Below are 451,796 nucleotides of genomic sequence, written 5' to 3'. Positions count from 1 at the left end.
GTCGCGGATCAGCGCCTTGAGGCCGCCCGGATATTCGCCGAGATAGTCGCCAAGCGCGCCGAGGCCGAGGCCCGCGCTCTTCGCATGTTCCAGCGCGGTCGCATATTCGGTGATGCGCGTCTTGTCATAGGTGGAGCCGAAGACCAGCTTCACCACGGCGGTTAGGGGGCTGCGCGCCTGGGGCTTGATGCCGGCGTCGGCCAGCATCTCGGCATAATCTTCCGGTGACGCCTCGCTCATCAGGGCGAAGTCGTAGGCTAGGCCGATGGCGCGGTAGAGGGCGCCGTGGGTGCGGGCTTCGCTGGTGCGGGCCTGCTCCGCGCCGTCGCGGGCGAGGGCGAGCCAGTCGGCGAGCGGCGCGTCCTCGGCCGGGCTTTCCATGCCGGACAGGTCGAGCGTGTCGTCATCTTCGCCCGCCGCCGGACCATCGGCCCAGATCGGTGCTACGGCGCCGGGGGCGGCGCTGCTGCGCAGGGCGGCATCGACTTCGCGGCCTAGCTCGTCAGCGACGGCCTGGCTCGCCAGTTCCTTCCAACTGATGACGCCGAACACGAAATCGATCGTCTCGCCATCGGAAGAGAAGGGCATGAGGATGCCGCGATAGAGGATTTCCGACCCGCGCTGGTTGAGGAAGCCTGCTTCGAAACCGATCGGCGCGGCATTGGCGATGATCTGGAGATAATGGTCCGTCAGGCGCGACAGCAGCGAGCGGGAGGGCACGTCGTTGATGAACTGGATGGCGCCGGTGACGTCGCACTCACGGCGCAGCGCGGTGCCGAGATACACGACCGCCGGGTTATCGAGTCCGGTGCTGAAATCCAGAAGGACGCTGTTGGGGCCGAAATCCTCCAGATGATCGGGCGACAGATCCTCGATCGACGGAAGCGTGCGGTCGCCCAGCAGGGACGCCCAATAATTATAGGCGCGCACCTGCATGCGCCGCTCGTCGGCGCCTACGCTGGACGGCGGCTCCATCGCCTCGTGATCGGCATAGTCGAAATCATCCTGTTCATTGGAGATTTCCTGCCCCCGCAGAGTATCCATCCGGTCGGTCCTAATCCAGAAGAAAAGCTTTCCTGAGACTCGACACTGCCATGGGATGGTAAACATGCCGTGAAGAAGCGGCGGGCCTGACGCAACGCGCGCGCCCCTTGCCCCGGAAGAGATGGTGCACGAAGATGCATTGCCCGCTTGTCCTGCGCACCAACCGCTGTTATCTGGCCCACCCAGCGCCGCTTTAGCTCAGTTGGTAGAGCACATCATTCGTAATGATGGGGTCACGTGTTCGAGTCACGTAAGCGGCACCATTCCCGGTCAAAGATGGGCACCGTGCCCATCAGACGCGGGACGCCGTTGCAGACACCATTCTCCAGCACGGCCTTCGGGCCAGATATGGTGATCTGTGCATTGGAAACGGTGACCTCTGAGACCAGCATCCGCAGATAATTCTTACGCAGCGTTGGGTCTTCGTCGCGCAGTCTGGCTGACAGCAGATCTCCAAAGCGGCTGATCGTTGCCGGGGTGATTTTGCGCGATCCCTTTGCAAGCTGCGTCTCCAGGGCATCGATGCGGGTGGTCGCCGCAGCAAGCGCAGATCGATTCTCTTCCATACGCTTGGCGAAAATGGGATCGCGCGGTCCCATCTGTCCGGTCTCCACCAAAATGAGCAGGCGTTCGATGCCTGTCCTCAGGCGGGTCTGCTCGGCTCTGGCGTGAGAAAGTTCTTGCTCGCGCTGGAGGCGCTTCTGGTCGGAAAGGTTGAGCACATCGGCAAGAAGCGATTGCAGCCGCTCAGGTTCGAGCAACTGCTTCTCCACGGTGTCAAGCACGAGGTCGTCGAGAACCTCCCGTCGCATGCTCGGGGTAGCGCAAGTCTGTCCTTTGTTCACGCGGTTGGCGCAGACATAATAGCTGTATCGCCCACCTTTTCCGGTGCGGATCGTCATCGCGCAGGCACATCCTGCCGTTCCGCATTTCGCAATCCCGGTCAGCATCGTAGTGCCTGCAACAATATGTGGAGGGTTGCGGCGCGGATTGCGAGACGCACGTAGCGCGTTCACACGGTCGAACCGGGCCTGATCGATAATGGCTGGGCATGGTACGGCGATCCAGTCTTCCGGATCGGGCACATTGCCGTCATCATCCATGGTCTTGTCGTAATAGACCCCGGTATAGGTGATGCGGCTCAGGATTCCTGCGAGATTCCCGTTAGAGAACTTGGCCCCGCGCAGCGTTGTACCGCGCGCATTAAGCGTCTTGACGATCCAACGGCCGCCGCGGCCCATGTCCGCCCAGTCAAAGATTTGGTCGACCACAGATGCTTCTGCGGACACCGCGCGCAGCTTCATCCTCTCTTTGTCGCCGTCCTTTTTCGCGACATATGTCTCGTAGCCATAGGGCACCGGACCACCATTGTAGAAACCCTGGCGCGCATTCTCCCGCCGGCTCTTGGCGGTGAAGATGGATGCCTCGACAGCGCCCTGTTCGGCGACGAAAGCCGTGAAGGTCTGTCCGAGACGCTTGGCACGTCCCTCGCCAAAATTCTCGGTGATAGAGACGACTTCGACACCCTCGTCGGCAAGACCATCCAGTGCATTGAAGAAGATGCGCATATTACGCGCCATGCGGGAAAGACGGTAGAGCAGCACGATGCCCACGGGATTGGTGCCGTCGGTCGCCTGCGCGATCATGCGGTTGAAGCCCGGCCGCTTGTCGGATTGGCCACTCATGCCGCTGTCGACAAATTCCTCGACGATCTCGATGCCGTTTTTTAGGGCATAGGCCATGATGGCATGGCGCTGTGCCTCGATGCTCTGTGCCTTCCCATCCTCTTTGTCGACGCTGAGCCGCAGATAGACATACGCCCGCAATTTGGTGCTGCCCTTGGATCCGCGGCCACGTTTCATCATCCATCCTCCGAAAATAGGCCAGCAAGGTCAGAGCCGAGCGCTGTCAGAACGATTTGAATCTCTTCGCGGGCAATAGGCAAGTCAGAAGGGAACTGGCTGTAAACCGGAATGGGACGCATTCCGCCACGCATGGCTTTTCCACGCCCGCCGACCTTGCGACCCGCTCCGGAGCCACCATCCTCAGGATGTCGGGACACGCCCGCGCCTTCCGCCTGCGCTCCTTCTTCAGACCAGGCCGAAGTGGTGGCGGATCTCAGCGATGAAGGCTTCGGCCGCCGCCTCTCGCTCCATCAGGTTCATTCCGGTCACGTCGGGCAGGCGGAGGCGCTCGAAATTGTCCGCAAGACGCTCGCGGGCGCCGACCGGCTGGTCGTCATGGCCGAGGATCTCGTCGCTCTCGACTGGGACGATCGGCTTGGCTGCCGGGCTGCCCGCGGGCGTTCCGCCCGTCGGCAGAAGGCCGATAAAATTGAGGGCTTCATTCGGCTTGAGGCGGATGCCGGCTTCGATAGCCTCCCGCGCGATGTCGAGAGCCGCTTGGACTTCGCGGGCCGCCATCTTCTTGAATGCGCTCCTGAACGTGACACCATAGCTGATCGGCGCTTTGTGCGGCGCTTCGAGGATGTCGAAGACAAGCGGGCAATCCTCCTGAAGACGCGCCGCGATCAGCATACGGCTAACCTTGTCCTCGTTGAGGCCGGCGTAGCGTTCCGCCAGCGCAATCTGGCTGATCCCGCAGGCACGCTGGAGGCTGAGCAGGCCGTGTGCCATCTCCATCCTGGTGGCGACAGCCGAACCCAGCACATCGTCGCACATGGCGGCGACGGCTTCCTCTTCCGTGCCAGGGAACAGCACGGCCCGAACCGTGATCGTAAGGTCGCCCGGGTGCGCGGCCTTGATTGCCTCAAGGATGAAACGCCCGTTCTTAAGATAGTAGTGTCCTTCCTTCTCCAGGACCTCGATGGGCCGAAAGAGCTTTGGATCGGCCGCCGTCAGCGCTAGCGCGGAGGCATGTTCCGCGCGGGTCGGGGAATGGCGGCGCAGATGATGTTCCCACTCCTTGATGTCCCCGATCGCCAGGGTGATCTCTCCGGGCACCACATGGGCGCACTTAAATTCCTCCGTATAATTATCACGGTCGTCGGCGTTGTAGCTTTCGTCGGTGTCGTCCCCGTCATCGGCCTCCTCGGCTGAGTGACGAGCGAGGTCGAGGGCAAAGGCCTCGTCCTCCGGGGACAGGGCGTCTCCATCCTCATCGCCGCCTAACGCAGCAGGGAGCGCATCGTCCTGATGCGCGATAGTATCGTCATTGCCTTGGTCGAACAGGGAGATTTCATCACTGGTATTCGCGGCCATTTGCTTGGTTCCCGCGAGCCGAAGCATCATTGCATCAGGCTCGTGGGAAACCAATTGTCACTGATTCGCCGGAAATGACTCCCTGACTAATCAGCGTCATGCCGGGACATCAGCAGTTCCAGGCACCCTCCGCGGCGAGGGCCTGTGCCTGCAACACCTTTCGATGCTCATGCGGCTTCTTCTTATCCAGTTCTTTGAGATCCTGCTCCCGCCAGAGCATTTCATAGCGATAGGGATCGTCCGTGATCGGGCTAAGCGCAGGCAGCAGCCCGGCAATCTCACGGATGAGGGCCTCGCGATATAGCGACGACGGGATGGAGGCGACGTCACGGACAAGTTCGGGAACCTGCAGCAAATCGAAATTGGTTCGGAAGAGATCCTGCACGCGCTCGACGGGATGCTGTGTCGGAAGGCCGGTATAGCAGTCCGCTGGCGTCATTGGCCTTCCGCTCCTGTGGTGTATGTGTCTCATGGCGCGGCTCCACCGCTGCGCCTTTCGGGCGAGCTCGGGATCATAGCTGATGAAGCGGCAGCATTGGCGCAGGAAACTGATCTCCGCATCGGGCTGCCACCAGGCATCGAAATAGAAACCTTGGGTCCAGCCTAGCCTGCCCGGACCGGGCGTGCAATTCCGCGCGCGCTTGCGCGCCTCGCCATAGACGTTCTTGAAGCGATCGCCAAAATCCTCGTCGGTCTCTTCCACCGCCTTCATCGCACTGGCGCCCGTTTCCAGGCGCCAGCTGATATCGTCGGGGTCGCTGTCGTCGTCATGATCCGTTTCTTGTCCGGGGAGCAACTGCCGCACCATGACGCGCGTCCACTCGGTATCGCTCAGCGATCCATCGCCGGCGCGATGGCGCATGATGGCGCGCGCGCTGGGCACACAGATGGCTCCCGTCATGATCGTCGCCAGGCTCATCACATCGCGGGACCGGCTGTCAGGATCGCGATATTCCCGATCGATGTTCTTCAGGACCCCGCGCGTCCAGAAGCGGCCTTCATGAGCGACCATGGTCTTCACCATCTGGATCAGCATGACCGTGAGGAGCATCGCGGGCTCGACACCGCAGTAGAGGCGAGCGGGCCGATCGGGGGTCATGGAACGTACACGGCGATAGCGGCCGACATGGAGCGCGCTATGGTCGAAACCATTCTTTACCTGCGCATAGACGGGGTCCGCCTTGGCCGCAGGCTGCCTCTCGTTCATCGTCGGATGGACGACGCGGATGTGACCGACTGATCCGGCCATATATGCGCTCGCGGCCGACGCCACGCCACGAAGCTGGGTCATGGACGACCTGGCCTTCAGGGTAGCGCGAACAGACTGCCGGGAGACGCCGAGTGCGTCGCGCAAAGCGAACAGGAGGTCGAAGCCGCGCTCATACTCGTTCATCACCGCGCAGGTGATGCGCAGGCATGTTGCCCTGTTTCCGATCCGGCTGCGTCGATAGGAGGGCGGCAAATCGGTATGGGCCATGCGGCCGATCAGCCGGTCGGCCCTGTCCATTTGCCGGAGCCAGAGGGCCACGAACAGATCGACATTCGCCGTCAGCAGCGCATTGAGATTGTCGCGGTGGACGCGTGTGCTGACGAGGATGATCCGCTCCTGCAGCGCGTCGGACGTATTGGCTGCGTCATAGGCTTCGTCGCCGCGATAGATGCGGGCAGGATCGGCGAATGGACTAAACAGCGGCCTGTAACGCAGCGCTATGAAATAGCCGGTCTGTTCTTTGCTGGCGGGCACCGGGACGCCGTGAAGGGATATGACATTGCCATCCCTCGCAAAGCCCTTCATCAGCCACAGCCGCGACACGGTCGCCGCGTCGGGAGCGGGCACCGCATTGGGCGCGGCGCAGAGGGAATCGCGCAGATCCAGCGCGACCCTGTGCTGGCCGTGGACCTCATCGCGCATGCCGGGCCATGCAACCTGGCCCATGCGGGTCTTGCGCGCACGCAAGCGCCGTTCCCGTTCCTGCGGGGTCACGGCTTCATGCAAGCCCAGCGCTTTGAGATAACTCGCGCGGCCGCTGGCCTCGAACGGGCGGACCACGGCGTCGCCTACCACCAACAGGCCGTCAAACGCATGAAGAAGTCCCGTCGCCTCGGCAGGAGATAGGCGTGCGCCGTAATTGGGGCTGGTTTGTGCCGTCATTCCGTCTTCCTCCTTGACCGCCAGTCAGCGGCATAGGCCTTACACTGAGCCAGATCGCGGGCGTCCGCCTCGCGCTCGAACCTTTCCAGATCGTGTTTTAGGACGTTAACCTTGTTCATCAAAGCGACCCCGCGCTCGACTGTGATGAAGAGGGCCTCGGGGGCATCCTTTACCTCTAGGTCGCCCTTCATGGCATCCAATTGCCGGAGGCAGGTAATCGCCGTGCGTTCAATCGCCAGCGGATCGACAAGGCGATGGGCATGGCCGTCGGGATCGATCCAAGTGAACCAGCCGCCATCGTTGATCAGACTGCGCCGAAATCTCGGCTGACTGTTCAGCCATTCCCAAGCCTCGGCGCGGGTCGCTATGTCCGGCTTAGGGCCCGCGCCCGTGAGGGCGAGGGCCAGCATCTGGCGCGGCGTGGCCGGACCTGTGAGCGCTACCTCGCGCTGCTCGGGCGTATGGCGGCTGTCGTGCAGGAGGCCCGCATGCTCGTCATGCAGCCCCACGAGCAAGCGGACGTCCTGGAGTTCAGCGCCCAGTTGGTCAATCTGCCCAAGCAGCTCCGACGCCGCGGACCGTGTCTCGGCTTCTGCGTGCTCGTTCCAGCGCAAGATGTCCGCCTCAAGCTGGACGAGGCGGCGATGGCAGTTCTCGATGATCTGGCGAGCGCAATCCCGCACCGAGCGCTCTGGGTTCTCCAGCCCGGATAACTGCTCGTCCACCTCGCTCTCGATAGCACGGATCTCTTCAGTCATGGGCTGATAGTCATCGAGCAGGTGGCAGGTGCCAGAGCGGTCGACCCACTTGAACCGGCTCATGCCACGAACTCAAGGTAATTGAGGTTGGCGCCATGCGTATCGAGCCAGTCCGCAGCTTCCCCCCGCAGCAAATCGCCCGGCAGGTCGAGATGCCGAACGCGGCAGGTGGCGCGCACCAGCCAGCGCTGGCCGGACGTCATCGGTTCTTCTCGCCAGGCGCCCTCAAGGCGGAATTCCTCGTCGCGCGCGAGCCATTCCGCTCGGTCCTCGCCATAGGCATCAAGGCGGCGGCGCCATGTCGCGAACAGGCCGCGCGCGGCCAACTCGCGCTCATGCGCATCAAGGAGACGCGTCAGGATGGTGCCGAAGCTGGTGCCGGGATCGTCATCGACCAGTTCTTTGCCAAGAGACAGCATGTGGTGGCCGTTGCTCGCAAGCAGTCCCGCCAACGCATCGGCGTCATAGGCGCGCAAGCCTGCATTCAACAGGACGGCGCCCAATGCGATCTTGTGATGCATATCGGTGGGATTGGCGACCACTGTCTTATAGGCCGGTTCGACAAGCTGCCGTCGGCGCTCGGCGATAGCGGCGCGCTGCTTGCCCAGCGCGGCGATGCGGTCGTCGGCATCGCTCAACGTGCGGTCAATGTCCGGCTGGCCATCGGTCTTGTCGTAAATTTGCGATTTCATGGACTCTTGCTCCTGTCGTGTTTGACAGGCGCCAGGATCGCCGATGCGCGAGACTAAACATTCCCTGACTAAGAGTAAGTCAGGGAATCATACGTCTTTGCGGAAGAGTAAGATTGGGGGGCTGAAGATTTGGCGCAAGAAATGTTTCACCGATGGCGAAGACATCCCCCTCCCGCACGGCGGTTCAGGCCGCCCCCCAACCAGCCAAGAAGAAGCCGCACATCTATGTGCCTGCGCTGATCAGCGACAATTTCGGACGCTTGTCGATCCTTACGGCGGACACCGCAAATCCCTTCGTTGCTAAAAAACTGGATTCTGCGTCCCGCCGGTTGCAAATCCGAGCGGAGGAAAAGCTGGGGCGCGATCAGCATCGCGATTATGTCCTCGCGGAGAGGGGCCTGACGATCGAGTTCCGGGAGGCCGAGCAGGCGCGCCGCATGGGGCGACGGCTGATTGGAACGAAGGTCCGGCCGGAGAAGATCCGGCATCGACCGCCCAAGGAGCGCCAACGTGGATGGCCCCATGCATCGCGCGCTCTGCCGAAATATAGTGGCCTTGTCCTGGACCGTAAGGGCGAACGTGGCGTGTTCGTGCGTATCCGCTATTATTCGCGCAAGACCGCAGAGGCCGGCGTGTCATCCCGCGTCGTCAAATATGTATTCAATGGCGCGGAGCTGGATGCCGCAGGTCAGCCGTATTTCGTTTCAAACGTCGGGCGCGACGTGGACGAGGCACACTGCGCCTTCGACCATCTGGAGCAGGTCAACTGGGCGGCGCAGAAGAACGCCAAGCTGCTGATGCATGCCATCATGGCGGTCGATTATCGCCAGACGCCGGACGATATGATGCGGACCGGCGTAGTCTGGGCGGAGGAAGCACTGGGGCGCTTCGGCCTGCCTTATGTCGTGACCCTTCATGCGCCGCCTGAGGACGGGGACGAGCGCAACTGGCATCTCCACATCCTTTTCAGCTTCCGCCCGCTGGCACGAGTTGGCGATCATCAGTGGGAGGTAGGCGAGATGCTGCGCACAGATCTGGACAATCCCCAGGCGATGCGGCTCATGCGCGAGATGTACGCGTCGGTGATGACGATCACCTCGTTCGAGAGCGGTATCAACCAGCCCTATACCGCCAAGAGCAATGCCGCGCGGGGACTGGTGCACGAACCGCAGGAGCATCTTGGCGGTGCGCGAACCAACATGGTGCGAAACGGCCATCACATCGCGAAGAACGAGGAAAATTTCGAGCGGGTGATGCGCTCCGAAGCAGCTGCGCTCGACGAGGATTTGCGCCATGTCGACGAGGCGCTGGCGAGGGAGCAGGAGGTTGCTCGCGGCATCAGGCAGCGCTGGTCGAGGATAGCAGCGATGCTCCCTCAGGTCCCGCAGCGGATCATGGCGTCTCTCATCAATATCGACATACCGGTCGTTGCGCCGGTGCCGCCTGCATCCGTGCCGTTCGTCGCTCCGGCTCTTGAACTCCCTGTACGGAGCGAGGTGTCCCGCTTCGCTGGTCTTGTCGACGCCGTGGTGGAACCGGTGAAGGCGGCGCCAACGAATGTCGAGCGTGACGATTTGCCGATCATGCCGGTGCGCTCAGTCATCCTGCCAGGCATGCCGCCGCTCGAAATCGCAAATTTGCGATTGCCCATGCGACAGGCTGACGCTGCGTCACCGTTGCCCGCAATAGCCAATCCGGTCGTGCGGCCGCTGGTGCCAGCGATCAGTGTCCAGATGCCGATCTCTCCTTTGCCCGCAATCGACAGCGCGCCGGATCTGCGGATGGTTTCGCCGCCCCGTGCACATGTTCCTGCGCCTGTTCCGTACATTTTCTCATCGGGCCTGCCCGCTGTGCAGAGAGTGCCGCATATGCCGCAGCGTCTGTCGGAATTGCCGGTCGCGATCAGAGGGGCGCATATGCCGCCCGCTGTTCCTATCCAGCGCCCATCGTCCGTTGCCGACACCGCTACGCTCGGCCTCTCCATTGCGCGTATCAACGACGCGCTGGAGGATCACGGCAGGCGCGACGAGGATCGGGCTGCGGTCGACAAGGCCCGGCAGATGGCGGTTGCCAGGGCTGCCGATGAAGAGCGTCGGCGGCAGGCGCTTGAGAGCCTTCTGGCGCAGATCATCGCTGAGCGGCGTGCCATCGACAGACGTGACGGCAAGCGCCGGGTCGAAGCCAAACTGCTGGCGCGCCATGGCCTTGTTCAGGATGATGTCGTGACAGAGGAGGTTCAGGCCCAACTGGACAATATTGCCAGGGAGCGGGCCTTAGAGGTGGCGCAACTGGCCGAGGTTGGACGAGAGGCCGTGGTAGCCCAGGGTGCGGCACCGCCGCAGGGCGGGCATGAGGCGGATGCGCCTCGCCGACAATCGCTGGCAGGTTGGCTCAGAGCGGCGACACATGCGGATCGGATCGCGGCACTCGATGATGACGAGCACTGGCCCCGGCGCAGGCGAGAGAACGAAGGCCGCCCGGCCGGATCGCAGATCGATACCGGCCGTAAAAAGCAGCTGCCGATCACGCTTCAGGGGCCAGATCTTTAACCCGGCCGCTGGCGATTGCATAGGCGTCGCACATCGTAACGCCTGACCCTTTGCTGGGATATACAAGGTCACGGAACTCCTTGCAGAAAGCGTGCGGCACATCGTCGCGCACATACCAACGGGCGAAAGGACAGAAGCCGCACAGGGGCAAATCATCAAGTGCGATGCCCACTGTGATCGTCACCGGTCCTCGCGCATCGGGATCGGGCCTCCACAGTTCCTCGATATCGGCGGCAGTCAAATCGCTTGGGTCGAAAGTCATCATCTTCTCCTTGTGATGAGCGTGCACCGGCACGCGGCGAAACAGCGTCAGCGCTGAATTCATGAGATTAGGGTCGGCCCTGCCCGCAGACCGTATTGCCATGCGGCCGCTGTGGAAAAGGCGCCTTCGCCAGGCTTGGCGCCAGATTGCGGTCCATGACGGACTGTCAGTGATCGGAAGATCGTTGGGGAAAATGGCATGACGCCGCCCAGCGGCTCCGGTCCGCGACCGCCGTCCGGCGGCGCGTTCTTCATGGAGAAAACTTTATGCGCCAATGGCAACGCCCACCGCTTCAATATCCGTATGAACATATCGTCTGCTATGATCTGGAAACCATCGTCGACCAGGAGATGGAGGATGGCAGCTTCCCGCCATGGCCCAGGCATCGCCCGGTGGCCGGGGCATTTCTGACGGCCAGATGGTCGCAGGACCGCTACAGCTTCCGGTTTGATACGTTGCTGTGCCGGGAAGGGAGGGAGGCGGAGTTCTATCGCAAGGTCGACAGCCTGCTCCCGCAAGACTGCCTCGGCGTGTCGTTGAATGGCCGGAACTTCGACAATATCGTCCTTCGCCTGCAGGCCGAGCGCCATGGTCTCTTCAACCTGCGCAACATCGCCCGTCAGGCGGATGCCGGGCGCTTCGATGTCGCCCATCTCGACCTGATGGATGCGTTCGGTGGTGGTCGGGGCACGTCGCTGGCGGAACTGTGCGGGGCGCTGGATATCCCGGTGAAGACCAGCGTGTCCGGGGCCGATGTCGGCGAGCTTTGGCGGGCCGGCGATGTCGCGGCGGTCAAAGCCTATGTGCAGGAGGACGTCATCGCGACCTATGTCCTCCATCTGCATGCCGCCGCATGGCGCGGAGGTGATGAGAGACTGCTGGCCTTGCCCCTGGCTGACCTCAGCCTCTGGATCGAGAGCGAGCCAAGGCTGCATCACCTGCTGCCGTTCGCGACGTGTCGCCCGGCGCTGTGGGCGCGATCGCGCGCGCCAGCGCTGCGGGCAGAGGCCGCCTTTGCCGATGCCGAGCTTCGCCTGAGGCGCGAGCAGGACGAAGCCGCGTTCGCCGCCCACTAGTTCGGCTTCACCACTTCCATCCAAAACCCATTCGCGCGCGCTCATCGCTCCGGCTGCTTTCCGAGGCGATGGCGTGCGCCTGCATATCAGGACATATTCATGATCAACGAACCCGTTACCTTCGTATCCCTCGCCTTGGCGAGCATCGCCATACCGCCTGCCGCCGACGCCGATTCGCCGCCCGGAACGCATCTGGTCGGGGCCGGGCTGCTGATCGCCACGCGCGATGGCTCTCGCTGGCGGTTCAGCAGCGAGGCGGCCACCGTTTCGGCCGGAGAGAAGGAGCAGAACCTTCTGATCTGGATGGCCGACCGCCTGCCCATGGCCGACACGATGATCGGCTGGCACATCGATCAGCATGTGGTCCCGGCCCTGATCGATGCCGCCGCTCATGCGGATCCGGCCATCGCCCATCATTTCACGCTGCGGCTTGCGCGGGCGCTTCGCAACAATGTCGTCGACCTGTCGATCGACGGCGGAGTCGCTACCGCCAGGATGGCCGAAAACGCAGCCACAGCGCCCAGCATGGCCCCGGACGCACTGCTCGCAGCTTGGGGCATTGGTCGTCTCGATGCCGTGCGCGCAGACCTGGCGACCGAGGCGCTCGGCGCCTGGCTGGCGTTCGTCCGGCAGGCGAAGGCGCTGGGCATGGAAGCCGAACAGGCGACACGCGACTGGATGCACCGCAGCAGCATTCGTCCGGTGGATGACAGGCAGAACATGGACTGAGCAGGAAACAGTGAAATCGGGAACCGTGAAAGAACGGAAAAATGGAATTCCCCGGCCGACAGGCCGTCACCTGAACACATGGAGTATCTGAATGACACATCCCTATCTCGCACGCGGTCAGGCATGGGCTTTGGCACTGCGGACCCTGATGGGTTATCCGCCCTATGAGCCGACACGCCACACCATGTCCTTCTGCACCAGCGGCCCGCGCGACTTCGACGATATACTGCATCTGACCAAGCTCGCCACGGAGATGCAGAAAGATATGCTGCATTTGACCTTTGCCGAACTCGATGACCCGGAGCCGTGTCTGGTATCGCTGGTCGTGCATCAGCCGCTCTGTGTCGAATGGATGCCAGGTTGCCGGCTTTATGCGGCAAGCGAGCGGGCGCCGGTCGAATTGCTGCAGGGGGACAGGCGCTGGCGCATCGATGAGCGCAACCAGCTGGTGAGCGGCAAGCTGCCGGCACGGCATCTCCTGCCGCGTGGTGAGCAGACCGCCTGGGCTCGCTGGCGCACGGTGGCAGCGGAGAAGGATGGCGTGGCGCTGACCGGCAACAAGTTCGTGCCCCAAGGGAAGCCGCTCGCTGATGCCCTGCCGACAGAGGCGATCAAGGTCGTCAGCTGAACCATCACCGCAATCCCGTCCGCGTCATCATGACGCCCTCCAACGCCGCCCCCTGTGGGCGGCGTTGGCGTTTCCAGGAGACCCATATGTTTATCACCCAGGATCAACTTCGCCAAGCCCGCCGCGAACTGGTGGCCCGTCCCCGCAGCATATCCCGGATCGAATGGCCGGATTTCAAGGTCCGGCCGATCAGCGAGGAGTGGCAATATTTCGGGCGTGTCCCAGCCTATAAGTCGGCTGTCGCCAATGTCGCGTATATCTGGCGCGATAGTGAGCCCAGCGACCGCTTCGGCCCCATGCCTGCCCGTTTCGCCGAACGGCGGTTCGAGCTGAAAGGGTCGGGCCTGTTGTTGCCGGCCAGCGCGCCGCTCTGGGCTGCTGCGGATCCGTACACAATCTGGGCAGAGGCGGATGCCGTTGCGGTCGCGACGGGCGATGCTACCGCTGTCGCAGCGTGGCACGTCATGATGGAAATCCCGCTCGACGTCCGGCCACAGAACTGGCGCTGGCTGTGCGAAGGCTTTCTGCGCAGCCAGCTGGTGCAGCAGGGCGCCGCAGTGGCTTGGGCGATCCATTCCGTCGAAGGCGACGATGGGGAATGGATCATCAAGCCTCACATGCACGCCATCGTGACCGCCCGCTACTGGCGCCATGAAAAGCGCCACGGCCGACGTCACCCCAACTGGATCGGCAGCTGGGTCCAGCAGAAGCGCATGGAGTTTGCCTGGCGTCGCCCTTGTTCGTCCATGCGTGATCTCACGCGCGCGGGCTTCTTTGTAAAAGGGTGCTGGCCGTCGCTGACGCGATAACCAGAACTTAAAGTCCCCTCGGCATAGCTTAGCGCCATGTCGGGGGGCTGCCATCTGAATGGATGGTTGGAAACCCTTCGTCCGGACAGATGCAGGGGGTCTTACATGGTCATGCGCCGATATAAAAAAATGCGGACAGCTGTCTGCAAAAAATATTTTCGGCGCATGAGCAGGTAGGACCGGAATGTCTGCCGACACTGTGCCGCCCCCGGCGGAGAGCAGCCGCCCGCTTTCCAGGCAGGAGATACGCCAGCTTCTGGAGTCGGCCAATTTCTCCTACGCCGAACTCAGTCGGCTTGCTCGCAGCTTTCCGGCTTATGTCCATGGCGAGCCGCATGACCTACTGCACGATGCGCTGGGCGCGGCGCTCGGCCCCCGTACGTGCCCGTCCGACGTCACGATCGAGAAGACGATCATCGGCATCATGCGCAGCAAATGGTCGACGGCAGCGCGTGCGCGGGAACGGCGCAAGGTCCAGATCGACTATATGCCGCTGGAGGAGATCGCGCTGGCCGGCAATCGCTATACCGTCGCCTCCGCCGATGAAATCCAGGAGATCGAACGGGTACGAATGCTTTGCGCGGACGTGCTTGAACGCCTGTCCGTCGAACCCGGCTTCGAAGCGTTGATCGAAGCCATCGATGCCGATCTGCGTGGCCAGAAGCTGGCCGACCATCTTGGCCTATCGCGGCGCGATTTGGCTTCATTACGTCGGGCGCTCAAGCGCAAGATCCAGAAACTGTGGCCGAGCGTGGAGAAGATGCTGGGAGGCGGCGCCATTGCAGATAAAAGCTGAATCGGGCGCGCCCACCAGAAATCCTGCTTCATGACCTTGATACCCTCAACCGGCTGGCCGGGGATAATACTAACCCAAGCCGCAGGTCGGAATCGTAAATGTCACGCGGCCGATGGCCCATGTTCCGGTTGACCAGATCGTGCGGATCCGGCGGCATGGTGCTACGCTTGGTTTCTCCGCGCGCGCGACCTAATACCTTGTTCACCCCTATATGATGTTTAATCAGAATTTACGCGCGCTCCGAATCCCGTGGGTGCACACAGTTGAATCCATTTACGTTTCGCAAGGCTAGCACATGAAAAGTCTTCCCAAAGTTGGTGAATTTGTAGAGCTGCGCGGGCGTCGATGGCTGATTGAGGATCAATTAGGCGACTCCCAGCGATCGCCATCATTCAAACTCAATTGTGTTGATGATGATGCGCAGGGCGAAACCGCCACTGTTCTTTGGGATGCAGAGATCGGCGCCCGATCGTTGGACGAAGAGCTGTGGCAGATGATCGGCGCGGAGGGTGCCGATGACGCACAGCTGTTCGCGGCCTATCTGCGCACCGTGCGATGGAACAGTTCCACCGCCGCAGACAGGGATCTTTTCCAGGCACCGTTTCGCGCAGGTATTCGGCTTGATGCCTATCAGCTTGCACCCTTGCGCAAGGCCCTGAGATTGCCACGCGTAAACCTCCTCATTGCGGATGACGTCGGTCTTGGCAAAACGGTTGAAGCAGGGTTGATCGTCCGAGAGATGCTGCTGCGTAAGCGGATTGATTTCATTGTCGTTCTGGCGCCGCCCTCGATGACGCTTCAATGGCAGGATGAACTGGCCAGCAAATTCGGCCTGTCGTTCGAGATCATCGACCGTGAATATCTGGCCGGCATGCGTCGATCTCGCGGGTTCGGGGTGAACCCCTGGTCCACCGGATCGCGATTTATCCTGTCGCACAAGCTACTCGGCGAAGAGACATACGCCTCTGGTCTGCGAGACCTACTGGGCAGTTTTCGTGCGCGTACCCTGCTGATTCTTGATGAAGCGCATCATTGCGCACCTGCTGGCGGCGGTCGCTATGCGATTGAAAGCCAGTTCACCAAGGCCGTGCGCGACATCGCGGATCGCTTTGAACACCGGCTGTTCCTCTCGGCCACACCCCATAACGGGCATCGCAACAGCTTCGCGACCTTGTTGGAAATTCTCGATCCGCAGCGCTTCACGCGCGGCATGGACGTGAAACCTGATGAGCTGGATCCCGTCATGGTGCGCAGGCTGAAGGCAGACCTACGTCAGTTGGGCGAGGCCTTTCCTCAGCGCGTGGTTGACCGCATTGCGATCCAGGGCCTGGCAAACGATGATCCCGAATTGCGGCTTGCTGAACTGCTGGCCGCATATGGCGATCTGCGGGAGCGGCGGATCGGGGCGCTGCGAAACGCCAAAGCCGCGCAGGCTCGGCTTGCATTCGTCGGATTGCAGCAACGGCTGCTTTCGTCGATCGCAGCATTTGCGAAGACACTGAAGGTTCACCGCAAATCGCTGGCACGGGTCGCGGCAGAGGGATTCCAAAGCGTTCCGCTTGCCGCCGCCAACGCCTTCGCCACGCTTGATGCCCCCGATCTTGAATTGCCAGAACGGGATGAAGAGGCCGCACTGACCTTCCTTGAGACGGACGAGAATGAAAGCGCGCAGGCGGCGACGGCGCTTGGCGCAACCGATGCGTCGCAAGGGCAGCTTCAGGCTGAAATCGAGGCGGTTGATGCGATGATCCAGATCGCCGACGCTGCGGCATCGCGGCCGGATGCCCGCATCCGCTGGATCGAAGACTGGTTGGAGCAACACGTCTTGACGGAAACAGGCTGGACAGATCGCCGCCTGATCATTTTCACCGAATACGAGGCTACTCGCCACTATGTCCAGCGCCAGCTGGAACGCGTCCTGATGGACCAGCCAAATTATCGCGAGCGCATTGCAACGTTTACCGGCGTTACCACGACAGACCGGCGGGAAGCGATCAAGCGCGCGTTCAACGATGCGAAATCACCGTTGCGGATCCTGATCTGCACTGATGCCGCCCGCGAGGGCATCAACCTCCAGCAGCAATGCCATGATCTGATCCACTTTGACCTGCCATGGAACCCATCGCGCCTCGAGCAACGCAATGGCCGCATTGACCGGAAACTGCAGCCGTCAAAAACCGTGAATTGCCGATACTTTGTCTATGAGCAGCGACCCGAGGACGTAGTGCTCGATGCCTTGGTGCGCAAGACGGAGATCATTCAAAAGCAGCTTGGTTCTGCCGGTCAGGTCATTGAAAACCGTCTGAGCCAGCGCATGGTCGATCGAGGCATTCTCCGCTCGGAGGCTAAAGCGCTGGCCAATGCCATCGCCAACGAAGAAGCGGATGAACGCGTTGAAGCGGCCGTGCGCGATCTGGGTGATGTTCCTGACGCACGGATGCAGCGGATCCGCGCCGAGCTTGCCGAACTCGAAGCCTCGCTGCAGCAAGCGCGAGAACGCGTCGGTGTCGAAGCGGATGAACTGGAAGCGGTGGTCGGTCTGGCGCTCGCCCGCGCCGGGGGCAACCTCTCTGGCACCTATGCGGATGAGATCGACGGCACGAAGACGTTCAATCTGTCACCTGAGGACGACGCGTTCGCCAAAGACCAGACGTGGCAGCCGGTGTTTGACGAATTGCGCGAGCGTCGCATCAAACAAGGCGAACGGGAAAGCCACTGGCGTACATCGCAGGATGCGCGTGTCCGCCGGATCAGCTTCAAGCCCGCCATCGATCCACAAGGCCGCGACGCGCCCGGCGTTGTCCAGGTCCACGTCGAGCATCGGTTGGTAAAGCGGCTTCTGTCGCGCTTTCTGACCGTTGGTTTTCAGTCAGACTTGAACCGCGCCTGTGTGATCCGCGCTTCCGGGCGGGGCACAAGGGCGGTGCTTTTGGGCCGACTAGCGCTATACGGGCCGAATGCCACCCGCCTGCATGAAGAGGTCGTGCCGATCGCAGCGATCTGGACGCGTGATGCCACAGCCGCACCGCTTCATCCCCTTTCGGCCAGTGAAGGCGCCGGACAACTGGTGTTGTCTGAATTGGAGGCCGCGTTGCACGGCATAGTTCAGGTGCCTGAAAAGGTTGTCGCTCATTTCAGCCAATGGATCGCCCAGGACGTTGGCGATTTGCGTCCTTCGCTCGAAAACACTGCCGCCGAGAGGCACGCCGTCGTCGCCAAGGAGTTGGCCCAGCGCGGCAAGGAAGAAGCAGCCGCGTTACGATCACTGCTCAAAAGCCAGATCGACCGAATCCAGAAAGAACAGAAAAAAGGCGATGCCGCGCAGTTTGAACTCGATCTCGACGAAACGCGCCAACGCGAAGCCGATCGCAAAAGCTGGGAACGGAAGCTGGAACGTTTGAATGCAGATTTGGAAACCGAACCGCGTCGTATTGCAGAAGGTTTTGAAGTGCGTGCCGCCCGCATCGAGCCGCTCGGCATCGTTTACCTTTGGTCGGGCGAGGTGAATTGACCGTGGCACAGATCAAGCCCGAACACGAATGGCTGGGGCATTTGCAGCCGACCGGCCTTGTCGTCTCAACGCTGGTCCTTGACGAACTGAACCTGGTTCCGCCTCCACAGGATGCGATCACCACCGCCGGCTATGCAGAATTGCTGCGCAGTGAAAAGGAGTTGGAGTCGCTTGGCGGGCCGCTGCTCCCGGACCCGTGGCGCCTGCTTGGCGACGTGCTTGAATGGCCTGCAACCATGGTCGCGGGCTTGCCGGACGGGGAAACTGTTCCCACCGATCTTTGTCATAGTCTCGATCCCGATACCTTCCTTCAGCCTACTTACGCCCTGAAAGGGCCGAAAGGTGAAGGCTGGCAAGCGATGGTGCGCGTCGAGGGTTACGGCATTGATCTCGATAAGCGCGGCGCCCTATCAGGCTGGGAAGCCTCCCCACACCAACGTTTTGAGCGTCTGCTACGCGAGACCGGTGTCGGCACCGGTGTTCTCATCGGCAATTGGCAGAAAGGCGAGCGCGAATATGCCGAGTTGCGCCTGATAACGGCACCCCGCGGTGAAACCTCTGGGTGGATCAGTTGGCCGCTGGGCGAAATGACATCGGTCGCCGGCCGCTCGATGCTCGGCGCACTCAAGCTGCTGCTTGGCCGCTTTACGTTGTTCAATGCAGCAGAGGCCGCCCGGCTGCCAGCACTGCTTCGCGCCAGTCGCGAGAAGCAGAATGCTGTATCGGAAGAGCTGGCCAAGCAGGTTCTGAAGGCGCTTTACGAACTGCTGCGTGGATTCGACGCGGCTGAGCCCGAATTGACGCGCAGAATCGCGACCAACGACCCACATCATCTGTATGAGGGCCTTCTGACGGTCCTGCTACGTCTGGTCTTCGTGCTCTATGCCGAAGATCGCGATCTCATGCCCTCGCGTCGCGACAACGGCGGCCTTGAGCTTTACGAGAACGGCTATGCCGTGCGCGGCCTGTTTGCCCGCCTCGAAAATGATGTCGCGCTCAATCCAGATACGATGGATGAGCGGCGCGGTGCATGGGGCCAATTGCTTGCCCTCTTCCGCCTGATACATCGCGGTCATGTATCCGGCTTCATGCAGGCGCGTGGCGGCAAGCTGTTCGACGATGCGGTCTTCCCGTTCCTGATGGGCAAGCAGGCCGCCTCGGACCCGGACCGGGTGCCCCCACTATCCGATGGCTGCATCCATCGCATGCTGGAATCGCTGATGATCGTGAACGGCGAGCGGCTGTCCTATCGTACGCTCGACGTGGAACAGATCGGCTCGGTCTATGAAACGGTGATGGGTTTTACTGCGCAACTGGCGCAGGGTCGCAGTATTGCGATCAAGGCGGGCAAAAACAACAAGACCCCGGTTTATGTGGATTGTGACACCCTGCTGGGCAAGCCCGTCAAGGATCGCGAGAAGACCATCAAGGAAACGACCGGGCGTGGCCAATTCCCGGCCAGTGTGTCGCGCGGACTGAAAGAGGCTTCCACCGTTGAGGCCATCGAAGCTGCTTTGGCCAATATTGCCGACGAACGGGGATCGCCCCATGGACGAGCGGTGGCCGTTGGCACGCCGATCCTGCAACCGACCGACGAGCGCCGCCGGACGGGTAGCCACTACACCCCGCGCAGCCTGACCGAGCCGATTGTCAGCAAAACGCTGGAGCCTGCTTTTGCCCGGCTTGGCAACGAGGCCACGCCGGACGAGGTGCTGAGCCTGAAGGTTTGCGATCCGGCTTGCGGATCGGGGGCGTTTCTCGTGGAAGCCACGCGGCAGATCGGCACGCGTCTGGTGAAGGCGTGGGAAGCGTATCCCAAGCTCAAGCCCGATATTCCACAAGACGAGGATGATGATCTGCATGCGCGCCGTCTGGTGGCGCAGCGCTGTATCTATGGCGTTGACCGCAATCCGATGGCGACCGACTTAGCCAAATTGTCGCTGTGGCTGGCGACGTTGGCGCGCGATCACGAGTTCAGCTTCCTCGATCACGCCTTGAAGAGCGGCGACACTCTTGTGGGCCTGAACAAGCAGCAGTTGAGCGGCGGCAGTTGGGACAATGCGCCGGTGCGCAGCTCGCTGATCGGGCAGGCCATTGGCGACCGCGTCGAGCGCCTGATCGCCCACCGTGAAGCGATCCGCAACGCGCCCGATGATGTGGCGCTAGCGATGCAGGAATCGCGCCACGCCATTGCCGAAAAGGATGCAGAGATCGTGCGCCTGATCGGCAACGCTATCGTTGCGGCCTTCTTCAAGCACGCCAAGCCCAAACAGCGCATGGACGAGGTGCGCTATGTTACCGCGATGGCGGGTACATCGAACTGGTGGGAGGGTCTCCGGAACATTGCCGCTTCGCTGGAAGGGGGCGACCACCCTGTCCGTCCGTTTCATTGGGAGATCGAATTCCCTGAAGTATTCTCGCGCGACAATCCTGGGTTTGACGCGATTGTCGGTAATCCGCCCTTCGCGGGCAAGAACACGACGATTGCTGGCAACCGCAAAAACTACCTGCCTTGGCTTCAAACCTTGCACGCGGGCGCACATGGCAATGCCGATCTTGTCGCACATTTCTTCCGCCGTGCTTTTGGACTGATCCGCGAGGGCGGAATGTTTGGCCTTATTGCGACCAACACGATCGGCCAGGGTGACACCCGCGATACCGGCCTCACCACACTCATCGGTCAGGGCGGGACAATCGCACAGGCAACGCGACGGCTGAAATGGCCCGGCGAGGCTGCGGTGGTGGTGAGTATGGTGCATATGGCGAAGGGCGTCGCGGCCTCGCCAGTGCTGGATGGCAGGCCGGTGCGGCGAATTTCGGCCTATCTGGTCGAGGGAGATCTCGACATCGCGCCAGAACGCTTGACGGCGAATGCCCGCAAGGCGTTTATTGGGTCTTATGCGCTCGGCATGGGTTTCACGTTCGACGACGCGGCTGCAGCCAAGGGCGAGGCTGAGAGTCTTGAAACGATGCGCGAGTTAATCACGAAAGACCCCCAAAACTCCCAGCGAATCTTTCCCTATATCGGCGGCGAGGAGGTCAATACCTCACCCACACATGCCTTTCACCGTTATGTGATTGATTTTACTAACTTTCCGCTGAAGCGGGATTCATCATTTAAATCTTGGTTTTTCAACGATGGCACGGACGCTTGCGAAGAACGCAGGAAGTTGTGGTTGCGTGACGGGAGTGTGCCAGAAGATTATCCGGAACCCGTTGCTGCGGACTGGCCGGATTTGCTGGACGTTGTTGAACGGTTAGTGAAGCCAGAACGGCTAAAAATTAAGGATGCCATCGGGAAGAAGATCTGGTGGCGCCTTCTTCGACGGCGGGATCGGCTTTATCGCACCATCGAGCCATTGGATCGGGCGTTGGCGCTATCTCGCGTCTCTCCGCAACTTGGCCTGACCCAGCTGCCGACCGGACAAGTTTTCGCGGAAACGGTCGTGGTCTTTGCTTTCGCAAACCTCGCTCCGCTTGCCGTGCTTCAATCTCGCGCGCACGAATTATGGGCACGCTTCTTCTCATCCACGCTCGAAGAGCGTCTCCGCTACGGGCCATCTGACTGTTTCGAGAATTTTCCATTTCCGAAGTGCTTTGAGGCTTCGGCAACGCTTGAAGTCGCCGGGCAAGCCTATCACACTCATCGGGCCGCGCTGATGGTCGCCCGCAACGAAGGTATGACCAAAACCTACAACCGCTTCCATAATCGGGCGGAAAAATCCGCAGACATCCTCCGCCTACGCGAACTTCACGCTGAAATGGATCACGCTGTGCTGAGCGCCTACGGATGGAACGATCTCGCCATCCACGCCCAAGCCGAATTCATCGAGCAAGAGGCTGATGACGGCAAAAAGCCAAAGACACGCCTCGACTGGCCCTCAAACTTCAAGGACGAAGTCTTCGCTCGCCTCCTCGCCCTCAATGCCGATCGCCACGCAGAGGAGGTCCAACTCGGTATTGCGCCGGGTATAAATGGACATTTCGAGGTCGAAGAGGACGAGAATGCTCCCGACGAGGAACTCGCCGAATAGCCGTGCGTCAAAAGCCAGGTATGAGGGGCAGCGCCACTTATATGGGTGACCTTGAACTGTGTTGCGGGCGCCAGTCACGGGGAGGCGCCTGCTTGCGTCAGTTCCTCGCATCGACTGATTCGCAATATAATCTTGCAATCTTATATTTGCAAGATTATGGCTCTTGACCGGAGGGAGAATCGTCATGTCCACCGCATTGATCGGCAGGCGCCTGAAGGCGCTGCGTGATGCTCGCGACCTCAATCAGGATAAGGTTGCCGAAATTCTGGGGGTCAAAGACCGCCAGACCGTCTCCGCCATCGAGAATGGCGAGCGTAAGGTTAAGGCCGAAGAGCTGCTAGCGCTGGTCGAAGGGCTTGGCGTGGAGCTCGATTATTTCACCGATCCCTTCCGGCTTGAGGGCGAAGGCAGTTTTTCGTGGCGTCGCGGCAAGGATGTGGCTGCTCAGCGGCTCGATCAATATGAGCGCGATGCTGGCCGCTGGATTGCCGCGTTTCGGGAACTCGCGCCACGGGTAGGCCGAGACGTGCCCTTGATCCGCCCGCAGCTGCCGCTCGACAAGTCATCAACCTTTGGTGCCGCAGCCAACGCCGGTGAACGCTTTGTGGTGGAGTACGAACTCGGCTTAGCGCCAGCCGTTCGCCTCGCCTCCGTGATGGAGGAGAAGCTGGGCATTCTTGTTCTGATGGTCGACGCAAAGGACGGCATCTCCGGTGCTGCGTGTTCTCTGCCCGAAGTCGGGTCAGTCTTGATCAATCGGCGTGAAGGCAAAGGCCGCCGCAATTTTGATCTTGGCCACGAGCTTTTCCATCTGATGACGTGGGATAAAATGCCGCCGGAGCGCAGTGAAAACACCAGCGGGAAAAAGAACCATGTCGAAAAGCTGGCCGACGCGTTCGCTTCGGCCGTTCTAATGCCTCGCGCCTCTCTGGACGGCACGGATTGGCGAAAATTGGATCGGGATGATCTGATCAGAACGATCAATCGGCGTGCTACAGAATTGGGGGTCAGCGCCGACGCTTTGCGCTGGAGGCTCGCCTCGACCGGAAACCTGACACAGGCTGGTGCCAGAGACATTCCAACGGATGCACTTCGCCACAACGGATACGTCGGCCTTGATGAGCCGGAAGTCCCGTTGTTCTCGCATCGGTTCATGCAGGTGATCGGTGACGCGATTGAGCAAGGCCTGGTGTCCAAGCGCCGAGCGGCGAAATTGCTGGATCAGGATATCGATGACCTGGGCGAGTTGTTCCGCATACACGAACTTCCCGTGCCTGAGGGTCTATGAACGATGGCACGAACCAAAGGGCCGATCCTGCTGGATAACAACGCGATCGGCGACGCCGTTGATCTTGGCGTGTGGAATGGCCTTCTGGGCGCATATGCCGGACAGATCGAGACAGTGGAAGAAGTCAGCGAGGAAGCGGGAACCTATTTCCGCAAGAAGGCCGGACAAGCCCAATTGATGGCCAGCATGGCTAAGGTGGCAGTCAACGAGGTTTCTACCACCGAACGAGTTCGTCTGAGCATCAGGCTTGAAGACATTGCACTCGATGATGGCGAGCGTGATCTTTGGGCACATGCCTGTGGCCGCGATGATGGCTGGATCCTGTGCGGCCCGGACAAAGCCAGTTTGCGCGCGGCGGTCCGTTTGGGTCTGCGCGACCGGTTGATTTCTCTGGAACAGTTGCTGGAGGATGCCGGGTTGAAGACCAAAGGCTTGCGGCAGCACCAAACGAAAAAGTGGCTCGATCAGACGCTGAGTCAGATTGTGGTCGAGGAGGCATTGAAGTGAGCAGCATTGAAGTCCGCACCGAGCTGTTTCACCGCCTTCGGCGCGATCTGATTGGTCCGTCTGCCCATGCGCCGGACGCACACGACGATAGTGATTTGGCGGAAGAAAGGCTCAAGGACCATCCGTCGCGCTGGTATCTCAGCGGCTTCATAGCGCCATTTGACAACAGTGATGAATCCGAGGTCGAGGTTGATCCGGTCGAGGGCGACGATCATTTGGCATTAAACCCCGCAGGCAGCGGCGCAGGCGGCGCTGCGGGCGACGATGAAGCGCCCGAGCCTTCCAGCACGCATCGACGGTTCTTGCCGTCGTCAATCGGTCTGACGGCGATCTTGCCGGTCGGTGCTCGGACGATTGAGGTCGAACTGAACTGGGGCGACTATGTCGCCGAGCCGCCATTGCCGCAAGCCGTGCTGGAAGGGCAGAGCACCGCACAACCTCAAGTCGAATGGCTGCGTCGGCCACGTCGCGCCCGATTTGAAGTGCCTGTGCCTGCTTCTGGTGAGCTAAAAAACCATCTGGTGCCCGATAGCAGCGCGCCAGCTGTGCCCGGCGGCGGAGCACTCGAGATTTCCATCCAGTGCCGCAGCATGACCATTACTCCGCCCGGTGGAGTGCCCACCGAGCAGAACGTCATCAGCGTATTCGTGACTAACAAGCGGCGGTGGGTTGCGCGCCGATATGCCGATTTGACGTTTGCGTTTCAGATCGAACTGGCCCTGCATTCCCTTGAGGGCTTTTGTGCCCAACATGACCTGTCGCGCTATCATGCCGGCGATCCCGACGATCGCCTTGCTGACCTGCACTACCGCGATGTTGCCGCATATTCCGTAGGTCGCAATGCCGCTGCCGAGTTTACTCCGGATTCGGATGGTGCTGTTCACTGTGTTCGCACGACGGCCTTACCGCGTGCCGCGGTCGAACGGGTCGAGCCTGCCAAGGTTGCGGACGTTACCTTCGGCATGCGCGATTTGGCCGAACTGGCTGCAACTGGCGGCGATGCGCTGATCGCAGGCCTACAGCCGCTTATTGCTAGCTATGCCAAGTGGTCCGGCGGACAGAATCAGTTGATAGCCGCTGACCCCAAAATTGCTCAAGCACCGCTAAGGGGCGAAGTAGCGCAAGCGCTGGTTGATGCCCAATCGGCAGCATGTGCTCGGATCGAGGCTGGCATCGCGATGCTGGGTAACGACGGCCGGCTTCGCCGGTCGTTCGAGATTATGAACCGCGCCATGGAAATGGCGGCTCGGCAGCGGAATTCGTCAAGCAGCGGTCGCCCGCCCGAGAATATGGACGCACCAACCTGGCGCCCATTCCAGTTGGCCTTCATCCTGCTGAACCTGTCCGGTCTGTCGGAGAAACAGCACGATGATCGAAAGATCGTCGACCTGCTCTTCTTTCCGACAGGCGGTGGCAAGACGGAGGCCTATTTGGGCCTAGCCGCCTTCACGATTGCGCTTCGGCGCATGACTGGTCCGGGGCTATTGGGAGCCGGGGTCAGCGTCATCATGCGCTATACCCTGCGCCTTCTGACGTTGGATCAGTTGGGCCGTGCTGCGGGTCTCATCTGCGCTCTGGAATTGATGCGCACGGCTCCGGAATTTCAGAAAGATGGTCGCGCCCTTTTGGGAGATTGGCCAATCGAGATTGGCCTTTGGGTAGGGTCTGATGCATCGCCGAACGTATTGGGCGGCAAAGGCAACAGTGGCGACGGCACCGCCGTCAAAAGGGTGCGCAATTACAAAACCGGGCGCGACAAACGTGCACCGGCACCGATCAAGCAATGCCCATGGTGCGCGACGCCGTTTTCGCCAGACACCTTTCACTGCGTTCCCAACAGCGATCTGCCTCAAAACCTTGAACTTCGCTGTACCAATGTGACCTGCGCGTTCACCGGCAACCGCGCCTTGCCAATTGTGATCGTGGATGAAGCGATCTATCGTCGGCTGCCCGCATTCATTATCGCCACGGTCGATAAATTCGCGGCGTTGCCGTGGAAGGGAGAAGCGGGCTCATTCTTTGGGCACGTTGACCGCTATGATGCCATTGGATTTTATGGGGCAGCTGAACCAAATAAGGGGCGCCCGCTGCCGAACAGCTTCGCACTCGACCCGCCAGATTTAATCATTCAGGACGAATTGCACCTGATTTCGGGTCCGCTCGGCACCGTCGCAGGACTTTACGAGGCGGCGATCGATCGACTGGCGTCTCGGGGATCCGTCGGTCCCAAGATTGTGGCTTCAACTGCCACGGTACGTCGCGCAAGCGATCAGATCAAGGCGCTGTTCAACCGGCAGCGCACCGAAATTTTCCCGCCCCCGGGAATCTCGCGCACTGACAGCTTTTTTGCGGTAACGGTGCCGGAAACCCGCAGTCCTGCGCGCTGGTATGCTGGAATTGCCGCAGGAGGACGCGGGCCGAAACTTGTGTTCCTTCGGACGCTGACATCAATGCTTGCCGCATCCGCCTCCATGGCGAAAGATGATCCCAACGGGGCTGATCCTTACATGTCTGCGCTATGCTATTTCAATGCCTTGCGTGAATTGGGTGGCGCTCGGCGCATCGTGGAAGACGAAGTTAGGGCGGGTCTCTCGAACTATGGGGACGAGCGCGTCCGGTGTGATTCGATCGCCAAACCGTTTGCGAACCGCTCCATTGGCGAGCCGCTCGAGCTGACCTCGCGCGTGTCGACCGATGAGGTCGCCGAAGCTAAGAAGCGACTCGAACAAATGTTCGCGGGATCGCCCGACCATGTCGACGTGGCGCTTGCCACGAACATGATTTCGGTCGGACTCGATATTACGAGATTGGGTTTTATGCTGGTCCAGGGGCAGCCCAAAACTGCGGCCGAATATATCCAGGCGACCAGTCGCGTTGGCCGCGACCACAATCGCCCTGGCCTTGTGCTGGCTGTGCTCAATCTGCACAAGCCACGTGATCGGATGCATTTTGAGCAATTTGCCCATTTCCATGCCAGCTTTTACAGGGCGGTTGAAGCCACAAGCGTTACCCCTTGGTCCGCACGCGCGCTTGATCGCGCTCTCGCGGCAGTTGTGGTGGCCCTTGCGCGGCATCTGCGCCCGCATCTCACGCCCGCCGGCGCAGCAAGAGAAATCGCCGGAGATCCTGCACTTCAGCTCGAAGTGGCCGATTACCTTTGCGCACGAAGTGGATCGGCTGTGGTCGGGGGGGCTGAGGCATTGCGGCAACAGATCGCAGCTCTGTTTGCGACGTGGGAAGAACTAATTGACGAGCAAACGGTGGCAGGCGGTAGCTTCACCTACGACAAGCGTGACGGCGGTGGTCTGCTCCATGCTCCGCTGGCCAAGGAACTAGCTGAACTTGATGGGCGGTATCACAGTTTCATCGCCGGGTGGAGCATGCGCGATGTCGAGCCCGGCGTTCGGCTCAAAACACGTGGGCCTAGGGGGCAACTAATTGGCAATGCAAAGGACCTGATCTGATGAGCGATACATCCGCCAAAGCGGAGCTGCGGCTGTCTCAGGTGATCACCACTTATGGTCCGGGCGCTATGGTCGATTTGCCTTCGCGTTCAGTGATCGTTGGCGGCCTTGATCGCTGGAACATGGACACCAAGGGTAGTTGGTACACTATCAACGAGCCTCGGGCTGTTCAGCTTTTAGAAGAGCGCCTTAGCCAAGAAAACGGTCCGCTGAAGCCGGGTGTGCGTCTTACGCTCAGGTCGCCCCCTGTTGACCCTAAGCTGCCGGGGCGAGAACCTCCGGGTATTGAAGCGACAGTATTTCCCTGCTGGTTCATCGTCAACGAGGACGAGCAGATTCAAGGTGGCCGCCGTCGTCGCCTTGTCCACTGGGATCATCTCGATCCTGTAGGCGGGCGGACCAAATTTGTTAACGACAGCGGTAAAAAGGTGGACGTAACGCCTATCCGTTTTGTCGCAGCCTGCCGCAAGGGGCACATTCAGGATATCGATTGGCCATGGCACATCCATGGTGGGGCCAAATGCGCCGAACCGCTGTGGCTTGAGGAGCGCGGAACCACTGGCGACCCTCGCAATATCCGCATAGCATGCGGTTGCGGGCGCGATCTGTCGTTGCAAGATGCCCAGATTCCTAATCGTTTCGGCAAATGCCGAGGCAGGCAGCCGTGGCTAGAGCACGACGCAGAAGGCGGGTGCACGGAGAGCTTGCGCTTTTTGACGCGCAGCGCAACTAACGCCTACTTCCCTCAGGTCTTGACGGTGATTTCGCTCCCGGCCGCAGAGGATGAACTGTCCCGCCTGGTTCAAGAGCACTGGGATCAGCTGCGAAAAGCAACCAACATCACGATTCTGCCTATGATTCGGATGATTGATGAAGTGGTTGGGGCTGCATTCAGGGATTTCAGTGACGAAGATCTTTTCGCGGCCATTGAGCGCCAAGAAAAATCACTCGTTCAGAGCTTGGATAAGAAGCCTAAATATGCAGAGTTCGAAATGCTCGCCTCGGGAAGGTCCTTGATTGGAGAAAATCGCACGGATTCAAAGCTCCACGCCGAAACGTTGAACCGTGCAGCTTGGGGCGGCGATAATGAGAGGCTCCAGGGCATCGCTTCTGTTGTCAAAGTCCATAGGCTGCGTGAAGTTTCATGTCTTTACAGCTTTACCAGGTTCGAAGCTGCGCCATCAGCTATTGACGGCGACATAGAAGAAATCACGATCTCCGTTGATGGCGCCGCGATTACATCCGAACTCACATGGCTGCCTGCAATCGAACAGTTTGGCGAAGGAATTTTCCTGAATTTCAACAGTGACTCGATCGGCGAATGGATCGCAACCGCTGGCGTTCAAAGCCGGACTGACACCCTTCGCCAAGGTTTTGGACGGTGGGTGGATCAGCGGTTCCCAGATCGAGCAATGCGTCCGGAATTTCCGGGCGCAACCCGATATCTGTTGCACAGTTTCAGTCACGCCGTGATGACCGAAATGGCACTGGAATGCGGTTATCCCACAACGTCACTCAAGGAGCGTATCTACGACATGCCCGGTGAAGGTGGCCAGAATCATTGTGGCCTTCTTCTGTATACTGCGACCGCTGGTTCCCAAGGCACGCTGGGGGGGCTGTTGGCAATAGTTCCCAGACTTTCAGAAATTATCCTCCGTGCCCTAGCAAAGCTGGAAATCTGTTCGAGTGATCCAATTTGCTCAGAAAATGCACCAGAGAATTATCGCGATGACCGAGCCGTGCATGGCGCGGCATGCCATAGCTGCTTATTTGTTCCAGAAACCAGCTGCGAATATCGAAATCTGTTTCTCGATAGATCCCTCGTTGTTCCTACAATTTCGAGTTCCATCAGCAGTTTTTTCGAAGTGAGATGATGAAAATGTCACCTTCTGCAGGCTCGTGTGCTGACCAGCATGGGCTACCCATTCCCGTGATTAGCCTAAAGCGACGCAGGAATGCCTGCGCGCTGTACACATTACTTTCCGAACGCGACGTTGCTGAAATTCTGACATTCGCGGGACTTCTTGCGAAGGCGAATTAGAGCGCGGATGATGGAGGCAGAGCTATGACTGATCGCATGGCAAAACTGGACCGGCTTCTCGCGCTGGTCCACGCCCTCTCCGAAACGACCGAGGGCCTGACGCTAGATGATATGGCGGTTCGTCTGGATGTGAACAGGCGTACGGCGGAGCGCATGCGCGATGTCATCGCCAGGCATTTCGACCTTGAGGAGATTACCGACGATCGCCGAAAACGCTTCCTGATCCGCGATAGTCTTCGCCGGGTCTACACCCGACCCACCCCCGCAGAAGTTGCCGCATTGCAAGCCGAGGTAGATGGGCAGAAGGCCGCCGGTCGTGTTGCTCGGGCCGGGCAGCTAGCGAGCCTTCTTGCCAAAGTAAAAGGCGCCTTGGACGATCGCGAGAAGCGGCGGATCGATCCAGACCTGGATGCGCTCGCGCGACTGCAGCGGACCTTAGTCACCGCTGGCCCGGTCGCGTCGGTTAATCCGGAGACCATCACTCTTGTACAAAGCGCGATCCTTGCGGGGTGCTGCGTGGAATTTCATTACGCGACCGAAGAACGGCCGGAACCACGCTGGCGGCGTGTGATCCCTTATGGCCTTGTCCATGGATCATTGACCTATCTACTCGGCAAATTGCCGGGAAGGGATGACGATCCTGTCTATTTTCGACTGGATCGTATGACCGAGCCTAAGCTGAGCGATACGCTTGGCTGTGCGCCGGACGACTGGGACATTGATAGCTGGTTGGCGGAGAGCTTCGCTGTTTGGCGGGATGAGAAACAAGATGTGGTGCTGCGGGTGAAGGCGTCAGCCGCGACGCGTGCGCGTAGCTGGCGCTTCCATCGCCATCAGCAGATCGAGGTTCTCGCAGATGGCCAACTGCGCATCCGCTTCACCTCGGGAGGCATGCGGGAGCTAGCGGAACACCTGTTCGGATGGGGCGGCGAATTGGTGATCGAAGCGCCGGAGCAGTTGGTAGTGACGATGCGCGAACGTCTGCATTTGGTTCGAACGATGCTGCCAGATGAAGTTGCGGCATCGACACGACCAAATTTGTCGTAAATGGGTGCGAAAAAATCACCATGATGATTCGCTGCACCTTATTCCTGCCCGACCCGCCAATCGCGCGCTTTCACCCTGAAACGTCGGGAGGTCCAAAATGACACTGCCAACCTCATCGTCGCAGTCGCGGCATTTCGGCCTATCAAAATCGAAAATTACCATGTTTGAGCAATGTCCCAAGCGCCTGTGGCTTTCGGTGCATCGCCCAGAACTGGCAGAACAAGACGAAGGCGCGGATGCGCGCTTCGCCACCGGTCACGAAGTCGGCGCTATCGCATGCGCGCTTCTGCCGAACGGCGTTATGGTCGAAGCTGAACCCGATCTGGCGGCGGCACTCGTGACCACGCAGGCTCTGCTCGACGGCGGCCAGGATCGGCCAATATTCGAGGCGACGTTGCAGCATGATGGCGTCCTCGTGCGGATCGACGTGCTGGAACCTGACGGATCGGGTAGCTGGCACATGGCCGAGGTGAAGAGCTCGACCAAGGCCAAGGATTATCACGTCGGCGATATCGCCACACAGCTGTGGGTCGCTCGCAACGCCGGTGTATCGATAAGCAGCGCGGCAATCCGTCATATCGACAGCAGCTTCGTCCTAGAACGCGAGGGCGAACTTGATGGCCTGTTCGCCGATACAGACCTGATGGCCGTTGCTGAGCCGATTATCACCGGCAGGGGAGAAACCATCGCCGCCGCGCGTGCAACGCTGGCAGGCGGCGAGCCCGCGACGCCGCCGGGCGAGCATTGCGATACCCCGTTCCCTTGCGAGTTCGCAGGTTACTGCCACGCGGCGCTTCCAGCTGGTCCGGAATGGCCGGTGACGGTGCTGCCGCATGGGGGCGGTAAACGCTGGATAGAGCGTGGCATTTACGACCTGCTGGCCATCGATCCTGGCGCTCTGACCAACGCCATGCAGGCTCGTGTCCACCGTGCCACTGTGTCGGGGGAAGTCTATCACGATGTCGAAGGCGCCCGTGCGGCGATGGCTGATTGGGCGTTCCCGCGCACCTGGCTCGACTTTGAGACAATCGGCTTCGCCGTGCCGCGCTGGATCGGGACACGGCCGTATCAACAGCTGCCGTTCCAGTTCTCAGCCCATGTCGAGGAGGCGGACGGCACGATCGTCCATCGCGAGTTCCTGAACCTCAATGGCACCGATCCGCGCCGTCCGTGCGCCGAAGCACTGATCGAAATGGTGCCGCCGACGGGCGCCGTAATCGCGTACAACGCCAGCTTCGAGAAAGGTCGCATCATCGAACTAGCGGCTGCTTTCCCGAACCTGGCCGTCGCGCTCCACGGCATCGCGGCGCGGATCGTCGATCTGCTGCCGATCACCCGCGCCAACTGGTATCACCGCGATCAGCGCGGCAGCTGGTCGATCAAGGCCGTGCTGCCCACCATTGCGGCCGAAATGGATTATGCCAGCCTCGAGGTGAAGGACGGCGGCAGTGCGCAGGAAGCCTATGTCGAGGCGATCGCGGTCGGCACCACTTCCGTTCGACGTATTGCACTGGATGCGGCCCTTCGCGCCTATTGTGGACGCGATACTGAGGCAATGATCGTTCTCGCACGCCGGTTGCTGGACCGATAGACCACCTTCTGGGGAAAGGGGAATTCATGGAAAACGAATTGAACATGCTCACGCTCGAGCCGGCGCCATCGAAGCGAGTGCTGCGTGATCAGATCGAACGATTGTCGATTTCGGCGGATGCCAAGGCACTCCTCAACGATCTCCTTGATGTCGTCATTGAGGTCGGTGGCCGCGTGATCGCGGCGGGCCGTCAGATACTGGCGTTCATCTTCGGCCTCGTGCGGCGTTTTCCAAATACGACGTTCGGTGTGATCGTGGCAATGGTTGTGTCGTCCCTGATCACCTCGATCCCCCTCCTTGGGCTGATCCTCGGGCCATTGCTATCGCCGTTGCTGCTCGCCTTCGGGTTGGTCGCTGGCGCAATCGCCGATCTCAAGGATGCCCCGCTTCGTGCGCGTGTCGCGGATCTCGAGCGGCACTTCGCGTCGGCAACACGTAATGGTTGAAACGGGCGCGGACGACGTCTCTCTCAAGGCGGGCTTTTCGCATGTCGAGCGGGTGGTTGCGGATCCTGTCCGCTTCAAGCTGCGGCTCGGCATCGGCGAGGATGCATACACCTCGCTGCGGCTGAAAAAAAATCTGCTGAAGCTGTGGGATGTCGGAAGCTGGGGCGGCACCGGAGCCGCCGTCGCCTCCTCGCGCATCGTGGCGACGACGTTCTTCGCGCCCAAGGGCCTGACTGCCTTGCTGGGGTTCGGGACGGCGGTGACGCCCATCGGCTGGGTCATCGCAGCGGCATTGGGCTCTGCCGGCGCCTATTATGGCGTCACGCATCTTTTCGGACGCTTCGAAGGATCGCGCGTCGAAACGATTCCGAAGTTCATCAACACGCCGATCGACGTCCTCGGAGCGACGCTGCTGGATCTGATGGGGTCGCTCGCCATTCGGATCGCGAACATCGATGGCCAGATCGATGCCAGCGAGATCGAGGCGATCATCGATCACTTCGTGTCGGATTGGGGGCTTGAGCGCGCTTATGTGGAGCAGGCGTTGACCGTGCTTCGCGCCAATCTCGCCAAGGCGTCGATCAAAGATCTGGCGCGCCAGCTCGCCAAGTTCCAGCATGACAATCCGGATTGCAACGCACCCGCCATGGCGGCGAGCCTGGTCGAGTTCCTTCGCGAAATCGCCTTGGCCGACGGCGTTCTTGACGAGCGCGAGGATTTGGCGATCGACGCCGTGGCTGCCGCGATGGCGCAAGCGTTTCCCGGGGTGTTCGAGCAGATGCAAGGTGGAGCGGCGCGGACTTGGTCGTCCGCGACGAAAACGCTCGGCGGGCTGGCGCGAAAGGTTGGTATGATCGACGTGAAAAGCATCAACCCGCTCGCCAAGAGCGCGAAGGTGCAAGAGGAGAGCGAAGGGTGAGGGAAGCCGAGTTCAAGGCGTGGCTGGAAGCCGAGGGATATTCGAAGACGACGATCAGCACGTTGATGACGGACGTGCGCCGGATAGAAAAAGCCTATGGCTATCTCGACAATCTGCCGGACGGATTGACGCTGGCAACGCTGCGCATGGCGCTGCAATATTCGAAGGCCGATGAAAGAGCGAAACGGGAGAATCCGTCGCGGTTCGAGGTCGATGGCAATCTCTATGACAGCCTCGCCCATTTCCGCGCGACACTGAATTTCTATCAGCGTTTCGTTGATTCCGCAGCACTCCAACAGAATGGTGCCGCGCTTGGCCTTACTGCGCAGGACATCCTCGCCACCATCGAACGGTGTGACGCCGCCGGTTCGGTCGAGGCGTTCATCGCCAGTCACGAGGGGCTGGGCAACCCGGCGAAATTCTGGCTGCTCCATCGCGGAAAGCGCTACCCCAGCAAGGTGATCGTTCGTGATGCGTTGGGCCATATCGGGAGCGAAGCGCTTCCCGGTGGCGGCCAGTGCAAGACCGCGCTCGACGCTCTCGGGTTTGTCGTCATCGACTGGCCGGCGTTCAAAGTGCTCCGCGACACCTTCCTGTCGCGGATGGTGGGGTTCGTGGATTTCCGTCGGCAGGACGGCGACTATTGGGCGACCGAACGCCAATACAAGGACAAGGTGATCGAGAAGGTTCGGTCGATCGCGACGTCTTCCGCCGATGATCGCGTGGCCGGCGAGCAGATATACCGGGCGCTCAGCGTCGAGGGTCAGGGCGCCCCGCTCAGCTGGCGGACGTTGGACGAGGTTCAGAAAGCCGATGCCGGCCTGCGGGATCGGTTCTACGAAACGGTCGGCCGCATGGCGCGGAGCGAGGACGATCCGCTCGCCACAATCGCCGATGGTGCCAAGGCGCTTGAGCAGCTGAAGGCCGATGGCATTGCCGGGCTTCGCCGCGGCGAGGTTCTGGCGATCACGATCAGCGTCGTCGGCACTGTTCATCCCGAAGCCGCGAGCTGGTTCAAGATCAGCCGGATCGAGGCGATGGGCCAGCGGCTGTTCGGTCGCAAGCTGTTCGCCCATGCAGATTTCACGCCCACGGACCTCGACGAGTTCCTACAGATCATGCGCGCCCTGTTCGCACTGTTCGGCACTGAGATCGGCTGGAATCCGACCGATCTGTTTGACGTCCAAGGCTTCGTGTGGGTCGCACTCGAGGACAAATGGGAAGGCGAAGAAGAGGCTCCGCTGATGGAAGTGCAAGCGACCGACGTCCCGGCCGAAATCCTGCAGGAAGGCCCATACTGGTTCGTCGGCGCCTCCTTCGGTCGCACGAGCGACCAGTTCGATCGCTTCATCGCCGAGGGCATTTGGGAAATCGACAGCCCCAGCGACCGGCATCGCGAGCAGGTGCTGCGCATGCAGCCCGGCGAGCGTATCGCGATCAAGGCGACCTATGTCCGCAAGAACGGCCTGCCGTTCGACAATCGTGGTCGCCCCGCCTCGGTGATGTCGATCAAGGCCACAGGCACGATCACGTCGAACGATGGCGATGGCGAACGCATTTCGGTCGCTTGGGAGCCGACCTCGGCGCCGCGGGAATGGTATCACTACACCTACCAGCCGACGATCTGGGAAGTGTATCCGACCAACGAGATGGCCGAGCGCTTGATCCGCTTCGCTTTCCACGGCGAAGCCCAGGATTATGATTGGTTCCTTCAGAAGTGGGGGCGCCTCACCGCCGATGAGGATACGCCGGTGGATCCGGTCAAGCGCTCGCCGCTCAACCTGATCCTCTATGGCCCGCCGGGCACCGGCAAGACCTACCGCACGATCGCCGAGGCGGTGCGGCTGTGCCGGGGGCTCGCCGAGGACGATCCGCTGCTGAATGACGCCGAGCGGCGGCAGGAACTGCGCCAGGCTTACGAGGAATTGAAGGGTCAGGGGCAGATCGGCTTCGTCACCTTCCACCAGAACTATGCCTATGAGGATTTCGTTGAAGGCCTGCGCCCACAACCGCTCGCCGACGGAGTCGGCTTCACCTTGAAGGCGCAGTCCGGCATCCTGCGGCAAATGGCGGAGGCGGCCGAGCTCAGTGCGGAGGAGCATGTCATCGTCATCGACGAGATCAACCGCGCGAACATCTCGAAGGTGTTCGGCGAGCTCATCACGCTGATCGAGCCGGACAAGCGGCTCGGCATGGACGAAGGCATGCGGCTTACCCTGCCGTACAGCAATGCGCGGTTCGGTGTGCCGGCCAACCTGCACATCATCGGCACCATGAACACCGCCGACCGTTCGATCGCGCTGCTCGACACTGCGCTACGGCGGCGGTTCGAGTTCCGCGAGTTGATGCCGAATGCGTCGTTGCTGGGGACGATCGATAGCATCGACGTTGCCGCGCTGCTCGCGACCATCAACGAGCGGATCGAATATCTCTTCGATCGCGAACATCAGATCGGCCACGCTTATTTCATCCGCTGCGCGACGCGGGCCGACGTGGACGAGGTCATGCGGCACAAAGTGATCCCGCTACTCGCCGAATATTTCTACGAGGATTGGGCGAAGGTCGCCGCCGTGCTGGGGGACGGCGATGACGGCGAAGGGGACCGCGAGGGCGGCTTCATCGACCGTCGCCGATTGAAAGCGCCCAAGGGCCTGGGCGACGATGAGGATGCCGCACCACGCTATCGCTGGAGCGTGCGCGACGCCTTCTCCTACGCTGGCTTCGCGTCGGCGTGATCCGCCGTACGATCCTTGAATGGGAGAGCATCCGCTACGGTGATGCGGCGGACGAAATCCCGCCTCACGCCGCCGACCGGATCGCGGCGGTCGCGGCGGCATCGCCCCTGGCCGGTCGTGGCGGCGGCGGTATCCTCGAACATGGTCGCAACGCTCTTCGCGCCCGTGGTGTCGTCGGCGTCATCGCCGCCGGAGGCGCGGCGCTCGAAATCCTGCCCAAGATTGACATTCCCGGCGAGGATAGAGATCGCGCTACGGGCAGCATTCGTCGCCGCCTAGTCCACATGCTTGCCGTCGCGCTCGACTTGAAGATCGATGCGGGGCAGGTCACCGCGCTCGACTGGCAGCGCGAGACGCTGCTGGAAATCCTGATCCGCCTCTTCTCGGAGAAGCTGGTCGATGCCGTGCGACAGGGGATGCCGCGCCGTTATGTTGAGCATGCCGACGATCTTCCGGCGTTGCGCGGGCGGCTGGACGTCACGCGCCAGTTCACGACGCTGGCGGTGGAGCCGTCGCGCCTGGCGTGCCGCTATGATGCGCTGACACCGGATATCGCGCTCAACCGCATCATGAAGGCCGCGGTCATGCGGCTCTCCCGCATAGCGCGCACCACCGACAATCAGCGCCGCCTGCGCGAACTAGCCTTCGCCTATGCCGATATCGCCGAAGTGCCGGTGTCGGCGCTACGTTGGGACGATGTCGTGCTCGATCGCACCAATGGGCGCTGGCGCGAATTGCTAAACTTGGCGCGCCTGCTGCTAGGCGAACGCTTCCAGACCACGTCCGCCGGAGGCGGCGACGGCTTCTCCCTGCTGTTCGAGATGAACACGCTGTTCGAGGAATATGTCGCCCGCATGCTCAAGCGGGCGCTGGCCGATACCGATGTTCGCGTCGTCAGCCAGGGCGGTCGGCTCTATTGCCTCGAAACCGAAGACCAGCGGCAGGTCTTTCAGACCCGGCCGGATATCCTCATCAAGCGCGGCGATGTCGTGTTGCAGGTGATCGATACCAAGTGGAAACGGATCGTGGCGCGAATCGACGACTCTAAGCGGGGCGTGTCACAAGCCGATGTCTATCAGATGATGGCGTATGGACGCCTCTATCAATGTGGCAAGCTAACCTTGATCTATCCGCACCACCGCGAAGCCGAATGCGATGAGGGTCTGATCGGCAAGTATGCCGTCAATTCCAGCCAGGATCAGCTTGAACTCTTCTCGGTCGATGTCGCTCGCGCTGGTGATATCCGGGGAAGATTAGCTCGTGCCTGCCTGTCGGATCCCGAACTGCGGGGCGCTTGATCGTGGACCTTATTAACCCGACTTTGTTGCGTCTGGCGCGCCGTCCATGTGCTGCAGCAACCATCCAGCCTCAACCGATGAGTAAAGCATATCTCAAGGTGCCTTTCGCCCGTTGTGGTGATGGCATAGCGCGACACGTATCGGCGGTTGTCGGCGTTGAGCATGGGCCGTTTCGGTGCCTTGACTGCGAAGAAGCGCTAACGCTCCGGAAACCGCGAAACAAACGGCAACATTTCGCGCATCGACCTGATTCTCAATGCACAGGGGAAACCACCCTTCATCGCTACGCGAAAGAAATTCTCGCTGCGAGTAAGACGCTAACCTTACCGAGCCTGATCTTGCGAGAGGAAGGGATCGAGGAATTGGTCTTCTCAGCCGGCACCTATAGCTTCGACGAAGTGTTCCCCGAATATAGCCTTGATACGTTTCAGCCTGATGCGCTTGTTCGTATCAACGAGCATGAGCTAGCAGTCGAGTTTCTCGTCCATCATGAGGTCGGTGCAGAAAAGCGCGGGAAGGTGAGGGATCGCGATATCTCGATGGTCGAGATCGACCTGTCAGGACTAAAAACCGGGCAAATGGACGGTTCCGAACTGGATGCAGCGATCTTGCACCGCGCTCCGCGAAGCTGGATCCATCACCGAAAGGAAGCGGCGGCAAAACGGAGACTCGATACGGCCGTTGCCGCGAAGAAAACCGAGCGCGGCGCGAGACTCAAGGGCCATATCTTGCGCGCACGACGTGGCAAACCGCCCGAGGATTGGACAGACGAAGCGATGGCGGCGATTCGCCGGGCTGGCCTTGAGGCGCTGATCGCCATCGAAGCCGATGGCGGACACTGGTTTACCGTGTCCGACCGGATCTGGCAGGCGCAGGCATTGTTTTTTCATGTGATTAGGCCAAGCGAGACTTACTCGCCAGGCGGGAAAAGTCTCGAGATAAAAGGCGATTAGCCAAATTATCACGATCTGTCTTCGCGGTTGCCGGAATGGATGATCCGCACCGATCTTGCAAATTATCCGCTCAAGCGCCTGAACGAGGCCGGATTCAGTCAGGAGAACTATAGCAGCCCCCACAACGCGGTGTGGAGTTATTTTGCGACGCTTTCAACTATGGGCCTAGCGGTATTCTGGAACCGCCAAGAGCAGCAGTTTTTCGTCGATCTCGGTCTTCAACGCCTGCTTCACCGACGTTGTGAATTGCGCGGAACGGTGACGCGGCTTCTGCGTGCCGCCAAAGTTGAAGACGACGAGGCCGACTATCGGTCATGGGCTGAAAGCTACCGCATCCGCGGAATGAATGCCACGCAACTCGCCGAGGTTGGCGGCGATGATTATCGGGAATTAATGTCGCGGCTTGCCGGGCTGCAAATGATGGTATCGGGTTATATGCCAACGGTGGTCGATGATCTATGTGATTTGCCGTTGGAGACTATCCGCCAACGCAACGTTGATCTGATTGCCGCAGAAGATGCCAAGAAAGCTGCCGCGTTGGAGCAGGCGAAGCTCGAGCGAATGAGTTGGGTACGCACGCGGGCGCGAGAAGTTCTACAAGAGGAGGCGACTGGCTGGCTGGCGCAAAGCATCACAGGTTGCGAAACCAGCAATCTCGACTTTGCTGGCCAAAGTGATGAGAATTTGCAGCGCGTGCAGTATCCGTTGAATCGGGAGGGCGAGGCGCGCCGCCGCAGAATTGCGGCGGAACGCGAATTGGCTGAATTCCATGATCGGCTGGAATCCGCCGCAAAAGCTGTGTTCCCCAACCAAGAATTCTCCGACTTATTTCTGAAAGCCGCTCATCCTCGACTTGGCGGTTCTCGGCCGCTGGAATACTGCCGGAGCGAGAAAGATTTCTCGTTGATCGTGAGTTTGATGCCAAAGAAGCGATAGTTTGAGTCCAATCGGCGTTTACTTCGTGGGTCGGTGACGTCCGATATGTAGTACACAGGGATCGTAGGTGGGGTAATGCAAGAGGTTATCGAGATGTCGGACGAAATTCTCTCTTACTGGGACAGTTTGAGAGATCCGTTCATATTCCCCAATTCGTGCGAAGGGGACATGGGATCTCCTGAAAGTCCATCGGTCTGGCTCCTAGGTATAGAACCCGGCAATCCCCAATCTGATCAGGCTTATAAAACAAATGGTATAACCTTCCCGGGGGAAGAGCGATATTCAGTCGAATTTCAACTTGGCCGGAAATGGGTTTATAACAGGAATGCCTTCAAGTTCCTGGCAGTTTTAAATCACGAACCCGTTGAAAATTGGGAGGGTTTTGCAAGGCGTGAGCACATTTTTGAAAGTGATTGTTCAGGTTACCTGAAAGGAAACGTATACCCAGAGCAGTTTCGTGACGTTGAAACATGGGATTCCTATGTAGCCGCCCGCACAGGTTGTATCAGCAAAGCTGAATATTATTCCCGCGTTAGGGAGGCTTCCTTTGGCGCTGTGCGGCAATGGGTGCAAAAATGCCGGCCGAGGCTGATCATCGGTGCTGGCATTGGTTTTGCTTCGGACTTTTTGGCGATAGTTGGGGGAACGGAATTGGGGGAGCGACACTGGTGGAACGGTGGCAGCGGCACCAGGAAAGGGCTGTATTTCACGACCAGCGGCATCGTGCCTCTCGCGATAATTCCGCATTTGAGTGGGAAGGGGGCATCTGTGTTGAAGTACGACGATACCGGCATCGCCTATGCCGCCAATTACATTCGGGAAGCGATGAACTGGTGAGGGATGGTATTGCAAGGTCGGCGTGTCGCAAACTGATGTGCATCAGATGATAGCCTATGGCAGCCTCTACCGGTGCGGCAAGCTAACTGTGCTCTATCCGAAACACTGCGAAGTTGGATGCGCGGAGCGGATGAACGCTTCTCCCACATTATTTCGCCGGGTTTGACTATATGTGCGTAGGCCAACGTTGGCGCCCACCGGGAATTCTTCCGAGACTATTTTCCTATGCAAGACAGAACCATGAGCCGAACAGCTAATCATTTGAGTGTAATTCACGACCGAATTTGTCGTATTTTCCCGGTACAGCACGCCTCATGACTACACGCCCCATTCGAATCATCCATAGTTCCGACTGGCATATCGGTCACGAACTCCACGGCCATGACCGCGCGGAGGAGCATGACGCCTTCTTCACTTGGCTGATCGGTGAACTTGACCGGCGCGAAGCTGACGCTTTGGTTGTCACCGGTGACGTATTTGACGTTGCCAATCCATCGGTGCCAGCGATGGAGCGCTTCTATCGCTTTTTGCGCGAAGCAACGTCGGCCTGCGCGGGCCTCCAGATCGTTGTGATCGGGGGCAATCATGATTCAGCAGCGCGGATTAACCTGCCAGGTGCCTTGCTCGGGCGTGGCCGTGTGCACCTCGTCGGCTGTCTTCCGCGGATTGAGCGCGTACTCGATTTTGACCGATTACTGGTGCCGCTGTTTGGGAATGACGGCACCACCGCAGCGTGGGTAGCGGCGGTGCCCTATTGCCGTCCGGGCGATTTGGGGCAGGGCGACCTTACCTCCCTATACGGCGAGGTGCTGGCGGCCGCTGGAGTACGCTGCGCTGGTCTGCCGCTGGTGTTGACCGGTCATCTTCACGTCGCGGGAGGTGACGTCTCCTCTGATTCCGAGCGGCGGATCGTGATCGGCGGCGAGGAGGCGCAAGCCGCGAACCTTTTCGATGCCCGTGCCGCCTATGTCGCGCTCGGTCATCTCCACCGCCCGCAAAACGTCAAGGGTTCGACAATGATCCGCTATGCCGGCTCGCCTTTCCCGATGTCGGCGAGTGAGCGCGGCTACAAGCATTCGCTCGCAGTGGTCGATCTTGCGCCCGAAGGCGCGCACGTCGAGGAAGTGCCGATCCCGAGATTCGCGCCTTTTCTGACGCTGCCCGAGAGCGGCGCAGAGTCGATCGACGAGGTCGAGGCGCTGCTCGCTGGTTTCGACTTCGGTGTGCCTATTACTCACGGCGCGCAGCCGTTCGTCGAGGTGTCGGTGCTGCTGAACCGTCCTGAGCATGGAATTGCCGCCCGCGTGGCTGCTGCCCTCGCCGACAAGCCGGTGCGCCTCACCCGCGTTCAGCCCGTCTACCCCGATGGCGGAGGTGCGGGAGGAGGTATTGAGGCGCGGACAGAGGCTCTCGCTGAGCTCGATCACGGGCAGGTGTTCACCGAACTCCACCGCCTGCGGCATGGCGGGGAACCCGAACCCGATCTCGCCAAGGCGTTCGAACAGCTGCTGATTGAAGTTCAGTCTGAGGACGTAGCATGAGAATATTGGCGATACGCGGTCGTAATCTCGCCAGCCTCGAAGGCGATTTCGCAGTCGATTTTACCGCTGAGCCGCTGGAGTCGGCAGGCATCTTTGCGATCACCGGCCCGACGGGCGCCGGCAAGTCCACTCTGCTTGATGCGATGTGCCTAGCGCTGTTTAACCGGCTTCCACGGCTGGCATATGCTACCGGCGGTCAAGTCGGTGCTGAAGGAGGCGAAGCAATCTCCGCGAGCGATCAGCGAGCCGTATTGCGACACCGTGCCGGCGAGGGCTATGCCGAAGTTGATTTCATCGGGCGCGATCAGGTCCGCTACCGAGCACGCTGGACGGTGCGGAGGGCTCGCGGGAAAGCAGATGGCGCGCTCCAGAACATCGGTCAGGAGTTCAGCAATCTCGATGCGGGTGACCGGATCGGTGGCACCCGTACCGAGACACTGGAGGCAATCCGCGATCGTGTCGGGCTCACGGCAGAACAGTTCACGCGCGCAGTGATGCTCGCGCAGGGTGAGTTCGATGCTTTCGTCCGCGCCGATGCCAATGATCGCGCCGCCTTGCTTGAGAAGCTCACTGGCACCGGCATTTATGCCCAGCTCGGAGTCGCGGCGAAGCGTAAGGCCGACGGGCTCCGCGTCGGGCTTGCCCAGATCGAGCAGCGCATCGCCGATCAGCGCGGGCTTGATGATGTTGCGCGCGCCGATGCCGAGAGGAAACTCACCGAGGCGCGAGCGGCGCTTGCGTCAGCGGGAGAAGCGCGCGCCCGCTTCGAGCGCGAGCGCCAGTGGCACGCTACCGCGGCAGGACTCGCTGAACGTGTCGCGGCGGCGCAAGCAGCGCTCGAGACGGCACGGGCCACGCAGGCCGAAGCCGACCCGCGGCGTGAAGCGCTGCTGCGTCGGCGGATGGCAACAGCTTTCGTCGCCGAATGGAAGGCGGCTGAGGACGCCAAGGCTAAGGCCGCCCGCGGCGCCGAGCACGTGACGAAACTTGAAGCGGAACTGCATCACGCGCAAGCTGAAGCGGAACGACTTGCCGCCGCTGAGCAGGAGGCAAGCGATGCTCTTCGCCGCGCAGAGGCCGCACTCGATTTCACACGTCCTGTGCTTGAGCAAGCACGCGCACTCGATGGCGAGATCGATAGCCTCGTGGCGGAGCTGGCGCCGCTTCAGGTGGCGAGGGACGCGCTAACCGCGGACCTCGACCGGGCCGAGAGTGATTGGGAGGCAGCCGAACAGCAGCGTCGCGATGGTGAGGCGGAGCTTGCCGCACTCGGAGAATGGATCGCGGCGAACGAGGTGCGCCGCGTGCTTGCGCTTCGAGACGAGGCGCTGATATCCGACTTGGCCGAGCATGCGGCACTGACCGAACAAGCTCTGCGTGCGTCGATGGGCGCGAAGGTCGTCGCTACAGAGGTCGTCGACTGCAGCAAGGCTCGCGCCGAAGCCGAGCGCACCTCTGCCGCAGCGGCCGGGGCCCATGCCGCAGCCCAGGCACAGCTCGAGCAGGCTCAAACGACCATGCCGCCCCCACAGGCGCTTGAGGCGGCGACGCGCCGTCGAGATGCGTTAGCGGCAGTCGAGCCTAAGCTGGACGCAGTTGAGAATCACGGCGCGCGCGTGACACAGCTTGAAAGCGAAGCAGCTCAGATCGCCTTGGATCGCGAACGGGAAACGGAGGCACTGGGGCGCGACCGTTCGGAAGCGGGTAAGATAGACGCCGATCTGCCGCAGTTCCGCGCCCGTCTTGATGAAGCGCAGCGCAGCAGCGCGCTCTCCGAAGCGGCCGCCGATGAGGCTGCCGCGCGGTTGCGCGCGACGCTGCTGCCTGGTGAGCCGTGCCCGGTCTGCGGGTCGCACGAACATGAGGTTGATGCCGTTACCGCCTTGATCGAAGGGCGCGTCGCTGACGATCTCGCGCGGGTTGAGGCGCTTGACGAGGAAGTGCGGAAGCGAGAGCAACGCATGGCGGTTCTCGCCGATCGGGAAGCCGCGACCGGGCAGCGGATCGCTGTGCTTGAGGCGCAGGCGCAGCGAATCGGCATGGCGCTGACTGGGACACAGACCGAGCGAACGACGGCTCAAGCTGCGCTGGAAGCTGCCGCGGCGGCAGCGGATCTTGGCCTTTGCGTTGATTTGGCTGAAATCCGCGCGACGCTGGCGCAGCGCCTGACGGAAGCCGATGCGCATCGGACGACGCTCGAGGGTGCTCGGCAGGCCTTCGAGGATGCCCGTGCCGAAGCCGAGCGGCATCGCACCGCTCGCGATCACGAAGACGCAGTGCGCCTCGCCGCACTTGAGGCCGAGCGCGATGCCATGTCCCGCGAGGCGGATCTCGCCCGCCGCCTCGCCGAACTGTCGGAGCGCCGCGACCGGCTCGGAGCTGCGCTCGATGCTGAGCTTTCCCTGCATTTCGATTGGGCGGGCGCGCGCGATCCGCAGGAGAACCTCGCAAAGTTGGTGCGGGAGTGGCGGACGCATGAGGCGGAGCACAAGGTGGCCGCTGCGGCAATGCCGGAGCTCATTCAAGCTGTTCACGCCGCCGATCTCGCGCGAACCCAGATCCGTGCGGCGCGCGACCAGGCGGAAGGGAGCGTCGCCAAGTTCGGTGAGCGGCACCAGTACCTCACTGATCAAAGGGCGTCCCTGCTCGGCGGTGAGGCAACCGCTGTGGTTTCTAGACGGCTGGACGAAGCACTCCGGATCGCAGCGACCACGAGCGAAGCGGCGCGCACGACCGCGAGCAGCGCACACGCGGCGTACGCCGCAGCGGAGGCCTCGCTCCAGTCTCGGCGCGAAACACAGAGCGCCGACGAGATAGAGGCGGGCCGCCGATTGTCCGAACTTTCGGCGAGACTCGACGGGATGGGCCTCACTTCGGAAGCCGTCGCGGCTGAGGCGCACTCCGAGAAGGGCTCGCTTGCCGCCGAGCAGAAGGCTCTTGAACTTCTCGACGAAGCCGTCACCCGTGCCGAAGCCGAGCAAGCTGCCCGAGCGCAGGATCGCGCTTCGCATATTGCGACCGATGTGCCAGATCTGCTCCCGGATGCGCTTGCCGTTGCGTTGGCGAACGCCGAAGCCGAGCAGGCGCAGGCTCGTGAGATTGATGGTGAAGCGGCGCTGGTGATCCGCCAAGACGACGCCGCTCGCGCCGCCACTGCCGCCTTGCGGGCCGAGCATGCGGATCGACAAGCCGAAGCGCAGGTCTGGCTTCGGCTCGACGCGCTAATCGGCGACGCCACTGGCAATAAGTTTCGTCGGTTCGCACAAGGACTCACACTCGATCGCCTGCTCAGCCATGCGAATGCCCGCCTGGCAGAATTGAAACCCCGCTATGAACTCCAGCGGGGCACTGGTGGCGATATGCTCGTCCAAGTGATAGACCATGACTTGGCCGGTGAAGTTCGCGGCCTTCACAACCTATCAGGTGGAGAGCGCTTCCTGGTCAGCCTTGCACTCGCCCTTGGCCTTTCCGAGATGTCCACTGGTCAAGGCCTCCAGATTGAGAGCCTGTTCATTGACGAAGGGTTCGGCGCGCTCGACAGCGCGAGTTTGGGGGCTGCGATCGCGATGCTGGAGAAGTTGCACGCCACTGGAAGGCGGGTTGGCGTCATCAGCCATATAGAGGAAGTGAAGGAGCGCATCCCGGTGAAGATTGCCGTGACTCCCATTGCGCGCGGCCGTAGCGTTGTCGAAGTATTGGCGGAGTAGCATGCTTCCTTCGCCGCGATCCACCCTGATAAGGGCAATCTTAACGCCTGCTATCCATGACGAACTCACAGCAAAGGGAGCACAGTTAATGGAAGGATCAAACGGGATCATCGGCGCAGAAGCGGCAGCGCTGCTTCCTTATTATGTCTACGAACTGCGCGATCCTCGGAATGGAGCGGCATTCTACGTCGGCAAGGGTAAAGGCCAGCGGGTCTGGCAACACACAGAGGCTGAGGAGAGCGCTAAAGGAAGGACGATCGACGCAATCAAAAGCGCTGGTCACCAAGACGCCATCCGTGTTGTCATCGGTCGCTTCGAAACTGAAGAAGAAGCCTTTGCTGTCGAGTCGACTCTCATCAAGTGGGTGTACGGTTTTAGTAAGCTCGCAAACAGGGTTCACGGCCATCGGCATGCCTTCATCCGTGCAGGTGAGGAGAAGTATGCTCCTGCCTTTTCTTTACTACCTAGCGTGGACGTTCCGCGCGTACTGCATCTTCACGATGGCTCATACACCAAAAATCAAAAAGAACAGATTGCGCGGCACGGTATCGTAGAGAAACTTGAGGCGATCCGTATGGAGTTACTGGAGCGGCCCGAGTTAGGAGGGCTGAACATTGGAGAGCCCGATATCAGCCGCCCCCAGGATCCGATACTCACGATATCTGGCTTTTCTAGCTGTATGGATATGACGCTGAAGTTACAGCTTACCGGGAAGACGGTTGTTATCGGCATTAATCCTAAGGGACGTCAACATGTGGCCGCCTTCGATAGGGCGATCCGGGAGATAGCAGTGCCTTTTGACAAGAAGAACGGCGCAGCAAACGGGTACGCCCGCATCCATGATTATAAGACCCGAATGGGTGGATTTCCGAAAGGGATTCCGATCGACCGTACGGACATCATGGCAGATCATATCGGAAAGGCATTGGCGCGCCTTGCCGATCGTGGGTTGACTAACGAGGCGAAGGCGGCGGCTTAAATTCTCTCGATCTTGTCTAGGTCTGCCCATCCCACAGCCGGTCTGGTTCCAAACGCAGATAGGTTGCGGGATGGGAGCACGAGCAACTTCGAAAACGCGAAGCTAAGCTCGACAAACGGAAATTTCCCAATGATTTGAGTGCCCATCTTTGTCGTCTGTGGGGCACCATAGCTTTGGCCTTATGGGTCGAGTTTTCCCTACCAGAAGCGCTTTGAGATGGGTCCGTCGTGGGTTCCCTGTCGGAGGCAATTTGGGCTTATGATTCGACGGGACTGATGGAGAATGCTCCTCAATCGCCGTGCCCACCACTTTCTCATGGCGATAACTCCATCGATGGCTATCTTAGCCTTTGGGCGGATTTAGTTTGGGGAAGATAGATGCAATTGCAGGCTGCGAAGAAGGCGGCGGTGGGCCTTGCGACGTGGGTGGCGATCAGCATAACCTTCATCCTATCTGCATATTCATTGTGGCTTGATAGAAGTACCACGGCAGCCGTTGCCGGGGCATTTATGTTGGCGATGATCATCTTTAAGCATCTGCCTATTATCGAAAGCCTGAAGGTGTTCACCTTGGAGGCCAAATTTGTTCAGAGAATAGATCAGGCGGACCAGTTGTTGAACCAAGTCCGAGCAAGCGCTCGCGTATCGTCAAAGCTTCTTTATCGCCAAATAGCGCTTGCAGGGCGACTTGCCCATATGGGTTGGTCTGAAAAGCGGGATATGGTTTCTTCTTTCGACAAACATCTTGCCTCGCTGGATATATCAGAGTCCGTCATTACCGATCTGAAGAAGCCGTTCTTTCACATTATCTCATTGGATTTGTTTAGGATTTACGAGCACTCTGTTTCGGAGCGGCTGCGTGAGCATCGAGAGCAGGCACGAGCAGCTGTGCAGAAGCACGTCAGTAATAAACCCATTGAGGCCGGAGATAAAATCTACGCTGAACTTTTGGCCGCAGAGCATGCTCTTGAAATGCCATTTACGACGACGCGCGACGTCATGAATGACGGCCGGTTGGACGATATGGCGGCGATCACCGCTAAACTAATTAATGAAACGCCTCTTCCCGATGAGGATAAGAACAAGCTGGAAATTATCAGGAGTGAAGTTGTACTTCATGCAAATTCATGCCGTGAGGAAGGAAACGTTACCGCAGAGGCGGAAGCGTACTTAGATAAATATTCTCCAAGAGTTGACTCTCGCGTTAAAGAAATAATTTTCTGAATATTTGATAGTTTCGTAACTGTGGTAGATGAGTGAAATTTTCGGCATTTTCTCCCTAAAATCTGGCGGTGTTGGTTCAAACCTTGATCAGAGATTAAGCCACTTGTGCAAGCGGTCGATCATCTCTTGCTGCTCTCGCGCAAAGCGAAGGCCTGGGCTGTTCTCGATTTCACGAGCGAGGCGCATCGCAGGGTTGTTTTCTGCTGCGCGAATAGCCTTCATAACCGGACTATCCACCAGTTCATGAATGGCTTTCATCGTCGGACTATTTTGATAATCTGCGAGCGCTTTTAATGTCGGGCTAAGTTCCGCTGCCCGTGCCAGCCTTTCAGTGAGAGGGTTTGGGTGCATTCCGGATATCACAGACCGAACGGCACCCAACCCTTGGCGGTGTGCTGTGTGGCGCGCTTGATCTTGCCGGTGCCGCTCCTCCACACGCGCGGTAGCCTCGTTCAACATGGCAACCTTGCGGGCTTTCCATTTTGCCTGCCAACGCCTGATGTCGGCCTCGCTTGCGTCGCGATGAAGCTGGCGCATCGCGGTTGTTGCCTTCATGTCAGGCGAAGCGTGAAGCAGATCAGCGATTTTGGCCAGTATTTGGCTATCGTCCTTCTCACTTCCTTGCGGGCGACCACGCGTCTTTCTCTGTTCAGTCATTGGCGACCTCCTTGGTTCTGAAAGCAGATTGTCGCCTTCCGAGGATGATTCCAAGCGAGAAGAAAATACTGGCAGAGAAAATTTGCGAGAAAAAATCGCGGCGCAAACACGAATGGCGAGAATAAATAACGCGCGAGTGAGGGTAACTTATCTGAACAGGCGGATTCAATCGCCTATTGCGAAGCTGCTTGTCTTATGACTTTGCCGTCCGTTTGGGTCATGATGCGATGCCCGTTCCGGGGTGGCCACCCCGGAACGGGCGGAAGGGGACGGATCGCGAAACTGCCGATCGTTGAGGGATCGGGTTAGAGTGGGATCGCCCCTTTCTTTTCCATCAGGCCCGAACGGATACCGGGGCTGCAAGGCCCGGATGACAAGCATGGGACAGCGGAAAAGATGAGCGACAATCTACCACAGACGATCGGCATCGACATCTCCAAAGCGAGCCTCGATTGCCATGCCTATCCCGCCGGCGCAGAGCGCCAATTCGCCAACACGGCCAAAGGCCACAAAACCCTGATCGCCTGGCTGCGACAATGGCAGGTCGAACGGATCGCGTACGAGGCCACTGGAACATACCACCGCGCGCTTGAGGTGGCGCTGGCCGATTGGCCGTGCGTGAAGCTCAATCCCGAACGCGCGCGGCGCTTTGCCCAGGCCACCGGTACGCTGGCGAAGACTGATCGCATTGACGCCATGCTGCTTGCCCGCATGGCCGCTACCCTGCGCCCTCCGGTGCGACCGGCAAGAAGCGCCCAGCAGGCTCAGTTGGCTGAGCTCATCAATGCCCGTGATGGCTTGGTGCGCGATCGCACCGCGCTCAAGAACCGGAAGAAGAATCTCACTATCACATTGCTCAAGCGCCAGTGCGAGCAGCGGCTCAAACAAATTGACCTACATATCGAGGCGCTCGACGCCCAGATCGCCAGCATCATCGCCGCCGATGCCGCATTAACCCGCCGCCATCAAATCTTGACCAGTATCGCGGGCCTGGGAACGCTGACTGCCAACCAACTCATCGTCACCATGCCCGAACTGGGCACCCTTGACGGCAAAGAAGCCGCGTCGCTCGCTGGGCTTGCTCCTGTCGCGCGCCAATCCGGTCAATGGAAAGGGAAAAGCTTCATTCGTGGCGGCCGCTCCAATGTGCGGCAGGCCCTCTTCATGCCAGCGCTGATCGCCGCCCGCTTCAATCCCGACCTCAAATCCAAATATCAGCAGATGGTCGCCGCTGGCAAACCAGCCAAGGTCGCCATCACTGCTGTCATGCGAAAGCTCGTCGTCACGGCCAATGCCCTGCTCAAAGCAGATCGCCTCTGGCAGCAATCACGCGCTTGATCATCACGGATACTCTAATCCCGCCAGAAAAGCTCTGCCTTCCGTGAAAGCTGGAGGGTGGGGCGTAGGAACCCCGGCTACTAGAACTCGGTCGCCAGATTTGGAGGCCGAGTAGCATGCGCGCATGTCCAGTCGGTTCGCCGATAAAGGCGCATGCGCCTGCTCCTAGTGGCTATGTTTCGCGATCTGACATTGTTTGACGGCCTCTTTTGAAATGCGCATATATGTGCGCATAAATATGAGGAGGCTCTAATGGGCAGGCGCGAGTATGATTTGGCGACGCAGGCTCGCAAGCCGACCAATGTGTCGCTCGATATAGCGCTTGTGGCTGAAGCAAAGCGGCTGGGCATCAATATTTCCCGCGCCTGTGAGGTTGGATTGGCTGAGCAGATTGCGATGGAGCGGGGTCGCCTCTGGAAGGAGGAGAATGCCGCCGCGTTAGAAAGCTCGAACAGCTATGTCGAACAGCATGGTCTGCCCTTGAGTCAGCATCGTCGGTTCTAATGGCTAAGTTTGATGTGTATCGATTGAAGCAGGGCGGTTCGTATGTGCTCGATTGTCAGGCAGACCTTCTGAGCGATCTCAACACCCGTTTTGTGGTCCCACTGTTGCCGATCAGCGAGGCTCCGAAACCCGCTATGCGATTGAACCCGATTTTGGCTGTGGAAAGCGAAAGGCTGGTAATGGTGACGCAGTTTGCAGCGAGCGTCCCGACCCGTGAACTGGGGGATGCCGTCCAATCCCTCGCTTCTGAACAAGACGTTATTAGTGCTGCGCTGGACATGCTGACTACCGGATTTTGAAAGGGCAATCGGGTCGATTATTGGGGTGGTCCGCAGGTATAGCGCAGGTCGCATTCGGACTTCGCGTCCTATCAAAATGCTTTCAATAGGAAGCGGCCCAAACGGGATTTCCGCTGCGTTTGGGTAGGGCGTGGGAGAAGGTGAAGTTGCCGCCCGCTTTGATCGCAAAATTGGCAGAAAAGCTGGCCTCTCGCCCGATCACTGAGTCGCCTTCGTAATGATGCCCCAAGGCTGTCATTCTGAAGAAGGCTGTGATCGTTGCTCAGCAGCCATTCCACAATCGTAAGTTTCGACCAGAGAAACGAACGAGTGAATGGCAATAGCTTCCAGCGTCGACATGATCGGCTCGAATGGTTTCTCGTAGCCGCCAAAAGGCGTCAGTCCTTCCATCGACGCAGAGATGAATAGAGCGATTGCCTTGCGGTCCTCAAAAGACAGATCTGGCCGCATCTCGCCTATTATTTCGGCCAGCGGCGCGCGGGCGCGTTCGTACAATTCCTGCACACGGCCCAGCACGAAACTATCGTGATTGGACAGCGCCCAAAGTTCTGGAAAAAGGTGCGTCGTTTTCTTGCTGCGAATATCCTCCAGGATTAACCGGCAGATGCGCTGCAGCCGTTCGGCGGGCGGCCCCGGCAAATGGATGATTTGGTCAAACTCCACCTCATAGCCACGGATCACCGCTTCCAGCAGTTCGCGGACCAGATCATCGCGGCTGCGATAATGATAGGTCAGGTTGCCGAACTTGATGCCGCAGTCGGTCGCGACTCGGCGCATGCTCATCGCGCGATAGCCCTCCTCAATCAGGATATTGAGGGCGGTATGGAGGATAAGCTCGCGCGTCTCGTGCCCCTTAGAATAGCCGCCATCCCGTTCCGCCATGATCAGGGCCGCGGTCCGGCCTTCCGCTTCATCCATCTGAATATCCGTTATTTTCCGTTCAATCAGGTGAACTATAGAGGTTCGTATAAATATGTCGAACGACAAATTTAGGTCACTTGACAGAATTGTTGCTGCTTATTCATAATCATCCTCAAGCGGACGAGATCCGCAGCGGGAGATTACGAACATGCGGTCCATTGGTCTGAGCTTGCTGCTTGGCGCGGCAATGCCCTTGTCAGCATCTGCCGACACCACAAAATTTCCTGCGCCCTTGCCCGAAGAAACACTGCCCAGTGTCACGCAACTGCCTGTTAATTGGCCGAAAAGTTGGGTCTTGATCCATGATCTCAACTTCGCCTCTATCCTCGATGGCAAGCTGGCGCTGGTCGATACTCGCTCGGCGGACCGGCCACTTAAGGGGCTGGTACGCGCGGCCCAGTTCGCCAATGAACTGGTAGCGCCGGATCGCGGCGAGATTTACACCGCAGAAACATTCTACAGCCGTCTCACGCGCGGGGAACGAACCGACGCCATAACCATATGGGATATGAAAACGCTTCAACCCAAGGGTGAGATCGTCCTGCCCGGTGGCAAGCGCCAGTTGTCCGTTACCTATCCCAACGTTTTCCAGTTCACCAATGGCGGCAAATGGGCGCTGGTCGCCAATTTCACCCCGGCCCAGTCGATCACCGTCGTCGATCTGGAAGGGCGCAAGGTGCTGGGGGAGATTGATCTGCCCGGCTGTACTCAAATCTATCCCAGCGGCCAGCGCGGCTTCAGCAGCCTGTGCGCCGATGGATCGATCTTCAGCGTGACGCTGGACGAAAAGGGGCAGGCGGCCTCCTCCAGCAGCGTCGCCAGGGTGCAGGATATTGACCGGCAGCCGCTGTTCGGCACACCCGCCATGGTCGGCCGCACCGCCTGGTTCGTCAGCTATTATGGCATGGTCCAGGGCATCGACCTGTCCGGACCCGTTGCCAGGCCGCTTCCGGGCACCTTCAGCGTCGGCAAGGCGGACGGCGGCGCCCCGCAATGGCGGCCGGGCGGCTGGCAGGTCATCGCTTCGGACGCCAAGGGGCTGCTCTATGTACTGATGAGCCCCAACGGCAAGGAAGGCAGCCACAAGGATGGCGGCACCGAAGTCTGGGTCATCGATCCGGTCAGGAAGATGCGCCTCTCCCGTATCGCGCTCAAGGGGCAGGGGCTGGCCATTGCCGTAACGCGTGAGGATGCGCCGCAACTGATCGTGGCGCGGGCGGACGGCGTGATCGATGTGCATGACGCTGCCACCGGTGCTTTCGTGCGGACCCTGGGCGCAACGGTCGCGGCCAACCCCATCGTCATCACGGTGCCATGATGGCTGCGCTTTCCCTTTTCCTCGCCATGCTGCTGGGCGTGTCGGCGCTGCACAAGGCGATTGATCGCAAGCGCCTCGGGACGGCGGCGGCGCGGCTTGTGGGGGCCACAGCACCGGCTGGACCGCTGCTGCTGATCGCGGGGGGCGTTGCGGAAACGACCGCTTCCCTGTGTCTGCTGATTGGGCCATTGCGGTCGGTCGGCGCCATCATCGCACTGCTGCTCTGGGCGCTCTATGCCCTGCTGCTGCTGCGCCGCCGGGGCCAGTCGCTTGATTGCGGTTGCGACCTCGTGGCCCGGGAGCAGCTGGTCGGCTGGGTCCAGATCGCCCGCCCGGCGTTGCTCGCTGGTCTCGCAGCATTTGTGATCCTGTTGCCCCAGGCCCCCTTCACGCTCGATGCGCCCTTCGCCTCCGCCGGCTTCCTGGCGCTCTGGTTCGGTGCGGCCGAGCTCCTTGCCATTCCCCAGCCTGTTTGGAGGAAGAACTGATGCTAACATCCCAGATATTGCTTTGGGCCGCGGTGATTGCCCAAGCGCTGCTGATTGCGGCACTCGCCCGACAGGTTGGCATCCTGCACGAACGGATCGCTCCCGCAGGCGCGCTCACCCTGCATCAGGGCGTGAAGATCGGCGAGACGGCGACGCCGATGGACCTCATCACCATCGACGACGCAAAATTGCGCGTCGGCGGCAAACGCGATGGGCGCAGCCAGTTGCTCTTTTTCGCCTCACCCGACTGCCCGGTCTGCAAGTCGCTGCTGCCGGTGCTGCGCTCCGCCGCGCGCGCCGAGGCGGACTGGATCGATGTGGTGATCGCGGGGGATGGCGCTAAACCCGCCTATCGCGCCATGGCGTCCGACCATGGGCTGGTCGGCCTGCCGATCATTCTTTCCGAAGCTCTGGGCCGCGCCTTCGGCGTCGCGAAGCTGCCTTATGCCGTGCTGCTGGATGAAAATGGCAAGGTCGCCTCGCTCGGCCTCATCAACAGCCGTGAGCATCTGGAAAGCCTGTTCGAGGCAAAGGAACGCGGCGTCGCGTCGATCCAGGACTTCCTCGCCCGCCGGAAGGAGGCCTGAACATGGACGGTTTCGACAAGCTCACCGAACGAATGGCCCGGTCCGTTGCGCGCGGCACGTCCCGCCGCTCCTTGCTGGCCTGGCTTGGAGCGGGGATGACCGGCACGGCCATGTTGCCCGCCTTGCCGGTGGCGCGCGCCGCCACCCACCCCGATGCCGCCCGGCCTGAAATGACTTCCGGCACGCCGCAGGATCCCGGCAATCCGGCGAGTTGCGATTATTGGCGCTATTGCGCGATCGACGGCTTCCTTTGTTCCTGTTGCGGCGGCACGGTCAACACCTGCCCGCCGGGTACGGAAATGTCGCCTATCACCTGGATCGGCACCTGCACCAACCCTGCGGACGGCCGCGCCTATATCATCAGCTATAATGATTGTTGCGGCGTCTCCTCCTGTGGCCAGTGCCTGTGCAATCGCAATGAAGGCGACCGGCCGCAGGTCCGGCCCCAGTCGAACAACGACTATAATTGGTGTCTGGGAACCGAAAGCAGCATCTACAATTGCTCGGTTGCAGCGATCGTAGGCACAGCCCTGGAGCAGCCGAAATGAAGATCGCCCTGGGACTGGCCTTGCTAATGACAGCAGGGATAGCGCAGGCGGCGCAGGATGGCGCGACCATCTATAATCGCTGCGCTGCCTGCCACACCCGGACCGGCGCTGGCGTACCGGGCGCCTATCCGCCGTTGGGGCGCGATTTCCGTACCCTGGCCGCCAAGCCGGGTGGCCGCCGCTATCTGGCGCTGGCCGTAATCAAGGGACTGAACGGCCCGATCAGCGTCGAGGGCAAGGCCTATCGCGGCATGATGCCGGCGCAGGGCGGGCTGGACGATGCTGGAGTGGCGGCAGTGCTCAACCATGTCGGCGGGTCGATCGCCAGCATCGGTCCCGTTTTCAAGCCCTTCACCGATCAGGAAGTGGCCGGATATCGGGTCGGCGGCAAGGCGCTGAACGCCGCCGATGTCGCGAAGCTCCATGAAGGGGCGGGCGGCAAGTGAAGCTCGTCCTGCTCGCTTTGGCAGGCCTTGTCGCATTATCCGCGACCTTGGCGGCTGGAGCGAGCGAGCGAGCGATGCCGGGCGTCGTCAATCCGCGTCAGGCCCATCAAGACTATATTTTGAAATGCCAGGGTTGCCATAGACCGGACGGAGGCGGCGACGATCGGTCCAATCCGCCGATGCGCGGCATAGTCGCCCGTTTTCTGATGGTGCCGGGCGGGCGGGCGTTCCTCGGCCAGGTGCCGGGCGTCGCCACGGTCGATCTGGACGACCGGCGATTGGCGGACCTCGTCAACTGGACACTTTACACTTTCGACGCAGAGCATCTGCCAATCGATTTCAGGCCTTATTCCGCCACGGAAATCGCTGCCTTGCGCCGCAACCCCCTGCGACTGGATCGCGTCGCTATAAGAGAGCGACTGGTGGCAGGGTTCGAACATGCAGGAATGGAACAGGGAAAACCATGATTGGAGTATAATCGATGGGGGAAGTATATACAGGGTTGGTAGCATGCGGCTGTGCGGCTTTCGCAGGTCTTGGCATGATGAATCCGGCGTTCGCGCAGGATGACGCGCAAGGTGAAATCGTCGTTACGGCGGCCAAGCGGTCGGAAAATGTACAGTCTGTCCCGATTTCTGTAACCGCCATAGGTGGTGATATGTTGGCAAAGTCGCGCGTCAGCAGCGTCGACAGCCTGGTGACGAAGGTCGCCAATCTCCAGCTCACCTCCATTGTGGGCGACAATACGCCGATCTTCGCGCTGCGTGGCGTGTCCATGTCCGACTATAGCCTCAACCAGTCGAGCCCGGTCGCCACCTATTATGATGAAGTTTATAAAGGCAATTTCGCCTTTCTTGGCGTTGCCATGTACGATCTCGAACGGGTCGAGGTGCTGCGCGGGCCGCAGGGCACGCTCTATGGCAAGAACACCACGGGCGGCGCGGTCAACATCATCAGCCGGGAAGCGAAGCTGGGTGAAACCAGCGGTTATGTGAACGCCGGTTATGGCAATTATAACCGGTTCGAGGCGAACGGCGCGGTCAATGTGCCGCTGGGCGAAAAAGCCGCCCTGCGCGTGGCGGGCACCTTCGCCAGGGCGGACGGCTGGTTCAGGAATGTCGAGCCCGGCATGCCGGACCTTGCCAGCACCCGCGAATATGCGTTTCGCGGAACGCTGAAGGCCCAGCCGGTCGAGGGGCTGACTTTCGTCCTGCGCGCCTCCACCAGTTTCCAGAACCCGCAAAATTACGGCATCTATGCCCAGCCCGAAGCCAACCATCGGCCCGGTCTGTCGCGATGGGAGATTGCGTCCGACGTCCCCACCCGCCGCCGCGCCCGCACGACATCGGTGGCGCTGACCACCAATGTCGATTTGTCCGATGCGATCGCGCTGACCAGCATCACGTCCTATGACAAGGGCACGCTCTTCTTCCGCGAGGATACGGACGGCACGGCAACCAAGCTGCTGGAAATCCCCTATTATGACAAGGCCAGCCAGTTCGCACAGGATTTGCGCCTGACCAGCGACACGGGCGGTCCATTCGACTTCATCCTGGGCGTCTATTTCAACCGGGAAAAGGTGTTCAACCGCACCGCCTTCGAGATTGCCACCGATGTCGACGTGAACGCGGACGGCGCCATCGACGCACAGGATTGTGCCGACGGCCTGCCGCTGGCCTGCAAGGTCCAGAACCAGTTCACCCAGGTGAAGAAGAGCGTCGCTGTCTATTCCGACCTCAAATACAAGATCGGCGAGGCGGTGACGCTACGTGGCGGCCTGCGCTATACCCATGATACGGGCCGACAGAACGGCTTCATTTCGCAGGCGCTGGGTGTCGACGACAGCATCGTCGCGACCCTGATCCCGCTGTCCGACCTGCGCTTCAGGAAAAACAATTTCTCAGGCAAGATCGGCCTCGACTACAAGCTGGCCGACGGCAACCTTCTCTATGCCAGCGTCAGCCGTGGCTATCGCGCGCCCAGCTTCAATGCTCAGGCCTTTTTCGATCCGTCCGAACTGTCGGTGGCCAACGCGGAACAGGTGACATCCTATGAAGTCGGCGCGAAGACCCAGTTCTGGGATCGCCGCATCACGCTAAACGTTGCCGGTTTCTATTATGATTACAAGAATCAGCAGTTCATCAACGTAGATCCGTCCAGCGCGGCGCAGACATTGCTCAACATCCCCAAGTCGCGAATCTATGGTGGCGAGGCAGAACTGACCGTGCGGGCCGCCGACATGCTGACCATGCGCGCGGGCTTGGGCGTGTTGTCTGCGAAGATCAAGCAGGGCACGGTCAGCGGCGTCGATGTGGGTGGCAATCGCCTGTCCAACGCGCCGAGCCTGACGCTCAACGGCGGGATCGACTGGACGGTTGCGCAAGGCGGCTTCGGCAGCCTCTCCTTCCACCCGGAAGTCGCCTATCAGTCGAGTCAATATTTCGAGGTGGTGAACATCCCCCGTCTGAAGCAGAAGGGCTATGCCCTGCTCAGCGGCCATATCGACTGGGAGAGCGCGAACGGGCGCTTCAATGCCTCGCTCTGGGCGAAGAACCTCACGAAGAAATTCTATTTCACCTCGCGCGTGGACCTGCTCGCGGGCTTTGGTTTCGATTATAATCACATTGGCAATCCGCGGACATATGGTGTGACGGTTGGCGCGAAATTCTAAAGACAGCGCAAGGAGAGGATAATGGCGGACTATAAGCTGCTGATCGGCGGCGAACTGATCGATGGCGACCTCCAGATGGAGGTCGTCAACCCGGCGACGGGCGAGGCGTTCGCCACGGTCGCGCGCGCTTCGGCTGCCCAAGCGGATCAGGCGATCGCGGCGGCCAAGGCAGCGCAGCCCGGCTGGGCGGCGGTGCCCTATGCCGAGCGGCAGGCGAAGCTGGTCGCGCTGGCCGATGCGGTCGCGGCCAACGGCGCGGAACTGGCGCGACTATTGACGCAGGAACAGGGCAAGCCGCTGCCCGAAGCGCAGGGCGAGGTCGCCTGGACCGAAGGTTTTCTGCGCCATTATGCGACCCTGGAATTGCCGGATCGCGTTATTCAGGATGACGCAGCGGGCTATATCGCCGTCAAGCACAAGCCGCTGGGTGTGGTGGTCGGGATCATCGCCTGGAACTTCCCGCTGCTTGTCGCCTGCTGGAAGATCGGGCCGGCGGTGCTGGCGGGCAATGCCATCGTGCTGAAGCCCGCACCGACCACGCCCGCCACGGCGCTGGCGCTGGGAGCTTTGTGCAAGGAGATTTTCCCGGCAGGGGTCGTCAATATCATCACCGACGCCAATGATCTGGGGCCGCATCTGACTACCCATCCCGATGTGGCCAAGATCGGCTTCACCGGCTCCACCGCGACCGGCAAGCGCATCGCCGCCAGCAGTGCCGATGGGCTCAAGCGCGTGACGCTGGAACTGGGCGGCAATGATCCGGCAATCGTACTGGAAGATGTCGATGTCCGCGAAACGGCGAAAGCGATTTTCGGCAATGCCTTCCTGAATTGCGGACAGGTGTGCCTGGCGGTGAAGCGCGCCTATATCCACGCCGATATTTACGACGCCATGTGCGAGGAACTGGCGGCGCTGGCGCAGGCGGCGATCGTGGGCGACGGGCTGGAACAGGGCACGCAAATAGGGCCGATCCAGAACGCGATGCAGTTCGAGAAAGTGAAGGGGTTCCTCGACGCCGCCAGATCCGACGGCAAGATCGTGGCAGGGGGACAGGCGATGGAGCGGGCCGGTTATTTCATCGCGCCGACCATCGTGCGCGACGTGACCGACGGCATGACGATCGTGGACGAGGAACAGTTCGGCCCGATCCTGCCGCTGATCAAGTTCGACGATGTGGAGGATGTGATCGCCCGCGCCAACGCGTCCGACTATGGGCTGGGCGGATCGGTCTGGTCCGCCGATGTGGCGCGCGCCGCCGACATCGCGGCGCGGATCGAAAGCGGGCAGGTCTGGGTCAACCAGCATATCGCCATCGGCCCCCACATCCCCATGGCGGGTTTCAAGAATAGCGGGCTGGGCGTTGAACAGGCCGAGGAAGGGCTGGCGGAATACACCCAATTGCAAGTCATCAACATCAAGCGATGAGCGGCCTGTCGATAGCGCGGGGCGCCACCGACGTCCCGCTGCTGGAAACCACCATCGGTCAGGCGCTGCTGAAGGTCGCAGCGGAGCATGGTGACGGCCTCGCGCTGGTGTCGCGACACCAGTCGATCCGCTGGACTTGGGCGCAATTGATTGCACAGGTCGATTCTGTAGCCACTGGGCTGCTGGACCTTGGCATCGGCAAGGGCGACCGCGTCGGCATATGGGCGCCCAATTGCGCTGAATGGACAGTGATCCAGTTCGCGACGGCGCGGATCGGCGCCATCCTCGTCAACATCAATCCGGCCTATCGCACCAGCGAAGTCGAATATGCACTGAACAAGGTCGGGTGCAGCCTGCTGGTCACCGCGCCCCGATTCAGGAGCAGCGACTATGTGGCGATGCTGCGGGACATCGGGCCGGACCGGCTCCCGGCGCTGCGCCAAGTGGTCGTGCTGGGTGACGAAAGGCAGCAGGACTTGTTGAACTGGTCCGATCTGCATGCGGAGGCCGACCCCGATCGTCTGACCCTGATCGAGGCGACGCTCGACCGCAATGATGCGATTAACATCCAGTTCACCAGCGGCACCACCGGCCAGCCCAAGGGCGCGACGCTGACCCATCGCAACGTGCTCAACAATGGCTATTTCTCGGCCCGCACGATGCGTCTCACCGCCGCCGACCGGCTGTGTATCCCGGTGCCGCTCTATCATTGTTTCGGCATGGTGCTGGGCAATATGGCGGCGCTGACCAGCGGCGCGGCGATGATCTATCCCGGTGAAGCCTATGATCCTCGGCTGGTGCTGGAGACGGTGCAGGCGGAAGGTTGCACCATGCTGCATGGCGTACCGACCATGTTCATCACCATCTTGAACCAGCCGGATCTGGACGCATTCGACGTATCGACATTGCGCACCGGCATCATGGCGGGATCGCCCTGCCCGGAAACGGTGATGCGGCAGGTGATGGACCGGCTGAACCTGACCCAGATCACCATCGGCTACGGTATGACCGAAACCAGCCCGCTCACTACCCAGACTGCGACGGATGATCCGTTGGAGGAACGGGTGACCACGGTCGGCCGCGTTCACCCCCATGCGGAGGCGAAGGTCGTCGGCCCCGATGGCGCGATCCTCCCCATCGGCCAGCAGGGCGAATATTGTTCGCGCGGCTATGCCGTGATGCTGGGCTATTGGAACGATCCTGACCGCACTGCGGAGGCGATCGACCCCGACGGTTGGATGCATTCGGGCGACCTGGCGACGATGGACGCGCGGGGCTACGTCCGCATCACCGGCCGCATCAAGGACATGATTATTCGCGGTGGTGAAAATATCTATCCGCGCGAGATAGAAGAATATCTACTTCGTCACCCCGCCGTCGCCGACGCGCAGGTGTTCGGCGTCGCCGACGCGAAATTCGGTGAAGCGGTCTGCGCCTGGATCATCGCCAAGGCTGACGCCACCCTGTCGGAACAGGATATTCAGGACCATTGTCGCGGGCACATCGCCCACTACAAGGTTCCCCGCTACGTGCGCATCGTCGAGCGGTTCGAGATGACCGTGACGGGAAAGGCGCAGAAGTTCGAGATGCGGGCGATCATGGAACGGGAACTGGGTCTTGGAGTCTGAACACAGCGGCCCACAGGCCTATTTCCTGCGGATGGACGATGGCAGGTTCATGCCCACGGGCCATGTCGGCGGCGCATGGAATGTCGCGGAACAGCATGTTGCGCCAGCGATCGGCCTGCTGCTCCATGCGGTGGAAGCGGACCATGCCGCGCGACGGGACGATCGATTGCAGGTCGCGCGTCTCTCCTACGACATATGGGGCGTCATCCCGATGGAAGCGGTGGAGATAGAGGTGATCGTGCTGCGACCAGGCCGCACCATCGAATTGGTCGAGGCCCGGCTCAGCCATGGCGGCCGCCCCGCCATCGTCCTGCGGGCCTGGCTGACGCAGGCCAGCGACAGCAGCGCCTTTGCTGCGACCAATTTCCCTACCCTACCGCCGCCCGACACCATAGCCGGCTGGAACCCGTCCAGCCTCTGGGCCGGAGGTTTCATCGCTAGTGTGGAGGTGCGGCGGCAACAGCATGGGCGGGGCCGCGCCCGCTGCTGGGTTCGTTCGCCCTTGGCGCTGCTTGACGGCGAGGATGTGTCGGCGACGGCGCGGGCCATGGGACTGGTCGATATCGCCAACGGCCTTGCGCCGCTGATCTCGCCCCAGGACGCCGCTTTTCCCAATCTCGATCTTACCGCACATCTTCTGCGACCGCCAACGGGAGAATGGATCGGCCTCGACACCTCAGTCTCCGCGAGTCCGCAAGGCCTCGGACTTACACATAGCATTCTTCATGATGAAAGCGGGGCATTTGGTACAGTCTGCCAATGCTTGACGGTGCGCCCTAAAAATTGATTTGGGATATCGCATGGGCTTGGCTGCTCCTGACTTTTAAACCAAATGGCTTACTCTTCAATCGGCGACGCCCGAGTTAAAGGCAGCTGTGATGCTGTTTCTTTATGATCGCTGTCGACCTGCTAAGCGGCCAGCGTTATGTTCGTGGGGCTAGGTTTCCAGCAGCTCCGAGTCCGGTTTTTGTAGAACCTGCCCCTCGCTAATGCACCTTCGAAAGGCTGCATTGTCCCACTTCTTGTCATTTGCGATACGGATCACCCCCCCCTGCAAGCCCAGATGGCGTATCAGCCTTTCGACTGTACATCGTGCGACAGACGCGCTCGTGGTAGGTGGATGGGGCAATCGGCAGCACCTTGCAGATCGGCTCGACCCCATATTCGGTGCGATGCTCCTCTATGAAAGCTGTCATCGTTTGAACGGGCGGTCGAGTTCCGCCTGCGCAAAATATGTTGACGTCTTGCGCAATAACTCGCGGTTCTCGCGCTCCAGAGCCTTGAGGCGGTCAGCCATCTTGGTAGGCCGCCAGCACGCTTGCCGCTGTCCACCTCGGCCTTCTTTACCCACTCGTTCAGAGTATGCGCCGAGCATCCGGTCTTCTTGGCAATAGAAACCATCGCTGCCCAGCGAGATGGATGATCCGCCTTGTGATCCAGCACCATACGTACCACCCGCTGGCACCTTAGGTGCAAACTTGTGCGTCGTCCCGCTCATATCGGCTCCACTTACCCAGAAGTTGGAGCCGCCGACAGACCCGCGGCGGTTCAGGAAGGGCAAAACGCCACCAGCGATTCGAGACCGGCTTGATGGAGCGCATTGCTCCTGTCATTCATCGCTTATGAAACAAACTTCCAAGGCTCCCACAAATGGCGCGAAGACGCGGGGGGTTGGGCGCCCGCGCCGACTGAGCATCGATCAGGTGCTCGACGCAGGGCTTGCGCTGGGCCTGGATGGGTTGACGATGGGCGCTGTTGCAGAACGGCTGGGTGTGACCATTACCGTCCTCTATGGCTATGTCGCAAATAAGGACGAACTGGTCCGCCTTGCCGCTGCCCGCGCGTCGCAGGAGCATGGTTTTCCAGTCGATAGCGGACAGCATTGGACGCTCTATGCCGCCAGCCATGCGGTGGCGCTGTTCGAATTGCTCACCGGCCCTGGGCACTTGGTTTCACAGTATTTGACAGGCGGAATGGGACCGGAGGTGGAGCTTGATCGTGCCGAAGCATGGCTAGAGGGGCTGGCCAGGCGGGGCTTTCACCCTCGGGAGGCGCTCCTTCTTCAACGTCAGATGGGTGAGATCGTGATTGGGGGCGCGGTAAGTATATGGCACATCCGTTCGCTCGAGGCCGCCGGTATGGGCTTCGAGAAGGCCGCGTCGCGCGCCTTTGCTGCACGAGAGGAAGCGGCCCTCCCCTTGCTGCGGTCGGAACAGGCAAGCTTTAGCGATAGGCGGCCAGTATGGGCGCACACCTTCGCCCAGCTGCTAGAGTCCATGGCGCTGGACAGGGGCGAGAAATTCGACCGGCAGGCGGTAATGCACGCGCTGGCACAGCATCTGCCCAGCTGACTGTGGCGTTACTGCTATGCGAAGGCCGACACGCGCTGACCTTCGCCTTGTTTCAGGCAGCGAGCTGCTGTTGATGCGGACCGGGCGCCTCGGCCGGATAGATATGCGGCGAACCGCTATCATAAACCTTCGTGAGCAGCTGGATGAAGCCCTGATCGTGGATGGGATCTGACGGAACCTCGAAGCTGTGGCCGCGTGCTCGCAAATCCTTGATGAACGTATCGAACACCTGATCGTGGGTCAGGTCGTCGGTATGTTCCATCACCATCTTCAGTTCAGCATAGTCCGTGAAGATTTCCGCCGCCCAATGCAGCATCAGGCGCATCTCCTGCGCGGGCACTTTTTGGATCACCTTGCCGCCGGTGGTGATCTGCCACCCATCCGCGACGTCGGGATCGGCGCCGAACAGCGATTCGAGCGCCAATCCCTTTGGCATGCGCTGGTCGATCGGACCATTGGCTTCGGCGCGATGGAACATCATCTCATTTTCGACGACGACGCCGCGATTCCACATCGGGGCCGCGACGCGCGCCGGTTCGGCGAACTGCCCGTTGGGCCAATAGGTGAAGCCGCCGCCGATCGTGCCCTTGTAGAACCAGGTGACGATTTGTGCCCGCTTGGACTGCCACTTCTTGAAAAGGCCTGACTTGCCCATCGTATTGAGCATGTAGAGGGGCGTGTTGCGCAGATTGATGCCCCTGAAGGTCGTGCCATCGACGTGGGCGGGATCATGACTGTGGCAGGCGCCGTTGATGTTGAAGAGCATGTTGTCGGGGATGGCATAGTCCGCCTTCCAGTAACCACGCACCATGTCCAGGAACTTTTGATTGAGGAAACAGTCCTCGATCTCCGGATACAGGCATGCGCCATATTTGGCGAGAGTGCCGCGGAAGTTGGGAGTCAGGAACATGTCAAAGGTGGGCGTGACGCCTTCGGGGAGGGCGCCCGCCAATGTCGCCACCACTTCCTCGGCGGAGGAAAAATGCTGCGCCAGGATCATTTCCCATGGACCCTTCTCGCGGACGAGACGCACGATGCGATCGTGCTGGTCGTGGCTATAAACTGCATCGACAATGCGAGGTTCTGCAACCGGGCGGATCACGGTCGGCGTCTGGTCAGGCATGGCATTCTCCGTAAAACTTTCCCGGCGATCATATCAGCCATGCCGGTCAAGGCCAATGATTTTCGTAATAACTTCGATAATTGGCTTGAGGCGCATCTAACCCCTTGATACGGTCCCGCCAAACGCTCTCAGAAGCCGCGGCTCGACGGGAGCGATAATGTCGTGCGTGGTGGGAGCTGGACGATGCGGATTTATCTCGATCATCTTTCCCGGGTGGACCTGGCGGCTGTCGAGTTCGTGCGAGTCGCCGCAGAATTGGGCTGCGCTGGCGTCGGACTTTATGTCAGCCCACCGGCAGATAATGCACGACATCATGAAGGCCGACGGAATGTACCTCGCCGCCGCTTCCCAAGTCTTCTCGACGCCTGAGATTGGGCTTGCTGTAAGAAGCAGCACAGCCACCATTCATTCTTGGAGTGAGTATGTCAGAAAACGCCATCTGCCGACGTCTAAAGGACAAGGTGGCCATCGTCGCGGGCGCCAGCCGAGGGATTGGCGCAGTCACCGCGTTGCGGCTGGCGTCTGAAGGGGCGTCTGTGGTTGTTGCTGCTCCTCCCGGCGAAGCGGAAGGCATCGCGGCGGTGGTCGAACAGGCTCTGGCGGCGCGCGGCACCGCGATTGGCGCAACCTTCGACGCTGCCGACGATGCGTCCTTCGCCGCGCTTGTGGCGCAGGCGGAACAGGCATTTGGCGGCATCGACATTTTCCACGCCAACTTTGCCGACCAAAGCATCATCTTCGATGACACGAACGCCATCGAGGCAAGCGAGGCAGTGTTGGACAGGACGATCGACGTTAATTTGAAAGGCGTGGCACGCGCAACCCGGCATGCCTTGCCACGGCTGCTTGCGCGTGGGGGTGGAGCGATGATCTACAGTTCGTCTGCCGCTGCGACCATGGGCGATGTGGAGCGGCCCTGTTATGCCATGGCGAAGGCGGGGATCGGCGCCCTGGTCCGCCATGTCGCCAATCGCTGGGGACCAGAGGGAATACGTGCCAACGCAATCCTTCCCGGCTACATCATGACGCCTGCGGTGCTGAAAACCCTGCCCGAAGCCATGGCCGAGGACATGCGGCGCAAGACGCCCGCACCGCGGCTGGGCAAAAGCGAGGATATCGCGGCGATGGTCGCCATGCTGTCGTCAGCCGACGGCGAATGGATCAACGGGCAGATGATTTCCGTGGATGGTGGACTGACCATGCGTTGAACATGGTCACTATCCCAAATTCAAGATAACCGATTCTTCAGGAGAGTAACAATGCGGCCGCTGTGTCTTGATCATTTGTCGCTTTACGACGTCACCGCGCTCGAACTGATTAGAGTGGCCGCAGAGCTGGGCTGCGATGCGGTCAGCCTGTTCGTGACGCCTACGCCTCTTGGCCCATACCGGGATCTTACGACCGACAGGGCGGCAAAAGCCGAAGTGCTGGCTGCGCTACGCGACACCGGCCTTTCGGTCGGCATTGTCGAACCTTTCCTGCTGGAGCCGAATACCGACTGGGACTTGTTGAAACGATCGGCTGCGCTGGCGGCGGAACTGAACGGCACGGTAAATGCTCTGTGCTTCGATGAGGAACCGGTGCGGCTACAGGCATCCTTTGGCCGCCTGGCGGAGATCGCGCGGGCCGCAGGTGCCAGGATGGCGATCGAAGGTTTTACCCTGTCGACCGTGCGCACACCCGCGGATGCGCTGGCCATGGCTGATACGGTGGGACAGGAGATCGGCCTGACGATCGACACGCTGCACATTATCCGAACTGGCGGAAGCTGGGCGGACCTCGCCATTTTGCCGCAAGACCGCATTTTTCACGTCCAGATCAACGATGGCCCTCGCAAAGCGCCCTCTGATCTGCGCACAGAGGCGACGGTTGCGAGGCTGCCTCCGGGTCAGGGCGAGTTCGACATCGCCAGCTTCATTCCGCTTGTGCCTTTAACTGCGCTTCTGGCAGTCGAAGCGCCGTTTCGTGCCCCCACCGGCATGCCGCTGGAGCGGGCGCGGACCATGGTCAAGGCGACACGCGCACTGATGGCGTGATGAATTTGCCCGGGAGAATTGCCGCCGGGAGCGACAGGAGCAGGCGCCATGACGATCAAGACCGAAACACTTCATTACCGTGGCGATGGCATAGACATGGAGGCGACACTCTATATCGATGATGCCACCGACGGCCAGCGGGCGGGCATATTGCTATTTCCAGAGGCGCTTGGTCCTGGACCCAACGTCCACAATCGCGCGCGCAGGTTGGCGGAGGCTGGATGTGCAGCTTTAGTCTGCGACCTCCATGGCGCAGCGCGCCTGTGCGAGGACATGTCCGAAATCATGGCTTTGATAAAGGCGCTCAGCGAGCAGCCGGAGCGGACGCGCGATCGCGCGCGCGGTGCGCTGGATGCGCTATCGGCGCATGAGCGGGTGGATGCGGCGCGCATCGCCGCGACAGGCTATTGCTTCGGCGGCACGATGGCGCTCGAACTCAGTCGTTCCGGCGCGCCGCTCCGCGCGATCATCGGCTTCCACAGCGGCCTTTCCACCGCCGCGCCCCGGGACGCTGCGAACATCAAGGCGAAGGTGCTTGTGTGCATCGGCGCCGACGATCCGGCGATCCCGCCGGAGCAGAGAGCCGCATTCGAGACGGAGATGCGCAGCGGCGGCGTCGATTGGTCGATGCACCTTTACGGCGGTGTCGTGCACAGCTTCACCAACCCGGCGGCCGCAGATATGAGCATGCCAGATTTCGCACGCTACGATGCAACTGCAGACCGGAAATCGTGGGCCGCGATGATGGCGCTGTTCGCTGAAACCATCGGCTGACGCTGTCTAATATGGCGCCGCAGCGTGATAATCCTTCCCGTCGAGGAGTTCGTAAATCCTCAACACTGCCTCGTCCGGTTTCTCACCACGAAAATCTGCAGGACTCAAAGTATCAGGAAAATCGACTTTGTGTTTCGACATGTCGAGTTTTCTTGATGCATCCAGCGCAGACAAACCTTGCCTCTTGAAAGAGGTCACCTGTTCATAAAGATCGAGCAAATACATTTGGTAAGCAGTTATCTTGGCCTTGGCTTCATCACCAGATATGGTAGGGCCATGACCTGCAACCACCGTCTTGAAGTCAAGATTCTTGAGCAGCTGAAGTGATTGGACATAATCCACTGGGTAGGCATCACCCCAAAACCCGCAGCAGGTTTTCAGATTCTCGAAAAAATCTCCTGTGACGACGACACCTTCTTTAGGCAAGAAAATGAGCAGGTCGCCAGCTGTATGGCCCCGTCCTGGAAAGATTATCTGGATTTCCCGTCCTCCGCGATAAAGGGTCAGCTTGTCCTTGACCGCTATCGTCGGAGGTGTCTCGACCTCGTTCGCCACGCTTAGGTTGGACGCGGTGATTTCTGCTAGCGATTGCTGCAATTTTGCTTTTTTAATGGGGTCGAATTCCGTCTCTGTCGATTTTTTCAGATCGTCAGCCCACTTTTGCATCATGCCGTTTGGACCATAGAATATCTGAGCAGTCCGGCCCTTAAACGAATTGTTGCTTAGCTGATGATGGGTAAATACGCTTCCAATAATCTCCGCATTGCTGAACACTTCGTTGCCGCCGACATGGTCAAAGTGGAAATGCGTGTTGATGACATAGCGGATCGGCTTGGAGGTGACCGTCTTGATATCCGCGACAAGTTGCCTGGCGCTCCGAGGGTCATTGTGACTGTCGACAATCAACACATCATCTCGATTAACAATCACCAACGTATTGCTGTTGATGTGCGCCTCAGTCGGCTCAAATAGATAAATGTCTTCAGCTATCTTTTGCACATGATGGGATTTTGTTTCAGCGGCATACACTCCTGCGCTCATGGCCGTGAGCGCGGCAAAGCCAATGGCTAACATACGCATTATTAGACCATCTCCTTCATAGATTATTATACGGCGTGCCCCGCCTCGTACGCAGCCGCGACGAAATGATCCGGATGAGTATTGCTCTGTTGAGCAAAACATTACTGATGATAAATCGATCGTGAGAGATCGAATAATTCATCGAAACGAGCTTTATGTTCGACCTGCAGCTTATAACCGCCTGTCTTTCCATTGTAACAAGGCAGGCAACGGGAAGTTGACCTTGCCGGCCTTTTACCGGCTCCTCATGTCTGTGCAAGCGGTGAACGCAGGGTTGCAGTTTTTGTTATGTTGGTATTCATAAATTGTACCTTCTCTCATGGCAGCGATTAGCACATCTTCCTGTGGACCAATGTGGCGTTGAGAGCATGGCGCTGGATAGGGGCCGACCGTTTGCGCGGACCACGGCCGCATGAAGTTAAAAGAGGCCAATTGGTAAAAAAACATGCCCCGTCAGAAGGGACAATCATCATAGGGAGAGGGTTTTCATGACTAAACGATATCGTATCGCTTTGCTTGTTGGCATCGCGTCATCGGCGTTTATTACGCCAGCCATAGCGCAGGATACGGCGGCAGCCGCCACTGAGCAGGCATCGCTTCCGAATAACGTGCTCGGGGACATCGTGGTCACGGCGCAACGCCGCTCTGAACGAGCGCAGGACGTGCCTATCGTGATCAGTGCCTTTTCGGCCGAAACACTGCAGAAACTGAATATCAACGAGCCGCAGGATCTCTACGGCAATGTTCCTTCGCTCGTTGTCGGCACCCAGGGACAGGGAAGCCGCGACGTGCAGAGCTACTCTATTCGCGGGCAGTCGACCGGCTTTCTGGCTCTGCCGTCCGTGGCAAGCTACTTGAGCGAAGTTCCGCTCATCGCCTCAATCAGCCTCAGTCTGCAGGGCGGCCCAGGCCTGTTCGTCGACCTCGCCAATGTGCAGGTCCTGTCCGGTCCTCAAGGCACGCTTTTCGGCCGCAATACCACGGGTGGCGCGGTGCTCTTCACACCGCAGCGCCCGACGGAGCGCTTCGAAGGCTATGTGCAGGGCAGCGTCGGCAACTATAATCTGCGCAGCATCGAAGGCGCGCTCAACGTGCCGATCATCGAGGACAAGCTCGCGATCCGCGTCGCTGGCGCTTATTATGACCGCCGTGGCTTCACGCATGACTTGGTCTGGGACAAATGGCGCGACGATCAGCATTGGTATACCGGCCGACTAGGCATCCTGATGAAGCCCACGGAGTCGATCAGCAACTATCTGATGGTCTATGGGTCGCGTTCCGATAACAACGGCGCTGGTTATATCAATCGCGGCTTCCGCCTGCCATCCGTCGTAGCGCCCTGCAACGATGCGGTTCGCGCGCCCAATCCCGCATCGTGCGACGTCTATCGCCGTCAGACCGAAATCGCCAATCAGATTGGTCCGCGCGCCAATCGGCAGGATGTGGATGGCTATGCCAAGATCGATACCTGGGGCGTGATCAATACGACCGATCTGGAACTGAATGACGAACTGACGCTGCGCAATATCGCCAGTTATCAGAAGTTGAAGTCGGATTATGCGGCAGATCAGGACGGGACGCCCCTGCAGGGTTATCAGAACAGTCAGAGCGCGAATTTTCCGGACTTCCCGGTTCCGGGTCTGTCGGATGAATTCGGTATTGCGCCCAACGGTTACACCAATGCGGTGAACGCTGGCGGCCCCCGCGACTACCTGGAGCAGCTCACCGAAGAGCTGCAACTTCAGGGCAAGATGCTGGACGGGCACCTCAACTTCACTGTCGGCGGCTTCTACATCAACACAAAGCCAGCCGGTTTGTGGCGTGCCGCGGCGGTTCAGTTCTGCGCCCCGCAGAACACCGGGGATCCTGTCGCTTGCCCAGGTAGCCGCGTCCGCATCGGCGTGACCAACCGATCCAAGGCGGTATATTCGCAAGCCACCCTCGATTTCGGCGCTTTTTCAGAGGCGCTTGAAAGCCTCCGCTTGACCGCAGGCTATCGCTACACCTGGGATACGGTACAGGGGTTCAGCGGGTCCGGCACTCCGTTGGCTAATGGCACTTTCCGGTGCGGGATAGGTGGAACCCAGCCGACGTTGGAGGATTGCGAATATGACGCAAAGCTCAAGACAAGCGCGCCGACTTGGACCGCTGGTTTGGACTACCGGCCTGTTCGCAACCTTATGCTCTACGGCAAGGTTACGCGTGGGTATAAAGCCGGCGGCTTCAACACCACCGCCGTCAACGAGCAGTTCCAGACCTTCCAGCCGGAAAAGCTGACCAGCTACGAGGTGGGCTTCAAGTCGGACTGGCGGCTGGGTTCCGTGCCGGGACGGTTGAACGTCACCTATTATTATTCGGATTACTCCAACATTCAGCGGCCAGGTACGGACTTCAACCCGGTCACCTTTGCCGGGGGCGCCAAGATCCTGGCGGCGAAGGCCACCATTCAGGGCTTAGAAGCTGAGGCTTCGTTCCGGCCATTCCCTGGCCTGGAGATCGGTGGCACTGTCAGTCACACCGACGCCGATTATAGGGAGTTTAACTACACCTCCTTGTTCGGCGACTTCTCCTGCGCGCCCGGCGGGGGTTTCGAACGAGTGAATCCTGGCGCGCCGGTGGATGCGCGTTGCATGCCTTTCCAGTTTGTGACGCCCTGGATCTACAACATCCGCGCCAACGCCGAAATTCCGATTGCGCCACATATGGGCGACCTGAATTTCCTGGTAAGCTATTCGCATTTCGCGCCGCAGGCGACCGCACCCGCCGGTGATCCGTCGTTCGAACCCGGCTCCGTTCTGGAGGCTTATGGTTTGCTCAACGCCTCGCTCGACTGGCGGAACGTGGCTGAAAGCGGATTTGATGTCGGGGTGTTCGTAAACAACGCCGCGAACAAGCTGTATAGGGTCGGCAACTCCAACAGCTATAACGGCCTGGGCATTTTCTCCAGCCTCTATGGCGAGCCGCGCATGTATGGGGTGAAGCTCCGCTATCGCTTTGGAGAGAAGTAAAATTGCGAATCCGGCAGAGCGATTGTCTCCGCCGGGTTTTGCCATTCCTGCGTCGCCATCGGTAGGCAGTGCGAGACGGGGACAGCTCTGAGCGTATATCCGAACTTATATTCGGAAATATTGCCGATGGGCCTGGGATAGGTTAAATAAGCTGCGCGTCTGAAGCCTTGGGCCGGTGTGTCAAAATGTTAGAGAGGATTAACTATGCCAAGGGATATCGCTTCAACATTCCTGCCGGTCGCGCCGCCGATCATCATCGATAATCTCTACACGGAAGATCAGCACCGGCGTATGCTTGATATCGCGCGTCGCGAGGGGCCTTGGGAACTAATCTTGGCGCAATATTTCTCTTCGCCAGAAGAAGTTATCGCGACCACAACAGGAGCAAATGTCGAAGGGTTGAAACCAACCTGGGAAATGTTCATGAATCCGGTGTTTCGCGGGTATTTCGCCAGAGATGGTGTAAACTATTATCCTGAGCTGGATGACTGCTTCTTCAATCCGAAGTTTCTCAACCTTGTCCGCGAATATTGGAAAACACCCTATGTCGAGTGCGACCAGCTGATGTGCAACATGCAGGGACCGGCGGGTGCTGGCGGGTCCCCGCATGTGGATGGAACACAGTTTCGTGGCCTTTATGCTCATAACGCGCCCACTTGGCTGTTGAACACGATGGCGAAATCGGGGCTTTTCCGCCGTTGGCAGGCCAAGAAGGCGCAGGTCATTGCCTGGTATTATCAGGGCGAGATCGGCGGCGGTTTCCACTATTGGCCCAATGGCCCACGCGAAGATCCGGTCTGCCTAGAGGCTCCCATGCAGGGCCGGGGCGTCGTCGTCGAAAACGAGATGATGTTTCACACGGCGCAGGGCTGCGGTCCTGTGGATCAGCGTCGGCCAGCAGGGCTCGCAATCAACTCGAAAATTTCGGCCGATCCCGAGACGTCCGATGGCTGGCGGATCATGACCGGTGAAAAGGTCTTGGCAAAGATTCCGGCAAATGAATTCCGCCTGCTTTTGCACTGGGGAGCGACGGTCTACAGCGATCTTGCGGAATTGAAGCTGGCACGCGACCACAGCGACGACATCACAGTAAATATGGCATTCGACATCTTCGTGAGCGATCTCCGCTCCCGGGGAGAGGTTTTCGAAATGCCCACGGATCCGGTGCATGACACGAACTTTATTAATTTGCTCACACGGGTCTATGACATCGGCAAACCGAAAAACGTGCCCGAAGATCCAGTCGCACCAAGACTGGTCGCCTAAGGGGCTGCATCGTATACAAGAGAACCGGCCTTCGATTGGCGCGTCAAGTGCCGCAAAGTCCCGGCGGCCCCCCCCAAAAAAAAGGACAAGGTCTCTTTATGACAGCTCAAAGCTTTGCCTTCACCAAGCTTGTCGTTTCCAATCTCGACGCGGCCGAGCAATTTTACATCCAGACGCTGGGGCTTTCGCGACTGACCTATATTGAGTGGGGCGAGGGGCCGGGACAACTGCAGGAAGTAGTCCTCGTGGTTCCGAATGGAGGCCCAGGCAGCCCACAGCTCAACTTGATCCGCTATCCCAACAAGCCCATGCCAGCGCCTGGTGAGACGGTGATTGGCTTCATGGTAGGCGACGTTGAGGCGACTGTTGTTGCGTTCAGCAACGCTGGCGGGCGTATCACCGTACCCGTCGTCGAAATGCCAGAGCATCGATTGAAGCTGGCTTATGCGACCGATCTCGACGGACACATCATCGAGGTTATCCAGGCGCTTTGAATGTTCATAGCCGCGCCATAGTCGGCAGAGAAGGATCTGTAGGTTGAACAGCGCCTACTGTTGGCGTTTGGACGAAAAAGCTGCCGTCGTCGCAGGTGCAAGCAGGGGGATCGGCGCAGTGACGGTTGGAGGGGCGCGCCTGCCGGTGTCGCCAAAGGCAACCAGACGGCAGCGGCGAAGATACTCCTGTCGCTGTCCTTACATATTGAGTCGGAAAGGTTTTAAAGATGGCTGAACATGTCGATGGCGCGGTAATGGCACGGGACTGGCACGATCGCAGCCTGCCGCTGGCCGATAGCGAAGAACTGCGCGTCGCGCTGGAGGAAGCAAATATCCAGACGCTGCTGATGGTCTATGTGCATCTGACCCATGACGCGGCGATGCTGGACATTTTCGGCAACTATATCAAACCGCCTTTCTCCGTTCCCAACACCGAAATCCCCGCCGAATATAGCCAGGAACTGCGTACCAAGCTGCTCCACGTGCTGACGACCCCCGGCGCCGCGCGCGAGGACGATCCGTCCGACGCGCTGATGAAGCGGATGATGAGCGTCGGCGTGGGTGAGGAAGTGGCTGACGAATTCCTGCCGCTGCTGTTCGACCAGATCGGTTTTAAACTGCCCAAGCCGCGCAAGGAAATCGAAGGGCGCACGCCGCCGCCGACAGATTTCAAGGTGCTGGTCATCGGCGCCGGCATGACCGGCCTTGCCGCCTCGCTGAAGCTGGAAGAAGGCGGTTACGAGCATATCGTGATCGAAAAGAACCCCGAAGTCGGCGGCACCTGGTACGAAAACCGCTATCCCGGCGTCGGCGTCGATACGCCCAGCCACTTCTATTCCTATTCCTTCGAAATAACGCCCGAATGGTCGCATTACCATCCCAAGGGCGTGGATATGCAGAAATATCTGCTGCACGTGGCCGACAAGTACGACCTGCGCCGCAATATCCGCTTCAATACCGAAGTCGTCGCCCTGCGCTATGACGATGCAGAAGCGGTGTGGAACGTCACCGTCCGCGGCAAGGACGGCACGGAAGAAATCATCCGCGCCAATGCCGTCATCAACGCCCATGGACCGGTCAATCGCTGGAAGTGGCCCGACATTCCTGGCCGCGAGGAATTTCAGGGCAAGATGATGCACACCGCGACCTGGGATCCGTCCGTCCGGATCGAGGGCAAGCGCGTCGGCATCATCGGCACCGGCGCCAGCGCCGCGCAGCTGATCGGCGCGATCGCGGATCAGGTCAGCGATCTCACGGTCTTGATGCGCACGCGCTACTGGTCGATCTACAATCCGGAGATCAATCACGAAGTGTCGCCGGGCATGAAGTTCGCCCTGCGCTACATCCCGCATTTCCGCGAATGGTTCCGCTTCCGCGTCTACTGGTTCGCGGCCGACGGCCTGTACGCCAATGTCGTGAAGGACCCCGAATGGCCGGTCGACAGCCCGTCCGTCTCGGCGGCCAATGAGGGCGCGCGGCAATGGGCGCTGGCCCATCTGGAAGCGAAGTTCCACGACCGTCCCGACCTCAAAGAAAAGCTGACGCCGGACTTCCCGATCTTTTCCAAGCGCATCATCCTGGACGCTGGCTGGTTCGACGCGCTCAAGCAGCCCAACGTCACGCTGGAAGATGGCGGGATCGAATGCTTCACGCCCAAGGGCATCCGCACCAAGGACGGCAAGGAGTATGAATTCGACATCATCGTCTGCGCCACGGGCTTTGACGTCGCCAACATGATGGGCAAGCTGGAAATCCACGGCAAGGGCGGCCGGTCACTGCGCGACGAATGGGGCAAGGACGATCCGCGCTCCTATCTGGGCGTCACGGTGCCCGGCTATCCCAATTACTTCATGACGGTTGGCCCCAACAGCGCGCCCAACCATGCGGCGGGCCAGAACCTGATTTCCGAAGCGCAGGTGAACTACATCATCGAATGCCTGGACTGGATCAACGAAAGCGGCGCTCGTGCTGTCGAACCGACCCAACAGGCGTTCGAACAGTGGAACCGGGAGGTCGAGGAACAGATGAAGAATATGATCTGGACCCACCCGAGGGCGAACAGCTACTATAACAACTCGACAGGCCGAGTATTCCTGTCATGGCCGTGGCGACTGGTGGACCTTTGGAACCAGACACGTGGTCCCGCCAAGGATAATTTCGAGCTACACTGAGCGCGGGTCGAAAGGAATGACATAGGATAAGAGCCGGTCTGTAAGGACCGGCTCCTTTCATGTCGGACGCGATAATCAGCTAGCGGAAGTAAATCTACCATCGCCCCCAATGTTCCGCCAGTCGCGCGCGCGCGAATTGACCAGCAGTGTCATGAGGTGCGGTTGATGTCAGCGGCTTACCTGACGCCTTATCTGAAACGCGGTGGAACCGGTTGCACGTCAGAGGATGCGGTCTGTGCCGGTAAAGTTTTGCGAGCAGCAGGCGACTTTGTCGTTGCGCCGTCTAACTCTGACCGCACCATGCGCTCTGGCCTAACTCGCGGCCGACCTCTTTGCTACCAGCTGTACGAAGGAAGGTAATAGGCGGCGAGCGCGATGCAGTACTGCCCTGACCAGGGTGGCATGGTCGTCGTCGGAATCTGTCCAATCTACCGGTCCAGGATGCGTCAGCGTGGCCACCGCGCGTCCATCTGGCCGATGCGAGCCTCACCCCACATGATCTCCGAAATTTTTCGGCTCTGACGTCCTTCGCTGGTGGGCGCGTGTTCGCAGGTGCGGCAAATATGTTTTGGCGACGACGTGTGTTGGCCTTTTCGGCCCATTTTCCTATCCCTCCGACGAGGAGAAATTGTCTGGCGGGTGTCGGTCATTTTGCCATCCGGCCGCTGTGACGACGTCCTCTGAGATGAAATATGTGACCAACGTATTGCGCATGAGAATCCTCTATATGACGCGCGGATGTCGGATAAATAAAAGAAATCAATTGCTAAAAAGTTGGTAGGTGGGCCGAAATCTACAAAAATATGACGGCGAGGGTTGCAGGGTTCCTGCGCGATCGTTAGCAGTTGTCAACATTATGGGGCTGGCTTCTGCCAAGAAAAGGAACGCTGTCATGAAACAGGGAAAGAGTCTTTCTGCATTGTTGTGCGGTGCAGCGATGATCGTGCCGACCGCTGCCTGGGCGCAGGAGGCGGCCGATGGTGGAGGCGAGATCATCGTCACGGCGACGCGCGAAGCCCGCTCGCTTCAATCAGTGCCTATGAGCGTCAATGTGGCGACCGGCGAGCAGTTGCAGAAGCTGAACATTTTCGACGCCAAGGACGTCCAGCAGCTCGCTCCGGGCCTTGAGATGACCAACACTACGGGCCGTAACAATTCGACGACGCTGCGCGGTATCTCGTTCGATCCCGACCAGGGCACGGACCCGGCGGTCCAGGTGTATTTCAACGAAATTCCGACCGATGCGCAGACGGTCTACACGGCCCTTTACGATATCAAGCAGATCGAAGTGCTGCGCGGTCCCCAAGGCTTGCTGCGCGGTATCTCCGCCCCCGCAGGTGCGATCACCATCTCCACGGCGCGCCCCAGCTTCGATGAGATCGAAGGCTATGCGCAGACTACCGCTACCACGCGTGGGGGCTATAATGTGCAGGGCGGGGTTTCCCTGCCTTTCTCTGACAAGATCACCCTGCGCGTTGCCGCACTGGTTGACGGCAATCGACTGAACAACGTCCGCAATGTCAACACCGGCGAACGGTCGCGCAGCCGCACTGAAAGCGCCCGTTTGACCCTGGGCCTTCGTCCAACGGACAATCTCACTGCCTATATTACCTATCAGTATCTGTATGCGGACAATAGGCAGATGCAGCAGGTCATCGGATCAGGCAACACGTCGACTTTCGAAGCTGGGCCATTCCTGGGCGGCGCACTGGTTCCGAATTCATCAACGCGTTCCGGCCCGGCCCTGGGTGTCGATGATTATGCCGCCGTCGCAGAGGGTACGAGCCGCAATATCAATGAAAGCCACATCGTTAACCTGGCGATTGACTGGGATTTGGGTCCGGCAACATTGTCGTTTGTAGGTGCGCATCAGGATTCACGTCTGAAAGGCCAGCGTGATCTGGATGTCGGCAATGCAGTGCCCAACTACATCTCCAACTCCTTTGGTCCAACTCCCTTCGTATACGACACGGTCGAAATGCGCTTGGCTACGAATAACAAGGATGGCCTGGGCGGAGGCATTGGCGTCTTCTACAGTAAGATTGGGGGAACGACGCGCATCTTTCAGCCCGGCGACAGCTTCATTTTCCCGTTTGAACAGAATGATAGCCTGAACACCCTGGGCGCACTGCCTTATCTGCCCATCGCCACCGAAATTATCGTTCCGGTAGATCGGAGCATTTGGTCGTTCAACGCCAATCTTAACTTTCGGAGGGGCGGCCTGGCAATCGAAGGCGGCCTGCGTTACTCGATCATCAAGTCGGTGAATGTCAGCCGACTGGGTTTGAGCACGCCGGGCAACAGCTTGCTGTGCACCGGCGATCCAATTGTTGATGCTGTGTCGTTTGGCTGCTTACCGGCGTCCTACCCGGCAACGGACATCATTCCGGCCAACCTGCGCAATACGTCTGACAAGCCGATCACGGGCGGTCTGACGATCAGTTACCAGTTGATGCCGTCCATCAATATCTTCGCTTCCTACGGTCACTCCTTCCGCGCCGGGAGCGTCAGCCCCGGCCTGCCCGATGGACTGAGCGACGACCTGATCCTGACCCAGCCGGAAAAGACGGATTCGATCGAAGCAGGCGTTAAAGGCAGCTTCGCCGGACGGCGCCTGCATTATGCGGTGTCGGTCTATTATCAGAAGCTCGACAACTTCCTGAACCGTTTCAGCGGCATCTATTATCAGTCCACCGTAGCCGCGCCGCCCACCGGCTTTTTCGATTTCAACTATAATGGCGACGCACGGATCAAGGGGATCGAAGGATCGCTGGACGGCCGGATCACGAGAGACTGGGACTTCGGCGTCAGCGCTGCCTATACGCGCGCCCGTTATCGCAACGCCCTGCTGCCGTGCAACGACTTCGCAGGAACTGGCCGCCCGAACCGGGATGGAGCGGCGACCGTTACGGGGCCGGGCAATGTCAGCTTCTGCGCCAGCAATGGCCGCATCGGCGAGACGCCTGATTTCAGCCTGACCGCCAACACGGAAATCCGTTTCCCGATGGACAGCGTTACGCCGTTCCTGCGTGGGTTGTTCACGTACCGGCCTGGGTTCTATTCCGACCGGATCGATTATGATTATCGTAGCCGTGAGATGCTCAACCTGTTCGTTGGCCTTCGTGCCGAGGATAGCAAATGGGAATTCACCTTGTTTGCGAAGAATGTGCTGAACCAGAAGCGGATCGCCAACATCAGCCAGGGTAACGCCGTAGTCGGCACGTCCAGCGGCGTGGACTATGACTCGGGCTACCGCACGGTCAACGTGACCAACCCACGCGAGTTTGGATTGACGGGCAACTTCAAGTTCTAAGATCAAGGCAGGGCCGGTCGGATCACCAACATATGAAGCAGCTTCATAATGATCCGCACCGGCCCCAGCGGCTGGAGTCACGTGTTCGAGTGACGTAGGCGCACTATTTCTTTCCCTCTGGAACCGTTGATGGCCGCGAAATCGGGCTGAAGCCGCTCAGCATCGCTGTCCTGGATGCCGGTTGGCATCTTCTCGCCTTCCAGCGGCAGGATGGGGCATCCACGCTGCGGCCGCAGATTGCCTGCGCCAAGGCTGCGGGTGCGCTCGGCCTTGGTGTTTCGTCGCGCAAGATCGGCGACATGGCAGCCGAACGGCCGACCTTCATCGCGTCGCTCGGGCCGATCGCGCCCCATGGCGTGGTTCCAGCGGCGGGCGGCGTCATCGTCGTCGATGGCACGGGTGTGCCGATCGGCGCGGTGGGGGTGACCGGCGACACGTCGGACAATGACGAAGCCTGCGCGTTGGCGGGGATCAGTGAAGCGGGGCGTCGCGCCCAGGGGTAGGGCGCTTTGCTGGCGCGTCGCTGAGATGGTGGGTGGCCAACATCTGCCTTCCTCAGCGGAAGATGGCCTGGCCAACCGCGCCGCGCCAACCGGCGATAAGCTGATCTCTCTGAACAGCGGGTAGTGTTGGGCTAAACCGCCGGTCGGGCGTTACGCACGACACGGCTTCGGGGAGTGTCGGCCAGACCCCCGTCGCAGCGCCAGCGAGAAAGGCGGCGCCCAGTGCCGTGGTTTCGATGTTGGCGGGCCTGATGATGGTGAGATCCAGTATGTCGGCGAGGAATTGGCACAACCAGTCGTTGGCCACCATTCCACCATCCACCTTGAGCTCGTCAGGCTGCACGGCGCTGTCGAACGCCATGGCGTCCAGCAAGTCCGCGCTCTGGTAAGCGACGCATTCCAGCGCCGCGCGCACGATATGTTCAGGACCCGTGGCGAAGGTCATTCCCGTCAGCATGGCCCTTACATGCGGGTTCCAGTGCGGAGCGCCCAAGCCGACAAAGGCGGGCACCAGATAGACGCCGCCATTATCCGGCAAAGACCGCGCCATGGATTCGGTCTCGGCGGCCGTGGCGACCAGGCCTAGCTTGTCTCGTGTCCATCTGACGGCGGCGCCCGCGACGAAGAAAGCGCCTTCGATCGCGTAGCTGATGCTTCCATTGGAATAGCAGGCGACGGTGGACAGCATCCGGTGCCCCGATCGGCAAATCTGCCCGCCTGTGTTCAGCATCGCGAACCCGCCAGTTCCCAGCGTGACCTTTGCGCCGCCCCGGTCCAGGCACCCCTGGCCAATCAACGCGGCCTGTTGATCCCCAACCATTCCCGCAATGGGGAGCGATACGCCCAGGATATTCTTGTCCGATGTCCCGAAGAGGCAATCATTCTCACGCACTTCAGGCAATATCTGCATCGGGATGCCGAACATTCGGCACAGGTCCGGACACCATGCCATCTTGGCAATGTCGAACAGCAAGGTCCGGCTGGCGTTGGTTGCGTCGGTCGCATGCACCTTTCCCGCTGTCAGGCGCCACAGCAGGAAACAGTCGATGGTGCCGAAGGCCAGTTGCCCCTTTTCCGCGCGGTCGCGCGCACCGGGGATTGTTTCGAGCAGCCAGGCAAGCTTGCTGGCGGTGAAGTAGGAATCGAGCAGAAGGCCGGTGCGGCTGGTGACTTCAGGTTCGAGGCCATCCGCGATGAACCGGCTGCAAAGGTCCGCGCCGCGCCTGTCCTGCCAGACGATGGCCGGATGGATGGGCTGTCCGCTTTCACGGTCCCACAGCAGGCAGGTTTCGCGCTGATTGGCGATCCCGATGGCGGTAACGTCCAGCCCCGTGCGATGCGCCTCGTCCAACGCCTCGCGCGCGGTCGCCACGACGTCGCGCCATATCGCTTCGGGATCATGTTCGACCCATCCGTCGGCGGGATAATATTGTTTCAGGTCGATTTGCGCGGCGCTCCGCACGGTGGCTGTTTCATCGATCAACAGCGATCGGGTGGATGTGGTCCCCTGATCGATCGCGAGCACCGCCTTCATCCTACCCTCCGCCTTGCGGTTCATCCCCATGCCGACCATGATCTCACAGAATCTGGATTATTCTACGCTACATTCGCGACTGGGCGTCAGTCGGCGGGCAGGCACGGTCGATCCATCCTGGCGTCTCAGGGCAGATCGGGCACCCAGTTGACGCCGTTGATGTGACCTCCGCCGTCCACGAACAGCGTGTTGCCGGTGACATAGCGCGCGTCCTCGCTGGCCAGGAACAAGGCTGCGCCGCCAATGTCCTTTTCCGGGTCGCCCATGCGTCCCATCGGATTGGCGCGCTCGGCATCGGCGGCGAGTTCGGGCTGAAGTGCTTTGAAATGGTTGAACGAGGCGGATGCGGCGCCCGGGCAAATGATGTTGGCGCAGATGCCAAAACCGGCCCATTCCCGCGCCACGGTGCGGGTAAGCGTGCGAAGCGCTTCCTTGCCCACATTATAATCGGCAGTCCCCATATGCGCGTTAACGCCGTTCAGGGAACAGAGGCTGATGATCCGCCCCCAGCCATTCGCTTTCATATGAGGAAAGGCGCGCATCATCGCCCATTTGGGACCGAACAGGTTGATGTCAAAGGATTCATGGAAATATTCGTCGCCCATCGCTTCGGCGCGGGCAAAGCCCCGGCCGCGATAGGCGTTGTTGACCAATATATCGATGCTGCCGAACTGATCGACAGCCGCATCCACGGCCGCCTCCATCTGCGCGCGATCCGTAACGTCGGTGCGCACGAAGCGCGCCCGGCCGCCCTCTGCGACAATCGCATCTGCCGCAGCCGTTCCCTTGCCTGCATCGAATTCGGCGATGATCACCGCCGCGCCCGCGCGCGCAAAACGTCGAGCGACGCCGAGGCCAATGCCATCGCCCCCGCCGGTTATCACTGCGACCTTTCCGTTCAGCCGATCGTCGGACATTCTCACTCTCCTGGAACTTGTTGGAAATGTTGGGCGGGGCAGACCTGACGAACAGGCGTCAGCGATTATATTGACGCTCCTGTGGAAGTACAGCAGCGCCATTTATCCCTTACGCTTCACTTGCGTCGTCGGATAGCTATAGACGCTGCATGCCGGGAAGCGTCGCTATGCAGCGGAATCCTGGGCGAATACACAAACAGGGGCAAAGCGTTGCGCGATTATCAGGCTGATTTCATTATCGTGGGAAGTGGGGCAGGTGGCCTGGTCGGTGCGATTGCCGCCAAGTTGAACGGCCTCAATCCGCTGGTAATCGAGAAAACCGACCGTTGGGGCGGGACGAGCGCCCTGTCTGGCGGCGGGGTCTGGATACCCAACAATCCGCTGATGGAGCGGGACGGGGTGGAAGACAGTTTCGAGGCAGCGCTTGCCTATATGGAAGCGACCATCGGAGATGTCGGCCCGGCGAGCAGCAAAGAGCGCAAGACCGCCTATCTGAATGTTGGTCCGCAGATGGTGCTGGCCCTGGAACAGCAGGGCCTTGGCTGGGTCCGGGCACCAAGATATCCCGACTATCATCAGGATCAGCCGGGCGCGCGCGTGGGCCGGACGCTGGAGGGCGTGAACTTCGACGGCAAAAAGCTGGGCGACTGGCTCAAGACGATGCGCAAATCGGACATGCCATCGATGGTAATGGGCACTGACGACGCGCCCGTGATACCGGTGATGCTACGGTCGTTAAAGGCGTTCTCCAGGTTCATGGGCATTATCGCGCGCACGGCCGCCTGGCGTGTACGCGGGCGCGAACCGTTGTGCCTGGGCGGGACATTGATGGGGCAGCTGATGGTCATCGTTCAGCGCCTGGGCATACCCGTCCTTCTCGACAGCCCGCTCAAGTCGTTGATCCAGGACGGCGATAAAGTGGTGGGCGTCGTGATCGGCGAGGGGGACGCCGAACGGCGGATCATGGCGCCGCGCGGCGTGCTGCTGACCACCGGCGGATTCGCGAAGAACAGCGAGTATCGCAGGCAGTTTCAGGATGTCAGCGGCGAGTGGAGCCCGGCTAGCCCCGGCGATACCGGCGATGCGCACCAGATCGGCGCGGAGGTGGGTGCCGAACTCGCCCTGATGGATGCTGCCACATGGTATCCCGTGTCGATCCTGCCGAACGGCACCATCAATGTCGGCATCTGGGAACGCACCTTGCCCGGATCGATCATCGTCGATTCTTCGGGGCAGCGCTACACGAATGAGGCAGCGTCCTATGTCAACGCGGGGCGGGCCATGCTGGACCGTGACAAGACCGTGGCGGCGGTGCCGAGCTGGCTGATCTTCGATGCGCGCTATCGCAGTCGTTATTTCTTCGGGGGCACACCGCCGGGGATGAACGGGGAACTGGTGAAAAACGGCTTTTTCGTCAAGGCGCCGACGCTTGACCAGCTTGCCGCGAAAATCGGGATCGATGCGGCGGGCCTCAACCGGACGGTCGAGCGCGTAAACGCGATGGCGAAGACCGGGGTCGATGAGGATTTCGGTCGTGGCGACAATGTGTACGACCAATATTATGGCGATCCCAGCAATCAGCCGAACCCGTCGTTCGGTCCTATCGACAAGGCGCCATTTTACGCAACGCGCTTTTATCCCGGTGACCTCAGCACCAAGGGGGGACTGATGGCCGACGAGCATGCGCGGGTGCTGCGCGCGGACGGCAGTGTCATCGAAGGGCTTTACGCCGCAGGCAATTGCGCGGCCCCGGTCATGGGCAGAACCTATCCCGGTGCAGGCGCGACGTTAGGTCCAGCCATGGTATTCGCCTGGATTGCCGGTCAACACAGCGCCGCTGCTGCTGCGTAAAGCTTCGGCCAGGCTTTAGGGCAATGGGCGCCGTCGTCGCGTAGATGTGCGAGACGACGGCGCCATGTCGTATGCGCCGCGCGAGCGTCAGCGATATCGCGCTATGGAAAGATCGGCCGTTTCGATCGCCGGTCTCCGGTTGGAAATAATGTCCGCGATCACATGTCCGGACCCGCAGGCCATGGTCCAGCCAAGCGTGCCATGGCCGGTGTTCAGATAGAGGTTCGGGATATGCGTAGCGCCGATGACGGGCGTGCCGTCCGGCGTCATGGGACGCAGGCCCGACCAGAAGCTGGCATGGCCAAGATTGCCGGACGCCGGAAATAAGGACTCAACCGAATATTCCAGCGTGTCGCGCCGCTTGTCCGGGAGGTTTGTCGAGAAGCCGGAAAGCTCGGCCATTCCCCCAACCCGGATGCGGTCGCCCAGCCGCGTGATGGCAACCTTGAAGCTTTCATCCAGCAGCGTGGAAACAGGGGCGCGTTCTGCATCGGTGATGGGAACGGTTATCGAATAGCCCTTCACCGGATAGACTGGCAGCTTGATCCCCAACGGCGCCACCAGCAGCGGCGAGTAACTGCCCAGCGCGACAATGAATGCGTCTGCCTTGATCGGCCCCTTGTCGGTTTCGACATGATCGATCACGCCATTATCCGTGACGAGGCGCTCGATCTTGTGATCGTGCAGGAAGGTGACGCCCGCCTCCTTCGCCATGATGGCGAGCGCGTTGGTGAACTTGAAGCAGTCGCCGGTTTCGTCATTGGGCAGGCGCAGGCCGCCCACGATCGGCGACTGGCTGTTCGCAAGGCCCGGTTCGGCCGCGATGCAGCCTGCCCGGTCGAGCACTTCGAAGGGAACGCCGTCGGCCTTCAGCACGGCTACGTCCTTGCCGATACCGTCCATTTGCTTCTGTTCGCGGAACAGCTGGAGCGTGCCCTGGGTCCGTTCATCATAGGCTATGCCGGTTTCGTGGCGGAGCGTGATGAGTTGGTCGCGGCTGAACTCGGCCAGGCGCACCATGCGGCTCTTGTTCACCGCGTAGGCTTTTTCCGTGCAGTTGCCGAGCATGGCCACCATCCAGCGCCACATGGCGGCATCGAAGGTCGGGCGAAGGATGAGCGGCGCGTGCTGCATGAACAGCCAGCGCAGCGCCTTCATCGGTATGCCCGGCGCAGCCCAGGGTGACGCATAGCCCGGCGAAATCTCTCCGGCGTTGCCGAAGCTGGTTTCCAGCGCCGGGCCGGACTGCCGATCGATCACGACGACTTCATGGCCCGCTTTGGCGAGATACCAGGCCGAAGTCACGCCGATGACCCCGCTTCCCAGAATGGCGACCTTCATGCTGTCATACTCCGCTTTTGCTCGATGGCCTGCGCGGCGTGATATTCACGGGCGTATCGGTGGCCGAGTTGGGTGAGGATTTCGTAGGAAATGGTGCCCGCATCGGCAGCGACATCGTCTATCGACTGGTGTGGGCCGAGCAGTTCGACTGGCGCGCCGGGATAGAGCAGCATGTCGGGAACGCCCGTCACGTCGAGCGTGATGCTGTCCATCGACACCCTGCCGACGATCGGCACCCTGATATTGCCGATGAAGGCCGCGCCACGGTTGCTGAGATGGCGTGGCCAGCCGTCCGCGTAGCCGACAGGAATGGTCGCGATGTGCGATATGCGCTCTGCCCTGTGGGAGAGGCCATACCCAACGCCCGTTCCAGAAGTGACAGTGCGTAGCTGCGCGATCCGCGCCTCTAGCGAAACGACCGGGCGCATGGGATTGAGCCCGTTCTGCGGCGCCCCGCCGTAAAGCGCGATTCCGGCGCGCACGACCTCATAATGAGGGTGATCGAGAAAACTGCCGCCGCTATTGTCCAGTGAACGCGGCACATCGGGGAAGTGGCGGGCAAAGTCGTTGAAGGCCACGACCTGCCTGTCATTGAAGGCGGAAGAGGGATCGTCGGCGCAGGCAAGGTGGCTCATGATGAGCACGAGGTCGATGCCGTTCAGGAGCGATCGGTCAGCGAGGATCGCCTTCGCTTCGTCCGAAGAAAGGCCGAGCCGCGACATGCCACTGTCGACCTGAAGCGCTGCGGGAAGGGGGCGGCCCGTTGCCTGCGCTAGGCCGGACCAGCGCCTGATCTGATCGAGGGAATTGAGGACGGGCGTCGCGCCCGCGTCCCGGCACTGCCGTTCGGCTCCGGGCTGGAGGCCATTCAGCACGAAAAGCTGGACCGGGTCGGGGAGGTCAGGTTTGAGCGCCAGGGCCTCGTTCAGTTGCGCCACGAAGAAATGGCGGCAACCCGCTTCCAGCAAGGCGGACGCTACCGCCGAAGCGCCAGTGCCATAGGCATCAGCCTTCAGCACGCCAGCCACCTCCGCAGGTGCCGCGCGGCGCGCGATGATGCGGTAGTTTTCCACAAGGGCGTTCAAATCGATGCGTAACACCGCGCCCGCGCAATCCAGCGATCCCATTTAGCGATCCCCCTCATGCATTTTGTAGAGGGGGAATTGTGCCTTTTTCTCCCAAAGTGACGCAGTATGTTCTATAATGTCGATATTATTGAGAGAATGTGCGAAGGAATTGGGCGAAATGGCCGTAGGACTGGATCAGACGGATCGCGCGATCCTGCGCTTGCTAAGGCTCAATGCGAGACGTCCCAATTCCGAGATTGCCGAGGAAGTCGGGCTGTCGCCGTCAAGCTGTCACCGACGGATCAAGCTGCTGGAAGATGCGGGGGTCATTCGCGGCTATACGGTGCTGACCAGCCCTCTGCGGGTCGGTGAGAATAGCGTGAACATATTGGTGCAGGTGACGCTCGACAGGCAGACCGAAGATTATCTGGCGCGTTTTGAACATGCCGTCAGACAATGTCCGGAGATCCGCGAATGTTTCCTGATGACGGGCGGGACCGACTATTGGCTGCGCGTCGAAACGGAAAGCGTTGCCGCCTATGAGATCATCCATAGCGAAATCCTGTCCCGGATGCCGGGCGTAGCGCGCATCAACTCAAGCGTCGCGATGCGCGATGCGCTGAACCCGCGATCGGCGGGGCCGAGAGGCCGTTAGGGCAGGGCGTTCCCCGGGTGCCAATCGGTCAGCCTGGCTCCGCGACGGCGTCCGTTTGTACCATCCAGGGGATTTCGACGGGGAATCGGCCAATTTCCGCTCAGGCGGAACAATGGCGCGATCATTACATGTTTCTAATTTTTGACACAGTTGACGATCGTCAACTTATGGTCCAACATCTGGTTAGCGCATCCCCTCGAATCGCGGCGGGCCAACGGCATTTCCGGGCGATTGGAGTGAGACGACGTCCAGTTTATCAATGGAGTGCCTGATGACTACCGATTTTGCCGACCAGTTCCGTCCGGTAGCGCCGCCTTACGTGATCGAAAACGCCTATACGGAAGATCAGCGTCAGCGGATATTCAAGGTTGTACGGGAGAATGGGCCGTGGCCGCTCATTCTCGCCGAAAACTTCAAGTCTCCTGAAGAAGTCATAGCCACGACCGGCGGCACCATTCCTGAAGGGTTCACGCTGACCTGGGACATGATCCTGCAAGGCAGCGGGACGTTCCGGGGGTATATCGCCCGTCAGGGTGTCTGCTTCTATCCTGAACTGAACGACTGCTATTATAACTCCAAGTTCCTTGAAATGTCGCGCAACTATTGGGGCGCCAAATATGCCGAGCCAGAGACGTTTCTGATCAACATTCAGGGGCCGACCCTCATCGGTGGGCCGCCGCATCTTGATGGTACGGTCTTCCGCGGAATGACCATGGAAAACGCGCCGCTCTGGCTTCTGTTGACGATGGCCAAGTCTCGCATGTTCGAACAATGGCGCAGCAAGAAGATGCAGGTCACCGGCTGGTATTATACGGGCAATATCGGCGGCGGATTCAACTATTGGCCGGACGGTCCGCGTGGCGAACCCAAGCAGATCACTGCGCCTATGTGGGGTCGCGCGGTCGTTGCCGAGAACGAGATGATGTTCCACCACGCTCAGGCGACCGGCCCGCTCGCGATGCGTCGTTCCGAAGGTCTGGATATCAGCAGCGTGATGGCGCCCGATCCGACGGTCGAAGGCGGTTGGCGGATTGAGACCAATGGAGTGGTTAATCAGCAGTTGCCGGCAGACGAAGTGCGCCTGCTGGTTCACTGGGGCGCACGGGTGTTCACGGATATGGCCGACCTTAAGCGGACGTTCGACCACACGGACGACATCACGCACGACCAGGCGTTGAACATGCTGATGGACGAAGCCCGCAATCGTGGCGCTCAGTTCGAAACGCCCACTGATCCGCTGACCGATCGCGCGTTCATCGGCATGCTCAGCCAGGTGTTCGCTGTGAACGGCCCGGCGAACATTCCGGCTGACATGGACGAGGCGCCGCTCGCCGCCTGATAGCTGAATTCGGTACAATGTAAGATGAAGTGAATGGCGGGCCTCTGCGGCCCGCCTTTTGCGTTTTAGGGAATGCGAAAGAGGACTAGGCGCAGATTATAATATCGCCGTTTTTCCGAATAGGCGGTAACTTATAGAACAACGGCATGTGCAAATAAATTCATCTTGACAATGGTTGAAATACGTCAACTATCATAGATGGCGAACGTATGAGGGGCACAGTCAGCGAAGTTGCTGACGGAACGAATATCAAAACCCAATCGCCGATCGGAACCGGTAACTTTTGCCGGGGGCCGCGATGTCCCATGTGGAGGGGCATTGCTACATATGGGGAGTAGCAATGATGCGATCAGTAGAAAATAGCTTGAAGCTGCTATGCGGAGCCGGGATGACGGCATTGTGCATTGCGGGAGCCGCGCAAGCCCAGGCTCAACCGGGTGCTGGTTCGAGCGTGAACTCGGCTCCGGATGAAATTGTCGTTACCGCGCAGCGCCGTGACGAGCGCGCGCAGGACGTTCCCATCGCGATTACGGCATTTTCGCCAGAGCGTCTCCAGCAGCAAGGTATTACGCAGCCGCAAAATTTGCAGGCAACGGTGCCGTCTCTGGTGGTCGGCAACAATGGCAATCCGTCACGTGAAGCGCAAAGCTTTACGATCCGAGGACAGGGTGCGACCTTTCAGGCGTCGCCTGGCGTGGTCGTTTATCTGAACGAAGTGCCGCTGCCCGCGCCGATCTCCATTCCTCAACAAGGTGGTGCCGGTAATTTCGTAGATCTGGAGAATGTCCAGGTACTAAACGGCCCACAAGGGACGCTGTTCGGACGCAACACGACTGGCGGCGCGGTGCTGCTCGTTCCCAAAAAGCCAACGAACGACTTTGAAGGCTATGTTCAGGGCAAGTTCGGTAATTACGACAACAAGGAACTTGAAGGCGCGATCAACGTCCCGATCGTGGATGACAAGGTCCTGCTGCGGGTGGCCGGAGCCTATCAGGATCGGGATGGCTACACGCGGGATGTCGTCTGGAACACCGATCGCGATAATTTGCACTGGTATTCCGGGCGCGTTGGACTGACGCTGCGGCCGACCGAGACTTTCGAAAATTATACCATGGCCTATGGGGCGAATTCCCGGACCCATGGGACCGGTACGGTCAACACGCATCTCAACGTTGCGGGACTGGCGGCCACGAGTTTTGTCGGCCTTCCTTTCTGCGTTGAAGGACCGACAATCCCTGGCTTTAGCGCATCGTGCGACGTCTACAGGGCGGCTAGCGCGGAAGCGGCCGCCCGGGGACCCAGACAAACAGCGCATGGCACCAATTCGTTTCAAAGGACGAAGACCTGGGGCGTCACCAATACTTCGACGCTTAATCTGAACGAAGAACTGACGCTGCGTAACATCGTCAGCTATCAACGCTTCAAGACGACATATAGCGTCGACAGTGATGGCACCATCTTCCAGTTCGATGATGGCGATCCAAGAAGCTATCCGGCTCCCGGCATTGTTACTTTGCCCGGTGACGGCACCCCGGTCATCTACGATAATGCTTCGCCGACGCGCCTGCCGCGAGATGATATCAAGGTTTTCACCGAGGAATTGCAGCTTCAGGGCGATTTGTTTGACAAACTGCTCACCTTTACCGCAGGCGCATTCTACTATGATCAGCGTCCGGCCGGGACCCAGGGGGCGGGTGCAACTGGTTTCTGTCCAGCTTTGTTCACGGGCAACTCATTGGTTTGCGGCGTGTATGACATAAGATATGCGATCACCAATACGTCGAAAGCGCTATATGCACAGTCGACGCTGGATTTGGGACTGGTTTCGCCTGCGTTGCAGAACCTCAAGGTCACTGGCGGCATTCGGTACACTTGGGATAGGGTCAGCGGCTCGGCGGGTCTGTATCAGGTAATCGCTCCAGGGGCATTCTTCTGCTTCGCTGACAATAGGATTGCACCAGACGCGGCCGGCTGCTCATTTGAGGCCAATCTGAAGACCAATGAGCCGACCTGGAACATTGGTGTAGATTACAGATTTTCGCCCGAGCTTCTTGTCTACGGCAAGATTAGCCGTGGCTATAAGGCCGGTGGCATAAACGCCAATGCGGTGTTTACCACCACTCGTACTTTCCCGCCGGAGTTCGTCACATCCTATGAAGCGGGCTTCAAGTCGGATGTGCGACTGGGGGGCATGCCGCTTCGGCTCAACGCTACCTATTATTATCTGACCTATAAGGGTATTCAGCGCGCGACCGGCGACTTCAATCCCACCACCGGTGCAGCTGGCGCAAGGGTTCTTTCCGCGGATGCGCGCATCCAGGGCATTGAGGCGGAAGCGTCGCTGCGACCGATTCCGGGTGTCGAGATCGGTGGTACGTTCAGCTATACAGATGCCAAATATAAGAAATATGAGTTCGCACCGAGCAGCCCCACTCAGGACTGTACCGGCAATGTCATAAGTGCTCCCGCGACTGTAGATTTGACCTGCATCCCGTTCCAATATGTGTCGCCGTACATCTACAGCTTCCACGTGTCCGCAGAGCAGCCGCTTGGCGGGGATCTCGGCACACTTGCGATGTTCGTCAACTATTCACACACGTCGGCGCAGCATACGGCGGGGACCAGCCTTCCTGGGGATCAGCCGGGCGAGCGGCTTGAACCATTCGGGACGCTGAACCTGTCGCTCGATTGGCGGAATGTTGCAGGTAGCCGCGTGGACGTAGGCTTTTACGCGACCAACCTGACGAACAAGCTGTATCGTGTCAGCAACAGCAACACCTATAACAGTCAGTTCTTTACTGCGACGTTATACGGCGAACCCAGAATGTACGGGGTCCGTCTGCGCTACTCATTCGGAAAATGACTTGAAGTTCCGAAGGGTTGAATATGCTTAAAAATGAAGAGCGATGAATATGTCAGATGTGAATAAAGTGGTTCCTTTAGGCTTCACCAAGCTGATCGTGCAGGATCTTGACAAGGTTGCGGCCTTCTATGGCGCCGTATGCGGCCTGGTCGAGGAAGCGCAGGCCGATGCGGAGATCGCAGGCCGTCCCATTCGGGAACTGTACTTCAAGTCAAATCCGCCGGGCACGGGGAATTTCACGCTGACGAAATTCCTAGACGTGGAAAAATCGGCCACGGAGTCGGTTATCCTGGGGTTCATCGCGGATGATATCCACCGGTTCGTGGAAAGTGCCGCCGCCGCAGGTGGTGTTATGGTCGTGGCTGCTCATCCGGAGCCCCAACATGGCGTACATGTGGCCTTCGTCAAAGACGTCGAAGGCAATTTGATCGAGGTGGTCCAACTCATGTGAGGCGCGTGGTCATCACGCGTGCAAATGTGAGCGATCATCTCGTGACATCCAGTGCCTGAAGGCTTCTGGATCAGGTGGAAGGGGGAGGTACATGGTGCCTCCCCCAACTTTCATAACGGCGCCTTGTCGATCAATGACCGGCGCCGCAGTTTCAAGTCAGCTGCGGAAGTTGCCGGAATAGGCAATCTCTTCAAGAGGCTTGCGGTTGCTGGGCTCTTCGCGCGCCTGCAGCTTTTCCGGAAGGGACGCGGGGTCGCCCATCCGGCCAATCGCTACGGCGGCCTCTATCCGGAATCCGTCCGGAACGCCCAGCTCCGCCCTGGTTTTGTCCATATCGATCCCGACCATGCCATGGGCGTGATAGCCAATCAGGGTCGATTGCAGCGCTATGCCCGACCAGGCGGCGCCCGCGTCAAAGCTGTGCGAATGGCTGGGTTTGTCCGGCGATCCCATGGTTGTTTCGCTCAGGATGAACAAAAGCACCGAGGCTTCCTTGGCCCAGATCGCGTTGAACGGAATCAGCAGATCGAGGAAGCGCCCCCAATTGGCGGCATCGTCACGCGTCGCATAGAGAAAGCGCCAGGGCTGATAATTGAAGGAAGAGGGCGCCCAGCGTCCGGCATCCAATATGGTGCGCAGATCGTCAGCGGGCATGACGGAGCCATCAAACGCGCGCGGCGACCAGCGATTTAGAAACAAAGGGTCGAGTGCCGTGTCGGTTACCCGGTTGAGCGTCATGTCTTTAAGGGTCCTTTGCAAACAAGATGGATTTTACACAGGCTTATCGCTGCAGATCACCAGAAATGCTTGACTAAAAGTTGTCGTATGTCAACGTCCTGATGGCGGCGGTGATCGCAGGGTCGCGCTTCGGACCATTACGTTCTGCGGTGACTATTGATCATGGTTGCTTAAGGGCCTTCCGCGCGTACAACCTTTGTTGCAGGACGGCGAAAAGTTGGAGCGGGGAGCCCTTTGATCACCATGTCGCGAACGGTGAATAACGCTATCGACTTTTCGTAAGCTGAATGGTCAGATGACATACGAGCAGAACTTTTCATCAATTCAAATCAGCGCTACGGGGGAGTATGACTGATCTTAAGGTGAAAAAGGCCAAGCTTGTCGCTCCTCCTCGCCCTGGAGTATATTCCCGGGGTTCCGACACGGTCGATGCAATCCTCAAGGCCGCGTTGCACGTTCTCGTCGATGAGGGCGCATCGGCCTTCACCCTTCGCCGGATTGCTGCTGAATGTGGGATGAAGGTCGGAAATGTGAGCCGTCATTTCCCGCGTAAGGAAATGCTGGTTCAGGTGCTGCTGGACGAACTGCTGAGCCCCACCGTGGGCGAAGCGAGAGTCAGCCTCACCAACAAGGGCTTACCTGCCGAAGAAGCGCTCGCGCTGGTCATCGGGGGCACCTTCGACGAAACGAAGACGAAGAAGATGACCCATCTGTTTACCGAATTGTGGGCGATGGCGAACCACAATCAGTTCGTCGCGGAACGGGTCGAGATGGTCAATCAGTATATGCACAATCTGATGGCGTCCTATGTCGCCGAACTCAACCCGGCGCTTTCCCCGGAGGAAGTCGACATCGTGACCCTGTTCATCAACACGTCGATCGAAGGGTCAACGATATTGGCGGGATATGGCAAACCGTGGGAGGCCAAGATGCCGCAGCTCAAGGCTTTTGCCGTCAAATCTCTGATCAATCTTGCCAAGACCATCACTCCCGAGGAAGTGAGAGGGCTTCGCCCGGCTGCGTGACGGTAATTGGGGTCGGGAGCAAGATACTCGCCGCCGCTCCCACACAAATCAGGCGATTAAAGCGGATGTAAGTCTGCCCACGCTGAGCAGGAGGCGGCGACAGCGCCGATGATCGCCGACAGCGCGAGTGATCCAGCGATCAACCGTTCCTGCCAAGCGAAGCGGCGTGCTGTATATAGGCGTTGCCCATTCAGATAGGCATTGCCTTGATCATCGAGTCCGATGAGTGCCAGGCCATCCAGTGAGATGACGCGGAGGTTTTCCGGCCAGTGACGTGGCCGGATGTTGGTGCGCCAATGTCTCAGGTTCGCGTAGAAGTCAGCTTCTGATATTTCGTGAACAGGAAGAGTGGCTTGCTCGCTTGATTGTGATGCCACTGAGGATGCCTCCTTTAATCCAGATGGAGGGATTGCGCCAGGGGCCTCTCGATCGCTTGCTTTGACCACAATCAGTCATCAAGCCCAATGCCTCCGCCAAACACCAGCGATCGGCCAGAGAAGGCGATGGCCAAGTTCATACATGGTTTAAATTTTCTAGATTGCCGAATGTTTGGATGCCCGACAAGGATTCGAACCTTGATTGACGGAGTCAGAGTCCGCTCTCTTACCATTAGAGGATCGGGCACCAAGGCGGGTGTAGCCCGCATCGGAAGCGCGCAAATAAGCTGGTTGGATCGGCTGGTCAAGGGGCTTGCGCCGGAAAATGCCGCATACTTCGGTTGGGAAAAAGCCCGCCGGTCGCATATTCGTCCGGCGGGCTCATTCATCATCCCTTGCGGGGTAGACAGGCTTGGGAGCCGCTTCTGATATAGGAAGCAGCTCCCTTCATTTCAAAGCTTCAGTCGAGATCCTGGGTGGTGAAGTCCTCACCCTGAACCGCGCCGAGCGGATCGTCGCCAATGGCGGCTTCCGGACCCTGTGCGAGTTCGGCAGCATGCTCTTCAGCAGCCGTCTTGGGCGCGATCAGGTCGACCTGGCTCGATGCCCGCAGGGCGGCGCGCATCGCCGCGTCACGCGACGAGGCGGCAACCCGCATGCGGTTCATGCCCGCGCCAGTGCCCGCCGGGATGAGGCGGCCGACGATGACGTTTTCCTTCAGACCAACCAGCGTGTCCTTCTTGCCCTGAACCGCCGCTTCCGTGAGGACGCGGGTGGTTTCCTGGAAGGAGGCCGCCGAGATGAACGAACGCGTCTGGAGCGAGGCCTTGGTGATGCCGAGCAGCACCGGCTTGCCAGCGGCAGGCGCGAAGCCCGGCTGGAGCTTGGCGTTGATCTCGTCCATTTCCTCGCGGTCGATCTGCTCGCCCACCAGCAGCGTGGTGTCGCCGGACTCGATGATCTCGACCTTTTGCAGCATCTGACGAACGATCGTTTCGATGTGCTTGTCGTTGATCTTCACGCCCTGCAAGCGATAGACTTCCTGGATTTCCGCGACCAGATATTCGGCCAGGGGCTCGATGCCGAGCACTTCCAGAATGTCGTGCGGATCGGGCGAACCGCCGATCAGGTTATCGCCGCGCTTCACGAAGTCGCCTTCCTGAACGTCGATCACCTTGCTCTTGGGGATCAGATATTCGACCGGCTCGCCGCCATCCTCGGGATTGATGGCGATCTTGCGCTTCGCCTTGTAATCCTTGAGGAACTGGACGCGGCCCGAGACCTTGGCAATGATCGCATTGTCCTTGGGCTTGCGGGCTTCGAACAGTTCGGCGACGCGCGGCAGACCGCCGGTGATGTCGCGGGTCTTCGCGGCTTCGCGAGAGACACGCGCCAGCACGTCACCGGCCTGCACCTGCGCGCCGTCATCGACCGACAGGGTCGCACCCACCGCCAGCATGTAGCGGGCGGCTTCGCCCGACTGATCGTCGAGCAGGGTGAGACGCGGACGCAGATCTTCCTTGGTCCGGGCGGAACCGCGATGCTCGATGACGACGCGCTGGGCGATGCCGGTCGCTTCGTCGGTCTGCTCAGTCAGCGTTTTGTTGTCGATCAGGTCGACATATTTCACGATGCCCGGCTTTTCCGTGATCACCGGCATGGTGAACGGATCCCACTCGGCAAAGCGCTCACCCTTCTTCACGGTGTCGCCATCTGCAAACAGGATGGTGGCGCCGTAGGGCAGGCGGTGCGTTTCGCGTTCGCGGCCTTCGGAGTCGATGATGGCGATCTCGCCATTGCGGGCGAGCGACAGGCGACGGCCATTCTTGTCGGTGATGGTCGGCATGTCGCGCAGCTCGATAGTGCCGTCCGACAGGGCTTCCAGGTTCGACGTTTCGTTGAAGTTCGCCGCGCCGCCGATGTGGAAAGTACGCATGGTAAGCTGCGTACCCGGTTCACCGATGGACTGCGCCGCGATGACGCCGACCGCTTCACCGATATTGACCGGCGTACCACGGGCGAGGTCACGACCGTAGCATTTGCCACACACGCCCATCCGGCTTTCGCAGATCAGCGGGCTGCGGATTTTCACCGCCTGGGTACCGATCGCCTCGATCTGCGCGATCATCGGTTCGTCGAGCAGGGTGCCGATCGGGATGACGATGCTGCCATCCTTGCTGTCGACGATGTCCTGCGCCGTGGTGCGGCCCAGAATGCGCTCGCCGAGCGAAGCGATGACGGAACCGCCCTGGACGATGGCCTTCATCTCCAGCGCCTTTTCGGTGCCGCAATCTTCCTCGACGATGGTGCAATCCTGCGACACGTCGACCAGACGGCGGGTCAGGTAACCCGAGTTCGCCGTCTTGAGCGCGGTATCGGCCAGACCCTTACGGGCGCCGTGGGTCGAGTTGAAGTATTCAAGGACGGTCAGACCTTCCTTGAAGTTCGAGATGATCGGCGTTTCGATGATCTCGCCCGAAGGCTTGGCCATCAGGCCGCGCATACCGGCCAGCTGCTTCATCTGAGCCTGCGAACCACGGGCACCGGAGTGCGCCATCATGTAGATCGAGTTGATCTGGGCCATGCGGCCGGTCTGCGGGTCCTTGGGCTGGGCGCGGATTTCGTCCATCATGGCGTTCGCTACCACGTCGCCGCAACGGCTCCAGGCGTCGATAACCTTGTTGTACTTTTCCTGCTGCGTGATCAGGCCGTCCTGATATTGCTGCTCATAGTCAGCCACCAGCGCCTTGGTTTCGGCAACGGTGCCTTCCTTCGAGTCCGGGATCACCATGTCGTCCTTGCCGAACGAGATGCCGGCCTGGAACGCGTGGCGGAAGCCCAGCGCCATGATGGCGTCGGCGAACAGCACCGTGTCCTTCTGGCCAGTGTGGCGATAGACCTGATCGATGACGTCGCCGATTTCCTTCTTGGTGAGAAGGCGGTTGACGACGTCGAAGGGCACCTTGTGCGACTTGGGCAGACATTCGCCCAGCAGCATGCGGCCCGGCGTCGTTTCGAAGCGCTTCATATACTGATTGCCGGCTTCGTCGGTCTGCGGCACGCGGCTGGTGATCTTCGAGTGCAGCGTCACGGCCTTTGCGAAGAGAGCCTGATGGACCTCCTGCATGTCGGCCAGCAGCATGCCTTCGCCCGGCTCGCCTTCGCGTTCCATGGACAGGTAATAGATGCCCAGCACCATGTCCTGCGACGGAACGATGATCGGCTTGCCGTTCGCGGGCGATAGGATGTTGTTGGTGGACATCATCAGCACGCGGGCTTCCAGCTGGGCCTCAAGGCTCAGCGGAACGTGAACGGCCATCTGGTCACCGTCGAAGTCGGCGTTGAAGGCCGAGCAGACCAGCGGATGAAGCTGGATCGCCTTGCCTTCGATCAGCACGGGTTCGAACGCCTGGATGCCCAGACGGTGAAGCGTCGGCGCGCGGTTCAGCATGACAGGATGCTCGCGGATCACCTCGTCCAGGATGTCCCAGACTTCCTTGCGCTCCTTCTCGACCCACTTCTTCGCCTGCTTCAGGGTCATGGACAGACCCTTGGCGTCGAGGCGGGCGTAGATGAAGGGCTTGAACAGTTCGAGCGCCATCTTCTTGGGCAGGCCGCACTGATGCAGCTTGAGTTCCGGGCCGGTCACGATGACCGAACGGCCCGAATAGTCGACGCGCTTGCCGAGCAGGTTCTGACGGAAGCGGCCCTGCTTGCCCTTGAGCATGTCGGACAGCGATTTCAGCGGACGCTTGTTCGCGCCGGTGATGACGCGGCCGCGGCGGCCGTTATCGAACAGGGCGTCGACAGCTTCCTGCAACATGCGCTTTTCGTTGCGGACGATGATGTCCGGCGCGCGCAGTTCCATGAGGCGCTTCAGGCGGTTGTTACGGTTGATGACGCGACGATAGAGGTCGTTCAAGTCCGAAGTCGCGAAGCGGCCGCCGTCCAGCGGCACCAGCGGGCGCAGTTCTGGCGGAATGACCGGGACGACGTCCAGGATCATCCATTCCGGACGGTTGCCCGATTCCAGGAAGCTCTCGACGACCTTCAGGCGCTTGATGATCTTCTTGGGCTTCAGTTCGGACTTGGTGACGGCCAGCTCATCGAGCAGCGCCTGCTTCTCGCCTTCAAGGTCGAGGTCCATCAGCATCTGCTTGACCGCTTCCGCGCCGATCCCGGCGGAGAAGGCGTCCTCGCCATATTCGTCCTGCGCGTCGAGCAGCTCGTCTTCGTTTAGAAGCTGGAACTTCTCAAGCGGGGTCAGGCCCGGTTCGGTGACGATGTAGCTCTCGAAATACAGCACGCGCTCAAGCTGCTTGAGCTGCATGTCGAGCAGCAGGCCGATGCGCGAAGGCAGCGACTTCAGGAACCAGATGTGCGCGACGGGCGCTGCCAGTTCGATATGGCCCATCCGCTCGCGGCGGACCTTCGACACCGTGACTTCGACACCGCACTTTTCGCAGACGATGCCCTTATATTTCATGCGCTTATACTTGCCGCACAGGCACTCGTAATCCTTGATCGGACCGAAGATGCGGGCGCAGAACAGGCCATCACGCTCAGGCTTGAACGTGCGATAGTTGATGGTTTCCGGCTTCTTGATCTCGCCGAAGGACCACGACCGGATGCGCTCAGGCGAGGCGAGGCCGATCTGGATTTGGTCGAAGGTTTCGGCCTTCTGGACCGGGTTGGCGAAATTGGTCAGTTCGTTCATCTTTTTCATTCCCTCATGAGGGCAAATCTCTGGAGCGAAGGGGAGGGCGCCGCCGTCAGGCCGCGCCCCGCAAACCCTTTATTCCGCCGCCTGCGCGAAGCCGTCGTCGTCCTCGACCTCGTCCATAGCGGCGAGTTCGACGTTGAGGCCCAGCGAGCGCATTTCCTTGACCAGCACGTTGAAGCTTTCGGGGATACCGGCCTCGAAGGTGTCGTCGCCCTTGACGATTGCTTCGTAGACCTTGGTACGGCCGACCACGTCGTCCGACTTCACCGTCAGCATTTCCTGCAAGGTGTAGGCGGCGCCATAGGCTTGGAGCGCCCACACCTCCATTTCACCGAAGCGCTGACCACCGAACTGCGCCTTACCGCCCAGCGGCTGCTGGGTGACGAGGCTGTACGGCCCAATGGAACGCGCGTGGATCTTGTCATCGACCAAGTGGTGCAGCTTCAGCATGTAGATGATGCCGACAGTCACCTTACGGTCAAAGCGGTCACCCGTGCGGCCGTCGAACAGGTCCGACTGCCCCGAGGTGTGCAGACCCGCCAGCTCCAGCATCGCCGACACGTCGGCTTCACGGGCGCCGTCGAACACCGGGGTTGCCATCGGTATGCCGCGCTGCAGATGCTCGGCTAGATCGATGATCTGCTCCGCCGTGCGGCCTTCGATCTGATCGGCATATTGCGGGCCGTAGGATGCAAGCAGCCGTTCCTTGACCGCGTCGGGCATTGTGCCCGGCTGCGGGTTCGGATTGGCCTCACGCCAGTCTTCCAGCGCATGCTTGAGCTGCTGGCCGAGGCCACGGGCAGCCCAGCCCAGATGCGTTTCGAAGATCTGCCCGACGTTCATACGCGATGGCACGCCCAGCGGGTTCAGCACGATGTCGACATGGGTGCCGTCCTCAAGGAACGGCATGTCCTCGATCGGCAGGATGCGTGAGATGACACCCTTGTTACCGTGACGGCCGGCCATCTTGTCGCCCGGTTGCAGCTTGCGCTTCACCGCGACGAAGACCTTGACCATCTTCAGCACGCCCGGGGGCAGCTCGTCGCCGCGCTGCAGCTTGTCGACGCGGTCCTCGAACTTCTCGACGATCAGCTTTACCGCTTCGTCATACTGCGCCTTGACGGCTTCGATGCCGGCCTGACGAGTGTCGTCCGCGACGGCGAACTTCCACCATTCATGACGCTCAACTTCGGAGAGCAGAGCCTCGTCGATCTCGACACCCTTCTTGATGCCCTTCGGAGCGGCGGCAGCGGTCTGGCCGAGCAGCATTTCCTGGAGGCGGTTGAAGGTCGCGCGGTTGAGGATGGCGCGTTCGTCTTCGCGGTCCTTGGCGAGACGGTCGATTTCCTCCCGCTCGATCGCCATGGCGCGCTCGTCCTTGTCGATGCCGTGGCGGTTGAAGACGCGGACTTCCACGACCGTACCGGCAACGCCCGGCGGCAGACGCAGCGAGGTGTCGCGCACGTCGCTCGCCTTTTCACCGAAGATCGCGCGGAGCAGCTTTTCTTCCGGGGTCATCGGCGATTCACCCTTGGGAGTGATCTTGCCGACCAGGATATCGCCCGGCTCCACTTCGGCGCCGATATACACGATGCCCGCTTCGTCGAGGTTGCGCAGGGCTTCCTCGCCGACGTTGGGGATGTCGCGGGTGATGTCTTCCGGCCCGAGCTTGGTGTCGCGGGCCATGACCTCGAACTCCTCGATATGGATCGAGGTGAAGACGTCATCCTTCACGATCCGTTCGGAGATCAGGATGGAGTCTTCGTAGTTGTAGCCGTTCCAGGGCATGAACGCGACGAGCGTGTTGCGGCCCAGCGCCAGCTCACCGAACTCGGTCGACGGGCCGTCGGCGATCACGTCGCCGCCTTCGATCAGGTCGCCCACCTTCACCAGCGGACGCTGGTTGATGCAGGTGTCCTGGTTCGAACGCTGGAACTTCTGGAGCGTGTAGATGTCGACGCCCGACTGGCCGGGTTCGATGTCCCCGGTCGCACGGATGACGATACGGGTCGCATCGACCTGATCGACGATGCCCGGACGCTTGGCGGCGATGGCCGCGCCGGAATCGCGCGCAACCGTGCCTTCCATGCCGGTGCCGACGAACGGCGCTTCGGCATTGACGAGCGGCACGGCCTGACGCTGCATGTTCGATCCCATGAGCGCGCGGTTGGCGTCATCGTTTTCCAGGAACGGAATGAGCGAGGCCGCGACCGACACCAGCTGCTTGGGGCTGACGTCCATCAGGGTGATGTGGTCCTTGGGCGCCATCAGGAATTCGCCCGCCTCGCGCGCGGAGATCAGGTCCTCGGCCAGCGTGCCGTCGGCGTTCAGCTCAGCGTTCGCCTGCGCGATCGTGTGCTTGGCTTCTTCCATCGCCGACAGATAGACGACCTCATTGGTCACCTTGGTGTCGATCACCTTGCGATACGGCGTCTCGATGAAGCCATATTTGTTCACGCGGCTGAACGTGGCGAGCGAGTTGATCAGACCGATGTTCGGGCCTTCCGGCGTTTCGATCGGGCAGATACGGCCATAATGGGTTGGGTGAACGTCGCGGACTTCAAAGCCTGCGCGCTCGCGGGTCAGACCGCCCGGCCCAAGCGCCGACACGCGGCGCTTGTGGGTGACTTCCGACAGCGGGTTGGTCTGGTCCATGAACTGCGACAGCTGCGAGGAGCCGAAGAATTCACGCACGGCGGCCACGGCGGGCTTTGCGTTGATGAGGTCATTGGGCATGACCGTCGACACGTCGACCGACGACATGCGCTCCTTGACGGCACGCTCCATGCGCAGCAGGCCGACGCGATACTGGTTTTCCAGCAGCTCGCCCACCGAACGGACGCGGCGGTTGCCGAGATTGTCGATGTCGTCGATCTCGCCCTTGCCGTCCTTCAGGTTCACTAGTTCCTTGACCACGGCGAGGATGTCCTCGACGCGCAGGGTGGTGACCGTGTCTTCGGCATCGAGGTCGAGACGCATGTTTAGCTTCACGCGGCCGACGGCCGAGAGGTCATAGCGCTCGGGGTCGAAGAAGAGACCGGCGAACAGGGATTCAGCGGTTTCCTTCGTCGGCGGTTCGCCGGGGCGCATGACACGATAGATGTCCGACAGGGCCTGGTCGCGCTCTTCGGCCTTGTCGGCCTTCAGCGTGTTGCGGATCCAGGGGCCGGTGGTGACATGGTCGATGTCGAGCAGTTCGAGGCGGTCGATGCCCGCCTTGTCCAGCTTTTCGAGGTTTTCAGGGCTGACTTCGTCGCCTGCCTCGATGTAGATTTCGCCGGTCTTCTCGTTGATGAGGTCATAGGCGCTGTAGCGGCCATAGACTTCCTCGGTCGGGATCAGCAGCGTCTCAAGACCGTCCTTCTCCGCCTTGTTCGCGGCGCGAGGGCTGATCTTGTGGCCAGCGGCGAACACGACTTCGCCCGACTTGGCATCGACGATGTCGAAAGCGGGCTTCTGGCCACGCCATGCTTCGGCGAGATAGGGGATCTGCCAGCCGCCTTCGCCACGGACGAACACGACCTTGTTGTAGAAGAAGCCGAGCATGTCTTCGGCGGTCAGGCCGAGCGCATAGAGCAGCGCGGTAACCGGCAGCTTGCGCTTGCGGTCGATGCGGACGTTGACGATGTCCTTGGCGTCGAATTCGAAGTCGAGCCACGAACCACGATAGGGAATGACGCGCGCGGCGAAGAGATATTTGCCCGACGAGTGGGTCTTGCCACGGTCATGGTCGAACAGAACGCCCGGCGAACGGTGCATCTGCGACACGATAACGCGCTCGGTGCCGTTGACGATGAAGGTGCCGTTGCCCGTCATGAGCGGCATGTCGCCCATGTAGACGTCCTGCTCCTTGATATCGAGCACGGAGCGGGTTTCGGTGTCCTGGTCGACCTCGAACACGATCAGGCGCAGCGTGACGCGCATCGGCGCCGCGTAGGTGATGCCGCGCTGACGGCATTCCTCGACGTCGTATTTGGGCTCTTCCAGCTCGTAATGGACGAAGTCCATTTCGGCGGTGCCGGCGAAATCGCGGATCGGGAATACCGAGCGCAGGGTCTTTTCGAGGCCCGATACATAGCCGATCGACGGGTCCGAACGCAGGAATTGCTCATAGCTCTCCCGCTGGACTTCGATCAGGTTCGGCATCTGCACCACTTCGTGGATGTCGCCGAATACCTTTCTGATGCGCTTCTTCGCGCCGGTATTGCTGATCGTGGGGAGAGCTTTGGTCGCCATTGCGTTTCCTGCCTGTAATTCGTCGCATTTTTTCGCATCGCAGCGAAATTCAGCCTGACGAGACGGGTGAAAGGGCTGATTCGCCCTTCTGCCGCCACGCAAAAAAGTGCGGGCCGGGACTGTCCGATCCGCACTGTCAGCACCTTGTGACCCACCAAATGTCGCCCAATCCCGCCGGTTTCGCGCGCTATTCGAAACCGGTCCCCGGGCGATCCAGGGGACGGTTCATGCTTGCCGGAAGGCTTGCAGGAACCGGATTTTCAAAACGCCATATAGAGACCATGCGCGCCTTTGTGAAGGGCGGATTGTCTCAATAACGATCGTGATCCGATCGCTGCGGCGGATCAGAACAGTCGTGTCAGGCCGTAGAAGCCAGCGCCGATCAGGGCTGCGGCGGGCAGCGTCACCACCCAGGCGATCACGATGCTGGACGCCACGTTCCACCGGACGGCCGACAAGCGGCGGGAAGCGCCGACGCCAACGATCGCGCCGGTGATGGTGTGCGTGGTGGAAACCGGCACGCCCAGATGCGTCGCCAGGAATAGCGTCATTGCTCCGCCGGTTTCGGCGCAGAAGCCTTGAGCCGGAGTAAGCCGCGTAATCTTCGACCCCATTGTGTGGACGATCTTCCAGCCGCCGAGCAGCGTACCGAGGCCCATCGCCGCCTGACAGGAAATGACCACCCAGAAAGGAACGTGGAAGCCGCCCGTCAACATGCCCTGCGAATAGAGCAGGACCGCGATGATCCCCATCGTCTTCTGCGCATCATTGCCGCCATGGCCAAGCGAGTAGAGGGACGCAGATACGAGCTGAAGCTTGCGGAACACGCGATCCGCGCCCTGGGGCGTGAAGCGACGGAATATCCAGCTGATGATCAGGACGAGCAGTAGCGCCAGGATGAGGCCGATCGCAGGGGACATGACGATGGCGGCGCTTGTTTTGAATACGCCGCTCCATACGACAGCGCCGAGGCCTGCCTTGGCCGTGCCCGCGCCCAGCAGTCCGCCGATCAGCGCATGGCTGCTGGACGAGGGGATGCCGAGGCCCCACGTAATCAGGTTCCAGGCAATGGCGCCCATCAACGCGCCGAAGATAACCTGCGGGTCGATGATGCTGGCATCGACAATGCCTTTGCCTACCGTTTCGGCGACATGCAGGCCGAAGAAGAGGAAGGCGATGAAGTTGAAGAAAGCCGCCCAGGCCACCGCATATTGCGGCTTCAACACGCGCGTCGATACGATCGTTGCGATCGAGTTGGCGGCATCGTGCAGGCCGTTCAGGAAGTCGAAGGCGAGCGCGATGCCGACCAGCGCGACGAGCAGCGGAAAGGCGAGATGGGCTTCCATCAGATTGAGACTCGAATGGAGCTAAGGATCAGGCGTGGTCGATGACCAGCCCGGAGATTTCGTTGGCGACGTCCTCGAACCGGTCCGTCACCTTCTCCAGATGGGCGTAGATTTCGTTCCCCACGACGAAGTCCATGGGGTTGCCTTGCCGGGCCTGATTATACAGCGCTTTAAGGCCCGCCTCATGCAATATGTCGGCATGCCCCTCCAGCTTCACCAGCCGCTCGGTCAGCTCATGCAGCCGCACCGAATTGAGGTTCAGCGAACGCAGCAGCGGCATCGCTTCGGCTGTGATGCGGGCGCACTCCACGATAAGGGCGCTCATATCCTGCATCTGGGCCGCGAATTCCTTGACCTCGAACAGGGCGATTGCCTTGGCGGTCTGGTTCATCTGGTCGATCGCGTCGTCCATCACGCCGATCAGGCCGGTGATGGCGCTACGGTCGAAGGGCGTTACGAAAATGCGGCGCACATCCTGCAGCACTTCACGGATGATGTCGTCCGCTTCATGCTCACGCGCGGAGATCTCTTCGATATGCGCGTCCATGTCCGGGCCGCCCTTCAGCAGCTTGGCGAGCGCATCGGCCCCGGCGACGAGCGTCACCGCATGATCCTCAAACTGTTCGAAGAAGCGCCCCTGTTTGGGCATCAGCGCGTGAAACCACCGCAGCATTCCAGTCCTTTCGCTTTGCCATTCCTTGATCCGCAGCAGCGTTCGGATGAACCAGCCCGGATCGCGCGGCGGTTCGCGAAAGGCCGCGATGATCGTTTGAAGATCGGGTTCCTCGACCGCTTTCGCGGCCTCTGCGACCGGAAACCAGCGCAGTTCCCTCTGCCCCTGCTCGGGCCATTGCGACAACTGGCCGGTCACTGCAAGGGGGAAAACTTCAACCGTGGCTTCGCGCGTGTCGCCCTTGCGGCGACGCTTGTCATAGCGGTAGCGGCCCAAAGGAGCGGGGCAGGCGATGCCATGAATGCCCGCTTCCTCATAGGCTTCGAGTTCGGCGGCGCGGTGGCCGGCCATCCCCTTGATGCGATTTCCCTTGGGGATGACCCAACGGCGGGTTTCGCGCGAGGTGATGAGCAGGATGCGCATCGAGCCATCGGGGTCGGCGGCATAGGGCAGAGCGGCGATCTGACGCATTACCAATCCGCCCCCGCAACCTTAGCCATAAAATACCCCTCATCCATATTCGCCTTGTAACCAAACCGTCACATTGCGCAATGAACTAGGTTGGTCAGATGGATAGTCGAGCCGTCAGGCGGATATCCCGTCCGGCCAGTGGCGCATAATCCTTGAGGAAGCTGGCATGCCGCCGCGCCTCGACATCGAATATATTGTTCGCCGACAGGCTGATGGTGGTCCGGTCATTCCCTTTCAGCGGCTTGAAGGACAAGGATGCGTTGACGAGCGTGAAGCCGTCGGTGCGGGTTTCGGTCGAGGCGATCCTGTTCTGCGCAAAACTATGTTCGACCTCGCCACGGAAGCTCAGGCGCTCACCCTGAAGTTCGATCCCTCCGAGCAAACGCAGCGGCGGGATGCGTGGCGCAGGGCCTGAGCCGGTGATGGTTGCGCGGACATAGTCGGCAAGGCCATCCAGATTGACCTTGTATCCGCCGACTTCCCCCAGCTTGACCGATGCCTCTGCTTCAAAGCCGAGATAGCGCGCGTCCGCCTGATTATATTGGAAGCAGGGGAAATCCAGCGGCTTTCCGCCATTCACTGCCATGCAGGCGCTGTCATCGACCAGCGCATCATAGATGTAGCCGTTGAACCAATTGTGATAGGCCGACAGGGACATGGTGTAGCCGGGGCCTTCACCGCGCAGCGTGGCTTCAACGCCCCAGCTTTTTTCCAGGTCGAAGTTTGGATTGCCAAGCTCGAATGCTTGCGTCCCGGCGTGATTGCCGCGCGCGAACAGTTCTTCGGCCGAGGGCGCGCGTTCGGTTCGAGCGAGGTTCAGGCCGACGCGCCAGCCGGGACGTATTTCCTGGCTGGCGCCGATCGACCCGGAAAACGCGTCGAAGCTGCGCTGATAGGCGGGATTGAACAAGGTCGCGTCCGCGTCCGCCCCTACCTTGTTATGTTCATAGCGGCCGCCCAGTTCGATCCGGCTGCTGCCAAGGTCGAAGGATTGAAGCGTGAAGAAGCCGAGTTGCTCCGTCCGGTTGCGGGGCAGGAACTTCTCTTCACCTTCGACATGGAAATTGCGGGCGAAGAATTGGGCGCCGACGGCGCCATCCCATCCGCCGCGCTTGGCCTGTACCAGTTCCAGCCGCGATTCGATCGACTGATTATAGAATGTGGTGCCGACGTCCCCGGACGGTTCGATCTCCTGATGCTGGTAATCGGCGAAGCCCGCGCGGAGGCGGATGGAATCCAGGATGCCGCCATTGACCGGCAACTCGGCGCGCATGTCGGCGCGGTCCTGCTTCATGTGGAGGTGAACCTGTTCGCCCTCCGACCCCGGTTCGACTGAATAGCGGACGGGGACGCCGTAGAGATTGTCCGTGTGGGCGATCGAGAAACCAAGGTTGCCGCCATCGGTCACCAGCGCCGCTCCGCCAGCTACTTCCCAAGTGCGCGCGGCGCTGTTGGGCAGCTTGCCCCTCAGATCGGCTAGGGGCGTGATGGCGGGGTCTCCGCTCGCGGCGGCTTGGGCGCGCAGGGCGGGCGTGAGGATGTAATTGCCGGTGTCGAGATCGCCGCTCTTCGAATAGCTGCCGTCGAAGTGGACGACGATCTTGTCCGTTATCGGTGCTTCGATTTCGCCAGAACCGCTGCGTTCGTTGGCGGCGCCGCCGTAATTGGCGATGCCTTCGATGTGGATGGGCTCGTCAGGTACGCGTCGGGGGATGCGGCTGTCGATCACATTGACGACCCCGCCGATCGCCGAGGAGCCGTAAAGCAGCGCTGCGGGACCGCGCAGCACTTCGATGCGGTCGGCGGTCAGGGGATTGATCGCGACGGCGTGGTCGACCGAGGTGTTCGATACGTCGAAACTGCCGACGCCATCGGTGAGGATGCGTACCCGTTCGCCCTGAAGGCCGCGCAAGATCGGGCGAGAGGCGTTGGGGCCGAACGAGGTGGCGGAGACGCCGGGCTGATGGGCGAGGGTTTCGCCGATGGTGGTCCGCAGGTCACGTGTCAGCTCGGCACCGGAGAGGACCGAGGTGCCGGACAATATGTCGCCTTGGCGGCGGGGGATGATGGCGGTGACGACGATGTTGGGCTGGTCATCATGATAGGTGCCGGGCTGGATTGATGGCGATTGGGCGAGGGTGGGGGAGGCGAGGCAGATTGCGGTGAGGGCGCAGCTGGCGCGGAGGAGCGGCAGGGGGGAATTCATGAAGGAAACCCTTAATTGAAACGGTTTGTGAGGCGCCTCTATCTTAAATGTTATAACGTATCAATGGGGTTGGGGGGATTATCGGGGGAGGGGAAAGGGTTAGCGGCCAAGCGGGCGAGATCGTAGATAAGTGGCCTGGATCAGCGGGCAATTACCGGCGATTGGAGCGTAATCGTGTTACACGGAAGCATCGGAATTGAGGCTGAATTTCCGTCACTCCGGGGCTCGGCCGGGGCTTCACTGCGTCGACAGCGTAAGAAACGAAGCGGGACCCCGGATCAAGTCCGGGGTGACGATTAGTGTGGCATCATCGGGCTCTAGGGATCAGTGATCAGGGGATATGGGACTGGAGGCAGGGACAGGAGCCAGACCCGGCTGCTGGGGATCGACGATCGACGACTGGCCTAGCGACCAACTACCAAGATCGATCGTGGACCCGGAAACAAAGATCAGAGGAACAGGAATTCCGCGAGCGCACTCACAGGCGAGTCTGCGTCGGCGCGGGTGCGCAGGGCTTGTCGGACCTCGATGGAAGGGAGGGGGCGTTCGAGGGGGAGGCGGCGGATGCCGTTCATGCGGCCGAGGTCTCGCGCGAGGGGGCCGAAGGCGGCGAAGCAGCCCGCGCCTTCGCGCAATATGGTCATGATATCGAACATATTGTCGGTTTCGAGCACCGGCGCGCCCATGCTGATGCCTTCTCGGTCGAGCGCTTCATCGATGATGCGACGCAGACCGTTATTCGGCTCCATGGCGAGCGTGGGGCTGATCCGGAGATCGTCGGACGTGACGATGTCGCGCCGGGCGAGCGGATGATCCGCCCCGGCGTAAAGGTTGATCTGTTCCGACCAGCCATAGCGGGAGGCGAAGCCCGTCTGTTCCCCCAACGCGTAGAAATAGGCGATATCGACGCGGCCCTGCTCCAGTGCCGCATGCGCCTCATCGGCGAGGTGGATGGAGAGGTCGAGCGTGATCGCGATATCCTCATTCGCGGCCTCAAACGCGGCGAGCGCTTCCTGAAAATGACCGAAAACAGGCGCGGGAGCGGCAAGGGTGATCGACTGCCGCGCTGGTGCGGGGGAAGGCTCCGCAGGCGCCGCTTCAGCCACGACCGACGAAGGGGAAGGAGGGGCCATTTCGTCCGGCGCCCAGCTGTCGGACTGATCCTGCGACAACAGGGTCATCGCCTCGGCGGTCTTGCGCCCGGCGGCGGTCAGCCGCTGATGATCAGGCGGACCTTCGAACAGATGATAGCCAAGGCGCATTTCCAAAGAGGCGATTGCGCGCGCGATGTCTTCGACCGGGACGCCCAGATCGCGGGCGCAGCGCGTCATGCTGCCCGCCGCCACCATCTGCGCAAAAATGTCGAGTTGACGCAGGGAAGGCGTGGCCATGCGGCGGTGATAGTGCAATTGGGACGCGGGGTTAAGCGGGATATTTGGCGGTGGTCAGGCGATGTCAAACTGGGGGTGACGCGAGGCCCATCGCCGTTTCGATGAAAATCCTCAATCGGCAAGATCATGCTTGGCATTCCGGCAAGAAGGGGGAATAGCGACGATATGCCCCGCCGCAAGGATATCTGGAGATGTGGATTGGTGACGGAGCCAATCGATATTGTCCTGTCAAAAGGGTGTATCGAGGGTCCTGTCACCTGGTTGGCGGAAGAGCCCGACTTTCAATTTATCGCAGACCCCTTTGGATGGCGGGATGAAGCCGGTCATCTTCACGTCTTTGTGGAGCATTACGACTATCGAACGCGACATGGCACGATCGAAGCGAGGGTCTTCGACGACAAGATGCGACTGGTTTCCCGCCATCCGTGTCTGAAGGAGCCCTGGCACCTTTCCTATCCGCAGATATTCAGCGCGGAGGGTGCCGTCTGGATGCTTCCGGAAGCGCACCGATCAGGGCGGCTGATCCTGTACCGGGACAAAGGCGGGCTGACCGACTGGCGCGCGGAATGCGACATCGAACTCGACTGCGTGGCTGTCGACGCCAGCATTTTCCACGACGGTCAGCGTTGGTGGCTTTTCTATTCGCCTGCAACGAGCCGATCGACAAAGCAGTCGCACCTTCATGTGGCCTGGGCGGACAGTCTATGTGGCCCCTGGACCCCCCATCCGGGCAATCCGGTTCGGATCGATCGCGCGTCGGCGCGTCCTGGCGGTACGCCCGTGATGATCGGAGCCAGGATAATGCTGCCCGTTCAGGATTGCACCACAACCTATGGTGGGGGCATCCGGCCTCTTTGGATCACGCGTCTGAACGAGAAAGAGTTTGAGGCGGAGGCAGGCGATGCGCTGGGTCTTCCCGGATCAGCGAGCGCGTATCAGGATGGCATGCACACGCTGAGCGCCTGTGGTGACATCACATTGTTCGACGTCAAACGCGTCGATACTTCGCTGCGCGGCCTTGCCCTTGATCTTCGTCGGATGCTTGGCGGATATGGTCGAGGATGAGGGCTCCCGTGGCCGCGAACTTCTCCCAGGAATAACGATCCAGCATGACGCCGCGCGCCCGCGCGCCCATCGCGCTTAGCTTCGCTGGGTCGCCGAGCATGTCGCGCAAGGAGGCGGCCAGCGCGTCCGGGTTTGCTGGCGGCACGGTAAAGCCGGTTTGCCCCTGTTCGATTGACCAGGGCAATTCCCCTACCGCCGAAGCGATCACGGGCAGCCCGGCGGTCATCGCTTCATGCGCGGCGATGCAGAAACCTTCGGAACGGGACGGCTGAACATACAGATGAAGGTGCGAGAGGAAGGTTTGCGGACTGGCCGTGTAGCCGGAAAAGGACAGGTTCGATATTCCGGCCTGTCGCGCAAGGCTTTCCAGCCTGTCCCGCTCCGCGCCATCGCCCACGATGGAAATTTCGAAGGGGCAGGGCGCTGAAAAACCTTCGGACTTCAGCTTGGCCAAGGCGGCAATCAGGACATCATAGCCCTTTACGGGATGGAGCCGTCCCAGCGAGCCAATGCGGAGCGTCTTGCCGGGGGACCAGGCCGTTGCATGGGGCAGCGCGGGATCGGCCGCGAAAATCGGCCAGCACATCAGGCGATTTTCAGGCACGTTCAGGCGCTCTGCGGTCAGGGCGGTGACGGATCGCGAATCTCCGATCCAAAGGAGCGCCCGGCTTTGCAGCCGCCGCATGAGCCGCCTGTTCCATGGCTTCAGGAAAGCGGCGTGCTGCCAGCTGATCACGGGCAGGCCGAGCATTGGCCCAAGCAGGAGGCCGAGGATCGTGGCGCGAGAAAGGGAGGTCCAGATGTGGGTCGCGCCCCAATCCTGCAACTGCCGCTTCAACCACAAGGCCGCGGCAAGATGGTCGCCCGTTCCGCCCTCCCGGATGAGCGGGTCGAGGCCCGCTTCGACCATCGCGGGCGCCCCGCGCCGGTCGCGGGGCGTGAGTGCAAACACCCGCACAGTGGCTCCCTGATCACGCAGGACGCGCGTGATGGCCGGAACCGGCCGAGAGGCGCCGCCGCCCTCGACCGAGTTGATCACATAGGCGATCCGCATCGCGCTCAATGCGCGAGGCTCCTGCGCCATGTCAGGCCAGCGAGAAGGCCGCTGGCCAACAATGCTTGCCCGAGGGCCTGAATGCCCGCGCCCATCAGTCCCCATTGATGGAGTAACCAGGGAAGGACGGGCAGAAAAAGGAGCCCGGCAAGGAGATTGGCGCTCATGGAGAGCGCGGGATAGCCCATTGCGGAGAGGGCGGAGCTGCATGGGGGGCCGACGATCGCTATGGCGCGCGCGGCGACGAGCACGATCATGACACTGCCCGCTGCGGCAAAGGCGGGACCGGCGAGCAGCGTGATGATCGAGGTGGGGAACAGGGCCACGATGAACACGACCGGGGCCGCTGCCGCGAGAGCAATGAGGATTACGCGTGTCAGTGTCCTGCGGAGCGAATGGCCGCCTTCGCCAGCCGCTATCATCCTGGCGAGTTCGGCATAGGCCGTGTTGCCCAGGATTTGCGCGGGTTGCGCGATAATGACGGTTGCGCGTTGAGCGATTGCGAACAGGCCCGCCATGGCGGGGCCGAGGACCCAGCCGATGATGAGAGGCGCGATCCGTCCGGTCAGTTCGTTGAGGGTGATGTCGGCATTGCTGGCGATCATGAACCGCCATATGCCGGGATTTTCCAGGCGGGCGCTCCCCGGTCCCGGTTGAAACAAGGCCCGGCCAAGCTGCCGATAGGCCTGCCAGATGCCCATCGCCCAAAGGACCGCGAATTCCGCCAGCGCGGCGATGAGCCATGCGGCGAGGAAACCTTTGAGGCCCCAGCCGAACAACAAGACGAGGCTGGCGCCCATCAGGCGAACCGCAGGCTGCACCAGATTGTGAAAGGCGATCAGGTCAAATCGGTTGATCAGTTGGAGATAGCCAGCCGGGGCGGAGCGAACGGAGCCCAACACGGCAAAGCTGTAGGGAATGGCAAAGGCGACGGTTTCTGGCGGCCAGCCCAGGCGCGGCCCGACAAAGGGCGCGAGCACCATTGCCGCAACGATCGCGGCGACGCCGCCTATCAACTCTGTCGCGGTCCCGAAGCGCAGCAGTCGCGCTAGACGGGGCATTGCGCTTTCCTCGCCGGCTTCCGCACCATAGCGGACGATGGCTTGCCAAGCTGGAAATTCTATGATGCCGCAGACCGCCGTGACATAGCCATGGACCAGGACGAGCAGCCCATAGTCGCGCGGCCCCAGTGCCCGAGCCGCGATGATCAGGTAAACAAGGCTGATGATCCCGGCACCGGCCTTGCCGCCCAGGACCAGGCCCATGCCTTTGAAGATGCGTTTGGTAATGCCCGCAGGTGCCATCATTTGGCCGCTGAACACCATTGTTTTTCCCGCAAGGCAATGCCTAAGCTGTTGCGAGCGGCAAGCCTGCGTCCAAGGAAGCTGTAGAAATACCAGTTCATACCCCATTGGGGCATGTATCGATATATGAGCCGCTCCAGGCCATTCCAGCTCACATTTTTGCGGGAAATGCGTCGTTCGGACGGGAAGCAGATATGTAGGGGGTGATGGAGGATATGGCCGTGATGGATTACACGATGGATGATTTCATGGTCTTCCAGCACATACGGCCAGATTTTGGTGTCGAAGCCGCCAGCGGTCCTGAGCGCGGCAGTTCGGAATGCCTGAGCATAGCCACCAGCATGGCATTTGCGCGGAAAGCGGCGGCTCTTTCGCATGATGAAGGCTATGCGCTGCTGTGAGCACGGATCGGCTTGGGGCTTGTAAAGATCAATGGCCATAACGGCCGCTGCCTGATCGTCACTCTCGAACAACGTGATAATCCGGTTGACGTAATCAGGCGGATAGAGGGTGTCGGCATCGCAGATTGTAACCAGCGGCGTTTCCACAAGCGCAAGTCCGGCCTGCATCGCATTGATTTTGCCCGGTGTCGGACAGGATAGGATTTCGAAGCGACCTTCCAGAGCAGCGGCGTGTGAAGCCCCTTCGTCCGCGCCGCCATCGGTCGAACCATTGTCGACCAGCAGGACGCGGAAACGGTCATCGCTTTGAGCCGCGAGGCTTGCCACAGTCGGGCCAATCCACCCTTTTTCGTTGAAAAAGGGCAGAATAATGGTGAGCATCATAGTCACGCCGTCTGGCTCGCCTTTAAATTGCCCGTGGTCGCGCCGCGCCGATCTGCCAGCATCGCGATGACCTCCGCCGCGCGCTGCGATGACGGGCGGTCGTCGAGATCGAAGCTGTCCTTGAACATCTGCTCCTGAACCTCACGATATTGGCTGGTGTGCAACTGGTCCGCGCGGGATAGGGCATCATGCAGTTGGGATGGATGGGTTATGACCTCACCGGCCCGCCAATGCGCGAAATTGGGATCGCCCTCCCAGTCGATGCCGTGGCTGTTCAGGAAGATGCAGGGCCGGGGGCGCAGCAGGAATTCATAGACCTGACTGCTGGCATCGCCCAGGTAAATGTCCGCCGCCATCGTATAGCTCATGTCGGTCGAGGCTTTGCTGCCCAGATCCACATGGATGTTGTCCCCATGGAGATAGCGGTTCCCGATCGTCCCGGCCCGGTTCACGCTCAGGCGGTCGATCGTCACTACGAATGGCCGTTCAAAGAGCATGACGTGCGGGGCGAACAGGAGTGCGCGGTCGTCCCTCTCGCGAAAATAGTCGAGTATGTCCCGGCCATGCCGATACCAGGATGACAGATGCGGGGAGGGGTGGGGATTATAGAGGACCACCGGCCTGCCTCGGTTGAGGGGGTGGCTTATGCCCTGTCGAGGCACCATGTCGAACTTGGGATAGCCTACGATGCTGATCCTGGCGGGGTCGACTTGCGCCTCGGTTATCAGGCGGCGGCGAATTTTCTCGCCTGAGCAAAGGACGTGATCGAAACCGGCGCTGGCCTTGTCAAACCCGATGGCGCGGTCCCCGGCGCCATGTCGGGTGTGCACCATGAAAAGGTCTTTGAGCCCGTACCGCGACTTCAGCAGAAGGGATGTCTTTTCCGCCACGATCAGCATGTCGAGGCTGCGGAAGAAGGGGAGATTGTCGCGATAGACGAGGAGTTTGGAGGCGGGAACCAACCGGCCGAACATTCGGGACAGGCGCATGGAGCGCGGCGCCAGCTTCAATTCGACATGCTGGATGCGCGTCCCCAGCCATTCCCCGGCGATCCGCCGAACTTCCGCTGACAAACGGGGGTTGGTCGTAGCTACGATGATCTCGCCAGGGAAACCGCCTTTGGCCATCGCTATGGCGACAGGAAGGCTGTGGGCAATCTGGTGTATCTGATCGTGATTGAACAGGAAACCTACGCGCAAACCACTGCTCCCAAGCAGATGCGAGATAGCAGTTCCCTTATTGCCGATCCGAGCGGCCTGCCTCGCATTTGAGCCCTTAGATGGTTTCTGCATGTTTACAAGATGCCATGGCCGGGTTCCGAAGGAGCCGTCGGGGCGTTGTCTTGGCAAGTCGGCAGTTGCTGGCCTAGTCTTGGGGTTTAGATCAAAAGGCACGAACATATAGGGTTTTGAGCAGCTATGGGTGACATCATCAATCTGCGGCAGGCGCGCAAGGCCAAGGTGCGGAAGGATAAGGAGCAGGTGGCGGCTGCAAATCGGGCGAAGTTCGGCCAGACTAAGGCTGAGCGTGAGGTGCGGCGGATCGAGGAGGCGCGGCAGGATCGGCTGTTGGACGGTAGCCGACGGGATGGTGACGTCGACCCGGTTGAATAGCGGTTGGGACGGCAAGCAGTCTTTCAAGGTTTTTTAGCTCTAACGAGATGAATGGATGTTCATCTCGCGCCCCCCTGCAACAATTCGTCTCTTTGGAAAATCAACTCATCGTGAATCCGTGACCATGTCTGCGGTCAATTGAAAAGTTCGTTGGTTCAGCTTGGGCTATGAGAGGATATATTCAATCTGCTCGCCCGGCTGGTGCCGCGATTGCCGCTGTTCTAGCCCTTGGTTCAACCTGTTCTTTCGCGCAGGAAACTGTTCCTGATGCGGTTTCGCCGCCTGTTGTCGTGCCGCCGCCGGTTGCAGCTCCTGCTGCGTCGGTCCCGCAGCCGATGGTCCAGCCGACCGCTTCGGTTGAGGAACGGCTGGATGCTGCGGTGGCTGCTTCGGAAGCCGAGGCGGCGGTGAAACCTGCTGCTAGTCGGCCAAACGCGCGGACGGCTTCCACGCCGGTTCGAACTGCGCCGCGGGCGCAAGTTGAGCGGCCTGCTGCTGCGCCGGCGGTTGAACGGGCGGAGGCCCGGCCTATGGCGACAGCGCCCGAGCGTGAGGCCGCCGTTGGTCCGGCGCCTGCGGTGAACGAAGCTGTGCCCGCCACACCGCCTGCCGCTGAGGCGCGCGATGTCGGCGCTGCCGATGCTGGCACAAAGGAATCGCTCCTGTGGGCCTTGGGCGGTGGCGTGCTGCTGCTTGCGGGGCTCGGCGGGGCTGCCGCCGTTCGTCGTCGCCGTAACGTTGCAGAAGTCGAGGAAGAGGAGGTTTTGGCTGCCTCGGCGGAGCCGCTTGTCGAAAAGCCTGTCGCGGTTGCGCCCACCTTCATGGAGCGGGGGCCGGTGGTCGAGCCTGCCGTCGTGCGTGCGCCGATGCGCGCGCCCCTTGCGGCCGGGGCTGCTTACGGCTCCAGTCTGGAGGCGATGGTCGCCGCCGCCCCGAGCGCGGAGAATCCTTTCCGCACGCACCGCAAGCGGTTGGCCCGGGCGCGATTCCTGCTCGCGCAGCAGGAGAAGGGCGAGCGAGCATCCTTTGCCGATGCGCCCGCCCATGTGCCGCCACAGACCATCCATGCCGAACCGCAGGTGCAGACTGTCTATCGGATGGGCGCGGATCGGAATCGCCGGATGACATTCAAGCCGCAAACGCGCTAGGGCCGATCGACATTCAGGAGATGGCGTGTCGAAAATGGTGGTTTTCCGTGACCCGGAGCGCAGCGTACTCAAAGTACGTGAGCACCGGAAGCGCGGACAACCGCCATTTGCAGACCGCCAGAACTGAATGTCGATTGGTCCTAAGTCACCGGACAATCAGCCAGACTGGGGCGGCATCGCACGGTGCCGCCCCGTTTGCATGACCTGCGCACGTCGATTCGGTTGCACTTGGGGCCGACCCCTGATACCGGCGCGCCGGTAATTTCGCGCCAGTTTTGCAGGCCAAGTTTGAAGGAAGGTCGCTCCACCCATGTCCGATAAGATCAACCGCATTGTCCTTGCCTTCTCGGGAGGGCTCGACACCAGCGTGATCCTGAAATGGTTGCAGCAGACCTACCAGTGTGAGGTCGTGACCTTTACCGCCGATCTGGGGCAGGGCGAGGAGCTGGAGCCTGCGCGGCAGAAGGCCAAGCTGATGGGCGTCAAGGATGAACATATCTTCATCGACGACCTGCGCGAAGAGTTTGTGAAGGACTATGTCTTCCCCATGATGCGCGGGAACGCGATGTATGAGGGGCTGTATCTGCTGGGCACGTCGATCGCCCGCCCGCTGATCGCCAAGCGGCAGATCGAGATTGCGAAGATGGTCGGCGCGGATGCCGTCAGCCATGGCGCGACCGGCAAGGGCAATGATCAGGTGCGGTTCGAGCTGGGCTATTATGCGCTGTCGCCCGACATCAAGGTCATCGCACCCTGGCGGGAATGGGATCTGGCCAGCCGCACCAAGCTCATTGAGTTCGCCGAGCAGCATCAGATTCCGATCCCGCGCGACAAGCGTGGCGAAAGCCCGTTTTCGACTGACGCGAACATGCTGCACACCTCTTCCGAAGGCAAAGTGCTGGAAGATCCGTGGGAAGAAGTGCCGGACTATGTCTTCTCGCGTACGGTGAACCCGGAGGACGCGCCGGACGCGCCGGAATATATCACGGTCGATTTCGAACGTGGCGACGGCGTGGCGATCAATGGCGTGGGCATGAGCCCGGCGACGCTGCTCGAAACGCTGAACGAATATGGCCGCAAGCATGGCATCGGCCGGCTCGATCTGGTGGAGAACCGCTTCGTCGGCATGAAGTCGCGCGGCATGTATGAAACGCCGGGCGGCACCATCTATCACCTTGCCCATCGCGGTATCGAGCAGCTGACGCTGGATCGCGGCGCGGCGCATCTGAAGGATGAGCTGGCGCCCAAATATGCCGAGCTGATCTATAACGGTTTCTGGTTCTCGCCCGAGCGTGAGATGTTGCAGGCGGCGATCGACCATAGCCAGGAGAAGGTGACGGGCACTGTTCGGCTGAAGCTGTACAAGGGCGGCGTTCAGGTCGTTGGGCGGAAATCGCCTTATTCGCTCTACAGCGAGAAGGTTGTCACGTTCGAGGATGATGCGGGCGCCTATGATCAGCGCGATGCGGCGGGCTTTATCAAGCTGAATGCGCTGCGTCTGCGGTTGCTGGGGCGGCGGGACGGCTGACGAACTCGTCATCCCAGCGCAAGCTGGGATCTTATGCGGCCTGGCGCCTCGCCTCCTGAGATCCCAGCTTGCGCTGGGATGACGGGGGTGGGGGGAGGCTCGCCCTCGTTACATATTGCGACAATTTAGCCCGTGACATGACAAGTTTGCGGGACAAGTCTTCCTCATAAGGGGTTTCAGGAGCGGCGATGGCCGTTCGTGACCCCTTGGAAGGAAGAGACGAGATGATTCGCAAATTTTTGGGCACCGCTGCTGTCGGCGCGCTGTTCGTCGGTGGGCTGGCCGCTTCGCATCTGGCGCTGGCGCAGCCGGGCGATGGTGGCCCCGGCGGCCGTCATGGCGGCATGATGGCTATGGCCGACGCGAACAAGGACGGGAAGATCAGCAAGGCTGAACTGACCGCAGCGCTTGATGCGCGGTTCGCGAAGATGGACGCCAATCACGACGGCAAGCTGACGAAGGAAGATCGGGAGATCAGCCGTCAGGCGCGGCTTGACCAGCGCTTTGCCGCGTTGGACACCGACCGCAACGGCCAGATCAGCAAGGCCGAGTTCGCGGCCGGGCATCAGGGCCGCTGGGGTCGCGGGGATGGCGATCGCGAGGGGCGTGACGGGCGTGAAGGCCACCGCTTTGGCGGGCGCGGTCATCACGGCTTTGACGGCGGCAGAATGTTTCATGGACGTGGCGGCCGAGGTGGCGAGGCGATGAAGGACGGCGTCCTCACCCGCGCCGAGTTCATGGCCCGGCCGATCGCGATGTTCGACAAGGCCGATAGCAACAAGGACGGCTTTGTGACGGCGGATGAGATGAAGGCGGCCCGTCAGGCGATGCGTGAAGCATGGCAGGCCCGTCGCGGGGCGGACGCCGCGCCGAAGAACTGATCATAGGGGAAGGGTGGAGGCGGCGTCCTTCACCCTTCCAAGCTGCTGATAGTCGTGACAGATATTCCTTATGAGTGAAAAACCCCATCTGCTGCTCGTTGATGACGAGCGTTCGATCCGCGAGCCGTTGGCGCAATATTTGTCGCGCAACGGATTCCGTGTGACTGCCGTCGAAAGCGCGGCGGAGGCGCGGGTGCGGCTCAATGCCAATGCGATCGACCTTGTGATCCTGGACATCATGATGCCGGGCGAGGATGGGCTGTCGCTGTGCCGCCATATTCGCGAGACGAGCGAGATTCCCGTCATCCTGCTGACCGCCAAGTCGGAAGAGACCGACCGGATCGTCGGGCTGGAGATGGGGGCGGACGATTATGTGCTGAAGCCCTTTTCCCCGCGCGAACTGGTGGCGCGGATCAAGGTGATCTTTAGGCGCGTGGCGACGGGTGGCCAGCGGGTGACGGCGCCTGATGGGGCGACCTATGCCTTTGCGGGTTGGCTGCTCAAGACGCAGGAGCGGGTGCTGGTGGATCAGGAAGGCGTGGCGCTGCCGCTGTCGACCGCCGAATATAATCTGATGATGGCCTTTGCGACGCGGCCCAATCAGGTGCTGAGCCGTGACCAGTTGCTCGACATCACGCAGGGACGCGAGGCCAACGCGTTCGACCGGGCGATCGACAATCAGATCAGTCGGCTCCGCAAGAAGATCGAGCCTGATCCCAAGAATCCGACGCTGATCAAGACGGTGTGGGGCGGCGGCTATACGTTGTCCGCCGATGTGAGGAAGCTGTGAGGCGCTTTCGCCTTTGGCCGCAGAGCCTGGTCGGGCAGATCATCGTCCTGGTGGCGATCGCGCTGTTCGTGGCGCAGGCGATCAATTTCGGGCTGCTGCTGCGGGAGCGTAATAGGTTGACGCTGACCGCGCAGACGGCGCCGGGCGTCTATCGTATCGTCGATGCGCTGGACAGCCGGGGTGAGACGCCTGCGCGCAACCGGCCGCCGAGGGCGCGCTTCTTTGATGCTGCGCCGACGTTGACGGGCGAGCGGCGGCCCGAGGTCGAGCGGCGTGCGCTGGCGATGTTCGCGGATGTGGGGCTGCCCGTGCGATCGGTGCGGGTGATCGAGCAGGACCGGCCGCCGCCGATGCGCCGGATCGACAGCGTCAGGATGCGCGCCATGGACGACATGCGTGGCGCGGCGCGCGGCGGGCGGCTGACGATGGCGGCCGAATATGCCCCCGGACAATGGGTCGTGACCCAGACGCGGGCGGGCAACCGGGCGCCGCGCTTTGGCGGCTGGCTCGCCTGGCAGACGCTGACCCTTTATGTGATCGTGCTGCTGCCGCTGCTGTGGGTCGGGCGACGGCTGGCGCGGCCTTTGGGGCAGTTGACGCGGTCGGCGCAGCAGTTCGCGCGCACGGGATCGGCCGATGCGGTGGAGGAGCGTGGGCCGGGCGATGTGCGGGAGCTGACCACTGCCTTTAATGCGATGCGCGGCCGGATCTTTGCGATGCTTGATGAAAAGGACCGGATGCTCGGCGCGATCGGCCATGATTTGCGCACGCCGCTGGCGTCGCTGCGGGTGCGGGCGGAGTCGGTGGAGGATGAGGGCGAGCGGGCGCGCATGTCGCAGACCATCGACGAGATGAACCGGATGCTCGAGGATATCCTGTCGCTGGCGCGGGCGGGGCGGAGCACAGAGGCGGCGCAGAAGGTTGATCTTTCCGCGCTGGCCGATGCGGTGGTGGAGGATTTCATAGAGCTGGGTTCGCCTGCGGAGATGGCGGATAGTGCGCGGGCGGTGGCTTCGGTGAGGCCGCAGCAGATCAGGCGGGCGCTGCGTAATTTGATCGAAAATGCGATCGTTTATGGCGAGCGGGCGCATGTGTCCGTGGTGCGCGAGGATGGCGCGATCCGGATCGTCGTGGCGGATGATGGGCCGGGTATCAGCGAGGATCGGATGGAGGAGATGATGGAGCCGTTTACGCGGCTGGAGGGGTCGCGGAACCGGGAGACCGGCGGGGCTGGACTAGGGCTAGCGCTGGTGCGGGCGATCATGGCGGAGCATGGCGGCGCGCTGAGGCTGGTGAACCGGGCTGGTGGCGGGTTGGAGGCGAGTTTGGTGTTGCCGGTTTGAGCGGGGATGGTGGCAGATACGAATTTCCCTCTCCCCTTTAGGGGAGAGGGTGCCGAGCGTAGCGAAGGCGGGAGAGGGGACCGATATTGATCTCCCGTTGCTCCCCTCTCCCCGGCCCTCTCCCCTGAAGGAGAGAGGGAGAAGGAGAAGTTCTGCTTCGATCAGTGCTTACCCGGTTTGCTCGAGGTGCCGGGGGCGGTTGGGTTAAGCAACTGGACCCCGCTAGGCAATCCCGTGCCGCCCATGTCGATCCTGGTCACCTCTTCGCGAGCTATCCGTGCCGGGTTGTCGCGTTCCTTGATAGCGGCCTTGGTCGCCTCGTCCGGCGCCTCGTCGTCGCTGCTGTCGCTGCCACGGGTCCAGCCGAGAATGATCGACATGCGGCGGTTGCGCGGGTCGTAGACATTGCCCTTGGCGAAGGGTTCGCGGTCGGCGACGCCTTCGATGCGGGCGAAGCGGTCGTTGCCGATGCCGCTGGCCGCCAGCGTCTTGCGCGTGGCTTCGGCGCGGGCGGAGGATAGCATCCAGTTATTCATGCTCTGGCCCGAGCTATAGGGCAGGCCGTCGGTATGGCCGCGCACGATCAGCGGATTGGGCATGCCGCGCACGACCCCGGCGACTTCGCTGACCAGATCGCGCGCTTGAGGCAGCAGATTGTCGGTGCCCATGGCGAACATCGCGAAATTGGATTCATCGATCAGGTCGATGCGCAGCCCTTCGCGCGTTTCGGTGAAGCGGACGTTGCGGCGCAGCTTGTCCATGCCCTTCTTGCGGGCCATGCGCGCTTCCAGTTCCTTCTTCACCGCCTCGAACTTGGCGCGATCGGCGGCGCGGGTGGCCTTGCCGCCCTGATCCTTGGTGCCGGTCGCGTCGCGCGGGATGGTGATGGCGAGGTTGCCCTGACCGCCGGTCGTGGGATAATTTTCCTTGCTGACCATGGAGTCGCCGCCGAACAGGCCGCTTGAACCAGCCGAGGACATTTTCAGTTCGACCAGCGTCGGCGTGAAATAGTCGGCGAGACCCTTGCGCTGCTTTTCGGTGGTTGCGCCGAGCAGCCACATCAGCAGGAAGAAGGCCATCATTGCCGTCACGAAGTCGGCATAGGCGACCTTCCACGCGCCGCCATGATGGCCGCCATGACCATCGACGATGATCTTCTTGACGATGATCGGCCGGGGTTCGGGCTCGTTCCCGCCGCGCTTCTTTTCGGCCATGGCTTATTTGCCCCGCATGCCGTCGAACACTTCGGCGAAGGCCGGCTGGTTCGCATGGGTCAGGCTGGAGCGCGCCGCTTCGATGACGAGCGGCTGGGGGTGGCCATGGAGCGAGGCGATGATGATCTGCTTGACGACATGGTACATGGAGCCATCCGCCTCGATCACCGCGCGGCAGCGATTGGCGAAGGGACCGACCATGCCATAGGCGAGCAACACGCCGAGGAAGGTGCCGACGAGCGCCGAACCGATCATGCCGCCCAGGATTGCCGGGGGCTGGTCGATCGAGCCCATGGTCTTCACAACGCCCAGAACCGCCGCGACGATGCCGAGGGCGGGGAGGGCGTCAGCCAGACCCTGAAGATTGTCGGCGGGCTTCAACGCTTCGTGGTGGTGCGTTTTGAGCGCGTTATCCATGACCTCTTCGACCGCATGCGGATCGAGCGTACCCGAGGACACGACCACCAGACGCAGCGTGTCGCTCATCAGGTGGATCAGCGTCTTGTCAGCCATCAGGCGGGGATATTCGGAAAAGATCGTCGAGCTGGCAGGGTCCTCGATATGCGGCTCCAGCGCCACAGGGCCTTCGACGCGCAGCGTCTTCATCAGGCGGGAGACGAGGAAGATGCAGTCGAGAAAATCCTGCTTCTTATATTTGGGGCCTTTGAACACCTTGCCAACGCCGCCGCCCAGCGCCTTCAGGTCCGCGCCCGAATTGCCGATGATCAGCGCGCCGACAGCGGCGCCGCCGATGATGAGCATTTCATGGGGCAGGGCGTGGAGAACGGGACCGATGTCGCCACCCGTGAAGATGAAGCCGCCAAATACCATGACGAGCAGCACGACCAGGCCAATGAGTGCGAACATGAGTACCCCTGAAAAATTCTGCCCGCTGGGCTTTCACCTGACAGCGCACGATGCGCTTTCGTCAGATGGTTAACGCCCAATGGTTAGCGGGAGGTTTAGGATGGGAGGTTTTTTGCACCAAATCCGCCTCTTCTTCGTCATCCCAGCGTAAGCTGGGATCTTGGGCCGGGTTGCGCGCACTATCCTGAGATCCCAGCTTCCGCTGGGATGACGGAGTGGTGGGGCTGCGCGTAAAAGCGGGCGCCGCAGCCTGAATTAGCGGATCAGGTCGAACAGCGTCTGCTGGTTGATGCGTGCGAAGGCGGACTGAGCGGCTTCGAGCTGGAGTAGCTTGCTCTTAACCGACGATATGACTTCGGACAGGTCGGTCGATTCGAGGCCCTGACGGCGTTCCTTCAGGTCCAGATCGACGCTGGTCAGCCGGTTGCCGGTCACGTCCAGCCGGTCGCTACGGACGCCTTGCTTCGCCTGTTCGATGGTGACGTGGCTCTGCCCCGCCTTGATCGCGGACAGCGCCGATTGGAGGTCAGCGTCGGTGCCGCCCTGCAAGGCGGTGAGTGCCTGGCTCAATATGCCGTCCAGCGTCATGGGCGTTCCGCCGACGTCGATCCCTTCCGAAACCTCCTGCCGGGTGCCGACCACTGCCAGATTGAGCCCGCGGCTCACCGGAACCAGCACGCTCTGCGTGTCGTCGAATACCGGCACGCCCTGATAGTCGGTCTGATTAAGCAGCGAGCCGATGGCCTCGCGAATGCCCTTCACATCTTCAAAGATCGCGGTGCGCTGCGCGTCGTTGAGCGATCCGTTGCGGGCAGAGGTCACCAGTTCCTGCGCGCTGATGAGCAGGGTGTTGATTTCGTCCAGATTAGATTCGGCGTTGGCCGCGCGGCCGGTGCCATAGCTGACATTGGCCTGCCAGGCCGATTGCTGTGCCTGCTCCTTGCCGATTTCGGACACCTGCACCCAAGCCAGGGAATTGTCCGATGGCTTGTTCAGTGTGATGCCGGTCGAAATGGCGGTCTGCCCTTCGATGATGCCCTGAGACAATGTCTGCTGACGACGGATTTCGGCGATCAGCGTCTTGTTGGTGATGCCTACCATGGGTCAGCCCTTTCAAATGATCTGCAGAATGGCGTCGACGGTTTCCTTCGCGATCTGAAGGATTTTCGCCGAGCCGGAATAGGCCTGCTGCAACCGGAGCAGTTCGGCCGCTTCCATGTCGAGATCGACGCCGCTGACCGCTTCGCGCGCGGCGATCGCCTGATCACTGCGGCCCTGGGCCGTCGTCTGTTCGGCCTTGATGGAGGAGAGCAAATTCGCCTGCGTCGCGATGATCGACGTCCACCCCTGTTCGACGCTGCCATTGCCGCGCAGGACGGTGCCCGCGTCCAGCAAGTTGCCGTTGAGCCTTCCGTCCGTGGATTTGGTCGCCAGCGCGGCGGGATCGGTTATGAGCGCGGTGACGCTCGCCGCTGTCGTGCCGGAGAGGAGCGCTGCGCCCGCCACGTTCGCGTCAGTACGGCCCTGCGCGTGCCAGTTGTTCACGTCCGTCACGAACTGCTGCGCCAGCGTGTCCAGGCTGGTGCGGCGCTGCGCCGTTATGTCGGCCGAGGAAAAGAGGCCGCCGAGCGTCCCATTGGACGGTGCGGGCAGTGCCGTGCCGCCGGCGGTGGCGAGCGCCAGCGTGCCATTGGCATTGACGGTCAGCGTCAGCGCGGTCGCATTGTCGCCCTGCACGATCGTCGTGCCATTATAGTTGATCGTCGCCACGTCATGCGCGCCGAAGCTGATGTCGACATTGAGATTGGCCGACAATGTGTTCAGCGCCGCGTCGCGGCCGTCGAGCAGCTGCGCATAGGCCGACGTGCCGGGCTGCGCGCGAAGCAGGCTGTTGTTGATGCCCGCCAGTTGCGACAGCGACCGGTTGATGGTTTCGACAGACGCGGTCGCTTCGGTGGCGATGCCACTGGACACCTGCGAGAGGTCGGCCGAGGTGCGCTGGAATGCCTCGGCAACCCGGTTGATGCTGTCGAGTGTGGTAACGCGCAGCGATCGGTCGCTGGGGCTGGCGGCGAGCTTGTCGATATTCTGGTACATGCCCGTCATCAGCTTGCCGATGCCGGTATCCGTGTCGTTGAGCGCGCCTTCCAGATCGGTCATCCAGCGCAGCCGCGCCGTAGAACTGCTAAGCGCCATCCCGCTGGAGCGGACGGCGGCATCCAGATAGGGATCGGCGGCGCGGGCGACGCCCGACACTTCGGTGCCGCCGAAATTGGCGCGGGCGATGTAGGTCGCCATCGTCGCCGTGGACGAACCGGACTCAACGGTCGTCAGCGACCGGCGCGAATAGCCTTCCGTGCTGGCGTTCGCGATATTTTCCGAGATCGCGGCCATCGCCTGGCGGTAGGCTTTCGTGCCTGAGGCGCCGATGATGAAGAGATCGCTCATGCGCCCTTATCCGGTGTTACCGGAGCGGTGGGGGCTTTCGGCATGCGGCTTTCATATTGGCGCAGCAGCATGTCGGCGATGCCGAGTGCGCCCTTTTCCGCCATCGTGTCGGCGGTGCGCGCGTCGGACATGTCGCGAAACTGTTCGGTCGTGCTGGAATCGAAGATGCCTTCGCCGCCGCCCGACTGGCGCATGGTGCCGATCATCTGGCGCAGGAAGATTGCCTCGAACTGCTTGGCGGTCTTCTCCAGCTGCGCCTTTTCGGGCGACGCGGCGGGCTGAACCCCTGTGGAAATCGCGTTTATCTGCATCACAACACCACCAGTTCAGCCTTCATCGCGCCTGCCTGCTTCAAGGCTTCGAGGATCGCGACCATGTCGGCGGGAGAGGCTCCAATGGCATTCACCGCCTTCACTATATCGGCCAGCGATGCTCCACCTTTAAAATTAATCATTGGTTTCTTTTCCTGATCGATCGAAATCGAGCTGGAAGGCTCCATCGCGGTGCGCCCTTGCGAGAAGGGTGCGGGCTGGACGATGCGCGGGCTTTCGTTGACGCTGACGGTCAATTTGCCATGCGCGACGGCGGCCGGATGGATCCTGACCGCGCCGTTGATGACGACGGTGCCAGTGCGGGCGTTGACGATGACCTTGGCGGGTGCGTCGGCGGGCTTGACCTCGATATTCTCGATCATGCCCATCATCATGATGCGGTCGGTCGCGCCGGGGGCTGCGTCGATGTTCACCGAGACGGCGTCGGTCGCACGGGCGCGGTTGTCGCCAAAGGTGCGGTTGATGCCGTCCGCCACGCGCAGGGCGGTGGTAAGGTCGGCTTCGGCGAGGTTGAAGGTGAGGGTGGGCGCCGTGTCGAAGCCCGTCGCGACTGCGCGCTCGACCGTTGCACCGCCGGGAATGCGGCCAGCCGAGGGGATGTTGACGGATACCTGGCTGCCATCCGCGCCGGATACGCCAAGGCCGCCGACGGCAAGGTTGCCCTGCGACATGGCGTAGATTTCGTTATCCGCGCCGCGCAGGGGCGTCATGATGAGCGTGCCGCCGCGTAGCGACTTGGCCTTGCCCAGCGCGGAGACGGTGACGTCGAGGCGCTGGCCGGGCTTGGCGAAGGCGGGAAGGTCTGCGGTCACCAGCACGGCGGCTGCGTTTTTGAGCGAGGGGTTGATGCCCTGCGGCAGCGTCAGGCCGAAGCGCGAGACCATGCCCTTCACGCCCTGCGTCGCATAATCGAGGCTGTCGTCGCCCGTGCCCGCGAGGCCGACGACGATGCCGTAGCCGGTCAGCTGGTTGGGGCGGACGCCCTGGAACGTGCCGAGATCCTTGATGCGTTCGGCATGAGCCGGAACGGTCACCAGACTGGCGAGGGCCAAGCCGGTCGCGATCAGAAGATATTGGAACAGGCGGGTCATGGCTCTGCCGGTCTCCATCAGAAGGGGCTGATCATCGAGAAGAAGCGTTGCAGCCAGCCCTGACGGCTCGCGCGGGCGATTTCGCCCTTGCCGGTGTAGATGATCTTGGCGTCGGCCACGCGCGTGGACGCGATGCGGTTGTCGGGCGTGATGTCCGCCTGACGGACGAGGCCGCTGATCTGGATATACTCGTCGCCGCGATTGAGCGTCAGCGCCTTTTCACCCTTCACCAGCATCGTGCCGTTGGGATAGACCGCCGCGATCGTCACGGTGATTTCGCCGTTCAACGCATTGGACTGGGTCGCATTGCCCTTGCCCGTGAAGCCCTGATCGCCGCTTGCCGCGATGTCGCTGGCGGAGAAGAGCTTGGAGAGGGGGCCGGTGCTGGGCGGCGTCAGGCCGATGCTGCCGCTGCGGCTGGTGTCGGCCGAATTTGTCTTGGTCGCCTGCGTGCGTTCGACCAGCACGATGGTGATAATGTCGCCGACGCTCTGCGCCCGCGCGCCGCTGGTGAGCGGGGTGTAGCCCATCGATGCCTGAAAGATCGAGCCGTTGGCCACCGGGGCGGCAGGGGCGGCAACGATGGTGGGGGCAAAAAATTGCCGCTCGGCATCGCGCTTTTTGCCGGCCATTGCCGGGGTGGCGGCAAGGGCGGTTGCCGTGAGGAATAAAACAGCCGTTCGGGCTGTTCGAACGAGCCGCTTGTCTCGTTCGAATGTCGAAGCCCTTCCCTTTCTTTTTGAAGAAGTGAAGCCCTTCGACAAGCTCAGGGCGAACGGTGTGTGGGGGGAAGTCATAAGTCCGCTCACAGCTGCTGATTGACGTACTGGAGCATTTCGTCCGTCGCCTTGATCATCTTGCTGTTCACCTCATAGGCGCGCTGCGTTTCGATCATGTCGACCAATTCCTCGACGACATTGACGTTCGAGGTTTCAAGGTTGCCCGAGCGGATCATGCCGCGACCATCGAGGCCAGCGACGCCGACTTGCGGGGTGCCGCTGGCGGCGCTTTCAGTCAGCAGGTTGCCGCCGATCGGCTGGAGGCCCGCCGGGTTCATGAAGCTGGCAAGTTCGACCTGACCAAGCTGGGTCGGTTCGGTCTGGCCCTGAAGCGTCGCGGTGACGGTGCCGTCATTGCCGATGGTGATGCCGGTCGCGCCCTGGGGCACGGTGATTTGCGGGATGAGGGGCAGGCCGTCGCTGGTGACGATCGCGCCTTCCGCCGTGGTGCTGAAATTGCCCGCGCGGGTGTAGGCGGTGGTGCCGTCCGGGCGCTGGACCTGGAAGAAGCCGGAGCCTTCGATCGCCATGTCGAGCGCGTTGCCGGTCTGCTGCAACGTGCCCTGCGTGTTGATCTTGCTGGTGCCCTGCATCGCGACACCGGAGCCGAGGTTGAGGCCGGTCGCGAATTTGTTTTCGCTGTCCGAATTGGCGCCTGCGGCCACCATCTGCTGGTAGGCGAGCGTTTCGAAATCGGCGCGGTCGCGCTTGAAGGCGGTCGTGTTGACGTTCGCCAGGTTGTTGGCGATCACGCGCATCTTCGTGTTCTGCGCGTCGAGGCCGGTGCGGGCGACGTGAAGGGCTGCGTTGGTCATGGTCTAACTCCGTGATGCCGTCAGGCTTGCCCAATGGCTATGCTCAACGAAAAGCAAGGTTCGTGCCAAATTAACCATCAAGCCGCATGAGAGACGCGCCGCCGTCGTCGAGCTGCTTGGCGGTGTCGATCAGTTTCACCTGCGTTTCCCACGCCCGGCTGGCTTCGATCATGTCGACCAGTGCTGAGGTCGCGTTGACGTTGGAGCCTTCGATCGAACCGCCGGTAACGGTCGCCAGCGGATCAGTCGGCAGGACGCCGCCATTGGTTTCGCGGAAAAGGCCGTCGGTGCCCTTGGCGATGCTGGAGCCGACGGGGCGGACGAGCTTCAATCCATCGACGCGCTGCGGGTTTGCCGGGTCGCCGCCCTGCGGCACGCCCCAGATGCTGCCATCCTGCGAGATGGAGACGCTGTCCATCTGCGGCAGGGTGATGGGGCCGCCTTCGCCCAGCACGGGAAGCCCGTCGCCGGTCGTGAGGAGGCCGCTGTCCGACAGTTTGAGGTCGCCGCGGCGCGTATAGGCTTCGCTGCCGTCCGCGGCCTGAACGGCGAGCAGTGCATCGCCGTTCATGGCCACGTCCAGCGGATTGCCGGTTTCGACGACCGCGCCCTGCGCCATGTCGGCGGCGATCACCTGTTCGGACGCTTGCGCCCGCGTGTCGAAACCATCGCCCTTGATCCAGCGCGTCTCTGCATTGGCGATCTCCGCCCGGAAGCCAACCGTGTTGACGTTCGCGAGGTTGTTGGAGATCGACGCCTGCCGCGCCATCGCGCCGCGCATTGCGGTGAGTGCCGTGTTGACGAGCCGGTCCATGGGTCTGTCCTGATTCTAACGCGGCGGGCTGACCGGGTTCTGTGGAACCCGGTAAAGCCCGCGCGGGGCCTGAGCTTAGCCAAGGCGCGGATGCGTGAGCATCCCTGCGCCTTGCTATTAAGTGCGCATGTTCACGATGGTGGTCGACAGCGTGTTGGCCGCTTCGATCGCCTTCGAGTTCGCCTGGAAGTTGCGCTGGGCCGAGATCAGGGCGACCAGTTCTTCCGTGATGTCCACGTTGGCGCGTTCGAGGGCGCCCGAGCGAACCGACCCATAAAGGCCGCTGTTGCCGGTGCCGAAGCGCGGCGCGCCGCTGGCCGAAGTTGATGTCCAGTGCGCGTCGCCCTGCTGGCGCAGGCCGTCCTGGCTGTTGAAAGCCGCCATCGCGGTGGTGCCGAGATAGACGGTCGAACCATCGGCATAGACGCCGGTGATCTGCCCATCCTTGCCCACGCCGACGCTGTTCAGCTGGTTGCCGGTGCCGCCTGCGGGCCAGTTCGTGGGGACCTGAAGGTCGGCGAGGTCGCCGGAAGTCAGGGTGCCAGCGGCGAGGCCCGCAGCGGTCGCTGCGGAAGGCAAGCCGGTGGTGGGATCGACCGGGATGACCTGAACGCGGGCGCCGGTGGTATCGACCACGAAGCGGTCCTCGGTCAGCGACAATGCGCCGTTACGCGTGAAGCTGACCTGGCTGTCGCCGGTGCGCTTGACGGTGAAGAAGCCTTCGCCGGTGATGGCGAGGTCCAGCGTCTTGTCGGTGCCTTCGATCGTGCCCTGCGTGAACTGCTGGGTGATGCCCTGCACGCGCGCACCCTGGCCAGCGACCTGCGTCGTGGTCTGCATCGGCGCGGCGGCGAAGATGTCGCCGAACACGGCCTTGCTCTTCTTGAAGGCGGTGGAGTTCACGTTCGACACATTGTTGGCGATGGTGGCCAGATCGGTCTGTGCGGCCTTCAGGCCGGAAAGCGAGATGTAGAAGGACATGGCGTTGCTCCTTGGGTGAAAAGGATTTGGTGGGTGATAAGGTTAGGAGAGTGAAATGGCGTCTGACGGGCTGTAGCTGCCCAATGCGGTGATGAGTTTGGAGGCGCTGCCGTCAGCGGGTGACTGGACGGCGGCGATGGTGGCCCAGCTGGCGACACGCGACGGGCTTGCGCCGTTGACGCGAATCTTGAGGGCGTCGGTGGCGACCCTGTTTCCGGCTTCGTCCTTGCCGTCCCAGTAGAAGTTGACGTCGCCTGCAGATCGGTTGCCAAGGTCGATGGTCTTCAGCACATTGCCGTTGCCGTCCATCAGGTCGACGCTCGCGCCGCTGGTTGCGTCGGCAAACGTCACCTGGCCAGTATATTGGCCATAGGCGTCAGGCGCGACGATGTTGCTTTGCACCAGCATTGACTTGCCGATCCAGCTGGCCGCATCGCCCAGGCGCGAACCTGTCAGCTGCGAGGCGAGGCCCTTTAGCGTCTGGTTCATTTCCGCGATGCCGCTGGAGTTGGTGATGGTCGCCATCTGGGCCACCATCTGCGCGTTATCCATCGGCGCGAACGGGTCCTGCGTCTGCATCTGCGCGGTGAGCAGGCGCAGGAAATCCGCCTGGCCCATCTCCGCCTTGCCGGTGCCGACATTCTTGTAGGGGTTATAGGCCGACAGCCCTGCGCTGTCGGTGACGGTCGAGGTCGTGCTCATTTGCCGATCCTTATGGTTTCGAGCATCAGCGATTTGGCGGTGTTCAGCACCTGCACGTTGTTTTGATACATGCGGGCGGTCTCGATCATGTCGACCAGCTCCGCGCTGCTATCCACGGCCGATTCCCAGACATCGCCATTCTTGTCGGCGAGCGGGTGATTGGGGTCGTGGCGCTTGGTCGGCTTGGCGTCGGTGGTGAGGACGCTGGCGACCTTCACCGTGGACACGCCGGGCTTGTCGGTGACCGATTCAAAAACGGGCTTGATGGCGCGATAGGCGGATGCCTCGCTGCCGGTGACATTGCCCGCGTTCGCCATGTTGGAGGCGGTGGCGTTCAGGCGGACCAGCTGCGCGCTCATGGCGCGGCCGGCGATGTCGAAGACGTTCATGGGGCCAGAGCCGCTCATGCTCATTCTCCCTTCAAGGCGCGAGTGACGGTGTTGATGCGGCCCTCAAGGAAGGAGAGGGTCGTGCGATATTTGACGGCGTTTTCGGCGAACAGCGTCTGTTCGGTGCTGAGTTCGACGGTGTTGCCGTCGAGGCTAGGCTGGAGCGGGACGCGATAGCCCATGCTGTCATCGATCGCTTTGCCGACATCCACGATTCCGCTGCCCTGCTGGCGCGTCGTCGCTTCCTTCAGCGCTGACTCAAAATCGATGTCGCGCGCCTTGTACCCGGGGGTCGAGGCGTTCGCGATGTTGGACGCGAGCAGGGACAGGCGTTGCGAGCGAAGCGCGAGCGCCTTTCCATGTATCCCGAACAGTCCGTCTTCCAGCGACATTTCCGTCTTTCCGTCTTTTTGCCCCGAGGGCCTAAAAGTTGTGGGTCATCCGCCGTTCTGAAGCCTGAAGGCGTGAACCGCGGGTGATCCGAACGGGTATTCGCAAGAGCCGTGCCAATTTGCGTGGGTGACGCATCGGCATGCGCTTAAATGGCGGAAATCCTTGGGTTCGGGTGAAGGCGGCGGCAGGGGCGGCAAGATTTTGCCGGTCTCTGGCAAGGCTTTGCCGCAGGTGATCCGGGTGAATGGGGGATTGGTTGATGTTCGGGATTTTGGCGCAACTCTTCGATCCCCTGACGCTGATCATCATGATTGCGGGCGTGGGCGCGGTGGCGCTGTTTCAGAATGGCGGCCCGGCGATTGGGCGAGGGTTCGCGGCATTGGTGCCGCTGCTGCGCGCCGATCCGGACAAGGATCAGGCGACGGCGCGAGCGGCATTGCTGAAGATCGATCAGGTTGCGCAGCTGCGCGGCCTTGCCTGCACCGACCGGGTGAAAACGGCCAATCCTTTCCTTGCCGAAGCGGCGCGCCGCTTGGCCAACAGTGAAAAGACCGAGCAGTTCGAGATTTGGGCGGCGCAGGCGCTGGCCGACCGGGCGCGCCGTCATGGCGGTGCGCGCAACGTCTGGCTGTCGATCGCCGATGCCGCGCCCGCATTGGGCATGGCGGGCACGATATTGGGCTTGATCGGCATGTTCGCGGCGATGGATGACCCGGCCGCGCTGGGGCCGTCCATGGCGCTGGCGCTGCTGACGACTTTGTATGGCGTGGTGATCGCCAATGTCATCGCCGCTCCGATCGCAAGCCGCCTGGCCGACCTGTCGGAGCGCGAGTTGGCATGGCAGAAAGAAGCGGTCACCCGCATGGTCGCCATCGCCCGGCGCGAAAATGTGACGACGCTGCGGGCGTCCATCCGCGAGGTTGCGTGATGACCGCCGCTGCGTCGCAAGCCCGGCGTAATCGGTGGGCGGTGAGTTTCGCCGATCTGTTGTTGTTGCTGCTCGGCTTCTTCATCTTGCTTCAGGCGAGTGGGCAGAAGCGCGACGCCATGCTGGCGCAGGTGCGTCAGCAATTTGGCGGGCGCGCGGTTGCCAAGGATATGGAATTGCGCGCGGCGGAGCTGTTCCTGCCGGACGAGGCTTTGTTGTCCGATCGGGGCGGGGCGGCGCTCGCCAGGGTTGGCGCTGGCTTGCGGCGAGGAACGGGCAGGATCGACATCAGCAGTTTGGGCACCGATCCAGCGCGGCGGCGGTTCGATCCGTGGGATCTGGCTGCGGCACGACTGGGCGCGGTGGCGCGCGAGTTGAAGGCGCAAGGGCTGGGCGATGACCGGCTGCGCATCCGGGGCCTTGATCAGATGGATGGCGGCACGGGCAAGGGGCAGGTGATCCGCATCGGTGAAGCCGCCGGGCGGCGTTAACGACTTGTTAGCCATGTCGGATGCTTAATGCGTGGCATGAATCTGCCTGCATCCGGAGATATGCTGTGAACAAGCTGCCCTTCATTGCCGCCATGGTGCTGGCCGCAGCGGCTGCTCCGCCTGCGCTGGCCCAGCAGAAATTCGAGAATCTCGATCGCCTGGACGGGCTGGTCGCGATGACCGTCGGCGCCAATATCGGTGAGCCAGGCGGCCCTGTCGCGCCGGTCGATCGGCGGCTGCGGCTGGCGGCTTGTCCGGTGACGCCTAGCGTTGAAGGGCCGACTTTCGGCGCGGCGATCGTGAAGTGCGACGCCCTTGGCTGGCGCATACGTGTGCCGCTGAGCGGTGGTGGGGCTGGTGCTGTGACGCCGGTCGCCCGCTATGGTGCACCTGCTCGCCCGGCGCAGCGCGACATGGTGGTCAAGCGCGGCGACCCCGTCCAGCTGATCGCTGGCAATGCGAGTTTCAGCGTCTCGCGCGTGATGATCGCGGATGAAGATGGCGCCGTGGGCGACACCATCCGCGTGCGCGAGGACAAGAAAGCAGCGCCCGTTCTGGCGCAAGTCGTGGAAATGGGCACGGTGCGCATTCCGGGATTTAATGATTTTTGAACGCTGCCGTTATAGGATGAGCGGGACGAGTGAAGGATAGTTAGCCATGATCAAATCTGTCGGCCAGAATATGAGCGCCGCCATAGAGGCTTCCCGCTTGCGGGAAGGGGGCAAGGCGCGGACCTTTTCAGACAAGGGATCGGTAGGCGTGTCGTCATTTTCAGCATCGGCTAGCCCGGCTGCCCGCATGGCTTCAGAAGGCGCGCCGGTCGATATGGACCGCGTCGCGGCGATCAAGGCGGCTATCGCGTCGGGCAACTATCCGGTCGATCCGGCTGCGATTGCCGACAAGATGCTCGCGCTCGACCTGTCGGTTAACGGGTAAGATAGTCTATGCCGCTCGGGCTTGCAGCGCTGGATGATCTTTTCTCGGCGTTCGAGGAGCTGCGCGCGGCGCTTGATGGCACCGACGTGGCGGCAATCGATGCCGCCGCATCTCATGTGAGCAGGAGCGCCGCCGCAGTGCGCGCGATCGGCGCATGGCGCGCGGATGACGCGATTCGTGAGAGGGTGACGGCACTGCTGCCGATGATCGAAGCGGCGCGGGTGCGAATCAATGTGCTGACCGATCATGCGGGGCAGCGGCTGTCTTTGCTGGCGGCGCATGGGTCGACGCAGGCTCCGCTGGTTTACGGGCGGTAACGAGCTACACTTATTTCCGTTCGCCCTGAGCCTGTCGAAGGGCTCTACTTCTTGAAGAAGGAAAGGGCTTCGACAAGCTCAGCCCGAACGGTTGTACAGTTTTGATGTTGGAAACGAGGCGCCCCACGGCGCCTTTTTTCATGCATGCTGAACGCGCCATCAATATTTATGGAGCGCGCGTTAACCAAATCTTGGCATAAGGCTTGCTCTAATGGTCCCCGGTACCAACGGGGATTTTTCATTTGTCGGCTTTTGCAGACATATCAGTGACAGGCGCTTCGACCGGCAATCGCGTGACGAACGCGATTGCTATGGCGAGCCGCAGGACGGGCGTGGACTTCGCCTATCTGCTGGGGCAGGCCAAGATCGAGAGCAGCCTCAATCCCACGGCGCGTGCGAGCACTTCGTCGGCGCGGGGTCTATACCAATTTGTCGACCAGAGCTGGCTTGCCGTCATCGACAAGCATGGCAGCGAATATGGGCTGGGCTGGGCGGCCGACATGATCAGCCGGGGCCAGAATGGCCGCTATTATGTCGCCGATCCGGACATGCGGCAGCAGATATTGGACCTGCGCAACCATCCCGAAACCGCCTCCGTCATGGCGGCGCAGCATGCCGCCGACAACAAGGCCTATCTGGAACAGCGGCTTGGCCGTGAGGCTGAGCCGGTCGATCTTTACCTCGCTCATTTCCTGGGCGTCGGTGGCGCGAGCAAGTTCCTGTCCGTGCATGATCGCGCGCCTGACGCGACCGCCGCGTCGATGTTCCCGGCGGCTGCTCGGGCGAACCGCTCCATCTTCTACGATCGCTCGGGCAGTCCCCGCAGCTTTGCCGAGATTCGCGACCGTTTCGCGTCGAAGCTTCAGCGCGGCGTCGATTCGATCAACACCGGCCCCATCCAATATGCCGATGGTGCTGGGTCTTCTGGGCTGCCCGAAGGCGCGAAGACGGTGCAGCCCGCCGACTATGTGCGGATCGAAACCCAGCGCCTCGCCACTGCGGCCGATGTCAGCATCAAGCCGCAGCCGGAAACCGCGCGTCTCGCCTATCTCATGCTCGCCACCCTCGGAAGGTAACGGCCCGATATGACTCCCGCCCAAGTCAAAGCGAAGATCTGGATGAGCGCCGCCAAGGGGGCCGTGCTGCCCATCGCGACGCTGATGGTCGTGCTGTTCATGATGGTGCCGGTGCCCGCGTTCATGCTGGACGTTGGTTTCATCACCAACATCATGATTTCGCTGGCGGTGCTGATGGTGGCGTTGAATGCCGCCAAGCCGCTGGATTTTTCGAGCTTTCCCACGGTGCTGCTGTTCGCGACCTTGCTGCGGCTGGCGCTGAACGTCGCATCGACGCGTGTCGTGCTGGTGCAGGGCCATGAGGGATCGGACGCGGCGGGGCATGTCATCGAGGCCTTCGGTCATTTCCTGATCGGCGGCGATTATGTCGTCGGCATCTTCGTGTTCGCGATCCTGATGATCATCAACCTGGTCGTCATCACCAAGGGCGCGGGCCGCGTGTCGGAAGTCAGCGCGCGCTTCACGCTGGACGCCTTGCCCGGCAAGCAGATGGCGATCGACGCTGACTTGAACGCCGGTCTGCTGACCCCCGAAGAAGCCAAGGTCCGCCGCCGTGAAGTAGCGACCGAAGCCGACTTCTACGGTTCGATGGACGGTGCGTCGAAGTTCGTGAAGGGCGACGCGGTCGCGGGCATCCTGATCCTCGCCATCAACATCGTCGGCGGCATCATATTGGGCGTGGTCAGCCACGGCCTGTCGATGGGTGAGGCGGCGCAGACCTATATCGTCCTCGCCATCGGCGACGCGCTGGTGGCGCAGGTTCCCGCGCTGCTGCTCTCCATCGCCGCCGCCGCCATCGTGACGCGCGTCGGTAGCGAGCAGGAGCTGTCGGATCAGATCACCGGCCAGTTCGGATCGAGCAAGGCCTGGGCGCCGGTCGCCGCGATCCTGACCTTCCTCGGCATCCTGCCCGGCATGCCGCACATGATCATCCTGCCCGCCGCAGCACTTGCGGGCTATATCGCCTGGCACCTGCGCAAGACCGCGAAGGCCAAGGCCGCCGAGCCTGCGCCGATGCCGGAACCGGCTAACCCTGCGCTCATCGAATGGAACGACGTGTCGGACGGCGCGATCCTGGGCCTAGAGATCGGCTATGGCCTCATTTCGCTGGTCGATGAGCGCAAGGGCGCGCCGCTGATGGCCCGCATCACCGGCATCCGCCGCCAGTTGTCCAAGGAGCTGGGCTTCGTCGTGCCGATGGTCCGTGTGAAGGACAATCTGGCGCTGGAACCCAACCAGTATCGCATCACCATCGCTGGCGTGGTCGTGGGCGAGGACGAGATTTTCCCCGACGATCTGCTGGCGCTCGACAGTGGCGCGCTGGAAGGCGTGGTGTCCGGGCGTGAGGCAAAGGACCCGACCTTCGGGCTGGACGCCGTGTGGATTTCTGCCGCCAAGCGCAGCGAAGCGGTGGTCTGCGGCTATACGGTCGTTGATCCGCCGACGGTCGTCGCGACCCACCTCAATCAACTGATCGCCATGAACGCCAGCGAGATGTTCGGTCTGGACGAAGCGCGCAAGCTGCTCGACAATCTGAAGGACGCCGCGCCGCAGCTGGTCGATGGCCTGACCCCCGGCACGCTTAGCCTGACGCAGATTTCGGCGCTCTGCCGGGCGCTGCTCTCCGAAGGTATTGCGCTCAAGGACTTCCGCCGGATCTGCGAGGCGATGGTCGATGCCGCGCGGCCCGACATGAGCCATGAGCAGCTCGTCGAAGCCGTCCGCCAGCGCATCGGCGCGCTCATCATTCAGGGCCTCGTACCGGTGAAGATGCCGCTGCCCGTGATCACGCTGGATGGCGATCTGGAAGCACTGCTTGCCCAGGCGATGCGTGTTGCGGGCGATGCCAAGCACCCGATCGAACCGGCGCTGGCAAACCGCATTATCGAAGCGGTGGTGCAGGCTGCGCGGCCGATCATGGGTCAGGCGCGGAACTTTGCCATTGTGACGTCGCCGGTGGCGCGCCGCGCGCTTGCCCGCCTGTTCAAGCCGCATCTGCCCGAAACGCCGGTGCTGTCCTTCCTGGAAATTCCCGACGGCAAGGGTGTGGAGGTCGTCGCTGTCGTCGGCGGCGAACAGCGGCCTGCGCCGCGCCACGATCCGCTGCCAACGCGCGAACGCGTGGCCTAAAGGAGCCTGACCCATGTTCATGAAAAAGGTCGTCGCCGGTTCCGATGCCAATACCTACGGCCGGTCGAACAATAGCCCCGAACAACTCGCCCGGCGCTATATGCCGTTGGTGCGCAAGATCGCCTGGCATGTGCATGGCCGGGTTTCGAGCGCGGTCGAGGTCGAGGATTTGCTGCAGATCGGCATGGTCGCGCTGGTCGAGGCGGCAAACGGTTTTGAAGATCGCGGCTTTGGCTTCGCCTCCTATGCGCAGATGCGCGTGCGGGGGGCGATGATCGATCATCTGCGGCGCGGCGCGACGATCGCCCGGTCGGCGATGGCCAACCGCAAGCGGCTGGCTGCGGTCCGCAACCGGCTGGAACAGCAATTGCGCCGCACGCCCCTCGAAGCCGAAATGGCGAGCGAGATGGGCATGGAGGCGGCCGCCTATCGCGAACTCGCCGACAGCTGCGAGATGGTGCAGCACACAAGCATGGATGAGGTTTATTCCGACCAGTCCATGTGGTTTGCCGACGTGGAAGATCGCGCCGATGACGTCATGGAGCGGGAGTCGCTCAAGGCTGCGCTAGCCGGGTGCATCGGCGAACTGCCGCAGCGTGAGGCGCTGGTGTTGCAGCTGTATTTTGTCGAGGAATTGAACCTGGAGGAAATCGGCCAGGCGCTGGACATTGGCGCGGCGCGGGTCTGCCAGATCAAGAAAGCTGCATTGGATAAGCTGCGCGAGAAATTACGCGAGTGGGACTGACCGAGGCGTCATCCCAGCGAAAGCTGGGATCTCGTGAGGCTATGTCGCTTGCTCTCGCCTGAGATGCCAGCTTTCGCTGGCATGACGGTGTTCATCACCTATCGTTCGCGACTGCCTGCTGAAGCGGAGCCGCCCCTCGGACCTGTTCGGGATAGTGCGGTGGACGATAGCTTTGTGCCCGCCACCATGGCTCTGCCACCTGGAACAGCCCGCTGCGTTCGGCCTTTTGCCCCAGATCCTTGCGGGCGGTGACAGCGGCAAGGACGGGGGCAAGCACCAGCCCGGCGACGACCGGCATGATCCATCCAACCGATGTGCCGCCCCTGATCGCCAGCACGGTCAGCAAGCCGCCGAGCATGATATGATATTTGAAAAGCCAGATGGCGCTGGTCATGGACATGCCGTCGCGATCGCGGATTTGCCCGCTCCAGCTGCTTTTCCGGCCCATCAATATGCCGAACAGGTTGATCGTCTGGGTCAACATGCTGACGGGCGCCATCAGGATCGAAAGCGCGATGTCGGCGATCACCCCGCGGCTCATGCGCGCCGCTCCGCCAAAGCCGATGCGCCGGGCGGGGTCAGCCATCGCCCACCCCATCGCCAGCAGCTTCGGCCCGAACAGCAGCACCGCCGTCAGCGCCAGAAGGCCGCCCGATGGCAGGATGGCGCTCGGCGGCCACACGCCAGCCAGCGCGCCGCCCAGCACCACCAGCATGAGCGCGAGCCAGAGCGGCGACGTGCAATAGGCAGAAGCGCCGACCAGCAACTGGAAGCGGCTGACCAGATGCAGTCCCCTGATCTTGGGGATGAGCGGCACATGTTGGATATTGCCTTGGCACCAGCGCCGGTCGCGGGTGGCTAGGTCGGGTAGGGAAGGCGGAAACTCCTCGAAACTGTCGTCCGCCATGACCATGTGAACGTCCCAGCCACGCCTCCGCAGCAGCGCGGCCTCGATCATGTCATGGCTCATGATATGGCCGCCGAAAGGCGCGCGTCCCGGTAGTTCGGGAAGGCCGCAGCTTTGCGCGAACGCCTTGGTCCGCAGGATAGCATTATGCCCCCAGAACATGCCTTCGGACCCTGCCCACCAGATCATGCCCGCAGCAGAGATGGGGCCGAACAAGCGGCTGGCGAACTGCTGCCAGCGTGCGAAGAAGGTCGTCGCGCCTACGAGCGTCGGGACGGTCTGGATGAGGCCGACATGCGGGTGCCGTTCCATGTCGAGCGCGAGCCGGGCCATGGTCTGGCCGCTCATCACGCTGTCCGCGTCCAGCACGATCATATAGTCATAGCCGCCGCCGAAACGCTGCACCCATTCGGCGATATTGCCCGGCTTGCGACCGATATTGAGCGCGCGTCGGCGATAATGGACGGGGCGCGAGAAGCCCTTGCGCATTTCCATATAGGCTTGGCGCTCAATCTCCCCATTGGCGGGATTGGAATCGCTCAGGATGAAGAATTCGAAGCGTTCATGGCCCATGACCTGCGCCAGCGAGCGCTCCATGAACGACAGGCGGCCCATGACGCCCAGGAAATCCTCGTTACAGACGGGTAGAAGCACGGCCGTGCGGCCCCGGATCGGACTAGCGAACAGCGCGCGATGGGGTTGGGCGCCTGGCCCCTTGCCCAAGGTAAGCGTGAGGAAGCCGATCAGGCTGGTCGCAAAGCCGAAGGCGATCCACGCGAACAGGGGAATGAAGAGCGCGAGATAGACGCCTTCCCATAGCGAAATGCCGTCCAGACCAATCGACCGCCGCATCTCATGAGCCGCAATGGAGGCGGGAAGCAAAGCCAGCAGCACGACCAGAATGCGCCGCGCCCATTGGTCGATATTCAGCGGCCGATGGGGGAAGTCGCGCGGATGCTCCCGGAAATCCTGTTCCGGCATGGCGAGGGGCATCTCGGCGGGCACATGCTCGAACCCGCGCGCAACGGCTTGCGCCGCTTCGCCGCTCGTCTGTCCGCCAATGATCGCCATCTTGTGTTTCCGTTCTGTCATCGTAACGGACGCAACGCGCCCGGTCTCCGCCGGTTTCTTCAAGCGCCTAGCGGATAATGCACATATTCGCTGATCGCGGTATTGCCGGAGCGAAGCTGGACCCGGATATCGGCCGCTTTGCCGCCATCCCGCCGCAGATCGAGGGCGACGCGGAAGAGGCCGGGCTGATGCAGGACGGGGTAGCCGCCTTTCCTGACTAATGCAGCGCCTGCCGTATCGACCCAGATATCCGGACGCGCATCTTGCGCAACGCCGGAAAAGTCGAGGATCAGGCGGTCGACGCCCGCTTCATTAGCCTGTCCGGTCCAGATAGTGGCGAGCACCGCGCCGCTCTTTGCCGGCCCACCCGCGGACGACCAGTCCAGCCGGTAACTGGCGTCGATCCTGCCGCCCCCGCGCACGGCCGCCGCAGGGGTCCAATAGGAGCAGACATTATCGACATATTCGCTGGTGGTGGGAAATTCGTAGAGCCGTACCTGCCCGGCACCCAATGGTTTGCGCGAAGCTGCCCATAGCGAGGGACGGCGCTCGTAAAACACGCCGTCATCCTGATAATGGTCGAAGTTCCGGTCCCGCTGCATCAGGCCGAAGCCCTGAGGATTGCGTTCGGCAAAGGCATCGACGCGCGGGGCGGACGGATTGATGAGTGGACGCGCATGGGTCGTTCCATCAGCGCTGCCGATCGCGAGCAGGTCGGAATCATGGATTTCCGGGCGCCAATCGGTGCGCGACGCGCGGCTTGCCTGATCATACCAGAACATGCTCGTCATCGGCATCAGCCCCAGTTCGGCAATTGCGCGACGGGGGAACAGGGCGGTGTCCACATCCTGCCGCACGCCCTGCGCGGTCAGCTCGCTTACGAAGCGATAGGCCCCCGTGATGGAAGCGCCATCGAGCAGGGCATAGATGGTGATGCTGCTGCGGCCCGTGCGCTCCAGCCAGAAATGGATGAAGCGGGGAAATTCCTCCTTGCCCTGAATGCTGGTGTTGATCGCGATCGCGCGGGCGGACAGGCCGAACTGCTTGGTGGCGCCGGGGGAGCGGAAATAGCTGGCCCCGAGGAAGGACAGCCAGTCGCCATTGCGCGCCGCATTCATGACGCGGAACCCGGCATAACCAGCGTCCGGCCCCAGCTGTTGCACCGCATTGTCGGCGGGGGCGTCGAACATCGTCGGATCATAACGCAGCGGGACGGCGCGGCCATTTTCCACCAGCTCGATTTCCACTGGCTGTTCAGCCGAAGCGCTCAACGGGAAAAGTTGCACTCCGGTGTCGCCGGGTAGGTTGCCCCAGATGGTCCGGTCTTCGCGGAAGCGCGCCTTGTAGAGGGCATCATAGTCGACCTTGCGGGCGCCGGGATGATGAGGCGTTTCCCTATAAGGCTGCCGCGAGAGCCGCTGGGCGCGGGCGATCACCATTTCCCATGAAAAGCGCCCGCGACCCTGCTGGGCCAGGGCCGATCCGGGCAGGAGAAGGGTGGCGCCTGAGGCGGCGATCATTGCGCGCCGGTCAATCTTCATCATGGCCGTAATGATGGGCGCATGGCCGCACATTGCAAGCCTTGGCAGGCCAAAATGCGGTGAAGCCTCCGCCCGGGGGGACGGAGGCTTCGATATGCTGGCCGTTCGATCGAAGGTTGGTTGCCCGGCGCGGTGGGGACTGTTGATGTGCCGGGTTCCCGTGACTGACTGTAAGGTGACCAATACCCCAGCCGGTCAATTCAGTTCAGCTATTCCAGATTACTGGATCAGCTTCAGGACGTTCTGCTGGCTCTGGTTCGCCTGGGCGAGCATCGCGGTCGAAGCCTGGTTCAGGATCTGCGCCTTGGCGAGGGCGGTCGTTTCGGCCGAGAAGTCGGCGTCTTCGATGCGGCTCTTGGCGTCAGACAGGTTGGTGATGTTGTTGGTCAGGCCATTGACCGTCGATTCCAGCTGGTTCTGAGCAGCACCGAGCGAAGCGCGGGTCGTCGCCACATCCTTCAGCATGGTGTCGACGTCGGTCAGGGCCGTGGCGGCGCCGGTCGTCGTGCTGACGTCCGAAGAAGCAAGGTTGGTCAGCGCCGAGAAGGCGATGTTCACGACGTCGCCGGAATTGGCGCCGGCCTGGATGTCCACGTCGCCGGCCTTGGCGGTGTAGGTTGCGCCGGCCGCGCTGTTGAAGATGCGGACGCCGTTGAATTCCGTCGTGGCGAGGACGCTGGTGATCTGCGTCTTCAGCGCGGTGGCTTCAGCGTTCAGGTTGGTGCGGTCGGTTGCCGAGTAGGTTTCCGACTTCGACTGGACGGCCAGTTCGCGGATACGCTGCAGCATGTTGGCGACTTCGCCGAGAGCGCCTTCCGCCGTCTGAGCCAGCGAGATGCCGTCATTGGCGTTGCGGATGCCCTGGGTCATGCCCTTGATCTGCGAGGTCATCTGCGAAGCGATCGCGAGGCCCGCTGCGTCGTCCTTGGCGCTGTTGATGCGCTTGCCGCTCGACAGACGCTCCATGGCGGTGCTCAGCGACTTGCCTGCGAGAGCCGAAGCGTTGGCGGCGCGCAGAGCAGAAGAGTTGGTTCCGATAACAGTCATGATATTCCCTTTCTATGTCCTATCAGGTCGCTGCCATCAGGCTGCTTGCGGCCTCGAAAGGGGATAACGGCGGCGCGGAAAAAGCTTTTAGGCCTGAGCGCGATTTTTTTGAGAAAAGTTCAAAAAGCCCGGAAATCAAGGCTTTCACGCGCGCGCGTCCTATAGAAGCCGACTTCGTGCGGCGGGAAAGCGGAAGAAAATTGCCGCCGACCGGCAAGGTTATTGCCGCATTAACCAGATGATAACCATGCGAAGGGCATTTGTCAGAGCATCGAAGGGGGGTTGGAACGTGCGGGGGCACAGTCCGGCCAAAATGATTGGGGACTTTCATGGCATCGTTAGACGTCAGCCGAGGTGTCTGTGCGCTCGTTCCGGGCCTGCAACATTGGCTGGAAAATGCCTACTACATGGTACGCATCGTCGATGCGCAGAGCCCGCGTGAGCGGGAGGACCGCCGCGTCCTTCTGGCGACCGAGATCGGCCATGCCACCCATCGCGACATCCTGATCAACATGATCGACGGCGCGCCTTCGCTGGTGCCTGCCGCCAACGGCCTTCCGGCCCGCGTGGCGTTCGGCCTTGAAGACATGGCCTTCGCCTTTGCCCTGATCGCCGAGCTGGCCCGCCCCGCGAGCGTCCCGGCAGTAGGCGACGCCGCCAGCACCCGCCTGATGACGCTGGCTGGCCGGGTTGCCCGCAGCGACGCCACCGTCCTGATCCAGGGCGACACCGGCACGGGCAAAGAAGGCATGGCGCGCTTTCTTCATGCGCAGTCGGGTCGCATTTCCCACGACTTCATCGCAGTCAACTGCGCCGCGCTTCCTGAAACCATGATGGAAGCGATGCTGTTCGGTCATAAGAAGGGCAGTTTCACCGGCGCGGCAAACGCTTCGGACGGCCTGTTCCTGGCGGCTGACGGCGGCACGCTGTTCCTTGACGAAATCGCCGAACTGCCGCTGCCGCTTCAGGCAAAGCTCCTCCGCGCGCTGCAGGAAGGCGAAGTCCTTCCCGTCGGTGCAACCCATCCGGTGCCGGTCAACGTCCGCATCATCGCCGCCTGCAACCGCGACCTCGCCGCCGAAGTCGCCGCCGGGCGTTTCCGCGAAGATCTTTACTGGCGCCTCCACGTCATGCCGCTGGAACTGCGCCCGCTGGCCGAGCGCGCTGGCGACGTGACCGCCATCGCCGCCGCCATGCTGCTGCGCCATCAGGATTTCGTCTGGCCGACCGCCGCCGCGCTGGAAAAGCTCGCCGCCCATGTCTGGCCGGGCAACGCCCGCGAACTCGGCAATGTGCTTCAGCGCGCTATCGTGCTGCGTGAAGGTGACCGGATCGAGGATGAAGACCTGCACATCGCCAGTGCGCCGCAGCTGCGTGTCGTGGGCGCGCCTGCCCCGGCCGAGCCGGTCCGCTTGCGCGACGTTGCTCACCAGTCGAAACTGGAGGCGGTCCGCGCCGCGCTTCGTGAAACGGACGGCCACCGCGCCGCCGCCGCCCGCAAACTCGGCATTTCAGAACGCACCCTGCGCTATCGGCTTGCCGAGATGCGCGAACTTGCAGCGGCTTGAGGGAGGTAGGGCATGACCGGCATTTCCCCGACTGACAGCGTGATGGCGATACGCAACGCCATCCTTCAGAAGAACGCCGCCCTGCGCGACGTTGCCCAGACCGGCACGGTCGGCGGCGGTGTGGGTGTGGGCGGGGCCGAGGGCACCAAGCCCGGCGGCTTCACCGAGGCGCTGAACTCCGCGCTCCAGCAGGTCAATGGCCTGCAGAGCCAAGCAGGCGCGGCGGCTACCGCGTTCGAGCGTGGCGAGACTACCGATATCGCTGCCGTCATGCTGGCCAAGCAGCAGGCGTCGGTCAGCTTCGAGGCGACACTTCAGGTCCGCAACAAACTCCTGTCCGCCTATAAGGACATTATGAGCATGCCGGTATAAACGATGAGCGAGAACGCACTCACCCTCGATGGCGGCGCTGCCGCTCTCCCCGCCACCAGCGGCGCCGGTTTCGGCGGTGCGAAGGGCGCCGATGCGCTGAAAGCGCGCTTCACCGGCCTCATCAAGCAGCCAGCGGTAGCGAAAAGCCTGCCGCTGCTCGGCCTGCTGGGCGTCGTTGCTACCGCTGGTGCTGCATGGCTCGCGCTTCGCGAACCGCCGCAGCGCGACCTGTTCCGTGGCCTGCCCGATGCTGACAAATCAGCGGTTGCGCAGGTTCTGGACCAGAGCGGCCTCGCCTATGACTTCGACAAGTCGGGCGCGATGACCGTGGCCGAAGACGATTATTTCAAGGCGAAGATGATGCTCGCCGCGCAGGGCCTGCCCAAGAGCGCGCCTGACGGCAACAGCATGATCGACAGCCTGCCGATGGGCGCCAGCCGCGCGGTCGAGGGCGAAAAGCTCCGCTCCGCCCGCGAAATGGACCTTGCCCGTACGATCGAGGCTATCGACAGTGTTGAGAGCGCCAAGGTCCACCTCGCCGTTGAACCGCCCAGCGTTTTCTTACGGGATCGGGCCAAGCCTTCGGCATCGATCATGCTCCGCCTCGCTTCGGGCCGGACATTGGCCGACGCGCAGGTGAGCGCGATCGTTCACCTCGTCGCATCATCGGTGCCGGAACTCAGCCCCGACCAGATTTCGCTGGTGGACCAGAATGGCCGCCTGCTCAGCAATAATGACGGCAATGCCGCCGACGATCGCCAACTCGCTGTCCAGGGGAAGATCGAGGACCGCTATCGCCAGTCTGTGATCGCGCTGCTGACCCCGATCCTGGGCGAAGGCAAATTCTCGACGGAAGTCCGGGCTGAACTGAATTTCGCCGAACGTCAGGCGACCCGCGAAAGCTTCCCGCAGGACGAGGCGCGCCTTCGCACCGAGCAGGGGACATGGGCATCCGATCCGCGTGGCCAGGGTGCTGGCGGTGAGGCCAGCGGCGTTCCCGGCGCGCTCAGCAATCAGGCGCCCGTCAACCCGACCGTCACGCAGACCAATCCCAATGGTCAGGCCGTTAGCCAGGGCACGCAGGCAAACCAGCCAGCCACCCCGGCCAGCGCGCCGATGAAGACCGAGGAAACCTTCAATCGCAGCTTCGAGCTTGGCCGTGAAGTGTCGGTGACCAAGGACGCGATCGGCACGGTGAAGCGCCTCTCAGTTGCCGTCGCTCTGGACAATGGTGCCGATGGCAAGCCCCGCTCGGCGCAGGAAATCGCCGCCCTTGAGGCTCTGGTGAAGGGCGCGGTCGGCTTCGATCAGCAGCGCGGCGACGTAGTCGCCCTGTCCTCGCGCAGCTTCGTGAAGGCCGAGGAGGTCGTGGCCCCTTGGTATGAGGCCGACTGGATTTCGCCTCTGGTGCGTAACCTGTCGGCCCTTGCCGTCGCGCTGCTGGTCATCTTCGGCATCGGCCGCCCCCTTCTGAAGCGCCGCGCCGCTGCGCAGGAAACTGCCGCTGCCGACATGGCCGCCCAGGGCCAGAAGATCGGCCGCGAAATCTCAACCGAAATCGGCCGCCATGCCGCTGCGACGCCGCAGGCAGGCAAGCCGATCACGCTCGACATGATCTCGTCCACCTATGACTATGCGCAGCGCGCCGACCTCATTCGTAACTTCGTGAAGCAGGACCCGGATCGTGCCGCCCTTGTCGTCCGCGACCTCCTGAAGGAAGGGAAGAAGGACAATGGCTGAGGCCGCAACCGCTCCTGCCGCGATCAAAGGCAGCGCCGCCGCCGCCGTCCTGCTGATGCTGTTCGATGAGGATGAAGCCGCGCAGATCCTCTCGCGCCTGGAACCCGACGAAGTCCGCCAGCTTGGTTATGCCATGTATGACGTCGCCGATGTCGCGGTCGAGGAAGTCAACGAAGCGCTCGATCATTTCGTGACCAAGGCGAAGAAGCGCACCACCATCGGCTATGGCGCGACCCGCCACATCCGCGGTGCGATGACCAAGGCGCTGGGTGAGGAGCGCGCCGAAACGATCCTGGCCCGCATCACGCCGCCGACCCGCTCCACCCAGCTCGAAATGCTGAAGTGGATGGACGCCAAGGAAGTGGCTTCCCTGATCGAAGCGGAGCATCCGCAGATCATGGCGATCGTGCTCGCTCATCTGGAAGCGCCGGTAGCCGCCGACGTCCTGCAACTGCTTCCGGCAGAATATCAGGAAGAGATCGTCTATCGCATTGCCACGCTCGGCCCCGTGTCGAACGAGGCGCTGGACGACCTGGAGCAGCTGTTGCTGCGGGGCTCCACGTCCAAGAAACAGGGTGCGGCGTCGCAGCGCGGCGGGACGATCGAAGCCGCCGCGATCATGAACAATGTCCGCAAGGACAATGAACAGCGGATCATGAAGGCGGTCGCCAAGCGCGACAAGATGATCGCCCAGACCATCGAAGAAGAGATGTTTGTGTTCGATAACCTGATCGACATGGATGACAAGAATATGGGTACGCTGATGCGCACCATCGACAGCAGCGTGCTGGTCGTGGCGCTGAAGGGCGCGAACGAGATGCTGAAGGGCAAGATCTTCGGCGCCATGTCGGCGCGCGCGGCTCAGGCCATCGCCGACGAGATCGAGGAACGCGGACCCATTCGCCTTGCCGAGGTGATGGAGGCGCAAAAGCTGATCATCGCCACCGCGCGCCGCATGGCGGACGCAGGAACAATCATGCTGGGTGGCAAGGGGAACGACTTTGTTTAAGGTCTGGGACGCAGGCAGCTGTCAGGATTTCTCCAGCATTCCGCTGGGCGGCATGGGGCAGGTGAAGAGCGGAAGCTTTCGCAGCCTTTATGCCGATGTGGCGGCTTCGCCCGGCATGACGATGCACAGCGCCATGCCCGCGATGACCGACGAAGACCTGCTGGAGCAGGCACGGATGGAAGCCTTCACCCTCGGCTTCGATGAAGGATGCCGGGTCGTTGGGGACGCCGCCGCCGCCGATGCCGAAGCGCGGGCTCGCCTTGCTGAAGCGCTGGAACTGCTGACGCCCGCGCCCAGTGGCATGCTGTCCACCATGTTGTCCGCTGCCGTCGTTCGCTTGGTCGAGCAGATCGTGGGCGAGGTGGAGATCGACATCGAACGGCTGGTCCAGCGTTGTGACACGGTCGCCGCCTTCATCGAGGATAATGAGGATAAGAGCGCGCTGCACCTGCATCCTGAGGATGTGGCGATGCTGGAAGGCGAAGCGATCGGCCTCAAGCTGGTCGGCGACCCCGCCATGCATCGCGGTTGCGTACGTCTCGAAACCGCTGACGGCTGGGTCGAGGATGGCCCGGATGTGCGCCTGTCGCGCCTGCGCGCGCTGATGGACGACATGGAAGGCCGTTCATGAAGGGGATTTGGGCATGATCAAGGCCGCGCTTGCCCAGGCCGAAAGCCTGTTCGACCACCTTCAGGTTCAGAACCGCGCCCCCCGCCATGTTGGCCGACTGGTCAGCCACGACGCAGGCATGCTGGAGGTTACAGGCTTTCGCAAGCCGATCGGCGCAGGCGCGCGGGTGATCGCATCGGACGGCACCGTCTGCCGGGCCGAAGTCATTGGGTTTCGTGGCGACAAGACCCTGCTGGTTCCGCTCGACAATGATGTGCCGCTGGAAAATGGCGCGCGCGTCGAACCGGATAGTCAGGCGAATATGGTGCAGGTCGGCGAGGGGCTGATCGGCCGCGTCATCGACGCCATGGGCCAACCGCTGGACCGTAAAGGGCCGATCATCGCGGGCGGCAGCTGGCCGCTCAACGGCGTCAAGGGCAACGTCCTCGACCGTGGCCGGGTCACTGAACCGTTCGACCTTGGCGTGCGCGCGGTCAACGCGCTGCTCACCGCGGGGCGCGGGCAGCGCATCGCCATCATCGCAGGTTCCGGCGTTGGCAAGTCGGTCCTCATGGGCCAGATGATCGCCGGGGCCGAAGCCGACATCGTCGTCGTGGGCCTGATCGGCGAACGTGGCCGCGAAGTCAGCGACTTCCTTGAAACCAAGCTCAAAAATTCGATGCACAAGAGCATCGTCGTCGCCGTGCCCGCCGATCATCCCCCGGTGCTGCGCCTGCGCGCCGCCGCCCGTGCCACCGCGATCGCCGAATATTTCCGCGCACGCGGCAAGAAAGTCCTGCTGCTGATCGACAGCCTGACCCGCTGCGCCCATGCCCAGCGCGAGATTGGCCTGGCTCTTGGCGAACCGCCCGCGATGAAGGGCTATCCGCCCTCGGCCCTTGCGCTGATCCCGCGGTTGGTGGAACGCGCTGGCGTCGATACCCGCACCGGCGGTTCGATCACCGCGCTCTACACCGTGCTGGCAGACGGCGACGATACGGATGATCCGATCGTGGACGCTGCCCGCGCCATCGTGGACGGTCATTTCGTTCTCTCGCGCCATCTGTCGGAACAGGCGATCTTCCCCGCCATCGACATCGGCAAGTCCCTTTCGCGCGTCATGGCAGACGTGGTGCCCGATGAGCATCGCATGGCCGCCGCCTCCTACCGCCGCCTCTGGGCCGCCTATGAGGAAAATCGCGACCTCATCCTGATGGGCGCCTACCGCCCCGGCAATGACCCGGTGATCGATGAAGCCGTGCAGCGCCGTCAGGAAATCCTCGATTTCATCCGGCAGGATCAGAAGAGCCGCATAGACCTCGACACCAGCGCTGGCGCCCTGATCGCTGAGTTTGGCGCGTGAAGGGTGCGCTCAAGACCCGCCAGCGCGTGCTGCGCGTCCGCCATGTGCAACATGCCATGGCTGTTGCCGAAACCGCCCGCGCTCAGGACGAGGCGGACGGCATCGAACGCAACGCCGACAGGCTGCGCAAGGTGCGGAGCGATCTTTTTTCAGACCCCGGCATGGCAATTGGCGCGAATTTTGCAGCGATGCAGGAACTGGCGAGCCGTCTTGAACAGGCGGGGCGGCAGCTGGACGGTGCGCTCTACGATGCGCGCCGTAAGGTAGAAGTGAAGGAAGGTCTCAGCCAAGTGACCAATCGCGATCGCGAAATCGCCGAAAAGCTCAAGGATCGCGCCCACGCGAACCTGGAGGAATGGCGGGAGAACAAGCTGGCGGCCTTGCCGCGCTACCGCCGGATGCAGCGGACGGGAGATGTCTGACATGAACATGCTTTCCAGCCTGAAGGCACTGCTCTTTTCCTCGGCTTCGCAGGGTGTGGCTGCGTCGCAGCCTGCCGTGCCGGGCGAGACGGCGGACTTCGCCGCGCTGCTCAATGGCACCATGGCGCAAGAGGCTGTTGTGTCTCCAGCCCTGCCGGAGATTGACGGGCAGGGTGCCGCTGCCGCCGTGCCAGAGATTCCCGGCGTCGAGGGGCAGAATGCTGTCACCACCACCCCGGTTCTTCCTATGAATATCGGTCAGCCAGAGGCCACGCCTGCGCATGGTCATGTGCCGCACGGGCTTGCCATAGCGGTTGCCGCTGGCAAGGATTTGCCGTCATCATTGCCGCCCGGCCGAGCGCTGGGTCTCATCAAGCAGGCTACTGATGCGCCAGTGGATGAGCAGGCACCGGTTGAGCCTGCCGGACTCCCCGCGCAGGCTGAGGCAAGCTTGCCGAACGAAGCGCCTATTCAGCCTGAAACCGCATTGCCAGAACAACCGGAACAACCGAAACAAGTGGCCGAACCCCTTCACTTGCCCAAGCCGCGCCCGGACATCCGTAAGGACGACGCAGCGCCAGAAGCGATCAGTCCGGTGGTACAGGATGCTCCTCCGGCCCCCACAAAATCTTCGCGCAAGGAAAAGGCGAAGACTGAACTGCCGCAGCAGGATGCCGTGACTGTGGCGCCAGTGCCGCAACCCGTCGCGGCTGCTGCGGATGTTCCGCCGGTTGCTTCCGTGCCAGCGGCGCCAGAACAGGTGTCAGCAGACAACCCGCAAGCCACCGCCGCTATGTCAAGCATGACCGCGATGGCGGGGGCAATGCCACCAGCGCCGAAAGGCCGCTCGCCGCTGCCGCGCGAACCTGAAGGGATCGCTCCTGACAAGCGGGCTGCGCGCAGCGAGGGCAAGATTCCGTCAGCGATTCCCGATGCACCCGTTGCGACTGCCGAAAACGAAAGCCCAGCGCCCGAACTCACCGTGGCAGCAGCGCCTGTTCTCAATGGCAAGCCAATGAAGGCAGAAGCGATCGCCCTGCTGCAAATCGTGCGTGAACAGGTGGCCGCGCGCCAGACGGGCGCGCCGGTGCGGGTTGGCGAACAGGTCTCGGCCGCCGCTCATGCGAAAGCCGATGCGTCCGCTCGTCCTGTTGACACGACGTTCGACCCCTCCATCCTTCCGCCGCCCTCTGACACGGTTCCGGCTGTCCCTGCCGCCTCCGCGCCGCAGGGCACCACGCCGTCCTTGCCAATCGCTTCGTCCTCGCCGGACCTGTCTGCCAGCCTTGGCGCTCAGGTCATCGACATGGGCGTATCGGGCCAGTGGATCGACGGGCTGGCCCGCGACATCGCCGGGCTGTCCGCCAATGGCGCGCAGGGCCGTTTCCAGATCGATACGCACCATCTTGGCGCTGTGCAGGTGGACATCCGCCATAACATGGATGGCGCCGCCGTCAGCCTGACCGTCGCCAGCGAGGCGGCGGAAATGGCCTTGCGTCAGGATAGCGACCGGCTGAAGCTCGACGCGGGTCTTGCCGCCGTGCGCATCGCCGAGGTGAAGGTAGAACGCGCACCCGCTATCGCCGAAGCGCATCGCGCCGAAACGACTGGCCAGTCCTCGTCTCAGCAGCAGCAACAGTCGCAGCAGGGCTCTCAAACGTCCGCCTGGGCGCAGAATAGCGGCCAGAATATGGGTCAGCCCCAGAGTCAGCAAAATCGCTGGCAGGGGCGCGAAAATAACGGCTTTGGCCCTAAAGGCTCCGGCGATCCTGCCGTTCTTAACCATGCGGATGCGCAGCCTGCCGCCCATGACAGGGCGCGCGCGCGGTACGCATAGGATTTAAGGTTATTCGGGGGACCGGCAGATGAGCGACGAGGCGAAGGCGAAGAAGAAAAAGGGCGGGGGCAAGAAGATGATCCTCCTCGTCGCCGCCGCGCTCGTTCTGGGTGGTGCGGGGACGGCTGGCGGGCTATATGCCGCCGGTTTCTTCAGCGCCAAGGAAGAAGGGCCGAAGGAAGACCCGAACAAACCGGTCCTCGTTCTGGCGGGCGAGAGCGCCGAGGAAGTGGCCAAGGCCCATGGCATGGCTGGTGAAGGGCATGGCGAAGGCGGCGAAGGCGGAGGTGGCGGTGGCACGCATGCGCCCGCGCATCCGGGCAAGGGCATCGACCTGCCCACGCCTGCCAATCCGGCCGCCTATCAGGCCACCTATTTCCAGTTGCAGGCGCCTTTCACCTCCAACATGTCGGACACGGACGCCTTCGCCCAGATCTCCGTCGCGGTATCGACCTATTACGACCTGCGCGTGATCGAGGCGATCAAGACCCATGAGATGGCGATTCGCAGTCAGGTTTTGATGATGCTCGCGCAGCAGCCCGAAACGATGCTGGCGACGCCCGAAGGTAAACGCCAGCTCCAGGGACGCATAAAGGGCGTCATAAACGATATTTTGAAGCAAAAGACGGGTTATGGCGGCATAGATAACGTTTATTTTACCAATTTCGTTATTCAATAGGGGTGCCTGAAAGGTCGGGAAGTCCCCCGTCCACTAGGGCAGGGGACTATCATGACCGACGTTCAGACCTACGCCCTCGGGCGCGGGGAATCGCAGACACCACAGCTGCTGTCCGGACTAGACCGGCTGGGCGAAAAGCTCGGCCGGCGTTTGCGTGCCTTGATTGAGCCTATCTCCGGCGTGCGCCCGCACATCGCGATGCTTGACGCGCGGGTGCTCGATTTCGGTGAATGGTCAGCCGAAGTGCCCGCTTTTTCCAGCATCGGCGTCTATCGCATCACCCCGCTGAAAGGGCAGATGCTGCTGCGCATGGACGCAGCCATGATCTCGACCTTGGTAGATTGCTTCTATGGCGGCCCCGGCAATCGCCCGCTGCCCGCGCGCGGCGAGTTCACGCCGACTGAGGATCGCCTGATCAGCCGTATTTCCGAAGGTGTGATTGGACGCCTCGTCGAAAGCTGGACCGATATTCTGCCGTTGGAAATTGGCCTCATCGTCCGTGAAGCGGGCATCGGCTTCGCGTCGGCCGCGCAGCCGGGCGAACAGATGGTGTTGCAGCGCTTCATGCTCAGCATCGCGCGAGATCAGGAATGGCCGATCGACCTGCTGTTCCCGCTGTCGTCGCTGCGCGCGGTGGAGCCGCTCATGGGCGCCAAGGCCACGGTCGATGAAGAACGGATCGATCCCGTATGGCAGGCGCGCATCGCCAACCGCATGCGCGACATCCGCCTGCCCGCCCGCACCGTGCTGGCACGCCCTAATCTCTCGCTCGCCGACCTCATGCAGTTGAAGACCGGCGACATCATTCCAGTAAACATCAGCCGCAGCCTGCCGCTGATCGTGGGCGACCGCATCGTCGCCCATGGATCGATCGGCGAGCAGGACGGCCGCGCCGCATTCCAGATCGAAAAGATAGCACAGGGACCAGAACAATGAGTGACATGAGCGAAGCGCCGCGGATTGACGGCTTTGCCGAAGAAGGGCTGAGCCGGATGGCGAGCAACCGCCAGTTCCGCCTGCTGGCCGACATTCCGGTCCGCATGTCGGTGGAGGTCGGCTCCACTTCGCTGCGTCTGGCGGAGGTCATGGACCTGGCCGAAGGCAGCATCGTGGAACTCGACCGTCAGGCCGATGATCTGCTCGACATCATGGTGAACGGCGCTCTGATCGCGAAGGGCGAGGTCGTCACGGTGAATGGCCGCTATGGCATCCGCATCGTCGATATCGCCGCTGCCGAAAGCCGCCTTGCCGGGGTCGAACGGCGCGGCTGATCGCCCGGTTCGCGCTTTTCCCTTGCCGCGCGCCGATCTTTCTGATTCGGAAGGGCGATTAACCATGATAGCGGACCGCGCCCCATGTTCTGGTACTTCGTCAAACTGCTGATCCTCCTGCCGCTGGTCGGCGGCATGGCCTTCGGCGCGCTGTGGCTCTGGCGCAAATATCAGCCCGGCCTGATGGTGGGGCAGGATGGCCGGTCCCTGAAGATGCTGGAGGCGTTGCCGCTCGGCACCTTCGGCAAGCTTGCCGTAGTCGAGTTCGAGGGCAAGAAGATCCTGCTGTCCGTCACGCGCGGCCGGATCGAGAAGATCGCGGAAGGCGATCCCTATCGTGTGGGGCGCTGAGCTTCTCCCCTCCGTTCGCCCTGAGCCTGTCGAAGGGCATCCCTTCTCTTCAAGAAGTAAAGGGCTTCGACAAGCTCAGCCCGAACGGGTGTCAGGGCGTCTGGTGATCGCCCTTCTGGTCGCAGGGCTGCTGTCTTGGTTGTTCTTAACGACCCCCGCGCTGGCCCAAGCCGCCGCCCCCGCAACGCCCGTCGATAATGGCGGCGCGCTGACCCGCGCGATGGGCGCGATCTCCGGCGACGGCCGCTCGCTGTCGCTGTCGCTGCAAATCCTCGTCTTGATGAGCCTGCTGTCGGTGCTGCCGTCGCTCGTGCTCATGATGACCAGCTTCACCCGCATCATCATCGTCCTGTCGCTGCTCCGGCAGGCGCTGGGATTGCAGCAGACGCCGCCCAATCAGGTGCTGGTGGGGCTGTCGCTGTTCCTCTCCCTCTTCGTGATGCGCCCCGCGATCGATCAGATCAACGCGCAGGCCTTCGACCCCTATGGCAAGGGTCAGATCAGCATCGAGGAAGCCGTAGGTCGCTCGGGCAAGGTGCTGCACGGCTTTATGACCAAGCAGACCCGCGAAACCGACCTCAAGCTCTTCGCCAACCTTGCCGAAGCGCCCGCCTTCCGATCGCCCGCCGATATTCCCTTCTCGATCCTGCTGCCTGCGTTCGTGACGTCGGAACTCAAGACGGCGTTCCAGATCGGCTTCATGATCTTCCTGCCGTTTCTTATCATCGACCTTGTGGTCGCCTCCACGCTGATGGCGCTCGGCATGATGATGTTGTCGCCGACGATCATCTCCATGCCGTTCAAGCTGCTGCTGTTCGTGCTGGTGGACGGCTGGGCGCTGACGATGGGATCGCTGGCCGGGTCGTTCGCGACGTGAGCAAGGCAATTTCCCCTCCACCGTTCGCCCTGAGCTTGTCGAAGGGCTTCTCTTCTTTTGAAGAAGGAAAGGTCTTCGACATTCGAACGAGGCGAGTGACTCGTTCGGACAGCCCGAACGGATTCTTGGGACGGAGATAGAAGGTGGACAATGCCGACTTCTTCATGGGCCTCGCCCAACAGGCGCTCTGGATCACCGCGCTCGCCGCCGCGCCGATCCTGATCCCCGCACTCATCGCGGGCGTCCTCATCGGCATGGTGCAGGCGGCGACCTCCATCAACGAACAGACGCTCAGCTTCATTCCTAAGATCATCGTCGTCGGCGGGATGCTCGTCTTGTTCGGCGGGTCGATCCTCGTCCTGATCGCCGATTTCACCCGCGAGATATTCGAACGCATCCCGGACCTGCTGCAATGATCGCACCGGGCTTCGCGAATGTGGAGACGCAGCTGTGGATCTGGCTTATCGCCATGATCCGTCCGGGCGCGGCCTTCATCGCGGCGCCTGTCTTCGGCGCGCCCTCCGTACCCCTGCCGCTGCGCTTCATCCTTTCGCTGGCGCTTGGCATGGCCGCGCTCAACAGCGTCACGATTCAGCTGCCGCAGGACGGCGTCGCCAGCTTCGCGGGCGTGATGCTCGTCATGGGCGAGGTGCTGGCCGGGCTCGCCATGGGCTTTGCGGTCCAGATCGGCTATGCCGCCGCCTTCGTCGCGGGGGAGACGATCGGCAATGCCATGGGCCTCAATTTCGCGGCCATGGTCGACCCCTCCTCGGGCCAGCATACGCAGGCGATCGGTACGTTCCTCTCGATCCTCGCCACCTTCCTGCTGCTCGGCATGGACGGTCACCTGATGCTGGCCAGCTTTGTGGTGCAAAGCTACAAGGCGCTGCCGCCGGGCGACGCAATGCTCAGTAATGACGCGGTCTGGCATCTGGTCCAGTTCGGCGGATCGCTGCTTGGCGCGGGCGTTACTGTCGCGCTGCCGGTCGGCTTCGCGCTCATTCTGGTGCAGATCATCATGGGCATCCTCGCCCGCAGCGCGCCATCGCTCAATCTCTTTGCCGTTGGCATGCCAGTCGCCGTCATGGCGGGACTCATCCTGCTGGCCGTCGCCGCGCCGGTGATGGGGGAAGGGCTCACCGCCGCGCTCAAGGCGGGGCTCGACCAGGCCCAGTCCATAGCGGAAGGCCGCTGACATGGCGGGGGATAATGGCGGCGGCGAAAAGACCGAGAAGCCAACCCAGAAGAAATTGCAGGACGCCGCCAAGAAGGGCGACATCCTCCAGTCCAAGGAACTGGCGACCGCGCTGGTGGTGATGGCCGGGATCGGCTGGATCGCGGTAACGGGGCCGTCCGTCGTTGAATCCCTCTCCCAGATGCTGATCGAAGCGCTGCGTTTCCGCCGGGAAGACATTACCGACTTCGCGCCTGCCGCGCGTGGCATGAGCCTGCTCACAGGCATCGCCCTGCCGGTCGGCGGCATATTGCTCGCAACGACGCTTGCCGCCATTGCGGGACCAGCCATCCTCGGTTCCCTCGGCTTCCGCCCCGGCGCCTTCGCCCCCAAGGCGTCGAAGCTCAATCCGGCGGCGGGCCTCAAGCGCATGTTTGGCATGCAGGGCCTCATCGAACTGATGAAGTCGATCGCCAAGGTAACGCTGCTCGGAGCGATCGGCGTCTGGCTGATCTGGGACCGGCTGACCGCGATCATCGGCCTTGGCTCATCGGGCCTCGCTCCTGCCATGTCGGACCTTGGCAATATGTTCATCATGACCTGCCTCGTCATGGCGGGCGGCCTGTTCCTTATCGCGGGCATCGACGTCCCGGCGCAGATCATGCAGCGGTCCAAGCGCCTCGGTATGAGCAAGCAGGACATCAAGGATGAACATAAGGAAAGCGAAGGCTCGCCGGAACTCAAGGGCCATATCCGCCGCCGTCAGTTCGAAGTGCTGAGCGGATCGACCCGCAAGGCCGTGGCCGAAGCCAGCGTGATCATCACCAACCCGACGCACTTCGCCGTCGCCCTGCGCTACAAGCCGGGGCAGGATGCCGCGCCCATCGTCGTAGCCAAGGGCTGCGATGCGATCGCCGCCGCCATTCGTGAGCTTGCCGATCAGAATGGCGTCACGGTGCTGCAATATCCCGACCTTGCCCGCGCCATCTACTTCACCTCGCGCGCTGGGCAGATCGTCAATGAAGGGCTCTACATGGCGGTCGCGACCGTCCTTGCCTTCGTCTTCCGCGTGGAAAACCGGATGGCGAGCGAGATCGATCGGCCCTTCATCAGCGTGCCCGACGATCTGCGCTTCGACGCCGATGGCCAGAAGCTTTAGAAAAATCGACACGGTGAACTAAATCTTAGGCATTGCTGGCCGTAATATATTCATGGGGACGCATTAGGATGGTGCGTCATGAACGAATATGTTTCGCGGAGCGATGTAACGCAGGTTGATCGGGTATCATCTCGAACGCCTTCGGCCGTGCCCGCAGTCCAACCGATTGCAGCCCAGCAGGGCGTCGATCCGCATGCGGACAAGCCCCAGAGCGGCGACACGAACTCCACTCTGTCCGAAGATGATCTCGCCAGCGCGGCAGAATATGCCAAGGTGCATGCCCGCGTGGCTGACATACTGGCGCAACTGCGATCGGCCTCGGCCGGACCCACGGTTGAAGGGGCGGAGGCCGAAATTCAATCGCTGCTGCCCGCGCCGATGATCCTGGTGCCGTTGCCACCCGCATCGAAGGAAGTGGTCGAAAGCGCCGTCACCTTGGGCAAACGCATCGCGGAGCAGGCAAGCTATGCCCATGCCGCGCAGGCGCATCTGCGCCGTGGCACGGTGGATCAGCTGCTTTCAATCGACGGTTGAGGAAAGATCGCCGCACGCGATCTTCCTCTACCCCATGAAAATCATTCCTAAAGGTCTTCATCCTAGAGCCGTTCTCATCCTCGAAAGGACGGACGATGACCTCGGTAAGCAGCAGCATTTCAACAGCGCTCGGCATTGGGTCCGGCATCGACACCGGCGCGCTGGTGACCAGCCTGGTGAGCGCCGCCCGCGACCCGAAGCAGAAGCAGATCACCGATCGTCAGAGCACCAATAATGCACGGATTTCGGCGCTCGCATCGGCCTCCAGCTCGCTCGATACTTTTGCCAACGCCCTGAACAGCCTGCTCGCCGGAACGGGTTTCGCGGGTTCGCCCGCCTCCAATGATCCCAGCATTGCGGCTGTCAGTCTGCTGCCGGGCGGTGTGCCAAAGCTGCCAGCGCAGCTTCAGGTGCAGCAGCTTGCCTCTGCGCAGACCATTGCCTCTGCACCCGTTTCAGGCGCAACCGCCGCCACCGTGCTTGGCGCGGGCAGCTTCTCGCTGACAGTGGGTAGCGGCGCCGCCGTCCCCATCACGCTTGGTGCCGGTGCCACCTACGCCGACCTTGCAGCGGCGATCAACGCAGCCGGGACAAGCGTCAGCGCCAGTGTCATCACCGACAATCAGGGCACGCGCCTGGTGATGAAGGGCGCGACGGGCGACGCGAACAGCTTTACCTTCACCAACACATCTTCGCCCGCAAACGCGGCGCTCGATGCCTTCACTTGGGACGGCGCGACTGGCGGGATGACGCGTCAGGTGCAGGCCAAGGATTCCATCGTCCTTCTGGACGGTGTCGAGCAGCATTATAGCAGCAACACGATCGACACCGCCATCGCCAACCTGCGCATTGACCTGAACAAGGCCGCGCCGGGCACCAATGTGACGCTGGCATCGACCGAGCCGACCACGTCGATGCGCGACCTGATGGTCGAGTTCGTGGACGCCTATAATACGCTGATGAAGGCGCTGAACACCGCCACGGCGGCCGGTGGCAATTCGTCCAGCGCGGGCGCGTTGAACGGTGAAGCATCGATCCGCGACATGAAGCGGCAGCTGTCGCAGATGACGTCGGCCGTGCTGGCGCCCACGGGGACCTATACGACGCTGTCGTCCATCGGTGTCAGCACCAATCGCGACGGCACGCTGAAGCTGGACACCGCCGCGCTCGACAAGGCGCTTCTCGCCGACCCCGCCGGGATCACCCAGATGCTGAACCCGGCGGTCAAGTCGGACACGAAGCCCGGCCTTGCCGGTCTGATGGACAGCGTGCGCGACAAGATTCAGCAGACGGATGGTCCGCTGGCTGCGGCAAAAAGCAAATATGAAAAGCTGGGTGAGGCGCTGACCGAGCAGCTGGAAAAGCTGAACGACCAGATGACCGACTATCAGGCGCAGCTTTCGAAGGTCTATTCGGCGATGGACAAGCGTCTGGCGGCCTTCAAGGCGACCCAGAACTATCTGGAACAGCAGGTCGCCATGTGGACCAAGAGCGATAATTGATAACAGGGGTCAGGTAAGATGTTCTATTCTCAACAGGGCTATGCAGGCAATCGCGCGGCACGCGGCTATGCGGCCGTGCATTCGGGCAGCCGGATCGAAGGCGCGACGCCCCATGCGCTGGTGAAGGTGCTGTTCGACGAACTGCTGATCGCTCTCGAAGCGACCGCGCTGGCCGAACGCAACAACGACCGGTTGAAAGTTTCCGACAAGCAGGCCCGCGCCATGTCGATCCTGATCGCGCTCGAATCCAGCCTCGACTTCGACAAGGGCGGCGACATCGCCATGGGCCTCGCCCAAATCTACCGCGAAGCGCGGCGCCTGCTGCTGCTCAGCGCCAAGGAACGCTCACCCGAACATGCCGAGCAGGCCCGCGACATCATCGCGGAAATCGCCGACGCCTGGAACCAGATCGCCTGACGATCCTCCAACAGCCGTCATCCCAGCGAAAGCTGGGATCTCCGGCGAGAGGGCACAACCCGGCCTCACGAGATCCCAGCCTTCGCTGGGATGACGAGCATGTAACATGGCTTGCACCACCCAGACGGCCCTAGTATAGGCAGCGCTCGCAAAGGGCGGCCCGGCGGGGGCCGCCTTTTTGCGTTTTGAGACTTTTTTCATCAGCCCCAGCGAAGGGAGGGCCACCATGTCGATTACGCCGCTCATGCCCGTTTACCCCCGGTGCGACGTCCGCCCGGTGCGAGGCGAGGGCTGCTATCTGATCGGCGAGCGTGGCGAGCGTTATCTCGACTTCGCCAGCGGCATCGCGGTCAATTTGCTCGGCCATGGCCACCCGAGGCTGGTGAAGGCGATCGCGGATCAGGCCGCGACGCTGATGCACACGTCGAACCTCTACGGCATGCCGCTCGGCGAGAAGTTCGCGCAGCGGCTGGTCGATTCGACCTTTGCCGACACGGTCTTCTTCACCAATTCGGGCGCCGAAGCGGTCGAATGCGCGATCAAGACCGCGCGCCGCTACCATTATGCCAATGGCGAGGCGCACCGTCACAATATCATCAGCTTCGACAACGCTTTCCATGGCCGTACGCTGGGCACGATCTCCGCTACGAGCCAGCCCAAGATGCGCGACGGCTTCGAACCGCTGCTGCCCGGCTTCACCGTCGTGCCGTTCAACGATCTGGCAGCCGCCACCGCTGCTGTCGATGAGAACACGGCCGGTTTCCTTGTCGAAACCGTGCAGGGCGAAGGCGGCGTAACGCCCGCCACCCAGGAGTTTCTCTCCGGCCTGCGCAAGCTGTGCGACGAGAAGGGCATGCTGCTGATCCTGGACGAAGTGCAGTGCGGTTACGCCCGCACCGGCACCTTCTTCGCCCATGAGCAATATGGCGTGAACCCCGACATCATGGCGGTGGCCAAGGGCATCGGCGCAGGCTTCCCGCTCGGCGCCTGCCTCGCGACCGAGGAAGCGGCCAAGGGCATGGTGTTCGGCACCCATGGCTCCACCTATGGCGGCAATCCGCTCGCCATGGCGGTCGGCCTGACTGTCCTGGACGAAGTGCTGGGCGAAGGCTTCCTCGACCATGTGAACAGCATCGGCGCGCGCCTGCGTTCCGCGCTGGAGCAGCTCATCCCCAACCACGACATGTTCGAGGATGTGCGCGGCCTTGGCCTGATGCTCGGCGTCAAGCTCAAGGACAGCAGCGACGCGCGAAACTTCGTGGCGCATCTGCGCGACAATCACGGGCTGCTGGTGGTGTCGGCGGGACAGAATGTCGTCCGCATTCTGCCGCCGCTCATCATTGACGAGAAGCATGTCGCCGAATGCATCGAAAAACTGTCCGCTGGTGCCCGCAGCTTCGCGGAGGCTTCAGCCGCCTGACATTGAATAGCCCCCTCCGTTCGCGTCGAGCGAAGCCGAGAAGCCTCATGCGCGTTTCTCGACAAGCTCGAAACGAACGGATGCAGGGAGAGTGAGGCCATTATGACCAGACATTTCCTGAATCTCTCCGACGCTGGCGCCGACGCGCTCGCCGCCATGCTTTCCGACGCCATCGACCGGAAAGCCGCCCGCAAGGCCCTGCCAAAAGGGCAGGCCGACGCCGATGCGCCGCTCGCTGGCCACACGCTGGCGATGATCTTCGAAAAGAACAGCACCCGCACCCGCGTCAGCTTCGACATGGCGATCCGTCAGCTCGGCGGCACCTCGCTGATCCTCGACGGCGCGACCAGCCAGCTTGGCCGGGGCGAAACCGTGGCGGACACGGCCCGCGTGCTCAGCCGCATGTGCGACATGATCATGATCCGCACCGACGATCATGCAAAGATCGAGGAAATGGCCCGCTATGCCACCGTTCCGGTGATCAACGGCCTCACCGACCTGTCGCACCCGTGCCAGATCACCGCCGACCTTCTGACGCTGGTCGAACATGGCGTAGCCTTGCCCGGCAGCCAGTGGGCATGGCTGGGCGACGGCAATAATGTCCTCCACTCGATCATCGAAGCGGCGGGCCTTTTCAAATTCGACGTCCGCATCGCTGTTCCCGAAGGCTATGAGCCCGACCACGCCTTCATCAAGGAAGCGCAGGCGCTGGGCGCGGGCATCAAGCTCACCCGTGATCCTGTCCAGGCGGTCGCGGGGGCCGACGCCGTCGTTACTGACACCTGGATTTCCATGGGTCAGGCGCATGCGGACGAAAAGCTGAAGGCCATGATGCCCTATCAGGTGACGCAAGACCTAATGGCAAAGGCAAAGCCCAGCGCGAAATTCCTGCACTGCCTGCCCGCCCATCGCGGCGAAGAGGTCGTGCCGGAAGTCATCGACGGCCCACAATCGCTGATCTGGGACGAAGCGGAAAACCGCATCCATGCGCAAAAGTCCGTGCTGCTCTGGGCGGCGGGCCGCCTTGGTTGAGTTTGCCGGACATATTCCTATCTAGCAGCGAACCGGCCGGGCGATAACGCCCGGCCGCCGCTATATTCCCGCCCTGCACCGGGACTAACGGAGCTTGTCTTGAACGCATCCGATATCGATCAGGCCCTGGGCTTCACCATCCCGTCGCGTCACGCGCGCGGGCGCATCCTTCGCCTTGGGCCGGTGCTGGATCAGGTGCTTGCCGCCCATGCCTATCCCCCGCCAGTCGAACGGCTGCTTGCCTCCGCGCTGGTCCTCGCCGCGCTGCTCGGCTCGACGCTCAAGGATGCGGGCGGACAGCTGACGCTACAGGCGCATAACGAACATGGCGTCGTCAGCCTGCTCGTCGCCGATTACAAGGGCGGCGAAGTGCGCGGTTACGCCAAGTTCGACGCCGATCGGCTGGCGGAGCTGGGGCCTGACCCGACGCTGTTCGGCCTGTTCGGCAAGGGCTATCTTGCCATCACCTTCGATCAGGCGGTGACCGGCGAGCGCTATCAGGGCATTGTCCCGCTCGATGGCGATTCGCTCGCGCAGGCGGCCGAACATTATTTCTTCCAGTCCGAACAAATCCCCAGCGTCGTCCAGATCGCTATCCGCCATGAAGCGGGGCAGGGCTGCTTCGCCGCAGGCATGCTGCTCCAGCATCTGCCCGAAGGTGAAGTGGGCCGCGAACGTCTCCACACGCGGCATGACCATCCCGAATGGGAACATGTCCAGGCGCTGGCCGTCACGCTCAGTGATAATGAACTAACCGACGAAGCGCTGCCGCTGACCGATATCGTCTGGCGTCTGTTCCATGAGGAAGAGGTGGTGCGCGTCACCGATCCGGTCAACCTGACCAAGGGTTGCCGCTGCGATCTGGCCCATATCCGTAGCGTGATCGGCCGTTTCCCCGCTGAAGAACGCGCCCAAATGGCTGATGAACAGGGGGTCATTGGGGTAGATTGCGCCTTTTGTTCGCGTCTGTTTCCAGTTTCGCTGGACAGTTTCGCGCAAGGCTGACACGAATTTATTGCGACTTCGGAACAGGTTGGGGCGTTAGCGGGGGCTGGCGCTATCAACCCGCCGGATTTGGGTGCATGAAGGCCGTGCCGCCATGCACGCGGCGAGCCGCTCCGGAGTTCGGGATGAAATACGGGGGCTATCGAATGACGTCAGGTCTGCACGTCTTGAGCGCGGCCATTGCGGTGCTGATCGCTGTATCGCCAGTCGGGTCGCAGGCGCTTTCCGAACCGCCGCTCAGGGGTCTGGAACCGGGCGAATGGGAATTGCGCGAACGGCCGGAGGAAGGCGGGAAGGTCGATATACGCCGCATCTGCCTTGCCGATATTCGTCAGTTGATCCAGCTTCGCCATGGCCGCAACAACTGCAAAAGGCTGACGATCGACGAAAGCGCCAAACGGCTGACGGTCAGCTACGATTGCGCCGGGGCAGGGGGCGGGCGCACCGACCTGCGCATCGAAACGTCCCGGCTGGTGCAGATCCACTCGCAGGGGATTGAGGGCGGCGCGCCCTTTTCCTTCAGCATGGAAGGACGGCGCATCGGCGCCTGCCATTGACCGCACCGCTTGCGCCAGCGCGCCTGTGGCGGTAGCGGAGCGCCCATGACTGCCAATGATGGGAAAATCGCTGTCGTCCTGCTGTCGGGCGGGTTGGATTCGATGGTCGTAGGCGGCCTCGCGCGCGAGGCGGGCTATGAACTGGTCGCGCTGACGATTGATTATAATCAGCGGCATCGCGTCGAATTGAACGCGGCCGCGCGCATCGCCGCTGTTCTCGGGGTCCGGCGGCATATCGTCCTTCCGCTCGATCTCACTGCCTTTGGCGGATCGGCGCTGACGGCGGACATCGCGGTGCCGAAGGACGGGGTGGGGCCGGGCATTCCCAACACCTATGTGCCCGCGCGCAACACCATTTTCCTGTCGCTTACGCTTGGCCTTGCCGAAGTGTCGGGCGCGAATGACATCTTCATCGGCGTCAATGCGCTTGATTATTCCGGCTATCCCGACTGCCGTCCCGAGTTCATCGACGCCTTCCAGAATATGGCGGCACTCGCGACCAAGGCGGGGGTCGAAGGGCATCCCGTGCGGATTAACGCCCCGCTCCAGCATATGAGCAAAGCTGACATCGCGCGAGAGGCGAACCGACTGGGGCTGGATGCCGGGATGAGTTGGTCCTGTTACGATCCCGCGCCGGGCGACCAGCATTGCGGGCTTTGCGACAGCTGCCGCCTTCGCTCCAGGGGTTTTGAGGAAGCGGGCCTGCCCGATCCAACCCGCTACGCAGCCAAGCCGTAAAGGACAAGCGGATGAGCTATGCCGTCAAGGAGATGTTCCTGACGCTTCAGGGCGAAGGCGTCCATAGCGGCCGCCGCGCCGTCTTCCTGCGCTTTGCCGGGTGCAACCTCTGGACCGGGCGCGAGGAGGATCGGCGCAAGGCCGTTTGCCAGTTTTGCGACACCGATTTCGTCGGCACGGACGGCGACGGCGGCGGCAAATTCGCCGATGCACAGGCGCTCGCTGACGCGGCGCTCGCCTTTTGGGGGACAGGTGAAGAGGGCCGCTACATCGTGATAACGGGCGGGGAGCCCATGTTGCAGGTCGATGATGCGCTGATCGACGCGCTCCACGCCCGTGGCTTCACCATCGCCATCGAAAGCAACGGCACGCTCGCGGCGCATCCCGGCATAGATTGGGTCTGCATCAGCCCCAAGGCAGGCAGCGACGTCGTGCAACGCAGCGGCAATGAACTGAAGCTGGTCTGGCCGCAGCCGGGCAGGGGTCACAGCCTCGCCGATGTGGAGGCGATGGAGAGCTGGGCTTTCGACAACCTGCTGATCCAACCCCTCGACAGCGCGGAGGCGGCGGCGAACATGCGGGCGGCGATCGATCTGGTCATGGCGCGGCCGAAATGGCGGCTAAGCCTTCAATCGCATAAATATCTGGGGCTTAGGTAAGGATCGCGCTGAAGCTAAACATCTCCCCGTTCGCCCTGAGCTTGTCGAAGGGCTCTACTTCTTAAAAAGAAGAGAAGGGCTTCGACAGGCTCAGCCCGAACGGGTTAAAGTGCAATGCTCACTAGATAGAACAAAAGAGCGAAGCCCTACGGCCCCGTCCATCACACCATCACTTAGCCGCCACCTTCTGCTCATAAGCCACTTGGCATTCCGGCCGCAGCTTGTCCTTCTTCCAGCATTTCTTATCGAAAGAAGGCAGGGTCAGCGCATAGCTCCGCCCTGGGTCGCCGTAAAATTGCTCACCCGCCAGCACCAGCGACTTCTTGATCGACCCCAGCCCCGTGCGCGCCACCTCATGCAGCGAACCGCGATTGGCGAAGATTGCCTGCCGCCCGACCTGACCCGCCGCCTGGCAGAAGCCGCGCTGCGCCTGGACGGTCGAATAGCCCGAATAGATGCGCGTGCCATATTTGTCGGCTGCGGCCTGGCCGGGTTTGCCCTTGCCCACGGTGCGCTGGAAATAGCCGAGCAGGACCGACTGCGCCGCATCCAGTTCCGCGTCATGATGCGCGATCATCGCATTATAGTTGCTGATCGACAGCAGCGTCGGTTCGAACTGGCACTGAAGCGCCGCGACGTTGAGCGCCGCGCGCAGGTTCCATACCAGGCCCGCGCGAATTTCTTCCGCCGTGGCGCCGGGCAGGCCAAGCGCGGTCGCAGCGTCCGCGTCCGTCAGCGGCGGGCTGGAAAAGTCGGGCGGCGACCAGAAAAACTGGGCGGCGGCCGGCTGAGCCAACAGCGGCGCGGCGGCAATCATCAATCCGGCACAGACCCGGCGCAGCGTGGAACAGGATGTCATGACTTCCCCTTTAAGAATGGCGGCCTTTGTGAACGACGATTGGGCAGGCTTCTCTTATGCTATGCCTTGCGTCCGGCGCCTGTATTGCGCCTGAACGCCTCTCTCCGTCTATTGATCCGACAGTATCTCTGCCTCGCCTTGCGTCGCATTGGCTGCGGCAGGTTCCGGCTGAGGCGCGGTAGCGGCGCTGTTATTCCCTCCAGCCGAGGGCAGGGCGGCCGACGGCGCTTCGCTCTGCACCCCGTCCAGGTCCGTCATGGCGTCGGTCGTCGTGCCGTCGACGGCCTCCAGATCCTTCATCTGGACCGTGTTGCTCCCCTTGTCGTCCTTGCCGCACGCCGCCAGCGCGGTGCAGCCGGTCAGCAGCAAGGCGGTAAAGATCATCCTCGCTTTGCAGCGCATCCGGGTCTCCCAAACATGTGATGCCCGGCGGCCCCCACCCGGCGAAGGCGCAGACCCTAGCCGCCCGATCCGCATTGCTCAACCCCCGCGCCACAGCGCCGCAACCGGCCCAGAAAGGCAGGGAAATGCGCCTTCAAAGCCGCGTCGAGATCGGCCATTGAGGCATTCTTGCCCAGCGCCGCGATGCTGGTGACGGGATATTCCGCAAGCCCGCACGGCACGATGCCGCCAAAATGGGACAGGTCGGGGTCCACATTGATCGAAAAGCCATGCAGCGTCACCCACCGCCGCACCCGGATGCCAAGCGCGCCGATCTTCGCCTCGCGCCCGTTGAGGTCATCGGTCCAGATGCCGATCCGTCCCTCCGCCCGCCGCGCCGCGATGCCAAGGTCGCCCAGGGCGTCGATCATCCACCCTTCCAGATGATGGACGAAGTTGCGCACATCCTTCCCCCGCTCGCGCAGATCGATGTTGAGATAGCCGATCCGCTGCCCCGGCCCATGATAGGTATAGCGCCCGCCGCGCCCCGCATCATGCACCGGAAAGCGCGGGTCGATCAACTCGGCCGGATCGGCGCTCGTCCCCGCCGTATACAGCGGCGGATGTTGGAGCAACCACACCCGCTCGCCCGCCTCCCCGTCAAAGATCGCCGCCGCCCGCGCCTCCATGTCGGCGAGCGCTTCGGGATAGTCCGCAAGCGCCGAATCAACCCGCCATTCGATCTGGTCGGCGACAGCAGGCGAAGGGGAAGAGGATGACATGGCACTTCCTTGACTTGGGCGAGGGGAGCGATCAAGTCTCCTCCCCGATTTTAAGTACGGGAAAAGGCGAAGATATGGCGGCGATGTCGATCGGCAAGGCATGGGAAGAAGCGGTCGCCTTCGTCGCGCGCGAACGCAGCCTGCTGTTCCCGGTCGCCTTGCTCTTCGTGGCGCTGCCCGGCCTCATCCTTCAGGAGATGACGCCGCCCGAACTCGCCACCTGGACGATGGACAAGGGCGCCATGCCCGACATCCCGCCCAGTTTCATCCTGTCCACGCTGATCGGCGTCATCATCATCTGGTTCGGGTCACTCGCCCTGTTCGCACTGGCGTTAAGGCCCGGCATCAGCGTCGGCGAAGCATTGCGGCTCAGCCTCTCCCGCCTGCCCGTGCTGCTCGGCACGGCGCTTGTCGTGATCGGCACCCTGCTTGGCATAGCCATCGTCGGCATGATCGTGGTCGTCGCCTTCTCCATGGTGGCAAAGCCGGTTGCCGCAGCCCTCGCCGCGTTGCTGGTGACTGCTGGCGGCGCCGTCATGCTCTTCGCCAGCGTCCGTCTCCTGCTGCTCAACCCGGTGGTAATCGACGGCCACGAAGGCGTCATGGCCTCGCTCCGGCACAGCTGGGCGCTGACACGCGGCCATTTCTGGCGGCTGCTCGGCTTCATCCTGGTGCTGACGCTGCTCTCCGCCATCGTCGGCTCAGCCGCGCAAGTCATCTTCGGCCTGTTCGGTCGCCTGATCGCCGGAGCGGAAGGCGCGCGGCTCGTCGGCGGCGTCGCAGCGGCCGTCGTCTCGACCGGGGTGCAGGTCTATATGCTCGTCATGCTCGCCCGGCTTTATCGTCAGGCGGAGGCGGGCTGACCCAGCATTGGCACATGCGGCGCCGCATCGGCGCTCAATAAACCGGCGAGCCGAGGATCAGCGAAAACCTCGACCTCCCGCTTATAGGGCACAAATCCCGCCCGCTGATAGAAGTTGAGCGCCCCCGGACTGTCCAATGTGCAGCTATGCACCCAGAACCGGCGCACCTCCTTGCGCCATGCCAACGACTTCGCCTGCGCCATCAGCCACGCGCCAAATCCCTTGCCGGTCAGCTCGGGAATGAGGCCAAGGAAGCTCAACTCGCAGTCCGGCAGCGCCCGGAAATCCAGCTCCAGCAAGCCCACCTCCACGCCACGCGGATCGGTGATCGCAAAAATCTGCACTGCCGGATCGTGGATGATCGCCATCAATTCCGCATCGCTCATGACAAGGCGCGAAAACCAGAGCCACGACTCCCCCACCCGCCGGAACAGCGCGCGATAGGCATCGGGCGCTGGCGACTTCCACGGCACCAGCCGCAAAGGCGCAGGCGGAATCGGCGCTGGCCGGGGCCGCTCCACCATCTCCAGATAGGTCACGATCGTCGCAATCTGATCATTGGCGACCGGCGTCAGCGGCATGGGTTCAGCTCCAGCTCGCCATCGGCGGCAGGCTCATCAAAATCGCATCGACATTGCCGCCGGTCTTCAGCCCGAACAGCGTACCCCGGTCATGCACCAGGTTGAATTCCGCATAACGGCCGCGCCATTCCAGCATCCTGGCGTAATCTTCTTCGCTCCAGCTTTCGCCCATCCGCCGCCGGACAATCGGGGGAAAGACCGCCAGAAACGCCTCGCCCACCGACCGGGTAAACGCGAAATTCGCATCAAATCCCGCATCATCCTCGCACTCAAGATGATCGTAGAAGATGCCGCCAACGCCGCGATGGACGCCCCGGTGCGGAATGAAGAAATAGTCGTCGGCCCACGCCTTGAAGCGGGGATAATAGTCCGCATCATGCGTATCGCATGCGTCCTTGAATGCCGCGTGGAAGCTCGCCGTGTCCTCATCTCTGGGTAGGGGAGGGTTAAGGTCCGCGCCACCACCGAACCAGCTTTTGGACGTGATCAGATAGCGCGTATTCATATGCACGGCGGGCACATGCGGATTCGCCATATGCGCGACCAGGCTGATCCCGGTCGCGAAAAAGGCCGGATTCTCCCCGGCGCCATGAATGGTCTTGGCAAAATCCGGCGCAAACTCGCCCGAGACGGTGGATACATTGACCCCGACCTTCTCGAATATCTTGCCCTTCATGACCCCGCGCACGCCGCCGCCGCCTTCGCCCGGCGTCAATCCCGGCGCTTCGCGGTCCCACGGCGTGTAGACGAAGGAGGCATCGCTGCCCGCCTCGCGCTCGATCGCCTCGAATTCCGCGCAGATGCGGTCGCGCAGCGATTCGAACCAGTTGCGGGCGGCCTGCTGTTGGGGATTGAGGACCAAGGTCATTGGGAAATCTCGATCATGTTGGAAATTGTCCAGTCTGGCGAAGGGCTTCGGCAACCGCGATGCCCGTGGAAACGGCAATGTTCAAGGACCGGAAGCCCGCAGCCATGGGGATTCGGACGCGCAGGTCGGCCATGTCTCGCACCGCGTCGGGCACGCCCGCGCTTTCCGACCCCATCAGCAGCACATCATTCCGGTCAAAACGCACCTCCGGCAGGGGCTGCGAAGCATGGCTGCTCATCAGCACCAGGCGACGGCCCTCCGCACGCCGGACCTCGTCAAATGCCTCGAAATTGGCGTGGCGAGTCACCTCCGCCGCCGCGCCATAATCCATCGCGGCGCGTTTCAACTTGGCGTCGGAAAAGGCGAATCCCATCGGCATGATGATGTCCACGGGCACCGAAAAACACGCGGCCAGCCGCAATATGGCGCCGACATTTCCCGCAATCTCGGGTTGATAAAGTGCAATACGCATGCCCCGCGCATAAAGCAGCGGGGCAAATTGTCATAGCCATGGCCAAATTGCTGTTGGCAAAGAAGCTACAGTGGGTCTATCAGGCCCCCGAACCACGCCAGGGGGAAAGGCGAGGCCCATATTCCGTGGGCGGCGCTACTCTCTCGATAATCAGGGCCGGTGACGGCAATGCGGCGGGTAACAGGGACGTCTTTGCAAGGGTTGAGGTGCATGGCGAGCGTTGAACATACGGACAGCCAAGGTCTATCCGGCGAAGGTGGAGTGCGTCGTCGCGACTTCATCAATATCGCCGCAGTAAGCTTCGCGGGGGTCGGGGCTGTCGCCGTCGTCATTCCGCTCGTGGATCAGATGAACCCCAGCGCGGACGTGCTGGCGCTGGCATCGACAGAGGTTGATATCTCGTCGATCCAGCCGGGTCAGGCGATCAAGACGACCTTCCGCTCGCAGCCGCTTTTCGTGCGTCATCTGACGGACAAGGAAATCGCCGAAGCCGACAAGGTTGACGTTTCCTCGCTGCGCGATCCGCAGACGCTGGAACAGCGCACCGTCGCTGGCAAGAAGCAGTGGCTGATCACCATGGGTGTTTGCACCCATTTGGGCTGCGTGCCGCTGGGTGCGGGCGAGGGCGAGAATCGCGGTGAATTTGGCGGCTATTTCTGCCCCTGCCACGGTTCGTCCTACGACACGGCGGCCCGCATCCGCAAAGGCCCCGCGCCCAAGAACCTGGAAGTGCCGAAGTTCAGCTTCACTTCCGACACCGCCATTCTCGTAGGCTGAGGTAAGAAACCATGAGCTTTCCCTGGGCTGAGCATTATACTCCCAAGCATCCCGCGATGCAGTGGATCGACGAGAAGCTGCCGCTTCCGCGCCTCGTCTACAACGCGATCGGCGCCGGTTACCCGGTCCCGCGCAACCTCAACTATTTCTGGAACTTCGGTGTTCTCGCTGGCCTCGCGCTGGTGATCCAGATCGTCACCGGCGTGATCATGGCGATGCATTATGGCGCCAACACGCTGGTCGCGTTCAGCACCGTCGAACAGACGATGCGTGACGTGAATGCGGGCTGGCTGATGCGCTATGCGCATGCCAACGGCGCCAGCTTCTTCTTCATCGTCGTCTATCTCCACATCTTCCGCGGCCTTTTCTACGGTTCCTACAAGGCGCCGCGCGAAATGGTCTGGCTGCTCGGTATCGTCATCTTCCTTCTGATGATGGCGACCGCCTTCATGGGCTATGTGCTTCCCTGGGGGCAGATGTCCTATTGGGGCGCGAAGGTGATCACCGGCCTGTTCGGCGCGATCCCTGTCGTGGGTGAGCCGATCCAGACCTGGCTGCTCGGCGGCTTTGCTCCTGGCAATGCGTCGCTCAACCGCTTCTTCTCGCTGCACTTCCTGCTGCCCTTCGTGATCGCTGCGGTCATCATCCTGCACATCTGGGCGCTGCACATTCCCGGTTCGTCGAACCCGACCGGCGTGGAAGTGAAGGGTCCGCAGGACACCGTTCCCTTCCATCCCTACTATACGGCGAAGGATGGTTTCGGGGCGGGTGTGTTCCTGATCCTCTTTGCGATCCTGTTGTTCTTCGCGCCGAACTATCTCGGCCATCCGGACAACTATATCGAAGCGAACCCGCTTTCGACGCCTGCGCACATCGTCCCGGAATGGTATTTCTGGCCCTTCTACGCGATCTTGCGCGCCTTCACCGTGGACTTTTTCTTTGTCCCCGCGAAGCTGCTGGGCGTGCTGGCGATGTTCAGCTCGATCCTGATGCTCTTCTTCCTGCCCTGGCTGGATACCTCGCCGGTGCGTTCGGGCAATTATCGTCCGACCTTCAAGAAGTTCTTCTGGATCCTGATCGTTGACGTGCTGATCCTGGGCTATTGCGGCGGCGCGCCTGCTGCCGAACCCTATGTGATGATCTCCCAGATTGCGGGCGCCTATTATTTCGCCCACTTCCTGATCATCCTCCCGCTGATCTCGCGCTTTGAACGGCCGCTGCCGCTGCCGGGCTCGATCACGGAATCGGTACTCAACCGCTATAACATCAAGGGCGAACAGGATGCGCTTCCCGGCATGGGCGCGGATCCGCAGCCGTCGAACGCCGGCTAATAGGGGACAAGATCAACATGGTTCGCATCGGCGCATTTCTCGTCGGCCTCTTCTTTGCTGGCTGGCTGCTGATCTCCTTCCTTGTGGGCGCTGTGGCCTATGTCTCCGAACCGCCCGCTGCGACGGTGGAGCATGAATTCCACAAGCATCCCAAGGAAGTGGACTTCTCCTTCAACGGCCCGTTCGGCAAGTTCGATCAGCCCCAGCTGCAGCGCGGCTTCCAGGTGTTCAAGGAAGTTTGCTCGGCCTGCCACAGCCTGAAGTTCGTCGCTTTCCGCGACCTCAAGGGCATTGGCTACAACGAGGCGGAGATCAAGGCGATCGCCAAGCAGTGGGCGATCAAGACGCCTGACGTCGATCCCAAGACGGGTGAAATGTCGACGCGTGCTCCGGTCCCGGCGGATTACTTCCCCAAGCCTTTCGCCAACAATGTCGCGGCGATGGCGGCGAACAACAATGCGATCCCGCCAGATCTGTCGCTGATGACCAAGGCGCGCCATGAGGGATCGGCCTATGTCTACTCGCTGCTGACTGGTTTCCAGAACCAGCCTGCCGAGCTGCTGAAGCACTTCCCGGATGCCAAGACGCCGCAGGGGCTGCACTACAACCCCTATTTCGCCAACCTGAACCTCGCCATGGCCCCGCCGCTGACGGCTGACGGTCAGGTGACCTATGGCGACGGCACCAAGGCGACCGTTGACCAGATGGCGAAGGACGTTTCGGCCTTCCTGACCTGGACCGCCGAACCCAAGCTTGAGAACCGCCGCCGCGCGGGTCTGGCGACCATCGTCTTCCTGCTGATCGCAACGGCGCTGGCCTACATGTCCTACCAGAATATCTGGGCCGACAAGAAAAAGGCCGCCTGACCGCCTTTCGGCCAAGGGAATGAATAGGGAAGGGGCGCGGCGTCATGAAGACACCGCGCCCCTTTTTCATTGGGAGTTTACATGGATCTAGATGAACTCGCCGCGCTGGTCCGGACTATCCCCGACTTCCCCAAGCCCGGCATCCTGTTCCGCGACATCACGACGCTGCTGGCCGATGCTAACGGCTTCTCAGGGCTCGTCAGCGGGCTTGCCGCGATCGCCCGGCCGCTTGACGCGGACATCGTCGTTGGCATTGAGGCGCGCGGTTTCGTGCTTGGATCGGCGCTCGCTCATGCGCTCGGTCTCGGCTTCGTTCCGATCCGCAAATCGGGCAAGCTGCCGGGCAAGACCGTCGGCATCGACTATATGCTGGAATATGGCGCCGACCGCCTCGAATTGCATGAAGGACAGATAGGGCAGGGCGCCCGCGTCCTACTGGTCGACGACCTCATCGCCACGGGCGGCACCGCTCTCGCCGCCGCAGAGCTCCTCCGCGAACAAGGCGCCACTCTGCTCCTGGCCCTCTTCGCCATCGACCTTCCGGACCTCGGCGGCCGCTCCGCCCTCGAAGCCGACGGCATCGCCACCGCCGCCCTCCTCAAATTCCCCGGCAATTAACGGTTTCCTTCATGAATTTCCCCCCCCAACCAAATTGCGAGCTAATCGCCGGAAAGCGCATCCTCTTCCTAATGGCGATAGAGGATGAATACGGTCCGCATCTGCGTTCCCGCTTCACGCCACTAATGACAGGTGTCGGTCCCGTAGAAGCCGCGATCACAACCAGCTTGGCGCTTCAGCAACTTCACCAGCATGATGCTCTGCCTGACCTTGTTGTGTCACTGGGCTCAGCTGGCTCCCGCGCCTGTCAGTTGGGGGAGGTCTATCAGGTCGCGAGCGTATCCTGGCGCGACATGGACGCCTCCCGCCTTGGTTTCGCAAAGGGAGTGACTCCGTTCATAGATCACCCCGTCGATCTACCGCTGCACGCACCTCTCGGCATTCCCGCGGCGCGCCTTTCAACCGGCGCAAACATCGTAGGCGGCGAGGAATATGCACTGATAGACGCCGATATGGTCGATATGGAAACCTTCGCCATCACCCGAGCCTGCCAGCGCTTCACTGTTCCCCTGATGGGAGTGCGCGGCATATCCGACGGCCCAGGAGAACTGAACGATATGCTCGGTTGGACACAACTCCTCGCATTGCTAGACGAGCGGCTGGCGGTAACAGTTGATTTACTGGCCGATACGTTGAACCAGGTGAGCAGCTAATTTCGCAAAAAGATGGCAGAGACATGCGAAGCCCACCAGTCATTCGCTGAATCGAACGTCAGTGTTGGGTGTGCCAGACCGATTTGGAACACCTGCGATGTCAACACAGTGCTCTACCACTGAGCTACACGCCCACGGGAGTTGCGCCAATAGCGGGGGGTGGTGGGGTGTGCAAGCGCGAAATTCGCTTAAAAGCTAATTCTCTGGACAGAGGGAGCGCAGCCCATATTGTGCGGGGAAAACAGGGGGCGCCGTCGGCATGAAGGACATCCACAACGCAGCGGGCGGAGCGACGATGCCACTGCCCTTTTACCGGCAGCTTTACGTGCAGGTGCTCGTCGCCATCGCGATCGGGGTCCTGATCGGCCATTTCTCCCCGCAAACGGGCGTCGCGCTTCAACCGCTCGGCGATGCCTTCATCAAGCTGGTGAAGATGATCATCGCGCCGGTCATCTTCCTAACCATCGTGACCGGCATCGCGGGCATGAAGGAATTGGGCGCGATCGGGCGGGTGGCGGCAAAGGCATTCGCTTACTTCCTCACCTTTTCCACCCTTGCGCTGATAGTCGGGCTGATCGTCGCCAATGTCGTGCATCCGGGCGCGGGGCTGAACATCGACCCGACGACGCTCGACGCGGGCAAGGTCGCGGAATATCAGCAGCAGGCGCATGACCGGTCGCTCATCGGCTTCCTGATGGACATCATCCCCGCCACGCTGATCTCGGCCGTCGCGGATGGCCACAATATCCTTCAGGTGCTGTTCGTGGCCATATTGTTCGGCATCGCCCTGACCCTGATCGGTGACAAGGCGGACCCGCTCATGCAGGTCCTGGAATCCGCCAGCCACGCCATTTTCAAGCTCGTGTCGATCCTGATGAAGGCCGCCCCTATAGGCGCGCTCGGCGCCATGGCCTTCACCATCGGGAAATATGGCGTGGGGGCACTGGCGAACCTCGCGGAATTGGTCGCGACCTTCTACCTCACATCCTTGTTGTTCGTGCTGGTCGTGCTGGGCCTCGTCGCCAAGCTGATCGGCTTCAACATCCTGCATCTCATCCGCTACCTGAAAGCGGAACTGCTGCTCGTCCTCGGCACATCTTCATCGGAAGCTGCGCTGCCCAGTCTCATCGAGAAAATGGAGCGGGCAGGGTGCCGCAAGTCCGTCGTCGGGCTGGTGGTGCCGACGGGGTACAGCTTCAACCTCGACGGCACGAACATCTATATGACGCTGGCGGCGCTGTTCATAGCGCAAGCGACCAACGTCCATTTGAGCATCGGCGACCAGATCCTGCTGCTGCTGGTCGCCATGCTGTCCAGCAAGGGCGCGGCGGGCGTCACGGGCGCGGGCTTCATCACGCTCGCTGCCACGCTCTCGATCGTCCCGTCCGTGCCGGTCGCGGGCATGACCCTGATCCTCGGCGTCGATCGGTTCATGAGCGAATGCCGCAGCCTTACCAACTTCATCGGCAATGCGGTCGCGACGGTGGTCGTGTCAGCGTGGGAGAGGGGCCTCGACCGCGATCGTTTCGCGGCTGCCATGGCGGGCAAGCCGCTGCCCCCGACCCCCGACATGGAAGAAGTCGTCCCCGGCTAAGCGGCTTTCAGTTCAGCTCGCTCATGCTGGTGCTGCCGAAAAGCCGGTCGATCTCCAGCACCAGGTCGCGCAGGTGGAACGGCTTGGACAGCACCTTCGCCTGCGGCACCGCTTTTCCAGCCTTCAACGTCACGGCGGCAAAGCCCGTGATGAACATGATCCGCATATCGGGCGCGACCGTGGCCGCATGCTGGGCCAGCTCGATGCCATCCATCTCGGGCATGACGATGTCGGTCAGCAACAGGTCGAAATGATCGTCGTCGATATGCGGCACGGCCTGCGCGCCGGTGGCGACCGCCACCACCTCATATCCCGACCGCTCCAGCGCGCGGGCGAGGTAGACGCGCATGCTGTCATCATCCTCGGCCAGCAAAATTCGAACCATCGCTTGGATCAATCTCGTCTCTGGCCGGTGTCGGCCGATCTCGTGCGGCACCCCTCGCGGGTGGCGCTGTATGCCATTATATGCGACAACCAGCATATATATCCAGCCGGGTAACCATTTTTGCCGCGCCCTGTGGAAGGAGATGATTTGAGCTATCCCGCACCGCGCGCTCCGGCCGAATCCACAGCCTCTCATGATCTTTACGGACCGGACCGCCCGATCGCTCCGGTGGTTATTTCGGTGCCCCATGCCGGGCGCGAATATGCCCCGGCTCTGCTGGGCACCGCCAGAGTCGCGCCGGACATATTGCGACGTCTGGAGGATCGCTGGGCCGACCTGCTGGCCCATCCGTTGATTGAGCGAGGCTATCATGTGCTTGTCGCGCGCGCCCCGCGCGCGATGATCGACCTCAATCGCCATGAACGGGAGATCGATCCCGCGATGGTGACGGGCCTGCCCCGCGACGTCCCCCTTCAGAGCAGCGCGAAGCTGCGCGGCGGCCTTGGCCTTCTACCCCGTCGCCTGCCGGGCGCCTATGAACTGTGGCAGCGGCCCATCGGGTGGGACGAAGTCCGTCGCCGGATCGACACGATCCATCGGCCCTATCATGAGGCATTGACGCAGATGCTGCGGGCGGCTCGGGAAGTCCATGGCCACGCCGTGCTGATCGATCTTCATTCGATGCCGCCGCTTCCCGCCGCTGCTGCCGGACAGCCTGCGCCCGGCGTGGTGCTGGGTGATCGCTTCGGCCGGGCTGCGTCGGCGCGGCTCATGACGCTGGCGGCCGATGTGTTGGAGGGGCATGGGCTGACAGTGGCGCAGAACCATCCCTATGCGGGCGACCATATGATCGAACGCCATGGGCATCCGGCCCATGACTTCTACGCCTTGCAGGTGGAGGTTGACCGCAGTCTCTATCTCGATGCCGCCCTGGACAATCCCGGTCCCGGCCTGCCAAGGGTTCAGACGGCCATCAGATCCCTGATCGACGCGCTGGCCAGCGAAGCGCCACGCGCCGCCTATCCACTCGCCGCTGAATAGCCAGATATGCAGAAGGCCGGGGCGCTACCTGCACCCCGGCCTTCGCTTGATACCGCTATGCGCGCATCATTCCAGATGCTGATCAGGCAGCGCGTGCGTGGGCCTTGAACCCCAAAGGGCATAGAAGAGGATGTAGAGTTCGCAGACGGCCGTCAGCAGGAAGCTGTTTTGCAAGCCATAATTGTCGGCCAGCCATCCCTGCACCACCACCAGCGACCCGCCAGCGATCGCCATGATCAGCAGTCCCGATCCTTCCTCGGTCAGCGGCCCCAGGCCACGAATGCCCAGAGTGAAGATGGTCGGGAACATGATCGAATGGCCCAGGCCCACCAGAATCAGCGCCCACATGGCGACCGGCCCGTGGCTGAAGACCGCGACAAGCATCACGATGAACGATCCGGTCGCGAAGGCCGCCAGCACCTTGCCCGCGTCCACCTTCTGCATGATCGCCGATCCCACGAAACGGCCGACCATCATGCCGCCCCACAGGAAGCTCAGATAGCGGCCTGCCTGCTCATGGGTCAGGTTGGCGATGTCAGGCTGGCTGACAAAATTCACGAAGAGGTTGGCGACGCCGATCTCCGCGATCAGGTAAATGAAGATGGCGGGGACGCCGAAGACCAGGTTGCGATGCGCCCAGAGCGAGTGGTTCTTGCGGTCCTCCTTCGCCAGACGCGAGGTGGACGAACCCATGGCGGGCAGGGGAAAGCGAGCGATCACAATCGCCAGCACCAGCAGGACCGCGGCAACGAGGCCGTAGGGCAGGATCACCGATTGCGCATCGGCCAACCGTTCCGCCTGGGTCAGGACGACGTCCGCGCTCGCCGTGCCGCCCTTTGATCGGCCAAGGATCAGATAGGCGCCGAACAGCGGAGCGAGCATCGTACCAGCCGAGTTCATCGCCTGCACCAGATTGAGACGTGACGACGCTGTCTCCGGCTTGCCGACGACCGCCACATAGGGATTGGCAGCAACCTGCAACAGCGTGATGCCGCTGGCGATGATGAACAACATGGCCAAGGTGACGCCATAGGATGGCAGGCTGGCTGCCAGCATCATGCCCAATGCGCCCGCCGCCATGATCAGCAGCCCGATCACCAGCGCCTTTTGATAGCCGACGCGTTCGATCAGCTTGGCCGAGGGGATGGATGCCACGAAGTAGGCGATGAACCAGACGGACTCGATCAACGTTGTCTGGGTATAGTTCAGTTCGAACACGCTGCGCAGATGCGGCAGCAACGTGTTGTTGATGACGGTGATAAAGCCCCACATGAAGAACAGGCTGGCCAGCAGCGTCAGGGCAGGCCCGTACCGGGTGGCGGGGTGGTCGCCCGCCGTCAGAGTGGCTGATGATGAGGGAGGTGCAGGCATTCATCTTCTCCAACAGGCGCCAACAGGCTTGTGCTGCTTCAATTTGTCCGAGTATATAGCTGCCGGTCGGGCGTCAATATACTCCGGCGGTAAGGGGATCGTATGCAGAGGGGCTGGATCAGCCACGCTTTTCGAACATCGTCGTCCTATTATTTTGCGTGTCTGATGGCAAGCACGTCAGCATGGGCGGGTGAAGCCAGCCGCGCCCCCGCAGGACAGCTTCCAGACGGCACGGCGGTCGAAGCGATCACGCTCTCTAACGACCACGGCGTTTCGGCCCGCATTCTTACCTATGGCGCGACTTTGCAATCGCTGACGGGGCCGGATCGGGACGGCAAGCAGGCCGACGTGCTGCTCGGTTATGATGATCTGGCGGGCTATCTGGCTCGGCCCGATTATTTTGGGGTGACCGTTGGCCGCTATGCCAACCGCATCGGGCATGGCCGGTTCACTCTGGATGGTCAGACCTACCAGCTGCCCCTCAATGACAAGGGCAATACGCTGCACGGCGGCGGCAAGGGGTTCGACAAGCAGGTCTGGAAGGTCGTGTCGGTTCGCCGCGAACCGCGGCCCGAAGTCGTCCTCTCCTACAGCAGCCCGAATGGGGAGGCGGGCTATCCCGGCCAGCTTGACACCCGCATCAGCTACGCACTGGATGAAACCGGCGGCCTGATCATCAGTTTCGAGGCGAAGGCGAGCAAGCCCACGATCGTCAACCTCACTAACCATGCCATATTCAATCTGGCGGGCGAGGGGGCACCGGGCGGCGCCCTTGGTCATTTGCTGACGATACCGGCCAAAGCCTACACGCCCGTCGATGCGGGACTCATTCCCACCGGCGAGATCAGGCCGGTCGCGGGAACGCCGTTCGACTTCCGCGTACCTCGCCGCGTGGACGATGCCGTGCGCGACGGCGCCGATCAGCAAATCAGTTTCGGGCGGGGCTATGATCATAATTGGGTGTTGGACAAGGGGCAGACGGCGACGCCGGAACTGGCTGCGCGTCTTGAGGACCCTGGGTCAGGACGCGTGCTTGAAGTGCTGAGCACGGAGCCTGGACTTCAATTCTATTCCGGCAATTTTCTCGACGGGACATTCCTTGGTAAAAACAGTCATCTCTATCGCATGGGCGACGGCTTCGCGCTTGAGCCACAGAATTTCCCCGATGCGCCAAATCACCCAAATTTCCCTTCGGCTCGGGTCGATCCCGGCAAGCCCTATCGCCACGTCATGATCTATCGCCTCTCGGTAAAGCGCTGACCCATGGCGCAGTGGCAACTCATCAAGCGCGACATTCGCGATCAGCTGGGCGAGGGCACTCTCTGGTCGGCGCGCGACAATGCGGTTTATTGGACCGACATCGTCGCCCCCGCGCTCAATCGCCTGTCGCTGGCGGATGGCCGCATAGACCGCTGGGTCATGCCGGAGCCGATCGGCTGGGTCGCCGAGCGGCAGGAGGGCGGTTTAATCGCCGGATTGAAGAGCGGTTTTGCCCGGCTCTCCCTCGATCCGCTGACGATCGAGCCGTTCGGTGACCCTGAACAGCATTTGCCCGGCAACCGCATGAACGATGGCAAGGCGGATGCCGAAGGGCGCATCTGGTGCGGCACGATGGACATGGCGGAGAAGGAGGATAGCGGGGCCTTCTACCGGCTGGACCCGGACGGTCGCTGGACGCAGATGGACAGCGGCTATCGCGTCCCCAACGGCCCTGCCTTTTCTCCTTGCGGCAACTGGCTTTATCACACCGACAGCGTGCGCCGCACTGTCTACCGCTTCGCCCGCACCGAAGGCGGCGGCCTTTCCGCGCGAGAAGTCTTCATCCAGTTCGGCGACGCGGACGGCTATCCCGACGGCATGACGGTGGATGCCGAAGGACATCTCTGGATCGCGCATTGGAGCGGCAGCCGCATCAGCCGCTTCACTCCGGATGGCAAGCTGGACCGTGCCATCGCGTTGCCCGCGCAGCAGGTGACGAACATCTGTTTTGCAGGCCCCGCGCTCGATCGCATGTTCGTGAGTTCGGCGGCCGTTGGATTGCCCGACAGCGACTATGATGGCGGCCTGTTTGAGGTCGATGCCGGCGTGAAGGGCATGCCGACGCCGCTCTACGCAGGCTAGGCAGTCGGCGGCGCGGAACTTTCGCGCCGCACCAGCTCGAAATCGAACTGCGGCGCCTTGGCGGGCCGGTTGATCAGTGCATCGATGACGGCCGCGCCCATCTGCGCCAGCGGTTGCCGCACGGTCGTGAGCGGCGGCCAGGCCGTCGCGCTGGCGGGCGTATCGTCGAACCCGACCACCGAAAGATCATCCGGCACCCTCAAGCCCCGCTGCCGCGCCAGTTGCAGAACGCCCAGCGCCATGTCGTCGTTGGTCGCAAAGATCGCGGTCGGCGGCTCGGCCAGCCCCAACAGCATCTCGCCCGCCGCTATCCCGGACGGATAGTCAAACCCGCCCTCGACGAACAATTCAGGCTCCTCCGCCAGCCCCGCTGCCGCCAGCCCCTCGCGAAACCCGTCCACGCGATGCGTCGCCGCCTCATGGCCGGACGGCGGCGTGATGACGCCGATCCGGCGATGACCAAGGCCAAGCAGATGATCGGCCACCATCCGTCCGGCAGCCCATTCCGGCGTCACGATATTCAGGCTCTGCGCCCCATTCGGCCCCGCTATCCGGGCGCAGGGCAGCTTCTTGCGGGCCAGCCATTCCAGCACTGCGGGATCGTCGGACAGGGGAGGCGCGAGGAATACGCCATCCGGACGCAGCGCCGCCGCAAGCCCCTCCAATATGTCGAACCGCTCCTCACCCGCCAACGGGATCAGCTCGACCACCAGATGATAGCCCAGTTCCCGGCACCGGTTGACGGCGCCTGCCTGAATGCCGCTGATGTAGCTTGCCACCGGATTATTGTAGAGGAAGGCGATCATGAACGACCGTCCGCCAGCCAGCCTCCGCGCGGACTGGTTCGGGCGATAGTCCAGCTCCGCTATCGCCGCGGTCACCCGGTCCCGCAGTTCCTCGCTGACATTGGGCGCCTTGTTGACCACGCGCGAGACCGTCTTGATCGAAACGCGCGCCAGTGCCGCCACGTCATGGATGCTGGCCATGAAACTCCCGGCGAATTTCGCCCAATCCTGTGTGACAGCCCCGACGCATTCTTCCGGCCTTGGCACGGAAATGCCGCCCAGCACAAGGCTGAGGCGCAGGGGCCAAGGATCGCGTCCGGATTTTCGGCTCAAGACAGCAAAAAGGGACTTGATCGATCATCGCAAATGTCTAAAGAAAGACAGCGTTGTCATTCCCTGAATGGCGATGAGGTCATCCCGGACAGCTATGGGCTAACTGCACGAGCACGCGGCTGTCCGGGATGCGCTTTCCCTTCATCACCGAAAAGCTCGGCGGGCATCTGGCGCAGGCGATCCATGTCCGCCATGCCGCCTCCCAGCCATTTTGCTGAACGACGCGAATCGATCGTGCAGCCTCGGCGTGATCATAACCGATTGCCCGCCTCGCCGCCCTGACCTTCATCAACCCCGGTTTATGCAATCAGGGTTAAGAGCTTTTCACCATCTTGCGGCAATTCGGGCGGTTGGCGGTTCAAAAACAAAGCGTTATGCTGGGGCGTCCCAATTTCCGAAAGCTGCTTTGTTGGACACGTTGCTGCCTGCTCAAGACGCTCCTCACCGATGGACGCCATTGTTCGCGGCAGCGGAGCGTCTGGCGAACGCCCGTTCGCTGGAGGACGTGGTGGAAGTCGTGCGGACGGCGGCGCGTACCATCGCAGGGGCGCAGGGCATCACGGTCGTGCTGGCGGAGGGCGATGACTGCCTATACGTCGCCGAAGATGCCGTCGAACCGCTGTGGAAGGGGCAAAGGTTCCCACGTTCGGCCTGCGTTTCCGGCTGGGTGATGGCGCATGGGGAGGCGGCGGTCATCCCCGATATTTTCGCCGACGCGCGCGTCCCCCATCATTTGTACGCGGACACCTTCGTCCGCAGCATGGTGATGACGCCGGTCGAAACCGGATCGCAGCCGATGGCGATCGGCGCCTATTGGTCACGGGCAAATGCGCCGGACGATTTTTCGGTCGACTTGCTCGGCCAGCTTGCCCGGCTTGTCGGGGCCGCCGTGCGCAACGTGTCGTTGCAGACCTCGTTCGAGATCATCAATCGCATAGGCGCCGCTGTCGCCGCCGAGCCGAATCTGGACATAGTCGTTCAGACGATCACCGACGCCGCCGTGGAACTGACCGGCGCTGAATTCGGCGCCTTTTTCTATAATCTCATCGACCAGCATGGCGAGAGCTACATGCTGTACAGCCTTTCGGGCGTTCCAAGGGAAGCCTTTGCCGACTTTCCCATGCCGCGCAACACGGCCGTTTTCGCACCCACTTTCCTGGGCGAGGGCATCGTCCGGTCCGATGATATTCGGCAGGACGCCCGTTATGGTCATAACGCCCCGCACAAGGGCATGCCCCCGGGTCATTTGCCCGTCACCAGCTATCTCGCGGTGCCGGTCATCTCGCAAAGCGGCGAAGTGCAGGGCGGCCTCTTCTTCGGTCATCATCTGCCCGGCCGCTTCACCGCCGAACATGAAAAGATCATGGCCGGTGTCGCCGGGCACGCGTCGATCGCCATCGATAATGCCCGCCTCCATCATAAGGCGCAGCGGGAAATCGCGGCGCGAACGGTGGCGGAAGGAGAATTGCGCCAGCTGAACGCCACGCTGGAACAGCGGATCGAACAGCGCACCGAACAGATTCGCGCCGCCTTCCGCGAACTGGAACAAAGCGAACGGCGCTTCGGCCTGCTGGTTCAGGGAGTGACCGATTACGCCATGTGCATGCTGGACGCGAACGGCACGATCACCAACTGGAACGCTGGGGCGGAACGGATCAAGGGCTATACGGCCCATGAAATCGTCGGGCGTCACTTCTCCTGCTTCTACACTGATCCGGATCAGCAAGCGGGCATGCCAGCCCACACCCTTCAGGTCGCGGCCAGCGCCGGGCGGTTCGAGGCCGAAGGCTGGCGGGTGCGCAAGGACGGGTCCGAATTCTGGGCCAGCATCATCGTCGATGCCATTCATGACGATCAGGGCCGTCTGATCGGATTTGCAAAGGTGACGCGCGATCTCACCGAAAAACGGGCGGTCGAGGAACAGCTGCGTCAGGCGCAGAAGATGGAGGCGGTGGGGCAACTCACCGGCGGCATCGCGCACGACTTCAACAATCTGCTGACCGTCATCAATGGCAATATCGAACTGGCCGAACGCAATCTGGAAAAGGGATCGGACCCGGCCAAGATCAGCCGTGCGATCGCCAATGCGCGGCAGGGGGCCGAGCGTGCGGCGTCGCTCACCCAGCGGCTGCTCGCCTTTTCCCGGCGGCAACCCTTGTCGCCCAAGCCGCTGTACCTGGACCGGGTGGTGGACGGGCTTTCTGATCTGCTGAAGCGCGCCCTTGGCGAACTTATTCAGCTGAAAACGGTGAACGGCCCGCATCTATGGTTGGTAGAGGCCGATCCCAACCAGATCGAAAGCACGCTGCTGAACCTCGCGGTGAATGCCCGCGATGCCATGGCGGACGGCGGGACGCTGACGATCGAAACCGGCAACGCACATTTGGACAGCGGCTATGCCGCCGCCTGCGGCGATGTGACGCCGGGCAATTATGTGATGGTTGCGGTCAGCGACACCGGCACGGGCATGGCGCCCCCCGTTCTGACGCGCATCTTCGAACCCTTTTTCACCACCAAGGAAATCGGCCGGGGCACGGGGCTCGGCCTCAGTCAGGTCTACGGCTTCGTTAAGCAATCGGGCGGCCATGTCGAAGTGCTGTCGAAACAGGGGCAGGGGACCACGGTAAAAATCTACCTGCCGCGTTTTATCGGAGAGGCGGATGAGGCGCAGGAAAAGGCCGCCCCGCACGACCTGTCAGCCAATGGCGAAACCATATTGGTGGTGGAAGATGACGACGGCGTGCGTGCCTATTCCGTCGAGACTCTGCGCGAACTTGGCTACCGGGCTCTGGAGGCAGCCGACGGCAACGCTGCACTGCGCCTGATCGAAGCGGATGATCAGCCGATCGACCTGCTTTTCACCGATGTGGTCATGCCGGGAATGTCCGGCAAGGAGTTGAGCGAAAAGGCCCGCGCATTAAGACCCGACCTCAAGATCCTCTATACCAGCGGCTACACCCGCGATGGTTTCCTGCGCGACGGAAAGCTGGACCCGGACATCGCCTTGCTCGCAAAACCCTTCACGCTACAGGAACTGGCAAGTCGCCTTCGGGACCTCATCGATCAAAGCTGATCCGATCGGCGTCACGGCCCGCTCCACAAAAAGACACCCCCGTCCCGTCATCCCAGCGGAAGCTGGGATCTCAGGAGGTGCAGTACGGCCTTGCCCGAGATCCCAGCCTGCGCTGGCATGACAGAAAATTGCCCAGGCTCTTGATCGCAAAAATGCCGTTTGCCCTCCCAATAGCGTCGATCAAGAACCCACCCCCGGCCCGGAAAGCGCAACATCCATATCCGCCAGCGCCAGCCGCAGCAGCTCCGCCATCGTCGATCGCGCCCCGTCCGCATCCTGCGAGGCGATCGCATCGAACACCGCGCGATGATCCGCGAAAGGATCGCGCGGCGGCGACTTCTTCCGCTGCTTGAATGTCGTGGTCCAGCTGACCGCCGCGCCCACCGAACTCGCCAGCGCGGCCAGAGCGTCATTTTGCGTCGCGGCAAGGATCGCACGGTGGAAGCGTTGATCGGCCGCGCGTCCTTCCTCGGACGAAAGGCCATGATCGTGCATGCTCATCAGCGCCTGTTCCATCGCCGAAAGCTGCGCATCGGTGCGCCGCCGCGCCGCCAGTTCCGCCGCAGCTGGCTCTATGACGCCGCGCAGTTCAAACAAGTCACGGACGAAGGCGGGGTCGGGTTCTCCCGCGAACATCCAGGCGAGCATCTCCGGGTCCAGCACATTCCAGCGGCTGCGCGGCAGGACGCGCGTGCCAGCCTTGGGGCGACTTTCCAGCATGCCCTTGGCCACCAAAATGCGTACCGCTTCCCGATAGGCGGTGCGGGACACGCCCAGCCGTTCGGCGGCCTCGATCTCGCCTTCGAAAATATCGCCGGGCTTGTGGACTCCCGCGACGATGGCAGTGCCAAGCTGCCGGGCAATGGCCTGATGAATGCGAAGGCCGCCTTCCTCATGTCCGAACTTGCGTTCGGCTGGACGCCGGTCTTCCCTCCCCAATGCCATGCTCCTTTTGTCTAATCGTCGAACGCCGCCGTAGGGCAATGCTTGCCGCAAAGGAAGGCGTCAGCCACCAGCCGCAATGGGCTGGTATCCGCATCGATCGCGCCTTGGCCCGCCAGTTCGACGAACAGGCGGTACATATCGGGATATTCATGGTCGGGTGCCTGCACCATGACGTCCCCGTTCAGCGTCAGGCGGTTTCCGCCCTCTGACAGGATCAGCGCGCCATCGTCTGTCTCGACCGCAATGTCCCATGTCTGCGGACCTGTCTGCCGCCAGTCGAACGCTGCATCGATCGGCGCGCCGGACGCGCTTGCCATCTTCAGAGCAGCGGCGATGGGGGCGTCCTTATTGGCAGGAACTTCCAGGCTGGCGGACAGCATCGTCACCGGCTCCGGCATGATTTCGGTCAGGATCGACAGCGCATTGATGCCCGGATCGAACACGCCAAAGCCGCCCGCTTCCCAAATCCACGGCTGGCCCGGATGCCAGTGCCGCACATCTTCCCGCCACTCGATCGACACGCGCGTGACCTTGCGCACGGAGAGCCATGCCTTCGCCTGTCCCACGGCGGCGGCATGGCGACTGTGCCAACTCGCATAGAGCGTCACGCCCTGCGCCTTCGCCAGAGCGATCAGCGCCTCGACCTCCGTCACCGTCGCGCCGGGGGGCTTTTCCAGAAACACATGTTTGCCCGCCAATATGGCCTTGCGCGCGGCTTCGTACCGCACCTGCGGCGGCTGGCACAGTATCACCGCATTCATGTCCGGCTCTTCCGCCAGCATCGCGTCGAGCGTAGGGTAATTGTTCACCCCGTCCGCCTGCGCGTTGCGGCTGGCGACCGCGACCAGATCGATGCCGCTTGTCTGTTCGATAGCGGGCAGATGCTGATCGCGGGCGATCTTGCCCAAGCCAACCAGCCCCGCCTTGATGATGCCGCTCATGCCGCTTCCCTTATCTCTTAGTGATTGTCGCGCGGAAGGCCCTGAGTCTGGGCAATCCGCTGGAATTTCTCCGCACCCTCCAGGATCGCGCCCTTGTCCAACTGCCCCACCAGCGCCCGCTGAAACTCCTGCCACGGCGTCTGCGAAGCGGGATAAGCATACCCCCCCTCGGCCCGCAGCGCCGCGCGCCGCGCTTCCAGTTCCTCTTCGGGAATAAGCACATTCACCGTCCGCGCCTCCAGGTCCATCCGCACCCGGTCCCCGGTCTTCAGCAGCGCCAGCCCGCCCATCGCCGCAGCCTCCGGCGAAGCGTTGAGGATCGAAGGGCTTCCCGAAGTCCCCGACTGCCGCCCATCGCCGATGCAGGGTAGGGCGGACACGCCTTCGGTGATCAGGTAAGCGGGCGGACGCATGTTCACCACCTCCGCCGCGCCCGGATAGCCGATCGGCCCCGCGCCGCGCATGAACATCAGCGTGTTGGGCGTGATGCCCACCGCCGGATCGTCGATCCGCGCATGATAATCCTCCGGCCCGTCGAACACGACCGCCGGCCCCTCGAAGGCATTGGGATCGTCAGGATTGGACAGGTATCGCTGCCGGAATTCCTCGCTGATGACGCTCGTCTTCATGATCGCCGCGTCGAACAAATTGCCCGACAGCACCAGGAATCCCGCCTCCTCCTTCAGCGGCTGGGCAAAAGGACGGATGACATTCTCATCCTCGATTCCGACATCCCGGCAATTCTCCCCCATCGTCCGCCCGTTGACCGTCATCGCGCCCTCGCGGATCAGGCCCTGCGCGATCAGCTGTCCCACCACCGCAGGCACGCCCCCGGCATGATAATAATCCTCGCCCAGATATTCGCCCGCCGGTTGCAGGTTCACCAGCAGCGGCACGTCATGCCCCACCGTCTCCCAATCCTTCAGCGGCAGTTCAACACCGACATGCCGGGCAATCGCCGCCAGATGGATCGGCGCATTGGTCGATCCGCCGATCGCCGAATTCACCAAGATCGCGTTATGAAAGGCATCCAGCGTCAATATGTCGGACGGCTTCAAATCCTCCGCCACCATCTCCACGATCCGCTTGCCGGTGCGCCACGCTGCCTCCTGCCGGTCGCGATAGGGAGCAGGGATCGCCGCCGACCCCGGCAACATCATCCCCAGCGCCTCGGCTAGGCTGTTCATCGTCGTCGCCGTGCCCATCGTGTTGCAATAGCCGGTCGAGGGCGCCGACGAAGCCACCAGCTTGATGAAGCCCTCATCATCGATCTTCCCCGCCGCCAGCAGCTGCCGCGCATGCCAGACGATCGTGCCCGATCCCGTCCGCTGCCCCTTGTGCCAGCCATTGAGCATCGGCCCGACCGACAGCGCGATCGCGGGGATGTTCACCGTCGCCGCCGCCATCAGTAGCGCGGGCGTCGTCTTGTCGCAGCCCGTCGTCAGCACCACGCCGTCGATCGGATAGCCGTACAGCGCCTCGACCAGCCCCAAATAGGCCAGGTTGCGGTCCAGCCCCGCCGTCGGCCGCTTGCCCGTCTCCTGGATCGGATGCACCGGAAACTCCAGCGCGATCCCGCCCATCTCGCGAATCCCCTCGCGGATGCGCTCGGCCAGCACCAGATGATGCCGGTTGCAGGGCGACAAGTCGCTCCCCGTCTGCGCGATGCCGATGATCGGCTTGCCGCTGCGCAGTTCCTCCAGGCTGAGCCCAAAGTTCAGGTAACGCTCCACATAGAGCGCCGTCATGTCGATATTGTCGGGATTGTCGAACCAGGCGCGGCTGCGCAATTTCCGGTTGGGCTGAGACGAAGCGGCCATGAGAGTTCCTGAAAGACATGAGGTGCGCGACGCATTGACGCTATCGGCCGTTGCATATACTCATACAAATAAGCAGACAAGAACGGAAATGACTTCGGCATGAGCAGCTATGACGTCGTCGGCGACTGGGGCACCAGCCGCCTGCGCCTCTTCCGCATGGAGCAAGGGCAAGTCACCGCCCGCCGCGAAGGCCTCGGCATCGCCGAAGCGGGCGCGAACGCCGCCGCCGCTTTCGCGCAGACGATCGCCCCCTGGCTGGAAGACGGCACCCCCGGCAGCATCCGCCTGTGCGGCATGGCGGGCGCGCGCGATGGCTGGGTCGAGGCGCCCTATGCCGACTGCCCCGCAACCGCGGAGCAATGGCGCACTGCGGCCATGCGCTTCGACTGGCAAGGCACGCCCGTCACGATCCTCGCGGGCCTGGCCTGCACCGACAAGGACGGCGTGCCCGACGTCATGCGCGGCGAAGAAACGCAAATCTTCGGCGCGATGCATCGCCATCCTGACCTTGCGCAGGGCCGCCACCTCATCGTCCTGCCCGGCACCCACAATAAATGGTCGCTGGTGGAGGACGGCCGCATCGTCAGCTTTCGCACCGTGCCCACCGGCGAACTCTTCGCCCTGCTGCGCGATCACTCCACCCTCGGCTCCAAAGCCGCCCCCGCCGACGCTGCCCAGGAAGCGGAAGGCTTCGCCGAAGGTCTCGACCGGGCAGGGGAGGGCAGCCTCCTCACCAACCTCTTCGCCGCCCGCGCCAAACGCCTGCGCGCCGGACGCTCCCCCGACTGGGCCGCTGGCTACCTCTCCGGCCTGCTCATCGGCTGCGAAATCGCGGAAGTGCGCGCCATGCTCGGCGAAGTAAGCGGCATCACCCTCATCGGCGACCAGCGTCTTTGCGCCCGCTATGCAGAGGCGCTGGAGGCGCAGGGCCTGCCTTCCCGATCCTTGAGCGGCGACGATTGCGTCCTCGCTGGCCTCACCCTTCCGGAGAATGCCGCATGACCCTCGATTCCCTTCTTGCAGCCGGCGCACCCCCCATCGCCGCAATCCTGCGCGGCCTTCGCCCCGAAGAGGCGGTGGAGATCGGCGCGGCCCTCATCGATGCGGGCATCCGCATCATCGAAGTACCGCTGAACTCGCCCGAACCCTTCGAAAGCATCACCGCGCTCCAACAGGCGTTCGGCGCCACCGCGCTGATCGGCGGCGGCACCGTGCTGACGGTAGAGGCGGTGGACGATCTGCGTCGCACCGGCGGACGCATCATGGTCACGCCTAACACCGACCCGGCCGTCATCGCGCGAGGCGCGCAATATGGCTTCGATATGCTGCCCGGCTTCATGACCCCCAGCGAAGGCTTCGCCGCCGTTCGCGCTGGCGCCCGCCGCCTGAAACTGTTCCCCGCCGCCAGCCTTGGCCCCGCCTATATAAAGGCCGTCAAGGAAGTGCTGCCGCGCCATGTCGGCCTCTGGGCAGTGGGCGGCACTGGCGCCGACACGATCGGCCAATGGCTCGGCGCAGGCTGCGAAGGCATTGGCGTCGGCGGCGCTTTATACCGCCCCGGCGACAATGCCGCGACGGTGGCGGAACGCGCGAGGGCGTTGGTCACGGCATGGCGCGCCATTGGCTAAGTGCGCTAACCCTTATCTCCGTTCGCCCTGAGCCTGTCGAGCCGAAGGCCGGCGAAGCCAACGGTTCCACTTCCTTCTTCAAGAAAGGAGAGGGCTTCGACATCCGGACGAGGCACGTGACTCGTTTGGACAGCCCGAATGGATTTAAAGTGATTGGATCAAGGCTAGGCTTTGGCGGGACTAAACTCCCTCACCCCCGGTTCAGGCCGAGCGAAGCGAAGCCACTCCAAAGCTCAACCTTACCCCACCCGCTGCTCTTCCCGCCGGTCCAACACCTCACGCACCTTCCCCGCCAGTTCCGCGTAAGTAAAAGGCTTGGTCAGCAACTCCACCCCCGGGTCCAACCGCCCATGGTGGAAAATAGCGTTGCGCGCATATCCGGTCGCGAACAGGATCTTAAGCTCTGGCCGCCTCACCGCCGCTTCCCGCGCAACGTCGGCGCCGGTCATCCCACCGGGCAGCACGACATCGGTAAATAGCAGATCGACCGGCACCGGGGCCTGCTCCAGCGCATCCAGCGCCGCCGCTCCGTTACTGGCTTCGATCACCCGATATCCCAACTCGTTCAGCACCTCGACCGCATAGGCGCGGACTTTATCGTCATCCTCGCACACCAGAACCGTCTCATCGCCCCCGCTTACGACCGGGGGCGGTGCCTCCTCCAATTGATCATTTGCGGGCACCAGGCCATGGAAACGAGGGAGGTAAATCTTGACGCTCGTCCCTTCGCCGACCTCCGAATACACCCGGATGTGGCCGCCGGATTGCTTGATGAAACCATAGACCATGGACAGCCCAAGCCCGGTGCCACGACCCACCTCCTTGGTGGTGAAGAACGGCTCGATCGCATGGCTCAACGTCTCCGCATCCATGCCCTGTCCCGTGTCCGACAGGCTGATCAGCACATATTGCCCCGGCTGCACATCCTCTTCCTGCGCCGCGTAACGGTCATCGATATGCGTGTTGGCGACCTCGATGGTCAGCTTGCCGCCATCGGGCATCGCATCGCGCGCATTGACCGCCAGGTTCAACAGCGCATTTTCCATCTGATTAAGATCGACCTCGATCGGCCAGGCGCGCGCGGTCTGGATCGTCTCAACCTCGATCCGCTCGCCCAAAGTGCGGCTTAACAGCTCCGACATGCGGCTCACCAGCCGGTTGGGGTTCACGCGCTCGGGCGCTAATGGCTGGCGGCGGGAAAAGGCGAGCAGCCGCTGCGTCAGCATGGCCGCACGTTCGGCGCCCGCCATCGCATTGTCCGCCGCACGGCGCATCCGCTCATTATCTTTGAGGCCGCGCTGGAGCAGTTCAAGATTGCCCGTCACCACCTGCAACAGGTTGTTGAAGTCATGGGCCACGCCGCCGGTCAACTGGCCTAGCGTCTCCATCTTCTGCGCTTGCCGCAACGCGGCTTCCGCTTCGGCAAGCGCGCGGGCATGGGCGCGCTGTTCGGTGACATCCCGCGCCACACAATAGATCAGCCCATTGTCCGGCACGGCCGTCCAGCTAAAGTTGCGATAGCCGCCGTCCTTTGTTCGGAACCTGTTTTCGAAGCGCAGCGAGGGAACGCCTTGCTGGAGCGTGTCAACTTCTTTCCGGACGCGTGCGACATCATCGGGATGCTCCATCCATTCCGACGTGCGGCCGATCAGCTCCTCTTGGCTCCATCCCAATATGTCCGTCCATGCGGGGCTGGCGGACAGCCATGTGCCGTCCATGTCGGCGATCAGAAATGGGTCGCGGGCGAGCGTCCATAATCGGTTCCTATCCGCCAGCATCTCGCGCTCGGTTCGGACGCGCTGCGTCGTCTCACTGACGATGCACAGCGCCCCGCCGATCGACCCGTCCGCTTCGAACACGGGTGAATAGCTGATATCGAAATAGACTTCCTCGCCACGGCCGCCGTCGCGTTCGATGTAAAAGGGGCGATCCTTGGCATGCACCGTCTCGCCCCGCTCGATCACCGACAGCAGCAGCGGCTCCAGATCGTCCCATAATTCGGCCCAATTCTCCCGCGCCGGACGGCCCAATGCCCCCGGATGCTTGTCGCCGATCGTCGGCGCATAGGCTTCATTATAGAGCGCGCAGAGGTCCGACCCCCAGAACAGCACGATCTCCGCCTTGGAAGACAGCATCAGCCGCACCGTGGATATCAGCGCAGGCGACCATCGGCTGACCGGCCCCAGAGGGGACCCGTCGCCGATGCGCGCCGTCAGGTCTCCGATCGGACCCTGTGCAGCGATCATCCCGGCAATGTCGGTCGCCGGGGCGCTCATCGATTATCCTCTGTTAAGAAGTGCATAGACGGGATACGCCTGTCCGCTGATTTGTATCCGCTCGTTACGGAGCGTTGCGACCTTTTGTCCTATGGTCGCCCTCTTGCAACAATCCGGGCATCGGCGCATGGATCGGCGCCATGACTGAACTTGCCCTTCGCCCGGCCATGGATGTTTCCCGTCCCGTCGCGATCGCCCGCTGGCTGCTCACGGTGGCAGCGCTCGTTTTCTGCATGGTGGTGGTGGGCGGCATTACCCGGCTTACCGAATCGGGCCTGTCGATAACGCAGTGGAAACCGATCACCGGCGCCATTCCGCCGCTGACCCATGATCAGTGGATGGACGCCTTCCGCCTCTATCAGCAGATCCCCGAATATCAGCAATTGCGGCAGGGCATGACCCTGTCCGATTTCCAGTTCATCTTCTTCTGGGAATGGGTGCATCGGCTTCTTGGACGATTGATAGGCCTCGCCTTTGCCCTGCCGCTCCTGTGGTTCGCCTTTCGCCGCGCTATCCCGTACGGCTACGGCTGGCGTCTCGTCGCTTTGCTGGCGCTCGGCGGCCTTCAGGGTGCGATTGGTTGGTGGATGGTGACTTCTGGCCTGTCCGTGCGCACCGATGTCAGCCATTACCGGCTCGCGGTTCATCTGCTGACGGCACTTTTCATCATCGGCGGCCTCATCTGGACCGCGCTTGATCTGTTTGCCTTGGCGCGGAACCCTGCCGCCCGTCCTGCTGCGCTGAAGCCCTTTGCGCTGGTCGCTCTGCTGGTGCTGTTGGTCCAGCTGATGTTCGGCGCGTTCACCGCTGGGCTCGACGCCGGTTATGTCTCGAACACATGGCCGCTCATGAACGACCATCTCGTGCCGGAGGGGATTTCGTGGCTGGGATCGCTTTGGGCGACCTTGTCCAGCGACCCTTATCTCGTCCATTTCATCCATCGCTGGTGGGCATGGGTTGCCGCCGCGATGTTGGTCCTGCTTGCGCGTAAGGCAAAGCGGGCGGGGCGGCGCGGTCCCTCGATCGCCATCAACGCTGCCGTCGGCACGCAGATCGCGCTGGGCATCGCCACTGTCGTCAGCGGCATCGCCTTGCCGCTCGCGGTGCTGCATCAGGCGGTCGGCGCCCTCGTCGTCGCTTCCGCCGCCTGGGGCGCGCATGCGGTCGGGTCGCGCCGGGCGTGAGCGGCGTCGCGCTCGTCTACACGCTCTTCGGCTCGGCGGAGGCCGCCGACCGGGTCGCGCGCCAGCTTATCGGGGAAGGGCTTGCTGCTTGCGCCAACATGCTCGGGGCTGCGACGTCGCTCTATGAATGGAACGGCGTACTGGAAAGCGCGGCGGAGGTGCCGGTATTGTTCAAGACCACGCCCTCGCGCCGCGACGCGCTGATGGCGCGGATCGCAGAACTTCACGACTATGAAGTGCCCGCGATCCTCGCATTGCCGGTGGAAAGCGCCGATCTAAGCTACGCAAAATGGGTTGCCGAACAGATCGCAAAGTGACGGGTATTATTTTACCCGTCAGGAAACCCGCCGAATCTCTTGACTTCTTGAACCTCGCCGGTCATTAGCGCCCATCTTTGAACGCCCTCAAAACGCGTTCAATTCACTATTTCATTCTGGAGATTGGCACCATGAAGGCGCTGATGAAGACCACTAAGCCGGCAACCCCGGCAACGGTCGAAAAGAAGTGGATCCTGATCGACGCGGAAGGTCTCGTCGTCGGCCGCCTCGCCTCGACCGTCGCGAACATCCTTCGCGGCAAGCACAAGACCAGCTTCACGCCCCACGTCGATTGCGGTGACAATGTCATCATCATCAACGCTGGCAAGGTGAAGTTCACCGGCCGCAAGCTGACAGACAAGGTGTACTACAAGCACACTGGCTATGCCGGCGGCATCAAGGAAACCACGCCCGCCAAGATCCTGGAAGGCCGTTTCCCTGAGCGCGTGCTTGAAAAGGCCGTTGAGCGCATGATCCCCCGTGGTCCGCTTGGCCGTCAGCAGATGCGCAACCTGCGCATCTTCGCCGGTGCTGAACATCCGCACGAAGCGCAGAACCCCGAAGTGCTCGATTTCGCATCGCGCAACCGCAAGAACAAGGTGGGTGCATAATGTCCGATAACCGCCAGTCCCTGTCCGACCTCGCGTCGCTGACCGCCAACGCTCCCGCGCCCGCCGCTGGTGAGACCGTCGCTGCCGACGCGCCGATCGCTCCTGTTCAGCCCTCGGCTCCTCTGCGCGCCCAGGAAATCGACAGCCTCGGCCGCGCCTACGCCACCGGCCGGCGTAAGGATGCCGTCGCCCGCGTCTGGGTGAAGCCCGGCACCGGCAAGATCACGGTCAACGGCCGCGATCAGGAAATCTATTTCGCTCGCCCGACCCTGCGTTTGGTGATCAACCAGCCCTTCGGTATCACTGAGCGTGAAGGTCAGTATGACGTGATCGCCACCGTCAAGGGCGGCGGTTTGTCTGGCCAGGCCGGCGCGGTCAAGCACGGCATCGCCCAGGCTCTTACGAAGTATGAGCCGGCGCTGCGCAGCGCAGTCAAGGCCGAAGGCTTCCTGACCCGCGATAGCCGTACCGTCGAGCGTAAGAAGTATGGCCGCGCCAAGGCTCGCCGCAGCTTCCAGTTCTCGAAGCGCTAAGCGTCAGCTACCATTATTTTGGAAGGGGCCGGTTTTCCGGCCCCTTTTTCTTTGTCTGCAACCGTTGCGCAATCGTACCGGTGGCAACCTTCGGTTACTCCAAGTTGTTGACCCATCGTAGCTTTCGATAGGAGGACGTTATGGGTGAAATGACTGACAAGGTTAAAGCGGCAGGCAATAAGATTGCTGGAGCGGTCAAGGAAGCTGCGGGCCGGAACCAGAATGATGCCGATCTGGTCGCAGAGGGAAAGGCGCAGCAGGCTAAGGGCACCGCTCAGGACATCAAAGGGTCTGTGAAGGGTGCGCTTGGCGACAAGATCTGAACCAACCTAACCTGATATAATTTAAGAGAGGCCTCGCCAACTGGTGGGGCCTTTCGCTTATCAGCTAGTCCTTAAATCCGCTTGGAGAGGCGTGTTCTTCCGCTTCGCTTAGATAGGCAAGCACGTCTCGCCGTAATTCCCCAGCACAGAGATAGAGCGCTATGATGTTGGGGATCGCCATCAGGAAGAAGCTACTATCAACGATATCCACAACCCGACCTAGGTCGATCGCGGCGGCGGGGGGCAACGCGAGGATATAGAGGATCTTGTAGCTCCACTGCGCCTTTGGCCCATGACCAAACAGATACCCCCAAGCCTGAAGGCCGTAAAAGCCCCACGCCACAAGCGTCGAATAGGCAAACAGCACAACGACGGCCGCTAGTAGCCATGGAAACCATGGTGATACCTGCGCGAAGGCGGCAGATGTGATTGCGATGCCCTCCAATCCAGATGTCCAAGTGCCCGCGACCACAAGCGCCAGACCTCCTACCGAACAGACTATCATCGTTCCAAGCAGCGGTTCGAGCAGGGCCACCATGCCTTCTGAAACCGGATGGCGCACCCTTGCGAGGCTATGCGCCATCACCGCGGAGCCGACACCGGCCTCGCTCGCAAAGACCGCTCGCCTCATTCCCGAGACAAAGGCGCCGACAGCGCCCCCTGTGGCCGCGCTTCCATTCCAGGCGCTGTGCCATATCTGGGCCAATGCGTCGGGTATAGCTGGCGCGTGGATGATGAGGACGGCAGCGACACCAATGAGATAGACGGCCACCTTGAGCGGGGTGAGCCGTTTCGCGACCTCGCCAAGCCATGCCGCGCCGCCCAATGTCACCAACGCCACGGCGGCGGCCAGAAGCACGCCATATGCCCAGCCGTTAGAGAGACCGGTCACAACCTTCACCTGCGCGAAGCTCTGGTTAACCTGCACCATCGGGATCGCGCCAAACAGGGCGAAGAAGGCGTAAAGGCCGCCGAGCGTAAGTCCTAGACGGGGCCAGCCTCGGGCCGTGCCTATGGCTTTGAGCACATACATGGGGCCACCATGCACATGGCCGCGTTGATCGAACGTCCGGTATTTGAGGCCGAGCGTTACTTCGGCCATCTTCACGGTCATTGCGAACCAGCCGATCACGAACATCCACAAGATCGCGCCCGGCCCACCCATGGTCAACGCAACCGCGACCCCGGCGATGTTGCCGAGGCCGATCGTCCCGGCGAGCGCTGTGGTCAAAGCGCCCCACTGACTGACGTCGCCCTTGGCCTCGCCTGCGTCTGGCTGGGTCCGCAATATCCGTAGCGCCCGTCCCACAGTGCGGACATTGGGAAAGCCTAGCCAGATGGTGAAAAACAACATCGGGACCGCAAGATAAAGGACGATCAGTTCGATCCAGACACCCAGAACGGGCACCTTGAAGAAGACCGCACTTGAAAGCGCGTCCACCGCTGCATTGAAACCGTCCATCTGCTATGGGATGACTGCTGGCCAGTGGAAAGTCGAACAAAGATTGCTATGGACGACGGCAACTTAGGTCGCGTTGCAGGACAGAAATCATGAGCAGGCGTTATTTCGGCACCGACGGGATCAGGGGCCGTACGAACCAATGGCCGATGACCGCAGAACTGGCGATGAAGGTCGGCATGGCCGCCGGAAAGCATTTTCAGCGGGGGAGTCATAGGCATCGGGTTGTGATCGGAAAGGATACGCGCCTGTCCGGTTATATGGTCGAAAACGCGTTGGTCGCGGGGTTCACTGCGGTGGGGATGGACGTTGTTCAGTTCGGGCCGATTCCAACGCCTGCCGTGGCGCTGCTTGCTCATTCTATGCGTGCCGATCTGGGTGTCATGATTTCGGCCAGTCACAATCCCTATGCCGACAACGGCATCAAGTTGTTCGGACCTGACGGCTATAAGCTGTCCGATGAAGATGAGTTGAAGATTGAAGCGATGCTGGATCAGGACATCCCGCTCGCGGCTTCATCGGAAATCGGACGCGCGCGCCGGGTCGAGGACGCTCGGGGCCGCTACATCCATGCGGTAAAGTCCAGCTTTCCCGCTGACCTTCGCCTCGATGGGCTGAAGATCGTCGTCGATTGCGCGAACGGCGCCGCTTACCAGGTCGCGCCCTCGGCTCTTTGGGAATTGGGCGCTGAGGTGATCGCGATTGGGGTGACGCCGAATGGCATCAATATCAATGATGGTTGTGGATCGACCTCCCCGCTTCTGTGCCAGGAAACGGTCGTGTCGTCCGGTGCGGACATCGGGATCGCTCTTGACGGCGATGCCGACCGGCTGATCGTCGTGGATGAGAAGGGCCAGATCGTTGATGGCGATCAGATCATGGCGCTGATCGCCAGCAATTTCGCACGCGACGGATTGCTGCGGGGGGACGGATTGGTTGCGACGGTTATGTCCAACCTCGGCCTGGAGCGCTATCTGGCTGCGCAAGGCATTAATCTCGAGCGTACCAAGGTTGGGGATCGTTATGTGCTGGAGCGAATGCGTGAGGGTGGCTTCAATGTCGGCGGTGAACAGTCGGGACATATGATCCTGTCCGATTATGCGACGACCGGCGACGGGACTGTTGCAGCGCTACAGGTGCTCGCGGCGCTTGTTCGCGCGGGCAAGCCCGCCAGCGAAGTGCTGCATCAGTTTGATCCCGTGCCTCAACTACTCAAAAATGTCCGCTTTTCCGGGGGCAAGCCGCTGGAGCATGAGGAGGTCAAGCGGGTGATCGCGCAGGCGGAGGGTGAATTGAATGGTTGCGGCAGATTGGTCATTCGTCCGTCCGGCACAGAGCCTGTGATCCGTGTCATGGCCGAGGGCGATCGGGAAGATCAGGTGAAGGACGTCGTCGAACGGATATGCGACGCGGTGGCGAGGGTGGCAGCCTGATGCTGGATATGCGTCCTGATTGCGAACGATGCGGCGAGGATCTGCCAGCTGCGGAGCCGGGTGCGTTCATTTGCTCATTCGAATGCACCTTTTGCGCTGCTTGTGCCGAGGCGCTTGATGACCGTTGCCCTAATTGCGGCGGGGAACTGATGGACCGGCCGACACGCATAGGCGATGCGCTTGCGCGCCATCCCGCCTCTACCGAGCGTCACTACAAGGGATGAAGCCCGCGCGCATTTTGATCATCGCCGGGTCGGACAGTGGCGGGGGGGCTGGCATTCAGGCGGATATCCGTACAGTCACGCTGCTGGGTGGGCATGCGATGACGGCGATCACTGCGATCACGGCTCAGAATACGCTGGGGGTGCAGGGCGTGCATGCGGTGCCCACCGATATGGTGTTGCGGCAGATGGATAGCGTCATCAGCGATATCGGTGTTGATGCAGTGAAGATCGGGATGATCGGTTCGGCTGAAACTGCGCAGGCCGTTGCTGATCGATTGGCCGAATTGGTCGATGTTCCGGTCATATTCGATCCGGTGATGGTCGCGACAAGTGGATCGGTGCTGGCGGATGAGGCGACGATTGGGGCGTTTGAGCGGTTGATGGCGCTGGCGACTTTGGTGACGCCGAACATTCCTGAGATGGAGGCGTTGGGGGGCGAGGAGATTGCGATCCGTTTCGGCACGCATGTGCTGGCGAAGGGTGGGCATGGCGAGGGGGCGATGCTGACGGATCGGCTGATTGGGCCGCGGGGGTTAGTAAAGTCATGGAGCAATGCGCGAATTGAAACGATTCATACGCATGGGACCGGGTGTACCTTGGCCAGTGCTATTGCTGCTCGGCTGGGGCAGGGATCGGGACTGGTAGAAGCTATTGAATTTGCTCGTAAATATGTTCGAGAAGCGTTGATGCTGGCGCCGGGGCTGGGGCAGGGTCATGGGCCTATGGGGGCGCCGTTCGGGTTTCACCAGCATGCCTGATTTTGCGCATGAGCGGTTGCATCATCCGGGCCTGGTCGCGGGTGTGGACGAAGCGGGCAGGGGGCCGCTTGCGGGGCCAGTGGTGGCAGCTGCCGTCATCCTGCGGCAGGAGGATTGCCCGGACGGCCTTAACGACAGCAAGCAACTGACCGCCGCGCGGCGCGCCGTGCTGGAGGTCGAGATCAAGGCGCGGGCGCTGTGTTGGGGGATTGGGGTGGCGTCGGTCGAGGAGATTGACGAGATCAACATCCTGTGGGCGACAATGCTTGCGATGACGCGGGCGGTGGAGGCCCTGGCGCATGATTGCGCGCATGTGCTGGTGGACGGCAATCGCTGCCCGAAATGGCGGTGGGCGTCGACGGCTGTGGTGGAGGGCGACGCCAAATGCCTGTCGATCGCGGCTGCGTCGATATTGGCCAAGGAAGCGCGCGACCGCATGATGATAGAGGCGGCGGCGGTGCATCCCCATTATGGCTGGGAAAGCAACAAGGGCTATGGTAGCCCGATGCATCTGGCGGCGTTGCGGGAACATGGTCCGACGCCGCTGCACCGCCGCAGCTTTGCCCCGGTCGCTCAGCTGGTCCTGTTGTAGGGCTTCGGCCGAATTGACCGCCGGGTAGCCGCCGTTGCTTGATTCAGGTGATATCGAGCGGGTGATAGACCGAAGAGTGGCTAGTTTCTGCCCTGACGGGATGGATCCGTGGGAGCTTGGCCCTCAAATTTGAATCTGGCTTTCACACCCCCCTCGTTGGCGTGATACGTCGATGCTGAACGGATTAGAGCGTCGTGCCTTTATCTGAATTCCTCAACCCCGTTCGGGCTGTCCGAACGAGTCACTTGCCTCGTTTGGATGTCGAAGCCCTCTACTTTCTAAAAGAAGTGGAGCCCTTTGACAGGCTCAGGGCGAACGGCAAAAGGAGGTGGTGCCGATTTAAAGCTCGAAGCTCTAGAAGGATCACGCGGCCTAGCGCGGACAGGATCAAGACTTCTTAACCTGTGCCACGACGGGATTAAGAATAGTGAGTCGATAGTCCCGTACTGGCTGGCGCGGCCGCGCATTATGGCTAAGAAAGTCTTTATGCGCGTGATGCCGTTCCTGCTGGCGCTGGTCGCCATAACCTCTCTTTCGCCGACGCGTGACGCTGCTGCTGAGTCCGCGATTCCGGATGGTGAGGTGGTGCAGCCGGGCGGCTATCGTTGGCTAGAGGAGGGGCCGTTTGATGGGCCGCTTTACCTGATCATCAGCCTTCAGCGGCAGATGGTGCATGTCTATAGCGGGGACCGGCTGGTGGGCGTGGCGAGCGTGTCGACGGGCACGGCGGGACATCGGACGCCGACGGGCGAGTTCACGATCCTGCAAAAGCGGGAATGGCATCGGTCCAACCTCTACAGCAACGCTCCCATGCCGTTCATGCAAAGGCTGACATGGGATGGGGTGGCGCTGCATGCGGGGCATAATCCCGGCTATCCGGCGAGCCATGGTTGCATAAGATTGCCTACCGCCTTTGCGCGGACATTGTTCGGGATGACGGAGCTTGGGACGCTGGTTCGGGTGAATGCGGATGAGTTGGGGCCTGCGTTGATGCTGGATCGGCTGGTGCTGGATGATCCGGGGACGGCGGTGGTCACTTTCACGCCGGGTGCCAAGCTGCCGGTGGTGGAGCAGGCGAAGGTTGAATTGGCGGCTGGGGATGTTCCTGTGCTCGCGATTGATCCGAGTGTGTTTCGGCCGAGGTTGCGGCGGTGGTAGGTTACGTGCCTGTTTTCCGGAGGTCTGACGCCTTCGTTTTGAATAGGTGAGGGCTTCGATCCGCTCAGTCTGAACGGGACGGAGGCGGGCGGCTTAGCGCTGATAGCGGGTCATTGCAGCTTTCCGGGTTGATTGCTGAAGAGAAGGAAGGGGCTTCGACAAGCTCAGCCCGAACGGGCTTGGGTTGTTGGCCTGAGGCTCAGGGCGGCCGGGTTAAGAGTGTTTGCGATCCTTAGAGGCTGATCGTTTTACACGGAAGCATCGCATTAAGGCTGATTTTCCGTCACCCCGGGTTCCACCCGGGGTCCCGCTGCATCGGCAGCGTCAGAAAAGAAGCGGGACCCCGGATCAAGTCCGGGGTGACGATCACTCAAGCATGATCATGCTTCAGACCGCGCTCAGCCCTGCGTCGGCGAGGCCGCGCCATAGGTGCAGGGCCTGCACGCTTTCCTTTACGTCATGGACGCGCACCATCTGCGCGCCGGATTGCGCGGCGCGGAAGGCGAGGGCGATGGAGCCGCCGAGGCGGTCGGGGGCGGGGGCTTCGTTGGAGAGTGCGCCGATCAGACGCTTGCGGCTTCCGGCGAAGAGCAGGGGCACGCCGAGGCCCTGAAACACCGACAGGCCGTTGACCAGCGCGAGATTGTCGGCGAGCGATTTGCCGAAGCCCAGGCCCGGATCGACCATGATTCGGTCACGCGTGATACCTGCGGCGACGCAGGCTTCGATGCGGCTTTCGAGCATGTCGAACACGTCGGCGACGACATCGCCATAGCCGCCGGGATTGTCGTGCGGATCATCTCCGGAGGAGGGCGCATGCATCAGGATGACGGGGCAGGTTGACCGCGCGGCGACTTCCATCGCGCGGGGGTCGTGGGCGAGGGCGCTGACATCGTTGATGACCTTTGCGCCCGCTGCGAGCGCCGCTTCCATGACGGATGCCTTGCGGGTGTCGATGGAGACCGGGACCCCTGCGGTGGCCAGCTTTTCGATGACGGGGACGACGCGGGCGATTTCGTCGCCCTCCCAGACCTTTGGCGCTTTGGGGCGGGTGGATTCTCCGCCTATGTCAATGAGCGCTGCGCCTGCGGCCGCCATGGCGAAGCCTGCGTCCGCTGCGGCTTGCGGGTCGTCCATATGCTTTCCGCCATCGGAGAAGCTGTCGGGCGTGACGTTGAGGATCGCCATGACTTGCGGCGCGTCGAAGCGGATGGTGCGATCGCCTAGTGCGAGCGGCTGGCGTTGGGCGGAGATGTTTGTTGCGAGACGTTGCGCTCGTTCGGCGAGCGCGTCGGGGAGGGTGGCGATGGTTTGGGCGAACTGGGCGACCGGGATTGTGGTTCGGGCGAGGCGTTGGGAGCCTTGAAGTGCGGTTAGCTCATAGGCCTGGAACCAGATGAGGCCGTTGGCCATGCGTGCCGCTGACCCATCGGGCAGGCCGATGGGGGAGGGGACGAACCATGTGGGCTTCAGGTAGAGCCGGGCGCCCTGGGGGAGAGTGGAGAGGGTCATGCTGGTCTCGTTCACGCTGCGCCTGTCGAGGGCTTTTCCTTGTTAAAGGAAAGGAAGGGGCTTCGACAGGCTCAGCCCGAACGGAGGTTGGTTTGGAGTTTTGGTATGGGCGCTATCAGGGTTCGTTTGCCAGCAGGTAAGTCTGGCGCAGCGTGTCGATGGGTTTGAGTGTGCCTTCAACCTCATGATGCCAGAACGTCCAGCCATTGCAGCTGGGGGCATTTTGCAGGGTTGCGCCGATCTTGTGGATCGAACCCGTGTCGGTGCCGACGCTGAGCGAGCCGTCCGCGCGCACGGTGGCCTGCCAGCGGCGCTTGGCGTCGGTCAGGATCGCGCCGGGCTGGAGATAGCCGGTTTCGACAAGCGTGCCGAAGGCAACCTTGGGCTGGCTCTTGGCGCTTTGCATGATGGTGAGGGCGGATTCGTCCAGCGGCAGGGCGGCTTCGATCCGCTCCATGGCGACTTCGATATAGCTGTCTTCGCGTTCGATGCCGATCCATTTGCGGCCGAGGCGCTTGGCGACCGCGCCGGTAGTGCCGGTGCCGAAGAAGGGATCGAGCACGACGTCGCCCGGCTTTGTGCAGGCCAGAAGCACGCGATAGAGCAAGGCTTCGGGCTTTTGCGTCGGGTGCGCCTTTGTCCCGTTACGCTTCAGCCGTTCTTGGCCGCCGCAGATCGGCAACACCCAGTCGGAGCGCATTTGCAACTCGTCATTGAGCGTCTTCATTGCCTTATAGTTAAACGTATATTTGGCGTCCTCGCCCTGGCTGGCCCAGATCAGCGTTTCATGCGCGTTGGTGAAGCGCGTGCCCTTGAAATTGGGCATGGGGTTCGACTTGCGCCAGATGATGTCGTTGAGGATCCAGAAGCCTTCGTCCTGAAGGGCGGTGCCGACGCGGAAGATGTTGTGATAGCTGCCGATGACCCAGATGCTGCCATTGGGTTTCAGGATACGGCGGGCCTGCGCCAGCCATGCCTTGGTAAAGCGGTCATAGCTGCTGAGCGTATCGAATTTGTCCCAGTCATTGTCGACGGCATCCACCCGGCCGCCTTCGGGGCGGAACAGGTCGCCGCCCAGCTGAAGATTATAGGGCGGATCGGCGAAGATCATGTCGATGCAGGCGTCGGGCAGCTTGGCCATTTCGGCGATGCAGTCGCCGCGCAGCAGGCAGTTTGCCGGGACGTTGACCGCCTCTTTTTCGATCGGCGCAACCGCCCTTTTACGCCGCGGTGCGACGCGTTCCATGACACCCATTATGTGACCCCCATTCGTTTCGAGGACCAGCGTTGAGTCGTCGAGAGTCCGGCGTCAAGATCAACGGCTTAGCCGCAGAGCCTCAGACAAAAGTTAACAGCGTGAGAACGAAAGAGGTAGACACGACATGTTGAGTCCGGATTTAGCCGCGGGACTCAATATCAGGTGGTGTGACTCAAAAGACTCAGCTGCTGGACCCCGCCAACTTTTTTTGGTTAACGTCGCTTCGACCCGTCAAAAACGGTCTTCGCTTGATCTTCTCATAATCATTTGGTTATGAGTTCGCAATGAATGATCCTGTTTCAAGTGGCGACCGCTCGGCGGCATGTGACGAACTTTTCAAGGCGCTTTCCGATGGGACGCGGCGGGCCTTGCTGGAATATCTGGTGAAGGAGGGCGAGCAGAGCGTGCATGCCCTGACGGCCGTCTCCGATGTATCGCAACCGATGGTGTCGCGGCATTTGGGGAAGCTGAAGCGCGCGCGTTTGGTGACGGCTCGCCGGGCGGGGCGGGAGACCTATTATGCGGCGCGGGTGAAGGGCTTGGCTCCGGTCGTGCAATGGATGGCGATTTACGGGGCGCTGTGGTCGCAACGCTTTACCGCTTTGGAAGAATTGAGCGAGCCTGCCTGACGGGGCTGCGCGCCATAATTCCCCTTGCATTGCTGGCCTAAATGGTGATCGAAGGCGCGGTGATCCATGTTGCGGGAAGGGGGCGGGATGTGCCGCCCTAAGGGCATGCGGCATGGTGACGGGAAACGAGACGTGGATAAGATTGCAGGCCGCCTTGGTAGGATAGAGGGGCGCGCGCGCTTTGTCAGGGAAACACCCGATGTCAGGCGTCAGGCGCTGATCGAAGCGACGGCGCAGTGCCTTGCGGAGAAGGGCGTGGCCGCGACTTCCGTCCGGGCGATCTGCGCGCGGGCGGGCGTGTCGGCGGGGTTGCTGACGCATTATTTCGATGGTGTCGATGCCCTGATCCTCGCCACCTATCGCGAGGTTGGAAATAAGGTGGCGGCGGCGCTGGAGCAGGCCGTGGCGGAGGCGGGGCCTGATCCGCTTAACCGGCTGTGGGCTTATATAAGGGCGAATTTGCAGCCGCCGGTGCTGGACCCCAATTTGCTGGCGACCTGGATTTCCTTCTGGAGTCTGGTGAAGACCAGTCCCGAGATCGCTGCGACGCATGCGGAAACCTATGGCGGATCGCGCGAGCGATTGGAGGTGTTGCTGCGCGAGGCGGCGCCGCAGATTCCGCGTCCGGCTGCGCGGATCGCGGCGATTGGTTTGACGGCCATGCTGGATGGGTTGTGGCTGGAGCTTTGTCTGGATTCTTCGACTTTCACTATCGATGAGGCGCTGGAGATGGCCAGGGAGGCTATGACCTATGTCCTTCAGAAGCCAAGGGATGAGCCGGTCGATCAACGACGGGTGGGTTGATCGCTTTTCTCAATCAGTGGTGTGAAGAAAAGCAATTTCCCCTTACCCTGCTACCTCCCTACATAGGCCGGGCAACAGCAACCCCTCAGAAGGAACTGGAAAGCCCATGGCTCTCATCAACACCAGCATTAAGCCGTTCAAAGCCACTGCGTTCAAGGAAGGCAAGTTCGTCGACGTCACCGACGCAGACGTGAAGGGCAAGTGGGCGATTTTCTTCTTCTACCCCGCCGACTTCACCTTCGTGTGTCCGACGGAGCTGGAAGACCTGGCCGGCATCTACCCGACGCTGCAGTCGCTGAACGTGGAAGTCTATTCGGTTTCGACCGACACGCATTTCAGCCACAAGGCATGGCACGACACTTCGCCCGCGATCAGCAAGATCAACTATTATATGCTGGGCGACCAGTCGGGCCAGATCACCAATAATTTCGACGTGATGCGTCCGGGCGTCGGCCTGGCTGATCGCGCGACGTTCCTGGTCGATCCCGAAGGCGTGATCCAGTTCATGGAAATCACGTCGGAAGGCGTCGGCCGCAACGCGACCGAGCTGCTCCGCAAGGTCAAGGCTGCGCAATATGTCGCCGCTCACCCCGGCGAAGTGTGCCCGGCCAAGTGGGAAGAGGGTGAAGAAACGCTCGCTCCCTCGCTCGACCTCGTCGGCAAGATCTAAGCAAACCTGACCTTTCGCCGGGCCGGGTTGAGCAACTCCCCGGCCCGGCGGGGGTTTTACCTGACAATTTGACTGCTAATCTCACGCCGGGCCTTTGGGCCGTGCCGGCGAAGGGAAAGCTGCGCGCCCCAGGCAGCGCGCCAATTCAATGGAGCTACGATAGATGTTGGACGCAAATCTGAAGGGTCAGCTGAAGACCTACATGGCGAACATCACGCAGCCGATCGAGCTGGTGGCGTCGCTGGACGAAGGCGCGAAGTCGCGTGAGTTGGAAGGCTTGCTGAACGAGATTGCCGAGCTTTCGGACAAGGTGACTGTCACGCCCGGCAATGACAAGCGCAAGCCGAGCTTCATGATCCGGCGCGTGGGCACTGACATCGGCGTGACCTTCGCGGGCATTCCGATGGGGCATGAGTTCACGTCGCTGGTGCTGGCGCTGCTGCAGGTGGGCGGCCATCCGTCCAAGGCGGCGCAGGAGCTGATCGAGCAGATCAAGGATCTGGACGGCGACTTCAGCTTCGAAACCTATTTCTCGCTGTCATGCCAGAACTGCCCCGACGTGGTGCAGGCGCTGAACCTGATGAGCGTGCTCAATCCCCGGATCAAGCATGTCGCCATCGACGGCGCGCTGTTCAAGGAAGAGGTTGATGCGCGTCAGGTGATGGCGGTGCCGACCGTATTCCTGAATGGCGAGCCCTTCGCTTCGGGTCGCATGGAGCTGGAGCAGATCGTCGCGAAGATCGACAGCGGCGCGGCGGAACGCGCGGCGGAGAAGATCAAGGCCCAGGAACCTTTCGAGGTGCTGGTGGTCGGCGGTGGACCCGCTGGTGCGGCGGCGGCGATCTATGCGGCACGCAAGGGCATCCGTACCGGTGTTGCGGCGGAACGATTCGGTGGGCAGGTGCTCGACACGATGGCGATCGAGAATTTCATTTCGGTGAGCCACACCGAGGGACCGAAGCTGGCCGCGCAGCTGGAAGCGCATGTGAAGGATTATGATGTCGAGATCATGAACCTGCAAAAGGCGGCCAAGCTGATCCCGGCAAAGACTGAAGGCGGCTATCATGAGGTCGTGCTGGAAAATGGCGCGTCGCTCAAAGGACGCACCCTGATCCTGTCCACCGGCGCGCGCTGGCGGCAGATGGGCGTGCCGGGCGAGGATGAATATCGCAACAAGGGCGTGGCCTATTGCCCGCACTGCGATGGCCCCTTGTTCAAGGGCAAACGTGTGGCAGTGATCGGCGGCGGCAATAGTGGTGTCGAAGCGGCGATCGATCTTGCGGGCATTGTCGCCCATGTGACGCTGATCGAGTTCGATAGCCAGTTGCGCGCCGACGCGGTGTTGCAGCGCAAGCTCGCCAGCCTGCCCAATGTGCGGATCATCACTTCGGCGCTCACCACCAAGGTGGACGGCGATGGAGCCAAGGTTACGGGCCTGTCCTACAAGGACCGCAACAATGGCACCGAGCATGATGTCGAGCTGGAGGGCATTTTCGTGCAGATCGGGCTGGTCCCGAACACGGAATGGCTGAAGGACGCGATCGCGCTGTCGCCGCGCGGAGAGATCGAGATTGACGCCAGGGGCGAAACGAGTCAGCCAGGGATATTCGCTGCGGGTGACTGCACGACCGTGCCCTACAAGCAGATCGTGATCGCCATGGGAGCAGGATCGACAGCGGCGCTTTCCGCCTTCGATTATCTTATCCGCCTGCCCGCTTCGGAAGAGGCAGCGCAAGCCGCCTGACGAGACAGCCCCCGAGCGGGGGGTTGGGAAGCGGTCGCCCCCAGGCCCGGTGGCGGCCGCTTCTTAAGGTGTGTGGGGGTTCAGCCCATGACGGGCTGCAAATGGCGACTTTCTGCGCTTCCGGTGCTCACGTACTGAAGTACGCTGCGCGCCGGTTCTCGAAATTCACCATTTTCGCCTCGCCCTGAACTGAATCCCCACACACCCTAAAGCACGAAGCTCTAACTTCCCCCCTCGGCAATCCCGGCGGTTTCAACCTGCGGGATGACGGGCAGTCAGCAGATAGTTGATCGCCTTATTCGACGAGAGCGTGAAGCCTTTGCGCGGGTCGAAGGAGAGGCCGGTTACCTCCGTCACCTCCAGTCCGGCCTTCACCAGCATGTCTGTCAGCTCCTCGGGCGTCAGGAACTTGTCCCAGTCGTGCGTTCCCTTTGGAATGCCGCCGATACCTTCGCCGATGCGGATCATGGCGAGGCGTGAGAGTGGTGTGCGATTTGGCGTGGACATGACGAGCAGGCCGTTGGGACTGAGCTTGTCCGCCAGCGCACGGACGAAGGCGGCGGGGTCGGTGACATGCTCCACGACTTCCATGGAGGTGACGAGATCGAAGCTTCCGGCGTTGAGCTGTTCGACGGGCGTCGCGCGATAGTCGATCAGGAGACCCTGACCGTCCGCATGGGCGCGGGCGATGGCGATATTTTCTTCCGCCGCGTCGAGCGCGGTGACCGCAGCGCCCAACCGTGCCAGAGGTTCGGACAAAAGGCCCGCGCCGCATCCCACATCCAGCGCAGACTTGCCTTCAAGTGGGAGGAAGCTGCTTTCCTCGCCAAGCCAGTGTCTGTCGATCGCGCTACGAATATAGCGCAGCCTTACCGGGTTGAGTTTGTGCAGCATGGCGCTGCTGCCCTTGGGGTCCCACCAGTCGGCCGCCATTGCGCCGAAGTGCGCGGCTTCGCGGGGATCGATCGTGCTTGTCGCTGAATTGGCCATGCGCCCTGACTATCAAGCTGCGCGACTGCGCGCCACGGGCATTTAAAGCATCATGCTTTAAACCGGCACCGTCTCCTGCTTCCGTTTGCCGTGAGCCTGTCGAAGCCTGTCCTGAGCGCCTGCTGTAAGCAGGTAGTTGAAGGGGGCTCTGTCTCTTTTCATGAAAAAGAGGGCTTCGACAAGCTCAGCCCGAACGGGGTAGGGTGATTCAGATAGAGGTATGAAGCTCTAAGTCTTGCGGGGCGGCGATATGCATGAGCGACGGCACTATGGGGTTCCGCCCGGCCGATGGCTTGCTTGCCATATCCGCCGCTGCTGCTATAGCGGCGCCGTTTTTCCCCGGAGGGGGACGGACGCTTTCCAGATCAGCAGACAGGTTTGACAGGCAAATGGCGCGCATCGTGATGAAATTCGGCGGCACCTCCATGGCGGGGATGGAGCGAATTCGCAACGTGGCTGCGCGCGTCAAACATGTCGTCGAGCAGGGCCATGAGGTTGCTGTCGTCGTATCCGCGATGGCGGGCGAGACGGACCGGCTGGTGGGGTTCTGCAAGGAAGCTTCCGCGCTTTACGATCCCGCTGAATATGACGTTGTGGTCGCTTCAGGCGAACAGGTGACGAGCGGCCTGCTCGCCATGACGCTGAAGGCCATGGGTGTCGATGCGCGCAGCTGGCTCGGTTGGCAGCTTCCCATTCGCACGAACGAAGCTCATGCCAAGGCGCGCATTGGCGAGATCGATACGCTAGACCTTCTTTCGTCCATGCGCGGCGGCACCGTGGCGGTTATCCCCGGTTTTCAGGGCATGATGGAGGATGGCCGCATCTCGACCCTGGGTCGTGGTGGTTCGGACACTTCGGCGGTCGCAGTCGCGGCGGCCCTGAAGGCTGATCGCTGCGACATTTATACCGACGTCGATGGCGTCTACACCACCGATCCCCGCATCGTGGCGCGCGCGCGCAAGCTCGACCTCGTCACCTATGAGGAAATGCTGGAACTGGCATCGGTCGGCGCCAAGGTGCTCCAGACCCGATCCGTCGGCCTCGCCATGAAGGAAGGCGTGGTCGTGCAGGTGCTTTCCTCCTTCGATGATCCCACCCAGACCGACCTCCCCGGCACGCTGATCGTCAGCGAAGAGGAACTGGAAGCCAAGCTCAAGGAAGACAAGATGGAACGTCAGCTCATCACCGGCATCGCCCATGACAAGAATGAGGCGAAGATCACCCTGACCCGCGTGCCGGATCGTCCGGGCGCGGTGGCGCACATCTTCGGCCCGCTGGCAGATGCCGCGATCAACGTCGATATGATCATCCAGAATGTCGGCCGCGACAAGGGCGAGACGGACGTTACCTTCACCGTGCCGGGCGCTGATCTGGCCCGCGCGCTCGACGTGCTGGAAAGCCAGAAGGAAGAGATCGGCTTCAACCGCGTGATCCCGGATACGAAGGTCGCGAAGATCAGCGTCGTGGGCGTCGGCATGAAGAGCCATGCGGGTGTCGCTTCGACCATGTTCAAGTCGCTGGCCGAGCGTGGGATCAATATCCTCGCCATCTCGACCAGCGAGATCAAGGTTTCGGTGCTGATCGACGAGGATGAGACGGAGCTGGCGGTGCGTGTGTTGCACACGGCTTATGGACTCGACGCGCCGGTCGCTTGACCTTTTCTCCCCTCCCCTTCAGGGGAGGTCGGGGGTGGGGCCGTGCCCCATAGAACAATGCGTGGGGAAGCCCCCCACTCCAACCCCTCCCCTGAAGGGGAGGGGCTTTGTGATTCTAGGAATATGCATATGACCAACGCCAAACTCACTTCCCTGATGGCTCGCGGCACCGAATTTCTCGGGTGCGAGGTCGCGATCATGTGTGGGGCGATGAGTTGGGTGTCGGAGCGGAACCTGGTCGCGGCCATTTCCAACGCTGGCGGGTTCGGCGTGATCGCCTGTGGGGCGATGACGCCTGAATTGCTGGACAAGGAAATCGCGGCGACGAAGGCGCTGACGAGCAAGCCCTTTGGCGTCAACCTGATCACCATGCACCCGCAGCTGTTCGACCTGATCGAAGTGTGCGCGCGTCATGAAGTTGGCCATGTCGTGCTGGCTGGCGGCTTGCCGCCCAAGGGCAGCATCGAGGCGATCAAGGCGAAGGGCGCGAAGCTGATCTGCTTTGCCCCGGCGCTGAGCCTGGCGAAGAAGCTGGTTCGGTCGGGCGTGGATGCGCTGGTGGTCGAGGGGATGGAAGCGGGCGGTCATATCGGCCCGGTGGCGACCAGCGTGCTGGCGCAGGAAATCTTGCCCGAAATGGCTTCGCAGATGCCGGTGTTCGTCGCGGGCGGCATCGGGCGCGGCGAGGCGATCGCCGCCTATCTGGAAATGGGTGCGGCGGGCGTGCAGCTTGGCACCCGCTTTGCCTGCGCCAGCGAGAGCATCGCGCATCCGAATTTCAAGAAATCCTTCTTCCGTGCGTCCGCTCGCGACGCGATCGCGAGTGTCCAGATCGACCCGCGCCTGCCAGTCATCCCCGTGCGTGCGCTCAAGAATAATGGCACAGAGGCTTTCACCGCCAAGCAGCGTGAAGTCGCCAACCTGCTCGACAGCGGATCGGTCGACATGATGGAGGCTCAGCTTCAGATCGAACATTATTGGGCAGGCGCCCTGCGCCGGGCGGTGATTGATGGTGATGTCGAGGGCGGGTCGCTGATGGCGGGTCAGTCGGTCGGCATGGTGACCAAGGAAGAGCCGGTCGCCGAGATCATCGCGCAATTGATGGCCGAGGCGGCGGTTGCGCTGGAGAGGCGTAGCGCCTGAAGTGTGCTCGTCCCGATATCGGGACGAGCCGAATCTCCTGAGGGATGAAGTGATCCGGGCGGTCATCGCCAGGAACGCGCGGCTTTGCCATGAGTTTTTGCGCAGAGAATTCATCATAAGGGATATCGGGTTGCCGCTGCGTGCTGTTTCATGTCGCGTCTGGACAATTGCTTCGGTGGGCGCCTTAGCGCTGGTTGCAGGCTGCTCCACGCCCAAGGCACCGCCCACGCCTCCGCCGCCGGTCGTTCGGACGATCAAGCCGCTGCCGCCCATGGGCGCGGTAGAGGATATGAGCATTCCCGAGGTTGATCCGGAGGGCAAATATCTGACGCCCAATCGCGGGGTGACGGCCAATACGGCGCTTTGGCATGTCCGGATGGCGTTGAATGTGGCGGCGCTGTCCTGCCATGGCGTGAACGAACCGGCGCGGGTGCAATATAATCAGATATTGCGGGTGCATAAGGACGTGCTGCGGGAGGCCAATGCCGCGGTCGATCGCAACTATACAGCGGCTTATGGGAGCGGGGGCCTTCAGTCGCGCGAACTGCTGAATACGGTCGTCTATAATTTCTTCTCGCTCCCGCCGGTTCAGCCGACCTTCTGCAAGGCCGCGATTGAGGTCGGGGCGAAGGTGCTTGCGATGCCGTCAAGCCAGCTGCTGGGCTACGCTCCGGAGGCGCTGACCGCGCTCGAACAGCCGTTCCAGGAATTTTACGAGGCCTATGCCGACTATCTGCGGCGGTTGGCGGAGTGGCAGTCGCGCTTTGGCGGAACGGTGACGGTGATCGTGTCGCCTACACCTCTGCCGCCGCCGCCCAAGCCGCCTGCGGAAATCGGAGCGGGCTTCGTCCCGCCGCCCGCGCTGCCAAGGTTGCGTGAGGAAAGCGGGCAGGCGCTGGTGCCGGGCGCTACATCCGCGCCCCGTGTGATTGTGCCGACTTTCCCGATTACGCGCTAAGCGGAGGGGTAGGTCGCGGGGGCCTTGGCGGGCAGGGGGAACAGGCGCACGAAGCGTTCCGCCAATGCGGGGTCGCCCTGGACCTGGAGCGCGTCGGCGACATCCTTGAAGCTGGCTCCGCCATAGACGACGGCGGCCAAGGCGTTCTGATCGCCGCTGAACAGCACGTCTGCGTCCTGGGCTGAGCCGCGATCGATGGTGAAGTCGCCATCCTTCAATAGCGCGCGAAATTCTTCCTCGCCGAAGCGGAAGCCGATCATGGCGTCCAGATCGCCAATGCGGCTGCGGTCGATCATGGTGCGCATGGAGAGGACCACCGACACGTTGCTCATTGGCTGGCCGGGTTGCATCGTAGGTGAGCGGCAGGCCCAGCGGCCGAGGACCTGGAAAAGGATTTCCGACTCGCGGCCCCATTGCGTCAGTTCGTAAATCTGGCTGGCGGCGGGTGGGGGCAGGCGGCGGCGGATGAGGACGCTGGCCGCCTCCAGCTCCTCCAGTCGCTGCGTCAGTACGTTGGCGCTGATTCCGGGCAGGCTGGCGCGCAGATCGGTGAAGCGCTTTGGCCCCAGCATCAATTCCCGCATGATGGGCATGGCCCAGCGGTCCCCGACAAGGTCCAGCGCATGGGCGACTGCACAGCCATCCTGATAGGCGCGCTTTTTCAATTGCGAGTCCTTAGTTATTTTTTATAACTTATATGTTGCAGAAGATAATCTATGGGTCCACAAAGTTCAAGGCGGTGAGTCGAGAGCGACAGTTCCTTGCCGCGAAGCTCAAGGAGATGCGTGATGCCCAATGCCCCCGCGCCCAAGATGATTTTCGTTAACCTGCCGGTGAAGGACTTATCCGCTTCCATCGCCTTTTACGAAGCGGTCGGTGCCGTGCGGAACAATGACTTTGCCGATGACAGCGCGCAGATGGTCAGCTTTTCCGACGCGATCCACGTCATGCTGCTGACGCATGAACGTTTTTCCAGCTTCACGGCGCGGCGCATTCCCAATGCGCATGAAACGGCGCAGGTGCTGCTTGCGCTCAGCGAGGAAAGCCGGGCTGCGGTCGATGCGACGATGGCCAAGGCGCTGGCGGCGGGAGGGACGGAACCCAATCCGTTGCAGGATCATGGCTTCATGTACGGCCGCGATTTCGCCGATCTGGACGGCCATATCTGGGAACTCGCGTGGATGGATATGGAGGCGGCCCTGGCTGTGAATCAGCCGGAAACGACGGCCTGACTTCGTCCTGACAGATATAAGGAGAGAGATGATGAGCTATATCGATGGCTTCGTGGTTCCCGTGCCCAAGGGGCAGAAGGAGCGGTATCAGCAGTTTGCCGCCCGTTCCGCGCCCGTTTTTCTGGAACATGGCGCGCTGCGTATGGTTGAATGCTGGGGCAATGATGTCCCGGTGGGGAAGGTCAATGACTTCCGGACATCCGTGATCGCCGAAGAGGACGAGGATGTCGTCTTTTCCTGGATCGAATGGCCCGACAAGGCGACCCGTGATGCGGGGCAGGAAAAAGCGATGAAGGACCCCCGCATGCAGGAAGATGGGGAGATACCCTTTTCCGGCAAGCGGATGATCTATGGCGGGTTCGACGTGATGCTCGACCAAAAGGCCTGAAACTTCCTTTTAGAGGAGACGGATGATGACCGATCTCACCGGCAAATTCTTCTGGTACGAACTGATGACCAGCGACCCTGACGCAGCGATCGCCTTCTACGGCGACGTGGTAGGCTGGACGGCGCAGCCCTTTGGTGGCGAGCGGACGGACGATCCCTATAATGTCGTGTCCGGCAGCGCGGGTCCGGTGGGTGGCATCATGCGGATTCCGGCCGAAGCGAAGGAATGCGGCATGTCGCCCTGGTGGGGCGGCTATGTCGGATCGGCCGATGTCGATGCGGATGCCGGGCGGTTGAGCGGCTCAGGAGCAAGCGTGAAGCGGCCGCCGGAAGATATTCCGGGGGTTGGCCGCTTTGCCGTGATGAGCGATCCGGGCGGGGCGATCTTCATGCTGCTCAAGGGGTCAAGCCCCGATGGCATGGACGCTGCGCCGCCGATGGCGAACGGCCATGTCGGCTGGCACGAGCTTTACAGCGGCAATTTCGATGCGGACCTGGCTTTTTACACGTCGCAGTTCGGCTGGGGGAAGGGTGAGGCGATGGATATGGGGCCGATGGGAAGCTATCAGCTTTTCTCCATGTCCGGCGCCACCGAATTCAACGCGATGGAGGGCGGCATGATGCGCAAGCCCGAGCAAATGCCGGTGCCGCAATGGCTTTTCTACTTCGTCGTGCCCGACATTGATGTGGGCGTTGAGAAGGTGAGGGCAGGCGGCGGCACGGTGCTTAATGGCCCTGCCGAAGTGCCGGGCGGCGCCTGGATCATCCAGGCTACCGACCCGCAAGGCGCGATGTTCGCGCTGGTCGGCATGCGCTCGACCGCAGCGTAAGGAGAGGAACGATGTCCAAGATTTCACCCTGTCTGTGGTTCGACGGACAGGCCGAGGAAGCTGCGCGCTTCTATGTCTCGGTCTTTGGCGGATCGGTGGATTCGATCAGCCGCTATCCGGATGATGTCCCCAGTCCTGCGCCTTTCAAGGGAGGGGATGTGCTGATGGTGGAATTTAGCCTGTTCGGGCAAAGTTATCAGGGCCTGAACGGTGGGCCGAAATTTCCGTTTACCGAAGCGGTGTCCTTGTCGGTGTCCTGCGAGGATCAGGCGGAACTGGACCGCTATTTCGATGTGCTGACGGCCGATGGCGGCTCGCCCGGTCCCTGTGGTTGGGTGAAGGACAAATATGGCCTGTCCTGGCAGTTGGTGCCCGAAGAGGTGATGGAGATGCATCGAAAGGGCGGTCCCGGCATTCAGCCGATGATGGCGGTGATGATGACCATGCAAAAGCTGGACCTTGCCCGGATGAAGGCGGCTTATGAGGGAGCGATGGCATGAGCAGCGCGCAACATGAGCTGTCGGTCAGCTGTCACATCGCCGCCCCGCGCGAGATTGTGTGGAAGGTGTGGACGGACCTGAAGGACCAATGGTTTTGCCCCAAGCCGTGGCGGGCCGAGGTGATTGAGGAAGATTTGCGCCCCGGTGGCCGCAGTGCCGTGCGCATGTTCGGCCCCGATGGCGAGGATACCGGGCCGATGGAGGGCATTTTCCTTGAGGTCGTTCCGGGAGAGCGGGTTGTGTCGACCGATGCTTATGCGTCCGGCTGGATACCGCAGGAGCCGTTCCTGACGTCGATCTGGAGCTTTGCGCAAGAGGGTGAGGGCACGCGCTTTACCGCGACGGCGCGGCATTGGAGCGAGGAAGCGCTGAAGCGACATGAGGAAATGGGGTTTCATCCGGGATGGGATCAGATGGCGCAGCAGTTCAAGGAATTGTGTGAGACTTCGGCGGCGACGGCTTGATGGGGTACTCCTGCCTATCGGGAGATGGGGAGGTGGGCTGACGTTGCGCATTTTCCCCTCCACCGCCTTTGGCGGTCCCCCTCCCCATCTGGCGATGGGGAGGATTTGGGGGGGAAGGCGCTCGTCTTTTGACGATTTGATGGGGTTCTCTCCAGATTAACCCTGACTTCCTCTTGGAAAGGGGGGCTGCGATCTGTTAGCGCTTGATCATGCCCACGACGCCCGCCGCAGCCGCCCGCCACATCCTCACCAGTTTGCAGGAGGTGATGGCTGCGCGAACGAGCGCGCAGGCCAAGCTGAACAAGGTCGTGGACATTATCGGCCAGGCGCTGTCGAGCGAGGTTTGCTCCATCTATCTGGTGCGCGAGGGGCTGCTGGAACTGTTCGCGACGCGCGGTTTGAAGCAGGAGGCCGTCCACGTCACCCGCATGGCGATGGGCGAGGGGCTTGTCGGCCTGATCGCCACCAATGTGGAAACGCTGAACCTGGACGAAGCCGCGGCGCATCCGGACTATAGCTACCGGCCGGAAACGGGCGAAGAGCTGTTCCATAGCTTTGCTGGCGTGCCGATTGTACGGCGCGAGCGCGCGATTGGCGTCTTGTGCGTGCAGCATGTGGAACCGCGCCGTTATGAAGAGGTCGAGATCGAGGCGCTCCAGACGGTGGCCATGGTGCTGTCGGAACTGATCGCCAATGCCGAACTGGCCGATGACGGCCCGGCGGATTCGCGCGTGCAGGATACGGGCACGATCATGTTGCAAGGCTTGCAGCTGGTCATGGGCATGGCGCGGGGGCATGCGGTGTTCCACCAGCCGCGTGTTCATGTCGAACATACGGTGGCGGAGGATACCGAGGCGGAGCGGCAGCGCGTCATTTCCGCCTTCACCAAGATGCGCGAACAGATCGACCGCATGACGGGCGCGGTCGAATTCGGGATGGAGGGCGAGCATCAGGAGGTGCTCGAAACCTACAAGATGTTCGCCTATGACGAAGGCTGGATACGGCGCATCAACGAGGCGATCGACAGCGGATTGACCGCCGAGGCGGCGATCGAGCGCGTGCAGCAACGCACCCGCATGCGCATGCGGCAGATCGATGACGCTCTGTTGCAGGATCGGATGCACGATCTGGAGGACATGGCCAATCGCCTGTTGCGGATCGTGTCGGGGCAGTTGGGCACAGCGGCAACCATGGGCCTTAGGCAAGACGCCATCCTGATTGCTCGCAATCTGGGTCCGGCGGAACTGCTGGAATATGACCGGCGGCGATTGAAAGGCGTGATCCTGGAGGAAGGGTCGCTGACCGCGCACGTCACTATCGTGGCGCGCGCCATGGGCGTGCCGGTGTTGGGGCGCGTCCGCGAAATCCGGCACAAGGTGAATGAGGGCGACCTCATCCTGATGGACGTCGTGTCGAACAACCTGTTGATCCGTCCGACGGCGGACATGGACGAGGCGTTCGAGAACAAGCTGCATGTCACGCAGAAGCGCCGGGCCGAATTTGCCGCGATGCGTGACCTGCCGTCTGTGACGGCGGATGGGCAGCGTATCGAGCTGATGGTGAATGCGGGCCTGCGTGAGGATGCGCAGGCGCTGGACCTGGTCGGCGCTGACGGCATTGGGCTGTTCCGCACGGAGTTCCAGTTCCTCGTGTCCGCGACTTTGCCGCAGCGGGAAAAGCAGCAGCGCCTCTACAAGGATGTGCTGGACGCGGCGGGCGACCGGCCGGTTATCTTCCGCACCGTCGATATCGGGGGTGACAAGGCGCTGCCCTATATGCAGCGGGATGAGGATGAGGAGCTGGAGGACAATCCGGCGATGGGCTGGCGCGCGCTGCGGCTGGCGCTGGACCGCGATGGGCTGATGAAGGCGCAGGCGCGGGCGTTGCTGGAAGCGTCGGCGGGCAAGGTACTGAACATCATGTTCCCGATGGTGTCGGAGCCGTGGGAATATGAGCAGGCGCGCGCTCTGGTGGAGCATCAGCGCGAATGGTTGGTGTCCCAGCGCAAGAAGGTGCCGACGGCGGTGCGCTATGGCGCGATGCTGGAGGTGCCTGCGCTGGCGGAGGTGCTCGACCTGCTGCTGCCAAAGCTCGATTTCCTGTCGATCGGCACCAATGATCTGACGCAGTTTCTCTTTGCGGCCGACCGGGCGCATCCCAAGCTGGCGGAGCGCTATGACTGGCTGAGCATCGCCATCTTGCGCTTCCTCAGCCGGGTGGTGCGGACTTGCGAGGAATATCAGGTGCCGGTTGGCGTTTGTGGAGAGATGGGCGGGCGGACGCTGGAAGCGATGGCGCTGGTTGGCCTGGGCGTTCGGCGATTGTCGATTACGCCCGCGTCGGTTGGTCCGGTCAAGGCCATGATCCGGGCTATAGATGCCGCTGAATTGCAGGCGTTGATGCGCAAGCTGCTGGACGACGGGGTTGTGGATATTCGTGGTGCGCTGACGCAATGGGCGGATGAGCGGGGCATCGAACTGAATTGAACCGGAAAATGGGTCAGGCATGACCCCGGCGGCGTTGACAATCCCTGTGCCGGAATGAGACAAGACCGGCTTATAAGATCGCGGAGCAGCATGGCAGAACAACCCGAAGTGGAAAGCGGCGCGACGGCGCCGGACGTGCAATTAGGCACTCCGGGCGCAAAGCTGCGCGCGGCGCGTGAGGCGCATGGCCTGTCGATCCAGGACGTGGCGACGCGCACGCGCATCGCGCAACGTCAGTTGGAGGCGATTGAGCGGGACGATTATTCCGCGCTTCCGGGCATTCCCTATGCGGTGGGCTTTGCCCGCGCTTACGCCCGCGCGGTCGATCTGGATGAGGTGGCCATTGCCGCCGATGTGCGCCATGCCGTCCATAATTCCGAACTGGGCGCCAATCGATACGAGGCGTTCGAACCGGCCGATCCGGCCCGTGTGCCGTCGCGCCTGCTTGCCTGGACGGCTGCGGCGATCGTGATTGTGCTGGTGGCTGGCTTCACCATCTGGCGCACGCAGATGCTGACCCCGCCGACGGGGCAGGAGATCGCCGCCGAACAGGCCAAGCCCGCCGTTGCCGTGAAGCCGGCGCCGGGCGCGCGTCCCGCCGCGCCGGTGGTGCAGACGGTGGTGTTCACCGCCAACGATGATGTGTGGCTGCGCATTTATGACGAGGCTGGCGACCGGCTGAAGGATGGCCTGATGAAGAAGGGTGAGAGCTTCACCCTGCCTGCCACTGCTCGCAACCCCATGATCCTGACCGGCCGTCCGCAAGCGCTGACGGTTACGGTCGGTGGCAAGCCTATTGCACCGCTTGGCGCACCTGATCGCACGATTTCCGATGTTCCCGTCTCGGCGGCGGCGTTGCTGGCGCGGGCTGCTCCGGCGCCTGCCGCTCCGGCCGCGTCGCCTGCCCCTGCGCCTGCCCCGTCTGCTGCCCCCTCGGTTCCGCAAACGCCTGCCGCTCGGCCCGTGACCGGGAGCGTGGCGCCTGCGATCCCTGCGGAGCCTGCGCCAGCAGCCCAGCCCACTGCGGATTAAGGCGTCTCCAATCCCTGTTTGAGCCGCACGTCCTGCTTTACGGCGGCGAATATGGCCTTATGGTTAAGAGCGGGGAGCGCGGCCTTTGCGGGCCGTATCGTCGGTGAATTTAAGTTTTAGTCGGGGATCATCATGCGTTACGCCTTGTTTGCGACAACCGCCCTGCTGCTGGGGGCGCCCGTTATGGTTGCGCTCGCGCCAGCAGCTGCCGCCCAGAACGTGGCGCTGGATGTGCGTGTTGACCGGCTGGAAAAGGAAATGCGCGCGGTACAGCGCAAGGTCTTTCCCGCAGGCGCTCCTCTGGAGGCGGAAATCAATCGCCCGGTGACGACCACCGTCCCGCCCGGCACGCCGTCATCTTCGCCGGTCGCCGATCTGACGGCGCGCGTGGGTGCGCTGGAATCGCAGCTCGCCTCGATGACCGGGCAGGTTGAGGAAAACAGCTTCAAGATCCGTCAACTGGAAGAGGCGTTCAACAAATATAAGGCCGAGGCGCAGAGCCGCGCCGAAGTGGTTGCTCCGCCGCCCGTGCGCCCCGTGCCTCCCGCGGATAATGCAGCTCCGACCACGCCGAAACCGGGCACCAATGGTGGCGCGACCGAGGCGCGCAAGGCGGCCGTGGCGGCGATCGAAAGACCCGCGACCGGCGATGCGGCGGCCGACGCCTATAGCTATGGCTATCGTCTGTGGGACGCGAAATTCTATCCCGAGGCGCAGGCGCAATTGAAGGCGACGGTAGATAAATATGGCACGACTTCGGTCGCGAGCCGCGCTTCGAACCTGCTGGGCCGTGCCTATCTGGATGATGGCAAGCCCGCGTTGGCCTCCGTCGCTTTTTACGACAATTATCAGAAGCGCCCCAAGGGGGATCGCGCCGCCGACAGCCTTGCCTATCTGGGTGACGCGCTGATCCAGCTCAAGAAGCCTGCCGACGCATGCAAGGTCTATGCGGAGCTGGAACAGGTCTATGGCGCCACCATGTCGGCCAGCCAGCGCGGCATGATGGACAAGGGACGCGCCAAGGCGAAGTGCAGCTAAGGCACCCGCATGGCCGCGCCGCATTCGGCTCAGCCTGACCTGGAAGCGTTGCTGACGCGGTCGGTTGGTGCGCTGGTGGGCGATGATGCCTCACTGCGTTTTGGCGTGGCGGTGTCGGGCGGTCCCGACAGCATGGCCTTGCTTGCCATGGCTGCGCATGCCTTCGCGGGCAGGGTGGAAGCGGCCACCGTTGACCATGGATTGAGGCCGGAGTCCGCGGAAGAGGCCGCAATGGTGGGGCAGTGGTGCCGTAGCAACGGTGTCGCGCATGCCGTTCTGCATCCGCCCCAGCCTCTTACGGGCAATGTCCAGCAATGGGCGAGGACCCAACGCTATGCGGCGCTGGAACAATGGAGGACCGATCGCGGGATCGATTGGATCTTCACCGCGCACCATGCCGATGATCAGCTGGAAACCGTGCTGATGCGGCTTAACCGGGGTGCCGGGGTCAATGGTCTGGCCGGAATCCGCGCGCGGCAAGGGCGGGTATTGCGGCCCGTGCTTGGCGTGCGACGCGCGCAACTGTTGGACTATGCGGGTGAGCGCGCGCTTCCCTTTGTCAACGATCCTTCCAACGTCGATCCGCGATTTGATCGGGCGGTGATTCGACGGCATCTGAAGGAAGCCGAATGGCTCGACCCGCAAAGTGCCGTCCGCAGTGCGGCGGCGCTGGCGGAGTGCGAGGAAGCGTTGGACTGGATGGTAAATGATATCGCGGCGGCGCATGTTCGCAGGGAAGGGGAGGCGTGGCTGCTGACCCGCACGGATTTGCCCCGTGAACTGCTTCGGCGCTTGTTGCTGCGCATCATTACGGAGGCGGAACCCGGCGCGGAACCGCGAGGGGACACGCTCGATCGGGCCATCGCGGTTGCTATGCGGGGCGGGCAGGCGAGCCTTGGCGGATTACTCCTGAAAGGGGGCGCCGCCTGGAAAGTTCGCGTGGCGCCGCCGCGACGTTGAGTCAGAATCGATCTTGGGCGCACCCCGCCGATGACCGGGATGATGAGTCTCGTCCGAAACGACTTCGAGCATTGAATTGATCGTTACGGAAAGGTTCCACGGATCAACGCGCCGACGCCTCGCTCCATCGAATTGTTGCAGCGCAATGACCTTTCCTTAATAGCCTTCAGGCGTATTGGGGTCGGCACTCAGGCATGGAAAGTCATTTATGTTCGAATTTGCGGCGTTGACCTATGGTGTGCTCGCCAGTGTGATCCTTTCGGCGGCGCAACGTAACCGGAAGCTGGCTCGCCCGCATCCGCCGTTGCTGCTGTATGTCGGATATCTGCTGTGTGGTGTTTCGGCGGGGCTGGCCATGATCCTTGCCTATATCGCCCTGTCGCAGTTCGTGGGCGGATAACGTCAGCCGACCGTTGCACCCAACTTGCGATTTTGCCGGAGCATCCTATCTTGCCCGGTGAAAGAGAGTGATGATGAACGACGAGAAGGACCCGCAGGGTAACCCCTGGATCAAGAGCGCGATGATTTGGGCGGGGGTGATTGTCGCTCTGCTGCTATTCGTCTCGATGTTCGACAGCCGCTCCGCTTCGCAGGCGGGTAGCGGCCTCGCCTATTCCGAATTCCGGTCAAAGGTTCAGGAGGGGCAGGTCAAGGACGTTGCGATCGCGACCGACAAGATTACCGGCACACTGACCAGCGGGCAGCGGTTCAACACCGTTCCCGTGAATGATCCGGGGCTGACCGGGCTGCTTGACGATTATAACGTCAAATATTCCGGACAGACTGAGGAGCAGCCGAGCTTCTGGCAGATCATGCTCTACCAGTCGCTGCCATTCCTGCTGATCCTGGGTATCGCCTTCTTCGTGTTGCGGCAGATGCAAAAGGGCGGCGGCGCTGGCGGTGCGATGGGCTTTGGCAAGTCCAAGGCAAAGCTGCTGACCGAGAAGCACGGCAAAGTTACGTTTGATGACGTTGCGGGCATCGATGAAGCGCGCGAGGAATTGCAGGAAATCGTCGAGTTTCTGAAGGACCCGACCAAATTTGCGCGGCTGGGCGGCAAGATTCCCAAGGGCGCGCTGCTGGTGGGTTCGCCGGGTACGGGTAAGACGCTGCTCGCGCGCGCGATTGCGGGTGAGGCGGGGGTTCCCTTCTTCACCATTTCCGGTTCGGACTTCGTTGAGATGTTTGTCGGCGTGGGTGCTTCCCGTGTTCGTGACATGTTTGAGCAGGCGAAGAAGAACGCGCCTTGCATCGTCTTCATCGACGAAATCGATGCGGTCGGCCGCCATCGCGGCGCGGGCCTCGGTAACGGCAATGACGAGCGCGAGCAGACGCTGAACCAGCTGCTGGTCGAAATGGACGGTTTCGAGGCGAATGAGGGTATCATCATCGTTGCGGCGACCAACCGCCCCGACGTGCTGGACCCTGCGCTGTTGCGTCCGGGCCGCTTCGATCGTCAGGTCGTGGTGCCGCGTCCCGACATCGAGGGCCGCGAGAAGATTTTGGCCGTGCACATGAAGAAGGTGCCGCTGGCGCCCGACGTCAACCCGCGCACGATTGCGCGCGGTACGCCGGGTTTCTCGGGTGCTGATCTGGCAAACCTCGTCAACGAAGCGGCGCTGATGGCGGCGCGGCGGGGCAAGCGTCTGGTCGCGATGGATGAGTTTGAGGCGGCCAAGGACAAGGTCATGATGGGCAGCGAGCGCCGCTCCATGGTTATGACCGAGGACGAGAAGAAGATGACCGCCTATCATGAGGCAGGCCATGCCATCGTCGCGGTTCATGAACCGGCGTCCGATCCGATCCATAAGGCGACGATCATTCCGCGCGGCCGTGCGCTGGGCATGGTGATGCGCCTGCCGGAACGGGACAGCTACAGCTATCACCGTGACAAGATGCACGCGAACATGGCTGTCGCCATGGGTGGCCGCGTCGCCGAGGAGATCATCTTCGGTTATGACAAGGTGTCGTCGGGTGCTTCGGGTGACATTCAATATGCTACAAAGCTCGCGCGCGACATGGTCACTCAGTGGGGCATGTCGGACAAGCTGGGGCCGCTCCAATATGAGGAGCAGCAGGGCGAAACCTTCCTCGGCTATTCGCAGAGCCAGCGCGTTCATATGTCGGACGAGACGGCAAAGCTGATCGACAAGGAAATCCGCGGACTGGTGGAGCAGGGCTATACCCGGGCGCAGGAAGTGCTGAAGGGTCATGAGGACCAGCTGCACCTGCTGGCCAACGCGATGCTGGAATATGAGACGTTGTCGGGCGAGGAGATCAAGACGCTGCTCGACAAAGGTGAGATTACCCGTGACGACGGCACCACGATCAAGCCATCGGTCGTCCCAGCGGCGGGTTCGTCTATCCCCAAGACGCGCAAGCGCAAGGGGCCGTTTGGCGATCCTTCGCCTGCCGGGATCTAATCTGCGGTCAAGGGTTTGAAGAGGGCGCTGCCGTCGGGCGGCGCCCTTTTTGTTTGCGGCTATCTCATCGTGGTGAGATAGGGATTGTCATGGCAAAAGCTGACCGACTGGAACGCCTGGACACCCGCCGCCTGGAACTGGAGGCGGAATATACCGAGAAGCTCATCGACGCATTGCGCGTGACTGCTTCGGGGAAATGGGGTCTGTTCGGGCATAAGGAGGACCGGGCAAGTCGCGCCGCGATCGCTCCGGTCATCGAACAGTTGGCAGAAATCGGGGAAGCCATCGACAAGGCGCGGGAGCAACTCTTGATGCCTCCGTTTGAGTTGCAACAGGAGTTTCTTGCATCGCGCGGCCCGGTCAGTTCGCAGGCGGTCGGGGAGCCGAAGCAGGCGCAGGCATGGCTGGATCGGCTTGTGGGTGCTACCGCCAAATCCTGAAAAGCGCCCGTCCTCCTGTGCCGTGAGGCGGCCAGCAACAAAATACGCCTAAGGTCTGGCCGTTTCGCTGGTTAATGGTTACATGGGCCGCCACGAATCCCCAGCGATCGCGCTATGCCCCTTGGCAGGTCGCACAGAAGAAAGTGGCTTTCACATGGATATCCGCCTCGGCCTCACCTTTGACGACGTGCTGTTGCAGCCCGGCGAGTCCGATGTGCTGCCCAGCCAGGCGGACACCAGCACTTATGTGACCAAGCAGATCAAGCTGAACATCCCGGTCCTGTCCTCTGCGATGGACACGGTGACGGAGGCCGACATGGCGATCGTCATGGCGCAGCTGGGCGGTATCGGCGTCCTGCATCGCAATTTGTCGATCGAAGAGCAGGCGGATGCGGTGCGTGCGGTCAAGCGCTTCGAGAGCGGTATGGTGGTGAACCCTATCACGATCACGCCGCGCGCTACCCTGGCAGACGCGCAGATGTTGATGGAGCGGCACCGGATCAGCGGCATTCCGGTGGTCGAGAACAGCGGCAAGCTGGTCGGCATCCTCACCCATCGTGACACGCGCTTCGCGGAAAACCCCAATCAGCCCGTCAGCGAACTGATGACGAAAGATAATCTTGCCACGGTCAAGGTGGGCGTGGGGCAGGATGAAGCGCAGCGTCTGCTGCATCAGCGTCGGATCGAAAAGCTGCTGGTGGTGGATGATGACTATCATTGCGTCGGCCTTATCACCGTCAAGGACATCGAAAAGGCGGTCACCTATCCGCAGGCGACCAAGGACGGTTCGGGCCGCCTGCGTGTCGCGGCGGCGACGACGGTGGGCGACAAGGGGCTGGAGCGCAGCGAGGCGCTGATTGACGCCGAATGCGACCTGATCGTCATCGATACCGCGCACGGCCATAGCAAGCAGGTCGCGGTCGCGGTTGAGGCGGTGAAGCGTCTGTCCAACCATGTTCAGGTTGTGGCAGGCAATGTCGCGACCGCTGAAGCGACCAAGGCTTTGATCGACGCCGGGGCCGACTGCGTGAAGGTCGGGATCGGGCCTGGCTCCATCTGCACCACGCGCGTGGTTGCGGGCGTGGGCGTGCCGCAGCTGACCGCCGTCATGGACTCCGCCAACGAAGCGGCAAAGCATGGCGTTCCGGTGATCGCTGACGGCGGGCTTCGCACCTCGGGTGACGTTGCGAAGGCGCTGGCGGCGGGCGCGGGCTGCGTCATGGTAGGATCGCTACTGGCGGGTACGGCCGAAGCACCGGGTGAAACCTTCCTGTATCAGGGCCGCGCCTACAAGAGCTATCGCGGCATGGGCAGCGTCGGCGCGATGGCGCGCGGTTCTGCCGACCGCTATTTCCAGGCGGACATCAAGGACCAGATGAAGCTGGTGCCCGAAGGGATCGAGGGGCAGGTGCCGTTCAAGGGGCCTGCGAAGGACGTCATCCACCAGCTGGTCGGTGGCGTGAAGGCGGCGATGGGCTACACCGGCAGCCGCACGATCAAGGACCTTCAGGAGCGCGCGCGCTTCGTTCAGATCACCAATGCGGGCCTGTCCGAAAGCCATGTCCATGACGTGACCATCACGCGGGAAGCGCCCAACTATCCCACCCGCTGAGGGTAAGGCGGGGTGACCCCCTCCGCGCGTGTTCAGGCCGCGATCGAGCTGCTCGATGCCATCATAGCGTCGGCGCGCGATGGTGGACCGGCTGCCGACACGCTGATCGCACGCTATTTCAAGGAACGGCGCTATGCCGGTTCCCGCGACCGGCGAGCAGTGCGCGATCATGTTTATGATGCGGTGCGGCGGGCTGCGGAACGGCCGGAAAATGGCCGCGCGGCGATGATCGGACTGGCGCGGGAAAGGCCGGATATCGCGGCTCTGTTCGATGGATCGCCGCATGGGCCTGCGCCCATCCTTGCCGAGGAGGCGGGGGCTATTGCCGGAGCGGTGCCCGTCTGGCTCAAGCCGTTGTTTGCGGCGCCTGTGGAGCAGGAGGAGTTGCTGGGCCGGGCGCCTGTGGATTTGCGGGTGAACCGGTTGAAAGCGACGCCGGAAGATGCCGCGCCGATCTTTCCCGAAGCGGTGCCGATCGACGGCTTGCCTGACGCGCTGCGCCTGCCGGAGGGTTGGCCGGTTGAGCAGAGCGATGCGTGGAAGCAGGGGCTGGTCGAGGTGCAGGATGCGGGCAGCCAGCTCATCTCTGCGGCATGCGGCGCTGCGCCCGGCATGACTGTCATCGACCTTTGCGCGGGAGCGGGCGGCAAGACGCTGGCGCTTGCGGCGGCGATGGCCGGACAGGGGACGCTGATTGCGGCGGACACGATCCGCTCGCGCCTCTCACGCCTTGACCCGCGCGCCGAGCGGGCGGGGGCGACCTTCATCCAGACATTGCTGCTCGATCAGGGGCATGAGGCGCGGGGGCTGGAGAGCTTGCAGGGGCAAGCGGACGTCGTGCTTGTCGATGCGCCATGTTCCGGGACCGGGACCTGGCGGCGCAATCCCGAGGCTCGCTGGCGCCTGACACCCGCGCGGCTGGAACGGCTGGTGGGCGAACAGGCGCGCATATTGGACTTCGCGGCGCCGCTGGTGGCGCCCGGTGGGGCGCTTGTGTACGCCACCTGCGCCCTGACCGATCAGGAAGGTGCGGGGCAGGTGCAGGCGTTTCTCGATCGCCACGAGGGATGGGTGGCTGAGGCGATCCCGATCGCGGCCGGGCGGGTGCATGGGCATGGCCGTTTGCTGACGCCGGGGCATGACGCGACGGACGGTTTCTATTTCGCCCGGCTTCGGCGCGGTGCATGAAAGAGGCGATGGACAAGCCCCGCCAAAATGACGACACTCGGGTAGAATCAACGCCTGAAACATGGCTGGAGTTGTGCATGCGTTTTACCCCTGCTTCGATCGCCCTTGCCGTCCTGCTGACCACCGTGTCGAGCGCCGGTCTGACGCAGCGGCCGGATGCCCAGATTTCGCCTTTGTCGATCGAATGGCAGCAGGCGGGCGTCACCGCGCGTCGAGCGGGGCATTTCAATGCGGCGAACGATGCGCTGGAAACGGCGCTGGCGGTCGATCCGCGCAATCGCTCGGCCTATATCGAACTGGCCGAAGTAGCCCGTGCGCAGGGCCTTCAGGGCAAGGCCATTCGCCTCTATCGCGAGGCGCTGCTGCTCGACCCGAACGATGTGCATGCATTGGTCGGACAGGGCGAGGCGATGGTCGAGAAGGGTGCGATCGCCAAGGCAAAGGAAAATCTCGCCCAGGCGCAGAGCGCGTGCAAGTCCGACTGCGCGGCCGTCGGCAAGCTCGCCGCCGCGATCCAGAAGGGGCCGCCTGCGACGGTGTTGAGTGCGAAGGATGCTGTCGTGGTGCCGAAGGCTGCGACGACCGAGACGCCTTGAGGCTGTCTTGAAGGGGGCGCCCAAGACATTTCCCTCCCGCGGGCGGGAAGGGGCGCGAGCGAAGTGAGCCTACTGGCGTGCCGTTGAAGAATGAGGTCGGGTGTTGCGCTGGCCCACCCCCTAACCCCCTCCCGCTAGCGGGAGGGGGGATGGCTGAAATCCACTCTGGCCAGCCATTGACGGCGCTGATCGTTAGGCGCTGCGCTCCATAGGTGGCTTCCGGATAGAGACGGGTAAGTGCCCAACGGCAAGCGACCATTGGCGGACAAAACGCGTTGTCCTAAGATTGTCGAGACTCAATGATGTTCTGTGAGATGACGCATGCTTGATTCACCCGGTGCTGCGATAAATAAAGTCCCCGCAGTGACGTTGGTTTTTTGGGTGATCAAGGTGCTCGCCACCACACTCGGCGAAACGGGCGGAGACGCGGTTAGCATGAGTTGGCTCGGCGAAACGACGCCGAACGCTGGCAGCAGCGGCATAAACGGCTATCTTATCGGCACCGCCATTTTCGGCCTTCTACTCATAGTGTTGGTGTCGCTGCAAATTCGGGCTCGGCGTTTCAACCCATGGCTTTATTGGGCCACGATTATTGCCTCAACCACCGCAGGGACGACACTCGCCGACTATGCGACACGTTCCATAGGCCTCGGATATCCGGGCGGCTCACTTCTTCTGTTTTCGCTAGTGCTGCTATCGCTGCTCTGGTGGTATCGCACCTTGGGGTCAGTGGACGTCAATCGCATTGAAACGGCTAAAGCCGAAACTTTCTATTGGGTTACTATCACTTTTTCGCAGACGCTTGGCACCGCGCTTGGCGATTGGGTTGCCGACGGTTCCCTTGGCTATAGCGGCGCAGCAATGATCTTCGGCGGGCTGCTCGCCCTCCTTGCCGCGCTATATTTCTGGACTTCTGTTTCGCATGTGCTCCTCTTTTGGGCTGCATTTATCTTAACCCGCCCCTTGGGAGCGACCGTGGGCGACTTTTTGGACAAACCCATCGCGAAAGGTGGTTTGGAGTTCAGTCGTCCTTTGGCTACGGCAGCTTTGGCAGGCGCGATCCTTTGTCTCATTTTAGTGTTTCCGCAACGCGCCGACGGACGTGCCCGCAACGTCCGCTGACCACTCACAGCAGACCTAGGGTCTGCGCGATCCCATCACCCGGGCCACTTCAACAAATTCCTCCACGCTGACCGTTTCGGCGCGGCGTTGGGGATCTATGCCGATTTGCTCCAGCGCATCGAGTGCGCCCGGTAGGCCTTTGAGGCTTTGGCGCAGCATCTTGCGGCGTTGGCCGAAGGCGGCGGCGGTGAGGCGTTCGAGATGTTTGAGCTGCACGCCCTCTGGCGCTGCTTTGGGCGTGATGTGGACCACGGCCGACATGACCTTCGGGGGCGGGGTGAAGGCGCTGCGGTGGACCTTCATGGCGATGCGGGCGTCGCTGCGCCATTGGGACAGGACGGCGAGACGGCCATAATGGTCGCCGCCCGGTTTTGCGACGATGCGCTCGGCGACTTCCATCTGGAACATGAGCGTCAGGGAAGACCACCAGGGCAGCGGGTTCCATTCCGCAGACAGCCAGCCGATCAGTAGCGCTGTGCCGACATTATAGGGCAGGTTGGCTATGATGTGGGCATGTTCGCCAGCTTCGGCATGCGCGTCCACCTGCATGGCGTCGCCGGATATGACGCGTAACTGGCCGGGGAAGGCGTCTGACAATTCCGCAAGAGCGGGCAGGCAGCGGCGATCCCGTTCGACAGCGACCAGCCGTGCTCCGGCCCGCAGGATCGCGCGGGTCAGGCCGCCGGGGCCGGGTCCAACCTCGAACGCGGGCTGATCTTTTAGTGATCCGGGGATCGCGGCAATGCGATCGAGCAACTGTTCGTCGAGCAGGAAATTCTGGCCGAGCGCCTTGCTCGCTTGCAGGCCGTGCGCAGCGATGACTTCACGCAACGGCGGCAGGACCGGCCGCGTATCAGCCCCCATGGCTTAACCGCGATCGCGCAGCTTCGGCCGCCATCTTGAGCGCCGCCATCATCGCGCCGGGGTTTGCGCTGTCCGTTCCGGCAATGCCGAAGGCGGTGCCATGGTCGGGCGAGGTGCGCACGATCGGCAGGCCGAGCGTGATGTTGACGCCCTCATCGAAATGCAGCGTCTTGAGCGGGATCAGCGCCTGGTCATGATACATGCACAGCACCGCGTCGTAGGTTTCGCGGGCACGGGCGTGGAACAGGCCATCGGCGGAAAGGGGGCCGACAATGTCCATGCCTTCCGCCCGTAGCGATTCGATCGCGGGGCTGATGATGTCGATTTCTTCCCGGCCCAGCGCGCCGCCCTCACCCGCATGGGGGTTGAGTCCGGCGACGACGATGCGCGGGCGGGGGATACCGAAATTGCGCTGCAATCCCTTGACCGTGGTCGTGGCGCGGGCGCGGATCAGGTCGATGGTCAGGGCCGAGGCGACCTCTGCCAGCGGGATATGGATGGTGATGGGCACCACCTTCAATGAAGGACCGGCGAGCATCATCACCGCATTGTGGGGGGCTACGCCGCAACGTTCGGCGATGAACTCGGTCTGGCCGGGATGGGTGAAGCCGACGCCGTAAAGCTGTTCCTTGCCGACAGGGGCGGTGACGATCCCGGCGGCCGATTCGGTGCGGGCGAGGCCTACCGCCGCTTCCAGTGCCTGAAAAGCAGTGCGCGCGCCGTCGATGCTGGGGGAGCCCGGTACGATGTCACCGGCGTCGGCAACCTGGAGGCAGGGAAGCGCGGTGTCGAACAGCGCCGCTGCCTCTTGCGGTGTGGCGATGGGGGCGACAGGGCCGGACCAGACCCGGCGCAAGGATGCCGCATCACCCACGGCGAAAAAGGTGGGCAATCCGCGTGCTTCGCGCATCACCCAGCTTTTCGCTACGATTTCCGGCCCGATCCCCGCCGGGTCGCCCAGCGGGACGGCAAAAGGTGCCAGCTCCGGTCGAGCCGAGGCTGGATCAGTTATAGTCGATGATGGCATCGCGGCGAAGGTCACGCAGATAGATGCGGGCGCGCTTGTTGACCCGTTCTTCCTCAAGCTGAGCCATGATCTGTTCGGCGTTCGGCGCGGCGGCGCTGTTGGCTTCATCGCGGCCGCAAACGACGAGAACGCGCACGCCGTCATTGACCGAGCCAAAGGGAGGGGTCGCTTCGCCAACTTGCAGGCCGAGGAGGATTTCCTGCAACTGCGGGGGCAGATCGCGCACCTTCACATTGTCATTGTCCACGACATCGGCGCCGATCTTGCCACCCAGTTCGTTCGCCTGGCCGCATCCCTTGATCGTCTTGATCTGCGCGGCGAAGCTGGCTGCCTTGGCACTCGCCTGCTCCTTGGTCGTGCCGGGCGGGAAGCTGATCGACAATTGCTTGAGGCTGAGCAGAGAGTCGCGCGGGTCAGCGGTCAGCACCTTGCGCTTGTCCATGACATAGATGACGGAGATGCCGCCCGGAACGGGGATGGGACCAGCGAGCTGCCCGACCTGCATCTCATTGGCGGCCTTGGCCAGTTCATCGGGCAACTGCGCCGGGCGTACCCAGCCGAGGTCGCCGCCAACCGCAGCAGTCGATGCTTCGGAAAACTGCCGGGCGTAGGCGGCGAAGCTGCCGCCCTGCTTGATCTGTTCGATGATGTTGCGGGCGTTCGAGACGATCTGCGCCTCATTTTCGGGCGTTGCCGACAGGTAGATCTCACCGATGCGATATTCATCGCTGCCCTTGGCCGCGTTCATGCGATCGACGACCGACTTCACCTCGTCTGCGGAGACGTTGACGAAGGGCTGGATGTTGCGGCGGAGCAGGCGGCTCCACGCCAGTTCGCCTTCGATCTGGCGCCTGATGCTGGCGGGCGCGCTGCCCTGCGTGCGCAGATATTGGTCGAACTGGGCGGGCGACTGCTTGAAGTTCGCCGCGACACGTTCATAGCTCTGGTCGATTTCCGACTTGTCGATCTTGATGTCGTGGGCGGCGGCTTCCTGAATCTGAAGCGTCTCGTCGATGAGGTTGCGCAGCACCTGCACGCGCAGCCGCTCCCGTTCCTCTGGCGACACCTTGCCGCCATTTGCCGCGAGGATGAGCGCCAGGCGTTGGTCAACGTCGGTGCCGGTGATGATGCGGCCGTTGACGATGGCCGTAGCCTTGCGGACATTGGGATCGCTTTTGCCAAAGACGGTCACGTCCTTGGGCAGGTTCAACTGCTGCGCGGCAACCCCTTCATCGTCATTGACGGTCTGGGCGGCGACAGGGCTGCCGATCGATCCCAGCAGGATGGAGGACAGGAGCAGGGCGCGCGCGCTGGTCCGAAGCGATTGTCCAAGGCGGGAAGGCGGGGAAACGACAGGCTGCATCGTCGACAAAACTCTCCATTACGGTCCAGCGCGTGATGCGCCGGTCCGCCTTAACCGGTCCTGAGCGGCCAGAACCGGTCCTGAACGGGAAGGCTGATCCTTATATGCCGATATTCCGAAAAGCCAGCCGTAGTTGGAAGCTATTGCCCTTTCGCGCGTCACCAGCGGCCAGATAATCGCGACGCCACGTCAGGCCCAGCGTCAGGCAGTCATCCTGGTAGGCGATGCCGAGCCGATGACGGACGGGTTCGTAGCCGTCAGAGACGCTGAGCGGATCTTCTTTCCTGTCGGTCAGATCGACGACGGTGGACCCGAAAACGGACCAGAAGCGGGCGAACTGCACACGGCCGCCGAAACGCAGTTCCTCGCGGTCCTGCAAATCCTCAAGCCCCGTCGCGGCGTTCCGGTTGAGCCGGAGATAGCCGACCATGGCATAGGTTTTGCGACTGCCGATCGTCGCGTCGATTTCGTTGCGGCGCACCGCCAGCCCGTCCTTGTCCAGGCGGAAACGGTGGATGAGGCTGACGAAATCCCGGAAACGGACGGTCGTGCGGCCGACAATGTCGGACATGCGATCGGAAAGGCCGGTGCCGTCGGGCAGGATGCTTTCGCGACTGTTAAGGCGGTAGCTTTGGCCGACCACGCTTTCCAGCGAAAAGCCGGGCAGGGAGAGGCTGTATTCCAGACCGTAGGTGATGCGGGTCGAATCTTCGAACCGGTCATAGCCTGCGAAGCGGTTGAGCGCGAAGAGGTTGCTATCCTCCAGGTCGATGGCGCGCGCGTCTTCATTGGGTAGCGAAAGATTTGCCAGCCGGGGCGCTGCTACGATCTGCACGCGGGGCGCGATCCGCTGCACACCGCCGAACGCCTCACCCATGAAGGGCCAGCGGACGTCGATCGCGGCTGCGGCTATGCCGCGCGCCTGCCAGCCGGGATCGCCGGCATAACGGGCGATGTTGTTCTGCAGATTGTCACTGCTGTGATAGACGTCGCCGCGCAGATAGGTGGTGAAATTCACCTCCTGACCCATGCCCGTCAGCTTGCGCAGGTTCCATTCAAAGGCAGCGAAGGCGCGCTGGGTATCCTGGCCGTGGGTGCGGGTGATCGCGAGGCTGTTCGCCTGAAGCTGGATGCGGCCGCCAAGCAGCGGATCGAGGAGGCGCAGGCGATAGTCGATCACGGGCAGCGCGATCGGCGTTTGCCCCTGCGGATCGCCAAGGCGCAGCGTCTGGACGGCCCAACCAGCGATGGAGAAATAGCTATTCTCGCCGATGCGCTGAGCGCCCAGGGTCGAACGCAGCCGGTCGTCGCGGCTGATGTCATAGCGGCGAAGGAAGGTGCGGTCGCTCGCTACGCGAAGCGATCCGTTGACGCTCCATTCCGGCGTCAGTTGCATGGCGCCGCTGGCGTCGAGGTAGCCGCGAAAATCCTTTTCCGATCCCGCTGGGCCGGTGGAGCTGGGCAGGGAACTGCTGGCGTCGATGCGCCGCGCATGGGTCACAAACCCCGTGATCTGATAGGCGCCACGGTCCCAGCGATGGCGGAAATTCGTCTCCAGCATCGGCAGCGTCTTGGAATAGACATGCGGCGTGATCGTCAGATCGCGGTTTGGCGCCAGCTTGATGTAATAGGGCAGGGCGACTTCGACGCCGTTATTCCGGTCGTAGCGCAGGTTCGGCACCAGCAGCCCCGTGCCGCCCGTGTCGCCGACCGGGTGTGAAAAGCCGGGCAGCGGAATGAGTGGCAGGCCGAATATTTCCACGCTGGCATTGCGGTATCGCACGCGAGCGGCGACGGGGTCGTACACGACCTTTACCGCCTTGATCTGCCAGGTGGGTTCCTTGGGGCAGCCGTCGCTGTCCACTACGCTGCAGCCGGTATAGGTGGCCTTGCGCAGTGTATAGACGCCGTTCGTCCGGACGCCCTGCACCGCCGCCAGCCTGCCGCCGGACTGGAGCACCAGCAGCATGTTTTCGACCGTGCCGTCTTTCAGCGTGTCGGTCACCTGGAAGCGGTCGCCATAGGCGATATTGCCTTCAGGATCGGTCGCCGAGACATTGCCGCGCGCCTCCACCTGCCCCGTGGTGCGGTTCCACACGACCTTGTCCGCGCGCAGCCGGTTGCCCTGCCGGAGCAGCTGGACATTGCCGGTGGCCGTCACGATTTCCGTATTATTGTCATATTCCAGGGCGTCGGCCGAAAAGCCGATTTGCTCGTCGGTCGCGGGTACGGGAGCGTCGGGCGCGCTGACGGGCGTCGGCGGCGATTGCAACTCCTGCGCGAAGGCGCGTGGCATCCCGCCCATGCAGGCGAGCGCCGCGCTTGCGGCCAGCATATGTTTCAGACGCGAGGAACGGGAAAAATTCTGCAAGGGGATCGTGCCTCTTCAGGGGCGCTTCGTTGCCCGCCTATCGCATTGCTTTGCGCGCGCCGCAATCTTTCGTCACGCTTCTTTTACCGGAAATCGGTCGAACGGCTTTGCCAGATGGGGCAAGCGACATTATCTGGCATGGAGCGTTCCTAGCGCCACACGATCAGAAAAGCAGAAGAAAGGACCCTTGATGGAAATCGCATTCACCCCGGTGCGTCCCGACGCCGACACGCTGGTCTTTGCCGTTCCCAAGGGCGGTTTCGATGCCTTGCCGATCGTGGCGGCGCCTACTTTGGCGGCGGGTGCGGCGGCGGCGCGCTTCGCGGGTGAGGCGGGGGCAAGCTTTGAAAGCTTCGCCGAAGAGGGTGGCAAGGTGCTGCGCATCGTTCTTGTCGGCACGGGCAGCGGGAGCGAGGCCGATTATGAACGGGCGGGCGCGGCGCTGACGGCACGCCTGCTGACGAGCGGGGCGAGCCATGCCGCAGTGGAGTTTTTCGGCGGCGCGGCTGGCGATAAGGCGGCTCATTTTACCTTTGGAGCATCTCTGCGTGCTTGGCGGATCGATACCTATCGCACCCGACAGCCGGAAAAGACAAAGCCGACATTGATGAAGCTGTCGGTCGTTGCGAATGACGCGGATGCGCATTGGCAAAGGCTGTCGGCGGTGGCCGATGGCGTCACCTTCACGCGCGAGCTGGTCTCTGAACCGGCGAACATCCTGTACCCGGAAAGCTTCGTCGAACGCTGCCGTCATCTGGAGCAGCTGGGCGTCAAGGTCACCGTTCTCGATAAGGCGGCGATGGCGGAACTGGGCATGGGCGCGTTGCTCGGCGTGGCGCAGGGTTCAGTGCGTGAGCCTCGTTTGCTGGCGATGGAGTGGGATGGCACGGGCGGCGCGGGCGACAAGCCCATCGTCTTTGTCGGCAAGGGCGTGACATTTGATACCGGCGGTATTTCATTGAAGCCCGGCGCGGGCATGGAAGACATGAAGTGGGACATGGGCGGCGCAGGCGCGGTCGCGGGCGCGATGAAGGCGCTCGCGGGGCGCAAGGCGAAAGCGCGCGTCATCGGCGTTTGCGGCCTTGTGGAAAACATGCCGGACGGTAACGCGCAGCGTCCCGGTGACATCGTGACCTCCATGTCGGGCCAAACGATCGAGGTGATCAACACCGATGCCGAAGGGCGGCTGGTGCTGTGCGACGTGATCACCTGGGCGCAGAAAACCTATTCTCCCGAGGTTGTCATTGATCTTGCCACCCTGACCGGCGCGATGATCGTGGCGTTGGGCGATCAATATGCCGGGCTGTTCGCCAATGACGAAGGACTTGCCGAGGATTTGCTCGCTGCTGGCAAGGCGGCGGGGGACCAGCTTTGGCGCTTTCCGCTCGGCGACGCCTATAACAAGCTGATCGACAGCCCGATCGCGGACATGAAGAATATGGGCGCGCGCTATGCCGGATCGATCACCGCAGCGCAGTTTATCAAGCGATTCGTTGATGATGGGGTCAAATGGGCTCATCTCGACATTGCGGGCATGGTGTGGGCCGACAAGCCCGGCGCAACCTGGGACAAGGGCGCGACCGGCTATGGTGTGCGCCTGATCGATCGTCTGGTGGCGGACAAGTTTGAGCGCTGATGCAGGTCGATTTCTACCAGCTTAGCCGTGATCCTGTGGACCGGGTGCTGCCCGCCATTGCGGCGCGCATACTCGGCCTCGGTGAACGGTTGCTGGTGGTCGCGCAGGACGAGGAACAGCTGGAACGCATTTCGGCTGGGCTGTGGAACGGGCCGCCGGAAAGCTTCCTTGCCCACGGCCGGGCGGGGGAGGGCGGCGAGGCGATGCAGCCGGTACTTTTGGCGCAGGATTGCAGCCCTGCGAACGGTGCCCGGCACGTCGCGATTGCCGATGGCCTATGGCGTGAAGAGGCGCTCGATTTCGAGCGCGCTTTCTACTTTTTCGACACGCTGACCGTCGATGGCGCGCGCGAAAGCTGGCGTGCCCTGTCGAAGCGGGAGGGGGCGACGCCCCGCTTCTGGCGGCAGGAGCAGGGGAAATGGGTGCAGGGTCCGTGAGCAAGCGGGGCGGCTACGCCCCCTTGCGGTGCGAAGCGGCGCGGTCTAAAGGGCGCGCCAATTCCAACAATCCGGAGCTTTTGAGCCTTATGGCCGTGACCCGCACCTTTTCGATCATCAAGCCTGACGCCACGCGCCGCAACCTGACCGGCGCTGTGACCAAGAAGCTGGAAGAAGCAGGCCTGCGCGTTGTCGCGTCCAAGCGCATCCGCATGAGCCGCGAGCAGGCCGAAGGCTTCTATGCCGTTCACAAGGAACGCCCTTTCTTCGCTGATCTGGTGGCCTTCATGATTTCCGGCCCGGTCGTCGTCCAGGTTCTGGAAGGCGAAGACGCCGTGAAGCGCAACCGCGACATCATGGGCGCCACCAACCCGGCCAACGCCGACGAAGGCACCATCCGCAAGGATTATGCCGAGTCGATCGAAGCCAACTCGGTCCATGGTTCGGACAGCGAAGAAAATGCCGCGATCGAGATCGCCTATTTCTTCAAGCCCGAAGAAATCGTCGGCTGATCTAATCGATCAGGATGAAAGAAGGGCCGGGGACGTAAGTCCGCCGGCCCTTTTTTGTGATCGGATTTGGTTGGATTGCGGACATTGAAGTCCTCCCCATCGGTAGATGGGCAGGGGGACCGTCGGCGTAGCCGATGGTGGAGGGGAAATGGACTGACGCCGCGCATTTTCCCCTCCACCAGCCTTCGGCTGGTCCCCCTCCCCACGCTTCGCGCAGGGAGGATTTAGGAAGGGTCCGCCGCAACCTCAATTCGAAACCGGCGGCGCCTCGAATCGGTCGATCACCCATTCCTCGGCTTGTGCGCCGCCGATCCATTCCTGCATCCAGGGATGATTGACGACCGCCTGCATATAGGCTTCGGCAAAGCGTGCGACGGGCAGCTGATAGGTTATGAAGCGCGTCACGACCGGGGCGAACATCACGTCCACCGCGCCAAATTCGCCGAACAGGAAATCGCCCACGCCGCCATAACGAGCCCGGGCCTGTGCCCATAGCTGCATGATGCGGGCGATGTCCTGCGCGACAGCTTCGGAGGGCGGCACGGCGTCGTAAATCTGGCGGATGTTCATGCTGTGCTCGCGCCGCAGCGCCGCGAAGCTGGAATGCATTTCCGCCGCCATGGACCGGGCCATCGCCCGCGCCGCCGTGTCGGTGGGCCAGAATTTGTCGCCGCCAGCCTTCTCGTTCAGATATTCGATGATCGCCAGGCTGTCCCAGACAACGGTGTCGTCGCCGTCCCACAATATGGGCACCTTGCCCGACGAAGGGGCGAATTCATCGCCTTCGCGCCGTCTTTCCCATGCTTCATCATAAAGCGGGACCACGACTTCCTCGAACGGCAACCCGCTGAGCTTGCAGGCGAGCCACCCGCGCAGAGACCAGCTGGAATATGCCTTGTTGCCTATGAATAGCTTCATCATCGCCCTTCTTTAGACGGGCGAAGGAAGGGGTGTCGAGAGCAACCGGACGGCGCATTTGAGTCACTTTCTATATTGTTTTGGTAGAAAATACTTTGTGCGGGGCTTGGCGGCATCATGGACGTCGTCGTATGGCGCAGCGGCGAACTGAACGCCGAGAGGGGGGGATTATGGACTGGCTGCATGGAATAGCGGGCCTGTTCGTCGGAATCATGGTCGGAATGACGGGCGTTGGCGGCGGGTCGCTGATGGCGCCAATCCTCATCCTGCTGTTCGGCGTGGCACCGGCGACGGCGGTCGGCACCGACCTCTGGTTCGCGGCCATTACCAAGTCAGTGGGCGGTGCGATCCATCACCGTCACGGCGGGCCGGATGGCGGGCCGGACTATCAGGTGGTGAAGCGCCTGTGCCTGGGGAGCCTTCCCGCCGCGCTGATCACGTTGTTGATCCTTTCCCAGACGCATATGCAGCAGATCAAGAGCGGCATCGTCACGAGCGCGCTGGGTGGCGTCCTGATCGTCACGGCGGTTGCAACCCTGCTACGCGGGCGATTCCACCTTTGGGCCTTGGCTCGCCGCGTTGGCACCGCCGATCGCTTTACGCGTTGGCAGCCTCCGCTGACGGTTGCCGCGGGTGCGCTGCTGGGGGGGATGGTAACGCTGACCTCCGTGGGTGCGGGGGCGATCGGCGCGACATTGCTCCTTGCGCTCTACCCGCTCCGCATGCGGCTGCAACGGTTAGTGGCGACTGATATTGTCCATGCCGTGCCGTTGACCTTGGCGGCGGGGCTGGGCCATCTGTGGATTGGCAATGTGAATGGCATGCTGCTCGCCAACCTGTTGATCGGATCGATCCCGGGCATCATTATCGGATCGCTGCTGGCGACGCGCGCATCGGATCGCGTGCTTCAGCCGTTGCTGGCGATCATCCTGGTTCTGGTGGGCTGGCGCCTTATCGCAGGATGAGGCAGCTTTGGAGGCCCGAGCCGGAATCGAACCGGCGTGCAAGGATTTGCAGTCCTCTGCGTAACCACTCCGCCATCGGGCCTCGGCGTGGGTGGCCGCAAATGTGCGGCTTTTGATGCAAAGTCAAGCGCGGCCATGTTGACCGATCCCAAGATTATCGCTCACGGGCGTGGAAAGCCGCTTGGCGTTGCTTGTCGCGTGATCTAGACGTTCCGGTAATGTCAGCGCTGTATTGCCATGCCAATACAGTTATGCCAATCGAGGTAGTATCGTGACCGAGCAGAATTTTTCATCGATGCGGGCCGCCATGGTCGAAAGCCAGCTTCGCACCAGCGATGTCGATGACCCACGGGTGATCGCCGTGATGGCGCGCGTGCCGCGGGAAGATTTCGTACCTGCTGAACGGCGCGCGATGGCCTATGTCGATCGTTCGATTCCGCTTTCCTCCGGCCGTGCGCTCAATCCGCCGCTGGCCACCGGACGGCTGCTCAAGGAAGCGCAGGTGGAGGAGGGCGATCGCGTTCTGCTCATCGGCGCGGCCACGGGATATAGCGCGGCACTTCTGGCCGCTCTTGGCGCCCAGGTGACGGCAGTCGAGACTGAGGATGGTCCGCAATTGTCAGGCAATGGCGCCACGGTCATGCGCGGCCCGTTGGAAGCGGGCTATCCGCAGGGCGCGCCTTATGACATACTTTTCATTGATGGGGCGGTGCAGGAAGTGCCCGCGACGCTTGTCGGGCAGCTTGCCGATGGTGCGCGTGTGGTGACCGGTCTTGTCGAGCGCGGCGTTACACGCCTGTGCAGCGGGCGGGTGGTTTCCGGTATTCTGGGTCTTGTCAGCCTGACCGACCTTGAGATGGTCATCCTGCCCGGTTTTGCGGCGCCGGAGCGTTTCGTCTTTTAACCGGCTGGGGGGGTCATGACGGCAAAGCAGGTGTTTCTTCGGCACTCGGCCGCCACGGCTCTGCTGCTCCTCAACGCTGGGATCGCGCAGGCCGAAACCCTGCAGGGCGCCCTGGCAAAGGCTTACCGTTCCAACCCCACGCTCACCGGCACCCGGGCGCAGCAACGGGCGACGGATGAGACTGTGCCGATCCGCAAGGCGGATGGGCGGCCCAATATTGGCACCACCACCGAATATCAGGAGTTGCTGGTAAAGCCCGCGCGGTCCTTCCTCGCGCCTGATCGTTCGCTCGTCGGCACCGCTACGGTGAACGTCCCAATTTATCAGGGCGGCGCAGTGCGTAACGGGGTGAAGGCTGCCCAGGTGCGCGTGCAGGCGGGGCAGGCCAATCTGCGCGGGACCGAGGCATCGATCTTCTCCCAGGTTGTCGCCGCCTATATGGACGTTATCCGCGACAGCGCGGTCGTGTCGCTCAATCTGGCGAATGTCAGCGCGCTCGGCGTCAATTTGCAGGCAACGAACGACCGATTCGAAGTGGGCGATCTGACGCGCACGGACGTCGCCCAGTCCGAGTCGCGGCTCGCGCTGGCCCGATCCAACCTGCAGACGGCGCAGGCGAACCTGATCGCCAGCCGCGAAAATTACATCGCCCTGGTTGGTGCGACGCCGGATGACTTGCAGCCGCCGCCGCCGCTCCCCGGCCTTCCTGTTACGCCTGAAACGGCGGTGCAGGTGGCGCTTGCCGACAATCCTGACCTCGTCGCCGCGAAAAAGGCGCGTGAAGCTGCTCGCTATGACGTGCGGGTGGCGAAGGCAGGCGTCCTCCCGACGCTGTCCGGTTTCGCGCAGGGCAGTTATACCCATTATCTGGGATCACTTGATGACCCGACCGATCCGTCGCAGCTGAACAAGCAGGTGGTCGCGGGAGCGACGTTGCGCCTTCCGCTTTATCAGGGCGGCCGGCCCGGCGCGCAGGTGCGCCAGAACCAGGCGCTCGAATCGCGGGCGATGGAGCAGGAAATAGAGGTCGAGCGGGGCGTCATCGCTCAAACGCGGTCAGCCTATGCGAGCTGGCAGGCATCGCTGCAAAGCATCGAATCCAACCAGAAGGCGGTCGAGGCGGCCAATCTGTCGCTTGAAGGGGTGCGCGCGGAAAATTCTGTCGGTAGCCGCACCATCCTGGACATATTGAATGCGGAACAGGAAGCGCTCAACGCCAAGGTGCAGTTGGTGTCTGCTCGCCGTAACGCCTATGTCGCGGGCTTCAGTCTGCTGGCCGCGATGGGCCATGCGGAAGCGGACGACCTCAGCCTGGAAGCAGGCACGCTCTATGATCCCATGGTTAATTATGATCGGGTCAAGGGCAAGTGGTTCGATTGGGATTTCGGTCCCGCACCCAAGCCGGAAGCGACCAGAACCGTTGACACGCCTGCACAAAATGCCAATGTGCCTGCTGGTTTGGCGCAACAACCTTAAGGTTAACAGGGGTTATTCATGGGCGACATGAGCAAGGAACCCTCGATGGAGGACATTCTTTCGTCCATCAAGCGCATCATTGCCGAGGAAGGCGAGGAGGCTGCGCAGGCGGTGTCGCGCCGGGGTAAATCCGACGCCGCACCCAAGCAGGCTGCCGAACCCGCCGAACCTGCGGTCGAGGAAGTGCTGGAACTGACTGACGAGGTTGGAGCGGAGGAGCCGATGCCTGCCCACAAGACTGGCCGTGCAACGCAGGTCGAAGTGCCGGTTGAGGAAAGCTCAATCCTCTCGGTTGAAAGCGAAGTGGCCGCGCGGCATTCGCTTTCGGCGCTTTCGTCCATGCTGGTAACGCCCAAGGATGGCGAGGATAACACGCTGGACGGTCTGGTGCGGTCCATGTTGAAGCCGATGTTGAAGGAATGGCTGGATGCACGCCTTCCCGCGCTGGTGGAAGACATGGTGGCAAAGGAAATCGCCCGCATCACTGGCCGCTGATCTGGCAGGCTCTCCGCGTTCCAACTTATCGCGCATTGGCTCGGTTGACGCCTGCAAGGCGGTAAAAGCGCTGGAATGGTCAGGGAAGGGGCTTTAAGGCGCCTTTCCATGACCGAACTGCCCAAGACCTTCGACCCCGCCGAAATCGAATCCCGCTGGTATGCTCATTGGGAGCAGAAGGGCCTGTTCCGTCCTGAACGGCCGGATGCCGAACCCTTCACCATCGTCAATCCGCCGCCGAATGTGACCGGCAGCCTGCATATCGGCCATGCGCTCGATAACACGCTTCAGGACATCGTGATCCGGTACGAGCGGCTGCGGGGCAAGGACGCGCTGTGGGTCGTGGGAACTGACCATGCGGGCATCGCGACCCAGATGGTCGTTGAGCGGCAGATGGAGGCGCGGCAGGACAAGCGCACCAACTACACGCGCGAGCAGTTCCTCGAGAAGGTCTGGGAGTGGAAAGCCGAGAGCGGCGGCGCGATTACGCGCCAGCTGCGGCGGCTCGGCTGCTCGATGGACTGGGCCAACGAGCGCTTCACCATGGATGAGGGCTTTTCGAAAGCCGTCATCAAGGTGTTCGTGGAACTCCACGAGCGCGGTCTGCTCTATCGCGACAAGCGGCTGGTGAACTGGGACCCGCGTTTCCGCTCCGCGATTTCTGACCTTGAGGTCGAGACGCAGGAAGTGAAGGGCGGCTTCTGGCATTTCCGCTATCCGCTGGCGGATGGCGTAAAGCTGGCCAACGGCGCGGATCATATCGTTGTTGCGACAACCCGGCCGGAGACGATGCTGGCCGACATGGCGGTGGCGGTGCATCCTGACGATCCACGCTACAAGGACGTGATCGGCAAGGATATTCTCCAGCCGATCACGGGGCGGCGCTTCAAGGTGGTTGCGGACGACTATGCCGATCCCGAACTGGGGTCTGGCGCGGTCAAGATCACGCCGGGGCATGACTTCAACGATTTTGAGGTGGGCAAGCGAGCGGGCTTCCGCGCTGCGGAGATGCTCAACATGTTCGATGCCGACGCCAATGTCGTGCAGACGGCAGATGGATTGATACCGGAGCGCTTCCTGGGGCTGCACCGATTCAAGCGCGATGGCGTCAATGGCGCCCGCGAACTGGTCGTGGCGGAGATGAAGGCGCTGGGCATGCTGGTGCCGCATGTCACGAAGAACAAGGACGGCGAGGAGGTCGAAGCCGATTTCGAGCCGCGCACCATCCAGACGCCGTTCGGTGATCGTTCGGGCGTGGTGATCGAACCCTGGCTGACCGACCAATGGTATGTCGATGCCGAGAAGTTGGCTGTCGCGCCAATGCAGGCGGTGCGAGACGGGCGGATCGAGATCGTCCCCAAGACGTGGGAAAAGACCTTCTTCAACTGGATGGAGAATATCCAGCCCTGGTGCGTGTCGCGCCAGCTTTGGTGGGGGCATCAGATTCCCGCCTGGTATGATGAGGATGGCAATTCCTATGTCGCGGAAAGCGAGGAGGAAGCGCAGGCGCTTGCTGGCAACAAAAAGCTGGTTCGCGATCCCGATGTGCTCGACACATGGTTTTCCTCGGCGCTGTGGCCCTTCGGTACGCTGGGTTGGCCCGAGCAGGGCGAGACGCTGTCGCGCCATTATCCCAACGACCTGTTGATTTCCGGCTTCGACATCCTGTTTTTCTGGGATGCGCGCATGGCGATGCAGGGGATGGAGTTCATGGGCGATGTGCCTTGGCGCAAGCTCTACCTCCATGGGTTGGTGCGTGCGGCGGACGGGCAGAAAATGTCCAAGTCCAAGGGCAATGTCGTCGATCCGCTGGGCCTGATCGACAAGTTCGGCGCCGACGCGCTGCGTTTCTTCATGTCCGCCATGGAAAGCCAGGGCCGCGACGTGAAGATGGATGAGAAGCGGGTCGAGGGTTATCGCAACTTCGCGACCAAGCTTTGGAACGCGGCGCGCTTCCTGCAATCCAACGGTGTCACCGCATCGAGCAGCCATGAGGCGCCTGCCGCCGCGGCGCCGGTCAACCGCTGGATCATTGCCGAGACGGTGGCGACCGTTCAGGCGATCGACACCGCCATGACCGAGCTGCGCTTCGACGCAGCAGCGAATGCCATCTATCATTTCGTCTGGGACCAGTTTTGCGATTGGTACATCGAACTTACCAAGGGTTCGATGGACGATGAGACAAAGGCTGTCGCGGGCTGGGCGTTCGACCAGATCCTCGTCATGCTCCACCCCTTCATGCCCTTCATCACCGAAGAGCTGTGGAACCTGACCGGCACACGTGAGACGGAACTGATCGTCGCCCGCTGGCCGCAAGCGCTCTATGCCGTCGATAGCGAGGCGCAGGCAGAAATTGACTGGCTGATCCGCTTGATCAGCGCGATGCGCACGGCGCGAACGGAACTCAACGTGCCGCCGGGCGCCAAGCTGAATGTCGTAGTCAGCGAAGCGTCGGAAGAAACGCGACGCCGCATCGATCGGCAGGGGGCGGCCCTGGCGCGCTTGGGACGGGTGGAGAGCCTGTCCTTTGGCGATAGCGTAGCTGGTGGCGCGGCGCAGATCGTTGTCGATGAGGCGACCTTCATCCTCCCGCTGGAGGGCGTGATCGACATCGCTGCGGAAAAGGCGAGGCTGGCAAAGGCTCTCGCCGCTGCGGAAAAGGAACGGGATTCGCTTTCCGGGCGTCTTTCCAATCCGAGTTTCGTGGAAAAGGCCAAGCCCGAGGCGGTGGCCAAGGCGCGTGAAGATCATGCCGAGAAAACCGCGGAGGCGGACAGGTTGGCGGCGGCGCTGGATCGTCTGGCCTGATCGGTTAATGATGAAGCGCTTAGGGGAGGGCAAGAATGGCGGCAGGGAAGCGTGAAACAAGGGACCTGGTAAACGGGCCTATCGCGTCGTCCTTGCTGGTCTTTGCCGTGCCGACGCTGGCGTCCAATGTGCTTCAGTCGTTGAATGGATCGATCAACGCGATCTGGGTCGGCCGCTTTCTGGGCGCGCAGGCTCTTGCCGCCACGGCCAACGCGAACATCACCATGTTCCTGATGTTTTCCATCGTGTTCGGATTCGGCATGGCATCGACCGTGGTGATCGCCCAGGCGGCGGGTCGGGGCGATATGGATGCCGCCCGCCGGTCCTTCGGGTCAGCGACGGGCTTTTGCACCATATTGGGCACCGTTGTCGCTGCGGCCGGATGGGCTGCATCGCCCGCAATGTTGCACCTGCTGGGAACGCCTGCCGAAGCATTTGACATGGCGCTGATCTATCTGCGCGTGATTTTCATTGCGATGCCCGCAACGTTGATCAGCGTCATGATGATGATGGGATTGCGGGGAGCTGGGGACGCGCGCACGCCGTTGATCTTCATGTTCGTCAGCGTCGGGATCGATCTGGTGCTGAACCCGGTATTCATCCTTGGGCTGGGGCCGATTCCGGCGATGGGCATCGGCGGATCAGCGGCGGCCACGGCGGCGGCCGGCATCGCCAGCCTGCTTGGCCTGATCTTCTATGTATATGCCAAGGACCTGCCGCTGCGCTTGCGGGGGCCGGAACTGCGCTATCTGATCCCGGCGCCGGACCAATTGCGTATCCTGCTGGGCAAAGGGTTGCCGATGGGGCTTCAGATGATCGTCATGTCGGCTGTTGGCCTGATGATCATCGGTCTGGTTAACCGCGAAGGGCTTATCGTTACGGCGGCTTATGGCGCGGCGCAGCAGATCTGGACCTATTTGCAGATGCCTGCGATGGCCATGGGTGCGGCTGTCAGCGCCATGGCGGCGCAAAATATCGGTGCGGGCCGGTGGGACAGGATTGGCCGGATTACCGCTTATGGATTGGGCTATCTGCTGCTGATTACGGGCGCGATGATTGGCGTGATCCTGTTGTTTCACGCGCCGTTGCTCTCGCTCTTCCTTGGCGACAACAGGGCCGCGATCGATGCCGCCTGGAAAATGCAGTTGCTTGCGACCTGGAGCTATATGCTGTTCGGCGCGACGATGATCCTGTTCGGGGTGATGCGGGCGAATGGCGTCGTGGTGAGGCCGCTATTGATCCTTACCGTCACGTTGTTCGGCGTTCGCCTTGGCTTTTATCACTTCAGCTATCCGTATCTGGGCGCCAATGCCTTGTGGTTGAGCTTCCCTGTGAGTTCGGGATCAGCCCTTCTGATTGCAGGTCTCGCCTATCTGCAGGGCGGCTGGCGCAAGGCGACGCTGCTCGTCCCCGTGCATGAGGAAGAGTGCCGGGAAAGCATCAGCGCGGAGAGCGAACCCGCAGGGCGGTTCGCACCTGCGGGCTGACGCTTATCGTCCCTGGCTGCGCCAGCGGGTGATAGTGCGGTCGAGAATGTCTGCCTCTCCACCGGACTGACGCCAAAGATCCGTGAAGCTCGGATCGCCCGATGCGGGCCGCCGGTGCTCCTCCAGATTGTCCAGCGCGACGCGGATGGGCACCGCGACACCCTCACCGCAGATGATCGCCTCTCGATTGCGGAGCGCGGGAATGGAGTCGAGGAAACCGCGCGCGCCTTCGGGCATGGCGGCCTTCACGAATGCCTGGTCGCGATCATTGTTGAGGCGCATGGAAATGATGGTGCCGCATTGCGACAGCACGCCTTCGGCAAGGTCCGACGGTCGCTGAGTGATGAGGCCAAGCGATACGCCATATTTGCGGCCCTCCTTGGCTATACGCTCCAGGATGCGGCGGACGGCCTGGCCGGTGCCGGTGGTTGTGCTCGGAATATAGCGGTGCGCCTCTTCGCAGACGAGCAGGATCGGCCGCTGAGCCTCGTCCCGCGCCCAAATGGCATAATCGAAGACCAGACGGGACAGTACCGATACCACCACGGAGGTGATGTCCGACGGCATGGCCGACACGTCGATGATCGAAATCGGCTTCCCGCCCGATGGCAGGCGGAAGATCTTTGCCAGAAATTCCTGCATCGTGTCCGCGACGAGCATGCCTGAGAACATGAAGCTGTAACGCGGGTCCGCCTTGATCTCGTCGATCTTGGTCTTGAGCCGCATATAGGGGAGGGCGCCCGTGCCCTTGTCGAGTTTCCCCATCTCATTTTGCAGGATGTTGGTGAGATCCGACAGCAGGTAGGGGATCGGCGAATCGACGGTCAGCCTGCCGATGCTTTCCGCCAGCCGGTTCTTCTGCCGCGCGGCGAGCAAGCATTTCGCGAGAATGTCGCAGTCGACCGTGCGATCGGAGCCTTCGGAGGTGACGAAAACCTCGCAATGCTCCTCGAAATTCATCAGCCAGTAGGGCAGAGCGAGGTTGCCTACGTCGAAGACCGCGCCATTCTGGGCAAAGGCCGCACCATATTCGCCATGGGGATCGACCATCACGATATGGCCTTCGGGTGACAGGTCGCAAATGCGGTGAAGAATGAGAGCGGCGCTGGTGGATTTGCCCGTACCGGTCGAACCCAGCAGGGCGAAATGTTTGCCCAGCATCGAATCGACATAGAGCGCGGCACGCGTGTCTGTCGTGGGGTAGACGGTGCCGATCTGCACGTGGGGCCGGTCATCGGCGGCGTAGATTTGTTGCATGTCGGCGCTGGATACGGGGAAAATTTCTGTGCCAGGTGCAGGATAGCGGGTGACGCCGCGACGGAAGTGATGAATGCGACCGGTAAGCGGTTCCTCGTCACCTTCGCCCAGAAAATCGACGTCAGCGATGATCAGGCCGCTGTCCTGCCGATCCATCGCCATGGAGCGCACGCTGGCGATGAGCCATGCACTGCCTACACGCATTTTTACTTGGCTGCCGACTTGCCCCGCCATTGCCGTGCAGGGGTCGCTATCATGTGCGAGAGTTGCAATGGAGGCGGCGTCGATCAGCACCTTGGAACTGGAACCGGCTATCTGAAAAACCGCGCCCATGGCGTTGGCTGCGGCAGGCTTCGTTTGGCCGTGCGTGAATTCGGCAGCTCCCGGCATGTGGCTCATACACCCCCCTTAAATCTGATTTCCGGCGCGCGCTGCCGGAAGTCGGCCTGCCTGTGTAGTCGTACATAGGTAAAGAAATGGCTTATCGCCGACGTTTTGCGCCTGCGATCGCGCGACCCTGTTAACCCCGCTATCGCCACATTCCGCCGCGCGTTCGGGCACCTGCTCTGGCGCGAATCGTTCGCCATCCGTATCGGCCGCTGACTGCCGCAAGATCAGGATATGCCTTTGACCCAGTTGATGACGGCCGACGCGGTGCGCCGATCCGATGCGATTTCGATAGCTCGGGTGATCTGCATATTGGGTGTGGTCTATGTGCACGCCTGGACCGGGTTGAACGGTCATGATCTGGAAATCGCCCGCGGCACACCGCAGGAAAATCTGCGCTGGCTGCTCATGGAAATATTCGGGCGCAGCGCAGTGCCGCTGCTGGGCGTCATTTCCGGCTGGCTGGTAGCGGGATCGTCCCGCGCGCAGAGCTGGTTCCGTCATGTGCTGCAAAAGGCGCGGACGATCCTGTTGCCAATGATCCTGTGGAATGGCCTTGGCATCCTGCTGGTATCCGGCGCGGCCTGGTCGCTGGGATTGTCAGCGCCTGTGCCGGTCTCGTTTGACTGGTTGTTTCAGGAGCTGTTCGTCGTGACCCGGAACCCGGACATCAATGTGCAGATGCCGTTCCTGCGCGACTTGTTCCTGTGCATGGTCATTGCTCCATTGCTGCTTCGCCTACCCAATCGCGTGCTGATTGGCGTTGCTGCTGTTGCAGCGGTCGCGCAACTGGCGGGATGGGGGCCGCCGGTGCTGATGCGCCCGGCGATCCTGTTCTTCTTTGTCGTGGGTATGATGGCCCGGCGAACCGGGTTGGCGGAGCGGGTTGCGGGACTGGGTTGGGCCGCAGCGGCCATGCCTTTCCTGTTGTTGATGGCCGTGCAGCTTCATTTTTCCCTACAAGCGGCGCAGGGATCGGCCATGGGCGTCGGCTTGCTTGACCTCGCCGTGCGTGTTGCGGCGGCCACCTGTTTCTGGCGGCTCTCCTGGGGGCTGGCGGGAAGTCCCGTGCGGGGAATGCTGTTGAGGATCGAGCCTTTCGCCTTTCTGCTATTCTGTTCGCATCTGATCCTGATCTGGCTGGGCGGGCCGTTGCTGGGCGTGTTGTTCGGGAAGCTCGGTTCGCCCTTCTATCCCGCTTATCTGTTGATTCAGCCCTTGCTGGTCCTGATCGCGGTATTGCTGTTGGGATCGCTTCTCAGCCGTGCCTGGCCGGGTCTGGCAAAGGTGCTGAGCGGCGGACGCTTGCAGGGAGCCTCGGCGGTCAGCTAATCGCTTTGGCGGCGGCCATGGCGATTTCCAGGCTACGCTTGCGGGCACTGAAATCATGGATTTGCCCGCCGATGATCAATTCATCGACACCCGTCCGCTCTACGAAAGCGGCAAGATCCTCTTGGACCTTGTCCTGCGGGCCGATCGACGTGGCGCTCAGGACATCCGAAAGCATCGCCTGCGCGCCGGGTGGCAGGCTTTCGAAATAGCCGGGCACGGGTGGTTGTAACTTGCCCGGCTGCCCCGTGCGGAGACGAACGAAGGCCTGTTGCATGGAGGTGGCGAGCAGCTGCGCTTCTTCCATGCTATCCGCCGCGAATATATTATAGCCTGCCATCACATAGGGGCGATCAAGCTGGGCCGATGGCCTGAAGTCGCGACGGTAAACCGCGATCGCGTCCTCAAGCGCGCCAGGAGCGAAATGGGAGGCGAAGGCATAGGGCAGGCCCAGCGCGGCGGCGAGTTGGGCGCCGTAGAGGCTGGACCCGAGGATCCAAAGTGGCACATCTTCGCCCGCGCCGGGCGTCGCCTGAAAGCCGAGCCTTCCGTCACCCGCGAAATAGGCCTGCAATTCCAGCACGTCGCGCGGAAATTCATCCGGCCCACCGGAAAGCGTGCGGCGCATGGCTTGAGCCACCCGCTGGTCCGATCCGGGCGCGCGGCCTAGCCCAAGGTCTACTCGACCGGGGAAAAGCGCTGCGAGCGTACCGAACTGTTCGGCTATCAGCAGGGGGGCATGGTTGGGGAGCATGATGCCGCCCGAACCTATGCGGATGGTCGATGTCGCCTGTCCGATATGCGCCAGCACTACCGAAGTTGCGGCCGATGCGATGCCCGGCATGCCGTGATGTTCGGCAACCCAATAGCGATGGAAGCCGAGTTGTTCAGCATGAACGGCGAAGGCCGCGGCGTTGACGAGAGCTTCGCCAACGGTGCTTCCTTCAATGACGGGGACGAGGTCCAGAACGGAAAAACGGATCATTGCCCGGATATGGGGCGATGATCCGTTTTATTTCAATACCTAGGATCAGGACCTATTAAATTGCTTGCGGGGACGAGGATTGGTTGATTCAATGGTGGCGCGAGGAGGCGTTACCATGAGTGATCTGATCTGGTTGTCGCTGGCGCAGATGCGTCGGATCGAGCCGTATTTTCCGCTGTCGCACGGCGTGCCACGGGTGGATGATCGTCGGATCATCAGCGGCATCATCTTCGTGATTAGAAACGGCCTGCGGTGGCGCGATGCGCCTGCCGACTACGGCCCGCCAAAGACGATCTACAATCGCTTCATCCGGTGGAGTCGGCTCGGCGTGTTCAACAAGATCTTCTCTGCCCTTTCGGCCAAGGGCGGCAAGCCTGACCAGTTGATGATCGATGCGACGCATTTGAAGGCGCACCGAACCGCAGCCAGTCTGCTCAAAAAGGGGCTGTTCCCAGACGTATCGGACGCACCAAAGGCGGTCTGAACTCGAAGCTTCACGCCGTATGCGACGGTCAAGGCAGACCGCTGGTCATGCTGCTCAGCGAGGGGCAGATGAGCGACTACAAAGGCGCTGCCCTGATGCTTGACGCCTTGCCCCACGCCAAAGCCCTGCTCGGTGATCGAGGCTATGACGCCGACTGGTTCCGCAAGGCGCTCGCGGAGCGCGACATCACCGCCTGCATCCCCTCGAAGAAGAATCGGAAGATCCTGATACCGCATGATGTCGTGCTCTATCGCCAGCGCCACAGGATCGAGAATATGTTCGGCAGGCTCAAGGACTGGCGCCGCATCCACACACGCTACGACCGCTGTGCCCACACCTTCATGTCCGCCATCTGCATCGCCGCAACCGTCATCTTCTGGATCAATCAATGAGTCCTGAACCTAGATGTTAGCTAAGATCAGCCTACGCGGCCGAACCCCTGCGACGGTGGTTCGGATCGGCGGCCAAATGTGGCGGGGCGACGTGCGACCAACGGATTGGAGTCGTGATCGAGGAGGGACATTGTCTCGGTAAAGCAGGGCCGCAAACTGACGACAACCTCGATCAATTCGTCAGGACCCTCGCGTGTTTCGACGCAGCGGCGCGCGACCATTTCAATGCGTTCGGCCATGCTGCTCAAGCGATGGGCGCCAAATTGAGCCGATTCGCCCTTCAATGTGTGAGCGGGCGTGACGAGCGCGATGGCATTGCGTTCGCGGATCGCCTGCTCGATCGCGCCAATGGCCTTGTCGCCATCCTCGCGAAAATAGCTGAGAATCCGGAGAAATGCGCTGCCCAGTTCCGACCGGGACTTTGCCAGATCGGCCTGATTGACCAGTTCTGCCTCTTGATACGACACCCTGTCACACTCCCTGTTTCGACTTCAGCATAGAAGCCGCGCGTAAACAGCAGGTTAAGCGGAGGCGTCAGAACAAGGTTGGCGTCAGGATTTACGCGACAATTCAAAGCGATCGCCAGCAGCGGCGGAGAAATTCCAGCCATGCTGCCGGGTAAGCGCCTCCAATTCGCGGGCGGCGTTGGGGTCGTCCGCTTCGACCGTTACCGCATTGGCCGACCGCATCGCGCGGGCGGCGCGCAATGCGGGCCAGGGGCATTTCATTCCCCTGGCATTCACATAGGCGGTATCATTTGGTGGCATAGGGATTGCGCGCGCTGCGCAACGTAAGGCGCACGGGCACGGCGCCGAAGCCCAGTTCCTTGCGGATGCCGTTGACGAGATAGCGCCGGTAGCTTTCCGGTAGTTCGTCCAGACGGGTGCCGAATAGCACGAAGGTGGGCGGGCGGGTCTTGTTCTGGGTGATGTAGCGGAGCTTGATCCGCTTTCCGCCGGGGGCGGGGGGCGGATTGGCCTCCAGCGCGCGTTCGAACCAGCGGTTGAGGATGCCGGTGGAGACGCGCTGAGACCAGGCGGTGCGTGTTTCGAAGGCTACGCGGATGAGGTCGTCCAGGCCCTTTCCGGTCGCGCCGGAGACGGTCATGATCGGCACGCCGCGTATCTGCGCGAGGCCGTCGGACAGCGCCTGCTTGATGCCCTGATACAGGGCCGAGCCATGCTCGACCGTGTCCCATTTGTTGAGCGCGACGACGAGGGCGCGGCCTTCCTCCAGCACCTTGTCGGCAATGCGCAGGTCCTGCGCTTCCAGCCCGCGCGTGGAATCGAGCAGAAGCACAACGACTTCGGCGAAGTTCACAGCGTTCAGACCGTCCGAAACTGCGAGCTTTTCGAGCTTGTCCTGCACCTTCGCACGCTTGCGCATGCCAGCGGTGTCGATCAGGCGGACGGGGCGGGGTTCAGCCTCCTCATTGCGGGGGTCTGTCCAAGTCCAGTCCACCGCGATGCTATCACGGGTGATGCCTGCTTCGGGGCCGGTGAGCAGACGGTTTTCGCCGAGCAGCCGGTTGATGAGGGTCGATTTGCCCGCATTGGGACGGCCGACGATGGCGAGCTTGAGCGGAGCGGCCTCCAGATCGGCCTCGCTCGGTTCGGCTTCCTCTTCTTCCTCATCCTCCCGGTCGATATAGGGGAGGAGCGCCTGGAACAGGTCGGCAAGTCCTTGACCATGTTCGGCGGAAAAGGGGATGGGGTCGCCCATGCCTAGGCTGAATGCCTCCATCACGCCGTCGTCACCGGCCTTGCCCTCGGCCTTGTTGGCCATCAGCACGACGGGCGCGTCGCCTTCGCGTAGCCAGCGGGCGATTTCCTCGTCCAACGGGGTGATGCCAGCGCGTGCATCGACGACGAACAGGGCGACATCGGCATTTTCGACCGCCGCCTGCGTCTGCATGCGCATCCGGCCGGGGAGGGTCTGAGGATCCTCGTCCTCATAACCGGCGGTGTCGATGATGGTGAAATCGACGCCGAGCAGGTTCGCTTGCCCTTCCCGCCGATCGCGCGTGACGCCGGGCTGGTCATCGACCAGCGCCAGCTTCTTGCCGACGAGCCGGTTGAAGAGGGTGGACTTGCCCACATTGGGCCGCCCTACAATGGCAACTGTGGGCAGCATGATAGCCCGTTTCCTTTAAAATGACGGTGCTCCTGCGCAGGCGGGAGCCCAGTCCAAACGGCGGATCTGGGCTCCCGCCTGCGCAGGAGCACGCTTATCTAACATCATCTAAGGCGTTAACGAAACGCCGTCAGCTTGCCGTTGTCAGCAAGGATATAAAGCATGTTGTTGGCGACAACGGGGGAAAGCGACATGGACTTGTCCATATCAACTGCCGATTGAACGGCGCCCGTTGCCGGATCGACATAGTTGAGATCGCCATGGGTGGATACCAGGATCAGGCGACCGCCTGCCAGAACGGGACCCGTCCAACGGATGGCGTTCGCCTTCTTCTTTTCCTTTTCCCAGCGGCGAAGCTGGCTGATCCAGCGAATCTTGCCGGTCGCGCGGGCGACGCAGAGCAGCTTTGCATCGCTGGTCACGACGAATACCCATTCGCCCGCAACCCACGGCGTCGAGATGCCCGCAATATTGATTTCCCACAGGCGTTGGCCGCTCACCAGTTCATAGGAGGCCATGCGGCCACCCTGACCGATGGCGAAGACGCGGCCACGGTCGATAACCGGATTGGCATCGATGTCGGTGAGGGAGGCGACGGCCGTTGAAATGCTGGTGCGCGAAAGGGCATCGCCCCACAGCGTGCGGCCATTTTCATAGCGGTAGGCGGTGAGTTCGCCCGAGCTATAGCCCGCGATCACAGTGCCCTGCGCAGCGGCGGGGGCGGCGACGCCGAACACGCCGGTCACCTGCAACGTGCCACTGTCGGTCCACTGCACTTCGCCATCGCTTTGGTTGAGCGCGAAAATCTGGTTGTCCTGCCCCATGACATAGACATGGCCGTTAGCGAGCGTCGGTGCGCCGCGTAGCGGGCCACCGGGGCGCTTCTTCCACAGGATGGAGCCGTTTGCGGCGCTGAGCGCGGCTACGTCGCCCACGCCGGTGCTCGCATATACCTTGTCATCGACGATGCTGACGCCGCCGCCGAACAAGGCGCGGCCGCTGCCTTCGGCGGGCAGGGCAGTCTGCCAGAGCTTCGCGCCGGTCGCGGCATCGAAGGCGATGACATGGGCGCCCGCGTCGATGACGTAGAGCTTCCCATTGGCGATCACGGGTGAGGAGGCGAGACGCGCGCGAGGCGTGCTGCCCTCGATCGAGCTGGTCCAGGCCGTGGCGGGCGAGGTGCTCAGCGCAAGATTGCCCATCGCCTTGGCAGGGCTACCGCCCGGCTGCGACCATTGGTCGTTGGCATAGGCTTCGGGAAGCGACACGGGCACATCGGCCAGGGTCGGGTCGACCTCCACGCCTTGCTCGTTGGTCAGGATGGATACGCGGTTGCCGACCACGGGGGTCTTGGGTCCACCCTTCTTGCCCCCGATGACGCCGCAGCCCGCCAATAGCGCGACCATCGCGGCGACGGTCAGGACCCGGCGCGTGCCCGCAAATTTCGTCATGCTGTGCATCCCCATGCGCTTATCTTCATCCCTGTCCCGGTACGGCCGACGTTTCGACTGCATCTATGCCCAATAAGCCCGCCATCTGTCGCGCGCGTGAACGGATCGACTGAGGCACGGTGGCATCCTTTGCCATCGCTGCGAACAGCGGGCCAGCAAGATCGGGCTTGCGCATCTTCATATAGGATATGGCGACCAGTTCGCCCGCGCTGCCGAACCATGGCGCGCCTTCAACGGCGAGGGGCTTGAGGCGATCGACCACCTGTTGCGGCTGAAGCGTCTCGAACTCCAGCGTGGTCTGGCGGATCAGGGCGAGGTCGCGATAGGGCTGATCAAGCGAGCTGTCCGCTGCCATTGCCTTGTAAGCGGCGATCGCAGCCTTGTTGTCGCCCTTGCGCGCGGCGACGCCAGCTTTCACGAGCTGGGCTGACGCGCGGAAGCCGGGCTGGCTGGCGTCGGTCAGCGTGTCGAGTTGTTTGGCATCGGGCGTCCCGCCGCCCGCAGCGGCCGAGATGACCTTGTCCATTTCTTCGGACACGGCTTGCGATTGAGTGGCGCTGTAATGCTGCCAATAAAGCCATGCCGCAAAGGCAACGAGGCCGATGACCACGGCCGCGACGATCCAGCGGCCAAAGCGCTGCCAGAAGGTCAGCAATTGGTCCTGACGCACGGCCTCATCGACCTCGCGCATGAATGCTTCGCTATTTTGCGGCGTCAGGGCCACGTGGGTCTCCAGATATGCGTCAGAAAAAGCTCGCGGAAGGCGCGATCAATAGCGGCGGTGGCGCTTAGCGCAAATCACTTTTTGGGGCGATAGACCTGATCTGCGGTGGGAAAGCTGCGATTGCGTACTTCGACGGCATAGCGTTCGGCTGCATTGCTGATGGTTTCGGCAATGTTTTCGTATCGCTTCACGAAGCGCGGCACACGTTCGAACATGCCGAGCATGTCCTCGGCGACCAGCACTTGGCCGTCGCAATGGGCCGATGCGCCGATGCCGATGACGGGAATGTCGATGCTGTCGGTGATGGCGACGGCGAGGTCTTCCATCACGCCTTCAAGGACCACGGCGAACGCGCCAGCCTGCGCGACGGCGCGGGCGTCGTCCATGATCTTGGCATGTTCTTCCTGGCTTTTGCCGCGCGCGCCATAGCCGCCCAGTGCGTTGACGGCCTGAGGCGTGAGGCCGACATGGGCCATGACGGGGATGCCGCGCTGGGTGAGGAAGGCGATGGTTTCGGCCATTGCCTGACCGCCCTCCAGCTTGACGGCGGCGCATCCGGTTTCGGCCATGACACGGCTGGCGCTGGCGAAGGCCTGGGCGGGGGAGGCTTCGTAGCTGCCGAAGGGCATATCGACGAGGACGAGGCTGTGGTAGCTGCCCCGGACCACGGCGGCGCCATGGGCTATCATCATGTCGAGCGTGACGGGCAGGGTCGAGGGCAGGCCGTAGATGACCTGACCCAGCGAATCGCCGACCAGAAGCATGTCGCAATGCGGATCGAGCAGCTGCGCCTGCCGGGCGGTGTAGGCGGTCAGCATTACCAGCGGCTCGTCCGTCTTGCCTTCAGCCTTGCGGCGCTGGATCGCGGGGACGGTGAGACGCTTCATCGGCGCGGGCGTGGGATTGGCGCGGCTGGTGGAGGTGTCGAGGGTGAAGGTGGTGGACATGAAGGCGATGTACCCCAGTGGGGTGGCGGGCGCAAATCGGGTTGTAATTCCGTCATCCCAGCGGAAGCTGGGATCTCCTTGGGCCAGGCTTTGCCTGAGATCCCAGCTTTCGCTGGGATGACGAACCCCTGTACCAAAAAGATGCGGGAGCGGCGGGCCTGTGCCGCTCCCGCAGGGGGAGAACATCGTTACGGTATCAGAACGAGAATTTGATCGTCCCGCCCCAAGTCCGGGGATCGCCAGGCTGGCCAGCGATCAGGCCGGTGTTGCCGGGAGCAACCTGAAGATTTTCGATATAGTTCACGTCAAAGGCGTTGCGGACCCAGCCGAATACATCGAAGCCCTCGCCGCGGAAGCCTGCGCGGAAGTTGGTGAGGGCATAGCCCTTCACTTCGGTATAGCGTGACGGTGAGGCGTTCGAGTTCCAATGGGAGCGGTAGTTGCCGTCGACGCCCAGATAGACCTGACCTTCCTTCGCCAGCAGCGTCACCGGAATGTTATATTCCGCGCCGTAGGAGAAAGCCCATTTGGACACGCCGGGCAGGTCCTGACCGGAGATGTCGCACTGGCGAGGGCTGGCAGCGCCCGGAACGCCCGGCTGCGAATAATCGGGCGTGGCGCCAGAAGGTTGCGAGGGTCCACCGGACAGTTCCGGCGGGCAGGGTGCGTTGGTGAACTTCTTATATTTGGCGTGGGTATAGGCCGCGTTGGCATAGGCGGTGAAGCGATCGCTGGCGACCACCTTGAAGTCCGCCTCGATGCCCTGCGACCGGACCTTTTCGGCATTGGCAAGGTAGCCGCGCACGGTGCCGAACTGGCCGCCGTTCACGGTCGCCTGGAAGTCCTTGATCGTGGTGCGGAAGGCCGAGATGTTGAAGGTCGCGCGCCGATCCCACAGCTGGGTTTTCAGCCCGACTTCGAAATGCTGGACCGATTCCGGCTTCACCGTTGCGGCATCATAGTTGACCGTATTGTCCAGGTTGAGCGGCAAGCCGTTCTGGTTGATGCCCAGCGTCTTGAAGCTCTTGGCATAGGTCGCATAGGCGAGGACGTCCCGCGCGAACTTGTAGTTGACGTTGAAGTCGTAGGTGAAGTTCCACGCGCTGTCGGAAGGGGCGCTTACCTGCGGCTGATAGACGCCGCACTGCTGCGAGGTGCCCGCGATCGTGCCGGGCGCCGGTGGCGTGGTGCAGCTGATCGCCTGACCCAGCGCGTTCGTCACGACACGTTGGTAGAAGCCCGACTTTTTATCATAGTTGAGCCGGAGACCGGGCTGGATCGTCAGCGCGTCGGTGACTTTCCAGCTGAGCTGACCGAACAGTGCGGCGCTCTCGCTCTTGAGCCACTGCGTGTTGCTGGCGGTGAGGCCCGCAAGCGTTGCAGGGTTGTTGGCCGGGTTCAACGGGTCCGACGAGGGTGCAAGGCTCCACTTGGCGGCTGCTGCCCCCTGCTGCTCCGTGCCCTGCGTGTCGATCCGCTGTTTGAAGCCGAAGAGGCCGACGACAAAGTCGATCTTCTGGCTTTCGTAATTGTAGCGGAATTCCTGGCTATACTGGTTCTGTTGCGAGGGGTTCTGCGATTTGGACACAATCGGCAGGCCCGTAAAGTCGCGGTCATTTTCCGGCTTCCAGTCCCAGAAGCGCCAAGCGGTGACCGAGGTCAGCGTGCCGGGACCGACATCCCACTTCACCCGCGCAGAAACGCCGCCGATCTTGTTGCCAGCATTCAGGTTGCTGTCGAGGTCGGACAGGCGGTCATAGGGATTGCGGCTGGGCACGACATAGCCCTGCGCTGCGGCGAGAGCGTCATATTGACGGTTCAGCGGGCGCTGCGTGCGGCCGACGCGGACGAAGGTGGTGCCGCAGCATTCGGGGTCCTGCTTGCTATAGTCGCCTGACAGGGTGATGCTGAAATCGTCGTTGGGCTGGAACAGCAACTGGCCACGCAAGCCCAGATTGTCCTGTTCGTTGATCCAGCGCTGCGACGTGACGTTGTAGAGCGTGCCCCTCCGGCTGGTCGCGGCGACCGCGAGGCGGGCGGCGACCGTGTCGGAAAGCGGGCCGGAGATGGCGGCCTTTGCCTGCCGGTAATTGAGGTTGCCGACGCTGAGTTCCGCACGGCCTTCGAAATCGAAGGTCGGTTGGTTGGTCGTGATGTTGATCGCGCCCGCCGTCGTGTTCTTGCCGTAGAGCGTGCCCTGCGGGCCGCGCAGCACTTCGACCTGGTTCACATCCAGAAAGTCGAAAGTCGCGGCGGCGACGCGGGAATTGTAGACGTCGTCGACATAGATGCCCACGCCCTGTTCGAAGCCGTCGCTGGTGAGGCCGAACGGCACGCCAAGGCCACGGATGTTGACCGAGGTGTTGCGGGGATTGGTGGTATATACCTGCAAGGTCGGGACCAGCTGTTGAAGCTTCACGACGTTGAAATTGCCGGTCGCTTCGATGCTGTCGCCACGAATTACGGAGATCGCCAGCGGCACTTCCTGCGCCGTTTCGGCACGGCGGCGGGCGGTGACGATGATCACGTCGCCGCGAGGATTGGCAGGCTGTTCGGCCGCGTCGGCGGCCGGGACTGCTGCATCGGCAACTGGCGCAGGCACTTCCTCTGCATGAACGCTGGACGCAAAGATGGATGCGCTCGCCACGCCGGCGAGCAACAGAGAACGCGCAATCATAAAAATTCCCCTTCCGGAGGTCCGGTGAATGTTGATCGCGGCGTTTCCGGTTGGCCGGTCAACACCGATGGTCTGGGAATGGTACTGGACAGTTGGCGGCCCACCCCTGCCGCCTATCATTAACCGCCTGTCCGGCGGCTCGGTTTTGCAACCCTTAAAGGCCCCCGCCTTTTTTAGGCGGTGAGACGAGTCTTTTCCGTCACGTCGATCTGGACGACGCGGGCATCATGCACGGTCAATGTGATCGACCCGAAACGCAGTGCTTCAAGAACGCCGCGAACCTTTTCGATGCTGACGGAAATGTCCGCCCGCTGGCCATCTGCGCGGCCGTTGCGGGCAAATTCTGTTGATGGGCTGTCACTCATAAGCACCTCATGGCCCGCTTTTATCTCAACTAATTCAATAGACAAAAAAGCAAATATATAGGGCGCCCAAGTTTGCCTTGTCGCGCCCCTTTGGAATTCAGCCGATCAACCGCATCGCCGCCAGTTTGCGGTCATGTTGATGATGGGCCAGGGGAATGGCTGGCCGCATCTGTCGCATGAGCGAAGCCTGTTCATGTGCATTGTCGACCAGCCGTTCCAGCAGGGATTGGCCGAAATCCCATGTGCCAAGATTGGCTTCAGCATTGATATGTCCGCTAAAGCCCCCATCGACAAAGCTGCTGCCCCAGTTTTTGGCGATACTGTGGGCGCGTTCGAAGAAGATATAGGGGTCGTTGCGGCTGGCGACGACGATCGACGGGAAGGGTAGCTGTGCTCGCGGGGTCGGTCCAAAGCCGCCGATCGTTTCGGGTGTTTCCATCCGGTCGCAATCGGGCGGAGCGACCAGCAATGCGCCCGTCACCGGCCAACCATAAGCCTGGCTCTGCAACGCGCCCCACCAGGCGACAGCGAGGCAACCCAGGCTGTGCGCGGCCAGGATGATCGGTCCTTCAACTTCGCGGATCGCCGCATCAAGTCGAGTGACCCATGCATTACGGTTGGGGCTGGCCCAACTGCCCAGATCGACACGCTCGCAATCGCCGCGCATGCCCTCCCAAAGGGTTTGCCAATGACCGGGGCCGCTGTTGTTGAGACCCGGTATGGTCAGCACCACAGGGTTGCGCGCGTCGCCCAGATGTCCGAATCGGTCCATGGTGTGATCCTCGTCCAATTGCACGATGGATGTATATTCTATTCTTTAGGTAGACAATGCTTCCGCGACCAAATGTGTCCAAATTTAGGCGACTGGATTCATCTGGGGTTCAGCATTGGAAGGGCGCCGTCAGGGCAACAACTTCGCCGTTACCAAGGATATATAAGACCGTAATAGGAGTAGACGTTGCGGCCATAGGCCTCGTCATATTCCGGCCGAGTGTCCGCGAGATGACGGGGGGCGCTGTCCAGCATCTCCTTGCTAAGATCGACGATATAGCCGCCCTTGCCCGTGTCATAGCTCAGCATCGCCCATGGGATGGGGTAATGGTCATGGCCGATGCCGAGAAAGCCGCCAAAGGATAGGACGGCGTAACGGACCTGGCCGCTGCGTTTTTCCACCATGAAATTCGAGATATGGCCCAACCGTTCGCCTTCGCGGTTGTAGACGGCGGTTCCTTCGACACGGTCGGATGCGATCAGGTCGCCGGGATTTTCCACTGCCGGGTCAGTCATTGTCACCCTCCTGAACAGGAATCAGGCTATGATGATGAAACCGAGCAGGGTCAGCGGGGTTCCCACTCTTCACGCAGGAGGATGACATGAAGATCAATCGCAGTGGTTCGGCGGTATGGAGCGGCGGCCTGAAAGAGGGCAAAGGCGCGATCTCCACGCAAAGTGGCGCTTTGGACGCGCATCCTTATGGTTATGCCATGCGGTTCGAAGGGGTGCCGGGATCCAATCCGGAAGAATTGATCGCCGCCGCCCATGCGTCCTGCTTCACCATGGCGCTATCTCTCATTTTGGGGGAGGCCGGGCTGACGGCGGAGAAAATGGAAACGAACGCGGTCGTGACGCTGGAGCAGCAGGAGGGCGGCTTTGCGATAACGGCAAGCAAGCTGACGCTGAAGGCGACCATTCCCGGTGCTGACGACGCCAAATTCCAGGAGCTGGCCGCCAAAGCCAAGGAAAATTGCCCCGTGTCGAAGCTGCTGAACGCGCAGATCAGCCTGGAGGCGGAATTGCTAGGCTGAAGCGAAACGGCGGGTGCGGACATGCTCCCGCCACGCAATATATAGGCCGCTGGCGATGATGAGCGCTGCGCCTACCCAAGTAGTGTGCATCGGCCATTCACCCCAGATCAACAGGCCCAGCAGTGTGGACCAGATGATGGTGCTGTAATCCATCGGCAGCACCACGGATACAGGCGCATGGCGAAGCGCGCCGGTCATGCAGAGCTGCGCAATACCGCCTGTCAGCCCGACGCCGACGAGCATGGCCCAGGTCATGGGATCGTGCACCTTCCCGACGAACAGCATCAGGATACCCAGCGGCGGCACGGACAGGATGGTGAACCAGAATACGATGACGCCGGTCTTTTCGGTGCGGCCAAGGTCGCGCAACAGCAAGCCGATGCAGGCCGTGATGATGGCGGCGGACAACGCGACGGCAAGGCCGAACGGCGGGAAATGCGCGCCATCAGGGCGGACCATGACGATGATCCCGACAAAGCCCAGCATGATGGCAGCCCAGCGGTGGGGGCCGGTCGCTTCGCGCAAAAGGATGGCCGACAGCAGCGTGGCGAAGATGGGCATGGTGAAGCCGATCGCGGTGGCTTCGGTTAGGGGAAGAAGCAGATAGGAGCCGAAATTGAGGACCATGCCGGTAAGGCCGAGGACAGTCCGGCTCACATGCGCGCCCAGCCTGTTCGTGCGGACCGAGGGGAGGCCATCGGTCATCGCGACCCACGTGACGATAAGGGGCAGGGCGAGCGCCTGACGGTAGAAGATCAGCTCGACCAAGCTGACGCCCCGCGTGCCCACAAGCTTGCCGAGGGCAAACATGACGGCCATGAACAACATCGCCAGCAAACGCAGGCCGATGCCTGTCAGCGCATGTTCGTCACGCGCCGATGGTGGCGGCGGAAGCTCCTCTGGCGGGCTAATGGGGGCAGGGGGTTGCACGCAGGTCGCTTTAACCGGCGGACAGGATGACGCAACCACCCCATGATAATTATCGACTCGTCTTTGGAAAATGTAGCGGCGGTCGTTCCCCTGCTATCCTGCCGACAAGATCAGAGGCAGGCTTCCAGGAAAGGCTGGTCGAACCCGAACTGGCGCGCCTTGTCGAGCGTGTAGGGGCGTAGGCCCATGGAGCGGTATTCGCCGACGATCTTACCGCTGTCATCCTCGTCATGATATTCGAACTTGAACAGTTCCTGCGTGACGATGACGTCGCCTTCCATGCCGATGACTTCGGTGATGTTGGTGACGCGGCGCGAACCGTCGCGCAGGCGCTTTACCTGCACGATGAGGTCGACGGAGTCGGCGATCTGCTTGGAGATGGCTTCCTTCGGGATCTTGATGTCGCCCATCAGGATCATGTTTTCCATACGGCCCAGGCACTCGCGCGGGCTGTTGGAGTGGAGCGTACACATGGAGCCGTCATGGCCTGTGTTCATCGCGGCGAGCAGGTCGAAGCATTCCGCGCCACGAATTTCGCCCAGGATGATGCGGTCAGGACGCATACGCAGGGCATTCTTGACGAGGTCGCCGATGGTGATTGCGCCTTGGCCCTCAAGGTTCGGCGGGCGCGTTTCAAGGGGGAGCCAGTGCGGCTGTTGCAGGCGAAGTTCGGCCGCGTCCTCGATGGTCAGCACGCGCTCGCCCGGGTCGATCATCTTCGACAGGGCGTTGAGCATCGTGGTCTTGCCCGAGCCGGTGCCGCCCGAGATCACGATGTTCATGCGTGACGCGCCCGCGATCTTGAGCGCGGTGGCCATCTTCGGGCTCATCGCGCCCCATTGGGCGAGCATGTCGATGGTGATCGGCTTGGCGGAAAATTTACGGATCGAGATGGCGGTGCCCCGCAGCGAGAGCGGCGGCACGATGACGTTGACGCGGCTGCCGTCGGGCAGGCGGGCGTCGGCCAGCGGCGTGGTCTGGTCCACGCGGCGGCCGACCTTGTTCACGATGCGCTGGGCGATCTGGAACAGATGCTCCTCATCGCGGAACTTGATGGGCGCGATCTGGAGCTTGCCCTTCTTTTCGATATAGGTCTGCTCCGGCCCGTTGACCATGATGTCGGTGACCTCGGGGTCGGCCAGCAGTTCCTCTAGCGGGCCGAGGCCGAGCAGTTCATCGACCAGCACCTTTTCCAGCGCGAATTGTTCGCGGCGGTTGAGGGTGAGCTTGAGCTCTGCCAGCACCTCCATGATGATCGGGCGGAATTCCTCGGCCAGTTCATCCTTGCTGAGCGTCGCGGCGGCTTCGGGGTCGACGCGCTCGAGCAGGCGGGGGAGGACCTGTTCCTTGATCTTGTGGACTGACGCTTCGAAGCCTTGCGGCCCCGCATCGGCGACATGCTCGGCGTTGGCGCGATCGGACAAGCGCTGCAAGGCGTCGGCGTTGCGTTGCATCTGGCTGGTGGGCGCGGACAGCGGATCGATTGGGGTGTCGGCGGCGGGCAGGGGAGCCATGTCTAGCGGGGGGAACTGGTCTCCGCCTCGCGCTTCCTCACGCGGGGCGCCGCCCTGCATTGGCCGGGCTACACCGAATCCCGGCTTGATGCCGGCAGGTCCATTTTTCCGTCCAAACGCGCTCATAATTCTCCGCCGCGATATCGTAGGATTTCCCTGCCGGAACAGGCTGATCCGAATTGGTTGCAATGGTGAATAAGGCGGAAACTTTGACAAATGGCTAATGGCGCTGAGCAAGGTGGCCTGGTGACCGGCGGTGGCGGGCCTGTGCCAGATAGGAAAAAGGCCGCGCTCCGGTTTGGAGGCGGCCTTTTAATTTATTGGCGGGATTGCTTTGGCTGCTTCAGCCCGCATGCTCCGCGAGGACGGTCAGGCCCTTTTCATTGACTTCAGCGAAACCGCCCTGAACTGGGATGATTTCGGGCGCGGCGCCCGCGCTGGCGAAAATCTGGATCGAGCCGTCGCGAACGGTGGACATGAACGGCGCGTGGCCTTCCAGCACGCCGAAGTCGCCATCGGTGCCGGGGACGACGACCTGATAGACCTCTTCCGAGCGGACGAGCTTTTCGGGGGTCACGAGTTCGAAATGCAGTGCCATCTGTATCTCTCCCCCCTCCCTTTTAAGGGAGGGGCAGGGGGTGGGTGCGATTGCGTTAGCAATCGCCTGCAACCTGTCGGGATAGGTCAGGAGCTCGCTGCGCTCGCGGCCCACCCCTTAATCCCCTCCCGCCTGCGGGAGGGGAAACATTTGGAAGCTTACGCCGCTTCCGCAGCCAGCTTCTTTGCCTTTTCGATGGCCTCGTCGATGCCGCCGACCATGTAGAAGGCGTTTTCGGGCAGGTGGTCATATTCGCCTTCGACCACGGCCTTGAACGACTTCACAGTGTCTTCGATCTGGACGAACTTGCCCGAGATGCCGGTGAAGACTTCGGCGACGTGGAAGGGCTGCGACAGGAACTTCTGGATCTTGCGGGCGCGGGCGACGGTGAGCTTATCTTCTTCCGACAGCTCGTCCATGCCCAGGATCGCGATGATGTCCTGAAGCGACTTGTACTTCTGCAGGATCGACTGGACAGCGCGAGCGGTGTCGTAATGCTCCTGGCCCACGGTGCGGGGTTCCAGAACGCGGCTGGTCGAGTCCAGCGGATCGACCGCCGGATAGATGCCGAGTTCCGAAATGGCGCGGTTGAGAACGGTGGTGGCGTCCAAGTGCGCGAAGGAGGTTGCAGGCGCCGGGTCGGTCAAATCGTCCGCGGGGACGTAAACGGCCTGAACCGAGGTGATGGAACCCTTGTTGGTCGAGGTGATGCGCTCCTGGAGAGCGCCCATGTCGGTCGACAGGGTCGGCTGATAGCCCACGGCCGAAGGAATACGGCCGAGCAGAGCCGACACTTCCGCGCCCGCCTGGGTGAAGCGGAAGATGTTGTCGACGAAGAACAGCACGTCCTGGCCTTCCTGATCGCGGAAATATTCCGCGATGGTGAGGCCCGACAGGGCGACGCGTGCACGGGCGCCCGGGGGCTCGTTCATCTGGCCGTAAACCAGTGCCACCTTGGAACCTTCGCTGATGGCGTTGCCATCGGCATCCTTGGCGATAACGCCAGCGTCGAGGAATTCGTGGTAAAGGTCGTTGCCCTCGCGGGTCCGTTCACCGACGCCTGCGAACACCGAGGTGCCGCCATGGCCCTTCGCGATGTTGTTGATCAGTTCCTGGATGAGGACGGTCTTGCCGACGCCCGCGCCGCCGAACAGGCCGATCTTGCCGCCCTTCGCGTAAGGGGCAAGAAGGTCGATGACCTTGATGCCGGTGACAAGGATCGAGCTTTCCGTCGACTGATCGACGAACTCGGGAGCCTTGGCGTGGATCGGTGCGGTCAGCGTGGTGGCGACCGGGCCGCGTTCGTCGATCGGCTCGCCAACGACGTTCAGGATGCGGCCGAGCGTGGCCGGGCCGACGGGAACGCTGATCTGCGCGCCGGTGTCGGTGACTTCCTGACCGCGGGTCAGACCCTCGGTCGAGTCCATCGCGATGGTGCGGACGGTGTTTTCACCCAGATGCTGGGCGACTTCCAGAACAAGGCGGTTGCCGTTGTTGCTGGTTTCCAGCGCCGAGAGAATTGCGGGGAGTGCATCGGGGAAGGTCACGTCGACGACAGCGCCGATGACCTGCGAAATGCGGCCTACATTGTTGGTGGTTGCCATGACTGCTTCCTTGCGTGCGTGATCTTAGAGGGCTTCTGCGCCCGAGATGATTTCGACCAGTTCGGTGGTGATCGCGGCCTGACGGCTGCGGTTGTACTGAATGGTCAGCTTGTTGATGAGGTCGCCTGCGTTGCGGGTCGCATTGTCCATGGCGGTCATCGATGCGCCCTGTTCGGACGCGTTGTTTTCCAGCAGCGCCTTGAAAATCTGCACCGTGATGTTGCGCGGCAGCAGGTCGTCGAGGATCGCTTCTTCGCTCGGTTCATATTCGACCGTCGCGGGGATGGCGTTGCGATCCGCGTCTTCGGGGATCTTGACCGGGATGATCTGCTGCTCCGTCGGGATCTGGGCGAGAGCCGACTTGAAGCGCGAGAAGAAGAGATGCGCTACGTCGAACTTGCCGTTCAGATACATGTCGGTCAGCTCATGCGCGATAGCTTCGGCCTGAGCGTAGCCCGGCTCCTTCGCGCCGGTCGTCTCGAACTGTGCGACGATCATGCCGGGGAAGGTGCGGTTGATGACCGGACGACCCTTGCGGCCGATCAGGTAGAAGCGCACGGTCTTGCCCTGCTGGATCAGCTCGTCCGCCTTGGCGCGAGCCGCCTTGACGATGTTCGCGTTGAACGCGCCCGCAAGGCCACGGTCGGAGTTGGCGACGACCAGCAGATGGACGTCATCCTTGCCGGTGCCAGCGAGCAACGGCGAGGCGCCTTCGCCCGAGCCGCCCGCGATCTTCGACGCGAGGCTGGCGACGACGGCTTCCAGACGGCTGGAATAGGGGCGCGCGGCTTCGGCGGCGGCCTGCGCCTTGCGCAACTTCGCGGCGGCGACCATCTGCTTCGCCTTGGTGATCTTCTGGGTCGATTTAACCGACCCGATGCGGATCTTCAGTTCCTTGAGGCTGGCCATGACGAACCTTCTGTTCGTCATCCTGACGAAAGTCAGGATCTCGTGCCTCCGGGCTGAACCCTTGGGCCTGAGATCCCAGCTTTCGCTGGGATGACGGATTATCCTTTACGCAAACGTCTTGCCGAACGAGTCCAGCGCGGCCTTCAGCTTGGCCTTGGGCTCGTCGCCCAGATCCTTGCTGTCGCGGATCGCGGCGAGCACGTCGGCATGGTCGTGACGCAGATAGGCGAGCATCAGCTCTTCATAACGGGTCACGTCCTTGACGGCGACGCTGTCGAGATAGCCGTTTGTACCAGCGAAGATCGACGCAGTCTGCTCTTCGAAGGGCAGCGGCGAGAACTGGGCCTGCTTCAGCAGCTCGGTCAGACGCGCACCGCGGTTCAGCAGCTTCTGGGTCGAAGCGTCGAGATCCGAACCGAACTGGGCGAAGGCCGCCATTTCGCGATACTGCGCCAGCTCCAGCTTGATCGAGCCGGACACCTTCTTCATCGCCTTGGTCTGCGCGGCGGAACCGACGCGCGACACCGACAGGCCTACGTTAATGGCCGGACGGATGCCCTGGTAGAAGAGGTTGGTTTCGAGGAAGATCTGGCCGTCGGTGATCGAGATCACGTTGGTCGGGATGTAGGCCGACACGTCGCCGGCCTGCGTCTCGATGATCGGCAGTGCGGTCAGCGAGCCATTGCCATTGGCGTCGTTCATCTTCGCAGCGCGTTCCAGCAGGCGGCTGTGCAGATAGAAAACGTCGCCCGGATAGGCTTCGCGGCCCGGAGGACGACGCAGCAGCAGCGACATCTGGCGATAGGCGACGGCCTGCTTGGACAGATCGTCATACACGATCACGGCATGCATGCCGTTGTCGCGGAAGAATTCGCCCATGGTGACGCCGGTGTAGGGCGCCAGATACTGGAGCGGAGCGGGTTCCGAAGCGGTCGCGGCGACGACGATCGAATATTCCATCGCGCCATTTTCTTCGAGCTGCTTGACGATCTGCGCGACGGTCGAGCGCTTCTGGCCGATGGCGACGTAGATGCAGTAGAGCTTCTTGCCCTCGTCGTCGCCCGCGTTGATGCCCTTCTGGTTGATGAAGGTATCGATCGCGACGGCGGTCTTGCCGGTCTGACGGTCGCCGATGATGAGTTCGCGCTGGCCACGGCCGACGGGGACGAGGGCGTCGATCGCCTTCAGGCCGGTCTGCACGGGCTCGTGCACCGACTTGCGGGGGATGATGCCCGGCGCCTTGACTTCAACGCGCTTGCGCTCGGTATACTGGATCGGGCCCTTGCCATCGATGGGGTTGCCGAGGCCGTCGACCACGCGACCCAGCAGACCCTTGCCGACCGGAACGTCGACGATGGTGCCGGTACGCTTGACGGTGTCGCCTTCCTTGATTTCGGCGTCCGAGCCGAAGATCACGACGCCAACATTGTCGGCTTCGAGGTTGAGCGCCATGCCCTGCACGCCATTGGCGAACTCGACCATTTCGCCCGCCTGGACGTTGTCGAGGCCATGGACGCGGGCGATGCCGTCACCCACGGTCAGCACGGAACCGACTTCGCTCACCTGCGCTTCGGTGCCGAAATTGGCGATCTGGTCCTTGATGACCTTCGAAATTTCTGCGGCGTTGATATCCATGTTCAGCCTTTCATCGCCTGGGCGAGACTATTCAAACGGGTGCGGATGGAGGAATCGATCATCTGGCTGCCGATCTTTACGACCAGCCCGCCCAGGATCGCGGGATCGACCTTGGCTTCGAGCGCGACGTCGCGGCCGACGCGGGTGCGGAGGTTTTGCGCAAGCGCGGTGATCTGGTTCGAATCGAGCGGATGCGCGCTGGTCACTTCCGCGCGGACCTCGCCCTTGTGATTCGACAGTAGCGTTTCATAGGCGCGGATGACGGCGGGCAGCTGCGACAGGCGGCGGTTCGCGGCGAGGACGCCAAGGAACTTCGTCGTCAGCGCGTCGATGCCGATGGATGCTGCGACCGCTGCGATCGTCTTTCCAGACGCGTCGCGGCTCAGCACGGGATTGTTGATGAGGCTTTTGAAATCAGCCGATTCGGCGATCGCCGCCTTGATCGCACCGAGGCTGGCCGCCACGGTGTCGAGGGCGTTGCCGTCGCGGGCCAGATCGAACAGCGCAAGCGCGTAGCGTCCGCTGAGGCTAGCCTGAATGCCGCCGGTAGTCTCCACGCGCTTACCGTCCTCCAATTTCTGTCACTGGCACTTGATTTGCCGGTCATGCGAAAAGAGGGGCGCGGTCTTATCCGTCCCGATCCCCTGTTGCCCGGCCGGTTAGCAGCGGCTTTATGACTATGCAAGTCATGGAACGCGATTCCGTCGCAAGGATGGAATGGAGACGATTAGGCGGCGCTTTCCGCCGCGCGATTTTGATCAGTTTGCGGGGTCGGGGGAGCGAGGCGGCCCTTGCGGCAATGATAGACCAGGCGTTCGTTGGGTTGCGCGGGCAGCAGGGAGGCAAGATCGCTTCGCAGGGCGGCGATCCGGGCGAGCAGATCGGGATCGGTCCCGCACGCCTTGATCGGGCCGTCCTTCAACAAGGCGCGAGCCTTGCCCATCGCATCGCCATCCGGCAGCCAGCGCTGGACGCGTAAGGTGCCCGTTGCCGGGTCGAAGCGGCTGACGGTGATGAAGTTGCCCGAATCCGGGACGGCGGCGCGTTCCCATTCATTGCCTGCGCTGACATATTGGCTGTTGCCGTTGGCGCAGCCGGTGCCGGTCCAGTTGAAGGAGATGTCGTTGGCCTCCGACACGGTGAGGCGACTGCGGTTGAGGTCGATCGCGCAGACATTGTCGCCTTCCCATGCATAGGCATGGTTGCCCGCCACCCTGCCGTCGTCGGGCAGTTTCACGCGCTCATCCACGCTGGAGAAGCTCGGCCGCAGCAGGAACAGCGCGACGGCGCCCAACAGCAAGAGGCCGCCGCCCGCCAGCGACCATGTTGCGCGGCGTTCGCGGCCCTGGCTGTAGAAGAGGCCGCCCGCGCCGAGCCCAAGCACCGCTAGCGCCAGAAGCACGGCGGCGCCCGCCATCGCATTTTCGCGGCCAGAGATGACTTCGCGTTCCGCCGCATCGCGCGCCTTGCCCAGCGCGGCTTCGCGCGCGTCGGCCCGGGCGCGTTCCGACTGTTCGCTTTGCTGCGCCGCGCGCTGGGTGAGCGCGGCGTCTGCGGCGTCGGCTTCGGCCATGGAGCGGCAGGGAACGACGGTACGCAGGGATGAAACACCTGCCTGCCGGAGGAAAGACGCGATTTCGCGCCAGGACACGGCGAAACCGAACTCCGCGTCATTGCCGTCCGAGATGGACCCGAAGCTGTTGACGCCCAGCACCCGGCCGCAATCATCGACGAGCGGGCCGCCGCTGTTCCCGGCGGCGAGCGGCGCGGTGTGGAGGATGGTATCGAAACTGTGGCTCGATCGGCCCGACGACACGTTGCCGCTGGTCTTTACCGTGCCGAGCGGCTCCACCATTTCCTTGAGGCCAAGGCCCTGCGCCCGATCGACCGTGCCGGGATAGCCGATCGCGGTCACATGCTGCCCATCGCTGACGGCGCCCGCGTAGAAGGTGCTGACCGGCAGGTGGCCTTCCTCAAGCTGGATGAGCGCGAGGTCGTTGCCGGGCGAGTAGGCGATGACGCGGCCGCCGTAGCTTTTGCGGCCTTCTGAAGGGACGACGCCGATGACGAGGTTTTTTTCCTCGCGGGTCAGTTCGACGACATGGGCGTTGGTCAGCACCTTGTCTGGCGCGACCGCAAAGCCGCTGCCATGGCCGACGAAATAGGCCTCACTGCCGTCCGTCGCCACGATGGCGATGCGGACAACACCGCGCGCGGCGGCGGCGATGTCCTGCTGTTCGGCGCGCGCTGTCGCGGGCAGGGCGAGGGCGAGCAAGATGCAGAGGCGGCGGAAGAATTCGACCATGATGCGGCGCATTCATATGGTAAAGTCTGGCTGAGGCAATCGGGAAATGCTTTGGGCGCAAGAGGCGGGAAGGCTGGCCCGGTCGCGCCTGTTATCCCATATGCATGAACCAGATGACCGAAGTTTCCGCCTCGACGCCGCTGCCGATGGATGACGATGCCTGCTGGAACGCGTTCCTGCGGCGTGATCGGGACGTGGATGGGCGGTTTGTGGGCGCGGTGCTGACCACCGGCATATATTGCAAGCCAAGCTGCGCGGCGCGGCATCCCCGGCGGGAGAATATGATCTTCTTGCCCGATCCTGCTTCGGCGAGGGCGGCGGGCTTTCGCGCCTGTCTGCGTTGTCGGCCGGATGAGGTTGGCCGGGATCGGTTGGCGGTTGAGGCGGCCAAGGCCTTCATTGCTGGGTGCGATGCGGTGCCCTCGTTGGAGGAGGTCGCAGCGCATGCGGGCTATGCGCCGCATCATTTCCATCGGCTATTCAAGCGGGATACGGGCCTGACGCCTGCTGCTTACGCTCGATCGCTGCGTGCCGAGCGGCTGAAGGCGGCTTTGGATGGGGGAGGGAGCGTGACCAGCGCGATCTATGACGCGGGCTATAATGCGCCGAGCCGGGCCTATGCCGATGCGGATCGGCATTTGGGAATGACGCCGAGTGCGTGGAAAGATGGCGGGCGCGGCGTTGCGATCCGATACGTTGTGGTGGGGTCGAGTCTTGGGCCTGTGCTGGTGGCGGCGACGGCCAAGGGGCTCTGCCGGATCAGCTTTGATGAGGATGAGGGTGATCTGCGGCGGCGCTTTCCCAAGGCGGAAATCGTGCCGGGAGATGCGGCGCTGGAAGCGTTGGCGGGGCAGGTGGTGCGGTTGATCGAGAATCCGGCTGAGCCTTTGGATTTGCCGATGGATGTGAATGGCACGGCTTTCCAGCAGGCGGTCTGGGCGGCGTTGAGGGCGATTCCGGCGGGAGAGACGCGGAGCTATGGCGAGATCGCGGCGGCGATTGGGCGGCCGGGGGCAGTGCGGGCTGCGGGGACGGCTTGTGGGGATAATGGGTTGGCTGTGATTATTCCCTGCCACCGGGTGTTGCGGAGTGATGGTAGCCTTGGTGGCTATGCCTATGGGTTGGAGCGGAAAAAGGCTTTGTTGGAGCGGGAACGTGGGGGGCAGAAGCTAGGCTTGGATGATCGTGGATAATCATCCTCTCCATCGTGAGATGGGGAGGGGGACCGTTCGCGAAGCGAAGGGTGGAGGGGAAATCTCACAGGTCATGCCATTTCCCCTCCACCAGCCTGCGGCTGGTCCCCCTCCCCACGCTTCGCGTAGGGAGGATTTAGAGAGGTCGGTCGCGTTGCGATCCCTTCAGCCGCTCCACGATCGCGCGCCGCTCGACTTTGCTCATGTCGCGCCAGCGGGCGATTTCCTGAACCGTCCGGCCACAGCCGGTGCAAATGCGGCCTGTCTTGTCCAGCTTGCAGATCTTTATGCAGGGGCTTTCCATGGGCGTTCAGGCCATCACATGAAGCTGTAGGGATCGACGTCCACCGCGACGCGGGTGCCTGATTTCCAGGTGAGGTTGCCCAGCCATTCGCGGATAGCGGCTTGTACATCCATCGCCCGTGTGGCGTGGATCAGCAGGCGGTGGCGGTGGCGGCCGCGCAGGACGGAGAGGGGCGCGGGGGCGGGGCCATAGACGCGCATGCCGTCGATCAGCGGGGCGGACTTGCCGATCAGGCGGGCGACCTGCGCGGCTTCATCGGCATCCTCACTGGAGACGATGATCGCGGCGAAGCGGTCGAAGGGCGGGGCGTTGGCGCGGCGGCGGTTCTCTGTCTCCACCTCATAGAAGCGCTCCGAATCGCCTGCGATCAGCGCCTTGATGACCTCGGCTTCGGGCATGCGGGTTTGGATGAAGACACGGCCCGGTTTCTGCCCACGGCCCGCGCGGCCCGCTACCTGCACGATTTGCTGGAAGGTGCGTTCGGACGCGCGGAGGTCGCCGCCTTCGAGGCCGAGGTCGGCATCGATCACCCCCACCAGCGTCAGGTTGGGGAAGTGATAGCCCTTCGTCACCAACTGGGTGCCGATGATGATGTCGACCGCGCCTGCCTCGACCGACTTCACGAACTCGGCGGCCTTGGCGGGCGACCAGAGCGTGTCGGAGGTAACAATGGCGGTGCGCGCCTGCGGCCAGAGCGCCTTTACCTCATCCGCGATCCGTTCGACGCCGGGGCCGCAGGCGACGAGACTGTCCTCCTCCTTGCAGTCCGGGCAGAAGCGGGGCGAGGGGATGACGTGGCCGCAATGATGGCAGGCGAGGCGCTTGGTCAGTCGATGTTCGACCATCCAGGCGGTGCAATTGGGGCATTGGAAGCGATAGCCGCAATGGCGGCACAGCGTCAGCGGCGCATAGCCCCGGCGGTTGAGGAAGAGCAGGCTTTGTTCGCCCTTCTCCATCGTTTCATCGATCGCGCGGATGAGGGGCGGCGCGATCCAGCGCCCGCGCTCCGGCGGGTCGGTGAGCAGGTTGATGCCTTCTATGCCAGGCATTTCCGCGCCGCCGAAACGGGAGGGCAGCTTGATCTCGCGATAGCGGCCAAGTTCGACCTGATGTCGGGTCTCGATCGCGGGGGTGGCCGATGCGAGGATGACAGGGAATTTTTCCATAAGGCCGCGCATCACCGCGACGTCGCGGGCGTGGTAATGGACGCCATCTTCCTGCTTGAAGCTCGCCTCATGCGCTTCATCGACGACGATGAGGCCGAGATTGGGATAGGGGAGGAACAGCGCGGAGCGGGCGCCGACGACGACGGCTGCTTCGCCTGCCGCGATGGCGCGCCATGCCCGGCGGCGTTCGGATTGGCGCAGGCCGCTGTGCCAGCTGATGGGTACGGTGCCGAAGCGCTTTTCGAAGCGTTCGAGGAAGGGTTCAGTCAACGCGATCTCGGGCAGGAGGACCAGCACTTGCCGTCCTTCGCGGATGGCTGCGGCGATGGCTTCGAAATAGACTTCGGTCTTGCCGGAGCCAGTGACGCCGTCGAGCAGGAAGGGGGCGAAGTCGCGCTGGCGTACAGCATGCACGAACTCGGCCGCGGCGTTGGCTTGGCCGTCGGATAGCTGCGGCGGTGCATGATCGGGGTCGGGGCGGGGGAAGGGCGTGTCGATGCTGACTTCCACCGCTTCGAAGGCGCCTGCCTTTACGAGGCCCCGGATCACGGCGTCGCTGACCCCGCCGATCAACGCCAGTTCGCGGATCAGGCCCTGCCGATCGCCGATGCGCTCCATGGCCTGGGCGCGCTGTTCGGTCATGCGGTCCGGTAGGTCGCCGGTGGCGCGATATTCGATGACGGTGCGCGCGCCCTCCAGCGCCGACATCGACGCCAGCGTCATGCGCAGGACCGAGGCGATGGGGGCGAGATAATAGTCTGCCGTCCACTCGATCAGGCGGCGGAGGGTTTCGGGGATCGGCGGCGCGTCCACGGGTCCCACGATGTTGCGCAGGCGGTTGTCGCCAACGCTTTCGACTTCGGGGAAGCTGTCCTCATCCCACACCACGCCGATAATCTGCCGTGGGCCGAGTGGCGCTACGATGATGCTGCCCGGCTGCGCGTTCATGCCATGGGGCACGCGATAGTCGAGCGGCCCAAGGGCGGCGTTCAGCAGGATGACACGGGCGCGCGAACTCATCCGCCCCTCCCTATCGTCTGGGGGGCGGGAGGCAAGGCGGCGCGTTCAGATTTTCCAGTTGAGCGTCAGCCAGGGGACATGGGCGACCGCGTCGGGCCGGTCGTCGCGGAAGGTCTGCTGGCGCATATAGAGTGCCTGGATATCGATGGACTTGCCGAGCGCGTGGCGCAGCCCGGCTTGCTGGCGCATGACGGCAAGGCCGGTCTTGTCGCTCGGCTTGGCCCGGTTCAGGTGGAAGAAGAGCTCGCCTGCTGCGACCAGCGTCCATTTTTTCGCGGCGTCCAGTGGAATGGAGGCCTGCACTCGCTGCCGTAGCCGCCAGCTTGCTTCGTCAGTCGTGTCGAAGAAGCGCTGCTCCAGCCGGGTGCGGCTTTGCCAGATGCCGTGGGTGAGGGTCAGCTGCTGGAACGTGCGCAATTCCTGTTCAGGACCGGAATGGAAGAAGGCCAAGCCGCCGCCGATCTGGACATCTTTAGCAAGCGCATGATCTAGCGCGATGCGGGCGAGTTGCTGTTCGCCGCCCGATTCATCGCGACGGAAGCGGTGGCCGATGTCGATCAGGACGATGTTGTGAGGGCTGGCCTTCATCGTTGCCGATGCGCCGAGCCATAGCTGCGTTTCCTCTTCGGCCGCCTGCGCAGCGGGGCTGAAGGCGAGTAAAATGAGCGCGAGCGCTGCCAGAGCGCTGCGGCCGGGCGTGGGGACGGGCATGCGGTATCCTTGGAACGGTGTAGCGCTCATAATGTTACGGACCTGTTTCCGTAAAGCCCGCCGCTGGCAATAATGGCTAAACCGGCGATCAGCCGCTAAAGGGGAGCCGATTCGCACATCCCGCCCCGGAGCAGACCCATGAAGTTCTTCGTCGATACCGCCGACACCAACGAAATCCGCGACCTTGCCGCGACTGGCCTGCTGGACGGCGTGACGACCAATCCGTCGCTGATCCACAAATCAGGCCGCAAGTTCATGGAAGTGGTCGAGGAAATCTGCGGCATCGTCGATGGCCCCGTTTCCGCCGAAGTCGTCGCACTCGACCATGAGACGATGATGAAGGAAGCCGCCGTGCTGCGGAAGATCGCGGACAATGTCTGCATCAAGGTGCCGCTGACCATCGATGGCCTCAAGACCTGCAAGGCGCTGACCAGTGATGGCGTAATGGTGAACGTCACGCTGTGCTTCTCGGCCAATCAGGCGCTGCTGGCGGCCAAGGCGGGCGCGAGCTTCATCTCGCCTTTCGTTGGGCGGCATGACGATAACGGCTTTGATGGCATGCAGCTGATCGAAGATATCCGCCTGATCTACGACAATTATGCGTTCGATACCGAGATTCTGGTGGCGAGCGTTCGGCATCCTATCCATGTGCTGGAAAGCGCGAAGATCGGAGCTGACGTGATGACCGCGCCGCCTTCGGTGATCAAGGCGCTGTTCAATCATGTGCTGACGGACAAGGGGATTGCGGGCTTCCTGGCGGACTGGGAGAAGACCGGGCAGTCGGTTCTTTGATCCGGGAGCGAGGTGTTCCTGCTCAGGCAGGAACCTAGTCCCGCCGCTTCAACTGGGCTCCTGCCTGCGCAGGAGCACGGTGGATTTAAGCCGCAACTTCTTCCCCCCCTACATCATTCTCTCCTGTAAAGGAGAGGTGCGATGTTCGTCGCGGTCTATTGGTGGCGGGTGCATCCGGGAAAAGAAGATCAGTTCCGCGCGGCATGGCGGCGCGGAACTGACCTGATCCGCGAAAAATATGGCAGCTTCGGTTCAAGGCTCCACCGGGATGCCGATGGGCGCTTTGTCGGCTATGCGGAGTGGCCGGACGAGGAGACCTGGCGGGCGGCTTTCGACCAGAAAATGGTCTATGACGAGCCGGAAACCCGAGCCGCCTTTGTCGATGCGATCGCGGAAGTGCCGCCTGATGCGGATCCAATCTTCACCATGACGGTGACCGACGACCTGCTGATGCGGGCGCGGCCACAAGACAGTCCGCTCGATGGCGAATAGGAACGGCTTGGATTTTGGCTGGGGATTTCTGGCGGCGGCGATCCTGATCGCCGGGTTATTGATGCTGCTGTTCGGCTGGCGCTTGTAGGGAAGATGGCGACCCCGACAGGATTCGAACCTGTGACCATTCGCTTAGAAGGCGAATGCTCTATCCAGCTGAGCTACGGGGCCGCATCGGCGCTTCGATAGCGGGGCTTGTGCCCGCGCGCAATCATGCCTGCCATTGCATTTGCTTGGGCAGCCGATATGCAAGGGCGCATGACCGATTTGGGGGTTCGGAAAATCGATGCACAGGCGCTCTCTGGGCGGCCGATGCGCTATTTCGATTTCTTCATCGCGGCGTTCGTCGCCATATTGCTGCTGTCGAACCTGATCGGGGCGGCGAAGCTATCGACGGTTGGCGGCTTCACCTTCGGCGCGGGCATCCTTTTCTTTCCGCTTGGCTATGTGCTGGGGGACGTGCTGACCGAGGTCTATGGCTACGCCCGCGCCCGCCGATGCGTTTGGGCGGGATTTGGCGCGATGCTGTTCATGGCGCTGATGAGTTGGGTGGTGGTGAAGCTGCCTCCGGCGGAGGGCTGGCCGGACCAGAAGGCCTATGAAGCTGTATTCGGCAATACGTGGCGCATCGTCTTTGCTTCGCTAGCTGCGTTCTGGGCGGGGGAATTCGCCAACAGTTTCGTGCTAGCCAAGATGAAGCTGCTGACGCAGGGCAAGCATCTGTGGATGCGGACGATCGGGTCGACGATCGTGGGGCAGGGAGTGGACAGCCTGCTTTTCTATCCGCTGGCCTTTGTTGGCGTGTGGAGCAATGCGCAGGTGCTGACGGTGATGGTCACCAACTGGATGTTGAAGGTGACGTGGGAAGCGGTTTTGACGCCCTTGACCTATCTGGTGGTGAACAGCCTGAAGCGCGCCGAGGGGCTGGACGTCTATGATGCGGGGACGGATTTTACGCCGTTCCGGACGCGGATTTAGGGGGGCTTAGATCCCAGCTTTCGCTGGGATGACGAGGGGTTCAGTAGCGCGCTTGCACGAAATACAGGCCGTCTGGCGGAGCGTTTAGGCCGAGCGCGGCTCTGTCCTTCGCGTCTCGGGCAGCGCGCATGTTGGCTATCGACCAGCGACCCATGCCGACCAACGCCAGGCAACCGACCATCGAGCGCACCTGATGGTGGAGGAACGAACGCGCCTCGGCGTGGATGGCGATGCGGTCGCCTTCGCGCTGCACGTCGAGGCGGTCGAGGGATTTTAGCGGGCTTTCCGCCTGGCAATGGGCCGATCGGAAGGTGGTGAAGTCGTGACGGCCGACGAGCAATTGTGCGGCTTCCTGCATGGCGTCGGTGTCGAGCGGCTGGATAACGCGCCAGACCAGACCGCTTTCGAATGTGAGCGGCGCGCGGCGATTGGCGATGCGGTAAACATAGGCGCGGCCGATGCAGGAGAAGCGGGCGTGCCAGTCATCGGCTACGGTTTCGCAGGCGAGAATGGCGACGGGGTCGGGACGCAGGAGCGCGTTCATCGCTTCCATCAGGCGGAAGGGCGCGATCGGCTTCTCGATGTCTGTATGGGCGCGCATGGCAAGGCCGTGGACCCCGGCATCGGTTCGGCCCGCTGCGTGAATCACGGCGCGCTCGCCGGTGATGGCGTGGATGGCGTCTTCCAACGCCTGCTGGACGCTGGGGCCGTGCGCCTGCCGTTGCCAGCCCATGAACGGGCGGCCGTCAAATTCTACGGTGAAGGCGAAGCGGGTCATTGGGGGTTATATCAGCGAAAATATTGATGCCGTCATCTCAGCGGAAGCTGGGATGTTGGGCCATGTGGCACGCCGTCCCCTGAGATCCCAGCTTTCGCTGGGATGACGGTTGTGGGGTGAAGTGGGATTAGGCATCGACGCGCGATCCTGCGGGCATGTCGTAGCCGCGCAGGAGTTCGCCCGGCGACATGGCGCCCTTGCCTGCGCGCTGGATCAGGGTCGGCCGGATCGCACCGTGGCCGCAGCCGATGAGCAGGCTGTTGTCGAGCAGTTCGCCTGGCGGGCCGTCATGTTCCTCGACATGGGCGGCGAGGATGCGGAAGCGTTCTCCGCGATATTCCAGGAATGCGCCGGGGAAGGGGTTGAAGGCGCGTATCTGCCGTTCGACCTGATGCGCGTCGCGGGTGAAGTCGAGACGGGCTTCGCTTTTGTCGATCTTGGCGGCGTAGGTGACGCCCTCTTCTGGCTGGGGCACAGCTGGGTGTGCAGGGAGGTCGTCCAAGACCTCGATCATCAATTCAGCCCCTGCCTGCGCCAGCTCGGCGGTGAGCGCGCCTGCGGTCTTGTCCTCGATCGGGGTCACATGCTTGGCGCGCATCGGGCCGGTGTCGAGGCCCGCTTCCATATCCATGATCGTGACGCCGGTGACATTGTCGCCGGAGAGGATGGCGCGTTGGATCGGCGCTGCGCCGCGCCAGCGGGGAAGCAAGGAGGCGTGGATGTTGAGGCAGCCGGAACGGGGGGCGTCCAGCACAGCGCGCGGCAGGATGAGGCCATAGGCGGCCACCACCGCGACATCGGCGTTCAGTGCGGCAAAGGCGGATTGCACCTCCGCGTCCCTGAGGGAAATCGGCGTGCGAACCTCGATGCCCATCTGCTCAGCCTGAGCCTGAACGGGGGAGGGGCGTAGCGCCTTCCCACGCCCGGCGGGGCGGGGTGGTTGGCTATACACCGCCACGATCTCATGCCCGGCCTTGGCCAGCGCCACGAGGGCGGGGACGGCGAAATCCGGGGTTCCCATATAGATGATGCGCATAGCCGCCTCTCAACTCTTTTGACCCCGGACTTGCAAGCCCCTATCTCGGTTCCATGGCTTCTCTCGAGATTGATGCGCTGACGCAGGCGCTGTCCCGTCTGCCGGGCCTTGGCCCGCGTTCGGCGCGGCGTGCTGTGTTGCACCTGCTGAAGAAGCGGGAAAGCGCGCTTGAACCGCTGCTGCGTGCGCTTGATGCGGTGAATGATCGGCTGGTTACGTGCGGTTTATGCGGGAATGTCGATACGGTGGATCCCTGCGGCATCTGTGCCGATCCGCGTCGCGATGCGCGGGCGCTGTGCGTGGTGGAGGATGTGGCGGACCTGTGGGCGCTCGACAAGTCGCGGCTTTTTCCGGGGCGTTTTCATGTATTAGGTGGGCGATTGTCGGCGCTGGAAGGGGTGCGGCCGGAAGACCTTTCCATCGATGCGCTGGTGACGCGAGTCGAAGCGGGCGGCATTGATGAAGTGGTGCTGGCGATGAATGCGACGCTGGAGGGGCAGACCACCGCGCATTATCTGGCGGAACGGCTGGAGCGCTTTCCGGTGCGGTTGACGCAGTTGGCCCATGGCGTCCCCGTGGGCGGTGAACTCGACTATCTGGATGAGGGCACATTGGCGCAGGCTTTGCGGGCGCGGCGGCCTGTTGGGTGAATTTGGCGGTCGCTTGAAAAAGCCCGTCGGTGCGGCTATTTTAACCACATGGCCATTCTTCCAATCCTTGAGGCGCCTGACCCGCGCCTGCGTACCATTTCGTCTCCGGTGGAGGCGATCGATGACGATCTGCAGCGTCTGATCGATGATATGTTCGAGACGATGTACGACGCCCCGGGCATCGGATTGGCGGCGATACAGGTCGGCGTGCCGAAGCGCGTGCTGGTGATGGATTTGCAGGAGCCCGAATCGGATGAAGAGGGTGCGCCTTCGGTGAAAAAGCCGATGGTGTTCATCAATCCCGAGATTTTGGAGGGTTCGGCGGACCTGTCCGTCTATAATGAGGGCTGCCTGTCGGTGCCGGACCAATATGCCGAGGTGGAGCGGCCCGCGACGATCCGGGCGAGCTGGATGGATCGCGAAGGGCGTATTCATGAGGAGCAGCTTGAGGGCTTGCTGGCCACTTGCTTACAGCACGAGATGGATCATTTGCAGGGCGTGCTGTTTATCGATCATCTCTCGCGGTTGAAGCGGGACATGTTGATGAAGAAGCTGGTGAAGGCGCGCAAGGCGGCTTGAGACGCCTGTAAGAGGTCAGGGAAGCGCTCTGGCTTGAAATATGATTCGCTCTCTCCTTTAGGGGTCAGCCAGAGGCACGTGACTCTGGCCGAGGTGCCGAGCGTAGCGTAGGCGGGAGAGGGGGCTATGCAGGCGATGTTCCCTCATTCCCCTCTCCCCGGCCCTCTCCCCTGAAGGGGAGAGGGAGCAGTACGCTAACCCACCCCATCCGTGTCGAGCGCGTAACCCGCCGAACGTACCGTGCGGATGATGTCGCGATATTGGCCGTCGGCGTTGATTGCCTTGCGCAGCCGGCGGATGTGGACGTCGACGGTGCGCAGTTCGATGTCGCTGTCCTGACCCCAGACGCTGTCCAGCAGCCGCTCGCGCGAGAAGACCCAGCCGGGATGCTCCAGGAAATGCTTGAGCAGGCGGAATTCTGTGGGGCCGAGGGGGATCACCTGGCCGCCGCGACGCACCTTGTGACCGACCGTGTCCATCTCCACGTCCGCGAAGGTCAGCGTCTCGCCAGCCAACGCCGGGCGCACGCGGCGGAGGACTGCTCCGACGCGCGCCACCAGTTCGCGGGGGGAAAAAGGCTTGGTGACATAATCGTCGGCGCCGGTTTCCAGGCCGCGAACCCGATCTTCCTCCTCACCGCGCGCTGTCAGCATGATGATCGGAACATTGGCCGTGCCGTTCATGCGGCGCAGACGGCGGCAGACTTCGATGCCGGACAGGCTTTCCACCATCCAGTCGAGCAGGACGATGTCGGGCACATTTTCCTGCGCCAGCAGCAATGCCTCCTCGCCATCGACGGTGTGGGCGACCTCGAAATCCTCGCGCTTGAAATGCCAGATGAGAAGTTCTGCGAGGGCCGCGTCATCTTCAACCAGAAGCATCTTGGCTCTCGCCATAGTCAGTCCTCCAGGGGCTGGGTGCCGCCGCGTTCGCGTTCCGGGGCCATCTGGCCGGTCGCGGCGTAATAGACCATCTCCGCGACATTCGTGGCGTGGTCGCCGATCCGCTCGATATTCTTCGCGATGAAGAGCAGATGCGCGCACTCGCTGATGGTCTTGGGATTTTCGACCATGTAGGTAACGAGGCTGCGGAAGACGCTGTTGTAGAAATCGTCCACCACCGTGTCGCGCTCGATCACCGCCGTGGCGAGATCAGCGTCGCGGGCCGCGAAGGCGTTGAGCGCGTCATGCACCATCTCGGCCGCTACCTGACCCATGGAGGGCAGTAGCGACACCGGCTCCAGCGTGCGCTGGTTGGTGGCGATCAGGGGAACGCGTTTGGCGATATTCTTCGCATAGTCGCCGATCCGTTCGACAACCCCGACGATCTTCAGCGCGGCAATGACATCGCGCAGGTCGTTGGCCATGGGCGCGCGCAGGGCGATGACCTGGATCACCAGCTTTTCAACTTCCGCCTCGATAGCGTCGATGCGCTTGTCGTCGGTGACCACCTGCGCGGCGAGCGTCTTGTCCTGCCGCTGGAGCGCAACCATTGCATTCTCGATGGCGGCTTCGGCACGACCGCCCATTTCGGCGATAAGGCCGCGCAGCTTGTCGATTTCTTCGTCGAACGCCTTGATCGTATGTTCAGCCATTGTCTGTCTCCCCCGGGTCAGCCGTAGCGACCGGTGATATAGTCCTTCGTCCGCTCCTGGCGGGGATTAGTGAAGATGTCCGAGGTCACGCCATATTCGACCAGTTCGCCCAGGTGGAAGAAGGCGGTGCGCTGCGACACGCGGGCGGCCTGCTGCATATTGTGGGTGACGATGACGATCGCGTAACGACCGCGCAGTTCGTGGATCAGCTCCTCGATCTTCGCAGTCGCGATCGGGTCGAGTGCCGAGCAGGGCTCGTCCATCAGGATGACTTCCGGTTCCACCGCGATGGCGCGGCCGATGCAGAGGCGCTGCTGCTGGCCGCCCGAAAGCGCGGTGCCGCTGTCGTGCAGGCGGTCCTTCACCTCTTCCCAAAGGCCCGCGCGGCGGAGCGATTTTTCGACGATGACGTCGAGGTCCGCTTTGGCATGGGCCAGGCCGTGGATGCGCGGGCCGTAGGCGATGTTTTCGTAGATCGACTTGGGGAAGGGGTTGGGCTTCTGGAACACCATGCCGACGCGGGCACGCAGCTGCACCACGTCCATCGAGGGGGCGTAGATGTCCTCGCCATCGAGCGTGATCGCGCCTTCGACCCGGGCGGAAGCGACGGTGTCGTTCATGCGGTTGAGGGTCCGCAGGAAGGTCGACTTGCCGCAGCCCGACGGGCCGATGAAGGCAGTGACATTATCCATGTCGACGTCGATGGAGACGCCCTTTATCGCCTGCTTTTCGCCATAGAAGACCTTCACGTCGCGCGCGGTCATCTTGACTTGGGTGGCGGGCACCAGTGTTTGCGGTTCGTGCATCATTGTTACCACCGTTTTTCGAACTTGTTGCGCAGGTAGATGGCGAGGCCGTTCATCGCGAGCAGGAAGATCAGCAGGACGATGATGGCGGCGGAGGTCTTTTCGACAAAGCCCTTTGAGACTTCGTCGGACCACAGGAAAATCTGCACCGGCAGGACGGTCGCTGGATCGGTGATCCCGCCCGGCGGCGTGGCGATGAAGGCGCGCATGCCGATCATCAGCAGCGGCGCGGTTTCGCCGAGCGCGCGGGCCATGCCGATGATCGTGCCGGTGAGGATGCCGGGCAGGGCGAGCGGCAGGACGTGGTGGAAAACCACTTGGACCGGCGAAGCGCCGATGCCGAGCGCTGCGTCGCGGATGCTGGGCGGGACCGATTTGATCGCGTTGCGCCCGGCGATGACGATGACCGGCATGGTCATGAGCGCCAGCGTCATGCCGCCGACCAGCGCGGCGGAGCGCGGCAGGTGCAGGAAGTTCAAGAAGATCGACAGACCGAGCAGGCCGAAGATGATCGAGGGAACAGCGGCGAGATTGTTGATCGACACTTCGATGATGTCGGTCAGCCAGTTCTTGCGCGCATATTCCTCCAGATAGACGGCGGTGGCGACGCCGATCGGGAAGCTGAGCACCAGAGTCACCAGCATCGTCAGCAGCGATCCCTTGAATGCGCCCCAGATGCCGACCTGTGTCGGGTCGGTGCCATCGCTGGCGGACAGGAAGCTCATATTGAAGCCGGTGGTGAGCAAGCCTGCCTTGTTCAGGCGCGCCACAGCCGCTTCGGCCTCGGGCGAACCCTCGCTCTTGGCCGCTAGATCGATGGTGGTTGATGCGGGCAGTTTGATGGTCTCGGTGCGGCTCAGGATGTCGGGATCGGCCTTGATAGCGTCTCGCAGAACGACCCAGGCAGTGGGCGACACCCATTCCTCGGCATCCGCGCCCAGCGCCTTTTTCACGACGTCGCCCGTCACCATCGGCAGGTTCGCGTTGGCGAGCGACTGATCGGTGATCGCATTCGGATCGAGCAGCAGCGGTGACGCGGGGAAGTCGATCTTCACCGCTATTTCCGTCCGCGTGAAACCGCGCAGGCCATTGCCCATCATGTTGAACAGCAGGAAGGCAAGAAAGGCGGCCGACAGTGCCACGGCGAGAAGGCCAGCCGCCTTGAAGCGGCGTTCGGATGCATAGCGCCGGGCGATCCGCTTGCGCATCGCGTCCGACTTCCAGTCGGTGGGGAGGCGTTCGGGTGCCATTATTCGTAAGCCTCGCGATATTTCTTCACGACCCGCAGGGCCACGATGTTGAGCAGCAGCGTCACCACGAAGAGGACGAGGCCGAGGGCGAAGGCGGCCAGCGTCTTTGCGCTGTCGAATTCCTGGTCGCCGGTCAGAAGCTGGACGATCTGCGTCGTTACAGTCGTGACGCTGGCGAAGGGATTTAAGGTGAGGTTTGCCGCCAGACCGGCTGCCATCACCACGATCATCGTCTCGCCGATCGCGCGGCTGACGGCCAGCAGCACGCCGCCGACGACGCCGGGAAGGGCGGCGGGGATCAGCACGCGGCGGATTGTTTCGCTGGTGGTTGCGCCCATGGCGAGGCTGCCGTCGCGCATGGATTGCGGCACGGCTGCGATACTATCGTCCGCCATGGAGGATACGAAGGGTATGATCATCACGCCCATGACCAGGCCAGCGGCCAAGGCGCTTTCCGAAGAGGCGCCCTGGATGCCGATCGCCACGGCGAGGTCGCGCAATGCGGGGGCCACTGTCAACGCGGCGAAATAGCCGTAGACGACGGTGGGCACGCCTGCGAGCACCTCAAGGATGGGCTTCATCCACTTGCGTACCGTGGGGCTGGCATATTGGGTCAGATAAATGGCGCTCATCAGGCCAAGCGGGATGGCGACGACCATCGCGATGATCGCGCCGATGAAGATCGTACCCCAGAATAGCGGGACAGCACCGAACGCGTCATCATTGCCGTAACCGAGCGCCGCCGATTGCGGGCTCCATTTGGTGCCGAAGAGAAAATCGAACGGGTTCACCATCGAGAAGAAGCGCAGGCTCTGCCACAGTAGCGATACGACGATGCCCAATGTGGTGACGATCGCGAGCAGTGATGCCACAAGCAACACCGCCATCACGAGCCTTTCGACCCGCGTGCGCGCCCGGAAATCGGGCCGCACGCGGGTGAAGGCATAGGCGCCCCCGGCAAAGGCCAGCACCAGTGCGAGCGCTGCGCCCGCGATGCCATATTTGCCGATGGCGTCCTTATAGGGTTGGACAAGGCCCTGCGAGAGCGGGTTGAACGCTCCCGATTGCGAACCGCTGGCGATCGCTCGCGCTTCGCCCAATATGGCCGAGCGCGAGAAATCATCTGCTGGCAGGCTGTGCGCGGCCGGGCTGCTCAACACCTGCTGAGTGACGAGCCCGGGCGCGACGTTCGCCCAGACGGCGAGAAAGATCGCCGCCGGGATGAGCGTCCAGAGCGCGACATACCAGCCATGATAGCCAGGAAGGCTATGCACGGCGTCGCGGCGGCCCGAAGCGCGCGCGGCGGTTTGCAGCCGCAGCGCGCGCGTCCGGGCACTGACCCAAGCGATGGCGCCCAGGCCTGCCAACAGCAGGAAGATTGCAGGACCTGTCATATTTTCCGCTTACTTGAGCTGCGAACCGTCGAGAACAGCCAGCGACTTTATCGTTTCGCCGCTCGTCTTGCGCACGTCTTCCGGTGCAGCAACCATGCCGCGCTTTGTCAGCGCGCCGTCGGGCGCCCAGTTGGCGGCGAAGGTGTTGAGATAGGCCTGAAGACCCGGGATCGCGGTCATGTGTGCCTTCTTCACATAGATGAAGAGGGGGCGAGCGCCCGGATATTTGCCGGTCGACACCGTTTCATAGGTCGCTTCGACGCCGTTGATCGACACGTCCTTCAGCTTGTCCTTGTTTTCCTCAAGATAGCTGAAGCCGAACACGCCGAGAGCATTGGGGTTCGCGGCGAGCTTTTGAACGATCAGATTGTCGTTTTCGCCCGAATCCACATATTTGCCGTCTTCGCGGATGCGGGTGCAGGTTGCCTTGAACTCGTCCTCACTCTTTTCCTTGAGCGCCTTCATGGCCGGATCGGTTTCGCAGCCCTTGGTCAGGATCAGTTCGGCAAGCGAATCGCGGGTGCCGCTGGTCGAAGGCGGCCCGAATACGCTGATCGCGGTTGCGGGCAGGCTCGGGTCAACGTCCTTCCAGGTTTCCGCCTTGTTCGGACCCTTGCCATAAGGATTGGCGGCGAGCGCTTCATAGACGATTTTCGGGGTCAGCTTGAAACCCGGGCCGTCCTTTGACTCGGCGAAGGCGAGGCCATCGACGCCCACCTGGACTTCGATGATGTCCTTAACGCCGTTCTTCTGGCAGTCCTCGAACTCGGCCTTCTTCATGCGGCGCGAGGCGTTTGCGATGTCGGGATGCTGTGCGCCGACGCCCGCGCAGAACAGCTTCATGCCGCCGCCGGTGCCGGTCGATTCGATGATCGGCGACTTCATACCGGGATTGCCCTGGACGAACATTTCGGCGACCGCCGTCGCGAAGGGATAAACGGTCGAGGAACCGACCGCGCGGATTTGGTCACGCGTCCCACCGGCGCTGCCGCCCGATTGGTCGCCGCAACCGGCAAGAGTAAGAGCGGCCGCTGCCGTAGCGGCCATCAGAGCGAAATGCTTCACGGATAGTCTCCTTTATCAAAGGCCGCGATTCGCAATCGCTGCCCCCCTTGGCGCGCAGTAGCCGCGGTAGGTCGCGCCTTTGTGACAGTCCAGTTGCACTTTTATGACATCGCGGCCGGAAGCTCAAAAGATGAGCAGAATTTATTCAATGTTTGGACACTGACAGCCTCTCTTCAGCGGGAATCGGCGGCAGGAGAACCGTGATCGTGGTCCCCTTTCCCGGCGCGCTTACAATGTCGAGCCGACCACGGTGCCGCTCCACGATATGCTTCACGATGGCGAGGCCAAGGCCGGTGCCGCCGATAGCCCGGCTGCGCCCGGAATCGACGCGGTAGAAGCGTTCGGTCAGGCGGGGCAGGTGATCCGGGCCGATCCCTTCGCCTTCGTCAGCGACGGTGAGGCGGGTCATTCCGCCCGGACCTTCGGTCAGGCTCACGCGAATCGGTGTTCCGGCCTTTCCATATTTCACCGAGTTGCCGATCAGGTTGTGAAGCAGCTGTGACAATTGCGGCCTGTCTCCCGCGACTTCCGACAGGCCGGGCGTAACGTCCAATTCCACTTCCCGGCCCCGGTCGCCATGGCTCGTCCGGAAAACGCCCACCACCTCGGCAGCCAAGGCGCCAAGATCGACGGGGCTGTCAGGGACGCGATATTTTTCCGCCTCGATGCGGGACAGGGAAATGAGATCGTCGATCAGCCGCTGCATTCGGCGCGCCTCACCGTCCATGATCTTGAGGAAGCGTTGCCGCGTATCATTGTCGCGGCCAAGGTCCGGATCGCCGAGCGTTTCGATGAAGCCCAAAATGCCCGCAAGCGGCGTGCGAAGCTCGTGACTGGCGTTGGCCACGAAATCGACGCGCATCTTTTCGGCGGCATAGGCGCCGCTATGGTCGGCAAGATGCACCAGCCGACGCACTGCGTCATCGTCGCCGACCGGTGCAATGCGCATCTGCCAGCGTTGATCGCGTGTGCCGAGACCCACCAGCTCCAGCATCACCGCCTCGCTCATCGGCGCAAGGCTGGCGAGCCGTTCGGCAGCGGCGGGATGGCGGATGGCGATGCGGGCATCCTCACCCTCGATATGCGCGCCGAGCAAGCGTTGCGCCGCCCGGTTGGCCTGAATGATCCGTCCGCGCTCGATCAGCATCAGAGGGTCCGCAATCGCCTCCATCATGTCCGCGAAGTCGGGGTGTTCGACTATGTCGGTGACAGGTTCGATTGAGGTAGGCTCGGCAGGGCGGGACGTGGGCGCTTGCGCGGCGATGATCAGGACGGCAATGCCCGCGAGCACAGGAAGAGCGATGGCTGAGAGCGCCGCGCCCATCAGCAATGCGGTTCCGGTAGCCAAAAACAGCATGGCGAGCGACGCCGTGATCTGGGAAATGCTCAGTCGATTCATGGTTACCGCGCTGGATTATTGGCTGCTTTGCTGCAATGGCTGGCGCAATAGCGTGGATTCTTTACGCTTTGGCAAGCGCGATAGCGGATCAGGACGGTATGAAAGATCAATCGCCCGGACAGCATGCTTCCGATTCCGTGCCTTCAGAGGGTGCGGAGCAGGACGCCGACTCGATCGCGTCTTCGCGCCGCCAGCTGCTGATGGGTGGCGCCGTTGCCGCATCAGCGATTGTGTCCATCCGTCCGGCTCTGGCCAATACCGCTGCGTCCGTGCTGAACTGCACCATTCCGGTTCCCGATCAGGCGCGTGCAGGAAAATATATCGCGCCCAATGGCCAACTTGTACCGGCAGGGACAGCGGGTGCCGTGCCCGCGCAAGGACGCAGCTATAGCGGTGAGCAGGTCCGGCAGGCTCTGCGCGGCGGCAGGCTGCCGGGCACAAGCTATGAGCAGAACCAGGCGTATCTGAACTATATCCGGCGCCTTCAGTCCGGAACCAGCGGCTTCACCTGCTACGCATCATTGCAAATGCCGCGTTAGGCACCTGCTTACTCCTGTGCGCTACAGCTGAGCGCCGCCAGTGAGTTTGAGAGCAGTTTGTGACCGCAGAACGTCGTTACCGTAGAGACAGTGACACTGCCGCGTGCGTGTTGGAGGACATCATCGTCCTTTACCATCGCGCGTCGGGCCAGACGCATATGATGGTCAGCCCTGCTCCAGAGATATTGGAGGCGCTGGATGACGAAGCTGACTCCACAGCCGCGCAACTGCATGCGCGGCTGGAACGTCACTATGATCTGGGCGAGCGGACGCAGGCGATTGCGGAAATCGAGACGCATCTGGAAGGGCTGACGGCGCTGGGTCTGGTGCGCTGTTCATGAGGCACCAGCTTTCCCTGTCGATCGGCCTCGCGTCATTTCGGATCGGTTCAGCATGGCGGGAGCCGCTGGAATTGCTGGCGAAGCTGTACGACAGCTATCCTCAGCCAAAGGAAGATGTGGCCGACTTTACCGTGCGGCTGGAGCCGACGAGCATGGTCCGGCGATGGGTCAGGCCGTCGATCTTCATCACCGGCGATCATGGCCTGGCCGACGCGGCGCCGATGAGTTTGACGCATGGGCTGTTGGCGGCGGAAATGGGCATGAACCTGCAAATGGCGCTGGGTTGGCGGCGGCACCTGCTGCTCCATGCGTCGAGCGTGGAGAAGGATGGTCGCGCGCTTGTGATGACCGGCGAATCCGGGTCCGGCAAGTCGACGCTCGCGGCTCAGCTTGGCGAGCGTGGTTGGCGGCTCATGGGCGATGAATTTGCTCTGCTGGACCTGGCCACCGGCGAATTACTGCCTTTTCCTCGGCTCGTTTCGCTCAAGAACGGCGCCATCGATGTGATCACGGGGGAGGTTTCGGCCGAGCGGATGGGGCCGTTGATGGCTGGCACGGCGAAGGGGGATATTCGACACCTCATGCCTCGCTCCGATGCGGTCGCGCGGATGACGGAAGCGGCAAAGCCCGCCCTGCTGCTGTTTCCGCGTTTCGGACATGCCGCCGACGTTCGCCCGGTGGGGCAGGGCGAGGTTTTCATGCGTCTGACTCAGGCGTCCACCAACTATGTCGCATTGGGAGAGGCGGGGTTCGGTGCGCTAACCCGGTTCGTTCAGCATGTACCCGCGCGGGCGATCGACTTTCCTTCAGGGGACGAAGCCATCGCGATGGTCGAGCGATTGTGGGAAGAACTCGCATGAGCGCCGCGCTTTTGGTCAGGTCGCTCCGCGATCCGGCGTCGGTCAGGTGTCTGGACAGTGCCAGGTGGAATGCTTTGATCGCGGCGGCACGGGCTGAGCGGCTGATCGGAACGCTGGCCATGCTCGTCGATGAGGGGTTGGTGCCCGAGAGGGTGTGGCCGATTCTGGCTGATGCGCGGTTGGATGCGGCGCGGGAAGCCCGGCAGGCTTTATGGGAAGCAGATCGGGCCGCTGAAGCGCTGGGGGAGCCGGTGCTAATGTTGAAGGGGACTGCCTATGCGGCAGCTGGGCTCAAGGCAGGCGAGGGAAGATTTATCGGCGATCTCGACATTCTGGTTCTGCACGGCCGTTTGAAGCAGGTCGAGGAAAGGTTGATCGCGGCGGGGTGGGAGTGGGTCAAGGAAGATGCCTATGACGACGCCTATTACCGGCAATGGATGCATGAACTGCCGCCGATGATCCATCGCGAGCGGGACAGGATGATCGATGTGCATCATACGATCCTGCCGCTGACCGCGCGTCCGAGGCCGAACGCGGAGGCGATGCTGGCGGATGCTACGCCGGTGACTGATCGGTTATCGGTCTTGTCGCCGGAGGATATGATCTGCCATTCCGCCGCGCACTTGTTTGCGGATGGCGATCTGGCGGGTGGTTTGCGCAACCTGTGGGATATTCACTGCCTGTGCCGCGAATTTGGGGAGAGTCAGCAGGATTTTGATCTTGGCTTGCTTGAAAGGGCGGCGGAGCATCAATTGTATGCGGCGGTGTTGCGCGCGCTGAGACTGGCGCACTTCCTGTTTGGCACCCCTGTCCGGCCCCTTGGCTCACCCATTCAAGTGGACTATCGCCCGAGATGGAGCGACCGTCTTTTCATCGCTCGGCTGCTGGCTCGGGACGGTTGGGGGCGTGAAAGGCGCAAGCTGCTGCGCTTTGCATTTTACGTTCGGTCACACTGGCTGCGCATGCCCCCGATGATGCTGGCCCGGCATTTGCTGACGAAGTGGCGCAAAGGGCACCGGCCCGCCTAGCGCCTGGCCGTGACATGCAGATCGGAAACAATATTCTGAAGATTGCCGAGTAAGGGGAAAGGCGTCGGCTTTCCGGAAGGTTCGGTAGAGGGGGAAATCGCCATCCCCATCCACATCACGTCATGCCATTGACCGAATTTGAAGCCGACTTCCCTGTAGATGCCCACCTCTTTCATACCCAACGCCGTGTGAATCGCCACGCTGGCGCTGTTCGGAAGGGTTATGCCCGCGAAGAGGCTGTGATAGCCCTGATGCCGCAATATCTGGATCAATATGTCGTAGAGACGCCTCCCGATCCCGCGACGATGATGATCAGCCGTCAGATAGACGGAGATATTCGCCGACCAATCATAAGCCGCCCGGCCGCTATGGGGTCCGGCATAGGCATATCCCACTATCCGACCATCCACCTCGGCGATCAGCCATGGGTAATATTTTAAGCAATCGGTTAGCCGAAAGCTGAATTCCTCAGCGTCTGGTGGCACGCTTTCGAACGAGATTACGGTGTTCAAGACATAAGGGGCGTAGATCGCCGCGAGGTGAGGCGCATCGTCCTCAAGAGCCGTCCTGATGATTGCCGTCATGCCATCAATCCTGTTGGGACAGGGGGAACAGAGGGATTGCTGCGGCTCACCGCTTCAATATGTTCAACGCGAGCACCGTCATGGCTTCGCTTGCCGTGGCGATGACTTTGTCGGCCTCCGGCGCCCAGAAGGGGCTGTGAAGGGAGGGAAGGGTGAGCTGCCCAGCGGCGGCTTTTGCCATCTGATCGGCGGGAACGCCTCCGACCCAGAAGATGAAGCTGTTGATGCTTTTGTCAGCCCGGTAATAGCGGCCGAAATCCTCACCGCCCATCGATGGCTTCGTCTCGATGACGCGTCCTTCGGGGAAATGCGTTTTGAGCAGTCCGGCCATTTCGTTGGCGAAGGCGGGCGGATTGTAAGCGGCGGGCGTGAATTCATCCTTTAGCGAGACAATCGGCATCCGATCGTCGGGAATGCCCGCCGCGATTGCCTCGCCGCGCGCGATGCGTTCGATGCCGTGGATCAGCCGTTCGCGATTCTCGTCGGAATAGCTGCGGACGGTGAGAAGCAGCTTTGCCTCGTCAGGGATGATATTATGCTTCGCGCCGCCGATGAAGCTGCCGACCGTGACGACTGCGGGGTCCAGAGGGTCCTGTTCACGGCTGATGAGGGTCTGAAGAGCTCCGACGATGCGGGCGCCCAGCACTATGGGGTCTTTTGTCGTTTGAGGATAGGCGCCATGACCGCCGGTGCCTCGAACGACTATGTCCACGCTGTCTACATTGGCGAGCGCATAGCCGGGGGTATAACCGATTGTGCCCGCCGGAAGATTGGCGGCGTCATGGAAGGCGATGGCATGCGTGGGACGGGGAAAGCGGGTGTAGAGCCCATCGTCCAGCATCATGCGCGCGCCGCGACCGACTTCCTCGGCTGGCTGGAGGATCATGACCAGCGTACCGCGCCAGCTGTCCTTCCTTGATGACAGCAACTGGGCTGTTTCGATGAAGGCGGCCATGTGCGTGTCGTGGCCGCAGGCGTGCATGACACCGGTTTCAATGCCTTCAGCCGTCTTGGTGCGAACTTTCGAGGCGAAGGGGAGGCCGGTCTGCTCCGTGACTGGTAGGCCATCCATGTCTGCGCGGATGAGGAGAACCGGTCCCTCGCCATTTTTCATGACCGCGACGACGCCTGTGCCGCCCACCTTTTCGGTGACTTCGAACTTCATCGCCTTGAGGCGGCGGGCGAGCTTTGCGGCGGTTGCCGTCTCCTGTTCCGACAGTTCGGGATGGGCATGGAGATCGCGGTAAAGCGTCATGAGGTCGCTCATGTCGCGATCGATCTGGGCGGCTATCCCCTGTGCCTGTGGAACTGGAGATGCAGGAGCGGCACCAGTCTGTGCCGTGGCGGCAGACGAAAGAGTGGCGGCGGCCATGATGAGCTTGAACGCGTGACGCATCGGCTATTCTCCCTGTTGGATGGGAGCATAGGAAGATTTGGCGGCGCAAGGAAAGTGGCAGATATGAAAGGGCGCCCGTCCATTGAAGGACGAGCGCCTGTCATGGTCTGTCGCGACGAGATCAGAAGTGGAAGATCACACCCGCGGTCGGACGGAAGCTGTCGAAATCATAGGTTTGAGTCTGGAAGCGGAGGCGAATGCCGCTCTTGCCGGTGATGCCGCCAAGGCCAATGTCCTTCGGGTCGACTTCGACGCCGACGCCGTACATCCAGTCCTTGCGTGGTAAAATTGCAACGCGCTCTTATTGGGCAGTCCAGCCGCCGTCGATACTCATGTTGGCGCCCGTGATATTGGCCGCCGCATCACTGCACAGGAAGAGCGCCATGGCGGCAACCTGATCCACGGTCACGAATTGCTTGGTCGGCTGTCCAGCGAGCAGCACATCATTCATCACCTGCTCGCGCGTCATGTTCCGCGCTTTCATAGTGTCGGGAATCTGGTTCTCGACCAGCGGCGTCCAGACATAGCCCGGTGAGATGCAGTTGGCGGTGATACCGAACGTGGCGAGTTCGAGGCCCAGCGTCTTGGTGAACCCGGCAAGGCCGTGCTTGGCGGTCACATAGGCGCTCTTGAAGGGAGAAGCTGTAAGCGAATGGGCGCTGGCCGTCTGGATGATGCGTCCCCACTTTTTCGACTTCATATAGGGGATGGCAAGGCGGGACGTGTGGAAGGCGCTGGTCAGATTGAGCGCGATGATGAGGTCCCATTTGTCGACCGGGAAATCCTCGACCGGGGCGACATGCTGCATGCCCGCATTGTTGATGAGGATATCGACGCCGCCAAAAGCACTGGCCGCTTCCTGCATCATCGCTTCGATCTCGGCGGTCTTGGTGAGGTCGTGCCCGCTGTAGAGGGCCTTGGCGCCGCTCGCCTGCTCCAACGCCTGCCGTTCCTGTTCGATGGCGGTACTGTCGCCGAAACCGTTGATGATGATGTTTGCGCCCTCGGCGGCAAGCGTTTTTGCATAAGCAAGGCCGATGCCGGAGGTGGAGCCCGTGATCAGCGCTGTCTTTCCGGCGAGGGACTTGGTCATGCGTTTTTCTCCTTGAGAGTATCGGGGGCCTGGAGGTCGAAAGTGGCGCTTTTGCCGTTCGTGATGTTGCGGGCGATCAGGTCGCCCTTGTGCATCACTTCCTCGACGGCGTCGCGGCCCTGGCTCCAATGATCGAGCATGGTGGAACGGGAAAATTCAAAGTCGCGAGCGCCACTTTCCCAGGCGCGACTGCGGTAGATGAGGTGGACGATGTTGACCGAGCCACGGTCGAGATATTGCTTGAGGCGCTGGGCGTCGGCGTCGTCTTTGAGGTCCGGCGGCAATTTGTCGAGCAGCGCCTTGATCGCCTTATGCTCGCGGCGCAGGCGTAGATATTGATCGGTGACCTGACGCGTCCGGCTGGAATATTGAATGTCCTTGGCGCGGGAATAGACGTCCGTCATCTGGCGCGGCATCGGACCTTCGGCGGGGAAAAGGTCGACCTGAAAGACGAGCATGTCGTCATTTTGATGTTCCAGCACGTGAGCTAAGGGCGTGTTGGAAACGAGACCGCCGTCCCAATAATGCCGCCCATCTATTTCGACCGGGGGCAAACCGGGGGGGAGCGCACCCGAAGCCATGATGTGGCGCGCGTCGATGCGAGTCCGTCCGTCAGGGCCTCGCGTGTCCCAATAAGCGAAGTTGCCGCTTTCTACATCCACCGCTCCGACCGAGAGGCGGACAGGGCCGTCGTTCAGAAGGTCCCAATCCACACAGGCGTCGAGCGTTTCCTTGAGGGGGGCGCTGTCATAGAAGCTGATCGCCCCCGGCGTGCCTTCGGGCATCATCACGGATGGCCAGAGGCGAGGGCGGAACATGCCGGGCACGCCGAATGTCGCAACGGCTCCCGCCGCCATCAAATGCGCCGCTTCACGAATATGATCGATCTCGGGCAGGACGATATTGGGAAGGCCGCCGGAAACCGTCAGCCAAAATTTCTTCATCCGGCTGATGCGGCGGTGCGGGGGATTGCCCGCTATGATCGCGGCATTGACAGCGCCGATCGAAATGCCCGCGACCCAACTGACGTCGATGCCAAGTTCATCGAGGCGCTGATAAACCCCAGCCTGGAAAGACCCAAGGGCGCCACCACCCTGAAGCAGCAGCGCAACATCGTGGGGCAAGGGGAGCGGCGTGCTCGCCCGGCGGGGAATGGAAGGATCGATATCGGCCATGTCGCAGTGCAATATAACGACTAGCGCGCGGGTGCCAACTTAATGTGCTGCAACAATCCGATAAGCTGAAAGCAACCAACTCCATATCGCAGCCGTTCCAACCCTCACGCTGATCGGATAGGCATGGGATGAAAGAGAGGGCGTCATGCGGTTGGACGACGAACGGGAAAGCTCCAATTTCGAGGTGCAAAGCGGCCGTGGCGGCTTTGGTGGCGGGCTAGGCGGTGGCCTTGGCATGCTGTTGCCATTCATCGGCAGCCGTTTTGGTTGCGGCGGGATTGTCGTCGCGCTCATCATCCTGATGGTGATGGGCGTCAATCCGTTGAGCTTGGTCGGTGGCGGAGGCGGCGTACAGCAGGATGCGTCCGTCAGTCGTGATCCGCAGAAATTGTCGGAAATTCAGCATTGGTCTTTGAAGGTCCTGGGATCGACCGAGAAGGTGTGGGGCCAGATTTTCCAGCAATCGGGGCAGCAATATAAGCCGACGGTCCTGTCATTTTACTCGCAGGCCGGAGCGTCGGGCTGCGGCGCCGCGCAAAGTGCGATGGGTCCATTCTACTGTCCCAATGACAAAAAGGTGTATCTGGATACCGATTTTTTCAATGAACTACGCCAGCGCTTCGGCGCGCCGGGTGACTTTGCCCAGGCCTATGTGATCGCCCATGAGGTCGGGCATCATGTGCAGGATCTGGAAGGCACTTTGGGACAGGTGCAACAGCGTCAGCGCAGCGTGGGGGAAGAGCAAGGCAATGCCCTGCAAGTGCGCGTTGAGTTGCAGGCGGATTGCTATGCAGGCGTGTGGGCGAAGCGCACGGGGCTGATGGAAGCGGGCGACCTGGAAGAAGGCATGACCGCCGCGCAATCCATCGGCGATGATACATTGCAAAAGGCGGCGGGACGGCGTCCCGTGCCGGAAAGCTTCACCCATGGATCAAGCGAGCAGCGGATGACCTGGCTGCGCAAGGGGCTGGACAGCGGTGACCCGGCGCAATGCGATACTTTTGCCGGGGCGGCGCGTTAAAAAGCGCTCTAAACTGTCAGAGGGGGCGGGCTTCCGAACTTGTTGCAGTATCGCTGTTACCGGCTTCGCTCGCGCCGGTCGGCGGTTCACCGGGAAGGCCGTTGCCCGGCGCGAGGAATGGCTTGCCCGCTTCCGGCATAGGCTGGCCAAAGGATACGGCAGGAGGGGCCTGCTCCATCGGCACTGGCGCTACGACAGATTGTTGGGCGGGCAATGGCTGTTGAGCCGGGGGCTGCGGAACCATGGGTTGAACCACTGGATCTGAGGGCGTCGCCGAAGGGTGCGGCGTGATGCCCTGAACCAACAGAACGATTATTGGGGCGCTGACCAATGTGATGGCGGCGAAAGCCTTGTAGAGCATGCAGGCACATCCTGAACCAAAGACGCGCTGTTTCTAGTGGCTTTCGGTAAATAAAATCCTGCGCATTTGGCCTAATTATGGTCCAGTTTTTTCAGCAGGTCCATCATATCCGATGGCAAGCTATCGCGCTTGGCGCGGAAGGTAGACTGCAACGCGTTGCCGATGCCTTCATAGGGCTGAGGAACGCCAACCGTCAGGAATTTGCGATCAGTGGTCTTCCGCCCGTTGCCAGATCGGCTCACTGATTTACGCTGCATTTCCATGTTTCTACAACGGGCGGCAACGGGAAAAGTTTCTGGCATTCATTTAAGGCTCGGGCGATAGCAACGGTATGACAGGAGAGATTGCGGTGGCGGACTGGACGGCGGCAATGGCGCGGATGCGTGGGCATTCGCCTTTCCTCGCCAGACAGATGGACAGGTTTCCCCAAGTGGTTGACCTGCTCGAAGGTGGAGACGTCGAAGCTGCGCTGAAGGCGGCCCAAAACGTATCGGGAGCGGAAGAGGGGATCGCCAAATCGCTGCGGCGGCGGAAGGGCGCATTGTCGCTGGTCACGGCGGCGGCGGACCTGTCGGGCGCCTGGGATCTGGATCGGGTGACGCGCACCTTGTCGGATTTTGCCGACCAGGCTTTGGAAGAAGCACTGCGCGCCACATTTGCCGAGCGGTATCCGGGTGCCGAGCCGAAGGGATTTGTCGTGCTGGCATTGGGCAAGCATGGCAGCCGCGAGCTGAATTACTCATCCGATATCGATCCCATCCTGCTTTATGACCCGACGACCCTGCCGCATGGGGAGCGGGAGGACCCGGCTGATGCGGCAGTGCGGATCGGCAGGCGGGTGAGCGAGCTTTTGAATGCGCGGGACGGCGATGGCTACGTCTTTCGCGTCGACTTGCGGCTGCGTCCTTCTCCCGAAGCCACGCCCATCGCGCTGCCGGTTGAGGCGGCGATCGGCTATTATGAATCGACGGCGATGGGTTGGGAGCAGGCCGCTTTCGTCCGCGCGCGCCCTGCGGCCGGTGACTTGGCGCTGGGCGATTATTTCATGCAGCAGATTCGTCCGTTCGTCTGGCGGCGGAACCTGGATTTCGGTGCGATCGACGCGATCACCGACATTTCGCGACGGATCCGCGACCATTATGCGCAGGGTCAGGCTTTCGGGCCGGGCTATGATCTGAAACGGGGACGTGGCGGCATTCGGGAAGTCGAGTTTTTCGCGCAGACCCATCAATTGATACATGGTGGGCGCGATCCGGCGCTAAGATCGGGCAATACGCGCGAGGCGCTGCGAGCGCTGGCGGCGGCAGGGGTCTTCGATCTGGAAGTCTCGCACAAGCTGGACGAAGCCTATGTGCTGTTCCGCACGATCGAGCATCGGTTGCAAATGGTCGAGGATCGGCAAACGCATGAGCTGCCCAAGGCCGCCGAAGCGATGGACAATGTCGCGCGGCTTCATGGTTTGGACAATGGCGGGGACTTGATCGAACTGCTGCGCCCGAAGGTGGAATGGGTGGGGGCCAATTACGATCAGCTGACGCCCGCTGAAAAATCAGAGTCGCTTTCGCATGACGAGGACCGGCTGGCGGCGCAGCTGGCGGAAATGGGTTTTGTTGATCCGCAGGCTCCGGTCGCGCGTATCGCTCGCTGGCGCACGGGCAGCATCAGGGCGTTGCGCAGCACGGCTTCGCGGGAAGCGCTGGAAGATTTGCTGCCGGGATTGATGCGCACATTGGCGGCGGCGCCCGATCCGGTACGGGCGCTGAACCGCCTTGATGACCTGATCGGCAGGCTGCCGAGCGCCATCAACTTCTTCAAGCTGCTTGCCGCGCGGCCGGGGCTTGCAGAGCTGATGGCGGAGTTGCTCAGTCATGCGCCGACGCTGGCGGATGCGCTGGGACGGCGGGCCGAACTGCTCGATGGGCTGATCGATACGTCCGCTTTTGATCCGCCGCCTGCCGTGGAGCAACTTGCGGAACAGTTCGCGCAATTGGAAGCGGGGGAGGATTATCAGGCGCTGCTGGACCGGGTGCGGCAGCGGGTTAATGATCGGCGATTTGCGCTGGGTGCGCAGATCATTCGCGGCGGTGATCCGCTGGAAGCAGGGCGTGGCTATTCGCGGGTGGCGGAGGCGGCGATCGAGGCGTTGGCGAGTGCGACCGTCCGGGAATTTGAGGCGGTGCATGGGCGGGTGCAGGGTGGCGAGATGCTTATCCTTGCGCTTGGCCGACTGGGCGGCGGCGTTTTGACGCATGCTTCGGATCTGGATCTGGTTTTTCTTTTTTCCGGCGATTTCATGAAGGAATCCGATGGAAGAAAGCCGTTGGGGGCTACGCAGTATTTCAACCGGCTGGGGCAACGCATAACCAATGCGTTATCGGTGCAGACGGCGGCGGGGCCGCTTTATGAGGTGGATACGCGGTTGCGGCCGTCGGGCGCGCAGGGGTTGCTGGCGGTCAGTCTGGACAGCTTTGCCAAATATCAGCGCGAGGAAGCGTGGACCTGGGAACATCTGGCGCTGACGCGCGCGCGGCCGGTTTTCGGGTCGGATAGCGGCCGTGCGGCGTTGAGCGCGATATTGGCCGAGACTTTGGAACGGCCGCGCGATTTCCCGGAGCTGGCGCGTCAGGCGGTGAAGATGCGCCGCGACATCGCCGCGCACAAGCCGCCTGCCAGCGAGCTGGACGTCAAGCTGGTGCCGGGGGGGCTGGTGGATCTGGAGTTCCTGATCCACGTGTCGCAGTTCAAGCATAATATGGCGTTCAGTCCTGATTTGCGCGCCGCTTTGGATGAGCTGGTCGAGGCGGGTCATCTTCCAGCCGACCTGATTGATGCGCATGACCTGATCACGCGCTTCCTGATCGTGTCGCGGCTGGTGTCGCCCAAATCGACCGAGCCGCCGGAGGCCACCCGGCCGGTCGTTGCACGGGCATGTGGTGTCGAAAGCTGGGACGCGCTGCTTGAAAGCTATGCGCAGGCCCGGCAAAGGGTGAGCGATGCCTGGGCAGCGCTGTCCGCGCCCTATTCGGAGGAAGAAGATGCTGGAAGCCGGTGATGCCCTGCCGAGCGTGACGTTGAAGGATGCCGATGGCGTCGACTTCACATTGGATCGGTTCAAGGGGAAGCCGGTCGTCGTCTATTTCTACCCCAAGGCCGATACGCCCGGCTGCACCAATGAGGCCAAGGACTTCACCGAGTTGGCGGGTGAGTATGCGGCATTGGGCGTGCCGGTGGTCGGCATTTCCAAGGATAAGCCCGCGAAGCTCAAGAAGTTCGCGGACAAATACGGCCTGAACGTGACGCTCGCATCCGACGAGCCGGGGGAGGCGTGCGAGGCGTTCGGCACTTGGGTGGAAAAGTCGCTTTATGGCCGGAAATATATGGGGATCGAGCGTGCGACCTTCCTTGCCGACGGAACGGGCAGGATTGTGCGCGTCTGGCCCAAGGTGAAGGTGAAGGGCCATGCTGCCGAAGTGCTGGAGGCCGTGAAGGCGCTTTGAATTTGCCGGTCGAGATTGAGAGTGTGGGGCAAGCCTGCGCTCATGTGCTGATGACTCCAGAGCCACGGGACAAGCTGATGGCGGCGCGCGCGGTGGCCCGTGCCTGGAGGCAGGGCCGGTTGGCGCATCGGTTCGATGCCGCGATGCCCGACACGCCTGCGCGGCCCGACGCTCCCGCCCTGCTTCCCGCCAATCAGATGCCCAAACGCGGCAAGATCGGCTCTGACCGGGCGCGGATCGCCATGCTGCATGCCTTGGCGCATATCGAGTTCGTCGCGATCGACCTTGCCTTCGACCTGATCGGCCGGTTCGGGAGCGAGTTTCCGCAAGCCTTCGTCGATGACTGGATGCAGGTCGGCGCCGAAGAGGCGATGCATTTCGCGCTGCTGGACCGGCGTCTGCGGCAAATGGGAAGCTTTTATGGCCAACTGCCTGCCCATGACGGGCTGTGGCAGGCCGCTACCGAAACCGCAGGGGATGCCATGGCGCGGCTAGCCATCGTTCCCATGGTGCTGGAAGCGCGGGCGCTGGACATCACGCCCGCCACGATCGTGCGGTTCGAAGAGGTGGGGGACAAAGCATCCGCGCGCATGTTGCGCCGCATTATGACAGATGAGATTCGCCACGTTAGAGCCGGGACAAGTTGGTTTGGTCATGCGGCGAACCGAGAGGGGCTGACCCCCGCAAATCATTACCAAATCCTTGTAAAACGCCATTTTCGCGGGGCGCTGAAACCGCCGTTCAACGACTCGGCGCGTCGACAAGCCGGTTTAACGCTGGATTTTTACGGCGCGCTTGCACAATGAAGCGGGAAATGTCCTTTTGATGACGCGGGTGGCGATTTAGGTCGCATTTGGTCAACACGGGGAGCGCCGAGAGGCTCAAAAAGCCTCCGGAGGATAAGTCGGGGTCGGCATGTTGTTTCTTCGTTCGAATAATGCGCGTAGCGCGCGATGGTTCCTGTCTGCGTGTAAATCCATTGGGGCTATAGGCGTAGTGAGCGCATTGTGCGCCGCGATGCCTGCGCAGGCCAAGCCTGTCGCCGACGATCCTTATGGCGATGCAACGGAAATCAATACCAGCGGGCTTGGCCCGGCAGATATCGGCTTTTCCAATCTTTTCTCCAGCCTTCAGCGGCTGGACGGCGGCGTAAAGGCGGCCAGCAACAATATTCCGACCGGTCGGCCTGTCGAAAGACTGTCGCTGACCTCCAACTTTGGTGTTCGTTCCGACCCGTTCAACGGCGGCGCGCGGATGCACAAGGGTATCGATATTCCCGGACCCGTCGGCACCCCGGTTTACGCCACGGCAGACGGCATCGTCAGCCGCGCCGGTTGGGCAAGCGGTTACGGCAATCTGGTGCAGATTTCCCATGGCGGCGGTCTTGAGACCCGTTACGGCCATATGTCGAAGCTGATCGCGGCCCCCAACAGCTATGTGCATCGCGGCCAGTTGATCGGCCTGATGGGATCGACCGGGCGTTCGACCGGCAGCCACCTTCATTATGAAGTCCGCGTGGACGGCCAGGCGATCAACCCCATGCCGTTCGTCGTCGGTCCCGATGTTCTCGTAGCGATGAACACGAAACCGCCGATCGCCATGGGCGGCCCGACGAAAGCGCAGGAGCATGACGCGGAATAATCCGCGCTACGCCGCTTATCCTTTGCAAAGGCTCGGCACCAATGGGTTGCCGGGCCTTTTGCTTGATCTTATCTAGGCGCCATGGCTGACATTGACCTTACCCCTTCCGCCGCTGCCCGCGTGGCTGCGATTGCCGCCAAGCAAGGCAAGCCCGCGATCCTGCGACTGGCCGTGGAGGGTGGCGGATGTTCGGGCTTTCAGTACCGCTTTGGCCTCGCCGATGCGGTGGAGGCGGAGGATGTGGCCGTCGAACGGGACGGCGTGACGCTGGTCGTCGATGATGTGAGCCTGGATCTGGTGCGGGGTGCTGCCGTTGATTTTGTTTCCGACCTCGGCGGATCGGCGTTCAAGGTGACGAACCCGAATGCCACCGCTGGTTGCGGTTGCGGGTCGAGCTTTTCCATTTAATCACGGGCTGGGCTTTTGTTCGCTTTTGACGCTTTCACCCGTTCGGGCTGAGCTTGTCGAAGCCCGCTTCTTCTTGAAGAGAAGTAGAGCCCTTCGACAGGCTCAGGGCGAACGGTGCTGAAGAATTGCACCACCAAGCGCTAATCACCGGCTGTCTGTCCCTTGTATAAGGGGGGCTATTCTCTTTAGGGATGCGCGGGAGGAGAAGAGCCCCATGCGCATCGCGACCTTCAACATCAACGGCATCAAGGCGCGATTGCCGCGCCTGCTGGAATGGCTGAGCGAGACGCAGCCAGATGTCGCCTGCCTTCAGGAAATCAAGACTTCGGACGAGACATTCCCGCTGAAGGACATTGAGGATGTCGGCTATGGGGCGATCTGGCACGGGCAGAAGGGCTTTAACGGCGTTGCCATCCTGGCGCGCGGCGAGACGCCGGTCGAGGTGCGGCGGGGCCTGCAAGGTGAACCCGAGGATGAACATAGCCGCTATATCGAAGCCGATGTGAAGGGCGTTCGGGTGGCCAGCATCTACCTGCCCAATGGCAATCCGCAGCCGGGGCCGAAATTCGATTACAAGCTGCGCTGGATGAAACGTCTGCGCGACCGGGCGGCGGAGATTTGGGCGGAGGAAGTGCCCGCCATTCTTGCTGGCGATTATAATGTCATCCCGCGCGACCGGGACGTCTATTCGGTCAAGGCCATGGCGGACGACGCGCTGATGCAGCCGGAAAGCCGGGCCGCTTACCGCCGCCTGCTGGGTGACGGGTGGACCGATGCGATTGCGAGCCGACACCCGGCTGGTGGGGTGTGGACCTATTGGGACTATCAGATGAACGCCTGGCCGCGTGACGCCGGTTTCCGGATCGATCATCTGCTGCTGAGCCCGGCGGCGGCCGATCGCCTGATCGACGCACAGGTGGACAAGGATTTTCGCGGACGGGAGAAGGCGAGCGACCATGCGCCGACATGGGTTGAACTGAGCGCGTAATATTACCCGGGAATAATTGACTCTATATTATCCGGGTAATATTTGTCGCGTCGAAGGAGATTCGATGTGACACGGCGTTTTACGGCCTTTGCGGGTGAACATGTGGTCGCCGCTGGCGACGAAGGGGAAATGCGGCGGGCGCTGAAGGCCATGGCCGACGATGCGCAAGGCGTCCTGCTGTTCGATGACATGACCGGGCGCCAGGTCGATATCGACCTCCATGCTTCCGCCGATCAGGAGCAACGGGGGCGAGGGCGGCCGAAAATGGGCGTGCAGTCGAGGGAGATCACGCTGTTGCCGCGTCATTGGGAATGGCTGGCGGCTCAGCCCGGCGGAGCGTCGGCGACGTTGCGACAATTGGTGGAGCAGGCGCGAAAGGCTTCAGAAGGATTGATGCCGCCGCGCGTCGCCATGGACGCCGCCTATCATTTCCTGACGGTGATGGCAGGGGACCGGCCCGGTTATGAAGCGGCCATTCGCGCGCTGTATGCGAGGGATCAGGCTGCGTTCGAGGAACTGTGTGCGGATTGGCCGGTCGCGATCCGCGATCATGCGTTGGGGCTGGCTGCCCCTGCATTCGCCTGATCAGCGTCGGGCGCTCAGGCGCGGGCGGCTTGCGCCACGCTGATGCCGGGGCGAGCGGTCGGGTCGTCCAGCTCATGTGCCTGCCATCCGGCGGCGTCCCGGCTATATTCGACATGGTGGCCGCGCTGAAAGCTGGCGCCGTCCCAGACAATGACTTGCAACTCGATCCGGTCGCTGCGGTGGACGTGGAGCCAGTTGAAGCTTTGCGGTTCGGCGTTGCGCAGGCGGGTCGATGTCGCGGTGCCTGCCTGAATTACTAGCGCGCCGCCTGCGTCGGCGACCATCTTCTGCGCTGCTTCGGCATAGGTGCGGTGGAAATGGCCTGCGAGGGCGATGTGGATTCCGGCTGCGGCTGCGGCTTCGACCGCGTCATCATGGCGGCCGACCGCTTCGCTCAGCTCTCCACCCTTGCCGATGGGCATGGCGAACAGGGGGTGGTGAGTGACGAGGATGCGCGTCTTTTCCGGTGCGACCGGGGCGAAGCGCTCTTCGATCATCTTCATCTGGTCATGGTTGATGCGCCCGTCCTTGATCGTCAGCGAACGGGCCGTGTTGATGCCCAGGATCGCGACCTTTTCATCCTCATACCAGGGGCAAAGCTCATTGCTGATATAGCGTTTGTAGCGTTCCAGGGGGGCGGCGAAACGGCGGACCACGTCATAGAGCGGCACGTCATGATTGCCCGGAATGACGAGCAGGCGCATGCCCGCCGCGCGTAGCCGATTGAGCCAGGCGGAGGCGGCGCGGAACTGATCGACGCGGGCGCGCTGCGTGAAATCGCCGCTGATGATGACCAGGTCGGGCTGGCTGCGTTCCAGCCAGGCTTCGGTGGCGGATACTATTTTGGGATCGTTGGCGCCGAAATGGATGTCGGACAGGTGAGCGATGCGAGCCATGGCTTTCCAACGACTGTTCACGCGGATTTGTTGCGGTGAGGAGCCGATGGGGTTCTGGCGAGTTGTTGGGGCATGGAAACGAACTCCCTGCCGCGCGATGCGGCGCTGATTGTCAATGTTCACAGCCGGAAGGGAGAGGCGCTTTTCCAACAGGCGCGGGAGAAGCTGGAGGCGGCGGGGGTGCGCTTGATTGCGGCCCATGCGGTGCGCGATCCCGAGCGATTGCAGGAGACGGTACGCGAGGCGGTGAGCAATGGTGCGCCGATGGTCATCGTGGGCGGCGGTGATGGGTCATTGTCCGGGACGGTGGATGAGCTGGTGGGGAAGGATTGCGTGTTTGGCGTGTTGCCGCTTGGCACGGCCAACAGCTTTGCGCGGACGCTCGGCATTCCGCTGGATCTAGATGGGGCCGTGCAGGTGATCGCGCAGGGCAGGCGGCGGCGCATTGACCTGGGGATGATCGATCACGATTATTTCGTCAACGCGGCGTCGCTGGGGCTGTCGCCGATGATCGGGAAAACGGTGCCGCACAAGCTGAAGCGCTATCTGGGGCGGATCGGTTATCTGATCTGGGCGGTAAAATGTTCGGTCGGGTTTCGGGCGTTCCGGTTGATGATCGATGACGGCCAGGCCGAGCGGCGGATGTGGTCGACCGAAGTGCGGATATTGAACGGACCTTATCATGGCGGGGTCGAACTGTCCGATCGTGCCGACGTGGATAGCGGCGAGATCGTGGTTCAGGCGGTGGTGGGGCGCAGCCATGCGCGGCTGGCGTGGGACTGGTACGCTAAATTCTTCAAGCTGCGCGACAGGGATGCGCAGACGGAGGAGTTTCGGGGCCAGTCTTTTCGGATCGAGACGCAGCCTAGGCAGCGCATTTCGATCGATGGCGAGGTGGTCGCGAGGACGCCCGCAACGGTCAAGGTTGCCGCGGGCGCTATTGATGTGGCGGTGCCGGGTTAGGCTTTCAGGCGAGGTTCTTTTCGTAGATCTGGTAGATCTTGTTCACCTTGCCATCGATGGCATCTGCGATGGCGTTCATCCCCTGATTGTCGTCGAGCACCCAGCCGAGCTCACCCCGCGTTGCGCCATAGCGGCTGACGGCGTTGCGGCGGATATATTCGATCATCATGAAGGCGAGCTGGCTGGCAAGGCGGGAGGATTGGAGCCTCTGGACCACGCCCATCAGCGGTACGCGCATGGTGCGGACTTGCGGTTTGCGCAGCCACCAGAGGAGCTTGGCCCAGCCGAAGGGGAGCAGGGAGCCGTTCAATGGCGCGGTCGCTTCGTTGAGGTCGGGCAGGGTCATCATGAAGGCGACCGGCTCGCCGTCGAGTTCGGCGATCATGATCAGGTCTTCGAACACAATGGGCTTCAGCTTCTTGCCGGTATGCGCGACTTCGGCGTCGGTGATCGGGACGAAACCCCAATTCCTGCCCCAGGCGTCGTTGAGGATGCCGAGCAGGATGGCCGCCTCGGCGTCGAATTTCGACTTGTCGACCTGGCGGATGCGGATGCGGTCGCTCTTTTCGCCGGACGAGACGATCCGCTGGATGAGGGGTGGGAAGGGGTTGGTGATGTCGAGTTCGTACGTCTTGAGCTGCTTGACGGGCTGGTAGCCCGCGCCCTCGATCATCGCCTGATAAGCGGGGCTGTTGTGGCCCATCATCACTGTGGGGGGATGGTCATGGCCTTCGATCAAAAGGCCCGGTTCTTCCCAGATCGAGAGGGAAATGGGGCCTAACACGCGGGTCATGCCCTTGGCGCGGAGCCAGCTTTCCGCCGCTTCGATCAGCGCCTTTCCGGTTTCGGGGTCCTCCGCTTCGAAAAAGCCGAAATTGCCGGTGCCCGGACCCATGCCCTGTTCAACCGGCTGGGCGAGCGCGAGATGATCGATATGGGCGGAGATGCGGCCGACGACCCGGCCATCGCGACGGGCCAGGAAATATTGCGCCTCGGCATGGCCGAAATAGGGGTTCTTGCTGGGCTCTATGACACCGTAAACTTCGCTCTTGAGCGGCGGCACCCAGTTGGGGTCATTGGCGTACAGGCGCCATGGCAAGTCCACGAACGCCTTTTTGTCGGCCTTGGAAGTGACGGGGGTTATTACCAGATTCGGAGTAGCCACGGCAGAGCTTTCGCTAAAGGACCGGAGCAGTTCGGCGCTTGTTACGACATTGTCAATCCGGTGCGCGCCTGATGACGTACCAAGGCGAAGCTGTCATGCCGCTGCCACGATTTCAGCGCATTTACCATTTAGGAGCGCCTGCATGACTGTGCATGATCCCATCATAGCGGGCGCGGCCGTCAAGCGCGCCTCGATTCCGGATGACGCGGCGATGCTGCGCGCCGCAGCGGAACTGTCGCGCGAATTTGCGGTGGCGAACCCGAGAATTTACTGGCCGGACCTGCTGGCGTCGGCGCTGATCGGCTATGCGGCGCTCGCTGGGGCGATCGTGGCGAACAGTGTCGCATTGGCGCTATTGTGCGGATTGGTGGCGATGCTGGCGCTTTATCGCGCGGCGAGCTTCATCCATGAGCTGACGCATATCCGCAGGGACGCGCTTCCCGGTTTCCGGCTGGGCTGGAACCTGCTGGTCGGCATTCCGCTGATGATCCCGTCCTTCATGTATGAGGATGTGCATACGCAGCATCATGCGCGCACCCGCTACGGCACGGCGAACGATCCGGAATATCTGCCGCTGGCGTTGATGAAGCCATGGTCGCTGCCTTTGTTCATCCTGATCGCGTCGCTGGCGCCCGTGGGTCTGATCCTGCGCTATGGCGTGTTGGCGCCGCTCAGCCTCTTCGTGCCCGCGCTACGGCGCAAGGTCGTCGCCGAATTTTCGGCGCTGTCGATCAACCCCGCCTATCGCCGCCGGGCGCCGGAAGGGGAGTTTCGCCGCCGCTGGCTTTGGCAGGAGGCGGGCGCTTCGCTGTTTGCGCTTGCCCTGGTCGCCAGCGTGTTCGTTTTTGGATGGAAGCCTTTGCTCGTCTATATGGCTGTGCATTCGGGCATGACCGTCATCAACCAGCTTCGCACGCTGGTCGCGCACCTTTGGGAGAATGAGGGCGATGCGATGACGGTGACGGCGCAATATCTGGATTCGGTGAATGTGCCGCCGCCTTCGCCGCTGGCCGCGATCTGGGCGCCGGTGGGGCTGCGCTATCATGCGCTGCATCACCTGTTACCGAGTGTGCCTTATCATGCGCTGGGCAAGGCGCATGCGCGGTTGATCGCGGCCTTGGGCGAGGAGTCGCCTTATCATCGCGGCAATTATGCGGGCATGTGGCCGCTGGTGGGGAAGATTGCGCGCAGTACTATGGTTCGGCGTTAAGCCGTCGCGTTGGGCCTGAGATCCCAGTTGAAATGAGTCACGCGCCTCATTTCAACGCTGGGATGACGGACTGAAAAGAGGCTTATTCCTCCGTTCTGAACAGGACCGTTTCGCCCACGAGCAGGAAGAGGAAGAAAGGCGCCCAGGCCGCGAGGATGGGCGGGTAGGCGCCGAGATTGCCCATGGCGAGCGAGAAATTGTCGGCGACGAAATAGGCAAAGCCGAGGGCCATCCCCATCACGGCGCGCACGAATAACTGGCCCGAGCGCGCTAGGCCGAAGGCGGCGACGGACCCCAGGATCGGCATCAGCAGGGCCGAAAGCGGGCCGGACAGCTTGTGCCATAGGCTGCCTTCCAGTTCCGCGGTCGGACGTCCCGCGTCGCGCAGGTCGGCGATGGCGGCGCGTAGTTCCGAGAAAGTCAGGGCGTCAGGATCGACCTTTGCCAGAGTAAACTGATCGGGCCGGATCGCATGGCCGAAGCGGACGGTGCCAACCTGCCGTTCCGTGCCGCGCGCAACGTCGAACTGGCGCGCATCCTCCAGCAACCAGCTCTTGCTCGCCGCATCATAATGGCCGCGCGGAGCTTGGACGATGGTCGTCAGGCTATTGTTAACACGGTTGAAAATCTCGACCTTGCGTAGCTGCACATTATTGCCCCGACCCGCGACGATCGCGGCGGTGACGAGGTTGTTGCCGTCACGGACCCAGGGATTTGACTTTACGCCGCTGTCTGCGGGAATGGGGCCGTAATCAACGGCCTGCCAAGCGCTGAGCGAAGCGGTTGCGCGGGCTACCACGCGTTCGTTGAAAGCATAGCTTATGATGGCGACGCCGAGTGCGGAGGCGATCAGCGGCGCCAATATCTGGTGCGCGGACAGGCCCGCCGCCTTCATCGATACGATCTCGCTATTCTGGTTCATGCCCGCGAGCATGATGAGCGTGCCAAGAAGCACCGAGAAAGGGAGGAAGCGCGCTATGATCTGCGGTATGCGAAGGCCGACATAATGCCACAGCTGCGCATCGCCGTTACCGGCATAGGCCAGGATATCGCCTGACTCGCCCAGCAGGTCGAGCGTTTGCAGCACGACGACCAGCAGCGCCAGCACGGCGAAGGTCCGCGTCAGGAACAGGCGCGCCATATACCAGCTGATCTGGGGCGAGGGGAAGAAGTCGAACTGCATGGGTCAGGCTGCTCCCTGCGCGGTGGTCACCCGCTTTCGCCCGAAGCGAAGCAGTTTCGCGATCTGCTTGCCGAGCTTTGCAAAGGCATATTCGAGGGCGCCGATCGGCTGGCCGCCCGGGCGGTGCGCCACAACATGATACATCCACATGATCAGTACGGCCGTCAGCAGGAATGGCGTCCAGAGTGCTATGATCGGATCAACTTTGCCCAGTGAGCCGACGCCTTGGCCATATTCGTTGATCTTGTGATAGGTCACGATGAAGATGATCGAGAGGAAGACGCCGAGTGCGGATGTCGATCGCTTGGGCGGGATGGCGAAGGCGAGGGCCGCGAGCGGCAGAAGCATCATCATCGCCACCTCCACCAGGCGGAAGTGGAAGTTGGCGCGAATTTCATAGCGCAGCTTTTCGGGTGTCGTGGGGTCATGACCCATCACCGCAAGTTCAGGGATGGTCTTTTCCCGGTCCACGCTGCGGCCACGGAAACGCTCTATCTGCGGCAGGTCGATCGGCAGATCGTGGCTGGAGAAGGAAAGGATGCGCGGGGACTTATATTTGGGCGCGTCGTTGACCAGCACCCCATCGCGCAAGCGGAAGATGATGGTATCGGGATCGTCCGTCGCCAGGAAGCTGCCTTGCGCGGCGGTCACCGCGACGGTCTGGCCATCCTTGCCAGCGGCGCGCACGAAGATGCCCTGAAGATTGCGGCCTTCATCCAGGCTGCGTTCGATGCGCAGGGTCATGCGCTTGCCCAGGCTGGTGAACTCGCCGACCTTGATCGATGCGCCTAGAGCGCCCGAGCGCAGTTCGAAACGCAGCGCCTCATAGGCGTGCCGGGAGAGCGGCTGAACGAAGCCGACGATGCCGAAATTGAGGAGGGCGAGCGCGATCGCGTACATATAGGGGACACGCAGCAGGCGGCCGTAGGACAGGCCGACGCCGCGCATGACGTCCAGTTCCGATGACAGGGCAAGTTTGCGGAACGCCAGCAATATGCCCAGCATCAGGCCGATCGGAATGCCGAGTGACAGATATTCCGGCATCATGTTGGCGAGCATGCGCCATACGACGCTGACGGGGCCGCCCTCCGCCGCCACGAAGTCGAACAGGCTGAGCATCTTGTCGAGCACTAGCAGCATCGCGGAAATGACCAGCGTGCCGAGCATCGGCAGCGCAATCAGACGGGCGAGATATCGGTCGGTGGCGGTCAGCATTCTCTATGTGGTCGTCCCATCACCATGATTTGGCCGCAAACCCCGCCCATAGCAGAGTCAAGGAAATGAAGTTCGCGGGGGCGAACAGGGGCTCGCCGTCCGGTTTCATCGGGCGGCTATAGCTTCACGGAGTTGGATGGTCATGTTCAAAGTTGCGATGGGCCTTTTGTCGGCTGGGGCAGTGTTTGCCTCTATCCCGGCCTTGGCTCACGGGCAGGAAATCGGAAACGAGCTGGATCGTTGTGGTCCGTCCGCGAAGGGTCCGGCGCTGCTGATCGACGTTCGGGGTTTTGCCGCCGCGACGGGCAAGGTCCGCGTGCAATCCTATCCCGCGACCAAAAGTGCCTGGCTGGCGAAGGGTGCGTGGTTGAACCGGATCGACACGGCGGTTCGCTCCGGCAGCGACGGGATGCGATTCTGCATGCCGGTGCCCGAACCGGGTAGATACGCGATTGCGGTCCGGCACGACCGGGACGGCAATGGCAAGACGAGCATTTCGCGCGACGGCGGTGGTTTTTCCAACAATCCGTCGATCAGCATCTTCAACCTGGGCAAGCCGTCGGTCGAAAAGGCTGCGGTGAAGGTTGGTCCGGGTGTGACGCGGATCACCATTAAACTTCAATATATGTGAGTTCTGATGGTCCGGGTCGCGCTTCTGTCCAATCCCAAGTCGACGGGCAACCGGCAGACGCTGCCGCGCGTGCGCAGTTACTGCGCGAGCAATCCCGACATCTTCCATTATGAGGTGGAGCATGTCGATCAGATCGGCCGCGCGTTGCAAACCATCGCGCGCGTCGATCCGGTGGTCATCGTCATCAATGGTGGCGACGGGACGGTGCAGGCGGCGCTGACGGAACTGTATCAGGGTGAGCATTTCAAGGGCCGCGTGCCGCCGATCGCGGTGCTGCCCAACGGCAAGACCAATCTGATCGCGCTCGACCTTGGCATCCATGGCGATCCGATCAAGGCGCTGGAACGGATCGTTCAGATCGCCAAGGCGGGCGTGGACGATCATGTCGTGGCGCGTGAGCTGATCGCGCTGTCCGACGGAGGTGCAGAATCGAGGCCGGTGCTGGGCATGTTCCTGGGCGGCGCGGGGCTTGCCGATTACATGCTTTACTGCCGTAACCAGATTTATCCGCTTGGCCTGTCCAATGGGCTTAGCCATTTCCTGACCGTGATAGCGGTGCTGGTGTCGTTGGTTTTCGGCATTCGCGCGCGGTTCCTGCCGCAATCGAGCCATCCCGTGCGCATCTCGCTGATTCGGGAAGGGCAGTTGGCGGGGCGCTTTGCCGTGCTGATCGTGACAACGCTCGACCGGCTGCTGCTGGGCGTGCAGGCGGGGGACAGCCGTCGCGGGAACATGAAACTGATGGCGGTGGACCAGAGTCTGGCCGCGCTTTTGCGGCTGGCCTGGGCGAGCATCACCCGGCGGGTCGGCAAGTCGCAGGTGCAGGGCGTGCATCTGGAGCAGGGCGATATCATCCGGATCGAGGGCGACCGAAGCAGCGTCATTCTTGACGGTGAGCTGTTTGAGGCTTCGGAAGGCAAGCCGATCGTGTTGCGATCGACGGAGCCGGTGCCTTTCCTGCGGCTGGCGGCTTGAGGGTTGCCCTCAACTCCGTTCGGGCTGAGCTTGTCGAAGCCCTTCTCTTTTTTAAAAATTGAGCCCTTCGACAGGCTCAGGGCGAACGGGAATAGGGGAGAGGTTATCCCTTCCGCTTGAGCGCATCCGCCAGTGACACAGTCGCGCTGCCCCGCCGGGCTGGCTTGGCTTGGCTGGAATCGGGTTTCCACCCGCTCAGATACAGGATCGCCATATCCTCCGCAGTGCGCCCATCAGCATCTGCGGCGGCCGAGAAGTGCTGGCTCGCGCCGATCAATGTCTCGCGGCGCAGCGCCGGGGGATGGGACGCCAACACATTGCCTGCGCCCATACCGCGCAGGTCCTGCATCAGGCGTAATATGTCGCCGTAGCGCACGGTCAGCGTCTCGCTGTCCGCCACTGGCATGGCGAAACCGGCTCGGCTCAGCAGGTCGCCTGCCGCGCGCACGTCGATTTGCGGATGGATGTGCTGGGCGGGGCGGTCGCCTTCTCCGGCCATCAGCGCTGTACGCAGGCGGGGCAGGGTGCCCGCGCCGGTAAAGGCCGCGAGCAGCAGGCCGTCGGGCCGCAGGATGCGCCGCATGAGGATGAGCGCGCCGGGGAGGTCATTGACGCTGTCCAGTGTGCCGCATGCGATGATGAGGTCGAAACTGTCGTCGGCGAAGGGGAGCGCGTCTTCTTCCGCCTGCACGCCGCCCTGCGCGCTCGCGGCTGCGAAGCCGGGGTCGGTGCATATTACCGTCTTCCCCATGGTTTCAAGCGCGGCGCGAGCGCTGCCGTCGGGGCAGCCGATGACGAGAACTTCGGACAAGTCACGCTGAACATCCGCCAGCCGGTCGAGCAATTCGTCCAGCATCGCGCGATAGAGAAAGTCATGCTCGGCGAAGTGCGGCATCATCCGGTCCCGCCGCCTGGCGCGCAATGTGCGGTCGAAGATGTCGGGCTGGCTCATGGCGGGCCTTGTGCATCGGTGCCGGAGCGGGAACAAGGGCGATCATGCATCTCGCTTCTCTTCTCAAGAGCGCTGTTCGCCCGGCGCTCGACTATGCGCTGCCGCCGCGTTGCCCCGGATGCGGCGTCATCGTTAATGCCGACGATGCCTTTTGCCTGACATGCTGGAGCGGGATGCGCTTTCTGGGCGAACCATGCTGCGCGCGATGTGGCGTGCCGTTCGAACATGATAGGGGCGGGGACGCGGCATGCGGCGCCTGCCTTGCCGATCCGCCGCCATTCGACAGCGCGCGGGCGGTGCTGGCCTATGGCGATGTCGCGCGGACGGTGGCGTTGCGGCTGAAATATGGGCGGCGCATCAGTCTGGCGCGCCTGATCGCGCGGCATATGGCTCGGCGCTTGCCCGCCTTCGATGCACCGCCGTTAGTCGTGCCGGTGCCGTTGCATCGGTGGCGGCTGTGGTGGCGGGGCTTCAATCAGGCGGCGCTGATCGCGGATCATCTTGGCAGGGCTTCAGGGCTGCCGGTGGACAAGCATGCGCTGCTTCGAGTCCGTGCCACGCAGCCGCTGCGGAGTATGCATGCGCGACAGCGGGCCAAGGCTGTCGCGGGCGCTTTTGCACTGGCTAAGGATCATGGCGTCAAAGGCAGGGCGGTGTTGCTGATCGACGATGTTCATACCAGCGGCGCGACTGCGGCTGCTTGCGCGCGGGTGCTGAAACGGGGCGGGGCGTCCAGCGTTCATCTGTTGTGCTGGGCGCGGGCTTTGCCGGAAGGCGCGGAAGGCACTGATTGACAAAGCTCCGTTCAGCCACAATTTCAGCGCGCAAGGAGTATCGAATGGCGAAGGTGGAAATCTACACAAAGGCATGGTGCGGATATTGCGCGCGGGCAAAGGCGCTGCTGGAAGGCAAGGGCGTGGCCTTTGACGAATATGACATCACGATGGGCGGCCCGAAGCGCGGCGAAATGTTGGATCGCGCCAATGGCGGGACCACGGTGCCGCAGATATTCATCGACGGCAGGCATATTGGCGGCAGCGACGACATGGCGGCGCTGGATCGTCAGGGCAAGCTGAACCCGTTGCTGGGACTATAAGCGTCATGCGGGCCGCGATCTTCCAGATGACGAGCGGGATTGATCCCTCCGCGAATGCGGCCGCCATCGTCGAGATGGCGGGACGCGCGGCCGAACAGGGCGCGGACATGCTGTTTACGCCGGAAATGGCGGGATATCTGGATCGGAACCGTGCGCGGGCTGCGGATACCCTGCGCAGTGAGGCTGACGATCCGGTGCTAAACGCCGTTCGCGAGGCGGCCGCTCGGCATGGCCTGTGGGTGCATCTTGGTTCCTTGCCGCTCAAGGAAGAAGGTGGCGATGGCCGCTGGGTCAACCGCAGCTTCATGATCGATGACAAGGGCGGCATTCGGGCGCGTTACGACAAAATCCATCTGTTCGATGTCGATCTGGCGACCGGGGAAAGCTGGCGGGAATCGTCGGTCTATCGGCCGGGGGAAGAGGTGGTGGCGGTCGATACGCCTTGGGCAAGGATCGGATTGTCGGTCTGTTACGACATGCGCTTCCCCGACCTTTACCGCGCCTTGACCAATGCAGGCGCCACGATGTTGCTGATGCCTGCCGCGTTCACCGTGCCGACCGGGCAGGCGCACTGGCATGTCCTGCTGCGCGCCCGTGCGATCGAAGCTGGGTGCTTCGTGATCGCGGCGGCGCAGACCGGCCGCCACGAGGACGGGCGCGAAACTTACGGGCATAGTCTGGTCATCGATCCTTGGGGTGAGGTCTTGCTCGACATGGGAGAGGCGGCGGGACTATCCCTTGCCGAGATCGACCTGTCGCGCGTAGAGGACGTGCGCGGGCGCGTGCCTGCGATTGCCAACCGGCGCAACCTTCCAGCGGATGTGACCATTTCGTGATTGTTTTCGACCTCAAATGCGGCGCCCATGGCCATGTGTTCGAAGCCTGGTTCGGATCGAGCGCGGACTATGAGGATCAGGTGGCTCGCGGCCTGCTGGCCTGCCCCATGTGCGGCGATGCGGAGGTGTCGAAGGCATTGATGGCGCCCGCTATCGCCGCCAAAGGAAACAGCCGCCGGGCGGAAGCGCCGGTTGCTACCTCGACCGCGCCGGTGGCCATGGCGGGCGACGAAGGTCGGATGCGTGAGATGATGCAGGCGCTGGCGCAGGCGCAGTCAAAGGTTCTGGAGGATTCGACCTGGGTCGGCAGGGGCTTTGCCGAACATGCCCGCGCCATGCATTATGGTGAGAAGGACCGGGCAAGCATCCACGGCGAAGTGGCGCCCGAGGAAGCCCGCGCCTTGATATCGGAAGGCGTGGAGGTTGCTCCGTTGCTGTTTCCGGTCGTGCCGCCCGAAGCGAAGAATTGACCGCGCCTGCGACGCAGCATAGAGCCGTCACCGGGCACCCGTAGCTCAGCAGGATAGAGCATCAGATTCCTAATCTGAGGGCCATGGGTTCGAATCCCGTCGGGTGCACCACACATTCTCCTATTCGGAAGAGTTCTGGGGCGGCTATGCGTAGGGCCCTGAGAATCGCGCAGTTCTGCGCGCTTTGGGGCACCTGCCCGAAAATCGTGGGCCACTGAGACGTTGTTTTGTCGCCCTTGCTCACGAAAAAGGCCTCGTGTCTCACGAGGCCCTATTGAGTGTCCCACGATTTTGGAAGGTGTCTAAAAGCCGAGGAGCTTACGCTGATCTTTCCAGTCAAGCGGTATGCTCGGCTGTTTCATCAGCGCACGCGGAGTGAGCGAAGGCGGCTGGCGCCCTTCCACGATTGCACCGATAATGTCGGGCGCCAGGAATGCAAGCCGTGCAACGCGTTCAACTTCGCGGTCTGCGGGAGCGCAAGCGATGCCGTCGAATAGCTTCTGCCTTGCCGCTTCCGCCTTGCGGAGGAGCGCAACAAGGTTGGGATCAACTCGGGGTGGAAATTGCTCTTGTGAACCGAGCACGAGCTTGAGATTGCGTCCGCGCCGATCTGCCATGGTGGGAATGATGATCGTCATGCGGATGCCGTCATCCATTGAAGCAGGGACCTCACCATCGAGCAGCGCAACGAGTCTGCGCTGACTGATAGATGCGTCGATCCCGTCGGGATGAACGATCACGCTTAAATCCATTGCCAAGAAATGCTGCCGAACCTTGACCCTTGCCGCCTGCTGCAACGTCGATGCCAAGGACCGACTCATCTCAAGCCGACGATGAAGCGCGCGCGCATCGGCCTGTGGGAGGGAGAGGATGGTAGGCTGATCGACCAGCAGATTGGTTAGCGCAGAGATGGTCGTTCGCTCCAGCTCAGCTGACGGCAAGCGCAGAGCGGGCGCTTTTGCAGCTGCGCCATCGACCGCCGAAGCCATGTTTGACACATAGTAACGGTAACGCCGCTTGGCCTTGACCGCATGGCTGGGCGACATCGGCCGGTCGATATGGTCTCGGATCAGGCCGGTGAGTAGGCTGTTGTGCTGGCTGTTGCCGTTGTCGCGGCGCGTCCCGATGCTGTCTGCCCGTTTGGCCTGCACCGCATCCCACAGTGCCTGATCAATGATCGCGGGATGTTCTCCATCATAGAGCTGATCGCGATGACGGACCTTGCCGATATAGACTGGGTTGGCGAGCAGATGATAGAGCGGCCCCCGCACAAAGAACTGACCTCCCCGCGTTGTTCCGTCGCGCATGAGCTGGCGTTTGGTGACGATGCCTTCTTCCTTCAGCCGCTCCATCAGCACCAGGACCGAAGGGACGGCAAGATACCGCCGGAAGATATGCCTGACCGTTTCTGCCTCAGCAGCGTTCGGAACCAGCTTGCGATCGACCACATCGTATCCGAGGGGCACTGGGCCACCCATCCACATACCCTTGGCCTTGGACTGCGCGACCTTGTCCCTGATGCGCTCGCCGATCACCTCGCGTTCGAACTGCGCGAAGCTGAGCAGCACATTAAGCGTGAGCCGCCCCATGCTGGTGGTGGTGTTGAACTGCTGAGTGACCGACACGAACGAGGCGCCCGCCGCATCGAACACATCGACGATGCGGGCAAAGTCATTAAGGCTGCGGGTCAAACGATCGACCTTGTAGACGATGACGATGTCGACCTTGCCCGATTGCATGTCAGCAAGCAGCCGCGCGAGGGCAGGGCGCTCCATGCTGCCGCCCGAGTAGCCCCCATCATCATAGAGGGTGGGGAGCACCGACCAGCCCTCGCTCTTTTGGCTCAGCGCATAGGCCTCACAGGCCTCGCGCTGCGCGTCCAGGCTGTTGAATGCCTGATCGAGCCCTTCCTCGGTCGACTTTCGGGTGTAGATGGCGCAGCGCAGGCGCTTCTTTTGCGTCATGGCTTCACTCCGAAGAAGCGAGGTCCGGACCAATGCGCGCCGGTGATGTGCCGGGCGACGGCGGAGAGCGACGCGAAGCTCTGCCCCCTGTAGCTGCAGCGGCCTTTGTCTTCCATCAGCACATAATGGCTTGTCCCACCCCATTCGCGCACCAGCTGTGTTCCCGGTGCGAGGACAGGCGTGGCAGCCGTGCGCCCTGTTCCCATGCCCATCAGCCGCTGCCGCATCTTTTCGCCCGCGCCGCCCTGCGCCGCACACTGGGCGTCAAAGGCGAGCGCGCGGGCGAGCAGGCTGGCGGCGATGCGCGGCGGTCCTACCCCATGCATCCGTAGCCATTCCGCCTTGAGCGCCGTCGGCTTCATCGCCTCCAGCTCAGCGATGCGGACTGCAAGCCCACGCATCAGGCCTGGCCGCCAGATGGTAGCAGGCTACCTCGCCGCGCTTGCGCTTGTCGATGGGGTGCCCCTTCTTACGCAGGCCGGTGAGCGCCGCCCGCGTGGTATGTGGTAGCCAGCTGGTGGCGCTGCTGAGTTCATCGAGCGTTGCGCCGCTCGTCCGGCGGAGCATCTCGAGCACCAGGGCGGCCTTGGTGTGGGCGGCAGGCGCGGCGATGGTGGGAGCCGGATCGCCCGTGGTAGGCCGCTCCGGCTCGGGAGTGTTGATCTCGGCCGCCGTCGTCGCGAGATCACCGGCGGGTGCATTCGCCTCTCCCAGCTTCTCCACCTCCGGCTCGTCCGCCTCGACCCCGATCGCCGCGCGGCCGGCGTCGGTGATCACCACCCCGATCGCGCGCCGCCCTTCGGTGCGCCATGCATCGGCGCTCTTCTTGATCGCCACCTCTTGCGCCAAGCCGCGGCGGATCAGGGATTCCACCGCCTTGCGGACGCGCGCGGGTCCCTCGCCGAGTGTCTCGGGCGGCGGCAGCAGGCTGCCATTATCGCGCCGCGCGGCGGTGGCGAGCAGGATCAGCTGGATGTCGGTCAGGCGGACGAGGCTGTTCATGGGTGGTCTCCTGGTTCGGAGCGGCCCAGTGCCGCTCCCACCACCCAAAGCCCCGTGGCGTGTCACCGTCGGGGCGGCGGCCGCTCTTCAGGCCGCGTCTTTTCCATGACCACAGCGTTCGCTTCGTTCGCCAGCGAAGTCGAGGGGAATGTCGAGGATTTGCAAGATTTCTGGCGCCAACAAACGGTGGGCACCGCCGCTACGGCAGAGGCAGCCCATTGGGATAGGTCTGCGTGAACGGCCGATGCTTGGATGCCGGATCCATGGTCAGCAACTCGAACCACTGACCGCCCGTTCCATGACGTTCAACCAGGGCCAGCCAAAGCAAGGGGTCCTCGAACCTCTCGTGCAGCGCGCGGTGGCAGCGCCGGCAAACGGCGTAGGCGGCAAGAGGATCGGCGTAATCCTCATCGTGGAGCCAGACGCAATTGCTCGTGCCGGGATGCTCCTTGGGATCGAAGCTGCAAATCGAACAGCGTGCCGGCCGCTGGAGCGCACCCGAGCCGATCGCGTCGCGCTGCACCGGCAGGGTGGCGAGCCGCTGCTCGGGGCTCCACCCATTATACCAGTCGAGGGTGAAGCCACTCGCCATTATGGCCGCTTCACTTCGATCCGCTGGCCCGTGGCGGTCTCGAAACTCCAGGCGGCCACGTCGCTCTCGAGCAGCTTGCCCATCGCGGCGCCCATGCCCGCCAAGCCGATGCCATTGGCGCGGGTGAGGAGCATGCCGGGAGACAGGCCAGGGGCGTGGCCGGGCGTATCGGCAGCGCTCACGACATAGGCGCCTTCGGGCATCGGCCGGATGGTGAGGCCAAGGCTAGCGATCGTCAGCTCGGTCGGCTCCATCTGGCTCGCGGGCTGGAGCGCGCCTTTGGCGATCATGAGTCCGCACCAATAGTTGACGACGGTCTTGGGATCCTTCTGGCCGATATCGGCGATGCTAACCTTCCCATGATCGATGACGGTCAGGAACTGGAACACCGCGCGGCCATCCACCGGCTGATCGGTGCGGAGCAAGCCACAGGTCATATAGCCTCGATGCGTGCCCTTATGCCGCCAGTTGCCGGCAATATAGGCATAGGGCCACTCGATCTTCCATGCTTCGGGATTGGGGAGCTGTGCCCTCAGAGCAGCGTCACCCAGCGCCTTATAGTCGCTCCAAACCGGTTGAGGGCCCAGCACATAATCATTCTTCGCCTCCGCCGGCGAGATTGTCCCCGCCGCAGCCATCACCGCAGCGTAGACCGCAGATTTCCAGTGTGTCACGATTGTCCCCCTAAATTGATCATCTTGCCCCCGATGATGCCGAGGCTCGCCTTTGGTCCTGCCGCATCGATGACCTTGATCATCGCCTCGCCCATAGCTTTGAGGGCAATGGCGTTGATCGTCTCGATCACCATGCCTGGACGCAGCCCCGCTTTTTCCGCCGCCGATCCCGGCGCAACCGCGCTGACATAGGCGCCTTCCGGCATGGCTTTGAGCGAAAGGCCGGTGGGTGAACTGGGCGGCGTGGCGGCGGCCTCGCTGGGCACCGGCGGCAAGAGTCCGCTCTGGAGCGCGGCCGTGCACTGCCGCGCGACAAAGCTGCCTGGACGATCGTCGATATCGGCGCGCAGCAGCAGATCATGGTCGATCACCACGACGAAGGCCCGATCGCCGGTATAGCCCCCCATATGATTGCGGGCGTTGACCAGGCCGCAGCCGACATAGCCAAAGACCTTCCGTTCGAGGAAGGGCTGATACCCACCCTGGTGATAGCCGCCGAGCCACTGAATCTTGGCCGAATCCGGATCGATGAGCCGGCTGATGATCGCGCGCTGACCCTGCTCGCGGAAGCTCCGCCAATCCGGGGCTGGTCCATAGACATGCGGCGGCTCGGGCTGCTTGGCCATGGCCGTGCCGGATGCCAGAAGCGCGGTCAGCGCGATCGCTTGCGCGAGCCCCTTCATGCGGCGATCTCCTGCCCGAGGCGCTGAAGCCGGGGACGCAGGCTGTTGACGAACTGGTTGGCGGCTTCGCCGAGCCAGGCGCGTTGGATCTCCTCTTGGGCATCCTCCCATGGCAGCGGCGAGGCAGCGTCCGCGCTCAGCACCGGCACCTCGCCCTGGCGCCAGTCAAGGTGCAGGCCGCGGGTCGCGCATTCGGCGTCGATCGCCTCGCGGTCGGCCACCAGCGCCTCGTAAAGCGCCGCGCCCTCGATCCCGGGAAAGCGCACCTGCGCGCCGACCGCGGCCTCGCCGCTGCTGCGATAGAGATTGACATAGAGGCCCTGCGGCAGTGGCAGCCGAATCCAGCCATTGCCGCCACGCCGTGGCGGAGGCTGCCCGGGATCATCGAAGCGGGTGTCGGCGAGGAAGCGCGCGACGAAGCTGTTCCAGCGTCCGCTCGCGTCGGAGGCGGAGCGCGGCGCCGAAGTTCTCAGCGAGTTTGCCGGTTCGACGCCCTGCGTCGGCTCGATCACCAGCCCCGGCACTTCGCTGCGGATGACGTGGCGCTCGATCACCGCGGTTTGCGCCAGCACGCGCGGCTGCATGATGACGTGTTCATGGCCGTCCTCGTCCGCATGGCGGTATTCGGCGATCTCGATGAGCCCAAAGGAAAAGGCGAGCCCTGGCTGATCGCGCAGATATTCACCGATCCTCCGCGTGCCCTCGGCGATGCCGTCGCCCACCACCAGCAGGAGGAAGCGTCCCGCAGCAAGGTCGCGCGTGACCCGGTCGACGAATTCGGCTTCGCCCAGCATGCCGCCTGCCTCTTGGGCGAGCTGAAACAGCACATTGCCCTGGCGGCGCGTCGCGATCGAGACCTGCCGCTGCAGATCCTCATAGGCAAAGCGGCTGAGTTCCCGGGCATAGTCGAGGATCTGCCCGACCACTTCGCGTCTCGCTTGCGGGTTGCGCCAGAGCTTGCACTCAACCACCACCAGCCGGCCATGCTCGTCCATGAGAAGCACATCGATAAAGCCGACGCCGGGGATCGATAACTCTCGGGTTATGGTAATCAGCCGACCGTAGCTCGGGTCAAGGTCGTGAACCGGCAATATGCTCGGGTGTGTGGCGATCAAGTCGCGGAGCACTGCCTCTCGCCTGGCCTCCCCTTGCGCCACACGAGGAACGACGCGCGCTCCTTCTTCATCGATCATTACCAAAGTCATGGCCGCGCCTCCCTGTCGACAATCAGTGACGGGACAAACGCTTCGTCAGCGAGGCAAGTCAAGGCAAATGTCACTGATCGTCTGTAGATCGATTGACGACATGCCGTCTTTAAGATCGATGTGGATATTCAGGCGCGCCTCGGTCTTAATGTACGCCGCCTTCGCGAAGCGAAGGGCTGGAGCCAGGAAGATTATGCCGATCGCGCCGGCATTCACCGCACCTATGTCAGCGACATTGAGCGGGGACGGCGCAATCCCACGATCACGGTGGTCGAGAAGCTCGCCGGCCCCTTCGCCATTCCGCCCGGTGATCTCCTCAACGGATAGCGTTGCCGCCTGAGCCGGCTAAGCTGGGTCTGGACTTCCATGGCACTAGTGGCCTTCGTGATCCTGAGGTGAGGCATGGATGACGAGCAAGCAGAACTGATATCTCGACTTTATGCGCTGCTGACCGCGCAGCTGGAAGATGGCGCGACGCTCGCCCTGCAAGGGCAGCGGCGGCAGATGCTCGCTGATCAGCATGAACGCGCGGAGGCATTGGAAGCGCAGGTGCGTGACGCTTACACAATGGCTCGGGCGTTGGTGATCCTCACGCGCCCGGGCGAAATCATTGCAGGCGGGGGTATGTCGCAGATCAACTAGGCTGACCTGCCTGTTTGCCAAGGGCGCTCGCGATCATGGCCGCAAGCGTCTCCTCTGCACGGGCGCGAACGGCCCCATCCTTTGCAGCGAGATCATGCCGGATCCATTCCGCCATGCGCTCGACCACGGCCAGTATCGCTTTTGTCGTAGCGTCGTCCATGCACGCGCTATGCAATGTGGAAAGTGGACGGGCAAGAACTGTCCGCAGGTCTGAGAGTAAGCCTAGTTTGGGCAATTGGCGAGAAATGTCTATCCGCTTGCGGCAGGGACGGGGACGAATGCGCCGGACTGGTCCAGGAACGTCACAGGTCCTGATCCGTTTACCTAGCGTAATGTGTTGGGAGATGTGCGATGATTTGGACCCTCCTTCTTATTCTACTCGTTCTCTGGGTACTCGGCGCATTTGTCGTGCCGGTTGGCGGAGGCCTTATACATTTGCTGCTTGTACTGGCGGTGATTGTCCTAGTTTATCAGTTGGTTACAGGTCGAAGGGTTTAGCATAGGTCGTTCAGCTCGCAGGCTCCGGCAAATGCCTAGGCTCCACTAGGCTTGCTGATGTAAGCCGCCGAGTTGAACGGCAGGCAGGGGGACATGTACGAACCCGCTGGCGCGGGATCGGCGGCTGGATATAGGGCAGTCCTGACCCGTTAAGATTGCGCTTTGGTTGAGCGTTGCCGGGCACAGGCAGACCATCGCGACTCCTTTCAGCCAAGGAGTCGAACTATGATTGATCCCGTCTTGGAAGTGCCCGCCAGTCCGCTGCGTCAGCGCATGATCGATGACATGAATATGCGCGAATTCACGCGTGAGACCCAGCGCAACTATATCCGCGATGTCGCGCGGTTTGCCGCCTATCTTGGGCGCCCTCCCGATACAGCGGCGGCAGAAGACCTACGCCAGTTTCAGATCGACCAGCGTGAGATCGGGGTCGGCGCCCCTACGATGAACAGTATCGTCTCGGCGCTGCGTTTCTTTTTCACGCATACCATTGACCGGCCCGACCTTTCCCGCAAGCTTTACAAGGTCAGGCATCCCCGTTCGTTGCCTGTCGTGCTGAGTCCTGAAGAGGTCGCCCGTGTGCTCCAGGCAACAACATGCCTGAAGCATCAGGCGGCTATGTCCGTTGCCTATGGGGCGGGCCTGCGTGCCGCTGAGGTGACGATGCTCAAAGTCCGCGACATCGATAGTGAGCGCATGTTGATCAGAGTCGAACGGGGGAAAGGCGGCCGGTATCGTAATGCGATCCTCCCCGCCGATCTGCTCGCCCTGTTGCGTGAGTGGTGGAAGGTAGGGCGGCAACAGGGAGTTATGCATGCCGACGGCTGGCTCTTCCCCGGCCAGCATTATCTGAAGCCGATGAGTCCCCGGCATCTGCATCGGGTTGTCGTCGAAGCCGCACAGGCGGCCGGTATCGGCAAGCGGGTCGGACCTCACACATTGCGGCACAGTTTTGCCACCCATTTGCTCGAAGAGGGGGTGGATGTTCGGGTTATACAGGCGCTGCTGGGCCACGCGAACCTGAGCACGACCGCCCGCTACACCAAAGTTGCGACCCGAACGGCGCGCGCTGTCATCAGTCCGCTCGACCGCCTGGCAGTGCTCGCTCCGAAACAGGCGGCGCCCGACGGCTGAGCCGTTGCGCCCGTCACTCGAGGTTGCCGACATCTTCCGCACTGCTGGTCCTGCCTATCGGGACACCCATGCCGGGCATCTGAGCTACGTCCAGCTCAAGGTCATGACGGCGATCGAAAACTGTCGCACCGCTGCCCTGGGCGGCCACGTCGAAGCCTGCGAAGACTGTGGGCATTGGCGGATCGCCTACAACAGCTGTGGAAATCGGCACTGCCCGAAATGCCAGGGCCGCCGCGCGCACCTGGCTGGAAGAGCGTAAGGCCGACCCGTTGCCGGTTGGCTACTTCCATGTGGTCTTTACGCTGCCGACTGAGGTCGCCGATATCGCGTTCCAGAACAAGGCGCTCGTCTACGATCTGTTGTTCCGCATGGCTTCGGAAACGATGCTGACGATCGCAGCCGATCCGAAACATCTTGGCGCGCGTATCGGTATCACCGCCGTGCTGCACACATGGGGATCCGCCATGACGCACCATCCGCATGTCCATATGATCGTGCCGGGTGGCGGCATTGCGCTGGACGGGACGCGCTGGATATCCTCGCGCCCCGCGTTTCCTCCTCCCTGTGCGAGTTCTGGGCGCGCTGTTCCGCCGGCTCTTCCTTACCCGGCTGATACAATTGCACCGCACCGGCAAGCTCGCCTTCTTCGGAGCCCTGGCCGGCCTCGCCGACCAGCGCGCCTTCCTGCCTCATCTGGCACCGGTCAGAAAGAAGCGCTGGGTGGTCTATGCCAAGCCACCCTTCTCCGGTCCCGAGGCCGTGCTGGCCTATCTCTCGCGCTACACCCATCGGGTTGCTATCTCGAACCGGCGTCTGGTCGCGTTCGACCGTCAGGACGTCACGTTCCGCTATAAGGATTATCGTCGCGCCAGCGACGAACGACAGAGCATCATGACGATCAGCGTCGACGAATTTATCCGCCGCTTCCTGCTACACGTCCTGCCGCGCGGGTTCCATCGCATCCGCCACTACGGCCTGCTCGCCAGTTCCTCGCGCAAAACCAGTCTCGCACGTGCCCGCGAACTGCTCGACATCGCCCCGCCAACACCCGACGAGGCCGCTCCGGAAAACCCGGTCGACCTGCGCCCACCCTGTCCCTGCTGCGGTGGGCGCATGATCATCATCGAGGCCTTCGAGCGCTGGCGACAGCCCCGGCCGCCGCCGTTCCCTGCATTACCGACCCGGGAGGTTGCGCCATGATCCGGCATGGCATGACAGTAATGATGCTCGTGGGCACTGTGCTCTGGGGCGAAAGACTCCCTGCGCTGTTTGCCTATACCGTGTCCCTATCGATGCTGTTCACCGCTGACTCTTGCCCAAAAAGCTGTTGCAGCCGGTGGCGATATCGCCCGTCCGCACCGATCGGCGGCGGCTCCATAGCAAACCGGCGGCTCCTTAGGGCTGTCCGAATAACGAAATCCTCATAGACCTTCGCCAAGCCACCGCGGGTCGTACATGTCAGGCTTTCGTACGCCTGCCGGCGCCCGAAACCCATCGACTTTCGCGACAGTCGGGTTCGGAGCGCGACAGCGTCGGATTCGACGGTCGCGTGAGAGCGGGCCGACGTCTGTTCGCGCCTTCAAAGCTGGCGTTCCTGGGGACGGATCATGCCATCGAAACTTGCCGTTCGTTCACGGATATCTCGGCGGGGACGATCGACCATCGTTGGGACTTTGCCGCCGTTGGCAAGCGATAGGTCAGAGGGCAGCTCTTGTCAGAAGCCGGCGTTGAGCGATCGTTTGGCCGGCAGGATGACAGAAGGTGTCGACCATCCGCAGGGGTTCGCAGCCGTTGACAAACCCCACCGGCCATTCAACAGTTCCGACCCACCATGTCGTCGGCTTCGGCATCAGTATCGCTGTAGCGACGTACGCCGGGGTAGCCTTGCCGATCAGAGTCGCCAATCCGCACAAGGCACTCTCAACCTAGCACTATTTTCCCTCTCCACTTGCCCTGATCCAGCCGACCAGTCCAACGTCAGGCATTTCCCGCAGGCGCGACAGCAGCGCCCCCTGCCGCGGCGAGCGGCCGGAAGGCAAACTGGGACTCACACTTAGCGTGTGCGCAGACTGGTTTGTTCAGACCGTACGGCCGCTGATATTTAGTGCGGCCACACACGCATTCGAATTGACCGCGGAATGCTTTGAATTCGTCCCAGCGCGTCTTCTCGTCGCCGATCGAGCCATCGCCATAGGGCGCGTCCTGGAAGTGGCTGCCGAAATTCTCGATGTCGCCCTTCACCAAGCTGGTGATGAAGCGGTTGTTGACCCCGGGCACGTCGGCCGGCGTTAATTTGATATCGCTGAGGAAGCCACCGATCGCTGAGGCCAGTTCAGATCTTTCGTAGGAATAGGCTTTCTCGAGCTGGCGAATGCGCACGTTGACGCCGAAGCCGCGAGCGATGCCAAGCAGCCATTCCTCCTCGGCCTGACGCATCTCGTTGGCCGCGGATTCTCCTGCCGCCCAGCGATCGGCGATCATTTCGTCCGTCACCTTATGGTCGGCGAAGCGCGGACCATAGGCCGGGTCTAGCCCGATGATGCGCGTAAACTGCCAGTCTTTCGCCGCCAGCTGATCCTTCAGGTGATTGAAGAACCGCTCGTCATGAGTGACGAGGATGATCTGGCAATCGGTGAACATCTTGGCGAGCAGCGCGCCGATCGCGCGGCGATGGTCGGCGTCATAGGAGGTAACGACATCGTCGAGCGCGATCACCGGGGCGGCGCTGTTGAACTTCTTGATCGCCGCGAGGCGCAGCGCCAGCGCCACCGAGTGAATTTGGGAGTCGCTCAGATAGCCGCCCGGCGCAACGCCCTGACGATTGTCGGCGAAGTCGATGACCAGCTGCATGCGCTGCTGATTGGTATCGTCCTCTCCGGGCAGCTCGAGCCGGATCGGCCTGGCCTTGTCGCCCTGGATTTCCTTGTAGATGTCGTTCATCGGCGCTTGGAGGGTGTCGAGCAGCGACTGGACCTTCTCGCGAATCCTGCCCGAGACGAGCGTGGCCTGGGTGCCGAGCGCCTCGTGCAGCGCGGTGAGTTCCTCGATCGTTCGCGTCGCCAGCGCAACATCCGTCTCGAGCTTCAGCAGGCGGTCGATGCTCGCCTTGGCCTTCACCCAAGTATGTTCGCCCTGCTTGTCCTCGATGTCGGCGATGTCCTGGTCGAGATCGGTAAGGCGCGCCTCCAGCTCGGCGGTGATAGCGGCGGACGCAGGGGCGGCGGCGGCCGGCCACGCGGCAACCCCGGCCTGATACGCTATGAGTGCTGCCCTGAAGCCGTCGGGATCATCCTGGGACAGATGATCGATCATAACGGGAAGCCGCGCGATCAACTGGTTGTGCGCTTTCGTGCCGGCCTTGTCGGCGTCGTCGAGCGCGGTTTTGGCGTCGTTGTAGCTTTGCAGATCGTCGAGATGGGTCTTCAGAAGATCGCGGATCGCGGGGACGCTTCCGGCGGCGGTATCGCCGATCGCCGTCGCGCAGACCGGACATTCGTCCAAGGCGGCTGCATCGTCGGCGAACAGTTTCTCGGCCTCCTTCCATACCGACCGGAAGACAGTGCCCGCTGCCTTGTCGCGTTCATCGGCCTCGGTATCCGTAGCATCTGCCAGCACCGCCAGCGCTTCGTCGAATGCGGCAATGGCACCCGAATGTTCGGGGCCGCCGCCGTCCTCGGGCACGGTCTTACGCCACAGCGCGATAACCGAGTTGCGGACCTGTCGCAGCCCGGCGAGGCCGACGCTCTTTTCCTCGGCCGCGACACGTTTTCCAATATCGACATAGCCGGCGTCCGCAGCATCGAGCGCCGCCATCGTCAGCGCGGGGTCGAGCGGCGCAATGACGTTCGTGTTGACGAAGTCGAGCACGGCAGCGTCGTTCCACGCCTGCACGGCTTGGGCGGTCTCGGTGCGCAGCTGCCCGGCGAGACGAACCTGTTCGGACGTACTCTCGGCAGCGGCCTTGACCTCGCGGCGCAGCAGCCGGAGATTCTTCTGGACCTCGACCAGCGGCGAGAGCTGCAGCCAGCTCACCACGTCGCTGTAACGGGTCTCCGCCTTATGCTCCTCGACGAAGGTGCGCAGCGTGTAACCGCGGATGATCGGCGCGACAACGAGCCCGGCCTTCATCGCGGTGGCCGCTGCATGGATCGGACGCGGATTGCCGACCGCCGTGCGGCTTCCCGCGGTGGTGGCCTTGCCGGTGATAGTCGTGAAGTTGACCACTGGCGCGATCCCCGCCGCCTGCGCGCCATTATGCACCAGCGCGGACGGGCCGGCCTGGTTATTGAGCGCACGTTGCCCAAGCCGGTCTAGCGTGCCATGTTCGGAGAAGAGGAATTCGAGCGCATCGATGATACTCGACTTTCCGAGGCCGTTGGGCGCGAAGATCGCGAGGCTCGGCTTCTTGCTGAAATCGAAAGTCTTGGGCTGGAGATAGGCGCGAAAGCCTTCGAGCGTCAGCGAGTGGAACAGCGTCGGGTCAGCCATTGGTCTGTTCCTCGGCGGGGGCCGCACGCTCGGCAGCCAGCGTCAGGATCGCCGCCTTGGCATTAGCGATAACATTGTCGTGCGGCGTGACGGTCAGCAGATGATCCGTCAGGATCGCGGCCAAATCGGCATCGACATCATCGGAGGCCTTGAGCGCAGCGGCGACGCCGGTCAGAAAAACTTCTGGCGTTTCCAACACATCCGTTTCCGGCGCGGCAAGGGCCGCGATCATGTCGAGCGCCACCGCCTCCTCGGGTGCTGCGTCCACGTTCACCGATCCCCTCCTCAAACCTGCCCGCGAATCCATCGTGTCAGCCCCGTGCCGCCCATCCACGTCGACCGCGAGACTAGCCAAGTAGAACCGAAGCGAAAACGATTAATCACGACATCACGCCGGTTCGGATTACTACCGGCAGCACCATATGCACAGCGTCGCGATACGTATAGGAGTCGGGCCGTGGCTGGCGCGCTTAGCGCCCAGCCAGATCTGGTGGCAACGTGCGGGATCTGTACCTAATTGACCTACAGTTTCGAGACTCTCTCCCCTGCCGATTTCGAGGATCTCGTACGCGATCTAATCGGTTGCGAACTTGGCGTCCGATTTGAAGCGTTCGGGCCAGGTCCGGATGGCGGCGTCGATGGCCGACATGCGACCGGCGGCGAGACGGTGATCCTCCAGGCTAAACATTATCGCCTGTCTGACATGGCGGCGCTCGTTCGCGTGATGAAGAAGGAACGCGACGCGATCGACCGGCTTGCCCCTGACCGATACATCCTTGCGACGTCGCGACCGCTGACCCCGGACAACAATGCCGTCCTCGCAGAAATCGTCGGACCATCGTTAACATCGAGCGATGATATCTTCGGATGCGAAGATCTGAACGGCCTGCTCCGCAAATATCCCGACATCGAACGCAGTCACGTCAAGCTGTGGCTCTCCGGGGCCGGTGCGCTCGACCGTGTGCTTAACGCAGCGTCGCACAACTTTACGACGATTACGCGCCAGGAGATCGAGGCGAAGCTACGGGTTTATGCCGAGAACCCGAGTTTCAAGTCCGGGCGAGACATTCTGGAAGGTCAACGCGTCCTCATCGTTTCTGGTCCGCCCGGCGTCGGCAAGACAACGCTCGCCGAGATGCTGTGCTACGCGTACATCGCGGAAGAATGGGAACTTTGCCCAATCCGCAATCTCGAAGAAGGATTTGCGCGGATCGACGACAGCAAGCGGCAGATCTTCTTTTTCGATGATTTCCTCGGCAGGATCGCGCTCGACGAGCGCGCGTTGTCGACGCAGGATTCCGATCTCGCCCGCTTCATCAGCCGCGTCCGGCGAACGCCTAGTGCGCGATTCATCCTGACGACGCGAGCCTATATCTACGAACAGGCGCGGCTTCTCTCGGAAGCGCTTTCAGATACCAAGCTTAACGTGTCGCGCTACGTCCTGGACGTGGGCATCTACACCCGGCGCATTCGCGCGCGCATCTTCTATAACCATTTAGTGGTAGCAGGCGTGCCTGAAGCGCTTATCGCGGCGCTGATCGAGAAGAAAGCGATCAAGAAGATCGTCGATCACAAGCACTACAATCCCCGTATCATCCAGTTCATGACCGAAGCGGATCGGATCGCCGACACCGATCCCGAACGTTATCCCAAAGCGTTTCTCGATACGCTCAAGGACCCTGATCTCATCTGGGACAAGGCGTTCCGCGCCCACATTACGCGGCGCTCGCAGCACCTGCTTATCGCCCTGTTTCTGATGTCCGAATACGGCTCCGAGATCGAAGATCTCGAGGAAGTGTTCACTGGGATTCATCCAGTTCTGTGCGGGAAATTCGGTGTGCCATACGACCCGAAGGACTTCGATGGCGCGCTTCGCACTGTGGAAGCGAGCTTCGTCGTGATTTCCGGAACGACGGTGCGCTACATCAACCCCTCGGTTCGTGACTATCTCGCGCGCTATCTGAGTGACAAAGCTTTGCTATCCGTGCTTGCCGATGGCGTGCCCACGCTGCGAAGTGCGCGCAATCTCTTTGATCATTTCATAAAGCAGCCCGGTCCTACCAATGAAGGGATCGCCACCTTCGTTTCCAGATTCGTTCGCCTCTGCGAGCGCTTCGTCACCGTGGAGGTGTGGAAGCGCATTCCAGGCGAAACATATCGTTCGCGCATGTATGAGCTATCGAACTCGGACCGCATGGATCTTCTCGTAAATTGGTGGCGGCTTTCGAACGCCGAGCCTTTCATCGCGGCAGCGCAGACGATCGCCGACAAGGGTCGTGCCGCCCTTTCCCCGTGGGAAGACGGGAGGAAGCTGCCGGAGATTCTAGCGGGACTGCGTGCAGCCCAAGCTTTAGGCGAACCGACACCGCCCGAACTGATCGACGCTGTCCAGGCCGGGGTTTCTGGTTTGCTCGCGACCGATCTTGATCCGGACGACATCACCCGCATTCTTGCGGCTGCCGACGACCATGAAGGTAGTCTGCCGCCCGAGCTTTTCGCAGAGATCGAAGGCGCCACGCAGCGGATGATAGAGGAACTGCCGGATAATCTCGGCCATATGGATTCGGAATCCACGCTGGAGGACTGGTGCAAGACGATCGAAAAACTCGCCGCTCGATTCCATGCCGATCCGCGCATCGTCGAGCGCGCCCATGCCGCCCTCGAGCAGCGAACTACGCAATTGCGCGAGACTGAGGCTGAGGACACTGAGGCGAGTTTCACGGGGGCTGCGGATCTGCCGAGCGACAAATTCGACGATGCCGAATTGGCGAGTCTATTCGGATCGCTCGGTGCGTCGACCGCTGCCATGAGCGCGGTGGACGACGACGATCTGGGTGATCTCGACGACATACCGTTCTAGCGCCGCGAGACTGCGGAAAGACCGACTTACGCATCTATTGCACAATATACCCAGCGACCCCTAGCAAGGAGGAGAATCTCCTTATCCGCCAAGAGGCCTGAACGAACAGCGGCTTCTGTCAAGACCTTCGCAGCGGGTGACCTGGAACGACCGGCTCTGGTCGTTGTATACCAATGCCAGGTCGTCAGGTGCGTCGCTTAATCGGTGCCTTGGTCGATTTTCCGGATTTCGCTGTGCTCGACTTGCGCTTGGCGCGCGCGACCGCGCGCTTGTCCTTTAGCGGAACCACACCGGAGACATCGATCGCGCACAGGATCGGTTGCGGACCGGTTGCGGCGCTTTCGCGGATCGCCCCCGCGCGCGCATAAAGATGGTCCATGACAACGGAGAAGGGAACGAGCGGATCGCTTGGCGCGATTTCCCAGCCGCCCGGGCGCGGGTGCTGGTGGACGAAGAGCAGGATGCCGTGGCGCGCTGTTTCATGGCGAAGATATTGCCCGCAAAGCTGAACTTCGAGCGCCGTTTCCAACTGCTTGACCGAAAGACCGTCCACCACCTTGATCTCGACCGGCAGGTCGACGCCGCCATGCCGGCTTGTCAGCGTGATGTCGGGTTCCTTCTCGTCCGCGAAATGGGTTTCGCGCTGAACCGTGTAGGCTTCCTTGCGCTGCTCCTCGAGCTGGGTCGCGACCCATCGTTGGACCGCATTCTCGTCGGCCAGTCCCTGCAGCGTATCGCCCTGCGCGAACTTGCCGTGAAGAAGATCATGCTCGATCGCCTCGAGCCTGCGCCGCGCTATCAACTGCAGATCTTCCGTCGTGCGCGGCGCGCGATCGAAACTCTTCTCGAACACCACCACGTCGGACGGCAGCCAGGCGACCAGCTCCGAATTCACCTCGGCATGCCGCTCGGCGTGGATGCGCAGATGCTGGGGTTCGATCGGAAAATTAGGGATCTCCGCCATGCGCCGGATCGCGGCCTGTGTGGCTTCGCCGGGCGTCTTCAGCAGCCTGTCGAAGATCATATTCCGCGCGTCCTGCGCCTCATCGCGCAATCCCGGCGAATAGACCTTGCCGTTCGCGCGCACGATGTCGTCCGCGGGCCGGACACCCTCGAACGCGATGATGAGCAATTGCTCGAGCCGCTCAGCGGAAAGAGGCAGCGGCGGTGCCACGTTGCGATTGAACCGGCCACCGAACAGCCGCGGCAACAAGGTGCAGCACAAGGCTGCTTGGTCCTGACCGTCGAACGTGCTCATTTTCTCGCGCAGCCGGTCGACGGCGCGATCACCCTCCAGCGCGAAGAGAAGCAGCAGATAATAGGCTGCGACCACGGGGTCGGTCGCCGCCGTCGCGCGCGCTTCGGCCAGCTCCGCCAACCCCACGAACGGGAAAGGCTGCGCCTGGATCAGCACCGAGACGATCTTCTCGAGCACCACGGCCGCCAGATCGTCATGGTCGCGCAGATAATCAATCAGGTCCGGAACCAGCAGCCGGGCAAGCACGTCATCGGCATATTCCAGCCGGTTGAGCATCCCGTGGTCCACCTCATCGAGCCGGTCGAGCTGGGCGCGTGATGCCCGCCACAACACCGAGCGCACCGCCTCGGGATGCGCCTGGCTGAGCGGTACGAGATAGGCAGGAAAGCCGTTGAGCTCGATCACGGCCAGCCGCGCCGCCTGCACGGCGCGGGCCGGATCGAGCTGCTCCGCCCAGTTCGGGACCGTGGTTGCCGCCAGCGACATGCCGGTCAATGCCATGATGTCGAAACTCGTGACCGTGCGGCGCTGGGCGGCCTCTTCGACGGTTCCGACCGGAGTGCGCTTATAGGCGGACGCCATCAAAGCCTCGCCGAAGCGTCTTGTCATCTCCGGCCCGAACACCGGCTCGACCACATCGAGGCTGTCGATCGAGTAGCGCGAGCGGGACTGAGTCCGCCAGGAGAGGAACTGCCAGAGATGATAGAGGCGCGAGTCTACTGTCTCGTCGGTCTGAGGCGACAAGCTGTCGAAGAAGCTCGGATCGTCACGGAGCGTGTTGATGAGCTCGACCCAGCTCTGGTCGCGCGCTTCCGCTTGATCCTCATTGCGCTTCCGCGCCGCCTCGAACCCAGCCATCCGCGACTGCGGCGAGCAGGACACTGCCGCTTGGCACGCGTGCGCAGGTGACCAACAAGGAAACCGGGCAAACAGCTAATGTTCGCATCAATGACCGGGGTCCCTATGCTGAGGGGCGAGTGATCGACCTTACGCAAAAGGCGGCAAAACACATTGGAATTGAACCGACGGAAGGCGTCGCTCCGGTTAGCGTGAAGCCGATCTCCCCAGGGGCAGCATCTGACCGACATTCCTAACATGGTAAGGTCGGAAGTATCCGTTGAGCGCAAAGTAACGCGCGCGACCGGCCGGGCATTGGCCGAACGGCTATGTGGGCGCGCTATGGCAAATCGGCGCGCAGGCAGCATATGGAGCTCGACCGCCTGTTAAAGCGATGACAGCTTTCATAGACGAGTAGCGGGATGTTTATGGTGTTGCGCTGACCTGCCGGGTTCTGCCGATTATCCCATCCACCTGCCATGAGCGTGTCGCACAACGGCGAGATCCAGAACGGCTGTCGATCCCTCCACCGCGTGATACCTGTTTGGACGGGCGCCGCTTCGCACCTGTTACGACCAATGGGCACACACCTACATGTCAGCCATCGCAATTGCTGCCACCGTCAAGTATTTGCGTGCTCGTGCCAGTTGATCCCATCGCTTGCGGCATCAGCCCTTCAGCAGCTGATCGACCTCGGCAGGCCGCAGTTCTGCCTGTAGCTGGTCGCATATGCATTGGTTCGCCGCCTTGTCCGGACGCCAGCGCAGGAAGCGCGTGCCGTGGCGAAAGCGGCCCGCGGTAACTTGGTCATAAATCACTTCCACCACCAGTTCCGGGCGCAGGGGTTCCCAAGCGCTCTCTTCTCCCCGGCTCCAACGGCTTGGGCCACCCGGCGCCTTGCCAGTGAACCCCGATCCGCCTGCGAGTGGTTCAAGCCGCTGCAACATTAGCGGGCGTTCGTAGGCCTTGAAGCTGGAGGTAAAACCGACATGGTTCAGCGCGCCTGCCTTATCATAAAGCCCCAGCAGCAATGAAGCAGCACCACGCTCGTCCCCGGTTCGACGAAAGCCGCCAACGACGCAGTCAGCACTTCGGTAATTCTTCATCTTCATCATCGCCCGCTCCCCGGAGCGATAGGGCAGATCGAGCTGTTTGGCGATTATCCCGTCCAGCGCACCGCCACTGCGTTCGAGCCAGCGCGTCGCAAACTCTATCCGGTCGCTTGCGGGAGAGAGCAACAGCATCCCTGTTCCATTCTTAGCGTAAAAGCGTTCCAACGCCACGCGGCGGTCCCGCAAAGGCGCGCCCATGAGATCGTGATTGCCCAGCGCCAGGCAGTCGAAGAGCATCAGCTGCGCGGGGGTCTCGCGTGACAGGCGCTGAATCCTGCTTTCCGCTGGATGCAGCCGCTGCTGCAGCACGTCGAACGAGAGCGCGCCATTCAGGGGAAGGATCAACTCGCCATCGAGAATATAGCGGCGCTCAGCCGTCGCCAGCAGGGCCTCAACGATTTCTGGAAAGAACCGGGCGAGCGATTTGCCGGACTTGGAGCGGATGTCGGCGCGCTTTCCATCGCGGCCCACCACAGCGCGAAAACCATCCCATTTGGGTTCATATTGCCAGCCGGGCGGCAGGGGCAGTTCAGCAACCAGCCGGGCTTCCATCGGTAGGGGGAGGCGTATCGCCTGATCTTCGCTGGAGGGAGCAGTTGGGCGGGTCATGGTTCCGCCTTTCCGATATCCAGCGTGATCACGACCGGCGCATGATCGCTTGTCTTTTCCCAGGCGCGGGGACGGGTATCAACTTTGGCAGCGACCAGCTTGCGAGCGGCCACCGGGTTCAGCAGGGCATGATCGATCCGCAGCCCGGCATTGCGTTCAAATGCGCCCCGCCAATATTTCCAGAAGCTGTAGATAACCTCGTCCGGATGCAGTTGCCGGACCGCATCGCTCCACCCCTGATCGAGCAAACGCTGATAGGCGGCGCGGACTTCCGGCGCGAATAATGCATCATCGCGCCAGCGGTCAGGAGCATAGACGTCGAGATCGGTCGGCATCACGTTATAGTCGCCTGTCACGATCACCGGCGCCTCAAGCTCGATGAGCGAGGCCAGATGCGTATGTAGCCGCTCGAACCATCGAAGTTTGAAGTTGAATTTGGAGCCTGGACGCGGGTTGCCGTTGGGAAGGTATAGGCAGGCTACGAGGACGCCGTTCACCGCCGCTTCGATATAGCGGCTTTGCACATCATCAGGATCGCCGGGCAAGCCGCGCCGGGTTTCATGAATGGTCCCAGCCCGGCTCAGGATCGCGACACCGTTCCATCGGCTTTGCCCGTGCCATAGCGCGTCATATCCTGCGCCCCCGATCGCTTGCTCTGGAAAGTTTTCTTGGGATGACTTCAGTTCCTGGAGGCAGACAATGTCAGGCGCAGCCAGTTCGAGCCATCGCAACAGCACCGGGAGCCGCCCGTTGACGCCGTTCACATTATAGGTTGCGATTTTCATGGCTCTGAGCAGCTCGACGTTCCGCTGCTCAATTGGTATGATATCCGGCCGGAACGCAGCCTTCCTGGAACAAGAATCAAACCCTTATAAATTCCAGGATTTCGCACTTCGAAGTAGAATCCACACATGCTATTCTCTTGTGCCCGATACAATCGAGAACGTTTGCCGGGTCGCGCCGTTCCTCGCATGTAGATGGGTGCAGCTCGTGCGGGTTGGTTCAATGCTGCGTAGCGCGGTCGACGTATTGGCGTGGGAATTGAGGCTCTTGAAAGGTCGCCAGGAGGCTCGCCCAGCTGGCGTCGCGCGATTCTTTGCCAAGCGCGGGACGGGAGATGAGCCCCGTTATCCCAGGACAAATATCACGATGGTGTCTGTGGTGCCTATTCTATCCGTTGACGATCGTTCCGCCATTGGGGTGCAGGACCTGGCCCGACATGTAGCTTGAATCCTCGCAGGCGAGGAACAGGAAGGCGGGGGCGACTTCATTGGGCTGGCCGGGGCGTCCCATTGGAGTTTTTTCGCCGAAATGTGCGAGCTTGTCTTCGCTAGCGCCGCCGCAGGGATTGAGTGGCGTCCAGATTGGGCCGGGGGCAACGGCATTGACGCGGATGCCGTCCTTGAGCAGATTCTCCGACAAGCTGCGAGTGAAGGCGGTGATCGCGCCCTTGGTGCTTGAATAATCGAGTAGTTCAGACGAGCCCTGATACATGGTGACGCTGGTGCAGTTCACGATGGCCGCGCCCTTGCCCAGATGAGGGCGAGCGGCCTGTGTCAGGAAGAACATGCCGAAGATGTTGGTTTGAAACGTGCGGCGCAGCTGTTCTTCCGTAATGTCGGTGATGTCCTTGTCCGGATGCTGTTCGCCCGCATTATTGACGAGTATATCGAGGCGGCCGAAGCGGTCGACGACCTTGGCCACGGCTTCATCGCAAAACGCCTTGTCGCCGATGTCTCCCGCGATGGCTAGGGCTTCCTGCCCCTCCGCCTCCACAATGCGCGCGGTTTGGTTGGCGTCGTCATGTTCGCAAAGATAGAGGATCGCGATATTGGCACCTTCGCGGGCATAGAGAGCGGCGATGGACCGGCCGATGCCGCTGTCGGCTCCGGTAACGAGCGCGACCTTGCCTGCCAGCCGGCCCGAGCCGGGATAGCGCGGTTCCCATTCCGGCTTGGGTTCGAGTTTCGATTCGTGACCGGGGAGTGAATCCTCCTGGATCATCTTTTCGTAATTTTCGGACATGGCCTTCTCCTTGCCTGTCCAACGTATTAGCCCCAGTCCGGTTCAGCACCTCCGGCAGCAAAAATCTCTCTTACTTCAATATTTCTACCGTCAGACCTCGACGCCACCTGTCAATCTCTAGCCTCATATTAAGGTCTACATCTGCAGGCGCCTTCCGGATCGTGTCGCGCTCGGAAAACCGCTCATAATAGCCATAAGGCGCAGCCACGCCATAACTTGATCATAATGCGCTTCAGATGAGAGCCCGTGCGAAGCTCTCGATTGCGGAAGCGAGGCTTGGCATGATCAAGCCCCGTACACTGGTTAGGGGGGCATGGCGCGGACGGTTTGCAATCCAGCCCATCGCCGAAAGGGGCTGAGCATCGATCCGATGGGTCGGCAAGTTCAGAGCCTCGCCAATTGCCGCCGCGAAATCGGCCCAGGATAGAGCCCCCTGGTTGGCGAGATGCCACAGCCCAGTCTCGTCATCGATGATCAAATCCAGCGTCGCGCGCACCAGATCGGGGACATAGGTCGGCGAGGTAACGCAGTCTGCGATCGCTCGGAACGATCGTCCCTGCCGCAGTGCGTCCACGAGATGCACCGCGAAATTTTGGTGGTCATATGGCGAGAAGAAGGAGGCAGTACGAATGATGAGCGCACGTCCAGCCGCCGCCTGCAAGGCTGCATCGGCGCGCGCCTTGCTCAGTCCGTAGACATTTAGCGGGGCTGGCACGTCGCCTTCGACATAGGCCCGGTCGATCAGGCCATCGAAAACAAGATCGCTGGAAAAACAGGTGTAGTGAATGTCACGGTGAGCACAGGCGCTGGCAAGCGCCATATTGCCTGTAAAATTCGCGGACAGACAGCCCGCCATCTCAACCTCGGCGTCGTCGACGCGCACCCATCCCGCGCAATTGATGACAGCCCAGGGTCGCACCTGGTCAAGTACGCACGTAATGGACGCGAGGTTTTCCAGATCGAGCTGGTCGCGTGCTGTCACCACGTGGCCGATACCGCGCAGTCGGCAGGCGCCGGCGAAAGCTTGGCCCAGCGTGCCCGTGGCGCCGGTGATTAAAAGCGGGGGGCAGCCACCCCCTTCGGAGCCCCTGCCAGGCGATGCCAAAGTCTCATGCCGTCGCCACCAGCCCGCATTTGCCAGCACCGGATGCCGGTGCGTTTGATCGCTCGCCAAGCTGCGGATCAACGGCGCCAGCGCGGTCTCGCGGGGGACATGGCCTCTGACGTCGAACACCCCGCTTTCATAGCGACCATCTGCGCGGGTTAGCAGGCTGTCCCAATCATGAGCGCCAAGCAGGCTCCAAATTGTCACTGCCTCGATCGTTACCCCTTCGTCGCGCAGGCGTGACGATATGTCCCAGGCTTCGACGACCCATCGCATCTGCTCCTCACGGGTACAGCCATTGTGCACCTCCGTGACCGCTATCGGAATCTGATAGCGGTCCCAGCATTCGCGCAGCGCTGCCTCCAATCCGAGGGGATCCTCCATCGCGCGTACCGCTTCAACATCGGCGAGGGGACCATAGGCGCTAACGCCGTGTGTGCTTACCGGATGGAGATCAAGCCGATGGTCGAGAAAACGATCGCTGGTCAGATAATGGTTGAGTCCGAGCAGATCCGGAATGCAGGGTTGGGCGGCAAGCGCCTCCAAACGATCCCCATATCCAAATTCGACAAGGCGTTCCCACAAAGGATGTGCGTCGGTAAAGCGCCCGGCCAGTATGTCCCATGAAGCCCAACGGCGCTGATTATAGAACGCTGCCTGGTCGCGAAGTTCCGGGGTGGCGTCGGTATGTCCAAGATCCTCCGTCTGAATAAGGCGAGCATCCGGATTGACACGACGGATCTCCATCATGGCTGCCCGTACGGCATCCACTTGGTTCAGTAATGCACGCCAGAAAGCGTCCTCGTCGCGCAAATGAGGATACCAGTGACCATAGAGAGCGGAAAAGCGCGCGGTCGTGAGCGGCTCGTTGACTGGGGTCCAGTCGCGCACCCAGGGATAGCGAGCAGCCGCACGTCCCGCGTGCGCGCCGACCCCGGTGGCAAAGTCCGGCGCGAGCAAATTCGTCATGGCCGGGCCGCTGCCATGATGAACGAGACCCAGAATGGGGCGCACGCCCAGGTCGCGCAGCGTCTCGAGCCGCCCGTCATGCCACGACCAAAGCCGCTCGGGGTCGGCCGCACCTGCAAATGTCTCCCATAGAAGCGGATAGCGCAGCGCACTTATCCCTAGTGACGCGAAGCGCTCAAGATCGTCGGTACGGGCGTTATGCCCGCTTAGCCAAGCCTGGTCGAGATAGCGCGCGCCGACGCGATTAATGGTGCACTCGGCTCCGCCCCAGAGCGCGAGCGGTGCCATTTTACTCCCCGGATCGGTCATAAGCGCGAAAAGGGGCAAGCCCTGTGGTGGTTCGTCATGCCGTTCAAAACGCTGTCACGCGGAAATAGAAACGACGCGCTTTAGAAAATCGTCACAACCCGGGTTAATATTCTGTTCAATGAGGGAGCGTCCGCCCTGCAATCGCGTTCTTTGATGCAGTTTCCTCTTTTCTCTTTTTGAAAGCCCCAAAGAAAATGACGCTGATGTGCTTTTCACATCTGCGCTGGAACTTTGTGTTTCAGCGTCCGCAGCATCTTATGTCGCTTCTGGCACATGCAAATCCGGTAATCTTCTGGGAAGAGCCGCTCCGGGACGCCGCGGGCACTTCCCCCCGCGTCGAACATTATTGTCCGGCCCCAAATGTCACCGTGGCGGTTCCGCATTTACCCGAAGGCCTGCCAGCGGAAGCCACGGCTGCGGCATTACATATGCTGCTCGACGATTTTCTTGCGCTGGTTCCTGGCCCAATCATCCGCTGGTATTACACCCCAATGATGCTGCCCTTCTCGCGGCATCTCCCTGCCGCCTGCACTGTCTATGACTGTATGGACGAGCTGGCAAACTTCCGTTTCGCGCCCCCGGAACTGGCGCAGCTTGAAGCTGAACTGCTCGCTGCCGCGGACCTCGTCTTTACCGGCGGTTACAGCCTCTACGAAGCGAAACGCGCGCTACATCGTTCGGTGCATGCTTTCCCCTCTAGCGTGGATACAGCGCATTTTGCTCAGGCTCGCCTTGCGACAGACGAACCAGCCGATCAGGCGCCGATACCGCGTCCGCGGCTTGGCTTCTATGGCGTAATCGACGAGCGCATGGACCTTGAACTTCTGGCAGCGATCGCCGACGCGCGCCCGGCCTGGTCCCTCGTCATGGTGGGACCGACGGTGAAAATCGATCCTGCCGACCTGCCGCGGCGACCAAACATCTTTTATTTGGGCGGCAAGACCTATGACGAGCTCCCGCGATATGCAGGGGGCTGGGATGTGGCTTTGATGCCATTTGCGATCAATGCCTCGACACAATTCATATCGCCCACCAAAACGCCTGAGTATCTCGCCGCCGGGCTTCCTGTCGTCTCGACACCGATAACCGACGTCGTGCGTCATTATGGTGATCTGGCCGCAGTCGAGATCGCAGCGACGCCGGCCGACTTCGTCGCCGCGTGCGAAAAAGCGCTCGCGAGATCCTCCTTAAGCAAGGATGCCAACTGGCGCGAGGAAGCCGATGCGGCGCTTACCGGTCAGAGCTGGCGGATCGTCGCCACCGCGATGCAGGCCCTCATCGCGAATGTCGCGGCCGTGCCGCGCTCAACGCAAATACGCCACTATGACTATCTCGTCGTTGGGGCAGGCTTTGCCGGTGCGGTCATGGCGGAGCGGCTGGCACGCGATGGGGGCAAGCGGGTGCTGGTGATCGACCGGCGCGAACATATCGGCGGCAATGCTTATGACCATCATGATGATGCTGGCATCCTGATCCATCGATACGGGCCGCATATCTTCCACACCAATAGCCCCGATATCGTCGACTATCTGTCGAATTTCACCGACTGGCGGCCCTATGAACACAGGGTGCTGGCCGATATTGAAGGTGCCCGCGTGCCGATGCCGATCAACCGCACGACGCTGAACTGCCTTTACAGTCTGGAGCTTTCAACTGAGGAAGAGGCCGCAGCCTTTCTAGCCAGCAAGGCAGAGCCGGTCGATCCGATCTTAACTTCGGCTGACGTGGTGGTTTCCAAGGTCGGGCGTGAACTCTATGAGACGTTCTTTAGAGGTTATACTCGCAAGCAATGGGGTATGGACCCTAGCGAACTCGACAAATCCGTGACCGCGCGCGTGCCGACGCGGACCAATATTGACGACCGCTATTTTACCGACCGTTTTCAGGCGATGCCGGCTGAAGGCTACACCGCTATGTTCAGGGCCATACTCGACCACCCCCTGATCGACATCGAACTTGGCGTGGATTTTGAAGATGTGCGCGCGCGCCTCCGTTATGACCGATTGGTCTTCACCGGCCCGATCGATGAATATTTTGGTCATCGCTACGGTAGGTTGCCTTATCGCTCGCTCGATTTCCGGCACGAGACGCTCGACCAGGAGTGGCTCCAGCCCGTCGCAGTGGTCAATTATCCGTCAGAGACCGTGCCGTACACCCGGGTGACAGAATATAAGCATCTCACCGGCCAGGATGCGCCGCGCACCAGCGTCACCTATGAATTTCCCTGCGCTGACGGCGATCCATATTATCCGGTACCACGCGCGGAAAACGAGGCCTTGTTCAAGCGCTATGAAGCGCTGGCGCTCGGCACGCCCGATGTGCTTTTCGTAGGTCGCCTTGCTACCTACCGTTATTATAATATGGACCAGGTCGTTGGCCAGGCGCTTGCGACATATCGCCGTCACGCCGCGCAACTTCTCTGCCAAATGGGCCGGTCTGGCGAAACGGCAATCGCAGCGGAATAAAAAAGACCCCGTCAGTGCTCCTCTCGCTCACCTTTTTCGGCCAATTGCCGATCGGCGAGTTCGGCAGCTGAGATGAGGCTGTGTGCCGTCTGTTCAGCTGCATGAGGAGTCATTGTTATTGCCACGCCCGCGGGTCCATCGAGAATGACGACGCCGTCTTCGGCGGAAGCTATGCCGGGCTCGGTCTGAGGCTGCGGAGTCGCTGAAGGTGCTTTCATCATATTGACCTTAAAACGGAGGGCGCCACGCCGGGCTTTTTGTCGTCGATATACAGGTAGGCAGGATCGAACTGCCCGCGCTCTGCCAGGCGATCGGGCTCAAGAATCTCTACAAGCGATGAGCGAAAGATGCACAGCCGCTCTTCACGCAGGTGGCGCATCACCCTGTTCACGTGGACGTTCGTAAGCCCGCAGATCTCCGCAAGATCCGTTTGATTTAGTCCGAGGGCAAAGCGGGTGCCGTCGCTGAGACCGGCTGAAACAAGCCGTATATTCGTCTCGCACAGGAAATGTGCTACGCGTCCGACCGCGTCGAGGCGCCCGAGCCGGAACAACCACGCACGGTGGATCGCGGCGTCGATCAAAGTGGCAAACCACAGCTTTCGTGCAAGCGCTGGCAGTTCTCGCGTGATCGCATCGAGCTGGGTATGGGGCACGATTGCAACCGTCGCGGCCGTCATGGTCGCGACGTCGTGATCGAGAATTTTAAGCGGAAAACCGTGGAGATCGACAAAGTCGCCGGCCACATGGACCGCCACCAATTGCCGCATTCCATTGCGGTCGTCGATGTAGCGCGACATGATCCCGTCGATCAGCAAGGTGCTTTGCCGCAGCGTGTCACCTGCTTGCACAAGGGTGGTTCGGGCTTTAAGTGTGCGCACTTCGGAGATCGCGGCTTCGAGCCGCTCACGTTCCTCTTTCTCGAGGTGGACGCCCTTCCGGTCTGTTAGAAAACGTTCCGTAAACATAGCTGGCCATTTCCTCCGGTAGGCCCGGACGTCGCCACGCTCCGCCTGACTACGGTCAGGCGAACGCCCGGGCCTGCTCCAACAGGCCCCGGCATGCAGCCGATCAGCCGCCAGATTGAGCCATCAATTCTTCCTTTCGAGCTGCAAGCTGAGCACCTAATGCCTTCAGATCGAGATCACTGTCGCGGCTCTCGGGAAACATCTCGCCCTCTTCTTCCTCAACGTGATGATTGATATATTCGCCGAGGACGGTGACCTTGGCGTCGAACAGTCGGTCGCCCGCTTTCATGCCCTGAATTTCCGCGATCAGTTGCTTGGCGGTGGCATGTTCGACTTCGGCTTCATCGAGAAGATCATCGTCCTCTATCGCCTCGCGCGCCGCGGGATAATAAATCTCCTCCTCGATTTGGGCATGAACGGTGAGCGCAAGACAGATCTTGTCGGACAACGCCTGCTTTTCACCGTCATCCTCCAGGCTTTCGTACTGTTTGAAATAGGTCTTAACTTCCTTGTGGTCGGCCTTGAGTAGCGTGATCGCGTCGGCCGGCTTGGCGGCGGCCCGTGCAGTCTTACGCCCGGCTTTTGACGCCGGCTTCGCTTTGGCTGACTTCATTTCTGGTGTCGTGGTGGCCATGGGTTAATCTCCATTTCCGGACGCCGTGCATTCACGGGCCTATCGCAGGGACAACTCAGAAAAGCGCGTCAAGGACCCCGGCTTGCGGACAAATTAATCTCCGTCAGTACGATTCTGCTCTCGAGCAAAGGGACAGCCGCTTGCTCAGCTTATCGTTTGTGGCCACGCTCGTTTCCACGAATATTAAACTGCGGTCATGTGGTCGCCCGCGGGGACACCATCTTGCTTGTCCTCGTGAGCGCAGCCCCCACTGAATATCGCTCACCGAACCAAATTCAAGGGCCGTCCCGTCGGTGCGGCAATGCAGTATAGATCGACGCGTTCGCATCGCCGGACCGGCTCCACTACCACGCAATCAAGGGGAGCTTAAGACGTAGGTTGGTCTCGGATGCTTTACTGACGCCGGGATGTCTTCGAGGAGTGCGACCACCCGCGCAACACGCGTGTCCTCATCGGTCTGCTCGTTAAGAACCCATCGCTCATCCTTGGCAACCAGCCCAATGCCGCCGGGAGGCATCGCCTCTTCATGATAGGGCGTCAATGCGATTGCGGCTGGCCCCGCATCGATTCGGGAATACCTGCGGCGCGCGCAAGCATGTCGATGCGGGTCTCCCCGATGAGTTTCTCGGGTGCGGGCGGCAGGGCGCCGAACCGGTCGACGAGCTCTTCCTCGAAAGCGCTGAAATCCTCTTCGTCGCGCATGCGTGCAGTCGGACGTAGAGGCCGAGGCGGATGTCAGGGTCAGGGATCCAGTCCGCGGGAAGAACACCAGCATGGCCGAGATTGAGCTCGGGCAGCCATAGGCCAGGATCTTGGCCGCGGGCCCGCTTTAGCGCCGCTTCCAAGAGATGTTGGTAGAGATCTATGCCAACCAGCTTCATGTGGCCGGGTTTGAGTAGCCCCAAGAGGATCGCCCGCGCCCCGCTGGTCAAGGTCGGCGACGCTGATCTCGAAGCCGGCACCGAGCCGATCGTGGGTGGCAAGTGTGCGCAGCCTTTTCATGGTGCGTTCGGCGATCTCGCCGGCCTCAATTAGGAGGATGATCTGTCCGCGCCGATTGCCGCGGCCGCCGCGGCCGCGCAGTTGATGCAGCTGCGCGAGACCGAAACGATCAGCGCGCCAGACGATCATCCGTCGTGCGGGACGCGCTGGTCGGCCCCGCTGAACTCTGCCGTCGCTGGAGACTCGAGGCTAGCGAGCAGCCATTTCTGCTCGTCATCCTTATCGCTATGGAGGATCTCCTTCCACCAGAAGCGTAGTGCTGGGTCCCAGCGATAACCACGGGCCTTGAGACGCTCCTTAGCATCGAACGGAGCGTCGATCGCATTAACTCGGTAGCTGGGTTTGATCATCTTTGAGGAGAAACATGTGAAACGTTTTGGTTCGGAAACGAAGAAGCCGCTGTTCAAGGGTATAGGCTGACGCCGGATTTCATGCAGCCCGCAGAAGCAAGCCGGGTTTTCCGCCTTGCGTGGGCACGATTACGCCCGGGTGTTGCGATCGGTCCTTTCCTGTGGAAATCACAGCAACATGATAATGCAAGGTACGCACGACCTAAGCTTGGTGATTCTGTCGATCGCCATCGCCATACTGGCATCTTTCACCGGTTTGAACCTGGCTAATCGGGCGCACGCATCAAGCGGAAAGATGCAACGGAGCTGGCTTGCAGCCGCAGCGCTTGTTCTGGGCGGGGGCATCTGGAGCATGCACTTCGTGGCCATGTTGGCATTCAGCATTCCTGGCATGGTGATGAACTATGATGTGGGTCTGACGCTGCTCTCACTTGGATTAGCGGTCGGGTTCACTGGCACGGGCTTCGCTGTCGCCAGGCGCGGACTCTTGTGCGCCCCCCGCGTGCTGACGGCCGGTATGCTGATGGGCTTGGGCGTGCTCGCGATGCATTATACCGGTATGGCCGCCATGAGAATGGGTGCAACGCTCAGCTACGGACGAGCTTGGCTGGCCATCTCAGCGCTCATCGCGATCACCGCTGCCACAGCAGCCATTTGGCTGACATCTCGTGACCACAAGAGCGGGCGTCAAGCAGCCGCTGCGATCGTGATGGGTATCGCGATAGCTGGCATGCACTTTGCGGGGATGAAGGCAGCGACATTCACTGCACGCACGCACATTGACGCTGGTCAAGGCGGCATCACACTGGGCCAGACTTACCTCGCTGTTGCGATCAGCGCCTTTACCATATTCGTCCTCCTGATGGCATTGGGCGCCGCCGCGTTGGAGCGAGCCCTGAGCGCCTATGTGCGGCGGCAAGCTAGAATTGCCATGCGCCTACGTATCTCCGACATATTAAGGGCAGAAGACACCGAAGAAGCACTACAGCAGGTCGCGGTGTCACTCGGGGAGCATTTCTCCGTGTCGCGCACCGGCTTCGGTGAACTGAGTCAAGCCGAGGGCGCGTTCGATTACGATGTCTGCTGGACCGACGGCTCAGTGCCGCCGCTGCTCGGCCGCTTTCCCGCCGCCGATTTCGGGGTCAAGATCGTGAGGGAGCTCAGTGCCGGGCGAACCGTTGCCATTGATGATCTTCTTGAGGCTGATCTCAGCGATGAGGCCCTCACCAGAGAAACCGCCCGTGACGTCGATACACGCTCGATACTCGTGGTACCCTTCAGACGCGGCGGGCAGCTGCACACCATAGTTTACTTGAATGGCCGCAGACCACGCCATTGGCATGCTGAAGAAATCGAATTCATGGAGGAATTAGCCGAGCGCATTCGGCTGGTGATCGAGCGTAACGCTGCGGAGGTTCAGCTACGCGAGCTCAATGCTACGCTTGAAGCCCGCGTGGAGACCCGGACCCGTGAGCTGCAACAGGCCGAGGCGGCTAGGCGCGAAGCCGACATGCTTTATCGGGCTTATTTCGAAAACACGCCAGATCCACTTTTCGTCGTTCGCGTCGAGCCAGATGGTGGCTTGGTCGCTGAGCAGATCAATCCAGCGCATGAAGCGGGAGTCGGGTTCAAGCTAGAAGAGATCCGCGGCAAGCGCGTAGATGAATTTCTCCCGGATGAGGCAGCTGAGCGAGCGATCGCAGCCTATGGGCAGGTCGTAGCTACGCGAAAAATCTACCATTACCGGGAGGTTTTTCACCTGTCCGGCGATCCGCAACAATGGGATACCACCTTGATCCCGTTGCTTGGCGATGATGGACAGGTGGAGCGGATTATCGGATCTAGCCGTGATGTGACCAGGCAGCTGGCGGCTGAAGATGCGCTCCGGCAAGCACAGAAGATGGAGGCGATGGGTCAGCTGACCGGCGGCGTGGCGCACGACTTCAATAACCTTTTGACGCCGATTATGGGCGCCCTCGATCGACTGGACAGCAAAGGTCTAGGTGACGACCGAGATCGAAAGTTCATCGCTGCTGCGCTTCAATCCGCAGATCGGGCGAAAACGCTTGTTCATCGTTTGCTTTCTTTTGCTCGCCGTCAGCCCCTTCAACCTGTGCCAGTAGACCTTTCCACGCTGGTTTCCGGTATTACTGATCTGATTTCGAGCACCGTCGGCCCTCAGATCGATTTGGTGGTGGATGCGCCAGGCGGTCTTCCAGCTGCTGTGGCTGACTCCAATCAGCTTGAAATGGCTCTACTGAATTTGAGCGTGAACGCGCGCGATGCAATGCCCAATGGAGGAACACTGCGGGTCTCCGTTTCAAAATCGTCGATAGTGGACGGGGAGGTCTGCGCCGTGCCGCGGGGAGACTATATTTGCCTGTGCGTCACTGACACGGGCACCGGCATGGATGACGAGACGCAGAAGCGGGCGATTGAGCCTTTCTATTCTACCAAGGGCCTGGGGCGTGGGACGGGCCTCGGGTTGTCCATGGCCCACGGCCTTGCAGCCCAGCTTGGTGGAGCGCTGACAATCGACAGCACACCAGGTAAGGGCACAACTATATGCATCTGGCTTCCGGCAAGCGGCGAGAAAGTCATCGAGAGGTGCAACGCGCCAGCTCTCCCAGACACGCCATTCTGCGGAGGCACTGCTCTCCTGGTTGATGATGAGGACCTGGTTCGGGAGTCCGCAGCGCAAATGCTAAGCGATCTTGGCCTCAACGTGAAGTGCACCACCTCGGCGCTCGAAGCTCAATCGTTGATAGATGAGGGGATGGAGCCCGATCTGCTCATCACCGACCACCTCATGCCGGGGATGACCGGCACGGAACTGGCCCAATTTGTCTTGCGGCAGCTACCCAGGACGGAAGTGTTGATTATGTCCGGATATGCTGATGCCCAAGGGGTCGATCCCGACCTCCCACGCCTCACGAAGCCATTCCGCCAAGCTGATTTAGCGGCGGCGCTCCTCCAGCTTCGGCGTGGGCGCTCGGAGCCACCGGAGGGACAAATTGGCGGAAGACGTGACGCCCTGAACGATTAGGGTGGCACAATCACCTTCCCGCTCAAGGCCGCCGTTACGAAACAGATCTGCAGGTGGAGGGTGACATGCTTCCGATCAGCGGAGAGAAGCATCCGGAGCATGAGGACAAAAGGGCGAACGTCGTCGAACGGACTTACGGCTCCTTACCCGTTCCATCCAGCTGCCGTTTCAGCCGAATCCCGATCAGGTCCATGCGGACTTCATATAGTGTGCGCCCCGGATCAGACTGCCCCGCCAGGGCAGCCAGAAACGGCGCCGGCGTATCCAGATCGATTAGGCACAAAGTCCGCGGGAAATAGAAAGCAGCGCCAGGCAGAGAAGTCATCACGTGGACGGCTTCACCCGACGAATCGCGCGGCGATGATCAAGCGAAGCAGGGCGGCTGGCCGACGTAATAATAAACCACTAGAGTCCCGTTTCGGGTGGCCGTGACGGGGTTCTTTCCCCTTCACCCGAGCCATTCCGTTCCAGTTTATCCGCTTCTCTTGCCAACGCCAGATGCTGCCTGGCGAGGCGCCGATGTTGTTCGGCAGTGATATCATCGCAGTGAATAGCGGCCTCCGCCGTTTCCTCAGCCGCGCGTCTACGATGGTACTCAGAAGTGGTCTCGCTCATCACCCCGGCTCCTGCGCCTAAAGCTCTTCTACCATGCCGGAGCGACGCGCTGCCACTGTTCGTTTCGCCCCCGATCTAAGTCTCTACAAGGGCGAACATCTTTGTGCCTTCCGAAAACCGGCGAGCGCTCCGTCATAGCGAAGTTCGATTCGGTCAGCAGGGGTCACGGAATGAAGTTGGCGCAGTGGATCCCCCCACCAGGATCCCGACCATGCCGCCGATCCTGGTCGACGCCGCACCAGAGGCTGGCGAGTGGATAACGAGATCACACACGCGATGGCTTTAGGGCTGGGACCTATAAACAGGATTCACAAGTCGGCCCGGTTGTGATTCACCGTCTTCGCTAATACGGAGGTTGGGATGGCGGACGGGTTCTGGTTGAGCGACGAGCAGTGGGTGCGGTTGAAGCCGCTTTTGCCGAACAAGCCCCGAGGCGTGCCGCGGGTCGATGATCGGCGGGTCATCAGCGGCATCGTGCACGTGCTTCAGTCCGGCTGTCGGTGGAAGGATGCGCCGGCCTTCTACGGTCCGCCCAAGACGCTCTACAACCGGTGTGTGCGCTGGGCGGCAAAGGGCGTGTGGCGCGATGTTTTCGAGATACTGGCGGCGGCAGGCGGCCCACCGGCCGAGGTGCTGATCGACAGCACGCATGTGAAAGCACACCGCTCGGCGGCAGGCGGCAAAGGGGGGCTCACGCGCAGGCGATCGGCAGCAGTCGGGGCGGCCGCAACACCAAGATCCACGCCATCACAGACAGATACGGCCGGCCGCTCGCCTTCCACCTGACGCCAGGGCAGGCGGCCGACTGCCGCGCGGCCGAGCATCTGCTGGGCAACCTGCCCGAGCGGTGCATCGTCCACGCCGATCGTGCCTACGACACCAATCGTGTCCGCGACCTGATCGAGAGCCAGAGCGCGGTCCCGAACATCCTGCCAAAGCGCACGCGTCTGAGGAAAAGCTGCTTCAGCAAGACCCTCTACAAGGGCCGCAACGCCATCGAGCGGATGTTCTGCCGCCTCAAGGACTGTCGGCGGCTCGCAACCCGTTATGACCGCATCGCCAACAACTTCCTCGGCGCAATCCATCTCGCCGCCGCCATCATGTGGTGGTTGTGAGTCCCAGCCCTAGAAGGAGCTTCTGTTTCCCGTGCCGTTAACTCAAAGAATGTGAGTTAACGAACTGTTGTTTAACGTGCGTGCGTAGGCCCCGCGTTCGCCTGATGATATCCATATCCAGGGGTTTGCTTGATCGGAGTCGAAGAGATGAACGATGCCGTTTCACATAAGCGCTCGTCGCTACGAGCAGGCCGACTGCTCAAAGCCCAGATGCAGCACCCCCGGTTGGGCGTCGTGGACGTCCTCGTGCGCAACATTTCAGAAGGAGGTATGGGCGGCAAATGCCTCCACGCCGTCGAGCCGGGTGAATTGGTCAGAATTGTTTTGCCGAACCTTCCTCCCGTTGACGGTTTGATAGTTTGGCGAATGGGAGATGGGTTTGGCGTGCGCCTGAATAAGCTCGTCGATCCCACTGGGGTTGTGAGGCCGGTCGCCGGCACACCCCGGGGCGGCTATGAGGTGCCCAGTCTTTTCCGACCGCCGCTTGAGTGTCGGCGGCCGGCGGTCAGAATTAGTTGCTAGTTTCAGACAAAGGCCGTGCAGAAGACGACGCTAGATCCTCAACCCAGGCTATGCTTCGAGTGCTGCTCGCGTTGCGTAAGAAAGTTCACGAAGCACGGCTTTAGTATCCTCTGGGACGGCCCTTTCAAACCAGGCTTGCAGATCAGTGCAGACTTCGGGCGCCGCATTCTCTTGGATCAGAAGCGAGGCCGAGGTGTGCTGACAAACGAGGAAAAGGTTTTCATTATCTTCTGCCCGACGGGAAGCCGGTCAAGGATGCTGAAACGCTATTGCGCATTCGCAAGCTTGCCGTTCCACCGGCCTACAAAGATGTCTGGATCTGCCCGGACGCACACGGGCATCTTCAGGCAACCGGCCGGGATGCAAAAGGCCCCAAGGGTGCTGTCAGTCCAACTGCAACTAGTCTCCGATTGGCAAGGCTAGGGCAGGGGGGCGTGATCCTCAGCCCATGATGATCTGCCATTCGACCAGAGCGGCCGAGCGTCGTTCCTTGTAAGTCTGTTGATCGATGAGAGGGCGTTCGAAATTGAATTGGTGGTGGACGTTAGCATTAGCCGATGCGAACTTTTGCAGCGATTGCATCCGTCTGAACCGGAGCATGGCCCGTTCTCGTCTTCGGAAGGGGAGGCGGCTGTTCTCCACCCTGTTGTTGGCCCAACGGCCAATCTTCTGCTTCTCGCGATTGCCCACGTCGGTCATGGCCGTACCATAGGATCGCAAACCACCGGTAACGATCTTGTCCGGTGAACCATGCTGCTTCAGCACCTTTCTCATGAAGGCGAGGGCGGCCTGTTTATCGCGGGTTTGGTGACATAGCTCTCGAGGACCTCGCCTGTGATTCAGCTTGACGTACATCTCGTCGAGGTGCCACCGCCAGTGACGAAAGCCTTGCATTCGGCTGATCCGCTGACCCCGTATCTCTCCGGCGAAAAGGGAACCAAACCTGTTCCACCAAAGCCGCACGGTCTCGACATATGTCGATGCCATGCTCGAAGAGCAGATCCTCGACATTCCGCAACGACAGAGGATGGCGAACATACATCATGACCACCAACCGGATTACCTCCGGCGAGGAGTTGAAGTACCGAAACGGGCTGACGACAGGCTTGCTCATCGCCCACCAATACCCCGCCGAAGTTTGCTTTGACAGAGCCCGGCCGTGGCTGCGGGTCATGTTGGTGGCGGTCCACGTCTCGTCGATGAACACCAGCGTTCCGGCTCCAGCTCGACCTGGTTCTCGAACCAGTCGTGGCGCTGCCTCAGGACGTCGGGGCGGTCTTGCTCGATGCCATGCCCAGTCTTTTTTTGCGCGTCATGCCCCGCCGCGCAAAGAAGCGGTGCAGCCCGGCAACCGACACCGTCACCCCCGCTTCGGCCAAAGTAATGCGCAGCTCTTCGAGCGAGATGCCCTTGCGCGCCCCCCACAAGGCCAGGATGTTGGCGGCTCGCGCTTCCACTCGGCGGGATCGCAAGTCGCCGCCTTCCGCTTGGGACCGAAGGCGCCGGTTTCCAGACGCTGCACCTGCCAGGGAATGGCGGTCAATGGCGCAACCCCAAAGCGCGCCGCCGCTCCTTGGCAGCTCAGCCCGGAGGGGAATCCCTCATCGATTCATAACGGTCGAAACTGCTTGTCTTATGACTTTGCCGTCCGTTTGGGTCATGATGCGATGCCCGTTCCGGGGTGGCCACCCCGGAACGGGCGGAAGGGGACGGATCGCGAAACTGCCGATCGTTGAGGGATCGGGTTAGAGTGGGATCGCCCCTTTCTTTTCCATCAGGCCCGAACGGATACCGGGGCTGCAAGGCCCGGATGACAAGCATGGGACAGCGGAAAAGATGAGCGACAATCTACCACAGACGATCGGCATCGACATCTCCAAAGCGAGCCTCGATTGCCATGCCTATCCCGCCGGCGCAGAGCGCCAATTCGCCAACACGGCCAAAGGCCACAAAACCCTGATCGCCTGGCTGCGACAATGGCAGGTCGAACGGATCGCGTACGAGGCCACTGGAACATACCACCGCGCGCTTGAGGTGGCGCTGGCCGATTGGCCGTGCGTGAAGCTCAATCCCGAACGCGCGCGGCGCTTTGCCCAGGCCACCGGTACGCTGGCGAAGACTGATCGCATTGACGCCATGCTGCTTGCCCGCATGGCCGCTACCCTGCGCCCTCCGGTGCGACCGGCAAGAAGCGCCCAGCAGGCTCAGTTGGCTGAGCTCATCAATGCCCGTGATGGCTTGGTGCGCGATCGCACCGCGCTCAAGAACCGGAAGAAGAATCTCACTATCACATTGCTCAAGCGCCAGTGCGAGCAGCGGCTCAAACAAATTGACCTACATATCGAGGCGCTCGACGCCCAGATCGCCAGCATCATCGCCGCCGATGCCGCATTAACCCGCCGCCATCAAATCTTGACCAGTATCGCGGGCCTGGGAACGCTGACTGCCAACCAACTCATCGTCACCATGCCCGAACTGGGCACCCTTGACGGCAAAGAAGCCGCGTCGCTCGCTGGGCTTGCTCCTGTCGCGCGCCAATCCGGTCAATGGAAAGGGAAAAGCTTCATTCGTGGCGGCCGCTCCAATGTGCGGCAGGCCCTCTTCATGCCAGCGCTGATCGCCGCCCGCTTCAATCCCGACCTCAAATCCAAATATCAGCAGATGGTCGCCGCTGGCAAACCAGCCAAGGTCGCCATCACTGCTGTCATGCGAAAGCTCGTCGTCACGGCCAATGCCCTGCTCAAAGCAGATCGCCTCTGGCAGCAATCACGCGCTTGATCATCACGGATACTCTAACCATTCATGCTGTCGAGCGTCGTTTTAATGAGCTGTTGAGGTAGAAATGGTGTTGTCGGTGCTCATTGTCTGCTCCTGGTAACTGGTATTTGTCGAAACGGTTGCACAATCGGAAAGGTCCACCGCTTGCAGTGGCGAGCAGGAACCAAGAACCTCGGCAGTTTGTTGATGCATCGCAACGGATGCTGGTGTGCAGTCTGGTAGGAATGAGGCGATGGTAGCTGAGTTTACCCCTGTGTGACGGCAATCTTGTAACTATCAATATGGATCAGGTGGATTATTTCCAACAAGGCGTTGGCGGAACACTCATCATGTTTCCCGATGGGCGGCAGTTGGAGCTTCAGGAAAGTTATGACGCTGTGGCTGAGATCATGAGTTCGGAGAGGCAGGCGGGCTGCTAAGATGGCAGGTTTGTTCAATCGGATAGCAACAGGGTGCGCCCGCTTCTCCGGGCGGCCCAGCATGTTGATGGCGTGTATGATTATCTCAGGCCTTGGCGTCCTTGCCTACGTGTCTGGCGACGACCATTTTTTTGGCGGCGCCAATCTCGCCATCAGTATCGTTACTTTGCTCCTGCTGCCAATCCTCCAGGCCACCCAGAATCGCGACGGTGCCGCCCTTCAGGCGAAAATTGATGAGTTGATCAAGCTAAACCATGACGCGCGCAATACCCTGATTGGTTTGGAGAACCGCAGCGAGGAGAGATTGAGCGGATGCGCGCGGCCGTCGAAGAAAGCGCAGGACGGCTGCATCAGGAGGATTAAATATCGGCTGCGATCTGTAGCCCGCTTTTTCCCTCTGTCACCATGGCCGCGCGTCATGCCCATCTGGATCCCTATTACCCAGAACGGCGCGGGCGCACTGAATAGCTCTTAAAATGTGCGTGCCGCCAATCGGGCCCAAATTTTGCAAAGTGGCGATGAGCGGCCTGTTCGCATGATGGAACTGTGGCTGCGTCTACGGATTCTTCATCCGACAGACTAGGAGAGCATCTATGGCAGACAATAAAAGCAAACGTGGCGGAGCTGATCGGCGGCAGGTGTCATCGTCGGAGGGATATGAGGTAAGCTATTTTGCGCGCAAGCATGGGATCAGCCGGAGCGACGCCGAAAGCCTGATCAAACGGGTCGGCAGTGATCGGGCAAAGCTTAACGAGGCAGCCGAGAAGCTGAAGAAAGGAGGTTGATCCCCAACGATCGAACCTTTGCGCCTCGACCCTGACTTCTTCGTCAGTGACGCTCCAAGTGTCGCGCGCGCTTTGATCGGGGTCACGATTCTGTCCGATGGCGTCGGCGGGCGTATAGTGGAGACCGAGGCCTATGATGCCGATGACCCTGCCTCTCACAGCTACAAAGGCGAGACGCGGCGCAACGCGGTCATGTTTGGCCCACCGGGCCGCGCCTATATCTATCGCATTTACGGGCTGCACTGGTGTCTCAACGTGGTCTGCGGAATTCGTGGAAGCGCGGTATTTATACGCGCGCTTGAGCCAATATATGGGATCGAAGAGATGCGCTCCCGGCGGGGCGCCACCGAGTTGCGCCGACTTTGCTCTGGGCCTGGGCGGCTTTGCAAGGCTTTGGGAATTGACGGTTCTTTCAATGGCCTATCGCTCTTTGAACACCCATTCCAACTGCTGAAGGGTGACGTGGCGTCCACGGTGGCCGGATCCCGCATAGGAATTAGCGTGGGTATTGACACGGCCTGGCGCTTTGGACTGGAAAGCTCCGATTTCTTGAGCCGCCCATTCGCTTCAAATCCAACTTGATGGCCGCAGAAGGCGCGAGGCTGAAGATTCGTCGGCGCCGTGACAACGCCAAGCAGTTATTTGGTTTTATTCCTAGCTAGGTCAAAATTCAGTATCTCACTGAAATTTACCCGGGTCAACTGACACCGCCTCTTTCATGCGCGATAAATGCCCCGCCACGAATGGCGGAGCATCTTTTATCGTTCTCATTATCTCGCAGCCGTGGCGTTCGGGCGCCACTACAGGCTTTGGCGAGGCGTCGTGTATCGGCTGCGTTCTGCGTCGATCTGCTCTGTTGTGTAGGGATCCGCCTCTGGGTCAAACGCCGTCCATCCGCTTTCGCGATAGGCAGCGCCCCTCGTGGCGGCATCCACCGAATTATGCCGGATCAGAATAGTCTCGGCCTCAGCCCTCCGTTCGTCAGGCACGCGGGCAGAGACCAAAGTCCCGCCGCGACGAACGCCTTCGGAATACACATGTGCCTCGTCATCGTCATGGCCCGCGTGCTTCAGAGCGCCGACGATGCCGCCCGTGGCAGCGCCGCCGACGCCGCCAATGGCCGCGCCTGCTGCCGTCGAAGCCAACCAACCAGCAGCCACGATAGGGCCAAGCCCGGGGATTGCGAGAAGGCCCAAACCAGCAAGCAAGCCACCAACGCCGCCAAGGACAGCGCCCGTCGCCGCGCCGCGGGTTACATCGCCATCCTCATTGACGCTGTCATTGTCGCGATCATGTCTGCCATAGGCATCCTTGTTAGCGACAATGCTGATATCGTCATGCTGAAATCCAGCGCTTTCCAAAGCACGAACAGCGGCTCGAGCCTCGCTGTAATCATCGAACAGACGGGTTACAGTCTTGGTCATGATGATCTCTCCCATTTACTTCTTTGCCTGAAGGACGCTCACATTGCCCTTATAATCTAGCGCGACATGGGCCTTCATTCCTCTTTTAACTGCGGTACCGACCCAATGCCCATTATCGTCTTTTTTAAGATCGCTGATTTTTGTGTAGCCGGCCTTAGTCAGTCGACCCCGAGCCTGATCTTCAGTGAAAGAGTTCGCCCCTTCAGCTGCGTGTCCCACATGGGCGACAGTACTGTCCTTGATTGCTGGGTTGCTGTCTTGCGCCATCGCGGACCCTCCCGCTGCGGCAAGGACGGCGGCGGCGATTATAACTGTCATTTTCATGGCTCTCTCCTGATTAGACGTGCCTCTAACGCAGGAGAGCCGGAAAAGGTGTCCTGTCCGCTCGAAGTAACGGATTGCCCCTTCCTGCTCTGATCGGCGGCAGGCAGATCAAGGCCGCGCAGGCCCAGCCTGATGCGGTTTTTGAACAGGGACTGAGAACTGTGGGATTACCGCTGTAAGAGGCAGGTGGGCAACGGTTTACAGTGCTTCACCGTTCCGGTTGGAAAACGCCGTTCGCGACGTCGAAACGTGATCGACCAGCGCGTCGCCTTCATTTCGCCGATGCTGAACGCCGCCGGAAACGCATCACGCCCGCCTCGCCCAGCGATATCCCGATGACATCTTCGAACCCCACGCCTATCTCGATCATGAGCTGCTTGGGCCACGCTATCGCGAATGCGTCGAAGCCCTGCAGCAGTTGAGCACCATCAACCCTGTTGCAGTGTTCGGGCGCATTGACGCCAAGAAGCTGCGCTCATCGCTTACCCTGTTCGATGCCACGGCTCGCTGCCCTTAGTTCGCGGAGGCTCTGGATCGCTGGTAGGGCGATGAAGAGGGGAGGCGCCGCGTCCTGCTTGCGAGCCCGATGTGAGCAGGCAGATTGTTGCTCTCATAAATTAAGTCGGCGGGTGAGCCGGTGCGTTTCGGGAACCAACGTGCCCAAGCTCTCGTTTCCCGCTCGTCTAGCCACATGGAAGATGGGCGGGTGAGAGAGCCAATCGTGACCAACGCCCTGTTCAGCGGATAATGCGTAAGCCGCACGCCCGTTTGGCGCTCGTGCTTGGCGCTTCCGCGGCGCTTGTAGCGGCCATGGCGTTCGCCATCGACATCCGCCAGAATCCTGCGCGCAGCCGCTTTGGCGGCGACGCGACACGGCTGGCGCTGCTGCCCTCCGCCTCTGCCCGAGCTCTCCCGCCAAGCTGGCTGACGCCGGACCAAAGCGGCCAGTGGACAGCGCAGCTTGGCGATCCCGCAGGCACCCGCTTCAGCCCTTTGGGCGAGATCAACACCCGCAACGCGGCGTCGCTGAAACTGGCCTTCACGTTCGACGACGGCCTCAAGCGCGGGCACGAGGCCGCCCCGCTGGTGGTGGGCGACACCATGTATGTCACCACCCCCTATCCCAACGATGTTTACGCTCTGGATCTCACCAAGCCGCACCATCCGGTCAAATGGCATTATCAGCCAAAGCCTGAGCAGGCGTCGCAAGGGGTGGCCTGCTGCGACGTAGTCAATCGCGGCGCGGTCTATGGGGGCAGCCGGCTGTTCTTCAACACGCTGGACGGCAACACCATCGCCCTCGACGCCGCCACGGGCCATGAGGTCTGGAAGACTAAGCTGGGCGAGATCAGCCATGGCGAAACCATCACCATGGCCCCGCTGCTGGCCGAAGGGCGCCTCCTCGTCGGCACCTCGGGCGGAGAGATGGGCGTGCGCGGATCGCTGACCGCGCTTGACGCCGGATCAGGCGCTGTGGTGTGGAAAGCCTATAGCACCGGCCCCGACAAGGATGTGCTGATCGGCCCCGAGTTCAAGCCCTTCTATCCCGCCGAAAAGGGCAAGGATCTGGGCGTCAAGACATGGAACCCGGACGGCTGGCGCATCGGCGGCGGCAATCCCTGGGGCTGGATCAGCTATGATCCCGAACTGCACATGATCTATTATGGCACCGGCAATCCGGGGCCATGGAATTCCACCCAGCGTCCGGGCGACAATAAATGGACCGCCGGTGTCTTCGCGCGCGATGTGCGGACAGGCGCGGCGCGCTGGTTCTACCAGTCGAGCCCGCACGACCTGTTCGACTATGACGATGTGAACGAGAGCATCCTTATGGACCTGCCGTTCCAGGGGAAGATGCGCAAAGTGCTGGCCCGGCCCGCGCGCACCGGCTTCTTCCTGCTGATCGACCGGCAGACGGGGCAGGTGCTGTCCGCCGATCCCTATGCCCATGTGAACAGCATATTGAAGGTCGATCTGGTCAGTGGCCGCCCGCAAATGGCTCCCGGTAAACTGCCCCATCCCGGCCGCGTCACCCGCTTCATCTGCCCCGCCGCACCGGGCGGCAAGGACTGGAACCCCTCGGCTTTTTCGCCCCGCACCGGGCTCGTTTACATCCCCCACCTCAACCTCTGCATGGATGAGGGCGAGGCGGAGGCCAATTATATCGAGGGCACCCCCTATCTCGGCGCCGACGCCCGCATGTATGCCGGGCCGGGCGGTTATCGCGGCGTCCTGACCGCCTGGGACCCGGTCGCGCGGCGTCCCGTGTGGCGCATCCGCGAGGACCTGCCGCTCTGGAGCGGCGCGCTGGCGACGGCGGGCGATGTGGTCTTCTATGGAACCATGGAAGGCTGGTTCAAGGCGGTCGATGCGCGCTCCGGCAAGCTGTTGTGGCAGCATAGGCTCAACAGCGGCATCATCGGCATGCCGATGACCTATCGCGGGCCGGACGGCCACCAATATGTCGCCATCTTCGCCGGCGTCGGCGGCTGGGCCGGCGCGGTCGTGGCGGGCGCGCTCGATCCGGGCGATCCCACCTCCGCGCTGGGCTTCGTCAACGCGATGGGCGACCTCATCCGCAAAAGCAAAGCGGGAGGGAGGCTCTATGTCTTTAGCCTGCCGCACTAGCATCATGCTGCTCCTGCTCGCCAGCGCGGCATGCAGCCGCGAAACGCGCGACTATCGCAGCGAAGCGATGCAAAAGCCGAACCGCGCCGCCTTTATCGCGGGCAACGCCTTTCATCTGTCGCAGGGACAGCGGCTCTACGCCTGGATGAATTGCTCCGGCTGTCACTCCCATGGCGGCGGCGGCATGGGCCCGGCGCTGAGCGATGACCGCTGGCGTTATGGCGGCAGCATGCAGCAGATCGTGGCCACCATCATGAACGGGCGGCCGAACGGCATGCCCTCCTTCCGCAACCGCATCACGCCGGATCAGGCATGGCAGCTCGCCTCCTATGTTCGCTCGCTGTCAGCACAGACCCGCCAGGACGCGCTTGCGGGCCGCGCCGAAGAGCCCGCGAATATGGAACCCGCCACGCTGAACGAGCGCAAGCCGCTGCGCCATGTCAGCGTCCAGCATGACAGCGCGAGGCAATGATGCGCCTGATGTCCGCCTTGCTTAAGCAACATGGGTTGGTTCAGGACCCCCTCTCCCCCGTTCGGGCTGAGCTTGTCGAAGCCCCTTACTTCTTGAAGAAAAGAAATGCCCTTCGACAGGCTCAGGGCGAACGAAGGTTAGGTAACCCTGAAGCCCTAGAGTATCACCATGCTCCCGCCTGCGCAGGAGTACGGCACATGACCGGATTGCCTCTCCTCCTCCTCACCGCCTGCTCCGGCATCCAGTCCACCAACGGCCGCGACGGCACGCAAGGCGCGCTGATCGGCGGCCTGTTCGACATCTTCTTCTGGACCACCGCCGCAATCTACGCGCTGGTCATGCTCTACCTCGCGGTCGCACTCTTCCGCGGCTACCGCCACCGCGCGCAGGGAAGCGGCTTGCAGGGCGAACCTCAAGCGCACGCGGAGGCCGGATGGCGCAGCGCGCTCATCGCCTTCATCGCCGTTACCGCCCTGATCCTCGCCGGGCTCTCCATCGCCACATGGCTGACCGACAGAAACCTCGCCAAAGCCGAGAAACCGGCGATGGAGATCGAACTGACCGGCCATCAATGGTGGTGGGAAGTCAAATATAAGGCCGCCGTCCCCAGCTGCATGGTGCGCACCGCGAACGAACTGCACATTCCCGCAGGCGTGACGACGCGCATCCTGCTCAAATCCAACGATGTGATCCACAGCATGTGGATTCCCAATCTGGCGGGCAAGCAGGACCTTATTCCCGGCCGCCAGGCTGACCTGACCCTGCACCCGCTGCGCCCCGGCCTCTTCCGCGCCCAATGCGCCGAATTTTGCGGGATGCAGCATGCCAAGATGGCGCTCGACGTCACGGTCGATACCCCCGCCGATTTCAGACGCTGGTATGCCGCGCAACTCAAGCCGCCCATGCCGCCCACAGGCGGCCCGGCGCTTGCCGGCTTCAGGATCTTCCAGGCCCGGCAATGCGCATCCTGCCACGCGATCGCGGGAACACCCGCATCCGGCTCCGTGGCCCCTGACCTCAGCCATGTCGCCAGCCGCCGCACGATCGCCGCGGGAACGCTGCGGACGAGCCATGCCAACATGACCCGATGGCTGAAGGACCCGCAGGAACCCAAGCCCGGCAACAACATGCCCAAGGTGCCGCTCAGCCCCGCCGAACTCGCCGCCGTGACGGCCTATATGGAGACGCTGCGGTGAACGCCCAATCCCCTCACCCGCGCCCCGATCCCGCCAATTATCTGCGCGATGGGCCGGACCTTACCGGCGAGGCGCTGCACCGCAAGCTCGCCCATACATGGCGTGACGGACCGGGCCTGCTCGGCTGGATGCGCAGCGTCGATCACAAATCGATCGGCCGCCGCTATCTGGTGACGGCGATCGTCTTCCTGGCGCTGGGCGGCGTGCTCGCGCTGCTGATGCGGCTGCAACTGTCGGGGCCGGATCGCGCGCTGATGGGGCCGGATCGCTATAATCAGATCTTCACCATGCACGGCACGACGATGATGTTCCTGTTCGCCGTGCCGGTGATGGATGCGATGGCGATCTATCTCGTTCCGCTGATGCTGGGCACGCGCAACATCGCCTTTCCGCGTTTGAATGCCTTCAGCTACTGGATGTATCTGGCGGGCGGAACGATGCTGTGGATCGCCTTCGTCCTCAATGTCGGGCCTGATGCCGGCTGGTTTTCCTATGTGCCGCTCGCAGGCCCTGAATATTCCCCCGGCAAACGCGTCGATATCTGGGCGCAGATGATCACCTTCACCGAAGTCGCCGCGCTCGCGGTGGCCGTGGCGATCACGGCGACCATTCTGAAAGCGCGCGCGCCGGGCATGACCCTGTCGCGCATTCCGCTCTTCGTCTGGTCGATGCTGATCGTGTCGCTGATGGTGATATTCTCGATGCCGTCGGTCGCCCTCACCTCGGGCATGCTGCTGTCTGACCGGCTGGTCGGCACCCAATTCTTCAACAGCTATGAGATGGGCGATGCGCTGCTCTGGCAGCATCTCTTCTGGTTCTTCGGCCATCCGGAGGTTTACATCATCTTCCTGCCCGCGACCGGCTTCGTCAGCGAAATCGTGCAGGCGTTCACCGGGCGGCAGACTTTCGGCTATGCGGGGATCGTGCTGGCGCTGTGCGCCACCGGCCTGCTCGCCTTTGGCCTGTGGGTCCATCATATGTTCGCGACCGGCCTGCCGCGCCTGGGCTATGCCTTCTACACCGCCGCCAGCATGGCCGTGTCGGTGCCCGCGGGCATCCAGATATTCTGCTGGATCACGACCATCTGGACCGGCCGCCCCCGCTTCGCCGTCCCGATGCTGTGGGTCGTGGGCTTCATCGTCACCTTCGTCATCGGCGGCCTGACCGGCGTGATGCTGGCCAGCGTGCCCATCGACCTGCAAGTCCATGACAGCTATTTCGTCGTCGCCCATTTCCATTATGTGCTGATCGGCGGCGCTGTCTTTCCGCTGCTGGGCGCGATCACCTACTGGTTCCCGAAGATCACCGGCAGGATGATGTCGGAAGACCTAGGGAAGATCGGCTTCTGGCTCAGCTTCCTGGCGTTCCACGCGACCTTCTTTCCAATGCACTTATTGGGCATGATGGGTATGCCGCGCCGCGTCTATACCTATCCGGCGGGCATGGGTTGGGACACGCTCAACCTCATTTCCACCATCGGCGGGGCGGTCTTCGCGCTCAGCATCCTGATTTTCGTCGCCAATGCCGGCTTCTCGCTATTCCGGGGAGAGAAAGCGCCCGCCAACCCCTGGAACGCGCCGGGGCTGGAATGGGCCACAGCTTCGCCTCCGCCCCTCTATAATTATCCGCACATCCCGATCGTGCAGGACAACACGCCGCTCTGGCGGGAAGACCGGCCTGTCGCTTACGGCCTGCGCGTTGAGGATCGCGAGGCGCTGCTCACCACCGTTCTTGAAGCGCGGCCGGATGTCCGTGAACCTTCGCCCCTTCCGACGCTCTGGCCACTGATCGCCGCGCTGGCCACCACGGTCATGTTCATCTCTTCCATCTTCACGCCCTGGGCAGTCGTCATCGGATCCGTCCCGATCGCGGCGGCGCTGATCGCCTGGTTCTGGCCCAAGGACCGCGGCCCCGAAGGCGAGCCGGTGATAGACTGATGGAACAGCCCCGCTTCTCGACCGATCTCGCCCCGCTGCCCACCTATGCGTTCGGGCACCGATCGCTGACATGGTGGGGCATCATCGCCTTCTTCTTGATCGAAGGCACGGCCTTCGCGCTGGCGATCGCGGTCTATTTCTATCTTCTGAACCAGGAACGCTACTGGCCGCCGCCGCCTTTCCTGCCGCCCAACCTGATCGCCGGGACGCTTTTCACCATCCTCATTCTCATGAGTGAGCTCCCTAACACCCTGGCCAAGAAGGCAGCGGAGAACGAGGACCTTCCCAAGCTCCGCAAGCTGCTCATCCTCCTCAGCCTGATCGGTTTAATTCTCCTTGTCATTCGTGGTTTTGAGTTCAACTCACTCAACATCCTCTGGCACCAGAACGCCTACGGCTCCGCGATCTGGCTGCTGTTGCTGCTCCACACCACCCATATCGCGACCGATTGGGTCGACACGCTTGTTCTGACCGGCCTCATGTTCACCCCACACGGAACCGAAGGCCGCCGGTTCGTCGATTGCTCCGAAAACTCCGTTTATTGGCGTTTCGTCTGGCTGCTCTGGTTGCCCATCTATGTTGTGCTCTATTGGTTGCCTAGGCTCGTGAACTGATGCCTCGCTTCGATCTCCTCCGCAGGCCTCAGCCCCTGATCGGCATCTTCCTCGCCATCGGCGGTTGGACATTATCGCACCAGATCGGCAGCGACAGCGTGTTCGACGATTGCACCAGCCGGGGCGGGGGATTCGTCATATTCGTCAGCCTTCTCGGTCTCATCATGGCGGCTGCTGGCGGACTCTATTGCTTGCATACCTCGCGCGGTTCGGAACGGAGCGGGCGAAGCTTCCTTGCCCTTACCGGCGTGCTGCTCGCGCTGATGACAAGCTTCGCGATCCTGCTGCAACTGGCCGCCGGAATGATTCTGCCGTCATGCGCCGCGTGATTTTCATCCTTGCGCTCGTGCTCGCTTCTCCCGCGTTGGCGCATGAAGTCCATGCGCATGAAATCGGCTGGACGCTCAGTCCCGATATCGTGGTCCCGCTGGCGGCGGTACTGCTGCTTTATCTCGTGGGCCTCGGAAAGCTCATCAGCCGCTCGCGCCATACGTACAGGTTGCTGATCCGCCGCGCCTGCTTCTTCGTGCTGGGCTGGCTCATCCTCGCGGGTGCGCTCCTGTCTCCGCTGCACGAGGCGGGGGAGGTGAGCTTCGCGCTGCACATGGTCGAGCATGAACTGGTCATGCTACCCGCCCCGTTGCTGATGGTCTCGGCGCGACCCGGGCCGGTGCTGCTATGGGGCCTGCCCGCCGCAGGGAGGCAGATGGTCGCTCCCATCGTTCGCCTTTCGCTGTGGCGCAGACTGGGCAGCCCGCTAGTCGCGACGATGCTGCAGGCCGTGGCGCTCATCATCTGGCACATGCCGGCGTTGTTCGATCGTGCCGTCCTGACGAATGCGTGGCATGTCGCCCAGCATCTGAGCTTCATCATCACCGCTCTGCTCTTCTGGTGGGCGATGCTGCCGCGCGCCGAGGGCCGGGCCGATTATCTGACATCGGCCATGTGCCTGTTCATCACGTCCATGGTCGGCGGCGGCCTGGGGGCGCTGATGGCGATTGGCGGCAACCCCTGGTACGACGCCTATGTGCGAATGGGCATGACGCCCTTCGGCCTCAGCCCGGCGGAGGACCAGCAGCTGGCCGGACTCATCATGTGGATACCCGGTGGCCTTTTCCATGCAGGCGCGGCGCTTGTCTTCCTCGCCCGCGCGCTCGGTTTAGCCCCAGAACGTCTCCACGATGGCGTAACCCGCCGTGGCGAGGCAGCCTAGAACCACCAATGCAATCACCCATCCTTGCCACTTCGCCTCATGCGCATGGACGGGTTCGTCCTCGGCGCTGGGATATTCAGGGGACATGGGCCTGGCTCTCCCGGTTGTGCGGTTCCGCAAGCGATAATGATCGAGACGGCCGAACGCTCCCGATATGCGTTGCGGCTACGTTTATGCTCGCCGCCTGCGGCCCGGCGCAAGAAGGACCGGACGTCGTCGCCATTTCCGACGAGGCCGCCAACACGGTCCACCTGATCGACGGTGCTTCGGGCGCCAGGGAAGGGGAGTTGGGCACCGGCCAACGTCCGCGCGGCATGGCCCGCTCCCCGGATGGCCGCACGCTCTATGTCGCGGCCAGCAACGCCAACCAAATCGAGGCATGGGACCTCGCCTCCCGTCGGCGGTTGCGCAGCTATGCCTCGGGCAGCGATCCGGAACGGTTCGCCGTCAGTCCCGACGGCAGGATGCTGGTGATCGCCAATGAAGATCATGCCGCGGTCTCTTTTCTGGACCTGACCAGCGGCCGCATCGTTCGGGAGGTCAAGGTAGGGCCGGAGCCGGAGGGTATTGGCATCAGCCCCGATGGAAAGCTTGTCGTGGCGACATCCGAAGCGGCCAGCACCGCGCATTTCATCGACCCGAAGACCGGCAGGCTGCTTGACAGCGTCATCGTCGGCACGCGGCCGCGCGACGTGCTGTTCCTGAAAAGCGGGAGAGAGATTTGGGTCTCGTCCGAACAACGGGGGACGATAAGCGTGTTCCACGCCAGGACACGGCGGATCATACACATCATCGACCTAGTGACTGCCTTCCCTGATCTGGAAACCGTGCAGGCGGTCGAGATGGAAGTGACTCGCGACGGCAAGCGCGCCTTCGTCGCGATGGGGCGCGGCAACCAGGTCGCCGAGATCGACCCGGCTACATGGAAGGTGGTGCGCCACTTTCCCAGCGGCAAGCGGAACTGGGGGCTGGCGCTGTCGCCGGACGATCGCCGCTTGTATGCCGTGAGCGGCCTGTCCGGCGACATCACTATAATCGACCTTCGCGCGAACCGCGTGCTGCGACGGGTACGGTTCGATGGCAAGCCCTGGGGCGTCGAGGCCCTCCCGCGATGAGGTGGCATGCAATCTGGCCCGCGCTGCTGCTCGCCGCGTGCCGAGGAGGGGAGCCAAGAACGCTCACCGTCTGCGCCGATCCCAACAATCTGCCCTTCTCCAACCGGGCGGAGCAGGGCTTTGAAAATCGCATCTCGCGGCTGATCGCGACGGGCATGGGTCGCAAATTACGCTATGTCTGGTGGGCACAGCGGCGCGGTTATGTTCGCAACACGATCGGCGAAGGGAAGTGCGACGTCTGGCCGGGTGTCGTGGCAAGCATCGAGATGCTCGCGACGACGCGGCCCTACTACCGGTCGAGCTACATGTTCGTTACCCGGCGGAGCGACCCGTTAGGCGGGCTGACGCTGGACGATCCGCGCCTCAGGCATCTACGTATGGGCGTGCAGATGGTGGGCGATGACGGGATGAACACGCCGCCTGCTCATGCGCTGGCCAGGCGGGGCTACGTCCGGAATGTCAGAGGATATCTTCTCTATGGAGATTATCACGCGCCCAATCCGCCAGCCTCCATTGTGGAGGCTGTCGCGAAGGGCGAAATAGACGCGGCCCTGGTTTGGGGACCGCTGGCTGGCTGGGCGGCCAGACATTCGGCCGTTCCCCTGCGACTTGAGCGAGTGACGCCTTGGCTCGACGACGCTCAGTTGCCGATGGTTTATGATATTTCTATGGGCCTGCCGAAGGAGGACCTTGAACTTAAAACCGCCATAGAGCGGCAGCTGAACAAGAACACTGCACGAATTGAGGAAATATTGCGCGAATATGGGGTTCCTCTCGTCGACGGGCCCGGCAATAACTAAAGACTAGGACCAAGGCGTTGATCCATCCATTGAGTTGGGCATTTTCAGGGTCGGACTCAGTCATTCCTTTGGATTGCATGGCGCTATCGATTCAAGGTCTCCACTGTAGCTATCAGGGCCGCCTCCCGCGAACAGGGCACGATCCACGTCATTCGCGCTCGCCGAAACCGTAATTGTCCAATCCAGTATAACGACGCCGCGAGATGGGCCACTGCCGGGTCCAAGTCATGTCCGCTGCTCAAGTATTTCCGCCGGCTCGCCATCCGATACGACAAGTTCTCCAAGCACTATCTCTCAGCCATGAGTCTCGCTGCCGCGGTGGCTTTTTGGCTCAACGAGTCTCCCCTGGTCGGCTGTCACGACAGATGGGGCGCGACCGACGTGAAATTTGACATGCATAACGGACAGACCCGGAACTTGGGCAGCACATATCCTTTGAAGATAAGTGAGGGAGATAGGCATCGGAACGCACATCATGGGCGAATCGCGAGATGGAAACACGGGGCCAGCCGAAACGCTGTCCCCTATATTGCCCGACGATGTGGAGGAGGCCGCGGCGGCTGTCCTGAAGGCAGCATGTGAAGCGGAACTGCGGCTTGCAACGGCGGAAAGTTGCACGGGTGGTTTGCTCGCCTCGTTACTGACCGATGTAGAGGGGACGAGCCATGCATTCGAGCGGGGCTTTGCGGTCTATAGCGAGGAGGCAAAATGCGAGCTGCTGGGTATTCGACGGGAACAGATCGATGCCTGCGGAGCGGTAAGCCGTGACGTTGCCATCGCCATGGCGGAGGGCGCGATCAGGCAATCCCATGCCGACATTGCGGTCGCCATTACCGGCTTTGCTGGTGCGGCGGCGGATGGAGATGAGGCCGGGCTCGTTCATTTCGCTGCTGCCCGGCGCAATGGCGCGACCGTCCACCGCGTCGAGCATTTCGGAAATATCGGGCGCGGGCCGGTGCGGATCAAATCGCTCCGGATCGCGCTGGAGATGATGGGGGAAGCCATTGGGCATTTCTGAAACTTTCATGTCGATCCATCGCCACGGTCTTGTCCGGGTCGCGGCCGCAACTCCGCGTGGGACGGTTGGAGACGTGGCGGCCAATGCTGCGGCGGTGTTGGAACTGGGACTGGAAACGGCGGCAGAAGGCGCGGATCTGGTTCTCTTTCCAGAACTTTGCGTGTCATCCTATGCGATCGACGACCTTCATCTTCAGGACGCCCTGCTGGACAGGGTCGAAGCGGAAGTGGGAAGGTTGATTGAGGCGAGCGGGGATCTGCCGGTGATGCTGGTGGGTGCGCCTTTGCGCCGAGCCGGGCGGGTCTATAATTGCGCTCTGGTCATTGCAAAAGGCACGCTGATCGGCGTCGTGCCGAAAAGCTACCTGCCCAATTATCGCGAATATTATGAGAAGCGGTGGTTCGCGCCGGGCGCCGGTCTGGCGGGCCTGGAGATAGAGATCGCGGGGTACAGCGTGCCTTTCGGAACCGACCTGCTCTTTGCGGCCGAGGGACAGTCCGACTTTATATTCCATGTAGAAATTTGCGAAGATTTTTGGGCGCCGCTGCCGCCATCGACATCGGGGGCGATGGCCGGGGCTCTGCTGCTGTGCAATTTGTCAGCGTCCAACATCACCATCGGTAAGGCGCGCGACCGGCATTTGCTGTCCGCTTCCCAATCGGCGCGGTGCATTGCCGCCTATGCTTATTCCGCAGCGGGTGCCGGTGAAAGCACGACCGACCTTGCGTGGGATGGGCAGGCGATGCTGCATGAAATGGGCGAGTTGCTGGGAGAGTCGAGCCGCTTCGGCGATGAGCCGGAAGTGCTCTATGCCGATGTCGATCTCCAGCGTTTGCGACTGGAAAGAATGCGCAACGGCACTTTCAATGACAGCGTGGAGGCAGCCGGGCATCCGGAGACGCGCTTTCGCAAGCTTCGCTTTCCGTTCGAGCCGCGATGCGATGATGTCGGTCTGCGACGGTCGGTGCGCCGCTTTCCCTTTGTTCCCGCCGATCTGACGGAACTGGATGCCGATTGCTACGAGGCATTCAATATCCAGGTGGAGGCGCTCGTCACCCGCTTCCGCGCGACGGCGGGCAAGCATTTCGTGATCGGGGTGTCCGGCGGCCTCGATTCCACACATGCGCTGATCCTGGCGGCCAAGGCGTGCGACCGGCTGGCTCTGCCGCGCTCAACGATCCTTGGCTATACGATGCCGGGCTTCGCGACCGGTGAGCAGACCAAGGGCAATGCCTGGGCGCTGATGAACGCGCTGGGCGTGGCGGGGGCGGAGATCGACATCCGGCCTGCTGCGCGGCAGATGCTGGCGGATATGGACCATCCCTTCGCGCGGGGCGAGCCGATCTATGACGTGACGTTTGAAAATGTGCAGGCGGGCCTGCGTACCGATTATCTGTTTCGGCTCGCCAACCGGCGTGGAGGCTTTGTCGTAGGCACCGGCGACCTCAGCGAACTGGGGTTGGGCTGGTGCACCTATGGCGTGGGCGACCAGATGAGCCATTATGCGGTGAATAGCGGCGTGCCCAAGACGCTGATTCAGTTCCTGATCCGCTGGTGCATCGCCACCGACCAGTTCGACGAAGCGACCGACGGCATTCTGGATGCGATATTGAACACCGAAATCTCCCCGGAACTCGTCCCCGCCGATTCCAGCGGCGCGATGCAGAGCACGGAGGCGCGGATCGGCCCCTACGCGCTGAATGATTTTTTCTTGCACCATATTGTGCGGCAGGGATTGCTGCCTTCGAAGGTCGCGTTTCTAGCCTGGCACGCTTGGCGGGATGTCGAGGAGGGAGATTGGCCGGCGGGCTATCCGGACAGCGGCAAGGTCGCATACGATCTGCCCACCATCCGCCATTGGCTCGACAATTTCGTCCACCGCTTTTTTGCCATCAGCCAATTCAAACGGTCGGCTCTGCCCAATGGGCCGAAAATCTCCTCTGGCGGCGCCCTGTCGCCACGGGGCGACTGGCGCGCCCCTTCGGATGGCACGGCGGATCTTTGGCTGGACGAGTTGGCCGCTGCGTTGGGACCGGCATCGGGCGACTGAACTGCCTATGCTGGCCAAAATTCACAGACGCGACCGCAGTCTTAGCGTCCTCGACACCTAAACATTGTAGCCAGTCTTGCGCACCGCCATGCTGGCAGTGACGTGCTCCGTCATTGGGCTTTTCCTCCACCGGCGCTGTCGCTGTCATAATCTTCCGGATTGCCGCCGCCCCCCGCCGAGGCGCCGCTGCCTTCGACAACGCCAGAACCGTCCTTGGCCCGATGGCCGCGATTGTCCGCTTCCGGACGGTCGAGTGTGTCGCTCGGTCTCCGGGCTGACCCCTTGGGCTGGTTTTCCGTGGAGATGTTGGGATTGCGCGTTTGCTTCGTCGCTATGGCGCGCTTGTCAGCATGTTCGTTACTCATCGGTCACGTCCTGTGTCAGGCCAGTTTCAGCCCTTCCTGATTCATTCGCCGTGTGAGGCGGCCGGTCGCGCTGTCGTCGAGTGCCTGACGCAGGAGGGGGAACAGTTCCTGCTCCTCCTGCTTCATATGCCGTTCGATGTCGGCGCGGAACTTCGCCAGCTTCTGCTGAAAGGCCGGTTTATCGTCCAGAAGGTCCGACAGTTCATAGAGATATTGCTTCACATAGCCATGTTCGCCGTTGAGCGCGTCAGCTTTCGCCTCCATTCCATGTTCGCGCATGGCGGGGTAAATAGCATTCTCCTCCTCCAGCGCGTGTTTGCCCAGAGCATGTTTGAGCTGCATCAGCATCAGCCGACGCCTGCCGCTGGCGGCATCGTCGGTTGCCGCGAGGGCATCGAACAGGGCGAGAGCCGCCTTATGTTCGGCAGCAAGCGCCTTGTCCCAGTCGCCTGCCAGCATGGTGGGCGCCTGAACCATCAGCTTGCGCCCCGCAAGGCCAAGAACCGCGAGGCCCGCCCCGAGTAGCAGGCTTTGGGATCGTGAGGGATAATGGGTATGAAGCGCCATGGGGTTTCTCCCTTTGACTGATGTCCGGTCAACGATGGCTATTCGCACATGTTCCGCAGCCCGTCGCAGGAGGGGCGTGACCTATATTATCAGGCAGGTCTTTTCGCACTGGTCTGGCGTGAAAACACGGAACGAGGTCGCCGCCCGCTGGTTGGGGCTCTGATCACTTCAGGAGGCTCAGCATGGCCGACAACAAGGCGCCGCTCGCAAGCGACGACGCACCTCTTATCGCGAGCAAGGGAAATCATAGCGAACAGGCGGGCGACGAACTTATCGAACCCCAAGGAGATACGCTGGTCGGCAAGACGGTGACGATCAATCGCCCCAGGGCGGAGCTATATGCCTTTTGGCGCGACTTCACCAATTTGCCGAGGTTCATGGAAAATGTTGTTTCGGTGGTGCCGGTGGCGGAGGGGCGCACCCACTGGACGGTGAAGGCGCCCGCCGGGAAGACGGTGGAATGGATTTCTGCCATTACCGAGGACAGGCCCGATGAGACGATTGCCTGGGCTTCCGAGGATGGCGCTGACGTTCCCAATAGCGGCCGGATCGACTTTCGCGACGCGCCGGGCGGGCGTGGGACGTGGGTGAGCGCGACGATACTTTATGATCCGCCGGGCGGGATCATCGGCAAGGCAATTGCCAAAATGTTTCAGCGAGAACCGGCGATTCAGGCGCGGCGGGATTTGCGGCGCTTCAAGCAGCTCATGGAAACGGGCGAGATAGCGACTTCGGCGCGCACCCGTCAGGCATTTGAGGAGGAGGTCTGATGCGGGCGCTGACATGGCATGGCAAGCATGATGTTCGGGTGGAGACGGTCCCCGATCCGGAGATCATCAATCCCCGTGACGCGATCATCCGCATCACCTCGACGGCTATCTGCGGATCTGACCTCCATCTTTACGACGGATATATCCCGACAATGAAATCGGGCGATATATTGGGCCATGAATTCATGGGAGAGGTGGTCGAGACAGGGCCGAAATCCACGCTGCAAAAAGGACAGCGCGTTGTTGTGCCCTTCACCATTGCATGCGGCGGATGCTTCCATTGCGGCAAGCATCAATATTCTGCATGCGACAATGGCCTGCCCGCCGACAATCAGGACATCGCGCAGACCATCTATGGCCAGCCCATGTCAGGGCTTTTTGGCTATAGCCACATGACCGGCGGCTATGCCGGTGGGCAGGCTGAATATGTCCGCGTGCCGTTTTCCGACGTAGGCCCGATCGTCATTCCCGATGGAGTAGAAGATGACAAGGTTCTGTTTCTCTCGGATATCCTTCCCACCGGATGGATGGCTGCAGAGAATGCCGGGATCGAACCGGGAGATACCGTCGCTGTCTGGGGTTGCGGGCCGGTTGGGTTGTTCGCCGTCCAGTCGGCTTTCCTGATGGGGGCGGAGCGGGTCCTTGCCATCGACCATTTTCCGCGAAGGCTGGAACTGGCGGCGCGCTTTGGCGCGCAGACGATTAATTACGAGCAGACCAAGACCTATGACGCGCTAATGGAAATGACGGGCGGCGTCGGGCCCGACGCTTGCATCGATGCCGTTGGGCTGGAGGTACATGGCTTCTTTGCTGACAATGTCTGGGACCAGATCAAGATATCGACCTTCCTCGGCACCGATCGCACCCACAGCATCCGCCAGGCAATTCTCGCTTGCCGCAAGGGTGGGCGCGTGTCGATGCCCGCCGTTTATGGCGGCTTCGTCGATAAATTTCCGCTGGGCGCCTTCATGGAGAAGGGTCTGACGCTCAAGACCGGGCAGACCCATGTTCAGCATTATATGCCCGCCCTGCTCAATGCGATCATGGAGGACAAGATCGACACGACTTTCCTCATCAGCCACCGCCTGCCGCTGGAGGAAGCGGCGGAGGGATATCGCATCTTCCACGATCATCAGAATGAAGTGACCAAGGTCGTGCTGAAACCGGGCATGGCGGCTAGCCAGAAAGAGGAGAACCGCCATGGGAGCCACTAAATTCGCCATCATTACCGGCGCCTCGACAGGTATCGGGTTCGAGCTGGCCCATCTTGCTGCCCAAAATGGCTATGACCTGCTGGTCGTGGCGGACGAGCCGCTGATAGAAGCGTCGGCCACTGATTTCCGTCGCCATGGCGGGGAAGTAGAAGCGGTGGAGGCTGATCTTGCTACCCTGGAGGGCGTCGAGAAACTGATCGACGCGGCGAAGGGGCGCACGGTGGATTTGCTCTGCGCCAATGCCGGGCGGGGTCTGGGCCATGGCTTTCTGGAGCAGGAGGTTGCGGACTGGCGGCGAGTGATCGATACCAACATCACCGGCACGCTCTATCTGTTGCAGAAGGTCGTGCAGCCGATGGTGGCCCGCAATGAGGGCAAGGTACTGATCACCGGCTCGATCGCCGGGTTTATGCCCGGATCGTTCCAGGCGGTCTATAACGGGACCAAGGCATTTATCGACAGCTTTGCCGATGCGCTGCGGAATGAGATCAAGGATGTTGATGGCATCACCATCACGACCCTGATGCCGGGCGCGACCGAGACCGAATTTTTCGACCGAGCGGACATGCTGGATACCAAGGTCGGGTCCGACGAAAAGGATGATCCCGCCAAGGTCGCCAAGAACGGCTGGGACGCGCTCCTGGCCGGCAAGGCGCATATCGTGTCGGGCTGGAAGAACAAGCTTCAGGCCGCGGCCGCGCATGTCACGCCTGCCGCCATCCTGGCGGAGCAGCATCGCAAGATGGCCGAACCTGGCACGGCAGAGGAGCATGACGATGAGTGAACGCGAAGGGCAGCATAAGCCGGACAATGCCAAAACGCCGCGCGGACCGATGGGCGACACGCTGCCGGGACGGGAAAAGGAGGACCCACGGACAGGCGGTGGCCAGCGACAGGAGGAGGTCGAGGATCGTCCTAATGTCGGCACAGTGAAGCCGGAAGATTATCCGGAAAAGGATCGGCGGGATTCCCGTCCGTGAATGCCACAACGAGGTGAGCCCGTGGGATGGGAACCGCTCAGTCCAGGTCCGGTTGATGGCTTTCGTGGCGACGACCTTCCGGCCTATGTGGCTAACGGGCTTGTGGGTCTTCGCGTGCGCGAGATTCCGATGTTGCCCGGTTCCGCCATCGTCAACGGCGTGGTGGGCCTGCATGTCGAGGAGCTGGTCGAGGCTGCCGTCCCCGTCCCTTATCCGCTTGCCGCCGACATCGGGATTGGGGAGACTTGGCTGACCGAGCAGCCCTGGCTGATCAGCGATGCAACACAGCGATATGATTTTGCCGCCGGGGAGCTTGTCAGCGGATTCGCGTTCCATGTCGGCGGGGTTGCGCTCCGCTTGGAGGTGCTGACCTTTGCCAGTCGCAGTGATCCTGCGTTGGTGCTGCAACGCATGGAATTGACGGCCGATAGTCCTTGCACGATCCGGTTGCGAGCGGGGATTGCGACGGCGGGTTCGCGTGGGCGGGCAGACGAGCGGAAGGTCGGTGGGCCAGCAGCGTCGGGTGAAGGCGCGATGCTTTGGGTGCCGGAGGGTGCGTTCAGTTGCTGCGGCATCGCTTTTCATAGCGAATGCCCGGACGCCACGGACAATCCCTGCTTTCGGGAGAAGCATGGCTCGGGGTCGCTGACCGCCGAATATTCGGTCGAGTTGAAGCGTGGCAAAACGGTACGGCTGGAGCAGATCGCTGCCCTTGTCCCTTCCCTTGTCCATCATCGCCCCATGGATGAGGCCATTCGCCGACTTGCCAAGGGCACAGAGTTGGGTTTCGACCAGTTGCGTGACCTCAATCGGGAAATCTGGCGGCAATTGTGGCAAAGCCGAATAGTCGTCGATGGCGCGAGCTCGGATCATCAACGTCTGATCGACGCGGGTTTCTTCTATCTGAACAGCTCCGCGCATAGGTCATCGCCTGCTGCGACTTCGATGTTCGGGCTCGCAAGCTGGCCCAATTACAATTATTATTTTGGACATGTGATGTGGGACATCGACGCTTTCTGCGTTCCGCCCTTGTTGCTGATCCAGCCCACGGCGGCGCGCAGTCTGCTCGGTTTTCGCGCACGGCATGTCGATGCCGCGCGCATGTATGCGATGCTCGACAACAAGGATGGACTGCGTTTCCCGTGGGAGGCGGCGCCGCGTTCGGGTGAGGAAGCGACGCCCGGTGCCGGATCGGGCGCGGCACATGCAGCCCATGTGTCGCTGCATGTCGCGCGCGCCTTTGCGCTCCATGCCGAAGCGGTGCGGGATGTGCGCTATCTGAGAGAGACGGGCTGGCCCATATTGTCGGGCGTGGCGGATTGGCTGGCGTCCCGGCTGACGCAAACGACGCGGGGCTTTGAACTGTTGCGGGCGACTGGGCCGGCCGAAGTGCCCGATCCGCCCGACAATGACAGCTTCACGCTGATGACGGCCTATGACCTACTGCGCCGGACTATCCGCATCGGTCTGTCGATCGGGGAGAAGGTGCCCGCCATCTGGCGCGATATGGCGGACAGCCTTCATTTGCCGATCCGAAGCGACGGCGTCATCGCGTCGCATGAGGAGTTCCGAGTCAGCGAGGCTAAGGGAGCGACGCCTTCGCCGCTCGCCGGCCTGTTCCCGATGAACTATCCGGCGACCGGCCGCCAGGAGGAGGCGACGCTCGTCCTGTTTCTGTCACATTGGCCGGATTATGTGGGATCGCCGATGTTGCCCGCTTTTTATCCGGTTTGGGCAGCGATGCGGGGGGACCGGGCACTGGCGCTCAAGCTGTTCGAGGAAGGGTACGCCGCCTATGACAAGGGCCGGTTCCACCAGTGCCTGGAATATCGGGAAGATCATCCGGACTCCAAAGTGCCTGCCGGTCCTTTCATGGCGAATATCGGCGGAATGCTGATGACGATGCTGCTGGGCCTGCCAGGGATCGAGATTTCGGACGCCGATCCGTCGGAGTGGGGCCGGCGGCCTGTAATCCTGCCTTCCGGGTGGAAAGGCATCGTCGTTGATCGGCTGTGGGTCAGAGGCACGCCGATGCGGATGGAAGCGATGCATGGGGCGGCACGAGCGCGACTTTTTGAGGCATGAAGGCTCTGCCCACAACACGCTCGACCAAGATTAACGCCGCGCTCAATTGCCCAGGATATAGGTTGGTGGGAAGTCGGCACACGGAACAGCCGCACGATGCGCGGGTTTCGATGAGGTGCTATTTCGGCACAAGAGCTCCTCTAATGGCAAATCAGAACCAAGACAATCAGATGGGCAGCCAGCAGGCGGCCAGAGCAAGAACCCCGGCCAGCAGAACCAGCAGGATACCGGTCGCGCCCAGCAGGGTGGCGGGCAGCAAGGTGGCCAGCAGGAACGCAATCCTGGCCAGCAAAATCAGCAGGACGACCAACGCCGTCAGCGGGGTGGCGCGGTCAGCAGGAACGCCGCGACGATGGGTTCAGACGGTCAGCAACGGTGATCGCCGCCACCGCTGCAATCATTTCACCCTCAAGCTGCTGGGGCGATGCTTCGATGTTGTTCAACGGGGCCGAGTGACAGGCGTGGGAGGTGGACAATTTTCCCCATCCCCGCAGTGGCTGGAGTTTCGGGAGAAGGCGCCAGGCCGCCTAATAAATGCTCCGCTACACTCAGATAGCGCGCGATCACGCGTCGATCAGAGCAAGGCTCACCAATCCCGCCTGCTTTGCCGGACAATGCGCTTGGGGCGCCCCTTTATGTCGTACTCCGTCATCGCCCATCTCCAATTGCACAGCTCGAACTGAACAAACTGGCTGAAACTATCGACCTGGTCGTCGTGGCGCCCGCTCGGAAAGGCCTTGAGCTCGGACCGGAACGCGCCGAGCCAAGGAGCGTCGCTGGGCAGCAGCAGATTGCCTGCTTCGACCTCGCCCAAGGTGCCAACGAACCGCTCTTCCTTGTTGGTGGTCACCGACCACATGATGGGTGTGAACGGACCCTGCTGGCGAAACTCCTGCCATAGCGATTTGCCGCTGCCGGCATCCTCGATGACCACCTTGTCGGCTGACCACTGCCGCCACAGTCGTATGACCGCGCGCCTGAGGTCAGGATAGTCGAGCCGCTCACGGAACACGTCCAGCAAATACCATTTGCGGTTGAGAAAGCCCCAGGTCGTGCAGACGGAAAAATCGCTCGTGGGGGCCGAGGACATGCCCGTGTCCCAGCTTTGCACGATCTTTTGGAACTCGGCGCGCTCAGGTGCCTCATGATAGGTGCCGAACCATTCTATCCGCAGAAGATTGCCTTCGGGTGCGACGGGGTCCTGCTGATACTGCGCCGCGAACACCGCAGGCCCTAATTCGCGCCGAAGCCGGTCAAGGACCACCTGGTCTTCCCGCTCAGGCGAAAGGAGGTCTCCTACCTTCCGGAGATGCATCCGGTCTTTGCCAATCCGCACCAGCTCCTCTTTCTCCGCGATGGCCGGCAGGTTGAGATGGGCATAGCCTTTCTCCAGGAAATAAGCGGGCAGGTCGTCCTCGTGAAGGCGTTGCTGAATCGAGACAATTCGGCCGGTCGCCTTATCGTTGAGGCGGGTCTGAAGCGTATTATCGAACCACGCCTTTGTCTCGTCTCGCACGGCCTGGCTGCGGGCTTCGTCGGCCTTCATGCAATCGTCGACGATGATGATGTCGGCACCAAAGCCGGTAACTGACCCGCCTACGGAAACCGCCTTGCGAACGCCGCCCGCGGTGGTTTCGATTTCGAGCGCCCGGTTGCCGCGAGCGCTGATGCGGGTGGCCGGAAAAAGCATCTGATACCAAGCGCTCTCCATGACCCTGCGGGTGAGATTGGCGTGCAGCCGAGCCAGGTCCTGGCTGTAGCTCGCCACCATGATCTTCATGGCGGGATTATGCCCGAGCATCCAGCTGACGAACGCGACCGAGGTCGTTTCGGACTTAAGATGCCGGGGTGGAACGGTGACGACGAGCCGCCCGCCGAAGCCGCGATAAACCTCCTCGAGCGCATGGCAGATGCCATGGAGATACCAGGCGAGCACAAGCGGCGGCTCACCTGGATGGAGCGTCTCGAAGACCTTCATGAGATAGAGGACGAGGTGAGAACGGCGAGCCGCCGCGAGCAGTTGGTGGTTGGAGGTCATCGGCCATCCTCCCCACCAAGCTGCGCGGCGATCATCTCGCGTAACGCCATGAGCGTTGCCTCATCGGTGGCGGAATGGGGCTGATCGGCTTGCTCCGATGGGAGACCACCGCCGTCGTCAGGCATGGCGGCCGCGAACAGGCGCAGCAGCTTGTCGAGTGCACGATCATTGCCCTTGGACGCGGCTTCGACCGTTTTCAGCACCAGCGCCTGGGCGCGGCTCATGACCTGCTCGCGACCACCGGTGCGGATTTTAACCGGCGCGTTCATGACCTCTCGCACGATGGTGTTGAGGCTTTTGACCCGCTTCTTGGGTCCGCGGGGATTGCCGGACTGGCCTTTCTGCCACCGACTATGCACTGGCGGCTTTTTGTAGCCGATGGCATAGGAAGGCTGCATTTCCGCCTCCGCCCGCTGTTCATCGTCTGCCTCGTCTTCAGGAGCAAGACGGGGCGGATCCTGCGGGGTGGCTCGACGGATCCTGATACGAGGGCGGACAGGCGGACGCCCGGGTTGAGTGTCGGTGGATGACATGAGTGGAAATCCTAATGGGAAAGGGGAGGGGAGAGGTTGCCGCTGATCAGCCTTCTGCCTCATCGGGCGTCGCATCGTCTGAGCGGGCGAAAGCGATGTCGCTGAAGCTCTGGTCGGTGCCATCGAGCACGGCCGACCGGCCGGTCATGGCCTCCCATCTGCGGATGGCAACATCGACATAGCCAGGCGAGATCTCCACGCCGAAGCCGATTCGGCCCGACCGTTCGGCCGCTAGGATGGTCGTGCCCGAGCCCATGAAGGCGTCGGTCACAATATCCCCCGGGTTCGTGACATCGCGAATCGCATCAGCGACGAGGTCGACCGGCTTCACTGTGGGATGGTCAGCCAGGTCATTCGTACGCGTGCTGGAGAAGCTGTTGGCACCGCCATAGCTCCACACATTTGTCCGATAGCGGCCATGGGCGCCCAACTGGACATTGTTTCTGTGCGGGACCTTGCCCTTCTTGCAGATCAGTATCAGCTCATGCTGCGAGCGGTAGAGGGACCCCATACCGCCGTTGCTCTTACTCCAGACGCACAGATTGAGGAGCGTGAGGCCAGCCTCCTCCACGGCATGGAGCAGTTCCTTGAGGTGTCGCCAGTCCATGCAGACGTCGATGATGGCGCCATCCTTGGCGTGTGCGGCTAGTCGGATAAGAAACTGGGTGAGGAAGTTTGTGAATTCGCCCGAGGTCATTTCTCCGGAGGCAAAGGCGAACTCGGCGTGCTTGGCCTTGCCCAGCCCTGAAACATGGCCATTTACGGGAACGTTATAGGGCGGGTCGGTGAACGCCATTGTGGCGACCTGCCCGGCCATCAGCCTTTGCCAGACGGTGTTATCGAGCGCCGAGCCGCAGATTAGCCGGTGCTTGCCCAGACGCCAGATGTCGCCCGGGCGGGTGACCGCGACAGCTGGCGGTTCAGGACTATCATCGACCGGATCCGCGCCGACACCGTCATCCTGCTCCTCCAGCATGACGTCGATCTCGCCAATCTCCCATCCGAGCAGGTCGATCGGCACCTCCCCAATTTCGATAATCGCGGCGAATTCGATCGCCAGCATCTCCTTGTCCCAGGTCGCATGTTCGGCGAGTCGATTATCGACCAGGCGGTAGGCGCGCACCTGCGCGGGCGTCCAATCGGAGACCATGAGGGCGGGGACGCTTTTCATACCGATTCGACGGGCGGCCGCGACCCGCGCCTCGCCCGCGACGATCACATGATCCGCATCGACTAAAACCGGGATGGTGAAGCCGAACTCGGCCATCGCCGCCGCCAGCTTGACCAGCTGCTTCTCAGGATGTTTGCGGGGATTGCCGGCATAGGTTTTGAGGGTGTCGATGGGCAGGTGGACGATCGGGCCGAGCGACCGCTCGATATTGCTCAGGCTGGGTGCCTTCGCAGGCCGATTAGATGTTCGGGCAGGCTTCATAATCATATCCTTCGCAGCGCGCTGCACGAAGGACACGGGAAGCAGATGCCGGACACAGTCAGACAGCCGACTGCCCGCCTCACATCGTGAAGCGACAGTGGTTGTCCTCGTGCTGCGTCCAAACCCGATGACCGGGCGACTATCTGCTCAAGGTGCGGCGTAAATAACAGATCCGCGCTTGCCTGTCTGCATCCTTATTTATCGGTGTGTTAGACGGGGAAATTCCCTACTGGCATCGAAAAATTCCCTGCCGCCGACGATAGGGAATTTATCCTGCAAAGCCGCAGAAATCCGAGGCTCTTTGGAAGCGCAGGTCAGGCTCATTCCCAGCGTGGATATAAAAATCCCTGCCAAACGGGTGTCGGCAGGGAATACCGTACAGAGACGGGTTCGCTCTGGACTGCGTCCTGCACCACGCATTCTCGCCTTGCGCGGCGTTTAAAGGCCTGGTCCTGTCGTGGCCTTAGAATGGCGCAGTTCCGCGCCATTTTGCCGACGCGCTAGCGAATCGGGTGCCACAGAGACTCAATTTTAGACCTCAGGACCGCAAAAAAGGCCCCGTGTCTCACGGGCCCCTTTCGGGTGGCGCACGGTTTAGATTATAGCCTATCCACCAAATCCAAGTGAACCGCGCCGGGTTTGCCGGAGGCATAGGGTTGTGAGTCACGCTGCCCTACCGATGTTGTCTGCGGCAGCATAATATTGATCTTCGGCTTCGGCAGGCGGGATGTTGCCGATGGGCTCCAGCAGTCGGCGATGGTTGAACTAATCGACCCACTCGAGCGTGGCATATTCGACAGCTTCGAAGCTGCGCCACGGTCCTCGCCGGTGGATCACCTCTGCCTTGTAAAGGCCGTTGATCGTCTCGGCCAAAGCATTGTCGTAGCTGTCGCCGACGCTGCCGACCGAGGGCTCGATCCCTTCTGCGAGGCGCTCGGTGTATTTGATAGACAGGTATTGCGACCCGCGGTCGCTATGATGGATGAGGCCGCCCCGATGGGTCGGCCGTCGATCGTGAAGCGCTTGTTCCAGGGCATCGAGGACGAAACTGGCATGAGCCGTCCTGCTGGCCCGCCAACCGACGATCCGCCTGGCGTAGGTGTCGATGACGAAGGCGACGTAGACGAACCCCGCCCAAGTCGCGACATAGGTAAAGTCCGACACCCACAGCATGTTCGGCGCTGGCGCGTAGAACCTGCGGTTGACGTGATCGAGCGGGCACGGCGCGGCCTTGTCGCTGATGGTCGTGCGCATCGGCTTGCCACGGATCACCCCTGCCAAACGCATCAGTCGCGCAACGGTACAGCGGGCGATCGGAAAGCCCTCCCGCATCATCTGCCGCCAGACCTTGCGGACGCCGTAGACTGCAAAGTTCTCGGCGAACACGCGGGCAATCTCAGGCTTGATCGACTGGTCCCGTTGAGCCCGCGCCGACAGGCGTGTCGGATCGCGACGCTGCGCGACGCGCTCGTGATATGTCGATGGGGCGATCGGCAGAACGCGGCAGATCGGCTCGACCCCAAAGGCATCGCGGTGATCGTCAATGAAAGCGATCATCGCCTGAACGGGCGGTCGAGCTCCGCCTGGGCAAAATAAGCCGACGCCTTGCGCAGGATCTCATTGGCCTGTCGCAACTCGCGGACCTCGCGCTCCAGCGCCTTCATCTTGTCGGCTACCTCGGTCGGGACGCCCGTCCGCTTGCCGCTATCGACCTCAGCCTTCTTCACCCAATCATGCAGGGTCGGCGGCGAGCAGCCGATCTTCTCGGCAATCGATACCACCGTTGCCCAGCGCGAAGGATAATCCCGCTCGTGATCCAGCACCATCCGGATCGCTCGCTCGCGCACCTCCGGTGCAAACTTGTTCGTCGTCTTGCTCATATCGGCTTCATCTACTCGAGAGTTTGAGCCTCCGGCAAACCCGGCCCGGTTCAATGCTCCTATATCTTACGATCCATTACGGCGCGACGATGCTGCTTAAGCAACATCTTTTCTGAAGAAAGTAAATCTAGATCAAACAGAACGTAAAATTCCAGAAATTTGTTCTTAACGATCTCCTCCTAATTGGAGGAAAGTATAAAAATCGGGGAGGAAAATTTTGTTCGAAGAACAACATTCCTTTTTAAGGCGCTTTCGACGGAATGAGGCGGGCAACACACTGGCAATCACTGCCGCGGCGTTTTTTCCCTTAGCGGGCCTAATTGGAGGCGGAGTAGACATCAGCCGTCTCTACTTGACGAAGACTCGGCTTCAGCAAGCTTGCGATGCTGGCGCTCTTGCCGGACGGCGAGCGATGACGGGTCTGACTTGGACGACTGGCGCGGGCAGTACAGAAGACACTGCAGTCAAGTTCTTCAATGTCAACTTTCCAGCGCACAAATATGGGACCAGCTTGGCGACGGGGGTCTATTCTGCAAGCGCCACAGGCGCTGTCACGGGCACAGCTTCCGTAGTGGTGCCGATGACCTTGATGTCGCTATTTAATATTCCAGACAAAACCATAACGGCGAACTGTACGGCGGATCTTCAATTGCCGAATACGGACGTCATGTTCGTCCTCGACACAACTCGGTCGATGCTGGATACAAACAGCGGCGATAGTTCAAGCAAGATCGTCGGACTGCGCAGCGCGGTGACGAACTTCTACAACTTGCTGGAGCAGGTGAAGCCCGTCGGCAGCGCCATCCGCTACGGATTTGTGCCCTATTCGTCGACAGTGAATGTCGGGATGTTGCTAAAGCGCGAGTGGGTCCAGGACAATCCTTGGTATGACTCCAGGCAACCGGCGCCTCAGACGACGAATACTGTGACCACGACCACGACGCAGCCGGCGACGAATTCGTCTTCCAGCACAGTATTTAACAGCGGAAGTATCACGACTTCGAGTTCCCCTGGGCAGGCAGAGAGCTGCGCCGCGCCGGCCAATTCCAACTATACGGATGTCTACAGCGGCTGGTCGGCCTACAGCCCCTCCGCCACTGCTTCGCCCCGGACGCGGACCCGGACACGGACCCGGAATGGAACGACCTATTCGGCATCCTCAAACGCCAGTGGCTGCACTATAAACGCCACGACCTACAATAATTACGCCCAGACGGTTACCGAAACCGTCACAAACAATCCCAACGCTGGTCAGACGACAACGACCACCACGACAACACCAGTGTACAATTGGTACTATCAGCCCGTCCAATATTCGATGGCCACACTCAAGGGCAACGCTGCGAACGGCCTGATGACCGGAGGCAGCTTCACTGCGACCGTCGCCAACAACAACACTAGCCGTACGATCAACTGGACCGCAGCAAATGCATGCATTGAAGAACGCTCGACGCGTCGATCCAATGAGGGCTCCACCGTCCCGCGCAATGATATGGACGTGGACCTGGTCCCCAATGCTGCCAGTCCCGACACACAGTGGAAGCCCTATATCCCCGGCATCGTCTATGGACGTAACGCGACCAGTGCGACGGCGGCCAGCGGCTGGGTCTGGAGTGGCTCTGCTGCGACTTTGACTAACGCAAATTATTATACCCCTTCCGGCGACACAAGCTTTTACGGTGCCTGTCCATCACCGGCGCGTAAGCTAGGTTCGATAACCTCGTCTGCGCTGACGACCTATCTTAACGCCCTGTCGCCAGCTGGTTTTACCTATCATGACATCGGCATGTTGTGGGGTCTTCGCCTGATGTCGCGTGATGGCATCTTCAGCGCTGAAAACCAGGCGGCCGAAGCGACCGGCAAGATAGCACGGCACATTATCTTCATGACCGACGGCCAGACCGAAACGCATATTGGTGCCTATGATGCGTGGGGCTTGTCTGCAACAGCCAGACGGCGCACCGCTTCTGCATCCATCCCGACCGATACTGAACAAAATGGGCTCACGGAAAGCCGACTTCTGGAACTCTGCTCGATCGCGAAGGATCAAAAGAATATCACTGTCTGGGTGATCGCCTTTGGAACGACCCTGACGCAGTTGCTCAGCGATTGCGGATCGCCGGGCAAGTCTTATCAGGCAAACAATGCTGCGGAACTCAACGCGACATTCAGTCAAATTGCGTCGCAGATCGCCTCTCTGCGGATCACACGATAATGTGCGGAGGCAAGAAGTTCGTCAAGGGACGTCGGAAAGCAGCGGCGTTGGATGAGACTGGTGCCACTCTGGTCGAATTCGCCATTGTCGCGCCGATCCTTGTCCTTATCCTGATGTTCCTGTTTGACGCGGGCTATTATTTTTATGCCCGTGCGGTTTTGAGCGGAGAGGTTCAGGCCGCGGGGCGAGCGTCGGCACTGGAGACTGCCACCGACACCAATCGCGCCTTGCTGGATGCGGGCGTTGAAGCGGCCGTAAAGAAATTGGTGAGCGGAGGTATGCTCAGTTTTGAACGGCTCGCATTCAAATCTTATGGCCGAGCGCAATCCCGGGTTGAATCCTTTATTGATTCTAATGGAGACGGCATCTGCAACAACAATGAGGGCTTCGACGACGCCAACCGCAACGGTGTCAGGGATGCAGATTCCGGGGTACAGGGTCAAGGCGGCGCCAAGGATGTCACCATCTATTCGGTAACCCTGCAATATGATCGCGTTTTCCCGATGGCCACACTTTTGGGATGGAACCCCAGGGTCAGTATGACCTCTCGCACCATATTGCACAACCAGCCCTTTGATAAGCAGGCAGAGCCGCTGATCGGAAAATGTTGAGGATTTTGTTGATGAATATTCTTCTCTCGCGGGCACAAAGCGTGATTGATGGGATCGCTCATCGACTAGGTGGTCTGGTCCGTTGTAAATCCGGAATAGCCTTGACGGAGTTTGCAATAGCGTTTCCTTTGCTACTGATACTTGCCACTTCAGGCCTTGAACTCATCAACTATGCTCTGACGGTCAAGAAGATAGGCGAAATCTCCGGAATGGTGGCGGACAATGCATCGCGCATGGGCTCTCAAAGCGCTATCAATAACAAGCCGGTCAGCGAGGCAGAAATTAATGACGTTTTTATCGGTGCCGACTTACAGGCGTCTGAACTAGGCCTCGGCCAAAATGGTAAGATCGTGCTTTCCAGCCTGCAGACCAACCCCGATGGTGGTCAGACCATCAAATGGCAACGGTGCTTTGGCGGCGATGCATATCACTCCGCTTATGGGCCACAAGGCACGGGGGCTACGGGTACGAGCTTTGCGGGCATGGGGCCGACGGGTGACGAGATCAAGGCAGCTGCGGGAACTGCTGTGATGGTGGTGGAAATCCATTATACCTACAAGCGCTTGATGCCGATTGTTTCTTTACCACTTCACGATATTACAGAGCTTTCAGCCTTTAATGTTCGTGACAGTCGCGATATTACCCAAGTTTATAATAGCGAAAACGTGACGCCTTCAACCTGCACCTGACTCTGCGTCCTTCCCGGCATAACGGCGTGTGAAAGTGGGCGCTGAGCGCTAAGACTGTACAGGCTGCGCTTTGGGCTATGGGTTCGCGTCAAGGTCGACATTTAGTTCACGTGGCCAGTAGCGAAGCGGGCGGCACGCCGCGATGAACGTGCGGGCGTCGTCGATCTTGCCGAGCGGCAGACAGGCCTCGTCCAGATCGCTGGCGATGCCAGCCTTGGCGAAGATCGCCTCTGCCTCGGCGCTGATCCCTATGAATTTGCAATGGGCAAAAGCGTCGGTGACGAAATCCTTGGCTGCCGCGTCGAGCGACAGCAGCGCTGCCCCCTCGGCGGACACGATGATGGCGACTGCATCGAACAGCACCGACGGCCCACCGTCAATCTTGTGCTTGGCAGCTGCCCGCGTCCCATCGGACAGGGTTACCCCGCCGATCTTCGGGGCGATGATCTCGAACATGGCGCCTTCTGCATCCACTGCATCGATCAGCGCCTTGAGCAATTTTGCGTCCGCTCCGTCGCTCAGCAGGATGCCCAGCTTTCGACCGCGAAAACTACCCGGACCGTTTTTGACGATGCTGAGCTTGTCGGAAGGCGGCAGGTCCGTGATAGGCTTGCGTGCGGCCACGGCCGGATCGGGCAGAGGCAGGCCAAGGCCATCGGACACCTTCACCGCCAGTGTCTCGTCGACATTGAGCAGGTGGGACACCGTCCTCGACCGAATGTCGGGACGTTCGACCTTGGACAGTTCGAAGACGAGCGCATCGGCAATATGTTTCTGTTCGACAGGGGTCTGGCTGATAAAGAATTGCCGCGCCTGGCTGTAATGGTCGGCGAAACTTTCCGATCGCGCGCGCTGCTTGGGGCCGTCCGCAGTTTCAGCAAAGCTGCTGAATCCACGAACTGGGTTTTCGCGCGGCCCGCCTTGTGTGGGCCCCCAGCTGTTGGGCTCATAGTTCACGCGTCCCTTCGGATTACGCATGGCCATGTGGCCATCCTGCTGGAAATGGGCCATCGGGCATTTGGGCGCGTTGATCGGAATATGCGTGAAGTTTGGTCCGCCCAGACGCTTGATCTGGGTGTCGAGATAGGAAAAGTTGCGTCCTTGCAGCAGCGGGTCGTTGGAAAAATCGATGCCGGGCGGGACGTTTTGAGTGCAAAAAGCGACTTGCTCCGTCTCGGCAAAGAAATTGTCGACGACCCGGTCGAGCACCAGCCGACCGATCACCCGGATGGGCACCAGTTCTTCCGGTATGATTTTCGTAGCGTCGAGAATATCGAAGTCGAAGCTGTCGGCGAAGGCATCGTCGAACAGTTGAACGCCCAATTCCCATTCGGGAAAATCGCCGGCGTTGATCGCGTCCCAGAGGTCGCGGCGATGAAAGTCGGGGTCAGCGCCATTGATCTTGACCGCCTCGTTCCAGACCACCGACTGCAGGCCCTGCTTGGGCTTCCAATGGAATTTAACGAAGGTGGACCGGCCCTCCGCATCGAGCAGCCGGAAAGTATGAACGCCAAAGCCCTCCATCGTGCGGAAGGACCGCGGAATTGCCCGATCCGACATGGCCCACATAATCATGTGGAAACTTTCGGGCGTCAGGCTGATAAAGTCCCAGAAATTGTCATGAGCGGTTTGCGCTTGAGGGAAGTTGCGATCCGGCTCGGGCTTGGCCGCATGAACCAGGTCGGGGAATTTCATCGCATCCTGAATGAAAAAGACAGGGATGTTGTTGCCCACCAGGTCCCAATTGCCCTCCTGCGTGTAGATCTTGACCGCGAAGCCGCGCACGTCGCGTGCGAGATCGAATGATCCCTTCGAACCGGCCACCGTCGAAAAGCGGACGAAGGCAGGCGTACGCTCCCCAACGCGCTGAAAAATGTCGGCCCGGCTGACATCGGCCAGGCTGTCGGTCAGTTCGAAGAAGCCGTGCGCACCGTAGCCCCGCGCATGAACGACCCGTTCGGGGATGCGCTCATGGTCGAAATGGAAGATCTTCTCCCGAAAATGGAAGTCTTCCAGCAGCGTTGGCCCGCGTGTTCCTTGCTTCAAACTGTTCTGGTCATCTGCGACCGGGATACCCTGCTGCGTGGTGAGCGTCGCTACGTCGCTCCCTGCAGTCTGATGCGTTTCGCCACCTTCGGACTGTTTCTCGGCATAGGAGAGGGAGATGGCGGCGTCAGCGGGGACGGGTGCCGCTTTTTGTGGCGACTCTCCACCCAGATCGGCGCCCGCGAGACCCGAGGGTGTCAGCTTCCCAGCCGATTTGGGAGATGCTTTCGAGGAGGCTTTGGACGGTGCAGACTTCTTCGCCATGACGGCTCCTTGTCAATCGTGGAGATGGTGAGCCGACGAGACACAGCAGCCGGCCGCACATATCCCGACATGAACCCGGAAGACTGGTCGGAGTTGCCGACCGTGAAAAATTAAGAGAGACGTCCTGGTCACTCGCGTCCGAAGCGTCGGAGCATAACGCCGGGAGGAAAGCCAAAGCCGCTGAAGAGTTCTCCGCTGACAAACTCATGGCCTTGTGTCAGGTCGCTGACAGCCCAAGACTGTTCGGACAGCCATGTTTCCCCCAGCCCGACATCGGCGACGAACGGATAGGAAATGGCAACAGCGGCTCCGATCGGAGCTTCGCGATGCGGCCCAACGGCCGTTGAGGATGCGAAGCCGGGCAGGAGCGGGATTTCCGGTACGCGCAGAGGCATAGCGCGCGGTTGTGTGGAAAGCCGACATGGAGGATCGGCGCAACCGGCGGACCAATCGGCAAACTTGGGTATACAAAAATTGGGGAAGTGGACGGTCGACAGCTGGAATGGAGAAGTTGGCGGTTGAACGACCATAAAGGGTCGAAGCTGATCGCGCCATGCCACCTTTCCCGCGGGGTCGAAGACTGCCGCCGCATAGCAGTGGTGGACATAGCCCAGCTCCGCGATGCCGAAAGCCTGTAGCCCCGTTGCGGACGGTTAAGTTGTCGGTGGCGTCACCCTTTCGCCCGCACCACGCAGCGGAAGCCGACATGGCTGGTCGATGAATCGATTGCCTGCGCATGTCTCGCCGCCGGGCGGTAGCGCTGGCAGTAATTGGATGCGCAAAGGTGCGAACCGCCTTTCACGACCTTTCGCGGGATCGCATTCACTGCGTCCATGCTCTCGCGCCGCGTCGGACCGCGTGGATTTGCGGGTATGCAGCAGCTACCGCGCGCCTTGCTTTCAATCTTTGGCTGGGCATACCAGTCGATGGTCCATTCCCAGACATTGCCGATCATGTCGTAAAGGCCAAAACCGTTCGCCGGATAGCTGCGGACGGGGGAAGTCCTTTCCCATCCATCGTCCAGAGTATTCGCGAATGGAAAAGCGCCCTGCCAATAATTGGCCAGCATCGCTCCGTCGGGCGCCAGTTGATGGCCCCAGGCATAATCCTGCCCGTCCAGCCCACCGCGCGCCGCATATTCCCATTCGGCCTCGGTCGGCAGCGATTTGCCCGCCCATTTCGCATAGGCACGCACATCCTCTAATGCGACATGCACAACGGGGTGATCCTCCAGCCCGTCCAGATTGCTGTCAGGCCCATGCGGATGCCGCCAGTCCACGCCGAACGCGAAGTCCCACCACTGGCTGGGATCGTGCAGGTCAGCCGGCCCGGACGTACGGTGGAACAGCAAAGATCCCGGCCGCGCCATGTCGATTGGCATGCCCGGATAGTCTTTGGGATCAGGCGCGATTTCAGCCAGCGTCTTGTGGTTCGTGGCGTCGACGAAACGGGCGAATTCGCGATTGGTGACAGGAGTCTCGTCGATCCAGAAGCCATCGACGCGCACGGGCCGCACCGGCGCTTCTTCGGGGTAGAAATTCTCAGACCCCATCGCGAACACGCCCCCTTCCACCCAGCGCATGCCGCTGGTGTCAGTTCGACCGGTCCGCGATGATTGGCTCGCCTTTCTTGTAAACTGACGCATCGATGCTCCGGATTCAATCTGCTTGCGCGATCGCCTTTTGCTTATTGCCTGCGCGCAGCCCATTCAGGAACAGCCTGGCGCACTCTCTGGCGTAAATGTCCCGATCTGCTTCCGACGACGGCGCCATGGCGGTGAAGAAGCGCACGGCGAAGGTCGCAAGCGTGTAAAAGATGCGCGTGGCCGACTGGCTGGGGCGGGGCAGGCCCAGCGCTTCCAGTTGCTGCTCCAGCGCATCGCCCAGGCGGCGCACCCGCCCTTCATAGAATAGCTGGGCGAGGTCGGGGATGAAATCGGCTTCCACGATCAGCAGCCGGTGCATGCGGATATTTGCCGGTTCCAGATGACGGTCCAGCGCCTGACGCGCCAGAGCGACAAGCGCGATTTCCGGGTCCGTACCTTCGGGCAGCAGTTCGAACGGCTGCTGATTGGCTGCGAAAATTTCGCGCTGAACGATGTAGCGCAGCAGATTTTCCTTGTTGCCGAACTGCCGGTAGATGGTCGCCTTGCTGACCCTTACCGCCGCCGAGATGCGGTCGATGCTGGCGCGGCGATAGCCATATTCCAGAAATTCCCTGGTGGCTGCATCCAGCAGCGCCAACAGCTTTTCCGCAGGCAGCCGCAGCGCGGTGACGCCTTCGCGGACAGGCGGCTCGATCGGCGTGGAGGGGGCCTTGTCCCCGGCCGCGTCCTGCACGCTGCGATATCCGTCCAGGAACATCCGCACGGCCTGATCCACGATGCGCTTCTGCGCGGCCTTGCCCGGCAACGCCTTGCCCAGAAAATAGCGCGCGCCTTCCACCGCCACGCCGCCGAAGCGGATAGCCATGGCGAGTGGATCGCACGGCACGATCACCGCGCCCTCGATCAACGCTTCAAGGTAAAAGGCGAGAGGTTGAGACGCTGCCAGTCGCCTTTCGTGCAATTCCGCCGCCAATTCCGGCACATGGTTCGCCGCTTCGATATTGGCGCGGAACAGTCCGAAATTCACCGGTTCGGCGAAACCTTCGAACAGGCGCATGGCGTACCGGGTCAGCGTGTCCTCGGCATCCATGCCGTTGTCGATATTGGTCATGCTGAGCCACGCGCCGTTCAACTTGTTGCGGACGGCGGCCTCGAACAGGGCGAGCTTGTTGGGATAAAGCTCATAAATGCTTTGCTTGCTCATGTGCGCGACGGCGGCAATCCTGTCGACGCTCGCGCGTTCGAAGCCCTCGGACAGAAAGACTTCGCCGGCTGCGTCAAGGATTTGCGTCCTGCCGTCGCGCTCGGCGCTATCGGGATGAAGAGTGATTTCGACCATGCGGGATCATCTTAACGGCGGGAAAGGGCGCGACGTCAACGGGCAAAGCCGAAAAGCGGCTCCTGACGCCTGCGGTCGCGCGGGACTGCAGGCGTCAGAGGCTCGCCGTTCAGGGCGCTTCACCGCCAGCGCCCGGCTTGCCCACGGCGATGTCCACCTTCCTGATCCGGCCGGCGAAATGCTCGCCGACCGCATAGTCGGAAGTGACCGGCGTGTCGGCGTCAAAGCCGATGTCCAGCGTGTCGCTCATCTCCGGCAGTTTGGAAATGGTGCGCGCGATGCGGCCCCGTCCGATAATGTCGCCATTGGCGCTGATCGTCATCTCGCCCCCGGCATTCGCGCCGCCATCATAGCGGAAGTCGAAGACAACCCGCTTTTGCCCCGCCGCAAGCGGTTGCGCCGCCGCCACCTGCGACTGGTCGCCAGCCAGCTGCGATGCCGCCATCAGGGCAATGGGGCGACCGTCCTTCAGATAGAAGCTCCAACCGCCGAATTTGCTGCCCAGCGCCACGAGCGCGCCGGTTGCAGGTTCATTCGGCACGTCGATATCGGCCGTGATGCGGAAGCTGCGCGCCAACAACGGCGCGGCGCTGACCGAGGGGATGCTGATGCCCGCCCCCCAATAGCTGTAGGTCGATCGATGCGGCCGCTGGCTCTCCGCTGCCTGGAACCGCGCGAGCGTCAGCCGGTCGTCAAGCGGGAGAACCTGGTTCCGTTCCGCCTCCTTCTGGAAAAGCGCCTGCATTTCCTTCAGCTTCGCGCCCTGGCTCGCCGCGAGATCATGCGCCTGAGAGAAGTCCTTGCGCAGATCATACAGCTCCCACTTATATTGGTTCGGCAGGACCGAGCCGTCGCCGCGCTGCCACGGCAGATTGATGGGCGTGCTGCTCGCCAGCCAACCTTGATGGTAGATGGCGTGATTGCCCATCATCTCGAAATATTGAGTGTCGTGCCGCTCGGGCGCTTTGGGCGCGGCGAAGCTATAGGCGAAACTGACGCCGTCGATCCGCTGCTGATCCACGCCATTGACGACATCAGGCGTCTTCAGACCGGCGACTTCCAATATCGTCGGCATCACATCGGTCACATGCGTGAATTGCGACCGGATTCCGCGCGCCTTGATATGATCGGGCCAGGACACGACCAGCCCGTTGCGGGTGCCGCCAAGATGAGAGGCATATTGCTTGAACCAGCGGAACGGCGCGTCCGTCGCCCAGGCCCAGCCATAACCCCAGTTGGCGACGGCATCTGGACTGCCGATCTTGTCGAGATTGGCGAGCAGCAGCCTATCATCCTCCTGCATGGCGTTGGCGAAGGCGGACATGGGGTTTGAACTGCCATTTTCTCCCCCTTCGGCGGCAGCGCCATTGTCGCCTTCGATGAACATCACCAGCGTGTTGTTGCTTTCCCCCATGCGATCGAGTTCATCAAGGACACGGCCGATCTGCGCATCCTGATAAGCGAGCATCGCCGCATAGACCTCCATGAAGCGCGCGTTGATCCGACGCTGGTCGGGGGTCAGTTCGCTCCACGCCTTCAGGCCGTCGGGCCGCGCGGTGTCCTGCGTGGCGGAGGGTATGATGCCGAGCCGCTTCTGGCGGCGGACTGTTTCCGCCCGCACGGCGTCCCATCCCTTGTCGAACTGGCCCTTGAACTTCGCGATCCAGTCCGCCGGGGCCTGAAGCGGCGCGTGCGCTGAGCCCGTCGCATAATAGAGGAAGAAGGGCTTGTCTGGCGCGGACGCCTTCTGATTGTGGATCCATTGGATCGCTTCGTCGGCGAGCGCCTTGTCCAGCACCCCTTCCTTCAGCGTGGGTATGGGCGTGATGCCGCGATACAGGGCCGGGGTGAACTGGTTGGTCTCCGCCGACATGAAGCCGTAGAAATGTTCAAAGCCAAGCCCTGTTGGCCACATGTCGAACGGCCCTGCTGGCGACACATCAGCTTCCGGCGCATTATGATGCTTGCCTACCATGGCGGTATTATAGCCATTCTGCCGCAGCACCTCGGCCACCGTCGCCGCGCTTTTGGGCAATATGTTGGTATAGCCGGGGAAGCCCGTGGACAGATTGGCGACGATGCCATTGCCCACCGCATGATGGTTACGCCCCGTCAATAGAGAGGCGCGCGTTGGTGAACACATCGCAGTGGTATGAAAGCGGTTATAGACAAGACCGCGCGCCGCCAGTCGATCCAGATTGGGCGTCGGGATCGGCCCGCCAAAGGTGGATGCCGCGCCGAAGCCCACATCGTCCGTCAGGATCAGCAGTACGTTGGGCGCTCCGGCGGGCGCGGTAACGGGCTTGGGAAAGGCGGGAGTGGAATCGGCATAGGTCTGCCCGATCTTCCCCGCGAACGGAGCAGCCGGGGCCGGCAATACCGTTTGCGCGGCAAGCGGCGACGCGCTTGCAAGCAAAGCTGCGGCAAGCATTTTTCTCATTTCAGAAATACCTCGATCTTGCGGACTTCGCCGTTGAATGAATGGCCGTTCGGGTAGTCGATCACCGTCGCCCCCGTGTCGTCGCCAATGTCGAAGGTCTCGCCGAGCCCGGCGGGGATCAGGAAGGTCCGCTCGATCCGCCCGCGCGCGACTTCGCTGCCGTTGACGCTGATGCGCATCAGCCCGCCGCGCCCGAAGCCGCCGCCATCATAGTCGAACGCATAGCTGATTTTGGCCGGACCCGCCGGGATCGGTGTGGCCGCCGCGACGTCCCATTGATGGCTTGGCTGCTGCGTCAACGCCACGTGCGCTGCTGGTTTCCCATCCTTCAGGTAAAAGCTCCAGCCGCCGAACTTGCTGCCCTGCGCGACCAGCGGGCCGTTGCCGCCGCCCGAGGGCATGTCGATATCGGCGACGATCTCGAACGAACGCCCGCGGATCATGGGGGCCGCGCCTTCAGCTACGCTGATCCCCTTGCCCCAATAGGTGAAGCTCTTGCGGCGCGGCGCGAAGGCGATCTTCGAAGCGGAGGAACGGTCGAGCGATTGCCGCCCATCGAGCGGGAACACGTTGTTCTTTTGCGCCTCTGCCGTCCAGAGCGCCTGCAACTCCTTCAGCTTCTCCGGATAGCGCGCCGCCAGATCGCGGGACTGCGCATAGTCCTTGTTCAGGTCATAAAGTTCCCATTTATAATCGAGGGGAGAACTGAGAACTTCGCCCATCTTCCATGGCATGCGGGCGGGCGTGGTGCTGGCCATCCAGCCCTTGTGATAGATGGCCCGCGTGCCGATCATCTCGAAATATTGGGTATCATGCCGCTCCGCAGCCTTGGGCGCATCGAAGCTATAGGCAAAGCTGACGCCGTCGATCCGCTGCTGCGCGATGCCATTGACGCTCTCGGGCGCCTTGATCCCCGCCACTTCCAAAATCGTTGGCATCACATCATTCACATGGGTGAATTGCGAGCGGATGCCCCGCGCCTTGATATGATCGGGCCAGGACACGACCATGCCGTTGCGTGTTCCACCAAGGTGAGAGGCGATCTGCTTCATCCATGGGAAGGGCCCATTGGTCGCCCAGGCCCAGCCGACCGGAAAATGACCGTAACTGTCCTTGCCGCCTAGCTTGTCGATCATGCTGTTGAGCCAGGCCATGTCCTCCGTCGCGCCGTTGGCGAAGGTGCCCAGCTCATTGGTACTGCCCGCCATTCCGCCTTCGGATGACGCGCCATTGTCGCCTTCGATGAACATGACGAGCGTGTTGCCGCTCTCGCCCATGCGGTCCAACTCGTCCAGCAGGCGGCCGATCTGCGCGTCCTGGTAGGCGAGCATGCCTGCATAGACTTCCATCATCCGCGCATAGACGCGCTTTTGGTCGGCGTTCAGCCTGTCCCAGGCGGGAATATCACCGATGCGCGGCGTGGCCTTGGTGCCTGGCGGAGCGATCTTCATCGCGATCTGCCGCTTCAGGGTTTCGGCGCGAACCGCGTCCCATCCCTGGTCGAATTGGCCCCTGAACTTCGCGATCCAGTCGGCTGGCGCCTGATGCGGGGCGTGCGCCGTGCCGGGAGCATAATAGAGGAAGAAGGGCTTGTCGGGCGCCACCGCCTTTTGTGCGTGGACATAGCCGATCGCCTCGTCCGCCAGATCACGGTCTAGGATGTAGGTCGGGTCCTTGTCATATTTCTGCTCGGCGGGCGCATTGCCGCGATAGAGCTTGGGCGTCCATTGTTCCGTGTCGCCGCCCAGGAAGCCGTAAAACTGCTCGAAGCCTAGCCCCGTCGGCCATTGATCGAAGGGGCCTGCGATGGAGCCCTCCTGCGCCGGGATATTATGATGCTTGCCGAACATCGCCGTGTTGTAGCCATTCTGGCGCAGCACCTCGGCGACCGTGGCTGCGCTGCGGGGGATCATCGACCAATAGCCGGGATATCCCGTGGCGATATCGCTGACCACGGCATTGCCCACCGCATGATGGTTACGTCCCGTCAACAGAGAGGCGCGCGTCGGTGAACACATGGCCGTCGTGTGAAAGCGGTTATAGACCAGGCCGCGCGCCGCCAGCTGGTCGAGATTGGGTGTAGGTATCGGCCCGCCAAAGGTGGATGCCGCGCCAAAGCCCACATCGTCTGTCAGGATCAGCAGAACATTGGGTGCTCCCGCAGGCGCGGTCACCGGCTTGGGGAAGGCCGCGACCGAATCGGCATAGGTCTGCCCGATCTTGCCCGCAAATGGTTCGGGTGCGCGTGGTAGCACGGTTTGCGCCGCTATAGGCGCTGCACTAGCCAGCAGAACCGCCAGAAATCCCGCGCCAACTCTCATTTCCGAACGTCTTGGCATCGCTCATCCACTCCATCCTGTTTTGTGTCTTGTACGGAATAGTTTCGTACAGTACAAGCGAGCAAACGACAAAATGAACGATAGGAGAGTATATGACCCGCGGGGTTTCGACCTGCTGCGCCGATCGACGGCGCATTCGACAATTGCCGCATGCGCCGGGAGTGTCGATCTGATGCGCATCCTGACAGCCCTGCTGCTGGCCGGCGCAGCCACCCCTGCGCTCGCTCATGCGCCAGACCTGAACGTGCCCTTTTCCGCGCCGTCCAATTACACCGCGCATGCCCGCCTGTTTCAGGAGCGCGTTACGCATGTAAGAAAGACGCCGGTCTGGCAGATCGAATTTCAGGGCATGAACATCGTCGTCGTCGAAGGCAGCGACGGGCTGATCCTCCTTGACACCGGCATGAACCGCGATGTCGCGACCGCCGCCCTTGCAAAGATAAGGGCGCAGATCTCGACCAAGCCGATCAAGGCGATCATCTACACGCACCATCATCCCGATCATGTGAATGGAGCAGGGGTCTTCGCAACCCCGGCCGACGTCGCCAGCGGCAAGGTGCCGATCTACGCCGCCTCCAATTTCCTGAAAGAATTGTCGGATGAAGGCGTTGCGACGCTGCCGATCGTCGCCACCCGCGCCGCTTATATGTTCGGCTTCAGCCTGACCGGGAAGGAGGCTGAGGATTTCCATGTCGGCTGCTGTGGCCGCTTGGGCGCGGCTGGAAAGAATGAGTCGGCCTATATCCCGCCAACGCAGTTCGTCGATGTGGACGGCGCGCGCGACATCGAAATCGCTGGGGTTAAGCTGCACCTGTTCCATACCGGCGGGGAGGCTGCCTCGCATATCGCGGCATGGCTCCCCGATTATCAGGTGCTGATTTCGGGCGACGAGGTGCAGGGGCCGACTTTCCCCAACCTCCATTCGATGCGCGGCACCAAGATGCGCGACGCCAACCGCTGGATCGAGGCGCTGCGCCGGATGGAGCGCTATGACGCGGCCTGGATGGTGCCGATGCATGGGCCGGTCGTGGAGGGCGCGCCGCAGATCAAGGCTCTGCTGACCCGCTATGAGGATGCGATCCAATATACGCATGACCAGACGATCCGCCTGATCAACAAGGGCGTCACGGAGGATGAACTACCCGATGCATTGGGACCGTTGCCGCAATGGCTGCGTTCGGAACCCTATACGACCGAATATTATGGCACCGTCGCCGATGCCGCGCGCAGCTATTATGTCGGCTATATCAGCTGGTTCTCCGGCGATGCGACCGATCTTGCGCCCACGCCGCGTGTGGAGCGCGCGCGGCGGGAGGTGGCGTTGATGGGCGGGCGAGGGCCGGTCCTTGCCGCTGCTAACCGCACCTTTGAACAGGGCGACGCGCAATGGGCGGCGGAGCTTGCCACGCTGCTGATCGCCATCGACCATCAGGATATGGACGCGCGCCGCCTGAAGGCCGCTGCTTTCCGCAAGCTGGGCTACGCCACCTATAACAGCAACCGGCGCGGCTTTTACCTGATGGGGGCGCTCGAACTGGAAGGAAAACTGCAGCAGGCGGGCCTCACCGCGCGCTACATGAACCCGGACAATATCCGCAAGATGCCGGTGGCGCTGATGCTCGAACAGATCCGCTACAAGGTCGATCCGAAGCGGGCCGGGGCTGGCGACCATGCCGTCGCCTTGGCCATCGCTGGAGAAAGCGACCCATGGCTTCTCGAACTGCGTAACAGCACCTTGAAGTTTCGGCGGGGCCAGGCGGGGACCATGCCCGTCGTGAATCTGGAGCGCACTGCGCTGGGAGATCTAGTCTCCAGCAGCCAGTCCGTCGACGCGTTGGTGAAAACAGGCGCAATCTTCGGCGCAGGGTCGTCCGCGCTCGGGCAGATATTCGCCGCGCTCGACCTCACCGTCACCCCGATAAATCTCGTCATGCGCTAACTAGTACGAAACAACTTCGTACAAAAGGGAGGAACTATCATGAACAACGCTATTTCACGTCACGCCCTGGCGCTGTGCCTTTTCGCCTGCGCCTCACCCGCGCTCGCCCAGGAAGAGGATGGCGGGGGCATCCAGGAGATCGTCGTCACCGCCCAAAAGCGATCTGAATCCCTTCAGAAAACGCCCATATCGATGATGGCCATGACCGGCGCCGACATTGAAAAGAAGGGCATTGCCGACATCACCGACCTGCGCACGCTGGTCCCCAGCCTTGCCGTGACTCCCCATCCGAACAGCGCGACAACGGCTCGCGTTTTCATTCGCGGGATCGGCAATAATGACGACCAGATCACCGTGGACCCCAGCGTCGCAGTCTATCTGGACGGCATCTACATCGCCCGCAACCAGGGCCTCTCTGCCGAAGTTGCGGAGGTCGAGCGGATTGAAGTGCTGCGCGGGCCGCAGGGTTCGCTCTATGGCCGCAACGCGACGGGCGGCGCGATCAACTACATTACTCGCGCGCCTGAACTGGGCGAGTTTTCCGCGAAGCAAACCCTCGCCGTCGGCAACTACAACCAGTTTCGGTCGCGCACCCGCGTAAACATCCCGGTGGGTGACAAGCTGGCGGTCGAACTGGGCTATCTGCACAGCCAGAAGGATGGCTTTGTCGATAATCCGGGCACCGGCGTCGACCGCTGGGGCGATCAGCGCCGCGACGCCTATCGCGCGGCCATTCTGTTCCAGCCGACCGATGCTCTGCAACTGCGCTACACCTATGACCGTTCCGACATCAACGACACACCCGTCTTCATGGCCGCGGCGCCCTTCTACCCGCGTAAGGCCGGCCGGCCAACGGCGGGGTCGCCCTTTGTGCGCAACCTCATGCCGAACGATGCCACGTCTCAAGGTCATAACCTCACCATCAGCTGGGAAGTGGCTGACGACGTCACCTTGAAATCGCTCACCGGCTATCGGAAGCTCTCCAGCGTCACCAATCAGAATTATCTGACCGGCGTCGTCGGCCCATTCCCGTTGATCCTGACTGGCTTTGATCAGCAGCAGGATCAATGGAGCGAGGAAGTGCAACTTGTCGGCTCCGCTCTCGATCGCCGGCTGGATTATGTTCTTGGCGCTTATTATTTCGACGAAAATGGCGAAAGCACCGATTATTCGGCGATAACGGGCCGTCCCCGCGTGGATCGCGTCGCGACGATTCACAACCGCGCCTATGCCCTCTACGGCCAGGCGACCTTGCGTCCCGCCTTCGTGGAAGGCTTGTACCTGACCGGTGGCCTGCGCTGGTCGCGTGACGAGCGTGAAGCAACGCTGGATCAGACGATCGTTCCCGCGACGGGCGCGCCGACCGTGCTACCTCATGGCGAGGGCAAGAATCATTTCTCCAACCTCAGCCCCAGCTTGGTCATCGGCTCTAACGCTACCCCCAACCTCAACATCTACGCCAAATATGCGCGTGGCTATAAGACCGGCGGTTACAATATCCGCGCCAGCAGCGTCACGCGCTTCAATGAAGGCTTCGGTCCCGAAATGCTGGACTCCTTCGAACTCGGCGTAAAAGCGAGCTGGCTCGACAATCATCTCCAGACAAACCTCGCCCTGTTCCGGTCGAACTACAAGGATATCCAAACCAATATCCAGTCGGACCCGACCAATGTAGCGATCACCGATGTGTTCAACGCAGGCAAGGCCCGGATACAGGGTTTCGAACTGGACCTGATCGCCAAGCCGGCCGATGCGCTGACGCTTTCAGTCAACTATGCCTATCTGGACGCCAAGTTCCAGCAGATCCTCGATCAAACAGGCAACGACATCACGTCTCGCTATACTTTTGTCGAAGCGCCAAAACATACGCTGACGACTTCGCTGGAATATCGCTTCCCCGATACGCCCATCGGCGTCCTCACGGCGAATGTCGACTATTTCCTCAAAAGCAAGGTTTCGACGTCCACAGCCGATCCGCGTTATGTGATCGGAGACTATGGACTGCTCAACGCCCGCCTCACCCTTTCCGATATTCCGGTGGGCTTCGGCAACTGGCGTCTGTCGGCCTTTGGGAAGAATTTGACCGACAAGGAATATTATATCGCCCATTTCAACGGCGGCCTGCCAAGCGCGATCTTCGGCGATCCGCGCACTTATGGGCTTGAACTTACGTTTGAGTATTGAACGATGCCGCGGTGTCGAGACTGATTTTTTGGCTCGGCACCCGCAATCGTCGGATTATCGCTTCGGTCGATACTGCCACAAGCACTCAGATGATCAGGTGTCCGGCACCCAGCACCAGGTGTGACCTGATAACATTTGACGCAAGTTATTTCTCTTTTACGCCGAACTCGCCGAACTCGCCGAACTCGCCGAACTCGCCGAACTCGCCTAGATCGCCGCCGAACGCAGCCGCGATGGTTGGCGATGGTCGCCACGGGAACTGCAGTCTTCAAGAGGGGAGGGTGAGAGCCTATTTGCTCGTAAGCCAGTGCGATCGTGCCACAAGTGAATTGCACTGAAACCGTCTAAGCATCGAACGCGTGTAAGAGGTCCCTTGATGGGCCATCATCATGAAGGGACGGCGCAAGGTTGCTGCCGGTAGCAGCTCGTAAACATGCAGGCTGCAAGTTTTAACAGCCTACGAGGCGGTTTCTGCTTCCGCTAACCGCGGAACTTCCGACCTTTTGCCACGATTTTCCAAGGAGGATCTGTGCTACATCTTCGTTCCTTTGTCGCTGCGGCGAAGCCCAAGCCCTTGATCACGGTGTCAAATTTCTGTTGTTAGGGCAGGCGGCGCGCACCGCCTCAAGCGACGAGCGCGGCGTGTGGAGCGATCGTTCGCCCGACCTTCGCCGATCCACGCAATGTCGTCCGGTGCACGACCCGGATGACGTCCAGCGGATGTCCTTCGGCGCGATGCATCAGCCGGTAATTGTCCCATAGGATGATGTCACCCTCGGCCCAATCATGTTCGTAGATGAACCGCGGTTGGCATAGCTGGCCGATCAGAGTCTGGAGCAGTTCATCACTTTCCGCCTGATCCATGCCAACAATGGCTTGCAGGTTCAGCGGGCAGATATTCATGATCGTGCGGCCGGTTTGCGGATGCTTCCAGACGAGCGGCCTTGCCTGTGGCGGATAATCGGGAAAGTTCATCTTCATTTCGCCGACGCGCGTGCCATTTTCATTGCCGAAGCGAACGCGGCTGAGGTCGGTGCAAAATTCGAAGCGTACTTCGAGGCCCTCAATACGGCGCTTGAGCGACTCATCGAGCGCGTCATAGGCCGCTGCGGTGTCGAGCCAGGCGGTGCGTCCGCCGATCGTCGCCTTCTCCACCATGTTGAGCAGTGCCCCAGCATTGGGCACTTCCTGAAAGGCAAGATCAGTATGCCAGGGTATCCGGCCATAGGTCGGCACGCCGTCAAACGCATAGACCGGCCCGCGCGGCCCACCCTTGTTGGTGAGGAGGATCAATTCGGGATGTTCGGGCAGGCGCAGGTCGGGAACGGGATGCGGTTCCAGTTCGCCAAAGCACCGGCTGAGGTTGAGCAGAAGTTCAGGCGCGACGCCGACGCCCCGGAACAACAGAACGCCTTCTTCCCGCCACAGCGCAACAAGTTGCCGGGCTGTATCCTCATCGATCGCTCCGGAAGCATCTACACCGATGACTTCCAACCCGATCGCGCCGAGCTTCCTTGTTTCGATCATTGCAAACACCTCTTCTGATTCAGCCTGATCCCGTTTTTGCGACTGCCTGATGCAGGCCGGTGACCGCCGAACTGTTGTGATGGCGCTATTCTCAATCGACGCTTCACGACTGTCATCATGCAAATGAATGATCGGCACGACGGCGCGAAAAACGGCATGAAGACTGGCGATCATCCGTTTGGATGAAGGCGGGTACGCTCTCTGTTGTTAACATCAGTGGATAGGACAAGCAGCATGATCGCGCCGCAAAGACGGCGACGGCGAGGAGCAATGAAATGAGCGGCTTCGATATATTGATACGCAATGGCCTGGTGGTCGATGGCACGGGCAACGAAGCCCGGCGGGCCGATGTCGGCATCATCGGTGACCGCATCGCTGCGGTGGGCATGAATCTGGGCGATGCTGTCGAAGAGATTGACGCCACGGACATGATCGTGACGCCCGGCTTCGTCGATATTCATACCCATTATGATGGCCAGGTGACGTGGGATTCCCGGCTGCGCCCATCGACCGAGCATGGGGTGACCACCGTGCTGATGGGCAATTGCGGCGTCGGCTTTGCCCCGTGCCGCGCGGAGCAGCGCGAGGGGCTCGTCCGGCTGATGGAGGGCGTGGAGGATATTCCGAACCCCGTGCTGACCGAGGGCCTGCCCTGGAATTGGGAGACATTCCCCGAATATCTCGACAGCATTGGCGACAAGGCATTCGACGCGGATGTCGCCGCGCTTATCCCGCACGCAGCGCTGCGCGTCTATGTGATGGGCAAGCGGGGCGAAGCGCGCGAGCCAGCTACGGCGGAGGACCGCTCCCGCATGGCCGCGCTGGTGAAGGAGGGTATCGCGGCGGGCGCGATGGGCATCGGCACATCCCGCACGATGTTCCACCGTTCGATCGACGGCAATCTCATTCCCACGCTGACAGCTGGGGAAGCCGAGCTCCAGGCGCTGGCGGACGCCATGACGGCGGCGGGTGGCGGCACCTTCCAGTTCGTCAGCGATTTCGCCGATGAAGAGGCGGAATTCGACATGCTGACCCGCATTGCCGAAAAATCGGGTCGGCCGATCACTTTTCCCGTCAGCGGCACGGCGCAAGACCCGGAACGCAGCAGGTTGATGTCGCGCATCAGCGCCGCCAACGCAGCCGGTTGTCGCATCGGCGTACAGGTTCTGGGCCGGGCGACGGGCGCGGTAATGGGGCACCAACTCACCCTGCACCCCTTCTGTACCAGCCCTACCTACCGATCGCTCGCCAAGCTGCCCTTCGAAGCCAAGATAGCGGAGCTGCGGCGGCCGGAGGTGAGGGCCGCGATCCTCTCGGACCCGCTGACTCCCGATCCGGGCAATGCCTTGACCAACTTCGTCCATGACTTTGGCCGTATCTTCCCGCTTGCCGACACGCCGAATTACGAACCATCGCTGGATGAAAGCATGGCGGGGCGGGCAGAGGCGATGGGCATCACGCCCGCCGAGCTTGCCTACGACATGCTGTTGGAGCGGGATGGCAAGCGGCAACTGTACCTCACCATCTCCAACTATGCCGAAGGCAATCTGGATGGGATGGGGAAGATATTGATGCACCCTGACGCGGTGATGGGGTTGGGCGACGGGGGCGCGCATTATGGCGCGATCTGCGACGCGAGCTACTCGACGCACCTGCTGACCCACTGGGTGCGGGACCGCGCCTACGGGCGTGTGCCGCTGGAGCGCGCGGTCGTTGCGCTGACGCGCGGCCCGGCCTCGCTCATCGGCCTCAACGATCGCGGCGTGCTTGCGCCCGGATACCGGGCGGACATCAACGTCATCGATCTGAAATCGCTTCGCCTGCACGCGCCAGAGGTGACGTTCGATCTTCCGGCGGGGGGACGGCGGCTGACGCAGCGGGCCGATGGCTATCATGTCACCATGCTGGCGGGCGAGATCGTGCTGCGCGATGGACAGCCCACCGGCGTGCTGCCGGGCCGCCTCGTGCGCGGTGGCCGTGCTAAGCCTGACTTAGGCTGAGGTCGCGGCCGAGTTCAGCAGTGCCCGGATCAGGTCACTTTGGCGATTGATGCCGGTCTTGAGGAAGATGCTTTGCAGCTGCGACCGCACGGTGTTGCGGCTGATGCCGAGCTCCATCGCCGCTTCCTCAAGGCTCGCCCCCTTGGCTAGTTTGCTTGCGAGCAGCGCCTCGGCAGCGCTGAGGCCAAAGAGGCGGGCGAGTGTTTCTGCTGGCCAGGCAGCCTGCGCTGCCGGGTCACGCAGGACCAGGATGGCCGTCCGCCGGTTGGGCTGGCGTAGCGGGAAATAGCCGGGACCTGGCCGGACGATGATCGTCAGCGGCAAGTCATGGTCGCGGCGGGAAAAGGCCATGGGCACATAATTCTGCAAATCGGGTTCGGGCGCCTGGGCCAGCGCGCAACGCCTGATTTCGGCAAGCAGCGCGCGGGTTTCCTCTCCGCTTTCAGCTTGCAACCGGCCGCCCACGACACGCAAGCCGCCGCCGGTCGCAAGCAGATGTTCCGCCACATCATTGGCCAGCATCAACTCCGCATCACTGCTTACGAGCGCAGCGCCGATGCGGCTGGTGTTGAGCGCAAGATCACTCAACATGCCGCGCCGCGCCAGATCCATGATGCGGTAGTAAATCTGCAAGCTGCGGCGCAAAGGTTCCGACAGGGACGCAAGCAGCTGTTCCTGCGGCGCGGAAAGGGGCGCGCTTTCACTCTGCCGCCACAATATGATCGTTGCACTTCGCTTCTGACTATCGGCGACGGGCAGGAGCGTGACATGTGCACCGCCCAGGGCCGCGAGCCGGTGCACGCCGCTGTTCGGTTCCAGCGTTGTGGCGGCAAAGAACGCCTCAATCTCCGCTGCCACCGCGTCATCTGAATAGGCGCCGACAGCGACCTCAGCGCCGGATGCGCCCACCATTACCGCTGCATGTTCACAGCCGAAAACTTCACGCGCAGCATGCGTGAAGCTGACCCAGGCGGGGACCTCCGACGCACTAGCGTATAGCGCGTTCAGCAGCGTTTCGCGGGACTGCAATGTGCCAGCATCGGCAACTGGGAGGCGGCTGTTCGAGATAGCTTTGGCCTATGGGATCGGAGACCGGCTGATCCAAGGTTTAGCATCCTCATCATCCGGTGCAAGGGTAGGCGCGCGACAGGCTAGCCCGATTGTTCGAGAGCAGCTTTGGCGAGTCCCTCGTCGCTAATGGTCCATCCTGTGATCGACCAGTCACAGCTAATCACGGCCCAGGCGACGTTGGCAATGTGGACTTCCACACTTTGCAAAGCACATCAGATTAATGACCAGCGGCACTGTTGCCTGCGTTGCGAGCGGCGGAACGAGCCTGACCGCCAGCGAGTGGCCAGTTTCGGGGTGCTCAGCATGGACAAGCGGACAGTCCGCACCGGAGCAGCGAAATTTTTCTCCTAAACGGCAAAGAAGGGTCGAGTTTCCCATCACCATCACGACCGCGCTCGGCAAGACTTGCCCTCATATTCGAAATGATGTCGGCTGTATGCTCGACCATTCCACCGCAACACAGGGAAGCAAAAGCCCGGCCCGCCGACCAGCAGATCTGGATAGCCGGAAGCCCCCTTGGTGCGCAGGAACTTGGGTATGCCCAGAGACTCGATCAGGGTCTTCCCGCGTCTTCCAGGACCTCCACGATCAGCATGCGAACGGTCAGTTCGTCACCAATCACAAGCACTGTTTCGCCAGCACCGACCTCAGGAATTTCGTCCTGCATCTCGGCGACATCATCGACGAACTCACCCAAGAAGCGCGGAAGGTACAGGCACATTGTGGTGCCATCCCCGGGTTCGCTGTACACCCGAACCTGCCCGCCAGACTGCGGCACGAAGCCGTGGGTAATGGAAAGACCCAAGCCTGTGCCCTGGCCGATTGGCTTGGTCGTAAAGAAGGGATCGAAGATGCGAGCGGCGATGTCTTTTGGAATTCCAGTACCAGTATCCGTGACGCAGGCCGAGATACGTCGCTTACCTGGCGTTGGTAACAAGAGGTTTGGGATTGTCGGCGGATCGCGGAAGCATGTTTGGGGTTCGGCCTCGAGCGAACCAGAAGGACCAGAGGGTCAAACTTCCCAACAGCGTGAGAGCCAGACCGGCGAAGGTCATCACCAGCCGATAGGCCAAACCACCCACTTTAGCCGCGTGTAGTGGATAGAGCATATTATAGATTTTCACGACTACAGGCAGACGCGATGCGTCTCGCGCCGCGATCAGCCGGCCGCTGTCCGCCGCAAACCACAGGGTCGTGCGGCCGTTGGGTAGCCATTCTTCCGGCTTCTTCATGCGCAGGGTGATAAGGCCGCTCTTTTTGCGAGGCAGCGACAGGCTGCGCAGCTCCGCGTCGGGGAATCGCGCATGCGCCGTGGCGATCATTGCGCGCCAGTCGAGGTTTGAGCCTAGCGGTACAGCAGTGGCCTTGGGTGGCTTCAGGCTGGCATCGATCTGCGCGGGCGCGGAGGGGCCAAGGATCAGCGCCGCCATGGGACGGAAAACCAATATGGAGCCCGTCAGAAACGCCAATACCAGCAAGGGCGCAGCAATCACGCCCAGATCGCGATGCTGGCGCACGATTGCGGGGCGGCTGAGCCGCCTGGGGAAAAGGCGAAATTCGAAGGTCTTGCGCGTCCGGATCCACAGGATGAGGCCCGATACCACGAAGAACATCCCCAGCAGCGCGGCGATGCCGATGACCGTCTCGCCCACGTCGCCAGCGAAGAGATGGTGATGGAGGTCGAACAGCCAAAGTTCCGGCCGCTCCCACTGGTTGTCCCAGCGCGTCACCAAATCCCCTGTCTGAGTGACATATGCGCCCGAATCGTCCGCGAAACGTAGTCGGTCGAGGCCGAAATTCGGCCCGGCAAAGCTTATCATCTCCGGTCGGTGGGCGGGATCGGCCATGACCCGCTCGACCGTCCGGGCGATGGCCGCGCCGTCCTGCACCAGTACATCGGATGCATGGGGGAGCATCACCCAGGCATCCTTGTGCACTAGCAGCGCGCCCGACAGTCCCAGCACCGCCAGTACCAGTCCGATCAGCCCACCGATCCAACGGTGCAGGATGTCGAGGATCTTCAAAAATTATAATCCCAGCTCAGCGTGAGGCTGCGCCCGCGTCCCGCGAAATAAGCGAGATTGTCGGACGGCAGCCGCGTGTCACTGCTGTAATCGATGTAGAATTTATCGAACAGGTTCTGCACACTCAACCGGACGCCGCCGAAACCGGTCTGGTAACGAATGCTGGCATCGGTAACGGCGTAGCCGCCGAAGTTGTTGCGCGGATCGGGCTGCGTCACACCAGCGTCGGCATGGAAGCTGCGCGAGAGATAATATTGCGTCTGGAGGATCGCTGAAACTGGACCACGATTAAAGGTCGCGGACAGGTTTACGCGATCAGGTGAGATATTGACGCCGTCCAGATCGGTATCGACCGCACCATCGGCATTGCTGTCATAGCGGCCCTCGATATGGGCATAGCCGATGCCGAGCTTCAGGCCCGAGATCGGTGTTTGGCTGCGCAGATTGACCTCAATCCCTTCGATCTCGATGCGCTGCCGCTGGACGTCGAAATTGCGGCCGGTGCCAGGTACGAGCAATTGGCCCTTATCGCTGGATGACCAGAAATAGGTGGCTGACCCGTCGAACGGTCCGCGCTTCACTTCAACACCGATCTCGCGATTGTTGGAGACGATTGGTTCGATCGCAAGATAGCTGTCGATGTCGATGCCGGTCAGATTGATCGAGCGCGTGATCCGCCCGACATCAGGTGCTGTGTAGCCCTCGGCATAGCTGGCGTAGGCGCGGATTCCGTCCCACGGTTCGAGGATGACACCGCCATTCAGCAGCAGGTCGTCGAACTTGGGCTTTCCGCCCGCGACATCGACGCCGCCCCAATAGCGCTGAGCCAGCGGAAGCGTTTGGGTGGTCTGGGCCAGGGTGTGGAAATCATCGATCTTGATCTGCACATTTTCCCAGCGCGCGCCGCCCGCGATGCGGACCAGTCCGTCGAACAGCTTGAGGTTGGTCTGCACGAAGGGTGCGAGACTGCGGAACTCGGCGGGCGGCACCCAGGCGCGGTTGGTAGCGATCAATTGCTGCTGGGTCTTGTCCCACAGCGCATCGAAGCCGAGGGTAGCGGTCAGAGCCTCTAATCCCGGCACGGCGCGCTCATAGCTGAACTTGGCGCCCATTTTGCGGGAGCGGTTCTGCGACTGATCGAACAGATCGCCGACCGGCGCGATGCTCGGGTCCTGGAAGGAGGCGATATATTTGCCGGTGGCATCGCGGTTTTCGCCGCCAAAGGTATCGCGGGAGCGGTTGAAGAAAAGCTGGCTGATGAAATTGCCGCCCCAAAGCGCGCTGTCGGTGTAGGACAAGGCGATGCTTTCGGTGCGGTTGGCCGCTGGATCGCCGGGAGAAGCCCCGCGTGTGGCGCTGGTCGGCAAGCCCACCGGGCGGTTGCCGAGGACCGCAATGTAATCGCCGTCGCTCTTCAGCTCGAAGCGACTGGCGATGAGGTCGATGCGGCCGGTCGCTGATACGGCATAGCCCAACCGCGCGAAGAAATTCGTCGCCTGCGAATCCTGCGTTTCGCCCTGCGTCAGGTTTAGGCCGACGCGGCGGTCCTGCCCGTCATAGAAGACGCCACGCTTTTCGTAGGTCGCGCCGACTGTCGCGTCGAAATCGCCCGCCTTATACTGGAACAGGCCGCCCGCTTTGCCGCCCATGCCGTTGGAGTGGAACCTGTTGTCCGCCGACCCTTGCAGCAGCACCCGGCTGCTGAGGCCTTCCTGTTTGGGCGCGCCGACGGTGACCTGATTGACGATACCGCCGGTGCCGCCAATCCCCTGCAGCGCGTTGGAGCCGTAGATCAGCTCGACGCGATCCACGAAGAAACCGTCGATGGTGAAGCCATCGCGCCCGCCGTCGCGTAGCGGCGTCGATTGCGGGATGCCGTTGATCGCGTAAAGCGGCGATCGACCGCGCAATGTCTCGCCCGCGCCAGACAGCTTCTGGCGCGTGGGGGAGAAGGAAGGAGTGAGCGTCGCCACAGCATCGGTGACCGAACCGGAAATGGCGATCTGCTGGTCGAGCATTTCTTTATCGATCACGTCGATCGTCAGCGGCAGGGCGTTGACAGGCAGGATGCTGCGCGCGGCGGTGACGATAATCGGGGCAGCCGCCTCGCCGTCCGACCCGGCTGGCGATTGCGCGAATGCCGAGCCCGTGATCACAAGCGCACAGGTTGTCAGAAGAGCGTGAATGGTCTTTTGCATCGAGTTCCCCGTTTTCCTGGCGCTCGCTACTGAATGTTTGATACTAATGCAAGTCAGTCGCATCTAGTGAGATAGGTTGGGCGCGATGCGCCGATCCGTGCGCGATGCTTGATATGCGTCAGCGAACTCTGAATATTTATGCCGACTCAAATCATATTTGTATGTCATTGTTTGTCGCGATGACGGCGGCATCCCGTTAAAGCCCGGCGGCCGAGCGGCGGATTCCGAGAGAGGACGATATGGCGGTTACCATCACTGCGTTCGACTGGGTGCCCGATTTCGCGAAAGGGCAAGTCCGCGACCTGCGTGTACGGTGGGCGCTGGAGGAAGTCGGCGAGGAATATCATGTCCGCTATCTGCGCCAGGGCGAACAGAAGGAAGCCGGGCACCGCAGACGTCAACCTTATGGACAGGTTCCGACCCTGGAGGAGGGTGACCTCACGCTGTTCGAGAGCGGCGCGATCGTCCACCACATTGCGAGCACACGTGATGGCCTTTTTCCCGCCGACGCCGCCGGCCGAGCCCGGGCAACGGAATGGATGTTTGCTGCGCTCAATACGGTCGAGCCGTTGATCATGGACCTGTCCATCATCGACCTGTTCGAAGCCGACAAACCCTGGTCCAGGCCGCGCCGCCCGGCCGTCGAGACCCGCATCCGGGAGCGGTTGCAGGAAACCGCTGACCGACTGGGCGATGAAGAATGGTTTGACTGGGCTTTCACGGCAGGCGACCTGATGATGATCTCGGTGCTTCGTATTATCGAGCATGATCCGCTGCTGACCGAACAGGCAAGGCTGGTGGATTATGTGAAGCGCGGCACGGCGCGCCCGGCGTTTCAGCGAGCGCTCGCGAGCCAGTTGGAGGGCTTCACCGGCTCTCCCCCTGCGGCCTATGACGAATGAAGGGAAAATATGAAAAACATGCCGGACCAATCGGCATGACCCGACCTGTACTCACCGCCTACAATTGGGCGCCCGACGAAGGGCGCGGCCTTGTACGCGACATGCGGGTCCGCTGGGCTTTGGAGGAAGTCGGCCAGCCCTATGACGTGCGCTATCTGAACTGGGGTGAGCAAAAGGATCCGGAGCATCGTGCCCGCAACCCGTTCGGACAGGTGCCCGCCTATGAAGAGGGCGACGTCGTTCAATTCGAATCTGGTGCAATCGTTCTGCACATCGCGCAGCGCTGGCCGGGCCTGCTGCCCGACGATCCGGCCGATCGGGCAGGCGCGATTGACTGGATTTTCGCAGCGCTCAATACCGTCGAGCCAGTAGTATGGGATCAGGTGATCGCTCGCATTATAGACGCGAAGCAAAGCTGGGCTGAAGATCGCTGGCCAAGCGTGCTGCAACGGTTGAAGGTGCGTCTTGGCGAACTCGCTGCCGCGCTGGGTGATTGGGACTGGCTGGATGGCGATTTTAGCGCGGGCGATCTGCTCATGGTTCAGGTCCTGCGTCATGTCGATGGCGCGATCCTCGCAGATTATCCTACGCTCGGCGCCTATGTCGCGCGGGGCATGGCACGCCCGGCATTCAAGCGAGCGCTGGATGCCCTGCAAGCGGGCCAGACCGGCAAGAAACCAGCCGATTGGCCGCATTGATCATCTACAAGGTGCCAGTGACAGGCGGTCCTGACGAAACTTGCCTGTTTAACTTATCATCGCGGAATGAGGGGCGACTTTCCTGTGAGGGAGGCCGAGATTTTATCACGGTGGGCGTTCAACATCGGAAGCCTCCTGCTACCTAAACGGGATAGCTGACCGTCTGCATCCGGGATGTAAAATTTGGCTTCCGAACGGCCGTAAAGCGTTGCCACCCGACTAATCGTTTTTACGAGACGCGGCTCGTTGGAGGGCGGCTTTTGGCACCAGCGCGAAATCGACCTGAACTGAAACGGTGCTCGCTGTCTACCCCGGCATGAGCGGAACCGTTGAGGCGTTAGCTGCGGATTGCTCAACAGTGACAGGTGGCGGCGCGACGGGTACGGCGCCGGGCAAGTAACGATTGCCTTGCGTCCCGCCGGCATCGCGAATGGTGAGAACGCGGGCGATCGTCATGCCCGCTGCATCGGCGTAGGCCTGCGCCCGCGCATGGGCTGCCTCTTACGCCGCTGTGTAGGCTGAGTTGGCTGCCTTTTCCGGGTCCGCGGGGCGCAGGTCGGGACCGCTCGGGATGTTGGCTCCAGCAGCCGTAGCCGCCGTGATGGCAGTGGAGGCGCGATCCACATCCCGAACCGTGACATTGATGACGTTACTCGCCTGATACTGACCCTTGCGATCGCCCCAATCAATTCGCTGCACGTTCAGAGATCGGGTTTGAATGTCCTTCTCCACGATGCCCGCCTGGGCGAGAGCATCCACGATCGTCGCGATCATCTGCCGGTTCGCAGCGCTGCAAGCAGGAGCGACCCGGCGATCATCGCGGGCCAGGCCGTCAGCTTCACGCCTAGGGTCGAAGCGCGAACTGGATGGAGACGGTTGCGCCGAGCATCAACTCGCCCGGTGCCACTGGACTTGGCGGCGGCGGCGGCGCGGGCGGCGCTCCTGCCATGCGGCCGGTGACAATGATCGGCTGGGGATAATAGCCTCCGCCCTCGCTGATCGACAGGATGCGGGAAATGCGCAACCCCGCCGCCCGCGCGTAAAGCTCGGCGCGAGACCGGGCCTCGCGCACCGCCGCCGTCCGCGCTTCGTCGAGCGCGGCCTTGGGCTCGTCCAGCGTGAAGGACGGGCCGTCTACCTGATTGGCGCCAGCCTGGACCAGAGTGTCGATGATCCGCCCCATTTCACCCAGCTTGCGGACGCGCACCTGCACATTGTTGCGCGCTTCATAGCCGATGATCCGGGGCGCCTGTGGCTGCGTCGGCGCGACATAGGGCTCACGCGTAATCCTTGCCCGAATCTGGGCCTCCTGTTCCGGATTGGAATATTGCGGCTGTAGGGAAAGCGCCGATGTCTGGATGTCGCGATCCGCAATGCCGACACGTTTCAGGGCTTTGACCACCTGGTCCATCCGCATTGCGTTGACACTGAGCGCGTCGCCGCCCGTCTTGCCCTGGGTAACAACGCCAGCTGAGAAGACGGCCACATCAGGCACTCGGCGGCTCTGTCCTTCTCCGCTCACCACCAGCAAGGTTTCCTCAGGGGCGAGCACCGGGTTTGCAGCAGGCAACTGCGCCTGCCCGGCGGATGTGGCGCTCGCTGCGATCGCCAGAAAGACGCACCATTTCATCAGCCTCTCTCCTTGTTGTGTCAGCGTAACGTTGCCACGCTGCTCTGGTTTCATCGCAGCAGGAACGATCTTACTGGCGCCTTTGGATGATCGGCATACATTGCCTGGCCGACCTGCTGCCGTGCGCCGACGGTGTCGCAATCAGCCTCGGCAACTTCGTCGGCTCCCCGGCGTTCCATGACCAGGAGGCGCGATGAGAACAAAGTACGACGGTTCCGGGAGTTGGTTCACCTTGTTTGCCCGGCTGGGTTTTGCGGCGCGCGGCCTCGTTTATCTTCTGATTGGCGTATTCGCCATCGACGTCGCATTCGATGGGGGGCAGCCAAGTGACAATCAGGGCGTCCTGGGCACGCTCGCCGATGCGCCGTTTGGCCGCTTGCTCCTCGCTCTTTGCGCTCTTGGCTTTGCTGGCTATGCCTTCTGGCGTCTGACCGAGGCCATTCTCGATCCCGAAATGCGATCGCGCGATTTCAAGGGGAAGTTCGAAAGACTTGGCTATGCCTTGAGCGGCACTGTCCACGCTGGTCTTGCGGTGACAGCAGCACGCCTGGCGTTGCGAAAAGCCCCCGCATCCTTGGGCAGCCCGGGCGACGAAGCCGCTCAAAGCTGGTCCGGCTGGCTGTTGGAGCAGCCCGCAGGTCCGCTGCTGGTGGCCTTCGTGGCACTTTCCCTCCTTGCCGTCGCGGTGGCTCAGGGCGTCAAGGCGTATCAGGCGAATTTCGACGAACTGGACGGCGATGTGCCCGCCCCCCGTCAGGTTCGTTGGATCGGACAAGCAGGTTATGCCGCGCGGGCGCTGGTCTTCGCCATGATCGCATGGTTCCTGATTAACGTACTGCTCAACCGCGATCCACAAGAGGCAGGCGGTCTTGGCGCGGCGCTCCGGGAACTGCGTGAGCAGGATCATGGGCCATCACTCTTGCTGATAGTTGCGACCGGCCTGGCGCTGTTCGGCATCTTCAGCTTCGTGGAGGCGAGATATCGCCGTCTCAAGGTCGTTACGCCGAATTTGTAAGGATTGTTCACGCCTCCCGATCTGCCTCTGGGATCCGACATTGGGTTGAGGGGTTATGGCCTGGATGGAAAATGAGAGAGACGACATGCGTCGCACAATTATCTTCGCCTGCGCCGCGAGCCTCAGCCTAGCTTTGGCAGCCTGTGGCGGCAAAGGAGACGACAAGTTGGGCGAACAGGCGCAGGAGGCGATGGAAAACAGGGCGGACAGGATGGACGCCATGGCCGACAATATGAGCGGAACGGCCGAGGACATGATGCAGGCCAAGGCTGACGCCACGCGGGAACAAGGCGAAGCCAAGGAAGAAGCGATCGACGAGTCCGACATCAATGCGGACGCGCTCTCCGCTGACCAGCGCGACAAGATTGTGAACGGAAATTGAGCTGAACTACCGGGCAGCTTCTCGATCGCGTCTGCCAAGCGCTGATCGTCGGCGGTCGAGCAGGAAAACCCGACCGTCCGCAGCTGGGTGCCAGAAATTAGCTGCTGAGCGGCTACAAAGCGGCGTGCTCTGCCGAGATTTGCCGCTCATGCCGCTGCCTTCAGGTCGGAAACATTCGCACGTTGCTCATAGAAGCGTACGGCCTCATAAGGCCGTATGACAATCCCATTACAGACCGCGCCTTCCCTATCGAGAATACAGGGAAATTGGTTAGCCGCCAGGGAACGCCGATTGCTGAATTGGCTGTGCAGCCAGATGCCGCAGTGGGTCACGCCTGATCGGCTGACTTTGCTGGGTATGGTTGGTGCCTTCATGATCTTCGTGGGTTATGTCGCCAGTGGTCTGGCAGCTTCTTGGCTGCTACTCGCCATCGTCGGCTATGTAGTCCAATGGTTCGGGGATTCGATGGATGGCAGCATTGCGCGCTATCGCCATATTGAGCGTCCCTCCTACGGTTACTTCGTCGACCATAGCTGCGATGGGTTGGCAACACTGCTGATCCTTGCAGGCATTGGCCTTAGTCCCTTCGTAACCATGAACGTCGCGCTGGTGGCCCTGGCCGGTTATCTGTTGCTGTCGATCCATGCCTATCTTTCCGCCCGTGTTCTGGGGGAGTTCAAGCTGTCCTATCTCGCCGCTGGACCCACAGAATTGCGACTGATGCTGATCGCACTGACGGTGATGATGATGGTGCTCGGGTCAGGTCCCGGTATCTTTGGAGCGCTGTCCGGCTTTGATGTTTTTGTGGGAGCAGCTGGCCTGATCCTGATCCTGCTGTTCATCATTCAGACGATCACCACCGGACGGCGCCTCGCCCGGGCCGAGCGTGGTGGAAGATGATGCGCCATGCAGCATGAGTGTGGTGTTCGATGATCCAAATTCTAATTGATGCCGACGCCTGCCCGGTAAAGGATGAAATCTACAAGGTTGCCCTTCGCCATGCCGTGCCTGTCACGGTCGTGAGCAACAGTCCCTTGCGGATACCCCGTCATCCCCTGATCAGCCGCACAGTGGTCAGCGACGGGTTCGACGCGGCGGACGACTGGATCGCCGAGCGGGTGACGGCCGGAACGGTAGTCATCACGGCTGATATTCTGCTGGCTGACCGCTGCCTGAAAATGGGTGGGGCGGTAATTTCTCCCACCGGCAAGCCGTTTACGAACGCGTCCATCGGCAATGCCATAGCGGTTCGCGCGATCATGGCTGATTTGAGAGCTGGCAGCGATCATGTTGGTGGGCCCGCCGCTTTTAGCAAAGTTGACCGGTCGCGGTTCCTCTCCGCACTGGATGAAACGCTGGTTCGCTTGCTCGCTATACAGCGCCGTGCGGTGGCCCGCCCGCTCTAATGTCCGCGATATCGTAAAGGTTGCGTCGGGCGCTTGTGCCTGCGATAGGCCCCGCCCCACCGGTCGGGCCGGTGTTGCCCTTTCCCCAATTGCATTGGCGATAACATGATTTCGTCTCCTCGTTCGATTGGCATCGACTTTGGAACCACCAATTCGGTTGTCGCGCTAGGCTGCGCGGATGGCGAGGCGATGTTGGTGAATTATCCAGCCTCTGGTAATGCCGGTCCCATCTTCCGCTCCGCGCTTTGCTTCTGGGAGGATAGCGGCGTGCCGGGCGGCATCGCGCGGGAAGCTGGGCCATGGGCCATCTCCGAGTTTCTGGATTTTCCTCCGGGCAGCCGCTTTCTGCAATCCTTCAAATCCGTCGCTGCCAGCAAGGCGTTCGAACACGCAACCATCTTCGAAAAGCGATTGCGCTTCGAGGAACTCGGCCATATTTTTCTGGAGCGGCTGCGGGCACATGCGGCCGATGAGCTCAAACTGTTGCCACCGCGGGTCGTCGTTGGCCGCCCGGTCCGTTATGCAGGGCAACGGCCAGACGATATGCTGGCTCGCCAGCGCTACGACCTCATGTTCGCCGCTTTGGAGCGCGAAGTGCATTATGTCTACGAACCGCTGGGCGCTGCCTTCAGCTTCGCCGCGCGGCTGACCAAACCCGCCACCTTGCTGGTCGCCGACTTCGGAGGCGGCACGAGCGACTTTTCCGTGGTGCGGATCGAGGCGCCGGGTGCGGCGAAACGCTGTATACCGCTTGGCTCCGCGGGCATTGGTATAGCGGGTGATCGCTTCGACTATCGTATCATGGACAAGCTGGTGCTGCCCATGCTGGGCAAAGGCGGTACCTATGCATCGATGGGCAAGTCGCTGGAGATCCCTGCGGGCCATTTCGCCGATTTTGGCGACTGGGCTCGCCTTGCGCTGATGCATAATCGCCGCACACTGGCCGAATTGCAGAAGCTGAAGCGGGCCGCGGCCGATCCCGCAGCGATAGGCCGTATGATCGCTGTCGTGGAAAATGAGCTGGGTTACCCACTGTATGACGCGGTCGCCCGATTGAAGCGCACGCTCTCCAGCGAAGAGCATGCGCATTTTCATTTCGATCGTGCTGGCGTGCGTGTGGAGGCAGATGTCAGCCGTGCGGATTTTGCACAGTGGATCGCACCGGACCTCGACCGCATCGGCGCGACAGTAGACGCGGCGCTTGCCGAAGCGGGGATCGGGCCCCAGGCGATAGATCAGGTCTTTCTTACCGGAGGCTCCTCTCTGATCCCTGCCGTCCGGCGCCTTTTTGAAGAGCGTTTCGCGGCCGACCGCATCGCGGGTGGCGATGAACTGACGTCGATCGCTCATGGCTTGGCGCTGATCGGTCAGGAAACAAACATTGCCGAATGGGCCGCGGTCAGCGCGCATTAAAACGTGGCATGGGTGCGTGTATGGCCGATCAGGATCATGGATGCAGCCGTCGCTGATGAAAAACGTCAACTCAGCAGTGGTCCTGGCAAGGCAGAAGGTCCGCTGACTGCTCAGTTTCCTTATCAGACCGTCATTGGCTGAGCCTACAGGATCAAAAAAAGCAGACCGACCGCCCCGAAGGTCGGGAAGTTAGTGGCTGAATGACCGCAAAGGGTCGGTCTCGCGTTGACGCGTTTTGCCTGTGGCCATCGTGGCCACAGGAGAAGTGTCATTGGATTATCAGAATTTGATCCCGCCGCTCGCGAGCGAGTGTCATGAAACGCGGGACGAAAAGTTGGCGCCAAGCGAGCCCTCAAGCCCCGCCAGATTTGGGCAGTCCGTTTCTTCCTTGATCGACACCGACGACTTCGAGACCGAGCGCTTTTCGATCTGGCTATCGATAGCAAGCTGCGCGGCTGCGACCTGGTGAAAATCCGGATCAGTGACATTGTTTGTGATCGCAAAATCCGGACCAGGACCACCGTTGTTCAGCAAAAGACCGGCCGCCCAGTTCAGTTTGAACTGATGGACGATGTTCGCGCCAGTCTGCTCAAGTGGCTCGAACTTCGCTGCGGTTCTCTCGATGACTTTGCCTTTCCAAGGCGCGCGGATCACGCAAATCACATATCGCCGACGTTATCGCCAAGATTGCGGGCGAATGGCCTGCTGCCCGCTGGGATGAATTCATGTCGTGGAACTGGCGTCCAGATCAGCAACCCATCGCCGAAGCCGCCTGATCCGCGGCCTCCAGCCCACGCTTACCCAATATGTCGGCTTCGAAATAGACGATGACATGCCAGCCCAAGGGTTGGATGCTGCGGGCGACTTCCAGGAACTTGTCCTTGGGCGCGTTATCGACCAAGTGCTCGCGACCACTTAGGAGAAAATCTATCCGTTCGGATGGCTGGGCATATTGGCCGATGTGCCGCCATCCGAGCATGAGCTGATCTACGCCAATCATGAACATGGCTTTGCGCTGACGTCGATGCGGTCGGAGAGGCGCAGCCGCTATAATCGAGGCGCAAGGGGCCTTCACGCGCCCCTTGTCTCACTTTCGACTGCTCTGGCACAGCATCAAAGCGGCTCGCCCCCATCAATGCTCCCGGTGAACCTGTAGCCGCATGACCTTGTGGACCATGTCGCGAATGGTAAGGCTTGCATCGATCGAGGTGTACACGCGCATTGGTCGGCTGTTCGGCCTATCGATGTAGGTCCCGTCTGAAGACAGGCGAGGGGTTGGCTGGAGAATGTACCGGCTCGACGATGGATCGGGCTGGATGGGCGGCAACAGCGCTGTGAGCGTCACCAGCGCACTGTCGCCGAGCCCAATAACTTCTGACGAGGGCATGCTGGAAAATGCAGGGATCGCCGCGAGTTTAGAGTCCATTTCGTCCACTTGCAGCTTCAGAAAGCGGCCAAGCGGCCCTGAGGCGGCGAGATCCTGCATTTCCGCCGAACTGAACAGCAGCTGCCGATAGGCGTCGCGAGGGACTTGCCAGATTTCAATGTCGGATTCGTTGAAGATCAGTTGCGCTGCCAGGGAATCGATCGAGAAATTGAATTCGGGCTCGTCCGGGCCAGGAGGCGGGTAGGCGATACCGCTATGTTCGCGTCCGCCGATCCAGACAAGCTTCAGCCGGCGGCCGATGCGTGGCTCTGCAAGCCAAGCGAGGGCGAGTTCGGTCAGCCCCGCGCCCGCGGCGTATACGAGGGGTTCATTTGTGTCCTCGCGCATGGCTTCCCGAACGATCGCGGCGGTGGCGGGACTGGACTTCCAGGCGTCACGCGAGGCGATCGAACTTTCCGATCCGGTCAGCAGATGTGGCGTCCTGGGCGCTTTCAGGACAGCGAGTAGCTGTTTTGCTTTCGCCAGGCCGTCCGCTGCAGACGACGCGCCGCCGAAGGCCGGGGGCAGGTGGGAGCTGACGATGATCGGGATATTCACGGAGGGGGAAAGAAGATGATGGGCGAGCTGAAACAAGCCATCGGAATCTCCGGCAAAGTCATTGTCGATGATGACTCGCGCCAGGGAAGGCCGGTGCGATGGAGCAGCCCGCAGCGAACAGGGGAGCGCCGCCAATACGGCGGCGACCGACCCTAGAAATCCCCTACGGTCCACGCGATGAGCAGGGGCTTTCACTGGGTCCACAGCGTCACCGGGCCGATCAGGCCGCTGGGACGTAGGGGCGCGTTCGGTTTATAGGTGGGAGCGGCGGTGAAGGTTATGGGTTTGGCGCCGGGTTGCTTGTCACCGATGAGGCGGTTGACCCAGAGATTGGCGACTTTCACCTCCAGCTGGTTGCTGCCGGATTTGACGAAGCGGCCGATGTCGAGGCGATAGGGTGCGAACCAGCTGGTCCCGGCAAGCTGGCCGTTGACGCGGACTTCGGCGAGGTCGCCTACCTTCCCAAGATCGAGCCAGAGTGGCTGGCCGCGTTTTGCGGATTTGGGCAGAGTGAAGCGGCTTGTGTAGGCGGCGATGCCGGAGAAGTAGCGGACGCCTTCTTGCCTCGCTTCGTTGAGTGGTGTGAGTTGGGGCATCGACAGGGTGGCGGGCGCACCCCGGCCGGGCTGGAAGCTGATCTGCCATGGCTGGTCGAGGGTTGCGATCTGGCGCGGGTTGGGCGCGGCGATTGTTGCGGCGGGGGCGCTGGCGGGCTTGCGGAAGAGGATGAAGAAGGCATCCTCTGCGCCGACGTCCAGCGGGATGACGGTTTCCTGGCCTTCGGTGCGGTAGGAGACAGGTGCTGCCGTGCCGTCGATCGCGCGCCAGATTTCGGCCTGGCGGCCGGTCACGCGGAAGCGGGCTTCGATCCTTTCCGCGCCGTTCTGGCGGTTGTTGACGAAATAGAGTTCGCCGTCCGGCAGTGTGCGGTGGACGAAGCGATACTCGCTGTCGGGCGCGCCGCCGGTGACGCGGAAGTCAGAGGCGATGCCAATGCGGGCGAGGGCGGCGTCCGGGTCTTGAGCGGGGATGATGCGCGGCTTGGCGGTGGTGGTGCCTTTCCACAGGCGGTCGACCAGTGCGGCAAATTCGGCGGGATCATCCTTCATCGCGGGATCGCGCTGGGGCGCTTCGCCGATGATGGGGACGCCTGCGTCGGCGAGCGCGGCGATGCGGCGTAGGGTGGGCAGGGTCATGACGCGGCTCGATCCGCCGAGATAAAGGGCGCGGTAGCGGGCGCCGCCGGGGGCGACCAGCTGGCCATCCTCGACCTTCAGGACTTTGGCGAGGATGTCGGCGTTGACGAAGTCATAGCCATAGCCCTTGGGCAATCCCGCCGGTTCTGCGGTCGCGAACAGGGCGGTGATCGGCGCGTCCTCTCCATGGAACCAGGCGATGTCGGCATGGTCGCGGCCCTGCTGAAGCAGGTAGCTGGTGCGGGCGATGTAATCGACCCAGGGGCGCGCCATTTCCGCCCAGCTTTCATGCCGGTTGAAATATTGGCCGAAGATCATGAGGCTGAGGCCCGGCACCTTGTCATCGACCGGCTGATGGACGGAGGTGTGGACGATCGGCCGGTTGATGCCGGACGCGAATTCCAGATCAACGATACGCTTCAGGTCCGAAGGCGCGAAGGCCCACGGAGATGAGGCTGAGGTCATGGATTCGGCGGCGACGATGTTCTGGCCGTAGATATGGGCGACCGATGCCGCGCCCTTCATGTCGCCGAGCAAGGTCGGACGGGGCTTTGCATCGCGGTTCCAGGTCCAGAGCGCGGCCATCGGCACATCGGCATGGCTGCGCATGGCGAGGTCGTCGCCCAAGACCGGGCGCACGTCCTCAAGCGCTTCGCCATAGAGGATGAGGCCATTTTCATGCGCGACCTTGGCGATGGTGCCATAATGGGCGTCGGCGAGAAGATCGGCCAGCGTCTGGCGATAGTCGTGGAGGAAGGCGTCGCTACGCGCGGGCGAGCCGACGATCGCGCCGGTGAGGACGGGCAGATAGGGCAGGGGATCATAGCCGCGCCGGGCGGTGAATTCCTCGACCATGCGCGGCGTCCAGTTGGAGGGGCCAACCTCTATGCTGTCGGTCAGGAGCGCGCGGATGCCCTTAGCGCCGATCCATTCGGGGCCGACTGCGTCGCGATACATGGAGAGATAGGTTTCCATGTAGCGGCGCACGGCGGCGGGATCATATTTGTCGACTTCAAGGCCGGTCGCTTCGGCGGTGGCGGGATGGTTGGTCTTGCCGAGCAGCGAATAGCCGAGGCGGAGGATGCGCCAGTTGCTGCCCGAAGGCGGGGTCCAGTCGAGCGTGCCGTCGGGGCGTAGATGGCTGCTGATGTCGATGACCTTCGATGGGTCTACGGCGCCAGCGGTGGAGGATGATCCGGCGGGGAGGGCGGCGTAGTCGCGCAGGATGGTGAAGCCCGCCTTGGCCTCGAAGCGGTCGAGGCGTGGTTCGGCGGATAGCTGGAGCGCGCCGATGGCCAGCTTTGGTTTGGACGGCTCAGCGAAGAAGTCGATGGTGACGGCTCCCGGTACGCCGTCGCCAAGGCCGGGCGCGCGGGGCGCGTCGTTGCGCCGCAGGACGATGCGGAAGCGGCTGGCGGTGACGGCGGGGAAGGCTATCGTGGTAGCGGCTTCGGAGAGAGGGAAATCGCCGACCTGGCGCCAGTCGCTGCCTTGCTGCGCCTCCAGCACCGGACGGTAGGCGGGGTCGCGGAAGGGGGGCTTGGCATTGGGGACGAAGAGGCTGGCGGAGCGGACCGTGACGGGCTTGCCATAATCGAGGATCAGCGTGCCGGGCTGATCGGGGGTGCCGGTGGTGATTTGGGCGGTGGTATTGAGATCGGCATCGTCGAGCGCGGCGGGATCGATGGCGGTGCCGTCGCCTTGACGCATTTGCGGGCGGGGCAGGCTGGCGGGCTTTACCGGATAAGCGAGCAGGCGGACGTCGCGATAGAGTGGGGCGAGCGTTTTCGAGCCACCCATGCCTTCGAAGGCGGGAGGGAGGGACGCGCTCTGGAAGGGGCCGACCGTGGCGGGTGGTTGGGGCAGTGTGCCCGTCACGCGGCGGCCGCCCCGCACGGTGGTTTCCGCCCAGACGAGCTTTTTCATCGCGTCTTCGGGCTTGACCCAGGGACCGCCCGTCTCGCTCCAGCCGGGGGAGGAGGCGATGGCGAATTCCAAGCCCTTGGCATCAGCGGTGCGGACGGCGTGGGCGAAGGCGTCTTTCCAGTCCGGCGTCATGTAAACAAGCCGCTTGGGCACGATCTGCGGCGTTTCCAGGCTGGCGTCGAAATTCTGGACGCCGCCAATGCCCATGCGGGCCATCCAGTCGAGATCCTTGTCGATCCCTTCCTTTGTGATGTTGCCGTTCATCCAGTGCCACCAGACGCGCGGCCGGGCGCTTTGCGGTGGGTTATGGAAGCCGTCCGCGAGATCATCCGCCAGCAGCGGACTGGCGAAGGCGGTGCAGGCGAGCAGCAGCGCAAGGCGAAGGGCGCGGGTCTTCATGCCGGTATCCTTTGGATCAACGGGCGGTAGCGGGGGCGGCGGCCAGCCAGCCGTGCATCCGCAGCCAGTCGGCGAATTGCGGTAGAACGCCGGTCGAGGTGGTGCCGGGGCGGCCAGCGCCGAAACCGTGGTCGCCGCGTTCATAGGCGTGCAGTTCGACGGGACGGCGGGCATTGCGCCAGGCGTCGGCGATGGCGAAGCCCTGCTTCTTGAACAGCCCGTCGTCCATGGCGATGGCGGCGAACATCGGTGGGGCGTCGGTAGGGACCGTGACGGCGGTCATGGGGCCGTAGATATAGCCGATGAAGGCGGGGCGGGCGTCGCCCTGGCCCTCCAGCGCGGCGCTGAGCGCGGTCATGGCTCCGGCGGAAAAGCCGATCATACCGACGCGGGCGGGATCGACGCGGAACTCCTTGGCGCGGCTGCGGATCATCGCGAGGGCGGTCAGCGCGTCCTGCGTCGCGCGGGGTTCCTTGATCTGGTCCACCGCGCCGGGCTTGGTTGCCTGCGCCATGCGCTGGCCCATGAATGTGCCGTAGGCCTTCGCGTCGCGGGGGGATTCGTTCAGGCGGTATTTGAGGACGAACGCGGCGATGCCCTGGGCAGCGAGCCAGCGGGCGATTTCCTCGCCTTCGCTGACCATGGAAAGTTGAAGGAAAGCGCCGCCGGGCGCGACCACGACGCCTGCGCCAGTGGCCTTTGCAGGGTTGGGGAGATAGGGCGTTATCGTCGGGCGCGTGACATTGCGGACAATGTCATTTTCCATGTGCAGCTGACCATAACGGACGCTGTAATGCTCCCATTGTTCGTTGTCGGCATCCTTGGCGGAGGGATAGAGCGGGATTTCGGCGAGCTTTGGCTTGGCGATCGGCGTGAGCTGCATTTGCGCGGCTGCGGGGGCGGCGATCGCCAAGGTGAGCGTGGTCAGGACGAGGGTGGTCAGGGCTGGGCGCTTCATCGAACGGGTCTCCTCTCTATCTGTTCTGTGCATCAAATCGTATTGGAGCGTGCGATTGCACCGTAGACGCTCGCGCTGGGTTTGGGAATGCGGGCAAAGGTGGTGGGATCGAAGCTGTGGAGGCCGAATTTCGGGCGATAGCCGAAGATCCATTCGAAGTTGTCGATGAGCGACCAATGGCTGTAGCCGATGACGGGCACGCCCGACGCGATGGTCTTTTGCAGCTCCGCGAGGGCGGCGGGGATGAAGCGGGCGCGGATGCTGTCGTCATCGGTGCCCACGCCATGTTCGGTGACGAAGATGGGGACGCCGGTCGCTTCATGGGCGTAGCGGACGGCCCCGGCGAGGGAGGGGGCATAGACTTCCGCACCGGAATAGTTGAGTTGCGAGCCCTTGGGCGGGGGAAGCTTGCCCTTGTCGCTCCACATATTGCGTTCGTAATTCTGGACGCCGAGGAAGTCGTCGGCCCGCGCGGTTTCCAGCCATGCGCCGTAGAGCTCCCGCCGCTTGGCATCGCGGAGGCTGTTGCGGCCGATGGCCTGGTCATCGAACATGGAGAGGGAGAGGCCGACGGGTAGGTCGCCGCGCACGGCCTTGATCGCAGCCTTTGCAACCTTGTGTGCGGGGACGAGGTTTGCCTGCATGGCGTCGAGATCGTCCATGTTGGCGGCGTTGAGCGCGGTGAATTTGGGCGTGCCCATGCGGCGGGCTGCTTCGGCGAGCATCGCCTTTTGCGCCTCCATGACTTGAGGCGGCAGGACCACGGCGCGCAGGACGAGGAGGATGTTCGGTTCGTTGAAGGTGATGGCGTGGCTGATGCCGCCTGCCAGATGCCGGGCGGCGCGGTCGCAGAAGCGGGCGAAGAGCTGGATGCCTTCGCTGTTGGTCCAGCCGGCCATGGCGCTGAACCAGCGCGGCGCGGTGAAATGGTTGAAGGTGACGACCGGGTTCAGGCCGCGTTCCCGTGCGCCTTCGATCATGCGCTTGTAATGATCGAGCATGGCGATGGAGAAGAGGCCGGGTTCGGGCTCTATCCGCGCCCATTCGAGGGAGAAGCGATAGCTGTTGAGGCCCATGCCCTTGGCGAGGTCCATGTCTTGGGGCCACAGGGCGAAGCTGTTGGCGGCGTCGCCCGAGGGCGTGGAATAGATGGTGGGCTTGATATTTTCGAGCAACCACTGGTCGCTGGCGACATTATTGCCCTCCACCTGATGCCCGGCGGTGGAGGCGCCCCAGAGGAAGCCCTGCGGGAAACGGCGGCCGCTCAGCCGGTCTGCGGCTGCGAGCGCGGGACTGGCGGCGAGAGCCGCGCCGGTGGCGATTAGGGTCCGGCGGTCGATCATGTCTCTCTCCCTTTTTCGGGTTAGTTTGTTGTGTCTTTGATGAAGGCGCAGATTTCGTCGGCGAGGCGGCGGTCGCTGGTGCCGAGGTGCATGGGCAGGCTGTAATGATTGTGGCCGCTGACGATCATCGCTCGCGGCATGGCGCCGTGGCGGTTGAGCCGGTCCTGCATCAGCCCGAGAAATTCCTGTTGGAAGCGGGCGGGGTCATGCTGGGCGCAGGCGATGAAGAGCGGGAGGGTGGTCGAGGCCACGGCTTCGAGCGGCATGCGGTCGGGGTAGAATGCTGGGTCGCCATAATAGAGCGTGTCGCGTTCATCGAGCGGGGTGTAGCCATAGAGGCCGGAGAGCAGGATGGCGGCGCGGATATCGGCTGTGCCGTGGCGCTGGAAATATCCCGCGACATGGACCGCGCCTGCCGAGGTGCCCATGAGGACGATGCGGCTGGGGTCGCCGCCATGCTGGGCGGCGTTGCTCTTCGTCCAGGCGATGATGGAGGCAACGTCTTCGGGACCGGCGGGCCACGGGTGGTCGGGCGCGAGGCGGTAGTTGGGGACGATGCCCATGAAACCCGCCTGCGCCGCCATGCGGCCGACATTGGCGTTGGGCCAACTTTGATCGCCACCCTTGTCGCCCTTCAGAAAGCCGCCGCCGTGGAGGAAGATGAGGATGGGAGCGGAGGATGTGGATTGCGGGCGGTAGAGGTCGAGGCGGTGGCGCTCGTGGGGGCCATAGGGGATGTCCGTCGCGGTGGCGGGGATGCGAGCGGCGAGGGTGCTCTGTTCCGCATCGAATAACGCGGTGCAGCGGGCTAGAATGTCAGGGCCGAGGGCTTGGCCCATGGCGGCGGTATCGTGCCTCATCCGTTTCGTCCTTAGCTGGCAACAGAGGCGGGCGATCTCATTTGGACCGCCCGCCAGCTTTTGATCAGAAACGCGCTTCGAACGACACGCCGAAGGTGCGCTCGGCTTCACGAGTGCGCCAGTTCACGTAGCCGCCGTCCGAGAAGGGGAGGCCAAGGATTGCCGAGTTGAAATCGACGTCGAACAGGTTGCGCACGAAACCGCCCACGCGCCATGCGCCGTCCGCATCGCCTATGCCAAGGTTGAGGTTCACCACTTCATAGGCGGGCTGAATTGTATTCTTGTCACCCACCGCATTTTGCGTCTTGGACCGGAAGGACAGGTTGCCGGATGCGTCGAAGGTCAAGCGGTCGGTGACCGGATATTCCCAGTTCGCGCCCAGCACGACACTATATTTGGGTGAGCCGGGCAGGACTTCCCCGCTGGCGTCAAACAACTGACCCGGCGTTGCCGAGGCGTTGCAGACCGTCGCTGCGGTGCCCGAAACGACGAACACGGTCGGGCAGGCCGTCACATAATCGGTGAACTTCGCGTCCGAATAGGTGAGGGACGCGTTGACCGAGAAGGTCTTGGAAGGACGGGCGACCAGCTCGACTTCAAACCCCTTCACTTCCGCGCCACCGGCATTTTCGGTGAGGAATTCCTGACCATCGAAGACTGACGTCTGAAGATCCTTATATTTGTCCCAGAAGGCGTTGAGGTTGACGGTCAGTGTGCGGTCGAGGAACTGCATCTTCGCGCCCGCCGTGATGTCGTCCACCGTCTGGGGCGCGACTGTGCTGCGGGTTCCGGTGAGGCCGGAGAAGGTCACCGTCGGCCCCAGATAACCGCGTGCGTAGGTGGCGTAGAAGAGGAGGTCGCGGTTGGGCTTATATTCCAGGCCCGCGCGGCCCGAAATGTCGGTCTTCTTTGCCCGGCCGGTCTGCGGCGCGCGAATGTCGTAAGGCGCTGTGCCCGACGGTGTGAAATTATTGGCGGGCGAAGGCGGAACGAACGGCTCTAGTTCCGGATCGGCATAGGAGTAGTTCAGCGCCTTCACCTTGTCCCGCGTGAGGCGCGCACCGCCGATCAGGCTGAGCGTGTCAGTGATATGATATTTGCCGTCGAAGAACAACGCGGCGCTGTCCGATGTGGTGCGCGTGACGTTATAGCCTGCGGTGATCGAGACGGTCGGGAAGGTCGAATAGGGCAGCGCCGGACGCAAGATCGCGCTCTGGCCGCCGCCAAGGCCGGTCTTTTGCCGGGAGAAGAACAGGCCCGCAATATATTCGAGCGGTTGGCCCTGCGGTGAAGTCAGGCGCAGTTCCTGCGAAAAGAAGCGCTTGGTTTCGCCCTTCGACTTGGCGAAGAACTTCTCATAAGGCAGGCCATCGATCGCATAGGTGAAGGGCGCTTCATTGAATTCGCGCCAAGCCGATACAGAGGTCAGGGTATGATCACCCAGTTCAAGGTCCACCTGAAGCGAGGCACCGTAATTTTCGACGTCGTAGAAGCCCGCGCCGTCTTCGATGGACTCTTCATTGTGCAGGCCGGGCGTGACGCCCAGCGCCGCGAGATTGACGAAGGGCACGCCAGCGATGCCGCCCGGAGCGGTCTGAGCGGCTGAGAGCTTGTTGAGGGTCCAGGTCTGGCCGGGTCCCTTCTGCTTCTGGCGCGAATAGTCGCCGATCAGGGTGACCGAGAGACCATCGGTGGGCTCGACCAGCAGCTTGGCGCGTGTGCCATAATAATGCTGGCCGCCCCATGTTTCATCGCGGACGACATTTTTGATGAAGCCGTCATAGGCGCGGTCGAAGGCGTAGATGTTGAACGCGGCTTTGCTGCCGATCGGAATGTTGACCGCGCCATGAATGTCGCGCTCGTCGAACGAGCCATAGGAGGCGAAAACATTGCCGCTGAATTCGCCGAGTTCGGGCTTTTTGGTCGTGATGTTGATGACGCCCGAAGAGGCGTTCTTGCCAAACTGGGTGCCCTGCGGTCCCTTCAGCACTTCGATCCGTTCCAGATCGCCAAGGCTGTTGACCGGGCTACCGAAGCCGATGACGACATTATCGACCACCAGGCCGACCGGGGCTTCGGACGCGCTGGTGAAGCCGCCGAGCGTGCCGACGCCGCGAACGCGGAAGCCAGCGTCGTTGGGGGTGGTGCCGAACTGCACGCCCGAAAAGGTGTAGGCGATGTTGGTGAGGTCCTTGAAGCCGGTCGCGGCAAGCTGGTCACCGCTAAGAGCCGACACGGCGAGTGGGACGTCCTGCAGGCGTTCGGCGCGCCGGGTGGCGGTGACGATGATGTCCGTCGAGGCGACGGGCTCGGCCGCTTGCGGCGCGGTTGTTTCCTGCGCCCATGCAGGCGTCGCGATGGCGAGCAGGCTGGCGCTGCCCAAGGCTATGTGCGTGGTGAACTTTCTCATGACGTTGATCTTCTCCCCTTGTTGATTACTGTTCGTCGATGATGCGGTTGGTGAGCGTGCCGATGACGCCGATGCTGATTTCGACCTTGTCGCCGGCCTTCATGTAGAGCGGCGGGGTGCGTTTATCGCCGACGCCGCCGGGGGTGCCGGTGGCGATGACGTCGCCGGGGGCAAGGGGCGTGAAGGCGGAGATATATTCGATGACGGTGGCGATATCCCAGATCATGTCGCTGATCGGCTGATCCTGGACGAGTTCGCCGTTGAGGCGGGTCTGGACGCGCTGGGCGGCAAGGTCGCCCGCCTCGTCCGGCGTCACCAGCGCGGGGCCGAAGCCGCCGGTGCCGGGGAAGGTCTTGCCGGGCGTGAACTGGATATTGTGCCGCTGCCAGTCGCGGGCGGAGCCGTCATTGAAGCAGGCGTAACCGGCGACATGGGCCATGGCGTCGGCGCGGGCGACCTTGTGCGCGGGCTTGCCGATGATGACGGCCAGTTCGCCTTCATAGTCGTAGCGGCTGGTGACGGATGGCTTCACCATGGGCTGGCCATCAGCGACGAGGCTGTCGGCATAGCGGACGAAGATCGCGGGGTGCTCCTTTTGCTCGCGGCCGGTTTCCTTGACATGTTCGGCATAGTTAAGGCCGACGCAAAGGATCTTGGCCGGGTCGGGGATGACCGGGAGCAGGACGATGTCGTTGCGGTTGTAGCTGGCGCCCTCGGTTAGCGAGGCGAGGTTGCCCGCGGCGAGTGCGGCTTTCAGGCTGGGGGCGCCGGTCAGTTCGACGATGGCGTCGCCGTCCAGGCGGCCGAAGCTGGGGGTGCCGTCGGGGCGGCGGAAACTCACGTAGCGCATCAGACTTGTTCCTCGTTCAGGGGCTGCGGAGCCCAGTCGCGGCGGTGGCGGAATTTCTCCTCGGCGGCGCGGAGGCCGGTGAGATCCTTGTCGGACATGCCCCACTGATCGATGCGGCCTTCGGGCCAGGTCCAGTCTTCGGGGGCTCCGGCTTTGTAGTCGTCGGGGACCTTCTCGACGGCGGTGGAAAATTCGATGACGGGACCAAAGGGGGCGATGAAATAGGCGAAGACATTCGCGCCAGGGCCGTGGCGGCCGGGACCCCAGGCGGGGACCATGCCATGGTCACGCAGGCGGCCGATACCGCGCATCACCGCGTCCATGTCGGCCATCTCGAACGCGATATGGTTGAGCGACGAGAATCCCGCGCGGGCGAAGGCTGTGCTGTGGTGGGACTCGTTGCAGCGGACGAAGACCATGCCCTTCGTCCGGTCGGAGACGCGGAAGCGTAGTGCTTCCTCGATCAAGTGGCCGGTGGCTTCGGCGTCGGTGGCGTTGAACACCACATGAGTGAGCTTGACGGGGAGATCCTTGCCTTCGATCGGCGCGACTTCGCTCGTATCGGTGAGGAAGCGGAGCAGCTCGCCCTCGGCCAGTTCGACGATGATGCCGTGGCCATTGCCGGGATCGTTCGAAGTGACAGGGCTGGCGGGGAGGTTCGCCTTCGTGACACTGGCCTTCAGTTCTTCGAGCCGTTCGGGCGAGCAGGTGAAGGTGGTGGAGCGGACATGGGGTTCCGCCGACTCTTCAAGCGCGACGAGATAGGGGAAGCTGCCCGATCCGCGCAGATAATGGGTGCCGCCTCGCACTTCGGCGGGGGCCATGCCCCAGATGTCGGTGAGGAAGGCGGCGGCCTCTGCGGCGTGGGGCAGCGCCAGTTCGATGCTGCGCAGTTTCATTTTGCGTCTCCGTGAGTGAGGCCAGCGGCGGCGATGCCAGCGATGGCGCAGGCTTCGTCCATGTCGCCGGTGTCGCCGCTGGTCCCGACGGCGCCGATCATCCGCCCTTCCAAGTCACGGATGATGACGCCGCCGGGTGACAAAGCGAGTTGGCCGCCAGTGACGGCCACCACGCTCTGAAAGAAGGTGGGGTTGGAAGCGGCGCGGGTCGCAATGATTCGTGTGTCCGCCCCCAACCCCAATGCGCCTGAGGCTTTTGCCCTGGCTATGTCGAAACGGAACAGGCTCGCGCCATCCTCTCGCGCGAAGGCGATGGGGTGCGCGCCTGCGTCGAGGATGATGATGGCGAGCGGCCGCGCCTGCTGCGCGCGGGCGTGGGCGAGCGCGGCGTCGAGGATAGTGCGGGCTTGGGCGAGGGTGAGGGTCATGGCCGGAGCTTTGCTTCGAGTAGGGTGATAAGGTCGGCGGGTGTGCCGGTGCCAAAGACATAATGGTCTGGGCGAACGAGGACGGCTTGCGCCTTGTGAACGGTGAGCCAGTCGGCGATGGCGCCATTGGCAGGGACGAGGGCGATTTCGGCGGGGGCGTCGATGGGCGCGGTGGTGAAGAGGCGCCAGCCGCTGCCGGTAATGTCGTCGAGAAGCTGGCCGTCCACGCTCGGCTGGATGAAGCGTTCGCCTGCGCCGGGGGTGCCGGTGGCGACGACGCCTTGTGCGATGGCGGGGATGAGGTCGGCGGCGGTGCCGTGCTTCGCGCCCGTGGCGGCTTCGCGCATCTGGGCGTCGCGGGCGGCGGCCTGATCCGGGTCGAGCATGCAGATGTAACGGCCTGCGGCGACGGCGGCGGAGATGACGGCGCGGACATGGGGGTCGCGCTCGGTCTGGTAGCTGTCGAGCAGGGTTTCAGGGGCGCGATCCGCCAGCACCAATTCGAGCTTCCAGGCGACATTCGCTATGTCGCGCAGGCCGTGGCACATGCCTTGGCCGAAAAAGGGCGGTGTCTGGTGCGCGGCGTCCCCGGCGAGGAGGACGCGGCCCTGACGCCATTGCTCCGCGATCAGCCCGTGGAAGCGGTAGGTGGCGGCGCGGACGATCTTGTTCGGGACGCCGGTGAGGTAGGGGGCGACGAGGGCGGCGACATTGCCCGGCTGCATCATGACGGCGTCATCCTCGCCGGGGAGGAGCATGAACTCCCAGCGGCGGTGATTGCCACGGCCCGGCACAATGGTCGCGGGGCGTTTGGGGTCGCACATCATGACAGAGAGCTTTTGCAGGTCGGCGGCTTCCGGTACGCCCCAGAGGTCGGGGAAGCGGACCGGGCCGTCGACTTCGGCATCGACGACGAGCCAGGGTTCCTCGAAATCCAGATCGTCGAGGGCTATGCCGAGCGCCTTGCGGACGGGGCTGCGTGAACCGTCGCAGGCGATGACATAGCGGGCGCTTTCGGTGCGGTTGCCGGACAGGTGGAGGGTGACGGCTTGAGCGTCCTGCTCCAGCCCTTCGAACGCCGTCCCGAGCAGGAGGGTGACATTGGGATAGGCGGCGAGGGCTTCGCGCAGATGCTCTTCCAGTTCGGGCTGGTAGAAGAAATAGTCGTTGGACCAGCTGAAGGGGCGGGGGCGGCCGACCGTGCCCATGTAGCGGATGACGCCATGATCCGCGCCGACATGAAGATGGCCCTCCGTTTCGCGCATATCACCCGCTACGCGATCAATGACGCCTGCGGACTGGAACAGGCGCATCATCTCATGGTCGAGATGGACGGCGCGGGGCAGGGGATAGGGGTGCGCCTCCTGCTCCACGACAAGGACGGACAGGCCGGCCTTGCCGAGGAGATTGGCTGCAAAGGCGCCTACCGGGCCGCAACCGATGATCGCTACGTCGAACATCTTACGGGGTCAGTTCTTTCAGGCGGAAACGGGCTGGACGGACTTGTGGAGACGGCCACCCTGCATGATCATCAGCAGGCGGGCCGGGTCCTGAAGGATGGCGACATCCTGCGTGGGGTCGCCATCGACCAGAAGAAGGTCGGCGAGATAGCCTTGCTTGATGAGGCCGGTCTGCTCGCCCATCAGTTGGCCGCCGAGCATGGTCGCTGCGCTCAGGGCCTCGGCGGGAGTGAAGCCGAAATAATCGACGAAATGCTGCAGGTCGCGGGCGTTGCGGCCATGGGGATTGAAGGGAAAGCCATAGTCGCCGCCGATCAGGATGCGGACGCCACGGCGTTTGAGTTCGGGGACGAGGTCCGCTTCGAGTTGCATGCGCTGCGTGGCGCTGGCCTTCATCGCGCTCATGTCGATATGGGGTGGGGGCGTTGCTTCCAGCGCTGCGACTGAGACGCCGGGGCCGGGGGCGTAGAAAATCTCGTCCTTGTGCGCGGCGAGCGCATCGATCGCGGCTTCGTCGGCGAAGGAGCAATGGTAGAGGATGCGCGCGCCTGCTTCGAGCGCAAGGTCGATCGCGCGCGGGGTGTAGGCGTGGGTGGCGATCCAGAGGCCGTTTGCCTTGGCCGCTTCGCCAGCCGCCCGCATTTCCTCGTCGGTGTAGAGGATGTCCTGCGCCGAGCCGGGCTTCAGCGCATCTTCGCCGGAAATGACGAGCTTTACCGATTTGACGCCCGTGTCGCGGCAATGGTCCATGAAGGCGCGCATCGCTTCAGGGCCGCGGCCGTTGAAGACGTCGCCCGTCTCCACGCCTTCTTCGCCTTCGGGGCTGCGTTCCAGGGTCGAGGGGATCAGGCGCGGGCCGGGAGTCTCGCCTGCTGCGATGGCGCGGGCGAGTTCGGGCTCTATGCCTTCGCCCAGCGCGCCTGCGGAATAGACGCTGGTGAAGCCATGATCGAGGAGGACACGGGCGTTGCGCCACGCGGCGGTCTTGAGCTCTTCGGGCGGCAGGATGAACTGGTGGTAGATATGTTCGACCGAGCTGCCCCAGGTTAGGTGGCAATGCGCATCGATCAGGCCGGGCATGAGCATGTTGCCATGGCCATCGATGCGGATGTCGGCGGCGATGGACTGCAGGTCAGCGTCGGCGGGGAAGATGGCGGCGATGCGATCCTGATCGATCAGGACGGCGCCCGGTGCGCTGGCAGCGCCGCTGCCATTGAAAATGCGCACGTTGTGGATCAGCTGCCGCATCTTGTCCTCTCCCGGCATATTTTGTTTGCCGGGGCTTACATGCGCCTTATTCGTCCGTAGGAAAAATAATCATTTTTACTAATACCATAGTCAGGGCCTATGGATGAAATAGTCGAGCAGGCGTTGTCCCAGACCGGACAGGCGGGTGCCCTTCAACTTGCGGATGCCAATGCTGCGGGGGAAAGCAGCCTCACGAATGGCGATGGCGCGGAGTACGCCGATGGACAGTTCCGCGGCGGCGACCTGCATGGGCAGGATGGTGACACGGCTGCTGCTGCGCACGATAGCCTTCGTCGTCAGCAGGGAGTCGCAGCGGATGCTGCTGTTGGGCACCGGCGCGTCGGCGGCGAGGAACAGGGCATCGACCTGCCTGCGGAATGCGCCGCGTGCTTCGGGCAACACCCAGCGCAGATCGGCTAGGTCCTTCAACGACACTTCGCTCGGCAGATGTTCGTTGGCCCGCCCGACGATCAGGGAAAAGGGATCCTGGGAAAAGGTGAGTTCGTCCAGATCGTCTGGCGGCGTATCCATGCCGGTGGTGACGAAGGCGAGTTCGATGTCGCCCTGGCGGAGGAGCGTGGCGAGGTCGGGATCGGGCCGTTCGATGACATGAAGCGCGAAGCTGCCCGCATCATCTTCAAGGAAACGGACGGCGCCTGGCAGGAGGCTGACCAATGCTCCGGGCGTACCGCCGACGCGCAGCGGCCCGGCGATACCCTGCCGCGAGAGGCGTAACTCTTCTTCGGCGTCCTGGAGCAAACCTTCCATCGCCTGCGCTCGGCGAAGGAGCATGCGGCCTTCCGCCGTCAGCGCGATGCCTGCGCGCGACCGTTCCAGCAGGGTGGCGCCGATCGATTGTTCCAGCTGGGCGATGGTGATCGATACGGATGGTTGTGAAATGTTGAGCAGCCGGGCGCCTCCGCTGATCGAATTGGCCCGGCATACGGCCAGGAAGGTGCGAAGGGCGCGAGGATCAATCATGCTTAGCGTCTAGCCTCCAATACAGCAACGACTTGGATTAACTCGGCCTCCGAAAAGAGTACGGATCACGGATCGAGCGTATTCGATCCATCTAGATGAAGTGAAGGCAAATATTGGACGGCAGATATCACGCGGTACCTAAAAATCATACACCAGAGGCATCTGCGAACGCCTGGTGGCGTTTGGCGGGCTATTTGCTACCTACAATTTCGATGTAGCGCCGATCGAGCCCCCCGGACCGATGTTGTCGATTACCGACAACTGCGAGATCCGCGCTTTGGACGACTCCACTTGCGGCCGACGCTCGTCATTAAAATAAATCATTTCTTTCAATCCGCTGGTCCATCAAAGCCGACGCTTCGGTACGTATCAAACCATCATACGGCTTCTCGGGCAGCACCCCGTCTCTCTCTCTCTCTCTCTCTCTCTCTCTCTCTCTCTCTCGCAATATTCCCATCAGATCTTGGTGGGACGACCCGTGCATTCGCATCGCGGGCAGAAATTAAGTTAAGGGCCTGAAAGCCGATTTCGTCAGCGGTCACCCCGTGGCAAATCGGCGAGGTTCGGGCGGTTCCTCCTGTGAGGCTAATACCAAGGCGCATTGATCAGAACCCATGCGCCCACTGACGCAGGCCGATCGACATGATGCGCCATGGCTGGTCAGCAAGCTTGTTCCAGGCGTGGCAGCAGTGCTCGACGATGTCGTCGTAGGATTTATAGATGCGGTTCGACAGCCAGTTATCGCGCATGAACTGCCACGGGTTCTCGACGGGGTTCAGCTCGGGGCAGCGGGGTGGTAGCGGCAGCAGCGTGATGTTGGAGGGGATGATCAGATCATTCGAGCCGTGCCATCCGGCCTGGTCGAGCAGGATTACGGCGTGCGCGCCAGGCGCGACATGGAAGGCGATCTCTTCCAGGTGCAAGCCCATCGCCTCGCTGTTGCAGTGGGGCATGACAATGCCGGCCGCCTTTCCTTCAGCCGGGCAGATGGCGCCAAAGATCCAGGCCGAGGCCCGGCGTTCCGAGGCTCTTTGCCGCCTCGACGCGGCCGTGCCCGGCGATGATCCGATCCTCCTCGTCGATCAGTATCGGGTTGGTGAATCCGAACTTCCTGATACTCCTGGCGATCTGGCCGATCTGCTTCTTGGAGTGGGTACGCGCGTTGCGCGCTGCATGATAATCGTTCTCCTTTGGTGGAGAGCGTCAGAACCACGTCCTGACCTTTCGCGCCTACCAACGTTTGACACCGGCACGATTTTTTTTCAGATCATGCCGGGCGATATGAGCTTCCCTGCTGACTTGCCGCTTTTCCCTGCAATCGAAGGAGAGAATCCCTGCTGGCGAGACTAGGAAAATCTCTCTTCAGAACGGCAGATTTCCGCCATTTTCTTCGCATGAATGGCGACAATTTCCAGACGAAAATGCAGTTCACGGCAATATCAGGGAAATGCAGGGAAGAGACGGGTTCGCTCTGGAATGCGTCCTGCACCATTTTTAGCAGCCTGTGATGACGCGGAGCCGTCAGGCATAAGCCTCAAGCGATCGTCACCACCCGCGCCGAGCCTGTTCGGTCGAGCGGCTTTACCACGACCTTGTCTCCCATCCGGTCAAAGGCGATGTCGATCGATGCTTCGCCAATGCGTAGGCCATAGAGCCGCAGTTCGTCGAGGAATCGCGGCAGGGCTGGTTCGCGCAGGGAGATTTCAGGACCTGCGACATCGAAGCCGATCCCAAGGCTTGACTGGACCAATGACAAAGGCGCTGCGGCGGACCATGCCTGGGGGCTACAGGCCACGGGATAGAAGGTCGGCCCTTGCGCGCGGCGGCGGGGAAATCCGCAGAAGAGTTCCGGTAGCCGCATGAGATCCACATAGGTGGCGGCCGCGAAGAGTCCTTCGAATATCTGTGCCGCCTCGCGCTTATAGCCATAGCGGGAAAAGCCTGCCGCGATGAGGGCATTGTCATGCGGCCAGATCGAGCCATTATGATAGCTCATTGGATTGTAGCGCGCTTCCGTCGATGCGATGGTGCGGACGCCCCATCCGGAAAAGGAGGCTGGCGCCATCAGCGTGCGCACCACCGATTCCACGCGCGCTTCCCGCGCGAGGCCGGTAAACAGCACATGCCCGGCATTGGAAGAACGAACGCGGCAGGGCTTTTTTTCTCCATCCAGCGCCAGCACATAGGTGCCAAGTTGCGGGTCGAAGAAGGCCGCATCGAAATGGTCGCGCAAATGGTCGGCGCGTAGTCCGTAGTCCGCCCCCCGTTGAGCATCGCCGATCGCCCGATGGATGGCTTCGGCGGCTCTCCAGGCGCCGTAGACATAGGCCTGGACCTCCGCGAGCGCGATGGGGCCGCGCGCGATCGAGCCATCCTCGTGGAAGATCGAGTCATGGCTGTCCTTCCAGCCCTGATTTGTCAGGCCCTGATCGGTGAGCCGCCCATATTCCACAAAGCCGTCCCCATCGCGGTCGCCATACTGATCGACCCATTCGAGGGCTGCATCCAGATGCGGTAGCAGGCTGGTGATGAAGGGCTGGTCGCCTGTTCGTTCCAGATAAGCGCCAGCCAGCATGATGAACAACGGCGTTGAATCGATGCTGCCATAATAATGGCGAAACGGCACTTCGCCCAGTTCCGCCATTTCACCATGGCGGACTTCGTGCAGGATTTTCCCCGGCTCCGCGTCCGCTGCCGGGTCGAACGCAGTGGCCTGATGCTTCGCCAGATAGCCGAGCACGCCGCGGCTGATCGCGGGATCATACCAAAGCGTCTCCAGCGCGGTGATGATGGCGTCGCGGCCGAACACGGTGCTGAACCAGGGAATGCCTGCATAGGGATAGGGGCCAAATTCTGTGTCCGTGGACAGCATGGTGATATCCGCAACGGACCTACGCGTAACCTCATCGAACAGAGCATTTGATGAACGGACGGTCGCGCCGCGCGCCCTTGCCTGTTTCAACGACTTCATGGACTCGCGAAGGGTTTTGAGGAACTGGCGTGAGAAGGGTTCTTGCGTCAATTCGACCCGCTCGCATGCAATGCGCATGTACAAGGTGCGCCGTTCGCCGGGCGGGACCATGACCTCGAACATGGCATGGCTTTCGGTGAGCTCTTGAGGCGCCGGATCAAAGCAGAGGTGGGTTTCGCGGGTCTTGGCGTCGCGGCCTTCATAGACGAGGAGAACGTCGGCGCTTCCCACGACAGGGGGCTTCATGATCCCCTTACGCAAGCGCGTCATGCCGCGGATCTCGAACAGATCGGCAAAATCGGCAGCGAAGCTCATCTCCACCTTCACCGTTCGGGCTTCGGTGTCGAAGTTGCGGATCGTGATCCGCTCATGAACGGCGGAGTCCCACAGGAACCTTGTGCGGCGCAGGTGGATAAGGTCATGTTCCACCGCGACCCGGCCATCGTCGCCTGAAAAATCGGGATTTGTGAGGTCGCAGGTCAGCATTGCGTTGTCGTCACGCAATGCGGAACTCAGCAATATGGGCCGGAGTCCGTTGATCGTCATATAGAGGTGCGACAGGTGCCGGGTGTCGCGGTGGTAAAGCCCTTCGGGACTCCCCGGTCCGGCAATCGCATCGCCGCTATGGTCGAAGACCGCGAAGCTGTCGCCATGCTTCAGCGTTCGCGGACGCCGTTCGTGTAGAGAAGCGGTGGCCGGGATGAAGAACTGGGTCTGCTGCTGGGACAGGGACTTTGCCGGTTCCGTGGCCAAGGCTTCTGGCTGCAACTGGCTCGCCGTCATGCGACTCTCCTTATCCGACGACCTGAAGGTGAAGCTCCGCTTCATCGCCGCGCTCGCGACGAAGCCGGGCGGCATCGGTGCGCGCGCCAGGCAGGCCGTGATAAAGCGAGACATAGTCGGCCGCCATCCGGTCTGCCGTGAAACGTGCGTCAAAGGCGGCGCGTACCCCGCGACGGTCAAGTTCGCCGAGCCGGGAAACGGCTTCGACGGCCTGATCCTCTGTATCGACGATGAAGCCCGACACGCCATGGTCGATAATTTCGGGAACCGATCCGCAGCGGAAGGCGATGACCGGGGTCGCGCAGGCCATTGCCTCGATCATCACCAAACCAAATGGTTCGGGCCAGTCTATCGGGAACAGAAGGGCACTGGCGCCGCCGAGGAAGTCGGCCTTCTGCGCTTCATTGATTTCGCCAACGAAATGAATGTTGGGATGAAGGTTTATAAGCGGCGCAATCTCTGCCTCCCAATATGCCTTGTCCACATTGTCGATCTTGGCGGCGACCTTGAGCGGCCTCCCGGAACGGGCGGCTATGCGGATGGCGCGGTCGGGCCGCTTTTCCGGTGATATCCGGCCGAGGAAGGCGAGATAGCCGTCATCGCTGTCGACTTTCGGCGGTAGAAGGTTCGCGGGAAGACCGTGATAGACGGTGCCTGCCCAGTTCACGGGCGGCATAGGCAGCCGTTGGTGGTCGGAAATGGAAACCAGGCTGTGATCGCGGAAGGTCTGGTAGAAAGGGCGCAGGTCCGGAAGGTCCAGACGGCCGTGCAGCGTCGTGACGCATCGGCCGACGATGTCCTGCACCAGTGGCATGTGAACAAGATCGATGTGGAAATGTAGCGCATCGAACTCATGGGCGCGCTGGCGCACCGCTTCCAGCAGCATCATGTGATAGGGAATGGCGTCGCGAACATGGGGATTGAGGCGAAGCGCCATGTCCGTGACGGGCACCAGTTCCGCGCGAGTGACGGAATCGCCGCTGGCGAACAATGTCACGTCATGTCCTTGATCGACCAATGCTTCGGTCAGGTAGGAAACGATGCGCTCGGTTCCGCCGTACAGCTTTGGCGGCACGCTTTCGGCCAAGGGAGCGATTTGAGCGATTTTCATTCAGCAATCCTCATCATTGGCCATGAAGGCGCCAAAGGCGCGGGCGGCCGTTGACGAGGGTTAAAAGCCTGAGCGCCGGGCGAGTTGCATGCGCTGTTCAAACCATGATGGATTTTGGCGCGTAAAAATGCCTTGCCGCGCCGAAGCGTTTCCGCGTGTGCAGCAACAATTTGTAACATTCGGAAAATTTCAGAGACATTTGCCCCGCCTATGCCTTGGCAAGCGCTTCCTATGCCAAGGAGTTTCTTCGCATGCTTTCCATTTTCGCTTCCGCTGCCGTCATGGCCGTCGTCGCTCCGGTCCACAGTGCGGACATCAACCATGCGTCCACAGCCTATCGGACGAGCTATGAAACGGTGTCGACGGTTCATGTCCGGCAGGTCGAACCGCGTTTCGCCAGCCGTCCGACCATGCCCGTCTGCCGCTGGCAGGCCGAACTGGGTGTGAATCGCTCGGTGACGGCAGAGGGCAATGCGATTGCCGCGATGGGTAAGGCCATCCATCGCTTCACCCCGCTATCGGGTAGCTACGCCGGGAACTGTGCAAGCGCGCGGGGCCAGATCGACGCGGCAATCGGGCGCTACGCACGGGCGCGCGCTGGCGAGGCGCTGGCGGCGGCGCAGGGCGACAGCGCAGTTATCCAGGGTGAGCTTGATGGCCTTCGCAGCCTGTCAGTGAAGGGCGGATGAGTTCACCGCTGATCCTGATTGCCGAGGAAAAGCCCGAACAGCGGCAGCAGGTGCGCGAATATCTGGAGCAGAGCGGTTTTCGCGCGCTGCCCGCGGCGTCGGCATCCGACATCTGGAACGCGATCAAGACCGCGCCTGTGGGCGTGCTGGTGCTGGATGCGGCGCTGCGCGGTCCCGATGGCATGGACCTATGCCGTGACGTCCGGGAACGGAGCGACGTGCCGATCATATTGGTCGGCGCGGGCGGCAGCGAGGTCGACCGGGTGGTGGGGTTGGAACTGGGGGCCGACGATTATATGTCCAAGCCCTATTCGACCCGTGAACTGGCCGCCCGGCTGCGCGCGGTGCTGCGTCGCAGCAAGAAGGAGCGGTTGATCGGCCTGCGCGCCAGCACGCTGGCTCGGTTCGACGGGTGGCAAGTCGATTTCGCGCGGCGTGAAGTGAAGGACGAGGTCGACCAGCCGATCGAGCTTACCGCCGCCGAATTCGCACTGCTCCAGGTCATGCTGGAAAATCCGCAGACGGTGATCCCGCGCGCCAGGCTCATGGAATTGGCCGGTGTGCGCGACGCGCCATCATCCGATCGCAGCATCGACGTGCTGGTTAGCCGGGTCCGGCGGAAGCTGAGCGTTGGTGGCAGGGCGGCGCCGATCGTCACCGTTCGGGGGGCGGGATATATGCTGAGCGCTGCCGTCGAGCGGCAGTGACGACAGAAAATCCAGTCAGACACACTATTTAACAAAGCCGCTGCGACGCAGCAAAGGCACGTACCTATTCTTCAAATAGCGCCGATCCGCCCCCCTGATCGGCAACCAAAAAGAAGGATAGAAGCCATGAACGAGCTTATCGGTCGCGTCTTCAGTTTCGAAAGCAAGGTCTTTCCGGACAAGAGCACGCTTTATAACCAGCTTGCCAATCACGGACAGAGCCCCAAGGCGCTGATGATTTCCTGCGCCGACTCCCGCATCGTGCCGGAGCATATCATGCAGGCCGATCCCGGCGATCTGTTCGTATGCCGCAATGCGGGCAACATCGTGCCCCCGCACGCCAGCCAGTTGGGCGGCGTCACCGCGACGGTCGAATATGCCGTCATGGTTCTGGGCGTGCGCGACATCATCGTTTGCGGGCACAGCGATTGCGGCGCGATGAAGGCGCTGGCGACGGATGCCGACCTGACGTCGATGCCCAATGTTGCCGCATGGCTGCGTCACTCGCATGCCGCGCAGAAGGTGTGCCGCGAGAATTATCCGTCCGATCTGAACGACGCTGAAAAGCTGCGCAACATGGCGCTGGAAAATGTCGTGGTGCAGTTGAACCACCTGCGCACCCATCCGTCGGTGGCGGCGGGCGTGGCGCGTGGAGAAATCGCGCTGCACGGCTGGTATGTCGATATTCATGCGGGCCAGGTTCTTGGGCTCGACGGGGAAACCGGCCGCTTCATGCCCATGCGCGAAGGTGATCCGCTTCCTGTCGCACAGGCGCAGGCGCGGCGCCTTGCTGGTGAAACCAGCATCGCCATGGCCGCGGAGTAAGCCTCATGCTGAAGGCTCTTTCCGGCGGCACGTTCAGCCGCGACTTCACCGCATCCATCGTCGTGTTCCTGGTCGCGATGCCCCTCTGCATGGGCATCGCGGTCGCCTCCGGCGTGCCGCCGGAGAAGGGGCTGATCACAGGCATCATTGGCGGCATCGTCGTCGGCCTGCTGGCCGGTTCGCCCTTGCAGGTCAGTGGCCCGGCGGCGGGCCTTGCCGTCATCGTCTTTGAAATCGTGCGCGAGCAGGGCCTGTCCGCGCTAGGGCCGATCCTGATCCTTGCCGGTGCGATTCAGGTCATCGCCGGATTGATGAGGGTCGGGGGCTGGTTTCGCGCCATTTCGCCCGCCGTCGTTCACGGCATGCTCGCAGGCATCGGTGTGCTGATCGTCGTAGGGCAGTTCCATGTCCTGTTCGATGACAAGCCGCTGTCCAGCGGGCTTGCCAACCTGATCGCGATGCCAGGCCAGCTTTTCGGTCTCAGCAATCAGGACGCAGCAACCGCCTTTGCCGTGGGTCTGGTCACCATCGGCGGCATGCTGGGTTGGGAAAAGATCCGCCCCGCGTCGATGAAGCTGCTGCCCGGCGCCCTTGTCGGCGTGGTTTTGGCCACGCTGGTGGCGTTTCTGTTCAGTCTGCCGGTGGCGCGCGTCGTAGTGCCGGAATCGATCGTCGCAGCGGTGACATTGCCGGGCGAAGGGCTGTTTCAGCAGTTGATGAACCCGACGGTCATCACGACGGCGATCGCGATCGCGTTCATCGCCAGCGCTGAAACATTGCTGTCGGCCGCTGCGGTGGACCGGATGCATGATGGCGTGCGGACCAACTATAATCGCGAATTGAGCGCGCAGGGGGTAGGCAATCTGCTGTGCGGCGTTGCGGGCGCTTTGCCGATGACCGGCGTTATCGTCCGCAGTTCCGCGAACGTCCAGGCGGGTGCCAAGACCCGCATGTCCGCTGTCCTGCACGGCATCTGGATACTCGGCTTCGTGGCATTGCTGCCCTGGTTGCTGCGTGAGATTCCGATGGCGGCGCTGGCAGGCATTCTGGTCGTGACCGGTGTTCGATTGGTCAGTCTGGACCATGTGAAGCACCTGCTTCACCGTTATGGCCCGCTGCCCGCCGTGGTGTGGGCGGTGACGCTGATCATGGTGGTCACGATGGACCTGCTGACGGGCGTGCTGGTGGGTATTGGTCTGTCGCTGCTTGAGCTGCTGCCCCATGCGCGCCGTCTGCGTCTGGGTCTGGACGAAGACCAGCGGGATGATGCGCATGAATTGGCACTGCACGGCACGGCCACATTCCTGACATTGCCCAAATTGTCGGCAAAGCTGGAGTCGGTTCCCGCCGAACGTCCGGTCATCCTGAACGTCGAGCGGCTGCTCCATATCGATCATACCTGCGCCGAGATGGTGCGGGAATGGATGGACCGCCGCCGTGGCACCGGAGCCAGCGTCGAACTGGCGGGCGCAACCGGACGCCTGCGTAACCTCGCCGCCTGAACCTCCCCCCTCCATCAGGCGTCGTTAGCCGCCGCACCCCTTCCAGGTGCGGCGGCTTTTTCATGTCTGGATGTGATCAGGAAATCAAATGGACATGTTTGGAACGCCATCAGCAAATAACCGTGCCTTTGATGGCACGGCCTGAATGTCACCTTCGCACTTGCGGTAAAAGTCCATTCCCCTTCATCCGGGCGCGCCCTAGCCTGCTGTCAATCCGCCGGGATCCGGGGCATTCAGACCTTTGGGCCAGCGCGGACGCAGGACGGAACATTCTTACCGAAAAAGGGGAATGTTCATGAAAATCGCTAAGTTGCAGATGGCCTGTGCGGCTCTTGCCCTGTTGTCGAGCGCTCCGGCCTTCGCTCAGGAAGAGGCCGAAGGTCCCGTCACCGTTTCGGGCAGCGTTGCGCTGGTTTCCGATTATCGCTTCCGTGGCGTGTCGCAGAGCGACAAGGGCATGGCCATTCAGGGCGGCATCACAGCCACCCATGAAAGCGGCGCCTATGTCGGCACCTGGGCCTCGAACCTTTCCGGCTGGGGCCAGTTCGGCGGTTCCAACATGGAACTGGATCTGTTCGCTGGCTATGCCATCCCGCTGGGCAGCGCGACGCTGGACGTCGGCCTGACCTGGTACATGTACCCGTCGGGCGCGGACAAGACCGACTTCGCTGAGCCTTATGTGAAGCTTTCGAGCCAGCTCGGCCCGGTAAAGGGTCTGCTCGGTGTCGCCTATGCACCCAAGCAGCAGGCGCTGGGCAACTGGTGCAGCGACGCGGCATGCACGGTCGCTGATCCGGGCGACAAGGAAGACAATCTGTATGTCTGGGGTGACGTAAGCGGCGCAGTGCCGGGCACGCCGGTTACGCTGAAGGCACATCTGGGCTATTCGGACGGCAACCCCGGCCTGGGTCCGAACGGCACGTCGATCGCACCCACGGGCAAGTATCTCGACTGGCTGATTGGTGCGGACGTGGCGATCCCCGGCACGCCGCTGACGCTCGGCGTCGCCTATGTCGATACCGACATCAAGCGTTCGGACGAAACCTACATCCGCCCGAACTTCATGGTTCAGGACGGTGACAATTTCGGCAAGTCGATCGCTCGCAGCCAGGTGGTATTCTCCCTGTCGGCCGCTTTCTGACGGAAATCATGCCGGGCCTTTCACGAGGCCCGGCATGGCATTCTTGCTCGTAATGGGGGCGAAATTGTCCCTTGCATGACAAATCATTGCTGAACCTGTTTCCCAGGGTTTCTGCGGTAACGTTCGGTTGACCCTGTTGGAAGCCGCCCCTACTTCAAGCGCTATGAGCCGTTTTAGTCGCGCAACATTTCCGGCATGACCGCCCCCACGATCATACTTGTCGAGGACGATCCGCCGCTGCGCACGCTGACCGCGCGCGCTCTTCAGGAACATGGGTATCAGGTGCGTCCGGCCTCTTCGGGGCCGGAAATGTGGGTGGCCTTTGACGCCGGACCGGTCGATCTGGTCGTGCTGGATGTCATGCTCCCGGGCACCAACGGCATCGACCTGTGCCGCCAGATACGTCGCAAAAGCGACGTCCCGATCATCTTCATCAGCGCGAAGGGCAGCGAGACCGATCGGATCGTGGGTCTGGAGCTGGGCGCGGACGATTATCTGCCCAAGCCGTTTGGCACACGCGAACTGATCGCGCGGATACGGGCTATCCTGCGCCGCGTAGGCGTGGAGCGGGGGCCGGACGAACATCGGGAGAATGAGGCGCGCTTCGACGGCTGGGTCGTCAACTTCCCGCGCCGGGAACTGCGCTCCCCAACTGGTGCGATCGTTGACCTGACGGGCGCGGAGTTCGACCTGCTCGGCTCCTTCCTCAGCCACCCGCAGCGGGTCATCGCACGCGAGCGGCTGATCGAATTGTCGCGCACGCGCATGGGTGACAGCTCTGATCGCAGCATCGATGTGCTGGTCAGCCGGTTGCGGCGCAAGCTGTCGACCGAAGGCGCGGCGGCGCCGATCACGACCGTGCGCGGCGTGGGGTATATGTTCAACGCGGAAGTCAGCCGGGCTTGAGCTTGCATATGAGCCGGTCGCTGGGTCTGGTCGGGCGGCTGCTGGCGATCCTGCTGCTGGCGCTCACGCTGGAATTTGCGGTGGGCACGCTGATTTATGAGCGGGCTGGCCATCTTTCCTTGCAGGATGACGAGGCGCGGCGGTTGGCCGAGCATCTGGTGATCGCGCGCAAGCTGGTGACGGAGCAGCCGCCGAACGACCGGCATGCGATGGCGATCCAGCTTACCACCGATCGCTATGACATTCATTGGACGCCGGCGTCGCCGCCCGCGCCAACGCTGGCGCCTGAGCTGGAGCGGATGCGGCGGCAGATCATCGCTTGGGAACCGAGCCTGGAGCAGTCCGGTCTCTGGCTGCGGCTCGCGTCGCCTGGGGGACGGGTGTCGCAGATCAATGGCGGCTTGCAGTTGCCCGATCGCAGCTGGCTCTATTTTGGGATGCGGCATAGCGGGGGGCAGTGGACCTTTACCATCGGGCGGATGGGGCTGGCGCTCATTCCGCTGGTGGCGCTGATGGTGGCTGGGGGCATGCTGATCCGGCGGACGCTGGCGCCGCTGAAAGACCTTACCAAGGCGACCGAGCATATCGGCCTGAGTGACGAGGTCGTCGTCGCGGAAAGCGGGACCAGCGATGTGCGGGACCTGATCCGTGCGTTCAATGCGATGCAGACGCGCATCCATCGGCTGATCACCGAGCGTACCGAAACGCTGGCCGCAGTCGGGCATGACTTGCGTACGCCTCTGGCGCGCCTGCAGCTCCGGCTGGAGGGAATTCGCGATGCGGAAGCGCGTGATGCGATGGCCGGGGATCTCGGCGAAATGGGGGCGATGATCGAATCGCTGCTCGCCTTCCTCGGTGGGGAGAAGAATGGCGAGCCACCTGTGCGCGCGGATGTGGCTGTCACGGTGGCGACGGTGGTTGATAGCTTTCAGGATCAGGGGGCCGATGTAAGCTACGAGGGGCCGGATCATCTGGAAATGGATGTGCGGCCGCTCCTGCTGCGCCGCGCGGTCATCAATCTGGTCGAGAACGCGCTCCATTATGGCCAGCGCGCCTATGTCAGCGTCGAGCGCCGTGACGGGGAGGCGCTGATCCGGGTGGAGGATGATGGTCCAGGCATCCCGGAGGATAAGCTGGAGGAGGTGTTGAAGCCTTTCTTCAGACTGGATGAAGCGCGGGGGCGTTATACCCGGGGCCTGGGACTGGGCCTCGCGATCGTGGCAAAGGCAGTCGAGCAGGAAGGTGGCAGCCTGCTTCTGAAAAACCGGCCCCAAGGCGGGTTGAGCGTGGAAATCCGCCTGCATATAGCTGGCGCCAACCTCACCCGCTGAAACCGGGCCGACGCTTCCAGTTAAAAAGAAGCATCGCGGGGACAAGCAAAACTCGTTTATCGGATCGGCTGGTGGCGGTCTATGCCAGCTTTCGTTGAACAAGAGGCGCATATGACCGCAGACGGCGAAAGCGAAGATCAACTGCTGGAAGGCTATTGGGACCTGGATCGGCTGGTGAGCGATCTTGGAAAGGTTCGCACGGGCTGGCGCGCGGCGCAGCAGCATCATGCCGAATATGGCGCGGAGGGTTTTCCGTCACGCGCCAATCTTGCCAAGATCATGACGTCGCTGTGTGGCGCGCTGTTTCCGTTGCGCCTTGGCCCGAGCTTCATTCGCATCCACAATGAAGATGCCTTTGTCGCGCAGACGTTGCAGACGGCGCTCAGCCGCCTCTACGGCCAGATACGCCTTGAGCTTCTTTATAACATGCATGGCAGGCCGCCTGCCGAAATCGATGGCGAAGCCGCGCGCATCATCGGCAATTTCGCCCAAAGCCTGCCTGGCTTGCGCGACTTGCTCGATTCCGATGTGGAAGCGGCGTTTCTGGGCGATCCCGCCGCGCGCAGCGTCGATGAGGTGCTGATCTGCTATCCATCGATGCTGGCGATCATCCATCACCGGCTTGCCCATCGCCTCTATGATCTGGGCGCGCCGCTGGTCGCCCGCATCATTTCCGAGATTGCCCATTCGCGCACGGGTATCGACATTCATCCGGGGGCAACGATCGGGCGCAGTTTCTTCGTCGATCATGGCACCGGCGTCGTTATCGGCGAGACGGCCACAGTGGGTGACAGGGTGCGGCTGTATCAGGGCGTCACGCTGGGCGCGCGCAGCTTTCCTGCCGATGAGAGGGGAGCGTTGGCCAAGGCGATCCCGAGGCACCCGATCATCGAGGATGACGTTGTGATTTATGCAGGCGCCACCATTTTGGGCCGCATCATCATCGGTAGCCGGTCAGTCATCGGCGGCAATGTCTGGCTGACCGACAGTGTTCCGGCGAACAGCAATGTGCGTCAGGCGAAGGCGCAATATGAGGTGACCAGCCGGGTCGAAGTGTCCGCGCCTCACCGCGTTCACGCCCTGATGGACGCAGAGCGGGACGGTTTCGCGGAGAATATCTGACTGTCAGAGCGTGCTGCGGTAAATCGGCACCACCTCCTTTTTCCGTTCGCCCTGAGCCTGTCGAAGGGCTTTCCTTCTTTTTAGAAAGGGAAGGGCTTCGACATTCGAACGAGGCAAGTGACTCGTTCGAACAGCCCGAACGGGGAGATAAGTTGAGTGATCCAGATAAAAGGCGCGATGCTTCAATCAGCAGCGCAGCTGTCGCTTTGGCCCGCCAGCAGATCAAGGCACCGCCCGTCTATCTCATTGCGAGCGACGGGTAGATGGATGAGGGCCGCCAGCGTCGGCATGATGTCAGCCGTTTCGACGCCGAGCGGCTGTTCGAAATGCCGTATGCCCTTGCGCCAGAAGAGGAGCGGAACGCGCCGATCCGTGTCCCACGGTGAGCCATGCGTGGCCACATAGCCGTGCGAAGGATCAGCGATGGGCGTTATGCGCGGTTTCAGCAGCAGGATGAGGTCGCCCGAGCGTTCGGGGTCGAAGCTGGCCCGGACTTCCTGAAGCAGGCTCCAGCTTTCCGGCGGACCTGAAGGAGGGAGCGCTGCGGCGATCTGCGCCTTGGTAAAGACGGTTTCGACCTGCGGATGGGCGCGCAACAGGGCGATCGTGGCGGCTTCGACCTTGGCACGCTGGACGCGGGTAAGATTGCGGTCGAAATATAGGTCGCCGGATGGACCGTCGCCCTGGATCAAGCCCTTGCCGCCTATCCCGGTGCGGGCGGCCACTGTTTCTGAAAGCGCGCGGGGCATGAGTGCGGGATCGACGCGCTGTTCCATTGGCATCGCATTTTGTTGATGGCGCTCCGGCAAATCGTGGCCGCCATGATCCGCAGTGAGCATCACGACATAATCGATGCCCTGCTTGTCGAGCCGGTCGAAGAAAGCGCCCAGTTCGCGGTCCAGTCGATCGATCTGGATGCAGCTTTCGGTCCCTTCCGTGCCATAGCCGTGGCCGATAACGTCGGTCGCCGAAAGGCCGATGGAAATGAGGTCGGTTTGAGCCTGTTTGCCAAGGCTCATGCTTTCGATGGCGGCAGCGGCGAAGGCCAGGGTCATGGCATCCTGCTCGGGCGAGGCACGGAATGCGCCGAATTGACCGGCGGGCCTTGCGAAGCGGCCGGTGCCTACGACCCGCGTGCCAGCGTTCACGGGAAAATCCTTGGCGGCGCATTGCGGGGGCAGGTCAAAACCGGGATTGGGCTCAGCCAGCCGTTGTTCGAACACTGCGTTCACCCGTGCGACCAGCGGAGGCGTTGGCGTGCCGGGATAGCTGACATAGCCCTTCGGCCCCAGCCACCAGACTTGATCCGCCTTTGCGCCGCCCATCATGATGGCCGCGCGATCCTTTCCGGCGATGGCCACATTGCGGACAGCGGGATTGGTTGCCTTCATGCGTTCGCCGAGCGTGGGCACGCGCAGATGGACGGGGGAGGGGATATATTTGGAGCTGCTGCTATCCGGCTGCTTCTCATCCTCCGCGCAGTAGATTGTTTTATCGGGTCGGGCGACGTTCTGATCGATCCAGCTATTGGCGATGATGCCGGTGCGTGACGGTCGGCTGCCGGTCAGGATGGTGCTGTGGCCGGGGCAAGTTTCAGTTGCGGCATGGCTTTGATATCCACGGGGGAACACGGCGCCTTCGCTCAGGCGCTTGAGGCCGCCGCTATAATAAGGACGATATTCGCTGAAGAGATCGGCCGAAAACTGATCGACCGAGATCGCGACGATCAGCCCTGGCGGGGCATCGGAAGGTGCGGGACTTGCGGCGGGCTGGGCCAGCGCGGGCAAGGGCGCCAGCAGCAGGAGGGTGTGAAGCGTTTTCCTAAACATCTTTTTACGATCCCTTCTGCGCCTTGACGGCGCAACCATGCCGACCTAGCCCGCTGTGATCCACGCGAACAGAGGCCCGATGCGGATTTTCCATGTCCTCCTGATGACGCTGGCGCTGTTTATCGCGCCTGTTGCCAGCGCGCAGGGCGCGTTCGGATCGGGTGCGCCGCATATCGCCGCGCAGTTGGTCGCCGAAAGCGATACGCCTGCTCCGGGTCGGAGCAGCAGCGTCGCCTTTGCGATGGCGCCGGAGGCTGGCTGGCACGGCTACTGGCAAAATCCGGGTGATGCGGGGCTGGGCATGACCGTGAAATGGGTGCTGCCCAAGGGCGTGAGCATTGGAGCGTTGCGCTATCCAGTGCCCGAAACGCTGCTCATTTCCGGCCTGATGAACCATATTTATGAGGGGCCTTATGCGCTCCTCGCGCCTGTGAATATTGCGCCTGAGGTGGCGAAAGGAACGCGTCTGCCGATCCGCGGGAAGGCGGAATGGCTGGCCTGCACAGACAAGATTTGCGTGCCTGAGAGCGCTGATATCGCGCTGGACCTGATCGCGGGTGATGGCGCGGTGGCGCCCGCAACGCAGGCCCGGTTCGATGGTTGGCGGGCGCATCTGCCCCGGCCGCTCGGGAGTGAGGCGATTTATGCCATTGCCGATGGCAAGCTGCGGATGTCGATCCCTTTTCCGGGGGAAGCTGCGGCATCTGACGTGCACCTCTTTCCATTGGAAGAGGGTGTCGTCCGCTATGCCGCGCCTCAATCGGTCCATCGGCAGGGGGACCGGCTGCTGATCGAAACCGAGGCAGGGCAGGGGTTCAAGGGAGATGCGGTGCAGGCAGTCCTCCGCACAGGCGATCATGTCGGCTTTCTGGTGACGGCTCGCCCCGGCGCGGTAGCTGGAGCTAGTTCAGACCTGCTGCGCACGGCGTTGATCGCGCTTGGCGGGGCGATATTGGGCGGGCTGTTGCTCAACATCATGCCGTGCGTGTTTCCGATATTGGGGCTGAAGGCGCTCAAGCTGGCGCGCGCTGGGGGTGATGAGGCAACGGCGCGGCGGGAGGCGCTGGCCTATGGCGCTGGCGTTATTCTCACCTGTTTGGTGCTGGGCGGGGTGCTGCTGGCGATCCGGTCGGCGGGCGTGGCCGTGGGTTGGGCGTTTCAGTTGCAGGACCCGCGCGTCATCTTGCTGCTGCTGCTGCTGGTGACGGCGGTTGCCTTCAACCTTGCGGGGTTGTTTGAACTCAGCGCCTTTGGAGGCGGTGAGAAGCTGGCGGGGAAGAAGGGTATTGCGGGTTCCTTCTGGACCGGCGCTTTGGTCGCTTTCGTCGCCACGCCTTGCACCGGGCCGTTCATGGGCGTGGCGATGGGCGCGGCGTTGGTGCTGCCGGTCGCGGCTGCGCTAGCGGTCTTTGCCGGGTTGGGTTTGGGCCTTGCGCTGCCCTTTTTGTTGCTCGCCTATATACCGGCGCTTCGCGGGCGTTTGCCACGGCCGGGGGCGTGGATGGGCACTTTTCAGAGGATATTGTCGATCCCAATGTTCCTGACCGCGCTAGGTCTGGGCTGGCTGCTCGGGCAGCAGCGCGGCGTGCAGGGGATGACGATTGGTCTGGGCGCGGCGTTGCTGCTGGCGCTGCTGCTATGGTGGCTGGGGGAGCGTCAGCATCGCGGCAAGCGGGGCGGGCTGATCGTCATGCTGAGTGCTGCGCTGCTGCTCGGCGTAGGGATGGTGATGCTGCCTGCGCGCATGGCTGGTGCTGCGCAGGTTCAGGATGGCGCTATGGCTTTTGACGAGGGGCGGCTGGCCGGGCTGCGCGCCGCTGGAAAGCCGGTATTCCTCTATTTCACCGCCGGCTGGTGCCTGACCTGCAAGGCCAATGAGGCCGCCGCCATCGACCGGGCCGAAACGCGGGACGCCTTTGCCAAGGCTGGCGTGACGGTGATGGTGGGTGACTGGACGAGTGCGGACCCGGCCATCACACGCTTTCTGGAAGCGCAGGGGCGATCGGGCGTGCCGCTCTACCTGTGGTATGCTCCGGGAAAATCCGCTGAGGTACTGCCACAATTGCTGACGGTGTCCACGCTGACGGCGTTGGTGCGCTGATGGCGAAGCTGCGCGCGGATCAGTTGCTGGTCGATTGCGGGCTGGCCGAGAGCCGGGCGCGCGCGCAGGCGCTCATCCTCGCGGGCCTTGTCTTTCTGGGCGACAGGAAGATCGAGAAGGCGGGGCAGCAGATCGCGGAGGATGCCGCGCTGGAGGTTAAAGGGCGCGATCATCCGTGGGTGTCGCGTGGGGGCATAAAGCTGGCCCACGGCATTGATCATTTCGCGCTGGACGTGACTGGCATGACCGCGATCGATGTCGGGAGTTCGACCGGCGGCTTTACCGATGTGCTGCTGACCAACGGCGCGGCGCGGGTCTATGCGGTGGACAGCGGGACGAACCAGCTTGCCTGGAAGCTGCGATCCGACCCGCGCGTGATCGTGCATGAGCAAACGAGCGCGCGCATATTGACCGCCGAACATGTGCCGGAGCCGGTCGATGTCATCGTATGCGACGCCAGCTTCATTTCGCTGGCGAAGGTGCTGGACCGGCCGCTGGATTTCGCGCGGGCCGGGGCGCATCTCGTTGCCCTCATCAAGCCGCAGTTCGAGGCTGGTCGGGAAGAGGTCGGGAAGGGCGGCGTCGTGCGCGATCCCGCCATCCATGCCCGCGTCTGCGAGGAGGTCAGCCAGTGGCTGACGGTGAAGGGCTGGACAGTACTGGGCGTGACGCCAAGCCCCATCACCGGCCCCCAAGGCAATGTCGAGTTTCTGATCGGCGCGCGGCTGGACGGCTAGGCGCGGGCTTGCTCATAGTCCCGCAGGCGTTTGATTTTGTGACAGATGCCGGTCTTCAGCCTCTATTCGCGGTTGCGGGATGAAGTGTTTCACCGCAAACCGGTCACTGGCGGCTTGACAAGGCCCCGAAAGATTCGCCCGAAGCCGCCGAGTGAGGATTAGTGGAGCTGCGCCGACGATGAATGAAATCGCGTCCCCCGGTCAGTTGCGTCTGGCCTATCTGCGCTGGGCGCTGGTCACGGTTCCGGCGATCCTGTTCCTGGGCTTCCTGTCGGGCAAGCTGGCCAATAGCGGATATGGCAATCGCTGGTTCGACGCGCTGGTGAAGCCCGACTTCATGCCGCCCGGCTGGGCTTTTGGTGTCGCCTGGACGATCCTTTACATCCTGATGGGGCTTGCCCTGGCCATCGTCATTCATGCGCGGGGAGCGCGGGGCAGGGGGGTGGCCATCATCCTGTTCCTGATCCAGCTGGCGCTAAACCTCGTCTGGTCGCCGCTTTTCTTCCGCGCGCATCAGGTCGATAATGCGCTTGCGCTGATCATCGTCCTTTTCATCGCCGTGGCTGTGACGGCATGGCTGTTCTGGCGCATCAGGCGGGTCGCGGGACTGCTGCTGCTACCTTATCTAGCGTGGCTGGGCTTTGCATCGGCGCTGAATTATGAGATCGGGCGCCTCAATCCGGATGCTGAGACCCTTGTCGCGCCCGCGCTCAAGACCCAAATATGACATCATCGTGGCGCACATTCGCGCGCCAGCAAAACAAGGACATTCAGACCATGCAGAGCGAAAACCGCTTTTTCGACGACCTCGCCAAGCTGGTGAACGGCGCTGCGGGAACAGTCGCTGGCATGAGCCGGGAATTTGAAACCAATGCCCGGGAAAAGGCCAAGCAGTGGATCGGCGGCGTGGATTTCGTCAGCCGCGAAGAATTCGATGCCCTGAAGGCGCTGGCGGCGGCGGCCCGTGAAGAGGTCGAATTGCTGAAGGCCCGGATCGACGCGCTGGAAGGCCGGTCGGGTGAACCAGTGACAAAGACCGTCCGCTCGCCCAAGCCAAAGGCAGGCGACGCGGAATAAGCAGGCTTTGCCGCCTGTCCGTTGGTTTTCTGCAACGATCGCCTATTTTGATGCGTTTCCCTCAGTCGGTGGTTTCCTTGCCGCCGGGAAATGCTCTATGGCCAGCCAATGATGGACAGCGACGAATTTGAAAATGGCGGCCAAGAGGCCGCGCCGATCGATATGCTGGCCGCCTATTTCGAAGCAAATGGGTGGAGTTTCGATCAGGTCGGCGAAGATGAAATCGTCGCCAGCACGCAGGGTAGCTGGGCGCAATATGAGCTGCGCGGCATCTGGCGCGACGAAGATCAGGTGCTGCAACTGCTCGCCCTGCCCGACATCCGCGTGACGGAGGAGAAGCGGGCGACGATTTACGAAACGCTGGGCCTGATCAATGAGCAGCTTTGGCTTGGCCATTTCGAGCTCTGGTCGTCGAGCGGCATCGTGCTGTTCCGGCACGGCGCTTTGCTGGGCGCGGGAGGCGTGTTGACGCTGGATCAGGCGCAGATACTGGTCGAAACCGCGATCGACGAATGCGAGCGTTTCTACCCGGTGTTCCAGTTCGTCCTGTGGGGCGGAAAGAGCCCGACGGAGGCGATTTCCGCCAGCCTGATCGAGACGCGCGGCGAAGCCTGAGGATTGTCCATGACGGAACCTTGGCCCGCGCACCTGTTCATGGTCGGCTGCGGCAATATGGCTGGGCAAATGCTCGCCCGATGGTTGGCGTGCGGCCTTGATCCGGCGAGCGTCACCGTGTTGCGCCCGAGCGGCCGTGCTGTCGCGGACGGGGTGCGGGTGGTGACAGACTATCCGGCCTCGCTGCCCGCGCATGCGACAATACTGTTGGGAATGAAGCCTTATCAGCTTGACGATGTAGCAGCGTCGCTTGCGCCGCTTTGCGCGGCGGATACGCGCATTATCTCGATATTGGCCGGAACGCCGGTTGCGGACCTGCGCAAGCGTTTCCCCGTGGTCCAGGACATCATCCGGGCGATGCCTAACCTGCCTGTCGCCTTGGGGCAGGGCGTCACTGGACTGTACGCCGACCACAAGGTGTCTCACTCAGCCCGCAGCGAAGTGGACGCGCTCATTACGCCATTAGGTGCCGCCGAGTGGATCGAAGACGAAGGCCAGTTCAATGCGCTGACCGCCCTGTCAGGCTGTGGACCCGCCTTTTTGTTCCGCTTCATCGATGCCTTCGCGCGCGCGGGAGAAGCGCTCGGACTTTCGGCCGATCAGGCCGCACGGATGGCGCTCGCCACCGTCCAAGGTTCTGCGAGCCTTGCTGCCCAAGCAAGCGAAAGCCCCGCGATATTGGCCGACCGCGTGGCTAGCCCCGGCGGGATGACGCGCGAAGGGCTGAACGTCCTCGACGCGGACGACCGGCTGTTGAAACTCCTTACCGATACCTTGGCTGCCGCCCGCGACCGTGGCGAGGAAATCGCCCGCGCGCGCTGATCCACGGTTCCGATCCGATGGCGGCGCGTTTAGACTGAATGCACGTGCCTAAGTTGGGAGTTCGCCATGCTGGCTGTGAATACGCCGATCCTGGTTCTCACCACGGGCGGGACGATCGACAAAATCTATTTCGATGCCTTGTCGGACTATAAGGTCGGCGAAAGCGTTGTTGCGAAACTGTTGCAGATAGGCGGGGTGAAGCGCCCCTTTCGCATAGAAGAGGTGACGCGCAAGGATAGTCTGGAACTGGATGATACCGATCGGGCGCTGATCCGCGAGCGGGTTCTCTCAGCGGCGGAAAGCCATATTGTCATCACTCATGGCACGGATACCATGACGGACACAGCCAAGGCGCTTGAGGGCATGAAGGGCAAGACGATCGTGCTTGTCGGCGCTCTCGCCCCTGCGCGCTTTGGTGAAAGCGACGCGAGCTTCAATCTCGGCATGGCGTTCGCGACGGCTCAGATTGCCGATCCTGGTGTCTACATCAGCATGAGCGGATCGGTGTTTCGGGCGGATCAGGTCGTCAAGGATCGAGCAAAAGGCGCGTTTGTCCCGCGATAAGCATCGACATCGGCATCAGCTTTGCGGTGCCTTCCGCCAGTGTCGTGGAAGCGATCCGATGTTGGTTCCATGGTTCGAGCAGCGACGGCAGATGATTGGCTTTTTCACGCGGGCATGCAGATTTCTCTGCGCCCTCTGGGGGCTCTGGGCGAGAGACTGTCGTCGCGCCGGCTGAGCATGATGCAGGAACCGCCTTCGCCATCGCGCATTATTCGTGCGGGTGGCGTAACGATGAGGAGGATATCATGGCCGATTATCAGGAGCGTCCAGCGACGACGACTACGATAGTTGAACGGCGCGGCGGTGGCGGCACGGCGATTGCGGTGCTGCTGCTCGTAGTGGTGGTGGCGATTGCCGCCTTTTTCCTGATCAGTAGCCAGACGCGCAAGGATAGCGCGGTTGAGAGCGCTACCACGCAGGTCGGCCAAGCGGCGAGTGATGTGGGAAGCGCTACCAAGAATGCAGCCGACAGCGCGAAGGGTGAATAAGCCGAACCAGCTCTATTAGAGCGGCGTGCCTGTTATCCGAATCCCTCAACCCCGTTCGGGCTGTCCGAACGAGTCACTTGCCTCGTTCGAATGTCGAAGCCCTCTACTTTCTAAAAAGAAGTAGAGCCGTCGGCTTCACGGCCTTCGGCTCGACGGGCTCAGGGCGAACGGTAAAACAAGGTGGGGCTGATTTAAAGCTCGAAGCTCTAGCGAGCAAAAGAAAGGGCGCCCCAGTCGGGACGCCCCTCCATCCATATTCACCCGCCGTTGTCAGCTCGGTTGAATTCAGATCAGCCTTCCACCTTGGCATATTTCGGTGCGGCTTCGTTCAGGATGCGCAGGATCTTCTTGAGAGCGCTGGGCTCATCCGTTTCTTCCATCGCGGCCAGTTCGCGAGCAAGGCGGCTGGAAGCGGCTTCGAAAATCTGCCGTTCGGAATAGCTCTGCTCGGGCTGGTCGTCGGCGCGGAACAGGTCGCGGGTCACCTCGGCGATCGACACCAGGTCGCCCGAATTGATCTTCGCTTCATATTCCTGCGCGCGGCGCGACCACATGGTGCGCTTGACCTTCGGCTTGCCCTTCAGCGTTTCGATGGCCTCTTCCAGGGTCTTGTTCGACGACAGCTTGCGCATGCCGACGCCTTCGGCCTTGTTGGTCGGCACGCGAAGCGTCATGCGCTCCTTTTCGAACCGGAGCACGTAAAGCTCCAATTCCATGCCCGCGATCTGCTCCTTTTGCAGCTCGACCACCCGGCCAACACCGTGCTTGGGGTAAACAACATAATCACCAACGTCAAAGGACAGCGCCTTGGCAGCCATTTGAAACCTTTCTAATTCTACCGGAGACGGATATCGCCGCGTCACAGATGCGCAGAGTAGCACAAGCCGAGG

Annotated in this window: 408 protein-coding genes, 5 tRNA genes, 11 pseudogenes and 3 other annotated features (1 of these 427 running past the window's edge); of the genes and pseudogenes, 247 read left to right on the top strand and 177 right to left on the bottom strand. The window is 61.9% G+C overall.

Going from position 1 to position 451,796, the window contains the following annotated elements; all coding sequences use genetic code 11:
- On the bottom strand, positions 1-1,044 hold the 5' portion of the coding sequence (locus tag ACZ5ZH_RS08630) for a PAS domain-containing protein (protein ID WP_464771236.1). 231 nt of this gene lie to the left of the window's left edge; only the first 1,044 of its 1,275 coding nucleotides appear in the window; it begins with the start codon at positions 1,042-1,044; its stop codon lies beyond the left edge, outside the window.
- 187 nt (positions 1,045-1,231) lie between these two features.
- On the opposite strand from ACZ5ZH_RS08630, the gene ACZ5ZH_RS08625 reads away from it, so the two are divergent.
- Positions 1,232-1,307, top strand: a tRNA-Thr gene (locus tag ACZ5ZH_RS08625).
- Here ACZ5ZH_RS08625 and ACZ5ZH_RS08620 read toward each other — a convergent pair.
- From ACZ5ZH_RS08620 to ACZ5ZH_RS08600, 5 genes are all read right to left on the bottom strand, one after another.
- The gene (locus ACZ5ZH_RS08620; protein WP_464771235.1) at positions 1,278-2,909 is read right to left on the bottom strand and encodes a recombinase family protein; all 1,632 of its coding nucleotides are present in this window, start codon (positions 2,907-2,909) and stop codon (positions 1,278-1,280) included. The two genes, ACZ5ZH_RS08625 and ACZ5ZH_RS08620, sit on opposite strands and share 30 nt — an antisense overlap.
- A 225-nt stretch (positions 2,910-3,134) precedes the next feature.
- Positions 3,135-4,265, bottom strand: coding sequence for a hypothetical protein (locus tag ACZ5ZH_RS08615; RefSeq protein WP_464771234.1), 1,131 nt, complete (start codon positions 4,263-4,265; stop codon positions 3,135-3,137).
- 109 nt (positions 4,266-4,374) lie between these two features.
- On the bottom strand, positions 4,375-6,417 hold the full coding sequence (locus tag ACZ5ZH_RS08610) for a hypothetical protein (protein ID WP_464771233.1): 2,043 nt from the start codon (positions 6,415-6,417) through the stop codon (positions 4,375-4,377).
- Positions 6,414-7,238, bottom strand: a complete 825-nt coding sequence (locus tag ACZ5ZH_RS08605) for a hypothetical protein (RefSeq protein ID WP_464771232.1) — start codon at positions 7,236-7,238, stop codon at positions 6,414-6,416. The genes ACZ5ZH_RS08610 and ACZ5ZH_RS08605 overlap by 4 nt, the downstream gene beginning before the upstream one ends.
- The gene (locus ACZ5ZH_RS08600; RefSeq protein ID WP_464771231.1) at positions 7,235-7,867 is read right to left on the bottom strand and encodes a hypothetical protein; all 633 of its coding nucleotides are present in this window, start codon (positions 7,865-7,867) and stop codon (positions 7,235-7,237) included. The genes ACZ5ZH_RS08605 and ACZ5ZH_RS08600 overlap by 4 nt, the downstream gene beginning before the upstream one ends.
- A gap of 152 nt (positions 7,868-8,019) precedes the next feature.
- Here ACZ5ZH_RS08600 and ACZ5ZH_RS08595 point away from each other — a divergent pair, with 152 nt between their 5' ends.
- Complete coding sequence (locus ACZ5ZH_RS08595) at positions 8,020-10,416, top strand: hypothetical protein (RefSeq protein WP_464771230.1); 2,397 nt, start codon at positions 8,020-8,022, stop codon at positions 10,414-10,416.
- Here ACZ5ZH_RS08595 and ACZ5ZH_RS08590 read toward each other — a convergent pair.
- Positions 10,391-10,681, bottom strand: a complete 291-nt coding sequence (locus ACZ5ZH_RS08590) for a hypothetical protein (protein WP_464775168.1) — start codon at positions 10,679-10,681, stop codon at positions 10,391-10,393. The genes ACZ5ZH_RS08595 and ACZ5ZH_RS08590 overlap by 26 nt on opposite strands.
- A 263-nt stretch (positions 10,682-10,944) precedes the next feature.
- Here ACZ5ZH_RS08590 and ACZ5ZH_RS08585 point away from each other — a divergent pair, with 263 nt between their 5' ends.
- The 24 genes from ACZ5ZH_RS08585 (at position 10,945) to ACZ5ZH_RS08470 (ending at position 47,773) form a co-directional block, all read left to right on the top strand.
- Positions 10,945-11,754, top strand: a complete 810-nt coding sequence (locus ACZ5ZH_RS08585; RefSeq protein ID WP_464771228.1) for a 3'-5' exonuclease family protein — start codon at positions 10,945-10,947, stop codon at positions 11,752-11,754.
- A 99-nt stretch (positions 11,755-11,853) separates the two neighbouring features.
- Positions 11,854-12,483: a hypothetical protein gene (locus ACZ5ZH_RS08580; RefSeq protein WP_464771227.1), complete on the top strand. Its 630-nt coding sequence runs from the start codon at positions 11,854-11,856 to the stop codon at positions 12,481-12,483.
- Positions 12,484-12,574: 91 nt separating this feature from the next.
- Positions 12,575-13,111, top strand: a complete 537-nt coding sequence (locus tag ACZ5ZH_RS08575) for a hypothetical protein (RefSeq protein ID WP_464771226.1) — start codon at positions 12,575-12,577, stop codon at positions 13,109-13,111.
- An 86-nt stretch (positions 13,112-13,197) separates the two neighbouring features.
- On the top strand, positions 13,198-13,920 hold the full coding sequence (locus ACZ5ZH_RS08570; RefSeq protein WP_464771225.1) for a MobA/MobL family protein: 723 nt from the start codon (positions 13,198-13,200) through the stop codon (positions 13,918-13,920).
- A 184-nt stretch (positions 13,921-14,104) separates the two neighbouring features.
- On the top strand, positions 14,105-14,716 hold the full coding sequence (locus tag ACZ5ZH_RS08565) for a hypothetical protein (RefSeq protein WP_464771224.1): 612 nt from the start codon (positions 14,105-14,107) through the stop codon (positions 14,714-14,716).
- Between the two features lie 295 nt (positions 14,717-15,011).
- Positions 15,012-18,227, top strand: a complete 3,216-nt coding sequence (gene drmD / locus ACZ5ZH_RS08560; protein WP_464771223.1) for a DISARM system SNF2-like helicase DrmD — start codon at positions 15,012-15,014, stop codon at positions 18,225-18,227.
- Between the two features lie 2 nt (positions 18,228-18,229).
- The gene (locus ACZ5ZH_RS08555; protein WP_464771222.1) at positions 18,230-22,261 is read left to right on the top strand and encodes an Eco57I restriction-modification methylase domain-containing protein; all 4,032 of its coding nucleotides are present in this window, start codon (positions 18,230-18,232) and stop codon (positions 22,259-22,261) included.
- 184 nt (positions 22,262-22,445) lie between these two features.
- Entirely contained in the window at positions 22,446-23,549 is a 1,104-nt protein-coding gene (locus ACZ5ZH_RS08550) for a helix-turn-helix domain-containing protein (protein WP_464771221.1), read from the top strand.
- 3 nt (positions 23,550-23,552) lie between these two features.
- Complete coding sequence (locus tag ACZ5ZH_RS08545) at positions 23,553-24,056, top strand: hypothetical protein (protein WP_464771220.1); 504 nt, start codon at positions 23,553-23,555, stop codon at positions 24,054-24,056.
- Positions 24,053-27,520 carry a DISARM system helicase DrmA gene (gene drmA / locus ACZ5ZH_RS08540; protein ID WP_464771219.1) on the top strand — a complete coding sequence of 1,156 codons (3,468 nt, stop codon included), beginning with the start codon at positions 24,053-24,055 and terminating at the stop codon, positions 27,518-27,520. The genes ACZ5ZH_RS08545 and drmA overlap by 4 nt, the downstream gene beginning before the upstream one ends.
- Entirely contained in the window at positions 27,520-29,394 is a 1,875-nt protein-coding gene (gene drmB / locus ACZ5ZH_RS08535) for a DrmB family protein (protein ID WP_464771218.1), read from the top strand. The genes drmA and drmB overlap by 1 nt, the downstream gene beginning before the upstream one ends.
- A gap of 320 nt (positions 29,395-29,714) precedes the next feature.
- On the top strand, positions 29,715-30,608 hold the full coding sequence (locus ACZ5ZH_RS08530; RefSeq protein WP_464771217.1) for a helix-turn-helix transcriptional regulator: 894 nt from the start codon (positions 29,715-29,717) through the stop codon (positions 30,606-30,608).
- Positions 30,609-30,705: 97 nt separating this feature from the next.
- Positions 30,706-32,199 carry a DUF2779 domain-containing protein gene (locus ACZ5ZH_RS08525; RefSeq protein WP_464771216.1) on the top strand — a complete coding sequence of 498 codons (1,494 nt, stop codon included), beginning with the start codon at positions 30,706-30,708 and terminating at the stop codon, positions 32,197-32,199.
- A 26-nt stretch (positions 32,200-32,225) separates the two neighbouring features.
- Positions 32,226-32,645, top strand: a complete 420-nt coding sequence (locus ACZ5ZH_RS08520) for a hypothetical protein (RefSeq protein WP_464771215.1) — start codon at positions 32,226-32,228, stop codon at positions 32,643-32,645.
- Positions 32,638-33,564, top strand: a complete 927-nt coding sequence (locus ACZ5ZH_RS08515) for a TerB family tellurite resistance protein (protein ID WP_464771214.1) — start codon at positions 32,638-32,640, stop codon at positions 33,562-33,564. Before ACZ5ZH_RS08520 ends, ACZ5ZH_RS08515 begins: the two co-directional genes overlap by 8 nt.
- A complete protein-coding gene (locus ACZ5ZH_RS08510) occupies positions 33,561-36,299 on the top strand; it encodes an McrB family protein (protein WP_464771213.1) in 2,739 nt (912 codons plus the stop codon). Before ACZ5ZH_RS08515 ends, ACZ5ZH_RS08510 begins: the two co-directional genes overlap by 4 nt.
- Positions 36,296-37,597: an McrC family protein gene (locus ACZ5ZH_RS08505; protein ID WP_464771212.1), complete on the top strand. Its 1,302-nt coding sequence runs from the start codon at positions 36,296-36,298 to the stop codon at positions 37,595-37,597. The genes ACZ5ZH_RS08510 and ACZ5ZH_RS08505 overlap by 4 nt, the downstream gene beginning before the upstream one ends.
- Before the next feature lie 2 nt (positions 37,598-37,599).
- On the top strand, positions 37,600-38,550 hold the full coding sequence (locus ACZ5ZH_RS08500) for a competence protein CoiA family protein (protein WP_464771211.1): 951 nt from the start codon (positions 37,600-37,602) through the stop codon (positions 38,548-38,550).
- A 39-nt stretch (positions 38,551-38,589) separates the two neighbouring features.
- On the top strand, positions 38,590-39,486 hold the full coding sequence (locus ACZ5ZH_RS08495; RefSeq protein ID WP_464771210.1) for a hypothetical protein: 897 nt from the start codon (positions 38,590-38,592) through the stop codon (positions 39,484-39,486).
- Between the two features lie 75 nt (positions 39,487-39,561).
- A complete protein-coding gene (locus tag ACZ5ZH_RS08490) occupies positions 39,562-40,323 on the top strand; it encodes a hypothetical protein (RefSeq protein WP_464771209.1) in 762 nt (253 codons plus the stop codon).
- A gap of 314 nt (positions 40,324-40,637) precedes the next feature.
- A complete protein-coding gene (locus ACZ5ZH_RS08485; protein WP_464771208.1) occupies positions 40,638-41,864 on the top strand; it encodes a metallophosphoesterase family protein in 1,227 nt (408 codons plus the stop codon).
- A complete protein-coding gene (locus tag ACZ5ZH_RS08480; protein ID WP_464771207.1) occupies positions 41,861-45,571 on the top strand; it encodes an AAA family ATPase in 3,711 nt (1,236 codons plus the stop codon). Before ACZ5ZH_RS08485 ends, ACZ5ZH_RS08480 begins: the two co-directional genes overlap by 4 nt.
- A 1-nt stretch (position 45,572) precedes the next feature.
- Positions 45,573-46,550 carry an LEM-3-like GIY-YIG domain-containing protein gene (locus tag ACZ5ZH_RS08475; protein ID WP_464771206.1) on the top strand — a complete coding sequence of 326 codons (978 nt, stop codon included), beginning with the start codon at positions 45,573-45,575 and terminating at the stop codon, positions 46,548-46,550.
- Between the two features lie 377 nt (positions 46,551-46,927).
- Positions 46,928-47,773, top strand: coding sequence for a hypothetical protein (locus ACZ5ZH_RS08470; RefSeq protein ID WP_464771205.1), 846 nt, complete (start codon positions 46,928-46,930; stop codon positions 47,771-47,773).
- Positions 47,774-47,860: 87 nt separating this feature from the next.
- Here the strand turns inward: ACZ5ZH_RS08470 and ACZ5ZH_RS08465 are convergent, their stop codons facing one another.
- Positions 47,861-48,430 carry a hypothetical protein gene (locus ACZ5ZH_RS08465; protein ID WP_464771204.1) on the bottom strand — a complete coding sequence of 190 codons (570 nt, stop codon included), beginning with the start codon at positions 48,428-48,430 and terminating at the stop codon, positions 47,861-47,863.
- A gap of 396 nt (positions 48,431-48,826) precedes the next feature.
- Between ACZ5ZH_RS08465 and ACZ5ZH_RS08460 the strand changes: the two genes are divergently transcribed.
- From ACZ5ZH_RS08460 to ACZ5ZH_RS08450, 3 genes are all read left to right on the top strand, one after another.
- Positions 48,827-49,768 carry an IS110 family RNA-guided transposase gene (locus ACZ5ZH_RS08460; RefSeq protein WP_464771013.1) on the top strand — a complete coding sequence of 314 codons (942 nt, stop codon included), beginning with the start codon at positions 48,827-48,829 and terminating at the stop codon, positions 49,766-49,768.
- A gap of 252 nt (positions 49,769-50,020) precedes the next feature.
- Entirely contained in the window at positions 50,021-50,272 is a 252-nt protein-coding gene (locus ACZ5ZH_RS08455; protein ID WP_196224392.1) for a type II toxin-antitoxin system CcdA family antitoxin, read from the top strand.
- Positions 50,272-50,571, top strand: a complete 300-nt coding sequence (locus ACZ5ZH_RS08450; RefSeq protein WP_464771203.1) for a CcdB family protein — start codon at positions 50,272-50,274, stop codon at positions 50,569-50,571. The genes ACZ5ZH_RS08455 and ACZ5ZH_RS08450 overlap by 1 nt, the downstream gene beginning before the upstream one ends.
- A gap of 234 nt (positions 50,572-50,805) precedes the next feature.
- Here the strand turns inward: ACZ5ZH_RS08450 and ACZ5ZH_RS08445 are convergent, their stop codons facing one another.
- Positions 50,806-51,489 (bottom strand): TetR/AcrR family transcriptional regulator, encoded by a 684-nt coding sequence (locus ACZ5ZH_RS08445; RefSeq protein ID WP_464771202.1) that lies wholly within the window; start codon positions 51,487-51,489, stop codon positions 50,806-50,808.
- Between the two features lie 298 nt (positions 51,490-51,787).
- On the opposite strand from ACZ5ZH_RS08445, the gene ACZ5ZH_RS08440 reads away from it, so the two are divergent.
- The 10 genes from ACZ5ZH_RS08440 (at position 51,788) to ACZ5ZH_RS08395 (ending at position 61,390) form a co-directional block, all read left to right on the top strand.
- On the top strand, positions 51,788-52,810 hold the full coding sequence (locus ACZ5ZH_RS08440) for an amine dehydrogenase large subunit (RefSeq protein WP_464771201.1): 1,023 nt from the start codon (positions 51,788-51,790) through the stop codon (positions 52,808-52,810).
- The gene (locus ACZ5ZH_RS08435; protein ID WP_464775167.1) at positions 52,807-53,298 is read left to right on the top strand and encodes a MauE/DoxX family redox-associated membrane protein; all 492 of its coding nucleotides are present in this window, start codon (positions 52,807-52,809) and stop codon (positions 53,296-53,298) included. The genes ACZ5ZH_RS08440 and ACZ5ZH_RS08435 overlap by 4 nt, the downstream gene beginning before the upstream one ends.
- A complete protein-coding gene (locus ACZ5ZH_RS08430; protein WP_464771199.1) occupies positions 53,298-53,885 on the top strand; it encodes a thioredoxin fold domain-containing protein in 588 nt (195 codons plus the stop codon). Before ACZ5ZH_RS08435 ends, ACZ5ZH_RS08430 begins: the two co-directional genes overlap by 1 nt.
- 2 nt (positions 53,886-53,887) lie before the next feature.
- Positions 53,888-54,433, top strand: a complete 546-nt coding sequence (locus tag ACZ5ZH_RS08425; RefSeq protein ID WP_449473943.1) for a methylamine dehydrogenase light chain — start codon at positions 53,888-53,890, stop codon at positions 54,431-54,433.
- Positions 54,430-54,879 (top strand): c-type cytochrome, encoded by a 450-nt coding sequence (locus tag ACZ5ZH_RS08420; RefSeq protein ID WP_449473942.1) that lies wholly within the window; start codon positions 54,430-54,432, stop codon positions 54,877-54,879. The genes ACZ5ZH_RS08425 and ACZ5ZH_RS08420 overlap by 4 nt, the downstream gene beginning before the upstream one ends.
- Positions 54,876-55,346 (top strand): cytochrome C, encoded by a 471-nt coding sequence (locus ACZ5ZH_RS08415; protein WP_464771198.1) that lies wholly within the window; start codon positions 54,876-54,878, stop codon positions 55,344-55,346. The genes ACZ5ZH_RS08420 and ACZ5ZH_RS08415 overlap by 4 nt, the downstream gene beginning before the upstream one ends.
- A 74-nt stretch (positions 55,347-55,420) precedes the next feature.
- The gene (locus tag ACZ5ZH_RS08410; protein WP_464771197.1) at positions 55,421-57,550 is read left to right on the top strand and encodes a TonB-dependent receptor; all 2,130 of its coding nucleotides are present in this window, start codon (positions 55,421-55,423) and stop codon (positions 57,548-57,550) included.
- Positions 57,551-57,571: 21 nt separating this feature from the next.
- On the top strand, positions 57,572-58,975 hold the full coding sequence (locus ACZ5ZH_RS08405; protein ID WP_464771196.1) for an aldehyde dehydrogenase family protein: 1,404 nt from the start codon (positions 57,572-57,574) through the stop codon (positions 58,973-58,975).
- Entirely contained in the window at positions 58,972-60,603 is a 1,632-nt protein-coding gene (locus ACZ5ZH_RS08400) for an AMP-binding protein (RefSeq protein WP_464771195.1), read from the top strand. Before ACZ5ZH_RS08405 ends, ACZ5ZH_RS08400 begins: the two co-directional genes overlap by 4 nt.
- Positions 60,593-61,390, top strand: coding sequence for a thioesterase family protein (locus ACZ5ZH_RS08395; RefSeq protein WP_464771194.1), 798 nt, complete (start codon positions 60,593-60,595; stop codon positions 61,388-61,390). The genes ACZ5ZH_RS08400 and ACZ5ZH_RS08395 overlap by 11 nt, the downstream gene beginning before the upstream one ends.
- 307 nt (positions 61,391-61,697) lie before the next feature.
- On the opposite strand, the pseudogene ACZ5ZH_RS08390 reads toward ACZ5ZH_RS08395, so the two are convergent.
- Positions 61,698-62,101 (bottom strand): annotated as a pseudogene (locus tag ACZ5ZH_RS08390) (transposase); the annotation flags it as partial.
- Positions 61,725-61,841 (bottom strand) — a sequence feature (AL1L pseudoknot). It overlaps the preceding pseudogene by 117 nt.
- Before the next feature lie 124 nt (positions 62,102-62,225).
- Between ACZ5ZH_RS08390 and ACZ5ZH_RS08385 the strand changes: the two are divergent.
- Complete coding sequence (locus tag ACZ5ZH_RS08385) at positions 62,226-62,954, top strand: TetR/AcrR family transcriptional regulator (protein WP_464771193.1); 729 nt, start codon at positions 62,226-62,228, stop codon at positions 62,952-62,954.
- A 52-nt stretch (positions 62,955-63,006) separates the two neighbouring features.
- On the opposite strand, the gene ACZ5ZH_RS08380 is transcribed toward ACZ5ZH_RS08385, so the two are convergent.
- Positions 63,007-64,077 (bottom strand): hypothetical protein, encoded by a 1,071-nt coding sequence (locus ACZ5ZH_RS08380; RefSeq protein WP_464771192.1) that lies wholly within the window; start codon positions 64,075-64,077, stop codon positions 63,007-63,009.
- A 422-nt stretch (positions 64,078-64,499) separates the two neighbouring features.
- On the opposite strand from ACZ5ZH_RS08380, the gene ACZ5ZH_RS08375 reads away from it, so the two are divergent.
- Genes ACZ5ZH_RS08375 through ACZ5ZH_RS08365 form a run of 3 tightly spaced genes read left to right on the top strand, consistent with a single transcriptional unit; the run spans position 64,500 to position 66,887 of the window.
- Positions 64,500-65,285, top strand: coding sequence for an SDR family NAD(P)-dependent oxidoreductase (locus ACZ5ZH_RS08375; RefSeq protein ID WP_464771191.1), 786 nt, complete (start codon positions 64,500-64,502; stop codon positions 65,283-65,285).
- 51 nt (positions 65,286-65,336) lie between these two features.
- Positions 65,337-66,113 carry a sugar phosphate isomerase/epimerase family protein gene (locus ACZ5ZH_RS08370; protein WP_464771190.1) on the top strand — a complete coding sequence of 259 codons (777 nt, stop codon included), beginning with the start codon at positions 65,337-65,339 and terminating at the stop codon, positions 66,111-66,113.
- Between the two features lie 48 nt (positions 66,114-66,161).
- Entirely contained in the window at positions 66,162-66,887 is a 726-nt protein-coding gene (locus ACZ5ZH_RS08365; protein ID WP_464771189.1) for a dienelactone hydrolase family protein, read from the top strand.
- A 6-nt stretch (positions 66,888-66,893) separates the two neighbouring features.
- On the opposite strand, the gene ACZ5ZH_RS08360 is transcribed toward ACZ5ZH_RS08365, so the two are convergent.
- A complete protein-coding gene (locus ACZ5ZH_RS08360) occupies positions 66,894-67,967 on the bottom strand; it encodes an MBL fold metallo-hydrolase (RefSeq protein ID WP_464771188.1) in 1,074 nt (357 codons plus the stop codon).
- Between the two features lie 488 nt (positions 67,968-68,455).
- Between ACZ5ZH_RS08360 and ACZ5ZH_RS08355 the strand changes: the two genes are divergently transcribed.
- The 6 genes from ACZ5ZH_RS08355 (at position 68,456) to ACZ5ZH_RS08330 (ending at position 78,722) form a co-directional block, all read left to right on the top strand.
- On the top strand, positions 68,456-70,975 hold the full coding sequence (locus ACZ5ZH_RS08355) for a TonB-dependent receptor (RefSeq protein WP_464771187.1): 2,520 nt from the start codon (positions 68,456-68,458) through the stop codon (positions 70,973-70,975).
- A 204-nt stretch (positions 70,976-71,179) separates the two neighbouring features.
- The gene (locus tag ACZ5ZH_RS08350) at positions 71,180-72,241 is read left to right on the top strand and encodes a hypothetical protein (protein WP_464771186.1); all 1,062 of its coding nucleotides are present in this window, start codon (positions 71,180-71,182) and stop codon (positions 72,239-72,241) included.
- Between the two features lie 98 nt (positions 72,242-72,339).
- Positions 72,340-72,735, top strand: coding sequence for a VOC family protein (locus ACZ5ZH_RS08345; RefSeq protein ID WP_464771185.1), 396 nt, complete (start codon positions 72,340-72,342; stop codon positions 72,733-72,735).
- Between the two features lie 227 nt (positions 72,736-72,962).
- Positions 72,963-74,906, top strand: a complete 1,944-nt coding sequence (locus tag ACZ5ZH_RS08340) for a flavin-containing monooxygenase (RefSeq protein ID WP_464771184.1) — start codon at positions 72,963-72,965, stop codon at positions 74,904-74,906.
- Between the two features lie 892 nt (positions 74,907-75,798).
- The gene (locus ACZ5ZH_RS08335; RefSeq protein ID WP_464771183.1) at positions 75,799-78,219 is read left to right on the top strand and encodes a TonB-dependent receptor; all 2,421 of its coding nucleotides are present in this window, start codon (positions 75,799-75,801) and stop codon (positions 78,217-78,219) included.
- Between the two features lie 140 nt (positions 78,220-78,359).
- On the top strand, positions 78,360-78,722 hold the full coding sequence (locus tag ACZ5ZH_RS08330) for a GlcG/HbpS family heme-binding protein (RefSeq protein ID WP_464772618.1): 363 nt from the start codon (positions 78,360-78,362) through the stop codon (positions 78,720-78,722).
- 52 nt (positions 78,723-78,774) lie between these two features.
- On the opposite strand, the gene glpK is transcribed toward ACZ5ZH_RS08330, so the two are convergent.
- Together glpK and ACZ5ZH_RS08320 are read right to left on the bottom strand one after the other, a co-directional pair.
- The gene (glpK, locus tag ACZ5ZH_RS08325; protein ID WP_464771182.1) at positions 78,775-80,256 is read right to left on the bottom strand and encodes a glycerol kinase GlpK; all 1,482 of its coding nucleotides are present in this window, start codon (positions 80,254-80,256) and stop codon (positions 78,775-78,777) included.
- Positions 80,257-80,381: 125 nt separating this feature from the next.
- A complete protein-coding gene (locus ACZ5ZH_RS08320) occupies positions 80,382-81,173 on the bottom strand; it encodes an SDR family NAD(P)-dependent oxidoreductase (RefSeq protein WP_464771181.1) in 792 nt (263 codons plus the stop codon).
- A 210-nt stretch (positions 81,174-81,383) separates the two neighbouring features.
- Between ACZ5ZH_RS08320 and ACZ5ZH_RS08315 the strand changes: the two genes are divergently transcribed.
- Positions 81,384-83,024 carry an FAD-binding protein gene (locus ACZ5ZH_RS08315; RefSeq protein WP_464771180.1) on the top strand — a complete coding sequence of 547 codons (1,641 nt, stop codon included), beginning with the start codon at positions 81,384-81,386 and terminating at the stop codon, positions 83,022-83,024.
- A gap of 87 nt (positions 83,025-83,111) precedes the next feature.
- Here ACZ5ZH_RS08315 and ACZ5ZH_RS08310 read toward each other — a convergent pair whose 3' ends face one another.
- Positions 83,112-84,365 (bottom strand): D-amino acid dehydrogenase, encoded by a 1,254-nt coding sequence (locus ACZ5ZH_RS08310; protein ID WP_464771179.1) that lies wholly within the window; start codon positions 84,363-84,365, stop codon positions 83,112-83,114.
- Positions 84,362-85,492, bottom strand: a complete 1,131-nt coding sequence (gene alr, locus ACZ5ZH_RS08305) for an alanine racemase (protein ID WP_464771178.1) — start codon at positions 85,490-85,492, stop codon at positions 84,362-84,364. The genes ACZ5ZH_RS08310 and alr overlap by 4 nt, the downstream gene beginning before the upstream one ends.
- Before the next feature lie 118 nt (positions 85,493-85,610).
- On the opposite strand from alr, the gene ACZ5ZH_RS08300 reads away from it, so the two are divergent.
- From ACZ5ZH_RS08300 to ACZ5ZH_RS08285, 4 genes are all read left to right on the top strand, one after another.
- A complete protein-coding gene (locus ACZ5ZH_RS08300; RefSeq protein WP_464771177.1) occupies positions 85,611-86,087 on the top strand; it encodes an Lrp/AsnC family transcriptional regulator in 477 nt (158 codons plus the stop codon).
- A 271-nt stretch (positions 86,088-86,358) separates the two neighbouring features.
- Positions 86,359-87,426, top strand: a complete 1,068-nt coding sequence (locus tag ACZ5ZH_RS08295) for a hypothetical protein (protein ID WP_464771176.1) — start codon at positions 86,359-86,361, stop codon at positions 87,424-87,426.
- 340 nt (positions 87,427-87,766) lie between these two features.
- The gene (locus ACZ5ZH_RS08290) at positions 87,767-90,289 is read left to right on the top strand and encodes a TonB-dependent receptor (protein ID WP_464771175.1); all 2,523 of its coding nucleotides are present in this window, start codon (positions 87,767-87,769) and stop codon (positions 90,287-90,289) included.
- Between the two features lie 43 nt (positions 90,290-90,332).
- A complete protein-coding gene (locus tag ACZ5ZH_RS08285) occupies positions 90,333-90,740 on the top strand; it encodes a VOC family protein (protein ID WP_464771174.1) in 408 nt (135 codons plus the stop codon).
- A gap of 156 nt (positions 90,741-90,896) precedes the next feature.
- Here the strand turns inward: ACZ5ZH_RS08285 and ACZ5ZH_RS08280 are convergent, their stop codons facing one another.
- Positions 90,897-91,478, bottom strand: a complete 582-nt coding sequence (locus tag ACZ5ZH_RS08280; RefSeq protein ID WP_464771173.1) for a nitroreductase family protein — start codon at positions 91,476-91,478, stop codon at positions 90,897-90,899.
- 347 nt (positions 91,479-91,825) lie between these two features.
- Here ACZ5ZH_RS08280 and ACZ5ZH_RS08275 point away from each other — a divergent pair, with 347 nt between their 5' ends.
- On the top strand, positions 91,826-92,503 hold the full coding sequence (locus tag ACZ5ZH_RS08275) for a TetR/AcrR family transcriptional regulator (protein WP_464771172.1): 678 nt from the start codon (positions 91,826-91,828) through the stop codon (positions 92,501-92,503).
- Between the two features lie 56 nt (positions 92,504-92,559).
- Here the strand turns inward: ACZ5ZH_RS08275 and ACZ5ZH_RS08270 are convergent, their stop codons facing one another.
- The 8 genes from ACZ5ZH_RS08270 to ACZ5ZH_RS08235 form a co-directional block, all read right to left on the bottom strand.
- Positions 92,560-92,880, bottom strand: a complete 321-nt coding sequence (locus ACZ5ZH_RS08270) for a hypothetical protein (RefSeq protein ID WP_464771171.1) — start codon at positions 92,878-92,880, stop codon at positions 92,560-92,562.
- A 173-nt stretch (positions 92,881-93,053) separates the two neighbouring features.
- Positions 93,054-93,127 (bottom strand) — tRNA-Gln (locus tag ACZ5ZH_RS08265).
- 213 nt (positions 93,128-93,340) lie between these two features.
- A complete protein-coding gene (gene rpoC / locus ACZ5ZH_RS08260) occupies positions 93,341-97,597 on the bottom strand; it encodes a DNA-directed RNA polymerase subunit beta' (protein WP_460986515.1) in 4,257 nt (1,418 codons plus the stop codon).
- Between the two features lie 78 nt (positions 97,598-97,675).
- Positions 97,676-101,839 carry a DNA-directed RNA polymerase subunit beta gene (gene rpoB / locus ACZ5ZH_RS08255; protein ID WP_464771170.1) on the bottom strand — a complete coding sequence of 1,388 codons (4,164 nt, stop codon included), beginning with the start codon at positions 101,837-101,839 and terminating at the stop codon, positions 97,676-97,678.
- 344 nt (positions 101,840-102,183) lie between these two features.
- A complete protein-coding gene (locus ACZ5ZH_RS08250; protein WP_449473903.1) occupies positions 102,184-103,185 on the bottom strand; it encodes an inorganic phosphate transporter in 1,002 nt (333 codons plus the stop codon).
- 28 nt (positions 103,186-103,213) lie between these two features.
- Positions 103,214-104,329: a DUF47 family protein gene (locus tag ACZ5ZH_RS08245; RefSeq protein WP_464771169.1), complete on the bottom strand. Its 1,116-nt coding sequence runs from the start codon at positions 104,327-104,329 to the stop codon at positions 103,214-103,216.
- 94 nt (positions 104,330-104,423) lie between these two features.
- Positions 104,424-106,535: a TonB-dependent receptor gene (locus ACZ5ZH_RS08240; protein WP_464771168.1), complete on the bottom strand. Its 2,112-nt coding sequence runs from the start codon at positions 106,533-106,535 to the stop codon at positions 104,424-104,426.
- 449 nt (positions 106,536-106,984) lie between these two features.
- Positions 106,985-107,926 (bottom strand): LysR family transcriptional regulator, encoded by a 942-nt coding sequence (locus ACZ5ZH_RS08235; RefSeq protein ID WP_464771167.1) that lies wholly within the window; start codon positions 107,924-107,926, stop codon positions 106,985-106,987.
- Between the two features lie 201 nt (positions 107,927-108,127).
- On the opposite strand from ACZ5ZH_RS08235, the gene ACZ5ZH_RS08230 reads away from it, so the two are divergent.
- Positions 108,128-108,991: a glucosamine inositolphosphorylceramide transferase family protein gene (locus ACZ5ZH_RS08230; protein WP_464775166.1), complete on the top strand. Its 864-nt coding sequence runs from the start codon at positions 108,128-108,130 to the stop codon at positions 108,989-108,991.
- Here the strand turns inward: ACZ5ZH_RS08230 and ACZ5ZH_RS08225 are convergent.
- The 4 genes from ACZ5ZH_RS08225 to ACZ5ZH_RS08210 are packed head-to-tail and all read right to left on the bottom strand — an operon-like array spanning position 108,915 to position 113,333.
- Positions 108,915-110,045, bottom strand: a complete 1,131-nt coding sequence (locus ACZ5ZH_RS08225) for a glycosyltransferase family 4 protein (protein WP_449474668.1) — start codon at positions 110,043-110,045, stop codon at positions 108,915-108,917. The genes ACZ5ZH_RS08230 and ACZ5ZH_RS08225 overlap by 77 nt on opposite strands.
- A gap of 5 nt (positions 110,046-110,050) precedes the next feature.
- On the bottom strand, positions 110,051-111,352 hold the full coding sequence (locus ACZ5ZH_RS08220) for a lipopolysaccharide biosynthesis protein (protein ID WP_464771164.1): 1,302 nt from the start codon (positions 111,350-111,352) through the stop codon (positions 110,051-110,053).
- Complete coding sequence (locus ACZ5ZH_RS08215) at positions 111,349-112,134, bottom strand: glycosyltransferase family 2 protein (RefSeq protein WP_460986507.1); 786 nt, start codon at positions 112,132-112,134, stop codon at positions 111,349-111,351. The genes ACZ5ZH_RS08220 and ACZ5ZH_RS08215 overlap by 4 nt, the downstream gene beginning before the upstream one ends.
- Before the next feature lie 2 nt (positions 112,135-112,136).
- Positions 112,137-113,333 carry a hypothetical protein gene (locus tag ACZ5ZH_RS08210; protein ID WP_460986506.1) on the bottom strand — a complete coding sequence of 399 codons (1,197 nt, stop codon included), beginning with the start codon at positions 113,331-113,333 and terminating at the stop codon, positions 112,137-112,139.
- Between the two features lie 219 nt (positions 113,334-113,552).
- Here ACZ5ZH_RS08210 and ACZ5ZH_RS08205 point away from each other — a divergent pair, with 219 nt between their 5' ends.
- From ACZ5ZH_RS08205 to ACZ5ZH_RS08180, 6 genes are all read left to right on the top strand, one after another.
- A complete protein-coding gene (locus ACZ5ZH_RS08205; RefSeq protein ID WP_449473893.1) occupies positions 113,553-113,747 on the top strand; it encodes a DUF4169 family protein in 195 nt (64 codons plus the stop codon).
- Positions 113,748-114,082: 335 nt separating this feature from the next.
- Positions 114,083-114,895, top strand: coding sequence for a hypothetical protein (locus tag ACZ5ZH_RS08200; protein ID WP_464771163.1), 813 nt, complete (start codon positions 114,083-114,085; stop codon positions 114,893-114,895).
- 310 nt (positions 114,896-115,205) lie between these two features.
- On the top strand, positions 115,206-116,423 hold the full coding sequence (locus ACZ5ZH_RS08195) for an argininosuccinate synthase (RefSeq protein WP_449473889.1): 1,218 nt from the start codon (positions 115,206-115,208) through the stop codon (positions 116,421-116,423).
- Positions 116,424-116,647: 224 nt separating this feature from the next.
- Entirely contained in the window at positions 116,648-117,304 is a 657-nt protein-coding gene (locus ACZ5ZH_RS08190) for an EF-hand domain-containing protein (RefSeq protein ID WP_464771162.1), read from the top strand.
- A gap of 70 nt (positions 117,305-117,374) precedes the next feature.
- The gene (locus ACZ5ZH_RS08185; RefSeq protein WP_464771161.1) at positions 117,375-118,094 is read left to right on the top strand and encodes a response regulator; all 720 of its coding nucleotides are present in this window, start codon (positions 117,375-117,377) and stop codon (positions 118,092-118,094) included.
- Entirely contained in the window at positions 118,091-119,437 is a 1,347-nt protein-coding gene (locus ACZ5ZH_RS08180) for a sensor histidine kinase (protein ID WP_464771160.1), read from the top strand. The genes ACZ5ZH_RS08185 and ACZ5ZH_RS08180 overlap by 4 nt, the downstream gene beginning before the upstream one ends.
- Positions 119,438-119,598: 161 nt before the next feature.
- Here the strand turns inward: ACZ5ZH_RS08180 and ACZ5ZH_RS08175 are convergent, their stop codons facing one another.
- The 13 genes from ACZ5ZH_RS08175 to flgB form a co-directional block, all read right to left on the bottom strand.
- Entirely contained in the window at positions 119,599-120,651 is a 1,053-nt protein-coding gene (locus tag ACZ5ZH_RS08175; protein ID WP_460986501.1) for a flagellar motor protein MotB, read from the bottom strand.
- 3 nt (positions 120,652-120,654) lie between these two features.
- Positions 120,655-121,518, bottom strand: a complete 864-nt coding sequence (gene motA / locus ACZ5ZH_RS08170; protein WP_460986500.1) for a flagellar motor stator protein MotA — start codon at positions 121,516-121,518, stop codon at positions 120,655-120,657.
- A 255-nt stretch (positions 121,519-121,773) separates the two neighbouring features.
- Positions 121,774-122,619 carry a flagellin gene (locus tag ACZ5ZH_RS08165; RefSeq protein WP_449473877.1) on the bottom strand — a complete coding sequence of 282 codons (846 nt, stop codon included), beginning with the start codon at positions 122,617-122,619 and terminating at the stop codon, positions 121,774-121,776.
- A gap of 12 nt (positions 122,620-122,631) precedes the next feature.
- Entirely contained in the window at positions 122,632-123,966 is a 1,335-nt protein-coding gene (gene flgK, locus ACZ5ZH_RS08160) for a flagellar hook-associated protein FlgK (RefSeq protein WP_464771159.1), read from the bottom strand.
- Entirely contained in the window at positions 123,963-124,277 is a 315-nt protein-coding gene (locus ACZ5ZH_RS08155; RefSeq protein WP_464771158.1) for a rod-binding protein, read from the bottom strand. Before ACZ5ZH_RS08155 ends, flgK begins: the two co-directional genes overlap by 4 nt.
- On the bottom strand, positions 124,277-125,407 hold the full coding sequence (locus ACZ5ZH_RS08150) for a flagellar basal body P-ring protein FlgI (RefSeq protein WP_449473871.1): 1,131 nt from the start codon (positions 125,405-125,407) through the stop codon (positions 124,277-124,279). The genes ACZ5ZH_RS08155 and ACZ5ZH_RS08150 overlap by 1 nt, the downstream gene beginning before the upstream one ends.
- Entirely contained in the window at positions 125,407-126,021 is a 615-nt protein-coding gene (locus ACZ5ZH_RS08145) for a flagellar basal body L-ring protein FlgH (RefSeq protein ID WP_464771157.1), read from the bottom strand. The genes ACZ5ZH_RS08150 and ACZ5ZH_RS08145 overlap by 1 nt, the downstream gene beginning before the upstream one ends.
- Before the next feature lie 173 nt (positions 126,022-126,194).
- Positions 126,195-126,983, bottom strand: a complete 789-nt coding sequence (flgG, locus tag ACZ5ZH_RS08140; protein ID WP_449473868.1) for a flagellar basal-body rod protein FlgG — start codon at positions 126,981-126,983, stop codon at positions 126,195-126,197.
- Positions 126,984-127,053: 70 nt separating this feature from the next.
- Complete coding sequence (locus ACZ5ZH_RS08135) at positions 127,054-127,797, bottom strand: flagellar basal body rod protein FlgF (protein ID WP_464771156.1); 744 nt, start codon at positions 127,795-127,797, stop codon at positions 127,054-127,056.
- A gap of 117 nt (positions 127,798-127,914) precedes the next feature.
- On the bottom strand, positions 127,915-128,778 hold the full coding sequence (locus ACZ5ZH_RS08130; RefSeq protein ID WP_460986494.1) for a flagellar hook-basal body complex protein: 864 nt from the start codon (positions 128,776-128,778) through the stop codon (positions 127,915-127,917).
- Between the two features lie 42 nt (positions 128,779-128,820).
- Complete coding sequence (locus ACZ5ZH_RS08125) at positions 128,821-129,480, bottom strand: flagellar hook assembly protein FlgD (protein ID WP_464771155.1); 660 nt, start codon at positions 129,478-129,480, stop codon at positions 128,821-128,823.
- Entirely contained in the window at positions 129,477-129,887 is a 411-nt protein-coding gene (flgC, locus tag ACZ5ZH_RS08120; RefSeq protein ID WP_449473860.1) for a flagellar basal body rod protein FlgC, read from the bottom strand. The genes ACZ5ZH_RS08125 and flgC overlap by 4 nt, the downstream gene beginning before the upstream one ends.
- A 2-nt stretch (positions 129,888-129,889) precedes the next feature.
- Positions 129,890-130,261, bottom strand: a complete 372-nt coding sequence (gene flgB / locus ACZ5ZH_RS08115; RefSeq protein ID WP_464771154.1) for a flagellar basal body rod protein FlgB — start codon at positions 130,259-130,261, stop codon at positions 129,890-129,892.
- Positions 130,262-130,521: 260 nt separating this feature from the next.
- Between flgB and ACZ5ZH_RS08110 the strand changes: the two genes are divergently transcribed.
- The 8 genes from ACZ5ZH_RS08110 (at position 130,522) to ACZ5ZH_RS08075 (ending at position 136,885) form a co-directional block, all read left to right on the top strand.
- Complete coding sequence (locus ACZ5ZH_RS08110; RefSeq protein WP_449473856.1) at positions 130,522-131,190, top strand: MotA/TolQ/ExbB proton channel family protein; 669 nt, start codon at positions 130,522-130,524, stop codon at positions 131,188-131,190.
- Positions 131,190-131,681: a flagellar motor protein MotB gene (locus ACZ5ZH_RS08105; RefSeq protein ID WP_464771153.1), complete on the top strand. Its 492-nt coding sequence runs from the start codon at positions 131,190-131,192 to the stop codon at positions 131,679-131,681. The genes ACZ5ZH_RS08110 and ACZ5ZH_RS08105 overlap by 1 nt, the downstream gene beginning before the upstream one ends.
- A gap of 92 nt (positions 131,682-131,773) precedes the next feature.
- On the top strand, positions 131,774-132,292 hold the full coding sequence (locus ACZ5ZH_RS08100) for a flagella basal body P-ring formation protein FlgA (RefSeq protein WP_449474667.1): 519 nt from the start codon (positions 131,774-131,776) through the stop codon (positions 132,290-132,292).
- A gap of 46 nt (positions 132,293-132,338) precedes the next feature.
- Positions 132,339-132,617: a flagellar biosynthesis anti-sigma factor FlgM gene (gene flgM, locus ACZ5ZH_RS08095; RefSeq protein ID WP_464771152.1), complete on the top strand. Its 279-nt coding sequence runs from the start codon at positions 132,339-132,341 to the stop codon at positions 132,615-132,617.
- An 8-nt stretch (positions 132,618-132,625) separates the two neighbouring features.
- Entirely contained in the window at positions 132,626-132,934 is a 309-nt protein-coding gene (locus ACZ5ZH_RS08090; RefSeq protein WP_464771151.1) for a hypothetical protein, read from the top strand.
- Positions 132,935-133,176: 242 nt separating this feature from the next.
- Positions 133,177-134,010 carry a lytic transglycosylase domain-containing protein gene (locus ACZ5ZH_RS08085; RefSeq protein WP_464771150.1) on the top strand — a complete coding sequence of 278 codons (834 nt, stop codon included), beginning with the start codon at positions 133,177-133,179 and terminating at the stop codon, positions 134,008-134,010.
- 9 nt (positions 134,011-134,019) lie between these two features.
- Positions 134,020-136,140 carry a flagellar biosynthesis protein FlhA gene (gene flhA / locus ACZ5ZH_RS08080; protein ID WP_464771149.1) on the top strand — a complete coding sequence of 707 codons (2,121 nt, stop codon included), beginning with the start codon at positions 134,020-134,022 and terminating at the stop codon, positions 136,138-136,140.
- A 13-nt stretch (positions 136,141-136,153) separates the two neighbouring features.
- Positions 136,154-136,885, top strand: a complete 732-nt coding sequence (locus ACZ5ZH_RS08075; RefSeq protein ID WP_464771148.1) for a sigma-70 family RNA polymerase sigma factor — start codon at positions 136,154-136,156, stop codon at positions 136,883-136,885.
- A gap of 94 nt (positions 136,886-136,979) precedes the next feature.
- Here ACZ5ZH_RS08075 and mdoH read toward each other — a convergent pair whose 3' ends face one another.
- From mdoH to ACZ5ZH_RS08060, 3 genes are all read right to left on the bottom strand, one after another.
- A complete protein-coding gene (mdoH, locus tag ACZ5ZH_RS08070; protein ID WP_464771147.1) occupies positions 136,980-138,863 on the bottom strand; it encodes a glucans biosynthesis glucosyltransferase MdoH in 1,884 nt (627 codons plus the stop codon).
- A gap of 59 nt (positions 138,864-138,922) precedes the next feature.
- Positions 138,923-140,407, bottom strand: coding sequence for an OpgD/OpgG family glucan biosynthesis protein (locus tag ACZ5ZH_RS08065; protein WP_464771146.1), 1,485 nt, complete (start codon positions 140,405-140,407; stop codon positions 138,923-138,925).
- Positions 140,408-140,623: 216 nt separating this feature from the next.
- Positions 140,624-141,451 carry a flagellin N-terminal helical domain-containing protein gene (locus tag ACZ5ZH_RS08060; protein WP_460986482.1) on the bottom strand — a complete coding sequence of 276 codons (828 nt, stop codon included), beginning with the start codon at positions 141,449-141,451 and terminating at the stop codon, positions 140,624-140,626.
- Positions 141,452-141,465: 14 nt separating this feature from the next.
- Here ACZ5ZH_RS08060 and ACZ5ZH_RS08055 point away from each other — a divergent pair, with 14 nt between their 5' ends.
- The 26 genes from ACZ5ZH_RS08055 to queE all read left to right on the top strand — a co-directional run bounded on the left by ACZ5ZH_RS08055 (position 141,466) and on the right by queE (position 163,747).
- Positions 141,466-141,693: a hypothetical protein gene (locus tag ACZ5ZH_RS08055; protein WP_460986480.1), complete on the top strand. Its 228-nt coding sequence runs from the start codon at positions 141,466-141,468 to the stop codon at positions 141,691-141,693.
- 87 nt (positions 141,694-141,780) lie between these two features.
- Positions 141,781-143,019 (top strand): sigma 54-interacting transcriptional regulator, encoded by a 1,239-nt coding sequence (locus ACZ5ZH_RS08050; protein WP_464771145.1) that lies wholly within the window; start codon positions 141,781-141,783, stop codon positions 143,017-143,019.
- A 12-nt stretch (positions 143,020-143,031) separates the two neighbouring features.
- The gene (gene fliE, locus ACZ5ZH_RS08045; protein WP_464771144.1) at positions 143,032-143,391 is read left to right on the top strand and encodes a flagellar hook-basal body complex protein FliE; all 360 of its coding nucleotides are present in this window, start codon (positions 143,032-143,034) and stop codon (positions 143,389-143,391) included.
- Between the two features lie 3 nt (positions 143,392-143,394).
- Complete coding sequence (gene fliF, locus ACZ5ZH_RS08040; protein ID WP_464771143.1) at positions 143,395-145,131, top strand: flagellar basal-body MS-ring/collar protein FliF; 1,737 nt, start codon at positions 143,395-143,397, stop codon at positions 145,129-145,131.
- Positions 145,124-146,140 carry a flagellar motor switch protein FliG gene (fliG, locus tag ACZ5ZH_RS08035; protein ID WP_449473834.1) on the top strand — a complete coding sequence of 339 codons (1,017 nt, stop codon included), beginning with the start codon at positions 145,124-145,126 and terminating at the stop codon, positions 146,138-146,140. The genes fliF and fliG overlap by 8 nt, the downstream gene beginning before the upstream one ends.
- On the top strand, positions 146,133-146,771 hold the full coding sequence (locus ACZ5ZH_RS08030; protein WP_464771142.1) for a FliH/SctL family protein: 639 nt from the start codon (positions 146,133-146,135) through the stop codon (positions 146,769-146,771). Before fliG ends, ACZ5ZH_RS08030 begins: the two co-directional genes overlap by 8 nt.
- A 13-nt stretch (positions 146,772-146,784) precedes the next feature.
- Complete coding sequence (locus tag ACZ5ZH_RS08025) at positions 146,785-148,113, top strand: FliI/YscN family ATPase (protein ID WP_464771141.1); 1,329 nt, start codon at positions 146,785-146,787, stop codon at positions 148,111-148,113.
- 56 nt (positions 148,114-148,169) lie between these two features.
- Positions 148,170-148,535: a hypothetical protein gene (locus tag ACZ5ZH_RS08020; protein WP_464772617.1), complete on the top strand. Its 366-nt coding sequence runs from the start codon at positions 148,170-148,172 to the stop codon at positions 148,533-148,535.
- A 1-nt stretch (position 148,536) separates the two neighbouring features.
- Positions 148,537-150,372, top strand: a complete 1,836-nt coding sequence (locus tag ACZ5ZH_RS08015) for a flagellar hook-length control protein FliK (protein ID WP_464775165.1) — start codon at positions 148,537-148,539, stop codon at positions 150,370-150,372.
- Positions 150,373-150,400: 28 nt separating this feature from the next.
- Positions 150,401-151,051 (top strand): flagellar basal body-associated FliL family protein, encoded by a 651-nt coding sequence (locus ACZ5ZH_RS08010; RefSeq protein WP_464771139.1) that lies wholly within the window; start codon positions 150,401-150,403, stop codon positions 151,049-151,051.
- A 51-nt stretch (positions 151,052-151,102) separates the two neighbouring features.
- Complete coding sequence (locus tag ACZ5ZH_RS08005) at positions 151,103-151,987, top strand: flagellar motor switch protein FliM (RefSeq protein ID WP_460986473.1); 885 nt, start codon at positions 151,103-151,105, stop codon at positions 151,985-151,987.
- Positions 151,984-152,322: a flagellar motor switch protein FliN gene (gene fliN, locus ACZ5ZH_RS08000; protein ID WP_460986472.1), complete on the top strand. Its 339-nt coding sequence runs from the start codon at positions 151,984-151,986 to the stop codon at positions 152,320-152,322. Before ACZ5ZH_RS08005 ends, fliN begins: the two co-directional genes overlap by 4 nt.
- A gap of 84 nt (positions 152,323-152,406) precedes the next feature.
- Entirely contained in the window at positions 152,407-152,673 is a 267-nt protein-coding gene (locus ACZ5ZH_RS07995) for a FliO/MopB family protein (protein ID WP_464771138.1), read from the top strand.
- A gap of 103 nt (positions 152,674-152,776) precedes the next feature.
- The gene (gene fliP / locus ACZ5ZH_RS07990) at positions 152,777-153,550 is read left to right on the top strand and encodes a flagellar type III secretion system pore protein FliP (protein ID WP_449473821.1); all 774 of its coding nucleotides are present in this window, start codon (positions 152,777-152,779) and stop codon (positions 153,548-153,550) included.
- A 143-nt stretch (positions 153,551-153,693) separates the two neighbouring features.
- Positions 153,694-153,966, top strand: coding sequence for a flagellar biosynthesis protein FliQ (gene fliQ / locus ACZ5ZH_RS07985; RefSeq protein ID WP_460986469.1), 273 nt, complete (start codon positions 153,694-153,696; stop codon positions 153,964-153,966).
- Positions 153,963-154,745 (top strand): flagellar biosynthetic protein FliR, encoded by a 783-nt coding sequence (fliR, locus tag ACZ5ZH_RS07980; protein WP_464771137.1) that lies wholly within the window; start codon positions 153,963-153,965, stop codon positions 154,743-154,745. The genes fliQ and fliR overlap by 4 nt, the downstream gene beginning before the upstream one ends.
- 1 nt (position 154,746) lies before the next feature.
- On the top strand, positions 154,747-155,883 hold the full coding sequence (gene flhB, locus ACZ5ZH_RS07975) for a flagellar type III secretion system protein FlhB (protein ID WP_464771136.1): 1,137 nt from the start codon (positions 154,747-154,749) through the stop codon (positions 155,881-155,883).
- A 78-nt stretch (positions 155,884-155,961) separates the two neighbouring features.
- Positions 155,962-156,417 carry a hypothetical protein gene (locus tag ACZ5ZH_RS07970; protein WP_464771135.1) on the top strand — a complete coding sequence of 152 codons (456 nt, stop codon included), beginning with the start codon at positions 155,962-155,964 and terminating at the stop codon, positions 156,415-156,417.
- Positions 156,418-156,512: 95 nt separating this feature from the next.
- On the top strand, positions 156,513-157,919 hold the full coding sequence (gene fliD, locus ACZ5ZH_RS07965) for a flagellar filament capping protein FliD (protein WP_464771134.1): 1,407 nt from the start codon (positions 156,513-156,515) through the stop codon (positions 157,917-157,919).
- A gap of 18 nt (positions 157,920-157,937) precedes the next feature.
- Complete coding sequence (locus tag ACZ5ZH_RS07960; protein ID WP_449473811.1) at positions 157,938-158,336, top strand: flagellar export chaperone FliS; 399 nt, start codon at positions 157,938-157,940, stop codon at positions 158,334-158,336.
- Between the two features lie 226 nt (positions 158,337-158,562).
- Complete coding sequence (locus ACZ5ZH_RS07955) at positions 158,563-159,756, top strand: acetylornithine transaminase (protein ID WP_464771133.1); 1,194 nt, start codon at positions 158,563-158,565, stop codon at positions 159,754-159,756.
- 102 nt (positions 159,757-159,858) lie between these two features.
- A complete protein-coding gene (gene argF / locus ACZ5ZH_RS07950; RefSeq protein ID WP_464771132.1) occupies positions 159,859-160,788 on the top strand; it encodes an ornithine carbamoyltransferase in 930 nt (309 codons plus the stop codon).
- Between the two features lie 99 nt (positions 160,789-160,887).
- Positions 160,888-161,793 (top strand): Hsp33 family molecular chaperone HslO, encoded by a 906-nt coding sequence (gene hslO, locus ACZ5ZH_RS07945; RefSeq protein WP_464771131.1) that lies wholly within the window; start codon positions 160,888-160,890, stop codon positions 161,791-161,793.
- A 146-nt stretch (positions 161,794-161,939) separates the two neighbouring features.
- Positions 161,940-162,350: a DUF3617 domain-containing protein gene (locus tag ACZ5ZH_RS07940; protein WP_460986460.1), complete on the top strand. Its 411-nt coding sequence runs from the start codon at positions 161,940-161,942 to the stop codon at positions 162,348-162,350.
- Between the two features lie 45 nt (positions 162,351-162,395).
- Entirely contained in the window at positions 162,396-163,088 is a 693-nt protein-coding gene (gene queC, locus ACZ5ZH_RS07935; protein ID WP_460986459.1) for a 7-cyano-7-deazaguanine synthase QueC, read from the top strand.
- 11 nt (positions 163,089-163,099) lie between these two features.
- A complete protein-coding gene (gene queE / locus ACZ5ZH_RS07930; RefSeq protein WP_460986458.1) occupies positions 163,100-163,747 on the top strand; it encodes a 7-carboxy-7-deazaguanine synthase in 648 nt (215 codons plus the stop codon).
- Between the two features lie 169 nt (positions 163,748-163,916).
- On the opposite strand, the gene ACZ5ZH_RS07925 is transcribed toward queE, so the two are convergent.
- From ACZ5ZH_RS07925 to lipB, 3 genes are all read right to left on the bottom strand, one after another.
- Positions 163,917-164,606: a hypothetical protein gene (locus tag ACZ5ZH_RS07925; RefSeq protein ID WP_449473799.1), complete on the bottom strand. Its 690-nt coding sequence runs from the start codon at positions 164,604-164,606 to the stop codon at positions 163,917-163,919.
- A gap of 108 nt (positions 164,607-164,714) precedes the next feature.
- On the bottom strand, positions 164,715-165,008 hold the full coding sequence (locus ACZ5ZH_RS07920) for a hypothetical protein (RefSeq protein WP_460986457.1): 294 nt from the start codon (positions 165,006-165,008) through the stop codon (positions 164,715-164,717).
- 56 nt (positions 165,009-165,064) lie between these two features.
- Positions 165,065-165,769, bottom strand: coding sequence for a lipoyl(octanoyl) transferase LipB (lipB, locus tag ACZ5ZH_RS07915; RefSeq protein ID WP_464771130.1), 705 nt, complete (start codon positions 165,767-165,769; stop codon positions 165,065-165,067).
- Between the two features lie 74 nt (positions 165,770-165,843).
- On the opposite strand from lipB, the gene ACZ5ZH_RS07910 reads away from it, so the two are divergent.
- Positions 165,844-166,632, top strand: a complete 789-nt coding sequence (locus tag ACZ5ZH_RS07910) for a DUF7847 domain-containing protein (protein WP_460986455.1) — start codon at positions 165,844-165,846, stop codon at positions 166,630-166,632.
- Here ACZ5ZH_RS07910 and ACZ5ZH_RS07905 read toward each other — a convergent pair.
- The 3 genes from ACZ5ZH_RS07905 to ACZ5ZH_RS07895 are packed head-to-tail and all read right to left on the bottom strand — an operon-like array spanning position 166,614 to position 168,553.
- On the bottom strand, positions 166,614-167,213 hold the full coding sequence (locus tag ACZ5ZH_RS07905) for a GNAT family N-acetyltransferase (protein ID WP_464771129.1): 600 nt from the start codon (positions 167,211-167,213) through the stop codon (positions 166,614-166,616). The genes ACZ5ZH_RS07910 and ACZ5ZH_RS07905 overlap by 19 nt on opposite strands.
- Before the next feature lie 4 nt (positions 167,214-167,217).
- A complete protein-coding gene (gene hemF, locus ACZ5ZH_RS07900) occupies positions 167,218-168,081 on the bottom strand; it encodes an oxygen-dependent coproporphyrinogen oxidase (protein ID WP_464771128.1) in 864 nt (287 codons plus the stop codon).
- Between the two features lie 13 nt (positions 168,082-168,094).
- On the bottom strand, positions 168,095-168,553 hold the full coding sequence (locus ACZ5ZH_RS07895; protein ID WP_464771127.1) for a tRNA (cytidine(34)-2'-O)-methyltransferase: 459 nt from the start codon (positions 168,551-168,553) through the stop codon (positions 168,095-168,097).
- A 210-nt stretch (positions 168,554-168,763) separates the two neighbouring features.
- On the opposite strand from ACZ5ZH_RS07895, the gene petA reads away from it, so the two are divergent.
- The 6 genes from petA (at position 168,764) to ACZ5ZH_RS07865 (ending at position 174,392) form a co-directional block, all read left to right on the top strand.
- Complete coding sequence (gene petA / locus ACZ5ZH_RS07890) at positions 168,764-169,330, top strand: ubiquinol-cytochrome c reductase iron-sulfur subunit (RefSeq protein ID WP_449473787.1); 567 nt, start codon at positions 168,764-168,766, stop codon at positions 169,328-169,330.
- Positions 169,331-169,341: 11 nt separating this feature from the next.
- Positions 169,342-170,661 carry a cytochrome b gene (locus tag ACZ5ZH_RS07885; RefSeq protein WP_449473786.1) on the top strand — a complete coding sequence of 440 codons (1,320 nt, stop codon included), beginning with the start codon at positions 169,342-169,344 and terminating at the stop codon, positions 170,659-170,661.
- 17 nt (positions 170,662-170,678) lie between these two features.
- Entirely contained in the window at positions 170,679-171,527 is an 849-nt protein-coding gene (locus tag ACZ5ZH_RS07880) for a cytochrome c1 (RefSeq protein ID WP_449473784.1), read from the top strand.
- Between the two features lie 81 nt (positions 171,528-171,608).
- Complete coding sequence (locus tag ACZ5ZH_RS07875; protein ID WP_464771126.1) at positions 171,609-172,145, top strand: adenine phosphoribosyltransferase; 537 nt, start codon at positions 171,609-171,611, stop codon at positions 172,143-172,145.
- Between the two features lie 71 nt (positions 172,146-172,216).
- Positions 172,217-172,798 (top strand): 5'-methylthioadenosine/S-adenosylhomocysteine nucleosidase, encoded by a 582-nt coding sequence (locus ACZ5ZH_RS07870; protein ID WP_464771125.1) that lies wholly within the window; start codon positions 172,217-172,219, stop codon positions 172,796-172,798.
- Positions 172,799-173,057: 259 nt separating this feature from the next.
- Positions 173,058-174,392, top strand: coding sequence for a dicarboxylate/amino acid:cation symporter (locus ACZ5ZH_RS07865; protein ID WP_464771124.1), 1,335 nt, complete (start codon positions 173,058-173,060; stop codon positions 174,390-174,392).
- Positions 174,393-174,399: 7 nt separating this feature from the next.
- On the opposite strand, the gene cpdR is transcribed toward ACZ5ZH_RS07865, so the two are convergent.
- Positions 174,400-174,777 (bottom strand): cell cycle two-component system response regulator CpdR, encoded by a 378-nt coding sequence (gene cpdR / locus ACZ5ZH_RS07860; protein ID WP_449473629.1) that lies wholly within the window; start codon positions 174,775-174,777, stop codon positions 174,400-174,402.
- A 147-nt stretch (positions 174,778-174,924) separates the two neighbouring features.
- Between cpdR and ACZ5ZH_RS07855 the strand changes: the two genes are divergently transcribed.
- Complete coding sequence (locus tag ACZ5ZH_RS07855; RefSeq protein ID WP_464771123.1) at positions 174,925-175,818, top strand: N-formylglutamate amidohydrolase; 894 nt, start codon at positions 174,925-174,927, stop codon at positions 175,816-175,818.
- A 66-nt stretch (positions 175,819-175,884) separates the two neighbouring features.
- On the opposite strand, the gene ACZ5ZH_RS07850 is transcribed toward ACZ5ZH_RS07855, so the two are convergent.
- The gene (locus ACZ5ZH_RS07850) at positions 175,885-177,189 is read right to left on the bottom strand and encodes a sugar MFS transporter (protein WP_449473626.1); all 1,305 of its coding nucleotides are present in this window, start codon (positions 177,187-177,189) and stop codon (positions 175,885-175,887) included.
- Between the two features lie 165 nt (positions 177,190-177,354).
- On the opposite strand from ACZ5ZH_RS07850, the gene ACZ5ZH_RS07845 reads away from it, so the two are divergent.
- Positions 177,355-178,449 carry an aldose epimerase family protein gene (locus tag ACZ5ZH_RS07845; RefSeq protein ID WP_460986284.1) on the top strand — a complete coding sequence of 365 codons (1,095 nt, stop codon included), beginning with the start codon at positions 177,355-177,357 and terminating at the stop codon, positions 178,447-178,449.
- Positions 178,450-178,452: 3 nt separating this feature from the next.
- Positions 178,453-179,310, top strand: a complete 858-nt coding sequence (locus tag ACZ5ZH_RS07840) for an SMP-30/gluconolactonase/LRE family protein (protein WP_464771122.1) — start codon at positions 178,453-178,455, stop codon at positions 179,308-179,310.
- Here ACZ5ZH_RS07840 and ACZ5ZH_RS07835 read toward each other — a convergent pair.
- A complete protein-coding gene (locus ACZ5ZH_RS07835; protein WP_449473622.1) occupies positions 179,307-180,296 on the bottom strand; it encodes a LacI family DNA-binding transcriptional regulator in 990 nt (329 codons plus the stop codon). The two genes, ACZ5ZH_RS07840 and ACZ5ZH_RS07835, sit on opposite strands and share 4 nt — an antisense overlap.
- Positions 180,297-180,837: 541 nt before the next feature.
- Between ACZ5ZH_RS07835 and ACZ5ZH_RS07830 the strand changes: the two genes are divergently transcribed.
- Positions 180,838-183,501: a GAF domain-containing hybrid sensor histidine kinase/response regulator gene (locus ACZ5ZH_RS07830; protein WP_460986281.1), complete on the top strand. Its 2,664-nt coding sequence runs from the start codon at positions 180,838-180,840 to the stop codon at positions 183,499-183,501.
- A gap of 180 nt (positions 183,502-183,681) precedes the next feature.
- Here the strand turns inward: ACZ5ZH_RS07830 and ACZ5ZH_RS07825 are convergent, their stop codons facing one another.
- Genes ACZ5ZH_RS07825 through ACZ5ZH_RS07815 form a run of 3 tightly spaced genes read right to left on the bottom strand, consistent with a single transcriptional unit; the run spans position 183,682 to position 187,207 of the window.
- Positions 183,682-184,446: a FadR/GntR family transcriptional regulator gene (locus tag ACZ5ZH_RS07825; RefSeq protein WP_464771120.1), complete on the bottom strand. Its 765-nt coding sequence runs from the start codon at positions 184,444-184,446 to the stop codon at positions 183,682-183,684.
- A gap of 11 nt (positions 184,447-184,457) precedes the next feature.
- Positions 184,458-185,387: a Gfo/Idh/MocA family protein gene (locus ACZ5ZH_RS07820; protein WP_464771119.1), complete on the bottom strand. Its 930-nt coding sequence runs from the start codon at positions 185,385-185,387 to the stop codon at positions 184,458-184,460.
- A gap of 17 nt (positions 185,388-185,404) precedes the next feature.
- The gene (locus ACZ5ZH_RS07815) at positions 185,405-187,207 is read right to left on the bottom strand and encodes an IlvD/Edd family dehydratase (RefSeq protein WP_464771118.1); all 1,803 of its coding nucleotides are present in this window, start codon (positions 187,205-187,207) and stop codon (positions 185,405-185,407) included.
- 99 nt (positions 187,208-187,306) lie between these two features.
- Between ACZ5ZH_RS07815 and ACZ5ZH_RS07810 the strand changes: the two genes are divergently transcribed.
- Positions 187,307-188,209 carry a 2-dehydro-3-deoxygalactonokinase gene (locus ACZ5ZH_RS07810; RefSeq protein ID WP_464771117.1) on the top strand — a complete coding sequence of 301 codons (903 nt, stop codon included), beginning with the start codon at positions 187,307-187,309 and terminating at the stop codon, positions 188,207-188,209.
- Positions 188,206-188,835 (top strand): 2-dehydro-3-deoxy-6-phosphogalactonate aldolase, encoded by a 630-nt coding sequence (locus ACZ5ZH_RS07805; protein WP_464771116.1) that lies wholly within the window; start codon positions 188,206-188,208, stop codon positions 188,833-188,835. The genes ACZ5ZH_RS07810 and ACZ5ZH_RS07805 overlap by 4 nt, the downstream gene beginning before the upstream one ends.
- A 239-nt stretch (positions 188,836-189,074) precedes the next feature.
- Here the strand turns inward: ACZ5ZH_RS07805 and ACZ5ZH_RS07800 are convergent, their stop codons facing one another.
- Positions 189,075-191,111 carry a hybrid sensor histidine kinase/response regulator gene (locus ACZ5ZH_RS07800; RefSeq protein WP_464771115.1) on the bottom strand — a complete coding sequence of 679 codons (2,037 nt, stop codon included), beginning with the start codon at positions 191,109-191,111 and terminating at the stop codon, positions 189,075-189,077.
- Between the two features lie 140 nt (positions 191,112-191,251).
- Here ACZ5ZH_RS07800 and ACZ5ZH_RS07795 point away from each other — a divergent pair, with 140 nt between their 5' ends.
- The 5 genes from ACZ5ZH_RS07795 (at position 191,252) to ACZ5ZH_RS07775 (ending at position 194,079) form a co-directional block, all read left to right on the top strand.
- On the top strand, positions 191,252-192,295 hold the full coding sequence (locus ACZ5ZH_RS07795) for a COX15/CtaA family protein (RefSeq protein ID WP_464771114.1): 1,044 nt from the start codon (positions 191,252-191,254) through the stop codon (positions 192,293-192,295).
- A complete protein-coding gene (gene cutA / locus ACZ5ZH_RS07790; RefSeq protein ID WP_460986274.1) occupies positions 192,292-192,612 on the top strand; it encodes a divalent-cation tolerance protein CutA in 321 nt (106 codons plus the stop codon). Before ACZ5ZH_RS07795 ends, cutA begins: the two co-directional genes overlap by 4 nt.
- A gap of 131 nt (positions 192,613-192,743) precedes the next feature.
- Positions 192,744-193,223, top strand: a complete 480-nt coding sequence (rplM, locus tag ACZ5ZH_RS07785) for a 50S ribosomal protein L13 (RefSeq protein WP_097092068.1) — start codon at positions 192,744-192,746, stop codon at positions 193,221-193,223.
- On the top strand, positions 193,223-193,756 hold the full coding sequence (gene rpsI / locus ACZ5ZH_RS07780) for a 30S ribosomal protein S9 (RefSeq protein ID WP_449473606.1): 534 nt from the start codon (positions 193,223-193,225) through the stop codon (positions 193,754-193,756). The genes rplM and rpsI overlap by 1 nt, the downstream gene beginning before the upstream one ends.
- Before the next feature lie 140 nt (positions 193,757-193,896).
- Positions 193,897-194,079 carry a CsbD family protein gene (locus ACZ5ZH_RS07775; protein ID WP_449473604.1) on the top strand — a complete coding sequence of 61 codons (183 nt, stop codon included), beginning with the start codon at positions 193,897-193,899 and terminating at the stop codon, positions 194,077-194,079.
- Between the two features lie 64 nt (positions 194,080-194,143).
- On the opposite strand, the gene ACZ5ZH_RS07770 is transcribed toward ACZ5ZH_RS07775, so the two are convergent.
- Positions 194,144-195,541 (bottom strand): alanine/glycine:cation symporter family protein, encoded by a 1,398-nt coding sequence (locus tag ACZ5ZH_RS07770; RefSeq protein ID WP_464771113.1) that lies wholly within the window; start codon positions 195,539-195,541, stop codon positions 194,144-194,146.
- An 89-nt stretch (positions 195,542-195,630) separates the two neighbouring features.
- Between ACZ5ZH_RS07770 and glmM the strand changes: the two genes are divergently transcribed.
- The 5 genes from glmM (at position 195,631) to ACZ5ZH_RS07745 (ending at position 199,703) form a co-directional block, all read left to right on the top strand.
- Positions 195,631-196,971: a phosphoglucosamine mutase gene (gene glmM, locus ACZ5ZH_RS07765; protein ID WP_460986272.1), complete on the top strand. Its 1,341-nt coding sequence runs from the start codon at positions 195,631-195,633 to the stop codon at positions 196,969-196,971.
- Complete coding sequence (locus ACZ5ZH_RS07760; RefSeq protein ID WP_460986271.1) at positions 196,971-197,195, top strand: DUF1272 domain-containing protein; 225 nt, start codon at positions 196,971-196,973, stop codon at positions 197,193-197,195. Before glmM ends, ACZ5ZH_RS07760 begins: the two co-directional genes overlap by 1 nt.
- Positions 197,192-197,953, top strand: a complete 762-nt coding sequence (thiD, locus tag ACZ5ZH_RS07755; protein ID WP_464771112.1) for a bifunctional hydroxymethylpyrimidine kinase/phosphomethylpyrimidine kinase — start codon at positions 197,192-197,194, stop codon at positions 197,951-197,953. The genes ACZ5ZH_RS07760 and thiD overlap by 4 nt, the downstream gene beginning before the upstream one ends.
- Entirely contained in the window at positions 197,946-198,545 is a 600-nt protein-coding gene (locus ACZ5ZH_RS07750; RefSeq protein WP_460986269.1) for a ribonuclease HII, read from the top strand. The genes thiD and ACZ5ZH_RS07750 overlap by 8 nt, the downstream gene beginning before the upstream one ends.
- Before the next feature lie 468 nt (positions 198,546-199,013).
- Positions 199,014-199,703, top strand: a complete 690-nt coding sequence (locus tag ACZ5ZH_RS07745) for a L,D-transpeptidase family protein (RefSeq protein WP_464775164.1) — start codon at positions 199,014-199,016, stop codon at positions 199,701-199,703.
- A 387-nt stretch (positions 199,704-200,090) separates the two neighbouring features.
- Here the strand turns inward: ACZ5ZH_RS07745 and folP are convergent, their stop codons facing one another.
- A complete protein-coding gene (gene folP, locus ACZ5ZH_RS07740; RefSeq protein WP_460988098.1) occupies positions 200,091-201,215 on the bottom strand; it encodes a dihydropteroate synthase in 1,125 nt (374 codons plus the stop codon).
- Positions 201,216-201,330: 115 nt separating this feature from the next.
- Complete coding sequence (locus ACZ5ZH_RS07735) at positions 201,331-202,470, bottom strand: site-specific DNA-methyltransferase (protein WP_460986268.1); 1,140 nt, start codon at positions 202,468-202,470, stop codon at positions 201,331-201,333.
- A gap of 287 nt (positions 202,471-202,757) precedes the next feature.
- Here ACZ5ZH_RS07735 and ACZ5ZH_RS07730 point away from each other — a divergent pair, with 287 nt between their 5' ends.
- The 4 genes from ACZ5ZH_RS07730 to ahpF all read left to right on the top strand — a co-directional run bounded on the left by ACZ5ZH_RS07730 (position 202,758) and on the right by ahpF (position 206,320).
- Complete coding sequence (locus ACZ5ZH_RS07730) at positions 202,758-203,102, top strand: ArsR/SmtB family transcription factor (RefSeq protein ID WP_449473592.1); 345 nt, start codon at positions 202,758-202,760, stop codon at positions 203,100-203,102.
- 132 nt (positions 203,103-203,234) lie between these two features.
- Positions 203,235-203,906, top strand: coding sequence for a transcriptional regulator BetI (gene betI / locus ACZ5ZH_RS07725; protein ID WP_464771111.1), 672 nt, complete (start codon positions 203,235-203,237; stop codon positions 203,904-203,906).
- Between the two features lie 106 nt (positions 203,907-204,012).
- Positions 204,013-204,576 carry an alkyl hydroperoxide reductase subunit C gene (gene ahpC, locus ACZ5ZH_RS07720; protein WP_196224206.1) on the top strand — a complete coding sequence of 188 codons (564 nt, stop codon included), beginning with the start codon at positions 204,013-204,015 and terminating at the stop codon, positions 204,574-204,576.
- Between the two features lie 163 nt (positions 204,577-204,739).
- Entirely contained in the window at positions 204,740-206,320 is a 1,581-nt protein-coding gene (gene ahpF / locus ACZ5ZH_RS07715) for an alkyl hydroperoxide reductase subunit F (RefSeq protein ID WP_464771110.1), read from the top strand.
- 252 nt (positions 206,321-206,572) lie between these two features.
- On the opposite strand, the gene ubiG is transcribed toward ahpF, so the two are convergent.
- Positions 206,573-207,310 carry a bifunctional 2-polyprenyl-6-hydroxyphenol methylase/3-demethylubiquinol 3-O-methyltransferase UbiG gene (gene ubiG / locus ACZ5ZH_RS07710; RefSeq protein WP_464771109.1) on the bottom strand — a complete coding sequence of 246 codons (738 nt, stop codon included), beginning with the start codon at positions 207,308-207,310 and terminating at the stop codon, positions 206,573-206,575.
- Between the two features lie 389 nt (positions 207,311-207,699).
- Between ubiG and ACZ5ZH_RS07705 the strand changes: the two genes are divergently transcribed.
- The 3 genes from ACZ5ZH_RS07705 to ACZ5ZH_RS07695 all read left to right on the top strand — a co-directional run bounded on the left by ACZ5ZH_RS07705 (position 207,700) and on the right by ACZ5ZH_RS07695 (position 211,066).
- A complete protein-coding gene (locus tag ACZ5ZH_RS07705; RefSeq protein WP_464771108.1) occupies positions 207,700-208,965 on the top strand; it encodes an aspartate kinase in 1,266 nt (421 codons plus the stop codon).
- A gap of 129 nt (positions 208,966-209,094) precedes the next feature.
- Entirely contained in the window at positions 209,095-210,108 is a 1,014-nt protein-coding gene (locus ACZ5ZH_RS07700; protein ID WP_464771107.1) for an NAD(P)H-dependent flavin oxidoreductase, read from the top strand.
- Between the two features lie 175 nt (positions 210,109-210,283).
- A complete protein-coding gene (locus ACZ5ZH_RS07695; RefSeq protein ID WP_464771106.1) occupies positions 210,284-211,066 on the top strand; it encodes a hypothetical protein in 783 nt (260 codons plus the stop codon).
- Here ACZ5ZH_RS07695 and ACZ5ZH_RS07690 read toward each other — a convergent pair.
- Positions 211,063-211,731: a winged helix-turn-helix transcriptional regulator gene (locus tag ACZ5ZH_RS07690; protein ID WP_464771105.1), complete on the bottom strand. Its 669-nt coding sequence runs from the start codon at positions 211,729-211,731 to the stop codon at positions 211,063-211,065. The genes ACZ5ZH_RS07695 and ACZ5ZH_RS07690 overlap by 4 nt on opposite strands.
- Positions 211,732-211,854: 123 nt before the next feature.
- Between ACZ5ZH_RS07690 and ACZ5ZH_RS07685 the strand changes: the two genes are divergently transcribed.
- The 16 genes from ACZ5ZH_RS07685 (at position 211,855) to ACZ5ZH_RS07610 (ending at position 227,376) form a co-directional block, all read left to right on the top strand.
- The gene (locus ACZ5ZH_RS07685) at positions 211,855-212,298 is read left to right on the top strand and encodes a VOC family protein (protein WP_464771104.1); all 444 of its coding nucleotides are present in this window, start codon (positions 211,855-211,857) and stop codon (positions 212,296-212,298) included.
- A 31-nt stretch (positions 212,299-212,329) separates the two neighbouring features.
- Positions 212,330-212,686 (top strand): DUF1428 domain-containing protein, encoded by a 357-nt coding sequence (locus ACZ5ZH_RS07680; protein WP_449474659.1) that lies wholly within the window; start codon positions 212,330-212,332, stop codon positions 212,684-212,686.
- Between the two features lie 25 nt (positions 212,687-212,711).
- On the top strand, positions 212,712-213,515 hold the full coding sequence (locus ACZ5ZH_RS07675; RefSeq protein ID WP_460986257.1) for a VOC family protein: 804 nt from the start codon (positions 212,712-212,714) through the stop codon (positions 213,513-213,515).
- 11 nt (positions 213,516-213,526) lie between these two features.
- Positions 213,527-214,015, top strand: coding sequence for a VOC family protein (locus tag ACZ5ZH_RS07670; RefSeq protein WP_460986256.1), 489 nt, complete (start codon positions 213,527-213,529; stop codon positions 214,013-214,015).
- Positions 214,012-214,479 carry an SRPBCC family protein gene (locus tag ACZ5ZH_RS07665; RefSeq protein WP_460986255.1) on the top strand — a complete coding sequence of 156 codons (468 nt, stop codon included), beginning with the start codon at positions 214,012-214,014 and terminating at the stop codon, positions 214,477-214,479. The genes ACZ5ZH_RS07670 and ACZ5ZH_RS07665 overlap by 4 nt, the downstream gene beginning before the upstream one ends.
- 209 nt (positions 214,480-214,688) lie before the next feature.
- On the top strand, positions 214,689-216,965 hold the full coding sequence (gene ptsP / locus ACZ5ZH_RS07660) for a phosphoenolpyruvate--protein phosphotransferase (RefSeq protein WP_464771103.1): 2,277 nt from the start codon (positions 214,689-214,691) through the stop codon (positions 216,963-216,965).
- Positions 216,966-217,055: 90 nt separating this feature from the next.
- Complete coding sequence (locus ACZ5ZH_RS07655) at positions 217,056-217,997, top strand: helix-turn-helix domain-containing protein (RefSeq protein ID WP_464771102.1); 942 nt, start codon at positions 217,056-217,058, stop codon at positions 217,995-217,997.
- 132 nt (positions 217,998-218,129) lie between these two features.
- Positions 218,130-219,035: a hypothetical protein gene (locus tag ACZ5ZH_RS07650; protein ID WP_464771101.1), complete on the top strand. Its 906-nt coding sequence runs from the start codon at positions 218,130-218,132 to the stop codon at positions 219,033-219,035.
- A gap of 9 nt (positions 219,036-219,044) precedes the next feature.
- Positions 219,045-219,995, top strand: a complete 951-nt coding sequence (gene tilS, locus ACZ5ZH_RS07645; RefSeq protein ID WP_464771100.1) for a tRNA lysidine(34) synthetase TilS — start codon at positions 219,045-219,047, stop codon at positions 219,993-219,995.
- Positions 219,996-220,203: 208 nt separating this feature from the next.
- Positions 220,204-220,395 (top strand): hypothetical protein, encoded by a 192-nt coding sequence (locus tag ACZ5ZH_RS07640; protein WP_196224194.1) that lies wholly within the window; start codon positions 220,204-220,206, stop codon positions 220,393-220,395.
- A gap of 73 nt (positions 220,396-220,468) precedes the next feature.
- Positions 220,469-222,418, top strand: a complete 1,950-nt coding sequence (gene ftsH / locus ACZ5ZH_RS07635) for an ATP-dependent zinc metalloprotease FtsH (protein ID WP_196226569.1) — start codon at positions 220,469-220,471, stop codon at positions 222,416-222,418.
- A gap of 89 nt (positions 222,419-222,507) precedes the next feature.
- Positions 222,508-222,858 (top strand): hypothetical protein, encoded by a 351-nt coding sequence (locus ACZ5ZH_RS07630; protein WP_460986250.1) that lies wholly within the window; start codon positions 222,508-222,510, stop codon positions 222,856-222,858.
- A 154-nt stretch (positions 222,859-223,012) separates the two neighbouring features.
- The gene (guaB, locus tag ACZ5ZH_RS07625; RefSeq protein ID WP_464771099.1) at positions 223,013-224,470 is read left to right on the top strand and encodes an IMP dehydrogenase; all 1,458 of its coding nucleotides are present in this window, start codon (positions 223,013-223,015) and stop codon (positions 224,468-224,470) included.
- 12 nt (positions 224,471-224,482) lie between these two features.
- A complete protein-coding gene (locus ACZ5ZH_RS07620; protein ID WP_464771098.1) occupies positions 224,483-225,658 on the top strand; it encodes an RsmB/NOP family class I SAM-dependent RNA methyltransferase in 1,176 nt (391 codons plus the stop codon).
- Between the two features lie 77 nt (positions 225,659-225,735).
- Positions 225,736-226,254: a tetratricopeptide repeat protein gene (locus ACZ5ZH_RS07615; protein WP_464771097.1), complete on the top strand. Its 519-nt coding sequence runs from the start codon at positions 225,736-225,738 to the stop codon at positions 226,252-226,254.
- A 321-nt stretch (positions 226,255-226,575) separates the two neighbouring features.
- Positions 226,576-227,376 (top strand): COG4705 family protein, encoded by an 801-nt coding sequence (locus tag ACZ5ZH_RS07610; RefSeq protein WP_464771096.1) that lies wholly within the window; start codon positions 226,576-226,578, stop codon positions 227,374-227,376.
- Positions 227,377-227,391: 15 nt separating this feature from the next.
- Here ACZ5ZH_RS07610 and rsmA read toward each other — a convergent pair whose 3' ends face one another.
- From rsmA to ACZ5ZH_RS07590, 4 genes are all read right to left on the bottom strand, one after another.
- Entirely contained in the window at positions 227,392-228,240 is an 849-nt protein-coding gene (gene rsmA / locus ACZ5ZH_RS07605) for a 16S rRNA (adenine(1518)-N(6)/adenine(1519)-N(6))-dimethyltransferase RsmA (protein WP_460986246.1), read from the bottom strand.
- Positions 228,230-229,267 carry a 4-hydroxythreonine-4-phosphate dehydrogenase PdxA gene (gene pdxA / locus ACZ5ZH_RS07600; RefSeq protein WP_464772616.1) on the bottom strand — a complete coding sequence of 346 codons (1,038 nt, stop codon included), beginning with the start codon at positions 229,265-229,267 and terminating at the stop codon, positions 228,230-228,232. Before pdxA ends, rsmA begins: the two co-directional genes overlap by 11 nt.
- Positions 229,245-230,630 (bottom strand): peptidylprolyl isomerase, encoded by a 1,386-nt coding sequence (locus ACZ5ZH_RS07595; protein ID WP_464771095.1) that lies wholly within the window; start codon positions 230,628-230,630, stop codon positions 229,245-229,247. The genes pdxA and ACZ5ZH_RS07595 overlap by 23 nt, the downstream gene beginning before the upstream one ends.
- A gap of 100 nt (positions 230,631-230,730) precedes the next feature.
- Complete coding sequence (locus ACZ5ZH_RS07590) at positions 230,731-232,935, bottom strand: LPS-assembly protein LptD (protein ID WP_464775219.1); 2,205 nt, start codon at positions 232,933-232,935, stop codon at positions 230,731-230,733.
- 256 nt (positions 232,936-233,191) lie between these two features.
- On the opposite strand from ACZ5ZH_RS07590, the gene ACZ5ZH_RS07585 reads away from it, so the two are divergent.
- The 3 genes from ACZ5ZH_RS07585 to ndk all read left to right on the top strand — a co-directional run bounded on the left by ACZ5ZH_RS07585 (position 233,192) and on the right by ndk (position 235,586).
- Positions 233,192-234,637 carry a leucyl aminopeptidase gene (locus ACZ5ZH_RS07585; RefSeq protein ID WP_464771093.1) on the top strand — a complete coding sequence of 482 codons (1,446 nt, stop codon included), beginning with the start codon at positions 233,192-233,194 and terminating at the stop codon, positions 234,635-234,637.
- Positions 234,637-235,074, top strand: coding sequence for a DNA polymerase III subunit chi (locus ACZ5ZH_RS07580; RefSeq protein ID WP_464771092.1), 438 nt, complete (start codon positions 234,637-234,639; stop codon positions 235,072-235,074). Before ACZ5ZH_RS07585 ends, ACZ5ZH_RS07580 begins: the two co-directional genes overlap by 1 nt.
- Before the next feature lie 89 nt (positions 235,075-235,163).
- On the top strand, positions 235,164-235,586 hold the full coding sequence (ndk, locus tag ACZ5ZH_RS07575) for a nucleoside-diphosphate kinase (RefSeq protein WP_009820765.1): 423 nt from the start codon (positions 235,164-235,166) through the stop codon (positions 235,584-235,586).
- 246 nt (positions 235,587-235,832) lie between these two features.
- Here ndk and ACZ5ZH_RS07570 read toward each other — a convergent pair whose 3' ends face one another.
- Positions 235,833-236,507, bottom strand: a complete 675-nt coding sequence (locus tag ACZ5ZH_RS07570; protein WP_196224182.1) for a glutathione S-transferase family protein — start codon at positions 236,505-236,507, stop codon at positions 235,833-235,835.
- A gap of 167 nt (positions 236,508-236,674) precedes the next feature.
- Between ACZ5ZH_RS07570 and ACZ5ZH_RS07565 the strand changes: the two genes are divergently transcribed.
- The gene (locus ACZ5ZH_RS07565; protein ID WP_464771091.1) at positions 236,675-237,469 is read left to right on the top strand and encodes a sulfite exporter TauE/SafE family protein; all 795 of its coding nucleotides are present in this window, start codon (positions 236,675-236,677) and stop codon (positions 237,467-237,469) included.
- Between the two features lie 8 nt (positions 237,470-237,477).
- Here the strand turns inward: ACZ5ZH_RS07565 and ACZ5ZH_RS07560 are convergent.
- Positions 237,478-237,551: transfer RNA gene (locus ACZ5ZH_RS07560), tRNA-Cys, on the bottom strand.
- Between the two features lie 189 nt (positions 237,552-237,740).
- On the opposite strand from ACZ5ZH_RS07560, the gene ACZ5ZH_RS07555 reads away from it, so the two are divergent.
- The 5 genes from ACZ5ZH_RS07555 to ACZ5ZH_RS07535 all read left to right on the top strand — a co-directional run bounded on the left by ACZ5ZH_RS07555 (position 237,741) and on the right by ACZ5ZH_RS07535 (position 244,639).
- Positions 237,741-238,373, top strand: coding sequence for a protein-L-isoaspartate O-methyltransferase family protein (locus tag ACZ5ZH_RS07555; RefSeq protein ID WP_460986223.1), 633 nt, complete (start codon positions 237,741-237,743; stop codon positions 238,371-238,373).
- Between the two features lie 15 nt (positions 238,374-238,388).
- Positions 238,389-239,849 carry a TolC family outer membrane protein gene (locus tag ACZ5ZH_RS07550; protein WP_464771090.1) on the top strand — a complete coding sequence of 487 codons (1,461 nt, stop codon included), beginning with the start codon at positions 238,389-238,391 and terminating at the stop codon, positions 239,847-239,849.
- 18 nt (positions 239,850-239,867) lie between these two features.
- The gene (locus ACZ5ZH_RS07545) at positions 239,868-240,344 is read left to right on the top strand and encodes a DUF2497 domain-containing protein (RefSeq protein ID WP_464771089.1); all 477 of its coding nucleotides are present in this window, start codon (positions 239,868-239,870) and stop codon (positions 240,342-240,344) included.
- A gap of 108 nt (positions 240,345-240,452) precedes the next feature.
- On the top strand, positions 240,453-243,152 hold the full coding sequence (locus ACZ5ZH_RS07540) for a valine--tRNA ligase (RefSeq protein ID WP_464771088.1): 2,700 nt from the start codon (positions 240,453-240,455) through the stop codon (positions 243,150-243,152).
- 35 nt (positions 243,153-243,187) lie between these two features.
- On the top strand, positions 243,188-244,639 hold the full coding sequence (locus tag ACZ5ZH_RS07535) for an MATE family efflux transporter (protein ID WP_460986219.1): 1,452 nt from the start codon (positions 243,188-243,190) through the stop codon (positions 244,637-244,639).
- 3 nt (positions 244,640-244,642) lie between these two features.
- Here the strand turns inward: ACZ5ZH_RS07535 and ACZ5ZH_RS07530 are convergent, their stop codons facing one another.
- Positions 244,643-246,295, bottom strand: a complete 1,653-nt coding sequence (locus ACZ5ZH_RS07530) for an ATP-binding protein (RefSeq protein WP_460986218.1) — start codon at positions 246,293-246,295, stop codon at positions 244,643-244,645.
- 222 nt (positions 246,296-246,517) lie between these two features.
- On the opposite strand from ACZ5ZH_RS07530, the gene ACZ5ZH_RS07525 reads away from it, so the two are divergent.
- Entirely contained in the window at positions 246,518-247,615 is a 1,098-nt protein-coding gene (locus ACZ5ZH_RS07525; RefSeq protein ID WP_464771087.1) for an acyltransferase family protein, read from the top strand.
- Here the strand turns inward: ACZ5ZH_RS07525 and ACZ5ZH_RS07520 are convergent.
- The gene (locus tag ACZ5ZH_RS07520) at positions 247,608-248,597 is read right to left on the bottom strand and encodes an LLM class flavin-dependent oxidoreductase (RefSeq protein WP_464771086.1); all 990 of its coding nucleotides are present in this window, start codon (positions 248,595-248,597) and stop codon (positions 247,608-247,610) included. The genes ACZ5ZH_RS07525 and ACZ5ZH_RS07520 overlap by 8 nt on opposite strands.
- Positions 248,598-248,712: 115 nt before the next feature.
- On the opposite strand from ACZ5ZH_RS07520, the gene ACZ5ZH_RS07515 reads away from it, so the two are divergent.
- A protein-coding gene (locus tag ACZ5ZH_RS07515) for an IS5 family transposase (protein WP_464771085.1) occupies positions 248,713-249,473 on the top strand; the annotation gives its coding sequence in 2 pieces (ribosomal slippage) (positions 248,713-249,046 and positions 249,046-249,473; 762 coding nt in all).
- Between the two features lie 26 nt (positions 249,474-249,499).
- On the opposite strand, the gene ACZ5ZH_RS07510 is transcribed toward ACZ5ZH_RS07515, so the two are convergent.
- The 10 genes from ACZ5ZH_RS07510 to ACZ5ZH_RS07465 form a co-directional block, all read right to left on the bottom strand.
- Entirely contained in the window at positions 249,500-249,940 is a 441-nt protein-coding gene (locus ACZ5ZH_RS07510) for an Hpt domain-containing protein (protein ID WP_449473535.1), read from the bottom strand.
- A gap of 84 nt (positions 249,941-250,024) precedes the next feature.
- Positions 250,025-250,240: a sulfurtransferase TusA family protein gene (locus ACZ5ZH_RS07505; protein WP_449473533.1), complete on the bottom strand. Its 216-nt coding sequence runs from the start codon at positions 250,238-250,240 to the stop codon at positions 250,025-250,027.
- Entirely contained in the window at positions 250,227-251,606 is a 1,380-nt protein-coding gene (der, locus tag ACZ5ZH_RS07500; RefSeq protein WP_449473531.1) for a ribosome biogenesis GTPase Der, read from the bottom strand. The genes ACZ5ZH_RS07505 and der overlap by 14 nt, the downstream gene beginning before the upstream one ends.
- A 116-nt stretch (positions 251,607-251,722) precedes the next feature.
- Positions 251,723-253,072, bottom strand: coding sequence for a PQQ-binding-like beta-propeller repeat protein (locus ACZ5ZH_RS07495; protein WP_460986214.1), 1,350 nt, complete (start codon positions 253,070-253,072; stop codon positions 251,723-251,725).
- Between the two features lie 10 nt (positions 253,073-253,082).
- Complete coding sequence (locus ACZ5ZH_RS07490) at positions 253,083-253,781, bottom strand: tetratricopeptide repeat protein (protein ID WP_464771084.1); 699 nt, start codon at positions 253,779-253,781, stop codon at positions 253,083-253,085.
- A 74-nt stretch (positions 253,782-253,855) separates the two neighbouring features.
- Positions 253,856-254,728 (bottom strand): 3-methyl-2-oxobutanoate hydroxymethyltransferase, encoded by an 873-nt coding sequence (gene panB, locus ACZ5ZH_RS07485; protein ID WP_464771083.1) that lies wholly within the window; start codon positions 254,726-254,728, stop codon positions 253,856-253,858.
- 196 nt (positions 254,729-254,924) lie between these two features.
- Positions 254,925-257,405 carry a TonB-dependent receptor gene (locus tag ACZ5ZH_RS07480; protein ID WP_464771082.1) on the bottom strand — a complete coding sequence of 827 codons (2,481 nt, stop codon included), beginning with the start codon at positions 257,403-257,405 and terminating at the stop codon, positions 254,925-254,927.
- A gap of 173 nt (positions 257,406-257,578) precedes the next feature.
- Positions 257,579-257,770 carry a YezD family protein gene (locus ACZ5ZH_RS07475; RefSeq protein ID WP_449473523.1) on the bottom strand — a complete coding sequence of 64 codons (192 nt, stop codon included), beginning with the start codon at positions 257,768-257,770 and terminating at the stop codon, positions 257,579-257,581.
- A gap of 97 nt (positions 257,771-257,867) precedes the next feature.
- Entirely contained in the window at positions 257,868-258,542 is a 675-nt protein-coding gene (locus ACZ5ZH_RS07470) for an RBBP9/YdeN family alpha/beta hydrolase (protein ID WP_464771081.1), read from the bottom strand.
- Positions 258,543-258,691: 149 nt separating this feature from the next.
- Positions 258,692-259,057 (bottom strand): PRC-barrel domain-containing protein, encoded by a 366-nt coding sequence (locus ACZ5ZH_RS07465; protein ID WP_449473521.1) that lies wholly within the window; start codon positions 259,055-259,057, stop codon positions 258,692-258,694.
- 86 nt (positions 259,058-259,143) lie between these two features.
- Between ACZ5ZH_RS07465 and ACZ5ZH_RS07460 the strand changes: the two genes are divergently transcribed.
- Positions 259,144-259,575 carry an OsmC family protein gene (locus ACZ5ZH_RS07460; RefSeq protein ID WP_449473520.1) on the top strand — a complete coding sequence of 144 codons (432 nt, stop codon included), beginning with the start codon at positions 259,144-259,146 and terminating at the stop codon, positions 259,573-259,575.
- Here the strand turns inward: ACZ5ZH_RS07460 and ACZ5ZH_RS07455 are convergent.
- The 8 genes from ACZ5ZH_RS07455 to ACZ5ZH_RS07420 all read right to left on the bottom strand — a co-directional run bounded on the left by ACZ5ZH_RS07455 (position 259,567) and on the right by ACZ5ZH_RS07420 (position 269,070).
- The gene (locus ACZ5ZH_RS07455) at positions 259,567-260,403 is read right to left on the bottom strand and encodes a DMT family transporter (RefSeq protein WP_464772615.1); all 837 of its coding nucleotides are present in this window, start codon (positions 260,401-260,403) and stop codon (positions 259,567-259,569) included. The genes ACZ5ZH_RS07460 and ACZ5ZH_RS07455 overlap by 9 nt on opposite strands.
- A gap of 212 nt (positions 260,404-260,615) precedes the next feature.
- A complete protein-coding gene (locus tag ACZ5ZH_RS07450) occupies positions 260,616-262,145 on the bottom strand; it encodes a CpaF family protein (RefSeq protein WP_464771080.1) in 1,530 nt (509 codons plus the stop codon).
- A 217-nt stretch (positions 262,146-262,362) separates the two neighbouring features.
- Positions 262,363-262,617: an ATP synthase F1 subunit epsilon gene (locus tag ACZ5ZH_RS07445; RefSeq protein WP_464771079.1), complete on the bottom strand. Its 255-nt coding sequence runs from the start codon at positions 262,615-262,617 to the stop codon at positions 262,363-262,365.
- A 158-nt stretch (positions 262,618-262,775) separates the two neighbouring features.
- Positions 262,776-264,221, bottom strand: coding sequence for a F0F1 ATP synthase subunit beta (gene atpD / locus ACZ5ZH_RS07440; RefSeq protein ID WP_449473516.1), 1,446 nt, complete (start codon positions 264,219-264,221; stop codon positions 262,776-262,778).
- Positions 264,222-264,245: 24 nt separating this feature from the next.
- Positions 264,246-265,130: a F0F1 ATP synthase subunit gamma gene (locus ACZ5ZH_RS07435; RefSeq protein WP_460986206.1), complete on the bottom strand. Its 885-nt coding sequence runs from the start codon at positions 265,128-265,130 to the stop codon at positions 264,246-264,248.
- A gap of 105 nt (positions 265,131-265,235) precedes the next feature.
- Positions 265,236-266,765 carry a F0F1 ATP synthase subunit alpha gene (gene atpA, locus ACZ5ZH_RS07430; protein WP_460986205.1) on the bottom strand — a complete coding sequence of 510 codons (1,530 nt, stop codon included), beginning with the start codon at positions 266,763-266,765 and terminating at the stop codon, positions 265,236-265,238.
- A gap of 2 nt (positions 266,766-266,767) precedes the next feature.
- On the bottom strand, positions 266,768-267,322 hold the full coding sequence (locus ACZ5ZH_RS07425) for a F0F1 ATP synthase subunit delta (protein WP_460986204.1): 555 nt from the start codon (positions 267,320-267,322) through the stop codon (positions 266,768-266,770).
- A 170-nt stretch (positions 267,323-267,492) separates the two neighbouring features.
- Complete coding sequence (locus ACZ5ZH_RS07420; protein ID WP_464775163.1) at positions 267,493-269,070, bottom strand: S1C family serine protease; 1,578 nt, start codon at positions 269,068-269,070, stop codon at positions 267,493-267,495.
- 104 nt (positions 269,071-269,174) lie between these two features.
- Between ACZ5ZH_RS07420 and ada the strand changes: the two genes are divergently transcribed.
- Positions 269,175-270,263, top strand: coding sequence for a bifunctional DNA-binding transcriptional regulator/O6-methylguanine-DNA methyltransferase Ada (ada, locus tag ACZ5ZH_RS07415; RefSeq protein ID WP_464771078.1), 1,089 nt, complete (start codon positions 269,175-269,177; stop codon positions 270,261-270,263).
- Between the two features lie 136 nt (positions 270,264-270,399).
- Here ada and ACZ5ZH_RS07410 read toward each other — a convergent pair whose 3' ends face one another.
- Genes ACZ5ZH_RS07410 through ACZ5ZH_RS07400 form a run of 3 tightly spaced genes read right to left on the bottom strand, consistent with a single transcriptional unit; the run spans position 270,400 to position 273,464 of the window.
- Positions 270,400-270,567, bottom strand: coding sequence for a DUF1289 domain-containing protein (locus ACZ5ZH_RS07410; protein ID WP_464771077.1), 168 nt, complete (start codon positions 270,565-270,567; stop codon positions 270,400-270,402).
- Positions 270,568-270,581: 14 nt separating this feature from the next.
- Entirely contained in the window at positions 270,582-272,753 is a 2,172-nt protein-coding gene (locus ACZ5ZH_RS07405) for a primosomal protein N' (RefSeq protein WP_464771076.1), read from the bottom strand.
- Positions 272,754-272,798: 45 nt separating this feature from the next.
- Complete coding sequence (locus tag ACZ5ZH_RS07400; RefSeq protein ID WP_460986200.1) at positions 272,799-273,464, bottom strand: DUF2490 domain-containing protein; 666 nt, start codon at positions 273,462-273,464, stop codon at positions 272,799-272,801.
- 138 nt (positions 273,465-273,602) lie between these two features.
- On the opposite strand from ACZ5ZH_RS07400, the gene fsa reads away from it, so the two are divergent.
- Complete coding sequence (gene fsa / locus ACZ5ZH_RS07395) at positions 273,603-274,256, top strand: fructose-6-phosphate aldolase (protein ID WP_449473500.1); 654 nt, start codon at positions 273,603-273,605, stop codon at positions 274,254-274,256.
- A 141-nt stretch (positions 274,257-274,397) separates the two neighbouring features.
- Positions 274,398-274,748 carry an antibiotic biosynthesis monooxygenase family protein gene (locus ACZ5ZH_RS07390; protein WP_449473499.1) on the top strand — a complete coding sequence of 117 codons (351 nt, stop codon included), beginning with the start codon at positions 274,398-274,400 and terminating at the stop codon, positions 274,746-274,748.
- Positions 274,749-274,842: 94 nt separating this feature from the next.
- Here ACZ5ZH_RS07390 and ACZ5ZH_RS07385 read toward each other — a convergent pair.
- Positions 274,843-274,919, bottom strand: a tRNA-Arg gene (locus tag ACZ5ZH_RS07385).
- An 87-nt stretch (positions 274,920-275,006) separates the two neighbouring features.
- Here ACZ5ZH_RS07385 and ACZ5ZH_RS07380 point away from each other — a divergent pair.
- Complete coding sequence (locus ACZ5ZH_RS07380; protein WP_449473498.1) at positions 275,007-275,726, top strand: queuosine precursor transporter; 720 nt, start codon at positions 275,007-275,009, stop codon at positions 275,724-275,726.
- A gap of 40 nt (positions 275,727-275,766) precedes the next feature.
- On the opposite strand, the gene truA is transcribed toward ACZ5ZH_RS07380, so the two are convergent.
- Positions 275,767-276,504, bottom strand: coding sequence for a tRNA pseudouridine(38-40) synthase TruA (gene truA, locus ACZ5ZH_RS07375; protein WP_464771075.1), 738 nt, complete (start codon positions 276,502-276,504; stop codon positions 275,767-275,769).
- Between the two features lie 127 nt (positions 276,505-276,631).
- Entirely contained in the window at positions 276,632-277,540 is a 909-nt protein-coding gene (gene fmt / locus ACZ5ZH_RS07370; RefSeq protein WP_464771074.1) for a methionyl-tRNA formyltransferase, read from the bottom strand.
- A gap of 53 nt (positions 277,541-277,593) precedes the next feature.
- Between fmt and recR the strand changes: the two genes are divergently transcribed.
- Together recR and def are read left to right on the top strand one after the other, a co-directional pair.
- Positions 277,594-278,190 carry a recombination mediator RecR gene (recR, locus tag ACZ5ZH_RS07365; RefSeq protein ID WP_464771073.1) on the top strand — a complete coding sequence of 199 codons (597 nt, stop codon included), beginning with the start codon at positions 277,594-277,596 and terminating at the stop codon, positions 278,188-278,190.
- A gap of 48 nt (positions 278,191-278,238) precedes the next feature.
- On the top strand, positions 278,239-278,769 hold the full coding sequence (def, locus tag ACZ5ZH_RS07360) for a peptide deformylase (protein ID WP_449473490.1): 531 nt from the start codon (positions 278,239-278,241) through the stop codon (positions 278,767-278,769).
- A 194-nt stretch (positions 278,770-278,963) separates the two neighbouring features.
- Here the strand turns inward: def and phoB are convergent, their stop codons facing one another.
- The 7 genes from phoB to ACZ5ZH_RS07325 all read right to left on the bottom strand — a co-directional run bounded on the left by phoB (position 278,964) and on the right by ACZ5ZH_RS07325 (position 286,277).
- Complete coding sequence (gene phoB / locus ACZ5ZH_RS07355) at positions 278,964-279,665, bottom strand: phosphate regulon transcriptional regulator PhoB (RefSeq protein ID WP_460986193.1); 702 nt, start codon at positions 279,663-279,665, stop codon at positions 278,964-278,966.
- 2 nt (positions 279,666-279,667) lie between these two features.
- Positions 279,668-280,363, bottom strand: coding sequence for a phosphate signaling complex protein PhoU (gene phoU / locus ACZ5ZH_RS07350; RefSeq protein ID WP_449473488.1), 696 nt, complete (start codon positions 280,361-280,363; stop codon positions 279,668-279,670).
- Between the two features lie 17 nt (positions 280,364-280,380).
- On the bottom strand, positions 280,381-281,169 hold the full coding sequence (gene pstB / locus ACZ5ZH_RS07345; RefSeq protein WP_449474654.1) for a phosphate ABC transporter ATP-binding protein PstB: 789 nt from the start codon (positions 281,167-281,169) through the stop codon (positions 280,381-280,383).
- A 5-nt stretch (positions 281,170-281,174) separates the two neighbouring features.
- Positions 281,175-282,419, bottom strand: a complete 1,245-nt coding sequence (gene pstA, locus ACZ5ZH_RS07340; RefSeq protein ID WP_464771072.1) for a phosphate ABC transporter permease PstA — start codon at positions 282,417-282,419, stop codon at positions 281,175-281,177.
- Positions 282,419-283,813 (bottom strand): phosphate ABC transporter permease subunit PstC, encoded by a 1,395-nt coding sequence (pstC, locus tag ACZ5ZH_RS07335; RefSeq protein ID WP_464771071.1) that lies wholly within the window; start codon positions 283,811-283,813, stop codon positions 282,419-282,421. The genes pstA and pstC overlap by 1 nt, the downstream gene beginning before the upstream one ends.
- Positions 283,814-283,822: 9 nt before the next feature.
- Positions 283,823-284,878, bottom strand: a complete 1,056-nt coding sequence (locus ACZ5ZH_RS07330; RefSeq protein ID WP_464771070.1) for a substrate-binding domain-containing protein — start codon at positions 284,876-284,878, stop codon at positions 283,823-283,825.
- A 145-nt stretch (positions 284,879-285,023) separates the two neighbouring features.
- On the bottom strand, positions 285,024-286,277 hold the full coding sequence (locus ACZ5ZH_RS07325; protein WP_464771069.1) for an ATP-binding protein: 1,254 nt from the start codon (positions 286,275-286,277) through the stop codon (positions 285,024-285,026).
- A gap of 200 nt (positions 286,278-286,477) precedes the next feature.
- On the opposite strand from ACZ5ZH_RS07325, the gene ACZ5ZH_RS07320 reads away from it, so the two are divergent.
- Genes ACZ5ZH_RS07320 through ACZ5ZH_RS07305 form a run of 4 tightly spaced genes read left to right on the top strand, consistent with a single transcriptional unit; the run spans position 286,478 to position 289,045 of the window.
- Positions 286,478-286,816, top strand: coding sequence for a hypothetical protein (locus tag ACZ5ZH_RS07320; protein ID WP_449474653.1), 339 nt, complete (start codon positions 286,478-286,480; stop codon positions 286,814-286,816).
- A gap of 59 nt (positions 286,817-286,875) precedes the next feature.
- Positions 286,876-287,157, top strand: coding sequence for an HPr-rel-A system PqqD family peptide chaperone (locus tag ACZ5ZH_RS07315; protein WP_464771068.1), 282 nt, complete (start codon positions 286,876-286,878; stop codon positions 287,155-287,157).
- Entirely contained in the window at positions 287,154-288,017 is an 864-nt protein-coding gene (locus ACZ5ZH_RS07310) for an HprK-related kinase A (protein ID WP_464771067.1), read from the top strand. The genes ACZ5ZH_RS07315 and ACZ5ZH_RS07310 overlap by 4 nt, the downstream gene beginning before the upstream one ends.
- Positions 288,014-289,045, top strand: a complete 1,032-nt coding sequence (locus tag ACZ5ZH_RS07305) for a nucleotidyltransferase domain-containing protein (protein WP_464771066.1) — start codon at positions 288,014-288,016, stop codon at positions 289,043-289,045. Before ACZ5ZH_RS07310 ends, ACZ5ZH_RS07305 begins: the two co-directional genes overlap by 4 nt.
- Here ACZ5ZH_RS07305 and ACZ5ZH_RS07300 read toward each other — a convergent pair.
- The 5 genes and pseudogenes from ACZ5ZH_RS07300 to ACZ5ZH_RS07280 all read right to left on the bottom strand — a co-directional run bounded on the left by ACZ5ZH_RS07300 (position 289,042) and on the right by ACZ5ZH_RS07280 (position 293,293).
- Positions 289,042-289,629: an arsinothricin resistance N-acetyltransferase ArsN1 family B gene (locus ACZ5ZH_RS07300; protein WP_464771065.1), complete on the bottom strand. Its 588-nt coding sequence runs from the start codon at positions 289,627-289,629 to the stop codon at positions 289,042-289,044. The two genes, ACZ5ZH_RS07305 and ACZ5ZH_RS07300, sit on opposite strands and share 4 nt — an antisense overlap.
- Positions 289,630-289,675: 46 nt before the next feature.
- On the bottom strand, positions 289,676-291,025 hold the full coding sequence (locus tag ACZ5ZH_RS07295; RefSeq protein WP_464771064.1) for an amidohydrolase: 1,350 nt from the start codon (positions 291,023-291,025) through the stop codon (positions 289,676-289,678).
- A 121-nt stretch (positions 291,026-291,146) separates the two neighbouring features.
- Positions 291,147-291,305: pseudogene (locus ACZ5ZH_RS07290) on the bottom strand (opacity protein); the annotation flags it as partial.
- Positions 291,306-291,326: 21 nt separating this feature from the next.
- The gene (locus ACZ5ZH_RS07285) at positions 291,327-292,118 is read right to left on the bottom strand and encodes a 3-hydroxybutyrate dehydrogenase (RefSeq protein ID WP_464771063.1); all 792 of its coding nucleotides are present in this window, start codon (positions 292,116-292,118) and stop codon (positions 291,327-291,329) included.
- Positions 292,115-293,293, bottom strand: coding sequence for a patatin-like phospholipase family protein (locus tag ACZ5ZH_RS07280; RefSeq protein ID WP_464771062.1), 1,179 nt, complete (start codon positions 293,291-293,293; stop codon positions 292,115-292,117). Before ACZ5ZH_RS07280 ends, ACZ5ZH_RS07285 begins: the two co-directional genes overlap by 4 nt.
- Before the next feature lie 145 nt (positions 293,294-293,438).
- Here ACZ5ZH_RS07280 and ypfJ point away from each other — a divergent pair, with 145 nt between their 5' ends.
- Positions 293,439-294,314 carry a KPN_02809 family neutral zinc metallopeptidase gene (gene ypfJ, locus ACZ5ZH_RS07275; RefSeq protein ID WP_464771061.1) on the top strand — a complete coding sequence of 292 codons (876 nt, stop codon included), beginning with the start codon at positions 293,439-293,441 and terminating at the stop codon, positions 294,312-294,314.
- A gap of 16 nt (positions 294,315-294,330) precedes the next feature.
- Here the strand turns inward: ypfJ and ACZ5ZH_RS07270 are convergent, their stop codons facing one another.
- On the bottom strand, positions 294,331-294,675 hold the full coding sequence (locus ACZ5ZH_RS07270) for a hypothetical protein (protein WP_464771060.1): 345 nt from the start codon (positions 294,673-294,675) through the stop codon (positions 294,331-294,333).
- Positions 294,676-294,746: 71 nt separating this feature from the next.
- Complete coding sequence (locus ACZ5ZH_RS07265) at positions 294,747-294,932, bottom strand: hypothetical protein (RefSeq protein ID WP_464775162.1); 186 nt, start codon at positions 294,930-294,932, stop codon at positions 294,747-294,749.
- A 74-nt stretch (positions 294,933-295,006) separates the two neighbouring features.
- Between ACZ5ZH_RS07265 and ACZ5ZH_RS07260 the strand changes: the two genes are divergently transcribed.
- The 7 genes from ACZ5ZH_RS07260 to ACZ5ZH_RS07230 all read left to right on the top strand — a co-directional run bounded on the left by ACZ5ZH_RS07260 (position 295,007) and on the right by ACZ5ZH_RS07230 (position 301,794).
- Positions 295,007-297,727, top strand: a complete 2,721-nt coding sequence (locus ACZ5ZH_RS07260; RefSeq protein ID WP_464771058.1) for a bifunctional [glutamine synthetase] adenylyltransferase/[glutamine synthetase]-adenylyl-L-tyrosine phosphorylase — start codon at positions 295,007-295,009, stop codon at positions 297,725-297,727.
- Entirely contained in the window at positions 297,711-298,172 is a 462-nt protein-coding gene (bcp, locus tag ACZ5ZH_RS07255) for a thioredoxin-dependent thiol peroxidase (protein ID WP_464771057.1), read from the top strand. The genes ACZ5ZH_RS07260 and bcp overlap by 17 nt, the downstream gene beginning before the upstream one ends.
- Positions 298,169-298,978, top strand: a complete 810-nt coding sequence (locus tag ACZ5ZH_RS07250; protein ID WP_464775161.1) for a ferritin-like domain-containing protein — start codon at positions 298,169-298,171, stop codon at positions 298,976-298,978. Before bcp ends, ACZ5ZH_RS07250 begins: the two co-directional genes overlap by 4 nt.
- A gap of 109 nt (positions 298,979-299,087) precedes the next feature.
- Complete coding sequence (locus ACZ5ZH_RS07245; RefSeq protein WP_464771055.1) at positions 299,088-299,813, top strand: M23 family metallopeptidase; 726 nt, start codon at positions 299,088-299,090, stop codon at positions 299,811-299,813.
- Positions 299,814-299,894: 81 nt separating this feature from the next.
- Positions 299,895-300,221, top strand: a complete 327-nt coding sequence (erpA, locus tag ACZ5ZH_RS07240) for an iron-sulfur cluster insertion protein ErpA (protein WP_196224126.1) — start codon at positions 299,895-299,897, stop codon at positions 300,219-300,221.
- Between the two features lie 214 nt (positions 300,222-300,435).
- On the top strand, positions 300,436-301,209 hold the full coding sequence (gene xth, locus ACZ5ZH_RS07235; RefSeq protein ID WP_464771054.1) for an exodeoxyribonuclease III: 774 nt from the start codon (positions 300,436-300,438) through the stop codon (positions 301,207-301,209).
- Positions 301,210-301,275: 66 nt separating this feature from the next.
- Entirely contained in the window at positions 301,276-301,794 is a 519-nt protein-coding gene (locus ACZ5ZH_RS07230; protein WP_464771053.1) for a DUF2239 family protein, read from the top strand.
- Between the two features lie 14 nt (positions 301,795-301,808).
- Here the strand turns inward: ACZ5ZH_RS07230 and ACZ5ZH_RS07225 are convergent, their stop codons facing one another.
- Positions 301,809-302,690 carry a metallophosphoesterase family protein gene (locus ACZ5ZH_RS07225; RefSeq protein WP_464771052.1) on the bottom strand — a complete coding sequence of 294 codons (882 nt, stop codon included), beginning with the start codon at positions 302,688-302,690 and terminating at the stop codon, positions 301,809-301,811.
- A gap of 72 nt (positions 302,691-302,762) precedes the next feature.
- On the opposite strand from ACZ5ZH_RS07225, the gene ACZ5ZH_RS07220 reads away from it, so the two are divergent.
- Positions 302,763-303,653 carry a diacylglycerol/lipid kinase family protein gene (locus ACZ5ZH_RS07220; RefSeq protein WP_464771051.1) on the top strand — a complete coding sequence of 297 codons (891 nt, stop codon included), beginning with the start codon at positions 302,763-302,765 and terminating at the stop codon, positions 303,651-303,653.
- A 4-nt stretch (positions 303,654-303,657) separates the two neighbouring features.
- On the opposite strand, the gene ACZ5ZH_RS07215 is transcribed toward ACZ5ZH_RS07220, so the two are convergent.
- Positions 303,658-304,818: a GNAT family N-acetyltransferase gene (locus ACZ5ZH_RS07215; protein WP_460986167.1), complete on the bottom strand. Its 1,161-nt coding sequence runs from the start codon at positions 304,816-304,818 to the stop codon at positions 303,658-303,660.
- Positions 304,819-304,960: 142 nt separating this feature from the next.
- Between ACZ5ZH_RS07215 and ACZ5ZH_RS07210 the strand changes: the two genes are divergently transcribed.
- Positions 304,961-306,028, top strand: a complete 1,068-nt coding sequence (locus ACZ5ZH_RS07210) for a fatty acid desaturase family protein (protein ID WP_464771050.1) — start codon at positions 304,961-304,963, stop codon at positions 306,026-306,028.
- Between the two features lie 82 nt (positions 306,029-306,110).
- On the opposite strand, the gene lptG is transcribed toward ACZ5ZH_RS07210, so the two are convergent.
- The gene (lptG, locus tag ACZ5ZH_RS07205; RefSeq protein WP_464771049.1) at positions 306,111-307,211 is read right to left on the bottom strand and encodes an LPS export ABC transporter permease LptG; all 1,101 of its coding nucleotides are present in this window, start codon (positions 307,209-307,211) and stop codon (positions 306,111-306,113) included.
- Positions 307,212-307,214: 3 nt separating this feature from the next.
- Positions 307,215-308,426 (bottom strand): LPS export ABC transporter permease LptF, encoded by a 1,212-nt coding sequence (lptF, locus tag ACZ5ZH_RS07200; protein ID WP_460986164.1) that lies wholly within the window; start codon positions 308,424-308,426, stop codon positions 307,215-307,217.
- A 136-nt stretch (positions 308,427-308,562) separates the two neighbouring features.
- Between lptF and ACZ5ZH_RS07195 the strand changes: the two genes are divergently transcribed.
- Both ACZ5ZH_RS07195 and ACZ5ZH_RS07190 read left to right on the top strand, forming a co-directional pair.
- Entirely contained in the window at positions 308,563-309,057 is a 495-nt protein-coding gene (locus tag ACZ5ZH_RS07195; protein ID WP_460986163.1) for a DUF2141 domain-containing protein, read from the top strand.
- A 6-nt stretch (positions 309,058-309,063) separates the two neighbouring features.
- Positions 309,064-310,032 (top strand): acylglycerol kinase family protein, encoded by a 969-nt coding sequence (locus ACZ5ZH_RS07190; protein ID WP_449473449.1) that lies wholly within the window; start codon positions 309,064-309,066, stop codon positions 310,030-310,032.
- A 103-nt stretch (positions 310,033-310,135) separates the two neighbouring features.
- Here ACZ5ZH_RS07190 and ACZ5ZH_RS07185 read toward each other — a convergent pair whose 3' ends face one another.
- On the bottom strand, positions 310,136-310,984 hold the full coding sequence (locus ACZ5ZH_RS07185; protein ID WP_464771048.1) for a class I SAM-dependent methyltransferase: 849 nt from the start codon (positions 310,982-310,984) through the stop codon (positions 310,136-310,138).
- A gap of 44 nt (positions 310,985-311,028) precedes the next feature.
- Between ACZ5ZH_RS07185 and ACZ5ZH_RS07180 the strand changes: the two genes are divergently transcribed.
- From ACZ5ZH_RS07180 to ACZ5ZH_RS07160, 5 genes are all read left to right on the top strand, one after another.
- Positions 311,029-311,778: a double zinc ribbon domain-containing protein gene (locus tag ACZ5ZH_RS07180; protein WP_464771047.1), complete on the top strand. Its 750-nt coding sequence runs from the start codon at positions 311,029-311,031 to the stop codon at positions 311,776-311,778.
- A 44-nt stretch (positions 311,779-311,822) separates the two neighbouring features.
- Positions 311,823-312,080 carry a glutaredoxin 3 gene (grxC, locus tag ACZ5ZH_RS07175; protein WP_449473447.1) on the top strand — a complete coding sequence of 86 codons (258 nt, stop codon included), beginning with the start codon at positions 311,823-311,825 and terminating at the stop codon, positions 312,078-312,080.
- A 5-nt stretch (positions 312,081-312,085) separates the two neighbouring features.
- A complete protein-coding gene (locus ACZ5ZH_RS07170) occupies positions 312,086-312,916 on the top strand; it encodes a carbon-nitrogen hydrolase family protein (RefSeq protein WP_464771046.1) in 831 nt (276 codons plus the stop codon).
- Positions 312,913-313,386 carry a DUF1178 family protein gene (locus ACZ5ZH_RS07165; RefSeq protein ID WP_464771045.1) on the top strand — a complete coding sequence of 158 codons (474 nt, stop codon included), beginning with the start codon at positions 312,913-312,915 and terminating at the stop codon, positions 313,384-313,386. The genes ACZ5ZH_RS07170 and ACZ5ZH_RS07165 overlap by 4 nt, the downstream gene beginning before the upstream one ends.
- 34 nt (positions 313,387-313,420) lie before the next feature.
- Positions 313,421-313,497, top strand: a tRNA-Arg gene (locus ACZ5ZH_RS07160).
- Between the two features lie 191 nt (positions 313,498-313,688).
- On the opposite strand, the gene ACZ5ZH_RS07155 is transcribed toward ACZ5ZH_RS07160, so the two are convergent.
- The 7 genes from ACZ5ZH_RS07155 to ACZ5ZH_RS07125 all read right to left on the bottom strand — a co-directional run bounded on the left by ACZ5ZH_RS07155 (position 313,689) and on the right by ACZ5ZH_RS07125 (position 319,506).
- Positions 313,689-315,350 (bottom strand): recombinase family protein, encoded by a 1,662-nt coding sequence (locus ACZ5ZH_RS07155; RefSeq protein ID WP_464771044.1) that lies wholly within the window; start codon positions 315,348-315,350, stop codon positions 313,689-313,691.
- Positions 315,347-315,751 (bottom strand): DUF2924 domain-containing protein, encoded by a 405-nt coding sequence (locus ACZ5ZH_RS07150; RefSeq protein ID WP_464771043.1) that lies wholly within the window; start codon positions 315,749-315,751, stop codon positions 315,347-315,349. The genes ACZ5ZH_RS07155 and ACZ5ZH_RS07150 overlap by 4 nt, the downstream gene beginning before the upstream one ends.
- Positions 315,723-316,352 (bottom strand): DUF3489 domain-containing protein, encoded by a 630-nt coding sequence (locus ACZ5ZH_RS07145; RefSeq protein WP_464771042.1) that lies wholly within the window; start codon positions 316,350-316,352, stop codon positions 315,723-315,725. Before ACZ5ZH_RS07145 ends, ACZ5ZH_RS07150 begins: the two co-directional genes overlap by 29 nt.
- Positions 316,353-316,551: 199 nt before the next feature.
- Positions 316,552-316,944 carry a hypothetical protein gene (locus ACZ5ZH_RS07140; protein ID WP_464771041.1) on the bottom strand — a complete coding sequence of 131 codons (393 nt, stop codon included), beginning with the start codon at positions 316,942-316,944 and terminating at the stop codon, positions 316,552-316,554.
- Positions 316,944-317,618: a hypothetical protein gene (locus ACZ5ZH_RS07135; protein WP_464771040.1), complete on the bottom strand. Its 675-nt coding sequence runs from the start codon at positions 317,616-317,618 to the stop codon at positions 316,944-316,946. The genes ACZ5ZH_RS07140 and ACZ5ZH_RS07135 overlap by 1 nt, the downstream gene beginning before the upstream one ends.
- On the bottom strand, positions 317,615-318,301 hold the full coding sequence (locus tag ACZ5ZH_RS07130; RefSeq protein ID WP_464771039.1) for a PDZ domain-containing protein: 687 nt from the start codon (positions 318,299-318,301) through the stop codon (positions 317,615-317,617). Before ACZ5ZH_RS07130 ends, ACZ5ZH_RS07135 begins: the two co-directional genes overlap by 4 nt.
- The gene (locus ACZ5ZH_RS07125; protein ID WP_464775160.1) at positions 318,298-319,506 is read right to left on the bottom strand and encodes a hypothetical protein; all 1,209 of its coding nucleotides are present in this window, start codon (positions 319,504-319,506) and stop codon (positions 318,298-318,300) included. The genes ACZ5ZH_RS07130 and ACZ5ZH_RS07125 overlap by 4 nt, the downstream gene beginning before the upstream one ends.
- Before the next feature lie 120 nt (positions 319,507-319,626).
- Here ACZ5ZH_RS07125 and ACZ5ZH_RS07120 point away from each other — a divergent pair, with 120 nt between their 5' ends.
- Entirely contained in the window at positions 319,627-319,833 is a 207-nt protein-coding gene (locus ACZ5ZH_RS07120) for a helix-turn-helix domain-containing protein (RefSeq protein ID WP_464771037.1), read from the top strand.
- Positions 319,834-319,908: 75 nt separating this feature from the next.
- On the top strand, positions 319,909-320,148 hold the full coding sequence (locus ACZ5ZH_RS07115) for a hypothetical protein (protein ID WP_464771036.1): 240 nt from the start codon (positions 319,909-319,911) through the stop codon (positions 320,146-320,148).
- On the opposite strand, the gene ACZ5ZH_RS07110 is transcribed toward ACZ5ZH_RS07115, so the two are convergent.
- Entirely contained in the window at positions 320,141-320,308 is a 168-nt protein-coding gene (locus ACZ5ZH_RS07110) for a hypothetical protein (protein ID WP_464771035.1), read from the bottom strand. The genes ACZ5ZH_RS07115 and ACZ5ZH_RS07110 overlap by 8 nt on opposite strands.
- A 191-nt stretch (positions 320,309-320,499) precedes the next feature.
- Between ACZ5ZH_RS07110 and ACZ5ZH_RS07105 the strand changes: the two genes are divergently transcribed.
- The 3 genes and pseudogenes from ACZ5ZH_RS07105 (at position 320,500) to ACZ5ZH_RS07095 (ending at position 322,980) form a co-directional block, all read left to right on the top strand.
- Entirely contained in the window at positions 320,500-320,646 is a 147-nt protein-coding gene (locus tag ACZ5ZH_RS07105) for a lmo0937 family membrane protein (RefSeq protein WP_464771034.1), read from the top strand.
- 225 nt (positions 320,647-320,871) lie between these two features.
- A complete protein-coding gene (locus tag ACZ5ZH_RS07100; protein WP_464771033.1) occupies positions 320,872-321,780 on the top strand; it encodes a tyrosine-type recombinase/integrase in 909 nt (302 codons plus the stop codon).
- Between the two features lie 4 nt (positions 321,781-321,784).
- Positions 321,785-322,980: pseudogene (locus ACZ5ZH_RS07095) on the top strand (IS91 family transposase).
- Between the two features lie 777 nt (positions 322,981-323,757).
- On the opposite strand, the gene ACZ5ZH_RS07090 reads toward ACZ5ZH_RS07095, so the two are convergent.
- Positions 323,758-326,268 carry an AAA family ATPase gene (locus ACZ5ZH_RS07090; RefSeq protein WP_464771032.1) on the bottom strand — a complete coding sequence of 837 codons (2,511 nt, stop codon included), beginning with the start codon at positions 326,266-326,268 and terminating at the stop codon, positions 323,758-323,760.
- A complete protein-coding gene (locus ACZ5ZH_RS07085) occupies positions 326,261-326,542 on the bottom strand; it encodes a hypothetical protein (RefSeq protein WP_464771031.1) in 282 nt (93 codons plus the stop codon). Before ACZ5ZH_RS07085 ends, ACZ5ZH_RS07090 begins: the two co-directional genes overlap by 8 nt.
- Positions 326,543-326,785: 243 nt before the next feature.
- On the opposite strand from ACZ5ZH_RS07085, the gene ACZ5ZH_RS07080 reads away from it, so the two are divergent.
- Positions 326,786-329,128, top strand: coding sequence for an nSTAND3 domain-containing NTPase (locus ACZ5ZH_RS07080; protein ID WP_464771030.1), 2,343 nt, complete (start codon positions 326,786-326,788; stop codon positions 329,126-329,128).
- Positions 329,129-329,312: 184 nt separating this feature from the next.
- On the opposite strand, the gene ACZ5ZH_RS07075 is transcribed toward ACZ5ZH_RS07080, so the two are convergent.
- Entirely contained in the window at positions 329,313-331,244 is a 1,932-nt protein-coding gene (locus ACZ5ZH_RS07075) for a hypothetical protein (protein WP_464771029.1), read from the bottom strand.
- 47 nt (positions 331,245-331,291) lie between these two features.
- Here ACZ5ZH_RS07075 and ACZ5ZH_RS07070 point away from each other — a divergent pair, with 47 nt between their 5' ends.
- Positions 331,292-331,480, top strand: coding sequence for an RlpA-like double-psi beta-barrel domain-containing protein (locus tag ACZ5ZH_RS07070; RefSeq protein ID WP_464771028.1), 189 nt, complete (start codon positions 331,292-331,294; stop codon positions 331,478-331,480).
- A gap of 97 nt (positions 331,481-331,577) precedes the next feature.
- Positions 331,578-331,692: a sequence feature (AL1L pseudoknot), on the top strand.
- 199 nt (positions 331,693-331,891) lie between these two features.
- Here ACZ5ZH_RS07070 and ACZ5ZH_RS07065 read toward each other — a convergent pair.
- From ACZ5ZH_RS07065 to ACZ5ZH_RS07050, 4 genes are all read right to left on the bottom strand, one after another.
- A complete protein-coding gene (locus ACZ5ZH_RS07065) occupies positions 331,892-332,944 on the bottom strand; it encodes an ATP-dependent DNA ligase (RefSeq protein ID WP_464771027.1) in 1,053 nt (350 codons plus the stop codon).
- Entirely contained in the window at positions 332,941-333,729 is a 789-nt protein-coding gene (gene xth, locus ACZ5ZH_RS07060) for an exodeoxyribonuclease III (protein WP_464771026.1), read from the bottom strand. The genes ACZ5ZH_RS07065 and xth (ACZ5ZH_RS07060) overlap by 4 nt, the downstream gene beginning before the upstream one ends.
- 385 nt (positions 333,730-334,114) lie before the next feature.
- A complete protein-coding gene (locus ACZ5ZH_RS07055) occupies positions 334,115-334,969 on the bottom strand; it encodes an SDR family oxidoreductase (RefSeq protein WP_464771025.1) in 855 nt (284 codons plus the stop codon).
- 232 nt (positions 334,970-335,201) lie between these two features.
- A complete protein-coding gene (locus ACZ5ZH_RS07050; RefSeq protein WP_464775159.1) occupies positions 335,202-337,331 on the bottom strand; it encodes a sugar nucleotide-binding protein in 2,130 nt (709 codons plus the stop codon).
- 278 nt (positions 337,332-337,609) lie between these two features.
- Here ACZ5ZH_RS07050 and glf point away from each other — a divergent pair, with 278 nt between their 5' ends.
- Positions 337,610-339,817 carry a UDP-galactopyranose mutase gene (glf, locus tag ACZ5ZH_RS07045; protein WP_464771023.1) on the top strand — a complete coding sequence of 736 codons (2,208 nt, stop codon included), beginning with the start codon at positions 337,610-337,612 and terminating at the stop codon, positions 339,815-339,817.
- Between the two features lie 217 nt (positions 339,818-340,034).
- Here glf and ACZ5ZH_RS07040 read toward each other — a convergent pair whose 3' ends face one another.
- From ACZ5ZH_RS07040 to ACZ5ZH_RS07030, 3 genes are all read right to left on the bottom strand, one after another.
- The gene (locus ACZ5ZH_RS07040; protein WP_464771022.1) at positions 340,035-340,784 is read right to left on the bottom strand and encodes a Crp/Fnr family transcriptional regulator; all 750 of its coding nucleotides are present in this window, start codon (positions 340,782-340,784) and stop codon (positions 340,035-340,037) included.
- A 103-nt stretch (positions 340,785-340,887) separates the two neighbouring features.
- Entirely contained in the window at positions 340,888-341,418 is a 531-nt protein-coding gene (locus tag ACZ5ZH_RS07035; RefSeq protein WP_464771021.1) for a hemerythrin domain-containing protein, read from the bottom strand.
- A 537-nt stretch (positions 341,419-341,955) separates the two neighbouring features.
- Positions 341,956-342,120, bottom strand: a complete 165-nt coding sequence (locus ACZ5ZH_RS07030) for a TRCF domain-containing protein (RefSeq protein WP_464771020.1) — start codon at positions 342,118-342,120, stop codon at positions 341,956-341,958.
- 162 nt (positions 342,121-342,282) lie between these two features.
- Between ACZ5ZH_RS07030 and ACZ5ZH_RS07025 the strand changes: the two genes are divergently transcribed.
- Positions 342,283-342,453: a hypothetical protein gene (locus tag ACZ5ZH_RS07025; protein ID WP_464771019.1), complete on the top strand. Its 171-nt coding sequence runs from the start codon at positions 342,283-342,285 to the stop codon at positions 342,451-342,453.
- Positions 342,454-342,545: 92 nt separating this feature from the next.
- Here the strand turns inward: ACZ5ZH_RS07025 and ACZ5ZH_RS07020 are convergent, their stop codons facing one another.
- Entirely contained in the window at positions 342,546-342,827 is a 282-nt protein-coding gene (locus tag ACZ5ZH_RS07020; protein WP_464771018.1) for a hypothetical protein, read from the bottom strand.
- Between the two features lie 154 nt (positions 342,828-342,981).
- Between ACZ5ZH_RS07020 and ACZ5ZH_RS07015 the strand changes: the two genes are divergently transcribed.
- Positions 342,982-345,816 carry an MHYT domain-containing protein gene (locus tag ACZ5ZH_RS07015; RefSeq protein WP_464772613.1) on the top strand — a complete coding sequence of 945 codons (2,835 nt, stop codon included), beginning with the start codon at positions 342,982-342,984 and terminating at the stop codon, positions 345,814-345,816.
- A gap of 133 nt (positions 345,817-345,949) precedes the next feature.
- On the opposite strand, the gene ACZ5ZH_RS07010 is transcribed toward ACZ5ZH_RS07015, so the two are convergent.
- Positions 345,950-346,141, bottom strand: a complete 192-nt coding sequence (locus tag ACZ5ZH_RS07010) for a hypothetical protein (RefSeq protein WP_464771017.1) — start codon at positions 346,139-346,141, stop codon at positions 345,950-345,952.
- Positions 346,142-346,791: 650 nt separating this feature from the next.
- Here ACZ5ZH_RS07010 and ACZ5ZH_RS07005 point away from each other — a divergent pair.
- Both ACZ5ZH_RS07005 and ACZ5ZH_RS07000 read left to right on the top strand, forming a co-directional pair.
- Positions 346,792-347,546, top strand: a protein-coding gene (locus ACZ5ZH_RS07005; RefSeq protein ID WP_464771016.1) for an IS5 family transposase whose coding sequence is annotated in 2 segments (ribosomal slippage) — positions 346,792-347,122 and positions 347,122-347,546 — 756 coding nt in all. Because the reading frame shifts where the segments join, the coding sequence is not laid out codon by codon here.
- 147 nt (positions 347,547-347,693) lie between these two features.
- Entirely contained in the window at positions 347,694-348,068 is a 375-nt protein-coding gene (locus ACZ5ZH_RS07000) for a PilZ domain-containing protein (RefSeq protein ID WP_464771015.1), read from the top strand.
- 48 nt (positions 348,069-348,116) lie between these two features.
- On the opposite strand, the gene ACZ5ZH_RS06995 is transcribed toward ACZ5ZH_RS07000, so the two are convergent.
- Positions 348,117-348,245, bottom strand: coding sequence for a hypothetical protein (locus ACZ5ZH_RS06995; RefSeq protein ID WP_464772612.1), 129 nt, complete (start codon positions 348,243-348,245; stop codon positions 348,117-348,119).
- A 92-nt stretch (positions 348,246-348,337) separates the two neighbouring features.
- On the opposite strand from ACZ5ZH_RS06995, the gene ACZ5ZH_RS06990 reads away from it, so the two are divergent.
- Positions 348,338-348,520 carry a hypothetical protein gene (locus tag ACZ5ZH_RS06990; protein ID WP_464771014.1) on the top strand — a complete coding sequence of 61 codons (183 nt, stop codon included), beginning with the start codon at positions 348,338-348,340 and terminating at the stop codon, positions 348,518-348,520.
- Here ACZ5ZH_RS06990 and ACZ5ZH_RS06985 read toward each other — a convergent pair.
- Both ACZ5ZH_RS06985 and ACZ5ZH_RS06980 read right to left on the bottom strand, forming a co-directional pair.
- Positions 348,510-349,182 (bottom strand): annotated as a pseudogene (locus tag ACZ5ZH_RS06985) (IS6 family transposase). The gene ACZ5ZH_RS06990 and the pseudogene ACZ5ZH_RS06985 sit on opposite strands and share 11 nt — an antisense overlap.
- 9 nt (positions 349,183-349,191) lie before the next feature.
- A pseudogene (locus tag ACZ5ZH_RS06980) lies at positions 349,192-349,677 on the bottom strand (transposase); the annotation flags it as partial.
- A 227-nt stretch (positions 349,678-349,904) separates the two neighbouring features.
- Here ACZ5ZH_RS06980 and ACZ5ZH_RS06975 point away from each other — a divergent pair.
- The 4 genes from ACZ5ZH_RS06975 (at position 349,905) to ACZ5ZH_RS06960 (ending at position 352,632) form a co-directional block, all read left to right on the top strand.
- The gene (locus tag ACZ5ZH_RS06975) at positions 349,905-350,846 is read left to right on the top strand and encodes an IS110 family RNA-guided transposase (protein WP_464771013.1); all 942 of its coding nucleotides are present in this window, start codon (positions 349,905-349,907) and stop codon (positions 350,844-350,846) included.
- Positions 350,847-351,266: 420 nt separating this feature from the next.
- Positions 351,267-351,740 (top strand): low affinity iron permease family protein, encoded by a 474-nt coding sequence (locus tag ACZ5ZH_RS06970; RefSeq protein ID WP_464771011.1) that lies wholly within the window; start codon positions 351,267-351,269, stop codon positions 351,738-351,740.
- 118 nt (positions 351,741-351,858) lie between these two features.
- On the top strand, positions 351,859-352,050 hold the full coding sequence (locus ACZ5ZH_RS06965) for a DUF3606 domain-containing protein (RefSeq protein WP_464771010.1): 192 nt from the start codon (positions 351,859-351,861) through the stop codon (positions 352,048-352,050).
- 18 nt (positions 352,051-352,068) lie between these two features.
- Positions 352,069-352,632, top strand: a complete 564-nt coding sequence (locus tag ACZ5ZH_RS06960) for a DNA-3-methyladenine glycosylase (RefSeq protein WP_464775158.1) — start codon at positions 352,069-352,071, stop codon at positions 352,630-352,632.
- A gap of 218 nt (positions 352,633-352,850) precedes the next feature.
- Here the strand turns inward: ACZ5ZH_RS06960 and ACZ5ZH_RS06955 are convergent, their stop codons facing one another.
- Both ACZ5ZH_RS06955 and ACZ5ZH_RS06950 read right to left on the bottom strand, forming a co-directional pair.
- Positions 352,851-353,474 (bottom strand): general stress protein, encoded by a 624-nt coding sequence (locus ACZ5ZH_RS06955; protein ID WP_464771008.1) that lies wholly within the window; start codon positions 353,472-353,474, stop codon positions 352,851-352,853.
- 15 nt (positions 353,475-353,489) lie between these two features.
- Positions 353,490-353,798, bottom strand: coding sequence for a hypothetical protein (locus tag ACZ5ZH_RS06950; RefSeq protein WP_464771007.1), 309 nt, complete (start codon positions 353,796-353,798; stop codon positions 353,490-353,492).
- A 340-nt stretch (positions 353,799-354,138) separates the two neighbouring features.
- Between ACZ5ZH_RS06950 and ACZ5ZH_RS06945 the strand changes: the two genes are divergently transcribed.
- From ACZ5ZH_RS06945 to ACZ5ZH_RS06890, 12 genes are all read left to right on the top strand, one after another.
- A complete protein-coding gene (locus tag ACZ5ZH_RS06945; RefSeq protein ID WP_464772611.1) occupies positions 354,139-354,315 on the top strand; it encodes a DUF1810 family protein in 177 nt (58 codons plus the stop codon).
- A gap of 230 nt (positions 354,316-354,545) precedes the next feature.
- Positions 354,546-356,426, top strand: coding sequence for a PQQ-dependent dehydrogenase, methanol/ethanol family (locus ACZ5ZH_RS06940; protein ID WP_464771006.1), 1,881 nt, complete (start codon positions 354,546-354,548; stop codon positions 356,424-356,426).
- The gene (locus tag ACZ5ZH_RS06935) at positions 356,404-356,898 is read left to right on the top strand and encodes a c-type cytochrome (protein ID WP_464771005.1); all 495 of its coding nucleotides are present in this window, start codon (positions 356,404-356,406) and stop codon (positions 356,896-356,898) included. The genes ACZ5ZH_RS06940 and ACZ5ZH_RS06935 overlap by 23 nt, the downstream gene beginning before the upstream one ends.
- A gap of 197 nt (positions 356,899-357,095) precedes the next feature.
- A complete protein-coding gene (gene coxB / locus ACZ5ZH_RS06930) occupies positions 357,096-358,094 on the top strand; it encodes a cytochrome c oxidase subunit II (RefSeq protein WP_464771004.1) in 999 nt (332 codons plus the stop codon).
- A complete protein-coding gene (ctaD, locus tag ACZ5ZH_RS06925; RefSeq protein WP_464771003.1) occupies positions 358,091-360,031 on the top strand; it encodes a cytochrome c oxidase subunit I in 1,941 nt (646 codons plus the stop codon). The genes coxB and ctaD overlap by 4 nt, the downstream gene beginning before the upstream one ends.
- On the top strand, positions 360,031-360,645 hold the full coding sequence (locus tag ACZ5ZH_RS06920) for a cytochrome c oxidase subunit 3 (RefSeq protein ID WP_464771002.1): 615 nt from the start codon (positions 360,031-360,033) through the stop codon (positions 360,643-360,645). The genes ctaD and ACZ5ZH_RS06920 overlap by 1 nt, the downstream gene beginning before the upstream one ends.
- The gene (locus ACZ5ZH_RS06915; RefSeq protein ID WP_464771001.1) at positions 360,645-360,974 is read left to right on the top strand and encodes a hypothetical protein; all 330 of its coding nucleotides are present in this window, start codon (positions 360,645-360,647) and stop codon (positions 360,972-360,974) included. Before ACZ5ZH_RS06920 ends, ACZ5ZH_RS06915 begins: the two co-directional genes overlap by 1 nt.
- On the top strand, positions 360,962-361,858 hold the full coding sequence (locus ACZ5ZH_RS06910; protein WP_464771000.1) for a cytochrome c oxidase assembly protein: 897 nt from the start codon (positions 360,962-360,964) through the stop codon (positions 361,856-361,858). The genes ACZ5ZH_RS06915 and ACZ5ZH_RS06910 overlap by 13 nt, the downstream gene beginning before the upstream one ends.
- Before the next feature lie 173 nt (positions 361,859-362,031).
- Positions 362,032-362,973, top strand: a complete 942-nt coding sequence (locus ACZ5ZH_RS06905; protein ID WP_464770999.1) for a PQQ-dependent catabolism-associated beta-propeller protein — start codon at positions 362,032-362,034, stop codon at positions 362,971-362,973.
- The gene (locus ACZ5ZH_RS06900; protein ID WP_464770998.1) at positions 362,970-363,773 is read left to right on the top strand and encodes a quinoprotein dehydrogenase-associated putative ABC transporter substrate-binding protein; all 804 of its coding nucleotides are present in this window, start codon (positions 362,970-362,972) and stop codon (positions 363,771-363,773) included. Before ACZ5ZH_RS06905 ends, ACZ5ZH_RS06900 begins: the two co-directional genes overlap by 4 nt.
- Positions 363,774-364,248: 475 nt before the next feature.
- Positions 364,249-364,791, top strand: coding sequence for a CinA family protein (locus ACZ5ZH_RS06895; RefSeq protein WP_464770997.1), 543 nt, complete (start codon positions 364,249-364,251; stop codon positions 364,789-364,791).
- Positions 364,792-364,798: 7 nt separating this feature from the next.
- Positions 364,799-366,841, top strand: a complete 2,043-nt coding sequence (locus ACZ5ZH_RS06890) for an NAD(+) synthase (protein ID WP_464770996.1) — start codon at positions 364,799-364,801, stop codon at positions 366,839-366,841.
- A 110-nt stretch (positions 366,842-366,951) separates the two neighbouring features.
- On the opposite strand, the gene ACZ5ZH_RS06885 is transcribed toward ACZ5ZH_RS06890, so the two are convergent.
- A complete protein-coding gene (locus tag ACZ5ZH_RS06885) occupies positions 366,952-367,206 on the bottom strand; it encodes a hypothetical protein (RefSeq protein WP_464770995.1) in 255 nt (84 codons plus the stop codon).
- A 15-nt stretch (positions 367,207-367,221) separates the two neighbouring features.
- The gene (locus tag ACZ5ZH_RS06880; RefSeq protein ID WP_464770994.1) at positions 367,222-367,773 is read right to left on the bottom strand and encodes a hemerythrin domain-containing protein; all 552 of its coding nucleotides are present in this window, start codon (positions 367,771-367,773) and stop codon (positions 367,222-367,224) included.
- Positions 367,774-367,955: 182 nt separating this feature from the next.
- Here ACZ5ZH_RS06880 and ACZ5ZH_RS06875 point away from each other — a divergent pair, with 182 nt between their 5' ends.
- Genes ACZ5ZH_RS06875 through ACZ5ZH_RS06855 form a run of 5 tightly spaced genes read left to right on the top strand, consistent with a single transcriptional unit; the run spans position 367,956 to position 372,822 of the window.
- Positions 367,956-368,543 (top strand): SRPBCC family protein, encoded by a 588-nt coding sequence (locus ACZ5ZH_RS06875; protein WP_464770993.1) that lies wholly within the window; start codon positions 367,956-367,958, stop codon positions 368,541-368,543.
- Complete coding sequence (locus tag ACZ5ZH_RS06870) at positions 368,543-369,757, top strand: zinc-dependent alcohol dehydrogenase (protein WP_464770992.1); 1,215 nt, start codon at positions 368,543-368,545, stop codon at positions 369,755-369,757. Before ACZ5ZH_RS06875 ends, ACZ5ZH_RS06870 begins: the two co-directional genes overlap by 1 nt.
- Positions 369,744-370,541, top strand: a complete 798-nt coding sequence (locus ACZ5ZH_RS06865) for an SDR family NAD(P)-dependent oxidoreductase (protein ID WP_464770991.1) — start codon at positions 369,744-369,746, stop codon at positions 370,539-370,541. Before ACZ5ZH_RS06870 ends, ACZ5ZH_RS06865 begins: the two co-directional genes overlap by 14 nt.
- Positions 370,534-370,737, top strand: a complete 204-nt coding sequence (locus ACZ5ZH_RS06860) for a hypothetical protein (protein WP_464770990.1) — start codon at positions 370,534-370,536, stop codon at positions 370,735-370,737. Before ACZ5ZH_RS06865 ends, ACZ5ZH_RS06860 begins: the two co-directional genes overlap by 8 nt.
- Before the next feature lie 21 nt (positions 370,738-370,758).
- Positions 370,759-372,822 carry a glycoside hydrolase family 65 protein gene (locus ACZ5ZH_RS06855; protein WP_464770989.1) on the top strand — a complete coding sequence of 688 codons (2,064 nt, stop codon included), beginning with the start codon at positions 370,759-370,761 and terminating at the stop codon, positions 372,820-372,822.
- A gap of 166 nt (positions 372,823-372,988) precedes the next feature.
- Here ACZ5ZH_RS06855 and ACZ5ZH_RS06850 read toward each other — a convergent pair whose 3' ends face one another.
- From ACZ5ZH_RS06850 to ACZ5ZH_RS06830, 5 genes and pseudogenes are all read right to left on the bottom strand, one after another.
- Entirely contained in the window at positions 372,989-373,132 is a 144-nt protein-coding gene (locus ACZ5ZH_RS06850) for a hypothetical protein (RefSeq protein WP_464770988.1), read from the bottom strand.
- A gap of 276 nt (positions 373,133-373,408) precedes the next feature.
- Positions 373,409-374,860 (bottom strand): phage terminase large subunit, encoded by a 1,452-nt coding sequence (gene terL / locus ACZ5ZH_RS06845; protein ID WP_464770987.1) that lies wholly within the window; start codon positions 374,858-374,860, stop codon positions 373,409-373,411.
- Positions 374,857-375,258, bottom strand: a complete 402-nt coding sequence (locus tag ACZ5ZH_RS06840) for a DUF5681 domain-containing protein (RefSeq protein ID WP_464770986.1) — start codon at positions 375,256-375,258, stop codon at positions 374,857-374,859. Before ACZ5ZH_RS06840 ends, terL begins: the two co-directional genes overlap by 4 nt.
- Positions 375,259-375,439: 181 nt before the next feature.
- Positions 375,440-376,825, bottom strand: a complete 1,386-nt coding sequence (locus ACZ5ZH_RS06835) for a site-specific DNA-methyltransferase (RefSeq protein WP_464770985.1) — start codon at positions 376,823-376,825, stop codon at positions 375,440-375,442.
- A 663-nt stretch (positions 376,826-377,488) separates the two neighbouring features.
- A pseudogene (locus ACZ5ZH_RS06830) lies at positions 377,489-378,705 on the bottom strand (IS3 family transposase).
- Positions 378,308-378,424: a sequence feature (AL1L pseudoknot), on the bottom strand. (Overlaps the previous pseudogene by 117 nt.)
- Positions 378,706-378,922: 217 nt before the next feature.
- On the opposite strand from ACZ5ZH_RS06830, the gene ACZ5ZH_RS06825 reads away from it, so the two are divergent.
- Genes ACZ5ZH_RS06825 through ACZ5ZH_RS06815 form a run of 3 tightly spaced genes read left to right on the top strand, consistent with a single transcriptional unit; the run spans position 378,923 to position 382,220 of the window.
- Positions 378,923-380,920: a TadE/TadG family type IV pilus assembly protein gene (locus ACZ5ZH_RS06825; RefSeq protein ID WP_464770984.1), complete on the top strand. Its 1,998-nt coding sequence runs from the start codon at positions 378,923-378,925 to the stop codon at positions 380,918-380,920.
- Positions 380,920-381,531 (top strand): TadE/TadG family type IV pilus assembly protein, encoded by a 612-nt coding sequence (locus ACZ5ZH_RS06820; RefSeq protein WP_464770983.1) that lies wholly within the window; start codon positions 380,920-380,922, stop codon positions 381,529-381,531. The genes ACZ5ZH_RS06825 and ACZ5ZH_RS06820 overlap by 1 nt, the downstream gene beginning before the upstream one ends.
- Positions 381,532-381,542: 11 nt before the next feature.
- Positions 381,543-382,220: a TadE/TadG family type IV pilus assembly protein gene (locus ACZ5ZH_RS06815; protein WP_464770982.1), complete on the top strand. Its 678-nt coding sequence runs from the start codon at positions 381,543-381,545 to the stop codon at positions 382,218-382,220.
- Positions 382,221-382,295: 75 nt separating this feature from the next.
- Here ACZ5ZH_RS06815 and katE read toward each other — a convergent pair whose 3' ends face one another.
- The 6 genes from katE to ACZ5ZH_RS06785 form a co-directional block, all read right to left on the bottom strand.
- Complete coding sequence (gene katE / locus ACZ5ZH_RS06810; RefSeq protein WP_464770981.1) at positions 382,296-384,530, bottom strand: catalase; 2,235 nt, start codon at positions 384,528-384,530, stop codon at positions 382,296-382,298.
- A 128-nt stretch (positions 384,531-384,658) separates the two neighbouring features.
- Complete coding sequence (locus ACZ5ZH_RS06805) at positions 384,659-384,925, bottom strand: hypothetical protein (RefSeq protein ID WP_460986156.1); 267 nt, start codon at positions 384,923-384,925, stop codon at positions 384,659-384,661.
- 275 nt (positions 384,926-385,200) lie between these two features.
- Positions 385,201-386,112 carry a formylglycine-generating enzyme family protein gene (locus ACZ5ZH_RS06800; RefSeq protein ID WP_460986155.1) on the bottom strand — a complete coding sequence of 304 codons (912 nt, stop codon included), beginning with the start codon at positions 386,110-386,112 and terminating at the stop codon, positions 385,201-385,203.
- 76 nt (positions 386,113-386,188) lie between these two features.
- A complete protein-coding gene (locus tag ACZ5ZH_RS06795) occupies positions 386,189-387,475 on the bottom strand; it encodes a TetR/AcrR family transcriptional regulator (RefSeq protein WP_460986154.1) in 1,287 nt (428 codons plus the stop codon).
- Positions 387,476-387,584: 109 nt separating this feature from the next.
- Complete coding sequence (locus ACZ5ZH_RS06790; RefSeq protein ID WP_464775157.1) at positions 387,585-389,906, bottom strand: arylsulfatase; 2,322 nt, start codon at positions 389,904-389,906, stop codon at positions 387,585-387,587.
- 5 nt (positions 389,907-389,911) lie between these two features.
- Positions 389,912-392,254, bottom strand: coding sequence for an arylsulfatase (locus tag ACZ5ZH_RS06785; protein WP_464770980.1), 2,343 nt, complete (start codon positions 392,252-392,254; stop codon positions 389,912-389,914).
- Between the two features lie 73 nt (positions 392,255-392,327).
- On the opposite strand from ACZ5ZH_RS06785, the gene ACZ5ZH_RS06780 reads away from it, so the two are divergent.
- Positions 392,328-394,193 (top strand): alkyl sulfatase dimerization domain-containing protein, encoded by a 1,866-nt coding sequence (locus tag ACZ5ZH_RS06780; RefSeq protein ID WP_464775156.1) that lies wholly within the window; start codon positions 392,328-392,330, stop codon positions 394,191-394,193.
- A 39-nt stretch (positions 394,194-394,232) separates the two neighbouring features.
- Positions 394,233-396,377 (top strand): TonB-dependent receptor, encoded by a 2,145-nt coding sequence (locus tag ACZ5ZH_RS06775; RefSeq protein WP_464770978.1) that lies wholly within the window; start codon positions 394,233-394,235, stop codon positions 396,375-396,377.
- Positions 396,378-397,001: 624 nt separating this feature from the next.
- Here ACZ5ZH_RS06775 and ACZ5ZH_RS06770 read toward each other — a convergent pair.
- Positions 397,002-397,904, bottom strand: a complete 903-nt coding sequence (locus ACZ5ZH_RS06770; protein WP_464770977.1) for a TauD/TfdA dioxygenase family protein — start codon at positions 397,902-397,904, stop codon at positions 397,002-397,004.
- 275 nt (positions 397,905-398,179) lie between these two features.
- On the opposite strand from ACZ5ZH_RS06770, the gene ACZ5ZH_RS06765 reads away from it, so the two are divergent.
- Positions 398,180-399,904 (top strand): N-acyl-D-amino-acid deacylase family protein, encoded by a 1,725-nt coding sequence (locus tag ACZ5ZH_RS06765; RefSeq protein WP_464770976.1) that lies wholly within the window; start codon positions 398,180-398,182, stop codon positions 399,902-399,904.
- On the opposite strand, the gene ACZ5ZH_RS06760 is transcribed toward ACZ5ZH_RS06765, so the two are convergent.
- The 4 genes from ACZ5ZH_RS06760 to ACZ5ZH_RS06745 all read right to left on the bottom strand — a co-directional run bounded on the left by ACZ5ZH_RS06760 (position 399,896) and on the right by ACZ5ZH_RS06745 (position 405,197).
- Positions 399,896-400,933, bottom strand: coding sequence for a helix-turn-helix transcriptional regulator (locus tag ACZ5ZH_RS06760; protein ID WP_464770975.1), 1,038 nt, complete (start codon positions 400,931-400,933; stop codon positions 399,896-399,898). The genes ACZ5ZH_RS06765 and ACZ5ZH_RS06760 overlap by 9 nt on opposite strands.
- A gap of 595 nt (positions 400,934-401,528) precedes the next feature.
- Positions 401,529-401,912, bottom strand: a complete 384-nt coding sequence (locus tag ACZ5ZH_RS06755) for an ATP-binding protein (RefSeq protein ID WP_464770974.1) — start codon at positions 401,910-401,912, stop codon at positions 401,529-401,531.
- Complete coding sequence (locus ACZ5ZH_RS06750) at positions 401,893-402,999, bottom strand: PepSY-associated TM helix domain-containing protein (RefSeq protein ID WP_464770973.1); 1,107 nt, start codon at positions 402,997-402,999, stop codon at positions 401,893-401,895. The genes ACZ5ZH_RS06755 and ACZ5ZH_RS06750 overlap by 20 nt, the downstream gene beginning before the upstream one ends.
- Positions 402,996-405,197: a TonB-dependent receptor gene (locus tag ACZ5ZH_RS06745; protein ID WP_464770972.1), complete on the bottom strand. Its 2,202-nt coding sequence runs from the start codon at positions 405,195-405,197 to the stop codon at positions 402,996-402,998. Before ACZ5ZH_RS06745 ends, ACZ5ZH_RS06750 begins: the two co-directional genes overlap by 4 nt.
- Positions 405,198-405,436: 239 nt before the next feature.
- On the opposite strand from ACZ5ZH_RS06745, the gene ACZ5ZH_RS06740 reads away from it, so the two are divergent.
- Both ACZ5ZH_RS06740 and ACZ5ZH_RS06735 read left to right on the top strand, forming a co-directional pair.
- Positions 405,437-406,099 (top strand): glutathione S-transferase family protein, encoded by a 663-nt coding sequence (locus ACZ5ZH_RS06740; protein ID WP_464770971.1) that lies wholly within the window; start codon positions 405,437-405,439, stop codon positions 406,097-406,099.
- A 35-nt stretch (positions 406,100-406,134) separates the two neighbouring features.
- On the top strand, positions 406,135-406,797 hold the full coding sequence (locus tag ACZ5ZH_RS06735; RefSeq protein WP_464770970.1) for a glutathione S-transferase family protein: 663 nt from the start codon (positions 406,135-406,137) through the stop codon (positions 406,795-406,797).
- A gap of 306 nt (positions 406,798-407,103) precedes the next feature.
- On the opposite strand, the pseudogene ACZ5ZH_RS06730 reads toward ACZ5ZH_RS06735, so the two are convergent.
- Positions 407,104-407,571, bottom strand: a pseudogene (locus tag ACZ5ZH_RS06730) (SIMPL domain-containing protein).
- 70 nt (positions 407,572-407,641) lie between these two features.
- Entirely contained in the window at positions 407,642-408,427 is a 786-nt protein-coding gene (locus tag ACZ5ZH_RS06725) for an SIMPL domain-containing protein (protein WP_464770969.1), read from the bottom strand.
- Positions 408,428-408,620: 193 nt separating this feature from the next.
- Between ACZ5ZH_RS06725 and ACZ5ZH_RS06720 the strand changes: the two genes are divergently transcribed.
- The 6 genes and pseudogenes from ACZ5ZH_RS06720 to ACZ5ZH_RS06695 all read left to right on the top strand — a co-directional run.
- Positions 408,621-409,442 carry a DUF1206 domain-containing protein gene (locus ACZ5ZH_RS06720; protein WP_464770968.1) on the top strand — a complete coding sequence of 274 codons (822 nt, stop codon included), beginning with the start codon at positions 408,621-408,623 and terminating at the stop codon, positions 409,440-409,442.
- An 85-nt stretch (positions 409,443-409,527) separates the two neighbouring features.
- The gene (locus ACZ5ZH_RS06715) at positions 409,528-409,824 is read left to right on the top strand and encodes a hypothetical protein (RefSeq protein ID WP_464770967.1); all 297 of its coding nucleotides are present in this window, start codon (positions 409,528-409,530) and stop codon (positions 409,822-409,824) included.
- 216 nt (positions 409,825-410,040) lie between these two features.
- A complete protein-coding gene (locus tag ACZ5ZH_RS06710; RefSeq protein ID WP_464770966.1) occupies positions 410,041-410,724 on the top strand; it encodes a CDP-alcohol phosphatidyltransferase family protein in 684 nt (227 codons plus the stop codon).
- Positions 410,725-410,753: 29 nt separating this feature from the next.
- Positions 410,754-411,230 (top strand): YaiI/YqxD family protein, encoded by a 477-nt coding sequence (locus tag ACZ5ZH_RS06705; protein ID WP_464770965.1) that lies wholly within the window; start codon positions 410,754-410,756, stop codon positions 411,228-411,230.
- Positions 411,231-411,335: 105 nt separating this feature from the next.
- On the top strand, positions 411,336-412,643 hold the full coding sequence (locus ACZ5ZH_RS06700; protein ID WP_464770964.1) for an Hsp70 family protein: 1,308 nt from the start codon (positions 411,336-411,338) through the stop codon (positions 412,641-412,643).
- A 270-nt stretch (positions 412,644-412,913) separates the two neighbouring features.
- A pseudogene (locus ACZ5ZH_RS06695) lies at positions 412,914-413,333 on the top strand (site-specific integrase); the annotation flags it as partial.
- Between the two features lie 112 nt (positions 413,334-413,445).
- Here the strand turns inward: ACZ5ZH_RS06695 and ACZ5ZH_RS06690 are convergent.
- Positions 413,446-413,577 (bottom strand): annotated as a pseudogene (locus ACZ5ZH_RS06690) (2-pyrone-4,6-dicarboxylate hydrolase); the annotation flags it as partial.
- On the opposite strand from ACZ5ZH_RS06690, the pseudogene ACZ5ZH_RS06685 reads away from it, so the two are divergent.
- Positions 413,563-413,694: pseudogene (locus ACZ5ZH_RS06685) on the top strand (FAD-dependent monooxygenase); the annotation flags it as partial. The pseudogenes ACZ5ZH_RS06690 and ACZ5ZH_RS06685 overlap by 15 nt on opposite strands.
- Positions 413,695-413,775: 81 nt before the next feature.
- Here ACZ5ZH_RS06685 and ACZ5ZH_RS06680 read toward each other — a convergent pair.
- From ACZ5ZH_RS06680 to ACZ5ZH_RS06620, 13 genes and pseudogenes are all read right to left on the bottom strand, one after another.
- Complete coding sequence (locus ACZ5ZH_RS06680; RefSeq protein ID WP_464775155.1) at positions 413,776-414,801, bottom strand: nucleoside hydrolase; 1,026 nt, start codon at positions 414,799-414,801, stop codon at positions 413,776-413,778.
- Positions 414,802-414,818: 17 nt separating this feature from the next.
- Complete coding sequence (locus ACZ5ZH_RS06675) at positions 414,819-418,148, bottom strand: glycosyl hydrolase (RefSeq protein ID WP_464770961.1); 3,330 nt, start codon at positions 418,146-418,148, stop codon at positions 414,819-414,821.
- Between the two features lie 16 nt (positions 418,149-418,164).
- Entirely contained in the window at positions 418,165-419,106 is a 942-nt protein-coding gene (locus tag ACZ5ZH_RS06670) for an alpha/beta hydrolase (protein ID WP_464770960.1), read from the bottom strand.
- A 32-nt stretch (positions 419,107-419,138) separates the two neighbouring features.
- On the bottom strand, positions 419,139-420,449 hold the full coding sequence (locus ACZ5ZH_RS06665; protein ID WP_464770959.1) for a family 1 glycosylhydrolase: 1,311 nt from the start codon (positions 420,447-420,449) through the stop codon (positions 419,139-419,141).
- 20 nt (positions 420,450-420,469) lie between these two features.
- Positions 420,470-421,309 (bottom strand): alpha/beta hydrolase, encoded by an 840-nt coding sequence (locus ACZ5ZH_RS06660; protein ID WP_464770958.1) that lies wholly within the window; start codon positions 421,307-421,309, stop codon positions 420,470-420,472.
- A gap of 64 nt (positions 421,310-421,373) precedes the next feature.
- Entirely contained in the window at positions 421,374-423,719 is a 2,346-nt protein-coding gene (locus ACZ5ZH_RS06655; protein ID WP_464770957.1) for a TonB-dependent receptor, read from the bottom strand.
- Positions 423,720-423,744: 25 nt separating this feature from the next.
- Positions 423,745-424,569: a fumarylacetoacetate hydrolase family protein gene (locus ACZ5ZH_RS06650; RefSeq protein WP_464770956.1), complete on the bottom strand. Its 825-nt coding sequence runs from the start codon at positions 424,567-424,569 to the stop codon at positions 423,745-423,747.
- Positions 424,569-425,468: a VOC family protein gene (locus tag ACZ5ZH_RS06645; RefSeq protein ID WP_464770955.1), complete on the bottom strand. Its 900-nt coding sequence runs from the start codon at positions 425,466-425,468 to the stop codon at positions 424,569-424,571. Before ACZ5ZH_RS06645 ends, ACZ5ZH_RS06650 begins: the two co-directional genes overlap by 1 nt.
- Positions 425,465-425,896 (bottom strand): GlcG/HbpS family heme-binding protein, encoded by a 432-nt coding sequence (locus ACZ5ZH_RS06640; protein ID WP_464770954.1) that lies wholly within the window; start codon positions 425,894-425,896, stop codon positions 425,465-425,467. Before ACZ5ZH_RS06640 ends, ACZ5ZH_RS06645 begins: the two co-directional genes overlap by 4 nt.
- A complete protein-coding gene (locus ACZ5ZH_RS06635) occupies positions 425,893-427,356 on the bottom strand; it encodes a bifunctional 3-(3-hydroxy-phenyl)propionate/3-hydroxycinnamic acid hydroxylase (RefSeq protein WP_464770953.1) in 1,464 nt (487 codons plus the stop codon). The genes ACZ5ZH_RS06640 and ACZ5ZH_RS06635 overlap by 4 nt, the downstream gene beginning before the upstream one ends.
- Positions 427,357-427,374: 18 nt before the next feature.
- On the bottom strand, positions 427,375-428,604 hold the full coding sequence (locus tag ACZ5ZH_RS06630; RefSeq protein WP_464770952.1) for an amidohydrolase family protein: 1,230 nt from the start codon (positions 428,602-428,604) through the stop codon (positions 427,375-427,377).
- A gap of 90 nt (positions 428,605-428,694) precedes the next feature.
- Positions 428,695-429,585, bottom strand: a complete 891-nt coding sequence (locus ACZ5ZH_RS06625) for a LysR family transcriptional regulator (RefSeq protein ID WP_464770951.1) — start codon at positions 429,583-429,585, stop codon at positions 428,695-428,697.
- Positions 429,586-430,190: 605 nt separating this feature from the next.
- Positions 430,191-430,607, bottom strand: a pseudogene (locus ACZ5ZH_RS06620) (IS630 family transposase); the annotation flags it as partial.
- Between ACZ5ZH_RS06620 and ACZ5ZH_RS06615 the strand changes: the two are divergent.
- Positions 430,543-430,935 (top strand): hypothetical protein, encoded by a 393-nt coding sequence (locus ACZ5ZH_RS06615; protein ID WP_464775154.1) that lies wholly within the window; start codon positions 430,543-430,545, stop codon positions 430,933-430,935. The pseudogene ACZ5ZH_RS06620 and the gene ACZ5ZH_RS06615 overlap by 65 nt on opposite strands.
- A 184-nt stretch (positions 430,936-431,119) precedes the next feature.
- Here ACZ5ZH_RS06615 and ACZ5ZH_RS06610 read toward each other — a convergent pair whose 3' ends face one another.
- Together ACZ5ZH_RS06610 and ACZ5ZH_RS06605 are read right to left on the bottom strand one after the other, a co-directional pair.
- Complete coding sequence (locus ACZ5ZH_RS06610) at positions 431,120-433,339, bottom strand: amylo-alpha-1,6-glucosidase (RefSeq protein WP_464770950.1); 2,220 nt, start codon at positions 433,337-433,339, stop codon at positions 431,120-431,122.
- 10 nt (positions 433,340-433,349) lie between these two features.
- Positions 433,350-434,450: a glycosyltransferase family 4 protein gene (locus ACZ5ZH_RS06605; protein ID WP_464770949.1), complete on the bottom strand. Its 1,101-nt coding sequence runs from the start codon at positions 434,448-434,450 to the stop codon at positions 433,350-433,352.
- A gap of 251 nt (positions 434,451-434,701) precedes the next feature.
- Between ACZ5ZH_RS06605 and ACZ5ZH_RS06600 the strand changes: the two genes are divergently transcribed.
- The 8 genes from ACZ5ZH_RS06600 to epsC all read left to right on the top strand — a co-directional run bounded on the left by ACZ5ZH_RS06600 (position 434,702) and on the right by epsC (position 442,673).
- Positions 434,702-435,139 (top strand): hypothetical protein, encoded by a 438-nt coding sequence (locus ACZ5ZH_RS06600; protein ID WP_464770948.1) that lies wholly within the window; start codon positions 434,702-434,704, stop codon positions 435,137-435,139.
- Positions 435,136-435,846: a response regulator transcription factor gene (locus ACZ5ZH_RS06595; RefSeq protein WP_464770947.1), complete on the top strand. Its 711-nt coding sequence runs from the start codon at positions 435,136-435,138 to the stop codon at positions 435,844-435,846. Before ACZ5ZH_RS06600 ends, ACZ5ZH_RS06595 begins: the two co-directional genes overlap by 4 nt.
- Positions 435,847-435,972: 126 nt before the next feature.
- Positions 435,973-436,671, top strand: coding sequence for a carbonic anhydrase (locus ACZ5ZH_RS06590; protein ID WP_464770946.1), 699 nt, complete (start codon positions 435,973-435,975; stop codon positions 436,669-436,671).
- Between the two features lie 5 nt (positions 436,672-436,676).
- A complete protein-coding gene (locus tag ACZ5ZH_RS06585) occupies positions 436,677-438,173 on the top strand; it encodes a SulP family inorganic anion transporter (RefSeq protein WP_464770945.1) in 1,497 nt (498 codons plus the stop codon).
- A 289-nt stretch (positions 438,174-438,462) separates the two neighbouring features.
- The gene (locus ACZ5ZH_RS06580) at positions 438,463-439,314 is read left to right on the top strand and encodes a TorF family putative porin (RefSeq protein WP_464770944.1); all 852 of its coding nucleotides are present in this window, start codon (positions 438,463-438,465) and stop codon (positions 439,312-439,314) included.
- 195 nt (positions 439,315-439,509) lie between these two features.
- Entirely contained in the window at positions 439,510-440,220 is a 711-nt protein-coding gene (locus tag ACZ5ZH_RS06575) for a response regulator (RefSeq protein ID WP_449474649.1), read from the top strand.
- 8 nt (positions 440,221-440,228) lie between these two features.
- Positions 440,229-441,551, top strand: a complete 1,323-nt coding sequence (locus ACZ5ZH_RS06570) for an ATP-binding protein (RefSeq protein WP_464772561.1) — start codon at positions 440,229-440,231, stop codon at positions 441,549-441,551.
- A gap of 111 nt (positions 441,552-441,662) precedes the next feature.
- Complete coding sequence (gene epsC, locus ACZ5ZH_RS06565; RefSeq protein ID WP_464772560.1) at positions 441,663-442,673, top strand: serine O-acetyltransferase EpsC; 1,011 nt, start codon at positions 441,663-441,665, stop codon at positions 442,671-442,673.
- Positions 442,674-442,855: 182 nt separating this feature from the next.
- Here epsC and ACZ5ZH_RS06560 read toward each other — a convergent pair whose 3' ends face one another.
- Positions 442,856-444,502, bottom strand: a complete 1,647-nt coding sequence (locus ACZ5ZH_RS06560) for an alkaline phosphatase family protein (RefSeq protein ID WP_464772559.1) — start codon at positions 444,500-444,502, stop codon at positions 442,856-442,858.
- A 79-nt stretch (positions 444,503-444,581) separates the two neighbouring features.
- Here ACZ5ZH_RS06560 and ACZ5ZH_RS06555 point away from each other — a divergent pair, with 79 nt between their 5' ends.
- From ACZ5ZH_RS06555 to ACZ5ZH_RS06520, 8 genes are all read left to right on the top strand, one after another.
- The gene (locus ACZ5ZH_RS06555; RefSeq protein ID WP_464772558.1) at positions 444,582-446,603 is read left to right on the top strand and encodes a protein-disulfide reductase DsbD family protein; all 2,022 of its coding nucleotides are present in this window, start codon (positions 444,582-444,584) and stop codon (positions 446,601-446,603) included.
- A complete protein-coding gene (locus tag ACZ5ZH_RS06550; RefSeq protein WP_464772557.1) occupies positions 446,603-447,340 on the top strand; it encodes a TlyA family RNA methyltransferase in 738 nt (245 codons plus the stop codon). Before ACZ5ZH_RS06555 ends, ACZ5ZH_RS06550 begins: the two co-directional genes overlap by 1 nt.
- Before the next feature lie 178 nt (positions 447,341-447,518).
- Positions 447,519-448,067 carry a TspO/MBR family protein gene (locus ACZ5ZH_RS06545; protein WP_464772556.1) on the top strand — a complete coding sequence of 183 codons (549 nt, stop codon included), beginning with the start codon at positions 447,519-447,521 and terminating at the stop codon, positions 448,065-448,067.
- Between the two features lie 50 nt (positions 448,068-448,117).
- A complete protein-coding gene (locus ACZ5ZH_RS06540) occupies positions 448,118-448,417 on the top strand; it encodes an accessory factor UbiK family protein (RefSeq protein ID WP_449473360.1) in 300 nt (99 codons plus the stop codon).
- Between the two features lie 108 nt (positions 448,418-448,525).
- Complete coding sequence (locus ACZ5ZH_RS06535; protein WP_196224098.1) at positions 448,526-449,032, top strand: type III secretion system chaperone family protein; 507 nt, start codon at positions 448,526-448,528, stop codon at positions 449,030-449,032.
- Between the two features lie 9 nt (positions 449,033-449,041).
- The gene (gene proC, locus ACZ5ZH_RS06530) at positions 449,042-449,854 is read left to right on the top strand and encodes a pyrroline-5-carboxylate reductase (protein ID WP_464772555.1); all 813 of its coding nucleotides are present in this window, start codon (positions 449,042-449,044) and stop codon (positions 449,852-449,854) included.
- A 66-nt stretch (positions 449,855-449,920) separates the two neighbouring features.
- Positions 449,921-450,418 carry an asparaginase domain-containing protein gene (locus ACZ5ZH_RS06525; protein WP_464772554.1) on the top strand — a complete coding sequence of 166 codons (498 nt, stop codon included), beginning with the start codon at positions 449,921-449,923 and terminating at the stop codon, positions 450,416-450,418.
- Positions 450,419-450,663: 245 nt separating this feature from the next.
- Positions 450,664-450,906 (top strand): hypothetical protein, encoded by a 243-nt coding sequence (locus ACZ5ZH_RS06520; protein WP_464772553.1) that lies wholly within the window; start codon positions 450,664-450,666, stop codon positions 450,904-450,906.
- A gap of 290 nt (positions 450,907-451,196) precedes the next feature.
- Here ACZ5ZH_RS06520 and ACZ5ZH_RS06515 read toward each other — a convergent pair whose 3' ends face one another.
- Positions 451,197-451,724 carry a CarD family transcriptional regulator gene (locus tag ACZ5ZH_RS06515; RefSeq protein WP_097091261.1) on the bottom strand — a complete coding sequence of 176 codons (528 nt, stop codon included), beginning with the start codon at positions 451,722-451,724 and terminating at the stop codon, positions 451,197-451,199.
- Positions 451,725-451,796: the final 72 nt, after the last annotated feature.

Source organism: Sphingobium sp. TomMM7A (genome assembly GCF_055397305.1).
The sequence above is the reverse complement of the archived record's forward strand: the minus strand, read 5'-3'. Positions and strand labels throughout refer to the sequence as shown.

What these genes read in the sequence shown, in the direction of transcription:
- ACZ5ZH_RS08620 (WP_464771235.1), bottom strand. Translation starts at nt 2,909, where the DNA reads ATGATGAAACGTGGCCGCGGATCCAAGGGCAGCACCAAATTGCGGGCG.
- ACZ5ZH_RS08615 (WP_464771234.1), bottom strand. Translation starts at nt 4,265, where the DNA reads ATGGCCGCGAATACCAGTGATGAAATCTCCCTGTTCGACCAAGGCAAT.
- ACZ5ZH_RS08610 (WP_464771233.1), bottom strand. Translation starts at nt 6,417, where the DNA reads ATGACGGCACAAACCAGCCCCAATTACGGCGCACGCCTATCTCCTGCC.
- ACZ5ZH_RS08605 (WP_464771232.1), bottom strand. Translation starts at nt 7,238, where the DNA reads ATGAGCCGGTTCAAGTGGGTCGACCGCTCTGGCACCTGCCACCTGCTC.
- ACZ5ZH_RS08600 (WP_464771231.1), bottom strand. Translation starts at nt 7,867, where the DNA reads ATGAAATCGCAAATTTACGACAAGACCGATGGCCAGCCGGACATTGAC.
- ACZ5ZH_RS08595 (WP_464771230.1), top strand. Translation starts at nt 8,020, where the DNA reads ATGGCGAAGACATCCCCCTCCCGCACGGCGGTTCAGGCCGCCCCCCAA.
- ACZ5ZH_RS08590 (WP_464775168.1), bottom strand. Translation starts at nt 10,681, where the DNA reads ATGATGACTTTCGACCCAAGCGATTTGACTGCCGCCGATATCGAGGAA.
- ACZ5ZH_RS08585 (WP_464771228.1), top strand. Translation starts at nt 10,945, where the DNA reads ATGCGCCAATGGCAACGCCCACCGCTTCAATATCCGTATGAACATATC.
- ACZ5ZH_RS08580 (WP_464771227.1), top strand. Translation starts at nt 11,854, where the DNA reads ATGATCAACGAACCCGTTACCTTCGTATCCCTCGCCTTGGCGAGCATC.
- ACZ5ZH_RS08575 (WP_464771226.1), top strand. Translation starts at nt 12,575, where the DNA reads ATGACACATCCCTATCTCGCACGCGGTCAGGCATGGGCTTTGGCACTG.
- ACZ5ZH_RS08570 (WP_464771225.1), top strand. Translation starts at nt 13,198, where the DNA reads ATGTTTATCACCCAGGATCAACTTCGCCAAGCCCGCCGCGAACTGGTG.
- ACZ5ZH_RS08565 (WP_464771224.1), top strand. Translation starts at nt 14,105, where the DNA reads ATGTCTGCCGACACTGTGCCGCCCCCGGCGGAGAGCAGCCGCCCGCTT.
- drmD (WP_464771223.1), top strand. Translation starts at nt 15,012, where the DNA reads ATGAAAAGTCTTCCCAAAGTTGGTGAATTTGTAGAGCTGCGCGGGCGT.
- ACZ5ZH_RS08550 (WP_464771221.1), top strand. Translation starts at nt 22,446, where the DNA reads ATGTCCACCGCATTGATCGGCAGGCGCCTGAAGGCGCTGCGTGATGCT.
- ACZ5ZH_RS08545 (WP_464771220.1), top strand. Translation starts at nt 23,553, where the DNA reads ATGGCACGAACCAAAGGGCCGATCCTGCTGGATAACAACGCGATCGGC.
- drmB (WP_464771218.1), top strand. Translation starts at nt 27,520, where the DNA reads ATGAGCGATACATCCGCCAAAGCGGAGCTGCGGCTGTCTCAGGTGATC.
- ACZ5ZH_RS08530 (WP_464771217.1), top strand. Translation starts at nt 29,715, where the DNA reads ATGCGCGATGTCATCGCCAGGCATTTCGACCTTGAGGAGATTACCGAC.
- ACZ5ZH_RS08525 (WP_464771216.1), top strand. Translation starts at nt 30,706, where the DNA reads ATGACACTGCCAACCTCATCGTCGCAGTCGCGGCATTTCGGCCTATCA.
- ACZ5ZH_RS08520 (WP_464771215.1), top strand. Translation starts at nt 32,226, where the DNA reads ATGGAAAACGAATTGAACATGCTCACGCTCGAGCCGGCGCCATCGAAG.
- ACZ5ZH_RS08515 (WP_464771214.1), top strand. Translation starts at nt 32,638, where the DNA reads ATGGTTGAAACGGGCGCGGACGACGTCTCTCTCAAGGCGGGCTTTTCG.
- ACZ5ZH_RS08495 (WP_464771210.1), top strand. Translation starts at nt 38,590, where the DNA reads ATGATCCGCACCGATCTTGCAAATTATCCGCTCAAGCGCCTGAACGAG.
- ACZ5ZH_RS08490 (WP_464771209.1), top strand. Translation starts at nt 39,562, where the DNA reads ATGCAAGAGGTTATCGAGATGTCGGACGAAATTCTCTCTTACTGGGAC.
- ACZ5ZH_RS08485 (WP_464771208.1), top strand. Translation starts at nt 40,638, where the DNA reads ATGACTACACGCCCCATTCGAATCATCCATAGTTCCGACTGGCATATC.
- ACZ5ZH_RS08480 (WP_464771207.1), top strand. Translation starts at nt 41,861, where the DNA reads ATGAGAATATTGGCGATACGCGGTCGTAATCTCGCCAGCCTCGAAGGC.
- ACZ5ZH_RS08475 (WP_464771206.1), top strand. Translation starts at nt 45,573, where the DNA reads ATGCTTCCTTCGCCGCGATCCACCCTGATAAGGGCAATCTTAACGCCT.
- ACZ5ZH_RS08470 (WP_464771205.1), top strand. Translation starts at nt 46,928, where the DNA reads ATGCAATTGCAGGCTGCGAAGAAGGCGGCGGTGGGCCTTGCGACGTGG.
- ACZ5ZH_RS08465 (WP_464771204.1), bottom strand. Translation starts at nt 48,430, where the DNA reads ATGACTGAACAGAGAAAGACGCGTGGTCGCCCGCAAGGAAGTGAGAAG.
- ACZ5ZH_RS08460 (WP_464771013.1), top strand. Translation starts at nt 48,827, where the DNA reads ATGAGCGACAATCTACCACAGACGATCGGCATCGACATCTCCAAAGCG.
- ACZ5ZH_RS08455 (WP_196224392.1), top strand. Translation starts at nt 50,021, where the DNA reads ATGGGCAGGCGCGAGTATGATTTGGCGACGCAGGCTCGCAAGCCGACC.
- ACZ5ZH_RS08450 (WP_464771203.1), top strand. Translation starts at nt 50,272, where the DNA reads ATGGCTAAGTTTGATGTGTATCGATTGAAGCAGGGCGGTTCGTATGTG.
- ACZ5ZH_RS08445 (WP_464771202.1), bottom strand. Translation starts at nt 51,489, where the DNA reads ATGGATGAAGCGGAAGGCCGGACCGCGGCCCTGATCATGGCGGAACGG.
- ACZ5ZH_RS08435 (WP_464775167.1), top strand. Translation starts at nt 52,807, where the DNA reads ATGATGGCTGCGCTTTCCCTTTTCCTCGCCATGCTGCTGGGCGTGTCG.
- ACZ5ZH_RS08430 (WP_464771199.1), top strand. Translation starts at nt 53,298, where the DNA reads ATGCTAACATCCCAGATATTGCTTTGGGCCGCGGTGATTGCCCAAGCG.
- ACZ5ZH_RS08425 (WP_449473943.1), top strand. Translation starts at nt 53,888, where the DNA reads ATGGACGGTTTCGACAAGCTCACCGAACGAATGGCCCGGTCCGTTGCG.
- ACZ5ZH_RS08420 (WP_449473942.1), top strand. Translation starts at nt 54,430, where the DNA reads ATGAAGATCGCCCTGGGACTGGCCTTGCTAATGACAGCAGGGATAGCG.
- ACZ5ZH_RS08410 (WP_464771197.1), top strand. Translation starts at nt 55,421, where the DNA reads ATGATGAATCCGGCGTTCGCGCAGGATGACGCGCAAGGTGAAATCGTC.
- ACZ5ZH_RS08405 (WP_464771196.1), top strand. Translation starts at nt 57,572, where the DNA reads ATGGCGGACTATAAGCTGCTGATCGGCGGCGAACTGATCGATGGCGAC.
- ACZ5ZH_RS08400 (WP_464771195.1), top strand. Translation starts at nt 58,972, where the DNA reads ATGAGCGGCCTGTCGATAGCGCGGGGCGCCACCGACGTCCCGCTGCTG.
- ACZ5ZH_RS08385 (WP_464771193.1), top strand. Translation starts at nt 62,226, where the DNA reads ATGAAACAAACTTCCAAGGCTCCCACAAATGGCGCGAAGACGCGGGGG.
- ACZ5ZH_RS08380 (WP_464771192.1), bottom strand. Translation starts at nt 64,077, where the DNA reads ATGCCTGACCAGACGCCGACCGTGATCCGCCCGGTTGCAGAACCTCGC.
- ACZ5ZH_RS08375 (WP_464771191.1), top strand. Translation starts at nt 64,500, where the DNA reads ATGTCAGAAAACGCCATCTGCCGACGTCTAAAGGACAAGGTGGCCATC.
- ACZ5ZH_RS08370 (WP_464771190.1), top strand. Translation starts at nt 65,337, where the DNA reads ATGCGGCCGCTGTGTCTTGATCATTTGTCGCTTTACGACGTCACCGCG.
- ACZ5ZH_RS08365 (WP_464771189.1), top strand. Translation starts at nt 66,162, where the DNA reads ATGACGATCAAGACCGAAACACTTCATTACCGTGGCGATGGCATAGAC.
- ACZ5ZH_RS08360 (WP_464771188.1), bottom strand. Translation starts at nt 67,967, where the DNA reads ATGCGTATGTTAGCCATTGGCTTTGCCGCGCTCACGGCCATGAGCGCA.
- ACZ5ZH_RS08355 (WP_464771187.1), top strand. Translation starts at nt 68,456, where the DNA reads ATGACTAAACGATATCGTATCGCTTTGCTTGTTGGCATCGCGTCATCG.
- ACZ5ZH_RS08350 (WP_464771186.1), top strand. Translation starts at nt 71,180, where the DNA reads ATGCCAAGGGATATCGCTTCAACATTCCTGCCGGTCGCGCCGCCGATC.
- ACZ5ZH_RS08345 (WP_464771185.1), top strand. Translation starts at nt 72,340, where the DNA reads ATGACAGCTCAAAGCTTTGCCTTCACCAAGCTTGTCGTTTCCAATCTC.
- ACZ5ZH_RS08340 (WP_464771184.1), top strand. Translation starts at nt 72,963, where the DNA reads ATGGCTGAACATGTCGATGGCGCGGTAATGGCACGGGACTGGCACGAT.
- ACZ5ZH_RS08335 (WP_464771183.1), top strand. Translation starts at nt 75,799, where the DNA reads ATGAAACAGGGAAAGAGTCTTTCTGCATTGTTGTGCGGTGCAGCGATG.
- glpK (WP_464771182.1), bottom strand. Translation starts at nt 80,256, where the DNA reads ATGAAGGCGGTGCTCGCGATCGATCAGGGGACCACATCCACCCGATCG.
- ACZ5ZH_RS08320 (WP_464771181.1), bottom strand. Translation starts at nt 81,173, where the DNA reads ATGTCCGACGATCGGCTGAACGGAAAGGTCGCAGTGATAACCGGCGGG.
- ACZ5ZH_RS08310 (WP_464771179.1), bottom strand. Translation starts at nt 84,365, where the DNA reads ATGAAGGTCGCCATTCTGGGAAGCGGGGTCATCGGCGTGACTTCGGCC.
- alr (WP_464771178.1), bottom strand. Translation starts at nt 85,492, where the DNA reads ATGGGATCGCTGGATTGCGCGGGCGCGGTGTTACGCATCGATTTGAAC.
- ACZ5ZH_RS08300 (WP_464771177.1), top strand. Translation starts at nt 85,611, where the DNA reads ATGGCCGTAGGACTGGATCAGACGGATCGCGCGATCCTGCGCTTGCTA.
- ACZ5ZH_RS08295 (WP_464771176.1), top strand. Translation starts at nt 86,359, where the DNA reads ATGACTACCGATTTTGCCGACCAGTTCCGTCCGGTAGCGCCGCCTTAC.
- ACZ5ZH_RS08290 (WP_464771175.1), top strand. Translation starts at nt 87,767, where the DNA reads ATGATGCGATCAGTAGAAAATAGCTTGAAGCTGCTATGCGGAGCCGGG.
- ACZ5ZH_RS08285 (WP_464771174.1), top strand. Translation starts at nt 90,333, where the DNA reads ATGAATATGTCAGATGTGAATAAAGTGGTTCCTTTAGGCTTCACCAAG.
- ACZ5ZH_RS08280 (WP_464771173.1), bottom strand. Translation starts at nt 91,478, where the DNA reads ATGACGCTCAACCGGGTAACCGACACGGCACTCGACCCTTTGTTTCTA.
- ACZ5ZH_RS08275 (WP_464771172.1), top strand. Translation starts at nt 91,826, where the DNA reads ATGACTGATCTTAAGGTGAAAAAGGCCAAGCTTGTCGCTCCTCCTCGC.
- rpoC (WP_460986515.1), bottom strand. Translation starts at nt 97,597, where the DNA reads ATGAACGAACTGACCAATTTCGCCAACCCGGTCCAGAAGGCCGAAACC.
- rpoB (WP_464771170.1), bottom strand. Translation starts at nt 101,839, where the DNA reads ATGGCGACCAAAGCTCTCCCCACGATCAGCAATACCGGCGCGAAGAAG.
- ACZ5ZH_RS08250 (WP_449473903.1), bottom strand. Translation starts at nt 103,185, where the DNA reads ATGGAAGCCCATCTCGCCTTTCCGCTGCTCGTCGCGCTGGTCGGCATC.
- ACZ5ZH_RS08245 (WP_464771169.1), bottom strand. Translation starts at nt 104,329, where the DNA reads ATGCGTCAGATCGCCGCTCTGCCCTATGCCGCCGACCCCGATGGCTCG.
- ACZ5ZH_RS08240 (WP_464771168.1), bottom strand. Translation starts at nt 106,535, where the DNA reads ATGAATTCCCCCCTGCCGCTCCTCCGCGCCAGCTGCGCCCTCACCGCA.
- ACZ5ZH_RS08235 (WP_464771167.1), bottom strand. Translation starts at nt 107,926, where the DNA reads ATGGCCACGCCTTCCCTGCGTCAACTCGACATTTTTGCGCAGATGGTG.
- ACZ5ZH_RS08225 (WP_449474668.1), bottom strand. Translation starts at nt 110,045, where the DNA reads ATGCGGATCGCCTATGTGATCAACTCGGTCGAGGGCGGCGGCGCCTCT.
- ACZ5ZH_RS08220 (WP_464771164.1), bottom strand. Translation starts at nt 111,352, where the DNA reads ATGATGGCACCTGCGGGCATTACCAAACGCATCTTCAAAGGCATGGGC.
- ACZ5ZH_RS08215 (WP_460986507.1), bottom strand. Translation starts at nt 112,134, where the DNA reads ATGATGCTCACCATTATTCTGCCCTTTTTCAACGAAAAAGGGTGGATT.
- ACZ5ZH_RS08205 (WP_449473893.1), top strand. Translation starts at nt 113,553, where the DNA reads ATGGGTGACATCATCAATCTGCGGCAGGCGCGCAAGGCCAAGGTGCGG.
- ACZ5ZH_RS08200 (WP_464771163.1), top strand. Translation starts at nt 114,083, where the DNA reads ATGGTCCAGCCGACCGCTTCGGTTGAGGAACGGCTGGATGCTGCGGTG.
- ACZ5ZH_RS08195 (WP_449473889.1), top strand. Translation starts at nt 115,206, where the DNA reads ATGTCCGATAAGATCAACCGCATTGTCCTTGCCTTCTCGGGAGGGCTC.
- ACZ5ZH_RS08190 (WP_464771162.1), top strand. Translation starts at nt 116,648, where the DNA reads ATGATTCGCAAATTTTTGGGCACCGCTGCTGTCGGCGCGCTGTTCGTC.
- ACZ5ZH_RS08185 (WP_464771161.1), top strand. Translation starts at nt 117,375, where the DNA reads ATGAGTGAAAAACCCCATCTGCTGCTCGTTGATGACGAGCGTTCGATC.
- ACZ5ZH_RS08175 (WP_460986501.1), bottom strand. Translation starts at nt 120,651, where the DNA reads ATGGCCGAAAAGAAGCGCGGCGGGAACGAGCCCGAACCCCGGCCGATC.
- motA (WP_460986500.1), bottom strand. Translation starts at nt 121,518, where the DNA reads ATGTTCGCACTCATTGGCCTGGTCGTGCTGCTCGTCATGGTATTTGGC.
- ACZ5ZH_RS08165 (WP_449473877.1), bottom strand. Translation starts at nt 122,619, where the DNA reads ATGGTAGGCATCACCAACAAGACGCTGATCGCCGAAATCCGTCGTCAG.
- flgK (WP_464771159.1), bottom strand. Translation starts at nt 123,966, where the DNA reads ATGAGCGATCTCTTCATCATCGGCGCCTCAGGCACGAAAGCCTACCGC.
- ACZ5ZH_RS08155 (WP_464771158.1), bottom strand. Translation starts at nt 124,277, where the DNA reads ATGCAGATAAACGCGATTTCCACAGGGGTTCAGCCCGCCGCGTCGCCC.
- ACZ5ZH_RS08150 (WP_449473871.1), bottom strand. Translation starts at nt 125,407, where the DNA reads ATGGAGACCGGCAGAGCCATGACCCGCCTGTTCCAATATCTTCTGATC.
- ACZ5ZH_RS08145 (WP_464771157.1), bottom strand. Translation starts at nt 126,021, where the DNA reads ATGGCCGGCAAAAAGCGCGATGCCGAGCGGCAATTTTTTGCCCCCACC.
- flgG (WP_449473868.1), bottom strand. Translation starts at nt 126,983, where the DNA reads ATGACCAACGCAGCCCTTCACGTCGCCCGCACCGGCCTCGACGCGCAG.
- ACZ5ZH_RS08135 (WP_464771156.1), bottom strand. Translation starts at nt 127,797, where the DNA reads ATGGACCGGCTCGTCAACACGGCACTCACCGCAATGCGCGGCGCGATG.
- ACZ5ZH_RS08130 (WP_460986494.1), bottom strand. Translation starts at nt 128,778, where the DNA reads ATGTCCTTCTACATCTCGCTTTCCGGCCTGAAGGCCGCACAGACCGAT.
- ACZ5ZH_RS08125 (WP_464771155.1), bottom strand. Translation starts at nt 129,480, where the DNA reads ATGAGCACGACCTCGACCGTCACCGACAGCGCAGGGCTGTCGGCCTAT.
- flgC (WP_449473860.1), bottom strand. Translation starts at nt 129,887, where the DNA reads ATGAGCGGCTCTGGCCCCATGAACGTCTTCGACATCGCCGGCCGCGCC.
- flgB (WP_464771154.1), bottom strand. Translation starts at nt 130,261, where the DNA reads ATGTCGCTGGAAGACGGACTGTTCGGGATACATGGAAAGGCGCTCGCG.
- ACZ5ZH_RS08110 (WP_449473856.1), top strand. Translation starts at nt 130,522, where the DNA reads ATGTTCGGGATTTTGGCGCAACTCTTCGATCCCCTGACGCTGATCATC.
- ACZ5ZH_RS08105 (WP_464771153.1), top strand. Translation starts at nt 131,190, where the DNA reads ATGACCGCCGCTGCGTCGCAAGCCCGGCGTAATCGGTGGGCGGTGAGT.
- ACZ5ZH_RS08100 (WP_449474667.1), top strand. Translation starts at nt 131,774, where the DNA reads ATGGTGCTGGCCGCAGCGGCTGCTCCGCCTGCGCTGGCCCAGCAGAAA.
- flgM (WP_464771152.1), top strand. Translation starts at nt 132,339, where the DNA reads ATGATCAAATCTGTCGGCCAGAATATGAGCGCCGCCATAGAGGCTTCC.
- ACZ5ZH_RS08090 (WP_464771151.1), top strand. Translation starts at nt 132,626, where the DNA reads ATGCCGCTCGGGCTTGCAGCGCTGGATGATCTTTTCTCGGCGTTCGAG.
- flhA (WP_464771149.1), top strand. Translation starts at nt 134,020, where the DNA reads ATGACTCCCGCCCAAGTCAAAGCGAAGATCTGGATGAGCGCCGCCAAG.
- ACZ5ZH_RS08075 (WP_464771148.1), top strand. Translation starts at nt 136,154, where the DNA reads ATGTTCATGAAAAAGGTCGTCGCCGGTTCCGATGCCAATACCTACGGC.
- mdoH (WP_464771147.1), bottom strand. Translation starts at nt 138,863, where the DNA reads ATGGCGATCATTGGCGGACAGACGAGCGGCGAAGCGGCGCAAGCCGTT.
- ACZ5ZH_RS08065 (WP_464771146.1), bottom strand. Translation starts at nt 140,407, where the DNA reads ATGATGAAGATTGACCGGCGCGCAATGATCGCCGCCTCAGGCGCCACC.
- ACZ5ZH_RS08060 (WP_460986482.1), bottom strand. Translation starts at nt 141,451, where the DNA reads ATGACTGTTATCGGAACCAACTCTTCTGCTCTGCGCGCCGCCAACGCT.
- ACZ5ZH_RS08055 (WP_460986480.1), top strand. Translation starts at nt 141,466, where the DNA reads ATGTCCTATCAGGTCGCTGCCATCAGGCTGCTTGCGGCCTCGAAAGGG.
- ACZ5ZH_RS08050 (WP_464771145.1), top strand. Translation starts at nt 141,781, where the DNA reads ATGGCATCGTTAGACGTCAGCCGAGGTGTCTGTGCGCTCGTTCCGGGC.
- fliE (WP_464771144.1), top strand. Translation starts at nt 143,032, where the DNA reads ATGACCGGCATTTCCCCGACTGACAGCGTGATGGCGATACGCAACGCC.
- fliF (WP_464771143.1), top strand. Translation starts at nt 143,395, where the DNA reads ATGAGCGAGAACGCACTCACCCTCGATGGCGGCGCTGCCGCTCTCCCC.
- fliG (WP_449473834.1), top strand. Translation starts at nt 145,124, where the DNA reads ATGGCTGAGGCCGCAACCGCTCCTGCCGCGATCAAAGGCAGCGCCGCC.
- ACZ5ZH_RS08025 (WP_464771141.1), top strand. Translation starts at nt 146,785, where the DNA reads ATGATCAAGGCCGCGCTTGCCCAGGCCGAAAGCCTGTTCGACCACCTT.
- ACZ5ZH_RS08020 (WP_464772617.1), top strand. Translation starts at nt 148,170, where the DNA reads ATGGCTGTTGCCGAAACCGCCCGCGCTCAGGACGAGGCGGACGGCATC.
- ACZ5ZH_RS08015 (WP_464775165.1), top strand. Translation starts at nt 148,537, where the DNA reads ATGAACATGCTTTCCAGCCTGAAGGCACTGCTCTTTTCCTCGGCTTCG.
- ACZ5ZH_RS08010 (WP_464771139.1), top strand. Translation starts at nt 150,401, where the DNA reads ATGAGCGACGAGGCGAAGGCGAAGAAGAAAAAGGGCGGGGGCAAGAAG.
- ACZ5ZH_RS08005 (WP_460986473.1), top strand. Translation starts at nt 151,103, where the DNA reads ATGACCGACGTTCAGACCTACGCCCTCGGGCGCGGGGAATCGCAGACA.
- fliN (WP_460986472.1), top strand. Translation starts at nt 151,984, where the DNA reads ATGAGTGACATGAGCGAAGCGCCGCGGATTGACGGCTTTGCCGAAGAA.
- ACZ5ZH_RS07995 (WP_464771138.1), top strand. Translation starts at nt 152,407, where the DNA reads ATGTTCTGGTACTTCGTCAAACTGCTGATCCTCCTGCCGCTGGTCGGC.
- fliR (WP_464771137.1), top strand. Translation starts at nt 153,963, where the DNA reads ATGATCGCACCGGGCTTCGCGAATGTGGAGACGCAGCTGTGGATCTGG.
- flhB (WP_464771136.1), top strand. Translation starts at nt 154,747, where the DNA reads ATGGCGGGGGATAATGGCGGCGGCGAAAAGACCGAGAAGCCAACCCAG.
- ACZ5ZH_RS07970 (WP_464771135.1), top strand. Translation starts at nt 155,962, where the DNA reads ATGAACGAATATGTTTCGCGGAGCGATGTAACGCAGGTTGATCGGGTA.
- fliD (WP_464771134.1), top strand. Translation starts at nt 156,513, where the DNA reads ATGACCTCGGTAAGCAGCAGCATTTCAACAGCGCTCGGCATTGGGTCC.
- ACZ5ZH_RS07960 (WP_449473811.1), top strand. Translation starts at nt 157,938, where the DNA reads ATGTTCTATTCTCAACAGGGCTATGCAGGCAATCGCGCGGCACGCGGC.
- ACZ5ZH_RS07955 (WP_464771133.1), top strand. Translation starts at nt 158,563, where the DNA reads ATGTCGATTACGCCGCTCATGCCCGTTTACCCCCGGTGCGACGTCCGC.
- argF (WP_464771132.1), top strand. Translation starts at nt 159,859, where the DNA reads ATGACCAGACATTTCCTGAATCTCTCCGACGCTGGCGCCGACGCGCTC.
- ACZ5ZH_RS07940 (WP_460986460.1), top strand. Translation starts at nt 161,940, where the DNA reads ATGACGTCAGGTCTGCACGTCTTGAGCGCGGCCATTGCGGTGCTGATC.
- queC (WP_460986459.1), top strand. Translation starts at nt 162,396, where the DNA reads ATGACTGCCAATGATGGGAAAATCGCTGTCGTCCTGCTGTCGGGCGGG.
- queE (WP_460986458.1), top strand. Translation starts at nt 163,100, where the DNA reads ATGAGCTATGCCGTCAAGGAGATGTTCCTGACGCTTCAGGGCGAAGGC.
- ACZ5ZH_RS07925 (WP_449473799.1), bottom strand. Translation starts at nt 164,606, where the DNA reads ATGACATCCTGTTCCACGCTGCGCCGGGTCTGTGCCGGATTGATGATT.
- ACZ5ZH_RS07920 (WP_460986457.1), bottom strand. Translation starts at nt 165,008, where the DNA reads ATGCGCTGCAAAGCGAGGATGATCTTTACCGCCTTGCTGCTGACCGGC.
- lipB (WP_464771130.1), bottom strand. Translation starts at nt 165,769, where the DNA reads ATGTCATCCTCTTCCCCTTCGCCTGCTGTCGCCGACCAGATCGAATGG.
- ACZ5ZH_RS07910 (WP_460986455.1), top strand. Translation starts at nt 165,844, where the DNA reads ATGGCGGCGATGTCGATCGGCAAGGCATGGGAAGAAGCGGTCGCCTTC.
- ACZ5ZH_RS07905 (WP_464771129.1), bottom strand. Translation starts at nt 167,213, where the DNA reads ATGCCGCTGACGCCGGTCGCCAATGATCAGATTGCGACGATCGTGACC.
- hemF (WP_464771128.1), bottom strand. Translation starts at nt 168,081, where the DNA reads ATGACCTTGGTCCTCAATCCCCAACAGCAGGCCGCCCGCAACTGGTTC.
- ACZ5ZH_RS07895 (WP_464771127.1), bottom strand. Translation starts at nt 168,553, where the DNA reads ATGCGTATTGCACTTTATCAACCCGAGATTGCGGGAAATGTCGGCGCC.
- petA (WP_449473787.1), top strand. Translation starts at nt 168,764, where the DNA reads ATGGCGAGCGTTGAACATACGGACAGCCAAGGTCTATCCGGCGAAGGT.
- ACZ5ZH_RS07885 (WP_449473786.1), top strand. Translation starts at nt 169,342, where the DNA reads ATGAGCTTTCCCTGGGCTGAGCATTATACTCCCAAGCATCCCGCGATG.
- ACZ5ZH_RS07880 (WP_449473784.1), top strand. Translation starts at nt 170,679, where the DNA reads ATGGTTCGCATCGGCGCATTTCTCGTCGGCCTCTTCTTTGCTGGCTGG.
- ACZ5ZH_RS07875 (WP_464771126.1), top strand. Translation starts at nt 171,609, where the DNA reads ATGGATCTAGATGAACTCGCCGCGCTGGTCCGGACTATCCCCGACTTC.
- ACZ5ZH_RS07870 (WP_464771125.1), top strand. Translation starts at nt 172,217, where the DNA reads ATGGCGATAGAGGATGAATACGGTCCGCATCTGCGTTCCCGCTTCACG.
- ACZ5ZH_RS07865 (WP_464771124.1), top strand. Translation starts at nt 173,058, where the DNA reads ATGAAGGACATCCACAACGCAGCGGGCGGAGCGACGATGCCACTGCCC.
- cpdR (WP_449473629.1), bottom strand. Translation starts at nt 174,777, where the DNA reads ATGGTTCGAATTTTGCTGGCCGAGGATGATGACAGCATGCGCGTCTAC.
- ACZ5ZH_RS07850 (WP_449473626.1), bottom strand. Translation starts at nt 177,189, where the DNA reads ATGCCTGCACCTCCCTCATCATCAGCCACTCTGACGGCGGGCGACCAC.
- ACZ5ZH_RS07845 (WP_460986284.1), top strand. Translation starts at nt 177,355, where the DNA reads ATGGCAAGCACGTCAGCATGGGCGGGTGAAGCCAGCCGCGCCCCCGCA.
- ACZ5ZH_RS07840 (WP_464771122.1), top strand. Translation starts at nt 178,453, where the DNA reads ATGGCGCAGTGGCAACTCATCAAGCGCGACATTCGCGATCAGCTGGGC.
- ACZ5ZH_RS07835 (WP_449473622.1), bottom strand. Translation starts at nt 180,296, where the DNA reads ATGGCCAGCATCCATGACGTGGCGGCACTGGCGCGCGTTTCGATCAAG.
- ACZ5ZH_RS07825 (WP_464771120.1), bottom strand. Translation starts at nt 184,446, where the DNA reads ATGGCATTGGGGAGGGAAGACCGGCGTCCAGCCGAACGCAAGTTCGGA.
- ACZ5ZH_RS07820 (WP_464771119.1), bottom strand. Translation starts at nt 185,387, where the DNA reads ATGAGCGGCATCATCAAGGCGGGGCTGGTTGGCTTGGGCAAGATCGCC.
- ACZ5ZH_RS07815 (WP_464771118.1), bottom strand. Translation starts at nt 187,207, where the DNA reads ATGGCCGCTTCGTCTCAGCCCAACCGGAAATTGCGCAGCCGCGCCTGG.
- ACZ5ZH_RS07810 (WP_464771117.1), top strand. Translation starts at nt 187,307, where the DNA reads ATGAGCAGCTATGACGTCGTCGGCGACTGGGGCACCAGCCGCCTGCGC.
- ACZ5ZH_RS07805 (WP_464771116.1), top strand. Translation starts at nt 188,206, where the DNA reads ATGACCCTCGATTCCCTTCTTGCAGCCGGCGCACCCCCCATCGCCGCA.
- ACZ5ZH_RS07800 (WP_464771115.1), bottom strand. Translation starts at nt 191,111, where the DNA reads ATGAGCGCCCCGGCGACCGACATTGCCGGGATGATCGCTGCACAGGGT.
- ACZ5ZH_RS07795 (WP_464771114.1), top strand. Translation starts at nt 191,252, where the DNA reads ATGACTGAACTTGCCCTTCGCCCGGCCATGGATGTTTCCCGTCCCGTC.
- rplM (WP_097092068.1), top strand. Translation starts at nt 192,744, where the DNA reads ATGAAGGCGCTGATGAAGACCACTAAGCCGGCAACCCCGGCAACGGTC.
- rpsI (WP_449473606.1), top strand. Translation starts at nt 193,223, where the DNA reads ATGTCCGATAACCGCCAGTCCCTGTCCGACCTCGCGTCGCTGACCGCC.
- ACZ5ZH_RS07775 (WP_449473604.1), top strand. Translation starts at nt 193,897, where the DNA reads ATGGGTGAAATGACTGACAAGGTTAAAGCGGCAGGCAATAAGATTGCT.
- ACZ5ZH_RS07770 (WP_464771113.1), bottom strand. Translation starts at nt 195,541, where the DNA reads ATGGACGGTTTCAATGCAGCGGTGGACGCGCTTTCAAGTGCGGTCTTC.
- glmM (WP_460986272.1), top strand. Translation starts at nt 195,631, where the DNA reads ATGAGCAGGCGTTATTTCGGCACCGACGGGATCAGGGGCCGTACGAAC.
- ACZ5ZH_RS07760 (WP_460986271.1), top strand. Translation starts at nt 196,971, where the DNA reads ATGCTGGATATGCGTCCTGATTGCGAACGATGCGGCGAGGATCTGCCA.
- thiD (WP_464771112.1), top strand. Translation starts at nt 197,192, where the DNA reads ATGAAGCCCGCGCGCATTTTGATCATCGCCGGGTCGGACAGTGGCGGG.
- ACZ5ZH_RS07750 (WP_460986269.1), top strand. Translation starts at nt 197,946, where the DNA reads ATGCCTGATTTTGCGCATGAGCGGTTGCATCATCCGGGCCTGGTCGCG.
- ACZ5ZH_RS07745 (WP_464775164.1), top strand. Translation starts at nt 199,014, where the DNA reads ATGGCTAAGAAAGTCTTTATGCGCGTGATGCCGTTCCTGCTGGCGCTG.
- folP (WP_460988098.1), bottom strand. Translation starts at nt 201,215, where the DNA reads ATGACCCTCTCCACTCTCCCCCAGGGCGCCCGGCTCTACCTGAAGCCC.
- ACZ5ZH_RS07735 (WP_460986268.1), bottom strand. Translation starts at nt 202,470, where the DNA reads ATGGGTGTCATGGAACGCGTCGCACCGCGGCGTAAAAGGGCGGTTGCG.
- ACZ5ZH_RS07730 (WP_449473592.1), top strand. Translation starts at nt 202,758, where the DNA reads ATGAATGATCCTGTTTCAAGTGGCGACCGCTCGGCGGCATGTGACGAA.
- ahpC (WP_196224206.1), top strand. Translation starts at nt 204,013, where the DNA reads ATGGCTCTCATCAACACCAGCATTAAGCCGTTCAAAGCCACTGCGTTC.
- ahpF (WP_464771110.1), top strand. Translation starts at nt 204,740, where the DNA reads ATGTTGGACGCAAATCTGAAGGGTCAGCTGAAGACCTACATGGCGAAC.
- ubiG (WP_464771109.1), bottom strand. Translation starts at nt 207,310, where the DNA reads ATGGCCAATTCAGCGACAAGCACGATCGATCCCCGCGAAGCCGCGCAC.
- ACZ5ZH_RS07705 (WP_464771108.1), top strand. Translation starts at nt 207,700, where the DNA reads ATGGCGCGCATCGTGATGAAATTCGGCGGCACCTCCATGGCGGGGATG.
- ACZ5ZH_RS07700 (WP_464771107.1), top strand. Translation starts at nt 209,095, where the DNA reads ATGACCAACGCCAAACTCACTTCCCTGATGGCTCGCGGCACCGAATTT.
- ACZ5ZH_RS07685 (WP_464771104.1), top strand. Translation starts at nt 211,855, where the DNA reads ATGCCCAATGCCCCCGCGCCCAAGATGATTTTCGTTAACCTGCCGGTG.
- ACZ5ZH_RS07680 (WP_449474659.1), top strand. Translation starts at nt 212,330, where the DNA reads ATGAGCTATATCGATGGCTTCGTGGTTCCCGTGCCCAAGGGGCAGAAG.
- ACZ5ZH_RS07675 (WP_460986257.1), top strand. Translation starts at nt 212,712, where the DNA reads ATGACCGATCTCACCGGCAAATTCTTCTGGTACGAACTGATGACCAGC.
- ACZ5ZH_RS07670 (WP_460986256.1), top strand. Translation starts at nt 213,527, where the DNA reads ATGTCCAAGATTTCACCCTGTCTGTGGTTCGACGGACAGGCCGAGGAA.
- ACZ5ZH_RS07665 (WP_460986255.1), top strand. Translation starts at nt 214,012, where the DNA reads ATGAGCAGCGCGCAACATGAGCTGTCGGTCAGCTGTCACATCGCCGCC.
- ptsP (WP_464771103.1), top strand. Translation starts at nt 214,689, where the DNA reads ATGCCCACGACGCCCGCCGCAGCCGCCCGCCACATCCTCACCAGTTTG.
- ACZ5ZH_RS07655 (WP_464771102.1), top strand. Translation starts at nt 217,056, where the DNA reads ATGGCAGAACAACCCGAAGTGGAAAGCGGCGCGACGGCGCCGGACGTG.
- ACZ5ZH_RS07650 (WP_464771101.1), top strand. Translation starts at nt 218,130, where the DNA reads ATGCGTTACGCCTTGTTTGCGACAACCGCCCTGCTGCTGGGGGCGCCC.
- tilS (WP_464771100.1), top strand. Translation starts at nt 219,045, where the DNA reads ATGGCCGCGCCGCATTCGGCTCAGCCTGACCTGGAAGCGTTGCTGACG.
- ACZ5ZH_RS07640 (WP_196224194.1), top strand. Translation starts at nt 220,204, where the DNA reads ATGTTCGAATTTGCGGCGTTGACCTATGGTGTGCTCGCCAGTGTGATC.
- ftsH (WP_196226569.1), top strand. Translation starts at nt 220,469, where the DNA reads ATGAACGACGAGAAGGACCCGCAGGGTAACCCCTGGATCAAGAGCGCG.
- ACZ5ZH_RS07630 (WP_460986250.1), top strand. Translation starts at nt 222,508, where the DNA reads ATGGCAAAAGCTGACCGACTGGAACGCCTGGACACCCGCCGCCTGGAA.
- guaB (WP_464771099.1), top strand. Translation starts at nt 223,013, where the DNA reads ATGGATATCCGCCTCGGCCTCACCTTTGACGACGTGCTGTTGCAGCCC.
- ACZ5ZH_RS07615 (WP_464771097.1), top strand. Translation starts at nt 225,736, where the DNA reads ATGCGTTTTACCCCTGCTTCGATCGCCCTTGCCGTCCTGCTGACCACC.
- ACZ5ZH_RS07610 (WP_464771096.1), top strand. Translation starts at nt 226,576, where the DNA reads ATGCTTGATTCACCCGGTGCTGCGATAAATAAAGTCCCCGCAGTGACG.
- rsmA (WP_460986246.1), bottom strand. Translation starts at nt 228,240, where the DNA reads ATGGGGGCTGATACGCGGCCGGTCCTGCCGCCGTTGCGTGAAGTCATC.
- pdxA (WP_464772616.1), bottom strand. Translation starts at nt 229,267, where the DNA reads ATGCCATCATCGACTATAACTGATCCAGCCTCGGCTCGACCGGAGCTG.
- ACZ5ZH_RS07595 (WP_464771095.1), bottom strand. Translation starts at nt 230,630, where the DNA reads ATGCAGCCTGTCGTTTCCCCGCCTTCCCGCCTTGGACAATCGCTTCGG.
- ACZ5ZH_RS07590 (WP_464775219.1), bottom strand. Translation starts at nt 232,935, where the DNA reads ATGGGCGGGATGCCACGCGCCTTCGCGCAGGAGTTGCAATCGCCGCCG.
- ACZ5ZH_RS07585 (WP_464771093.1), top strand. Translation starts at nt 233,192, where the DNA reads ATGGAAATCGCATTCACCCCGGTGCGTCCCGACGCCGACACGCTGGTC.
- ACZ5ZH_RS07580 (WP_464771092.1), top strand. Translation starts at nt 234,637, where the DNA reads ATGCAGGTCGATTTCTACCAGCTTAGCCGTGATCCTGTGGACCGGGTG.
- ndk (WP_009820765.1), top strand. Translation starts at nt 235,164, where the DNA reads ATGGCCGTGACCCGCACCTTTTCGATCATCAAGCCTGACGCCACGCGC.
- ACZ5ZH_RS07570 (WP_196224182.1), bottom strand. Translation starts at nt 236,507, where the DNA reads ATGATGAAGCTATTCATAGGCAACAAGGCATATTCCAGCTGGTCTCTG.
- ACZ5ZH_RS07565 (WP_464771091.1), top strand. Translation starts at nt 236,675, where the DNA reads ATGGACTGGCTGCATGGAATAGCGGGCCTGTTCGTCGGAATCATGGTC.
- ACZ5ZH_RS07550 (WP_464771090.1), top strand. Translation starts at nt 238,389, where the DNA reads ATGACGGCAAAGCAGGTGTTTCTTCGGCACTCGGCCGCCACGGCTCTG.
- ACZ5ZH_RS07545 (WP_464771089.1), top strand. Translation starts at nt 239,868, where the DNA reads ATGGGCGACATGAGCAAGGAACCCTCGATGGAGGACATTCTTTCGTCC.
- ACZ5ZH_RS07540 (WP_464771088.1), top strand. Translation starts at nt 240,453, where the DNA reads ATGACCGAACTGCCCAAGACCTTCGACCCCGCCGAAATCGAATCCCGC.
- ACZ5ZH_RS07535 (WP_460986219.1), top strand. Translation starts at nt 243,188, where the DNA reads ATGGCGGCAGGGAAGCGTGAAACAAGGGACCTGGTAAACGGGCCTATC.
- ACZ5ZH_RS07530 (WP_460986218.1), bottom strand. Translation starts at nt 246,295, where the DNA reads ATGAGCCACATGCCGGGAGCTGCCGAATTCACGCACGGCCAAACGAAG.
- ACZ5ZH_RS07525 (WP_464771087.1), top strand. Translation starts at nt 246,518, where the DNA reads ATGCCTTTGACCCAGTTGATGACGGCCGACGCGGTGCGCCGATCCGAT.
- ACZ5ZH_RS07520 (WP_464771086.1), bottom strand. Translation starts at nt 248,597, where the DNA reads ATGATCCGTTTTTCCGTTCTGGACCTCGTCCCCGTCATTGAAGGAAGC.
- ACZ5ZH_RS07505 (WP_449473533.1), bottom strand. Translation starts at nt 250,240, where the DNA reads ATGCCACCAAATGATACCGCCTATGTGAATGCCAGGGGAATGAAATGC.
- der (WP_449473531.1), bottom strand. Translation starts at nt 251,606, where the DNA reads ATGCTGCCCACAGTTGCCATTGTAGGGCGGCCCAATGTGGGCAAGTCC.
- ACZ5ZH_RS07495 (WP_460986214.1), bottom strand. Translation starts at nt 253,072, where the DNA reads ATGGGGATGCACAGCATGACGAAATTTGCGGGCACGCGCCGGGTCCTG.
- panB (WP_464771083.1), bottom strand. Translation starts at nt 254,728, where the DNA reads ATGTCCACCACCTTCACCCTCGACACCTCCACCAGCCGCGCCAATCCC.
- ACZ5ZH_RS07480 (WP_464771082.1), bottom strand. Translation starts at nt 257,405, where the DNA reads ATGATTGCGCGTTCTCTGTTGCTCGCCGGCGTGGCGAGCGCATCCATC.
- ACZ5ZH_RS07475 (WP_449473523.1), bottom strand. Translation starts at nt 257,770, where the DNA reads ATGAGTGACAGCCCATCAACAGAATTTGCCCGCAACGGCCGCGCAGAT.
- ACZ5ZH_RS07470 (WP_464771081.1), bottom strand. Translation starts at nt 258,542, where the DNA reads ATGGACCGATTCGGACATCTGGGCGACGCGCGCAACCCTGTGGTGCTG.
- ACZ5ZH_RS07465 (WP_449473521.1), bottom strand. Translation starts at nt 259,057, where the DNA reads ATGACTGACCCGGCAGTGGAAAATCCCGGCGACCTGATCGCATCCGAC.
- ACZ5ZH_RS07460 (WP_449473520.1), top strand. Translation starts at nt 259,144, where the DNA reads ATGAAGATCAATCGCAGTGGTTCGGCGGTATGGAGCGGCGGCCTGAAA.
- ACZ5ZH_RS07455 (WP_464772615.1), bottom strand. Translation starts at nt 260,403, where the DNA reads ATGTTGTTCATGGCCGTCATGTTTGCCCTCGGCAAGCTTGTGGGCACG.
- ACZ5ZH_RS07450 (WP_464771080.1), bottom strand. Translation starts at nt 262,145, where the DNA reads ATGAGCGCGTTTGGACGGAAAAATGGACCTGCCGGCATCAAGCCGGGA.
- ACZ5ZH_RS07445 (WP_464771079.1), bottom strand. Translation starts at nt 262,617, where the DNA reads ATGGCACTGCATTTCGAACTCGTGACCCCCGAAAAGCTCGTCCGCTCG.
- atpD (WP_449473516.1), bottom strand. Translation starts at nt 264,221, where the DNA reads ATGGCAACCACCAACAATGTAGGCCGCATTTCGCAGGTCATCGGCGCT.
- ACZ5ZH_RS07435 (WP_460986206.1), bottom strand. Translation starts at nt 265,130, where the DNA reads ATGGCCAGCCTCAAGGAACTGAAGATCCGCATCGGGTCGGTTAAATCG.
- atpA (WP_460986205.1), bottom strand. Translation starts at nt 266,765, where the DNA reads ATGGATATCAACGCCGCAGAAATTTCGAAGGTCATCAAGGACCAGATC.
- ACZ5ZH_RS07420 (WP_464775163.1), bottom strand. Translation starts at nt 269,070, where the DNA reads ATGGTCGAATTCTTCCGCCGCCTCTGCATCTTGCTCGCCCTCGCCCTG.
- ada (WP_464771078.1), top strand. Translation starts at nt 269,175, where the DNA reads ATGAACCAGATGACCGAAGTTTCCGCCTCGACGCCGCTGCCGATGGAT.
- ACZ5ZH_RS07410 (WP_464771077.1), bottom strand. Translation starts at nt 270,567, where the DNA reads ATGGAAAGCCCCTGCATAAAGATCTGCAAGCTGGACAAGACAGGCCGC.
- ACZ5ZH_RS07405 (WP_464771076.1), bottom strand. Translation starts at nt 272,753, where the DNA reads ATGAGTTCGCGCGCCCGTGTCATCCTGCTGAACGCCGCCCTTGGGCCG.
- ACZ5ZH_RS07400 (WP_460986200.1), bottom strand. Translation starts at nt 273,464, where the DNA reads ATGCCCGTCCCCACGCCCGGCCGCAGCGCTCTGGCAGCGCTCGCGCTC.
- fsa (WP_449473500.1), top strand. Translation starts at nt 273,603, where the DNA reads ATGAAGTTCTTCGTCGATACCGCCGACACCAACGAAATCCGCGACCTT.
- ACZ5ZH_RS07390 (WP_449473499.1), top strand. Translation starts at nt 274,398, where the DNA reads ATGTTCGTCGCGGTCTATTGGTGGCGGGTGCATCCGGGAAAAGAAGAT.
- ACZ5ZH_RS07380 (WP_449473498.1), top strand. Translation starts at nt 275,007, where the DNA reads ATGACCGATTTGGGGGTTCGGAAAATCGATGCACAGGCGCTCTCTGGG.
- truA (WP_464771075.1), bottom strand. Translation starts at nt 276,504, where the DNA reads ATGACCCGCTTCGCCTTCACCGTAGAATTTGACGGCCGCCCGTTCATG.
- fmt (WP_464771074.1), bottom strand. Translation starts at nt 277,540, where the DNA reads ATGCGCATCATCTATATGGGAACCCCGGATTTCGCCGTCCCCGCCCTC.
- recR (WP_464771073.1), top strand. Translation starts at nt 277,594, where the DNA reads ATGGCTTCTCTCGAGATTGATGCGCTGACGCAGGCGCTGTCCCGTCTG.
- def (WP_449473490.1), top strand. Translation starts at nt 278,239, where the DNA reads ATGGCCATTCTTCCAATCCTTGAGGCGCCTGACCCGCGCCTGCGTACC.
- phoB (WP_460986193.1), bottom strand. Translation starts at nt 279,665, where the DNA reads ATGGCGAGAGCCAAGATGCTTCTGGTTGAAGATGACGCGGCCCTCGCA.
- phoU (WP_449473488.1), bottom strand. Translation starts at nt 280,363, where the DNA reads ATGGCTGAACATACGATCAAGGCGTTCGACGAAGAAATCGACAAGCTG.
- pstB (WP_449474654.1), bottom strand. Translation starts at nt 281,169, where the DNA reads ATGCACGAACCGCAAACACTGGTGCCCGCCACCCAAGTCAAGATGACC.
- pstA (WP_464771072.1), bottom strand. Translation starts at nt 282,419, where the DNA reads ATGGCACCCGAACGCCTCCCCACCGACTGGAAGTCGGACGCGATGCGC.
- pstC (WP_464771071.1), bottom strand. Translation starts at nt 283,813, where the DNA reads ATGACAGGTCCTGCAATCTTCCTGCTGTTGGCAGGCCTGGGCGCCATC.
- ACZ5ZH_RS07325 (WP_464771069.1), bottom strand. Translation starts at nt 286,277, where the DNA reads ATGAATCGACTGAGCATTTCCCAGATCACGGCGTCGCTCGCCATGCTG.
- ACZ5ZH_RS07320 (WP_449474653.1), top strand. Translation starts at nt 286,478, where the DNA reads ATGGGTGGCGCCGTTGCCGCATCAGCGATTGTGTCCATCCGTCCGGCT.
- ACZ5ZH_RS07310 (WP_464771067.1), top strand. Translation starts at nt 287,154, where the DNA reads ATGAGGCACCAGCTTTCCCTGTCGATCGGCCTCGCGTCATTTCGGATC.
- ACZ5ZH_RS07305 (WP_464771066.1), top strand. Translation starts at nt 288,014, where the DNA reads ATGAGCGCCGCGCTTTTGGTCAGGTCGCTCCGCGATCCGGCGTCGGTC.
- ACZ5ZH_RS07300 (WP_464771065.1), bottom strand. Translation starts at nt 289,629, where the DNA reads ATGACGGCAATCATCAGGACGGCTCTTGAGGACGATGCGCCTCACCTC.
- ACZ5ZH_RS07295 (WP_464771064.1), bottom strand. Translation starts at nt 291,025, where the DNA reads ATGCGTCACGCGTTCAAGCTCATCATGGCCGCCGCCACTCTTTCGTCT.
- ACZ5ZH_RS07285 (WP_464771063.1), bottom strand. Translation starts at nt 292,118, where the DNA reads ATGACCAAGTCCCTCGCCGGAAAGACAGCGCTGATCACGGGCTCCACC.
- ACZ5ZH_RS07280 (WP_464771062.1), bottom strand. Translation starts at nt 293,293, where the DNA reads ATGGCCGATATCGATCCTTCCATTCCCCGCCGGGCGAGCACGCCGCTC.
- ypfJ (WP_464771061.1), top strand. Translation starts at nt 293,439, where the DNA reads ATGCGGTTGGACGACGAACGGGAAAGCTCCAATTTCGAGGTGCAAAGC.
- ACZ5ZH_RS07270 (WP_464771060.1), bottom strand. Translation starts at nt 294,675, where the DNA reads ATGCTCTACAAGGCTTTCGCCGCCATCACATTGGTCAGCGCCCCAATA.
- ACZ5ZH_RS07265 (WP_464775162.1), bottom strand. Translation starts at nt 294,932, where the DNA reads ATGCAGCGTAAATCAGTGAGCCGATCTGGCAACGGGCGGAAGACCACT.
- ACZ5ZH_RS07260 (WP_464771058.1), top strand. Translation starts at nt 295,007, where the DNA reads ATGACAGGAGAGATTGCGGTGGCGGACTGGACGGCGGCAATGGCGCGG.
- bcp (WP_464771057.1), top strand. Translation starts at nt 297,711, where the DNA reads ATGCTGGAAGCCGGTGATGCCCTGCCGAGCGTGACGTTGAAGGATGCC.
- ACZ5ZH_RS07245 (WP_464771055.1), top strand. Translation starts at nt 299,088, where the DNA reads ATGTTGTTTCTTCGTTCGAATAATGCGCGTAGCGCGCGATGGTTCCTG.
- erpA (WP_196224126.1), top strand. Translation starts at nt 299,895, where the DNA reads ATGGCTGACATTGACCTTACCCCTTCCGCCGCTGCCCGCGTGGCTGCG.
- xth (WP_464771054.1), top strand. Translation starts at nt 300,436, where the DNA reads ATGCGCATCGCGACCTTCAACATCAACGGCATCAAGGCGCGATTGCCG.
- ACZ5ZH_RS07225 (WP_464771052.1), bottom strand. Translation starts at nt 302,690, where the DNA reads ATGGCTCGCATCGCTCACCTGTCCGACATCCATTTCGGCGCCAACGAT.
- ACZ5ZH_RS07220 (WP_464771051.1), top strand. Translation starts at nt 302,763, where the DNA reads ATGGAAACGAACTCCCTGCCGCGCGATGCGGCGCTGATTGTCAATGTT.
- ACZ5ZH_RS07210 (WP_464771050.1), top strand. Translation starts at nt 304,961, where the DNA reads ATGACTGTGCATGATCCCATCATAGCGGGCGCGGCCGTCAAGCGCGCC.
- lptG (WP_464771049.1), bottom strand. Translation starts at nt 307,211, where the DNA reads ATGCAGTTCGACTTCTTCCCCTCGCCCCAGATCAGCTGGTATATGGCG.
- lptF (WP_460986164.1), bottom strand. Translation starts at nt 308,426, where the DNA reads ATGCTGACCGCCACCGACCGATATCTCGCCCGTCTGATTGCGCTGCCG.
- ACZ5ZH_RS07195 (WP_460986163.1), top strand. Translation starts at nt 308,563, where the DNA reads ATGGTCATGTTCAAAGTTGCGATGGGCCTTTTGTCGGCTGGGGCAGTG.
- ACZ5ZH_RS07190 (WP_449473449.1), top strand. Translation starts at nt 309,064, where the DNA reads ATGGTCCGGGTCGCGCTTCTGTCCAATCCCAAGTCGACGGGCAACCGG.
- ACZ5ZH_RS07185 (WP_464771048.1), bottom strand. Translation starts at nt 310,984, where the DNA reads ATGAGCCAGCCCGACATCTTCGACCGCACATTGCGCGCCAGGCGGCGG.
- ACZ5ZH_RS07180 (WP_464771047.1), top strand. Translation starts at nt 311,029, where the DNA reads ATGCATCTCGCTTCTCTTCTCAAGAGCGCTGTTCGCCCGGCGCTCGAC.
- grxC (WP_449473447.1), top strand. Translation starts at nt 311,823, where the DNA reads ATGGCGAAGGTGGAAATCTACACAAAGGCATGGTGCGGATATTGCGCG.
- ACZ5ZH_RS07170 (WP_464771046.1), top strand. Translation starts at nt 312,086, where the DNA reads ATGCGGGCCGCGATCTTCCAGATGACGAGCGGGATTGATCCCTCCGCG.
- ACZ5ZH_RS07155 (WP_464771044.1), bottom strand. Translation starts at nt 315,350, where the DNA reads ATGACGCAAAAGAAGCGCCTGCGCTGCGCCATCTACACCCGAAAGTCG.
- ACZ5ZH_RS07150 (WP_464771043.1), bottom strand. Translation starts at nt 315,751, where the DNA reads ATGCGTGGGCTTGCAGTCCGCATCGCTGAGCTGGAGGCGATGAAGCCG.
- ACZ5ZH_RS07145 (WP_464771042.1), bottom strand. Translation starts at nt 316,352, where the DNA reads ATGAACAGCCTCGTCCGCCTGACCGACATCCAGCTGATCCTGCTCGCC.
- ACZ5ZH_RS07140 (WP_464771041.1), bottom strand. Translation starts at nt 316,944, where the DNA reads ATGGCGAGTGGCTTCACCCTCGACTGGTATAATGGGTGGAGCCCCGAG.
- ACZ5ZH_RS07130 (WP_464771039.1), bottom strand. Translation starts at nt 318,301, where the DNA reads ATGAAGGGGCTCGCGCAAGCGATCGCGCTGACCGCGCTTCTGGCATCC.
- ACZ5ZH_RS07125 (WP_464775160.1), bottom strand. Translation starts at nt 319,506, where the DNA reads ATGACTTTGGTAATGATCGATGAAGAAGGAGCGCGCGTCGTTCCTCGT.
- ACZ5ZH_RS07115 (WP_464771036.1), top strand. Translation starts at nt 319,909, where the DNA reads ATGGATGACGAGCAAGCAGAACTGATATCTCGACTTTATGCGCTGCTG.
- ACZ5ZH_RS07110 (WP_464771035.1), bottom strand. Translation starts at nt 320,308, where the DNA reads ATGGACGACGCTACGACAAAAGCGATACTGGCCGTGGTCGAGCGCATG.
- ACZ5ZH_RS07105 (WP_464771034.1), top strand. Translation starts at nt 320,500, where the DNA reads ATGATTTGGACCCTCCTTCTTATTCTACTCGTTCTCTGGGTACTCGGC.
- ACZ5ZH_RS07100 (WP_464771033.1), top strand. Translation starts at nt 320,872, where the DNA reads ATGATTGATCCCGTCTTGGAAGTGCCCGCCAGTCCGCTGCGTCAGCGC.
- ACZ5ZH_RS07090 (WP_464771032.1), bottom strand. Translation starts at nt 326,268, where the DNA reads ATGGCTGACCCGACGCTGTTCCACTCGCTGACGCTCGAAGGCTTTCGC.
- ACZ5ZH_RS07075 (WP_464771029.1), bottom strand. Translation starts at nt 331,244, where the DNA reads ATGGCTGGGTTCGAGGCGGCGCGGAAGCGCAATGAGGATCAAGCGGAA.
- ACZ5ZH_RS07065 (WP_464771027.1), bottom strand. Translation starts at nt 332,944, where the DNA reads ATGACCCGCCCAACTGCTCCCTCCAGCGAAGATCAGGCGATACGCCTC.
- xth (WP_464771026.1), bottom strand. Translation starts at nt 333,729, where the DNA reads ATGAAAATCGCAACCTATAATGTGAACGGCGTCAACGGGCGGCTCCCG.
- ACZ5ZH_RS07055 (WP_464771025.1), bottom strand. Translation starts at nt 334,969, where the DNA reads ATGTCCGAAAATTACGAAAAGATGATCCAGGAGGATTCACTCCCCGGT.
- ACZ5ZH_RS07050 (WP_464775159.1), bottom strand. Translation starts at nt 337,331, where the DNA reads ATGGCACCGCTCGCGCTCTGGGGCGGAGCCGAGTGCACCATTAATCGC.
- glf (WP_464771023.1), top strand. Translation starts at nt 337,610, where the DNA reads ATGTCGCTTCTGGCACATGCAAATCCGGTAATCTTCTGGGAAGAGCCG.
- ACZ5ZH_RS07040 (WP_464771022.1), bottom strand. Translation starts at nt 340,784, where the DNA reads ATGTTTACGGAACGTTTTCTAACAGACCGGAAGGGCGTCCACCTCGAG.
- ACZ5ZH_RS07035 (WP_464771021.1), bottom strand. Translation starts at nt 341,418, where the DNA reads ATGGCCACCACGACACCAGAAATGAAGTCAGCCAAAGCGAAGCCGGCG.
- ACZ5ZH_RS07030 (WP_464771020.1), bottom strand. Translation starts at nt 342,120, where the DNA reads ATGCGCGACGAAGAGGATTTCAGCGCTTTCGAGGAAGAGCTCGTCGAC.
- ACZ5ZH_RS07025 (WP_464771019.1), top strand. Translation starts at nt 342,283, where the DNA reads ATGCCAACCAGCTTCATGTGGCCGGGTTTGAGTAGCCCCAAGAGGATC.
- ACZ5ZH_RS07010 (WP_464771017.1), bottom strand. Translation starts at nt 346,141, where the DNA reads ATGACTTCTCTGCCTGGCGCTGCTTTCTATTTCCCGCGGACTTTGTGC.
- ACZ5ZH_RS07000 (WP_464771015.1), top strand. Translation starts at nt 347,694, where the DNA reads ATGAACGATGCCGTTTCACATAAGCGCTCGTCGCTACGAGCAGGCCGA.
- ACZ5ZH_RS06975 (WP_464771013.1), top strand. Translation starts at nt 349,905, where the DNA reads ATGAGCGACAATCTACCACAGACGATCGGCATCGACATCTCCAAAGCG.
- ACZ5ZH_RS06970 (WP_464771011.1), top strand. Translation starts at nt 351,267, where the DNA reads ATGGCAGGTTTGTTCAATCGGATAGCAACAGGGTGCGCCCGCTTCTCC.
- ACZ5ZH_RS06965 (WP_464771010.1), top strand. Translation starts at nt 351,859, where the DNA reads ATGGCAGACAATAAAAGCAAACGTGGCGGAGCTGATCGGCGGCAGGTG.
- ACZ5ZH_RS06955 (WP_464771008.1), bottom strand. Translation starts at nt 353,474, where the DNA reads ATGACCAAGACTGTAACCCGTCTGTTCGATGATTACAGCGAGGCTCGA.
- ACZ5ZH_RS06950 (WP_464771007.1), bottom strand. Translation starts at nt 353,798, where the DNA reads ATGAAAATGACAGTTATAATCGCCGCCGCCGTCCTTGCCGCAGCGGGA.
- ACZ5ZH_RS06940 (WP_464771006.1), top strand. Translation starts at nt 354,546, where the DNA reads ATGCGTAAGCCGCACGCCCGTTTGGCGCTCGTGCTTGGCGCTTCCGCG.
- ACZ5ZH_RS06935 (WP_464771005.1), top strand. Translation starts at nt 356,404, where the DNA reads ATGTCTTTAGCCTGCCGCACTAGCATCATGCTGCTCCTGCTCGCCAGC.
- coxB (WP_464771004.1), top strand. Translation starts at nt 357,096, where the DNA reads ATGACCGGATTGCCTCTCCTCCTCCTCACCGCCTGCTCCGGCATCCAG.
- ACZ5ZH_RS06920 (WP_464771002.1), top strand. Translation starts at nt 360,031, where the DNA reads ATGGAACAGCCCCGCTTCTCGACCGATCTCGCCCCGCTGCCCACCTAT.
- ACZ5ZH_RS06915 (WP_464771001.1), top strand. Translation starts at nt 360,645, where the DNA reads ATGCCTCGCTTCGATCTCCTCCGCAGGCCTCAGCCCCTGATCGGCATC.
- ACZ5ZH_RS06910 (WP_464771000.1), top strand. Translation starts at nt 360,962, where the DNA reads ATGCGCCGCGTGATTTTCATCCTTGCGCTCGTGCTCGCTTCTCCCGCG.
- ACZ5ZH_RS06905 (WP_464770999.1), top strand. Translation starts at nt 362,032, where the DNA reads ATGCTCGCCGCCTGCGGCCCGGCGCAAGAAGGACCGGACGTCGTCGCC.
- ACZ5ZH_RS06900 (WP_464770998.1), top strand. Translation starts at nt 362,970, where the DNA reads ATGAGGTGGCATGCAATCTGGCCCGCGCTGCTGCTCGCCGCGTGCCGA.
- ACZ5ZH_RS06895 (WP_464770997.1), top strand. Translation starts at nt 364,249, where the DNA reads ATGGGCGAATCGCGAGATGGAAACACGGGGCCAGCCGAAACGCTGTCC.
- ACZ5ZH_RS06890 (WP_464770996.1), top strand. Translation starts at nt 364,799, where the DNA reads ATGTCGATCCATCGCCACGGTCTTGTCCGGGTCGCGGCCGCAACTCCG.
- ACZ5ZH_RS06885 (WP_464770995.1), bottom strand. Translation starts at nt 367,206, where the DNA reads ATGAGTAACGAACATGCTGACAAGCGCGCCATAGCGACGAAGCAAACG.
- ACZ5ZH_RS06880 (WP_464770994.1), bottom strand. Translation starts at nt 367,773, where the DNA reads ATGGCGCTTCATACCCATTATCCCTCACGATCCCAAAGCCTGCTACTC.
- ACZ5ZH_RS06875 (WP_464770993.1), top strand. Translation starts at nt 367,956, where the DNA reads ATGGCCGACAACAAGGCGCCGCTCGCAAGCGACGACGCACCTCTTATC.
- ACZ5ZH_RS06870 (WP_464770992.1), top strand. Translation starts at nt 368,543, where the DNA reads ATGCGGGCGCTGACATGGCATGGCAAGCATGATGTTCGGGTGGAGACG.
- ACZ5ZH_RS06865 (WP_464770991.1), top strand. Translation starts at nt 369,744, where the DNA reads ATGGGAGCCACTAAATTCGCCATCATTACCGGCGCCTCGACAGGTATC.
- ACZ5ZH_RS06860 (WP_464770990.1), top strand. Translation starts at nt 370,534, where the DNA reads ATGAGTGAACGCGAAGGGCAGCATAAGCCGGACAATGCCAAAACGCCG.
- terL (WP_464770987.1), bottom strand. Translation starts at nt 374,860, where the DNA reads ATGACCTCCAACCACCAACTGCTCGCGGCGGCTCGCCGTTCTCACCTC.
- ACZ5ZH_RS06840 (WP_464770986.1), bottom strand. Translation starts at nt 375,258, where the DNA reads ATGCAGCCTTCCTATGCCATCGGCTACAAAAAGCCGCCAGTGCATAGT.
- ACZ5ZH_RS06835 (WP_464770985.1), bottom strand. Translation starts at nt 376,825, where the DNA reads ATGAAGCCTGCCCGAACATCTAATCGGCCTGCGAAGGCACCCAGCCTG.
- ACZ5ZH_RS06820 (WP_464770983.1), top strand. Translation starts at nt 380,920, where the DNA reads ATGTGCGGAGGCAAGAAGTTCGTCAAGGGACGTCGGAAAGCAGCGGCG.
- ACZ5ZH_RS06815 (WP_464770982.1), top strand. Translation starts at nt 381,543, where the DNA reads ATGAATATTCTTCTCTCGCGGGCACAAAGCGTGATTGATGGGATCGCT.
- katE (WP_464770981.1), bottom strand. Translation starts at nt 384,530, where the DNA reads ATGGCGAAGAAGTCTGCACCGTCCAAAGCCTCCTCGAAAGCATCTCCC.
- ACZ5ZH_RS06805 (WP_460986156.1), bottom strand. Translation starts at nt 384,925, where the DNA reads ATGCCTCTGCGCGTACCGGAAATCCCGCTCCTGCCCGGCTTCGCATCC.
- ACZ5ZH_RS06800 (WP_460986155.1), bottom strand. Translation starts at nt 386,112, where the DNA reads ATGCGCTGGGTGGAAGGGGGCGTGTTCGCGATGGGGTCTGAGAATTTC.
- ACZ5ZH_RS06795 (WP_460986154.1), bottom strand. Translation starts at nt 387,475, where the DNA reads ATGGTCGAAATCACTCTTCATCCCGATAGCGCCGAGCGCGACGGCAGG.
- ACZ5ZH_RS06790 (WP_464775157.1), bottom strand. Translation starts at nt 389,906, where the DNA reads ATGCTTGCCGCAGCTTTGCTTGCAAGCGCGTCGCCGCTTGCCGCGCAA.
- ACZ5ZH_RS06785 (WP_464770980.1), bottom strand. Translation starts at nt 392,254, where the DNA reads ATGCCAAGACGTTCGGAAATGAGAGTTGGCGCGGGATTTCTGGCGGTT.
- ACZ5ZH_RS06780 (WP_464775156.1), top strand. Translation starts at nt 392,328, where the DNA reads ATGAACGATAGGAGAGTATATGACCCGCGGGGTTTCGACCTGCTGCGC.
- ACZ5ZH_RS06775 (WP_464770978.1), top strand. Translation starts at nt 394,233, where the DNA reads ATGAACAACGCTATTTCACGTCACGCCCTGGCGCTGTGCCTTTTCGCC.
- ACZ5ZH_RS06770 (WP_464770977.1), bottom strand. Translation starts at nt 397,904, where the DNA reads ATGATCGAAACAAGGAAGCTCGGCGCGATCGGGTTGGAAGTCATCGGT.
- ACZ5ZH_RS06765 (WP_464770976.1), top strand. Translation starts at nt 398,180, where the DNA reads ATGAGCGGCTTCGATATATTGATACGCAATGGCCTGGTGGTCGATGGC.
- ACZ5ZH_RS06745 (WP_464770972.1), bottom strand. Translation starts at nt 405,197, where the DNA reads ATGCAAAAGACCATTCACGCTCTTCTGACAACCTGTGCGCTTGTGATC.
- ACZ5ZH_RS06740 (WP_464770971.1), top strand. Translation starts at nt 405,437, where the DNA reads ATGGCGGTTACCATCACTGCGTTCGACTGGGTGCCCGATTTCGCGAAA.
- ACZ5ZH_RS06735 (WP_464770970.1), top strand. Translation starts at nt 406,135, where the DNA reads ATGACCCGACCTGTACTCACCGCCTACAATTGGGCGCCCGACGAAGGG.
- ACZ5ZH_RS06725 (WP_464770969.1), bottom strand. Translation starts at nt 408,427, where the DNA reads ATGAAATGGTGCGTCTTTCTGGCGATCGCAGCGAGCGCCACATCCGCC.
- ACZ5ZH_RS06720 (WP_464770968.1), top strand. Translation starts at nt 408,621, where the DNA reads ATGAGAACAAAGTACGACGGTTCCGGGAGTTGGTTCACCTTGTTTGCC.
- ACZ5ZH_RS06715 (WP_464770967.1), top strand. Translation starts at nt 409,528, where the DNA reads ATGCGTCGCACAATTATCTTCGCCTGCGCCGCGAGCCTCAGCCTAGCT.
- ACZ5ZH_RS06710 (WP_464770966.1), top strand. Translation starts at nt 410,041, where the DNA reads ATGACAATCCCATTACAGACCGCGCCTTCCCTATCGAGAATACAGGGA.
- ACZ5ZH_RS06705 (WP_464770965.1), top strand. Translation starts at nt 410,754, where the DNA reads ATGATCCAAATTCTAATTGATGCCGACGCCTGCCCGGTAAAGGATGAA.
- ACZ5ZH_RS06700 (WP_464770964.1), top strand. Translation starts at nt 411,336, where the DNA reads ATGATTTCGTCTCCTCGTTCGATTGGCATCGACTTTGGAACCACCAAT.
- ACZ5ZH_RS06675 (WP_464770961.1), bottom strand. Translation starts at nt 418,148, where the DNA reads ATGAAGACCCGCGCCCTTCGCCTTGCGCTGCTGCTCGCCTGCACCGCC.
- ACZ5ZH_RS06670 (WP_464770960.1), bottom strand. Translation starts at nt 419,106, where the DNA reads ATGAAGCGCCCAGCCCTGACCACCCTCGTCCTGACCACGCTCACCTTG.
- ACZ5ZH_RS06665 (WP_464770959.1), bottom strand. Translation starts at nt 420,449, where the DNA reads ATGATCGACCGCCGGACCCTAATCGCCACCGGCGCGGCTCTCGCCGCC.
- ACZ5ZH_RS06660 (WP_464770958.1), bottom strand. Translation starts at nt 421,309, where the DNA reads ATGAGGCACGATACCGCCGCCATGGGCCAAGCCCTCGGCCCTGACATT.
- ACZ5ZH_RS06655 (WP_464770957.1), bottom strand. Translation starts at nt 423,719, where the DNA reads ATGAGAAAGTTCACCACGCACATAGCCTTGGGCAGCGCCAGCCTGCTC.
- ACZ5ZH_RS06650 (WP_464770956.1), bottom strand. Translation starts at nt 424,569, where the DNA reads ATGCGCTACGTGAGTTTCCGCCGCCCCGACGGCACCCCCAGCTTCGGC.
- ACZ5ZH_RS06645 (WP_464770955.1), bottom strand. Translation starts at nt 425,468, where the DNA reads ATGAAACTGCGCAGCATCGAACTGGCGCTGCCCCACGCCGCAGAGGCC.
- ACZ5ZH_RS06640 (WP_464770954.1), bottom strand. Translation starts at nt 425,896, where the DNA reads ATGACCCTCACCCTCGCCCAAGCCCGCACTATCCTCGACGCCGCGCTC.
- ACZ5ZH_RS06635 (WP_464770953.1), bottom strand. Translation starts at nt 427,356, where the DNA reads ATGTTCGACGTAGCGATCATCGGTTGCGGCCCGGTAGGCGCCTTTGCA.
- ACZ5ZH_RS06630 (WP_464770952.1), bottom strand. Translation starts at nt 428,604, where the DNA reads ATGCGGCAGCTGATCCACAACGTGCGCATTTTCAATGGCAGCGGCGCT.
- ACZ5ZH_RS06625 (WP_464770951.1), bottom strand. Translation starts at nt 429,585, where the DNA reads ATGATTGATCCTCGCGCCCTTCGCACCTTCCTGGCCGTATGCCGGGCC.
- ACZ5ZH_RS06615 (WP_464775154.1), top strand. Translation starts at nt 430,543, where the DNA reads ATGCCGGCCGCCTTTCCTTCAGCCGGGCAGATGGCGCCAAAGATCCAG.
- ACZ5ZH_RS06610 (WP_464770950.1), bottom strand. Translation starts at nt 433,339, where the DNA reads ATGACGGCGAGCCAGTTGCAGCCAGAAGCCTTGGCCACGGAACCGGCA.
- ACZ5ZH_RS06605 (WP_464770949.1), bottom strand. Translation starts at nt 434,450, where the DNA reads ATGAAAATCGCTCAAATCGCTCCCTTGGCCGAAAGCGTGCCGCCAAAG.
- ACZ5ZH_RS06600 (WP_464770948.1), top strand. Translation starts at nt 434,702, where the DNA reads ATGCTTTCCATTTTCGCTTCCGCTGCCGTCATGGCCGTCGTCGCTCCG.
- ACZ5ZH_RS06595 (WP_464770947.1), top strand. Translation starts at nt 435,136, where the DNA reads ATGAGTTCACCGCTGATCCTGATTGCCGAGGAAAAGCCCGAACAGCGG.
- ACZ5ZH_RS06590 (WP_464770946.1), top strand. Translation starts at nt 435,973, where the DNA reads ATGAACGAGCTTATCGGTCGCGTCTTCAGTTTCGAAAGCAAGGTCTTT.
- ACZ5ZH_RS06585 (WP_464770945.1), top strand. Translation starts at nt 436,677, where the DNA reads ATGCTGAAGGCTCTTTCCGGCGGCACGTTCAGCCGCGACTTCACCGCA.
- ACZ5ZH_RS06580 (WP_464770944.1), top strand. Translation starts at nt 438,463, where the DNA reads ATGTTCATGAAAATCGCTAAGTTGCAGATGGCCTGTGCGGCTCTTGCC.
- ACZ5ZH_RS06575 (WP_449474649.1), top strand. Translation starts at nt 439,510, where the DNA reads ATGACCGCCCCCACGATCATACTTGTCGAGGACGATCCGCCGCTGCGC.
- ACZ5ZH_RS06570 (WP_464772561.1), top strand. Translation starts at nt 440,229, where the DNA reads ATGAGCCGGTCGCTGGGTCTGGTCGGGCGGCTGCTGGCGATCCTGCTG.
- epsC (WP_464772560.1), top strand. Translation starts at nt 441,663, where the DNA reads ATGACCGCAGACGGCGAAAGCGAAGATCAACTGCTGGAAGGCTATTGG.
- ACZ5ZH_RS06560 (WP_464772559.1), bottom strand. Translation starts at nt 444,502, where the DNA reads ATGTTTAGGAAAACGCTTCACACCCTCCTGCTGCTGGCGCCCTTGCCC.
- ACZ5ZH_RS06555 (WP_464772558.1), top strand. Translation starts at nt 444,582, where the DNA reads ATGCGGATTTTCCATGTCCTCCTGATGACGCTGGCGCTGTTTATCGCG.
- ACZ5ZH_RS06550 (WP_464772557.1), top strand. Translation starts at nt 446,603, where the DNA reads ATGGCGAAGCTGCGCGCGGATCAGTTGCTGGTCGATTGCGGGCTGGCC.
- ACZ5ZH_RS06545 (WP_464772556.1), top strand. Translation starts at nt 447,519, where the DNA reads ATGAATGAAATCGCGTCCCCCGGTCAGTTGCGTCTGGCCTATCTGCGC.
- ACZ5ZH_RS06540 (WP_449473360.1), top strand. Translation starts at nt 448,118, where the DNA reads ATGCAGAGCGAAAACCGCTTTTTCGACGACCTCGCCAAGCTGGTGAAC.
- ACZ5ZH_RS06535 (WP_196224098.1), top strand. Translation starts at nt 448,526, where the DNA reads ATGATGGACAGCGACGAATTTGAAAATGGCGGCCAAGAGGCCGCGCCG.
- proC (WP_464772555.1), top strand. Translation starts at nt 449,042, where the DNA reads ATGACGGAACCTTGGCCCGCGCACCTGTTCATGGTCGGCTGCGGCAAT.
- ACZ5ZH_RS06525 (WP_464772554.1), top strand. Translation starts at nt 449,921, where the DNA reads ATGCTGGCTGTGAATACGCCGATCCTGGTTCTCACCACGGGCGGGACG.
- ACZ5ZH_RS06520 (WP_464772553.1), top strand. Translation starts at nt 450,664, where the DNA reads ATGGCCGATTATCAGGAGCGTCCAGCGACGACGACTACGATAGTTGAA.
- ACZ5ZH_RS06515 (WP_097091261.1), bottom strand. Translation starts at nt 451,724, where the DNA reads ATGGCTGCCAAGGCGCTGTCCTTTGACGTTGGTGATTATGTTGTTTAC.